446 protein-coding genes, 4 tRNA genes, 33 pseudogenes, 2 CRISPR repeat arrays and 1 riboswitch (1 of these 486 only partly in view) are annotated in these 450383 nt (G+C 73.2%); of the genes and pseudogenes, 277 read left to right on the top strand and 206 right to left on the bottom strand.

Annotated features, from left to right (window positions below; genetic code table 11):
* Positions 1-282 precede the first annotated feature (282 nt).
* From QMQ26_RS31500 to QMQ26_RS31555, 12 genes and pseudogenes are all read right to left on the bottom strand, one after another.
* The gene (locus QMQ26_RS31500) at positions 283-657 is read right to left on the bottom strand and encodes a hypothetical protein (protein ID WP_100839278.1); all 375 of its coding nucleotides are present in this window, start codon (positions 655-657) and stop codon (positions 283-285) included.
* A 92-nt stretch (positions 658-749) separates the two neighbouring features.
* Positions 750-1139, bottom strand: a complete 390-nt coding sequence (locus QMQ26_RS31505; protein WP_100839277.1) for a roadblock/LC7 domain-containing protein — start codon at positions 1137-1139, stop codon at positions 750-752.
* A 79-nt stretch (positions 1140-1218) separates the two neighbouring features.
* Positions 1219-1842, bottom strand: a complete 624-nt coding sequence (locus QMQ26_RS31510) for a transcriptional regulator (protein WP_282203599.1) — start codon at positions 1840-1842, stop codon at positions 1219-1221.
* The gene (locus QMQ26_RS31515; RefSeq protein ID WP_282203600.1) at positions 1779-2375 is read right to left on the bottom strand and encodes a hypothetical protein; all 597 of its coding nucleotides are present in this window, start codon (positions 2373-2375) and stop codon (positions 1779-1781) included. Before QMQ26_RS31515 ends, QMQ26_RS31510 begins: the two co-directional genes overlap by 64 nt.
* Positions 2375-2725, bottom strand: coding sequence for a hypothetical protein (locus tag QMQ26_RS31520; RefSeq protein ID WP_404814000.1), 351 nt, complete (start codon positions 2723-2725; stop codon positions 2375-2377). Before QMQ26_RS31520 ends, QMQ26_RS31515 begins: the two co-directional genes overlap by 1 nt.
* 399 nt (positions 2726-3124) lie before the next feature.
* Complete coding sequence (locus QMQ26_RS31525; RefSeq protein ID WP_282203601.1) at positions 3125-4447, bottom strand: MFS transporter; 1323 nt, start codon at positions 4445-4447, stop codon at positions 3125-3127.
* Complete coding sequence (locus tag QMQ26_RS31530; protein WP_282203602.1) at positions 4444-5049, bottom strand: winged helix-turn-helix domain-containing protein; 606 nt, start codon at positions 5047-5049, stop codon at positions 4444-4446. The genes QMQ26_RS31525 and QMQ26_RS31530 overlap by 4 nt, the downstream gene beginning before the upstream one ends.
* Before the next feature lie 86 nt (positions 5050-5135).
* The gene (locus tag QMQ26_RS31535; RefSeq protein WP_282203603.1) at positions 5136-7490 is read right to left on the bottom strand and encodes an immune inhibitor A domain-containing protein; all 2355 of its coding nucleotides are present in this window, start codon (positions 7488-7490) and stop codon (positions 5136-5138) included.
* 154 nt (positions 7491-7644) lie between these two features.
* A pseudogene (locus QMQ26_RS37615) lies at positions 7645-8679 on the bottom strand (alpha/beta hydrolase family protein); the annotation flags it as partial.
* 143 nt (positions 8680-8822) lie between these two features.
* Positions 8823-9572, bottom strand: a complete 750-nt coding sequence (locus tag QMQ26_RS31545) for a DUF6159 family protein (protein WP_282203604.1) — start codon at positions 9570-9572, stop codon at positions 8823-8825.
* A gap of 203 nt (positions 9573-9775) precedes the next feature.
* A complete protein-coding gene (locus QMQ26_RS31550) occupies positions 9776-12271 on the bottom strand; it encodes an RICIN domain-containing protein (protein WP_282203605.1) in 2496 nt (831 codons plus the stop codon).
* A 548-nt stretch (positions 12272-12819) separates the two neighbouring features.
* Positions 12820-14118, bottom strand: a complete 1299-nt coding sequence (locus tag QMQ26_RS31555; protein ID WP_199847184.1) for an ROK family transcriptional regulator — start codon at positions 14116-14118, stop codon at positions 12820-12822.
* A gap of 367 nt (positions 14119-14485) precedes the next feature.
* Here QMQ26_RS31555 and QMQ26_RS31560 point away from each other — a divergent pair, with 367 nt between their 5' ends.
* From QMQ26_RS31560 to QMQ26_RS31585, 6 genes and pseudogenes are all read left to right on the top strand, one after another.
* Entirely contained in the window at positions 14486-15646 is a 1161-nt protein-coding gene (locus QMQ26_RS31560; RefSeq protein WP_282203606.1) for an ABC transporter substrate-binding protein, read from the top strand.
* Positions 15646-15783, top strand: a complete 138-nt coding sequence (locus tag QMQ26_RS31565) for a hypothetical protein (RefSeq protein ID WP_282203607.1) — start codon at positions 15646-15648, stop codon at positions 15781-15783. Before QMQ26_RS31560 ends, QMQ26_RS31565 begins: the two co-directional genes overlap by 1 nt.
* A 2-nt stretch (positions 15784-15785) precedes the next feature.
* Positions 15786-16754 carry a carbohydrate ABC transporter permease gene (locus QMQ26_RS31570; RefSeq protein WP_282203608.1) on the top strand — a complete coding sequence of 323 codons (969 nt, stop codon included), beginning with the start codon at positions 15786-15788 and terminating at the stop codon, positions 16752-16754.
* Entirely contained in the window at positions 16751-17617 is an 867-nt protein-coding gene (locus QMQ26_RS31575) for a carbohydrate ABC transporter permease (protein ID WP_282203609.1), read from the top strand. The genes QMQ26_RS31570 and QMQ26_RS31575 overlap by 4 nt, the downstream gene beginning before the upstream one ends.
* 224 nt (positions 17618-17841) lie before the next feature.
* Positions 17842-19725, top strand: a complete 1884-nt coding sequence (locus tag QMQ26_RS31580; RefSeq protein WP_282203610.1) for a DUF5107 domain-containing protein — start codon at positions 17842-17844, stop codon at positions 19723-19725.
* 258 nt (positions 19726-19983) lie between these two features.
* Positions 19984-21251: pseudogene (locus QMQ26_RS31585) on the top strand (ThuA domain-containing protein).
* A 75-nt stretch (positions 21252-21326) separates the two neighbouring features.
* Here the strand turns inward: QMQ26_RS31585 and QMQ26_RS31590 are convergent.
* From QMQ26_RS31590 to QMQ26_RS31600, 3 genes are all read right to left on the bottom strand, one after another.
* Entirely contained in the window at positions 21327-21656 is a 330-nt protein-coding gene (locus QMQ26_RS31590) for an ArsR/SmtB family transcription factor (RefSeq protein ID WP_100839265.1), read from the bottom strand.
* Positions 21657-21699: 43 nt separating this feature from the next.
* Positions 21700-22074, bottom strand: coding sequence for a hypothetical protein (locus QMQ26_RS31595; RefSeq protein ID WP_100839264.1), 375 nt, complete (start codon positions 22072-22074; stop codon positions 21700-21702).
* A gap of 617 nt (positions 22075-22691) precedes the next feature.
* Positions 22692-23423 (bottom strand): DUF7873 family protein, encoded by a 732-nt coding sequence (locus tag QMQ26_RS31600; protein WP_282203611.1) that lies wholly within the window; start codon positions 23421-23423, stop codon positions 22692-22694.
* A gap of 299 nt (positions 23424-23722) precedes the next feature.
* Here QMQ26_RS31600 and QMQ26_RS31605 point away from each other — a divergent pair, with 299 nt between their 5' ends.
* Complete coding sequence (locus QMQ26_RS31605) at positions 23723-26581, top strand: DEAD/DEAH box helicase (protein ID WP_282206655.1); 2859 nt, start codon at positions 23723-23725, stop codon at positions 26579-26581.
* A 65-nt stretch (positions 26582-26646) separates the two neighbouring features.
* Here the strand turns inward: QMQ26_RS31605 and QMQ26_RS31610 are convergent, their stop codons facing one another.
* From QMQ26_RS31610 to QMQ26_RS31625, 4 genes are all read right to left on the bottom strand, one after another.
* A complete protein-coding gene (locus tag QMQ26_RS31610) occupies positions 26647-27495 on the bottom strand; it encodes a hypothetical protein (protein WP_282203612.1) in 849 nt (282 codons plus the stop codon).
* On the bottom strand, positions 27492-28103 hold the full coding sequence (locus tag QMQ26_RS31615; protein ID WP_282203613.1) for an RNA polymerase sigma factor: 612 nt from the start codon (positions 28101-28103) through the stop codon (positions 27492-27494). The genes QMQ26_RS31610 and QMQ26_RS31615 overlap by 4 nt, the downstream gene beginning before the upstream one ends.
* Positions 28090-28314 (bottom strand): hypothetical protein, encoded by a 225-nt coding sequence (locus QMQ26_RS31620; RefSeq protein WP_282203614.1) that lies wholly within the window; start codon positions 28312-28314, stop codon positions 28090-28092. The genes QMQ26_RS31615 and QMQ26_RS31620 overlap by 14 nt, the downstream gene beginning before the upstream one ends.
* A gap of 113 nt (positions 28315-28427) precedes the next feature.
* Positions 28428-29477, bottom strand: coding sequence for a LacI family DNA-binding transcriptional regulator (locus QMQ26_RS31625; protein WP_282203615.1), 1050 nt, complete (start codon positions 29475-29477; stop codon positions 28428-28430).
* A gap of 161 nt (positions 29478-29638) precedes the next feature.
* On the opposite strand from QMQ26_RS31625, the gene QMQ26_RS31630 reads away from it, so the two are divergent.
* The 6 genes from QMQ26_RS31630 (at position 29639) to QMQ26_RS31655 (ending at position 38734) form a co-directional block, all read left to right on the top strand.
* Entirely contained in the window at positions 29639-31555 is a 1917-nt protein-coding gene (locus QMQ26_RS31630) for a discoidin domain-containing protein (RefSeq protein ID WP_282203616.1), read from the top strand.
* Between the two features lie 97 nt (positions 31556-31652).
* Entirely contained in the window at positions 31653-33551 is a 1899-nt protein-coding gene (locus QMQ26_RS31635) for an RICIN domain-containing protein (protein ID WP_282203617.1), read from the top strand.
* Positions 33552-33902: 351 nt separating this feature from the next.
* Positions 33903-35375, top strand: a complete 1473-nt coding sequence (locus QMQ26_RS31640; RefSeq protein WP_282203618.1) for a carbohydrate binding domain-containing protein — start codon at positions 33903-33905, stop codon at positions 35373-35375.
* A gap of 178 nt (positions 35376-35553) precedes the next feature.
* On the top strand, positions 35554-36918 hold the full coding sequence (locus tag QMQ26_RS31645) for a radical SAM protein (RefSeq protein WP_282203619.1): 1365 nt from the start codon (positions 35554-35556) through the stop codon (positions 36916-36918).
* Positions 36915-37973, top strand: a complete 1059-nt coding sequence (locus QMQ26_RS31650) for an aminotransferase class I/II-fold pyridoxal phosphate-dependent enzyme (RefSeq protein ID WP_100839256.1) — start codon at positions 36915-36917, stop codon at positions 37971-37973. The genes QMQ26_RS31645 and QMQ26_RS31650 overlap by 4 nt, the downstream gene beginning before the upstream one ends.
* Positions 37970-38734 carry a class I SAM-dependent methyltransferase gene (locus tag QMQ26_RS31655; RefSeq protein ID WP_100839255.1) on the top strand — a complete coding sequence of 255 codons (765 nt, stop codon included), beginning with the start codon at positions 37970-37972 and terminating at the stop codon, positions 38732-38734. Before QMQ26_RS31650 ends, QMQ26_RS31655 begins: the two co-directional genes overlap by 4 nt.
* A gap of 16 nt (positions 38735-38750) precedes the next feature.
* Here the strand turns inward: QMQ26_RS31655 and QMQ26_RS31660 are convergent.
* Positions 38751-39245, bottom strand: a pseudogene (locus QMQ26_RS31660) (5'-3' exonuclease); the annotation flags it as partial.
* Between the two features lie 58 nt (positions 39246-39303).
* Between QMQ26_RS31660 and QMQ26_RS31665 the strand changes: the two are divergent.
* A complete protein-coding gene (locus QMQ26_RS31665) occupies positions 39304-40902 on the top strand; it encodes a recombinase family protein (protein WP_282203620.1) in 1599 nt (532 codons plus the stop codon).
* A gap of 221 nt (positions 40903-41123) precedes the next feature.
* On the opposite strand, the gene QMQ26_RS31670 is transcribed toward QMQ26_RS31665, so the two are convergent.
* Positions 41124-41714: an ATP-binding protein gene (locus tag QMQ26_RS31670; RefSeq protein ID WP_282203621.1), complete on the bottom strand. Its 591-nt coding sequence runs from the start codon at positions 41712-41714 to the stop codon at positions 41124-41126.
* Between the two features lie 109 nt (positions 41715-41823).
* On the opposite strand from QMQ26_RS31670, the gene QMQ26_RS31675 reads away from it, so the two are divergent.
* The 6 genes from QMQ26_RS31675 (at position 41824) to QMQ26_RS31700 (ending at position 46366) form a co-directional block, all read left to right on the top strand.
* Positions 41824-42635 (top strand): IS5 family transposase gene (locus QMQ26_RS31675; RefSeq protein ID WP_282203622.1). Its coding sequence is split into 2 segments (ribosomal slippage): positions 41824-42166 and positions 42166-42635, totalling 813 coding nucleotides; the frame shifts between segments, so codons are not numbered across the junction.
* On the top strand, positions 42632-44425 hold the full coding sequence (locus QMQ26_RS31680) for an ATP-dependent DNA helicase (protein WP_282203623.1): 1794 nt from the start codon (positions 42632-42634) through the stop codon (positions 44423-44425). The genes QMQ26_RS31675 and QMQ26_RS31680 overlap by 4 nt, the downstream gene beginning before the upstream one ends.
* A gap of 384 nt (positions 44426-44809) precedes the next feature.
* Positions 44810-45085, top strand: coding sequence for a hypothetical protein (locus tag QMQ26_RS31685; protein WP_282203624.1), 276 nt, complete (start codon positions 44810-44812; stop codon positions 45083-45085).
* 258 nt (positions 45086-45343) lie between these two features.
* Positions 45344-45472 (top strand): hypothetical protein, encoded by a 129-nt coding sequence (locus QMQ26_RS31690; protein WP_282203625.1) that lies wholly within the window; start codon positions 45344-45346, stop codon positions 45470-45472.
* A 144-nt stretch (positions 45473-45616) separates the two neighbouring features.
* Positions 45617-45829 carry a hypothetical protein gene (locus QMQ26_RS31695; RefSeq protein ID WP_282203626.1) on the top strand — a complete coding sequence of 71 codons (213 nt, stop codon included), beginning with the start codon at positions 45617-45619 and terminating at the stop codon, positions 45827-45829.
* Between the two features lie 249 nt (positions 45830-46078).
* Positions 46079-46366 carry a hypothetical protein gene (locus tag QMQ26_RS31700; RefSeq protein ID WP_282203627.1) on the top strand — a complete coding sequence of 96 codons (288 nt, stop codon included), beginning with the start codon at positions 46079-46081 and terminating at the stop codon, positions 46364-46366.
* Positions 46367-46879: 513 nt separating this feature from the next.
* Here the strand turns inward: QMQ26_RS31700 and QMQ26_RS31705 are convergent.
* The 9 genes and pseudogenes from QMQ26_RS31705 to QMQ26_RS31745 all read right to left on the bottom strand — a co-directional run.
* Positions 46880-49006, bottom strand: a complete 2127-nt coding sequence (locus QMQ26_RS31705) for a DEAD/DEAH box helicase (RefSeq protein ID WP_282203628.1) — start codon at positions 49004-49006, stop codon at positions 46880-46882.
* 32 nt (positions 49007-49038) lie between these two features.
* Complete coding sequence (gene brxD, locus QMQ26_RS31710) at positions 49039-50373, bottom strand: BREX system ATP-binding protein BrxD (protein WP_282203629.1); 1335 nt, start codon at positions 50371-50373, stop codon at positions 49039-49041.
* A gap of 37 nt (positions 50374-50410) precedes the next feature.
* Positions 50411-53302, bottom strand: coding sequence for a BREX-2 system phosphatase PglZ (gene pglZ, locus QMQ26_RS31715; RefSeq protein WP_282203630.1), 2892 nt, complete (start codon positions 53300-53302; stop codon positions 50411-50413).
* Positions 53302-57342, bottom strand: a complete 4041-nt coding sequence (gene pglY / locus QMQ26_RS31720; protein WP_282203631.1) for a BREX-2 system ATPase PglY — start codon at positions 57340-57342, stop codon at positions 53302-53304. The genes pglZ and pglY overlap by 1 nt, the downstream gene beginning before the upstream one ends.
* A gap of 31 nt (positions 57343-57373) precedes the next feature.
* Positions 57374-61073: pseudogene (gene pglX, locus QMQ26_RS31725) on the bottom strand (BREX-2 system adenine-specific DNA-methyltransferase PglX).
* A 63-nt stretch (positions 61074-61136) separates the two neighbouring features.
* Positions 61137-64511 carry a BREX system serine/threonine kinase PglW gene (gene pglW, locus QMQ26_RS31730; protein WP_282203632.1) on the bottom strand — a complete coding sequence of 1125 codons (3375 nt, stop codon included), beginning with the start codon at positions 64509-64511 and terminating at the stop codon, positions 61137-61139.
* Between the two features lie 398 nt (positions 64512-64909).
* Positions 64910-65857 (bottom strand): annotated as a pseudogene (locus QMQ26_RS31735) (NERD domain-containing protein); the annotation flags it as partial.
* Positions 65854-66195, bottom strand: a complete 342-nt coding sequence (locus tag QMQ26_RS31740) for a hypothetical protein (RefSeq protein ID WP_282203633.1) — start codon at positions 66193-66195, stop codon at positions 65854-65856. The gene QMQ26_RS31740 and the pseudogene QMQ26_RS31735, both read right to left, overlap by 4 nt.
* Positions 66196-66759: 564 nt before the next feature.
* Positions 66760-67267 (bottom strand): annotated as a pseudogene (locus tag QMQ26_RS31745) (5'-3' exonuclease); the annotation flags it as partial.
* A gap of 1023 nt (positions 67268-68290) precedes the next feature.
* On the opposite strand from QMQ26_RS31745, the gene QMQ26_RS31750 reads away from it, so the two are divergent.
* Genes QMQ26_RS31750 through QMQ26_RS31760 form a run of 3 tightly spaced genes read left to right on the top strand, consistent with a single transcriptional unit; the run spans position 68291 to position 70679 of the window.
* Positions 68291-69196: a restriction endonuclease subunit S domain-containing protein gene (locus QMQ26_RS31750; RefSeq protein ID WP_282203634.1), complete on the top strand. Its 906-nt coding sequence runs from the start codon at positions 68291-68293 to the stop codon at positions 69194-69196.
* Positions 69197-69210: 14 nt separating this feature from the next.
* Complete coding sequence (locus QMQ26_RS31755) at positions 69211-70023, top strand: N-6 DNA methylase (RefSeq protein WP_282203635.1); 813 nt, start codon at positions 69211-69213, stop codon at positions 70021-70023.
* Positions 69930-70679: an HsdM family class I SAM-dependent methyltransferase gene (locus QMQ26_RS31760; RefSeq protein WP_282203636.1), complete on the top strand. Its 750-nt coding sequence runs from the start codon at positions 69930-69932 to the stop codon at positions 70677-70679. The genes QMQ26_RS31755 and QMQ26_RS31760 overlap by 94 nt, the downstream gene beginning before the upstream one ends.
* Before the next feature lie 347 nt (positions 70680-71026).
* On the opposite strand, the gene QMQ26_RS31765 is transcribed toward QMQ26_RS31760, so the two are convergent.
* The 3 genes and pseudogenes from QMQ26_RS31765 to QMQ26_RS31775 form a co-directional block, all read right to left on the bottom strand.
* Positions 71027-72958, bottom strand: a complete 1932-nt coding sequence (locus QMQ26_RS31765) for a DNA/RNA helicase domain-containing protein (RefSeq protein WP_282203637.1) — start codon at positions 72956-72958, stop codon at positions 71027-71029.
* 149 nt (positions 72959-73107) lie between these two features.
* Positions 73108-74060 (bottom strand): annotated as a pseudogene (locus tag QMQ26_RS31770) (5'-3' exonuclease).
* 92 nt (positions 74061-74152) lie between these two features.
* The gene (locus QMQ26_RS31775; RefSeq protein ID WP_282203638.1) at positions 74153-75205 is read right to left on the bottom strand and encodes a cation diffusion facilitator family transporter; all 1053 of its coding nucleotides are present in this window, start codon (positions 75203-75205) and stop codon (positions 74153-74155) included.
* Between the two features lie 194 nt (positions 75206-75399).
* Between QMQ26_RS31775 and QMQ26_RS31780 the strand changes: the two genes are divergently transcribed.
* A complete protein-coding gene (locus tag QMQ26_RS31780) occupies positions 75400-76707 on the top strand; it encodes a chromate transporter (RefSeq protein WP_282203639.1) in 1308 nt (435 codons plus the stop codon).
* Positions 76708-76741: 34 nt separating this feature from the next.
* Here QMQ26_RS31780 and QMQ26_RS31785 read toward each other — a convergent pair whose 3' ends face one another.
* A complete protein-coding gene (locus QMQ26_RS31785) occupies positions 76742-77548 on the bottom strand; it encodes a gamma-glutamyl-gamma-aminobutyrate hydrolase family protein (protein WP_282203640.1) in 807 nt (268 codons plus the stop codon).
* A gap of 251 nt (positions 77549-77799) precedes the next feature.
* Here QMQ26_RS31785 and QMQ26_RS31790 point away from each other — a divergent pair, with 251 nt between their 5' ends.
* On the top strand, positions 77800-78960 hold the full coding sequence (locus tag QMQ26_RS31790; protein WP_282203641.1) for a DUF2510 domain-containing protein: 1161 nt from the start codon (positions 77800-77802) through the stop codon (positions 78958-78960).
* Positions 78961-79063: 103 nt separating this feature from the next.
* On the opposite strand, the pseudogene QMQ26_RS31795 reads toward QMQ26_RS31790, so the two are convergent.
* The 4 genes and pseudogenes from QMQ26_RS31795 to QMQ26_RS31810 all read right to left on the bottom strand — a co-directional run bounded on the left by QMQ26_RS31795 (position 79064) and on the right by QMQ26_RS31810 (position 83037).
* Positions 79064-80214: pseudogene (locus tag QMQ26_RS31795) on the bottom strand (RNA polymerase sigma factor).
* Between the two features lie 65 nt (positions 80215-80279).
* On the bottom strand, positions 80280-80687 hold the full coding sequence (locus QMQ26_RS31800) for a YciI family protein (protein WP_100839250.1): 408 nt from the start codon (positions 80685-80687) through the stop codon (positions 80280-80282).
* A gap of 304 nt (positions 80688-80991) precedes the next feature.
* Positions 80992-82211 (bottom strand): annotated as a pseudogene (locus QMQ26_RS31805) (alanine racemase).
* A gap of 22 nt (positions 82212-82233) precedes the next feature.
* A complete protein-coding gene (locus QMQ26_RS31810) occupies positions 82234-83037 on the bottom strand; it encodes a serine hydrolase (RefSeq protein WP_282203642.1) in 804 nt (267 codons plus the stop codon).
* A gap of 116 nt (positions 83038-83153) precedes the next feature.
* Between QMQ26_RS31810 and QMQ26_RS31815 the strand changes: the two genes are divergently transcribed.
* On the top strand, positions 83154-83906 hold the full coding sequence (locus tag QMQ26_RS31815) for an SseB family protein (RefSeq protein WP_282203643.1): 753 nt from the start codon (positions 83154-83156) through the stop codon (positions 83904-83906).
* A 122-nt stretch (positions 83907-84028) separates the two neighbouring features.
* A complete protein-coding gene (locus QMQ26_RS31820) occupies positions 84029-84382 on the top strand; it encodes a beta/gamma crystallin domain-containing protein (RefSeq protein WP_111552088.1) in 354 nt (117 codons plus the stop codon).
* A gap of 70 nt (positions 84383-84452) precedes the next feature.
* Here the strand turns inward: QMQ26_RS31820 and QMQ26_RS31825 are convergent, their stop codons facing one another.
* Positions 84453-87587, bottom strand: a complete 3135-nt coding sequence (locus QMQ26_RS31825) for a phosphocholine-specific phospholipase C (protein WP_282203644.1) — start codon at positions 87585-87587, stop codon at positions 84453-84455.
* Between the two features lie 228 nt (positions 87588-87815).
* Here QMQ26_RS31825 and QMQ26_RS31830 point away from each other — a divergent pair, with 228 nt between their 5' ends.
* Positions 87816-88346, top strand: coding sequence for a GNAT family N-acetyltransferase (locus tag QMQ26_RS31830; protein WP_318552108.1), 531 nt, complete (start codon positions 87816-87818; stop codon positions 88344-88346).
* A 279-nt stretch (positions 88347-88625) separates the two neighbouring features.
* On the opposite strand, the gene QMQ26_RS31835 is transcribed toward QMQ26_RS31830, so the two are convergent.
* On the bottom strand, positions 88626-88817 hold the full coding sequence (locus tag QMQ26_RS31835) for a DUF5999 family protein (protein ID WP_100839244.1): 192 nt from the start codon (positions 88815-88817) through the stop codon (positions 88626-88628).
* 370 nt (positions 88818-89187) lie between these two features.
* On the bottom strand, positions 89188-89808 hold the full coding sequence (locus QMQ26_RS31840; RefSeq protein ID WP_282203645.1) for a hypothetical protein: 621 nt from the start codon (positions 89806-89808) through the stop codon (positions 89188-89190).
* 464 nt (positions 89809-90272) lie between these two features.
* Here QMQ26_RS31840 and QMQ26_RS31845 point away from each other — a divergent pair, with 464 nt between their 5' ends.
* The 3 genes from QMQ26_RS31845 (at position 90273) to QMQ26_RS31855 (ending at position 93137) form a co-directional block, all read left to right on the top strand.
* Complete coding sequence (locus QMQ26_RS31845; protein WP_100839243.1) at positions 90273-91772, top strand: glutamate--cysteine ligase; 1500 nt, start codon at positions 90273-90275, stop codon at positions 91770-91772.
* Positions 91773-91904: 132 nt separating this feature from the next.
* The gene (locus QMQ26_RS31850; protein ID WP_282203646.1) at positions 91905-92693 is read left to right on the top strand and encodes a CPBP family intramembrane glutamic endopeptidase; all 789 of its coding nucleotides are present in this window, start codon (positions 91905-91907) and stop codon (positions 92691-92693) included.
* 111 nt (positions 92694-92804) lie between these two features.
* The gene (locus QMQ26_RS31855; RefSeq protein ID WP_282203647.1) at positions 92805-93137 is read left to right on the top strand and encodes a hypothetical protein; all 333 of its coding nucleotides are present in this window, start codon (positions 92805-92807) and stop codon (positions 93135-93137) included.
* A 54-nt stretch (positions 93138-93191) separates the two neighbouring features.
* Here the strand turns inward: QMQ26_RS31855 and QMQ26_RS31860 are convergent, their stop codons facing one another.
* A complete protein-coding gene (locus QMQ26_RS31860) occupies positions 93192-93473 on the bottom strand; it encodes an HAD domain-containing protein (RefSeq protein ID WP_282203648.1) in 282 nt (93 codons plus the stop codon).
* 124 nt (positions 93474-93597) lie between these two features.
* On the opposite strand from QMQ26_RS31860, the gene QMQ26_RS31865 reads away from it, so the two are divergent.
* On the top strand, positions 93598-94515 hold the full coding sequence (locus QMQ26_RS31865; protein ID WP_282203649.1) for a recombinase family protein: 918 nt from the start codon (positions 93598-93600) through the stop codon (positions 94513-94515).
* Complete coding sequence (locus QMQ26_RS31870) at positions 94467-95198, top strand: hypothetical protein (RefSeq protein WP_282203650.1); 732 nt, start codon at positions 94467-94469, stop codon at positions 95196-95198. Before QMQ26_RS31865 ends, QMQ26_RS31870 begins: the two co-directional genes overlap by 49 nt.
* A gap of 61 nt (positions 95199-95259) precedes the next feature.
* Here QMQ26_RS31870 and QMQ26_RS31875 read toward each other — a convergent pair whose 3' ends face one another.
* From QMQ26_RS31875 to QMQ26_RS32095, 45 genes are all read right to left on the bottom strand, one after another.
* Positions 95260-95481: a hypothetical protein gene (locus QMQ26_RS31875; protein ID WP_282203651.1), complete on the bottom strand. Its 222-nt coding sequence runs from the start codon at positions 95479-95481 to the stop codon at positions 95260-95262.
* Between the two features lie 24 nt (positions 95482-95505).
* Positions 95506-95700, bottom strand: coding sequence for a hypothetical protein (locus tag QMQ26_RS31880; RefSeq protein ID WP_282203652.1), 195 nt, complete (start codon positions 95698-95700; stop codon positions 95506-95508).
* Entirely contained in the window at positions 95697-96308 is a 612-nt protein-coding gene (locus QMQ26_RS31885; protein WP_282203653.1) for a hypothetical protein, read from the bottom strand. The genes QMQ26_RS31880 and QMQ26_RS31885 overlap by 4 nt, the downstream gene beginning before the upstream one ends.
* A complete protein-coding gene (locus QMQ26_RS31890; RefSeq protein WP_282203654.1) occupies positions 96292-96462 on the bottom strand; it encodes a hypothetical protein in 171 nt (56 codons plus the stop codon). Before QMQ26_RS31890 ends, QMQ26_RS31885 begins: the two co-directional genes overlap by 17 nt.
* Positions 96459-96767 carry a hypothetical protein gene (locus tag QMQ26_RS31895; protein WP_282203655.1) on the bottom strand — a complete coding sequence of 103 codons (309 nt, stop codon included), beginning with the start codon at positions 96765-96767 and terminating at the stop codon, positions 96459-96461. Before QMQ26_RS31895 ends, QMQ26_RS31890 begins: the two co-directional genes overlap by 4 nt.
* A gap of 20 nt (positions 96768-96787) precedes the next feature.
* A complete protein-coding gene (locus QMQ26_RS31900) occupies positions 96788-96964 on the bottom strand; it encodes a hypothetical protein (protein WP_282203656.1) in 177 nt (58 codons plus the stop codon).
* Positions 96965-97022: 58 nt separating this feature from the next.
* Entirely contained in the window at positions 97023-97697 is a 675-nt protein-coding gene (locus QMQ26_RS31905) for an RNA polymerase sigma factor (protein ID WP_282203657.1), read from the bottom strand.
* Entirely contained in the window at positions 97640-98074 is a 435-nt protein-coding gene (locus QMQ26_RS31910) for a sigma-70 RNA polymerase sigma factor region 4 domain-containing protein (protein ID WP_282203658.1), read from the bottom strand. Before QMQ26_RS31910 ends, QMQ26_RS31905 begins: the two co-directional genes overlap by 58 nt.
* Before the next feature lie 214 nt (positions 98075-98288).
* A complete protein-coding gene (locus QMQ26_RS31915; RefSeq protein WP_282203659.1) occupies positions 98289-98573 on the bottom strand; it encodes a hypothetical protein in 285 nt (94 codons plus the stop codon).
* Positions 98574-98847: 274 nt separating this feature from the next.
* Positions 98848-99294: an endonuclease domain-containing protein gene (locus QMQ26_RS31920; RefSeq protein ID WP_282203660.1), complete on the bottom strand. Its 447-nt coding sequence runs from the start codon at positions 99292-99294 to the stop codon at positions 98848-98850.
* Positions 99284-101143 (bottom strand): DNA polymerase, encoded by a 1860-nt coding sequence (locus QMQ26_RS31925; RefSeq protein WP_282203661.1) that lies wholly within the window; start codon positions 101141-101143, stop codon positions 99284-99286. The genes QMQ26_RS31920 and QMQ26_RS31925 overlap by 11 nt, the downstream gene beginning before the upstream one ends.
* Before the next feature lie 11 nt (positions 101144-101154).
* A complete protein-coding gene (locus tag QMQ26_RS31930; RefSeq protein WP_282203662.1) occupies positions 101155-102708 on the bottom strand; it encodes a DNA primase family protein in 1554 nt (517 codons plus the stop codon).
* On the bottom strand, positions 102690-103595 hold the full coding sequence (locus tag QMQ26_RS31935) for a toprim domain-containing protein (RefSeq protein ID WP_282203663.1): 906 nt from the start codon (positions 103593-103595) through the stop codon (positions 102690-102692). The genes QMQ26_RS31930 and QMQ26_RS31935 overlap by 19 nt, the downstream gene beginning before the upstream one ends.
* A gap of 28 nt (positions 103596-103623) precedes the next feature.
* The gene (locus QMQ26_RS31940) at positions 103624-104028 is read right to left on the bottom strand and encodes a hypothetical protein (protein WP_282203664.1); all 405 of its coding nucleotides are present in this window, start codon (positions 104026-104028) and stop codon (positions 103624-103626) included.
* The gene (locus tag QMQ26_RS31945; protein ID WP_282203665.1) at positions 104028-104207 is read right to left on the bottom strand and encodes a hypothetical protein; all 180 of its coding nucleotides are present in this window, start codon (positions 104205-104207) and stop codon (positions 104028-104030) included. The genes QMQ26_RS31940 and QMQ26_RS31945 overlap by 1 nt, the downstream gene beginning before the upstream one ends.
* Positions 104204-104380: a hypothetical protein gene (locus QMQ26_RS31950; protein WP_282203666.1), complete on the bottom strand. Its 177-nt coding sequence runs from the start codon at positions 104378-104380 to the stop codon at positions 104204-104206. Before QMQ26_RS31950 ends, QMQ26_RS31945 begins: the two co-directional genes overlap by 4 nt.
* Before the next feature lie 3 nt (positions 104381-104383).
* Positions 104384-104680 carry a hypothetical protein gene (locus tag QMQ26_RS31955; protein WP_282203667.1) on the bottom strand — a complete coding sequence of 99 codons (297 nt, stop codon included), beginning with the start codon at positions 104678-104680 and terminating at the stop codon, positions 104384-104386.
* Positions 104681-104764: 84 nt separating this feature from the next.
* The gene (locus QMQ26_RS31960; protein WP_282203668.1) at positions 104765-105514 is read right to left on the bottom strand and encodes a recombination directionality factor; all 750 of its coding nucleotides are present in this window, start codon (positions 105512-105514) and stop codon (positions 104765-104767) included.
* A 79-nt stretch (positions 105515-105593) separates the two neighbouring features.
* Entirely contained in the window at positions 105594-106391 is a 798-nt protein-coding gene (locus QMQ26_RS31965; protein WP_282203669.1) for a hypothetical protein, read from the bottom strand.
* 75 nt (positions 106392-106466) lie between these two features.
* Positions 106467-106664: a hypothetical protein gene (locus tag QMQ26_RS31970; RefSeq protein ID WP_282203670.1), complete on the bottom strand. Its 198-nt coding sequence runs from the start codon at positions 106662-106664 to the stop codon at positions 106467-106469.
* Entirely contained in the window at positions 106661-107215 is a 555-nt protein-coding gene (locus QMQ26_RS31975; RefSeq protein WP_282203671.1) for a deoxynucleotide monophosphate kinase family protein, read from the bottom strand. Before QMQ26_RS31975 ends, QMQ26_RS31970 begins: the two co-directional genes overlap by 4 nt.
* 128 nt (positions 107216-107343) lie before the next feature.
* Positions 107344-108042: a hypothetical protein gene (locus QMQ26_RS31980; protein ID WP_282203672.1), complete on the bottom strand. Its 699-nt coding sequence runs from the start codon at positions 108040-108042 to the stop codon at positions 107344-107346.
* Positions 108043-108171: 129 nt separating this feature from the next.
* On the bottom strand, positions 108172-108483 hold the full coding sequence (locus tag QMQ26_RS31985) for a hypothetical protein (protein WP_282203673.1): 312 nt from the start codon (positions 108481-108483) through the stop codon (positions 108172-108174).
* 5 nt (positions 108484-108488) lie between these two features.
* The gene (locus tag QMQ26_RS31990) at positions 108489-108728 is read right to left on the bottom strand and encodes a hypothetical protein (protein ID WP_282203674.1); all 240 of its coding nucleotides are present in this window, start codon (positions 108726-108728) and stop codon (positions 108489-108491) included.
* The gene (locus QMQ26_RS31995) at positions 108728-110572 is read right to left on the bottom strand and encodes a LysM peptidoglycan-binding domain-containing protein (RefSeq protein ID WP_282203675.1); all 1845 of its coding nucleotides are present in this window, start codon (positions 110570-110572) and stop codon (positions 108728-108730) included. The genes QMQ26_RS31990 and QMQ26_RS31995 overlap by 1 nt, the downstream gene beginning before the upstream one ends.
* A gap of 87 nt (positions 110573-110659) precedes the next feature.
* Positions 110660-111181 carry a hypothetical protein gene (locus tag QMQ26_RS32000; protein ID WP_282203676.1) on the bottom strand — a complete coding sequence of 174 codons (522 nt, stop codon included), beginning with the start codon at positions 111179-111181 and terminating at the stop codon, positions 110660-110662.
* Positions 111178-112353 carry a hypothetical protein gene (locus tag QMQ26_RS32005; protein WP_282203677.1) on the bottom strand — a complete coding sequence of 392 codons (1176 nt, stop codon included), beginning with the start codon at positions 112351-112353 and terminating at the stop codon, positions 111178-111180. Before QMQ26_RS32005 ends, QMQ26_RS32000 begins: the two co-directional genes overlap by 4 nt.
* Positions 112353-113504, bottom strand: coding sequence for a hypothetical protein (locus QMQ26_RS32010; protein WP_282203678.1), 1152 nt, complete (start codon positions 113502-113504; stop codon positions 112353-112355). Before QMQ26_RS32010 ends, QMQ26_RS32005 begins: the two co-directional genes overlap by 1 nt.
* Before the next feature lie 14 nt (positions 113505-113518).
* Complete coding sequence (locus QMQ26_RS32015) at positions 113519-114724, bottom strand: phage distal tail protein (RefSeq protein ID WP_282203679.1); 1206 nt, start codon at positions 114722-114724, stop codon at positions 113519-113521.
* Between the two features lie 4 nt (positions 114725-114728).
* The gene (locus QMQ26_RS32020; RefSeq protein ID WP_282203680.1) at positions 114729-116939 is read right to left on the bottom strand and encodes a hypothetical protein; all 2211 of its coding nucleotides are present in this window, start codon (positions 116937-116939) and stop codon (positions 114729-114731) included.
* Positions 116940-116950: 11 nt separating this feature from the next.
* Positions 116951-117490 carry a hypothetical protein gene (locus QMQ26_RS32025; protein ID WP_282203681.1) on the bottom strand — a complete coding sequence of 180 codons (540 nt, stop codon included), beginning with the start codon at positions 117488-117490 and terminating at the stop codon, positions 116951-116953.
* Positions 117451-117693, bottom strand: a complete 243-nt coding sequence (locus QMQ26_RS32030) for a hypothetical protein (protein ID WP_282203682.1) — start codon at positions 117691-117693, stop codon at positions 117451-117453. Before QMQ26_RS32030 ends, QMQ26_RS32025 begins: the two co-directional genes overlap by 40 nt.
* A 135-nt stretch (positions 117694-117828) precedes the next feature.
* Positions 117829-118425, bottom strand: a complete 597-nt coding sequence (locus QMQ26_RS32035; protein WP_282203683.1) for a phage tail tube protein — start codon at positions 118423-118425, stop codon at positions 117829-117831.
* Between the two features lie 19 nt (positions 118426-118444).
* Entirely contained in the window at positions 118445-118873 is a 429-nt protein-coding gene (locus tag QMQ26_RS32040; protein ID WP_282203684.1) for a phage tail termination protein, read from the bottom strand.
* Positions 118870-119157, bottom strand: a complete 288-nt coding sequence (locus QMQ26_RS32045) for a DUF5403 family protein (RefSeq protein WP_282203685.1) — start codon at positions 119155-119157, stop codon at positions 118870-118872. The genes QMQ26_RS32040 and QMQ26_RS32045 overlap by 4 nt, the downstream gene beginning before the upstream one ends.
* The gene (locus QMQ26_RS32050) at positions 119138-119521 is read right to left on the bottom strand and encodes a hypothetical protein (RefSeq protein WP_282203686.1); all 384 of its coding nucleotides are present in this window, start codon (positions 119519-119521) and stop codon (positions 119138-119140) included. Before QMQ26_RS32050 ends, QMQ26_RS32045 begins: the two co-directional genes overlap by 20 nt.
* Entirely contained in the window at positions 119518-119955 is a 438-nt protein-coding gene (locus QMQ26_RS32055) for a hypothetical protein (protein ID WP_282203687.1), read from the bottom strand. The genes QMQ26_RS32050 and QMQ26_RS32055 overlap by 4 nt, the downstream gene beginning before the upstream one ends.
* Entirely contained in the window at positions 119952-120923 is a 972-nt protein-coding gene (locus QMQ26_RS32060) for a P22 phage major capsid protein family protein (protein WP_404814001.1), read from the bottom strand. The genes QMQ26_RS32055 and QMQ26_RS32060 overlap by 4 nt, the downstream gene beginning before the upstream one ends.
* Before the next feature lie 128 nt (positions 120924-121051).
* Positions 121052-121543 (bottom strand): hypothetical protein, encoded by a 492-nt coding sequence (locus tag QMQ26_RS32065; protein ID WP_282203688.1) that lies wholly within the window; start codon positions 121541-121543, stop codon positions 121052-121054.
* Positions 121544-121553: 10 nt separating this feature from the next.
* Positions 121554-122453, bottom strand: a complete 900-nt coding sequence (locus tag QMQ26_RS32070) for a VG15 protein (protein WP_282203689.1) — start codon at positions 122451-122453, stop codon at positions 121554-121556.
* Positions 122374-123837, bottom strand: coding sequence for a phage portal protein (locus QMQ26_RS32075; RefSeq protein WP_282203690.1), 1464 nt, complete (start codon positions 123835-123837; stop codon positions 122374-122376). The genes QMQ26_RS32070 and QMQ26_RS32075 overlap by 80 nt, the downstream gene beginning before the upstream one ends.
* Positions 123837-125216, bottom strand: coding sequence for a terminase (locus QMQ26_RS32080; RefSeq protein WP_282203691.1), 1380 nt, complete (start codon positions 125214-125216; stop codon positions 123837-123839). The genes QMQ26_RS32075 and QMQ26_RS32080 overlap by 1 nt, the downstream gene beginning before the upstream one ends.
* A gap of 23 nt (positions 125217-125239) precedes the next feature.
* The gene (locus QMQ26_RS32085; RefSeq protein ID WP_282203692.1) at positions 125240-125497 is read right to left on the bottom strand and encodes a hypothetical protein; all 258 of its coding nucleotides are present in this window, start codon (positions 125495-125497) and stop codon (positions 125240-125242) included.
* 3 nt (positions 125498-125500) lie between these two features.
* Positions 125501-125728, bottom strand: coding sequence for a hypothetical protein (locus tag QMQ26_RS32090; protein WP_282203693.1), 228 nt, complete (start codon positions 125726-125728; stop codon positions 125501-125503).
* A gap of 12 nt (positions 125729-125740) precedes the next feature.
* A complete protein-coding gene (locus QMQ26_RS32095) occupies positions 125741-126091 on the bottom strand; it encodes a hypothetical protein (RefSeq protein WP_282203694.1) in 351 nt (116 codons plus the stop codon).
* Positions 126092-126985: 894 nt separating this feature from the next.
* On the opposite strand from QMQ26_RS32095, the gene QMQ26_RS32100 reads away from it, so the two are divergent.
* From QMQ26_RS32100 to QMQ26_RS32180, 17 genes are all read left to right on the top strand, one after another.
* Complete coding sequence (locus QMQ26_RS32100) at positions 126986-127267, top strand: hypothetical protein (RefSeq protein WP_282203695.1); 282 nt, start codon at positions 126986-126988, stop codon at positions 127265-127267.
* Between the two features lie 32 nt (positions 127268-127299).
* Entirely contained in the window at positions 127300-127506 is a 207-nt protein-coding gene (locus QMQ26_RS32105; RefSeq protein WP_282203696.1) for a hypothetical protein, read from the top strand.
* 26 nt (positions 127507-127532) lie between these two features.
* The gene (locus QMQ26_RS32110) at positions 127533-128372 is read left to right on the top strand and encodes a hypothetical protein (RefSeq protein ID WP_282203697.1); all 840 of its coding nucleotides are present in this window, start codon (positions 127533-127535) and stop codon (positions 128370-128372) included.
* Between the two features lie 60 nt (positions 128373-128432).
* Positions 128433-128609 (top strand): hypothetical protein, encoded by a 177-nt coding sequence (locus tag QMQ26_RS32115; protein WP_282203698.1) that lies wholly within the window; start codon positions 128433-128435, stop codon positions 128607-128609.
* A gap of 43 nt (positions 128610-128652) precedes the next feature.
* A complete protein-coding gene (locus tag QMQ26_RS32120) occupies positions 128653-128961 on the top strand; it encodes an antirestriction protein ArdA (RefSeq protein WP_282203699.1) in 309 nt (102 codons plus the stop codon).
* Positions 128962-129071: 110 nt separating this feature from the next.
* Entirely contained in the window at positions 129072-129404 is a 333-nt protein-coding gene (locus tag QMQ26_RS32125) for a hypothetical protein (RefSeq protein WP_282203700.1), read from the top strand.
* Between the two features lie 88 nt (positions 129405-129492).
* The gene (locus QMQ26_RS32130; protein WP_282203701.1) at positions 129493-129747 is read left to right on the top strand and encodes a hypothetical protein; all 255 of its coding nucleotides are present in this window, start codon (positions 129493-129495) and stop codon (positions 129745-129747) included.
* 63 nt (positions 129748-129810) lie between these two features.
* On the top strand, positions 129811-130074 hold the full coding sequence (locus tag QMQ26_RS32135) for a hypothetical protein (RefSeq protein WP_282203702.1): 264 nt from the start codon (positions 129811-129813) through the stop codon (positions 130072-130074).
* A 210-nt stretch (positions 130075-130284) separates the two neighbouring features.
* Positions 130285-130440 carry a hypothetical protein gene (locus QMQ26_RS32140; RefSeq protein ID WP_282203703.1) on the top strand — a complete coding sequence of 52 codons (156 nt, stop codon included), beginning with the start codon at positions 130285-130287 and terminating at the stop codon, positions 130438-130440.
* 88 nt (positions 130441-130528) lie between these two features.
* Positions 130529-130723: a hypothetical protein gene (locus QMQ26_RS32145; protein WP_282203704.1), complete on the top strand. Its 195-nt coding sequence runs from the start codon at positions 130529-130531 to the stop codon at positions 130721-130723.
* 56 nt (positions 130724-130779) lie between these two features.
* Entirely contained in the window at positions 130780-131142 is a 363-nt protein-coding gene (locus QMQ26_RS32150; protein WP_282203705.1) for a hypothetical protein, read from the top strand.
* On the top strand, positions 131094-131468 hold the full coding sequence (locus QMQ26_RS32155) for a hypothetical protein (protein ID WP_282203706.1): 375 nt from the start codon (positions 131094-131096) through the stop codon (positions 131466-131468). The genes QMQ26_RS32150 and QMQ26_RS32155 overlap by 49 nt, the downstream gene beginning before the upstream one ends.
* A 67-nt stretch (positions 131469-131535) precedes the next feature.
* Positions 131536-132030 carry a hypothetical protein gene (locus QMQ26_RS32160; RefSeq protein ID WP_282203707.1) on the top strand — a complete coding sequence of 165 codons (495 nt, stop codon included), beginning with the start codon at positions 131536-131538 and terminating at the stop codon, positions 132028-132030.
* A 93-nt stretch (positions 132031-132123) separates the two neighbouring features.
* A complete protein-coding gene (locus tag QMQ26_RS32165; RefSeq protein WP_282203708.1) occupies positions 132124-132600 on the top strand; it encodes a hypothetical protein in 477 nt (158 codons plus the stop codon).
* 292 nt (positions 132601-132892) lie between these two features.
* Positions 132893-133252, top strand: a complete 360-nt coding sequence (locus tag QMQ26_RS32170) for a hypothetical protein (protein WP_282203709.1) — start codon at positions 132893-132895, stop codon at positions 133250-133252.
* A gap of 63 nt (positions 133253-133315) precedes the next feature.
* Positions 133316-133654 carry a hypothetical protein gene (locus tag QMQ26_RS32175; RefSeq protein ID WP_282203710.1) on the top strand — a complete coding sequence of 113 codons (339 nt, stop codon included), beginning with the start codon at positions 133316-133318 and terminating at the stop codon, positions 133652-133654.
* A 223-nt stretch (positions 133655-133877) separates the two neighbouring features.
* On the top strand, positions 133878-135365 hold the full coding sequence (locus tag QMQ26_RS32180) for a hypothetical protein (protein ID WP_282203711.1): 1488 nt from the start codon (positions 133878-133880) through the stop codon (positions 135363-135365).
* Here QMQ26_RS32180 and QMQ26_RS32185 read toward each other — a convergent pair.
* Positions 135349-136215, bottom strand: coding sequence for a helix-turn-helix domain-containing protein (locus QMQ26_RS32185; RefSeq protein WP_282203712.1), 867 nt, complete (start codon positions 136213-136215; stop codon positions 135349-135351). The two genes, QMQ26_RS32180 and QMQ26_RS32185, sit on opposite strands and share 17 nt — an antisense overlap.
* 293 nt (positions 136216-136508) lie before the next feature.
* Here QMQ26_RS32185 and QMQ26_RS32190 point away from each other — a divergent pair, with 293 nt between their 5' ends.
* The 6 genes from QMQ26_RS32190 to QMQ26_RS32215 all read left to right on the top strand — a co-directional run bounded on the left by QMQ26_RS32190 (position 136509) and on the right by QMQ26_RS32215 (position 140910).
* The gene (locus tag QMQ26_RS32190) at positions 136509-136997 is read left to right on the top strand and encodes an ATP-binding protein (RefSeq protein ID WP_282203713.1); all 489 of its coding nucleotides are present in this window, start codon (positions 136509-136511) and stop codon (positions 136995-136997) included.
* Complete coding sequence (locus tag QMQ26_RS32195; RefSeq protein WP_282203714.1) at positions 136975-137343, top strand: hypothetical protein; 369 nt, start codon at positions 136975-136977, stop codon at positions 137341-137343. Before QMQ26_RS32190 ends, QMQ26_RS32195 begins: the two co-directional genes overlap by 23 nt.
* A gap of 244 nt (positions 137344-137587) precedes the next feature.
* Complete coding sequence (locus tag QMQ26_RS32200) at positions 137588-137725, top strand: hypothetical protein (protein ID WP_282203715.1); 138 nt, start codon at positions 137588-137590, stop codon at positions 137723-137725.
* Positions 137726-137836: 111 nt separating this feature from the next.
* Complete coding sequence (locus QMQ26_RS32205) at positions 137837-139624, top strand: albusnodin/ikarugamycin family macrolactam cyclase (protein WP_404814229.1); 1788 nt, start codon at positions 137837-137839, stop codon at positions 139622-139624.
* Between the two features lie 67 nt (positions 139625-139691).
* Positions 139692-140351, top strand: coding sequence for a lasso peptide biosynthesis B2 protein (locus tag QMQ26_RS32210; protein WP_282203717.1), 660 nt, complete (start codon positions 139692-139694; stop codon positions 140349-140351).
* Positions 140341-140910, top strand: a complete 570-nt coding sequence (locus tag QMQ26_RS32215) for a GNAT family N-acetyltransferase (RefSeq protein ID WP_282203718.1) — start codon at positions 140341-140343, stop codon at positions 140908-140910. Before QMQ26_RS32210 ends, QMQ26_RS32215 begins: the two co-directional genes overlap by 11 nt.
* Here the strand turns inward: QMQ26_RS32215 and QMQ26_RS32220 are convergent.
* From QMQ26_RS32220 to QMQ26_RS32245, 6 genes are all read right to left on the bottom strand, one after another.
* A complete protein-coding gene (locus QMQ26_RS32220) occupies positions 140894-141301 on the bottom strand; it encodes an HAD domain-containing protein (RefSeq protein WP_282203719.1) in 408 nt (135 codons plus the stop codon). The genes QMQ26_RS32215 and QMQ26_RS32220 overlap by 17 nt on opposite strands.
* An 81-nt stretch (positions 141302-141382) precedes the next feature.
* Positions 141383-142648 (bottom strand): MFS transporter, encoded by a 1266-nt coding sequence (locus QMQ26_RS32225; protein ID WP_282203720.1) that lies wholly within the window; start codon positions 142646-142648, stop codon positions 141383-141385.
* Between the two features lie 324 nt (positions 142649-142972).
* Complete coding sequence (locus tag QMQ26_RS32230) at positions 142973-143662, bottom strand: dienelactone hydrolase family protein (protein ID WP_100839239.1); 690 nt, start codon at positions 143660-143662, stop codon at positions 142973-142975.
* Between the two features lie 142 nt (positions 143663-143804).
* Entirely contained in the window at positions 143805-145166 is a 1362-nt protein-coding gene (locus tag QMQ26_RS32235; RefSeq protein WP_282203721.1) for a sugar porter family MFS transporter, read from the bottom strand.
* Positions 145167-145319: 153 nt separating this feature from the next.
* The gene (locus QMQ26_RS32240) at positions 145320-145967 is read right to left on the bottom strand and encodes an FMN-binding negative transcriptional regulator (protein ID WP_282203722.1); all 648 of its coding nucleotides are present in this window, start codon (positions 145965-145967) and stop codon (positions 145320-145322) included.
* Complete coding sequence (locus tag QMQ26_RS32245; RefSeq protein ID WP_282203723.1) at positions 145961-146626, bottom strand: pyridoxamine 5'-phosphate oxidase family protein; 666 nt, start codon at positions 146624-146626, stop codon at positions 145961-145963. Before QMQ26_RS32245 ends, QMQ26_RS32240 begins: the two co-directional genes overlap by 7 nt.
* A gap of 34 nt (positions 146627-146660) precedes the next feature.
* Between QMQ26_RS32245 and QMQ26_RS32250 the strand changes: the two genes are divergently transcribed.
* Both QMQ26_RS32250 and ykgO read left to right on the top strand, forming a co-directional pair.
* Positions 146661-147977, top strand: a complete 1317-nt coding sequence (locus QMQ26_RS32250) for an aminotransferase class I/II-fold pyridoxal phosphate-dependent enzyme (protein ID WP_282203724.1) — start codon at positions 146661-146663, stop codon at positions 147975-147977.
* 95 nt (positions 147978-148072) lie between these two features.
* The gene (gene ykgO / locus QMQ26_RS32255) at positions 148073-148195 is read left to right on the top strand and encodes a type B 50S ribosomal protein L36 (protein ID WP_100839234.1); all 123 of its coding nucleotides are present in this window, start codon (positions 148073-148075) and stop codon (positions 148193-148195) included.
* 81 nt (positions 148196-148276) lie between these two features.
* On the opposite strand, the gene QMQ26_RS32260 is transcribed toward ykgO, so the two are convergent.
* Complete coding sequence (locus QMQ26_RS32260; RefSeq protein ID WP_282203725.1) at positions 148277-149635, bottom strand: NAD(P)/FAD-dependent oxidoreductase; 1359 nt, start codon at positions 149633-149635, stop codon at positions 148277-148279.
* 154 nt (positions 149636-149789) lie between these two features.
* On the opposite strand from QMQ26_RS32260, the gene QMQ26_RS32265 reads away from it, so the two are divergent.
* The 4 genes from QMQ26_RS32265 (at position 149790) to QMQ26_RS32280 (ending at position 152458) form a co-directional block, all read left to right on the top strand.
* A complete protein-coding gene (locus tag QMQ26_RS32265) occupies positions 149790-150548 on the top strand; it encodes a HipA family kinase (protein ID WP_282203726.1) in 759 nt (252 codons plus the stop codon).
* Positions 150545-150949, top strand: coding sequence for a DUF3037 domain-containing protein (locus QMQ26_RS32270; RefSeq protein ID WP_282203727.1), 405 nt, complete (start codon positions 150545-150547; stop codon positions 150947-150949). The genes QMQ26_RS32265 and QMQ26_RS32270 overlap by 4 nt, the downstream gene beginning before the upstream one ends.
* A gap of 106 nt (positions 150950-151055) precedes the next feature.
* Positions 151056-151517 carry a MarR family winged helix-turn-helix transcriptional regulator gene (locus QMQ26_RS32275; protein WP_100839231.1) on the top strand — a complete coding sequence of 154 codons (462 nt, stop codon included), beginning with the start codon at positions 151056-151058 and terminating at the stop codon, positions 151515-151517.
* Positions 151518-151546: 29 nt separating this feature from the next.
* Positions 151547-152458 carry a DUF2797 domain-containing protein gene (locus tag QMQ26_RS32280; RefSeq protein ID WP_282203728.1) on the top strand — a complete coding sequence of 304 codons (912 nt, stop codon included), beginning with the start codon at positions 151547-151549 and terminating at the stop codon, positions 152456-152458.
* Between the two features lie 16 nt (positions 152459-152474).
* Here QMQ26_RS32280 and QMQ26_RS32285 read toward each other — a convergent pair whose 3' ends face one another.
* Positions 152475-152831 carry a DUF6204 family protein gene (locus QMQ26_RS32285; protein ID WP_100839229.1) on the bottom strand — a complete coding sequence of 119 codons (357 nt, stop codon included), beginning with the start codon at positions 152829-152831 and terminating at the stop codon, positions 152475-152477.
* 93 nt (positions 152832-152924) lie between these two features.
* Here QMQ26_RS32285 and purB point away from each other — a divergent pair, with 93 nt between their 5' ends.
* Both purB and QMQ26_RS32295 read left to right on the top strand, forming a co-directional pair.
* On the top strand, positions 152925-154355 hold the full coding sequence (gene purB / locus QMQ26_RS32290) for an adenylosuccinate lyase (protein WP_404814002.1): 1431 nt from the start codon (positions 152925-152927) through the stop codon (positions 154353-154355).
* A 211-nt stretch (positions 154356-154566) separates the two neighbouring features.
* A complete protein-coding gene (locus tag QMQ26_RS32295; RefSeq protein WP_282203730.1) occupies positions 154567-154884 on the top strand; it encodes a hypothetical protein in 318 nt (105 codons plus the stop codon).
* Here QMQ26_RS32295 and QMQ26_RS32300 read toward each other — a convergent pair.
* Entirely contained in the window at positions 154881-156383 is a 1503-nt protein-coding gene (locus tag QMQ26_RS32300; protein WP_282203731.1) for an MFS transporter, read from the bottom strand. The genes QMQ26_RS32295 and QMQ26_RS32300 overlap by 4 nt on opposite strands.
* Before the next feature lie 81 nt (positions 156384-156464).
* Positions 156465-157391: an AurF N-oxygenase family protein gene (locus QMQ26_RS32305; RefSeq protein ID WP_282203732.1), complete on the bottom strand. Its 927-nt coding sequence runs from the start codon at positions 157389-157391 to the stop codon at positions 156465-156467.
* Between the two features lie 176 nt (positions 157392-157567).
* Here QMQ26_RS32305 and QMQ26_RS32310 point away from each other — a divergent pair, with 176 nt between their 5' ends.
* The 3 genes from QMQ26_RS32310 to QMQ26_RS32320 are packed head-to-tail and all read left to right on the top strand — an operon-like array spanning position 157568 to position 159485.
* Entirely contained in the window at positions 157568-158572 is a 1005-nt protein-coding gene (locus QMQ26_RS32310; protein ID WP_282203733.1) for a PHP domain-containing protein, read from the top strand.
* A gap of 41 nt (positions 158573-158613) precedes the next feature.
* Positions 158614-158778, top strand: a complete 165-nt coding sequence (locus QMQ26_RS32315) for a hypothetical protein (protein ID WP_282203734.1) — start codon at positions 158614-158616, stop codon at positions 158776-158778.
* Between the two features lie 32 nt (positions 158779-158810).
* Complete coding sequence (locus QMQ26_RS32320; protein WP_282203735.1) at positions 158811-159485, top strand: VOC family protein; 675 nt, start codon at positions 158811-158813, stop codon at positions 159483-159485.
* A 64-nt stretch (positions 159486-159549) separates the two neighbouring features.
* Here QMQ26_RS32320 and QMQ26_RS32325 read toward each other — a convergent pair whose 3' ends face one another.
* Positions 159550-160362 (bottom strand): tyrosine-protein phosphatase, encoded by an 813-nt coding sequence (locus tag QMQ26_RS32325; protein ID WP_100839222.1) that lies wholly within the window; start codon positions 160360-160362, stop codon positions 159550-159552.
* 253 nt (positions 160363-160615) lie between these two features.
* Between QMQ26_RS32325 and QMQ26_RS32330 the strand changes: the two genes are divergently transcribed.
* Both QMQ26_RS32330 and QMQ26_RS32335 read left to right on the top strand, forming a co-directional pair.
* Positions 160616-161182 carry a DJ-1/PfpI family protein gene (locus QMQ26_RS32330; protein ID WP_282203736.1) on the top strand — a complete coding sequence of 189 codons (567 nt, stop codon included), beginning with the start codon at positions 160616-160618 and terminating at the stop codon, positions 161180-161182.
* A gap of 58 nt (positions 161183-161240) precedes the next feature.
* Complete coding sequence (locus QMQ26_RS32335) at positions 161241-161843, top strand: TIGR03086 family metal-binding protein (RefSeq protein WP_282203737.1); 603 nt, start codon at positions 161241-161243, stop codon at positions 161841-161843.
* Between the two features lie 10 nt (positions 161844-161853).
* Here QMQ26_RS32335 and QMQ26_RS32340 read toward each other — a convergent pair whose 3' ends face one another.
* The gene (locus QMQ26_RS32340; RefSeq protein ID WP_282203738.1) at positions 161854-162432 is read right to left on the bottom strand and encodes a TetR/AcrR family transcriptional regulator; all 579 of its coding nucleotides are present in this window, start codon (positions 162430-162432) and stop codon (positions 161854-161856) included.
* A 412-nt stretch (positions 162433-162844) separates the two neighbouring features.
* On the opposite strand from QMQ26_RS32340, the gene QMQ26_RS32345 reads away from it, so the two are divergent.
* On the top strand, positions 162845-164368 hold the full coding sequence (locus QMQ26_RS32345; RefSeq protein ID WP_282203739.1) for an MFS transporter: 1524 nt from the start codon (positions 162845-162847) through the stop codon (positions 164366-164368).
* A 126-nt stretch (positions 164369-164494) separates the two neighbouring features.
* On the opposite strand, the gene QMQ26_RS32350 is transcribed toward QMQ26_RS32345, so the two are convergent.
* The gene (locus QMQ26_RS32350; protein ID WP_282203740.1) at positions 164495-164884 is read right to left on the bottom strand and encodes an SCO5389 family protein; all 390 of its coding nucleotides are present in this window, start codon (positions 164882-164884) and stop codon (positions 164495-164497) included.
* 183 nt (positions 164885-165067) lie between these two features.
* Here QMQ26_RS32350 and QMQ26_RS32355 point away from each other — a divergent pair, with 183 nt between their 5' ends.
* Positions 165068-165337, top strand: coding sequence for a DUF2630 family protein (locus QMQ26_RS32355; protein WP_100839218.1), 270 nt, complete (start codon positions 165068-165070; stop codon positions 165335-165337).
* A gap of 32 nt (positions 165338-165369) precedes the next feature.
* Here QMQ26_RS32355 and QMQ26_RS32360 read toward each other — a convergent pair whose 3' ends face one another.
* Entirely contained in the window at positions 165370-165849 is a 480-nt protein-coding gene (locus tag QMQ26_RS32360; protein WP_100839217.1) for a MarR family winged helix-turn-helix transcriptional regulator, read from the bottom strand.
* 151 nt (positions 165850-166000) lie between these two features.
* On the opposite strand from QMQ26_RS32360, the gene QMQ26_RS32365 reads away from it, so the two are divergent.
* Entirely contained in the window at positions 166001-166411 is a 411-nt protein-coding gene (locus tag QMQ26_RS32365; protein ID WP_100839216.1) for an organic hydroperoxide resistance protein, read from the top strand.
* 176 nt (positions 166412-166587) lie between these two features.
* Here the strand turns inward: QMQ26_RS32365 and QMQ26_RS32370 are convergent, their stop codons facing one another.
* Entirely contained in the window at positions 166588-167370 is a 783-nt protein-coding gene (locus tag QMQ26_RS32370; RefSeq protein ID WP_100839215.1) for an SGNH/GDSL hydrolase family protein, read from the bottom strand.
* 163 nt (positions 167371-167533) lie between these two features.
* Between QMQ26_RS32370 and QMQ26_RS32375 the strand changes: the two genes are divergently transcribed.
* Positions 167534-167686: a DUF6126 family protein gene (locus QMQ26_RS32375; RefSeq protein WP_282203741.1), complete on the top strand. Its 153-nt coding sequence runs from the start codon at positions 167534-167536 to the stop codon at positions 167684-167686.
* A gap of 36 nt (positions 167687-167722) precedes the next feature.
* Here the strand turns inward: QMQ26_RS32375 and QMQ26_RS32380 are convergent, their stop codons facing one another.
* Positions 167723-168109 (bottom strand): MazG-like family protein, encoded by a 387-nt coding sequence (locus QMQ26_RS32380; RefSeq protein ID WP_282203742.1) that lies wholly within the window; start codon positions 168107-168109, stop codon positions 167723-167725.
* Positions 168110-168213: 104 nt separating this feature from the next.
* Positions 168214-168576 carry a UBP-type zinc finger domain-containing protein gene (locus QMQ26_RS32385; protein WP_282203743.1) on the bottom strand — a complete coding sequence of 121 codons (363 nt, stop codon included), beginning with the start codon at positions 168574-168576 and terminating at the stop codon, positions 168214-168216.
* Positions 168577-168832: 256 nt separating this feature from the next.
* Between QMQ26_RS32385 and QMQ26_RS32390 the strand changes: the two genes are divergently transcribed.
* Positions 168833-169408 (top strand): TerD family protein, encoded by a 576-nt coding sequence (locus QMQ26_RS32390; protein ID WP_100839212.1) that lies wholly within the window; start codon positions 168833-168835, stop codon positions 169406-169408.
* Between the two features lie 142 nt (positions 169409-169550).
* Complete coding sequence (locus QMQ26_RS32395; RefSeq protein ID WP_282203744.1) at positions 169551-170546, top strand: aldo/keto reductase; 996 nt, start codon at positions 169551-169553, stop codon at positions 170544-170546.
* Between the two features lie 34 nt (positions 170547-170580).
* Here the strand turns inward: QMQ26_RS32395 and QMQ26_RS32400 are convergent, their stop codons facing one another.
* From QMQ26_RS32400 to QMQ26_RS32415, 4 genes and pseudogenes are all read right to left on the bottom strand, one after another.
* Complete coding sequence (locus tag QMQ26_RS32400) at positions 170581-170811, bottom strand: DUF6296 family protein (RefSeq protein WP_100839210.1); 231 nt, start codon at positions 170809-170811, stop codon at positions 170581-170583.
* A gap of 171 nt (positions 170812-170982) precedes the next feature.
* Positions 170983-171881 (bottom strand): annotated as a pseudogene (locus tag QMQ26_RS32405) (hypothetical protein).
* Positions 171878-172942 carry an SPFH domain-containing protein gene (locus QMQ26_RS32410; RefSeq protein ID WP_100839208.1) on the bottom strand — a complete coding sequence of 355 codons (1065 nt, stop codon included), beginning with the start codon at positions 172940-172942 and terminating at the stop codon, positions 171878-171880. The pseudogene QMQ26_RS32405 and the gene QMQ26_RS32410 overlap by 4 nt, the downstream one beginning before the upstream one ends.
* A 150-nt stretch (positions 172943-173092) precedes the next feature.
* A complete protein-coding gene (locus QMQ26_RS32415; RefSeq protein ID WP_404814004.1) occupies positions 173093-173920 on the bottom strand; it encodes an NAD(P)-dependent oxidoreductase in 828 nt (275 codons plus the stop codon).
* A gap of 253 nt (positions 173921-174173) precedes the next feature.
* Here QMQ26_RS32415 and QMQ26_RS32420 point away from each other — a divergent pair, with 253 nt between their 5' ends.
* Complete coding sequence (locus QMQ26_RS32420) at positions 174174-174722, top strand: GNAT family N-acetyltransferase (RefSeq protein WP_100839206.1); 549 nt, start codon at positions 174174-174176, stop codon at positions 174720-174722.
* A 126-nt stretch (positions 174723-174848) separates the two neighbouring features.
* Here the strand turns inward: QMQ26_RS32420 and QMQ26_RS32425 are convergent, their stop codons facing one another.
* From QMQ26_RS32425 to QMQ26_RS32450, 6 genes and pseudogenes are all read right to left on the bottom strand, one after another.
* Complete coding sequence (locus QMQ26_RS32425; protein ID WP_282203745.1) at positions 174849-176111, bottom strand: PALP domain-containing protein; 1263 nt, start codon at positions 176109-176111, stop codon at positions 174849-174851.
* Positions 176104-177645, bottom strand: a complete 1542-nt coding sequence (locus QMQ26_RS32430; protein ID WP_282203746.1) for an alkaline phosphatase D family protein — start codon at positions 177643-177645, stop codon at positions 176104-176106. The genes QMQ26_RS32425 and QMQ26_RS32430 overlap by 8 nt, the downstream gene beginning before the upstream one ends.
* Before the next feature lie 260 nt (positions 177646-177905).
* Complete coding sequence (locus tag QMQ26_RS32435; protein WP_282203747.1) at positions 177906-178718, bottom strand: SGNH/GDSL hydrolase family protein; 813 nt, start codon at positions 178716-178718, stop codon at positions 177906-177908.
* A gap of 71 nt (positions 178719-178789) precedes the next feature.
* On the bottom strand, positions 178790-179998 hold the full coding sequence (locus QMQ26_RS32440) for a glycosyltransferase (RefSeq protein ID WP_282203748.1): 1209 nt from the start codon (positions 179996-179998) through the stop codon (positions 178790-178792).
* Between the two features lie 212 nt (positions 179999-180210).
* Positions 180211-181356 (bottom strand): annotated as a pseudogene (locus QMQ26_RS32445) (glycosyltransferase family 4 protein); the annotation flags it as partial.
* 164 nt (positions 181357-181520) lie between these two features.
* Complete coding sequence (locus QMQ26_RS32450; RefSeq protein WP_282203749.1) at positions 181521-183866, bottom strand: glycoside hydrolase family 3 C-terminal domain-containing protein; 2346 nt, start codon at positions 183864-183866, stop codon at positions 181521-181523.
* A 173-nt stretch (positions 183867-184039) separates the two neighbouring features.
* Between QMQ26_RS32450 and QMQ26_RS32455 the strand changes: the two genes are divergently transcribed.
* Complete coding sequence (locus QMQ26_RS32455; RefSeq protein WP_282203750.1) at positions 184040-184723, top strand: TetR/AcrR family transcriptional regulator; 684 nt, start codon at positions 184040-184042, stop codon at positions 184721-184723.
* 14 nt (positions 184724-184737) lie between these two features.
* Here QMQ26_RS32455 and QMQ26_RS32460 read toward each other — a convergent pair whose 3' ends face one another.
* Positions 184738-186510, bottom strand: coding sequence for a SpoIIE family protein phosphatase (locus QMQ26_RS32460; RefSeq protein ID WP_282203751.1), 1773 nt, complete (start codon positions 186508-186510; stop codon positions 184738-184740).
* A 377-nt stretch (positions 186511-186887) separates the two neighbouring features.
* Here QMQ26_RS32460 and QMQ26_RS32465 point away from each other — a divergent pair, with 377 nt between their 5' ends.
* Both QMQ26_RS32465 and QMQ26_RS32470 read left to right on the top strand, forming a co-directional pair.
* Entirely contained in the window at positions 186888-187718 is an 831-nt protein-coding gene (locus tag QMQ26_RS32465; protein ID WP_199847181.1) for a pentapeptide repeat-containing protein, read from the top strand.
* 189 nt (positions 187719-187907) lie between these two features.
* Positions 187908-188150 (top strand): hypothetical protein, encoded by a 243-nt coding sequence (locus QMQ26_RS32470; RefSeq protein WP_282203752.1) that lies wholly within the window; start codon positions 187908-187910, stop codon positions 188148-188150.
* Between the two features lie 67 nt (positions 188151-188217).
* Here QMQ26_RS32470 and QMQ26_RS32475 read toward each other — a convergent pair whose 3' ends face one another.
* The 4 genes and pseudogenes from QMQ26_RS32475 to QMQ26_RS32490 all read right to left on the bottom strand — a co-directional run bounded on the left by QMQ26_RS32475 (position 188218) and on the right by QMQ26_RS32490 (position 190513).
* The gene (locus tag QMQ26_RS32475; protein ID WP_282203753.1) at positions 188218-188793 is read right to left on the bottom strand and encodes a rhodanese-like domain-containing protein; all 576 of its coding nucleotides are present in this window, start codon (positions 188791-188793) and stop codon (positions 188218-188220) included.
* Between the two features lie 137 nt (positions 188794-188930).
* Positions 188931-189368: pseudogene (locus QMQ26_RS32480) on the bottom strand (TSUP family transporter); the annotation flags it as partial.
* A 132-nt stretch (positions 189369-189500) separates the two neighbouring features.
* Positions 189501-190145, bottom strand: a pseudogene (locus tag QMQ26_RS32485) (sulfite exporter TauE/SafE family protein); the annotation flags it as partial.
* Positions 190121-190513, bottom strand: a complete 393-nt coding sequence (locus QMQ26_RS32490; protein ID WP_282203754.1) for a rhodanese-like domain-containing protein — start codon at positions 190511-190513, stop codon at positions 190121-190123. The gene QMQ26_RS32490 and the pseudogene QMQ26_RS32485, both read right to left, overlap by 25 nt.
* A 251-nt stretch (positions 190514-190764) precedes the next feature.
* Between QMQ26_RS32490 and QMQ26_RS32495 the strand changes: the two genes are divergently transcribed.
* Positions 190765-192147, top strand: a complete 1383-nt coding sequence (locus QMQ26_RS32495; RefSeq protein WP_282203755.1) for an MBL fold metallo-hydrolase — start codon at positions 190765-190767, stop codon at positions 192145-192147.
* Positions 192148-192362: 215 nt separating this feature from the next.
* The gene (locus QMQ26_RS32500; RefSeq protein ID WP_282203756.1) at positions 192363-192629 is read left to right on the top strand and encodes a metal-sensitive transcriptional regulator; all 267 of its coding nucleotides are present in this window, start codon (positions 192363-192365) and stop codon (positions 192627-192629) included.
* 177 nt (positions 192630-192806) lie between these two features.
* Here QMQ26_RS32500 and QMQ26_RS32505 read toward each other — a convergent pair whose 3' ends face one another.
* The 3 genes and pseudogenes from QMQ26_RS32505 to QMQ26_RS32515 form a co-directional block, all read right to left on the bottom strand.
* Positions 192807-193073, bottom strand: coding sequence for a metal-sensitive transcriptional regulator (locus QMQ26_RS32505; protein WP_100839192.1), 267 nt, complete (start codon positions 193071-193073; stop codon positions 192807-192809).
* Positions 193074-193196: 123 nt separating this feature from the next.
* Entirely contained in the window at positions 193197-194240 is a 1044-nt protein-coding gene (locus QMQ26_RS32510) for a lysophospholipid acyltransferase family protein (RefSeq protein WP_282203757.1), read from the bottom strand.
* A gap of 152 nt (positions 194241-194392) precedes the next feature.
* Positions 194393-195202 (bottom strand): annotated as a pseudogene (locus QMQ26_RS32515) (GNAT family N-acetyltransferase); the annotation flags it as partial.
* 333 nt (positions 195203-195535) lie between these two features.
* Here QMQ26_RS32515 and mptB point away from each other — a divergent pair.
* The 9 genes from mptB (at position 195536) to QMQ26_RS32560 (ending at position 205910) form a co-directional block, all read left to right on the top strand.
* Positions 195536-197005: a polyprenol phosphomannose-dependent alpha 1,6 mannosyltransferase MptB gene (mptB, locus tag QMQ26_RS32520; RefSeq protein WP_282203759.1), complete on the top strand. Its 1470-nt coding sequence runs from the start codon at positions 195536-195538 to the stop codon at positions 197003-197005.
* Positions 196999-198312 carry a glycosyltransferase 87 family protein gene (locus QMQ26_RS32525; protein ID WP_282203760.1) on the top strand — a complete coding sequence of 438 codons (1314 nt, stop codon included), beginning with the start codon at positions 196999-197001 and terminating at the stop codon, positions 198310-198312. The genes mptB and QMQ26_RS32525 overlap by 7 nt, the downstream gene beginning before the upstream one ends.
* Positions 198313-198352: 40 nt before the next feature.
* On the top strand, positions 198353-199498 hold the full coding sequence (locus QMQ26_RS32530; protein ID WP_282203761.1) for a DUF4037 domain-containing protein: 1146 nt from the start codon (positions 198353-198355) through the stop codon (positions 199496-199498).
* A 192-nt stretch (positions 199499-199690) separates the two neighbouring features.
* Complete coding sequence (locus QMQ26_RS32535; RefSeq protein WP_404814006.1) at positions 199691-200830, top strand: MFS transporter; 1140 nt, start codon at positions 199691-199693, stop codon at positions 200828-200830.
* On the top strand, positions 200827-203127 hold the full coding sequence (locus QMQ26_RS32540; protein ID WP_282203762.1) for a molybdopterin oxidoreductase family protein: 2301 nt from the start codon (positions 200827-200829) through the stop codon (positions 203125-203127). Before QMQ26_RS32535 ends, QMQ26_RS32540 begins: the two co-directional genes overlap by 4 nt.
* Positions 203128-203132: 5 nt before the next feature.
* A complete protein-coding gene (locus QMQ26_RS32545) occupies positions 203133-203750 on the top strand; it encodes a 4Fe-4S dicluster domain-containing protein (RefSeq protein ID WP_100839184.1) in 618 nt (205 codons plus the stop codon).
* Positions 203747-204412: a QcrA and Rieske domain-containing protein gene (locus QMQ26_RS32550; protein ID WP_100839183.1), complete on the top strand. Its 666-nt coding sequence runs from the start codon at positions 203747-203749 to the stop codon at positions 204410-204412. Before QMQ26_RS32545 ends, QMQ26_RS32550 begins: the two co-directional genes overlap by 4 nt.
* 52 nt (positions 204413-204464) lie before the next feature.
* Positions 204465-204833 (top strand): hypothetical protein, encoded by a 369-nt coding sequence (locus QMQ26_RS32555; protein WP_100839182.1) that lies wholly within the window; start codon positions 204465-204467, stop codon positions 204831-204833.
* Between the two features lie 189 nt (positions 204834-205022).
* Complete coding sequence (locus QMQ26_RS32560) at positions 205023-205910, top strand: hypothetical protein (protein ID WP_282203763.1); 888 nt, start codon at positions 205023-205025, stop codon at positions 205908-205910.
* 46 nt (positions 205911-205956) lie between these two features.
* On the opposite strand, the gene QMQ26_RS32565 is transcribed toward QMQ26_RS32560, so the two are convergent.
* Positions 205957-207222, bottom strand: coding sequence for a threonine/serine exporter family protein (locus QMQ26_RS32565; RefSeq protein ID WP_282203764.1), 1266 nt, complete (start codon positions 207220-207222; stop codon positions 205957-205959).
* A gap of 160 nt (positions 207223-207382) precedes the next feature.
* On the opposite strand from QMQ26_RS32565, the gene QMQ26_RS32570 reads away from it, so the two are divergent.
* The 4 genes and pseudogenes from QMQ26_RS32570 to QMQ26_RS32585 all read left to right on the top strand — a co-directional run bounded on the left by QMQ26_RS32570 (position 207383) and on the right by QMQ26_RS32585 (position 212518).
* The gene (locus tag QMQ26_RS32570; protein WP_100839180.1) at positions 207383-207787 is read left to right on the top strand and encodes an SHOCT domain-containing protein; all 405 of its coding nucleotides are present in this window, start codon (positions 207383-207385) and stop codon (positions 207785-207787) included.
* Between the two features lie 288 nt (positions 207788-208075).
* Positions 208076-209533, top strand: a pseudogene (locus tag QMQ26_RS32575) (SpoIIE family protein phosphatase); the annotation flags it as partial.
* 107 nt (positions 209534-209640) lie between these two features.
* Positions 209641-210069 (top strand): PP2C family protein-serine/threonine phosphatase, encoded by a 429-nt coding sequence (locus QMQ26_RS32580; protein WP_404814008.1) that lies wholly within the window; start codon positions 209641-209643, stop codon positions 210067-210069.
* A gap of 88 nt (positions 210070-210157) precedes the next feature.
* Positions 210158-212518, top strand: a complete 2361-nt coding sequence (locus QMQ26_RS32585) for an ATP-binding SpoIIE family protein phosphatase (RefSeq protein ID WP_282203766.1) — start codon at positions 210158-210160, stop codon at positions 212516-212518.
* 90 nt (positions 212519-212608) lie between these two features.
* Here QMQ26_RS32585 and QMQ26_RS32590 read toward each other — a convergent pair whose 3' ends face one another.
* Entirely contained in the window at positions 212609-213613 is a 1005-nt protein-coding gene (locus tag QMQ26_RS32590) for an aldo/keto reductase family protein (RefSeq protein WP_100839178.1), read from the bottom strand.
* A gap of 224 nt (positions 213614-213837) precedes the next feature.
* On the opposite strand from QMQ26_RS32590, the gene QMQ26_RS32595 reads away from it, so the two are divergent.
* The gene (locus QMQ26_RS32595) at positions 213838-214905 is read left to right on the top strand and encodes an Acg family FMN-binding oxidoreductase (protein ID WP_282203767.1); all 1068 of its coding nucleotides are present in this window, start codon (positions 213838-213840) and stop codon (positions 214903-214905) included.
* A 76-nt stretch (positions 214906-214981) separates the two neighbouring features.
* Positions 214982-215323 carry a DUF5713 family protein gene (locus QMQ26_RS32600; RefSeq protein ID WP_282203768.1) on the top strand — a complete coding sequence of 114 codons (342 nt, stop codon included), beginning with the start codon at positions 214982-214984 and terminating at the stop codon, positions 215321-215323.
* A gap of 19 nt (positions 215324-215342) precedes the next feature.
* On the opposite strand, the gene QMQ26_RS32605 is transcribed toward QMQ26_RS32600, so the two are convergent.
* The 5 genes from QMQ26_RS32605 to QMQ26_RS32625 all read right to left on the bottom strand — a co-directional run bounded on the left by QMQ26_RS32605 (position 215343) and on the right by QMQ26_RS32625 (position 220634).
* Complete coding sequence (locus tag QMQ26_RS32605; RefSeq protein WP_282203769.1) at positions 215343-216179, bottom strand: class I SAM-dependent methyltransferase; 837 nt, start codon at positions 216177-216179, stop codon at positions 215343-215345.
* Positions 216180-216322: 143 nt separating this feature from the next.
* Complete coding sequence (locus tag QMQ26_RS32610) at positions 216323-217279, bottom strand: electron transfer flavoprotein subunit alpha/FixB family protein (protein WP_282203770.1); 957 nt, start codon at positions 217277-217279, stop codon at positions 216323-216325.
* Positions 217280-217445: 166 nt separating this feature from the next.
* Positions 217446-218231, bottom strand: coding sequence for an electron transfer flavoprotein subunit beta/FixA family protein (locus tag QMQ26_RS32615; protein ID WP_404814009.1), 786 nt, complete (start codon positions 218229-218231; stop codon positions 217446-217448).
* 96 nt (positions 218232-218327) lie between these two features.
* Entirely contained in the window at positions 218328-218801 is a 474-nt protein-coding gene (locus QMQ26_RS32620) for a hypothetical protein (RefSeq protein ID WP_100839173.1), read from the bottom strand.
* A gap of 165 nt (positions 218802-218966) precedes the next feature.
* Positions 218967-220634: an FAD-dependent oxidoreductase gene (locus QMQ26_RS32625; protein WP_282203772.1), complete on the bottom strand. Its 1668-nt coding sequence runs from the start codon at positions 220632-220634 to the stop codon at positions 218967-218969.
* Positions 220635-220716: 82 nt separating this feature from the next.
* On the opposite strand from QMQ26_RS32625, the gene QMQ26_RS32630 reads away from it, so the two are divergent.
* Complete coding sequence (locus tag QMQ26_RS32630) at positions 220717-221328, top strand: helix-turn-helix domain-containing protein (RefSeq protein ID WP_282206659.1); 612 nt, start codon at positions 220717-220719, stop codon at positions 221326-221328.
* A 120-nt stretch (positions 221329-221448) separates the two neighbouring features.
* Here the strand turns inward: QMQ26_RS32630 and QMQ26_RS32635 are convergent, their stop codons facing one another.
* Together QMQ26_RS32635 and QMQ26_RS32640 are read right to left on the bottom strand one after the other, a co-directional pair.
* Positions 221449-222111 (bottom strand): Tat pathway signal sequence domain protein, encoded by a 663-nt coding sequence (locus QMQ26_RS32635; RefSeq protein ID WP_282203773.1) that lies wholly within the window; start codon positions 222109-222111, stop codon positions 221449-221451.
* A 163-nt stretch (positions 222112-222274) separates the two neighbouring features.
* The gene (locus tag QMQ26_RS32640) at positions 222275-223264 is read right to left on the bottom strand and encodes a hypothetical protein (protein ID WP_282203774.1); all 990 of its coding nucleotides are present in this window, start codon (positions 223262-223264) and stop codon (positions 222275-222277) included.
* Positions 223265-223909: 645 nt separating this feature from the next.
* Here QMQ26_RS32640 and QMQ26_RS32645 point away from each other — a divergent pair.
* From QMQ26_RS32645 to QMQ26_RS32660, 4 genes and pseudogenes are all read left to right on the top strand, one after another.
* Positions 223910-224538, top strand: a pseudogene (locus QMQ26_RS32645) (DUF6230 family protein).
* 141 nt (positions 224539-224679) lie between these two features.
* A complete protein-coding gene (locus QMQ26_RS32650; protein ID WP_282203775.1) occupies positions 224680-225084 on the top strand; it encodes a DUF6114 domain-containing protein in 405 nt (134 codons plus the stop codon).
* 262 nt (positions 225085-225346) lie between these two features.
* Positions 225347-226027 carry a 5-oxoprolinase subunit B family protein gene (locus QMQ26_RS32655; RefSeq protein WP_404814010.1) on the top strand — a complete coding sequence of 227 codons (681 nt, stop codon included), beginning with the start codon at positions 225347-225349 and terminating at the stop codon, positions 226025-226027.
* A 121-nt stretch (positions 226028-226148) separates the two neighbouring features.
* A pseudogene (locus QMQ26_RS32660) lies at positions 226149-226921 on the top strand (5-oxoprolinase subunit C family protein).
* 96 nt (positions 226922-227017) lie between these two features.
* Here the strand turns inward: QMQ26_RS32660 and QMQ26_RS32665 are convergent.
* The 3 genes from QMQ26_RS32665 to QMQ26_RS32675 form a co-directional block, all read right to left on the bottom strand.
* Entirely contained in the window at positions 227018-228328 is a 1311-nt protein-coding gene (locus QMQ26_RS32665) for a vWA domain-containing protein (RefSeq protein ID WP_282203776.1), read from the bottom strand.
* Between the two features lie 20 nt (positions 228329-228348).
* Positions 228349-229578 (bottom strand): AAA family ATPase, encoded by a 1230-nt coding sequence (locus QMQ26_RS32670; protein ID WP_282203777.1) that lies wholly within the window; start codon positions 229576-229578, stop codon positions 228349-228351.
* Positions 229579-229681: 103 nt separating this feature from the next.
* Positions 229682-231022, bottom strand: coding sequence for a hypothetical protein (locus tag QMQ26_RS32675; RefSeq protein ID WP_282203778.1), 1341 nt, complete (start codon positions 231020-231022; stop codon positions 229682-229684).
* Between the two features lie 245 nt (positions 231023-231267).
* On the opposite strand from QMQ26_RS32675, the gene QMQ26_RS32680 reads away from it, so the two are divergent.
* The 3 genes from QMQ26_RS32680 to QMQ26_RS32690 all read left to right on the top strand — a co-directional run bounded on the left by QMQ26_RS32680 (position 231268) and on the right by QMQ26_RS32690 (position 233366).
* Positions 231268-232221: an oxygenase MpaB family protein gene (locus QMQ26_RS32680; RefSeq protein ID WP_282203779.1), complete on the top strand. Its 954-nt coding sequence runs from the start codon at positions 231268-231270 to the stop codon at positions 232219-232221.
* Positions 232222-232668: 447 nt separating this feature from the next.
* Positions 232669-232860 carry a hypothetical protein gene (locus tag QMQ26_RS32685; protein WP_100839163.1) on the top strand — a complete coding sequence of 64 codons (192 nt, stop codon included), beginning with the start codon at positions 232669-232671 and terminating at the stop codon, positions 232858-232860.
* Positions 232861-233066: 206 nt separating this feature from the next.
* Positions 233067-233366, top strand: a complete 300-nt coding sequence (locus tag QMQ26_RS32690; RefSeq protein ID WP_100839162.1) for a WhiB family transcriptional regulator — start codon at positions 233067-233069, stop codon at positions 233364-233366.
* A 241-nt stretch (positions 233367-233607) separates the two neighbouring features.
* Here the strand turns inward: QMQ26_RS32690 and QMQ26_RS32695 are convergent, their stop codons facing one another.
* The 3 genes from QMQ26_RS32695 to QMQ26_RS32705 all read right to left on the bottom strand — a co-directional run bounded on the left by QMQ26_RS32695 (position 233608) and on the right by QMQ26_RS32705 (position 235540).
* Positions 233608-234075, bottom strand: a complete 468-nt coding sequence (locus QMQ26_RS32695; protein ID WP_282203780.1) for an ATP-binding protein — start codon at positions 234073-234075, stop codon at positions 233608-233610.
* Between the two features lie 136 nt (positions 234076-234211).
* Positions 234212-234580 carry an STAS domain-containing protein gene (locus QMQ26_RS32700; RefSeq protein WP_100839160.1) on the bottom strand — a complete coding sequence of 123 codons (369 nt, stop codon included), beginning with the start codon at positions 234578-234580 and terminating at the stop codon, positions 234212-234214.
* Between the two features lie 132 nt (positions 234581-234712).
* Entirely contained in the window at positions 234713-235540 is an 828-nt protein-coding gene (locus tag QMQ26_RS32705; protein WP_199527952.1) for an RNA polymerase sigma factor SigF, read from the bottom strand.
* A 352-nt stretch (positions 235541-235892) separates the two neighbouring features.
* Between QMQ26_RS32705 and QMQ26_RS32710 the strand changes: the two genes are divergently transcribed.
* The gene (locus QMQ26_RS32710; RefSeq protein WP_282203781.1) at positions 235893-236264 is read left to right on the top strand and encodes an SRPBCC family protein; all 372 of its coding nucleotides are present in this window, start codon (positions 235893-235895) and stop codon (positions 236262-236264) included.
* Positions 236265-236611: 347 nt separating this feature from the next.
* On the top strand, positions 236612-237007 hold the full coding sequence (locus tag QMQ26_RS32715) for an SsgA family sporulation/cell division regulator (RefSeq protein WP_159073251.1): 396 nt from the start codon (positions 236612-236614) through the stop codon (positions 237005-237007).
* A 63-nt stretch (positions 237008-237070) separates the two neighbouring features.
* On the opposite strand, the gene QMQ26_RS32720 is transcribed toward QMQ26_RS32715, so the two are convergent.
* Both QMQ26_RS32720 and QMQ26_RS32725 read right to left on the bottom strand, forming a co-directional pair.
* On the bottom strand, positions 237071-237427 hold the full coding sequence (locus QMQ26_RS32720) for a PRC-barrel domain-containing protein (protein ID WP_100839156.1): 357 nt from the start codon (positions 237425-237427) through the stop codon (positions 237071-237073).
* 96 nt (positions 237428-237523) lie between these two features.
* Complete coding sequence (locus tag QMQ26_RS32725; RefSeq protein WP_282203782.1) at positions 237524-238009, bottom strand: MarR family transcriptional regulator; 486 nt, start codon at positions 238007-238009, stop codon at positions 237524-237526.
* 162 nt (positions 238010-238171) lie between these two features.
* Here QMQ26_RS32725 and QMQ26_RS32730 point away from each other — a divergent pair.
* Together QMQ26_RS32730 and QMQ26_RS32735 are read left to right on the top strand one after the other, a co-directional pair.
* Positions 238172-238701 (top strand): annotated as a pseudogene (locus QMQ26_RS32730) (class I SAM-dependent methyltransferase); the annotation flags it as partial.
* A gap of 66 nt (positions 238702-238767) precedes the next feature.
* The gene (locus QMQ26_RS32735) at positions 238768-239025 is read left to right on the top strand and encodes a class I SAM-dependent methyltransferase (protein ID WP_282206714.1); all 258 of its coding nucleotides are present in this window, start codon (positions 238768-238770) and stop codon (positions 239023-239025) included.
* Positions 239026-239179: 154 nt separating this feature from the next.
* Here the strand turns inward: QMQ26_RS32735 and QMQ26_RS32740 are convergent, their stop codons facing one another.
* Complete coding sequence (locus tag QMQ26_RS32740; RefSeq protein ID WP_282203783.1) at positions 239180-241036, bottom strand: cellulase family glycosylhydrolase; 1857 nt, start codon at positions 241034-241036, stop codon at positions 239180-239182.
* A gap of 399 nt (positions 241037-241435) precedes the next feature.
* Here QMQ26_RS32740 and QMQ26_RS32745 point away from each other — a divergent pair, with 399 nt between their 5' ends.
* Positions 241436-242374 carry a carbohydrate kinase family protein gene (locus QMQ26_RS32745; protein WP_282203784.1) on the top strand — a complete coding sequence of 313 codons (939 nt, stop codon included), beginning with the start codon at positions 241436-241438 and terminating at the stop codon, positions 242372-242374.
* Positions 242375-242723: 349 nt separating this feature from the next.
* Here QMQ26_RS32745 and dmpI read toward each other — a convergent pair whose 3' ends face one another.
* Both dmpI and QMQ26_RS32755 read right to left on the bottom strand, forming a co-directional pair.
* A complete protein-coding gene (gene dmpI / locus QMQ26_RS32750) occupies positions 242724-242906 on the bottom strand; it encodes a 4-oxalocrotonate tautomerase DmpI (RefSeq protein WP_100839152.1) in 183 nt (60 codons plus the stop codon).
* A gap of 101 nt (positions 242907-243007) precedes the next feature.
* Entirely contained in the window at positions 243008-243940 is a 933-nt protein-coding gene (locus tag QMQ26_RS32755; RefSeq protein ID WP_282203785.1) for a LysR family transcriptional regulator, read from the bottom strand.
* Between the two features lie 239 nt (positions 243941-244179).
* Between QMQ26_RS32755 and QMQ26_RS32760 the strand changes: the two genes are divergently transcribed.
* The 3 genes from QMQ26_RS32760 to QMQ26_RS32770 all read left to right on the top strand — a co-directional run bounded on the left by QMQ26_RS32760 (position 244180) and on the right by QMQ26_RS32770 (position 246319).
* Positions 244180-245118 carry a TIGR01777 family oxidoreductase gene (locus tag QMQ26_RS32760; protein WP_282203786.1) on the top strand — a complete coding sequence of 313 codons (939 nt, stop codon included), beginning with the start codon at positions 244180-244182 and terminating at the stop codon, positions 245116-245118.
* Between the two features lie 67 nt (positions 245119-245185).
* On the top strand, positions 245186-245620 hold the full coding sequence (locus QMQ26_RS32765; protein ID WP_282203787.1) for a hypothetical protein: 435 nt from the start codon (positions 245186-245188) through the stop codon (positions 245618-245620).
* Positions 245621-245710: 90 nt separating this feature from the next.
* Positions 245711-246319, top strand: a complete 609-nt coding sequence (locus QMQ26_RS32770) for a hypothetical protein (protein WP_282203788.1) — start codon at positions 245711-245713, stop codon at positions 246317-246319.
* Positions 246320-246407: 88 nt separating this feature from the next.
* On the opposite strand, the gene QMQ26_RS32775 is transcribed toward QMQ26_RS32770, so the two are convergent.
* Positions 246408-247067, bottom strand: coding sequence for an NADPH-dependent F420 reductase (locus QMQ26_RS32775; protein ID WP_282203789.1), 660 nt, complete (start codon positions 247065-247067; stop codon positions 246408-246410).
* A 104-nt stretch (positions 247068-247171) separates the two neighbouring features.
* On the opposite strand from QMQ26_RS32775, the gene QMQ26_RS32780 reads away from it, so the two are divergent.
* The 4 genes from QMQ26_RS32780 to QMQ26_RS32795 all read left to right on the top strand — a co-directional run bounded on the left by QMQ26_RS32780 (position 247172) and on the right by QMQ26_RS32795 (position 250173).
* A complete protein-coding gene (locus QMQ26_RS32780) occupies positions 247172-247540 on the top strand; it encodes a winged helix-turn-helix transcriptional regulator (protein WP_282203790.1) in 369 nt (122 codons plus the stop codon).
* A 156-nt stretch (positions 247541-247696) separates the two neighbouring features.
* Complete coding sequence (locus QMQ26_RS32785; RefSeq protein ID WP_282203791.1) at positions 247697-247999, top strand: DUF2316 family protein; 303 nt, start codon at positions 247697-247699, stop codon at positions 247997-247999.
* 186 nt (positions 248000-248185) lie between these two features.
* On the top strand, positions 248186-249220 hold the full coding sequence (locus QMQ26_RS32790) for a hypothetical protein (protein ID WP_282203792.1): 1035 nt from the start codon (positions 248186-248188) through the stop codon (positions 249218-249220).
* The gene (locus QMQ26_RS32795; RefSeq protein WP_282203793.1) at positions 249217-250173 is read left to right on the top strand and encodes a hypothetical protein; all 957 of its coding nucleotides are present in this window, start codon (positions 249217-249219) and stop codon (positions 250171-250173) included. Before QMQ26_RS32790 ends, QMQ26_RS32795 begins: the two co-directional genes overlap by 4 nt.
* Positions 250174-250269: 96 nt before the next feature.
* Here QMQ26_RS32795 and QMQ26_RS32800 read toward each other — a convergent pair whose 3' ends face one another.
* The 4 genes from QMQ26_RS32800 to QMQ26_RS32815 are packed head-to-tail and all read right to left on the bottom strand — an operon-like array spanning position 250270 to position 253517.
* Entirely contained in the window at positions 250270-250803 is a 534-nt protein-coding gene (locus QMQ26_RS32800; protein ID WP_282203794.1) for a hypothetical protein, read from the bottom strand.
* Positions 250800-251168 carry a hypothetical protein gene (locus QMQ26_RS32805; RefSeq protein ID WP_282203795.1) on the bottom strand — a complete coding sequence of 123 codons (369 nt, stop codon included), beginning with the start codon at positions 251166-251168 and terminating at the stop codon, positions 250800-250802. Before QMQ26_RS32805 ends, QMQ26_RS32800 begins: the two co-directional genes overlap by 4 nt.
* Positions 251169-251218: 50 nt before the next feature.
* Positions 251219-252547 (bottom strand): hypothetical protein, encoded by a 1329-nt coding sequence (locus QMQ26_RS32810; RefSeq protein ID WP_282203796.1) that lies wholly within the window; start codon positions 252545-252547, stop codon positions 251219-251221.
* Between the two features lie 25 nt (positions 252548-252572).
* Positions 252573-253517, bottom strand: coding sequence for a hypothetical protein (locus QMQ26_RS32815; RefSeq protein ID WP_282203797.1), 945 nt, complete (start codon positions 253515-253517; stop codon positions 252573-252575).
* A gap of 314 nt (positions 253518-253831) precedes the next feature.
* Here QMQ26_RS32815 and QMQ26_RS32820 point away from each other — a divergent pair, with 314 nt between their 5' ends.
* The 4 genes and pseudogenes from QMQ26_RS32820 (at position 253832) to QMQ26_RS32840 (ending at position 256708) form a co-directional block, all read left to right on the top strand.
* Positions 253832-254074 (top strand): hypothetical protein, encoded by a 243-nt coding sequence (locus tag QMQ26_RS32820; protein ID WP_282203798.1) that lies wholly within the window; start codon positions 253832-253834, stop codon positions 254072-254074.
* A 58-nt stretch (positions 254075-254132) separates the two neighbouring features.
* Entirely contained in the window at positions 254133-255377 is a 1245-nt protein-coding gene (locus QMQ26_RS32825) for an RCC1 domain-containing protein (protein WP_282203799.1), read from the top strand.
* A 554-nt stretch (positions 255378-255931) separates the two neighbouring features.
* Positions 255932-256000, top strand: a pseudogene (locus tag QMQ26_RS32835) (hypothetical protein); the annotation flags it as partial.
* A 15-nt stretch (positions 256001-256015) separates the two neighbouring features.
* Positions 256016-256708, top strand: a complete 693-nt coding sequence (locus QMQ26_RS32840) for an RCC1 domain-containing protein (RefSeq protein WP_282206661.1) — start codon at positions 256016-256018, stop codon at positions 256706-256708.
* Positions 256709-256783: 75 nt separating this feature from the next.
* Here the strand turns inward: QMQ26_RS32840 and QMQ26_RS32845 are convergent.
* The 3 genes and pseudogenes from QMQ26_RS32845 to QMQ26_RS32855 form a co-directional block, all read right to left on the bottom strand.
* A pseudogene (locus tag QMQ26_RS32845) lies at positions 256784-259108 on the bottom strand (ATP-binding cassette domain-containing protein).
* Positions 259109-259284: 176 nt separating this feature from the next.
* The gene (locus QMQ26_RS32850; RefSeq protein WP_282203800.1) at positions 259285-260367 is read right to left on the bottom strand and encodes a response regulator; all 1083 of its coding nucleotides are present in this window, start codon (positions 260365-260367) and stop codon (positions 259285-259287) included.
* A gap of 442 nt (positions 260368-260809) precedes the next feature.
* A pseudogene (locus QMQ26_RS32855) lies at positions 260810-261411 on the bottom strand (histidine phosphatase family protein).
* 435 nt (positions 261412-261846) lie between these two features.
* On the opposite strand from QMQ26_RS32855, the gene QMQ26_RS32860 reads away from it, so the two are divergent.
* Together QMQ26_RS32860 and QMQ26_RS32865 are read left to right on the top strand one after the other, a co-directional pair.
* The gene (locus QMQ26_RS32860) at positions 261847-262059 is read left to right on the top strand and encodes a CbtB domain-containing protein (protein ID WP_111551785.1); all 213 of its coding nucleotides are present in this window, start codon (positions 261847-261849) and stop codon (positions 262057-262059) included.
* Between the two features lie 33 nt (positions 262060-262092).
* Positions 262093-262842, top strand: a pseudogene (locus tag QMQ26_RS32865) (CbtA family protein); the annotation flags it as partial.
* Between the two features lie 115 nt (positions 262843-262957).
* On the opposite strand, the gene metE reads toward QMQ26_RS32865, so the two are convergent.
* Positions 262958-265264 (bottom strand): 5-methyltetrahydropteroyltriglutamate--homocysteine S-methyltransferase, encoded by a 2307-nt coding sequence (gene metE / locus QMQ26_RS32870; RefSeq protein ID WP_282203801.1) that lies wholly within the window; start codon positions 265262-265264, stop codon positions 262958-262960.
* Between the two features lie 150 nt (positions 265265-265414).
* A riboswitch (cobalamin riboswitch) is annotated at positions 265415-265640 on the bottom strand.
* A gap of 165 nt (positions 265641-265805) precedes the next feature.
* On the bottom strand, positions 265806-266567 hold the full coding sequence (gene cobF, locus QMQ26_RS32875; RefSeq protein ID WP_111551782.1) for a precorrin-6A synthase (deacetylating): 762 nt from the start codon (positions 266565-266567) through the stop codon (positions 265806-265808).
* A 265-nt stretch (positions 266568-266832) separates the two neighbouring features.
* Between cobF and QMQ26_RS32880 the strand changes: the two genes are divergently transcribed.
* Together QMQ26_RS32880 and QMQ26_RS32885 are read left to right on the top strand one after the other, a co-directional pair.
* A complete protein-coding gene (locus tag QMQ26_RS32880; RefSeq protein ID WP_282203802.1) occupies positions 266833-267264 on the top strand; it encodes a hypothetical protein in 432 nt (143 codons plus the stop codon).
* The gene (locus tag QMQ26_RS32885) at positions 267258-268385 is read left to right on the top strand and encodes an FAD-binding oxidoreductase (protein ID WP_282206662.1); all 1128 of its coding nucleotides are present in this window, start codon (positions 267258-267260) and stop codon (positions 268383-268385) included. The genes QMQ26_RS32880 and QMQ26_RS32885 overlap by 7 nt, the downstream gene beginning before the upstream one ends.
* 191 nt (positions 268386-268576) lie before the next feature.
* On the opposite strand, the gene QMQ26_RS32890 is transcribed toward QMQ26_RS32885, so the two are convergent.
* The gene (locus tag QMQ26_RS32890) at positions 268577-269707 is read right to left on the bottom strand and encodes an MFS transporter (RefSeq protein ID WP_404814230.1); all 1131 of its coding nucleotides are present in this window, start codon (positions 269705-269707) and stop codon (positions 268577-268579) included.
* A 190-nt stretch (positions 269708-269897) separates the two neighbouring features.
* Here QMQ26_RS32890 and QMQ26_RS32895 point away from each other — a divergent pair, with 190 nt between their 5' ends.
* The gene (locus QMQ26_RS32895) at positions 269898-270152 is read left to right on the top strand and encodes a lipopolysaccharide assembly protein LapA domain-containing protein (RefSeq protein WP_100839139.1); all 255 of its coding nucleotides are present in this window, start codon (positions 269898-269900) and stop codon (positions 270150-270152) included.
* A 65-nt stretch (positions 270153-270217) separates the two neighbouring features.
* Here the strand turns inward: QMQ26_RS32895 and QMQ26_RS38475 are convergent, their stop codons facing one another.
* Positions 270218-270598 (bottom strand): response regulator transcription factor, encoded by a 381-nt coding sequence (locus tag QMQ26_RS38475; protein WP_404814231.1) that lies wholly within the window; start codon positions 270596-270598, stop codon positions 270218-270220.
* A gap of 1021 nt (positions 270599-271619) precedes the next feature.
* Here QMQ26_RS38475 and QMQ26_RS38480 point away from each other — a divergent pair.
* The gene (locus QMQ26_RS38480; protein ID WP_404814011.1) at positions 271620-271745 is read left to right on the top strand and encodes a hypothetical protein; all 126 of its coding nucleotides are present in this window, start codon (positions 271620-271622) and stop codon (positions 271743-271745) included.
* A gap of 1110 nt (positions 271746-272855) precedes the next feature.
* Here QMQ26_RS38480 and QMQ26_RS38485 read toward each other — a convergent pair.
* Positions 272856-273632 (bottom strand): annotated as a pseudogene (locus QMQ26_RS38485) (AAA family ATPase); the annotation flags it as partial.
* 298 nt (positions 273633-273930) lie between these two features.
* Here QMQ26_RS38485 and QMQ26_RS38490 point away from each other — a divergent pair.
* Positions 273931-274398 carry a DUF6426 family protein gene (locus QMQ26_RS38490; protein ID WP_404814012.1) on the top strand — a complete coding sequence of 156 codons (468 nt, stop codon included), beginning with the start codon at positions 273931-273933 and terminating at the stop codon, positions 274396-274398.
* Positions 274399-274471: 73 nt separating this feature from the next.
* Positions 274472-274855, top strand: a complete 384-nt coding sequence (locus QMQ26_RS32910) for a hypothetical protein (RefSeq protein WP_282203805.1) — start codon at positions 274472-274474, stop codon at positions 274853-274855.
* Between the two features lie 141 nt (positions 274856-274996).
* Here the strand turns inward: QMQ26_RS32910 and QMQ26_RS32915 are convergent, their stop codons facing one another.
* Positions 274997-275335: a hypothetical protein gene (locus tag QMQ26_RS32915; RefSeq protein WP_282203806.1), complete on the bottom strand. Its 339-nt coding sequence runs from the start codon at positions 275333-275335 to the stop codon at positions 274997-274999.
* A 1242-nt stretch (positions 275336-276577) separates the two neighbouring features.
* Between QMQ26_RS32915 and QMQ26_RS37620 the strand changes: the two are divergent.
* From QMQ26_RS37620 to cas2e, 11 genes and pseudogenes are all read left to right on the top strand, one after another.
* Positions 276578-276955 (top strand): annotated as a pseudogene (locus QMQ26_RS37620) (CRISPR-associated endonuclease Cas3''); the annotation flags it as partial.
* A 555-nt stretch (positions 276956-277510) separates the two neighbouring features.
* Positions 277511-277678 (top strand): hypothetical protein, encoded by a 168-nt coding sequence (locus QMQ26_RS37625; protein ID WP_318552296.1) that lies wholly within the window; start codon positions 277511-277513, stop codon positions 277676-277678.
* Positions 277679-277834: 156 nt separating this feature from the next.
* Positions 277835-278194 carry a hypothetical protein gene (locus QMQ26_RS37630; RefSeq protein ID WP_318552114.1) on the top strand — a complete coding sequence of 120 codons (360 nt, stop codon included), beginning with the start codon at positions 277835-277837 and terminating at the stop codon, positions 278192-278194.
* Positions 278122-279330 carry a CRISPR-associated helicase Cas3' gene (gene cas3, locus QMQ26_RS37635; protein ID WP_318552116.1) on the top strand — a complete coding sequence of 403 codons (1209 nt, stop codon included), beginning with the start codon at positions 278122-278124 and terminating at the stop codon, positions 279328-279330. Before QMQ26_RS37630 ends, cas3 begins: the two co-directional genes overlap by 73 nt.
* Before the next feature lie 225 nt (positions 279331-279555).
* Entirely contained in the window at positions 279556-281268 is a 1713-nt protein-coding gene (gene casA, locus QMQ26_RS32925; protein ID WP_282203807.1) for a type I-E CRISPR-associated protein Cse1/CasA, read from the top strand.
* The gene (gene casB, locus QMQ26_RS32930) at positions 281258-281860 is read left to right on the top strand and encodes a type I-E CRISPR-associated protein Cse2/CasB (protein WP_282203808.1); all 603 of its coding nucleotides are present in this window, start codon (positions 281258-281260) and stop codon (positions 281858-281860) included. The genes casA and casB overlap by 11 nt, the downstream gene beginning before the upstream one ends.
* 47 nt (positions 281861-281907) lie before the next feature.
* Positions 281908-283050: a type I-E CRISPR-associated protein Cas7/Cse4/CasC gene (cas7e, locus tag QMQ26_RS32935; protein WP_282203809.1), complete on the top strand. Its 1143-nt coding sequence runs from the start codon at positions 281908-281910 to the stop codon at positions 283048-283050.
* A complete protein-coding gene (gene cas5e / locus QMQ26_RS32940; protein WP_282203810.1) occupies positions 283050-283883 on the top strand; it encodes a type I-E CRISPR-associated protein Cas5/CasD in 834 nt (277 codons plus the stop codon). The genes cas7e and cas5e overlap by 1 nt, the downstream gene beginning before the upstream one ends.
* Before the next feature lie 8 nt (positions 283884-283891).
* A complete protein-coding gene (cas6e, locus tag QMQ26_RS32945) occupies positions 283892-284653 on the top strand; it encodes a type I-E CRISPR-associated protein Cas6/Cse3/CasE (RefSeq protein WP_282206664.1) in 762 nt (253 codons plus the stop codon).
* Between the two features lie 3 nt (positions 284654-284656).
* A complete protein-coding gene (gene cas1e / locus QMQ26_RS32950; protein WP_282203811.1) occupies positions 284657-285691 on the top strand; it encodes a type I-E CRISPR-associated endonuclease Cas1e in 1035 nt (344 codons plus the stop codon).
* Positions 285688-285966 (top strand): type I-E CRISPR-associated endoribonuclease Cas2e, encoded by a 279-nt coding sequence (gene cas2e, locus QMQ26_RS32955; RefSeq protein ID WP_282203812.1) that lies wholly within the window; start codon positions 285688-285690, stop codon positions 285964-285966. Before cas1e ends, cas2e begins: the two co-directional genes overlap by 4 nt.
* Positions 285967-285983: 17 nt before the next feature.
* Positions 285984-286624: a CRISPR direct-repeat array (repeat unit 29 nt; unit sequence CTCGGCCCCGCGCTCGCGGGGGTTGCTCC).
* Positions 286625-286715: 91 nt separating this feature from the next.
* Positions 286716-287232: direct repeats of the CRISPR family, unit length 29 nt; unit sequence CTCGGCCCCGCGCTCGCGGGGGTTGCTCC.
* A gap of 344 nt (positions 287233-287576) precedes the next feature.
* On the opposite strand, the gene QMQ26_RS32960 is transcribed toward cas2e, so the two are convergent.
* The 5 genes from QMQ26_RS32960 to QMQ26_RS32980 form a co-directional block, all read right to left on the bottom strand.
* A complete protein-coding gene (locus tag QMQ26_RS32960) occupies positions 287577-287843 on the bottom strand; it encodes a DUF4235 domain-containing protein (protein WP_100839135.1) in 267 nt (88 codons plus the stop codon).
* A complete protein-coding gene (locus QMQ26_RS32965; protein ID WP_100839134.1) occupies positions 287840-288301 on the bottom strand; it encodes a DUF3618 domain-containing protein in 462 nt (153 codons plus the stop codon). The genes QMQ26_RS32960 and QMQ26_RS32965 overlap by 4 nt, the downstream gene beginning before the upstream one ends.
* Complete coding sequence (locus tag QMQ26_RS32970; RefSeq protein ID WP_282203813.1) at positions 288298-288717, bottom strand: phage holin family protein; 420 nt, start codon at positions 288715-288717, stop codon at positions 288298-288300. Before QMQ26_RS32970 ends, QMQ26_RS32965 begins: the two co-directional genes overlap by 4 nt.
* A 155-nt stretch (positions 288718-288872) precedes the next feature.
* Positions 288873-289742, bottom strand: coding sequence for an Lrp/AsnC family transcriptional regulator (locus tag QMQ26_RS32975; RefSeq protein WP_282203814.1), 870 nt, complete (start codon positions 289740-289742; stop codon positions 288873-288875).
* A 23-nt stretch (positions 289743-289765) separates the two neighbouring features.
* Positions 289766-289915 (bottom strand): hypothetical protein, encoded by a 150-nt coding sequence (locus QMQ26_RS32980; protein ID WP_282203815.1) that lies wholly within the window; start codon positions 289913-289915, stop codon positions 289766-289768.
* 103 nt (positions 289916-290018) lie between these two features.
* Between QMQ26_RS32980 and QMQ26_RS32985 the strand changes: the two genes are divergently transcribed.
* The 3 genes from QMQ26_RS32985 (at position 290019) to QMQ26_RS32995 (ending at position 292368) form a co-directional block, all read left to right on the top strand.
* The gene (locus tag QMQ26_RS32985; protein WP_282203816.1) at positions 290019-290981 is read left to right on the top strand and encodes an alpha/beta hydrolase; all 963 of its coding nucleotides are present in this window, start codon (positions 290019-290021) and stop codon (positions 290979-290981) included.
* 77 nt (positions 290982-291058) lie between these two features.
* Positions 291059-291607 (top strand): hypothetical protein, encoded by a 549-nt coding sequence (locus QMQ26_RS32990; protein WP_282203817.1) that lies wholly within the window; start codon positions 291059-291061, stop codon positions 291605-291607.
* A gap of 104 nt (positions 291608-291711) precedes the next feature.
* Complete coding sequence (locus QMQ26_RS32995; protein WP_282203818.1) at positions 291712-292368, top strand: hypothetical protein; 657 nt, start codon at positions 291712-291714, stop codon at positions 292366-292368.
* A 206-nt stretch (positions 292369-292574) separates the two neighbouring features.
* Here QMQ26_RS32995 and QMQ26_RS33000 read toward each other — a convergent pair whose 3' ends face one another.
* Entirely contained in the window at positions 292575-294479 is a 1905-nt protein-coding gene (locus QMQ26_RS33000) for an alkyl/aryl-sulfatase (RefSeq protein ID WP_282203819.1), read from the bottom strand.
* A 243-nt stretch (positions 294480-294722) separates the two neighbouring features.
* Between QMQ26_RS33000 and QMQ26_RS33005 the strand changes: the two genes are divergently transcribed.
* The 7 genes from QMQ26_RS33005 (at position 294723) to QMQ26_RS33035 (ending at position 300677) form a co-directional block, all read left to right on the top strand.
* Complete coding sequence (locus QMQ26_RS33005; RefSeq protein ID WP_282203820.1) at positions 294723-295703, top strand: NADPH:quinone reductase; 981 nt, start codon at positions 294723-294725, stop codon at positions 295701-295703.
* Positions 295704-295982: 279 nt separating this feature from the next.
* Complete coding sequence (locus tag QMQ26_RS33010) at positions 295983-296753, top strand: polysaccharide deacetylase family protein (protein ID WP_282203821.1); 771 nt, start codon at positions 295983-295985, stop codon at positions 296751-296753.
* Positions 296754-296844: 91 nt separating this feature from the next.
* Positions 296845-297015, top strand: a complete 171-nt coding sequence (locus QMQ26_RS33015; RefSeq protein ID WP_100839128.1) for a hydrophobic protein — start codon at positions 296845-296847, stop codon at positions 297013-297015.
* A gap of 259 nt (positions 297016-297274) precedes the next feature.
* Complete coding sequence (locus QMQ26_RS33020) at positions 297275-297706, top strand: ATP-binding protein (RefSeq protein WP_282203822.1); 432 nt, start codon at positions 297275-297277, stop codon at positions 297704-297706.
* Positions 297707-298335: 629 nt separating this feature from the next.
* Complete coding sequence (locus QMQ26_RS33025; RefSeq protein WP_282206665.1) at positions 298336-298704, top strand: DUF4232 domain-containing protein; 369 nt, start codon at positions 298336-298338, stop codon at positions 298702-298704.
* 125 nt (positions 298705-298829) lie between these two features.
* A complete protein-coding gene (locus tag QMQ26_RS33030) occupies positions 298830-299555 on the top strand; it encodes an aspartate/glutamate racemase family protein (protein ID WP_282203823.1) in 726 nt (241 codons plus the stop codon).
* A gap of 150 nt (positions 299556-299705) precedes the next feature.
* Positions 299706-300677, top strand: a complete 972-nt coding sequence (locus tag QMQ26_RS33035) for a hypothetical protein (RefSeq protein ID WP_282203824.1) — start codon at positions 299706-299708, stop codon at positions 300675-300677.
* Positions 300678-300758: 81 nt separating this feature from the next.
* Here QMQ26_RS33035 and QMQ26_RS33040 read toward each other — a convergent pair whose 3' ends face one another.
* Positions 300759-301412, bottom strand: coding sequence for a lysophospholipid acyltransferase family protein (locus QMQ26_RS33040; protein ID WP_282203825.1), 654 nt, complete (start codon positions 301410-301412; stop codon positions 300759-300761).
* A 350-nt stretch (positions 301413-301762) separates the two neighbouring features.
* On the opposite strand from QMQ26_RS33040, the gene QMQ26_RS33045 reads away from it, so the two are divergent.
* Positions 301763-302110, top strand: a complete 348-nt coding sequence (locus QMQ26_RS33045) for a DUF1330 domain-containing protein (RefSeq protein WP_282203826.1) — start codon at positions 301763-301765, stop codon at positions 302108-302110.
* On the opposite strand, the gene QMQ26_RS33050 is transcribed toward QMQ26_RS33045, so the two are convergent.
* The 13 genes from QMQ26_RS33050 to QMQ26_RS33110 all read right to left on the bottom strand — a co-directional run bounded on the left by QMQ26_RS33050 (position 302059) and on the right by QMQ26_RS33110 (position 317579).
* A complete protein-coding gene (locus tag QMQ26_RS33050; RefSeq protein ID WP_282203827.1) occupies positions 302059-303375 on the bottom strand; it encodes an LLM class flavin-dependent oxidoreductase in 1317 nt (438 codons plus the stop codon). The two genes, QMQ26_RS33045 and QMQ26_RS33050, sit on opposite strands and share 52 nt — an antisense overlap.
* The gene (locus tag QMQ26_RS33055) at positions 303366-303836 is read right to left on the bottom strand and encodes a flavin reductase family protein (protein WP_318552290.1); all 471 of its coding nucleotides are present in this window, start codon (positions 303834-303836) and stop codon (positions 303366-303368) included. Before QMQ26_RS33055 ends, QMQ26_RS33050 begins: the two co-directional genes overlap by 10 nt.
* Positions 303791-304246 (bottom strand): alpha/beta fold hydrolase, encoded by a 456-nt coding sequence (locus tag QMQ26_RS33060; protein WP_282203829.1) that lies wholly within the window; start codon positions 304244-304246, stop codon positions 303791-303793. The genes QMQ26_RS33055 and QMQ26_RS33060 overlap by 46 nt, the downstream gene beginning before the upstream one ends.
* A 744-nt stretch (positions 304247-304990) precedes the next feature.
* On the bottom strand, positions 304991-306121 hold the full coding sequence (locus QMQ26_RS33065; protein ID WP_282203830.1) for an LLM class flavin-dependent oxidoreductase: 1131 nt from the start codon (positions 306119-306121) through the stop codon (positions 304991-304993).
* A 211-nt stretch (positions 306122-306332) separates the two neighbouring features.
* Positions 306333-307529, bottom strand: a complete 1197-nt coding sequence (locus QMQ26_RS33070; protein ID WP_282203831.1) for an acyl-CoA dehydrogenase family protein — start codon at positions 307527-307529, stop codon at positions 306333-306335.
* 31 nt (positions 307530-307560) lie between these two features.
* A complete protein-coding gene (locus QMQ26_RS33075; protein ID WP_282203832.1) occupies positions 307561-309882 on the bottom strand; it encodes a molybdopterin-dependent oxidoreductase in 2322 nt (773 codons plus the stop codon).
* A 49-nt stretch (positions 309883-309931) separates the two neighbouring features.
* Positions 309932-310888 carry an ABC transporter ATP-binding protein gene (locus QMQ26_RS33080; RefSeq protein ID WP_100839117.1) on the bottom strand — a complete coding sequence of 319 codons (957 nt, stop codon included), beginning with the start codon at positions 310886-310888 and terminating at the stop codon, positions 309932-309934.
* A 154-nt stretch (positions 310889-311042) separates the two neighbouring features.
* Entirely contained in the window at positions 311043-311990 is a 948-nt protein-coding gene (locus QMQ26_RS33085; RefSeq protein ID WP_282203833.1) for an ABC transporter ATP-binding protein, read from the bottom strand.
* 73 nt (positions 311991-312063) lie between these two features.
* A complete protein-coding gene (locus tag QMQ26_RS33090) occupies positions 312064-312960 on the bottom strand; it encodes an ABC transporter permease (RefSeq protein ID WP_282203834.1) in 897 nt (298 codons plus the stop codon).
* Positions 312957-313994, bottom strand: a complete 1038-nt coding sequence (locus QMQ26_RS33095) for an ABC transporter permease (protein WP_282203835.1) — start codon at positions 313992-313994, stop codon at positions 312957-312959. Before QMQ26_RS33095 ends, QMQ26_RS33090 begins: the two co-directional genes overlap by 4 nt.
* Complete coding sequence (locus tag QMQ26_RS33100) at positions 313991-315541, bottom strand: ABC transporter substrate-binding protein (protein WP_282203836.1); 1551 nt, start codon at positions 315539-315541, stop codon at positions 313991-313993. The genes QMQ26_RS33095 and QMQ26_RS33100 overlap by 4 nt, the downstream gene beginning before the upstream one ends.
* 611 nt (positions 315542-316152) lie before the next feature.
* The gene (locus QMQ26_RS33105) at positions 316153-317145 is read right to left on the bottom strand and encodes a thioredoxin domain-containing protein (RefSeq protein WP_282203837.1); all 993 of its coding nucleotides are present in this window, start codon (positions 317143-317145) and stop codon (positions 316153-316155) included.
* Entirely contained in the window at positions 317142-317579 is a 438-nt protein-coding gene (locus tag QMQ26_RS33110) for an RrF2 family transcriptional regulator (protein ID WP_100839113.1), read from the bottom strand. Before QMQ26_RS33110 ends, QMQ26_RS33105 begins: the two co-directional genes overlap by 4 nt.
* Positions 317580-317973: 394 nt before the next feature.
* Between QMQ26_RS33110 and QMQ26_RS33115 the strand changes: the two are divergent.
* Positions 317974-318443, top strand: a pseudogene (locus tag QMQ26_RS33115) (cupin domain-containing protein).
* A gap of 64 nt (positions 318444-318507) precedes the next feature.
* On the opposite strand, the gene QMQ26_RS33120 reads toward QMQ26_RS33115, so the two are convergent.
* A complete protein-coding gene (locus tag QMQ26_RS33120) occupies positions 318508-319593 on the bottom strand; it encodes a DUF5937 family protein (RefSeq protein WP_100839112.1) in 1086 nt (361 codons plus the stop codon).
* Positions 319594-319692: 99 nt separating this feature from the next.
* Between QMQ26_RS33120 and QMQ26_RS33125 the strand changes: the two genes are divergently transcribed.
* The 4 genes from QMQ26_RS33125 (at position 319693) to QMQ26_RS33140 (ending at position 324364) form a co-directional block, all read left to right on the top strand.
* A complete protein-coding gene (locus QMQ26_RS33125; protein WP_282203838.1) occupies positions 319693-320976 on the top strand; it encodes an MFS transporter in 1284 nt (427 codons plus the stop codon).
* Between the two features lie 333 nt (positions 320977-321309).
* On the top strand, positions 321310-323601 hold the full coding sequence (locus tag QMQ26_RS33130) for a hypothetical protein (RefSeq protein WP_282203839.1): 2292 nt from the start codon (positions 321310-321312) through the stop codon (positions 323599-323601).
* A complete protein-coding gene (locus QMQ26_RS33135; RefSeq protein ID WP_449768980.1) occupies positions 323535-323834 on the top strand; it encodes a DUF7617 domain-containing protein in 300 nt (99 codons plus the stop codon). Before QMQ26_RS33130 ends, QMQ26_RS33135 begins: the two co-directional genes overlap by 67 nt.
* A gap of 146 nt (positions 323835-323980) precedes the next feature.
* On the top strand, positions 323981-324364 hold the full coding sequence (locus QMQ26_RS33140) for a helix-turn-helix domain-containing protein (RefSeq protein ID WP_282203841.1): 384 nt from the start codon (positions 323981-323983) through the stop codon (positions 324362-324364).
* Between the two features lie 86 nt (positions 324365-324450).
* On the opposite strand, the gene QMQ26_RS33145 is transcribed toward QMQ26_RS33140, so the two are convergent.
* The 3 genes from QMQ26_RS33145 to QMQ26_RS33155 form a co-directional block, all read right to left on the bottom strand.
* The gene (locus tag QMQ26_RS33145) at positions 324451-325053 is read right to left on the bottom strand and encodes a ClpP family protease (protein WP_100839109.1); all 603 of its coding nucleotides are present in this window, start codon (positions 325051-325053) and stop codon (positions 324451-324453) included.
* Between the two features lies 1 nt (position 325054).
* A complete protein-coding gene (locus QMQ26_RS33150; RefSeq protein WP_100839108.1) occupies positions 325055-325693 on the bottom strand; it encodes a ClpP family protease in 639 nt (212 codons plus the stop codon).
* 220 nt (positions 325694-325913) lie between these two features.
* A complete protein-coding gene (locus tag QMQ26_RS33155) occupies positions 325914-327554 on the bottom strand; it encodes an FUSC family protein (RefSeq protein WP_282203842.1) in 1641 nt (546 codons plus the stop codon).
* 467 nt (positions 327555-328021) lie between these two features.
* Here QMQ26_RS33155 and QMQ26_RS33160 point away from each other — a divergent pair, with 467 nt between their 5' ends.
* Together QMQ26_RS33160 and QMQ26_RS33165 are read left to right on the top strand one after the other, a co-directional pair.
* Positions 328022-328699, top strand: a complete 678-nt coding sequence (locus tag QMQ26_RS33160; protein WP_282203843.1) for a hypothetical protein — start codon at positions 328022-328024, stop codon at positions 328697-328699.
* A 113-nt stretch (positions 328700-328812) separates the two neighbouring features.
* Positions 328813-329070: a hypothetical protein gene (locus QMQ26_RS33165; protein ID WP_282203844.1), complete on the top strand. Its 258-nt coding sequence runs from the start codon at positions 328813-328815 to the stop codon at positions 329068-329070.
* Between the two features lie 43 nt (positions 329071-329113).
* Here QMQ26_RS33165 and QMQ26_RS33170 read toward each other — a convergent pair whose 3' ends face one another.
* The gene (locus QMQ26_RS33170) at positions 329114-329446 is read right to left on the bottom strand and encodes an STAS domain-containing protein (RefSeq protein ID WP_282203845.1); all 333 of its coding nucleotides are present in this window, start codon (positions 329444-329446) and stop codon (positions 329114-329116) included.
* 423 nt (positions 329447-329869) lie between these two features.
* Here QMQ26_RS33170 and QMQ26_RS33175 point away from each other — a divergent pair, with 423 nt between their 5' ends.
* On the top strand, positions 329870-330061 hold the full coding sequence (locus QMQ26_RS33175; protein ID WP_282203846.1) for an SbtR family transcriptional regulator: 192 nt from the start codon (positions 329870-329872) through the stop codon (positions 330059-330061).
* Between the two features lie 30 nt (positions 330062-330091).
* Here the strand turns inward: QMQ26_RS33175 and QMQ26_RS33180 are convergent, their stop codons facing one another.
* Positions 330092-330988, bottom strand: a complete 897-nt coding sequence (locus QMQ26_RS33180) for an AfsR/SARP family transcriptional regulator (protein ID WP_282203847.1) — start codon at positions 330986-330988, stop codon at positions 330092-330094.
* Positions 330989-331361: 373 nt separating this feature from the next.
* Between QMQ26_RS33180 and QMQ26_RS38495 the strand changes: the two genes are divergently transcribed.
* On the top strand, positions 331362-331808 hold the full coding sequence (locus tag QMQ26_RS38495) for an RICIN domain-containing protein (protein WP_404814014.1): 447 nt from the start codon (positions 331362-331364) through the stop codon (positions 331806-331808).
* A 97-nt stretch (positions 331809-331905) separates the two neighbouring features.
* Here the strand turns inward: QMQ26_RS38495 and QMQ26_RS33190 are convergent, their stop codons facing one another.
* From QMQ26_RS33190 to QMQ26_RS38505, 4 genes and pseudogenes are all read right to left on the bottom strand, one after another.
* Entirely contained in the window at positions 331906-333348 is a 1443-nt protein-coding gene (locus tag QMQ26_RS33190) for a discoidin domain-containing protein (protein WP_282203849.1), read from the bottom strand.
* Positions 333270-334655, bottom strand: a complete 1386-nt coding sequence (locus QMQ26_RS33195) for a glycoside hydrolase family 31 protein (RefSeq protein WP_282203850.1) — start codon at positions 334653-334655, stop codon at positions 333270-333272. Before QMQ26_RS33195 ends, QMQ26_RS33190 begins: the two co-directional genes overlap by 79 nt.
* Positions 334656-335181: 526 nt before the next feature.
* Complete coding sequence (locus tag QMQ26_RS38500) at positions 335182-335949, bottom strand: polysaccharide lyase family 7 protein (RefSeq protein WP_404814232.1); 768 nt, start codon at positions 335947-335949, stop codon at positions 335182-335184.
* Positions 335950-335955: 6 nt separating this feature from the next.
* Positions 335956-336366 (bottom strand): annotated as a pseudogene (locus QMQ26_RS38505) (ricin-type beta-trefoil lectin domain protein); the annotation flags it as partial.
* Positions 336367-336679: 313 nt separating this feature from the next.
* Here QMQ26_RS38505 and QMQ26_RS33205 point away from each other — a divergent pair.
* The 6 genes and pseudogenes from QMQ26_RS33205 to QMQ26_RS38770 all read left to right on the top strand — a co-directional run bounded on the left by QMQ26_RS33205 (position 336680) and on the right by QMQ26_RS38770 (position 343914).
* Positions 336680-338560, top strand: coding sequence for a DUF6531 domain-containing protein (locus QMQ26_RS33205; protein WP_282203852.1), 1881 nt, complete (start codon positions 336680-336682; stop codon positions 338558-338560).
* A complete protein-coding gene (locus QMQ26_RS33210) occupies positions 338557-340038 on the top strand; it encodes an RHS repeat domain-containing protein (protein WP_282203853.1) in 1482 nt (493 codons plus the stop codon). Before QMQ26_RS33205 ends, QMQ26_RS33210 begins: the two co-directional genes overlap by 4 nt.
* Complete coding sequence (locus tag QMQ26_RS33215; RefSeq protein WP_282206666.1) at positions 339987-340559, top strand: RHS repeat-associated core domain-containing protein; 573 nt, start codon at positions 339987-339989, stop codon at positions 340557-340559. Before QMQ26_RS33210 ends, QMQ26_RS33215 begins: the two co-directional genes overlap by 52 nt.
* A 5-nt stretch (positions 340560-340564) precedes the next feature.
* Positions 340565-341062 carry a hypothetical protein gene (locus QMQ26_RS33220; protein ID WP_282203854.1) on the top strand — a complete coding sequence of 166 codons (498 nt, stop codon included), beginning with the start codon at positions 340565-340567 and terminating at the stop codon, positions 341060-341062.
* A 23-nt stretch (positions 341063-341085) separates the two neighbouring features.
* On the top strand, positions 341086-341466 hold the full coding sequence (locus QMQ26_RS33225) for a bleomycin resistance protein (RefSeq protein ID WP_100839096.1): 381 nt from the start codon (positions 341086-341088) through the stop codon (positions 341464-341466).
* A 328-nt stretch (positions 341467-341794) separates the two neighbouring features.
* Positions 341795-343914 (top strand): annotated as a pseudogene (locus tag QMQ26_RS38770) (coagulation factor 5/8 type domain-containing protein).
* Positions 343915-343992: 78 nt separating this feature from the next.
* On the opposite strand, the gene QMQ26_RS33235 reads toward QMQ26_RS38770, so the two are convergent.
* Both QMQ26_RS33235 and QMQ26_RS33240 read right to left on the bottom strand, forming a co-directional pair.
* Positions 343993-344517: a universal stress protein gene (locus tag QMQ26_RS33235; protein WP_282203855.1), complete on the bottom strand. Its 525-nt coding sequence runs from the start codon at positions 344515-344517 to the stop codon at positions 343993-343995.
* Positions 344518-344626: 109 nt separating this feature from the next.
* Complete coding sequence (locus QMQ26_RS33240) at positions 344627-345172, bottom strand: universal stress protein (RefSeq protein ID WP_282203856.1); 546 nt, start codon at positions 345170-345172, stop codon at positions 344627-344629.
* A 217-nt stretch (positions 345173-345389) separates the two neighbouring features.
* Here QMQ26_RS33240 and QMQ26_RS33245 point away from each other — a divergent pair, with 217 nt between their 5' ends.
* Together QMQ26_RS33245 and QMQ26_RS33250 are read left to right on the top strand one after the other, a co-directional pair.
* On the top strand, positions 345390-346547 hold the full coding sequence (locus QMQ26_RS33245; protein ID WP_282203857.1) for a C40 family peptidase: 1158 nt from the start codon (positions 345390-345392) through the stop codon (positions 346545-346547).
* Positions 346548-346676: 129 nt separating this feature from the next.
* Positions 346677-347612, top strand: coding sequence for a squalene/phytoene synthase family protein (locus tag QMQ26_RS33250; protein WP_100839092.1), 936 nt, complete (start codon positions 346677-346679; stop codon positions 347610-347612).
* Positions 347613-347616: 4 nt separating this feature from the next.
* Here the strand turns inward: QMQ26_RS33250 and QMQ26_RS33255 are convergent, their stop codons facing one another.
* A complete protein-coding gene (locus tag QMQ26_RS33255; protein ID WP_282203858.1) occupies positions 347617-348384 on the bottom strand; it encodes a TetR/AcrR family transcriptional regulator in 768 nt (255 codons plus the stop codon).
* A gap of 81 nt (positions 348385-348465) precedes the next feature.
* On the opposite strand from QMQ26_RS33255, the gene QMQ26_RS33260 reads away from it, so the two are divergent.
* From QMQ26_RS33260 to QMQ26_RS33280, 5 genes are all read left to right on the top strand, one after another.
* On the top strand, positions 348466-349659 hold the full coding sequence (locus QMQ26_RS33260; RefSeq protein ID WP_282203859.1) for an FAD-dependent oxidoreductase: 1194 nt from the start codon (positions 348466-348468) through the stop codon (positions 349657-349659).
* A 147-nt stretch (positions 349660-349806) separates the two neighbouring features.
* Positions 349807-351348 (top strand): UDP-N-acetylglucosamine 1-carboxyvinyltransferase, encoded by a 1542-nt coding sequence (locus QMQ26_RS33265; protein ID WP_282206667.1) that lies wholly within the window; start codon positions 349807-349809, stop codon positions 351346-351348.
* 184 nt (positions 351349-351532) lie between these two features.
* Positions 351533-352345: a helix-turn-helix domain-containing protein gene (locus tag QMQ26_RS33270; RefSeq protein WP_100839088.1), complete on the top strand. Its 813-nt coding sequence runs from the start codon at positions 351533-351535 to the stop codon at positions 352343-352345.
* A gap of 170 nt (positions 352346-352515) precedes the next feature.
* The gene (locus QMQ26_RS33275; RefSeq protein ID WP_282203860.1) at positions 352516-353988 is read left to right on the top strand and encodes an MFS transporter; all 1473 of its coding nucleotides are present in this window, start codon (positions 352516-352518) and stop codon (positions 353986-353988) included.
* Complete coding sequence (locus QMQ26_RS33280) at positions 353985-354380, top strand: nuclear transport factor 2-like protein (RefSeq protein ID WP_282203861.1); 396 nt, start codon at positions 353985-353987, stop codon at positions 354378-354380. Before QMQ26_RS33275 ends, QMQ26_RS33280 begins: the two co-directional genes overlap by 4 nt.
* Before the next feature lie 171 nt (positions 354381-354551).
* Here the strand turns inward: QMQ26_RS33280 and QMQ26_RS33285 are convergent, their stop codons facing one another.
* The 3 genes and pseudogenes from QMQ26_RS33285 to QMQ26_RS33295 form a co-directional block, all read right to left on the bottom strand.
* Entirely contained in the window at positions 354552-355403 is an 852-nt protein-coding gene (locus QMQ26_RS33285) for a DUF1684 domain-containing protein (protein WP_282203862.1), read from the bottom strand.
* Positions 355400-356788 carry an NtaA/DmoA family FMN-dependent monooxygenase gene (locus QMQ26_RS33290; RefSeq protein ID WP_100839084.1) on the bottom strand — a complete coding sequence of 463 codons (1389 nt, stop codon included), beginning with the start codon at positions 356786-356788 and terminating at the stop codon, positions 355400-355402. Before QMQ26_RS33290 ends, QMQ26_RS33285 begins: the two co-directional genes overlap by 4 nt.
* A 22-nt stretch (positions 356789-356810) precedes the next feature.
* Positions 356811-358168, bottom strand: a pseudogene (locus tag QMQ26_RS33295) (LLM class flavin-dependent oxidoreductase).
* Between the two features lie 707 nt (positions 358169-358875).
* Here QMQ26_RS33295 and QMQ26_RS33300 point away from each other — a divergent pair.
* From QMQ26_RS33300 to QMQ26_RS33335, 8 genes and pseudogenes are all read left to right on the top strand, one after another.
* Entirely contained in the window at positions 358876-359685 is an 810-nt protein-coding gene (locus tag QMQ26_RS33300) for a GNAT family N-acetyltransferase (protein ID WP_282203863.1), read from the top strand.
* A gap of 4 nt (positions 359686-359689) precedes the next feature.
* Entirely contained in the window at positions 359690-360784 is a 1095-nt protein-coding gene (locus tag QMQ26_RS33305; RefSeq protein ID WP_100839081.1) for an LLM class flavin-dependent oxidoreductase, read from the top strand.
* A 420-nt stretch (positions 360785-361204) separates the two neighbouring features.
* The gene (locus tag QMQ26_RS33310; RefSeq protein WP_282203864.1) at positions 361205-362251 is read left to right on the top strand and encodes a LacI family DNA-binding transcriptional regulator; all 1047 of its coding nucleotides are present in this window, start codon (positions 361205-361207) and stop codon (positions 362249-362251) included.
* A 172-nt stretch (positions 362252-362423) separates the two neighbouring features.
* Positions 362424-363788, top strand: coding sequence for an extracellular solute-binding protein (locus QMQ26_RS33315; RefSeq protein WP_282203865.1), 1365 nt, complete (start codon positions 362424-362426; stop codon positions 363786-363788).
* Between the two features lie 148 nt (positions 363789-363936).
* A complete protein-coding gene (locus QMQ26_RS33320) occupies positions 363937-364899 on the top strand; it encodes a carbohydrate ABC transporter permease (protein ID WP_282203866.1) in 963 nt (320 codons plus the stop codon).
* Between the two features lie 12 nt (positions 364900-364911).
* Positions 364912-365800 (top strand): annotated as a pseudogene (locus tag QMQ26_RS33325) (carbohydrate ABC transporter permease).
* Between the two features lie 242 nt (positions 365801-366042).
* Positions 366043-368664: a carbohydrate-binding protein gene (locus QMQ26_RS33330; protein ID WP_282203867.1), complete on the top strand. Its 2622-nt coding sequence runs from the start codon at positions 366043-366045 to the stop codon at positions 368662-368664.
* Between the two features lie 186 nt (positions 368665-368850).
* Positions 368851-370575 (top strand): glycoside hydrolase family 13 protein, encoded by a 1725-nt coding sequence (locus tag QMQ26_RS33335; RefSeq protein ID WP_282203868.1) that lies wholly within the window; start codon positions 368851-368853, stop codon positions 370573-370575.
* A gap of 40 nt (positions 370576-370615) precedes the next feature.
* On the opposite strand, the gene QMQ26_RS33340 is transcribed toward QMQ26_RS33335, so the two are convergent.
* Positions 370616-370909, bottom strand: coding sequence for a PASTA domain-containing protein (locus QMQ26_RS33340; protein ID WP_282203869.1), 294 nt, complete (start codon positions 370907-370909; stop codon positions 370616-370618).
* 380 nt (positions 370910-371289) lie between these two features.
* Here QMQ26_RS33340 and QMQ26_RS33345 point away from each other — a divergent pair, with 380 nt between their 5' ends.
* The 4 genes and pseudogenes from QMQ26_RS33345 (at position 371290) to QMQ26_RS33360 (ending at position 376584) form a co-directional block, all read left to right on the top strand.
* Positions 371290-373596 carry a glycoside hydrolase family 9 protein gene (locus tag QMQ26_RS33345; protein ID WP_282203870.1) on the top strand — a complete coding sequence of 769 codons (2307 nt, stop codon included), beginning with the start codon at positions 371290-371292 and terminating at the stop codon, positions 373594-373596.
* Positions 373557-373847 carry a cellulose binding domain-containing protein gene (locus QMQ26_RS33350; RefSeq protein ID WP_282203871.1) on the top strand — a complete coding sequence of 97 codons (291 nt, stop codon included), beginning with the start codon at positions 373557-373559 and terminating at the stop codon, positions 373845-373847. Before QMQ26_RS33345 ends, QMQ26_RS33350 begins: the two co-directional genes overlap by 40 nt.
* A gap of 494 nt (positions 373848-374341) precedes the next feature.
* Entirely contained in the window at positions 374342-375631 is a 1290-nt protein-coding gene (locus QMQ26_RS33355; protein WP_282203872.1) for a family 2 encapsulin nanocompartment cargo protein terpene cyclase, read from the top strand.
* Between the two features lie 27 nt (positions 375632-375658).
* Positions 375659-376584, top strand: a pseudogene (locus QMQ26_RS33360) (geranyl diphosphate 2-C-methyltransferase).
* An 88-nt stretch (positions 376585-376672) separates the two neighbouring features.
* On the opposite strand, the pseudogene QMQ26_RS33365 reads toward QMQ26_RS33360, so the two are convergent.
* Positions 376673-376816, bottom strand: a pseudogene (locus QMQ26_RS33365) (exodeoxyribonuclease III); the annotation flags it as partial.
* A 28-nt stretch (positions 376817-376844) separates the two neighbouring features.
* Here QMQ26_RS33365 and QMQ26_RS33370 point away from each other — a divergent pair.
* The 7 genes from QMQ26_RS33370 to QMQ26_RS33400 all read left to right on the top strand — a co-directional run bounded on the left by QMQ26_RS33370 (position 376845) and on the right by QMQ26_RS33400 (position 381068).
* Positions 376845-378428 (top strand): recombinase family protein, encoded by a 1584-nt coding sequence (locus QMQ26_RS33370; RefSeq protein WP_282203873.1) that lies wholly within the window; start codon positions 376845-376847, stop codon positions 378426-378428.
* Between the two features lie 625 nt (positions 378429-379053).
* A tRNA-Asp gene (locus QMQ26_RS33375) sits at positions 379054-379126 on the top strand.
* Positions 379127-379849: 723 nt separating this feature from the next.
* Entirely contained in the window at positions 379850-380296 is a 447-nt protein-coding gene (locus QMQ26_RS33380) for a hypothetical protein (RefSeq protein WP_282203874.1), read from the top strand.
* 146 nt (positions 380297-380442) lie between these two features.
* Positions 380443-380516: transfer RNA gene (locus QMQ26_RS33385), tRNA-Leu, on the top strand.
* A 2-nt stretch (positions 380517-380518) separates the two neighbouring features.
* Positions 380519-380623 (top strand) — tRNA-OTHER (locus QMQ26_RS33390).
* Between the two features lie 8 nt (positions 380624-380631).
* Positions 380632-380706 (top strand) — tRNA-Pro (locus QMQ26_RS33395).
* Positions 380707-380732: 26 nt separating this feature from the next.
* Positions 380733-381068: a hypothetical protein gene (locus tag QMQ26_RS33400; RefSeq protein ID WP_282203875.1), complete on the top strand. Its 336-nt coding sequence runs from the start codon at positions 380733-380735 to the stop codon at positions 381066-381068.
* Positions 381069-381135: 67 nt separating this feature from the next.
* Here QMQ26_RS33400 and QMQ26_RS33405 read toward each other — a convergent pair whose 3' ends face one another.
* Positions 381136-381363 carry a hypothetical protein gene (locus QMQ26_RS33405; RefSeq protein WP_282203876.1) on the bottom strand — a complete coding sequence of 76 codons (228 nt, stop codon included), beginning with the start codon at positions 381361-381363 and terminating at the stop codon, positions 381136-381138.
* Between the two features lie 41 nt (positions 381364-381404).
* Here QMQ26_RS33405 and QMQ26_RS33410 point away from each other — a divergent pair, with 41 nt between their 5' ends.
* From QMQ26_RS33410 to QMQ26_RS33800, 81 genes are all read left to right on the top strand, one after another.
* Positions 381405-381710, top strand: a complete 306-nt coding sequence (locus tag QMQ26_RS33410; protein ID WP_282203877.1) for an HNH endonuclease — start codon at positions 381405-381407, stop codon at positions 381708-381710.
* A gap of 23 nt (positions 381711-381733) precedes the next feature.
* Complete coding sequence (locus tag QMQ26_RS33415; protein WP_282203878.1) at positions 381734-381964, top strand: hypothetical protein; 231 nt, start codon at positions 381734-381736, stop codon at positions 381962-381964.
* 339 nt (positions 381965-382303) lie between these two features.
* Positions 382304-382912, top strand: coding sequence for a bifunctional DNA primase/polymerase (locus QMQ26_RS33420; RefSeq protein ID WP_282203879.1), 609 nt, complete (start codon positions 382304-382306; stop codon positions 382910-382912).
* A gap of 50 nt (positions 382913-382962) precedes the next feature.
* Entirely contained in the window at positions 382963-383271 is a 309-nt protein-coding gene (locus QMQ26_RS33425) for a hypothetical protein (RefSeq protein WP_282203880.1), read from the top strand.
* 65 nt (positions 383272-383336) lie between these two features.
* Positions 383337-383732 (top strand): phage terminase small subunit, encoded by a 396-nt coding sequence (locus QMQ26_RS33430; RefSeq protein ID WP_282203881.1) that lies wholly within the window; start codon positions 383337-383339, stop codon positions 383730-383732.
* Between the two features lie 79 nt (positions 383733-383811).
* Complete coding sequence (locus QMQ26_RS33435; protein ID WP_282203882.1) at positions 383812-385455, top strand: terminase; 1644 nt, start codon at positions 383812-383814, stop codon at positions 385453-385455.
* A gap of 13 nt (positions 385456-385468) precedes the next feature.
* Positions 385469-386956 carry a phage portal protein gene (locus tag QMQ26_RS33440; RefSeq protein ID WP_282203883.1) on the top strand — a complete coding sequence of 496 codons (1488 nt, stop codon included), beginning with the start codon at positions 385469-385471 and terminating at the stop codon, positions 386954-386956.
* Complete coding sequence (locus tag QMQ26_RS33445) at positions 386931-387755, top strand: hypothetical protein (protein WP_282203884.1); 825 nt, start codon at positions 386931-386933, stop codon at positions 387753-387755. Before QMQ26_RS33440 ends, QMQ26_RS33445 begins: the two co-directional genes overlap by 26 nt.
* Before the next feature lie 45 nt (positions 387756-387800).
* Positions 387801-388349 (top strand): hypothetical protein, encoded by a 549-nt coding sequence (locus tag QMQ26_RS33450; RefSeq protein ID WP_282203885.1) that lies wholly within the window; start codon positions 387801-387803, stop codon positions 388347-388349.
* Between the two features lie 22 nt (positions 388350-388371).
* Entirely contained in the window at positions 388372-388770 is a 399-nt protein-coding gene (locus QMQ26_RS33455) for a head decoration protein (RefSeq protein ID WP_282203886.1), read from the top strand.
* Between the two features lie 15 nt (positions 388771-388785).
* The gene (locus QMQ26_RS33460) at positions 388786-389820 is read left to right on the top strand and encodes a major capsid protein (protein WP_282203887.1); all 1035 of its coding nucleotides are present in this window, start codon (positions 388786-388788) and stop codon (positions 389818-389820) included.
* Positions 389821-389838: 18 nt separating this feature from the next.
* A complete protein-coding gene (locus tag QMQ26_RS33465; protein ID WP_282203888.1) occupies positions 389839-390225 on the top strand; it encodes a hypothetical protein in 387 nt (128 codons plus the stop codon).
* Positions 390213-390557, top strand: coding sequence for a phage head completion protein (locus QMQ26_RS33470; RefSeq protein ID WP_282203889.1), 345 nt, complete (start codon positions 390213-390215; stop codon positions 390555-390557). Before QMQ26_RS33465 ends, QMQ26_RS33470 begins: the two co-directional genes overlap by 13 nt.
* On the top strand, positions 390554-390907 hold the full coding sequence (locus QMQ26_RS33475; protein ID WP_282203890.1) for a hypothetical protein: 354 nt from the start codon (positions 390554-390556) through the stop codon (positions 390905-390907). Before QMQ26_RS33470 ends, QMQ26_RS33475 begins: the two co-directional genes overlap by 4 nt.
* A complete protein-coding gene (locus tag QMQ26_RS33480; protein ID WP_282203891.1) occupies positions 390897-391286 on the top strand; it encodes a hypothetical protein in 390 nt (129 codons plus the stop codon). The genes QMQ26_RS33475 and QMQ26_RS33480 overlap by 11 nt, the downstream gene beginning before the upstream one ends.
* Positions 391287-391339: 53 nt before the next feature.
* The gene (locus QMQ26_RS33485; RefSeq protein WP_282203892.1) at positions 391340-391921 is read left to right on the top strand and encodes a phage tail tube protein; all 582 of its coding nucleotides are present in this window, start codon (positions 391340-391342) and stop codon (positions 391919-391921) included.
* A 99-nt stretch (positions 391922-392020) separates the two neighbouring features.
* The gene (locus tag QMQ26_RS33490; protein ID WP_282203893.1) at positions 392021-392341 is read left to right on the top strand and encodes a hypothetical protein; all 321 of its coding nucleotides are present in this window, start codon (positions 392021-392023) and stop codon (positions 392339-392341) included.
* A gap of 397 nt (positions 392342-392738) precedes the next feature.
* The gene (locus tag QMQ26_RS33495; protein WP_282203894.1) at positions 392739-396863 is read left to right on the top strand and encodes a lytic transglycosylase domain-containing protein; all 4125 of its coding nucleotides are present in this window, start codon (positions 392739-392741) and stop codon (positions 396861-396863) included.
* A 151-nt stretch (positions 396864-397014) separates the two neighbouring features.
* Positions 397015-399237, top strand: coding sequence for a hypothetical protein (locus QMQ26_RS33500; RefSeq protein ID WP_282203895.1), 2223 nt, complete (start codon positions 397015-397017; stop codon positions 399235-399237).
* Positions 399237-400343, top strand: a complete 1107-nt coding sequence (locus QMQ26_RS33505; protein ID WP_282203896.1) for a DUF5047 domain-containing protein — start codon at positions 399237-399239, stop codon at positions 400341-400343. The genes QMQ26_RS33500 and QMQ26_RS33505 overlap by 1 nt, the downstream gene beginning before the upstream one ends.
* A complete protein-coding gene (locus tag QMQ26_RS33510; RefSeq protein ID WP_282203897.1) occupies positions 400343-400582 on the top strand; it encodes a hypothetical protein in 240 nt (79 codons plus the stop codon). The genes QMQ26_RS33505 and QMQ26_RS33510 overlap by 1 nt, the downstream gene beginning before the upstream one ends.
* Before the next feature lie 41 nt (positions 400583-400623).
* On the top strand, positions 400624-401292 hold the full coding sequence (locus QMQ26_RS33515; protein WP_282203898.1) for a hypothetical protein: 669 nt from the start codon (positions 400624-400626) through the stop codon (positions 401290-401292).
* A 69-nt stretch (positions 401293-401361) separates the two neighbouring features.
* Positions 401362-402360, top strand: a complete 999-nt coding sequence (locus QMQ26_RS33520) for a peptidoglycan-binding protein (protein WP_282203899.1) — start codon at positions 401362-401364, stop codon at positions 402358-402360.
* Complete coding sequence (locus tag QMQ26_RS33525) at positions 402357-402662, top strand: hypothetical protein (protein WP_100839046.1); 306 nt, start codon at positions 402357-402359, stop codon at positions 402660-402662. The genes QMQ26_RS33520 and QMQ26_RS33525 overlap by 4 nt, the downstream gene beginning before the upstream one ends.
* Positions 402663-402669: 7 nt before the next feature.
* Entirely contained in the window at positions 402670-404682 is a 2013-nt protein-coding gene (locus QMQ26_RS33530; RefSeq protein ID WP_282203900.1) for a polysaccharide deacetylase family protein, read from the top strand.
* Positions 404683-404745: 63 nt separating this feature from the next.
* Positions 404746-405345 carry a deoxynucleotide monophosphate kinase family protein gene (locus QMQ26_RS33535; RefSeq protein ID WP_282203901.1) on the top strand — a complete coding sequence of 200 codons (600 nt, stop codon included), beginning with the start codon at positions 404746-404748 and terminating at the stop codon, positions 405343-405345.
* Between the two features lie 10 nt (positions 405346-405355).
* Positions 405356-405637, top strand: a complete 282-nt coding sequence (locus QMQ26_RS33540; RefSeq protein WP_282203902.1) for a hypothetical protein — start codon at positions 405356-405358, stop codon at positions 405635-405637.
* A gap of 125 nt (positions 405638-405762) precedes the next feature.
* Complete coding sequence (locus tag QMQ26_RS33545; RefSeq protein WP_282203903.1) at positions 405763-406392, top strand: hypothetical protein; 630 nt, start codon at positions 405763-405765, stop codon at positions 406390-406392.
* Positions 406393-406509: 117 nt separating this feature from the next.
* Positions 406510-407166 (top strand): hypothetical protein, encoded by a 657-nt coding sequence (locus QMQ26_RS33550; RefSeq protein ID WP_282203904.1) that lies wholly within the window; start codon positions 406510-406512, stop codon positions 407164-407166.
* 230 nt (positions 407167-407396) lie between these two features.
* Positions 407397-408194, top strand: coding sequence for a hypothetical protein (locus tag QMQ26_RS33555; protein WP_282203905.1), 798 nt, complete (start codon positions 407397-407399; stop codon positions 408192-408194).
* Between the two features lie 38 nt (positions 408195-408232).
* The gene (locus QMQ26_RS33560) at positions 408233-408850 is read left to right on the top strand and encodes a hypothetical protein (RefSeq protein ID WP_282203906.1); all 618 of its coding nucleotides are present in this window, start codon (positions 408233-408235) and stop codon (positions 408848-408850) included.
* On the top strand, positions 408847-409443 hold the full coding sequence (locus tag QMQ26_RS33565; protein WP_282203907.1) for an RNA ligase family protein: 597 nt from the start codon (positions 408847-408849) through the stop codon (positions 409441-409443). The genes QMQ26_RS33560 and QMQ26_RS33565 overlap by 4 nt, the downstream gene beginning before the upstream one ends.
* The gene (locus QMQ26_RS33570) at positions 409440-409700 is read left to right on the top strand and encodes a hypothetical protein (RefSeq protein ID WP_282203908.1); all 261 of its coding nucleotides are present in this window, start codon (positions 409440-409442) and stop codon (positions 409698-409700) included. Before QMQ26_RS33565 ends, QMQ26_RS33570 begins: the two co-directional genes overlap by 4 nt.
* Positions 409700-409888: a hypothetical protein gene (locus QMQ26_RS33575; protein ID WP_282203909.1), complete on the top strand. Its 189-nt coding sequence runs from the start codon at positions 409700-409702 to the stop codon at positions 409886-409888. Before QMQ26_RS33570 ends, QMQ26_RS33575 begins: the two co-directional genes overlap by 1 nt.
* Before the next feature lie 75 nt (positions 409889-409963).
* A complete protein-coding gene (locus QMQ26_RS33580) occupies positions 409964-410182 on the top strand; it encodes a hypothetical protein (protein ID WP_282203910.1) in 219 nt (72 codons plus the stop codon).
* A complete protein-coding gene (locus QMQ26_RS33585; RefSeq protein WP_282203911.1) occupies positions 410176-410454 on the top strand; it encodes a hypothetical protein in 279 nt (92 codons plus the stop codon). The genes QMQ26_RS33580 and QMQ26_RS33585 overlap by 7 nt, the downstream gene beginning before the upstream one ends.
* Complete coding sequence (locus QMQ26_RS33590; protein ID WP_282203912.1) at positions 410454-411137, top strand: VWA domain-containing protein; 684 nt, start codon at positions 410454-410456, stop codon at positions 411135-411137. Before QMQ26_RS33585 ends, QMQ26_RS33590 begins: the two co-directional genes overlap by 1 nt.
* Positions 411134-411337, top strand: a complete 204-nt coding sequence (locus QMQ26_RS33595) for a hypothetical protein (RefSeq protein ID WP_282203913.1) — start codon at positions 411134-411136, stop codon at positions 411335-411337. Before QMQ26_RS33590 ends, QMQ26_RS33595 begins: the two co-directional genes overlap by 4 nt.
* Positions 411334-411516: a hypothetical protein gene (locus QMQ26_RS33600; RefSeq protein ID WP_282203914.1), complete on the top strand. Its 183-nt coding sequence runs from the start codon at positions 411334-411336 to the stop codon at positions 411514-411516. The genes QMQ26_RS33595 and QMQ26_RS33600 overlap by 4 nt, the downstream gene beginning before the upstream one ends.
* Positions 411513-411686 (top strand): hypothetical protein, encoded by a 174-nt coding sequence (locus QMQ26_RS33605; RefSeq protein ID WP_282203915.1) that lies wholly within the window; start codon positions 411513-411515, stop codon positions 411684-411686. The genes QMQ26_RS33600 and QMQ26_RS33605 overlap by 4 nt, the downstream gene beginning before the upstream one ends.
* Complete coding sequence (locus QMQ26_RS33610) at positions 411686-411841, top strand: hypothetical protein (RefSeq protein ID WP_282203916.1); 156 nt, start codon at positions 411686-411688, stop codon at positions 411839-411841. The genes QMQ26_RS33605 and QMQ26_RS33610 overlap by 1 nt, the downstream gene beginning before the upstream one ends.
* Positions 411842-411990: 149 nt before the next feature.
* Entirely contained in the window at positions 411991-412251 is a 261-nt protein-coding gene (locus QMQ26_RS33615) for a hypothetical protein (RefSeq protein ID WP_282203917.1), read from the top strand.
* Positions 412241-412669 (top strand): hypothetical protein, encoded by a 429-nt coding sequence (locus tag QMQ26_RS33620; protein WP_282203918.1) that lies wholly within the window; start codon positions 412241-412243, stop codon positions 412667-412669. The genes QMQ26_RS33615 and QMQ26_RS33620 overlap by 11 nt, the downstream gene beginning before the upstream one ends.
* A 123-nt stretch (positions 412670-412792) precedes the next feature.
* Positions 412793-413530 (top strand): recombination directionality factor, encoded by a 738-nt coding sequence (locus QMQ26_RS33625; protein WP_282203919.1) that lies wholly within the window; start codon positions 412793-412795, stop codon positions 413528-413530.
* An 88-nt stretch (positions 413531-413618) separates the two neighbouring features.
* Positions 413619-413900, top strand: a complete 282-nt coding sequence (locus tag QMQ26_RS33630; protein ID WP_282203920.1) for a hypothetical protein — start codon at positions 413619-413621, stop codon at positions 413898-413900.
* 67 nt (positions 413901-413967) lie between these two features.
* Positions 413968-414747, top strand: coding sequence for a phiSA1p31-related protein (locus tag QMQ26_RS33635; protein ID WP_282203921.1), 780 nt, complete (start codon positions 413968-413970; stop codon positions 414745-414747).
* Positions 414747-414938 carry a hypothetical protein gene (locus QMQ26_RS33640; RefSeq protein WP_282203922.1) on the top strand — a complete coding sequence of 64 codons (192 nt, stop codon included), beginning with the start codon at positions 414747-414749 and terminating at the stop codon, positions 414936-414938. The genes QMQ26_RS33635 and QMQ26_RS33640 overlap by 1 nt, the downstream gene beginning before the upstream one ends.
* On the top strand, positions 414935-415063 hold the full coding sequence (locus tag QMQ26_RS33645) for a hypothetical protein (protein ID WP_282203923.1): 129 nt from the start codon (positions 414935-414937) through the stop codon (positions 415061-415063). Before QMQ26_RS33640 ends, QMQ26_RS33645 begins: the two co-directional genes overlap by 4 nt.
* On the top strand, positions 415063-415425 hold the full coding sequence (locus QMQ26_RS33650; protein ID WP_282203924.1) for a hypothetical protein: 363 nt from the start codon (positions 415063-415065) through the stop codon (positions 415423-415425). Before QMQ26_RS33645 ends, QMQ26_RS33650 begins: the two co-directional genes overlap by 1 nt.
* Positions 415425-415727 carry a hypothetical protein gene (locus QMQ26_RS33655; protein ID WP_282203925.1) on the top strand — a complete coding sequence of 101 codons (303 nt, stop codon included), beginning with the start codon at positions 415425-415427 and terminating at the stop codon, positions 415725-415727. The genes QMQ26_RS33650 and QMQ26_RS33655 overlap by 1 nt, the downstream gene beginning before the upstream one ends.
* On the top strand, positions 415724-415957 hold the full coding sequence (locus QMQ26_RS33660; protein WP_282203926.1) for a hypothetical protein: 234 nt from the start codon (positions 415724-415726) through the stop codon (positions 415955-415957). Before QMQ26_RS33655 ends, QMQ26_RS33660 begins: the two co-directional genes overlap by 4 nt.
* Complete coding sequence (locus QMQ26_RS33665) at positions 415950-416168, top strand: hypothetical protein (protein WP_282203927.1); 219 nt, start codon at positions 415950-415952, stop codon at positions 416166-416168. The genes QMQ26_RS33660 and QMQ26_RS33665 overlap by 8 nt, the downstream gene beginning before the upstream one ends.
* 149 nt (positions 416169-416317) lie before the next feature.
* A complete protein-coding gene (locus QMQ26_RS33670) occupies positions 416318-416629 on the top strand; it encodes a hypothetical protein (RefSeq protein WP_282203928.1) in 312 nt (103 codons plus the stop codon).
* The gene (locus QMQ26_RS33675; RefSeq protein WP_282203929.1) at positions 416626-417000 is read left to right on the top strand and encodes a hypothetical protein; all 375 of its coding nucleotides are present in this window, start codon (positions 416626-416628) and stop codon (positions 416998-417000) included. Before QMQ26_RS33670 ends, QMQ26_RS33675 begins: the two co-directional genes overlap by 4 nt.
* On the top strand, positions 416993-417397 hold the full coding sequence (locus tag QMQ26_RS33680; RefSeq protein ID WP_282203930.1) for a hypothetical protein: 405 nt from the start codon (positions 416993-416995) through the stop codon (positions 417395-417397). The genes QMQ26_RS33675 and QMQ26_RS33680 overlap by 8 nt, the downstream gene beginning before the upstream one ends.
* Positions 417397-417564: a hypothetical protein gene (locus QMQ26_RS33685; RefSeq protein ID WP_282203931.1), complete on the top strand. Its 168-nt coding sequence runs from the start codon at positions 417397-417399 to the stop codon at positions 417562-417564. Before QMQ26_RS33680 ends, QMQ26_RS33685 begins: the two co-directional genes overlap by 1 nt.
* Before the next feature lie 83 nt (positions 417565-417647).
* The gene (locus QMQ26_RS33690) at positions 417648-420110 is read left to right on the top strand and encodes a phage/plasmid primase, P4 family (protein ID WP_282203932.1); all 2463 of its coding nucleotides are present in this window, start codon (positions 417648-417650) and stop codon (positions 420108-420110) included.
* Between the two features lie 65 nt (positions 420111-420175).
* On the top strand, positions 420176-422035 hold the full coding sequence (locus QMQ26_RS33695; RefSeq protein WP_282203933.1) for a DNA polymerase: 1860 nt from the start codon (positions 420176-420178) through the stop codon (positions 422033-422035).
* Positions 422036-422214: 179 nt separating this feature from the next.
* Complete coding sequence (locus tag QMQ26_RS38515; RefSeq protein WP_404814233.1) at positions 422215-422367, top strand: HNH endonuclease; 153 nt, start codon at positions 422215-422217, stop codon at positions 422365-422367.
* Positions 422368-422713: 346 nt separating this feature from the next.
* On the top strand, positions 422714-423058 hold the full coding sequence (locus QMQ26_RS38775) for a DUF7169 domain-containing protein (protein ID WP_449768981.1): 345 nt from the start codon (positions 422714-422716) through the stop codon (positions 423056-423058).
* The gene (locus tag QMQ26_RS33700; RefSeq protein WP_282203934.1) at positions 423036-423269 is read left to right on the top strand and encodes a hypothetical protein; all 234 of its coding nucleotides are present in this window, start codon (positions 423036-423038) and stop codon (positions 423267-423269) included. The genes QMQ26_RS38775 and QMQ26_RS33700 overlap by 23 nt, the downstream gene beginning before the upstream one ends.
* Positions 423270-423463: 194 nt before the next feature.
* Positions 423464-424267: a sigma-70 family RNA polymerase sigma factor gene (locus QMQ26_RS33705; RefSeq protein WP_282203935.1), complete on the top strand. Its 804-nt coding sequence runs from the start codon at positions 423464-423466 to the stop codon at positions 424265-424267.
* A 45-nt stretch (positions 424268-424312) separates the two neighbouring features.
* Positions 424313-424456 carry a hypothetical protein gene (locus QMQ26_RS33710; protein WP_282203936.1) on the top strand — a complete coding sequence of 48 codons (144 nt, stop codon included), beginning with the start codon at positions 424313-424315 and terminating at the stop codon, positions 424454-424456.
* A gap of 50 nt (positions 424457-424506) precedes the next feature.
* Entirely contained in the window at positions 424507-424644 is a 138-nt protein-coding gene (locus QMQ26_RS33715; protein WP_282203937.1) for a hypothetical protein, read from the top strand.
* Between the two features lie 76 nt (positions 424645-424720).
* Positions 424721-425074 (top strand): hypothetical protein, encoded by a 354-nt coding sequence (locus QMQ26_RS33720; RefSeq protein ID WP_282203938.1) that lies wholly within the window; start codon positions 424721-424723, stop codon positions 425072-425074.
* 68 nt (positions 425075-425142) lie between these two features.
* A complete protein-coding gene (locus tag QMQ26_RS33725; RefSeq protein WP_282203939.1) occupies positions 425143-425778 on the top strand; it encodes a hypothetical protein in 636 nt (211 codons plus the stop codon).
* 154 nt (positions 425779-425932) lie between these two features.
* Positions 425933-426127 carry a hypothetical protein gene (locus tag QMQ26_RS33730; RefSeq protein ID WP_282203940.1) on the top strand — a complete coding sequence of 65 codons (195 nt, stop codon included), beginning with the start codon at positions 425933-425935 and terminating at the stop codon, positions 426125-426127.
* Positions 426128-426150: 23 nt separating this feature from the next.
* Positions 426151-426417, top strand: a complete 267-nt coding sequence (locus QMQ26_RS33735) for a hypothetical protein (protein WP_282203941.1) — start codon at positions 426151-426153, stop codon at positions 426415-426417.
* Complete coding sequence (locus tag QMQ26_RS33740; protein WP_282203942.1) at positions 426417-426587, top strand: hypothetical protein; 171 nt, start codon at positions 426417-426419, stop codon at positions 426585-426587. The genes QMQ26_RS33735 and QMQ26_RS33740 overlap by 1 nt, the downstream gene beginning before the upstream one ends.
* The gene (locus QMQ26_RS33745) at positions 426584-426757 is read left to right on the top strand and encodes a hypothetical protein (RefSeq protein ID WP_282203943.1); all 174 of its coding nucleotides are present in this window, start codon (positions 426584-426586) and stop codon (positions 426755-426757) included. The genes QMQ26_RS33740 and QMQ26_RS33745 overlap by 4 nt, the downstream gene beginning before the upstream one ends.
* A complete protein-coding gene (locus QMQ26_RS33750; RefSeq protein WP_282203944.1) occupies positions 426754-427176 on the top strand; it encodes a hypothetical protein in 423 nt (140 codons plus the stop codon). Before QMQ26_RS33745 ends, QMQ26_RS33750 begins: the two co-directional genes overlap by 4 nt.
* Before the next feature lie 30 nt (positions 427177-427206).
* The gene (locus QMQ26_RS33755) at positions 427207-427527 is read left to right on the top strand and encodes a hypothetical protein (protein WP_282203945.1); all 321 of its coding nucleotides are present in this window, start codon (positions 427207-427209) and stop codon (positions 427525-427527) included.
* 37 nt (positions 427528-427564) lie between these two features.
* The gene (locus tag QMQ26_RS33760) at positions 427565-428089 is read left to right on the top strand and encodes a hypothetical protein (protein WP_282203946.1); all 525 of its coding nucleotides are present in this window, start codon (positions 427565-427567) and stop codon (positions 428087-428089) included.
* 1 nt (position 428090) lies between these two features.
* A complete protein-coding gene (locus QMQ26_RS33765) occupies positions 428091-428342 on the top strand; it encodes a hypothetical protein (RefSeq protein ID WP_282203947.1) in 252 nt (83 codons plus the stop codon).
* A 3-nt stretch (positions 428343-428345) separates the two neighbouring features.
* Positions 428346-428612, top strand: coding sequence for a hypothetical protein (locus QMQ26_RS33770; protein ID WP_282203948.1), 267 nt, complete (start codon positions 428346-428348; stop codon positions 428610-428612).
* A 193-nt stretch (positions 428613-428805) separates the two neighbouring features.
* A complete protein-coding gene (locus QMQ26_RS33775) occupies positions 428806-429570 on the top strand; it encodes a hypothetical protein (RefSeq protein ID WP_282203949.1) in 765 nt (254 codons plus the stop codon).
* Between the two features lie 147 nt (positions 429571-429717).
* Complete coding sequence (locus QMQ26_RS33780) at positions 429718-430065, top strand: hypothetical protein (RefSeq protein WP_282203950.1); 348 nt, start codon at positions 429718-429720, stop codon at positions 430063-430065.
* A 140-nt stretch (positions 430066-430205) separates the two neighbouring features.
* On the top strand, positions 430206-430877 hold the full coding sequence (locus QMQ26_RS33785; protein ID WP_282203951.1) for a hypothetical protein: 672 nt from the start codon (positions 430206-430208) through the stop codon (positions 430875-430877).
* A gap of 91 nt (positions 430878-430968) precedes the next feature.
* Positions 430969-431724, top strand: coding sequence for a helix-turn-helix domain-containing protein (locus QMQ26_RS33790; RefSeq protein ID WP_282203952.1), 756 nt, complete (start codon positions 430969-430971; stop codon positions 431722-431724).
* Positions 431725-431948: 224 nt separating this feature from the next.
* Positions 431949-433013, top strand: coding sequence for an HAD family hydrolase (locus QMQ26_RS33795; protein ID WP_282203953.1), 1065 nt, complete (start codon positions 431949-431951; stop codon positions 433011-433013).
* 32 nt (positions 433014-433045) lie between these two features.
* Positions 433046-434251 carry a helix-turn-helix domain-containing protein gene (locus QMQ26_RS33800; protein ID WP_282203954.1) on the top strand — a complete coding sequence of 402 codons (1206 nt, stop codon included), beginning with the start codon at positions 433046-433048 and terminating at the stop codon, positions 434249-434251.
* Positions 434252-434319: 68 nt separating this feature from the next.
* Here the strand turns inward: QMQ26_RS33800 and QMQ26_RS33805 are convergent, their stop codons facing one another.
* Positions 434320-434592 carry a GntR family transcriptional regulator gene (locus QMQ26_RS33805; protein ID WP_282203955.1) on the bottom strand — a complete coding sequence of 91 codons (273 nt, stop codon included), beginning with the start codon at positions 434590-434592 and terminating at the stop codon, positions 434320-434322.
* 365 nt (positions 434593-434957) lie between these two features.
* On the opposite strand from QMQ26_RS33805, the gene QMQ26_RS33810 reads away from it, so the two are divergent.
* The gene (locus QMQ26_RS33810; RefSeq protein ID WP_282203956.1) at positions 434958-435131 is read left to right on the top strand and encodes a hypothetical protein; all 174 of its coding nucleotides are present in this window, start codon (positions 434958-434960) and stop codon (positions 435129-435131) included.
* A 229-nt stretch (positions 435132-435360) separates the two neighbouring features.
* Here the strand turns inward: QMQ26_RS33810 and QMQ26_RS33815 are convergent, their stop codons facing one another.
* A complete protein-coding gene (locus tag QMQ26_RS33815) occupies positions 435361-436167 on the bottom strand; it encodes an exodeoxyribonuclease III (protein ID WP_282203957.1) in 807 nt (268 codons plus the stop codon).
* 241 nt (positions 436168-436408) lie between these two features.
* On the opposite strand from QMQ26_RS33815, the gene QMQ26_RS33820 reads away from it, so the two are divergent.
* A complete protein-coding gene (locus tag QMQ26_RS33820; protein WP_404814017.1) occupies positions 436409-437179 on the top strand; it encodes a GntR family transcriptional regulator in 771 nt (256 codons plus the stop codon).
* Between the two features lie 120 nt (positions 437180-437299).
* Positions 437300-437953 (top strand): hypothetical protein, encoded by a 654-nt coding sequence (locus QMQ26_RS33825; protein ID WP_282203958.1) that lies wholly within the window; start codon positions 437300-437302, stop codon positions 437951-437953.
* Positions 437954-437983: 30 nt separating this feature from the next.
* Here QMQ26_RS33825 and QMQ26_RS33830 read toward each other — a convergent pair.
* Positions 437984-439137: pseudogene (locus QMQ26_RS33830) on the bottom strand (ROK family protein).
* Between the two features lie 392 nt (positions 439138-439529).
* Here QMQ26_RS33830 and QMQ26_RS33835 point away from each other — a divergent pair.
* Together QMQ26_RS33835 and QMQ26_RS33840 are read left to right on the top strand one after the other, a co-directional pair.
* Positions 439530-440246 carry a class I SAM-dependent methyltransferase gene (locus tag QMQ26_RS33835; protein WP_282203959.1) on the top strand — a complete coding sequence of 239 codons (717 nt, stop codon included), beginning with the start codon at positions 439530-439532 and terminating at the stop codon, positions 440244-440246.
* Between the two features lie 78 nt (positions 440247-440324).
* On the top strand, positions 440325-440765 hold the full coding sequence (locus QMQ26_RS33840; RefSeq protein WP_100839002.1) for a GNAT family N-acetyltransferase: 441 nt from the start codon (positions 440325-440327) through the stop codon (positions 440763-440765).
* A gap of 79 nt (positions 440766-440844) precedes the next feature.
* On the opposite strand, the gene QMQ26_RS33845 is transcribed toward QMQ26_RS33840, so the two are convergent.
* The 7 genes and pseudogenes from QMQ26_RS33845 to QMQ26_RS33875 form a co-directional block, all read right to left on the bottom strand.
* Positions 440845-441441 (bottom strand): GNAT family N-acetyltransferase, encoded by a 597-nt coding sequence (locus QMQ26_RS33845; RefSeq protein ID WP_282203960.1) that lies wholly within the window; start codon positions 441439-441441, stop codon positions 440845-440847.
* Between the two features lie 191 nt (positions 441442-441632).
* A pseudogene (locus QMQ26_RS33850) lies at positions 441633-443995 on the bottom strand (arylsulfatase).
* Positions 443992-445629 carry an ABC transporter ATP-binding protein gene (locus QMQ26_RS33855; protein ID WP_282203961.1) on the bottom strand — a complete coding sequence of 546 codons (1638 nt, stop codon included), beginning with the start codon at positions 445627-445629 and terminating at the stop codon, positions 443992-443994. Before QMQ26_RS33855 ends, QMQ26_RS33850 begins: the two are co-directional and overlap by 4 nt.
* A gap of 35 nt (positions 445630-445664) precedes the next feature.
* Complete coding sequence (locus QMQ26_RS33860) at positions 445665-446510, bottom strand: ABC transporter permease (protein ID WP_100838999.1); 846 nt, start codon at positions 446508-446510, stop codon at positions 445665-445667.
* Positions 446511-446517: 7 nt separating this feature from the next.
* Complete coding sequence (locus QMQ26_RS33865) at positions 446518-447462, bottom strand: ABC transporter permease (protein WP_282203962.1); 945 nt, start codon at positions 447460-447462, stop codon at positions 446518-446520.
* Positions 447463-447465: 3 nt separating this feature from the next.
* Positions 447466-449079 carry an ABC transporter substrate-binding protein gene (locus tag QMQ26_RS33870; RefSeq protein ID WP_282203963.1) on the bottom strand — a complete coding sequence of 538 codons (1614 nt, stop codon included), beginning with the start codon at positions 449077-449079 and terminating at the stop codon, positions 447466-447468.
* Positions 449080-449206: 127 nt separating this feature from the next.
* Positions 449207-450383 carry the 3' portion of an ROK family protein gene (locus tag QMQ26_RS33875; protein ID WP_282203964.1) on the bottom strand. The gene runs 44 nt beyond the window's last position, so the window shows 1177 of its 1221 coding nt (coding positions 45-1221); the start codon falls outside the window, past its right edge; the stop codon is at positions 449207-449209.

Raw genomic sequence — 450383 nt, forward strand, 5'->3', positions numbered from 1 at the left:
CTCCTCCGAGGCGGTCCGGGCGGTCCGGGTGGTCCGGGTGTGCGGTGGCAACGGTCCGGCCGACTCACCGGACAGTGAAATTTCACATTGCCACGTTACCTGTCACACCTCACGGTGGGCCAGACCCCCGGGCAGCACGGATGTCCGCCGGACGGCAGGCTGCCCCTGCCCCCGCTGCCCCGCTGCCCCGCTACCTCGCTGCCCCCCGGGGCGCGGGCCCCGGTCGGCGGGACGGAGCCGTCCGTCCGCGTTCCCACCGGGGGCCTGCTCGCCCTGCGCGGGTCACACCTCCAGGTCGGCCTCGATCCGCTTCAACTGGTGCCGGGCCATCGCCAGGTTGGCCCGGTTGCGGTCCAGCGCCAGGTACAGGAACAGGCCCTTGCCGGTGCGCGAGGTCAGCGGCCGGATCAGGTGGTACTGGGTGGAGAGGCTGATCAGGATGTCCTCGATCGCCTCGTTCAGGTTGAGCAGCTCCATCGCGCGCAGCTTGGCCCGCACCACGTCGGTGTTGCCCGCGGCCGCGACGTTCAGGTCCAGCTCCGCGCTGCCGCCGATGGTGCCCAGCGCCATACCGCTGTTGTAGTCGACCAGGGCGACGCCGATGGTGCCCTCGATCGCGCTCATGATGTCCTTGAGGGCGGTTTCCACAGCAGCCATTTTTTCCAAGTACCTCTTCCGTGAAAGGAATTGACGACTCGTCAGCTCTTTGGAGCGACGGGTGTACCGCAGGGTGGGAGGGACGTCCGGGGTCAGAAGGTCGTCCGGTCGAGGTCGGTGTCGGCCAGGGCCGCTATCCGCGCCCCGGCCCGACGGGCCTCCAGGTGCAGCCGACCCACGTTGGCCTGCGAACCGGCCAGCAGGGTCAGCACCGTGTACGCCCCGGCCGCGTACGTCGCGGTGTAGCCGCGCTCGCCGCGGGTGATCAGCTCCCGGAAGGCGCCCTGCCCGGTCGCCTCGGTCAGCCGGGAGCCGACGCCCAGCGCCGCCGCGGTCAGCGCGGCCACGCCCTCCGGCTCCAGCGCGGGCGCGTCGTGCGCCACCACCAGGCCGTCGACGGTGGCCACCAACGACCCGGTCAGGTGCGGGATTCTCGCCCGCAGGCCCCGCAGTTCGGCCTGCACCTCGGCCTCCGGCAGCACGGGGGTCCTCCTCGCGGTCAGTTGTCGAAAGGTCCGCTTCATGACGGGGTCGGCGGGACGGGGCGGGCGGGCGGGGCGGTCACAGGGCCTCCAGAGCGGCGCGTAGTCGGAGCAGCAGGCCCACCTCCGGGTCCGAGGAGTCGGGGGAGCGCGGACCGGGCGGCAGCAGCACGTCCGGTGGCACGGCTTGCGGCACGGCGGCCGGGGGCGGGTCGGGGACGGCGGCCGGCCGCGGGGCCGCGAGCAGCCCCGCCGCGGCCAACTGCCGGACGTCCAGCAGCGTGCCGTAGGTGGAGCGCCCCAGCAGCCGGGCCAGCTCGGGCGCGGTGCGGGTGCCGTCGGCCGCGGCCAGCAGCGCCTGCCGGCGGCGACGCGGCACCGCGGTGCGGCGGGTCGGGGCGGCACCGGTGGCCCGCAGCGGCGCCCGGTCCAGCTCGGCGGACGGCCAGCAGCCGTCCAGCAGCGAGCGGCGGCGGCCGATCGCGCCGCGCAGCTCCAGCACCGAGAGCGGGCGGGCCAGCCGGAACGCCGGGCGGGCGGCCGGGTCGAAGCGCAGCTCGCCGTCGTGCTGGGCGAGCGCGTCCTGCGCGCCGTCCAAGGTGGCGGCCAGCCGGGCGAGTTCGAGTTCGCCCGGGCCGATCAGGCCGCTGCCCGCCAGGTACTCGGCGTGCCGTCCGGCCCCAGCAGCAGGCTGTCCTCCCACGCGCGCAGGGTGATCCGCCCGGCCCCGGTCAGCAGGTGGCCGACGGTCGCCGCGCCCGGCGCCTCGGCGTGCACCACCAGGCCGCCGGACAGGTGCACCGCGCCGTCCGGGCCGTGCAGGGCGCCGGTGGAGCCGTCGGCGGCGAGATCGGTCAGCGCGGCCTCGAAGGTGGTGGCGGGCGCGCAGCTGGAGCGCCGCCGGCGCGGCAGCGGCGCCGCGTGGGCCCGTGGCCGGACGGCCGGTGGTTCGGCGGCCGGCGGTTCGGCGCTTTGGGGGTCGGTGCCTTGCGGTTCGGTGCCTTGCGGCTCGGGGCTTTGCGGCTCGGCGGTCAGGTACGGGCCGGGGACCTCGGCGGCATGGCCGAACGGCCGGGCGGCGGGGGCGAGTCGGTGCACCGAGACCGGTGAGGCCACCAGCAGCGGCGGCACGGACGGCATCGGCGGGACGACCGGCAGGACCGGCACGACCGGGACGGACGGGAGCGAGGGCACGGGCGGTTGCGGTGCCGGGGTGAGGGTGTCGGTGGGCCACATCAAGAGAGCACCAGCCGGTCGGCGACGGCGGCCAGCCGCAGCCGGGCCATCGCCAGGTTGGCGTGTTCCCGGTCCAGCCGCAGGTAGAGGAAGACGTTGGCGTCGAAGGACGCGGGGACGAAGCGCAACAGGTGGTAGTGGGCCCCGGAGGTGACGATGACGTCCTCGGCGGGCGGCGCGCCGGTGTCCGGGTCGGCGAACGAGGGGGTCTGGGTGACCGCCCGGGCGAGTTCGGTGGCGTCGGCCGCACCGACCTCGTGGTCGCCGTCGGGGCCGAGACCGGCGGTTCCTATGGCCAGGCCGTTGGTCCAGTCGACCAGGCTGACCCCCAGGGCGCCGGTGATCCCCATGGCTTCCGCAAGGCACTCCTCGATCCCGGACACGAACCGCGTTCCCTCCCCACCGTGCGGGCACGGTGCGTCGCCGTCACCGCCTTCACCTGCGGTAGTCTGACCAGGACGCAACGCTACCGGCGTCGCCACGGGAGAGCGAGACTTTCGGTCATATCCCTCGGGCATATGCGCGAATGCGCTAGGGTGCGCCGCCGGTTGAGCCGCCGCCGCCGGGGCCGACCGACCGGCCGAGTGGTGCGAACGGCGACGCGAACGGCGACGTGAACGGTGCCGCGGACGGCGATGCGGGCAGCGACACGGACGGCGGCGGAGAAGGCGACACGGACGGCGGCGCGAACGCCAACGGCCGTACACCGCGGCGGGGTTGCCGGGGCACGGCCGTCGGGGGAGCGGCGGTCAGCGCGTGGCGGTCGGCTCCTGGACCGTCGCCCGGGACGCGTCCTCGGCGGGCTCCGGCTGGACGGGCAGTTCGCGCATCCGCGGGATGGGGGAGGCCAGCACCCACAGGGCGGAGCAGACCGCGCCGACGGCGGCGATCCACAGCGCGGGGCGCAGGCCCAGGGTGCTGCCGAGGAGGCCGCCGAGCAGCGAGCCGAGCGGGCGCACGCCGTAGTTGACGGCCTGGTAGGCGCCGAAGACGCGGGAGCGCAGGGCGTCGGGGATGCAGGCGGCGAAGATGGTGCCGGCCGAGATGTCGAGGATCATCACGCCGACGCCGGAGAGGAACTCGGCGCCGAACAGCAGGGCCGCGGCGGCGGCGACCGAGCCGCTCGCGAGCGGGATCAGCAGCAGCGGGGCGGGGAAGAGCACCAGCCCGAGCAGGAAGGCGGGGCCGATGCCGATCCGGGCGGCGAGCCGTCCGGTGAGGGCCGCGCCGAGCAGGGTGCCGACCGCGGCGGCGGCCATCACCGCGCCCAGCAGGCCGGCGCTGAAACGCAGTTCGCGGGTGGCGTAGAGGACGAACAGGGCGCCGATGACGAAGGTGAACAGGTTGACGGTGGCGGTGCCGAGCAGCGAGGCCCGGATCACCGGGTCGCGCCGAATCCAGCGCAGGCCCTCCGCGGCGCCGCTGTGCTCCTTCTCGGCGGGCGGCGGTTCGACCGGATCGATCTTCCGCAGGAACAGCGCGGAGACCAGGAAGGAGGCCGCGTCCACCACCAGCGCCAGCGGCGCGGCCAGGAGTTGGACCAGCAGGCCGCCGAGGCCGGGGCCGGCCACGTAGGTGGCGGCCCGGCTGCCGTTGATCAGCGCGTTGCCGCTGAGGTAGCGCTCGGCGGGCACCAGGGCGACGAACAGCGGCGGGTTGCAGACGTGGAAGAACACCGACAGCACGCCGACGGCGAGCACCACCGCGTACAGCTGGGCCAGGGTCAGCACCCCGGCCGCGTGGGCGATCGGGACGGTCAGCAGGGCGGCGGCCCGGCCCAGGTCGGTGGCGATCATCATCCGGCGGCGGCGCCCGTAGCGGTCGGCCCAGCCGCCCGCGTGCAGCGAGAACAGCAGGTAGGGCAGGTAGCCGGCGGCGCTCAGGTAGCCCATCTGGGCGGCGTCGGCGTGCAGGGTGGCGACCGCGATCAGCGGGATCACCAGCAGGGTGATCTGGTCGCCGAGCGAGGAGACGGTCTGGCCGGTCCAGTAGCGGCGGAAGGCCGGTTCGTGCAGCAGCTCGGGTATCCGGCGGCGGACGGCGGCGGCCGGGCGGGTGGCGAGGAGGGTCACGGTGCTTCCCCCTCCGGGGTGGGGTCGGTGGGGTCGGTGGGGACGGCGAGCCGGATCAGCTGGACGGCCCGGGCGCCCGCGGGGGGCGGGTCGGGGCGGCCCAGCCGCTCCGCGTAGGGGCGGATCAACTCCTCGACGCGGGCTTCGAGTTCGGTGAGTTCCGCGGCGGTGACCAGGACGGCGCTGTCGCCGAACGAGGCGGCCTCGCGCCACTCGGGGCTGCTCTCGCCGCGGTGCAGCAGCCAGCTGGTGGCGCGGGCGAAGTAGCCGTCCAGCACGGCCCGTTGCAGCGCCTCGGTGGCGGCGGCCCGCTCCGGGTCGGCGGGGGCGGCGTCCCAGCTGGTGAAGGCGGCGGTCGCGCGCCAGGGCTTCTCCCGGCCGCGCCCGCCGCCCGCCTCCTCCACCAGGCCGTACTTGGCGAGCTGGCGCAGGTGGAAGGAGCAGCTCGCCACCGACTCGGTGCCGAGCAGCTCCGCGGCCCGGGTCGCGGTCAGCGGCCCGTGCAGGCGGAGCAGGCCCACCAGTGCCATCCGGGTGGGATGGGCGTAGGCGCGCAGGGCGCGCGGGTCGGTGAGCCGGATGGCCGGCGGCGGTTCGCTCATATTCTAAAGCTATCTTTGGAAAGAGTTCTTTACAAGCCGCCGACCACCGGGTTCAGTGGGTCCGGGTTCAGTAGACCACGGCCCGCTCAGGCCGCCGGACCCACCCTGACTGTGGTGAGCCGGCCGCCCTCGGCCTCCCGGACCACCTCGATCCGGGTGCCGGTGTCCGGCACCTGCACCCCGAGCTGCGGGATCGCCGGGTCGGTGTACACCCCGGCGCGGTCGTCGAACACCGGCACCGCCGGCTCGGCCGGGACCCTGGTGGCCGCGCCCGCCCGGTGCAGCGTGAACGCGTCGGTCCGCCGCAGCGAGAAGGTCGCGTCGTAGGGCTGCGCGCGCCCGTTGGCGACCGTGCCGTCCTCGAACCGCAGCGCCTTCGGGTGCGCGTCCACCGGCAGGATCAGGCCGCCGCCCGGGTGGTCGGCCGTGTTGTTGTCGCCGTGGGCGGTGTCCCAGAGCCAGACCAGCACGCCTTCCTGGTACGGGTAGGTGTCGATCACGTCGCCCTTCCCGGCGACGCCGGTGTACCCGAAGTTGTACGGGCCGGTCCTCAGGAAGGCGCCGTAGCCGGCGTAGCGGCGGTTCTCCACCAGGTACGCCCGCGGGTGCTGCCGGACGGCCTCCGCGCCCTGGAGGACCGAGAAGCCGACCTGCGTCCAGGCGGCCCCGCCGTCCTCCGCGCTGTCGTCCACCAGCACCGCGCCGCCGGCGGTCAGCCGCACCGCGTCGACCAGCACGCCCCGGCCGTGGGTGTTGGAGTCGGAGGTGGCGTGGAAGCGCACCCGCAGGCTCCGGCCCAGGTAGGCGTCGAGCGGGACGCGCAGTTGCCGCCAGCCGTTCGAGGCGCCGCTCAGGCCGGGGGTCAGTGCGGGGGTGTCGCCGATCGGCTGCCCGTCGACGGTGCCGTGCAGCGGCGCCCAGGTCCGGCCGTCGTCGGCCGAGCCCTCCACCGTGAGGAAGTCGTAGTCCGGCTCGGTGTCGTACCAGGTCGCGGCGGTCAGTTCGGCCGGGCCGGTGGCACCGGTCAGGTCGACGGTGCGCGAGAGCACGGCGTCCAGGTTGTCGCCGGTGTCGCTCCACCACTGTCGGCCGCCCTGGTACGGGGCGGCCAGCGCGGTGGTGGTGCTGCTCGGCGGCAGGTGCACCAGGACGGCCTGCGCCTGGTCGGTCCGATAACCGCTGACGCCGAGGGTGTGGCTGGAGCGGGTCGCGGCCCGGGCCTCGTCGTAGTCGAGCCAGCCCAGTTGGAGCTTGCTCCAGGCGTCCAGGTCGCCGGGGTACTCGCCGGTGCTGTTCCGGCCCTTGCCCAGGTAGGAGCCGGAGGACATCAGCGACCAGAAGCCGACCGCGTTGTCGCCGCTGCTGGTCGGGTACAGGTCGGGCAGGCCGAGGTTGTGGCCGAACTCGTGCGAGAACAGGCCCACGCCGCTGTTCTCGCCCGCCTGCACGTAGTCGTAGACGTACAGGCCGCTGTCGCCGACCGGTGCGCCGCCGATCCGGTTGCCCGCCGGGCCGGTCCGGCCGGTCGGGTCGGGGAAGGTCCAGCTGCGGTGCGCCCACAGGGCGTCCGCGCCCTGGGCGCCGCCGCCCCAGGTCTCGTCGACGCCGGCGTGCACCACGATCACGTTGTCGAGGTAGCCGTCCGGCTCGTCGAAGTCGCCGTCCCCGTCATGGTCGTAGCGGTCCTCGGTGTCGTACTGGGCGAGTTCCGCCCGCACGGCGGCCAGGGTGCGGCCCTTGGCGATCTCGCCGTCGTACCAGGCCCGGGTGGCGTCCCGGACGAACTCCTGGGCCTGGGGCCACGCGCCGCCGCCCTGCGGGCCCCGGTTGGAGCCGTAGCGGGCCTCGTTCCACGGCACGGTCACCCAGTCCGAGACGGTGCCCCGGAGGTCGTACCGGCCCGAGGACTGGGTGCGGTAGAAGTTGCGCACGGAGTTCGCGCCGGGCGTGTCGTCGAAGAACATCTTCTGGTAGTAGGCGCGGCTGAAGTCGCGCTCCCAGTAGGTGTGGGTGTCGTTCCCGCCCGGCCGCGGGATCGCGTTGTGCCGCGGGCCGGGGGTGCCGCCGTAGCGGACCTGGCCGTCGTACCGGGTGGTGGTGTCGACCTGGTCGCCGAACTGGGCCAGGATCACGAACACCTTGTCGGTGCGCTGCCTGGCCAGTTGGACGTAGTCGTCGCCGATCTTCACCTTGGCCGGCGCGGACCTGCCGTTCCTGGCGACCCCGCCCTGGTTGACCTGCTCCAGGGCCCGGGTCCTGAGGGACTGCCGGGCCTGCTCCTGCGGCGGCAGCGGGGAGGGCGGCGCCTCCCGGCCATCCGCTCCCTGGTCCGAGGTCAACTCGACGGCTGACTTGGCGGGTTGGGCGAACGTAGGAGTGGCGGTCAGTGCTATCGCGCCGGTGGTCAGCGCGGCCATGAGGGCCGCGCGAAGTCTGCGCACGTGACCCGCTCCTCTCGGGGGTGGGCAACTGGATGGCCGGTAATATTTCACATGTCACCCATTGCGTGGAAGGGGCTGCCCCCGACTCCCCGCGCAGGAAGTCCAGTTCCACCGCGGCGACCCGCTCCAGCGCCCCGTCCGGCAGCAGGTGGCTCACCCCCGGCAGCGGCAGCACGCGGTGCGACCGGCCCGCCCGGGTCGGCACCTCGGACAGTCGCAGGGTGTGCGAGGGGTGCACGTTGTGGTCCGCCAGGCCGTGGATCGGCAGCAGCGGGCGGCACAGCCCCGGCGCGTCGCCGAGCAGGCAGTCCGCCGCGTATCCCGCCGGGTTGTCCTCCGGCAGGCCCAGGTAGCGCTCGGTGTACGCGGTGTCGTACGGCCGGAAATCGGTCGGCGGAGCGCCCGCGCCGGCCGCGTGGAACACGTCCGGGCGGCGCAGCACCGCCAGCGCCGCGAAGTACCCGCCGTACGACCAGCCGCGCACGCCGACCCGCCCCAGGTCCAGGTCCGGATGGGCGGCGCCGAGCGCCCGCAGCGCGGCCACCTGGTCGTCCAGCGCGACCTGCGAGAAGCGGCGGAAGACCGCCCGGGTGAAGTCCGGCGAGACGAACGGGGTGCCCCGGTTGTCCACTGTGACCACGGCGAAGCCCTGGTCGGCCCACCACTGCTTCAGCTGCCGGCGGCGCGGCTCGTTGGCGACCGCCTGGAAGCCCGGGCCGCCGTACACGTCCAGTAGCACCGGCAGCCGGTGGCCCGCCGCGTGCCCGCGCGGGTACAGCACCGCGCCGGGCAGGCCGAGTTCGGTCACCCGGGCCAGCAACGGGCGCGGGCGGTAGGGGAGTTCGGCCGACCGGTCAGGAAAGCCCCGGCTGCCCGGTGGAGTTCGCAGCTCCCGGCGGACGCCGTCCAGCGAGGCCGAGATGAGCAGCAGCGCGTCCTCGGCGTGGGCGGCCACCGCGTGCACGCCCGCGCTCGCGGTGAGCCGCTCCAGCGCCCCGGTGTCCGGGTCGAGCAGGAACACGTGCTGGTCGGCCGGGTCGCCGTCGCCCGCCTCGATCAGCAGCCGGCCGTCCCGCCGGGGGCCGCCCACCCGGCGGACCTGGAGCCGCTCGTCGGTGAGGACCTTGCCGTTGGTTGCCGCGCCGCGCCGCGCCGGGTTCGGCTGGAAGCATGAAGTGTGAAATGCCACGCGTCATACGGAGGGTCGGCGCCGCCGAATCCGGGGAACCGGCGCACGACAGCGGCGCGCCCGGCCGTGAGCGGGGCGGGCGGGGCGAGGTAGGCCGGGGGCGGGGTGACCGGCCGCGGGTGGGGCTGACCGGCTCCGGGTCGTCAGGCCACGGCGGAGGCGTCCCGGTAGAGCACGGTGCGGAAGATCCCGGAGACCGTGGCCCCCACCAGCAGCGTGCAGACCAGGAGCAGGGCGGCGAGCACCCCGCCCGCGGCGGCGAGGCCCGCGCTGTTCGACTCCGCCCCGAGCATGAACGCCACGAACCCGACGACCACCGAGAGGACCAGGGGCACTGCGATCCACACCGAGCCGTACACCTGCCGGGAGAAGGTCTCGCGCAGCATCCGGGCCGACCGGCGGGTGCCCTCCGCGATTCCGAGGCCGTCGATCATCATGGCCGGCAGTGCCAGGTAGGTGGCGACGGCCCATCCGGTACTGAACAGCTCGTCCATGAACCAGCCGATGACCGGAACCCGCTCCAGCTGCCGGACGAGCACCAGGACAGTCGTATTGAGCAGGCTCCACGCCAGCAGCCGCCGCCAGTGCCGCAGGGCCCGCCGGCAGTTCACGCCGACCCGGACGGGCTCCCCCCGCAGCACGTCATCGACCGCGCAGACCATCGCGGCACCGCAGAGGGTGAACACGAACCCCGCCAGGAGGTAGCCGACGGCCACGGCGGCCACGGCGGAGGCGGACGGCGACGGCTCGGCCCAGCCCCGGAGCAGTGCCGGCACCGCCAGGACACCGGCCACCAGCGCCGCCGCGGCACCGCCGAGCAGTGGGAACACCAGCAGACGGCGGTTGTTCCGCAGCACCCGGAAGGACGCGCGAACGGGCTGAACGGTACTCACGGAAGGGCCCCCACGGACGGTCGTGCCTCGTTGACGCGCCACAGGCTATGACAGCCCGCGGACCGTCCGGCACGGAGGTGCCACCGCCCCGGGCCGGGGCCGTTCGGGGCCCGTCCGTTCGCCCGTTCGCCCGTCCGCCCGGACGCCGGCCCGCCCGCCCGGGCAGACGGACGGGCGGACGGGCGGACGGGCAGACGGGAGGGTCAGCCGATGGTCCAGCGTTGGAGGGCGGAGCCGGTGTCGGTCTGCTGGGTGACGACCGCGCCGTTGGCGGTGGAGGCGGTGGTCAGGGACAGGCCGCTGCTCCGGGAGGTGATCCGGTAGCCGCCGGTGGTGGGGGTGACCACCCAGCGCTGGTTGGCGCCGCCGGTGCAGGCCCACTGGATGATCTGCGCGCCGGCCGCGCCGGAGCCGCCGCTGACGTCCACGCACAGGTGGGAGAGGACGTTGGTGATCTGGTAGCTGCCGTCCGACTGCCGGGTGAAGGTCCAGCTCTGGTTGCTGCCGCCGTTGGTGCCCCAGGTGATGAGCTGGGTGCCCTGGTCGAGGGAGTGGTCGGGGTCGTCCAGGGCCTTGCCGCCGGTGACCAGGGTGTGGGCGCCGCTGAGGACCGGGGCGACGGCCCAGCCGAAGGACACCGTGCCGGTGGCGGTGCCGGAGGAGGCGGTGACGGTGACGGTGGAGGCCCCGGCGGCCGTCGGGGTGCCGGAGACCAGGCCGGCGGGGCTGATGGTCAGCCCGGCGGGCAGGCCGGTGGCGGTGAAGGTGAGCGGCTTGCCGGCGCTGTCGTGGGCGGTGAGCTGGAGCGAGACGGCCGTGCCGAGGCTGCCGGACTGGTCGCCGGGGGAGGAGACCGAGACGCTCTCGGGCGCCGAGCCGGTCCGGGTGAGGGTGAGGGTCTGCTCGCCCGCGGTGCGGGTGCCGCCGACGGAGTTGCCGGTGGTGTTGGTCCAGCTGCGGGCGGGGGTGGTCTCGGCGGGGCGGCCGGCGTCCGCGGAGAGGCCGATCACCAGGCCGCTGTAGCGGTTGACCAGGCGGACGGTGCCGGTGGGGGTGTTGTCGGCGGCGGTGCCGGGGACGACCCACCACTGCTGTCCGACGGCGGGTCCGCCGGAGCCGGCGGCGGTGACGGTGGGCCGGGCGCCCCAGGCGCGGCCCGCGGTGGTGGTGGAGTCCACCCCGAGCAGCCCGCCGGTGGCGGCGTTGGCGATCCGGTAGGAGCCGTCGCCGTTGCCGGTGAAGGTCCAGGACTCCAGGGCGGAGCCGGTGGCGGTGCCCACGGAGGTGGTGGCGGAGCCGCCGGAGACCTGGGCGAGCACCCGTCCGGCCCCGCCGGCGATCCGGTACGACCCGGTCTCGTCGACCGGCCCGGGGGTGGTGGCGGAGGCGTCCAGGGTGATGTCGACGTACTCGCCGCCGGAGGTGCCGCCGCCGGGCTGCGGCGAGCAGCTGATCGAGCAGTAGGAGCGGAAGCTCCGGCCGACGATCGAGGTGCCCGTCCGGCTCGCGCCGTCGAGGAACCAGCGGTACCAGGAGGAGGTGCGGTAGCTGCCGGTGTCGCCGAGCGGGAACCACTTCTGGGTGGAGAGGTCGGCGGTGGCGTAGAGCGGCTGGGGCACCGATCCGCCCTGGGAGTCGGGCTCGGGCTCGCCGACGTACAGCTTCAGGTGGGCGTCGTAGGTGATGTTCATGACGAACAGCGGCGAGGTCGGGGGCATCGTGCCGGCCGCGATCTGCTGGGCCGCGGTGCCGGTGTTCGCCGGGTCGTACTCGCCGGAGGCGGGGGTGTACCCGGTGGTGCTGCCGGGGCCGACCGGGACGATGTTGCTCTCCTGGCCGCCCGTGCCGGGCTGGGTCCAGGCGCCGTCGTACCACTTGCGCCAGGAGCCGGGCGCCATCTTGGCGGAGATCGGGGCGCGGGCCACGTGCTCGTAGAACGCCTTCCAGCCGCCGTTCTTGTCGACGATCCGCGAGCCGTAGAAGACGTAGAAGTACCCGGAGGCGGTGTCGACGTACAGCCGCTGGTCGCCGTCGCCGTAGGAGTACGTCTGGTTCGGGAACGCGGTGGTGTCGCCCCGGGAGGTGCTGTAGGGGGAGGTGATCGCGTGGTCCGCGATGGTCCAGGTCCGGCCCTGGTTCTTGGAGACGGCGTAGTCGATCGCGTCGAAGTGCAGCCCGTCGCCGAAGGGTTGGGGCGTGAACTCGTTGTGCACCAGCCCGTACCAGTCGCCGGTGTCCGGGTCGACCCAGACCCCCGAGAGGTCGCAGTAGTTCTTCTGCGCGTAGCCGGAGCCGCTCGGCGCGGCGGTGGCCGTGCGGCCGGTGGGGCTGTTGTTGCAGCGCCAGGTGGTGTCGTTGTTCCGGTCGCTGCTGTTGGCCGGGTTGACGGCGTCGCTGATCGCGCCGGAGCGGGTCGCGGTGTCGAAGTCGGGGCCGGTGAAGAAGTCCCAGTACCTGGGGTCGTTCGCGCCGTAGAGGGCGGCGGACTGCTGGAAGTAGAAGGTGCCGTCCTTGTCGAGGTACGGGCTCGCCGGGGTGTCGGTCGGGTGCGCGTACGGCACGGGCGATCCGACGCCGACGGTGTACGTGGCGGCGGGCGGGGCCGGGGCCGCCGAGGCCGGGGCCGTGGCGACCCCGGCGGACAGCGGCAGGACGGCGGCGGCGAACACGGCCGCGAGGGCTCTGCGGGGGGATGGCACGGATGCTCCTTCGGTGACGAGGTGCTTCGCGATGGGGGGCACCGGTCCCCGACCGGTGGGCGCGCGGCGCCCGCCGTCCGGGACCGCAGGGGGGACGGCGGTGCGGGCGCGCGGATGTGCGGCGTGCCGGTGCGGGGGTGGGCCGGTACGGGAGGGTGGGCCGGTACGGAGTGGGCCGGGACGTGCCGGAGCGGTCGGTGTGAGCGCCCGCGGGCCGCCGCGGGGCTCCAGGGGGCCGCCCCGCGGACGGCCGGGGGGACGCGCTGTTCGAAGTTGCGTTTTCCTGAGGGTCTTTGAGCAACTTCACGCACACCGTGGCAGTGCCCGGGAGTGAAGTCAAGAGCTGCCGTCGTTCGGGCCGCCGCCCGGGCCGCCGTCGGGGCGGTCGCCCGGGTCGCCGTCGGAGCGCCGCTCGGGCCGCCGTTCAAGTCGCGGCGCGAGGTGCGGCGTTGGCCGCTCCCGGCCCGGTCCGGCCCGACCCGGCTGGGTCCGACCCGGCTGGGTCCGACCCGGCTGGGTCCGACCCGGCTGGGTCCGGCCCGGCCCGGCTAGGCGGTGCGGACCCCGTCCTCCACCGGCTCCGGCCGGACCGGGACGTCGGAGGGGTCCTGGAAGATCCCCTCCAGCGCCAGGTGCGCGCCGCCGCGGGCCGCGTTGGAGAGGCCGAGCGCGGAGGCGGAGACGACGACCTGCTGGGAGCCGGGCGAGATCCGCCGGCGGTCCAGGAACTCCTGGGCCGGGCCGACCAGGTACCGGTCGAAGACCGCGAAGTAGCCGCCCAGGACGATCCGGGGCGGGTTCAGCACGTCCACCAGGACGCTGAGCCCGAGGGCCAGGTCCTCGGCGACGGTGGCCAGCGCGGCGAGGGTGCGCGGGTCCCCGGCGTCGGCCCGGTCGAGCAGCACGCCGAGCCGTTCGGCCAGGTCGACCGAGCGGTCGTGGACCGGGTCGTCCGGGTCGGCGGCGGCGTCCAGCAGGGCCTGGAGTCCGACGGCGACCTCCCAGCAGCCGGTGCGCCCGCAGCCGCAGGGCCGGTCGAGCCGGTCGAGCTTCATGTGGCCGATCTCGGAGCCGCGCAGCAGTCGGCCGCCGGAGATGCCGGCCCCGCCGGCGCCGATCCCGCCGGTGACGTAGACGAGTTCGCGGGTGTCGGGGCCGGGGGCGGCGAGGTACTCGGCGAGCGCGCCGGACTCGGCGTCGTTCTCCAGCAGGACGGGCGGCGCGTGCCGGCCCAGCCGGGCGCGCAGCTCGTGGACGGCCCGGACGTCGCGCCAGCCGAAGTTGGTGGCCACGGTGACCGTCCCGGTGGCGCTGTCGATCGAGCCCTGGGTGATCAGGGTGATCCCGATGGTGTGCATGCCGCGCTCGGCCACCGCGCTGAGGCAGTCCGCGACCAGGTCGGCGACCTCGCGCAGGGCGGCCTGCGGGGTGAGGGCGGGGACGTCGAGGGCGCGGCGGTCCTGGTGGACCACGGTGCCGCGCAGGTCGAGGGCGAGGACGGTGATGTGGTCGGGCCCGACCTCGGCGCCGACGCCGCAGATCCAGCGGCCGTCGAGCTCGACCATCCGGTGCGGGCGGCCGACCGCGCCGGCCCGGTCGAGTTCGCCCTCGCGGACCAGGCCGCGCTGGATCAGCTCGGCGACCAGGACGGAGACGGTGGCCTTGGGCAGGCCGCTCGCGGTGGCCAGGTGGGTGCGCGACTGGGCGCCGTTCTCCCGCAGTTGGCGCAGCATCACGCCCAGGTTGGTGCGGCGCAGTGAGGCCTTGTCGGCGACCTCGGGGTGGCCCGCCAGGACGGCGCTCGCGAGGCCGCCCGTGCCGGTGGTGCCGCGCTGCGTCTGTCGCACGTGCTCTCCTCGTTCCGGGACCTGGGGGCAGGCCGGTGTCGACCTGCCCATATTAGTTGATGCACCACATGAAATAACCGCGGCCGCCGTCCGCCGCCGGGTGCCGGTCCGGTCGCGATCCCGCCTCCACGGCGCCTGCGGCATGCGGTGGGGCGGGTCAACTCCCCCCGCCGTCAGGCATTTTGCCCGACCGGTTCGGCGGGGGCGGCCGTTCGTCGCGTTTGTGCAACGGCCCACCGCACCCCTTGACAGCCCCGAGCCTTAATTAACACACTAGCCGAATTAACGGCCCGGGGTGTTCAGCGGGCCCCCACCGCCGCGCCGGGGCCGAGTCCGCTCGCGGCAGGCAGCAGAACAGGACCTCCTCATGAAGAACCGCGCGCTCAGAACGCTCACCCTCGCCGTGGCGCTCGCCTCCCTGGCCGGCACGGCCGCCTGCGGGTCGGACGGATCGGCGGGCCACTCCGCCGGGCCGGTCACCATCGAGTTCTGGGGCTGGGCCCCCGGCTACGAGAAGTCCGTCGAGCTCTTCAACTCCACCCACCCGGACGTCAAGGTCGTCTACAGCAAGATCTCGCCCGGCTCCAAGGGCGGCTACACCAAGCTGCTCAGCGCCGTGAAGGCCGGCAACGCCCCCTGCGTGGCCATGGTCGGCTTCGAGACGCTGCCCACCTTCGCCGCCGCCGGCGCCCTCCAGGACGTCACCCCCGCCGCCGCGCCGTACGCGAAGGAGTACGCGTCCTGGGCGTTCGCGCAGTCCGGGGTGGCCGGACACACCTACGGCCTGCCGGTGGACACCGCCCCGATGGCGTTCATCTACCGCAAGGACCTGTTCGCCAAGTACGGCATCCAGCAGGCCCCGAAGACCTGGGACGAGTACGCCGCCGACGCCGCGGCCATCCACGCCGCCGACCCGAACGCCTACATCGGCTACTTCGGCAACGACGCCTACAACTTCGCCGGCCTCGCCTGGCAGGCCGGCGCCAAGTGGTTCGGCACCAGCGGCGACAAGTGGACCGTGAACCTGGACGACCCGGCGACGAAGAAGGTCGCCGCGTTCTGGCAGGACCTGATCGACCGGAAGCTGGTCAAGGTCGTGCCGAGCTTCGACACCGCCCTCTACCAGGGCATGGGCGAGGGCAGCATCCTCTCCGACGTCAACGCGGTCTGGGACACCCCGATCCTGGCCGACAGCGTCAAGCAGACCGCCGGCAACTGGGCCGTCGCCCCGATGCCGGTCTGGGACGCGGCCACCCCCGCCGCGGGCAACGCCGGCGGCACCCCCAACGCCGTCCTGAAGGGCTGCAAGAACCCCGCCCAGGCCGTCGAGTTCGCCCACTGGTTCGGCACCGACCCGGCCGGCGTCGGCAACCTGATCAAGGAGACCGGCATCTACCCCGCCGCCCTCTCCGGCCTGGACAACCCGGCCCTGGCCGAGCCCGACCCGTTCTACGGCGGCCAGCGGGTCTTCGACGTCTTCAAGGACGCCGCCGCCCACGTCGACCCGGCTTCCAGTGGGGCCCGGTGATGACCAAGACCTCCGGCGCGCTCGGCGACGGCCTCGGCAAGGCGGGCACCGGCACCACCACCCTGGACGCCGCGCTGGCCGACACCCAGGCCCAGACCCTGGCCGAGATGAAGACCCAGGGCATGGAAGTCGGCTGACCATGCACCCGTCCCCCACCGCCCCGGCCCCGGCGCCCCCGCGCGAGCGCCCCGGGCCCACCCCGCCGGACGCCCCGCGGCCCCGCGCCGTCGACTGGCGCCGCTGGACGCCGCTGGGCTTCCTGCTCCCGTTCGGCACCCTGTTCGTCCTCACCTTCATCGCGCCGATCTGCTACGCCGTCCACCAGAGCCTGTTCAAGCTGCACCGCTCCGGCCTCGGGCTCACGCCCCCGACCACCGCCTTCGCCGGCCTGGCCAACTACACCGAGGCGCTGGCGGACCGCGCGTTCACCTCCTCCGTCCTCCGGGTGCTGCTGATCGGCCTCGTCCAGGTGCCGCTGATGCTGGGCCTGGCGCTGCTGCTGGCCCTGCTGCTCGACGCCCGCCGCACCCCCGGCAAGCGCTTCTTCCGGCTCGCCCTCTTCCTGCCGTACGCGATCCCCGGCGTGATCGGCGGCCTGATGTGGTCCTTCCTCTACCAGCCGGACGTCAGCCCGGTCACCCGGGCGCTCTCCGACCTCGGCCTGCACGTCGACTTCACCTCCGCGGGCATGCTGCCCTGGTCGGTGGGCAACATGCTGACCTGGGGCTGGACCGGCTACAACACGATCGTCATCCACTCCGCGCTCAAGGCGCTCCCCGGCGAGTACGCCGAGGCCGCCGAACTCGACGGCTGCACCGGCTGGCGGCTCGCCTGGCACATCAAGATCCCGATGGTGCGGCCCGCCCTGGTGATGACCACGGTGTTCTCGATCATCGGCACCGCACAGCTCTACAACGAGCCGGTCATCATGCGGGCCGTCGCCCCCGCGCTGTCCGGCGACTGGACCCCGATCATGGCCGCGCAGAACGAGGTCGCGGCCAACAACTACCAGGCCGCCGCCGCCCGTTCGGTGCTCCTCGCGCTGGTGATCTTCGTCCTCTCGTTCGGGTTCATGCGGTTCGTCAACAAGCGCGGAGCGGCCCTGTGAAGGACACGTCGAGGGGCCCGGCCCGGGCCGCCCACCCCGCCGGGCGCTTCGGGACGCTCGCCGTCCTGGTGCTCGCGGCGCTCTACTCCCTGCTACCCGTGTGGTGGCTGGTGGTCTCCGCCACCAAGGGCAGCGGCGACCTCTTCTCCAGCAACGGCTTCTGGTTCGCCGGGCGGATCGAACTGGTGCGCAACGTCTCCGAGCTGCTGGGCGTCCAGCACGGCATCTACGGCCGCTGGCTGCTCAACAGCCTGCTCTACGCCGTCGGCGGCGCGGCCGTCGCCACCCTGCTGTCCGCGATGGCGGGCTACGTGCTGGCGAAGTACGCCTTCCGCGGCCGGGAGGCTGTCTTCAACACCGTCCTGGGCGCCGTCCTGCTGCCCGCCCCGCTGTTCGCCCTGCCGCTGTACCTGATGTTCTCCGCGACCCACCTGGTGAACACCTTCTGGGCGGTGTTCATCCCCAGCGTGGTCAGCCCGTTCGGGGTGTACCTGTCCCGGATCTACGCCGCCGCCGCGGTGCCCGACGAACTGCTGGAGGCCGGCCGGATCGACGGCGCGGGCGAGTTCAGGATCTTCCGGTCCATCGCCCTGAAGGTCCTGCGGCCCTCGCTGGTCACCGTCGGCCTGTTCCAGTTCGTGACGATCTGGACGAACTACCTGCTGCCCTCGCTGATGCTCGCCGACGACCGCCTCCAGCCGGTCACCGTCGGCCTGGTCGCGTGGAAGGAGCAGCGCGGCCAGACCGTCCCCTACAACCTGATCATCACCGGCGCGCTGCTCTCGGTCGTCCCGATCGTGGTGATGTTCCTGTTGCTCCAGCGGCACTGGAAGGCCGGACTCACCTCCGGCAGCGTCAAGTAGCCAGCCAGCGAGCCCGCTTCGGCCGCCGGCCCCCTCACCGGGGCCGGCCGGCGGCCCGGCCCCCGACTCCGCAGGCCCAGAAGACTCCGCAGGCCCAGAAGACCCCGCAGACTCCGCAGACTCCGAAGAGGCAGACCCGCAGATGAGTGAGCTCCGGCTTGCCACCCTGACGCTGCCGACCGCGCCGGTCGGCCCCGTCAACCCCTCCCCCGCTGTTCACCGGCGTGGACGCGCACCAGGTCGAGGACGCCGACGAGGCCGACGAGGAGATGCGCCGCAACATCGGCTACGGCCGGGTGCCCTCCGTCCTGCCCTACCTGGTGCAGGACGGCTACACCCGGGAGCGGGCGCCCGCCGACCACCCCGTGGCGGTGCTGGAGAACGACACCCTGCGCGCGGTCTTCCTGCTCGCCGCGGGCGGCCGGCTCCAGTCCCTGGTCCACAAGCCGACCGGCCGCGAACTGCTGTTCCGCAACCCGGTGTTCCAGCCCGCCAACCTCGCCCTGCGCGGCGCCTGGCCGGCCGGCGGCGTCGAGTGGAACATCGGCACCATCGGCCACACCCCGACCACCTGCGAGCCGCTGCACGCCGCCCGCCTCACCCGCCCGGACGGCACCCCGGTGCTGCGGATGTGGGAGTACGAGCGCATCCGCGGCGTGGTCTTCCAGATCGACGCCTGCCTCCCGGACGACTCCCCGGTGCTGCTGGTGCACGTCCGGATCACCAACCCGCGCGAGCACACCGTCCCGATGTACTGGTGGTCCAACATCGCCGTCCCCGAGGCCCCCGACGTCCGGGTGCTGGCCCCGGCCGACGCCGCCTGGCAGTTCTCCTACGACCGCCGGGTCCGCCGGGTCGCCCTCCCGGCCCCCGACGGCACCGACCTCAGCCGTACCACCCTCGCCCGGGACGCCGCCGACTACTTCTTCGACCTCCCGGCCGGCCGGCGGCGCTGGATCACCGCCCTGGACGGCAGCGGCCGGGGCCTGGTCCAGGCCTCCACCGAACGGCTCCGCGGCCGCAAGCTCTTCCTCTGGGGCCAGGGCGAGGGCGGCCGGCACTGGCAGGAGTGGCTCGCCGAACCGGGCCTGGCCTACCTGGAGATCCAGGCCGGCCTCGCCCGCACCCAGCTCGAACACCTCCCGATGCCGGCCGGCGCCCGCTGGGCCTGGACCGAGGCCTACGGACTGCTGGAGGCCGACCCCGCCGCCGTCCACGGCGAGGACTGGACGGCGGCCCACGACGCGGCCGAGCACGCCCTGGACGCCCTCCTCCCGCAGCACCTCCTGGACGCCGAACTCGAAGCCGCCGCCGACTGGGTCGACCGCGCACCCGAGGAGGTTCTGCAGAGCGGCTCCGGCTGGGGCGCGCTGGAGCAGCACCGCCGCGCCCGGGCCGGCCAGGGCCCGCTGCCCACCCCCGGCACTCCCTTCCCCGACCGCACCCTCGGCCCCGAGCAGCAGCCCTGGCTCGAACTCCTCACCCACGGCACGCTCACCCCCGGCGACCCGGACCGCCCGCCGGTCTCCTACCAGATCGACCCGGCCTGGACGCCGCTGCTGGCCGCCGCCGACAACTGGCTCGCCCACCTCCACCTCGGCACCCTGCACGCCCGCGCCGGCGACCACGCCGCCGCCCGCGCGGCCTGGCGGCGCTCGCTCGAACACCGCCCCACCGCCTGGGCCTGGCGCAGCCTCGCCGCCCTCGCCGCGCACACCGACCGGCTCGACGACGCCGTCCACGCCTACCGCCGGGCGCTCGACCTCGCCCCCGCCCTGCTGCCGCTCGTCCTGGAGAGCGCCGCCGTCCTGCTCCGCGCCGGACACCCCGGAGAGGTGCTGGACCGCCTGGACGCGCTGGCCCCGGCCGACCGCGCCGCCGGCCGGGTCCGCTGGACGGAGGCCCGGGCCGCGCTGGACAGCGGCGCCCCGGAGCGCTGCGGACGGCTGCTGCGCGAGGGCATCGAACTCGCCGACCTTCGCGAGGGTGAGGGCTCCCTGCACGAGCTCTGGTTCGCCCACCGGCGCGCCACCGCCCCGGCCGTCGGCGGTGCGGAGCTTCCGCGGGCCTACGACTTCCGGATGCTGACCGCGGAGGGCGCCGGCTGACGCGACCGGCTGATGCGGTCGGCCGACGCGATCGGCTGATTCAACCGGCAGGTGCTCCCGGCGTCAAGACTTCACGCCAGAACTGACACAACCTCACAATCCGGGCCCGGAATCGGCGTTGTGCGTTCAAGAGGCGAAGGCGAGAACCCTTGACGTGTCTGGTTCAGACCTTTAGGTTCCCGGCTCAGAGAAGCGGGGCGCGGCGCGCCCCTCGGCGCTCCCACCGCCGGGCCCCGCCCCCCACGCCGAGGAGCACCCGTGTTCGTTCGCGAACCGTCCTTGAAACGACTCGTACCCGCCGTCCTCGCCCTGCTCGCCCTGCTGTTCGGCCTGGCCGCCCCGGGCACCCGCGCCGCCGCGGCCGTCCCCGACTTCAAGGTGATCGCCTTCTACAGCGGCACCTGGGACGCGGCCCACATCGACTTCGACAAGGAAGCCAACGACTGGTTCCCGAAGACGGCCGCGGCCAACAACTTCAGCTACACCGCCACCACCGACTGGAACCTGCTCGCCAACGGCGGCGTCGACGCCTACGACGTGGTCCTGTTCCTCGACGACGCCCCGCAGAGCGCCGCCCAGCGGGCCGGGTTCGAGCGCTACATGCGGGGCGGCGGCGCCTGGCTGGGCTTCCACGTCTCCGCGTTCACCACCGACGCCGCGAGCTGGAACTGGTACTACAACCAGTTCCTCGGCAGCGGCAACTTCCGCTCCAACACCTGGGGCCCCACCACCGCCGTGCTGCGCACCGAGAACGGCACCCACCCCGCCGCGGCCTCGCTCCCGGCGACCTGGACCTCCTCGGTCAGCGAGTGGTACAGCTGGTCGAACAACCTGCGGGCCAACCCCGCGATCAAGGTGCTCGCCTCGGTGGACCCGTCGAGCTTCCCGCTCGGCACCGACCCCAACCAGTCCTGGTACAGCGGTGACTACCCCGTGCTGTGGACCAACACCCAGTACCGGATGCTCTACGCCAACTTCGGCCACAACGCGATGAACTACAGCACCAACACCCGGACGTCCTCGACCTTCGCCTCCGCCACCCAGAACCGGATGCTGGTCGACGCCCTCAAGTGGCTGGGCGGGGCGCCCGCCCCACCGACCCCTGGTACACCCTGACCTCCCAGGCCAACGGCCGGTGCGCGGACGCCCGCGCCGCCGCGACCGCCAACGGCACCGCCGTCCAGCAGTACGCCTGCAACGGCACCACCGCCCAGCAGTTCCGGCTCACCCCCACCGACGGCGGCTACGTCCGCCTCGCCGCCCGCAACAACCCCGACCAGGTCGTCGACGTCACCGACCGGTCGACCGCCGACGGTGCCCCGCTCCAGCTCTGGGCCTACGCCGGCGGCACCAACCAGCAGTGGCGCGCCGTCGCCGAACCCGCCGGCACCCAGCACTTCGTGGCCCGCCACAGCGGCAAGTGCCTCGCGGTCGCCACCACCGCGGCGACCGACTCCGTCCAACTCGTCCAGCGCACCTGCGACAACGGCGCCGCCCAGAGCTTCCGCCTCACCGCGCAGCCCTAGCCGCCCCGGCCGCCCCGGAGGCCCGCCGTACCGGGGCGCTGCCCGTGCGGCGGGCCGCTCCCGGCCGGACAGGGCCTAGCGCGCGGCGCGCAGTTCCTCCAGCAGCATGCCCTGGTCGGCGAGCAGTTCGGTCAGGATGCGCCGGGCCGTCCGGAGCAGCTCGGCGACGTCCGCGCCGGCCAGGGCGTAGACCACCGTCGAGCCCTCGCGGGTCGCGGTGACCAGGCCGGAGCGGCGCAGGATGGCGAGCTGTTGGGAGAGGCTGGACGGTTCTATGTCCAGCTCGGGCAGCAGGTCGCGCACCGGCGTCGGGCCGGCCTGGAGCAGTTCGAGGACCCGGATTCGCACCGGGTGGCCGAGCATCCGGAAGAACTCGGCCTTGGCCTGGTACAGCGGTACGGGCATGCTTCCTCCCCTCTCCGACGGCACGCAGGCCGCCGTCCCGCGCTCAGACCTCCAGCGTCGACTCGATCCGCTTCAACTGGTGCCGGGCCATGGCGAGGTTGGACCGGCTGCGGTTCAGCGCGAGGTACAGGAACAGGCCGCGTCCGCTGGACGTGGTGAGCGGCCGGATCAGGTGGTACTGGTTGGTCAGGGTGACCAGGATGTCCTCGATGCCGTCGTCGTGGAGGTTGAGCATTTCCATCGCCCGCATCTTGGCACGGACGAGGTCCGTATTGGCGGCCGCGGCGACGTTCAGGTCGATGTCCCCGCCGTCCCCCAGGGTGCCGAGCGCCATGCCGCTGCCGTAGTCCACCAGGGCCACCCCGATGGCACCTTCAATGGTCATGGCTTCCTTGAGCGAGGTTTCGAGATTCGCCATCGCCTGTCCTCCTGTCGTGGCCGGGTCGGTCGGCACGACTGTAGGAACGGGATCGCACCGCGGCCGACTGTTGACCGGAATCTTTCGTTTCTGGCCCAGCCGTGATCGATGAGCGTCGATTCACTGACCACATGAAGACATTTGCAACTCCGGATGTGAGCAGTTCACGTGTACGTGATTCCGGCACCCCTCCCCGGGGAACCGGCGCGACGCGGTGCGACCGGCCCGGAACGTGACGGGGCCCGGGAGCGGTATCCGGCTCCCGGGCCCCTGTGTGCCACCCAATTGTTGCGCACCGGCACGTTTAAGGACGGTGATCATGCTCAAAGCGTTTGCTTTACCGTTGAAGCTACCGCGCCATGGAGAGGCGCAGGAGGGAGTCGAACCCCCATCCGACGCTATTGGCCCCGTCCGGTCGATCCGGCGCTCGGCGGCGAATGCTGAGACTTGAGCGAGAGTCTGAGTTTCAAGGGGTGCCTCTACCATTTGGGCCACCCCGGCACGTGGTGCCGGGGGAGGGACTCGAACCCCCACCGTTCCCCGGATTCAGCTTCAACCTCAGTGTCAGCTTGCGCTCTTCGCGCCACCCCCGGTCTCACCCGGGGGCGATCATGGGGCTACCCGAACAGGTAGCCGAAGACGGCGTCGCCGACCCGCCGGTCGGTGACCTCCGCCCCGTTCGCCTCCTCGCGGGCGAACTGCACCGCCTGCTGGAGCTTCTCCACCCGCTCCAGCAGCTCGTTCACCCGCCGGGCCGGCAGCGCGCCGGAGAACTTCACCGTCGTCCAGTACCCGACCGGCACGTCCTCGTAGTAGACCTCGACCTGCGCCGGGTGCTTCTCCGTCGCCTCCGCCTTCACGTGGTTGCGCGGCACCTTCCTGGTGCGGATCGTCCGCACCGCCTCGGTCTTCCACGCGTCCGTCGAGGGGGCGAGCGACCACGCCTCCGCGGCGTCCAGCACCGGGAGCTTGCGGACGAACGTCCGCAGGTCGGTGAGCTGCTTCTCCAGGAAGAGCAGGTACGTCACGGGCGCGCCCGCCACCAGCGTCCGCCCGTCCACCACCACGTCGGCCCGGGCCTCGGTGTTCGCCCAGTCCTTGGTGGCCGTCACGTCGAACAGCCGGGTCAGCGTCGCCGCCGTCGCCCGCAGCACGTCCTCCGCCTTCACCTGCACCCGGGTCGACTCGGGGGGCAGCTGCTCGCCCTCCTCGTCCTTGGGCTGGTACGTCCGGGAGAGGCCGGCCAGCAGCGCGGGCTTCTGCAAGTCCTGGTGGGACTGCGTCAGCTCCTGGAACGACTTCGACTTGACGCCTTTTTCCACGGCGATGATCTGGTTCAACTTGGCCACACGAGGACGGTAGCGGCACACCCGTTCGACAGTCACCCGGTTTTCCGCGCCCCGCCCGACCGGCGGCGACAGCTGCCCTGACATGGGCACGCAGCCGGAGAAGTGCCGGAAAAGTCTGATGTTGATGTCACTCCGGACGGGTAATCTCAGGCTGAGATGCTCGATCACCACACCCCAAGCACCCGCTGCGCCCCGTCGCCCGCCCGGGCCACGGCCCCGCAGCCGCAGGCGTCGCCGTCTGCGTTCTCGTCCAGCCACACCCACGGGAAGAAAAGGTGACGCCAGTGCCCGGCAGCCCCATGCCCGAAGAGCGGCTCGACCCCGCGGCCGAGGAGCGGCTCAGCCCCGCCGAGCGGTACGCCGCCTCCCGCGAGCGCGCCAAGGAGCAGGCCACCGCCCTCCACGGCTTCCAGCAGCTGTACGACTTCCCGCTCGACGACTTCCAGCTCCGCGCCTGCCGGACGCTGGAGGGCGGCCAGGGCGTCCTGGTCGCCGCGCCGACCGGTTCCGGCAAGACCATCGTCGGCGAGTTCGCCGTCCACCTGGCGCTGGCCGGCGGCCGCAAGTGCTTCTACACCACGCCGATCAAGGCGCTGTCCAACCAGAAGTACGGAGACCTGGTCAAGCGCTACGGCCAGGCCAAGGTCGGCCTGCTCACCGGCGACAACTCCGTCAACGGGGACGCGCCGGTCGTCGTGATGACCACCGAGGTCCTGCGGAACATGCTGTACGCGGGCTCCAGCGCCCTCGACGGCCTCGGCTACGTGGTGATGGACGAGGTGCACTACCTCGCCGACCGGTTCCGCGGCGCGGTCTGGGAGGAGGTCATCATCCACCTCCCCGAGTCGGTGACCCTGGTGTCGCTCTCCGCGACCGTCTCCAACGCCGAGGAGTTCGGCGACTGGCTGGACACCGTGCGCGGCGGCACCGAGGTGATCGTCTCCGAGCACCGCCCCGTCCCGCTCTGGCAGCACGTGATGGCCGGCAACCGGATGTACGACCTGTTCGCCAGCCCCGACCGGGACGGCCGCCCCAAGGGCAGCCTGAAGAACCCCGCCAAGGCGGTCAACCCCGAGCTGGTGCGGCTGGCCCGCTCCGAGGCCGACCGCGGCCGGGACAGGTTCGCCCGCGGCCGCGGCCGCTCGATGCCCGCCGGCCGCCCCGGCCGGGTCTGGACGCCGAGCCGGGTCGACGTGATCGACCGGCTGGACGCCGAGGGCCTGCTGCCCGCGATCACCTTCATCTTCAGCCGGGCCGGCTGCGAGGCCGCCGTCCAGCAGTGCCTCAACTCCGGGCTGCGCCTGAACCGGGACGCCGACCGCGCCAAGGTCCGCCAGTTCGTCCAGGAGCGCTGCCGCGACATCCCCGACGAGGACCTGCACGTCCTCGGCTACTACGAGTGGCTGGACGGCCTGGAGCGCGGCATCGCCGCCCACCACGCCGGCATGCTGCCCCGGTTCAAGGAGGTCGTCGAGGAGCTGTTCGTCCAGGGCCTGGTCAAGGCGGTCTTCGCCACCGAGACGCTCGCCCTCGGTATCAACATGCCCGCCCGCTCGGTGGTCATGGAGAAGCTGGTCAAGTGGAACGGCGAGACCCACGCCGACATCACCCCCGGCGAGTACACCCAGCTCACCGGCCGGGCCGGCCGCCGCGGCATCGACATCGAGGGCCACGCCGTCGTGCTGTGGCAGCGCGGCCTCGACCCGGAGGCGCTGGCCGGCCTGGCCGGCACCCGCACCTACCCGCTCAAGTCCTCCTTCCGCCCCTCGTACAACATGGCCGTCAACCTGGTCGGCCAGTTCGGGCGGCACCGCTCCCGGGAACTGCTGGAGACCTCCTTCGCCCAGTTCCAGGCCGACCGCTCGGTGGTCGGCATCGCCCGGCAGGTGCAGCGCAACGAGGAGGGGCTGGACGGCTACCGCGAGTCGATGACCTGCCACCTCGGCGACTTCGACGAGTACATGCGGCTGCGCCGCGAACTCAAGGACCGCGAGAACGAACTCGCCCGCGAGGGCTCCTCGCAGCGCCGGGCCGCCGCCGTCGAGGCCGTCGAGCAGCTCAAGCCCGGCGACATCATCCACGTCCCGACCGGCAAGTTCGCCGGCCTCGCCCTCGTCCTCGACCCCGGCCTGCCCCCGGTCAGCCGCAACGGGCACGGCCGCGGCGGCCCCCGCCACCCCGACTTCCAGGACGGGCCGCGCCCGGTCGTGCTCACCGCCGAGCGCCAGGTCAAGCGCCTCGCGATGATCGACTTCCCGCACCCCGTCGCCGCGATGGACCGGATGCGCATCCCCAAGTCCTTCAACCCGCGCAGCCCGCAGTCCCGCCGCGACCTCGCCTCCGCCCTGCGCACCAAGGCCGGCCACCTCGAACCCGAGCGCTTCCGCAAGGGCCGCGCCGCCGCCGCCGACGACCCCGAGATCAGCCGGCTCCGCGCCGCCCTGCGCCAGCACCCCTGCCACGGCTGCGACGAACGCGAGGACCACGCCCGCTGGGCCGAGCGCTACCACCGCCTGCACCGCGACACCGAACTCCTCGAACGCCGGATGCGCTCGCGCACCCACACCATCGCCCGCACCTTCGACCGGGTCTGCGGCCTGCTCACCGACCTCGGCTACCTCCGCAGCGACACCGTCACCGACGACGGCAAGCGCCTGGCCCGGCTCTACGGCGAACTCGACCTGCTCGCCGCCGAGTGCATCCGCGAGGGCGTCTGGGACGGCCTGGCCGCCGCCGAACTCGCCGCCTGCGCCTCCGCCCTGGTCTACGAGGCCCGCCAGTCCGACGACGCGGTCGCCCCCCGCGTCCCCGAGGGCGGCGCCAAGGAGGCCCTCGGCCGGATGGTCCGCATCTGGGGCCGGCTCGACGCCCTGGAGGAACAGCACAAGATCTCCACCGCCGAAGGCGTCGGCCAGCGCGAACCCGACGTCGGCTTCGCCTGGACCGCCTACCGCTGGGCCCTCGGCCACGACCTCGACGCCGTCCTGCGCGACGCCGACATGCCCGCCGGCGACTTCGTCCGCTGGACCAAGCAACTCATCGACGTCCTCGGCCAGATCCAGGACGCGGCGGGCGAGAACGCGGACCTCCGCAAGACCGCCCGCAAGGCGGTCGACGGCATGCGGCGCGGCATCATCGCGTACTCCTCGGTCGGCTGACCGGCCCCCGGCGAGAGGCCCGACCGCTTCGCACTCGTGGAGCGACCGGGCCTCTGCGTTGCCCGTCACCGCCCCAGGCCGACATCCTCCCGCGCGGTACCGCCCCCCACCAGGTAGACACCGGGCCGCAGTTCTTCCGAGCAGGCCCGGACGTGTTCCTCAAGCCTGGACGGCCAGCGGGTCGCGTCGGACCAGAGCACGTTGGCCAGCACATTCAGTACCCGAACGTCCAGGTGCGTCAGGTCGGCACCGGAGGCGTCCACCTGCCGGCTCGCCAGGCGGCACAGGCCGGCCCAGGTCCACGCCGGATGGGAGTCGACGACGCTGATCGCCTCTGCGATGCCGGGGTGCTCGTCGAGGGCACGCCACAGTTGCCGAAACAGCGGTGCGTCGGACACCTGGGGCTCGACGAACACGAGCCGTTCGGCGAGGTCGGCCGATCGGACCTTGACCTCCTCGACGAGACGGCGCTCCCAGCGGTGCGCCTCGCCGTGGTCCGTGCGGTCCGGGAAAGGAAGTCCACCGTCATCGTGGGACCTCCGGACCTCGAACCTTTCGGTGTATTCCAGAGCCGGCCGCCCGGAAACCCTGATGATGGCTTCCATGAGTCCGCGTGCGGTCCGGGCGGCACCGCGGAGGTGGGGGTCGTGACTGTAGGAGCCGACTTCGGCGAGTTCTTCGGCAAGATCGTGGATGAGGCCGAGGTTCCGGGCCACGGCCCGGACTGTGATCAAGGCTGAACCCTCGGGTGCGAGCGGTAGGGCGGGGCCGCTGCTGCTCTGCTCGGCAGCCATCAGAGCATCCAGCATCGGGCCGGTGCCGGTGGTCGCCGTCACGTGCTGGAACAGGTCGGCGGCGACGGAGCGCAGCAGCGCGTCGAGCCGGTCGTCGGGGAGACCCTCGTGGGGGTTCATCGCGCATCCTCCTTCGCCGAGCCGGGGTGGGGGATCAGGTGGCGCAGACCGGTCCGGCCCTGTTTACGCAGGTCGCGAACCTTCTGCGTGGTGGTGTCGAGCAGGTCGGCGATCTCCGAGTCGGTGGCGCCGTCGAGTGTGAGGGCCATGACGGCTCGGGGAAGGACGGGGAGGGCTGACAGGGCAGCCAGCACGGTGACGATCTGGTCGGTGAGTTCGGCGTGCCCCGGTCCGGCGGCGGGAGTCTCGGGTAGTTCGACGCCGAGCGCAATCAGCGGTTGGACTCGCTTCCGGTCGGGCGGCCGCAGGTGGACGCTCCAAGTGACCCGGCGCAGCCAGGCAAGCGGGCTGACGATCGACTCCCATCGCCCGGCGAGCACCTCGCGCCAAGCCTGCAGGACCGCCTCTTGCGCGGCGTCCTCGGCATCCTGTCGGCCGACTCCGTGCAGCATCAGCAGCCGGATCATGCGTGGATGGGCGTGGTCGATGAAGTCCAGGAATTCGCCGCGCAGTCGGGCTGCCCTGGCAGCCTCGGCCGCCACGGGGCGGCCGTTCCCGAAGACCGAGCCGCCGTCCGTGCGCCGTGAGCCGGTGTCATCGGTGTCCATGCGCGGAGCCCTTCCGCTCGCCGACCTCGATCAGCATGCCGCGCTCGCCGAGGTCGACGATCCGGCTGCCCGCCGGAAGCGCTCGCAGGTGCTGACGGCGCGACAACTCCCTTTCGCGCCGCACCTGCACGCGTGCCTTGAACCAGGCCGCCGTGACGCTGATCACCAGCGTGCCCGCCGTGGTCGCCAGCAACGTGATGCCGGGGTCCATGGCTCCTCCTGACAGTCCGTCGGGCCGGCTCGCTGCCCGCCCTACCCCTCTGTGGCCGCCCAGGACCATGATCGGGAACCCGGGGGCGGGATTTCTCCGCCCGCGGGGCTTTCTCAGTTGTCCGGGACCGGGCCGGTGGAGTCGCGGATGATGAGTTCGGTGGCGAGTTCGACGTGCAGGGCCTCCAGGGCGGTGCCTTCGATGAGGCGGAGGAGGAGGCTGACGGCGAGGCCGCCGAGTTCTTCGAGGGGTTGGCGGACGGTGGTGAGGGTGGGGATGGAGGTGCGGCTGAGGTAGTCGTCGTCGAAGCCGGCGATGGAGAGGTCGTCGGGGATGCGCAGGCCGCGTTCGTGGGCGGCGCGGAGGGCGCCGATGGCGGCCTTGTCGTTGAAGGCGACCAGGGCGGTGGGGGGCCGGGGGAGGTCGAGGAGGCGGGCGGCGGCGGTGTGGCCCCAGTCGCTGGTGGGTTCGATGCTGGTGACGAGTTCCGGGGGGATCAGGACGCCGGCCTCGGCGAGGGCGGCGGTGTGGCCGGCGAAGCGGGAGGTGGAGGCGAGCCAGTCGACGGGGCCGTTGATGAAGCCAATCCGCCGGTGGCCGAGCGCGACCAGGTGGGCGGTGAGGTTGCGGGCGCCGGTGAAGTGGGACGCGGAGACGGCGGCGATGTCCCGGGGGACGGGCGTGCGCGGGTCGATGACCACGAACGGGACGTCCTGGCGGCGCAGTCGCTCCAGTTCGGCGCTCTCCTCGACCGGGAGGATCAGCAGCGCCCCGGCGAGGTCGCGGCGGCGCGGCAGCCCGGCGAGCGCCCCGTTGCGCTGGGCGGAGCCGCCCGCGCTGAGGATCAGTTCCCGCCCGTGCCGGTCGAGCGCCTCGGCGACGGCGGTGACGATGGTGCCGAAGTAGTCGGTGAGCAGGTACGGGCAGCGGACGAAGACCGCGCCCGGCGGGGTGGCGGCCCGTCGGGCGGCGGCTGCCGCGCTCGCGGTCGCACTCGCGGACTCGGGCGTGCCGAGCTGGTGCATCGCGTCCCGGACGGCGGCCCTGGTGGGCTCGGAGACGGCGGCCTGACCGGTGAGGACGCGGGAGACCGTCGCGGGGGAGACCCCGGCGGCGGCCGCGATGTCCCGCACCGTGACCCGGGTGGATTTCGGTCTACCCATGTGTTTCATCGTTTCGTTTCATGGAAGCGATCTTACATCTCCCAACTCTCAAGGTGTGCAGGAATCTTGACACGCGGAAACCCGGTGCCGTTTCCTGAACGCACCACCCGGATTGCAGAAATGTTTCATTTCGTTTCATGAAGGAAGCGGAAGGACCACCGATGTACCGACGCGTGCTCGGCACTGCCACGGCCGCCGCCCTGGCGCTCGGCCTGCTGGGGGCCGCCCCCGCGCCCTCGCACCGGCCCGGCGGGGTCGAGGTCTGGGTCACCACCCCGGACGGCGCCGAACTGCTGCACCAGCGGCCGTCGGTGGCGTTCCACCCGGGCGCCTCCACCCGCACCACCATCACCGTCGACCCCGGGCGGACCTTCCAGCGGATGGACGGCTTCGGCGCCTCGATCACCGACTCCTCCGCCGCCGTCCTGAGCTCCCTGCCCCCGGCCGACCGGGACGCCGCACTGCGTCAACTCTTCGACCCCGCGCGGGGGATCGGCATCAGCATGGTCCGCCAGCCGATCGGCTCCTCCGACTTCACGGCCGCCGCCGCGCACTACACCTACGACGACGTCCCGGCCGGGCAGAGCGACTTCGCGCTGAGCCGCTTCTCGATCGCCCACGACGAGCAGCGGATTCTCCCGCTGCTGCGCCAGGCCCGGCGGCTCAACCCGGAGTTGAAGGTGGTCGCCACGCCGTGGAGCCCGCCCGCCTGGATGAAGACCGGCGATTCGCTGGTCGGGGGCCGGCTCAAGGACGACCCGGCGGTCTACGACGCGTACGCCCGCTACCTGGTGAAGTTCGTCCAGGCGTACGCCGCGGCCGGCGTCCCGGTGGACTACCTGACGGTGCAGAACGAGCCGCAGAACCGCAAGCCCCGCGCCTACCCGGGCACCGACCTGACCGCCGAGCAGGAGGAGAAGGTGATCGAGGCGCTCGGCCCGCTGCTGAAGCGGGCCAGCCCGCGCACCGAGATCCTCGGCTACGACCACAACTGGACCACCCACCCGGACGACGTCGCCAGCACCCCGCCCGGCGAGGACCCGGAGACCGACTACCCGTACCGGCTGCTGGACAGCGACGCCGCCAGGTGGCTGGCCGGGACGGCCTACCACTGCTACGCGGGCGACCCGTCCGCGCAGAGCGCGCTGCACGACGCGCACCCCGACAAGGGCATCTGGTTCACCGAGTGCTCCGGCTCGCACGGCCCGGACGACACCGCCGCCCAGACCTTCCGGTCCACCCTCACCTGGCACGCCCGCAACCTGACCATCGGCGCGACCCGCAACTGGGCCCGCTCCGTGCTCAATTGGAACATCGCGCTGGACGAGCACGACGGCCCGCACAACGGCGGCTGCGCCACCTGCACCGCCCTGCTGACCGTGCACGACGACCGCACCGTCAGCACCGGCGCCGAGTACTACACCGTCGGCCACCTGTCGAAGTTCGTCCGCCCCGGCGCCGTCCGGATCGCCAGCACCAGCTTCGGCACCCCGGGTTGGAACGGCCAGCTGGCCGACGTCGCGTTCACCGACCCGGACGGGTCGACCGTGCTGGTGGTGCACAACGAGAACGACGCGCCGCGCGACTTCGCCGTCGCGGTCGGCGGCCGGAGCTTCGCGTACACGCTGCCCGGCGGTGCGCTCGCCACCTTCCGCTGGCCCGGGTCCGGTGCGCCGCAGCCCGACCGGCGCGAAGTCCCGCTCACCGGGGCCACCGCCACCGCCCGGCCTGCCGACGCCGACGCGCACCTGGCGATCGACGCCGACGCCGCCACCCGGTGGTCCAGCGGCGCGGCCCAGACCCCCGGCCAGTACCTGCGGATCGACCTCGGACGGCGCACCGCCTTCGACCGGATCGCCCTCGACAGCGGCGACAACCTCGGCGACTACGCCCGCAGTTGGCGGATCGAGGCGAGTGACGACGGCGCCCGCTGGCACCCCCTCGCCACCGGCGCCGGCACCGGCCAGCTGACCACCGTCGACCTGCCGCCCGGCACCCGCGCCCGCTACCTGCGGATCACCAACACCGGTACCGCGCCCGCCTGGTGGAGCCTCGCGGACGTCCGCCTCTACCGCTGAACCGCCCCGCCCCCCGCACCTGCGCGCCCGTACCGCACCGCCGCACCACTCCGCCACCCCGCACCCGCAACTCCCCACCCCCACAAGGAGCCGCCCCATGCACGGACCGCACCGCTCCGTCCGCACCGCCGTGGCCCTCGCCCTGGCCGCCGCCGGCCTGGTCACCGTCGGCGGGACGTCCGCCCAGGCCACCGACACCACCGCCCAGGTCTGGATCACCACCGCCGACGGCGGCAGCCGCCTGGCCCAGGCCGCCTCCGTCGCGTTCTCCGCCACCAGCCCGCAGGCGCAGGACATCGCGGTCAACGCGGCCGACGTGCAGCAGCCGCTGGTCGGCTTCGGCGCCGCGTTCACCGAGTCCTCCGCCCACCTGGTGGCCGGGCTGTCCGCCACCACCCGGGCCGCCCTGATGAACGACCTGTTCTCCACCGCGGGCGGCGGCATCGGCCTCACCTACCTGCGCCAGCCGCTCGGCGCCTCCGACTTCGTCTCGCACCTGCCGTTCTACTCGTACGAGGACACCAGGGGCTCGTTCTCCATCGCCCGCGACCAGCAGGAGATCCTGCCCGCGATCAACCAGGCCCGCGCGGTCAACCCGAACATCCGGATCATGGGCACCCCGTGGTCGCCGCCCGCCTGGATGAAGACCTCGAACTCCCTCAACGGCGGCAGCCTGAAGCCGGAGAACTACGGCGACTTCGCCGACTACCTGGTCAAGGCGGTCCAGGCGTACGGCGCGGCCGGCGCCCCGATCAGCGACCTGACCGTCGCCAACGAGCCGAAGTTCCAGACCACGTACCCCTCCACCGGGATGACGGCCGCCCAACAGGCGGACTTCATCAAGGTGTTGGACACCAAGCTGACCGCCGCCGGGCTGTCCACCGAGCTCTACGCCTACGACCACAACTGGGACGACACCTCCTTCCCGCTGAGCGTGCTCTCCCAGGACGCCTCGGTGGCCCGGCTCAAGGGCGCGGCGTTCCACTGCTACGGCGGCCAGCCCGAGGCCGAGCAGCAGGTGGCGAACACCGGGAAGGCGGTGTTCTTCACCGAGTGCACCGGCACCGACTCCGCCACCCCCGCGCAGACCTTCAGCAGCACCCTGAAGTGGCAGACCGAGAACCTGATCATCCGCAACCTGCGCAGCGGCGGCCGCACCGCCGTGCTGTGGAACGTCGCCCTGGACGCCAACGGCGGCCCGCAGTACGGCAACTGCTCCACCACCTGCAACGGCGTGCTGGAGGTCTCGGGCGGCGGCTACAGCAAGAACGCCGAGTACTACGTGCTCGGCCACGTCTCCAAGTTCGTCAAGCCGGGCGCCCGCCGGATCGGTTCCACCAGCCAGGGCAGCGGCGGCCTCCAGGACGTCGCCTTCCTGAACCCGGACGGCTCGCGCGGCGCGGTGGTGCTCAACGCCACCGGCGGCTCGCAGCACTTCTCGATCAGCGACAGCGGGCGCTCCCTGGTCTACGACCTCCCGGCCGGCGCGGTCGCCACCTTCACCTGGCCCGGCGCCCCCACCGGCGGTGGCACCACCCCGCCGAGCGGGCCGGTCAACACCGCGGCCTGGTACACCCTGACCAACGCCAACTCCGGCAAGTGCGTGGACGCCACCGGCTGGGGCACCGCCAACGGCACCGCCGTCCAGCAGTGGGCCTGCGGCGCCGGGGCCAACCAGCAGTGGCAGTTCACCCCCACCGACGGCGGCTACTACCGCGTCACCAACCGCAACGCCGCGGCCGGCGCCCAGGTCCTGGACGTCACCGGGGCCGCCACCGCCGACGGGGCCAAGATCCAGACCTGGCAGTGGTCCTCCGGCGCGAACCAGCAGTTCAAGCCGGTCCAGCAGTCCGACGGCAGTTGGACGCTGGTCAACCGCAACAGCGGCAAGTGCCTGGACGTCACCGACGTCTCCACCGCCGACGGCGCCCGCCTCCAGCAGTGGGCCTGCACCGGCGGCTCCGCCCAGTCCTTCCGCCTCACCGCGGTCGGCTGACCCCGGGCCCGCGTCCGGGCCGATGTCCGGCCCGATGTCCGGGCCGACGCCCGGCCCGACGCCCGGCTCGACGCCCGGGCCGTCGCCCGGGCCGTCGCCCCCCTGAGCCGGGGTGGCCGGTTGGTGGACCGGCCGCCCCAGGAGTGCCCGTCGCGCGCGTGCCTGAGCGCCCGCGGCGGGCACTCCGTCTCCGTTCCCCCGCAGGTGTGCTGATCCGGTGTCAGGGCGCGCCGCGCCGACTCGACGTGTTCCGTTCAAGCCCCGATTACCTCACCATGGGACCGTTCCGGTGCGCCTACGCGCGTAGCGCGCACCGGTGACGCCCCCACTCACGGCAGAGGAGATCAACAGATGATCAGGGCTTCCAAGGCCGTCCGCCCGACCGCCCTCGCCGCGACCGGCCTGCTGCTCGCCGTCGCCGCCGCGACCGTCCAGCCGCACCCCGCCGCGGCAGCCGCCACCCTCCAGTCCCAGACCGCCGCCGCGCCCGCCGCCGCCACCCCCAAGCGGGTGCTGTTCGACAACACCAAGGGCGAGACCGCGGGCAACGCCGACTGGATCATCTCCACCAGCCAGCCCGACCCGCTCGCCCAGAACGCCAACCCCGCCACCGAGACCTCCTGGACCGGCGCCCTCTCCGCCTGGGGCGTCGCCCTGCAGAAGGCCGGCGGCTACAGCCTGAAGACCCTCCCGGCGGGCAACACCATCAGCTACGGCACCGGCGGCGCGCTCGACCTCGCCAACTTCGACGCGTTCGTGCTGCCCGAGCCCAACGTCCGGCTCGGCGACGCCGAGAAGACCGCGGTGATGAAGTTCGTGCAGAACGGCGGCGGCCTGTTCCTGATCTCCGACCACACCCAGAGCGACCGCAACAACGACGGCTGGGACTCCCCGAAGATCATCAACGACCTGCTGACCACCAACAGCGTCGACAGCACCGACCCGTTCGGCTTCTCCGTCGACCTGCTCAACCTCACCACCGACAACCCGCGCGCGATCACCGACACCACCGACCCGGTGCTGAACGGCCCGTTCGGCAAGGTCACCGGCTCGATCATCCGCAACGGCACCACCTTCACCCTCAAGCCCGCCGACAACCCGAACGTCAAGGGCCTGCTCTACCGCACCGGCTACAGCGGCAGCACCGGCGCCGCCTTCGCCACCTCCACCTTCGGCAGCGGCCGGGTCGCCATCTGGGGCGACTCCTCCCCGATCGACGACGGCACCGGCCAGTCCGGCAACACCCTCTACGACGGCTGGAACGACCCGGCCGGCACCGACGCCGCCCTCGCCCTGAACACCACCGCCTGGCTCGCCAAGAGCACCGGCACCGGCACCGGTGGTGGCGGCACCGGCTGCCCCGCCGCCCAACTGATCACCAACCCCGGCTTCGAGACCGGCTCCACCGCCGGCTGGACCGAGACCAACAGCGACGGCACCAGCACCGTCAACTCCGGCAACGGCGAGCCCGCCCGCACCGGCGGCTACGACGCCTGGCTCGACGGCAACGGAGCCACCACCACCGACACGCTGTCCCAGACCGTCACCCTGCCGACCGGATGCGCCGGCTACCGGCTGAGCTTCTGGTTGCACATCGACAGCGCCGCCTCCACCACCACCGCCTTCGACACCCTCACCGTCACCGCCAACGGCACCACCCTGGCCGGCTACGACAACACCAAGGCCGCCGCCGGCTACCAGCAGCGCACCTTCGACCTCGCCGCCTACGCGGGCCGGAGCGTGACGCTGAAGTTCACCGGCGCCGAGGACTACACCAAGCAGACCTCGTTCGTCCTCGACGACATCACCGTCGACGTCTCCTGACCCCCGACCGCCGTCGCGGGCACTGCCGTACGGTGCCCGCGACGGCGGTGACGGCTGTGACAGTCGGGGCGTCCGGGGCGTCCGGGGCGTCCGGGGCGACCAGAGCGACCGTGACGGTTGTGGCGGTTGTGGCGGAAATCCCGTTCCCGGGAGCCGCGATCGGATGCATGATGACCGGATGAACGGCACCGACCAGCGCTTCCACGTCATCGTGCTGTCGAACTTCGCCCGGGGCTTCGACAAGTACGCGCTCGCCTACGGCAAGGCGGGAATCCCGGAGAGCACCTACCCGGACCGGTTCCACCTGCTGACCCGCGCGGAGCTGGGCATCGGCACCGCCAAGGCGGGCCGCCTGCTGGCGCGGCTGGCCGTCCCCGGCGACCGGCTGCTGGTGCTGGAGACCGCGGTCGACCCCGACGAACTGCGCCCCAACCAGGTCACCGGCCTCGGCGCGGAGCTGCACCGGGACCGCATCCGGCTGTCGGCCGTCCACGAACTCGACCCGGCCCCGGGCGGGAACCCGCCGTCCGGCGAGCCGTTCGTCCTGCGCCCGACCACCGTCGAGGACGCGATGGCCGCCTCGCTGCGCCTCAACCCGGACCTGGCCGACTACGCCGACCTGCGGCCGCGCTCGGTCTCGGTCCTGCCGGTCGCCGCCGCCTGCCAGGCCAAGTGCGCGTTCTGCTTCTCCGCCGCCTCGATCTCCAGCGACCAGCCACCGGCCCGCGTCCCGTGGGACACGGTCGCCTCCTGGCTGGCGCGCGGCCGCGCGGCGGGCGCCGAACGGGCGGTGATCACCGGCGGCGGGGAGCCCACGCTGCTGCCGTTCGACCAGCAGCTGCGGCTGGTGTCCGCCTGCGCCGCCGCCTTCCCCAAGACCGTCCTGATCACCAACGCGCACACCCTGGCCGGGCTCGACCCCGCCACCCGGGCCGACCGGCTGGCCGCCCTGGCCGCCGCGGGCCTGAGCGTGCTGGCCGTCTCCCGGCACCACCAGGACGACGCCACCAGCGAACGCCTGATGGCGCTGCGCACGCCGGTGGGCGAGGTGGCCGACACCTGGCGCGCCGGACGGGACCGCTGGCCCGGGCTGCGGATGCGGCTGATCTGCGTGCTCCAGCACGGCGGTGTCGCCGACCCGGCGGGCGTCGCCGCCTACCTCTCCTGGGCCGCCGCCCACGGCGTAGAGGAGGTCTGCTTCAAGGAGCTCTACGTCTCCACCAGCACCGAGTCGCTCTACCACGACCACGCCGCCAACCGCTGGAGCCGCGACCACCAGGTGTCGCTGTCCGTCGTCACCCGGTTCGCCGAGCAGCACGGCTTCACCGAGACCGGCCGACTGCCCTGGGGCGCGCCGGTCCTCGACGGCCGCTGGGACGGCCGCCCGATGCGGATCGCCGCCTACACCGAGCCCAGCCTGCTCTGGGAACGCACCCACGCCACCGTCCGCAGCTGGAACGTCCTGGCCGACGGGCGCTGCTACGCCTCCCTGGAGGACCGGGCCAGCGAGATCCACCCGGCACCCGAGGGGGCGGCGGCATGAGGTCCGACGGCACGAGGTCCGACGCCTTCCAGGGGTTCCAGGAGTTCCAGCAGTTCCGGCAGGAGCGGCTCGCCGCCGACCCGTCCCTGCTGGACGCCGCCGAGACCAACGTCTACCGGGCGCTCGCCCCGCTGCGCCCCGCGCCGCCCGAGGACGCCGACACCCGGACGGTGTACCGCTGCGACCTCGCCCGCACCTGGCTGCGCCGGTACGACCTGCCGCAGGAGTGGTCCCGCCGCGCCATGGTCGGCCGCGGCGTCCGGCACGGGCTCGACCTGCTCTTCCCCCGGCTGCGCGCCCGGCGGGCCCGGCTCTGGCTGCCCGCCGACGTCTACCCGGTCTACTTCGACCTGGCCCGCGCCGCCGGCCTCGCCCCCGACCCCTACCCGACCCTGCCCGCCCCCGTCCTGCCGCGGTCCGCACCGGAGGGCGACCGCCCCGAGTACCTGCTGCTCGCCAACCCCAGCAAGCCGCTCGGCCGCCACCTCACCGACCCCGAGTGCGCCGAACTGACCGCCTGGCTGGAGCGGTCGCCGCACCGCCGCCTGCTGATCGACGCCGTCTACGACCTGGGCACCCCGTTCGCCCCCGGCACCCGGCGCCTGCTGGAGACCGGCCGGGCGATCCTGCTGCACTCCGTCACCAAGGGCTGGCTCCGGCCCCGCACCTTCGGCATCGTCCTGCTCGGCCCCGACGAGCCCGAACTCGCCGACGCCTTCCGGGCCGACCCGCCCAGCCCCGCCCAACTGGCGCTCGCCGAAAGCCTGTTGACCGACCACGCCGACACCCCCCGGCAGGTCGCCGCCGCCCTGGACGCCCGCGCCGAACGGCTCTTCGCCCGGCTCCCGGACGCGGTCCGCGCCGCGGTCCCCACCGCCAGCCGCACCAGCCCGGGCAACTACTTCTTCCCCGTCGACACCCCGGCCGAGACCCTCCGCCGCGACCACGGCCTGCTCGCCCTCCCGGCCACCGCCTTCGGCGAGACCCGCTGGCCCGGCTCCGTCCTGACCAGCCTGGCCGACGCGTTCGGCCCCACCCCGGAGGCCACCCGATGAAACCGCTGCAGGACCTGGCCGTCTACGACGACGCCGACTTCTACGACCGGGAGTTCGCCACCCGCACCCACGACGTCCCGTTCTTCCTCGACCGGGCCGTCCGGGCCGGCGGCCCGGTCCTCGAAGTGGCCTGCGGCACCGGCCGCCTCACCCTCCCGATCGCCCGCGCGGGCGTCGACATCACCGGCCTCGACGTCATGCCCTCGATGCTCGCCCGGGCCCGCCGCCGCTCCGCCGCCGAGCACCTGCCCGTCACCTGGCTCGAACAGGACTGCCGCGACATCCGCACCGACCGCCGCTTCGCCCTGGTCTTCTCGGCCACCAACGCGATGCAGCACCTGCACGACCTGGACTCCGTCCTCGCCTTCCTCACCTCGGCCCGCGACGTCCTGCGCCCGGACGGCACCCTGCTCCTGGACGTCTTCAACCCGGCCCCAGCCAAGCTCTCCCGGCTCCCCGACGCCCCCTACCACCACAAGTCCGTCACGGACCTGGACGGCACCGCACTCGACGTCCGCGCCGCCACCGGCTACGACGCCGCCACCCAGGTCCTGCACTTCACCCTCGACTACCTGCGCGAGGGCGAGCGCGTCCGCACCAAGAAGGTCAGCATGCGCTGCTTCTTCCCCGAGGAACTGCTCGCCCTCTGCCGCCTGGCCGGCCTCGACGTCACCGACCGCCACGGCGACTACGACGCGTCCCCGTTCACCAGCACCTCGCCCAAGCAGATCCTGCTCTGCCGCCCGGCCCCCCGCCGCTGAACCGCAGCCCGGCACCTCACCGCCCGGCCAGCACCTCCAGCAGCCTGGTCAACGACGTCCCCAACCCCCAGCGCCCGGCCAGCCACTCCAACGCCTCCGGATCGCGCGGCACCCGCGGCAACTCCGGCTCGAACGCGGGCAGCGGCACGTCCCTGGCCACCCGCACCACCGTCGGCGCCACGTCCAGGTACGGGGCCGCTTCGAGGATGTTCCGGCGGCGGGCCGGGGTGAGCCCGGAGGTCGGGTCGGCGGCGGCCGCGCGGACGCCCGCCAGGTCGCCGTACTCCTGGACCAGCTGCGTCGCGGTCTTCTCGCCGATGCCCTTCACGCCCGGCAGCCCGTCGCTGGCGTCGCCGCGCAGGGCGGCGAGATCGGCGTACGAGGAGCCCGGGACGCCGTACTTCTCGCGCAGCGCCGCGTCGTCCATCGTCAGCGCCGAGCCGATGCCCTTCGCCGGGTAGAGCACCGTCACCGCGCGGGCGTCGTCGACCAGTTGGAACAGGTCCCGGTCGCGGGAGGCAGAAGTTTCCCAACACGCGAAACCGGGTCTGACCTGCGAGGATTCGGACATGCTCAGAGCCGTTGTCGGTGTACGCGTCAGCGTGGTCAAGGGGGCCGAGAAGGTCTCGCACCTGGTGCAGAAGGAGGCTGGCCAACGCTACGCCGACCGGTCGGGCTGGGAGGTCGTCGGCTACTTCCAGGACCTGGACGTATCGGCCGAGGTCCGGCCTTTCGACCGTCCCGACCTCGGTCCATGGCTGGGGGAGAAGGCAGGCCTGTGGGACGCGATGATCTTCTCGAAGGTGGACCGCGTCTTCCGGTCGGCGAAGGACTGCGCGGACGTGGCGCACTGGGCGGAGGCCAACCGCAAGATCCTCGTCTTCTCGGACGACGGCATCGTCCTGAACTTCCGGGACGAGGGCAAGGACTCGATGTCAGCGATGATGAGCAAAGTCTTCCTGATGCTCGCCTCGCTCTTCGCGGAGATGGAGCTCAAGCGGACGAGGGACCGGGTCCTCGGCGCCCACCGGTTCCTGCGGAAGACGGTGCGCTGGCCGGGCGGATATGCGCCCTACGGGTACGAGGTGGTGGATCACCCGGAAGGCGGAAAGACCCTGAGTCTGGAGCCGCACACGGCCGGGGTGGCGCGCGAGATGGCCGAGTGGTACATCGCCGGCTGGTCGTTCCGCGAAATCGCGGGGGAGCTGAATCGCCGCAACGAGCCGACCAACCTGGTCCGCCATCTGAGGGCACAGGGAAAGACCGAGACCTCGAAGGGGAAGAGCGTCGACGGGATCGAGTGGGCAACCAGCGTCGTCGCCGACCTGCTCAGGACTCCGTCGCTGCGTGGGTACAAACTCCACCGTGGCAAGGAGACCCGCGGTGCCGACGGGCTGCCGATCAGGATCGCCGACCCGGTCTTCGACCGAGAGCTGTGGGCCAGGCTGGAGCCCGCGCTCGCGGCCAGATCCACGAAGAAGACTCGGACCTTTTCCACGTCAGCGCTGCTCGGCGTCGCCTTCTGCGACGCGTGCAACGGGCCGCTCTACCAGAAGAACGCTCCGAAGAAGTCGAGCGGCAAGGTCTACAGCTACTACCACTGCCCGAGCGGGAGCGCGAAGGGGAGGGCGAACTGCGGAACGTCGCAGCCCTCCCAGCAACTGGAGGACCTGATTGAGGAGACCTTCATTGCGAAGGCCGGTGACAAGCACGTTCCAGTGCGCCGGTACATCCCGGGGGAGGACCACTCGGAGGATCTGGCCGTGGTCAAGCGGGCGATCAAGGGCCTGCGGGAGGAGAAGGACGAAGGCCTGATCGTCGGTCGCGAGGACGAGGACGAGTGGAAGGAACGCATGCGGGCGCTGCTCCACCGGCGAGAGGAGCTCGAAGCTCTGCCGCAGCGGCCGGCGCAGTGGATTCTGGAGGACTCCGACGAAACGTACGCGACGGCTTGGCAAGGCCGGGACACCGCCGGGCGTCGGCAGCTTCTCCTGGACAGCGGGATCAGGCTGATAGTCAAGCCCGGACCTGCTCTCCAAGCCCGGGTCGAGGTGCCGGAGGATCTGGCAGCACGCCTCAGGGATGCGGTCACTCGGAGTGGATTGATTCCGTATGAGGACGGCGGACTGCCTTCCTCCCGAGCTGAGAGGGCCGACACGTCCGGCTGAGAGCGCTGAGCTCGTGCCTCTGCGCTCTTGCCGTTGGAGGGACCGGAGCGGTTCCGGTCCCTCCAGGACCGCGGAGCGCAGAGTTTCGGGTAGTCCTCATCAGGGTCGGGCGGGCGAATGGGCGGATCATGGCAGTGAGCCGGGGTGAGTCGAGTGAAGGTTGCTGACTGTGGATGGCTTCGTAGACCCAGGAATCGAACAGGGCCGACGCCGACTGCCCATCAGATCCTGCGGAGCCCCACCAACACTCGACCCATCAAGTTCGGGTCGCCAACGGGGAGTTGTTCGTTGGCCATGGGCTTGAACGGCCGGGAACGGGCTGCGCGGTTGGATGGCGGAGGCTCTGCGGTCGCCGGCTGCGGCTTCGGCGGGCTGCTCGGGCGCACTTCAGCCCAGACGATCTTGCTACCGGTCGACGGGTGGTAGTAGCCCCACTGGCTGCTCATGTGCTCGACCAGGAACAGGCCGCGTCCGCCCTCGGCGTCGGTGTCGACGTTCTGCGGCACGGGCGGTCGCTTGTCGTGGTCGGCGACCTGCACCAGCACGGCCTGGCCGCGCAGCTGGAGGTCGAGGCCGATCAGCTGCACCTTGGCCAGCTCGGCGGAGGTCAGCCGTTCGGGCTGCTTGGTGTCGCCCGGGTGCTGGACCGCGTTGCCGACCAGCTCCGAGACGATCAGCAGCGCGGTGTCGATCAGGTCGGGAGGCGCCTGCCAGCGGCCCAGCACGTCACGGGTGTGACGCCTTGCCCAGCCGGCCGCATTGGGAGTGTCGGCCAGCAGCAGGTGGTTGTGCGAGGTGGGGACTTGCGACATTGCGGACGCCTCCCGGCGAGGCGGTGACCCGGTTGGAGCTGGGTCACCGCTCTGGTTGGGCCGAACTCCTACTTGGAAGACATCTCATTTGGGCTTGTAGGCTGTTCACATGACGATCGTGGAGCGCCTGGTGCCGGATGAGTTGTGGGAGTTGTTCCAGCGGGTGGTGCCGCCGGCGCCGACGCGCCCGCAGGGCGGTGGCCGACGTCGCCACGGGGACCGGGAGGTGCTGGCCGCGATCGTGTTCGTGGCGTCCTCGGGCTGCACGTGGGCCCAGCTTCCGCCTTGTTTCGGGCCGTCCGGGCCGACCGCGCACCGCCGGTTCACGGAGTGGACCGCGGCCCGGGTGTGGGCCAAGCTCTACCGCCTGGTCCTGGACGAACTCGGCGCCCGCGGCGAGCTGGACTGGTCGCGGTGCGCGGTGGACTCGGTGAACATGCGGGCCCTGAAAAAGGGGATCTGATGGGTCCGAATCCTGTCGATCGGGGCAAGTTCGGGTCGAAGATCCACCTGCTCACCGAACGCACCGGCCTGCCCCTCTCGCTCGCGATCTCCGGCGCCAACCTGCACGACAGCCAGGCACTGATCCCGCTCGTCGAGGCGATCCCGCCGATCCGCTCACGCCGCGGACCGCGTCGCCGCCGACCCGGCAAGCTCCACGGCGACAAAGCCTACGACCACCGCTTCATCCGCTCCTACCTGCGACGACGGCAGATCACCCACCGCATCGCCCGCCGCGGCATCGAATCCTCGACCCGTCTCGGCCGACACCGCTGGGTGATCGAGCGCACCGTCGCCCGGCTCGGCGGATATCGACGACTCCACCGCCGCTACGAACGCAAGAGCACCCACTTCGCCGCCTTCGCCACCATCGCCGCCACCCTCATCTGCCACCGCAGGCTTCTCACCCAAATGAGATGACTTCTAAGCCGGTCGAGATCCCTACCCTGGCCGCCGCCGTGATCACCGCCGTCGGCGAGGAGCGCGCGGTGTGGACGGTGTGGAACCTGCGCGCCCACGCCGAGCGCCTGGCCCGCGCCGAGCACCCCACCACCGACGCCGCCGAGCACCAACAGCTGGTCGAAGCGATCGTCACCGAGGCCGTCTCCCCGGCCCACAGCATCCGCGTCGACGCCCCCGCGCTGCTGGACGAGCTCGAGGAACTGCGCCGCGCCAACGGCGACTCCGTGTTCGTCCGGCACGCCTCCACCCGCTACACCAGCACCACCGTCCTGGACGCCGAGCGCCGCCTGGTCGACGCCGCCCTCACCCCCGTCGACGAGGGCCTGAACCCGGCCTTCGTCGGCGCCGCGATCGACGGCTTCGAGGCCCGAAACCGCGCCCTGGACGAGGGCCAGCGCGCCCTCGTCACCGCGTTCGCCACCGACACCCGGCTGGTCTCCCTCGGCCTCGGCCCGGCCGGCTCCGGCAAGACCACCGCGATGCAGGCGTACGTCCACGTCGCCAACCAGGCCGGTCAACGCGTCGTCCCGCTCGCCACCTCCGCCGCGGCCGCCGCCGTCCTCGCCCGCGACCTGGGCCAGCCCGCCGAGAACCTGCACAAGTTCCTCTGGGAGTACACCGGCGGCGTCTACGCCGGGCGCCTCCAGACCGGCCAGCAGGTGCCCGAGAGCCGGGCCGGCTTCGTGCTGAACCCGGGTGACGTCGTCTTGGTGGACGAGGCCGGAATGGCGGGCACCCTCAACCTCCACAACCTCGTCCGCATCGCCGCCGATCGCGGCGCGAGCGTGCGCCTGCTCGGCGACTACCGCCAGCTCGGCAGCGTCGAAGCGGGCGGCGCGCTGCGGCTGATCGCCGCCGAAGCCGGCGCTGTCGAACTCACCACCCTCCACCGCTTCAGCAACAAGGCCGAGGCCGCCGCCACCCTCAAGATCCGCGTCGGCGACAGCACCGGGCTGGACTTCTACCTCGCCCACCAGCGGGTGGTCAGCGGCTCGCGCACCGCCATGGTCGAAGCCGCCTACGAGGGCTGGAAGACCGACATGCTCGACGGCCGCACCACCCTGATCAGCGCCCGCACCGGCACCGACGTCACCGCGCTGTCCGCCCGCGCACGCGAGGACCGCGTGGCCGCGGGCCAGGTGGAGACCGACGGCGTCCTGCTGCGCGACGGTAACCGCGCGGGCCGCGGCGACTGGATCGTCACCCGCGAGAACAACCGCAAGATCACCACCAACCGGGGCGCGGACTTCGTCAAGAACGGCGACGCCTGGCAGGTCCTCAAGCGCTATGAGGACGGCTCGCTCAAGGTCTGCCACCTGGAGCACCGCGGACGCCTCACCCTGCCCGCCGAGTACGTCGCCGCCGACGTCCAGCTGCTCTACGCCTCCACCATCACCCGCTCCCAGGGCGGCACCGTCGACACCGCCCACCCCCTGGTCACCGACGACACAACCCGCGAGGAGCTGTACGTCCAGCTCAGCCGCGCCCGCCACACCACCACCCTCTACACCGCCACCCACGAGCTGCTGCCGTTCGACACCGACGAGCAGCTCGACAAGCCCAAGAACGACCCCGACTCCTTCGCCGCCCGCGAGGTGCTGGAGCGCGTCCTGGGCCGCGAAGGCGCACAGCTCTCCGCCACCGAGACCATCCGCAGTGCCCAGGAGGACGCCGTCTCCCTGGCCACCTTGGTACCCCGGCACCAGCACGCCGTCGAGACGCTTACTGCCCCTACTACCACCAGCTGATCCACCGCTTGTTCGGCCCCGCCCTCGCCAAGCAGATCACGACCGACGACGCGATGACCGCCGTCACCCGCGCGCTCCGCAACGCCGAAACGGCCGGCTGGCAGCCCGAGCGCCTGCTCGCCGCCGCCACCTGGCGCGGCGACCTCAACACCGCGGACTCCCCGGCCCAGGCCCTCGCCTGGCGCCTGAACACCATCACCGACGACCGCCCCGCACCCGCCCACCTCAACACCCCCACCACCGCCGACACCACCCGCTATGCCGCGCTCATCGCGGCGCGCACCGGCCTGCCCGCCCACCGCTTCGACCCAGAGACCGCGACCGCCGAACCGGCCGCCCTGCGCATCGCGCCCGCCGCCGCTCAGCCGGCCGACGCGCACCCGCATGTCTCCGCCGACACCCTCAACCGCTACGCCACCGACGCTGCCCGCGCGCTCAGCACCACCACCGACCGCGTCACCGCCCACCCGCAGTGGGCCCCACCTCGCCGGTGCCCTGGCCGCCGCCGAGCGCACCGGCCGGGACACCACCACCCTGCTCACCACCGCCGCCACCCGGACCATCGGCGCCAGCGACCCGGTCACTGCCCTGACCCGCGCCGCCCTGGCCGCCGACGGCATCCCCAAACACCACCAGCAGGCCCCCGAAGCCCTCCGCTAGCAGACCCTCACCGCCGACGTCCTCGGTGCCCAGCAGGCCACCTGCGCACACAACGAGAGCACCTGGCCCGCTCTCACCGCCGCCCTGCGCCGCGCCGAGACCGCCGGCCACGAATCCGCCCCGCTGCTGCGCCGGGTCGCCGAACAGCGCTCGCTCACGGGCGCCGACAGCCTCAGCCAGGTCCTGGCTTGGCGCGTCGGCCGCCAGCTCGCCGCCGACGCCCCGGCCACCGCCGCCCAGCAGGACGACCGCGCCGAAGTGGAGCTGTGGCGCACCCTCGCCTGGACCCTCAAGACCATCGAGAACACCGGCACCACCGCGGAGACCATCCTCTCCGAGGCGACCGGCCGCACCGCCCTGCCCGAACTCCTCCAGCACGCCCAGTAGCAGGCCCTCGCCCGCACCCGCGCCGCCTCCGGCCGCGCCGACCTCCCGGCCTGGATCAGCCCCGTCCCTGCCTCCGCTGCGGCCAACGAGCGCCACCACGACTACCTGACCGAGAGCACCGCGCTGATCGCCAGCCGCCTCTCGGTGCTCGGCGACCGCACCGTGGAGAACCGGCCGGAGTGGAGCCGCACCCTCGGCGAAGCCCCGACCGAACCCGCCCTGCGCACCCAGTGGCAGCAGCAGCTCGCCGTCGTCGCCGCCTACCGCGACCAGTACCGGGTCACCGACGACAACGCCGCCCAGCCCGCTGGCCCCTACATCGAGGAAGGTCGAACCGGCCACCACGCCTACTGGTAGGCATCCGAAGCCGCGATCGCCGCCCGCCGCATCGCCACCTCGAACGCCCCGGCGGCGGCCCCCGCGGGCAGCGACCAGCAGGCACTGCGCCGACTCGCCGCCGACGTCTACCGCACCCTGCCCGACGCCGACCAGACCGAGATCCTGCGCACCGTCGCGGCTCGGACCGGCGCCACCTGGCTCGCCAGCCGGCCGCGCCTGGACGACGTCGCACTGGCCCAGCAGCACATCGCCGAACACGTCAGCACCGTGCTTGCCGAACGCCGCCAGCTCACCACCGAGGCCACCCAGACCGAGCGGCCGCAGGCGGAGGAGCGCCGCCAGCCGACCCTCGCCGAACGCCGCCAAGCCCACCGCGACCAACTCCAGCAGCGCGGCGGACAGCCCGTCCGCGCCACCCGGCCCAGGCCGAACCACCGAGTCGAGCCCGCCGATCAGCGCCAGGCCCCGGCCCAGCGCCGGGCTGGTCAGTCACAGCCAGTCCAGCCGCGCCCGCAGCAGGCCCGGCAGGAACAGCAGGGCCCACGCCTGCGTTGAACGGCAGCCGCCGTTCCCGGATGTCGGTGGCCGGAGCAGGTGGGCGCACGCTGAGATCCGCCAAGGCGCCCGCCCCGGAGAAACCGTCGACTACCGGCTGCCGACCTTGGGCCGCAGGGTGCCCCGGCACCGTACGGGCCCGGTCTGCTGACTCCAGACGTGTTCTCCAGACCTGAGGAGAGTCCAGCCCTTCGTGCGGTGCGGCATTAGCTCGCCGACTCCGAGCTGTCCGAGCAGGTGGGCCGCGAACCTGGCCTTCTCAAGAGCATGCTGCCTGTCACGGTCGGCCGCGCTCTGGGCGTTGATCGAGCCGATGACCACGGCCTGGAAGTGGGACTACGGCGCAGGTTGAACGCGATCGCCCACAGGGTCAGCCAGGCGTTGTTGGCCTGGAAGTGAGGCCACAGATGGGACTTGCCCTGCAGGGCAACGGCCTGCCCGGTTTGGCGTAGGCCGTGGACTTCGTGCTCCCCTCGGGAACCGGGTGCGGCGCAGCACGAACGCTGGCGGCTTTCAGCCACCCCACTCGATGCGCACCGGTTCCCGGGCTGCGGCCAGGGCGCCATCAAGGTCGGCCAGGCGCTCCGCGAGCGTCGCTGTGGCAAGGCGTTCGGGGAGCGCGGTGGAGAACTTCAGGCCGCGGACCGCGCGCGGGTCGACCGAGGGCAGGGTGAGGGAGTCGGGCAGTTCCGCGCGGGCCGCCTTCCAGTCGCTGGGCGAGAGGTCCTGGCGGAGACGTACGTGGGTGTCGGTGGGGCGTTGGACGGGGTCGGCCAGGTTGCCGAGGGAAGCGGTGAGGGTCGCGTTGGCCCGGTAGCCGGCCCAGGTCCACCAGCGGGCCGCGTCGGCGTCGCGCGCCAGGAGAGTTCCGGCAGGATGGACTTCGCGCGGCGCACGATCGGTACGCAGCACCGCGAGGGCGGTCTCCGCACGACGTGTGAGGCGGACGCCGGGGTCTTCGCCGAGGAGCACGTTGCGCATCGCACGCGTGAGGGCGAAGGACAGGCCGCGGAACTCGCTGCCCTGCCACTTGGCCACGCCGCCGTCCTGGACCGGTTCGACGAAAACTCGCCGCCGCGCCCAGTCGGTGAAGGTGACTTGCCAGCTGCGTCCGGCGAGCAACAGGCGCCGTGGCCCTGGCCGTTCCTCGGTGAGTACGGCGGGGTCGGTGGTGCCGATCTCCGCGCGTCCGGCGAGCACGGTGAACTCGGGAGGGGCCGTGAAGGAAGCGGTGAGCTCCATGAAGTGCCGTCGCCCGAAGGCCTTCTCGGCCTCGGGCCCGATGAACAGCATCCCGCCGTCCCGGTCCAGGAAGCCCTGTGCGGCGAGATGGTCGACGAGGGGTTGTGCGGAGGCGTCGAATGGTGCGAGGCCGTTCCACTGCTCGGCCCACACCTGGTCGCCGAGCTGATGCTGCTGCAGGATCACCGCGAGGAGCTGCTGGGCGACCAGGTGGCGGGGCGAGGGCGGCGGGGTGATGGGCTCGACCCAGCCGCGCGACCACAGCGTGAGTAGGCCGGCGGCCTGGAGCAGGGTGTCCTCGCGGGTCGCCAGGAACAGGCAGTTGCGCGACGAGCCGGCCCGCCGCCCGGTACGGCCGATGCGCTGGAGGAACGAGGCGACGGTGGACGGTGAGTCGATCTGGATGACGCGGTCCAGGTCGCCGACGTCGATGCCGAGTTCCAGCGTGGACGTGGATACGATCACGCAGTCGCGGGCCTCGGCGAAGGCAGCCTCGGACCGGGCACGCTCCTGGACCGACAAGGACGCGTGCGAGAGGAAGACCGTGACCTCGCGCTCCCGCAGCGCGGCACCCAACTCCTCGACCTGCTTGCGCGAGTCGCAGAACACGAGCCGTTTCTCACCCCGGTGCAGCGCCTCGATCACCTTGGCGGCATTGGCGAGCGAGCCGACGTAGTCCAGTTCCACGTCTCCTGACGGGCGCGCAACTGCCTTGTCGGGCACGTCGGATACGTCGGATGCGGGGGGTAGGTCCGGTGCGACGACCCGCCCCGCCCGCTCCTTCGGCCGGGCCCCCTGCAGCCAGGTGAGCAGTGTGTCGGGGTTGCCGACCGTCGCGGACAGGCCGATCCGCTGGATCGGCCTGCCGGTCAGGCGCTCCAGGCGTTCCAGTACGGCGAGCAGATGCCAGCCTCGGTCGTCGGCGGCAAAGGCGTGCACCTCGTCGATGACGACGGCCCGCACCTGACCGAGCATCAGCGCATGGTCCGTCTTGACGCTGATCAGCATGGCCTCGAGCGACTCGGGCGTGGTCAGCAGCACGTCAGGGGCATCGACCCGGATCCGGCGCCGCACGGCCTCCGAGGTGTCGCCGTGCCAGAGCGCGGCGCGCCGCCCGAGCCACTGCGCGTAGCCGTCGACGCGGTGGACGAGGTTGTTCAACAGGGCCTTCAGCGGGGCCAGATACAGCACTGACGTTCCCGTCCAGCCGTGCTGGGCCATGGCCGAGAGCATGGGGAAGACGGCCGCTTCCGTCTTGCCGCCCGCCGTCGGGGCGAGCAGCACCGCATCCTCGCCGTCGAGAAGCGGCCCGACGGCCGCCTTCTGAAGCGGGCGCAGGTCGGGCCAGCCCAAGGTGTTGACGATGTGGTGCACGATCACCGGATCGAGCCGCTCCACCGGGGCCGGACCCACCACTCCCGAGCCCACGGCTACAGCTCCAGTTCGATCTCGTCCGCCGACCCGGTGAGGGCAGCCGCGTTGCGCTCCACGTCGGTCAGGTCACCACCGCGCAGGGTGAGGCGGTAGTGGACGCGTGGATCGAAGTCGGGGAACTGGTCGATACGGTCCAGGACATCGCCCACGAGCTTCTTGAGGAACACCCGCGGCGCCACCCCCACCTTCCCGCCCAGCGCCCCGCCGACCGCGCCCGCCAAGTCGGCGACGTACGTGTCGTCGGCGAGTTTGCCGATCCGCTCCGGGGAGTCGGCTCCTTGCCCGTACAGGTCGCGGATGGTGGCTCCGAGGCTGGTGAGCGAGTCGGCCGTGAAGCCGGGGAGCCGCACCTGCACGGCACGCGGGTTGTCGAAGCGCGGGTCGGTGGTGAAATCGGTGGCCAGGCGCTGCGCGAGCGGTGCGAGGCGCTGCACGCCCTGCTGGCCGTCGTAGAACGCCGGGGTGCCTGTGATGATGAGGTACAGGCCGGGGAAGCGGCCGGAGTGCACCTCGTCGATCAACTGCCGCAACGCGTTGAGGGCCTTGTCACGGGCGTCGGACCGTACCCGCTGCAGTGTCTCGACCTCGTCGAGGACCAGGACCAGGCCCGCGTGCCCGCTGTCGCGCAGCACGGTGAGCAGCCCCTGCAGGAAACCGAACGCGCCGAAGTGGTCCAGGTCGCCGCGCACCCCTGCGGCGCGCCGAGCGGAGGCGGCGACGTGAGGCTGTCCGCCGAGCCAGGACAGGACTGCTGAGGCCGTCGCCTCGTCACCGGCCTGGAGCACCTGCCGGTACCCGCGCAGCGCGGTCGCGAAGGCGGGTGCGTGCCGGGACACCTCGGCGAGCCGCGCGGTGAGCAACCGCTCAACAGTGGCGGGCAGTTCGTCCTCACCCATCCCGTCGTCCAGCGCGTCTTCCTCCAGCGCGTAGAACCACGCGTCGATGACCGGCCGCAGCGCACTAGGCGGGAAACTCGCCGTGGTCAGCCGCTCGGTGAGCCGCCGGTACACCGTCTCCAACTTGTGCAGCGGCGTCTCCGTCTCGGAGATCTGCACTTCGGCGACGGCGAACGTGCGGCGCTTGGCGCGTTCGGCGAGCCACCGGGTGAAGAACGTCTTGCCGGAGCCGTACTCACCGCGTACCGCTTTGAACACCGATCCGCCGGACGCGGCCGTCTGTAGCTCCTCGTCCACGGCCTGCTCGAACCGGCCCAGACCGGTGGCCAGGAGGTCCAGGCCGCTGTCAGGGACGGCGCCGCGGCGCAGCGCGTCGAGGACGGCCCGCCGCCGTACCGCGCCGACAGCGCCGCTTGCCGCTTCAGGATTGTTCACGTGCTTACGTTGCCTTTTCAGTCAGGATGTATGGGGCTTACAGCTCGAACTGGGTACGCAGGAGCGCCCGGTTGAGCCGCAGCGTGCGGTTGTCGGGGAGGATCTCCAGGATCGGTGCGCCGTCGTGGTTGAGGAGCTGCGCGAGGGTCGCCGCGAAGCCTGCCGCACGCGTGGCGGGCTGCCCGGCGCGCTCGGCGAGCGCGGTCATCGACAGCGTGCCCGCTTCGACCAGCGCGGTCAGTGCGCGCGGTACGGCGTCACCGCGTGGCTTGCGGGCGAGCAGATCGAGCTGCGCCTGGTAGAGCTCGCTCGCGGTCAGCCGTCGTACGAGGTCGGCAGCAGGTCCTGCGGACGGTGCGGGCTGCTCCGGCTGCGGTGCGGTCTGAGGTTCTGGCTGCGACTCGGGGATGGCGACCTCGTCGATGTCGAACAGACCGAGGGTCACTTCCGCCGGCTGCTGCGTACGTCGGCGACTCGGCTTCTTCGCGCTGTTCGCAGAAACGGACGGGGCCGCTGGTGCAGCGGGTTCGCGGATCTCGGCCTCGGCGTCGAGGAACCACCATGCCGGTGTCGGATCGCTCACCTCCCGCCACCCCTTGGGCGGCTCGGCACCGAACGGCAGCAGCGCGAGGACCGGGATGGCGACCTCGGCAAGGGTGGCGCCGCCGTGGTAGCCGGCCTTGCGGGCGGTGTAGCGGCTGTCATGGTCGCGAAGGGCGACGATCGCCCCGTCGGGCTCGGGCCACACCACCCGCGGCCCGGACAGCTCGACTTCGCACTCGGCCACCGGACCGCCCGGCGTACGGTGCCGCGCGGAGCCGATGACCCCGCTGCCGGCTTCCACCCGCTCGCCGTGTCGGTCGACGATGTGCCCGTGGTCGGAGGTGATCAGTACGGTCATACCGGACGCACGCGCGGCGCGGAGCAGCGGGGCGAGCCCGCCGACCTCGCTGACCGTCCAGGCGCCGTTGCCGAGTTTCTGTTCCTTGGCGAGCCGGTCGTCAACGGTGTTGAGGACGACCGCGACATGCCCGCGCTCGGCTGCGAGGGCCGTGCTCAGGGCGTCCGAGAACGGCGATCCGGTCTCCTCGGACCGCAGGTCGTCCTTGTGGAACACGGCGGCGGGTGCGTTCTTCCAGAAGCGGTGCTGGGGGAAGAGCCGCTTCTCGTCGCCCTGGTCGCCCTTCATCAGCGCGCCCGCGAACAGGCTGGTGCGGCTGACGGCAGTCAGCGTTGGCAGCGCCGCCGCCATCGCCCGTCGTACCGGCCCGGACTCGCGCGAGGTCCCTGCCAGGGGATCGAACTCGGCCCAGCCGCGCCGCAGTTCCTCGCCGAGTTCGGCGGCGATCGCCGCGCTCATGCCGTCGATGACGAGCAGCAGGATGCGCCGCCCGACGGAGGTCGACGTGATCGGCGCGACGACCCGCTCAAGGAACGTCTCCACCGTCAACAGCGACTTCGGCGGTGTTCCCCCTGCGGTCCACACGGCGAGCCGTTCGGAGAACTCGCGGTCCAGGTGTCGGCGTCGGGTACGCACCTCGCGGGCGACGGTGTCGTACGCGGCCGCGAGGACGGCGTCCTCGTCGCCGCCGGCCTCCAGGTGCTCCAGCGCCCGGTCGGCCCAGCCGAACTCGGCCAGCTGCCGCTCTATGCCCGCCGCCACGGTGGGGATCTCCGCGGAGGGCTCGGAGTCGAGCCACCGCCGCAGCCGCGCGGCCATCCGCACCCGCTCGACACGGGCCAGAGTCTGTGTCTCCCCGGCGAGCGCATGCTCGGACAACTCGCCCAGGAACTGCATGAGTTGTGCGCGATCCTGCGCGGCCAGGGCGTGGCCGGCCGCCGTGAACCGGGCATCGAGCCCGCTCTGAAGCACCAGGCTCGCCCCGGCCACTGACTCGGCGCCGAACTGCGCGGTGAGCTGCGCCGCCCGCGCGAGCACCGGGTCGGCGAGCCGACGCTCACCGCGCTCGAGCAGGGAGCGCACATACCCCTCGCCGGTCCGGCCGAACACGGCGAAGAGATCGTCCAGTTCCTCGCCCTTGCCGGGCAGCCGCTCGCCGAAGAACCGCTCGGCGCGCCCACGCGCCCGGAACACCGCCTCGCCACCGCTCCCGCGCGCCCACAGCGCGGCGCACACCACGGCGAAGGCGAGTGCGTCCGAGCCGTTGCCCGCCTCGCACAGCGCGACGACGCAACGCCCCGTCGAACCCGCCTGGTCGGGCTCGCCGAGAAAGCGTCCGATGCCTCGCCGCTCGGCGGCCCGCGCCCCGGCGAGGCGCTGCGGACCGCCGGGCAGCAGCGTCCAGCGCAGCAGCTGTACCGCGTCGATCCGCTCCCCGGCCGCGGACGGCTCCACCAGGCCCGCCTCGGCTGCCTCGTCGAGGCCGAGGACGCGCCGGGCGAGCAGCCCGAGCGCCTCATCGCGAGAGAGAACCCGCCGGCCCAACCCAGCTCGGTCGAGCCGCCCGGCCGAGCCGAGCAGGGCCTCGGCCGCCCACTTCTCGGCGCGCAGCCGCACGTCGATGTCCTGAGCGCCGAACGCGGCCTGGACGACCTCCCAGTTGTCGACCTCGCGGATCCGCCGCCCGTACGTACGGGCCAAGAGCGCGGGGTCGAGCTCGGTGTCCTCACGGTCCGTCAGGACAACGAGGACAAGAGGACCGGCAGTGCCTGGTCCGTCGTTGCCGCTCAGGTGGCGCAGGATCTGCTCGTGCACGCCGAGCACCGAAGGCACGGCCGTCACCCGGGCCCGCACCCCGTTCGGGGCGCGCAACACCGCAGGCCCGTCCCACACCGGGGCGGCCCGCAGCAGCAGGACGTGGCGCCCCCCGTCGTTCAGGGCGCTGCGGGAGGCGACGTACTGGGCGACGGTGGCCGCCGGAAGCCGCGGTGGTCCTGCGGCGGCGACAGTCGTGGCGGTCTCGGGCATCAGTCGACGACCTTCCAACTGATCTCGACGGTGGCGTCCGGATTCAGCTCGGCCAGCTCGGCGATCTCCGCCCGCAGCGAGGCGACGGCCCGCGCGGCGGTGGTACGGCCGCCGCCGGAGTGGCGCGCGCCGGGCGTGCGCCGGCTGCCCACTGCCTCTCCGCCTACCGCTTCCCCAGCCGTCGCTTCTCCGGTGCTGATCGGCGGATGTGCGGAACCGCCGTTGAGGTCGATGTCGTCCGGCTTCGCGAAGACCACCGGCTCCGGCCGCTCAGCCTGCTGCTCGGCCCGCTGCCTGGCCGCGCGCTCGCGCTGCACCAGAGCGATGACCTTGCCCCCCACCGTGCTCAACAGCGCGGGAAAGTCCGGGAATTCAACGGGATCGCCCGAAGCGGCTTCCTGCAGGCGGGTGACGATCGTCAGGCCCTCGACGCCGTAGCCGTCCGCCAGCTTCAGTTCCTCCCAGCCCGCCCGGTGTAGCGCGTCCGTCACCTTCCCGGCCGTCTTCAGCGACGTACCGAACCGCTGCGCCGTGAACCCGCCGAGGTCGAACCGCGCGAGTGTCTCCACGACACCCTTCGCCCCGCCCGAAGCGGCAGCGGTCCCCGCCACCGTGGGGTCCCCGGCCAAGGTCCGCACCAGGGCGGTGGCCCGCCGGGCGAGATCCAGGCGCGGTGAGGCGTCGTCCAGCCCGAGCTGTGACCGGTTCCGCTCGAGGGCGGCCACCAGCCGGTCCGCGTCGTCGACGAAGCCGCGTGCCTGCTGCCGGATCTGCCCGGCGAACTGGTTGACGATCCGCCCGCGCCGCAACTGCGGCGGCTTCGCGCCGAACACTGCCTGGAAGCGGGCCTGCGCCTCCACCCAGTCCGCCTCGTCGGGCAGCGGCTGCTCGCGCAGCCCGTAGGTGAGCCTGAGATCGGCGGGGGTGGCTGGGGCGGGGTCGATCAGTGATCCGCCGAGTACCCACACCCGGTCGGTCATCTCCGCGTACGCCGAGGCCACCAGCTTCTGCATTGCTTCGGGCAGGCCGCGCGGTGCGGGCTCGTTCATCCAGTCGCCGAGCCGGACGAGGGTCGGCTCGGCGACGCCGTCCTGTCGGGCGAGCCGCTGGAAGTGGTCGGGCCAGTACGAGGACTGCTTGTAGTACGCCTCCTGCTGGGTGCCCAGCTGCAGGCCGCCCGCGATCCGCGCCATCACCTGGCGGTCCTTGGCCGCGACCTCGGCCCGTCCGTCCGGGCTCTCCGCCGCCTGACGCACGTACCCGAAGACCGTACGCAGCTCGGTCGGGGTCACCGCGTGTCCGCGGTTGTCCGGGTCGAGGTCGGGGTGGGCCGGGAACTGTACGGCGAGGAGCTTGCTGGCGAGTTCGCGGGCGGCGCCGTGCAGGGTGGCGCCGATCGGCAGTTTCAGCCTGTCCTCGGGCAGGTCGCTGCGGAGCGGGACGAGGTGCTGGTCGAAGTCGAGGGCGACCTTGCCCTCCTTCTTCTGCTCCAGCCCGTACGCCTGCCTCAGCGCCTTGCCGAGTTCCTCGGTGAGGCGCTCGCGCTGCGAGGCGAACATGCCCTTGGCGCTGATCTTGTCGTCGGGCTTGAGGCGGCGCGCGTACTCGTTGTCGAAGCGGTCGTCGTCGGCGAGGAGCTTGTCGATGACGACCAGCAGCTCGAAGTCGTCGCGCGCGGCGCGGGTGAGGTGGCTGGGCAGCCACGCCAGGGTGCGCACCGTGCCGCCGGTCTTCTCGCGGATCTTGCGCAGGCGCTGCACGTCGTCGACCGGCGTGAACTCGCCTTCGTCGTACGGCAGGTCGACGACGAGGCGCCAGACGTCGTCGCCGGCAGGGGCGAGGTCCAGCTCGTTGAGCGAGTCGACGTCCGCGACGTTGCCGAACACCACCTCTACGTGCCGCTGGGTGCCCTTCCACACCAGGTTGAGCAGGTCGTACCCGCCCAGTCCGTCCGGGCCCCGAGTGATGGCCAGGGCTTCCTTCAGCAGGGCCTGCATCCTGGCCTTGCGGGCGCCCTGGTTGTTGTGGACCCGGGCGTTGGCGAGAACCGCCTCCAGGTCGATGCCGGTGAGTTCGAGCCGTACGGCGGGACTGGCGTCCGTGCCGGTCCGCTTGATCTCCGGAATGGCGGCTGCCCACTCGTTGACCTTCGTGAACAGCCGCGACACCTCGGTGCCCGGGATCATCGTGATGATCGAGCCGTAGTTGAGCGCGTGGAGCCGCTTCAGCGTCAGATCGGCGAGCGCCGGTACGGTCGGCGCGAGCGCGGACAGCAGCAGGGTGTGCATCAGGCGCGCGTCGCCGGTGAAGTCCCGGCATCGGGACGCCAGTTGTGGGTCGGTGAGGGACTTCGGGTCGCGTCGGTAGGTGGCGACGGTGTCCTCGTCGAGGTTGTGCGCGCGCAGCAGGAACGGTCGGAGCTTCTCCTGGTACAGCTTGTCGGCCGCCTTGAAGTGCACCTCCTCCTCACCTGTGAACGCCTGGTCGCCGCCGCCGACGAGCGCCGGGTACAGGTCGCCGAGCGGGACGAGCTGCCCGAGCCGCCAGTCGTCGCGGTGGTCGGAGAGCAGCTGCCCCATCAGCTTCAGGCCGGTACGGGAGCGTTGCAGCGCACCCGAGATGTGGACGAGGGTGTCCATGAAGGCAGGGGAGAAGGGATACGTCCGCCGGAACGACTCCTCGTCGGCGCCGGTCGTGGACTTGTCGTCCCCGAGCAGCGTCTGCCACACGTCCGGGCTGAGCCGCTTCGCCTCGTCGAAGGCGGTGTCGATCTGCGCCTCGGCCTGGGGAGTGAGGGGCTTGAGGAGCCGGGCCTGGGCGATCTGGGGGAGGTTGCGGTCCTCCAGCGTGATCTTGTCGAAGCGGCCGATGCTCAGCTTCAAACCCTCCTGTACGGCCACCTCGGCCGCGCCCGAGAGCTCCTCGCCCACGAGTTCCCGCAGGTCGCGCTGGCGCGCGATGAACGACACGATCGGGATCGCGCGCCGCTCGTCGGCGCCTTCCACCAGGTTGGTGATCTTGTCGGCTTCGCGGGACATCGCCTTCTGATCGGAGATCAGACCGGCCAGCCACAGGATCAGCTCGTCCATGAAGAGGATCAGGCCGTCGTACCCGAGCGACTTGGCGTGCTCGGCGATGATCCCGAGCCCTCGGTCGAGAGAGACGAACGCTTCCGCGTCCTCGGAGGAGTTGCGGGCGAAAGCCGGGAAGAGCGTCTGCGAGAGGTCCTGCACCAGTCGGGCGCGCAGCTCCTGCGGGGTGGTGGGGGTCTTGAGGTCGAGCTGCTTGGTGTTCTCGTGCTCCTCGGGCGCGGACACTGCGGTGTCGAGCAACTCGGACGTCCACCGGAACGAGGAGTCCCCGGCCGGGACGAGGTCGCCCCAGCCGTCGTTGTCGGCGGCGCCAGCGCCGCCGGAGGGCGTGGCGGCGGGTGAGGAGTCGGGCGCGGCGGCCTGGGACAGCTGCTCGATGACCTTCGCGTCGCCATTGAACCGGCGCTGCTGGGCGAAGTCCTCGAAGAGACCGTCGGTGCGGTAGACCTGCGGCAGCGGAGCGGCGGGGTGCAGTTTGTGGACGTGGTCGACGTAGCGGCCGAGCACGCGCTGTTCGAGGGACTTCGCCGACAGCATGTGGTACGGCACCAGCAGGAACTTGCGTCCGTCCTCGTCCAGCCACGCGTGCTTGGCGCGGACGGCGTCGAACTCCTCGCGGGAGCGGACCGCCTGATGCCCGGACAGCAGCGCGTACAACACCGCCATGAAGTGCGACTTACCGGAACCGAACGAACCGTGCAGATAGACGGCCTTGGACGAGTGGCCGTCCAACGCAGCCTTGATGTAGCCCAGTGCGTCGTCGAAGTTCTTCTTCAGCCGGTCCGTGACGACGTAGTCGCGCAGCGCCGCCACCGCGCCCTCGGGGGTGACGGCCTCGCTCAGCCGCAGCACGTAGTCGGACGTCGACACCGTCGTCTTGATGTCGATCAACTCGCGCAGCAGCGGCCGGTCCTCGGCGTGGGGCTTGCCCTTTTTCATGAACGCCATGGTGTGACTCTCTTGCCTCTCCGGTCCCGGCTCAGCTGTCCGACTTCGGGGTCTTTACGGTCTTCGGGGACTTCGCGGTCGCCGTGCGCCCGCCGCGGGTGGCGGCGGCAGGCTTCCAGCCCTTCAAGTCCGCGTCCGTGAGCCCGAGTTCACCCTGCTTGAGATGCCGGAACCCGAGGATCTCGGCGGCGGGAGCGGCCCCGTAGTCCGGGTCGTACTCGCCGAACCACTGGTCGAGCCACGGCTGCAGTTCGAGCAGCCCCGCCAGGTACGGGACGAGGTCCGCGCCCTCGATCCCAGTACCGGCGTCCTGGAGGTACGAGGCGAGCGCGAGCGCCTGCTCAAGCTGGTTCCAGCCCGCCCAGCCGTAGAGCGCGGGCTGCTGGACATTCGCCGACCCGTACGAGACGAACCGCTCCTTGGGTACGTCGAGCTTGCCGCGGGCCCGCCAGTAGGAGGGCTTGAGGAAGTCGGCGGAGGTGTACTTCGGCGGCACGGGTGTGCGCTCGCGGACCTTGCGCTTGGCGGGTTCGTCCTCGGCCGCGTCCTCCTGGCGCTGGAGATCCCAGACGTGCTCCCAGTCGGCGCGCTTCTTCAGCCCGGACGGCTTGTAGCGCAGGGCCGAGACGAACGGCACGTGCTCCTCGCTGAGCAGCTCGCGCACCGTCTTCGCGAAGTCCTGGCGCGGCGCGTAGATTTCGGCGACGGACACGAACTCGGCGTCTGTGCTGAGGTCTTCGGTGAGACGTGCGAGGGAGACCAGGGCCGGGTTCCCCTCCTGGTCGAACCAGTGCCGCCGATCCTCGACCCGGTCGAGTAGCCACGCCTTGAGCGCCTTGTCCTGCATGGCGTCCCACCCGTCGGTGGCCCAGCGGCGCTTGTACTCGGGCCGCTCGATCATGTTCAGGGCGCGGTTCGCCTCGATGGCGTCGATGCGCTTCTGGACGAGGGTACGGTAGGGGCGGGCCAGTGCTCGGGGATGGCGGTGATGGGCGTCGACCCGTGCCGCTTGAACCACTCGTCGCTGGCTTCGCCGGCCGCAATGCGGCGGGCGAGCACGATCTCGAACGCGCGCTCACCGAGAGCGAGGGGCGGGACGGAGGTGCTCTCGGGGTCGGTGTCGGCCTCGGGGATGCGCAGCTCGTCGGCATGCAGCTGGTAGAGCCCGTACACCTGCCAGTCCAACTCCTCCTGGAGTGTGATCATGCGGGCACGGATCGCGTCGTAGCGGGCACGGGCCTCGCGCAGGGCGGCGGAGGTCGGCGTCTCGCGGGCGGCGAGGGCAGAGGGGGAGGCGGCGGACAGCTCCTGGGCGAGGGCGTCGAGGGCGGTGGCGATGGGGGTGGGGAAGGCTGTGGGAAGGGGGAACTCTTGGAGCTTCGTGCCAGTGAATTCGTAGAAGTCCTCGAAGGGGATTGTGGACTGGCGTGCTCCTTGCGTGTCCACGGTGTAACCCTTATTGTGGCTTACCATCTTGAGCCAGAACCCGGCAGTGGAACTGTTTAGCACCCCAAGCAGCGCTAGATGCTCCTCCTCCGTCGCCCCCTCCCGCAGCTTGATTACAGGGGCAGACCTGTTGAACACCTTTCCATCTCGATCCAGCACGAAGTGATTGTGTGTGGCGACGAATGCGAAAACGATCGCCCAGCCATGGGCGTCGCTATCCCGGGGGATCTGGTGCCACTCCCACCACGGACGATCTTCGGCGAAGTAAGTTTTGCCGGAAAAAGTTGCGCGATTCCCCAGCTCGGTGCGATATGGCCAAATCCAACGGGAGATATGGGGAATATCCTGGAGCTGGATCAGCTTTTTGTTCTTTCCGTAGGGATGGAACGCATCGTCCCCATTTCTGAAGGAGAAATCGCGGATCTCGTCGCCGATTGAGAGTGGGCGGATGCTGCTGGTCTCTGCTTGGTGGCGAGTGAAGACATCGCGGGGCGCGGTCATGGCGTCGTCGGACCCCATAACGCCGTAGAAGCCAATCCGAAGGGTTTGATTGGCTACTGTGCCCTGTGCTCGGTTTCCAACCTGATCCAGGATCTCGCGTCCACCGTCCGCCAGCACCCACGGCTGCTTGCCGAAGTAACGGCCGCGCTCCAAATCGCCGACTGAGATCCACTGTCCCGTACTTCCCGGACGGTCAATCTGGCCGGTGATCGCGCGCCAGACGAGCCCTTCGTTAGCATTCTCCGGCGCTGAAGGATCGCCCTGAATGCTCCGTACCGTGCGGATCGTCACCTGGCGGTTGGCGCCTTCCCGGGGCGGCCGATGAGGATGACCGTGGGAGTGCCATGGCCGGGAATATAGGCCCCCGACGTGTCAATAACCTCCGTGAGTTCGATCTTGTCCCGGAAGAAGCCCTCGATCAGCTTCGTGCCGAACTCCCGCTTCATGAAGGAGTTCGCCGTAATCTGGCCGACCATGCCATACCCGCGCCCGCTCCTCGGGTCGTCGCCCCGTACTGCGAGCTCGAAGAACCGCTTCGCAAAGGGCACCGACAGTGCGTACTTGCCGGAACAGACGTCTTTGTATAGCTCCCGGTACACCTTGTTGAGTGTCTTGTCCTTGACCGTAATGTACGGCGGGTTCCCCACCACCACGTGGTAGCGGCCCTTCCGCAGAATCTCTGGGTACTCGAAGACGTCCTCCGTGCTCAGCGCGAAGTACGGGTCCTCAGCCCTTTCCACCGCCGCCCCCGCAACCTCGAAGAGCCCCTCCTGCCGGAACTCCGTCGGCAGCAGCGAGTCGCCCACCGCGAGCCCCATCGGCCACTCGTATGCCGATGCCTCCGCGAAGGTCCGCATCTCGCCCGCCGCCATCGCCGCGAGCAGCAGTCGGAACCGGGCGATGGCGATCGCGAACGGGTTGAGGTCCACGCCGTGTACGGACTCCAGCGCCGCCCGCACCCGCTCATACGAGCCCACGGCCGGCCGCTCGTCCGCCCACAGCCGCACCAGCCGCCGGAACGCGCCGAGCACGAAGTGGCCTGACCCGCACGTCGGGTCGATCATCTTCAGGCCCTCGAACCCGAACTCCCGCACCGCCGGCTTCATCGTCCGGTCGAGGATGAACTCCTCGACGAACTCCGGGGTCTGCAGCAGCGCGTACGTCTTCCGAGCCGCCTCGCTCAGGTCCTGATACAGGTCGCCCAGGAACCGGGTGTCCCAGCCCTTCGTGCCGTCGCCGCCCTCCTCCAGCGGGTCGGTGAAGTCGTGGACCAGCGTTCCGTTCTCGCCGTTCTCGCGCCGCCAGAACTCCAGCAGCGCGCCCGCGCCTTCGTGCGAGAGCGGGATCTGGAACAGCGGGTTGTGGCGCCGGTCGAACAGCAGCCGCCCGGCCGGGCCCGCGCCCAGTTCGGCGAAAGCGGTCTCCAGCCAGCCGCGGTAGGTCGGGTCGGCGTCCTGGTCGACGTACTCCTCGTACCGCGCCTGCGCGACGTCGCGTCCGGCCACCGTCGGTGCGGTGATATACGGCTCGGCGATCAGGCCGTTGTCCTCGCTGAAGCGGACGAAGACCGTGCCGAGTACCCACGCGACGGCGACCTGCGTGACCCGCTCGCCGAGCCACGCGTTCCACGTGGCGGCCGTCCGGTCCGCCTTGCGCGCCTGCTCGTACTCCCCGCGTAGCCGTGCGCCCACCTCGGGTACGGCCTTGACCTGGGAGTCCAGGTCGGTTTCGGCCGCCTTGACCTGCTGCTGCAGGTCGGCGAGGAGGGGCTTGCGCTCGATCACGGATGGGCTCCCGTTCGGATGATGCGTGAGGTGGGCGGTATGGGGGGCGTCTGTGGTCAATTGTCAGGCATCGGAACGCGCCGTCACCCACGCCTCCGGCACGTGGATCCACTCGCCGAGCGCCGCCTGGTACGGAACGGCCTTCCCTGCGAGGCGTGGCGTGTCCGACGGGTCGGACTGGGCGACGAGCAGCCACAGCGGACGCCGCCCCTCCCGTGCCAGCTCGGCGAGCCGGTCCAGGACGTCCAGCGCGTCGTAACGGGCCAGCACTGCGGCCTCGGTGAGCAACAGCGGCCCCCCGCCAGCCCCCGGGACCCGCTCGAGTCGGGCCGCGAGCTTCGGCTCCAACTGGTGCCACGCCCGCCTGGCGACCACGCCGAGGTTCTGCCGGCCCCGCGAACCGGGCGCGGCAGCGTCCGCCTCGAGGACCGTCTGCCAGGTCGGCTGGGGCCGCCCGTCGACCATCGCGTGCAGCTCGTCGAGGAACAGCCCGGTCAGCGACACCGCCTCTGCCCCGTACGGCTCCTGCGTCAGGAGCCGTGCTGCCGTGTGCGCACCGCGCGACGGCACGGTGAGCACACGCAGACCGTCCTTGCCCGCATCATGCGTCAGCCGTTGCTCGGCGGTGGCCGCGGCCCGTACAGCCTGGTCGGCGTCGTACCGGGCAGCGCCTTGCCGGCTCGCGGACGACGTAGCCCCGGATCGGATGGTCCCCGTCCGCGAACTCCCGTACGTCGTCACCTGGCTGCCGCTGGCCCCGGCGCCCGCAGGGCGGTTGGGCAGCAGCCGCAGCACACGGTCGTAGCGGGTCTCCAGCTTCAGGTCGAAACCGGCCTTGCGCAGTGCCGTCACCAACTCTGCCCCGGTGGGGAGTTCGGCCGTGACGAGGGGGTCGGCGCCGAGACCGGGGAAGCGGGTGTGGACCAGCTTGTGCACGTCCTCCACGCGCAGGCCCGGCTGGCGCACTTCCTCCAGCTCCGGCTGGACGGCGACCATGCCGGCCTGGGTGATGCGCAGGGCGCGTACCAGATCCAGATCCCGCGGATAGATCTCCAGACGCGGTGTGAGCGCGGCCCGCGTGGACGCGGCGACGGCGATCTCGGCGATCCGTTGTTCGTTCCAGCCGAGCACACCCGGCGGCGGTGCGACGGAGCCCAGCTCGGTCAGCACGGTCGCGGCGGTCGGCAATGTCTCCAGGCCGGCGAGCCGGTCCGCCTTCGCGCCGAGCTTCACCGCGTACTCCTGCAGTGCGGGCTTGGTCGGTGTGTCCGGGCTGTCCGTGCCCTCCCGCACGTCGATGACAAGCAGGCCGAGCACGGGCTCCGTGCCGCGTGGCGCCGGTGCGTGGAAGTAGTGCAGCAGCGGCGGCTGCTGGTGCTTCTCGGCGTCGTAGAACTGCTCCCGCTCCACCAGCGCCCGCAGCAGCGCCAGCGCGAGCGCCCGACGGCCGCGCCGGTCGGCGACTTCGGTGCCGCGCCGGGCGATGAGCGCGTCGGCGATCTCGACGACGGACGCCATCCGGCCGCGCTCGGAGAGGATCTCGACCACCTGCTCGCGCAGGACCCCCAGGGCCGCGTCCTCGTGCCAGCGTTCCCGGGCCTTCTTCACGATCTGCGGGATTCGGCCCGCGGTGACCTTAAGGGCCTTCGCCACGTCCGCCTGCCGCGCCCACACCGGACCCGAGGGGTACCGGCCTTGCTCGTCAGGCATGCCGAGCAGCAGTCGGATGCCCTCGCGGGTCGTCTCGTTGGAACCCCCGCGCCCCGTCGCGGGCTTGGGCACCAACCGGGCCGCGAGCGCGTCCAGGCTCAGCCGCGCGTACACCTCTGCGGCCGTCTCGCCTCCGGCCGCCTGCGCGAGAGACTCCTCGAGGTCGGTGAGCTCCCGCTCCGCCTCCCTGCGCGCCTCGGTGCTGGTCGGCGCGACCGACTGCCGCAGCCGCGAGTTCCACTCTTTCTGACGGCCCTGGATCTCCTCACGCGTACGCGAACCCATGCCGGGTGCGGTGAGGAACTTGCGTGCCTTGTAGGTGACGACATCGCCGACCGTGCTCAGGCCCATCGCATACAACTGGGAGAGCGCGGCCGGGCTCAGGCCCGCCACCGACAGATGCGTGCTCAGCGTCGCCCGCGCGGCCTGCTCCTCACGGATCTGGAGCGCGGCCTCGCTCTCATCACCTGGCCGAGTCTCATCCCCGGCGCTGGCCCCTGCATCCCGCTCCGCACCGGAACCGTGCCCCGTGGACGGCGCCGTCGCCTTCTGCGCCTCGATGAAGATCTGCTTCCAGGCCCGCTCCATCGGGACCAGATCCGGGAAACGGTCCTTGACGTCCCGCGCGAGCGCCTTACGGAAGAACGCCACCAGGCCGTCGTGCACCGGCGTCTCGAACGCATCCGCCGCGATCTTCGGGTACGGCCACTCCTCCGCGACCGTCTGCCGCGCGGTGACCGAGCCGTCGCCCCACTGCGGCAGTTCGCGCGAGGCCATCTCGTGCAGGGTCACGGCGAGCGCGTACCGCTCGGCGTGCGCGTCGTACGCGCCGCGCTGGAACGTGCCGAGAAACGGGTCGAGGTAGCCCTCCGTTCCTGCCTCGATCTCCTTCGCCGGATAGCCGGCCAGGGAGAAGTCGATCAGGACGAGCTGGCGGGTGCCGTTCGGCCGGATGCGGATCGCGATGTTGTCCGGCTTCAGGTCACGGTGCCAGATCCCCTCGGCCTCCAAGTGCTCGACAGCACCGAAGAGGTACTGCCCGTACGCCTCCAGTTGGTCCATGCCGAGGCGGCCGACCTCCCGCAGCTGTCGTGCGACGGTGTCCTCACGGCGCTGCGGCCGCTCAGAGCGCCCTGGCTCCTCACCGCGCTGCTCGCGTGCGTCACCCACGTACTCAAGGGCGAGGACCCGGCGGCCGCCGATCGTCAGTGGCTCGGGGATGGCGAGCCCGATGATCCGCGAGTCCTGGTGGATCCGGCCGAGAACCTCCGCCTCCCGCTCCAGGACCGGATGCTTGGCCTCGCTCAGCGCCACCTTCAGCACGACCGGTGGCCGCGAGCCGTTACGGCGCGGCTCGGCGGCCAGGTCACGTACGAGGAAGGCCCGCGCGGTCGATCCGGTGCCGAGCCGCCGCTCGACCTCCCAGCGCCCCGCGAGCACATCACCCGCGACACACTCCAGGGGATCGCTCTCCGGCTCGGGCTCTGGAGCAGGGCCGGGCTCGTCACCGTCACCCCCACCGCCATCCGCATTCGTCCCAGTGGACGCCACGGCCGCGAACGACGACTCGACGAACTCCAGCATCTCCATGAAGTCGTCGAGCGCGGCAAGCCGACGGACCGGATCGAATGCTGTCGCCGCCTCCACCAGGTCGTCAATGTCCGGGTCCAGGCCGTCGACCAGCGCACTGGGCCGCAGCGTCTCCCCGCTTTCCAGCCGGCGCAGCACCTCTGCCTGGCTCGCCCCCGGGGCCTTCCCGTGACCAGTAGATAGGTGAGTACACCCAGGCCATAAACGTCCAGGCGCACTGGATCAGCCTTCGCTGCCGTCAGCTCCGGCGCGAGGTAGGGGTCCGCCTGGTCGGCGATGTGCAGCGCGGACAGCGAGGTCGGCGACATCATCTGCGACAGACGACGCCCGCCACCCGAAGCACTGCCACGGGAAGCACCGGCCCCGGGCCCGCCGGCCGCGATCTGCCAGTCCGCAATCTCCAGGCGGGGCCTGGCCCACTGCTCGGCCTCGGTGAGCTCATGCCCGCGCGCCCCACGGTTGCGCGGAATGACGTGCACGCAGTGGGCGGACAGGGCACGGTGGTAGATACGGCGCGAATGCGCGGAGCGGATCGTCTCCGCGAGCTGCCGAACCAGGGCCAGACGGGCCTGGAGATCGAGCTCCTGGCCGTGGCTGACGAGATAGTCGTCCAGGCGCATCGTGTGCGGGTGGTAGTCGAAGAGGATCGCTGGGCCCGCCGGGTGCCCGGACGGCAGGTAGTTCTTCACCGACACCGCGCCGGGGTGCCGGAACCGGTTCAGCACCGCAGCTTCACGCGCGGCGGCCTTCTCCACCGAGGCACGCTCGGCGTTCGAGGCGCCGCGCTCGCTGAGGAACACCCTCACCCGGGCGATGTCGTGGAGCTGGGTGTGCTCACCCCTGTAGTCGGCCCAGGTCCGGCCGGAGTCGAAGGAGGTGGAGTCGAGCAGGTACCCCCCGACCTCCTCCTGCCGCCGGATCGGCGCGATCCCCAGGCTCTGCAGTCCTTGCGCGACCTTCCGGGAAATCTCGGCGGTGACCGCGTAACGGGCGTCACCGGGCGGCGTGGCCAGCATCTCGGCCAACTGCCTGACCGTGAACACGCCGTTCAGGTCTGCGGCGGGCAGGTTCAGACGGAGCCTGTCGTCGGTGAAGCAGACCGCTTCACCGACCCAGATGCGCGGGCGCGCACCGACGGTCGACTGGACGAGACCGGCCAGCTCCTTGGCCTTCTGGTTGGACAGGTGCAGCGGATTGGAGTGACGTCGGTTCGTACCGCCCGGGGTGGTCTGGATCCAGTCGCGACCACCGCCCGCGACCGAGCCGTGCCAGTCCTTCAACTCGATCAGGAAGACGCCGGCAGGGGCGACCATGAAGAGGTCCACCTCGCGGACATGGCCGCTGTTCGCGGTGAAGGTGAAGTTCGACCAGGCACGCCAGGGCTCCCCGTCCTGATCCCGGAGGGCCCGCCGGATCGCCTCCAGGCCGCGCCGCTCATGCTCGAACTGCGACTCGGTGACGGTTGTCCACCGCTCGTCTTTCACACCACTCCCCGTCCTGCCCCCTGCGTCCCCGCGATTCTAGGCCGCATCACAGACGAACAGCGTTCACGTTGGAACTTGGGTGGACGGTTGGCGGACTGTTCCGCGTCGCCGAACACGTCCGCCCGGTGCTCGCGGAACGTCGCCGGCTCACGGCCGAGGTCACCCGGCCCGAGCAGCAGGCAGAGGAACGCCGCCGGCCGACGCTCGCCCGAGCTGGCCGCCAAGCCGAGCGCCAGGCCCACCGCGAACAGCTCCAGCAACACGGCGGACAGCCCACCCGCACCGCCAGGCCCGTGCCAAACCGACGCATCGAGCCCGTCGATCAGCGCAATGTCCAAACCCGGTCCAGCGCCCGGTCGAGCAGCGGCAGCCGCTCCAACCGCGCCCGCAGCAAGTCCAGCAGGACCAGCAGGGACCGCGCCTCCGCTAAGCCGGAGCGTCCCGACCGTTCAGAGGGACTTCCTCCCCAAGGAGCCGTGCCCACTGCTTCGAGCAGGCCGGTAGTGCTGCCGCTTGCTCGCACAGAGCGCGGAGCGCGGCGTTGCTGCGGACCTGACCGAGAGGGCTCAGATCGTGTGCGAGACCGCGCGCCGCGTTGATCTGGTGGGTCAGGACGCCAGCTTGTCGCTGGAGAGCCGAGGCATCGAACTTCTCCTCTGCGTACGCCGGCTCCCGGTGCACAACGGGTGCACATGAGGACGAGGACGGACGAGAATCGCCTAAAGCCCTTGAGAGACGGTTTCGTAGTTCAGGGGCTTTGCAGTGCTAGTTTTCCGCGGGGGGTCAACAACCCCGATTTAGAGATCGTAGTACAGCTCGAACCCGTTGTGCCCAATTGCTTCAGTCGTCTGTGGAAGGGGTGGGCGCCCTCAGCTCGCAAAGGGCGCTGTCGGGCTTCGTCGTCAGCGGGTGGCCGTGAGGGTGTCGAGGAGGCGGGTGAGAGAGGTGCCGAGGCCCCAGCGGGCGGAGAGCTCTTCCAGCGCCATGGGGTCGAGGGGTTCGCAGGGAATGACGGGGTCGAACTCCGAGAGGGGGGCGTCGGTGGCGACGCGGACGATGGTGGGGGCGACGTCGAGGTAGGCGGCGCCTTCGAGGATGTTCTTGCGGCGGGCCGGGGTGAGCTTGGAGAAGGGGGTCGGCGGCGGCGCGGATGCCGGCCAGGTCGCCGTACTCGCGGATGAGTTGGGTGGCGGTCTTCTCGCCGATCCCCTTGACACCGGGGAGGCCGTCGCTCGGGTCGCCGCGCAGGGCGGCCATGTCGGCGTACTCGGCGCCGGTGACGCCGTACTTCTCGCGCAGGAAGGCCTCGTTGATGACCTCGGCGTTGCCGACGCCCTTGATCGGGTAGATGACCTGGATGCCGCGGGCGTCGTCCACCAGCTGGAAGAGGTCTCTGTCACCTGTCACGATCAGGACCCGCGGGGGTTGGTAATCTGCAGTCTCCCGGTCGCCGGTTATAGACCTACTGCCGACTCTTCCAGGCAGGCGACTCGCCTTGCCCGCGAGGAAGCCGGCGGTGCAGAACGGAAGCGACGTGACCTAGGGGCTGCCATGGCTGTGGTTCCTGCTCGTCAGCCTGCTGCAGGCCGACAGCCCCGTCGCCGCCAGCGCTGGCGGGACAGTTCACATCCTTCCGGGGCCGGAGCCCCTGATCAAGGGTGCCCGTCAGATCGAATCGAGCTCTTACCACCCCTGAAACCTCATCTCGCCTTTTCTGCCAGTCTCCTGACGTCCCGCCAGGCTTCGGAAAGGTGCCGACACAGGTGGCGAGGCCGGTTGCTGCTCGGTGCTGTGGGGCAAGGGGTGGCTTGTCGGTCCGGTGCCTCATAATGGTCGGTTGGGCACGCAATCGCCCGTGTCCCCCGTGGCCGTGCCACAGGTGTCCCACGATCCTGCCCGCCTGGGGTGGACGGCGAAGCGACTACCGGAAACGAGGTCGGGCATGCCCGCTCCCCTGGACCTCCCACCGGGTTGGTCCCACCTGCGGATCGGCCAAATCGCCCAGGTGCAGGCCGGCAGTGGCACTGTCCGTTCCCCCGGTCCCGGCATCGCACTCCATGCCCAGCTGACGTCGGCGAATGTCAGCTGGGCTGGTTTGGATCTGCGGATGCTCGCGGAGACGGGGTTGACGCGTCATCAGGCGACCCGGCACCGGTTGGCGCCAGGTGACATCGTGGTGACCGGGAAGTCGGGGAGTCCCATCTGGTGGGGCGTCCCGCGTTGTGGAGCGGCGAGGTGGAGGACTGCTGCCTGAGCGGCAGTCTCATCCGCGTGCGTCCAGGCCGGGGTGTGCATCCCGGTTACCTTCACCGAGTCCTGTACTACGACGCGCTCCGCGGTGCGTTCGCGGGGCGGTTGAAGGGGACCACGAGCCTCAAGCATCTCGACACTGGAACAGTGCGAGCGTGGAGCGTGCCCGTTCCGCCGCTGCCGGTGCAGCAGCGCACCAGCGCCGTCGTTGAAGGCATGCTGGCGGACATCAACGCAGGTGAGGCGGCACAAGCAGCCGCCCGGAGCGACCTGCGCGTGTTGTGGGACAGCGTCCTTGACGCCGTGGCTGACGGGACTCTCGACAACCGGCCACCGGAAAGGGCTTCGCACTACCGCATCCACGAGGTCGCCTCCGTCATCGGCGGAGTCCAGGCGCCCCGAACAGCAGAGGATGGTGTCCGCCACACCTACCTGCGTGTCGCCAACATCGCGCCCGAAACCATCGACCTCGACAAGGTCAAGCACCTCACCATCCCCAAGGAAAGAGTGTCCTTCCTCCAGCACCACCTTCTGCAGAAGGACGACCTCCTGATCGTACGCCAGAACGGCAGCCCGGACCGTCTGGGCCAGGCCGCCCTCTGGCACGGACAGCTGCCCGACATCCTCATCCAGAACCACCTGGCCCGCATCAGGCCCCACGGCATCGACCCGAGATACCTCGAGCTGGTCTGGAACGCCCCCAGCACCTTGCGTCCGCTCCGTCCGCTTGCTACGTCGACCACGGGTAGCCGGACACTGAGGTTGGACGACATCCGGGCCGTGCGTGTGCGCGTCCCAGGTGCTGCTGCCCAGGCGGAACTGGTTCTGGCTGCCGACCGCTGGAAGGACCATGTGGATGCGGTCGGTGCGCTGCTCGATGACGCGAGCCGGGCAGCTGCCGCGCTTCGTCTGTCCGTTCTCGCCCGGGCGTTCTCGGGTCGCCTCGCCCCGGGCGGGACGGCAGCAGACGGCGACGGGCAGCTCTGCACCATGAGCACGCCGGGTGTTCCCCAGCTCAGGCCAGTGGTCGGCCACGCGCTCGGCGTGTCAGTCGATGCCGGATACGAGCAGCAGGAGTTCGACTTCTGATGGGAGACCGTCCTGTGCCCGAGAACCTGCCCCTGGATGCGGTGGACGCGGCGCCCTCGCTGGCGGACCGCTTGTGGGGTCGCTGGCAGCAGGTCAACGATGGGGACTTCCGTCTCGACAGTGCCCACCTGCAGACCGTGGCGCACCTGTTGTTGTTCCGGCAGGCCCACCGCCGACTCACCAGGAGAGCGGCAGAGGCGACTGCTGCGGGTCCGATCGCGTTGGCTGCGCTAGCTGGGGCATGGACTGATCTCACTACCAGCGCCGACGCCTACGGCACCTATCGGCAGTTGCTGCACGATCTGGGCGCAGCCCCTGAGACGGCGCTGGGTGCCGTGTTCGTCGATGCACACCAGAGTATCGACGACCCGGTCGTGCTGCGGGAGCTCATCGCTGTCCTGGACGAGGGCCTCGCCCAGGACGTTGGCAGCGTGTCAGCCGACGACGAGGGCGAAGTCCTGTCCGACCTCCTGGAACGCGCCCTTCAGCACCTGCGAGGCAGCAACCCCGACTACTACACGCCGCGTGCCCTCGTCGACCTCGTGGTCGCCACGGTGCGACCGGGCCCGGACGACATCATCACCGACCCGGCGTGCAAGGCTGGCAGCTTCCTCACTGCGGCATACCGGTACATCCTTGAGCACAATCCCGGCACCGAACCCCGTCCGCAGGCGGGCGCATCAGCATCAGAGGGAACGAGTCCGCCCTCACCAACCTTGCCGGCGCCAACCTGTTGCTGCACGGCATCACCAAGCATGCCGACTGCCCGGGCGTCACGAATGAGAGCCCCTTCGGCCTCCCAGCGATGCCACGGGCGACGGTCGTGATCGCCAACCCGCCCTTCGGCACGATGAAGGGTGAGGAGAAGTCCGCGGTCGAGTCGCGCGTCGACCTTCCGGTCCGGACGAGCAGCAAAGCACTCAACTACCTCCAGCACATCATGTCGATCCTCGTGCCAGGAGGGCGGGCAGGAGTGATCGTGCCGGACGGCGTGCTGTTCGCTACGGGAGCCGCACGGGACGTACGACGCCTGCTCCTGCAGACCTTTGACGTCCACACCCTGATCCGGCTCCCTGCCGGTGTCTTCCCCACCGCCCGCGGCGTCCGCACCAGCATCCTCTTCTTCGACAGGCATCCCACCGGGCGTAGGGGACCGGGAGGCACGCTGTGGGTCTACGACCTGCGCACGGGGTCCTCACCGACTGGTGGTGAGAGCCACCTGGACGCTGAAGGCTCTGCCGAGATCGTTCGGGCACTTTGCACGGGCGACCGCAGCTCGCGGCAGGAAAGTGCCGACCACCGGTTCAGGCCGTTCACCTACGACGAACTCATGAAGCGTGAGGACACCAACCTCGACCTCGTGTGCCCGCCGTTGGAACCGCCCGTCCCGGACAACCGGTCACCAGGAGTCATTGCTGCCGAGATCACGGAGAAGCTGAAGACTGCTCTGAGTCACTTCGAAGCTGTCACCGAGGCGCTGTGAAACCGGCCGGCCCTGGCACCACCGCCAGGGCCGTGTGACATCCATTCGAGCAAGGGGCGGCTGATCCCTCTGCCATCGATATGCGGTAGCCCTGGGAAGCCTGGGAGCTGAGTCTCAAGTCAAGTGGCGGGATGCGGACCGGGCCATGGTCACGCCGAACCCTTCGGACTGCCGCGCTCCGTAGCGCGCGGCAGTCCTGATGGTGCGCGATGGTAGGGCGATCCATGGGGCGGGGCCGGAATGCCCCAGATGCAAGAGCGGAGTGTCCTTCGTGCAAGAGGGAGATGGCCTTGCGGCGAACTCGTCGGAAGGTTTTCCGCTTCTATGCTTCACGGAACACCTTCGGGTCATATCTTAGGCACGCCGAGATCCGCTAGGAGTTTCCTGGTGGATGGATCGACGGAGTAGATCACGGTGCCGCGTATGGAGCGCGACAGTAGCACTCCATAAGCATTGCGGACCGAGCGCAGAAGATCGGCGTCCTGCTTGATCTGCCGAGCCTTGCTGCGTACGTGCGCGCGGTGGACTTCCCACTTTCCGTTGTCCCAGGAAAGGTCTGGGCCAATGATGACGCCACCCCACTCGTACTCCAGGCCTTGGGCTGTGTGTATGCAGCCAACCTGATTGAAGCCGCCTTCGCCGGTAGCCCAGAACTTTCGCTTCGGCACGCCTGGCGGAACGCGGCCATCCCCAGCGTTCCAAGGGCGGGCCCAGGTCTCGTCTGGCGCCACCTCTGGCACGGTTCCGGATCGGTCGTCCCACTTCCAGCACATTCCGGCGCTGATGCGGGCGCTTGCTCCGGACGCATTCTTCTCCTTGAGGAAGTCCTCCATGGCGGTCGCATTCTCGGCGTAGGAGAGCTTGAACGGCTCTGGGTCGTGGTCGTCTCCAGCATCCCAAGGGATTGGTGCGCCCGCGAGGAACTGTTGGATCCACCTGTCGTAGGTGGCACTGCCAACTGCGCGCAAGACCCGGTCTAGAGTGATGGGGACGACTTCGGCGCCCAGCGACTGGATCTCGGTCCGGAGAACGTCAGGTGACCACACCTCCTTCGGGAAAATCCGTTGATCCCCGTCGATGAAGAAGACGGGCACCTTGGCGCGGTTGACGATTGCCGCCACGGTGGTCTCTCCGGGCCGTTCCTTGCGCGAGCCTTGCATGGGGCGATGGGTGAGTCGATGCGCTTCGTCGCAGACGATGAGATCGAGTTCGTCTGCCGTGACGGAGTCTGCGATCTGGTTGATCGTCGGGAACATGCGACCGTGCCCTCTGGTTGCCCGCTTGAAATTGTCGCGCGATGCGATTCCTCCAGACACAAATCGCGCTTGGTGGCCACCCCGTAGTGCGCGGCCGAGTACATCGAGGGCCACCAGAGATTTCCCGGTTCCAGCGCGGCCGCTGATGACGAAGACGCGTTTCGCACCAGCCGAGGGGCCGCCCCGCACGGCGCCCATGATGTCATTGACAGCGCGCAACTGGTTCTCCAACAGACTGAACTGCGAGTAGCCGTTGATGATGGAGCCCGCATCATCGGTCAGTAGCGCCGTCGAGCGACGTCCCTTGAGGAGAGCCTGGGCGGCCTCGGTGCCGAGACCCGGTGCGAAATTGGCGGCCAGGAACTTTTGGAGATCATCGGGCTGCCGGGCGGTGAAGGTAGGGATCTCCGGATGCGGAGCCACCTGGCTAATCCACTGGGAATCCTCATCCTTGAGGTTGTGGAGGTATGATGCACCGACGATGTTTATATACCGATTGTCGAACATGCTGTGATGCCTCCGCAGCGCGATCAGGTTGTCGTGGACCTGCACTGCAGGATGCTTTTTGTGCTTTCCATAGAACGGTGCGAACACCATTCCCGTAGCGCAGTCCCCGCAGAGGCGATTGGCCTCCGGGTCCTGGCAGGCGCCGCAGAGACCTTTGGGGGTCGCCAGGTTCGGCCGATGGATCGAGCCCCACTGCTTCAGCTCAATGGCTGCGAAGCTGAGGTTTCCGCTGGGATGCCGTCCTGCGATAACGACATCGATCGGATTCATTCCGGGGTCCACGCGGTACTCGACGAAGAGTGACGTCTGTCCGAGTCCGGCGTCGACCAGAAACGTCGCCAACTCGAAGAGGCTCTCCTGCCATGATTCGAGGTCCGAACTCGAGGGTGCTGCCCCTTGGGGGTGGGCACTCCGGTAACTCTCAGTTATCTTCTTGACCGACCGCTCGATGTTTCGCACCAGGGCGTTGGCGGAGCTGTACTCCTCCAGTGCCCCCCAGGGCTTCTTCGTGGTCATCCTTGCTGCGCTCCCGCCTTGCCACAGTCTCGACTTCCCGGTCGCCGGCGAATCTTGGCGACGACCGGCTTCCGAATTATCACTGCGTGGTCGAGGGGCGTCAGACAGCGGCCGGTCTCACCTCCTGGGAAGGCCGGTCGCGCACAGCCTCAGTGAGTGGCCAGGACCTCCAACAGTCTGGTGAGGGAGGTGCCGAGGTTCCAGCGGGTGGCGAGGTGCTCGAGGGCCATGGGGTCGAGGGGTTCGCGGGGGAGGGTGGGGTCGAAGGCGGGGAGGGGGATGTCGGTGGCGACGCGGACGACGGTGGGGGCGACGTCGAGGTAGGGGGCGGCTTCCAGGATGTTCTTGCGGCGGGCTGGGGTGAGCTTGGAGAGGGGGTCGGCGGCGGCGGCGCGGATGCCGGCGAGGTCGCCGTACTCGCGGATGAGTTGGGTGGCGGTCTTCTCGCCGATGCCCTTGACGCCGGGGAGGCCGTCGCTGGGGTCGCCGCGCAGGGCGGCCATGTCGGCGTACTCGGGGCCGGTGACGCCGTACTTGTCGAGGAGGGCGGCCTCGGTGATGACCTCGGCGTTGCCGACGCCCTTGACCGGGTAGATGACCTGGACACCGCGCGCGTCGTCGACGAGCTGGAAGAGGTCTCTGTCGCCTGTGACGATCAGGACGCGCGCGGGTTGGTAATCTGCAGTCTCCCGGTCGCCGGTGACGATCTGCACCGGGCCGGTGGCGCGGGTCGCCAGGGTGCCGATCACGTCGTCGGCCTCGTAGTCGGGCGCGCCCACGCGGGCGATGCCGAGTGCGTCCAGCACCTGTTCGATCACCGGGACCTGGGGGCCAGCGTGTCCGGGACCTCCTCCGCGCCGTCCTGGGCGGCCTCGGCGACCCGGTGGGTCTTGTAGGTCGGGATCAGGTCGACCCGCCACTGCGGGCGCCAGTCGGCGTCCATGCAGGCGACCAGCTGGTCCGGGCCGTGGTCGTGGACCAGGCGGGAGATGAAGTCGAGCAGGCCGCGCACCGCGTTCACCGGCTCGCCCTGCGGGGAGCGGAGCGAATCCGGGACGCCGAAGTAGGCGCGGAAGTAGAGGCTCGCGGTGTCCAGCAGCATCAGCCGGGGCGCGGTCGGGACACTCGGTGCGGTCGGTGCGGTCACCCCCCGATCATGCCGCATCCCCCCGACAGCCCGGGGCTGATCCGCCGTCAGTGCGGGTGCGGGCCCGCCCGGTGCACCGGGCCGTGCGCGTCCGCGCAGTGCTCGCGGGCCTCCTCCTCGGCGGCCGCGGCCGCGCTGTTCGGGGCGATCTGGAGCAGCCCGTCCCGGTCGTCCTCGCCGAGGTGGTCGACCTGGAGGGTGGCGTGGGTGATCCGGTACTCCTCGCGCAGCCGGCGCTGGAGTCCGCGCCGCACCGCGTGGCAGTCGCCGCCCGGGGCGACCAGGATGTGCGCCGACAGCGCGGGCTGGTTGGAGGTGATCTCCCAGATGTGCAGGTCGTGGACCTCCTCCACCTGCGGCGCGGCCACCAGCCGGTCCGCCACCTCGTCCGGGTCGATCCCGGCCGGCGCGGCCTCCAGGAAGATCCGCGCCGAGTCCCGCACCAGCCCGGTCCCGGCCCGCAGCATCAGCGCCACCACCACCAGCGAGGCGATCGCGTCCGCCCGGACGAACCTGGTGAACAGCACCACCGCGCCCGCCACCGCCGTCGCGACGAACGCGTACAGGTCGGTCAGCACGTGCTGGAAGGCGCCCTCCACGTTCAGCGAGGACCGGTTCGCCTTCGACAGGCACCAGGTCGCCGCGACGTTCACCACCACGCCCACCAGCGCCGTCACCAGCACCAGCGACCCCTGCACCTCCGGCGGCGAGACCAGCCGGGTCACCGCCTCGTAGCCCAGCCAGGCCGACAGCACCAGCAGCGTCACCCCGTTCGCCTGCGCGGAGAGGATCTCGGCCCGCTTCAACCCGTACGTGTAACCGCCGCGCGCCGGACGCGCCGCCAGCCGCATCGCCACCAGGGCCAGCCCGATCGAGGCGGCGTCGGTCAGCATGTGCGCCGCGTCCGAGATCAGCGCCAGCGAACGGGCGGCGAAGCCCACCACCACCTCGCCCGCCATGAACGCCACCAGCAGGACCAGCGCGCTCCACAGCCACCTGCGGTCCGCGTCCGCCGCCACGGCGTGGCCGTGCCCGGCGTGCGATCCGTGCCCGTGGTCGTGCTGGTGGTCACTGCCGTGGTCGTGCTCGTGCTCGGCCATCGGGGTCCCTCCGCTCTGGTGTCCGCACCGGAAGTGAACCCCAGATCGGAGGAAGATCCAAAGGCTGCACTGGTGACCGTTGTCGTTCTCCGGTACGCCACCCGGGCCGGGTAAGGTGCGCGGCGCATCCGCGCAGCTCGCGCGGTGGTCGGACGCTCGGACGCTCGGACGGCCGGGCAGGCGGGGGAGTGGACGTGGTGGCGGGGGACGCGGTGGAACGGGTGCCGCTCACGGTGATCGCCCGCGAGTGGGGCCGGATCGGTGTCCTGGGCTTCGGCGGCCCGCCCGCGCACATCCTGCTGCTGCGCCGGCTCTGCGTGGAGCGGCGCGGCTGGATCGCCGCGAGCGAGTTCGAGGACGGCATCGCCGCCACCAACCTGCTGCCCGGCCCAGCCTCCACCCAGCTGGCGATCCTCACGGCCTGGCGGCTGCGCGGCACCGCCGGGGCGCTGGTCGGCGGCGCGGCGTTCATCCTGCCCGGGCTGGCGCTGATCCTGCTGCTGTCCGGGCTGTTCCTGGCGGGCGACCCGCCGCGCTGGGTGCTCGGCGCTGCCGCGGGCGCGGGCGGGGCGGTCGCCGCCGTCGCCGTGCAGGCCGCCACCACCCTCGTCCCGGCCAGCCTGGCGCGCTCCGGCCCCGGCCCGGCCCGGGTCCGCTGGACCGTCTACCTGCTGCTCGGCACCGCCGCCGCGATCCTCACCGGGCCGTGGCTGGTGCTGGTCCTGCTGGCCACCGGCGCCGCCGAGATCGCCTTCCGTCGACGCGAGCACCGGCGCGAGCGCGGGCGCGAGCGCGGGCGCGAGTGCGGACGCGGGTGCGGACGCGGGTGCACAGGTGCGGAGGGAACCAGCCCAACGGGGGACGCCGCACTGGGCCGACCGGACGCGGACCCGCCGCGCGCGCCCGGGAGCCCGCAGCGGTCCCCGCGCGCCGCGCTGCCGCTGCTGGTGCCCGGCCTCGCCGCGACCGGCGGCCCGGGCGCGCTGGCCTGGGTCGCGCTCAAGGTCGGGGCGCTGTCCTACGGCGGCGGCTTCGTGATCATCCCGCTGATGCAGCAGGACGCCGTCGAGCGCTACCACTGGATGACCGACGGCCAGTTCCTGAACGCCGTCGCGCTCGGCCAGCTCACCCCCGGCCCGGTGGTGCAGACCGTCTCGGTGGTCGGCTATGCCGCCGCGGGCGTCCCGGGCGGGCTGCTCGCCGCGGCGGTGGCCTTCGCGCCGTCCTTCCTGTTCGTGCTGTTCGGTGCGGCGCACTTCGACCGGCTGCGCGCCGACACCGCCGTCCAGGACTTCCTCACCGGCGCCGGCCCCGCCGTCATCGGCGCGATCGCCGGCTCCGCCCTCCCGCTCGCCCTGGCCCTCGGCCGCCCCTGGCAGTACGCGGTGCTGGTCCTCGCCGCGCTCTGGCTGCTGGTGCTGCGCCGGGGCGTGGTGCCCTGCCTGCTCGGCGCGGCCGGCCTCGGCGTGCTCGCCGCCGTGACCGGGGCCGCGCTGCCCTGAGCTCGGGCGGGCCCCCGGACCCGGGGCGGGCGTCTCAGCGGCTGGGGGAGGCAGCGGTCCCCGGGACGACCGGTCCGACCGGGACGACGACCGGCACGGCCGGGACGACGACCGGTTCGGCCGGGGCGGTGAACGGGGCCAGCCGGGTCGCGTGCACCAGGGCGCGGGCCACCCGCAGGTCCTCGCCCTGTTCGGGGTGCCACTGGACGCCGACCGTGAAGCCCGCGCCCTCGACCGCCTCGACGGTGCCGTCCTCGGCGTACGCGCTGACGGTCAGGCCCTCGCCGAGCCGGGCCACCGCCTGGTGGTGGAAGGTCGGGACGGAGAGCGACTCCTCCGGCAGCAGGTCCGCGAGCAGCGTGCCGGGGACCGGCCGGACCGGGTGCCGCCCGTACTCGCCGGGCGCGCCGACGTGACTCAGCTCCTCGCCGACCACGTCCGGCAGGTGCTGGATCAGCGAGCCGCCGCACACCACGTTCAGCAGCTGCATGCCCCGGCAGATGCCCAGTAGCGGGGTGCCGGCGGCGAGCGCAGCGCGGATCAGCGCGGCCTCCCACAGGTCGCGCTCGGGGGCGCAGGCCACCGTCATCGGGTGGGGGCGTTCGCCGTACAGGGCCGGGTCGACGTCCTCGCCGCCCGCGATCACCAGGCCGTCCAGCCGGGAGACCACGGCCGCGGCGTGCTCCGGGGCGTCCGGCGGCAGCATCAGGGCGATCCCGCCGGCCTCGCGCACCAGCTCGGGGTAGCGCGCGGGGAGCAGCGCGGAGCGGATGGTCTCCCACCGCCCCCAGGCGGCGTCGGTGAGGAAGGTGCTGATGCCGATCACGGGGCGAGAAGTCATGGCGCGCATTCTGCCGCCCGTGCGCGCCCCCCGCCGGGCGACCCACCACCCGCACGCGCCCCTTCAGGCGCGTGGAGCACAGCTCACGCCCCCGGCGGCCGCCCCGGCCCTCCGCCGCCGCGGCCGGAACCACTCCGGGGAGCCCCAAAGAGGCGCGAGCGGACGATTCTCACCGGAATCTCATCGCCGGACACCCGTTTGCGGCCCCGCGCTGATTTCCCGCTTATCCGCAGCCGCCTAGGGTCTCTACCGTGAGCGAGCAGCAGATTCCGGCCGGGTGGTACCCGGACCCCGTCGACACCGACAGCGACCCCCGCCCCCAGCGCTGGTGGGACGGCAAGGGTTGGACCGCCGAGACCCGCCCGGCCCCCGCCGACACCGCGCCCGCCCCGGGCCCGGACGCCGGCACCGGCGCGGTCGGCCCCGAGGACACCGCCGTCCTGGAGGGCACCGTGCTGGACGCCTCCGGGCAGGCCGTGCACTACCCCCCGCTGCCCCCGTACGCCGGGCAGTTCGCGGCGGCCGCCCCGCCGCCCCGCCGCAAGCCGTCCAAGCCGGTCCTGGTGGCCGCCTCGGTCGCCGCCGTGCTCGGCCTCGCGATCGGCTCCGGCGTCACCTACCTGGCGATGGACGGCCACCGGGACGGCACCAAGTCCACGGCCGCCTCCAGCTCGGACGGGCACCGCTACGGCGGGAACGGCGGCAACGGTGGCACCGGCGGGAACAGCAACGGGAACGGCAACGGGAAGGCCAACCCCAGCGACCCGTTCGGTTTCGGCTTCGGCGGCGGCAACGGCCAGGGCGGCAACGGGAACGGCGGCACCGGCGGCACCGGTGGAAACGGCCAGGGCAATGGTCAGGGCAACGGCCAGGGCAATGGCAACGGGAGCGGGGCGAACGCCAAGGCCGCCATCGACATGGTCAACGGGATCTCGCTGCCCATCCCGAGCGGCTGGACCGGCGGCACCAGCACGGAGGGCTACGCCGGCATCTCCACCGGCAGCTACACCTGCGTCGACGGCTCGGACAACTGCTCGCTGGGCGGGGTGTCCACCGGCAAGATCAGCGGCACCGACGCCAAGCAGGCCGCGCAGCAGGACATCGCCGCCGCCGCGAAGGAGGCCTACGGCGACCTGAACGGCCACAAGGAGCTGAAGAACGAGGCGGTCACGGTGGCCGGCCGCTCCGGCTACCTGGTGCGCTGGCAGGTCGACGCGGCGAAGGGCAACCCGGGCTACGTGGAGACGGTGGTCTTCCCGACCGCCGACGGCAAGGCGCTGACCGCCGTCCACTTCGGCTTCGACATCGCCGACAAGGCGCCCGGCCTGGACCAGATGGACAGCATCCTGCAGGGCATCACCAAGGTCGACCCCGGCTCCCTCCAGGGCGGCGGTGGCGGCACCACCACCTGACCGCCGCACCCTCCGCCGGCCGCGGCCCGGCGTGCCGCTCCCTCCCGTCCGGGGGAACGGCGCGCCGGGCCGCGGCCGTACCGCTGCCGCACCGTGGGGCGGATCAAATCCCTTCGTGCAGCAGGGTGTTGAGCCGGGCGGCCTGCCGTATCAGGTGGTCCCGCTCGGCCTGCGTGCCGGCCGCGCGGGCGGCCCGGGCGTACAGCTCGGCGGCGGTCGGCAGGTCGCCGGCCCGTTCGTGCAGGTACGCGCGGGCGGCGGTGTGCCGGGGCAGCGCGTCGTCCAGCGCGGCGAGCGCGGCCAGGCCCGCGCGGGGGCCGTCCGCCTCGCCGACCGCGACGGCCCGGTTCAGCCGCACCACGGGGCTGTCCGTCAGCGCGGCCAGCTCGTCGTACCACTCGACGATCTGCACCCAGTCCGTCTCGGCGGCGGTCGGCGCGTCCGCGTGCAGGGCGGCGATCGCCGCCTGAGCCTGGAACTCGCCGAGCCGGTCGCGGGCTAGCGCCGCCTGGAGGACCGCGACGCCCTCGGCGATCGCGGCGGTGTCCCAGCGGGTGCGGTCCTGCTCGGCCAGCGGCACCAGGCTGCCGTCCGGCGCGGTCCGCCCGGCCCGGCGGGCGTGGTGCAGCAGCATCAGCGCCAGCAGGCCGGACACCTCCGGGTGGTCGATCCGGGCCGCCAGCTGCCTGGTCAGCCGGATCGCCTCCGCGGCGAGGTCGACGTCCCCCGAGTAGCCCTCGTTGAAGACCAGGTAGAGCACCCGCAGCACCGTCGCCACGTCCCCCGGCCGGTCCAGCCGCACGCCCGAGACGGTGCGCTTGGCCCGGGAGATCCGCTGCGCCATGGTGGCCTCCGGCACCAGGTACGCCGCGGCGATCTGCCGGGTGGTGAGCCCGCCGACCGCGCGCAGCGTCAGCGCCACCGCCGAGGACGCGCTCAGCGACGGGTGCGCGCACAGGAAGTACAGCCGCAGCGAGTCGTCGGTGTCCGGCACCGGGCCGGGCCCGGGCTGCTCGTCCACCAGGTCCTCGCGGCGGCGGCGCGCGGTGTCGGCCCGGGCCGCGTCCAGGAAGCGCCGCCACGCGACGGTGACCAGCCAGCCCTTCGGGTCCCGCGGGGGCTCGTCCGGCCAGCGCCGGACGGCCTCCACCAGGGACTCCTGGACGGCGTCCTCGGCCGCCGCGAAGTCCGCCCCGCGACGGACCAGCACGGCCAGCACCTCGGGGTGAGGACGCGCAGCAGCGCCTCGTCCATCGGCGGGGCCGGCCGGTCCCACTGGTTCGGCCGGTCCGGCCGGTTCGGCGGCCAGGACACCGGGGTCACTCCGTGACGGTCGGCGGCTCGGACATGAACGGGCGCAGCTCCAGCCACTCGTGGATGGGCTCGCCGCCCGCGCCCGGCGCCGCCGACAGCTCCGCGGCCAGCTCCAGCGCCCGCTCGTAGCTGTCCACGTCGATCACCATCCACCCGGCGATCAGGTCCTTGGTCTCGGCGAACGGCCCGTCGGTGACCGGCGGCCGGCCCTCGCCGCCGTACTGCACCCACGTCCCCTCGGGCGCGAGCGCCTGGGCGTCCACGAACTCGCCGCTCTGCTCCAGCTTCGCCGCGAAGTCGCGCATGTACTGGATGTGGGCGGTGACCTCCTCGGGCGTCCACCGGTCCATCGGGACGAAGCCCTCGGGGGCCGGCGCGCCGCGGTAGTGCTTCAGCATCAGGTACTTGGCCATCGGTCTCACTCCTAGGTACTGGTGCGGCCCATTGTGGCCGCCTTCACCCCTGGGACGGAGCCGCCGACGGGTTCTCGACACGACCGGCGGAAAAACCTCCGGAAGTTTCTCCGGACGGTCCTCGGGGCGGTCCCCGTCGGCCCGGAGCAGCGGGAACGGGTGTTTGACCTCGACCGCGCTTGAAGTCCCACCGCCTCCGTGCGACCCGTACGACCCGTGCGGAGCGCCGGCTGCGCACCCGGACCCGGAAGGGAGCGTCCGTGACGACCCGCCGGAGCTCCGAGGCCAAACTCGCCGCCGGAGGTCAGAGGAAGGTGTGGCCCTCGCCCCGGTAGGTCGGCACGGTGTCGGTGATCGTGTCGCCCTCGATCAGGTGCAACTGCGGGAAGCGCTCGCACAGTTCGCCCGCCTTCGCGTGCCGGAACCAGACCCGGTCGCCGATCAGCAGGTCGTCCGCGGCCGAGCCCAGCAGCGGTGTCTGCACCTCGCCCGCGCCCTCCTGCGGGTCGTAGCGCAGACCGGCCGGCAGGTACGGGACGGGGGAGCGGTCCGCGCCCGCCGGGCCGGACGCCGGATAGCCGCCGCCCAGCACCGTCACCACGCCCACCCCGGGGCGCCGCACCACCGGCTGCGCGAACAGCGCCGCCGGGCGCCCGTGGAAGGCGCGGTAGTTGTCGAACAGCCGGGGCACGAACAGGCCCGAACCGGCCGCCACCTCGGTCACCGCGCGCTCCGCGACCGTCGACTCCACGCTGCCCGTGCCGCCGCCGTTCACGAACTCCAACTCGGCGACCTCGCGCACCCGTCGGACCACCTCGGCGCGCCGCACCGCCAGTTCCGACCGGGCCTTCGCCTGCATCAGCCGCACCGCCGCCGACCGCAGCGGACGCCCCGGCACCGCGTCCCCGACGCCCGCCACGTGGCCCTCGTACGCCATCAGCCCGACCACCTCGAACCCCGGCGGCGGCCCACCAGTTCGGCGAACCGGCCGAGCTGCTCGGGCGTCCGCAGCGGCGAGCGCCGCGCGCCCACCCGGAGCCGGCCGCCCAGCAGTTGCAGCGAGGTGTCCAGCTCCAGGCAGACCCGCACCGTCGCCGAGCCCTCCCGGGCCGCGTCGATCAGGTCCAACTGCGCCTCGTCGTCCACCACCACGCTGACCTGCCGCGCCAGCTCCGGGTCCGCGGTCAGCCGTCCGAACCCGGCCCGGTCCGCCGACGGGTACGCCAGCAGCACGTCGGTGAACCCGGACTCCACCAGCCACAGCGTCTCCGCCAGGGTGAAGCTCATCACCCCCGCGAAGCCGTCCGTCCCGAGCACCCGCTCCAGCAGCGCCCGGCACCGCACCGACTTCGACGCCACCCGGATCGGCTTCCCGCCCGCCCGCCGCACCAGGTCCGCGGCGTTCGCGTCGAACGCCGCCAGGTCGACGATGGCCAGCGGCGCGTCCAGGTGCGCCGTCGCCCGGTCGTAGCGGGCCCGGTCGGAGACGGTGCCGCTGGTCGCGGCGGTTTCAACGAGTGCCATGGGCGCAGACTGCCACATCCCCCTACTGGGCGGTAGATCCACCGGGCCCCCAATCCCCGGTGTCGCGTCCGCCCGGCCCCCGCCCGGCCGTTGCCGTCAGCGCCGTTGCCGTTGCCGCCACCGCCACCGCCGGAGCCGCCGCAGTCACCGAGGTCACCGCCCAGCGCGCCGCCGCCTCCACCGCCGCCACGCCCTCCGCCTTCTCCCGCCAGCCGTCGGAGAGCACCGCCACCAGCGTCCCGGCCCCCACCGCGCCGGTGCTGTTGACCACCCACCGCCCGGTGGCGCTGCGCGGCAGCCAACCGTTCTTCAACCGGACTCCGCCCCCGCCCCCGTCCCCGACCGTCGCCGAGACGCCCCACGCCTGCTCGGCCACCACCCGCCCCATCAGCGCGGCCAGCCACTCCCGCCCGGGCAGCGCCCCCGCCGCCGCCCCCGGACCCGCCGCCACCGGCGCTCCGAAGACCTGCCGCAGCAGCCGCACCCGGTCACCGGCGCTCGTCCGGGTCAGCCCCCAGTACCCGTCCCGCCCGGCGACAGTCTCCACCAGGCCGAGCGCCCGGTACGCCGCGTCCAGCCCGTCGGCCCCGCCCACCAGCAGGTACAGCTCGCTCGCCGCCGCGTTGTCGCTGCGGACGATCGACAGCTCTGCCAATTCCCGCTGTCCGTCGGTCAGTCGGCCCTCCCCGCCGTGCCGCAGCAGCAGCGCGGCGACCAGGTCGACCTTCACCGTGCTCGCCGTCACGAACAGCCCGCCGCCGCGCACCGCCGCCGCGCCCGTCCCGGGCACCACGGCCGCCACCGCCAACCGCCCACGCCGCTCCACCGGCCACCTCCTCCGCCCGCACCGCCTGCACCAGCCAGGACTGCCCGTCCGTCCGCACCGCCGTCGGACCCGTCTCCGCGATCCGCCCCGAGGTAAACGTGGCATACCCTCACGGGGTGGAGCGCAAGAACATCCCCAACCCCGGGTTCGCCGAGGACGACGGCACCGCCGATCCCGCCCTCGCCGCGGCCCTCGCCGCCTGGCAGCAGGACCCGGCCACCGAGCCCGACCTGCTCGCCGCCCTCACACCGAGCCGGTTGATGGTGCCCATCGTGGCACTGCTCGGCGAGGTCGAGGTGGGTGCTGACGGACACCGGCACGAGAAGACCAGCGACATGGCCGTCCCCGTCGTGGAGGCCCCCGACGGCCGCCGCGCCCTGCCCGCCTTCACCTCGCTGGCCACCATGGCCGCCTGGCGCCCGGACGCCCGCCCGGCCCCGACGGTCGCCCCGCAGGCCGCGATGGTGGCCTTCGCCGAGCGCGCCGACACCCTGCTGATCGACCCGGCCGGCCCGGTCGCCTACCAGCTGTCCGGTGCCCGCCTGCGCGCCGTCGCGGAGAACCGCCGCTACCTCCCGCCGCACCGCGACCCCGAGGTGCAGCAGGCCCTGCGCACCCTGCTCGCGGCCGAACCCGCCGTCACCGCCGCCCACCTCGCCTCGGCCGCCGACGCCGACGCGACCCTGGCCCTGGTCCTGGCCGACCCGGCCGCCGACCCCGCCGCCGTCCAGGCCCTCGCCGCCCGCCTCGGCCCGGCGCTGGCCGCCGACCCGGCCCTCCGCCTCCGCCTCGACCGGGGCCTCCAACTCGCCTTCCTGGCCCGCAGTCCCGACCGGTCGCCGTTCTACGTTGCGAACACGAACGAGTGAAGTCGCACAACCTTGGTTCGTGTTCGGAGTGGTGCGTTCGGGGGCATGTCGCCCCTCGGTACGTTGAGGTCTCCCGGTCCCGCTGACGCCTCGTCAGCGGGCCCCGCACCGAAGGAGACCCCGTGTTCTCTAGGACCAAGCGGACCGCCTTCTCGGCGGCCCTCGCGTTCGCCGCAGCCACCGCCCTCACCGTCGTCGTACCGAGCGGCGAGGCATACGCCATCAACCACATCGAGTGCAAGGGCGGCGAGAACTACCTCAAGATCTGGTCCCACCTCGACGGCAAGCAGAGCGTCGACTGCTACGCCAACGCCGGCCGCACGGACTTCGGCAACTGGTGGGTCGACCGGATCTCCACGGGCAACAACGACCTCATCTACTACGACGCCAACGGCGACTCGGTGAAGATCACGCGCTGGCACGACATCACCTTCCCCAACCACCCGCCCCGGGTGAAGTCCATCCAGATCCTCTGACCCCGCCCCTCCTGTCCTGCCCCGCCCCGCCGCCGATCGTGGCGGCGGGGCGGGACGGCGTCCGGGGGCGTCAGCCGGTGATCGGGCGGACGTCCAGGCGGACGTGGTCGACCGCCCAGTACCAGTTGTTGCCCGCGTCGTACATCCGGAACTTCAGGGTGACCGTCCGGGCCCCGGCGGGGACGGCGAACCGGCGGGTGACGAAGGCGTTCTCGGCGTCCTGGCCGGCGTTGTCGTTGCCGGTGGCGTCGCTGCTGTAGAAGAGCAGCCGGGCCTCCTCGCCGGTGTCGAACACCGCCGTCACGGACGCCTTCTGCGGGGCCTCCTGGCGGTAGTGCGAGTCGAAGGCGAGGTACAGCGAGTCGGTGCCGGGCGGGACGGGGACGGCGGGGGAGACCAGGGTGGAGTCGAACCTGCCCTTGGCCGAGGGGGAGCCGGTGTCGTCCCAGTCGTCGGGGTCGGCGACGGCGAGGACGCCCAGGCCGCGGGTGAAGTTGCCGCGGTCCTGCCCGGCGGGGGTGGACCAAGCGCGCTTGGTGTGGAAGGTCCAGCCCTGGAGGCGGGCGGTGCCCTGCGGCATGCCGGGCGCGTTGACCACCGACCAGCCGGCGGGGGCCTGGGCCGTCCAGCCGAGCACGCCGGAGACCGGGACGAGGGCGGGGGCCAGCGACTCGAAGTCCTCGCCGAGCAGGTACCCGGCCATCGACGGGGCGGTGCGCGCCGCCACCTCGCCGTCGGCGACGGCGTACCGGTCGGCGGCCGTGCCGCGCGCGGTGACCAGCAGCCGGGAGGTGGCGGCGGGCGCCGCGGGCACCCGGACCTCCCACTCCGCGTCGGCGCTCGCGCCCGCGGCCAGCGCGGCGGGCGGCGCGGTGACCACGGTCGGGGCCGGCCACCCGGCGGGCAGCAGCGGGGCGAGCTCCAGAGCGGTCAGGTCGGCGGTCGCGGTGAGCCGGGCCTTCAACCGGGCGGGTCGGCCCGGCAGCAGGACCGCCTCGTCGACGGTCGCGGACGCGGAGCCCAGCGCGACGTCGAGCAGCAGCGGGTCGGCCAGGCCCATCGCCGGGTCGGTGGACCCGACGGCCTGGTGCGGCAGCCGTCCGGCGCGCCGGAACCGGTAGCGGGCGTCGTCCCGGGCGGTGACCACGACGTCGTACCAACCCTCCTTGCCCACCGGCAGGTTGACCACCGCGGACTCGCCCGAGCCGAGCCGCACCTCGCGCTGCCCGCCGCCGTACGCCAGGTCGCCGATGGTCATCACCCGGCTCACCGGCGTCCGGTTGGCGACTTCCACGGCCAGCTGCCACCCGCCGCCGCCGTCCTCGGAGACCGAGGTCTCGTACGAGCCCGTCACGTCGCCGCGCAGGTGCCACAGCGCGCCGTTCGGGCCGTGCAGGCGCAGGTCGTAGCCGTCGGGGCCGAGCTGCCAGGTGTCGGAGAGCTTGCCCTTGACGCCCACCGTGTAGTGCCGCGGCGCGCTGCCGGGCTCGGGGTAGGCGGCGATCACGGCGCCCTGCCGGCCGGGGTTGGCCAGGTCGAGGGTGAGCACGCCCTTGCGGACCCGGGCCTTGACCTGGAGGTGGTACGGGACGGGCCGGGCGGTGCGGGTGCCGCGCTGCTGCTGCGGGGCCGCCTGCGGCTTCGGGACGGTCGGGGCGGGCAGCTTGCCGGTGTCGGTGACCTTCTGCCGGTTGCCGGAGGTGTCGGGCAGCTCGGGCCAGGCCGGGTCCTGCCCGGAGAAGTCGAAGACGTCGGTGAGGTCGCCGGTGACGGCCCGCCGCCAGGGCGAGATGTTCGGCTCGGCGACGCCGAAGCGCCGCTCCAGCAGCCGGATCACCGAGGTGTGGTCGTACACCGTGGAGTCGACCACGCCGCCGCGGGTCCACGGCGAGACCACCACCATCGGCACCCGCACGCCCAGGCCCATCGGGTACGGCCCGGACACCAGGGTCTCCCCGGCGGGCAGCGTCGCCGACCAGCCCAGCGAGCCGTCCGCGTTCCGCACCCGGTAGCGGCCGTCCTGCCCGACCACCCGGTGGTACGTCGAGCCGCCCTTGCCGACCCGCACCACCACCTCGCCGTCCACCGGGACGGTCGACGCGCCGCGCCCGGCGGCCAGCGGCGGGACGGGCGGCAGCTGGTGGTCGAAGAAACCGCCGTGCTCGTCGTAGTTGAGGATGAACACGGTCTTCGCCCACACCTCCGGGTTGGCGGCCAGCGCCGCCAGCAGCCGGGCGGTGAGGTGCTCGCCGTTCGGCGGCGCGTAGTTGGCGTGCTCGGACAGCGCGGCGGGCGCGACCAGCCAGGAGACCTGCGGCAGCCGGTCGTCGCGCACGTCGTTCGCGAACGCCTCGACCAGCGCGTCGCCCATCGCGAACGGGTCGCCCTTCTTCGCCGGGTCGCCGACCGCCCGCAGCCCGCGCTCGTACAGCGCCGAGCCCGGCTTCGCCTGGATGAAGCTGGTGAACCAGGCGAGCGCGTTGTCGTCGAAGTTGTCCAGCGCCTGGTAGGTGCGCCAGCTGACCCCGGCCCGCTCCAGCCGCTCCGCGTAGGTGGTCCACTCGAAGCCCGCGGCGGGCTCGGAGTTGTCGGTCACCGGCGTGTCGCGGACGGTGCCGCCGCTGGTGCCGGTCATCAGGTGCTCGCGGTTGGTGTTGGTGTTGCACTGCACCGAGGCGTAGTACGCGTCGCAGGTGGTGAACACCGAGGCCAGCGCGTGGTAGAAGGGCATGTCGGCCGACTCGTAGTAGCCCTGGCCGAGCCAGCCCGAGGAGCGCCGGGTGACCGAGCCGTCGGCCAGGCCGTCGTTCCAGGCGTTCATCGAGTCGACGTAGCCGAAGGCCGGCGCGCCCTGCTGGTAGGCGCTGGTGTGGGCGGCGTTCATCGGGTACGGCAGCAGGTAGCCCTCGGGCCGGGACGGGTCGGGCTGGTGGAACACCGAGCGGCCGTTGACGCCGCGCACCGCGGCGCGGTCCCCGAAGCCGCGCACGCCGGGCAGGGTGCCGAAGTAGTGGTCGAACGCCCGGTTCTCCTGCATCAGGACGACCACGTGCTGGATGTCCTCCAGCCTGCCGGGTCGGGCGGGGGCGGCCAGCGCCTGACGGACGCTCAGCGGCAGCGCGGACAGCACGGCCGCGGCGGCGGCGCCGCCCAGCAGGGTGCGGCGCGACAGCGCGGTGCTCGGGCGCGACAGTTCGGGACTCATCGGGGCTCCTCGTACACGGTGCCGGGCTCCGTTGCTCCCGGCCGTGACCATTGGTAGGCGGCACAGGTGGACTGGACCGGTGCGGCGGGTGACGCGCGGATGACGCCCGAGGCACAACCTGTACAGACATCTTGGCGGCGCTGTCGCGGATAACCGGATGACCGGCCCGCCCTGCCCGATGTAAGCTTCGCTAGCCGATATCAACCCTTACCAAATCTGGAGTGCAGCATGTCCGAGGACGCCACCCTCCCCGAACTCGTCCGGGCCTGGGTCAGCGGCTGGACGGTCTCCCGCGGCGCCGCCGACCCCGCCCCCGAGCCCTGGGGCTGGAGCATCGACGTCGGCCAGGCCCGCCACGTGCGGCGCCACGTGCTGCCCGCCCCCGCCGAGGCGGACGTCCGCAAGCTCGGCGAGGCCGCCGCCCCCTGGACGTGGCTCAAGCTGTTCGCCGAGGAGGAGCGGGTCCTGCCCTGGATCGGCCCCGGCTGGCACCAGGACGCCCCCGGCCACCTGATGACCGTTCACCTGCGCCCCGAGCGGCCCGCCGTCCCGGCCGGCTACCGGATCACCACCTGGAGCCGCGGCGGCACCGTCCGCGCCCTGATCCGCACCGCCGACGGCGCCTTCGCCGCCCGCGGCCAGGTCGGCCTGGCCCCCGCCACCCCGCTCGGCGGCCGGGTCGACGCCCCGCTGCTCGCCGTCGCCGACCAGATCGAGACCGCCCCGAGCACCGCCGCCGCGGCCTCGGCTCGCTCCTGATGCGCACCCTGCAGAACGAGGCGCACGCGGCCGGCGCGCGCACCGCCGTGCTGGTCGGCACCACCGAGGCCGCGCCCTCTACACCAGCCTCGGCTGGACGCCGCGCTCCCCGATGGCCGGCTTCTGGTACGACCCCGCGACGCCCACCGACCGCCCGCACGGCGGCTCCTGACGCAGCGGTGCCCGTCCGGAGGGGTGCGGACTCCGGACGGGCACCGGGCGGGATTCGAGCGAGAGGGAGAGCGCGGGGAGGGGCAAGGGCAGGGAGAACGCGGAGGTTCAGGCGGCGATCAGCAGGCTCCGGCGCGGGGCGATCACCCGGCCGTCCGGCAGCAGCTCGCCGGTGTCGTCGAACAGCAGCACCCCGTTGCAGAGCAGGCTCCAGCCCTGCTCGGGGTGGCGGGCGACCGGAACGGCCGCCTCCCGGTCCGCCGAATCGGCGGGCGGACACTCGGTTCGGTGCTGGCACATCCTTGTACCTCGCTTCGCTGAAAATCTGGGCCGGTTCAGGTGTGAAACGGCGTCAGCCGGGTAGGACGACTGGTCCGCGACCCGACCGACACCAGTGTCCGGCTCCGCGGGCGCTCGCGCAGCCATTTGGTGACATGCGCCACAGAAGAACCCGCGAGATCACCCGAGCGGGTGGGTGACGACCCGATCCATGCACGAACGGGCCATGCCGGACCGATCCGATCGGATCAGTGCGGCATGGCCCGTCCGGGTGGTGCGGGTCCGCTTCCGGGGAGTTGTCAACCGGCCGCCGGGCCCACCGACTCCGGCGGCGCGGTCAACCCGATCGACGCGATCAACGCGATCAACGCAGTCGATGTGACCGGTGCGATCAACCGATCAGTGCGGCCGGCCGGGCCGCGGGCGAGCGCTCCAGCCGGGCCAGCAACTCGGCGGCGGGCAGCGCCTGGTGCGCGGCCACCCCGAGCGGGGCCGGGGCCAGCGGGATCAGCAGGTCCTCCCCGGGCTGGCCGCCGTGCAGCCACAGCGCCGAGGCGTAGTGCTCGGGCAGCGGCAGCAACCGGGGCTCGTACCGCACGGGCGTGCCGTGGGTGAGCTGCCAGGCCTGGCTCAGCGCCCGCACGGTGGAGTCGAGGAACGGGCCGGCGCTCAGGTGGGAGAAGACCGGGCCGTCCGCGCCGTCGACCACCTCGGCGGCGGCCACCACCTCCTCCAGCCCGTCCTCGGTGAACTCCCCGACGGCCAGCGTCCCGCGCTCCGTCCCGCGCTCCGTCCCGCGCTCCGTCCCGCGCTCCGTCCCGCGGTCGGCACCGCCGGCCGTGCAGCCGCCGTGCCCGCACGGCGCGGATGCCGCGTCGTCGGCGGTGCTCGCGCTGAGCAGGAAGCGCCAGCCCGTGCGGTCGGCCCCGGCCAGCCGGGGCGCGGGCCCGTGCAGGGTGTGGACGGGCAGGGCGAGCAGCGGGCGGAGGCGGCCGGAGCCGCGCGGTGCCACGGCGGCGAGGGTGGCGCCGCCGCTTCCGCGGGGGCGAGGGCGGAGAGCGCGGCGCGCAGTGCGCCGGCCGGGGGCTGGGGCAGGTGCAGGGTCATGGCTGAGTCGCCTCTCCGTGCGAGATCGGCGTGCCGTTGCGGCATACCGGCACGGCACCGACATGAGGGAGGTCTGGCCGTGTCCGGTTGTGCGTGGGGCGCCGAGTGGGTGGGCGGGTCGTCGACGAGATCCCTCGACATCGGGGGCGACTCGGACGGCCTGGACCGGGCCTGAGCGGCGTGCGAATTCCATTCGAACAGGTGCGCAGGGTGACCTTCATATCACGTTCAGTTGCCCGGTTCAAGTCGGGGAATCGCTGACGGAACGTCAGGATCACTGTCTCGCGCGGGTGTTCGCATCGTGGGCTATCGATCTTCGACCTGGGCATGATGCTCAGGCACTGTCGACCGAGGGGAGAGAAGGCACCCGTGGGCGAGAAGGTCGTGGCGACCCGGGCGGAGCTGGCCGACCGGCAGCTGTACCGCCGCAAGCTCCAGTCCTGCCTGGACGTGCTGGGGCGGATGCTCAGGGAGGAGCGGTTCGACCGGCCGAAGGCGATGATGGGCCTGGAGATCGAGCTGAACCTGGCCGACGAACGGGGGCTCCCGGTGCTCGGCAACGAGCGGGTGCTGGAGGCGATCTCCTCCGACGACTTCCAGACCGAGCTGGGCCGGTTCAACATCGAGGTCAACGTCGCCCCGCGCCGCCTGGGCGGCCACGTGTTCGAGGACCTGCGCGAGGAGCTCGACACCGGCCTGCGCTACGCCGACCGCCGGGCCGCCGACGCGGGCGCCCGGATCGTGATGGTCGGCATCCTGCCGACCCTCGGCCTCGAACACGCCGGGCTGGACGCGATGAGCCGCAACAACCGCTACAGCCTGCTCAGCGACCAGATCATGGCCGCCCGCGGCGAGGACATCGCGCTCGACATCGACGGGGTGGAGCGCCTGGCCGTCGACTCGGTGTCGATGGTCGCCGAGGCCGCCGCCACCTCGCTACAGCTCCACCTCCAGGTCACCCCCGCCCGGTTCGCCTCGGTGTGGAACGCGGCCCAGGCGATCTGCGGCGCGCAGCTCGCGCTCGGCGCCAACTCCCCGTTCCTGTTCGGCCGCGAGCTGTGGCGCGAGACCCGACCGGTGCTGTTCCAGCAGGCGTGCGACACCCGTTCGGCCGAGCTCAAGGCGCAGGGCGTGCGCCCCATCACCTGGTTCGGGGAGCGCTGGGTCGACTCCGCGCTCGACCTGTTCGCCGAGAACCTGCGGTACTTCCCGGCCCTGCTGCCGATCTGCGACGACGAGGACCCGGTCAAGGTGCTGGCCTCCGGCGGCGTGCCCCGGCTCGGCGAGATGCGGCTGCACAACGGCACCGTCTACCGCTGGAACCGTCCCGTGTACGACGTCTCCGACGGCGTCGCCCACCTGCGGGTGGAGAACCGCTGCCTCCCCGCCGGCCCGACCGTCGTCGACACCCTGGCCAACGCCGCCTTCTACTACGGCCTGGTCCGGGCGCTGGCCGAACAGCCCCGCCCGATCTGGACCAGGCTCCCCTTCGAACGGGCCGACCAGAACTTCCAGAACGGCGCCCGGCACGGCATCGACGCCGTCCAGTGGTGGCCCCGCAGCGGCCGCGGCGCCCGCGGCGGGGTCGAACTCCCGGCCACCGACCTGGTGCTGAACGAACTGCTGCCGCTCGCCCACCAGGGCCTGGACGAGTGGGGCATCGAGCCCCGCGACCGGGACCGCTACCTCGGCATCATCGAGCAGCGCTGCCTGCGCCGCACCAACGGCGCCGCCTGGCAGGCCGCCACCGTCCACCGGCTTCGCGAGCACCACGGCCTCGGCCCGAACGAGGCGATCGCCGCGATGACCCGCCGCTACATCGAGTGCATGCGCACCGGCGAACCGGTGCACACCTGGCCGGTCGCCTGACCCCGGCCGGAGCTCCCGCGGCCGCCCCGGCCCTCGCGGCGATGTTTCACGGGAGCCTCATCTTCCTGTGAAAGGATGATCTGCCCGGGGCGGCAGCACGCCCCGGGCCGATCGTCCGCCCCCGGGAGAACCGTGACCACCGCCTCGGCCGAGCCCGCCACCACGCCCCAGACCCCCTCGCGCCGGCTGCTCGCCGCCGAACTGCTGATCGTCCTCGGCCTCTCCCTCGGCGCCAGCGGCATCAGCTCGCTGATCAGCTTCGTCGGCTCGCTCACCGAACCCGCCGCGCTCGGCAGCCAGGTCGCCACCCTCAACGCCTCCCGCGCCCCCGGCCGCCCCTGGCTCGACCTGGCCTGGCAGCTCTACTACGTCGCCCGCGGCCTGATGCCCGTCGTCCTGGTCGGCTACCTGCTGGTCCGCGAGGGCGCCGCGCTGCGCGTCCTCGGCTTCGACCTGACCCGCAAGCTCTCCGACCTCGGCCGCGGCGCGGTGGTCGCGGCCTGCATCGGCGGTTCCGGCCTGGCCCTCTACCTCGGCGCCCAGGCCGCCGGGTTCAACCTCACCGTCGCCCCCTCCGGCCTGCCCGACGTCTGGTGGCGAATCCCGGTCCTGGTCGCCTCCGCCTGGCAGAACGCCATCCTGGAGGAGGTCGTGGTGGTCGGCTACCTGCTGCGCCGACTGCACCAACTCGGCTGGGGCTGGCCCGCGGCGATCGCCGCCAGCTCGGTGCTGCGCGGTTCCTACCACCTCTACCAGGGCGTCGGCGGCCTGGTCGGCAACATGGTGATGGGCGTGGTCTTCTGCCTGCTCTACCGCCGCTGGCAGCGGGTCGGCCCGCTGGTCGCCGCGCACGCCCTGATCGACACCACCGCCTTCGTCGGCTACGCCCTGCTGGCCGGCCACGTCAGCTGGCTGCCCTGACCGGTCCGTCCCCCGCCGCTACGCTCCATGACCCGATACCTGACGCACCGTCACCGCGCGGCGGTAGGGTGGTTCCGACGAGCACGGCTACGCGGAACGGGGGAGCGGCAGATGGACGGACAATCGAGCCGGCACGGCGATCGGGTGAGCCGGGTGGCGGACGCCCTGCACAAGCTCACCGGCCGCCCGCCGGTGGTCGACCGCACCCGCACCGGCGCCACCCGGCTCTCCGTCGGGGTCGGCGAGCACCCCGACCGCACCCAGACCCTGGCCGTGCTGCGCGTCCTCAGCCTCGGCGACCGCTTCGGCCACAGCGACAACGCCCGCTGGGAGCGGGTCTGGGTCGAGATCGCCGATGACACCCCGGCCACCGACACCCCGGCCGCCGACGCCAAGGCCGCCGACACCCCGGCCGCCGACCGTCCGGAACCGCCCCGGGGCTGAACCGCGCCGACGTTTTCCGGTGCTCCGGCGTCCGGGTGTTCCGGCGTCCGGGCCTCAGCAGGCCCACGGGTTCGGCCAGGCCCGCGAGGGCGGGCGCCGCAGCAGCCGCTCCACGTGCTCGCGCTGCAAGCCCTGCGCCGGGTCGACCGGCAGCAGCAGCCGGTCCGCCCGCAGCACGCTGCGCCGCACCAGCCGAGGCGGGATGCAGTCGTCCACCCAGGCGAACGGGCGGCCCTGCGCGTGCCGCAGGATCGGCGCCCACTTGGCGGCCGAGAACAGCTCCATCAGCGGCACCCGGGGGTCGCCGGGCTGCGGCACGTACCCGCTGAACACCACCACCGGCAGCTCGGGCAGCCCGAGCAGCGGGGCGATGTGCTCGTTGGCCCGCTCCTCCCAGGAGGACGGGTCGCCCTTGCACCTTCAGGATGCAGGCCCGTGCCGCTGACTGGAGAGTGGACCCATGGCTCGCAAGCCCGCCGGACCGGTGCGATACGTCGACCTGCTTCTTAGGAAGTCGCAGGTCGTGAGGGGTACGGCTGTCCAGGAGATCCTGTCGCTGAAGGCCCAGGAGGTACGGGGCCGGGCGTGGGCGAAGCGGAACGGGTATGTGATTCGGCGGATCTTCCGCGAGAACCTTTCGGCCTACAAGAAGGGCGTGAAGCGGCCTGAGTTCGAAGCGGCGGTTCACGCGCTGCTCGAAGGTGACTCGGACTGCCTGTGGGTGTACGACTCCTCGCGGTACTCCCGTCAGGGTGCGGGCGACGTGCTGAAGATCCTGGACGTCCCGGGCAAGCGGCTCGTGTTCGACCTGGACCGGCTGGACACCGACATTCCCGAGGACCGCTCGCGCATCGTCGGCAAGGCGGAGGATGCCCGCGAGTACAGCCGGGTCCTGTCGGAGAAGGTCAGGGGCACGAAGGCCACGCAGCGCGAAGAGGGCAAGTGGCTGACGATGCCCCCGCTCGGGCTAAAGGTCACGAAGAAGCGCAAGCTCAAGCACAGCAAGATGTGGCCGGTAATCGAGCGGATTCACCGGGAGGCCGCGGAGGGCAAGTCGAACAGGAGGATCGCGCTGGGCCTGACCGCCGACGGCTTCCGGGCGACGCGCGGGGGCCCGTTCCGGGCGAACACGGTGGGGAAGATCCTGCGGAACCCGGTCTACCTGGGGTGGCAGGTGACGGTGACCAACGGGCACCACCAGCTCTACCTGAATGCGCGGGGCAAGCCGGTGCGGGTGTTCGCCAAGGGGTGGCGACCATCCCGCAGGAGGTATGGGACAAGCACCGCAAGATCGCGGCGAAGATCGACCGGCGCAAGAACCTGCCGACGGTGGAGGAACAGTCGAAGCCGATCGAACGCTCGCCGGCCTCCGGGCTGATGTATTGCGACGGCGGGGGCCGCGACCCGAAGACGCACCACAACACGACGATCCACGGGGCCTCGTTCCGCTGCGGCCCGCTCAACCTCGGCTTGACGACCTGTCCCGACCCGGTGAGCGGGATGCGGGCCTCGGTGGAACGCGTCCTCGGGGAGGAGTGGCGCAAGAAGGTGACCACCGCCAGCCCGCTGGACCCGGTGATGCTGGCCGTCGCGGAGGGCTGGGTGGCGCTGGCGAACCCGGAGGAGAGCCAGAAGGAGAGCGAGGCGCGGGGCCAGATCAAGTTGGCGGAGGAAGCCGTGTCCAGGCTGGACCGGCTCAACGCGGGCGGCGCGTACTCCGGCCGCGACGGCGAGGAGACGTTCATCAAGCTGCGCCGGGCTGCGACGGAGGACGTGGAGAGTGCGCGGGAGGCGTGGGAGGCGGTGGCCAAGCCGATGGCGGACATCGCGGTCCTGCGCGACCCCGCGCGCTGTCTGGAGCTGTGGGAGTCCGGGGACTCGCACTACCAGGGTCAGCTGCTCCGGCTGGCGATCGACCGGGTGTATTTGAAGAAGGCCCCTTACCTGGGGGCTCGGCTGAAGGCGGACCGGCTGCACATCGTGTGGAAGAAGCCGCGGGGGTGGAAGCCGCCGAAGAAGAAGGAGACGACGGGCGAGGAGGGCGGGACGGCGGAGTCCTGAAACGCAAAACGGGCCCCCGGTCAGCACTGTGCGAGCAGTGCCGGCCGGGGGCCTTGGTGTGTCAGGGGACGAGGGTCTGAAGGATGGCCAGCGCCAGCCTGCGGGTGCGGCCGATGTCGGCCAGGAGGGGTACCGCCTCGGCGGGGACGCGCGGGGCGTTCAGCAGGGCTCGGGCTTCGGCGGTGCTGACGTACTGGGTCAGCAGATACTCGCCGTTTCGCCGGTCGGCTTGGAGCACACTGAGAACCACCTCGGCGATCACCCAGCATTCGGGCTCGCGCATTGTCCTATCAAACCATCCGGAGGCTCACCATCCGGTGCTTTCGATGGCACTGGAGAGGTCCAGCGCCACGTGCTCCGGGAGGGGGACGACCGAGCGGGTGATCTGGCCGGGCGCGCGGTGCTCGGTCTCGATCACGATCACGCGCTCGCCCGCCGGGGTCCGGGCCTCGTAGGCGCGGGCGGCCTGGTGGACGACGGCGTGGACCACGGGCAGGGTCACGCCGCCCCCTTCAGGAGGTAGTTCGCCATGGCGATCCGGGAGGCGACGCCGGAGTCCGGGCCGAGCAGTTCGGAGGCGCGCAGGAACGCGCGCTCGCGCTCGGCGGTGCCGGGCTGCGGCAGCATCACGTCGGCGAACGTCGGCGGCTGCGGGGCGGGGTAGGCCGGCGGGGCGGGCGGGTAGTCGGTGACGATCGGCTGCGGGGCGGTGAGCTGGTCGGCCAGGACCGGCTGCGGGAGGGCGGAGGGCGAGGTGGAGCCTCCGGCCGTGAGGTAGGGCTGTCCGGCCTGGCGCGCTTCCTCGGCCTGGCGGGCGGCCTCCAGTTCACCGAGGCGTCGGGCGGCCTCGGCCTCCTCCTGGCGCACGCGCTCGATCTCCAGCGCGGTGGCGCGGGACTGGGCGGCGGCCTGGACGAGGGTGTTGCCCAGGGATTCGGCGACCTCGGGGTTCAGGTAGATGGAGGCGGCGGTCTGACCACAGTGCACCAGGAGGCCGATGTCGCCCTCGCCGTCCACGTGGGTGCGGGCGTAGTCGCGGGGGCCGTCGTACTTGCAGGGGAAACGGTGCTCGTCCAGGTGGACGGTGTGCTGCTCAGGTGCGGTCGTCATCGGTGCTCTCTCCGGTGGCCGGGGTCAGGTAGTTGGCGATGCGCAGGACGGCGCTGACGCGGGCTTCGAGCGGCTGGTCCTGGTAGCCGCGCTGGTTGGTGGCCATCTGGGTGACGGTCTGCTGGGCGAGGGCCAGCGCCTCGGTGCGGGTCACCGCTTCTCCCAGTGCGAGTCGATGCCGAACAGGGGCGGCGCGGGCTGCCGGTCGTACAGGCCGCCGGCCGCCGTCGGCTTGGGGGCGGAGACGCGTTCGGCCTTGGCCTCGCGCTCCAGGACGCTGGCCTGGCGGGCGAGGTAGGCGGACAGCTCGCGGCACTGGTCGGCGTCGAGCCTGGCGGGGCGGCCGGTCTCGGCCCCGACGGACAGGGCGAGGACGCCGTGCATCCGTTCGTTGCGCACGCCGACGACGGAGCCGTGGCGGACGGTCAGGGTGGCCCTGTGCTCGGTGGTCTCGATCATGGGGTTCTCTCTCTCGGGGCTCAGGTGAACAGGCCCAGGAAGGCCCTGACTTCGCGGGCGGAGTGCCCGGCGTCGTAGCGGACGGTGCCGCCGTCGCTGGTGATCTCCAGGCCGTAGGCGTCGCTGTCGCCGGGGTGGGCGAGGACGCGCAGGCGTGCGCCGTCAGGCAGGTCGTAGGTTCCGACCAGGGTCTTCATCGCGCGTTCCTTCCGTGGGTGTTCGGAGGGATTGGGCCGGGGCGGTTAACAGCCCGGCTCACGCGGCGGCCCGCAGCTTCTTCAGGGCCCTGGACCACGTGGCCTTCACGGTGCCCGGCGTCTTGCCCAGGGCCTCGGCTATGCCGGTCGCGTCGAGCTTCCCGGCGTCGGTGAGCATCGGGGGCTCGCCGTCGAACCCGAAGGCGAGCCGCGCGATGGCGGCCTCCGTCGGGGACATGGCGGCCAGCAGCTCCGCGGCCTTCACCTCGGCGGCGGCGGCGAACCGGGCGGAGGACTCGGCCTCGGCGTCGCGGTCGATGATCGCGCCGCTGGCGTGCTTGCCGCGCTTGGCCCCGGTGACCTTCACGCCCTTGCAGCGCACGGCGTCGCGGGAGATCTCGACGGGGTTGTGTGCCAGGGAGGGCTGGAGGGTGGTGCACCAGCCCTCGGTGGTGGCCGCGCCGACGACCGGCCGGCCGCCCGTGACCTTCAGGTGCAGGCGGGCGGCGCGCGGGGTGGAGCCGAGGGTGGTGTTCTCCACCAGGTGGTCCGGGTTCTGGGAGGGGAGGGCTTCGAGTGCGATCTCGGCGGCGGAGATCGGCAGGGGGCGTACGAACGCGGCGGCCACCAGGTCGGCCCGCTCGGGGGTGAAGCGGCGGCCGGCGTCCGGGTGGTTCACCAGCTCGTCCTTGGCGGCTTCCACGTCGCCGTTGGAGCGTTTGAGGGCGCCCATGAACGCGCCTGCGGCGTCGCGGGGTGCGGCGGGGCGATCTCGCGGGTGGCCGCCGCGCGGCCGTCCATCTTGGCGCGCTGGAACGCGTAGGTGGTGAACTGCGCGGTGTTGGGGGCGGCGATGTCCCAGGAGTGGATCGCGCGCCAGAAGGACAGCCGCATCTCCTGGGCGATGTCCTGGGCGGCCTGGTTGCTGTCGCCCTCCATCTGCTGGGCGCGCTTGCGGGAGACGGACCGGGCGATGCCCTCCAGCTCGCTCAGGATCTCCTCGGTGGCGACGCGGCCCCGGTCGAGCTTGCCCATGCCGGTCAGGGCGGTCAGGGGCTTGGGGGTCTGGGCGAGGGAGATCAGGGCGGGCGTGATGCAGGACGAAGGCATGGTGGTTCCTTGGCATGTACAGAACAGAGAGATGGGCGTGCGGTATCAGCGCGCGGCGGACCGCAGGAGGGCATGGCGAAGCCACCGGCCGGCACTCGGGCCGCGTCAGGGCATGAAGAAGCCCCGGCGGGCGCACGGCCGCGTCGGGGCATGAAAGAGCCCCTGCCGGTTCGGGTCAGCCGAAGGCAGGGGCGGGCGGCGGCCTGGTGTCAGGTCAGGCCGCGGTGACTCCCGGACCGCTTCGGCGGGATGCCGACGGGTCGGAGAGGGTCAGGCAGCGGGAGAACAGAGCCATGCAGCGGGCCAGGCGCATGTGCAGGGCCCGCAGAGCGCGGGCCCGGCTGGACGGTGGCCGCCGGGTCTGACCGGCGTGCAGAAGGGCTAAAGCCCGTAGCGTCTGCCGCGCCTGGTCGCGCCCGACCGCCTCCTCGGCCAGTTCCTTGAGGCTCAGGCCGCTCCCGTCGGTGACGCCCATGGCGCAGCGAACGGCCTCGGCCACGCGGGGGCTGATGGTCCGCGCGACCTCCCGGCGGGCGCGGGCGATACGGCGCAGGTGACGGCGCGCACCGCCGGTGAGGGCCCATCCACCCCGCTGCATTGTTACTCCCAGTTATGGGCCGCGCATCCTCCGGCACGGCGTTGGCGGCTCGGAGCATAGGCAGGTGCCCGATGTGTGCTCAAATTGTGGAGATGTGATGAATAGGGCCTTTCGACCCGAATGTAGCTGTCACCTGGGCATTCATTGGCAAAGAGCAGGTAATGTGATGTATGTCTCACTTGCCATGTTCGCGTAGATATGCTGCTCCGGCGTCGAGTCGAGCGGAGGAGTCCCCGAAGTGCCCCAGGGCGCTGTTCTCCCCCCGGCACAGCAGCCTTCTGACGGCCTGTCCGTGGGGTTTGTCGTGGTCGTGGTCGACCACCAGGCGGTCACCGACCAGGGCCTTCCGGCCGCAGATCGCGCACCGCCACCGCTGACTGCGACCCATTCGTTCGTAGTCGCTCAGTGTGATCCCGTACACCCGGCGCAGTCGGGCGTCGCGCCGCTTGCGGATGACCGCAGGGTCGCGGTTGGCCTTGTTGTTCGCGGCCTTCACGCAGGCCCGGCAGACGTTGGCCCGCCCGCTGGGGGCGCGCTTGCGCTTCCCGAACTGCGCGAGGGGCTTCTCGTCGTCGCACACCTCGCAGAACTGCGTGAACTCGCTCTCCGGGTCACGCCGCATAGGCCCACTCCTCCGGCAGGCCGTAGCCGTCGGCCCAGCTCGGGCCGTAGACCTCCGGGTCGGTGTCCAGCGGGACGCCCAGCAGCGTCATCTTCATGGCCTCGGCGCAGGCGCGGGCGACGTCCGCGGCCTCCTTCTTCGGGGCGGTGCCCACCACCTCGTCGTGCACCCACATGGTGAGGTAGGGCACCAAGCCCTGATCGTCCATCTTGATCAACGCCTGCCCCATGGTGTCGCGGGCGGTGGACTGGCAGGCGTAGGCGACGGACTTGTACAGCTTGTCCCGGTCCAGGTGGAGCCGCCGGCCGGTGACCGTGGTCATCGTGCAGCGCTCCGCCAGGGCGATCCGCTGCATTTTCCGCGCCCACCGCTTGATCCCGGGGAACGCCCGGCCGTACCGCTGGAGGGTGTCCCGCATGACCGCGACCTCCTGACCGGTCTGCTTGGCCAGCGTCGCGGCACCGCCCTGGTAGGCGGTCCCGAGCCCGGCAATCTTGGCCAGGGTGCGCTGGGCCTTCGTGTAGTCCGCGCCGAACATCAGGGTCGCGGCGTACCCGTGGAGGTCGTGGCCTTCGGCGATGGCCCGGGTCATCCTGGACTCGCCCGAGAGGGCGGCCAGCACCCGAAGCTCGACGGCCTGCTGGTCGACGCTGAAGTACGCGTGCCCCGGCTCGGCAACCACGCAGCGGCGCACCTCCCACCCGTGTGAGGGGAGCTGGGCCATCGCGGGGTCGGAGTGCGAGGCTCGGCCGGTCTGCGCCCCCAATGGATTGATCTTGGGGTGGATGCGGTCGAAGTGGTCGCGGTTGTTCAGCATCGCCTCGGCGTAGCTGGTCGACCACTTCCCCGCGCGCTTCGCCCGCAGCACGGCGTCCGCCAGCACGTTGGGCTCGCGCATGCCGAGCCGCTGCCAGTCCTGGTCAAGGTCGGCCATCGGCAGCAGCACGGATTTGGCGACCGACAGCGCGCCGCTGTCGGTCTTCTCCGTGAGGCGTTCGCCCATCCCCGCCAGCGCGCCGGCCACCTGGTCGGGGCTGTTCACCGAGGAGACCCCGAAGCGCTCGGCCACGGCGGAGAACCGTTCCTTCTCCCGGTCGAGCCGTCCGATCAGTCCCTCGGTGTACTCGGGGTCGATCAGCATGCCCTTGCGCTGGAGCTTCGCGCAGACCAGCGCGAGGCGGTGTTCGTACGGCAGCAGCGCCGAGCGCAGGCCCTCGGCCTTGAACCGGTCCAGCAACTTGGGCAGCAGCCGGGCGACGAGCAGGGCGTCGAGACCGGCGTACAGCTCGTAGACGTCGTGCGAGAGGCTGATCCGTGCCCAGCCGTTGTCCTTGGTGAGCCCGAGCCCGTTGAACACCTTCGTCAGGTCGCCCTGCGTGTCGGGCGCGGCCGGGTCGATGTACCACGCGGACAGCGGTTTGAGCGACAGGCCGACGCCGCCCTCGTAGTCGTGGCGGCTGTCGAGCAGGTGGGCGGCCACCCGGGAGTCCTGCGCCCGGGGGTAGAGGTCTTCGAGCGGGATGCCCAGCTCGTTGTCGACCTTCAGCGCGTCGAAGGCGAGGTTGTGAGCCACCATGTTCGGCAGCGTGGCCAGGGCCTCGATCGCAGCCGCCCGGAAGGGACCGCCGAGTTCGACGGGGATGACGTACGCGGTGCGGGTGTCGGCGAACTGCGCCAGGCGTATTCGGTCCGTCCACGCCAGGCCGGTGGTCTCGGTGTCGAAGCCCAGCAGAGTGCCCGCGTTCGCGTGGGCGGTCCACCAGGTGCGGAACTCCCGCAGGTCGTCACCGTTCACGGCGACCTTGATCTCGACTGGCTCTCCGGCCAGCCGGTACGGGTGTACCCGCATGTGCTCTCTTCCTAGTCGTTGCTCATGTCGAAGACTCCCGGCCCGGCGGGCACCAGCTCGGCCGCGAAGCGCACACCGAGTAGCACCCGGCCCCGGGTCATGCGGTGCTGGCGGATGCCGCGCTCGTCCAGCGCGCTGATGAAGCCCCTGCGGGTCCACGCCTTCTCGCCCTGGGCCTCGCACCAGTCGCGGTACGCGGTGTACGCCTCCTGCGAGGGGACGTGGCTCTTGTCGCTGTCGACCTTCATCAGGACGTCCGTCAGGAACTCCGCCAAGGCATCACTGTTCTCCTTGAAGGCGGTGGTCGCGGTCTTGATGCAGTCCGGCTCCTGGAGGCCGCCCGCGTACCACTCGACCGCGCCGGCCACCGCCCAGGCGGCTATGCCCTCGGCCTCCTTGCGCAGCTCGGCGAAAATGCCGTGGTCCCGCTCCTCGGGCTTGAAGTACCGGTCGAACTTGATCAGCTTGACCCGCCTCCACAGGCCCTCGTCCTGGCTGCGGAAGCTGGGCGTGTGGTTGGAGGCCAGCCAGAGCAGGAAAGTGGGCTGGTAGGTGAAGAAGTTCTCTCGCATGAACCGCGCGGTCAGCCGGTCCGAACCGGTGGCGCGCTTCAGCACGGACTCGCTCATCGGCTTCCCGGCCTCGCCCTCGCTGGCCATCACCATCCGGGCCCCGCGCAGCGCGGCCAGGTCGGCGGGGATCGAGCTGCCCCGGTCTTCGAACGTCTCGAAGCGGGTGGTCTCGGACAGCGCGTCGAAGACGTACGACAGGGTGTCCAGGAACACCGACTTGCCGTTCGCGCCGACACCGACCAGCACGGCGAACGCCTGCTCCGCGGTCGACCCGGTGATGCCGTACCCGCACAGGCGGTGGATGTAGGCGGGCATCGTGGGCTCGGTGGGGAACACCTCGTCCAGGAAGCGCAGCCAACGAGGTGCCTTCGCCTCGGGCTTGTAGGTCCACGGCAGCGACTTGGTCAGCATGTCGGAGGGGTCGTGCGGGCGGAGGACGCCGGTCTTCAGGTCCACCGTGCCGTTGGCGAAGCTGAGCAGGTGAGGCTGGTGGTCGAAGTCGTCCACCGAGCAGTTCACCCCGCGCACCGAGGCCAGCTCGCGGATCAGGTCGTCAATGCGCCGGGCCATCGTGAACCCCTTCGACGCCTTGGCCAGGGGCAGGGCCGCGACCTGCTTCTCGTACTCCGCCTCCAGCGCGTCCCCGGCCAGCTTCAGCGCCAGGGCTTCGCGGATGATCGCCTTCTCCCGCGCCAGCGTCTCGACCATCGCCGCCCCGAGGTCGTGGGCGGCCTGGCGCACCAGCACCTCGTCACGAACCCAGTGCGTCCCGCTCCAGACGTGGAAACCCACACCATCGGCGTACTTGATGCCGCCCTTCATGAACTGCACCAGCGCGTGAGCGTTGACGATGTCGCTCGCCCCGTACCGGGACGCCGCCTCGCGGTAGGCGGCCACCGCCTCGGCCGGCGGCAGCGTCAGCGACGGCCGGTCCGGCTGGTAGGGGGTGGTCAGGCTGTCGATGGCGTACGCCGTCATCGGGTCTCTCTCCATACTGCGTAGTCCTTGAAGCCCGCAGGAAGCGTCAACTGGCGGGCGGGCACCTCCCGTTGGTGGAGGGCGGTGAGGATGGTGCGGGCGAAGGCGTGCCCGGCGCGGTCGGAATCGCCGCAGACCCGGACGTCCTTGCCCTCCAGCCCGGCGGCCAGGGCGTCCAGGGTGGCCGCGTCCTTGTTGAGCAGCGCGGCCCCGCGCACGCCCACGGCGTTGTAGCCGTCGGCGACGATCGCCAGCGGGTCCGACAGCCCCTCGGCGACGATCCACGGCGCATCCGGGTCCGGGCCGGGGAACACCCCGTACCGCTGCCACTCGAAGCCGGTCGGGTTGGCGAGCGAGATCCACCGCACCGGGCAGCGCCCCGAGAGGTCCCGGCCCTGGGCGCCCCTGGCCACTCCCGCGAAGTCGGCCATCGGCACGACGAGGCGGGGATACCGGACGAAGGGGCCGGGCACCCACTCGGGGCACGGCTGCGGGCCGGGCCACCAGCGCAGGCCCAGCCGGTCCTGCTCGGCGACCGGCAAGCCGAAACGTTTCTGCACGTAGCTGACAGCCGGGCCCGCGTCGGTCTCACCGGTCGGCAGGGAGTCCAGCCACACCCGCAGCGCCGCCGTCAGGAACGGCGAAACGGGCTCCGGCCGGGCCTCGGCGACGGCGGCCAGGCCCTCGGCGTCCACGTTGAACAGGTGCCGGGGCGTCAGGTCCATCCCGGCGACGATGTCCTCGAAGGCGCACCCGGCGCGGCAGGCCAGGCCCACCATGCCGGACGTCTTCAGGTTCAGCCACAGCGACGGCTTGCCGTCGTCGTGGGCCGGGCAGCGGGCGACCCATTCGCCGGGCTGGTAGTCCCGCCACTCCTCCAGGCGGTCCAGGATCGCCGACATGCGCACGGCCCTCACCTCTCCTCTTTTGTTAGTAACCGGCCTCCCGCAGAGCGCGGACGATCGCGGCGTGCGTGCGGATGGAGGTCACGGCGTAGCCGTCCTCGGTCTTCGCCCGGGGCCGCTTCACGTACGCGACCCCGAAGGGCTGGCCGGCGTTCTTCGCCTCGGCCTCGGCCTGGCGCACGTAGGCGGCCAGGTCGAACTGCTTCTCGGCCTTGCACTCCCCGGCGAACGGGCGGACCCCGAGGTCGCCGATGTCGGCCACGCCCTCCTGGACCTGGCGGCGGACGTTGTCCGGGTCGGTGGGGTCCTTCCAGCGCACCGAGCGGTCGCCGTCCTTCCAGAACTCCCGGTAGAGGCCGAGCTGTTCGTTCAGGTAGTCGGCCACCGCGGACTCCCACGCCGTCCCCTTGGCCTTCGCGCGGTTGGCCACTAGGCCATCACCACCGTCAGCGCCGCGCCCCGGAACACCGCGACGCCCGCGGCCTCCCAGCAGCGGGCGAAGTCCGGGCGCTGGCGGGCGTCGTGGAGGAAGAGGACCAGGTCCCCGGGCCCGGCGGCCCGAAGGTCGCCGAGCGGCGGGGCGGTCCCCGCCCCCACCAGGTAGGTCACGTCTCCTCCGGGGGCCGGGCCTCGCGGAAGTCCGCGACGTGGGCGGCGTCCGAGGCCCGCAGCAGGCGGCGCGGGGATACGCCGTCGGCGGCGAGGGCACGTGCTCGGGCGTGCAGGAAGGCTCGCCGCTGCTCGGGAGGGACGAGCCACAGCGGGGTGGAGTAGTCGGCCACCGCTCAGCCCCTCTCCGGCAGGTGGGCCCAGGAGGTCCGGCGGGCGATGTGGCGGCAGGCCCGCTCCGAGATGTTGAAGGCACCCGCGAGCGCGGACAGGCTGGCGCCCAGGTCGGCAGCGCGGCGGATGGCGTAGACCTTGCGTTCGGTCAATTTGGCCTGGCTGTTGCGGGTGCCGGCCGACGGCGGCCGGGGCGGCTCGCGGAACGCCGAGCGCATGATCTCCTGCGCGCGGTCGGTGGCGGCCAGCGGGTTGACGAGGCGGGCCGGGATCGGCTCGGCGGTGGTCGGGGTGTGCACGGGGTTCTCTCTCCAGGGAAACGGGAGCGGGACCGGCCTCCGAAGAAGCCGGTCCCGCTGGTGGTGCTGGGGGTGGAGCGCCGGTTAGAACGGCGGCTCCTCCTCGACGGCCGAAGCCGGGGTGTCGGTGATCGCAGCCTCGTAGGACTTGAGCACCTTCGCGGTGAGCTTCTGGTAGTCCACCTCGCGGCCCTTGCTCTCGTACTGCACCCGCTCGTTGATCAGGTTGACCAGGGCCGGGCCGCCGACCTTGGCCAGCGAGTTCTTCAGCGCGGGCAGCTCGCTGATCAGCGTCCAGCCCGACGTCTTGTAGCGGAAGACGCCCAGGCTCGGGTCGTGGGCGAGCCGGAAATTGATGCGGATGTCCGGCTTCGGCCCCCGCTCGTCCTTCGCCCGTGCCCGCAGCTCGGCGATGGTGCGCGGGCAGCGGCACGGCACGCCCACGTCCTCCGGCGGGGACAGGAAGGCCCGGGTGTCGCAGTGGTGGGCGAGCTTGCCGTTGACCCAGTGCTTCATGTCGAACTGGATCGCCTCGGGGCCGTCGATGACGACCTCGACGCGGTCGGTGTCGGTGTCCACCGCGATGGCGTCCTCGGCCTCGGTGTCCAGCTCGTGAGGCGTGCCGCCCAGCAGCTCCGCCACCGCGTCCGCGGTGGCCGGCACCGCGCTGGTGACCCGCCACTTGTGCAGGGCCCGGGGGAAGCCACCGGCCGGGTCGGGCTCGTAGGCCCGGAAGGTCCCGGCGACGTCCGGACGGGCGTTGGCTTCGGCGCGCTCCGCGCGCTCGGCCAGCTCCGGGTCGGAGTTGAAGATGTTGTCGAGAGCGTCGCTCAAGTTGATCCGTTCTGTAGAGGGGCGGGCCACCGGTAGGGCGGCCCGAGGTGTTTAGGCCGGGGTGGTTAACAAGCCCAGGTCAGGCGGCGCGGCGGGCGGTGCCGGTCTGGCGGCCGGTCTCGTTGGACCAGGCGACGCGGCCGATGATCCCGGCGTCCGAGGCCCGGTCGTCGGTGAAGCGGCGGCGCAGGGTCAGGAAGCGCTCGAACACCTCGCGGTCGATCTTCACCGGGCGGAACTCCGCCTTGTGCGGGGTGATGTGCAGTACCGCCCCGGCGTCCACCGTCGGGAACGGCTGGATCTTGCGGTCCACGGTGATCAGGTCGTCCGCGTGGGAGTAGGCCGCGAGCTGCGCGGCGACCGAGGTGTACACGCTCTTGCTGGTCTTGAGGTCGCCCAGGATGGTCTTGCCGTTGATGCGGACGAGGAAGTCGAACGACCCCGCGTACTCGTGCTCCCGCGACCACGCGACGTCTTCCGCGTGCAGCAGCTCGGGCTGGTAGCGGTCGAGCCATGCCTCGATGTGCGGCACGTACGGCTCGACGTCGTGGTGCGGGTACGGCACCTCCTCACCGCGCAGCCGCAGCTCGAAGAAGTCGTGGACCAAGCTGCCGACGTCGGCGCGGACCTTGGTGTACCTCTTCGCCGCGTACTTCAGGAAGTCCACGGCGGCCTGGCGGTCGCGGGCGGCGATGCGCTGGACGACCTCCAGGTCGGTGACGGCGGCCTCGGCCGCCATGCCGGCCGACCAGTCCTGAAGGAAGGGCTTGGCCTCCATCGACAAAATGCTGGTCACCGACGGGGCGAGGTCGCCGCTGACGGGGTGGACGTAGTAGCGGGAACCCTTCTGGTGGATCGTGCGGACGCCTTCGGACATGGGCTCTCTTCTCTGTTTCAGGGCATGGAAAAGGCCCGTCCCCGGGGTCGGGACGGGCCACCGCGGAGTGCGGGGTCAGGCAGCGGCGAGCAGCGAGGGCAGGGTGTCCGAGTAGCCGGGCACCTCCGCCTCGACGCGGGCGTTCGCGGCCTGCTCGTCGGCCTCCCGCTCGTCCTCGGCCAGCGGGTCCGGGACGGGCGTGTAGATGAACAGCACGTTCTCGATCGCGGCGGCGGTGCGGTCGATCGCGTCGAAGCGGTCGCGCAGGGTCATGCGGGGGCCTCCAGGGCTTCGCGGATTCGGGCGTGGAAGTCGGAGAGCGAGCCGGTGTTCGGGACCACGTGGTCGGCGTGCTCGGGGCCGAGCTGTTCGCTCGGGTGGTCGCCGTCCGGGGCTCCCCGGTCGATGAACCACACCTCGAACCCGGCCGCGCGTAGGGCCTGCACCTCGTTGTCGAAGCGCACGTCCGTCACCACGACCGGCCGGCCGATCGCGGCGGCGGCGAGCAGACAGCGGGTGATCCAGAAGTCCGGGTCGACGTGGCGGCGGACGCCCTCGGTGCCGAGCCGCTGAAGGAACCGGCGCGCGGCAGGGAACCTGTCCTTGACCTCCTCCCAGCCGTAGCGGTCCACCGCCTCGGCCAGGTGCACCGGGGCCGGGGCGTTCACGCCCAGCAGCTCGGTGCCCACCACCGGGTCGACGTCGTACGCCATCGCCTTCAGCGGGTCGGCCAGGGCGAGCCGGGCGAACCCGTACTCCCGCAGCAGGTCGGCCGCCGTGTCCTTGCCGGATCTGGCCCTGCCGATCAGTGCGATGTTCTTCATCCCGGTTCGCTCCTTCGTACCCGGTGGTCTTCTCCGTCTCCGTTGAGCCAGCCCGGTTAACACCCGACCGGAAACGCGAAAAGGCCCCGCCCTCCCCGGGGTGGGGAAGGCGGGGCCTGGGGAACGGGTCAGCTCAGGGACTCCTCCAACGCGAGCAGCGCGGCCCGGGTCTCGGCGAGTTCCCGGCGGAGCTGGTCCTTCTCCTTCGCGTCCACGCCGTCCAGCAGGGCGGGCGCCAGCGCGGTGGCAAGCCGGTGGAGCGCGTGGACCACGTCCGGAGCGTCGGCCGGCGCGATGGTCGGCGCGTCGTCGGCCAGGAGTGCGCCGAGCCGCTGGAGGGACGTGCGGCGGTGGTAGTCCTCAAGCCGCAGCTCGCTCTGAGCCTTCGGAATGATCTTGTAGTACGCGAAGATGGCGTCGGAGTCCGGCAGCCCTGGGAAGCGGTGGTTCCGCTCGGCAGAGTCGGTGTCCATGCTCCGGATGTAGTCGACGCGGATCTTGGACATAGCTGTCCGGACGCCCTGCAAGACGGCCTGCCGGTCCGCTGCCAGCTTCTCCCGCCGCTCCTTGGAGTCCCCGGGGACGGGCTTGAATCCTCCGGCGTCGAGAAGGTCTGACATCCACCGCTTTGCGTTGTGGCTGCTGCGGCTGAGGTCCGGCCGCCCCTCGCTGTTGGTGAACAGCAGGGCGGTCTCGAACACGACGGCCGCAAGAGCCTCGTACTCCCGTGCTCGCGCAGCACCCAGCAGCGGCAGCGCTCGGTCCATGATCTCCTGCGCGCCGGGAACCTCCTGCCAGGCGGGCGCGGCGGACTTCTTCGGGGGCATGGGTTCCTCTCGACTCGGACGGGACGACCGTTGTGCAACCAACGATGCCCGGCGTCCATTCCACCACGCCCGTCCCGGGAACGAGGAAAGGGCCCCGACCCGTCCGAGGACGAGCCGGGGCCCGGGGGGTCACCGCTTGATCTTCATGCCGTCCTCGCCGACTTCGACGGGGGCCTGGTGCGGGCACGCGCAGCACTCGGCGAGCGCTTCGGCGCGGGCGGCCTCGGTGCGGGCCTCGTCGGTCGCGTGGGTGACGACGCGCTTACCCGCGGAGTGGCCGGCGGCCATCGTGGCGGCGGTCAGCAGCAGGCCGATGACGGCCTCGTTGGTCTCGATCCCGGCGAGCTTCGGCACGACGGTCCCGAGCACGGTCAGCAGCGCGACGACGGCCGCGCGGGTCTTCACCGGGTTGTCGGTGAGCCAGGTCTTCAGGTCTTCCATGGTGCTCAGCCCTTCAGGCGTATGACGAGGTCGGCCAGGGCGGTGCCGCCCGCGAGGCCGGAGGCCACGACGCCGTAGCGCCAGACCTCCAGTTGGCGGACACGGTCTTCGTGGTCCTTCAGCGTCTGGTCCACCGCGTCGCTGCTCTGGGCAAGTGAGCGGACGTCCTCCCGCACGCCCACCAGTTGGTCATAGATCTCCCTCGGGCCGATCACGACGCCCAGGGGCTCGTTCGTGTCGGGCATCAGTAGCCTCCTTCGTTCCAGGCGATCGACTCGAAACTTCCGTAGACCGCGTTCGCGTAGCGGACCCCGGCGATGATCGAGTCAACGGGGGCGAGGATGTTGCGGTGGCCGGGCAGCGAGTAGGCGTCGAACGTCGGCCGGATGGTCTGGAGCAGGCCGTAAGTCCCGCCGTACAACGCCTCGTTGCTGTCCCAGTGGTTCTCGGCGAGGGGGTTGCCGCTGGACTCGACCATCGCCCGGTGCTCGATCGCGGCAGCGGACGGGACGAGGTCGCCGTTCGCCCGCAGGATGTCCCGAGCCTCCTCGATCCACCCGGGCAGGTCGTTCGAGTAGCTGGTGCTCGGTGCAGGCGTCGGCTCCTCGACCGGCGGTGCCGGGACGGGCTCGGCCGGGGCCTGCGCGGGTGCGGCGGGCTCCGGGGCCGCAGCGGGTTCCGGAGCCTTCGGGGTCGCCGGGCGCGGGGCCGGGGCGGAACCGTCGGGGACGACGATGGACTGGCCGGGGAAGATCAGGTCCGGGTTCGCCACGGTGGCGGAGTTGGCGGAGACCAGGGCCTCCAGGGTGACGCGGCGGCTGGCGGCGATGTCCCACAGGGTGTCGCCGGGCACGACGGTGTGGACCGGCGGCGCGGCGGCTCCGGCCGGGGCGGTCGGCAGGCTGACGACCTGCCCGACCTCGATGCGGTCCGGGTCGCTGATCTGCGGGTTCGCGTTGACCACCGCGTCCAGGCCGACGCCGAAGCGGGCGGCGATGGCGGACAGGGTGTCGCCCGCAGCGACCGTGTGGGTGGCCGCGCCCGGGGCCGGGGCGGGCAGCGGGTCCGGGCTCGGGACCGGCTGCGGGGTCTCGGCCGGAGCGGGCTCGACGGGGGCCGGGCTCGCGCTCGGCTCCGGTGCGGCGGTTGCCGGTGCGGCCGTCGGCGACGCGGCGGGGACGGTGATCTGCTGGCCCTCGGTGATCCGGTCCGGGTTGTCGATCTGAGGGTTCAGGGAGAGCAGCCCGGCAACCGAGGTGCCCAGCGCCACGGCGATGCCGCCCAGGGTCATGCCCCGGCGCACGGTGAACGTCCGGGTGGCCGGCGGCCGGGGCGCGGGGGCCTCGCCGAACTGGCTGAGCAGACGGGCGAGCTGCTTCGGGCCGGGGATGCCGTCGGCGTCCGCGCCCGAGTCGCCGAGCTTGAGCTGCCAGGCGCGGAACGACTCGGTGTCCGCGCTGCCCCACACCGGGCCGGGGCCCTCGGTGTAACGGGAGCAGCCCGCCCGGACGAGGGCGCGGCCCATCACGGTGATGTGCTCGCCCCGGGCACCGGGGCCGTACGCCTTGCCGTCGATGGTGACGGCCTGGCCGGTCGGGGTGCTGGTGCCGCCGCTGGTGGAGTAGGCGGGGCGGCCGACGCCGAGCACGACGGAGCGCGGGCGGACCTTGCGGGCGACGTAGCCGCCGGAGCCCTGGCCCGCGCCGTCGCCCTTCGCGGTGTTGCCCTCGACGGTCTTCACGCTCTGGCCGGGGGCGGAGTCCTCCAGGACGATGCCGACGTGGTCGGCGGTGGGGCCGCCGTCCCAGGTGAAGAAGATGATGTCGCCGCGCTTGAAGGCGGCGTCGCGGCCGAACCACTGGCCCCGGTTCCGGAACGCCTGGACGTGGCTGGGGCAGTAGGCGAAGCGGCCGACGGCCGCGGCCTCCCCACCCTTGTCGGCGCACCAGCTAACGAACATGTCGCAGAAGGGTTCGTGGTTGAAGCCCGGGGCGTACCACTTCCCGAACACGGTGTCGTAGTACTTGCCGCTCGGGCTCCGGCCGCCCCGGTAGTTCTGGTCGGCCCACGTCAGGGCCTCGGTGATCACTGCTTCGCGGGAGATGGGCGGTCCTTTCAACGAGGAAGCCCCGCACCGGAGTTCGGGCGGGGCCGCTGCGCGGGTTGCAGCTGTGGGTCAGGCGTAGCCGGGCGGGATCGGCACGGGGGTCCAGGTGCCGGCCTCGGTCGCGCCGGGGGCTTGGTTGAACGGGAGGGCGAGGGCCACGCCGGGGTCGACGGTGCCCCCGCCCTCGACGTCGGTCTTGGTCTGGAGCAGGAGGCGCTGCCACTCGCCGGGCTGGCCTCCGCCTCGGGGCAAAACCCAGTCCAGGCGGACCCAGCCGTTGTTGAGTGCGCCCCCGGTGTACTTCCACTCCGCGGTGACCGCACGGGCCTTGTCCACGTCGAACAGGCGCAGCCAGACGTTCGCGCCCTGCTTGGAGGAGACGCGGCAGTCCAGGCGGACGACGGGATGGGCTATGCCGGCCGTCGGGATGGTGGCGGCGGCCCGCCACGTGGTGGCGACGTCCAGGCCCTGGCGGTAAGGGGTCATCGGCAGCACCGCGCCCAGGGCGGACGCGGTGCGTTCCATCGCGGACAGCCGGGTGCCGATGGTCTGGAACTCGTCGGCGAGGGTGGGGCGCCCGTAGACGGTCACGCGGCCATCACCAGCTCTCCCTTCACCCAGTCGTCCACGCGCTCGAAGATCGAGATGGGCACCAGGGAGAGGGTGGTCTCCTCGCCGCTGCTGGTGACCTTGGTGGCGATCTCCTGGATGACGTACTGGGCGTCGATGCCGGGCCAGTTCGCGGTGCGGGCGCGGACGCGGACCTTGTGGCCGACGCGCAGCTCGGCGGCGGAGTACTCGCCGCCCGGGTGCAGGGTGACCTCGGGGACGACGATCGGGAACGCGCCGACGGCGGTCATGCGCTCGGCCTGGGCGGTCAGGGTCTCGACGCGCACCACGGAGTTGTTGGTCTCGACGGCGGCCAGGCGCGGGATGCGGCGGCCGTCCTCGGTCTCCAACTGGCCGTTGTACCACCAGCTCTTGAGCTGGCTCCAGCCTTCGCCCGCGCCGTTGACGCCGGTCTCGGTGCACATCCGGTCGCCGTCGCTGGTGACGGAGGTGACGGTGCAGTTCGTCCCGTGCTCCAGCACGATCCCGGTGTCCTGGCCTCCGGCCGGGTACAGGAAGCGCATCCTGTTGCGGATCACGCGGGCGTCCACGTCCCAGTCGTGGTCAATGCGGAAGTCGAAGCCCTTGATCACCCCGGCCAGTTGCTCGACGGCCTCACCGACGGACTTCCACTCGAACCACGGGTACGTGCGCTCACGCTTGACCGTGTCCAGGTCCGGGTCGAAGACCAGCGCGCCGGGCCCGTTGCTGCCCCAGTAGCCGGGCTGGCCGGGGGCGACCGGGGACGGGTTGTCGGCGAAGGTCTGGATCAGCTCGCGGGCGATGGTGGTCTGCTCGCGCGGGGTCGTTCCGGTGCTGTATCCGAGATTGATGATGTTGCGGCGGTAGTACTCCCACAGGCCCGTGCAGTCGAGCGTCATCTCCTCGGCGGCCAGGTCCACCGACCAGGTCAGCAGGGGGCCGCCCCACAGGACGCGGCTGCCGCGCTGGACGTGGGCGATGATCCGCCACGGGGAGATCAGCGACCAGTCCAGGCCCGCCAGCGGTTCGGCGGCCAGCGGCACGGTGAAGCTCGCGGAGCCGGGGGCGTTGAGGATCGAGCGGTAGGACAGGCCGGAGACGGGCAGCTCGGCCAGCAGCCTGCCGCCCTTGAACTCCGAGAGGATCACGCGGTAGCCGTTGTCCTCGCTCATCAGGCCGCCACGGTGGTGACGGCCTCGGCGTAGGAGGTCCACGCGGCGACGAAGCGGATGTTGTTGCTCTGGGTGTTGTCCGGGGAGACGCAGGTGGACACGCTCAGCGGGGTGCCGGCCGGGACCTTGATGGTGCCGTGGCCGCGCACGTCGCGGGAGTCCCCGGCGCGGATGTACTGCGGGCGTCCGGCCCGGCGGCGCTCCCCGTGGCCGGTGACGAGCGGGGTGATCCAGCCCTCGCCGAACTCGCCCTTGTAGGACGCTTCGAAGCTGACCGTCACCAGGCGCGGGTACGCGGCGGCGGGGGCGGTGAACTGGTGCCAGCCCTCGTTGCCCCACGCGCCGTCGCCTGCCTGGTAGGAGGCGTCCAGGCGCACCGCGCCCGGCAGGACCGGGGCGGTGGTGTTCGGTCCGGTGACCTTGTGCAGCGCGGTGGTGACCGAGTCGTAGACCAGACTGCCGGCCGGAGCCCCGGCGGCGGCCGTGGCAACACCCTGGGCCCCGGCGGTGCGCAGGTGGCGCAGCGGGGTGGTGTCGAGCTGCCCGGCGACGACGAACCGCTGGTCCTCAATGCCGGTGATGCCGGTCTGAGCGATGGAGACGACGGCCAGGCGCACGCAGTTGGACGGCACCGGCCAGTCCTTCGCGCCCGGGGTCGACTCCGCCAGCACGGCGATCGACCAGCCCTTCGCGCCCTCCCGGGTGACCTGCGTGCCGGTGGCCGCCGCAGCGGCGTACGGGGTGCCGTCGGTGGCGTAGGTGACCGGCTGCATGTACTGGTCCGCGGTGGTGCGGATGTCCATCAGCAGGGGTCCGGCCGGGGCGGTGTCGGGGTCGGCGAAGGCCACGACGAGGTCCTGGCGCGCGGCCTCGCCCGCCTTCGGGGTGGAGCACTGGAGCTGAATGGAGGCGTCCAGGTTGGCGAAGTGCACGGCCCCCTTGTGGGACACGGCCACGTCGTCCGGCAGCCACACCGACCCGGCCGCCACGCTCACGCGCGGGGTGGGGTTGTCGACCTTCTCGACCAGGAGGGCCGTGGGCCCGGCGACACCCACGTGGGCACCCCGGGTTCCGCCGATCATCGTGCGCAGATCCAGCGCGTCGTAACGGCCCTGCTGGACGAACAGCGGGGCGCGGAGTTCAACTGCCAAAGCTAGTGGGGTCCTTACATCCAGGCGGAGCGCCAAGAGACGTCCGCCGTGACCCCGTCGGGGCCTTCCAATACGTCGAGTTGCACGGTGCTGCCGCCCGGCGGCAGCGCGAACCAGGTGGAGCCCGGATCGACCTGCCCGAAGCGGCTCGCGCCGTTGAGGGTGATCCGGCGGCGGCCCATGTCGATCACCAGGGCGTCACCCCGGCCGACCCGCAGGCCGCGGGTGCTGAAGCGCTTGCGGTCGCCGCCGTGGACGAGGGTCAGCGACGGGTCGCGGATCTCGCCGGTGGCCGGAGTGATCCGGATCGTCGGCCAGGTGTCCACCGAGCCGGTGTTCGTGATGTCCGGGGTCGCGCGGCTGGCGGGCCCGTCGCCCATGTCGAAGGGGAAGACGAGCGGGAAGATCGGCCGCCCGCCCCGGGGCACGGCCACCGCGACCTTCGCCCGCGCCTCGTCGGCGCTGTACAGGCGGGGGTCGGTGGCCAGCAGCTCGACCGTCACACGACGGCGGCCCGCGTGGAAGTCGCGGTCGATGGTCACGGCGCGCTTGCGGACCCGGGCCATGATCCGGGACCGGCCGCCGGCCACCCCGGGGAACGCGAACGCGAACTCCCGCTCGGGACCGCCGGAGGCGAACGCGGCCAGCAGGTCCGGGAGTTCGTGGTCGTCCAGGGCGAGCATCGTCAGGGTGACGGTGCGGGCGCCCATGTAGTCGGTGCCCGGGGTGAGGCCGTCGCGCTGAAGCAGCTCGGCGTCCGAGCTGCGGACGTCCGGCCCGTCGAGCAGGCCGGCCACCTCCTCCAGGACGACGGAGGAGTCCTCACCCAGCAGCAGCCCGCCCCACCGCGCCGTCCAGGGCTGGCCGGTGTAGGGGTTGCGGGCGCTGGGCTGGGGGCCGATGTCCGGCACGGCCGGGGGCGGGAGGTCGGGCAGGGTTCGGAAGGTGACCGGCTCCGACCAGAGGTCCAGGCCCGGCCCGGTGGAGTGGTAGCGGACCCGGTACTCGGTGTCCGGCTCCAGCGGCGGGTCGTCCGCCAGCGGTCCCCGGTCGCCGACCAGGGCGGTGCCCGGCCAGTCGGGATCTTCGCCGTCGTAGTGGGCTTTGCCCGTCTTGATGTTGGTGGTCTCGATGTCCGTCCACGCGCCCGCCGTCTTCGTGAAGAAGACGCGGGCGGTGTGGGCGGTGACATCCGAGACGAAGGGTGGGGAGAGCCCCACGCAGTTACCTCCCGGAGGTCTTCAGCTCCCACGCGATGGCCTTGCCGATCTCGTGGGGGTCCGCGTTGGTGCGGGCGTTGACGGTGATGGCCGTGCCGTAGCGCTCCCGGCCGGCACCCTTGGATGCGGCGTCGGGCTGGCGCAGAGCGGCGGCGGCGCGCTGGCCGTAGCCGTAGCTGTCCAGCGAGCGCAGCCCGGAGGCGACCGGGCGAAGGGCCTGCTCCAGCGGGCTCGCGTACGCGGCGGCCGGCACTGCGGCCAGCGCCATCGGCGCGGCCATCAGCGAGCGCGGCGCGGCGGCCTGCGAGGCGGGAGCGGACGCCTTGAACGGGTTGAGCGAGCCGACGATGCCGGAGACGACGTTGCCGACGCTGATCGACTTCATGCCGTTGACCAGGCCCTGGATCGCGCTCTTGCCCTTGTCGTAGAGCAGCGAGCCCAGGTCGCCGATCGCGCTCAAGATCTTCCCGGGCAGCGAGGCGACGTACGAGACGACGTTGCCGACGCCATTCGAGACGGCCCCGGTCATGTCCGACCAGGCCGAACTGACCGCGCTGGTACAGGAGTTCCACGCCGACGAGGTCCAGGACTGGACGTTCCGCCAGCCTGCGGCCACGGCCGAGCCGGTGGACGAGACCGCCGACGACACGCTGGAGCTGACGGACCGCCAGGAAGACGCCGTCCAGGACGAGACATCGGCCCACGTTGAGGACGTCCAAGAGGAAACGTTTCGCCAGGCGGACGAAGCGGTGGAAGCCGCCGAGCTGGCCGAGTCGGAGACCCGGGACTTCACGGACGACCAGGTGGAGGACGTCCAGGAGGACACCGACCCCCAGGCGGACGCCGTGGCCGACGTCAGTCCGTCCCAGGCAGCCTGGACGGCGTGCCAGGCTGCGACGGCTCCGGAGGCCAGCATGTCCCAACTGGCCATCGTGACACCGAACATGAGCACCAGGGCGCGCAGCCCGAGGTCGACGGTACGCATCAGCATCGCCGTGGCCTGCGCGTTGTCCTTGAAGACTCCGAAGAACTGGCGCAGGGTGTCCGCGAACCAGCTGATGCTGGCGGCGATCTCGGGCGAGAACTGGACCGCCAAGTCGGCCATCCCCTGGAGGACGGCGTCCAGGACGCCGACCAGCGGGAGCAAGATCAGCTTGAGCCGGTCGCCCCCGTTGGACAGGGTGATGAAGAAGTCGCCGAAGGCGGCTCCGATGGCGACGAGCGCCACCGGCAGTTGCTCGGTGAACGCCTTCATCCCCGGCGAGGTCATCGCCGCCGTGAGCTTCGGGAACAGGACGTCCGTGAAGTCGGTGATCGACTTCACCATGGGGCGTACGAACTGTGCCCCGGCGTCGAAGAAGCCCTTGATCACGGGCTCGGCCTGCTTGAACCAGGCCGTGACGTCCTTGACCGCGCCGCCAAACTCGTTGCGGATGGCGGCAGTTGCAGGCTTCAGCGCCTCGCTGGCGGCCTGCATCGCCTCCTCGGCCTTCTTGCCGAGGGCCTTCATGTCGCCCGCCGCAGCGATGGCCGCGAGGCCGATCGGCAGGACCGGCAGCGCCGCCAGGGCGATGACGGCGACCAGCCCGGAGGCGACGACCGTCACCCACGAGGCGATGGCGGTGACCGCGACCAGCAGCGGCAGCGCTGCGGCACCGGCCTGGGCGAAGCCGCCCGCCATGCCCAGCGCCCCCTGGGCGGCCGAGCTGATGCCCGAGCCGATGCCCTGGAGAGCGGAGGCCGTCTGCTCGATCGAGAGCGTGAACAGCCGGCCGAAGTTGCGGGCGACGTCCGCGGCCCCCGAGCCGATCGACCGAAGGCCAGCCTTGACCCGGTCGAAGCCGCCCCTGGCCAGGTGGACATTGATGCCCAGCCGCCAGCGGCGGCCGGTGAACGCCCGGACCCGGGCCTCGGCCGAGCCGGTGTCGGCGTCGACGTCGGCCCGGATGCGGACCGTTCGCTCGCGGGTGAGCGCGGCGATCCGGGCAGCGGCCTCGCCTGTGTCGGCGACGACGTTGACCCGGGTGGTGCGGTCCTGGGTCAGCTCCCGCAGCCGGGCGGAGACCCCGGTGGTGTCAAGGTCGAGCTTGACGGAGAGCTTGGTGTACTTCTCCAGCATCTCCAGGTACGCCTTCAGGCGCTGGCGGAAGTCGCTGGTGTCGGGCAGGACGCGTACGTGGACGCGCCCGGCTTCTTTGCCGCCGGGACCGGCCATCGGCTCACCTCCTACGTGAGTCGGACCGGCGCGGGCCGCTCAGGCGCGGCGGAGCGCGCGAGCACGGCCGCCGGAAGGCGGAACGTTTCTGCAAGGGGGGCTGACGTCTCGGCGACGGCCGGGCCCCCACCCTCCCCGACCTCGCGCTGGAGCGCGGCGGCGAAGGGGTTGGTGCCGGTCGGCCGGCCGGTGCGCTTGGCGTACGGACGCGGGTACGGCTTCGGCGCGGCGACGGAGCGGGGGTTCTTCGACGCCTTGGCGACCTGGACGTGGGTGAGCGCCTGGACGGCGTCCACCAGGTCCGCCAGGACGTACGTCCCGGCCGACCAGCCCAGCGCCTCACGGCCACCACGCAGGGCGGCCACTGTGGCGGAGTCGTCGGGGAGCGTCCCGATCAGGGCGAGGACGTAGCGGGCGGAGTGGCGGCCCCGGACCCAGTCCAGGACGTCCACCCCGCAGTAGCGGCGCAGGTCGGCGGTGATCTGCGCGCCGTGCTCGTCCAGCAGCCTGATCAGGCTGCGGCTTCCCCCGGCGCGGCCTGCTCCATCCACCGCTCGACCACGGTCATGGTCTGCTCCAGCGGCAGGGCGTCCACGGACTCGCGCATCGCCTTCTTGTCGGAGGCGACCGCGACCAGCAGCGCGGACATGGAGGCGATCCGGTTCTCGTTGGACACCTTCTTCGACTGCACCAGGTCCAGCAGGGACAGCGCGGTCTTCAGGTCACCGCCGGGAAGGGCCTCGATCCGGCGCAACCTGACCTTCTTGCCGTTCTTGGCGATGAAGGGCAGGCCCTTGCCGGTGTGCTTGCGGTCGGCCTCGGCGGCGAGGTCGGCGAACGCCAGGGTGGTGCTCAGGGTGGATCTCTCCTAGCTGGGGGTGGGGGTGGATCAGGTTCCGGCGGGCAGGCCGGCGTCCAGGTCGAACACGGGGGTGACGGAGCCGAGCGGCGTGCTCTGGTTGAGGGCCACGACGGTGGCCTTCACCGGCATCTCGCCGAGCGCGGCCGGGTCCATGGTCACCGAGTCCGCGCCGATGATGCTGGTCTTCGGGTAGTGCCAGGCGACGCACTTCGTGCCGTCCACCGCCGCGATCATCAGCGCGCGGTTCTGCGCGGTCGGGCTGGTCGGGATCGAGAACAGCCCCTTGCTGTCCAGGCCCTTGTCGGTGCCGTAGTACAGCTTGTAGGACTCCGCGGTGAAGTCGCTGAGGTTGATCGTCACGGCGTACGTCTTGCTCGGGTCGGTGGTGCGCAGGCTCTTGTTCTGCCAGCTCCCCAGCACCTCGGGCTCGTCGCCGTCGACACTCATCTCGATCCCGTTGTCCAGGCTCGTGTTCCCGATGGACTTCCAAGTCAGGCCCTGGGGGCCCCACTTGGTCGAGTCCTTCGGGTCGAACCCGGCCTTCAGGTCCGGCAGCGCGGTGCCGGGCGGGGCGACGTAGATGTATCCGGTGCCCGGTACCAGGACCGAGGGGTCGTCAGCCAAGCTGCTTCCGTTCCGGCCCTCAGCGGGGCCTCGTAGTGATCATGTAGTTGCCCGAGAACCGGTAGAACTCGGTCTGGGCCTCGGTCATCGGGTCGGTGGTGGCGAACGGGCCCGTGGCCTCGCGGAACCGGCTGAGATAGCCCTCGGCGTTGCCGAACTGCTCGAAGGTCAGGCGGACCAGGCCGGCGCGGGCGCGGCGGGCGAGCAGGGAGGCGTCGGCGCGGCTGGTGGCGTAGGTCTGGACGACGAACATGCCCTCGTCCACGTAGCGCTTGTCCTTCATCACGCCGCCGACCCGGCGTGTGATGACCAGGCCGCCGCTCTTGCGCAGCGCTAGCTGCCAGTCGGTGGGCAGGTAGACCGCGCAGCGGTGCTCCGGCAGGACGGTGCGCAGGGCGTCCAGGACGAGGCGTTCGGAGTCGGGCATCAGGTAGGGCTCGCGGGTCACCACAGGGCGGCCTCCATCGCGTGGATGCCGTCCACTGGGCGTCCGGCCCGCTCGTTCCAGCCGCCCCAGTTCTTGTGGGCGGCCAGCGGGTCCAAGTTGACGATCGCGTACCCCTTGGCGTGGCGGCGCACCTTGATACCGGCGATGAACTCGCCCGTGTCGACGTGCAGGCTGGCCTTGGCCACGACGCGCGCGGCGCGTTCCTCGGCCTCCAGCTTGAGGGCGCCCATCACGCCGGGCAGCGCGGCCACGACGGCGTCCAGGTCAGGACGGAGTTCCGCCACTCTGGCCACCCCCTTCCACGATCACGGTGACGAAGCGCATCCGGTCGGAAGCGCCGTGGTGGGAGCGGGGGGCATCGACCACGGCCCAGTGCGTGCCGGGGTCGCCGTCGTCCTCGAAGGCGAGGCTGGACCACTTGTCGATCACGACGTCCGGCGGGAAGACGACCTTGCGGCGCACGGGCGGCGACCAGCCGACCTGAGCGCCGACCGGGGCCCGCCAGCCTGCGGCGTCGCCGACGGGGGCGACCCACGCGGAGTAGGTGGTGCTCGGCCCGGGTGCCGGCCGACGGTCGCCGTAGCCGTCATCGACGTACCGGACGGTGTGGACGGTCACCCGGGTCCGGCCGCGATCCAGCAGGCTCACACCGGCCCCCAGGAGTCCACCGGATCGGGGAACGGGTAGCCGGTGCGCAGGCCGCGCGAGGCGACCTCGCGGCGGGCCTGCACCGAGCGCAGACCGGAGCGGCCGGCCACCCGCTCGATCAGGGCGACCTCGCCCCGGGTGAGGGCCAGGCCGACCGGGGAGCCGTCCGCCATGCGGTAGGACACCTCTCCGGCCTGCTCCTGGACGTAGGACTCCGGATTGCGGAAGCGCCGGTCCGCGACGGCCAGGGCCAGGGTGCGGATCACCGGGGGGTGCCGCTCGGGCGACCAGGCCCGGTGACCCTGGGCGGCGATCACCCAGAACGCGTCTTCGATCGCGGCGGAGGCCCGCGCCCAGTCCGGCGTACCGGGCTCGGGAGCGGGCCTGCCGAGCCGGGCGAACAGCGCGTCGACCGTCAGCCCGGCGGTGCTCACGCGGCGGCGGGCTTCGGCTCGCCGGTGAAGGTGACCTTCACGCCTCGCACCTTGACGATGTTGGCGGGCTTCGACCAGTCGGTCTCGCCCTTCTTCAGGTCGGTGACCAGGCTGGCGCCCCAGTACGAGGAGAGGAACGAACGCTCCATCGCCGCACCGGAGTTGTAGTCCTTGATCCAGCGCAGGGAGAAGCCGTCGGCGGACTGCCGGCCGCCCTTCGCGGACTCCGGGACGGACGGTGCGCCGGAGACGAGCTGGATCGCGGAGCGGTGGAAGGCGTAGACGGCCAGCGGGTTGAGGACGCCGTTGGTGGTCTCCACGACCTTGAAGCCGTGGATGCGCCCGAGGGTGCTCTCCTTCAGGGCCGCGCCGCCGTCGGCGTGCTCGGACGCGGACAGGACGTTCGGGGAGTTCAGCAGGTAGAACGCGGCCTCGGAGCCGAGCACGACGGTGCGGCCCTCGGACGGCACGTTCTCCTTGTTGAGCTGGACGCGCAGGCGGGCCAGGGCCTTGCGGATCATCTGGCCGGCCGCCTCGTCGCTGGTGACCTTGCTGAGGTCGACCGGGATCTTCGCGGTGGTGGCGACCTCGGGGAACTCGGTCATCGCGGACGCGACCTTGTTCTCCAGGCGCTCGGTGATCGAGTCGACCTGCGGCACCATGACCTGCTCACCGAAGGAGAGGAGGTCGAGCGACAGCTCGGCGTCGCTCAGGTCCACCGCGGAGTAGGCGTGGGTGTCCAGCTTGACGGTCAGCAGGCCCTCGTTCAGGTTCTCCGACTGAATCCAGGTCGCGGTGTCGTTGAACTTGCGCTTGGCGTCGATGGCCTCCTCCGCGCCCTTCAGGCGGGCGGGGCGGCGGATGTTGATGACCTGGCCGGTGGCGTTGACGAACTCGGACGCGGCGCGGCGGTCGAACATACCCGCCAGGACCACGGAGTCCTTCAGGTTGGCGACCGCCTGGGCCACCAGCTTGTCCGGGTTCTGGAAGGCGTTGGCACGTGCGGGGTTTACAGAGATGGCGCTGTTCCTCGGGGTGACGGAAGGCCGCCCCGGGGCGGGACGGCCTCATGCGGTGCGGGCGGGGAAGGGGCGGGTCAGATGCCGTAGCGGCGCTGGCGCAGCTTCTCGGCCAGGCCCTTGTACGGGTCGGGCTCGGCGTGCGGGGTCAGACCGCCCGCGCCCAGCAAGGGCTTCGGTGCGGCGACGGCGGCCAGGGCCTCGGCGTGCTTGCGCACTGCGGCCTCGTCGCCGCCCTGGACCAGGGCGGCGAGGACCGGCGGCAGGGCGTACTCGGCGGCGATCCGGTCCCGAAGCCCCTGCTCCTGGAGCTGGGCCACCTGGGCGCGCAGCTCGTCCGCCTCGACACCGGCCTCGGTGGAGCGCTCGCGGGTGGCGTCCAGGTCGGCCTGCATCTTCTCGTACAGGGCCTTGTAGTCCGGCTCGGCCGGCACCGGGGCGGCCGGGCTCTGCTCGCTGCTCTCTGCGGCGGGGGCCTCGGGCTGCTCAGGCTCGGGCGCGGGCGGGGTGGCCGGGTTCACCACGCCGCCGGGGATCGCCTCGGCCGGGGTCGGGGTCTGCTCGGTCAAGCTCTCTCTCCTAGGTCTTCGTGGTCGTGCTGTAGTAGGTGCGCCAGTCGGCCAGCGACCCGCCCCCGAAGGTGCGCCACATCCGGGCGAACCGGTCGTTGGCGGTGGGGAGTTGGTAGCGACGGGAGAAGATCGGGACGGCCTGGCAGTGGCAGTGCGGGTGAGCGCCGAACGCCGCCGTCGACCGGGACTTGTAGACCGCGCCCCGGGAGGCCATCAGCGCGCAGAAGTAGCAGGGCGAGCTGTCGGTGGCGCGGTAGTAGCCGATCGCCCCCGGGTCGTCCTGAAGGGCGGTGTGGATCGCGTCCCGGCCGCCGTCCTGGACGAGCATCCCGCCCGCCCCGGAGCCGCCGGTCCTCAGCGACTCCAGGAACTCGCGCTCCCAGGCCAGCAGCTCCGGGTCGTCCAGCGCGGCCGAGCCCTCCCGGGCCGGGCGCTCGCGCTCATGGCGTTCCGCCCGGTCGGCGACCTGGTGGCGGAACGTTTCCTCAGCCCTGCGGGCCTGGCGCGCGAGGTCTTCGGCGGGGAAGGGGTTGCGGGTGTCCACGGGCAGAGGCGTTGACGGTCCGGAGCCGGTCCGCTTGCCCGTGGCACGGTTGAAGTCGGCCCACAGGGAGCCGAGCGAGGAGTTCGGCCGGTAGCCGGGGCCGCCGATCACGCGGCCGGTCTCCAGCGCGCGCACCAGCCGGTAGAAGGCGACCGAGAGCGCGTAGGAGGCCGCCGCGGATTCGCGGATCGCCGCGACGTAGGCGGCCTCCAGCTCGGTCAGCGAAGCGGCGACTTCTCGGGCCTCGACGGCGGCCAGGGCCTCGGCCCAGCGGGCGGAGAACTCAGCGGCCAGCGCTTCCTGCGCGAGCTGGTACGCGGCCACCGCCCGCAGGATCTCGGCGGTTCTCGGAGTCCACGCCACGGTTCGCCGCCTCCTTCTGCTGCTTCAGGGCCTCGGCTTCGGCAGCCTCGGCCTTGCGGGCGGCTTCCTCGGCGGCCTTCACTGCCTCGTCTATGTCGGCCTGCGAGAAGCCGGGGATCTTGCGGAGAGCGACGCTGAGCGGCACTCCGGCCTGCATCAGCTTCACCATCGCGTCGGCGGCCTGGGCCAGGCTGCGGGTTGCCTTCTCGGCCCACTCGACCTGACTCTCGTCCTGCTCGATCTCGCCCCGGCCGGCCGCGACGGCGCACAGCCGGAACACGCTCTCCCACGACTCGCCCAGCGAGTCCTGGAGGGTGGACAGGAACCGCTTGAACGAGGTCTCGGCGGCGGCCAGGGCGTCCGCCGAGAGGTTCACCAGGTTCGACCCGGCGAGGTAGTGCGGAGGCACGTCCGACAGGCCCATGATCTCTTCGATGCTCTGGCGGCGGGAGGCCAGCAGATCGCCGGTCGGCATCGCGGGGAGCTGTCCGAAGCGGGCGTCGCTGTTGGGCGCCATCAGCAGGGTGGACGGGTCCAGCGAGGGGACGTCGTACACCGGCTCGCCCGTCTCCGGGTCGCGGATCGGGTCGCCGGTCTCGGGGTCCAGGCGCTCGGCCGGCGCGAGGCCGGTGGCGAAGCGGATCGCGTGCGCGCCCCAGTGCTCGTTGAGCAGCAGGCTCAAGGTCTGCTGGTTGAGGCGGTCCTGCGAGGTGATCAGCGGCTCGACCAGGCCCCGGGTGCGGCCCCGGAGGTCTACCGACGGCGAGAACCGGACGACGGGGCAGACGTTCATGCCGTGCGGCTCGGAGGTGAGCACCGCGGAGTCCGGTTCGGCGTCCAGGTCGACGGTGTGGCGGGCCACGTCGTCCCACAGGTAGGCGAGCGTGCGGTCCTCGTCGGGCTGCTGCTCGGGCACGTGCAGCGCGTACACGGGGAACTCGTCCCACGCCGGGTCGGCGTAGACGGCCACCGTGCTGATCGCGTCGTAGGCCCGGATCGCGGGCTCCTTGCGGCCCTTGCGCGGGTCCGGGGTGACGACGGCGTACGCGGCCCCGGAGGTCAGCGCAGCACGGTGGATCGCGTTCTGCCGCTCGTCCAACCTGTTCTTCTGCCAGAACGCCCACTCGTAGGCGTTCTCGCCCGATCCCGGCTTGCGGAAGCCCTGCACGCGCAGGGCGTTCAGCGGGGCCTCCACCGCGAGGACGGAGACGTTGACGATGCTCCTCTTGACCAAGTCCTTGAACTCGCTGTTGGCCTTGGCAGGCATCCATGGCGCACGGTGCAGGCCGCGGGCGTAGCGGTCGACCAGGTTGAGCCGGTCGAAGTCGCGGTCGATCAGGTCCTTCGCGTGCCGGGCGCGCTTGACGACGACGGGGAGGGACATCAGAACCCTCCTCGGGTCTGTAGCTGGCCGGGGGCCTTCTGGGGCTTGAGCTTGCCGCTCTCGGTGAGGCGGCGGTGGGCGATCCAGGCGAGGACCATGCACGCGTAGAGGTCGATCTTCAGCTTCGACTCGCGGCTCTCCTTGCCGAACGAAATGCCGTACTGGTTGGGCCTCTTGCGTGCGTTGAGGGCGTGGCGGGTCAGCGAGTAGTCGCGCACGTGCGGCAGGGCCACCGTCTCGATCGCCCCGACCATCGCCATGTGCTCGGTGGTGATCTCGCGTTGGTTGGCGCGCATGTCGAACCCGACCGACGACTTCCCACTGGCCTTGATCAGCAGGTGCTTGCCGTACTTCTCCGACCAGTCGGCGACGTACGACTCCCACCCGGCGACGTCGGCGAAGAAGCCGACGACGGTGTACCGCTTGAAGACGTGGGCCACCATGTCGTTGACCTCGGTGCCGTCGACCTCCCAGCCCTTGCCGGCCGGGCCGTCGGGCTTCTCCCACAGCGCGAGCTTCTGGACCATCTTGTCCCGAACTCGCATGGCGAGAAGGCCGGTTGAGTCGTCGGTCTTGCCGCCGTCGAAGGCGAGCACGATGCGCTCGCCGGGGCGGATGCCGTCCGCGGCCTCGACCCTGGCCAGGTCCCAGGTGTCGCGGTCGACCAGGGCGTCATCGTGGCTGGAGAGCTGGTTGAGGTACTTCCGGCGGCTCTCGTCCTCGGTGGTGCTGGCAGACCAGATGTCTTTCATCACCCGGCCGGGGTTGATCCACACCGAGTCGCCCCGGGCGCACAGGATCGCGGCGCGCAGCTGGTCCTCGTCGGCTAGGTCGACCCCGGGAGGGGACTCCACGCTGTCGTAGTAGATACCGGCGTCGCGGTTGATCCCGTCGCGCTGCTTCTGGAAGGCGTACCACGTCGACTCGGCGACGCTTTCCTCCCCGATGACCGGGGCATTGGTGATCTCCATCGTCCGCCCGCCGACCTTGGTCGCGTTGGGTCGGATGGTGGCTGCCAGGCGGGGGCCTCCCGTGGCGGCCACCCAGTGCCACGTCTCGTTGAGCAGTGAAAACGATGGGCGCCCGCCCTCCGCAGCGCGGAAGGAACTGGCCTTCGCCTCCAGTCGGCACTGGCGGCCGTCGGTGTCGGCCTGGATCGCGTAGCAGACCTCCTGGCCGAGCTTGATCGCGTACCGGTCGATGGCGGCCTGGCTGAAGATCGTGGAGAACGCCGACATGGTGTTGACGTTCTGGCCGGCCGCCGTGGCGAAGATCTGCACCCACGCCTCCTGGGGCGGCCCGCCGATCGGCGACCCGTCGGCGCGGAAGCCGACCAGGCGGCACGGGCCGACGAACTCCAGCGCGCAGACCGAGGCCATGGCGGGGTCCTTGCCCCACCCCTTCAGGCGGCGCAGGGTGCCGGACTCCCAGCGGAAGGCCCTGCCCCAGGTCTCGGGGTCGTTCGGGTCCTCCGGTACGGCGTCGTCGCGCAGCTCGTACCAGCGGGCCAGGATGCGGCACTGCTCGGGGTGTACTTCCAGTCAGGCCGGAAGGCGTGCGCCGACCAGCGCAGCAGCTCGCCCGCGAGGGTGCGGTGCGGGTGCGGGACGGTGTCCGGGATCGTGCGCACCGGCTCGTAGGTGATGGTCAGGACGGCCACCTCCTACGGCTGGGCTGCCTCCTGGCGGGCGCGCAGCTCCAGGGCGCGGGCCATCGCGGCGGAGACGTGCACACCGGCCTCGAAGGGTGTGGTCATGTCGTGGGCCCACAGCTCCCGGGCCGTTTCGTGCGGCACGGCGGCGTCCAGGCACGTCTGGTAGTAGGTGATCGTCCGGGCGATGCGCAGGGACTCGTCCGAGGGGCCAGCGGCCCGGGTCTTGCGGCGTGCCACGGCGGGCTCCTCTCAGACTCGGTTTCCCCAGCGGGCGCCCACGGCGTCGCGGGCGTTGTGGCCCCGCTTCGGGCCGTCGCCCTCACCGCGGATCTTGGCGAGGTGGCCGGCGGCCTGCGTGCGGTTGAGCTGGGCCTGCGCGATGCCGGGATGGAGAACCATCATGTCCTTCCGGTTCCCGCCCTCGATCATCTGGCCCTCGCGCTTCACCACGGCGTCGAGCTGGGCCGCGCGGGCAAGCATCGGCGCGGCGACGTCGATCAGCGCGAGGTCGGTCGGCTCAAGGTCGAGTTCCGTCTCGTACAGCTCGACCAGCGCGGCGCGGATCACCGCCGGGTTCTTCTCGGTCGGGTCGATGTTCAACGGACCTCCCCGGGGTGGCGTCGGCGGTTTCGGGCGGGCTGCCAGCGGTCCGCGGCGGCCCGGCGGCGGGCTCGGCCGGCGTCGGCCGCGTCCTTGCGCAGGACGTGCCAGTCGCACAGCGCGCGCAAGTTGGCGGGGTCGTCGGGGCCGCCCTCGGAGGCGGGACGATGTGGTCGCAGTGGCGCGCGGGCTCGCCGCACAGCTCGCCCGTGTCGTACCGGACGTGCTGGCAGCGCCACGAGTCGCGGGCCATCACCGCGCGGCGAAGGCGGGCCCAGTGCGGGGGGAGCGGGGTCGTCCGGCGCGAACTCGCGGGCACGGCAACCTCCTTGAGCGCAGGGCCCCGCCAGGTGCTCGACCTCGACCGGGGAGAGAGGGCCGGTCGGGGAGCGTTGCCCTGGCGGGGCTACGAGAGGAGGCAGGCCGGCGTGCCGCAGCATCGGGAGCGCGCACGCGCGCGGTAGCTGCCTCCACCTGTATTAAGGCCGCCCGGTTAACACGGCCGACGCCCGCGGCCTCACTCTCCGCAATCAGTGCGTGGCACTGAGTTCATCACTGCTGGTCACACTGCGTTAATGATCCGGAAGAAGGGATCGGCCGGCGTTCGTATCGGATCTCGGCTGCTATGACGCTCCGGGCAGTAAAGGAACGCGCGCGGGAGGCACCCCCCGGGGTGCCCCGTCACGACCGCCGAACCACCGCCAAGACCACGCCAAATCCCTTGTCCCGCAACGGAATTGGCGTCGCTTCGCGTGCGCGCACGTCTTCCACCTTGGCGAGAACGAGCGTGTCTCATCTATGTGATGCAGGTCACGCATTCTCCGTTCGACTTTCGCTGGTGGTGTGGTGCAGTGTTGGTCCTGCAAGCGACGGACCGACCGAAACGAGATCACGATGCGTAACCACCGAATCCCCGCCGCCCTGGGGCTGGCCATGCTGCTGGCCGGGTCGCCGTGGCAGACGCACAACTGGGGTGGCGGGGTCGCGGCGGGCATCCTGACGGCCCTTCTCGCCCACGGGGTCCGGCAGGTGCCCGGACTGGTCAAGCGGGCCGTACAGGGCCCGTCCGAGCCCCCTGCGGCCCCTGTCGCCCCCGCCCCGGTCAACGCCTACGACCGCGACCGCGCCGAGATCACCGGCCGCCGCCGCAACCGCCGCAACCGCGCCGGTCGTTGACCCGCCCGACTCACCCCCGGAGAACCCCCGCGATGAACCGCCGCCGCATCCTCGCCGTGCTCGTCCTGACCGCCGCCGCGCTGGGCGGGTGGGTCACCGGCCACACCTTCAACGAACCGCCCGCGCCCGACACCGCCGCGCAGGTGACCGCCTTCAACGACGGGTGGTCCGACGCCATGCGCGACGCCTGCGACCAGGGCAGCGCGTACGCCTGCGACTGGCTCTCCACCACCCGCTGACCACCCGCACCACGCAAGGAACGATCATGAGCGCGACCCTGACTGACGAACTCCTCACCGCCACCGGCCAGCACGTCCACCGGTACGACTTCGTGACCCGCATGGAGTCCGAAGCGGACGCCCACGGATGGGCCCGGGTGGGCGTGGTCATGGACGGCACGGGAGCCCTGTTGGAGGACGGGGAGGGGTGGCACCAGCACGAATCGGAAGCGCTCCGCGCACAGTCCAACTGGCAGGCCGCGTGCCGGATCATGGCGGACGCCGCCGGGGAGTGCGGGACGCTGTGGGACACCCTGGGCGAGGGGATCGCCTACGACGCCGATTCGTTCCTGGCCAGCGACGCCGCCCGCCGGATCGCGGACAGCCTGGCCGGATACCCCCTGTTGGACGAGGACGACCACGGCACGCGGGAGCACGCCGCGATGCTCGCCGAGATCGAAGGATCGCCCGTCACCCTGCCGGACGACGTCGGCGCGGATGACGTGCTCGGGGAACTCGACTGCCCGACACCCGGTGACATCACCATGGCCATGATCGAAGACGCCTTGGAAACCCTCGGGTACGTCGCGTGCTCCGACTGTGACAAGTGGCTCACCCCCATGACCACCCGGTGCGGTGAACTCCTCTGCCGTGACTGTGCGTTGGAGGAGTCGCGCCCGGCCACGGTAACCACCGTGCCGATCCCCGGGGCCGAACCGTGGCGGGCGTACACCGTGTACGGCCACGGCGAGCCGCTGACGGCCGTTCTCCAGCCCTACCTGGACGGCTACGCCACCCAGCAGGGGGCCGCGTACCGAGAGGACGTCCGCGCCATCGTGCGGGGCTCCCGCGCCGGGTACCGCGCCGTGTACGGCCGGGCCGCGTAGGCACCAGGCCCCACCCCCTCCACCTTCTCAACTCCCGCACCACAGAACGGAAGCACCGCCATGACCCGCACCGACATGATCCGCCTGTCCGGCTACTGGCCCAACCTGGCCAAGCTCGGCATGGACCACCCGGACGACGTGCACGCGATGTTCGACGCGTTCCACGACATGCGCGAGCAGGGCGAGCCGCTGGACCTCCTGATCAGCGAACTGTTCGACGCCCCCGACAGCGTCTGACCGCCCCCGCCCCGCACCCGCACCGACCCGAGAGAGACCCACCGTGAGCCGCACCGCCGAGTACCTGACCGAGCTTGCCGAGGACGCCGGACTGTTCGCCGAGCTGGAAGCCCTGACCGCCTACGCCGCCCACGTCGGCAATGCCGAGTACGCCGTCGACACCTTCGAAGACGCGTACTGCGGCGAGTGGGACGACCTGGAGGACTTCGCCCATGACCAGCTCATGGAGACGGACGCCGAGTACCGCGCCGCGATGGAGAGTTGCCGGGGATGGCGGCCCGTGCTGGACATGATCGCGTGGGAGTGCGACTACACCCACACAGCGGGCAACTACGTCTTCCGGTCGCTCTGAGCTGTGCGCCCCTGGTGGCGGCCCGGCCCGCCCGTCGGGCCCCCGCCAAGGGTGCACAGACACCAGGCCCCACCCCCTCACCCCCCCAACCGCCAGCCGGAGGCACAGCCATGCCCGAGAACACCCCGAACCCTACCCCCGCCGAGACCGCCGAGCAGTTCGCCGCGATCGTCGCCGACCTGCCCGACCACGACGTGACCGCCAGCACCGACGAGTACGGCTGTGAGGACTGCGGCGGGGTGCTGGAGTCCGCAGCCCCCTTGTGGTTCGAGATCTACCGCCGCCCCGACGGCACCCCCGGGGTCTACGTCTACGGGGTCGGCATCGAGTCAGCCACCGTCAGTTGCAAGGAGTGCGGCCGGGATGCCGGGGACCACGTGGCCCGGATGGTGACCGACGCCATGGAGCCGTGGGACGCCGCCCTCAAGGGCCTGGAGGTCTGAGCCGCTTCGGTGGCGGCCGGACGTTCTCCGGCCCCCGCCGTGGCCGCTCTGGCAACAGGCCCCACCCCCCTCCCGAAGGAACAGCGCCATGACCACCCCGACCCCCGCCCCGCTCCTGCACTGCCCGTGCGGCGGAACCCTCGTGATCACCGCCCCCGTGTTCCTGCGGGTCGTCCACCCGCACGGCACCTTGCCCCCGGCCCTCTCGGTCCTCGGCCTGGATATCGAGTACGCCGAGACCGCGTGCAGCACCTGTGAGGCCCCCGCCCCCGACCAGTTCGGCCAGCAGCTCGGCGAACTGATCTGCGCGGCGGACAACACGCTCACCGCCCACGCCTGCTGACGCCAGCCCCCGCCCTGGGCACAGGCCCCACCCCCTCCCGACTCCCGAAGGAACAGCGCCACCGTGAACGCCACCGTCGCCCGTCTCGAAGCCCTCGCCGCCCGCGTCTACCGCCACGAACAGAACTGGGAGGACGCGTTCGCCGAGATCCCGACGTACGACAACCGCGACTTCCCCGACCAGCCCGCCCACGACAAGTACATGGGCGACGTGGACGAGATGGACAACGAGCGGGCCCACGCCAGCCGGGCACTGCTGCTCACCCTGACCGCTGAGCTGGAAGCGTTCGTCGCCGAGCTGGAGTACACCCCGGGGACCGCCCGCTGATCAGCGCCGAGGACTTCGCGCTCCTGTCCCGCTGGCTCGACGGTGACCGGATCATGGCCGACATCGCCGACCCGGACGGCACCGCCAGCGCCCGACTCGCCGAAGCCGGGTACCTCACCCCCGGCACCATCCCGGGCGCGTGGCGGCTCAGCAAGGCCGGACACACCGCCCGCGCCGAGTACACCAGGCCCACCCCGTCGGCGTCACGGCGTGAGCGACCCGGACGCCTTCGACCTGGACCCCGCCGAGCTGGACGAGCTGCGCGCCAGCGTCGCGGCCGTCACCGCCGCGAACACCGCACTGCGCGAAGAACTCGCGGGCCTCCGGGCCGACCTGGTCCGCCTGCTCGGCCGCCTGAGCCGCTGACACCAGGCCCCGCCCCCGGGCGCCCGCCGGGACGCCGACCGGCCGACACCCGGCCCCACCCCCAGACCACCCGCAGGAGAACCACCCCATGCCCCGCTTCGCCGTGCACATTGACGAGACCGTGTCGTACCGCTTCGTGGTGGAGGCCGACGACTACGAGGCCGCCGAGGCCGCCGCCGTCGACCTCTTCGAGAGCGACGCCCGCGAGGACGGCTACAGCCACTCCAACGAGATGCAGGTCTACGACCCCGAGCCGCTGGACGCGCTCCCGGCCGCCGCGTGACCGCGCGCCGCTGACACCAGGCCCCACCCCCTCCACCCCGAAGGAACAGCGCCACCGTGACCGCCCTCCGTGACAACCTCGCCCCCCTGCGCGCCGAGCTGCTGGCGCTCGCCGAAGGAACCGTCCAGGCCCTCGGGCCCGACGAGTGGACCGTCGACCCCCGCCGGATACCCGACTGGCACCCCTGCGCCGAACTCGTCCGCGCCGAGGACGGGGCCCGCATCCTGATCCAGCAGGAACGGCTGCGCTCCGGCCGGTGGAACCTGCACGGCGTCCTGCCCGACAGCACCACCTACTACTACCGGCACGACATCGAGACCGGGACATCACCGTCACCCGCGCCAAGACCGGGGCCCAGGTCGCCCGCGACGTGCAGCGGCGGCTGCTGCCCGTCCTGGACGCGGCGGTCGCGGAGATGAGCGCCCGCCAGCACCGGCACCTGACCGGCGTGCACGAGGTCGACACCATCGCCCGGCGGTTGAAGCGCGTGCCCCTGACCACCGGCCGGCCGCCGGGGGAGGCGACCCGACGCAACGGGCAGGACAACGTCCGCACCCTGCGGTGGAACCAGGGCCCCGGGACGTCCTTCCGGTCGCCACACGCCGAGGTCAAGGTCAGCCGGGCCGAATTCAGCGGGATCGAGATCACGTGCTCGCACCTCACCGCCGACATGGCAGAGGCCGTGCTGCGCGCCCTCACCGCCTCACTGCCCGCCGCCGCGCCCGCCGCCGAGCTGGCCGCGTAGGCACCAGGCCCCGCCCCCGGCTGGCACCAGGCCCCACCCCCTCCCGCACCACCGAAGGAACAGCGCCGTGAACAGCACCACCCTGACGACCACGCTCCGCCTGCCCCGCGAGGACGGCCCCGCCGAGACCGTCACCGTCACCACCCCGGCCGGACGCGGCGCACAGAACAAGCACACCAAGGCCGTGCAGCTCGCCCTGGACCTGCCCACCGCCAGCGGCCCCGGCCGGGCCGTGAGGATCGGGGCCGACCCCCGGCGCGTCCCGCAGCCCAGCAAGGTCCGCAGCAAGGGCCGGGGCTGGCAGCGCTGGACCGAGGCCGATGGCCGTGTGAGGTACGGCGTCGCCAGCGAGGTGAACCCGCAGCAGGCCGGACTCGGCTGGGCCGGGCTCACCGCCCGCACGGTCGTCCCGGCCGACGGCGGCGAGGCGTTCGCCATCTACCGCACCGGCTCGGCCGGCTCGGACTGGGCCCGTGAAGGCGACCACATCCGGATGGTTCCCGCGCTGCTCCAGGACTGCCTGCCCGGCCTGCTCGTCAACAGCACCGAACTGGCGGCCTGACCCGCCCCGGTGCGGCCCGGACCACCGTCCGGACCGTGCCGAGGCCCGGCCAGACCCCAGGCCCCACCCCGAGCAGTCCAGGAGAGCAGCAGCATGCCGGAGTACATCGTTCCCGTCGACCTGATCACCGTGCACGTCGTCCCCGTGCTCGCCGCCACCCCCGAGGACGCCCAGCGCGAGGCCGAGCGCATCGTCACCGCCGACTGGGAGACCTGGTACGCCCACGCCGAGCCCGTGGTCGTCGGCGACGCCCTCACCCCCGCGCAGTGGGACGCCGAGCAGAAGGAGGCACCCCGACTCGGTCTCGTCCCGATGGGAACCCCCGGCCGCCGGCCGAAGAACGCCACCCCCGCGGCCAAGCCCCGGGCACCCCGCACCGACCACCACGCCGACGGCTCGAAGTGCCCGCCGAGCCACAAGCACACCAGCAGCGGCAAGCCGCTCACCGACGGGTGCACCGGTCGGACCTACTCCACCGCGAAGTGCACGTGCGGGTGGACCACCCGCAGCACCGTGAAGACCTACGTGGACGAGACCCGTCGGCGGCACCTCGCCACCGAGCACGGCTGACCGGCCGCTGGCACCAGGCCCCACCCCCTCCACGTCGAAGGAACACCCCGTGCACGTCATCCCCGAGCCGCTGCGGGTCATGGACCTGCCCCGCTCGCACACCTTCGGCTACGCCGCGCCCGGCACCGCCCCACGTCGCCCTGGTGGACGACGCCGAGCGCCGGGCGCTGTGCGCCCCGGACACCCCGCTCACCTCGGACTGGGCGCTCAACGGTGACCCGCTCTGCCCGGCCTGCGCGCCGCTCGTCCAGCTGTGACCCCAGACCCCGCCCCCGCCACCGAGGAGACCCCCGTGCCCACCGCCACCGCCACCCGCTACACCCTCACCTACCCGAAGACCAACGACCGGCCCCCGATGCGCGTGCGGTTCACCGCCGCCCCCGACGCGAAGGGCACGTGGACCGTCGAGCGCCAGCCCCTCGGTGCGGCCGGCCGAATGCTCACCGGAGACCGCCCCCGCCAGTACTTCGGGGCCGAGGCCCAGGCCCGAGCGGAGGCCGCCTACCGGGGTCTCGTCGTCCGGGAAGTCCTCCACGTCGGGCAGATGCTCGACCTGGCGCTGGAGCCCGGGGACGTCCGCTTCCAGGACGGCTGGCCGACCCTGGACGGCATGGACGCCGGGGAGTGGCTGGACTCGATGGGCACCGACTGACCGCCCGCCGGAACCAGGCCCCACCCCCTCCCCGCCCACCCGCACCACCCCCGAGGAACCCCGATGCCCAGCACCACCACCGTCCGCCTGCCCGCCGCCCTCGTCGCCGCCCTGTCCGACCGGGACGCCTTCCAGAGCAAGGGTGAAGAGGCCGTGGCCGCCGCCCTCTTCGAGACCGCCACCTACGTCAAGCGCGGGAAGGGCCGCACCGCCCACGCCACCATGACCGCCGAGCAGATCGGGGTCCTCGCGGACTACCTGCACAGCCTGCTCGGCCTGGTGGACTCCGGGATCGCCCCCGCCTCCGAGTTCGGTGTCAGCCGCTCCCGGCTCGACGCCATCGTGCGCGACCTCGGGCAGGCCCAGGACGCCACCGAGGCCCAGGACGCGCGTCGGCCGTGACCGCCCTGGGCACAGGCCCCACCCCCTCCCCGGGGTGGGGCCTGTGTCGCAATGCCGGGTGTCGGACCCCGATTTGGTTCGAGCCCACCCTTAGAGGCTATGTCTATGTTCTTTTTAGAATGTCAATAAAAAAAGACATAATGACATAGACCCCTACGCTGTGTACCCCACCCATCGCCCAGAGTGACCACCCGGGCGACCCCGCACAACGCAGGAGACACCAGTGACCACCCCCGCCCGCGCCCCCTGGATACCCGGCGGCGGAACCGCCCTGGACTGGGGCCTGCGCGACGCCTGCCCCGTCGGCGTCGGCCCCGGCGGCTACCGGGGCGAAGGCGGGAAGGTGTGGTGTCTGTCCTGCGGTGACCGCTACGCCGGGCGCCCGGCCCAGGTCGGCGACGAGCACAGCCACCGCGACGACGCGCAGTTCGCGGCCCGGCTGCACGCCGATGAGCACGAAGCCGAGATCCGCCGGTACGTCACCGCCGAGCGCAACCGCGAGGTCCGGGAGAAGTGCGGGTGGACGACGCGGGTGTACGCCCTCGTCTCGGCGGCGACCCGGGAGGACCCCGACGGTGGGGTGTGGTGGGACGGCACCGGCTACCGCCTGGTGCCGGCCGGGGCCCGGCTCGACGCGAAGGGCCGCCGGGTTCGCCGCCGCGTGGTCGAGCTGGTGCTCGCCGCCGGGTTCCTCCGACAGGACGAGCGCGGCGAAGTGTGGGCCACCGCCGACGGCCGCGCCATGCTCGCGGCCTGGCAGCACCACCGCGCGGACCTCGCCGAACCGTGGCCCGCCCGCCACGAACCCCAGGCCCTCCCCCCGCTCCCCGGCGGCCAGGAGGACCGGCGACGCCAGGAGGCCGCCCGCCAGCTCTGGGCCCAGCTCCAGCGCGAGCACGCCGAGACCCGCGCCGAACTCGTCCGGCTCCGCGAGCAGGCCGAGCAGCGGTACCAGGACGAGCTGGCCGCCGAGCGCCAGCGCCGCGCCGACGCGTGGGCCGAGCGCGAGCGCGCCGAGCGGGCCCGCACCGGAGCGGACATCGACCTGACGTGGTCCGCGGAGGGTGCCGGCCGCTGGACCGTCACCGGCTCGGGCCACGACCGCCGCCTCGTCGTCACCCTCAACACCACCGACTTCGCCCACGACTCGTACGAGATCCGGGAGAACGGCCACCACGTCTCCCGCCACCGCTACCGCCACCAGGTCGACGCCGCCGTGCGGCAGCTCCTCGCCGACGGCGTCGAGATCGGCGAGCGGACGCCAGGCCCCACCCCCGCGGCCTCCACCGAACCGGACTCCACCGTGCCCGCCGGTCCGCGCCCCACCGTGGTTGCCGGCCGCTGGCACCAGGCCCCACCCCGGGCCGCCGTGGGCAACCGACCACGGCGGCCCGCAAGGCAAAGCACCCCCGCCTCCGAGAGAAGGCGAGGGTGCTCGGGGCGGCCGGGGGCTGCTACAGCCCCAGGGCCTTTCGGATCGCGTCGATACCGTCAGCCATGGCGTGGAACTCGGGAGGGTGTACCGCACCCGAGGAGGTCAGGGTTCTGGCTGTCCCCCTGGTACACGCCGATCACGTCGCCATCGCTGTTCCGGATGGGTGCAAAGGTGGCGCATGCGCCGTTGCCCTCGCTCAGGGGGGACTTAATCCGCTCCTCCACCGGGGGCGTGACGTCGTACAGCTCTTGCTTCTCCATCACAGATCCTTGCTAAGCGTCTTGATCAGTTCGACCGAATCATGCGGAGTCAACGCCCTCCCAGCTAGGTAGTCAAACCTTCGCCGACGGGCCCGAACCTCCTTCGGGTCCTCCAGGATCGCCACGCCGGTTCCGGTGTCCATGGTGGCCACACCCGGGTCGCCCGGGGTCGGGTAGTCGATGACGTTCAGGTTGAGCTGGGTAGCCGCCGCAGCGCCAGCCGAGAACGGAATGATCCGCAACGTGATGTTCGGCCGCTGCATAGCTTCGGCGATGTGGTCAAGTTGCGACCTCATGACCGCCGGGCCGCCGACCTGCGCCCGGATTGCAGCCTCCGAGCAGAGGGCATCCAGAACGGCCGGCCGACCGGGCCTGAAGAAGATGTCCTGACGACGACGGCGGACCGTGTGCTGGACGGCAGTCTTCTCGACGCCGTTCTCGCGCTCGTGGAACTCGTCTACAGCCTGCATGTACTGGTGGATCTGGAACGGCCAAGGGATCAGTGCGCCGGTGGCAATGCTGACCTTGCTCGCCGGGTCCTCAAGCTCGATCAGTCGAACGAGGCTGCGCGGCAGGTCGGCCAGATACTCGTCCCACCAGGCCGCTTGAGAGGCCCTGGCTTCCCTGATCTCGGCCAGCAGGTCGAGCCGGATGGACTCATCTACGCCGTACAGGTCCAACATCGTCATCAGTTGCTGATCGGTGGGGAGCTGGCCACCCTTCTCCATCAGCGAGACGAGGTCCTGTGACTTGCCGAGAGCTGCGCCCACTGCGGCCTGCGTGGGGCGCGGACGCACGTCCATACGAAGGGTCCGCAGCCGCCGTCCCACGCTCGCCATGGCGCGGGACGCTTGCGCCTTCGTCACGCTCCGTTCCTCCCTGTCCAAGTCCAGCAGCAATTGTTCTGGACTGAGAGTAGCGCGCGGGCCAGCCGACTACGCCTCGTACGGGTGAAGTTTGACGGACCCTCACAAGGGGCTTGCGTACGAGCCGCTCGTACGAGGAGACTCAGTTCTGCACCAACCGCTACGAGCCATCTGCGGAGTGTAGTGCGTCCGCGTTGGCGCACGGCTCCCTCCGGCCCATCTGTGGAGGAGCTGTGCAAGGACTGACTGCTCACGTTCATGTGAGTCCGCACGTCGTCTTGATTCGATCGGAAGTGTTCGAACCGGTCCCCACCGTGGTTCGGGCGGTCCGCAGGCTCATCGGGAAGTGCTGTGTCGAGATCGGTATCGACCCGGACATTCCGGTGGTCCTCGCCAGCGAGCTGGCCACGAACGTGGTCCGCCACGTCGGGACGCCGTTCAGGGTCACGTTCGTGGCCCTGGAAGGCCGGCCGGTGTGGATCGAGGTACAGGACGGTTCCCTGGAGCTGCCCCGGCCCCGCGCCGCTGGCCCGGACGACCTCGGAGGCCGGGGCTTCGAGCTGATCGAGGCCCTGGCGGCGAAGTGGCACACCGATCGGGACATCGGCCAGGGCACCAAGATCGTCTGCGTCACACTCAAGGGGGAAGAGGAAGATGGGTCCGGCGACGGGAATCACGTCGATACAGCCTGTGCCGAAGGACAGCACGGACCTCCGGCAGGGCAGTCGGATCTACGTCGAGGCTTTGTCCCCCGAGCAGTTGCAGCAGCTCGGCCGGCCTGAGCTTCCCATCCGGCTGACGATCAGCGGCATCATTCCGGACCCCACTGGGGGGCGTCCTCCGCCGGTCCTGGAGCTGCGGTTCGACGCGGCGATGTTGGCGGACATCGAGCGGCAGATTCGGGAGCTTCAACCGCTGGCCGAACCGGGGCCGGCCGAGCCCAGCCCGGCCGACGCTGAGTCTCCGTTGGCGCCCCTCGCCCGTAGGAGCCCCGGCGAGTGGCTTCACCGGAAGTTGAAGCCCGAAGAGATCGAGGAGCGGCAAGGGACCTGGGCCGACCTCGGAGCCTCGGCCGAGAAGATGCGGGCCTTTCGGGATGCCTTGCAGCGAGCAGATGCCCTGACATGACCACCTCGGCCGAGCGGCTGGACCAGTCCGGTCCGGTGAGCGCGGACCGGCTGTGCAAGCGCTGGGGGCTCGGTCTCCACCCCCGGGGCGAATGTCTGTGCACGGAGACCCATGGTCAGCACCGCCTCCGGCGTTGACTCCACAGCTCCCAGCCTGGTTCGGACGGACACGTCCACCAGGCCGGGCCCCACCGGGAATCCCCTCGGATGGGTCATTGCACCACCCAGCAGGAAGGAACCGAGAAATGAACCCGAACGAGTCCATCATCGCGGCCGACGAGGACGACGACGTGACCGTGATCGGCGACGCGGCGGCCCTCACCATGGGCGGCCAGGCCGACGGCGGCGAGGGCAAGCGGCACGTGTACTCGTACACCGGCTGATCCTCTCGCTGTAACTGCGGTGCGGCCCTTCGGGGCCGCACCGCTCCGCGTTCTGCCAATGATCCCGGAGGGGAGACCAACATGGGCTTCGGGGGCTTCGCCAGCTCCGCGATGGGCACACCGCTCCCGTTGGGGGCGACACGGCTGCATCCGCAGTCGACCGTGTGGAGGGACGGTATGTCTGTCACCCAGCTCCACGTGGCGGAGGGTGGTCCGCCCCGCCGACTATTCGTCCTGGGGCTGAGTGGTGCGCGGCCCGCGGAGTTGAAGGCGTTGGTCGCAGGACCGCTGCCGGCCGATCTGGCTTGGCGGTGGCCGGGAGCCTACGCGGTGGTGACCGAAACCGAGCAGGAGACCTTGATCTTCACCGACCCTGCCGCAGCGCAGCCGGTCTACCTCACCCGGTTCGGCTCGGGGTGGGCTTGGTCGTCGTCGGCGCGGCTCCTCGCCGGACTCACGCGAGCCCCGGTCGATGCACGAAGGCTCGTGACTGCGGTGTTCACGCCGATGGTCCCCGCTCTCGTTGCGGGTCGGTCGTACTTCTCGGAGGTTGAGCAACTGCCCCCGGGCGCTCGCATCCGCCTTGCTCCGGGTGCCGCACCCCAGATCACGAACCTCTGGCTTCCGCAGCCGTCCCCCGACCGCGACCTGGCCGGGCGCCTTCGGTCCGAGCTGGAGAAGGCCGTGGGCCTGGGCCTGGGCGACGCTCCGTTCAGCACCGACCTGTCGGGCGGGCTGGACTCCTCGTCCGTCACGCTCCTCGCTGCCCGCCAGGCACCCGACGACGTGTGCGTGCACGCCGTGACGGTTCACCCCGAAGGGGACGAGTCGGGGGCCGACCTCCGGTTCGCCCGTCTCGTGGCGGACTCGATGCCGGGCAGGATCGAGCACCACCTTCTAACTGCGCAACGTGAACACCTGCCCTACACCGGGATCACCCAGGTGCCGGCCGCTGATGAGCCTGCACCGTCCACCATGGCCTGGGCCGGGCTGCTCCGGCAGTTGGAATGGATGGCCGAGCGGTTCGACACCCGGCTTCACCTGACTGGCGACGGCGGAGATAGCGTCTGCGCACAGCCGCCGGTCCACATCGCGGATCTGGCCCGACACCGGCAGATCCGGGCCGCTCTCGACCAGGCCGCGGGCTGGGCCCGCCTCCGGCATCTGCCACTCCTGGACATCCTCCGGCAGGCGGTCATCTCGGCCCGGATCTCCCGAGCCGACGCACTGTCCGCACTCGCCGAGCAGATCGGCCAGGACCCGTCTCCGGCGGCCGGCACTATCCGCTGGTTCCCGGCCGTACAGCTCCCGGCGTGGGCCGGTGTTGAGGCCCTTCCACTCGTACGGGGTGAGATTGAGCGGGTGGCCGCCGCTCCAGACCCTCTCATCGGGCTCGACGCCGGGCCGCGCGCTGTCATAGACGAAGTGCGCGAGGTGGCCCGGACGGCGCAGGCGGATGCCGCGCTGGCCGAAGACATCGGTATCCAGCTTCGGAACCCGTTCCTGGACGCCAGCGTGGTCAACAGCGTGGTGCGCGCCCCCATCGAAGCCCGGCCGCCCGTGTACGCCTACAAGCCGCGACTGGTGCGGGCGATGGGTGACCTGCTGCCGTCCGCGCTGGCAGCGAGGAACACGAAGGGCTCGTTCAACGCGGACTTCTACACCGGTCGGCGGGAGAACCTGGATGATCTGCTCGGACTGGCGGACGGGTTCCTCGCCGCGCTCGGCCTGGTCGAGCCCCAGGCCCTTCGCCGCGTGCTGAAGCAGGCCGCCATGGGTATGCCCGTGCCGATGGGGATTCTGGATCGCATGCTCGCCGTCGAAGCTTGGCTTCTGTCCCTGGACCGCGAGCCGGACCCGCAGTGGGTTGCGGTGCAAGAGGGGGTGGACCGTGGCTAACTCGGTCCGGTTCGTGACCATGCCGGGGCACGTTCGCGCTGTCGACTTCGGGCACGCTGTCGTCCTGGTGAACTACCGCAACGGCCAGGTGAGTACGCTCCCCGCCTCGGCCGGCGCGGCTCTCCGCCAGGCAGCGAGGTTCGGCAGCGGCCAGCATCTTCCGGAGAGGCTGCTGACCTCGCTCTTGGACGGTGGGTTGCTGGTGGAGTCCGACCGGCCTCGTCCCTGGCGGGCTGCCCGTGAGGCAAGGGCCCCGAAGTCGAGTTGGGGCGGCGATGAGTTCCGGGCCGGTCTGAGTCCGCTGCCGCCGGTTCCGCGTACTCGGTTGCTGGCGGCTGCCGCTGCCCTCGCGGCGGTCCACGCCGTGAAGGCCGCAGGGCCTAAGCAGGAGGCGATGGGGCGCGTCCTGAAGCTGGTGCACTCCGCCAGCACGACGGGGCGGAGAAGGCCGGCAACCGCCAGCGAAGCCGAGCAGGCCGTTCACGCCTCGCGTAGCGCGGGCTGGTACTCGCCGGGCCGGACCAACTGCCTTGAGGAGTCGGCCGCCGCGATGCTGCTGCTTCACCTCACGGGCAAGGCCGCGGTTTGGCGTCACGGCGTCGCGCCCGACCCGATACGGTTGCACGCCTGGATCGAGACCCTTGACGGGACACCCGTCGCCGAACCTGCGTCAGTTGGCTTGTACACAGCGATTCTTAGCATCCCCGGAGCGTTCCATGTCACCTGAAAGCTTGATCTGGCTGTCCGACGGCACCTGCGGACTCGGCCCCCTCCGGTCCGACTTGGCTGAGGAGTACTGGCGCTGGGAGGAAGACCCGTCCTCGCTGATCGGCTTCGGCCGTCCGGTCCCCGAATCACTGCCGAGTCGCGCCCAGGGCCTTCAGCAGCAGCTCGCCGGCCGGAACATCAGGTTCACGGTCTACGACCTCACCGACCCCGAGAACCCCGTGCCCGCCGGCATGACCACCCTCCAGCCCGACACCTACACCCGCGCCGCTGAGTACATCCTCGTCATCGCGCCCGACGCGCGGGGCAAGGGCCTCGCCACCTCGGCGACCCGCCTGACGCTGGACTTCGGGTTCCACGTCTCCAACCTGCGGTCCGTCTGGCTCAAGGTACTGGCCCCCAACAAGGCGGCCGTCCGCGTCTACGAGACGGCGGGCTTTCAGCACGTCGGTGCTATGCGCCAGGCCGGGTACTGGCACGGCGCGGTCTGCGACGAGCTGATCATGGACGCCTTGGCAGCGGACTTCTCGGGCCCGAGCGTCTTCAGCTCGGCGAGCTGACCGCCGCGTCCGCGACCGCACCGCACCCTCGCCGCTCACCCCCTTGCGGCGGGCTGGCCCCCGTCCTGTGTCTGCCCCCGCAGCCATAGGGCGGGGGCCCTTCCCGTAGCGCTTTGGCGGGGGCAGTAAGCGGCCACGAATAGGTCGTGGCCCCTTGCACCTCAGCCTGTTTCCGCAGGTCGGGAACAAGGTGCAAGGTCGGTGCGTTCTCCCAGGTGGTGGCCCAGACGAGCTCGTAGCGGTCGGCCAGTTCGCGCAGCCAGTCGCCGTGGCGAGGTGACAGCAGGACGGAGTAGCCCAGCAGGGTGTGGGCGTCGAAGTCGTCGTCGGGGGACGGGAACACCGGGTTCAGCACCCCGTCGACGTCCAGGTACAACAGTGGCTTGCCCATGCGGCGGTCTCCCCGGGGTCGCGGCCAGTTACCTGGTCGGACGAAGCGCGACCCCGGGAGGTTGCAAGCTGTCAGCGGCTGTCACCCGGAAGTGACGGGTTCCGGTTCCGGCGCGCGGGACGCCGGCCCGGCGACCGCCCGCTCCAACCGCCGCACCTCCGGCACCAGCAGCACCAGCCCGGCCAGCGTCGCGCAGACCAGCGCGCACCCCCACAGCGCCCCGGACAGGCCGAACGCCGCCGCGGCCGGACCGGCCAGCGCGCTGCCCAGCGGCAGCAGCGCGAACGAGCCGAACGCGTCGTACGCCGACATCCGGGACAGCAGCTCCTCCGGCACCTCCTGCTGCAACGTCACCATCCAGCCCACGATGAACACCGTGGTGCCCGCCCCCGCCAGGAACATCGCCGCCGCCACCGGCACCAGCGGCCACCCCAGCGCCAGCGCCAGCGGCGGCAGCCCGAACAGGAACACCCCGCCGTTGCCCACCAGCAGCAGCCGGCGCGGCTGCCACCGCGTCATCAGCGGACCCGCCGCCAGCATGCCGACGCTCAGCGCCGCCATCGCCGCCCCCCACGCCCCGGCGCCGCCCATCCGGTCCTCGGCCACCACCGGCCCGTACACCGCCTCCACCGCGAGCACGCAGGCGTTCGTCACCCCGAACTGCACCACGACCGCCCACAGCCACCGCCGGGCGCGGAACTCCCGCCAGCCGACCCGAAGTTCGTGCACCAGCCCGGGCCCGCCCGGCCCCCGGTCGGCGGCCACCTGCTCCAGGCCGGCCCGCAGCGCCGCCGCGACGGCGAAGCACGCCGCGTCGCCCGCCAGCACCCAGCCGGGGCCGACCGCCGCGACCAGCACGCCGCCGAGCGCCGCACCGGCGATCGACGCGCCGTTCACCGCCATCTTGAACACCGAGAACGCCTTCGCGGCGTGCTCCGCCGGCACCGCCCGCAGGATCACGCCCTCCGCGGCCGGCGCGTAGAACGCCTGCCCGGCCCCGCCCGCCGCCGAGAGCACCATCAGTGCCCACAGACCCGGCTGCCCGAGCAGCACCAGCGCCGCCAGCACCGCCTGCGAACCGGCGTTGAACACGTTCGCCCCGACCATCACCAGATGCCGCGGCAACCGGTCCGCGACCGCCCCGCCCACCAGCAGCAGCACCACCAACGGCACCGTCCGGGCCGCCGTCACGTACCCCACCTCGGCACTGCCCCATCCGGCCCCGGAGTGCAGCACGGCGAACGCGGTGGCGATCGGCGCCGCGGCGTTGCCGAGCCCGCTCACCACCGCCGCAGCGCTCTGAACGCGGTAATTGCGGCCCGCCCAGGCCGGATCGAGGAAACCCACCGCCCGACGATGACCCCGCCGCACCCCCGCTGTCCAGCGCTTTTCCCACCGGCGAAACCCACCCGCCCAACCGGCCGCCCAACCGCCCGCCCAACCGGAGCCGCACGCGGCGGCCCCGGGCGGCCTCGGCCCGGCTGTCTCCGGAGGAGGTTAATCGGTGCGGTGCCGGGCGGTCTGGGGCTGTTGTCCCTTCCCTCCCGCCCGGGCCCCCCGCCGGAGGCGGCCTCGGCCCGGCTGTCTCCGGAGGAGGTTGATCGGTGCGGTGCCGGGCGATCTCGGGCCGTTTCTCTCCCCTCCCAACCGGCCCCCCCGCCGGAGGCGGTGTCAGCCCAGGTGGCCCCAGAGGAAGCTGACGGTGCGGCGCCAGGCGATCTCGGCCTGGAGCGGGTCGTACGTGCTGGGGGTCTTCTCGTCGTTGAGGAAGGCGTGGCCGGCCGGGTAGAAGTGGATCTCGGGGCGGCGTCCGGTCGCCTCGCCGATGCGGATCGCGGCCTCGTCGACGGTCTCGGTGGGCAGCGAGGCGTCCCGTTCGCCGTAGTGGCCGAGGACGTGCGCGGTGAGGCCGGTGTAGGGGTGGTCCTCGTCCGGGAGGCCGTAGAAGGGGACGACCGCGGCGATCCGGTCGCCCTCCCGGGTGGCGAGGTGCAGGGCCAGGGCGCCGCCCATGCAGAGGCCGACGACGCCGATCGCGTCGCCGACCGTCGCCGGGTGGTCGAGCAGGTGGTCGACCGCGGCGGAGAGTTCTTCGGCGGCCCGTTCCACCGGGAGTTCGCGTCTCATCCTCGCGGCCTCGGCCCGGTCGTGGGTGACGGTGCCGCCGTACAGGTCGGGGGCGAGGGCGACGAAGCCGGCCGCGGCGAGGCGGTCGGTGAGTTCGGCGATGTGCCGGGTGAGGCCCCACCACTCCTGGACGACCAGGACGCCGGGGCCGGTGCCGGCGGGCGGTGGGGCGAGGTAGCCGTGCAGGGTGCTTCCGGGGCCGGGGAAGCTGGTGTTCTGGCGGGCGGCGCCCATGGCCTCTCCGTCGGGACGGCCGCGGGCGGCAGCTCGCGGCGGGCAGCGGGGGGTGCGACCGGCACTCTAAGCCCGGCGGGTGGCGGCGGCCGTCTCCGCCACCCGCCGTCGGTCGTCCTGCCGGCAGGTCGACCGGTTCCGTTCAGCCCATCTCCTCCAGTGCTTTGCCCTTGGTCTCCTTGATGAAGAAGGCCACGAACGGGATGGAGAGCAGCGCGAAGCAGGCGTAGATGACGTACGTCGCCGACAGGTTCCAGTCGGAGAGGTTGGGGAAGCTGACGGTGATCGCCCAGTTGGCGATCCACTGCGCGGAGGCGGCCACCGACAGGGCGAGCGCCCTGATCCGGTTGGGGAACATCTCGCCGAGCAGTACCCAGACCACCACGCCCCAGGAGAAGGCGAAGCAGAACACGAAGACGTGCGCGGCGACCAGCGCGGTGGTGGCGTACGCGTCGTCCAGGGTCGCGCTGTCGCCGGTGCCGTGCCGGAAGGAGAACGCCCAGGCGGCGACCGCGAGGGCGACGGCCATGCCCGCGGAGCCGGCCAGCGCCAGCGGCTTGCGGCCGATCCGGTCGACCAGCAGCATCGCGACCACGGTGCCGACCACGTTGACGATCGAGGTGGAGAGCGAGATCAGCAGCGAGTTGGACTCGTCGATGCCGACCGACTGCCACAGGAACGACGAGTAGTAGAAGATCACGTTGATGCCGACGAACTGCTGGAACACCGAGGCGCCGATGCCGATCCAGACGATCGGCAGCAGTCCGAACCGCCCGCCCAGCAGGTCCTTCAGGCGCGGCTTGTTCTCGGTGTCGAGCACCTGGCGGATCTCCGCCATCCGGGCGTCCAGGTCGACGCCGGAGCCCTCGACCTCGGCCAGCACCTTGCGGGCCTGCGCCTCCCGGTTGTTGGCGATCAGGTAGCGCGGCGACTCGGGGATGGACAGCGCCATCAGCCCGTAGACGATCGCGGGCACGGCCTCGACGCCGAGCATCCACTGCCACGCCTGGATGCCCGCCAGGTGGTTGGTGGACTCGCCGTCGGCGGCCTGGTTGAGCCCCCAGTTGGCGAGCTGCGAGACGGTGATGCCGAGCACGATGGCCATCTGCTGGAAGGAGGCCAGCCGGCCCCGGTAGGCGGTCGGCGCGACCTCGGCGATGTAGGTGGGGGCGATCACCGAGGCGATGCCGATGGCGATGCCGCCGAGCACGCGCCACACGCCGAGCACCTCGATGCTGGGCGGGAACATCGAGCCGACGCCGCTGATCGCGAACAGGACGGCGGCCAGCAGCATGGTGCGCACCCGGCCGTAGTGGTCGGCCAGCCAGCCGGCGACCACCGCGCCGGCCGCCGAGCCGAGCAGGGCGATGGCGACCACGAACGCGGTCTCGCCGTTGCCGACGCCGAAGTGCTTCTGGATGCCGGTGACCGCACCGTTGATCACCGCGCTGTCGTAGCCGAACAGGAACCCGCCCATCGCGGCGGCTGCGGAGATGAACACCACATGGCCGAGGTGTTCGTCCCTGGCGGCGGAGTGGGTAGCCAGTGTTCTCTCCCTACATCCCGTTCCGCCCGTTTCGGGCGGAAATATCCGGAGGTAATTCGATCAGCGGCTACCCCGCGGTACGCGTTCGACACGCCCGGAACGGACGATCCGTCAGTCCGGCGAACGGTCGGGACCGGCCGTCCGTACCGCCATCCGCCGCAGCAGCTGCGTCCGCGCCCCGGCGTCCTGCGGGTTCCCGGTGGCCGCGTGGCGCTCGGCCAGCCGCTCGGCGACCTCGGCCTGGAGCTCGACCGGCTTCTTGTCGTCGTACTTGAACTTCGCCCGCACCCGGCGCACCGTCAGCCGCAGCCCCCGCACGCCGGTCAGCAGCGCCCACTGCGCGCCGCCGGGCCCGACCCGGTCGCCGGGCCGCTCGGGCTGGAAGTGCGCCAGCTGCCGGTTGAGGATCGCGGCCTTGCCGGCGACGTCCTCCACCAGCTCGGCGGTGCAGGAGAACTGGACGGACGCGTAGTAGCTGGTCGGCGTGTACGGCTCGCCGCGCCAGCGGCCGGGGGCGAAGGCGTAGTCGTCGGTGACGGCCAGCGTGACGCGCGGGTCGGCGCGCACCGCGGCGAGCAGCGGGTTGGCGGCGGCCAGGTGCAGCAGCACCTCGCCCGCGTCCGCGTCCAGCAGGAAGTGCGTGGGGACGAGGACCGGGCCGTCGGGGCCGTTGGCCGCCAGGGTGCCGAAGTCCCGCCCGGCGGCCAGCCACTGGCGCCACTCCTGCTCCGAGCCCCGGTCCCAGCCCCGGATCAGCACGCCGACTCCCGCAGGTACGGCGGGAGTTCGACCTCCGTGTGCGGGGCGGGCAGCGGCGCGCCGTGGGCGGGGGTGACCGGCACCACGCCCGCCCAGTACGGCAGGGCGAGGTCCTCGGGTTCGTCGTTGACGCCGCCGGTGCGGGTCTTGGCCGAGACCCGGTCCAGCTCCAGCCGGATCACCGCGGTGGCGGCCAGCTCCTTGGCGTTGGCCGGCCGGCAGTCGGCCGCGCGGCCCGCCACCACCTGCTCGACGATCGCGTCCAGCGCCAGCCGCAGCTCGGCGGGGTCGGTGACCTGGTGGGCGGTGCCGTGCGCGACCACCGAGCGGTAGTTGACGGAGTGGTGGAAGGCCGACTTGGCCAGCACCAGCCCGTCCAGGTGCGTCACCGTCACGCACACCGGCAGGCCCTCCTCGCCCTTGGCCCCGCGCAGCGGGCGGCTGCCGGTCGAGCCGTGCACGTACAGCCGGCGGCCGACCCGGGCGTACAGCGTGGGCAGCACGACCGGCGCGCCGTCCCGGACGAAGCCGAGGTGGCACAGGTACCCGGCGTCCAGGATCGCGTGCACCGCCTGCTCGTCCCAGGCGGCGCGCTCCTTGGAGCGGGTCGGGGTGGTGAGGCCGTCGCGGGTGTACGACCCGCCGGGGCTGTCCGACATGACAACTCCTCTGCACTAGTGCATAATCTACTTTGTGCTAGGAGAGTATCGGATCACCGGTCGGCGAGCCAGCGAGATTGCCGCCGACGTCGAACGCGCGGTCGCGGCGGGGGAGTTGGCCCCGGGTGCCGCCCTGCCCCCGCTGCGCGACCTGGCCGTCGAGCTCGGCGTGAACCCCAACACGGTGGCCGCCGCCTACCGCCTGCTGCGCGAACGCGGCGTCATCGAGACCGCCGGGCGGCGCGGCAGCCGGGTCCGCCCCCGCCCGGTCACCGCCCCCCGGGACCAGGCCCGGCTGCCCGTCCCGCCCGGTGCCCGCGACCTGTCGGCCGGCAACCCCGACCCGGCCCTGCTGCCCCCGCTCGGCCCCGCGCTGGCCGCCGCGGCCGCCGGGCCCGCCGTCCTGTACGGGCAGCCGGTCGCCGAGCCCGGGCTGCTCGCCGGGTTCCGCGCCGAGTTCCGCGCCGACGGCGTCCCCGACGGCGAACTCGCGGTCTGCTCCGGCGCGTTGGACACCATCTCGCGGGTCCTCGCCGCCCACCTGCGCCCCGGCGACACCGTCGCCGTCGAGGACCCGGGCTGGGGCAGCCTGCTCGACCTGCTGCCCGCGCTCGGCCTGCGCCCCGTCCCCGTCCCGGTCGACGACGAGGGCCCGCTGCCCGGCCCCGCCGCCGCCGCGCTCGACCACGGCGCCCGCGCCCTGATCGTCACCAGCCGGGCCCAGAACCCCACCGGCGCCGCCCTCACCCCGGCCCGCGCCGCCGCGCTGCGCGCCGTCCTGGCCGCCCGCCCCGCCACCGTCCTGATCGAGGACGACCACGGTCACGGCATGGTCGACCAGCCCTTCCAGTCACTGGCCGCCGGCACCGTCGCGCACTGGACGCTGGTGCGCTCCGCCGCCAAGGCGCTCGCCCCCGACCTGCGGGTCGCGGTCTGCACCGGCGACGCCGACACCATCGCCCGGGTCCTGGGCCGCCAGCGCCTGGACGCGGGCTGGGTCAGCCACCTGCTCCAGCGCGCCGTCCTCGCACTGCGCCGCGACCCGCCCGCCCCCGCCCCGGTCTACCGCGCCCGCCGCGACGCCCTGCTCGCCGCCCTCGCCGCCCACGGCATCCGCGCCCACGGCGCCAGCGGCCTCAACGTCTGGGTCCCCGTCCCCGACGAGACCGCCGCCACCGCCGCCCTGCTCCACCGCGGCTGGGTCACCGCCCCCGGCTCCCGCTTCCGCCTCGCCTCCCCGCCCGGCCTCCGGATCACCGTCTCCACCCTCACCCCCGCCGAATCCACCACCCTCGCCGCCGACCTCGCCACCACCCTGTCCGCCCCGGCGGCCGGCTCCCGGCTCACCTGAGCACCGCCGCCCCGGCTGTCATGGACGCGAGGAATAGCGGGCGGCCCGGCCCGGTTGCAGGGCGCGGGGGGAACGACCAGCAGGAAGGACCGGCCATGCGCATCCGAAACTCGCTCCGCTCCCTGAAGGCCAAGCCCGGCGCCCAGGTGGTCCGCCGGCGCGGGCGCACCTTCGTGATCAACCGGAGGGACCCGCGCTTCAAGGCCCGCCAGGGCTGAGCAGCGCGAAGGCCCCGCCCCGGAGGAACCGGGCGGGGCCTTCCGCCGTGCGGCGGGCGCTCAACGCTCAGCGCCCAGGGCTCAGCCCTTGGCCAGCAGCGACTGCGCGTGCTCGCGGACCTCGTCGCGGGACAGGTACGCGTCGGTGTACTCGAAGTCGCGCAGTCGGGCGGGCTGGCGGGCCAGGAAGCCGGTCCGGACGAAGTCGTCGCCCGCGGTGGCGTTCAGCAGCCAGTTGGCCGCCGTGCGGTACTTCGCCGCGTTGGTGCGCATCGCCATCACGTGGTAGCCGCGGGCCACCGCCTGCGCGGGCGCGCCGTGCAGCTCGATCCCCAGCGGCTTGGACACCGCGTCCTTGCCGCCCAGGTCGACCACCAGGCCCAGGTCCTTGTGGAAATACGGCTGCAGCGGCTGGTTGCGCAACGCCGCCACCAGGTTGTCGGCGACCTTCTTGCCCTGCCGGGCCGAGTGCTGCGCGGTCGGCGGGCACACCGCCCCGTCGCCCTTGGCCAGGTCCGGCACCGCCGCCGCGTCGCCGAGCGCGAAGACGCCCTCGAACTGCGGCACCCGCATCTCCGCCGTCACCGCCAGCCGCCCGCGCACCGTCTCCGCGTCCAGCGTGCCCACCAGCGGGGAGGCGGCCACGCCGGCCGTCCAGATCAGGGTCCGGCACGGCAGGGTCCGCCCGTCGGTGAACTTCACCGTCTCCGGGCCGACCTCGGCGATCGACACGCCCAGCGACACGTCCACGCCGCGCGCGCGCAGGATCTCCATCGCGGTGACGCCCAGCTTGTCGCCCAGCTCGGGCATCAGCCGCGGCGCGATGTCGATCAGGTGCCACTTGATCAGCTGCGGGTCCAGCCGCGGGTAGCGCTTGGCCGCCGCGGTGGTCAGCCGCTGCAGGCAGGCCGCCGTCTCGGTGCCCGCGTACCCGCCGCCGACCACCACGAACTGGAGCCGGGAGGCCCGCTCGTTCTCGTCCATCGACGCGGACGCCAGGTCGAGCTGGGCGATCACGTGGTCGCGGATGTAGGTGGCCTCGGCGAGCGTCTTCATGCCGCGCGCGTAGTCCGGCAGGCCGGGGATGTCGAAGGTCCGGGTGACGCTGCCCGGCGCGAGCACCAGGTAGTCGTACTTCTCCGCGACCACCTCGTCGGTGATCTTGCGGACCACGGCGACCTTCGAGCGCGGATCGATGCCGATCGCCCCGCCCGGCACGATGTGGGTGCGCCGCAGCGAGCGCCGCAGCGAGATCGCCACCGACTGCGGGGTCAGCACCCCGGCCGCGACGTGCGGCAGCAGCGGCAGGTACAGCTGGTACGAGAACGGCGTGACCAGGGAGATCTCCGCCTCGGAGGGGGCGAGCTTGCGCTCCAGGCGGCGCGCGCACTCGAGTCCGGCGAAGCCGCCGCCGACGATCAGGATCCGAGGTCGTTCCATCTTCATCCCCTACTGTGTGCAGGTCCGTGAGTGGCAAGGACGACTGTTGGCCACACTCGCACGGGGTAACGGCGGGTGCATCTCCAACGCCCGCCCGACGCCTGCCCGGCCGCCGCCGAGCCATGCCACCGCCCCGGGCCGCTAGGCTGTCCGGATGCTCTCCGAGGTGACGGCCGTCCGCTACGCGACGCCGCTGCGCGAAGGCGGTTCGATGCCCGGCCTGATCGAGGCCGACGACCGCCGCCTGTACGTCCTGAAGTGGGTCGGCGCGGCCCAGGGCCGCAAGGCGCTGGTGGCCGAGGTGCTGGCCGGCGAGCTGGGCCGCCGGCTCGGCCTGCCGGTGCCCGAACTGGCCCTGGTGGACCTGGACCCGGTGCTGGCCCGCAGCGAGCCCGAGGTGCAGATCCAGGACCAGATGCGGGCCAGCGGCGGCACCAACCTCGGCATGGCGTACGTCCCGGGGGCGCTGAACTTCGACCCGCTCTGCTTCGAGGTGGACGAGGACACCGCCGCCCGGGTGCTCTGGTTCGACGCCCTGATCGGCAACGTCGACCGCTCCTGGCGCAACCCCAACCTGCTGGTCGCGGCCGGCGGGCTGCGGCTGATCGACCACGGCGCCAGCCTGGTCTTCCACCACAGCTGGCCGGGCGCCGAGAAGTGGCGCCGCAAGCCCTACGACGCCTCCGACCACGCGCTGCGGCACGCCGCCGGCCGCCTGCCGCGGGTCGACGCCGACCTCGCCGCCCTCGCCGCCGGGGCGCTGCCCGCGGCGGTCGCCGCCGTCCCGGACGTCTGGCTGGCCGACGAGCCCGGCTTCACCGGCCCCGCGGACGTCCGCGCCGCGTACACCGCCCAGCTCACCGCCCGCCTGGCCGGGCCCCGCGACTGGCTCCCGGAGGTGGCGGCCCGATGACCGACCTGCCCGTGCCCGGCCACCCCGTCCACGACTACGAGTACGCCCTGATCCGGGCCGTCCCCCGGGTCGAGCGCGGCGAGTGCGTCAACATCGGCGTGCTGCTGTACTGCCGCCACGCCGAGTACCTGGGCGCCCGCACCCACCTCGACCAGGGCCGGCTGCTCGCCCTGGACGCGCTGGCCGACGCGGCCGGCGTGCGGCGCGCGCTGCGCGGCATCGAGGCGGTCTGCGCGGGCGGCGAGGCGGCCGGCCCGGCCGCCCGGGACAGCGCCGGGCAGCGCTTCCGCTGGCTGACCGCCCCGCGCAGCGCCGTGGTCCAGCCCGGCCCGGTGCACACCGGGCTGACCGCCGACCCGGACGCGGAACTGCACCACCTGTTCGACCGTCTGGTGCTCTGAGCGGACCCGTCGCGACGGACGCGCACACACCGTCCGTCGAATCCGCAAACCACTTGCCAGACTCAATACTGGAGTCACTGAAACGAATGGGCGTACCCTGACCGCCATGGGCAGCACCACAGGCACCGGCACCGCACCCTCCACCACCGAGCTGATGGAACAGATCGCGGCCGTCGGCACCGCCTACTTCCAGGACTACGCCGCCGCCGCGGCCCGCCACGGCCTCAACTCCTCCCAGGCCAAGGCGCTCAAGGCGGTCCTCGAACCCGTCCCGATGCGCGCCCTGGCCGGCCGCCTCGGCTGCGACGCCTCCAACGTCACCGGCATCGTCGACCGCCTCGAAACGCTCGGCTACGCCCGCCGCGAGGCCGCCGCCGCCGACCGCCGGGTCAAGATCGTCACCATCACCGACCAGGGCCGCGAGGTCCTCGACCGGATCCGCGACGACATGACCCGCGCCCGCGCCGCCTTCGACAGCCTCGACCCCGACCAGCGCACCGCCCTCTCCGGGCTCTGCGACCAGGTCCTGCCGCTGCTGCTGCGCCCCTGCACCCCGCCGCCGCAGTGACCGTCGGTGGCGTGCCGTACGCTCACCGCATGCACCAGGCGAACGGATGGACCGCCACCGGGCTGCGCTGGCAGGACGGCGCGCCCCTCCTCACCGCCAGCGACGGCCGGCAGCGCCACGACCGCCCGCTCACCGACGGCCTGGCCGTCGCCTGGCGGATCTCCGGCCCCCGCCGCTGCACCGGCGCGCACACCGAGCGCGGCCACCGCCCCTGCCCGCACCGCGCCACCGTCCAGCCCGAGGGCACCACCAGCCAGTGCCCGAGCTGCCAGAACGCCGACCGCGGCCTCCAGCTCGCCCGGGACCGCATCCTCGACGACGGCCGCGACTACCGCCTCTACCTCGCCTGGTTCGCCCCCGGCCTGCTCAAGGTCGGCCTCACCGCCGAGGAGCGCGGCACCGTCCGCCTGCTCGAACAGGCCGCCCTCACCTGGACGTTCATCGCCCGCGGCCCGCTGCCCGCCGTCCGCCGGGCCGAACTCGCCCTCGCCCACGCCCGGTTGGCCCGCGAGCGGGTCCCCGCCGCCGCCAAGTACCCGGCCTGGTGGCAGCTGCCCGCCCCCGCCGAGCGGCGGGCCGCGCTCACCGCCGCCCGCACCCGCGCCCACCGGCTGCTGGCCGAGCAGGGGCACGAACAGCTGGAACCGCTGCCCGACCACCCCGTCACCGACCAGGTCGAGCTCTTCGGCCTCACCGACGGCGCCCCCGACCGCTACCAGCAGGTCACCTCGCTCGCCGACGGCGCCCGGCTGGCCGGCCGGCTGCGCCGCCCGATCGGCGGCCACCTCTTCCTCGACCGCCCCGACGGCCTCCCGCTGCTGCTCGACACCCGCCTGCTCACCGGCTGGACGCTGCACGCCGAACCCGACGGCCCCGGCTGCGCGGGGCTGACCCTGCTCACCAGGGCCCGCCCCGCCGCCGAACAGGACGCCCTGTTCTGAGTCCAGGGCGCCCGGGTCAGCCCTTCTTCCGGGCCTCCTGCTTCTGCCGCGCGCCCAGCGTCGCCAGCGCCATGTCCTGCGCCTGCGACTTCAGGTTCTTGTAGCCGTACCCGCGGTCGGTCAGCCACAGCTCCGCCGCCGTCTCGGCCCGCACCGACGCCGCCACCACGTCCTCCTCCGCCTCCCCGTACTCCAGGAACCGGAAGGTGAAGAACGGCCGCGCCGACAGGTCGTACGTCAGGTGCCCCTCCTCGGTGAACTCCGCGCGGAGCACGTCGTGTTCCGCCGCCCGGGCCTGCAACCCGGCCCGCTGCTCGTCGGTCAGGGCGTCGAAGGAGCCGCGGACCGTGATCCGAAAGGTGCGCTTGGTCATGCCCGGACCCTAACCCGCCGACCCCGCCGCGCTCATCCCGGTTTCCGGACGCGCTGCGTGCTCGCCTGACCTCGACTGTTAGGCTTGCGAAACGTGAGCGCGAAGCCCAAGATCCCCAATGTCCTGGCCTCCCGGTACGCCTCGGCGACCCTGGCCCAGCTGTGGTCCCCCGAGCACAAGGTGGTCCTGGAGCGCCACCTGTGGCTGGCCGTCCTCAAGGCGCAGCAGGACCTCGGCATCGAGGTGCCGGCCACCGCGATCGCCGACTACGAGCGGGTGGTTGACCAGGTCGACCTGGCGTCCATCGCCGCCCGCGAGAAGGTCACCCGGCACGACGTGAAGGCCCGGATCGAGGAGTTCTCCGAACTCGCCGGGCACGAGCAGATCCACAAGGGCATGACCTCGCGCGACCTCACCGAGAACGTCGAGCAGCTCCAGATCCGCCAGTCGCTGGAGCACGTCCGCGACCGCACGGTCGCCGTGCTGGTCCGCCTGGGCCGCCTCGCCGCCCAGTACGGCGAACTGGTCATGGCCGGCCGCTCGCACAACGTCGCCGCCCAGGCCACCACCCTCGGCAAGCGCTTCGCGACCGCCGCCGACGAGGTCCTGGTCGCCTTCGTCCGCCTCGAGGAACTGATCGCCCGCTACCCGCTGCGCGGCATCAAGGGCCCGGTCGGCACCGCGCAGGACATGCTCGACCTGCTCGGCGGCGACGCCCACAAGCTCGCCGAGCTGGAGCGCCGGGTCGCCGGGCACCTCGGCTTCGAGAACGTGCTCACCTCGGTCGGCCAGGTCTACCCGCGCTCGCTCGACTACGACGTGGTCTCCGCGCTCGTCCAGCTCGCCGCCGGCCCCTCCAGCCTGGCCAAGACCATCCGCCTGATGGCCGGCCACGAGCTGGTCACCGAGGGCTTCAAGGCCGGCCAGGTCGGCTCCTCGGCGATGCCGCACAAGATGAACACCCGCTCCTGCGAGCGCGTCAACGGCCTGGCCGTCATCCTGCGCGGCTACGCCTCGATGACCGCCGAGCTCGGCGGCGACCAGTGGAACGAGGGCGACGTCTCCTGCTCCGTGGTGCGCCGGGTCGCGCTGCCGGACGCGTTCTTCGCCTTCGACGGCCTGCTGGAGACCTTCCTGACCGTCCTCGACGAGTTCGGCGCCTTCCCCGCCGTGATCGAGGCCGAGCTGGACCGCTACCTGCCGTTCCTGGCCACCACCAAGGTCCTGATGGGCGCGGTGCGGGCCGGCGTCGGCCGGGAGACCGCGCACGAGGTCATCAAGGAGCACGCGGTGGCCGCCGCGCTCGCCATGCGCGAGGGCGCCCGCGAGAACACCCTGGTGCCCGCCCTGGCCGCCGACGAGCGCATCCCGCTGGACCACGCCGCGCTGGAGGCCCTGCTGGCCGACCGGCTCTCCTTCACCGGCGCCGCCGCCGCCCAGGTCGGCGAGCTGGTCCGGCGCGTCGAGGAGGTGGCCGCCGCCCACCCGGAGGCCGCCAAGTACGCTCCCGGCGACATCCTCTGACGTACCGTCAGCCACCACGCGGCCCGTCCCGGAACAGCTCCGGGGCGGGCCGCGCCCGGTTCCCGGGGGCCGCCGCGCCGCCCGGGGGAGGGAATCGGAGCGAAGTCGGGGTCGGACGGCGGCCGGGCGGGGTACACCGGAGGTGTCCGTCACTGCGGGGACGGTGAGGACGCCGACGGCGGCGGTGCCCAGCACACCCGGAGAGCCAGCCATGCGAGCCACCAAACGGTCGGCCGGCGCCCCCACCGGCGGCGCCGCCCCCAGGGCCGGGATCAGCGTCGCCTACGTCGGCCTGTGCGGCGCGGCCGACCTGCTGCTCTCCGGCGCCCTGGCCCGGCTGCTGGCCGGCACCGCCACCGGGGTCCTCCCGCTGCTGCTCTTCCTGGCCTTCTTCCTCCCGCTCGGCGCCCTCGCCCTGCTGGGCACCGAACCGGCCGACCGCGCCGTCACCCGCCTGCTCACCCGCCCCGCCCGCCCCGCCCCGGACCGGCCGCCGACCGGGCAGCCCGCCGGGCAGCCCGGCGACTAGACCGCCCGCCGTCCCTCGCCGTCCGGGTGGATCGGGGGCGTGGTCGGGGCGCAGTACCAGTCGCAGTCGGGCTCGGCGACCGGGTGCGGCGGGGCCAGCGCGTCGGAGCGGACGGTGGCGAAGGCCAGCACGGCGCCGGCGGTCAGCAGGCCGGCGCAGATCAGCATGGCGGTGCGGAAGGCGTCGTCCACCTCGGCCGGGACGCGATAGGCGTCGCCGCTCAGGCCCGCCAGCGGGGGGATCGCGGCGACCGCGAACAGGCCCGCCGCGCGGGCGGCGGCGTTGTTGACGCCGGAGGCGATGCCGGCCCGGCGCACGTCCACGGCCGCCAGGACGGTCGCGGTCAGCGGCGCGACCAGCAGCGTCATCCCGGCGCCCTGCACGGTGACCGCGGGCAGCACGTCCAGCCAGTAGCTCGCGCCGGGCCCGATCCGCAGCATCAGCAGCACCCCCGCGGCCACCACCAGCGGCCCCACCGTCAGCGGCAGCCGCGGCCCCACCGCCCGGCCCAGCCGTCCCGCCCGGCCGGAGAACAGCAGCATCAGTACGGTGATCGGCACCAGCGCCACCCCCGACAGCAGCGGCGTGAACCCGGCGACGATCTGCAACTGCACCGTCAGCAGCAGGAACACCCCGCTGAACGCCCCGTACACGCACAGGGTGACCAGGTTGACCGAGGTGAACAGCCGCGAGCGGAACAGCGACAGCGGCAGCATCGGGTTCGGCGAGCGGTGCTCGACCAGCACGAACGCCGCCGCCAGCGCCAGCCCCGCCAGCCCCGAGGCCAGCGCGGCCGGGGTCGGCCCCGCGCCGGCCTCGGTCAGCGCGTACGTGATCCCGGCCAGCGCGAGCGCCGCGAGCAGCGCGCCCGGCACGTCGAAGCGCCCGCTCGCGTCCGGGTCCCGGCTCTCCGGGACGTGCCGGGCCGTCACCGCGACCACCACCGCCGCCAGCGGCAGGTTCAGCAGGAAGATCCACCGCCAGCCCGGGCCGTCCACCAGCCAGCCGCCCAGGAACGGCCCGACCGCCGCCGCGACCCCGCCCAGGCCGGACCAGGCCCCCACCGCGCCCGCCCGGTCCTCCTCGGCGAACACCGCCTGCAGCATCGCCAGCGAACCGGGCGTCAGCAGCGCCCCGCCCACACCCTGCAACGCCCGTGCCAGCACCAGCAGTTCGACGTTCGGCGCGGCCGCGCACCCGGCCGAGGCGAGCGCGAACCAGCACACCCCCAGCAGGAACACCCGCCGCCGCCCGTACCGGTCGCCCAGCGAGCCGCCGAGCAGGATCAGCGCCGCCAGCGTCAGCATGTACGCGTTGACCGTCCACTGGAGCGCGGACAGGCCCGCCCCCAGCTCCTCGCCGATCCGCGGCAGCGCGACGTTCACCACCGTGCCGTCCAGCATCGCCATGCCGGAGCCCAGCGCCGTCGCCGCCACCACCCACCGGCCGCGGCCCGTGCCGAGGCGGATTCCGTTGTCGCTCAGGGTGTCGTCGCTCACGGTCCGAGTCTCCGGCAGGAGGGGCGGCGGCCGGGGGAGCGGCGCGCAGGCGGTCGGGGACGGCGGGGCGCGGAGAGGGGATCAGGGCAGCAGTGCGCCGCGCTGCCAGGGACGGGCGGTGGCCGGGGTGACGATGCCCAGGTCGGTGAAGAACTCCATCGCCTTGCGCGCCCAGTCGATCCGGGCCTGCCGCCAGTGTGGGTTGGCCGCGGCGGCCCGGCGGGCTTCGACCGGGTCGAGCCCGGCCAGCGCGTACACCCGAGGGTGGACCAGCTCGGCCACCGCCTGCCGGGCCAGCAGCGCCAGCGCCCGCCGGAACACCGCCCGCCGGGCCGGGGTCATCGCCGCCCAGCGGCGCTCCAGCTCCGGCTTGGCGTAGCCGATGTGCCGGGCCTCCTCCACCACGTGGATTCGGGCCACCGACCGGGCCAGCGGCTGCAGCGACTCGTCGCGGATCATCTCGCGCTGCATCGCGTCCGTGAACTCCTCGACGAAGATCGCCCCGGCGAAGGTCATGGTGGTGTCGTTGAGCAGGAAGTGCAGCTTCCCCAGCCGGTCCGCGCGCCGGGTCGGCCGGGCCGACGGGTAGCCGGTCGCGGTGATGTAGCGGGCGAACATGGTCGAGTGCCGGCACTCGTCGGCGACCTCGGTCAGCGCGTACTGGGCGTGCCGGGTGGTCAGGTCGCCCGCGTAGACGTGCCGGATCAGGCCCTCCATCAGCACCAGTTCGAACCAGATCCCGGCGGCCGTGGTGGACGCGAACTGGTGCACGCTCAGCTGCGCCCGCCGCCGCTCGTCCAGCCGTTCCCACAGCGGGGTGCCGTGGAGCGCGACGCGGTGCGCGGGCAGGGCGTAGTGGTCCGGGTCGACGGGGGCGCTCCAGTCGATCTCGGTGAGCGGGTCGTAGGAGTGCTTGGCGGAGGCGCGCAGCAGGCGGGCGGCGTTGAGTTCGCGGTCGGCGTTGCGCTGCCGGGCGGGGGTCTGGGGCGGGGCGGTGGTCTCGGACACGGGCGGGCTCCGGAGGGTCGGGGCGGTGGGGGCTCCAGGAGGAGTAAACCAATGAGACAGACTGTCAACAAGGGGTCGGGGCAGATCAGCGACGGCCCGCCCGCCCGTCTCCGGCCCGTCTCCCGCCCGTCTTCCGCCCGGGTGCGGCCCCGCCCGGCCCCGCGCAGACTGGCCGCATGGACCCGGTCACCGCCCTGGAACGCATCGCCTTCCTGCTGGAGCGCGAACTCCCCTCCCCGCACCGGGCCGCGGCGTTCCGCTCCGCCGTCGGGGCCGCCGCCGCGCTGCCCCCCGAACCGATCTCCGCCGCCGACGCCGAACGCCTCCCGGGCGTCGACCCCGTCGCCGCCCGGGTGATCGCCGACGCCACGGCCGGCCGCACCCCCCGGTACCTGCTGGAGACCGAGGCCCGCGCCGCCGCCGGACCCGCCCCGTCGCCCGCCGCGCTCCGGCTGCGCGAGAAGCTCCAGGGCGACTGCCACCTGCACTCCGACTGGTCCGACGGCACCGTCCCGATCGACCTGATGGCCCGCACCGCCCGCGCCCTCGGCCACCACTGGGCCGTCCTCACCGACCACTCGCCCCACCTGACCGTCGCCCACGGCCTCAGCGCGGAGCGCCTGCGCGAACAGCTCGACCTAATCGAGGACCTCAACGGCCGGCTCGCCCCGTTCCGGCTGCTCACCGGCATCGAGTGCGACATCCTCGCCGACGGCTCGCTCGACCAGGACGAGGAACTGCTCGGCCGGCTCGACGTGGTGGTCGCCTCCGTCCACTCCGAACCGCGGATGGAACGCGACGCGATGACGCACCGGATGCTCGCCGCCGTCCGCAACCCGCTGGTCGACGTCCTGGGCCACTGCACCGGGCGGCGGCTCGGCGAACAGCCCCGCCCGCCGTCCGAGTTCGACGCCGAGGCCGTCTTCACCGCCTGCCGCGAACACGACACCGCCGTCGAGATCAACTGCCGCCCCGACCGCCAGGACCCGCCCGACGACCTGCTCACCCTGGCCGCCGACCTCGGCTGCCTGTTCGCCATCGACACCGACGCCCACGCGCCCGGCCAGCTCGACCACCAGATCGACGGCTGCGAGCGGGCGGTGGCGATGGGGTTGGACGCGGAGCGGGTGATCACGGCTTGGTCGGTGGATCACTTGCTGGCGTGGGCGGGGGCGCGGTAGGGAGGCACGTCTGCGGCGGGCTGGGGGTGGGGGAGGAGGGGGTGAGCCAGCTCGACCACCAGATCGTCGGTTGCGAGCGGGCGGTGGTGTTGGGGTTGGATGCGGAGCGGGTGATCACGGCCTGGTCGGTGGATCACCTGCTGGCGTGGGCGTGGGCGTGGGCGTGGGGGCCTGCGGCGGGGTGGCTCCGGGGCTGGGGGTGCTGAGGGGTGTCAGTGCGGGTCGGTACGCTGCGCGGATGACTGACGTGCACGAAGTGGTGAGGATCAGGCCGTCGGCGTTCCACGCGGCGGGTGGGACCGAGGACTGGCGGGTGCTGGGGGAGGGGGCGTGCGCGTTCTTCCGGACGGGGTCGTTCGGGGCGGGGGCGCGGCTGGTCGGGGCGATCGGGGAGGCGCTGGCGGGGGTCGGCGAGGCGGACGTGGACCTGCGGCCGGAGGGCGTGACGGCCCGGCTGATCGAGGCGGGCGCGGAGTACTACGGCCTGACCGAGCGGCACGTCGAGCTGGCCCGGCTGGTGTCCGGGGTCGCGCGGGAGCTTGGCGCGGTCGCCGAACCGGACGGGGTGCAGACCGTGCAGGTCACGGTCGACGCGCTGGACGTGCCCGCCGTGGTCGCGTTCTGGCGGGCGCTGCTCGGCTATCGGGACCGCTCCGGCAGCCCGGAGGACCTGCTCGACCCGGCCCGTCGCGGTGCGCCGTTCTACTTCCAGCAGATGGACGGGCCCCGCCCGCAGCGCAACCGGGTGCACGTGGACGTCTGGGTGCCGCACGACCGCGCCGAGGAGCGGATCGCCGCGGCGATCGCGGCCGGCGGCCGGCTGGTGACCGACGAGCACGCGCCCGGCCACTGGGTGCTGGCCGACCCGGAGGGCAACGAGGCGTGCGTCGGCGCGGCCGGAGCCGCGGGCTGACCCGAGCCGACCCGGACCCGAGCGGACCGAGCGGACCGGTCGGGCCGGACAAGCCGGACGGGGCTCAGGCGGTCTCGATCAGCCGTTCGCGCAGGCCGTCCAGGGTGTCGTCCTTGAGCCCGAGCCCGGCCCGGGCGTAGCTCTCGGCGTCGCCCCAGTGCTCGGTGAGGGTGTCGAGCGCGGCGGCCAGGTATTCGGCGCGGACGGAGAACACCGCGTCCGCGACCTCCGGGTCGCCGCCCGCCGCGAGGAAGCGCTCCACCAGCGGGGCGTAGTGCGCGCGCACCGCCGGGTCGACGGACAGGTACTCGGTGCGGACGGTCTGCTCGTCCGCGCCGAGCAGCAGCAGGACGAGGGTGGCGCCCCAGCCGGTGCGGTCCTTGCCCGCGGTGCAGTGGAAGAGCACCGGGCCGCCGCCCCGGTGGGCGAGCGCGGTGATCAGCTGCTTGTACGCCTGCCGGGCGGAGGCCGAGGTGACGAACGCCCGGTAGTCCGCGCGCAGCGCGCTCGCGGCCCGGCCGCCGCCGAGCGCCCGGTTCGCACCGGCCGGATCGACGAGCGCCGCCGCGAGCGTGGCCGCGAGCGCCGACACCGCGCCGCCGCCCGCCTGGTCGGCGAGCACGTCCGCGACCAGCAGGTGCGCCCCGCCGGGCACCCGGTCGGGGAAGGCGGCGCGTTCGGCGGCGGTGCGCAGGTCGATGACGGTGCGCACGCCCAGCGCGTCGACCATCGGGTCGCCCGCCGGATCGAGCCGGTCCAACTGGCCGGAGCGCAGCGCCAGCCCGGGGCGGACCCGGGCGCCGCCGGGCAGGGTGATGCCGCCGAGGTCGCGCAGGTTGGCGACGGTGGCGGAGTCCACGAGGTGCGAGTGCTGCATGACGGCCTCCCTGTCGACGGATCCCGGGAAACGGGCGGACCTTGCCAGCACGCTAGGCGCCCCCCGGGCGGGTCGCCCCCGGAGTACCCCCGGCCGGGCGGCCCACTGCGGCGCCCGGGGGAGCGCACGCCCGGGCGCCGCGCCGCGTCGCGCGCGCCCCTTGATTGACGTCGCGTCAGCGGGCAGGGTGGGCAGCGCCCGGTCCCGTCGGGGCGGGGCGGTGCCAGGTGCGAAGAAGGGACGGAATCCCCGGATGGCAGCGAAGATCCTGATCATCACCGGTGACGCGGCGGAGTCGCTGGAGGTGTTCTACCCGTACCAGCGGCTGCTGGAGGAGGGCTACCAGGTCGACATCGCCGCGCCGACCAAGAAGACCCTGCAGTTCGTGGTGCACGACTTCGTGCCGGGCTACGACACGTACACCGAGAAGGCCGGCTACACCTGGCCCGCCGACCTGGCCTTCGCGGACGTCGACCCCGCGCAGTACGTGGCGCTGGTGCTGCCCGGCGGCCGGGCGCCCGAGTACCTGCGCAACGACCCGGAGGTGCAGCGGATCGTCGCCGCGTTCTTCGAGGAGGACAAGCCGCTGGCGCAGGTCTGCCACGGCCCGCTGATCCCGCTGCGGACCGGCGCGCTGGCCGGGCGCCGCACCGCCGCGTACCCGGCGCTGGAGCCGGACGTGGCCGCGGGCGGCGCGGACTTCGTGGACGGCGACGCGGTGGTGGACGGCAACGTGGTCTCCGCCCGGGCCTGGCCGGACCACCCGACCTGGATGCGGGCGTTCGTCAAGCTGCTGCGCGAGAAGGCCCCGGTCGAGTAACCGGCCGCCCGGGGTGTCGGCTTGCCCGCCCGGGGCCGGGCGGGCGAGCGTGTACCCCATGGCAGCCCACCTCGAAGGACCGGACCTGCTCGCGCTGCACGCCCGAGCGCTGGAGCACTTCGGCGCCCTGGTCCGCGCCGTCCCCGCCGACGGCTGGCGGGCGCCCACCCCGTGCACCGACTGGACGGTGCGGCAGTTGGTGAACCACCTGGCCTCCGAGCAGCTCTGGGCGCCCGAGCTGCTGGCGGGGGCCACCGTCGCCGAGGTCGGCGACCGCTTCGACGGCGACGTGCTCGGCGACGACCCGGTCGCCGCCTGGGCGGCCGCCGCCGACGCGGCCCGGGCCGCGTTCGCCGCGCCGGGCGCGCTGGAGCGCACCGTGCACCTCTCGTACGGCGAGCGGCGGGCCGCCGGGTACGCCCGGGAGATGACGGTGGACGCGATCGTGCACGCCTGGGACCTCGCCCAGGGCATCGGGGCCGACGCCACCGTCGACCCGGCCGCCGCCGAGTTCGCGCTCGCCGAACTCGCCCGGCAGGCCGACTCGTTGACCGCCTCCGGGCTGTTCGCCGACCCGGTGCCCGTGCCGCCGGACGCGGACGCCGCGACCCGCCTGCTGGGCCTGGTCGGCCGCGACCCGGCACACCCGCTGGGCCGCTGAGCCGGGGGCGTCAGCGGCGGGCGCGCACCCCGTCCAGCGCGATGGCGAGGACGTGGTCGCGCCGGCCCTCCTCCGGGAACGCCACCGAGGTGATGCCGGAGACCATCCGCAGCAGGTCCTCGATGCCAAGGTCGGTGCGGGCCTCGCCGGCCCGCTGGGCGCGCTCCAGCAGCGGGGTGCCCCCGGCGTACATGGACTGCAGGCAGGCCTGGAAGATGTCCGACTCCTCGCCCGCCAGCGCCTCGCGGATCGCCCGCTTGGTGGTCGCGTAGTCGACGAACCGGCGCAGCCAGGCGTTCAGCGCCTCCCACGGCGGCAGATCGGCGACCTGGCCGGCGACCCGGCCGAGGTCGTCGACCTCGGCGGCGTACACCGCCTCGAACAGGTGCCGGCGGGTGGGGAAGTTGCGGTAGAGGGTGCCGATGCCGACGCCGGCCCGCCGGGCGATGTCCTCCAGCGAGGCTTCGGCGCCGTGCTCGGCGAAGGCTTCGCGGGCGGCGACCAGGAGGGCGTCGAAGTTGCGGGCGGCGTCCGCGCGGCGCGGGCGCTGGGCGGCGAGGAACTCGCTCACCACGATCTGATCCGGCACGGGGACCTCGTTCTCGACACATCCGGACGGGCGGGGGACGGGGGTGCGGGCGGCCGGATGACCGGGGGCTGTTCGGGAGTCGTTCGGGGGCGTTCGGGGAAATCGCGGAACCGGATTGAACCGGAGGCGCGCCTCCGCTAATCTGGAGGCATGCCTCGACTTTAGCACCGGGGCCCGAACTTCGGCCCGCCGCGCACCGGCGGACCGGCCCTTTCGCCGTATCCGCCACCCGCCCGACGACGCGGGGTGCGCGGACGGCCACCGTCCGTACCGCCCGGTCCGATCCACGCCCGGCCGCCACGGTCCGACGGCGCCCGCGCGCCGTTCGAACCGCGTCCGCCCGGCGCCCGCTGCCCCGCCGTGGCGCGCACCCCGCTTCCCGCGCGCCCGCCCCGAGTCCCGAGAGGGTTCGATGAACCGCCACTCCCCCCGCCTGACCTTCGGCGTGCTCGCCGTCGGCGCCGGCGTGTACGCGCTGCTCCAGTCGCTGATCACGCCCGCCCTCCCGATCGTCCAGGAGGAGATGCACACCACGCAGTCCACCGTCACCTGGATCATGACGGCCTACCTGCTCTCCGCCTCCGTCTTCACCCCGATCCTCGGCCGGGTCGGCGACCTGGTCGGCAAGAAGCGCACCCTGGTCGCCGCGCTGGTCGCGCTGCTGCTCGGCTGCCTGGTCGCCGCCCTCGCGCCCAACATCACCGTGCTGATCGTCGCCCGGGTGATCCAGGGCATCGCCGGCGCGCTGTTCCCGCTCTCCTTCGGCATCATCCGCGACGAGTTCCCGCCCGGCCGGGTCTCCGGCGGCATCAGCAACATGTCCGCGGTGATCGCCGTCGGCAGCGGCCTGGGCATGGTCCTGGCCGGGCCGATCGTCGGCGCCCTCGACTACCGCTGGCTGTTCTGGCTGCCCGTCATCGTGGTGGCCGGCACCATCGTGCTCGCGCACCGCTACGTCCCCGAGTCGCCGCACCGCAGCGAGGGCAGCGTCGACTGGTTCTCCTCGGTGCTGCTCTCCGGCTGGCTGGTCGCCCTGCTGCTGCCGGTCAGCCAGGCCTCCCAGTGGGGCTGGGGATCGGCCAAGGTGCTCGGCCTGCTCGCCGTCGCCGTCGTGCTGTTCGCGGCCTGGGCGTTCAACGAGTCCCGCTCCCGCAACCCGCTGATCGACCTGCGGGTGATGCGGCTGCCCGCCGTGTGGACCACCAACACCGCGGCCCTGCTGTTCGGCGGCGGCATGTACGCGGTCTGGGCCTTCCTGCCCGGCTTCGTCCAGATGCCCACCAGCGCGGGCTACGGCTTCGGCTCCAGCGTCACCGGCGCCGGACTGCTCATGCTGCCGATGGTCGCCGCCATGTTCGTGGCCGGCGTGCTCGGCGGACGGCTGGCCGGACGCTTCCCGGCCAAGGCCCAGCTGGTCACCGGCGCCGTGCTCGGCGCGGTCGCCTGCGCGCTGCTCGCCGCCCGGCACGGCAGCCCCGCCGACGTCGCGATCGCCGCGGGCGTCTTCGGCCTCGGCATCGGACTCGCCTTCGCCTCGATGAGCAACCTCATCGTGCAGGCCGTCCCCGCCGCCCAGACCGGCGCCGCCACCGGCATGAACGCCAACATCCGCACCATCGGCGGCTCGATGGGCGCCGCCCTGATGACCGGCCTGGTCACCGGCCACCTCCAGGCCGACGGCCGCCCCGCCGAGAGCGGCTACACCCACGGCTTCGCGCTGCTCGCGGCGTTCTGCCTGGCCGCCGCCCTGGCCGCGCTGCTCGTCCCGGCCCGCCGGGCCGCCGCCGCGAACGCGCCGGCGCCGGTGGAGGCCGCGGCGGCGCAGCGCCTGGAGCCGGAACTCGCGGGCGCGCAGCTCGCGGGCGCGGAACTCGCCGACGCGGAACTCGCGGACGCGCAGCTCTCCGTGGTGAAGCGGGAGGCGGTCGGCGGGTGAGCGCCGGCGGGTAGGGGCAGGGGATTCGATCCGCGGGCCGGGTCGGGCGGGTGCGACACCACGTCGCGCCCGGCCGGCCCGGCCGCCCGCCGTTCCGCCGCCCGCCGGTGGCTGACGGGTGCGGGCTCAGCAGTCGCGCAGCTCCGGCGACTGGTTCAGCAGCTGGGCCCGGGGCGAGGTGAACTCCCGGTAGGCGTCGGTGTGTTCGGCGTGCGGGTGGAAGGCCGCCAGGCGGTGGCAGTTCTGGAAGGCCAGCTTCACCGCGAAGTGCCGCTCCAGCGCGCCGCGGATCGAGTCGCTGGCCAGCGCGCGCAGCAGCTGGGCCCGCTCGGCCTCGCTCGGGGCCACCGTGTTGTCGGCGAACTCGGCCCCGCCGGTGGCGAGTTCGGCCGTCAGGTCGTTGACCAGGCGGTAGGCGTAGGGCAGCGAGGTGCGGACGGTGGCGAGGAAGTCGGCGTCGGCGACCTCGTCGCGCTCGGCCAGGGCGAGGAGGGAGGGGGAGACGTCCAGCGACATGGCGGATCGGACCTTCCGGTCTGGTGGTAGTGGAAGTCGTTTTCAACAAGTGATCCTGTCGCCCGCCTGACGCCCTGTCAATTGCGCTCCCTCGATCGGGGCAACACGCCCGCGCCGCCCGGCTCGCGGCAGCCCCCACCCCTTCCTAGAGTGGGTGGCAGACGACCGCGAGGAGGCCCACCGATGGACCAGCAGCGCACCGAAGGCGGCACCGACCGCCGCATCCTGGAGCGGATCAGCGAGATGGTCGAGGCCGAGCGTGGCCTGCGCGCGGCCCTCGCCGCGGGCCGGATCGACCAGTCCACCGAGCACCGCGAGCTCAAGGACATCGAGGAGCAGCTCGACCAGTGCTGGGACCTGCTCCGCCAGCGCCGCGCCCGGGTCCGCGCGGGCGAGGACCCCGACGGGGCGAGCGTGCGCAGCGCCGACGAGGTCGAGCGCTACGAGTCGTAGCGGCGCGCGGGCCCCGGGGGGCTCGGGCGGCGTCAGTCCTGGGCGGCGTCCAGGTTGGCGGTGACGCGGGTGAGCAGTTCGCGCAGGCTGCGCAGCTCGTCCAGGGGGAGGCCGGCGGCGGCCAGGATGCGGCGCGGGACGGCCCGCGCGCCCTCGCGCAGGGCGAGCCCGGCCGGGGTGGGGGTGACGATCACCGAGCGCTCGTCCTCGGGGCTGCGCTCGCGGGCCACCAGGCCGGCCGCCTCCAGACGCTTGAGCAGCGGGGAGAGGGTGCCGGAGTCCAGGCGCAGGCGCTCGCCGAGCTGCTTGACCGGCAGCGACCCGTGCTCCCAGAGCACCAGCATCACCAGGTACTGCGGGTAGGTGAGCCCGAGGTCCTTGAGCGCGGTGCGGTAGACGCCGCCGAACGCGCGGGAGGCGGCGTTCAGCGAGAAGCAGATCTGCTGGTCGAGCAGGAGCAGGTCCGTCTCCTCGCCGCGGGGGAGGGGGGAGGTCTCACCGTGCCGGGTCATGGCTCCAGGGTAGCAAGCGGCCGATTCAGTTGTGCGCAATTGAATTGTGTGCTGTAGTTGTGGGCAGCAGGACGGGCCGGAAGACGAAACGGCAGCACGAAGCAGCAGGACGAAGACGAAGCAGACGAAGAAGACGAAGGAGACAGTCGCCATGAACGCGCTCTACACCGCAGCCGCCACCGCGAACGGCCGTGAGGGCCGCGCCGTCAGCTCGGACGGCCGGCTCGACCTCAAGCTCTCCCCGCCGCCCGCGCTCGGCGGTGACGGCGAGGGCACCAACCCCGAGCAGCTGTTCGCCGCGGGCTACGCGGCCTGCTTCGCCAGCGCGCTCGGCGTGGTCTCGCGGCAGCAGAAGGTGGACGTCTCGGACGTGTCGGTGACCGCCGAGGTCACCATCGGCAAGGACGACAGCGGCTTCGGCCTCTCCGTCGTCCTGCGGGTCGAGCTGCCGGAGTCGCTGGCCGGCGAGACCGGTGAGCTGCTGGTCAAGCAGGCCCACCAGGTCTGCCCGTACTCCAGGGCCACCGCGGGGAACATTCCGGTGGAGCTGGTCGTCGAATAAGGCGAGGCAGGGGTCTCACCTGGGGTCTGCGGGCCGCGTCCACATGGGGGTGGAGGCGGCCCGCAGTGCTGTCCCGGCCAGGGGCTCCGCAGTGCGACTGGGCTCCGCAGTGCGACCCGGCGCGGGCCGGTGCGGCCACGGCCGGGCGGCCCGGGTCGACAGGGCCGCGGGCGGGCTCAGAGCGGGAGCAGCTCCGGGCGCTTGGCCTCCACGTGGTCGCCGGAGGACTCGCCGCGCAGGCGGCGGCCCACCCACGGCAACAGGAAGGTGCGGGCCCACTGCAGGTTCTCCCGGCGCTGGTCGGCGGCCGTGAGGGCGGGCGCGGGCGGCCAGGCGGCCTCCGGGTCCGCGTCCACCGGCAGGCCGAGCGCGCGCGCCGCCAGCAGCGCCACCCGCTGGTGGCCCTCCGGCGAGAGGTGCAGCCGGTCCTCGGACCAGGCCCGCCGGTCGTGCACGGCCCGCAGCGACCACAGGTCGGCGACCGCGAGGCCGTTGCGGTCGGCGATCGCCCGCAGGTGCGCGTTGTAGGTGGCGATCTTGCCGCGCAGGTGGCGCAGCACCGGGACGTTGCGGGTGTCGAAGCCGGTGCAGATCAGGACGGTTCCGGCGTTCTCGCGCAGCTCCAGGACGGCCGCCTCGAAGTGCTCGGCGATCAGGTCCGGGTCGCTGCCCGGGCGCAGGATGTCGTTGCCGCCCGCGCACAGCGTCACCAGGTCGGGCCGGAGCAGGCGGACCTTCGGGACCTGTTCGGCGACGATCTGGTCCAGCAGCCGGCCGCGGACGGCCAGGTTGGCGTACCGGAAGCCGGGCTCGGTCCGGCGGGCGGCCAGCATCCCGGCCAGGCGGTCGGCCCAGCCGGCGAACTGGCCGTCGGGGCCGGGATCGTTGAGGCCCTCGGTGAAACTGTCACCGAGGGCCGCGTAGGAACTGAGGTCAAGGATCTCCTGGTAGTCGGCCATGCAGGAGATGGTTCACCTTGTGAAGTGACCTACGCCACCGTAGGTGACCCGTGGCGGAGCGTGATCTCCGCCACGGGACCCCGGCCGGTACCCTGCAAGGGGTCCGGGCGGTCGAAGCCGGGCCGGACGGCGCGGACAGGAGGACGGTCGTGGGCGGCGACCCGTGGGCGGGAAGGCGGCGGCGGGCGGTGCCGCGGTGCGCGAGGAGACCTCGCGCCGCAGGCAGATGCTGATCCGGGCGCTGATCTACATCGCCGGCACCCACCTGTTCGCCGGGTTCGTGATCCTGCTGTTCGCGGTCGGCGGCCGGCACTGAACCCGGGGCCCGCTCGCTACGGGGCCGGCCGCGGGGTCACCGGCCGGGCGGCTCCGGGAGCTGCGGCAGGACCCGGCGGGCGACCTTGGCGAGGTGCGCCTCGAACGCGGCGGGCGGGTCCGGGTGGACCCGGACCAGGGCGACCATGGCGGTGATCATCACGTCGCACAGCTCGTCCGCGACGTCGTCCCAGGTGTGCGAGAAGCCCTTGCGCGGGTTCTGGCCGAGGGCGCCGATCACCGCCTCGGCCACCTCACCGGCCTCCTCACTGAGCTTGAGGCACTGCAACACCCGCTGCATCTCCGGGGGTTGGGTGCTGCCCTCGGCCAGCCAGTCGGCCAGCCGCCGCACCGTCTCCCACTGAGCCCCCGGCTCTCCCGGGGCCGCCGTCCCCCGCCGCGTCCCCTGCTGCCGCTCGTCCACGCCCCACCGCCGATCGCTCCGCTGCCGACCGCGCGGCCGGCCGGGGCCGTCCGCGCGCCGTTCGGCAACGACCGTACCGGGTGGGGCGGCCGGGCGGCGGGGGGTCAGCGCAGGCGCTGCTGCCAGTCGATCGGGACGTGGCCGGCCGGGCCCGGGGCGGGCTGGGTGACCGGGTGGGCGGAGGGGCCGGCCAGGGGCGGGCCCTCGTAGAACTGCTCGGTCTCGGTGTTCCAGAACCAGTCCTCGCCGGGCTCGAAACTGGTGAGGAACGGGTGGCCGGCCGACCTGGCGTGCGTGCTGGCGTGCTGGGACGGGGAGGAGTCGCAGCACCCGATGTGCCCGCAGGCGGCGCACCTGCGCAGGTGGAACCACCAGCCCTGGCCGTCGCCGGCCAGGCACTCCGCGCAGCCGTCGCCGCTCGGCGGGACGCTGGGGTCGATGCCGGGGATCGTCGTGTCGTCGCTCATCGTGGAACCTCCTCGGCCAGGGTATGCCCGGTGCGCCGGACGCGCGGCGGAAGCGGGCCCGGCGCGGCGGGGTGAAGCGGCCTCCCCGGGGGAAGGGGAACGGACGGGGGCGTCGGGCGGAGGCGGATTCCGTACCGATCTACAGTGCTGTAGATTCAACTCGGGCCCGGGCCCGATCGAGGGGCCCGGCGACGGCCGCCGCGCCGAACCGGCCGAACTGCCGGGCCCGGTACGGGGAAACCACAGGAGGGCACACATGGGAGTCTCGCTCGCCAAGGGCGGAAACGTCTCGCTGACGAAGGAGGCCCCGGGGCTCACCAACGTCATCGTCGGCCTGGGCTGGGACGTCCGGGCCACCACGGGCGCCGACTTCGACCTGGACGCCAGCGCGCTGCTGTGCAACGAGGCCGGCCGGGTGCTCAGCGACCAGCACTTCGTCTTCTACAACAACCTGCGCAGCCCCGAGGGCTCGGTCGAGCACAGCGGCGACAACCTGACCGGTGGCGGCGACGGCGACGACGAGCAGGTCAAGGTCGACCTGGCGGCTGTCCCGCCGCAGGTCGCCAAGGTGGTCTTCCCGGTGTCGATCTACGACGCGGAGAACCGGCACCAGAGCTTCGGCCAGGTCCGCAACGCGTTCATCCGGATCGTCAACGAGGCCGACGGCAGCGAGGTCGCCCGCTACGACCTGTCCGAGGACGCGTCCACCGAGACCGCGATGGTCTTCGGCGAGCTCTACCGCTACGGCAGCGAGTGGAAGTTCCGCGCGATCGGCCAGGGTTACGCCTCCGGCCTGCGCGGCATCGCGCTCGACTACGGGGTCAACGTCTGACGTCCCCCTCGCCGCGGGCGGGCCGCTCCGACGCCTCCGGGCAGCGGGGCGGCCCGCGCCGTCCGGGCCGGTCCCGACGCTGACGCCGTCGCGGGGAGTGTCGGCGTTCCGGCGGTGCGCGGGGTTGTGGCAGGCTCGGCCCATGGAACAGCGTGTACTTGGCAGGACCGGCCGTCCGGTCTCGGTGATCGGTCTCGGAACGTGGCAGCTCGGCGCGGACTGGGGCGTGGTGCTGGAGGACGACGCGCTCGCGGTGCTGAACGCCGCGGCGGACGCCGGGGTGACGTTCTTCGACACCGCGGACGTCTACGGCGACGGCCGCAGCGAGCAGTTGATCGGCCGTTTCCTGAAGAGCCGCCGGAGCGGGGACGGTGGTGACGGCCTGACCGTCGCCACCAAGCTCGGCCGTCGGCTGCCGCAGCTCCCGGAGAACTACAACCTCGCCAACTTCCGCGAATGGACCGACCGTTCGCGCCGCAACCTGGGCGTCGAGCGGCTCGATCTGGTGCAGCTGCACTGCCCGCCCAGCGCCGTCTACTCCAGCGACGAGGTGTTCGACGCGCTCGACACCCTGGTCGAGGAGGGCCGCACCGCCGCGTACGGCGTCAGCGTGGAGACCTGCCGGGAGGCGCTGACCGCGATCGCCCGGCCCGGCGTCGCCAGCGTGCAGATCATCCTCAACCCGTTCCGGCTCAAGCCGCTGGACGAGGTGCTGCCCGCCGCCGGGAAGGCGGGCGTCGGCATCATCGCCCGGGTGCCGCTGGCCTCCGGCCTGCTGTCCGGCAAGTACACCAAGGACATCCTGTTCGGCGCGGACGACCACCGCACCTACAACCGGGACGGCTCGGCGTTCGACCAGGGCGAGACCTTCTCCGGCATCGACTTCGAGACCGGGGTGGAGGCCGCCGACGAGTTCGCCCGGCTCGCCCCGCCCGGCGCCAGCTCCGCGCAGACCGCGCTGCGCTGGATCGTCCAGCAGCCCGGCGTCACCACCGTCATCCCCGGCGCCCGCAACCCCGAGCAGGCCCGGGGCAACGCGGAGGCGATGGCGCTGCCGCCGCTGCCGCCGCGGACCCTGGAGGCCGTCCGCGACCTGTACGACCGGCGGCTGCGGGCCCAGGTGCACCCGCGCTGGTAGTCGGACCCGGGCGGGGCCGGGGGCGGGTCGGGGCTCAGGGCAGGGGTTCGGCGTGGAGGGGGGTGCGCGGGTCCTGGTGGCCGCCGGTGGCCAGCATGCGGACCTCGCCCTGGTCGCTGATCTCGGCCTGCACGATGCCGGAGGGGTCCGCGTACACCGGGTGGCCGCCCGGGCCGCGGCCGCCCGTCGCCTCGACCACCACCACGTCCTGTTCGGCGTGGCCGCCGGTCTCCCCGGGGAACGTGAGTGCGAATCGCTGGGTCATGGCCTGGCCTTCTTCCGTCGGCATCGTTCCATCCTAGGCGGGTCCCGGGCGGACGGTCGCGAGCTGGTGGGTGCGGGCTCGGCGGGTGCGGGCGGACGGTAGCGGGGCGGTCGCGCGGCGGTACGGTGGCGCGGGTGGCGGGGGCGGTGGCGCGGGCGGCGGCGGGGGCGGTCAGACGAGCAGGTGGAGGCGTTGCGCGGCCGGGCCGACCTGGACGGTCTGGCCCCAGGTGAGGTGCAGGGCGTCCGACTCGATGCCGTCGCCGAACGCGACCAGGAGTTCCGACTCGACGGTCAGGGTGAGCTGCTGGTCGGCGTCCAGCAGCCCCTCGACGCGGGAGGTGCCGGTCACCGGAGACGGCCACGCCTCGCGGACGAACCAGGACAGCCGGGGCGCGGTCGGCCCGGGCAGGTCCAGGCGGCTGGAGCGCTCCAGCCAGGCCGAGCGGCACCAGCCGGTGGCGCCGGTGCCGGTGCCGACCAGCACCCCGAGGACGCCTGCGACTCGGCTTCGCCGCCCGGCGCCGCCAGCCGGTAGCGGGCGGTCTGGTGGCCCGGCTGGCCGAGGTAGACCTCGTTCAGCGCGAGCAGCCGCTGGGTGTCGTCCGCGACCGCCTGCACCATCGTGCGCAGCTCCAGCCGCCGCTCCGCGCCCGGCAGGACGGCCGCCCGCAGCAGGGCGCCGGCCCGGTCGGCGCGGTGCCGGACCAGGACGCCCGGGTTGCGGCCCGGCTCGGCGTCGATGCCGATCACCGGCTGGCCGGCCAGGTACTTGGCGGTGTTCGCCACCAGCCCGTCCTGGCCGACCACCACGACCACGTCCTCCGGGCCGAACAGGAAGCGGTCCAGGTCGGCGCGCTCCACCCGGGCCTGCCGCCAGTCCAGCGGCACCGCCGCCGACACCTCGGCGAGCGCGCCGCGGGAGCGGTGGTGCCGCTGCTCGGCCTCGGCCAGCGAGCGGCCGCGCCGGGCGAGGAAGAACTCGGCCTGGCCGCGGGTGCCGTGCCGGGCGATCAGTTCCTCGTACTCGGTGCGCCGGTGGACCAGCACCACGCGCGGGGAGAGGCTCACCGCTCCGTTCCCTCCGGGGCGGCGGCGCTGCCGCCCGGCACCGACAGGCGGCTGAGCAGGCCGGTCAGGAGGTCCGGGGTGAGGGTGATGCTGTCGATCCGCGGCAGGTGCTCGGCCAGCCGGAACAGCGCGAGCGCCTGGAGGACCTCGGGGCCGGCCTGCTGGTGCGCGGCCAGCCAGGCGGCCTCCGCGGCGGCCTTCGCCTCGCCCAACGTCCGTGCCGCCTCGGCCTGTTGCGCGGCCAGGGTGCCGGCCGCCTCGGCCTCCGCGACCGCCATCCTGGTCCGGCGGGCCGCGTCCGCGCTCGTCCGGACCGCGTCCGCGGCGGCCTTCTGCTCCGCCTCGCGCCGCGCGTTGGCGCCCTGCTGCTCGACCAACTCCTCCTCGCGGCGGGCCAGTTCGATCCGGCTGGCGAGTTCGTTCTCGGCGATGGTGCGCTCCCGCTCGACCGCGACGGCGCGCCGCTCGTACGTCGCCCGGTCGGCCTCCTGCTGGACCTGCTCGCGGGCCGGGGTGCGCAGCGCCCGCTCCATCTCGGCCTCCGGCCGGACGGCGGTGACGCGCACCGCGAGCACCGTCACCCCGATCTCGGCCAGCCGGGGTTCGGCGGCCAGGCCGGCGGAGATCCGCTCGCGGACGGCCGTCACGCCGTCGACCAGGGTGTCGGCGAGCGGGGTCCGGGCGATCAGCTGGAGCGCGTGCTGCTGGGCGGTCTCGGTCAGCAGGGCGCCGAGCTGGGCGAGCGGTTCGGCCCGCCAGCTGCCGGTGTCCGGGTCGATGCCGAAGTCGAGGCGGGTGGCGGCGGTGGTCGGGTCGCTGATCCGGTAGGTGACGGTGGCCTGCACCGCGAGGTCCTGGAAGTCCGAGGTGCGGGCGTGGAACATCATCGCCAACTCGCGGTCATCGGCCGGAACTTCGGATATCGCGGCGGTCAGCGGCCGGAACCAGAAGGCCAGCCCGGTGCCCTCGTGGGCGAGCTGGCCGCCGCGCAGGTGGCGGATGTGGCTGGTGGGGGTGGAGCGCAGGTGGCGGAAGCCGAAGCGGCGCGTGATGTCGGCCATGGGAGTCGCGGTCCTTTCTTCTCGTCCAGATGACGATAACCGGGACCGCCGCTTGTCGTCAATACGACGAAAAGTGGGTGGTGGGGTGGGTTCGACCGCCCCGCGGTGGAGGGAGCGGGCGGCCGGGGGGTCTTCCCGGCCGCCGGGCGGTCAGATTCCGGCGCGGGTGCGGGAGGTGGTGGAGACCGCGGCGAGGTCCTGTTCGCCGTGGCCGTGGGCGACCGCCTGGAGCAGTGAGTCGCGCAGCAGCGAGGCCAGCGGGAGCGGGACTCCGGAGGCGGCTCCGGCGTCCAGGGCGAGGTTCACGTCCTTGAGGCCGAGGGCGAGGCGGAACCCGGCAGGCTCGAAGGTCTGCCGGGTGATCATCGACCCGTAGCCGGCGTACACCGGGCCGGGGAAGAGGGAGTTGGTGAGCACGTCGAGCAGCGCCGCCGGGTCGAGCCCGTTGGCCTCGGCGAGTGCGGCGGCCTCCGAGAACGCCTCGATCGCCGACACCAGCAGGAAGTTGGCGCCGACCTTCGCGACGTTGGCCGCCGCCGGGTCCTCCCCGAGCGGCCAGGTGCGGCGTCCCATCGCCTCGAACAGCGGTGCCAGCCGGTCGAGTTCGGCGGACGGGCCGGCCGCGAGGATGTTCAGGTTCCCGGCCGCCGCGACGTCCGTCCGCCCCAGCACCGGCGCCGCGACGTACCCGAGGCCGTGCCGGGCGTGCAGTTCGGCGGCCCGGCGGGCCAGCGCGGGCGAGACGGTGGCCATGTTGGCGTGCGTGACGGCCCGGGCGCCGGACAGCAACTCCTCGTCCAGCAACAGGCTTTCGACCACCCGGTCGTCCGCGAGCATGGACACCACCACCTGCGCCTCGAACGCCTCGGCGAGCGAACCGGCGGCCGAGGCCCCGTCCGCGACCAGCTCGGCCACCGGCTCCGGCGAGCGGTTCCACACCCGCACCGCGTGCCCGGCCGCCAGCAGCCGACGGGCCATCGCCCGCCCCATTCCCCCCAGACCGACGAAACCGACGTCCATGCGCACTGCCTCCCAGTTCTCGGCGGACCCCCGGCGGGCCCCTCCGGTGGACCCCGCCCGGTCGATCCCGGCCGGTGGCTCCCGGCCGGTGGATCTTGGCGGATGTTCCGAGGCGATGCTACGGCGCGGACGGGTGAACGGCCCGGACGGGCGGGGCCGGGGCGCGGGTGGTGTCGCCCTCCGGCCGCGCCCGGTCTGCCAGGATGCTCCCATGGTGGCGGACACGGTGACGGTGCGGACGGTGCACACGGCGGACCTCGACCCGGAGACCCGGCGGGCGGCCCGGGCCCTGCTGTTCGAGGTCTTCGGCGCGGACGACATGACCGAGGAGGACTGGACGCACTGCCTCGGCGGCCTGCACGTACTCGCCTGGGAGGACGGCGAGTTGATCGGACACGCGGCCGTGGTGCAGCGCCGCCTGATGAACGGTGACCGCATCCTGCGGACCGGCTACCTGGAAGGCGTGGCCGTTCGCCGGGACCGCCAACGTCGCGGCATCGGCGGGAAGTTGATGGACGAGGCGGAACGCGTCGTCCGGGCCGCCCACGAGATCGGCGCCCTCGGCGCCAGCGAGGAGGGCGTCCCGTTCTACCTCGCCCGCGGCTGGCGCCCCTGGCCCGGTCCCACCTGGGCCCTCGGCCCGCACGGGCGGCAGCGCACCGCCGAGGAGGACGGCGGGATCTACCTCCTGGGCGGCGAGGGGGAGTTGGACCTCGACGCCGACCTGGTCTGCGACTGGCGCGAGGGCGAGCTGTGGTGACCCGCGGCGGCCGGTGACGCCCCGCGTCGGCGCGCGAGGAGCCGGGGTGAGAGGTGCCGAGGCGGTAGGGTCCGGGCCGCCCCGGCGGAGGTGGTCCGTCCGGGGCGGCCCGTGTTCGGCCGGGCGTCACCAGTCGGCGTTGGTCGCTCCCAGGCTCAGCAGGACCTGGTCGAAGTCGTTGCCGTCGTTGTCGTCGGTGTACGACACTGCGAGCGCGCCGAACGGGGAGGAGGCCACCGCGGCCTGCTCCTGCCGGCCGGTCGTGACCTTGCTGACGGACTGGGAGGGCAGCCGGCCGGTGAAGGTGCCGTCGGGGTTGAGGCCCCGGGCCCGGACCGCCGGGTCGGTGCCGGCGACGCTCCAGCCGACCACGGCGTGACGCTGGTCGTCGATGCCGACGCTGGGGTTGCCGGCCCCGGTGCCGCTGGAAATCTCGACCTCGGCCGGGCCGGCGGTGCCGGTCGCGGTGAACGACCGGGCCCAGACGCCGCGGGTGCCGGTGTGGTCGGACTCCCAGGCCACGACGAAGTCGCCGTTGAAGTCGGCGGCCACGGCCGGGCGTTGCTGCTGCCCGTCGGCGACGCTGTTGGCGCTGCGGCGGCTGAGCGTGACGGCCCCGTTGGCCTTGGCCAGCTTCACCAGGCCGATCTGGTAGTAGCCGTTGCCGTCGGTGTCCTCGTCCCAGACGACGACGGCGTCGCCCGAGGCGGAGGTCGCCACGTCGGGGTTGTGGTGCGCGCCGCCGGTGGCGTTGACCGTCACCTCGTACGCCTTGGTGGTGGTCCCGGTGAACCCGGCCGCCTTCACGGTCGCCGCCGCGCTGCCCTGGACGTCCTCCCAGACCACCGAGAACGCGACCGCGGTGGTGCTGCCCGGCGCGCCGTCCGGGTCGACCGCGACGCGCGGGTGGAGCTGCTGGCCGTCGGCGTTCGCGTTGACCCGGCCGGAGCCGAGGACCGCGCCGGTCGGGGAGAGCACCCGGTAGACGATGTTGTAGAGCCCGTTACCGTCCGGGTCCTCCGCCCACACGACGACGGCGTCGCCCCGGTCGTCGAGTCCCACGTCGGGCTGGAGGTGCCGCCAGGCGGTGCCCGCCGTGCCGCCGGCCGAGAGCTTCGTCTCGTAGGCGGAGGCGCCGTCGCGGTACATCCGCACCCATACGTCGCTGTGCGCGTCGTCGCCCGGGTCGGTCGTGTCGCGGTCGTCCTCCCAGACCACCGCGACGTCGCCGAGGCGGTCGGCCGCGATCGAGGAGGAGTCCTGGTCGCCGGTGGCGTCGCTGTTCACGGTCACCCAGGACGAGGGCCCCGCCGCCGAGGCGGGGGCGACCAGGGCGAGGACCGCGGCGAGACCGGCGGCGGCCGTGCCGAGTACGGAGAGCTTACGCATCGGCCAACCCCGGCTGTCCGTCGTGGATGATGAAGGTCTTGGCGGTGGTCGCCGCCGCGCCGTGCTCGGTCACCGCCGCCACCGACCGGAAGTCGGCGGTGATCTGCTGGGGCTCGATGCGGGTGCGGACGTAGCCGCGCCGGTTGGAGTAGAAGCGCAGGTGCGGGTTGAGCGACCCGTTGGGGACCGCCGTGGTGGCGCTGCCGTCGCCGCCGCTGGTGATGGAGGTGCAGACCAGCTCGGAGCCGATCGTCGCCGACGACGGGTTCGCGTAGTCGGCCTTGAGGTCGTTGCCCCAGGACGCGTGCACGTCGCCGGTGAGGACGACCGGGTTGCGCACGGCCCGGTCGACGATGCCCTGCTGGATGCGGGCCCGGCTGGCCCGGTACCCGTCCCAGGCGTCCATGTTCATCGCGCCGGACGCGTTCACGTTCCGGGCGAAGAAGACCTGCTGGCCGATCAGGTCCCAGGTGCCCAGGCGCTGGCCGAGTCCGTCGAGCAGCCACGCCTCCTGGGCCGAGCCGGTGATCGAACGGCCGGCCAGGTCGGCGTCGGCGCAGACCTTCGTCCCGTCGCCGCAGGCCTGGTCGTCGCGGAACTGGCGGGTGTCGAGCATGTGGAACGTGGCGAGGGTGCCCCAGCGGACCCGGCGGTAGAGCTGGATGCTGTTGCCGGAGGGCGTCGCGGCGGCCCGCAGCGGCATGTTCTCGAAGTACGCCTGGTACGCGGCGGTGCGCCGCGCGGTCCACTGGGCGGCCGTCAGCACGGGGCTGCTGTCGGCGCGGACCATGTTGGCGTAGTTGTTCTCCACCTCGTGGTCGTCCGGGACCACCAGCCACGGCGCGATCGCGTGCGCGGCCTGGAGGTCCGGGTCGGTGCGGTAGAGCGCGTAGCGGCGGCGGTAGTCGGCCAGCGAGACGATTTCGCTGCCGAGGTGCCGGCGCACGCCGGTGGTGGTGGCGCCGCCCTCGTAGATGTAGTCGCCCAGGTGCAGGATCAGGTCGGGGCGGTCGTCGGCCATCCGGCGGTAGGCCGTGTAGTAGCCCTGCTCGTAGTGGGAGCACGAGGCGAAGGCCATCGTGAAGGCCCGCCCGAGCGTGCCCGGTGCCGGCGCGGTGCGGGTCCGGCCCACCGGGGAGATGAACCCCTGGGCCCGGAACCGGTAGTAGTACTCCGAGTCCGGGGCGAGCCCGCCGGCCAGCACGTGCACCGCATGGGCCTGGGCGTAGCGGGCGGTGACCGTCCCGGAGCCGATCAGGCTGGTGAAGTTCTGATCGGCCGACACCTGCCAGTCGACGGCGACGTCGGCGTCGGGCATGCCGCCCTGGCCGTCCGCGTTGGTCGGCGCGGGGGCCAGCCGGGTCCAGAGCACCACGCTGCTGTCGTCCGGTTCTCCGGAGGCGACGCCGAGCGTGAAGGGGAAGGGGGTGGAGGCGGCGGCCGACGACTGGGCCGTCGCGCCGAGTTGGAGCGCGGCGGCACCCGCGGTGGTGAGCCCGCCTAGCAGGAAGATGCGGCGACTGAGGTTGCTCATGACAAGCCATGTTCGCGGGACCAGATGAACTCCCGACCTTACCGGAAGGGCCGTCAAGTGACGGGGTGAAGACGCGCGTTGGCGGAACACCGGGGCGCGAGCCGACGGGGCGTCGGGGGCGTATGACCCCCTTCGGACGGCTGGTGCGAGGGGATGGTGAGCGGCCTAGCCGCTGGCGGGGGTGCCTGTCGGCGTGCGGGAGCGGGAGCGGGAGCGGGAGGGGGAGGGGGAGGGCGCGGGTGCGGGTGCCGGGGAGGTGGTCAGGCGGGCGATGATCGCGGTGGTGGTGCGGGCCGCGGTGTGGTCGAGGTGGCGGGCGGAGCCCCGTAGGAGGTGGCGGGTCTCCGTGGCGGCCAGGGTGAGCAGGCCGGGGAGGAGGTCGGTCGAGCGGGCCGCCACCCAGCGGGTGCCCCGGGTGGCCATCCACCACAGGTCGGCCCGGGACCGGGGGCCGTCACCGGCAGGTGGGCGGGCGCCGTGCCGACCGGGTGGCCGGCGGCGGCCAGCAGGGCGTGGAACTCCCGGGCGATCAGCTGGTGCCCGGCGGCGCTCGGGTGCAGCCGGTCCACGCTCAGCAGCTCCCGCTGCCGCGTCCAGGGCAGGTCCGCGAGGTGCAGGTGCGCGGCCCCGTAGTGCGCGGACAGCGCGTGCACCACCGCGTTGACGCCCCGCATCCGCCGGGCCAGCGGCCGGGCCAGCGGTGCGGGCAGTCCCAGCAGCCGCCCCGGGTCGGGCAGGCAGGCGGTCAGCGGGAGCGTCCCGATCGCGGTCAGCGAGGAGAGGGCGGAGGCGAACCGGCGGGCCGTCGACTCCAGGTCGAAGGAGGACCGCAGGGTGTCGTTGCCGCCGATCAGCACCGCCGCGTACCGGGGGCGCAGGGCGAGCGCCGTGGGCAGCTGGGAGACCAGCAGGTCGCGGCTGAGCGCGCCGCTGTTGGCCAGGTTGCGGAACTCGACGGGGTCCGGCGACAGGGCGGGCGCGAGCAGGGCCGCCCAGCCCCGCCACCCGCCCGGTACCGGATCGCCGACCCCCTCGGTCAGGGAGTCGCCGAGCGCAGCGAATCGAACCGTCATCACGTCCCTCCGTGGGGCTGGGAAGGTGGCTGAACCCTGGTGCGGGTGAAGGTGGTTGGGGGCGGGCTGCATCACCCGGCCGTGCTGGCGGCGGGGGACGGAGCCGGTGGCGGGTCGGGGCACCGGGCGGTGGCGGATGCCCGGTGGGCCGCGAGGAAGGCGGCGGTGGCGGCCTCCCAGCTGAACTCCTCCGCCCGGGCGCGGGCGGCGGCCCGCCGTTCCGCCTCCGGACGGTCCAGCAACTCCCGTAGCGCGAGGGCGAATCCGGCTCCCGTGTCGGCCGCCGCGAGCCCGGCCCGGCCGACCACCTGGGGCAGGGCGGAGGAGCGGCTGACTGCGACGGGGGTGCCGCAGGCCAGTGTCTCCAGGGCGGCCAGGCCGAAGGTCTCCACCGGGCCGGGCGCGATCACCGCGTCCGCCGTGGCCAGCAGGGACGCCACCTCGGAGCGGGCCGCTAGGTGGCCCAGGAACCTGACCGGCAGCCGCAGTTCGGCCGCCCGGCGTTCCAACCGGCCGCGCAGCGGGCCCGTCCCCGCGACCGCGAGCACGGCCGGGACGCGGTGCCGGCGGCGCAACTCGGCCAGCGCCTCCAGCGCCCGCTCGGGCCGCTTCTCGCCCGACAGCCGCGAGCACATCACCAGCAGCACCTGCCGCGGATCGGCCAACTCCGCCCGCAGCGAAGGGTCGTGGCACTCGGGCCGCATCACCTCCAGGTCCACCCCCAGCGGTGCCCGCTCGACGTTCCCGGCGCCGATCCGCTCGAACTCCTCGGCCGCCCACGCCGTGGTGCACAGCACCGTGTCATAGCCCTGTGCGGTACGGGAGTTGAGTCGATCCGCGAGCCGTCGCGCGGTGCCGGGCGGCGCCCCCCACGCGCCGAGCACCCCGGTGGCGCTCTCGTGCGAGACCATCATCGAGCGCACCCCGTGCGCCCGCGCCCACCCGCCCGTCCAGCGCAGCGTGGTGCGGTCCGAGACCTCCAGCCGGTCCGGCGCCAACTCCTCCAGCAGCGAGGACAGTTGCTTCCTGCCACGGAGCACCCGGTAGCCGCCGGTGCCCGGGACGCGCGGACCGGGCAGGGTGATCACCCGCCCCTGCTCGGTCCACTCGTCGGTGCGGACCGGCCCCGGCACCACCAGCACGGGCCGGTGGCCCGCGGCCAGGTACCCGGCCCCGAGGTGACGCAGCGCGGTCCGCAGCCCGCCCGAGACCAGGGTGACGAAGTTCGCCACCCGGACGATGCACAACCCGCCGTCCGGACGGGCCGGTTCACGGTTCACGCGGGCTGCTCCTCGACCGAGAGCGGAGCGGGGGAGGCGGGGGCGGAGGTGGGGGTTGCAGGGGCGCCGTCGGGGCGGCGGGGTGCCGGGACGGCGCCCGGGAGCGGCTGCGCGGCCGGCTCGGCCACGGGAACAGCGGCCACCGGAGCGGGAGCGGGGGCGAGGGCGGCGGCGGGTACGGCGTTCCGGTCGCGGTCGCGGTCGAGGCCCCGGACGCGGTCGCGGTGCGCGGCGAGCACCTCCTCGTAGTGCCGGATCAGCTGGTCGCCGACCGCCTCCCAGGTCCGGTCGGTGACCTCGGCCCGGCCCGCCGCGCCGTACCGGGCGCGCAGTTCGGCCGAGCCGGCGAGGTCGGCGACGGCGCGGGCGACGGCACCCGCGTCGCGCGGGGCGACCAGCAGCCCGGTGCGCCGGTGGCCGACCAGGTCGAGCGGGCCGCCGACCGCCGGGGCGACCACCGGTACGCCGCTGGCCATCGCCTCCTGGATGGTCTGGCAGAAGGTCTCCAGCGGGCCGGTGTGCACGAACAGGTCCAACGAGGCGAAGCAGCGGGCGAGTTCGGCTCCCGTGCGGCGTCCCAGGAACACCGCGCCGGGCATCGCGGCCCGCAACGCCGGCGCGCTCGGGCCGTCCCCGATCACCACCACCCGCACGCCGGGCAGCCGGGCCGCCTCCGCCAGCAGGTCGACCCGCTTCTCCGGGGCGAGCCGCCCGACGTACCCCACCAGCACCTCGCCGCCGGGGGCCAGCGCACGGTGCAGCGCCTCGTCGCGGTGCTCCGGGTGGAAGCGCGCCGAGTCCACGCCGCGCGCCCAGATCCGGACCTGGCGCACCCCGTGCGCCGTCAGGTCCTGCGCGGCCGGGGTCGACGGCGCCAGGGTGCGGGCGGCGGCCCGGTGCACGGAGCGGATTCGCGCCCAGGCGATCGCCGAGCCGACACCCCGGCCCATCCGGTACGCCTGCGCGTACCCCGCCAGGTCGGTCTGGTACACCGCCACGGTCGGCAGGTCCAGCCGCTCGGTGAGCCGGGCGGCCCGGGCACCCAGGATGAACGGGCTGGCCAGGTGCACCACGTCCGGCTGGTGGGCGGTCAGCGCGGCGGCCAGCCTGCGGCTGGGCAGGGCGATGCGCACCTGCGGGTAGCGGGGCAGCGGCACGGACGGGACGCGCACCACCGGCAGCGGCTCCCGGTCCGGGCCGAAGGACTGCGGCGGGCAGTGCGCACCCCGGGCCGGGGCGGGGGTGATCACCAGGGGCTGGTGGCCCCGCCGGACGAGGTGCTCGGCAGCCCTCAGCACGCTGTGGGCCACGCCGTTGACCTCGGGCGGGAAGGACTCGGTGACGATGGCGACTCGCATGCCAACGTTGTTGCCAACCCGGACGTGCGGGCAGCCAAAGGGATCTTTCGCGCAGACGAACGTCTGCCGCCATTTCCGCACAGGTGTGTGAATGCGGCGGCCGGGCGGCCCCCGGCCCCGGCCCGCGCGGCCGATGGGACGGGGGGCGGGGGGCGGACCCGAGGTCAGGACTGGAGGTGGGCCAGCAGGCGTTCCAGGTCGGCCGTGGTGACCGCGCCGCCGGCGAAGCTGACCAGGCGGCGGACGGGAACGGAGGCCATCATCCGGGCCAGGTCGACGCCCAGGCCATCGCCGCCGGCCCCGCCATCGGCCCCGCTGTCGCCGGTGCCCTGGGGGAGGGGCAGCAGGGCGCCGAGCGTCTCGGCCGCGCCGGGCCGGGCCATCACCTCGCCGAGCGTGGAGTCCAGTGTCAGCGGCAACTCCAGTTCGTCCCCGGCCAGTTCGACGCCGGCGGTGGCCCGCGGGTCGCGGCTGGACGCGGCGGCCAGCACCTCGTACCCGCCGCCCTCGACGATCCAGCGTCCGGCCCGGGTGTCCCAGTACGCCAGGTCGGCGCGCGGCAGCAGGACCTCGACGCGCCCGCTCGCGCCGGGCTCCAGGGTGATGGTGGCGTGGCCCTTGAGCTCCCGCGGCGGGCGGACCAGGGCCGAGCCGGGCTTGGCGACGTAGAACTGGACGACCTCACGCCCGGCCCGCCCGCCGGTGTTGGTGACCGTGACGGACGCCCGGATGCCCTCCGCGTCGGCGGCCAACTCCAGCCCGTGGTAGCGGAATTCGGTGTAGGACAGGCCGTGCCCGAACGGGAAGGTGACCGCGATGTCCCGGGCGTCGTACCAGCGGTAGCCGACGAACAGGCCCTCGCCGTACGCGACGTGGCCGTGCTCGCCGGGGAAGTCCAGGTAGGCGGGGGTGTCCTGGAGCCGGACGGGGACGGTCTCGGTGAGCCGGCCGGACGGGTTGACCCGGCCGAACAGCACGTCGGCGAGGGCGCCGCCGGCCGCCTGGCCGAGCAGCGCGCCGTCCAGCAGGGCGGGGGCGGCGGTGACGGGGGCCAGTCGCAGCACGCCGCCGTGGCTGAGGACCACCGCCGTGCGCGGCTGGACGCGGACCACCTCGGCCAGCAACTCCAGCTGCTCGGCCGGAAGTTCGATGTGCTCGCGGTCGAAGCCCTCGGACTCCTGGTGGGCGGCCAGCCCGAGGAAGAGCACCGCGGTGTCGGCGGCGGCGGCCACCGCGACCGCCTCGGCCCGCAGCGCGGCGGCGTCGCCGGTGCCGTCGGTGGTGAAGCCCGGTGCGTGGACCACCTCGGCCGCCCCGGCCAGGGCGCGGATCTCCGCCAGCGGGACGTCGAGCCGGGTCGGGTTCACGTGCGAGCTGCCGCCGCCCTGGTAGCGCGGCTCGGTGGCGAACGCGCCGAGCACGGCGAGCGGACGCCCGGCGGTGAGCGGCAGCACGGGCGTACCGTCGACGGGGTCGTTCTTGAGCAGCACGACGCAGTGCGCGGCGACCCGGCGGGCCAGCGCGTGGTGCGCGTCCGGGTCGAACGGGCCGACCGGCAGGGCGCGTCCGGCCCGGGCCCGGGCGGCCAGCGCGACCGTCCGGGCGGCGGCCGCGGCGACCGCGTCGGCGTCCAGTGCGCCGGCCTCGACGGCCGCGACCACCTGCGCGTCAGTGGTGCCGCCGGTGCCGGGCATCTCTAGGTCGAGCCCGGCGGCCACCGAGGCGACCCGGTCCTGGACGGCGCCCCAGTCGCTGACCACCGCCCCGTCGAAGCCCCACTCGCCGCGCAGCACCTCGGTGAGCAGCCAGCGGTTCTCGGCCGCGTAGGTGCCGTTGATCCGGTTGTACGCGCACATCACCGTCCACGGCTGCGCCTGCTGGACGACCTGCTGGAACGCCCGCAGGTAGACCTCGCGCAGCGGGCGGGCGGCGACGTCCGAGCTGGAGCGCATCCGGTCGTGCTCGGTGTTGTTGGCGGCGAAGTGCTTGAGCGAGGCGCCGACGCCGGTGCTCTGGAGGCCGCGCACCCAGGCGGTGGCGAGGGTGCCGGTGAGTCGGGGGTCCTCCGAGTAGTACTCGAAGTTGCGGCCGCAGCGCGGGTCCCGCTTGATGTTCACACCCGGGCCCAGCAGCACGTCCACGCCCAGCGCCCGGCCCTCCGTGCCCAGCGCCCGGCCGACCTCGGCGACCAGTTCGGCGTCCCAGCTCTGGCCGAGGCCGACGGCGGGCGGGAAGCAGGTCGCCGGGCGGCTGGCCGCGAGGCCCAGGTGGTCGCTCTCCCCGGCCCGGTCGTCCTGGAGCCGCACGCCGTGCGGGCCGTCGGTCAGCGTGAGGGCCGGGACGGGGCCGACGGCCTTGGTGGTCCAGAAGCCCGCCCCGCTGCCGAGCGCGGCGCGCTCCGCGAGCGAGAGGCCCGCCGACGCGGCGGCGAGGTCGGCGGGGTCGGTCGAGTCGGTGGAGTCGGTGGGGTCGCTGGGGCTGGTGGAGTCGGCGGGGCCGAGAGCGGTCACGGGGGTCTCCTCGGGGAGTGCGGGGCGCGCCGGTGCGGGGCGGCGGCCCGGGCGCTGCCGGGGACGGTCGGCCACCCTGCCGAACACAAAAACAGTACGACATTCGGTTTTCGTGTCACAAGCACCGCGACCAGGTCACTTCCCGTGGCGGACGGTGGCGTAGAGTCGTCCGCATGGCTCGACCACGTGGCTCCTACGCGAAGGGCATCGCCAAGCGCGAGGAGATCCTCGACACCGCGCTGGAGATCGTCGCCCGGGTCGGCTACAGCCGCGCCACCGTGCGCGAACTGGCCCAGGCCGTCGGCCTCAGCCAGACCGGTCTGCTGCACTACTTCGGCAGCAAGGAACAGCTCTTCGTCGAGATCCTGCGCCGCCGCGACCTGGTCGACCTGCGGGCGGCCACCGGGGCGGCCACCGGGGCGAGCGGCAGGGCCGACGGGAGCGGCGCGGGTGGTGGAAGAGGCGAGGACGGCGCAAGCGGCGAGGACGGCGGAAGCGGCCGGGAGGACGCCGGGTTCCCGCCCGACCTGGTAGGTGCGCTCGCCGCGCTCCAGCGGCACAACGCCGAAGTCCCGGGCCTGGTCCAGCTGTTCTCGCGGCTCTCCGCCGAGGCCGTCGAACCCGACCACCCCGCCCACGCCTACTTCCGCGACCGCTACCGGGACGTCCGGGCGGGCGGCGCCGAAGCGGTCCGGGCGAGCCAGGCCGCCGGGGAACTGCCCGCGGGCATCGACGCGGACCGCCTCGCGGTGCTGGTCTTCGCGCTCGTCGACGGGTTGCAGATGCAGTGGCAGTACGATCCCGAGATCGACATGGCCGAGCAACTCTCGTACTTCTGGCGCCTGTTGGGGCGGTGACACTCGACCGCCGGTCAGGACGGCCGGTGGCGGACCCGGGCCGCCAGCAGGGCGATGTCGTCCTCGGCGTCGTCCGGGGCCAGGGCGGCGAGGGTGCCGTCGAGCAGGGAGTCGAGGGGGCCGTCGGCGGGGAGGCGGAGCGCGGAGAGGCGGGCGAGCGAGACGTCGATGTCCTCGCCGCGCCGTTCGACCAGACCGTCGGTGTACAGCAGCAGGGCGTGGTCGGCGCGCAGCTCGACGACGGTCTGCTCGTAGCCGCCGACGCCGGTGCCCAGCGGCGGGCCGGTCGGCACCTCGATCAGCTCGGTGGCGTGCGGGGTGAGCAGGGCGGGCGGCAGGTGCCCGGCGCTGGCGAGGGTCCAGCGGGCGCGGGCCGGGTCGGCGAGGGCCAGCACGCAGGTCGCGGGCCGGGCGTTCTCCTGCTCGGCGATCAGCGCGTCGAGCTGGCGCAGGATGCGGTGCGGCGGCAGGTCCATCGCGGCGACGTAGCGCAGCGTGGAACGGTAGTTGCTCATGTCGACGGCGGCCTCCACGCCGTGCCCCATCACGTCGCCCATGGCCAGCAGCGTCCGCCCGAACGGCAGCCGCACCGTCTCGTACCAGTCGCCGCCGACCACCGAGGCGATCCCGGACGGCAGGTAGCGGGAGGCGAGTTCGAGGTTGGGGTGCGGGCTGCCGGGCTCGGCGAGCAGCGCCCGCTGGAGTTCCAGGGCGGTGTCCTGCGAGCGGGCGTAGCGCCGGGCGTGGTCGAGGGTGAGCGCGGCGCGCCCGGCGATCGCGGCGAGCAGCTCGGTGTCCTCGTCGGTGAACCCGAGCGAACTGCCGTGCGCCCGCGCCAGGGTGAGCACGCCGATCGGACGGCCGCGGGCGGTCAGCGGGACGGCGAGCAGGCAGTCCACCCCGGCACTCCGGCAGGCGGACAGGGCGGCCTCGTCCGGGACCAGCGCCGCCAGCTCCTCGGCGGACAGCAGGTTGGCCGCCACCGGACGGCCCTCGGCGAGCGCCCGGGCGGCCACCGAGCCGGGCCGGTGCCGCACCGCCTCACCGACCGGGGCGGACGCCGGCGCGCCGTCCTGGTCCGGCCCGCCGGCGGTGGCGGCCCGCCGCAACCGCAGCCGCGACCGGTCCCGCTCCCGTTCTCGCTCCTGGTCCCGCCCCCGCCCCCGCTCCGGGTCGGCGTCCGGGCGTGGCGCGACGGTGCCAGGGCCGACGGTGCCGGGTGCGGTGGTGCCGGGTGCGGTGCTGTCGGGCGTGTCGAGCGGCAGGACGTCGACCAGGGCGAGGGCGGCGAAGCCGGGGACGGCGAACGCGGCGAGTTCCGCGCAGGTGGTGTCCGGGTCCAGGGTGGTGCCGATCCGTTCCGAACCGGCCTCCAGCAGGGCGAACCGGGCCCGGACGCGTTCGAGCTCGGCCCGGTGGGCGTCGGCGCCGCCCGGCAGGACGACCAGCACTCCGGTCGGCGCGCCGCCGACCTCCAGCCGGCGGAAGTCGGCGGGCCGCCCGGCGAAGGTGCCCGAACGCGGTCGCCCGTCGGCCAGGACGCGCGGGACGGCAGGGTCCGGCCGGTCGGCGGCCCGCCCCAGGACGGCCGTCGGCGACACGCCGGTGACCTGCTGGAACGACGTGTTCAGGTAGCGCCAGCGCAGCTCCGCGTCGAGCACCGCCACCGCCACGGGCAGCTGCCCGAGCAGGGCGCCGGTCAGCGCGTCGCGATCCACCCGCAGGGCCGCGGAGGCGGTCGTGAGCAGCGAATCCGTCGAGCTGTCGCCCGCCGACTCGGGCCGCACCCGTGATCCCTCCCTCACCACGTCCCCGTGGAGCCGTCGGCGGGCCCGGCGCGCCTTCGTCCCGCGCAGCCCGGTGTCCCGCCTCCCGGGTGATCCGCACCCGGGGACCGCACCCTACTCGGCGAACCCGCCCCGATCCGAACCCGACACGGTGCGGGCGTCCGTCGGGGCGGGGTTTTCGCCGGGCTCGACCGTTCTCCTGGCCGTCCCGCCGGCGGATTCGGACCGCCCGGGGGCGCTCGGCGGCGTCCGGGCCCGCGGCGTGTCCCGGTGGCTGCGGTGCCCGTCGCGGTCGGCCGCGGTGCCCGTGGCGGTGGACGGTCGGCCGGGCAGGGAGAATGGACCGTTCGATCCCCTGCCGCAGGAGAACCCGTACCGTGACCGACCAGCAGCACCCCGCCCCGACCGGCCGTCGACTCGACCTGCTCGCCGACTGCTCCGCCTGCTTCGGCCTGTGCTGCGTCGCCCTGCCCTTCGCCAAGTCCGCGGACTTCGCGGCGAACAAGAACGCGGGCACGCCCTGCCGCAACCTCCAGGCCGACAACCGCTGCGGCATCCACACCGAGCTGCGCGGGCGCGGCTACCAGGGCTGCACGGTGTTCGACTGCTTCGGCGCCGGACAGAAGCTCTCCCGGCACACCTTCGGCGGACGCAGCTGGCGCGAGGACCCGGACACCGCCCGGCAGGTGTTCGAAACCTTCCCGGTGATGCGCCAACTCCACGAACTGCTCTGGTACTTGACCGAGGCGCTGGAGCTGCCGAAAGCCCGGCCGGTGCACCCCGAACTGCGTCGGGCGCTCGACGGGATCGAGCAGCTGACCGGGCGGGACGCCGCCGCACTGCTCGCCGCCGACGTCCCCGCGATCCGGGCCGAGACCAGCGAACTCCTGCTCAAGGCCAGTGAGTTGACCCGGAACGCGCTGCCCGGCAAGAAGCGCAACCACCGTGGCGCCGACCTGATCGGGGCCCGCCTGCGCGGCGCGGACCTGCGCGGGGCCAACCTGCGCGGCGCCTACCTGATCGCGGCCGACCTGTCCGGTGCGGACCTGCGTGACGCCGACCTGATCGGCGCGGACCTGCGCGACGCCGACCTGCGGGGTGCCGACCTGACCGGGGCGCTGTTCCTCACCCAGTCCCAACTCAACGCCGCCAAGGGCGACTCCACCACCCGCGTCGGCGCCGCGCTGGCCCGCCCCGCGCACTGGTGAGACCCGCCGGGAGGACGGGAGGGGACGGGAGGGGAGGACGGGGAGAGCGCGGGAGGGGGAGCGGGAGGGCCTGGAAGGGGGGCGTGCGGGGCGCGCGTGGGCCCCTGAATCGGGATTAATTGCCTGCGGTCCGGGCGGAACCGGGCGTATGGTCATGAACTCCCCGACGCGAGAGGAGGATCATCCGCGATGGGAATGTTCAAGGACGCACCACCCAGCGCACATCCGGACTTCACCCACCTGCGGTTCATGGCCGCCGGCACGCCCTCGTGGTGGAAGCGCAACCGCCACAAGACGCTCGGCGTGGCGGGCCTGCTGGCCGGCTTCTGGCTGGCCAGCCACTACAACACCGCAGCCCCCGCCGCTTCCTGCACCCCGACCGCCACCACCGCCACGTCCAGCCCCCAGGGCGCGGCCGTCGCCGAACGCTGAACGGCCGTTCGACGGCGGCCGCGCCGACAGGTGGGGCGGGGCCCGGCGGACCGTCGGTCCGGACGCGTCACCTGCCGCCGTCGCGCAGCGCGGTGAGCGTCGCGTCCAGCTCGGCACCGGAGTCGCGCGGGCGGTTGTAGGGGAGCCTGCCCAGCAGCGAGCCCATCGCGCAGGTGTTGCTGACGGCCGAGAACAGCAGGCCGCCGCCGACCGCGGCCGACACCCAGCGCACCCCCGGGGCGGCGACGTCGACGACGAGGCCCGCCAGCACCAGCGAACCGGCCACCAGCCGGACCTGCCGGTCCATCGCCCAGCGGCCCGGCCGGCCCGGCACCCGGTCCAGCGCCCCGCCGTTGGCCGCCCAGGCGGCCGTGCCGCCGCCGACGAGCAGTGCCGGCACGCCGGCCGCCGCCAACTGCTCACAGGCGTGCAGCGCGCGGGCGCCGGACGCACAGGTGACGGCCAGCTCACCGCGTCCGGCGGCGGCCCGCAGCGCGGGCACGGCCTCCGCCAGCCGGTCGAGCGGCACGTTGTGGGCACCGGGGATGTGGCCGCCGGCGAACTCGCCGGGCGAACGGACGTCGATCACGGTCAACCGGTGCAGGCGGGGCTGGAGCTGGTCGACGGTCAGGGGCGTGGTCATCGGAACGGGTGAACCCTTCGGGAGGAGACGGCCCGGCGCGTACGGACGGCCGGGAGACAAGGGGGAGGGGGAGGCGGGCGGGGCGGGAGACGCGTGGCCGTACGGGGACGGCGGGCGCGGGGTGCCGGAACGCGGCGTCAGAGCACGGCGTCCACCAGCATCAGGGCGGCGACGGCGAGCAGCGCACCGGCGAACAGCCGTTGCAGCGTGCGGCCGGACAGTTTCGCGGCGAGCCGCTTGCCGTCCCAGGCGCCGAGGACCGCCGCGGCGGCGAACGGCCCGACCGTCGACCACGGCACCTCGGCGGCCCCGCCGATCCGGGGCAGCAGCGCGGCCAGCGAGTTGAGGGTGATCACCAGCAGGCTGGTGCCGACCGCCTCGGCCATCGGGAAGCCCAGGAAGGACACCAGCGCGGGCACCGCCAGGAACCCGCCCCCGACCCCCAACAGTCCGGTCGTCGCCCCCAACCCGGCCCCCGCGCACGCGGCCCGCCGCGCCGGGCCCGCGACCCGCGCCGCCGGCCCGGAGCCCGCGACCCGCGCCGCCGGCCCGGAGCCCGCCGGACGCGGACACCGCGCGGGGCTGGTCCCGGTGGGGGCTGCCGCTGTTGTGGTGACGGTCCCTGCTCCGGCGCTGCCGGGCGCGCTCGTGGTGCCCGGGGTCCGAGCTGCCGGTTCGGAGACCAGCGGGAGCGGGAAGGGCCAGAGGTGCACTCCCGTGGGGGCTGCGGCCGTTGCGGTGGCAGTCCCTGCTCCCGTGCCGTCGGGTGCCTGAGTGGTGCCCGGGGCCCGGGCGGTCGGTTCGGAGAGCGTCGAGGACGGGAAGGGCTCGGGGCGCACTCCCGTGGGGGCTGCCGCCACTGCGGTGGCCGGCACGAGCTCCGCGACCGCCGCCGATCGGCGGGCTGTGGGCAGCGCCCGTGCAGGCTCCGGGAGGGTACCGTCGTCGGGGCTGTCGTCGTCGGATGCCCGTCGTCCGCCCGCCAGCATCCGCCAGGCGGCCAGGCCGGCCAGCAGGGCGAACGCGGTGGTCAGGGCCGGGGCGGGCAGGTGGCGGGAGAGTGCGCCGCCGAGGGTGGCGAGCGGGAGGCCGGCCGCGCCGAACAGCAGCCCCTCGCGCCAGCGGACGCGTCCGGCCCGGGCGTGGGCGACCAGGGCGGTGAGCGAGGTCGTGGCGACGATCAGCAGGCTGGCGGTGGTCGCGGTGCCGGGGGTCAGCCCGATCAGGTAGATCAGCGCGGGGACGGCCAGCATGCTGCCGCCGCCGCCGAGGCCGCCGAGCGCCAGGCCGACCACCGCTCCGGCGGCCAGCGCCAGCAGGACGGTGCTCATGCCACGCCGTCGCAGCGACATCCGTCCTGGTGCGTGGGCAGTCCGGCCTCCCACCAGGCGCGCATCCCGCCGACCACGTTCACCGTCGGCACCCCGCACGCGTTCAGCAGTTCGGCGGCCCGCTGCGAACGGTTGCCGGACCGACACACCGCCAGCACCAGCCGCCCACCACCCGCGGCCCGGACCGCCTCGACGCCACTGTCATCGCCATCGCCGAAATCGCCGCCAAAGTCGCCGAGCGGGACGAGGAGCGCGCCGGGCGCGTGCACCTCGGCGTGCTCCACGGGCTCGCGGACGTCGAGCAGCAGCGCCTCGCCCGCGGCGACCAGGCGGTGCGCCTCGGCGGGGTCGATCTGCTCGGGCGCGGGCGGCTGGGGGGACCGGGCCACGTTGTCCTCCTGGGGTGGCGAGGCGGTGCGCGAGGGTGTTCCGACGGGTTCCCGGACGGCGGGCCATCCTCGGGAAGATACCGGCGGGGTATACCGTTGGACCCGAGCATATACCCCCGCCCGTATCAACCGGTCAGGCCATCGGCGGGAAACCGCCTGCAAGGATACCCCCATGGGTATCTAAACCCGTAGACCCGGACGCGGTATCCGCCCGGCGCAGGAGACCCACCCCACGCAGAGAAGAGGACTCCGTGTTCTTCGCCCAGTACTACCTCGACTGCCTCTCCCAGGCTTCCTACCTGATCGCGGACGAGACCACCGGCCGCGCCGTGGTGGTCGACCCGCGCCGGGACGTGGACGAGTACCTCGCGGAGGCCGAGGCCCGCGGCTTCACCGTCGAGGGCGTCATCAACACCCACTTCCACGCCGACTTCCTCTCCGGCCACCTCGAACTCGCCCACCGCACCGGCGCCTGGATCGGCTACGGGCGGCGCGCCGAGACCGAGTACCCGATCCGCGGGCTCGCCGACGGCGAACGGATCGGCCTCGGCGAGGTCGTCCTGGAGATCCTCGAAACGCCAGGCCACACCCCCGAGTCGATCAGCGTCCTGGTCCGCGAGCGCGCCGCCGACGCCGTCCCGTACGGGGTGCTCACCGGCGACGCGCTGTTCGTCGGCGACGTCGGCCGCCCCGACCTGTTGGCCTCCGCCGGTGTCACCGCCGACCGGCTCGGCCGGATGCTGTACGACAGCGTCCAGCGCAAGCTGATGTCCCTGCCGGACGAGGTCCGGGTCTTCCCCGCGCACGGCGCGGGTTCGGCCTGCGGCAAGAACCTGTCCACCGAGCGGCAGTCCACCATCGGGCAGCAGCGCGCCACCAACTACGCCTGCGCGCCGATGACCGAGGACGCGTTCGTGGCCATCGTCACCGCCGGACAGCCCACCGCCCCCGGCTACTTCGGCTACGACGCCGACCTCAACCGCCGCGACCGCGAGCTGTTCGACGCCGCCGCGCTCGCCGGCCCGCTGGACGCCGGGGAGTTCCTCGGCCGCCGGGCCGACGGCGCCGTCGTGGTCGACGCCCGCGACCCGCAGGCGTTCGCCGCCGGACACCTCGCCGGGGCCGTCAACGTCCCCGCCGCCGGGCGCTTCGCCGAGCAGTCCGGCACCGTCCTCGACCCGGCCTGGCCGCTGCTGGTGATCGCCCCCGAGGGCCGCGAGCGGGAGACCGTCACTCGGCTCGCCCGGATCGGCTTCGACCGGGTCGCCGGCTACCTCGCCGACCCCGAACGGGCCTTCCGCGCCGCGCCCGACCTGACCCGCCGGGCCCCGCGCCGCACCGTCGCCGACTTGCGCGCCGAACTCGCCGGTGCCGAAACGCCGTTGGTCGTCGACGTCCGCGACGAGGGCGAGCGCGCGCAGGGGCACGTCCCCGGCTCCGTCCACCTCCCGCTCGCCGAACTCCCGCACCGCCTGGCCGAGATACCGCAGGACCGCGCCGTCGTCGTGCACTGCGCCGGCGGCCACCGCTCCTCGATCGCGGCCAGCCTGCTGCGCCACCACGGCCACCCGCGGACCTCCGACCTGCTCGGCGGCTACGCGGCCTGGGCCGCCGCCCGGCACGACGCGGGCTGACGTTCCCCGGGCGCGGCCGGGCGGGGTCCGTTCACCGGCGGGCCGGAGGAGGAACCGGAAGAGGAATGCGCCGTCCACCGGTGAGGTTGATACGGGCGGGGGTATGAGCAGGGCGTCACGGCGCGGGTCACGGTGCACCGGCACCGCCCGATCCGCGCCACGGAACCCGGGGTGGGCGGCGGACGGCCGCCCGCCGAGGACGAGGAGGAGTCCCGATGCAGGTGGACGACGAGGCCGTCGGCGCGGTGCTGAACCGGCTGCGCCGGGCCCAGGGTCAACTGGCAGGCGTGATCGCGATGATCGAGGCCGGACGCGACTGCAAGGACGTCGTGACCCAACTCGCCGCCGTGTCCAGGGCCCTGGACCGCGCCGGGTTCAAGATCGTGGCCAGCGGCATGCGCCAGTGCCTGGCCGAGGCAGAGGAGGGCACCGCCCCGATGACCGAGGCCGAGTTGGAGAAGCTCTTCCTGGCCCTCGCCTGAGCCCGGGCGGTCGAACGGACCGGCGGACGGGCGGGGTGCGGGGTGCCGGGTGCGGTGCGGGGTGCCGGGTGCGGTGCGGGTACGGAGGCCGGCCGACGGGTGTACGACAGGCGTACGACGACGCACCGCGCTCCGGCGCGGTGCGTGGCGGTCGGTGCCCGGCCGGTCAGGCCGGGGTCAGGCCAACGTCAGGAACATCTTCTCGAGTTCCGCCTCGCTCATCGGCGCGGCGCCCTCCTCGGCCTCGGCCAGGCACTGCCGCATGCCGCTGGCCAGGATCTTGAACCCGGCCCGGTCCAATGCGCGCGAGACGGCGGCGAGTTGAGTGACCACGTCCTTGCAGTCGCGTCCGGCCTCGATCATCGCGATCACACCGGTCAACTGGCCCTGGGCCCGGCGCAGCCGGTTCAGCACCGCGCCGACGGCCTCGTCGTCCACCTGCATCGAGCACCTCCTCGCCTTCTCTGAACTCGCCCGATCATACGGGAGACACCCCGCCGCCCCGTCCCGGCCGCCGCCCGGGCGCCGCGGGTGCACGAACCGCCGGACCGGCCCCGACCTGCCCGGTTACCGCCCGGCCGCCACCGCGACCCCCGCCTCCGCCTCGACGGCGACCGCCCCCGCCTCGACGGCGACCGCCCCCGCCTCGACGGCGACCGCCCCCGCCTCGACGGCGACCGCCCCCGCAGCCCCCGCCCCGGTGGTGCCCGGAACGCCGGTCGGCCGCTCGACGGAGAGGGAGACGGCGGCGGAGACGGAGACGGAGCGAACGCAGGCCGCGCAGCCGGTGGCGTCGGCCGGTGCCCCGTCCGGGTGGCGGCGCCGGTCGACCACCCGCTGGGCCGCCGCCGCGAGCTGCCGACGGCCCGGGAACAGCGCGGGTGGCAGCAGCGGCAGGAACTCGACCTCCGCAGTCAGGCCCCGCACCGACACCACCCGCCACAGCGAGGCCAGCAGCCCGTCCTCGCCGACGAACGCCGGCACGGTGCTCGGCCGCCCGTCCGCGCCCCGGTAGCGCAGCGTCAGCGGCTGCACCGGCACGTCCGCCCGCACCGCCGCCTCGAACAGCGCCGGGCGGAACCGTCCGCCGCCGCGCCCGCACCAGGTGCTGCCCTCCGGGAAGACCACCACGCGCTCGCCGCGGCGCAGCGCCGCGGCGATCTCCTCGACGGTGCCGGGCAGGGCCCGCAGCCGGTCCCGGTCGATGAAGATGGTGCCGCCCCAGGAGGCCAGCGGGCCGAGCACCGGCCAGCGGCCGACCTCGGTCTTGGCCAGCATCCGGCCCGGCCGGACGGCCGCCACCAGTAGGACGTCCAGCCACGAGACGTGGTTGGAGACCAGCAACGAACCGCCGGCCGGCCGCCCCGGCGCGGCGATCGTCCGTACCCGCACGCCCAGCGCGGCCAGCAGCAGCCGCGACCACCAGCGCACCAGCCGTTCCGCCGGCAGCCAGGCCAGCGCGCGCACCGGCGCGGCCGCCAGTACCCCCGGGACCAGCACCGCCAGGCACCCGGCCAGCCGCAGCACCCGGCGCACCACCCCCGCCCGGGGCCCGGCGACCGTCACGCAGTCGCCGGGCGTGCACGGCGCGGTCGGCAGCCAGGCGCTCACGCCGCCGTCGCCGTTCCGCGCGCGACGCCGTTCCCCGTCTCCTTCCCCGCCCCGCGCCCGGTTCCATCGTCGACAGGGGAGTCGGCGGCGGGGGCGTCGGAGGCGACGGCCCCCGCCGGGCCGCCGGTGATCGCGGACAGCGGCAGGTCCGCCGCCGCGGCCAGGAAGTGCCGCAGGTAGCGCGGGTCGGTGCGCTCCAGCGACAGCAGCACGTACAGGTCCGCCACGTCGAAGTCCGGGTCGTACGCGGGCTCGCCGCACACCCAGGCCCCCAGCCGCAGGTAGCCGCGCAGCAGCGCCGGGACCGGGGTGCGGTCGGCCCGGGCCACGCCCTGCGCCGACCACGGGCGCAGCGGGGTGACCCGGTACTGCTGCGGGGCCAGGTACTTGGCCGAGACGGTGTCCCACACCGCGGCGGCGGTCGCGCCCCCGTCGGCCAGCGGGATCGAGCAGCAGCCGGCCAGCCAGGCGTTGCCGGTGGCGGTCATGTAGCGGGCGATGCCGCCCCACATCAGGTTGATCACCGCGCCGTTGCCGCGGTGCGCCGCGGCGATGCAGGACCGCCCGACCTCGACCATGCCCTCGCGCAGCCCGCCGAGCCGGGCCAGGTCGAACTCGGTGTCGGAGTACAACCGGCCCGCCCGGCGGGCCTGTTCGGGCCGCAGCAGCCGGTACGTGCCGACCACCTCGCCGGTGGGCTGCTCGCGCACCAGCAGGTGGTCGCAGAACTCGTCGAACGGGTCGACGTCCAGGCCGGGCAGCGACGAGTCGAGCACCGCGCCCAGCTCGTCCGCGAACACCCGGTGGCGCAGCCGCTGCGCGGCCGCCACGTCCTCCGCGGTCCGGGCGAACACCAGCTGGTACGAAGGCGGTTGGGGCTCCGACGGACGGCCGGACGACAGCCGGGCGGAGGACTGGACGGGGACGTGGACCTGTCCGGTGCGGGCGGGGGCGGTGGTCATGGCGGGACTCTCCGGGATCTCGGGGCGCGATAGGGTGGCGACGGACGGCACGGGACGACACGCAACGACACGAGCGCTCGCACCCGGACCGCCGGTCGGGCGGTACCGGCCGCGGGCGGCTTCCGTATGTCTCCCCGACCCGCCCGGCACTGAGGTGGCCATCCGAGGGAGGCCAGATGTGCACCTGCTGAATGGCAGGTTCGACCCCTCCGGCACCACCGCGCCCCCGCACCCGCCCCGGCCTGCGGACGGCATCGGCCGGACGCCCTCCGGCCACCCGGCGGACGCCGACTCTTCCCGCCGGGGCCACGCCGCTCTGCCAGCGTTCCCGGCATGCCGAACACGGGCGCGAACGCCTACCCGAGCCGGTACCGGTGGCTCGGCCTCCTGGGCTCGCTCGTCCTCGCCGCCGGCGCACTCACCTCCGGCGCCCTACCCGCCGCCACCACCGGCCCGACCCTGCGGGCCTCCGGCGGCGCCGGCACCACCCTGGTCTTCGCGGGCCTGGCCGTCCTCACCGCCGCCTGGCTCCTGCTCAGCCGCGCCGCCGACCTCCCTTCCGCCGCCGACGTCCCTCCCGCCGGCACCCGTGCCGCTGCCGCCCGCCGCGCCGCCCGCCCGTCCGGGACCCGCTGGCTGACGGTCACCCTGGGCTGGTGGGCCGCCCCGCTGCTGCTCCTGCCGCCGTTGTTCAGCCGGGACGTCTACAGCTACCTCGCCCAGGGCGCCATGCTGGCGGGCGGGTTCGACGTCTACGCGGACGGGCCCGCCGTGCTCGGCGGCTCCGTCGCCCAGCAGGTGCCCCAGGTCTGGCAGCACACCCCCGCGCCGTACGGCCCCGGCTTCCTGCTGCTGGCGCGGGTCGCCGCCCCGCTCGCCGACCACCCGTACGCCGGGACCCTGCTGCTGCGGCTGTCCGCCGTCCTGGCCGTCGTCGCGCTGACCGCCCTGCTGCCGGCCCTGGCCCGGGCCCTCGGGACCGACCCGGCGGGCGCGCTGCGGCTGGGGGCGCTCAACCCGCTGGTCCTGCTGCACCTGGTCGCCGGGGCGCACAACGACGCCGTCCCGCTCGCCCTGATGCTCGCCGGACTGCTCGCCGCCGCCCGCCGCCGCCCGCTCCTCGCCGCCGTCCTGATCACCCTCGCGGCCCTGGTCAAGGCCCCCGCCGCGCTGGCCCTCCCGGCCGCCTGGTGGATCGCCGGCCGCCCGGACGGTACCCCCGGGCGGGGGCGCCGACCGCGCTGCGCCGTGACGGTCCTGGTGGCCGCCGCCGCGACCACGGCCGCCGTCACCGCCGCGGCCGGCACCGGCTACGGCTGGGTCGGCGCCCTCACCACCCCGGCCACCGCGAGCAGTTGGTCGCCGAGCACCGCGCTGGGCCGGCTGGCCGCCGACCTGCTGCGAGTCGCGCCGGAGGGGCCGGTCGGGGTGGCCCGGCTGCTCGGGGCGGCCGGGGCGGCGGTGGCGCTGGGCCTGCTGGCGGCCCGGGTCGTGCGGCGGGGGAGCGAACCGGCGGCGGCCCTGGCGCTCGCGTTCGGGGCCCTGGTCGCGCTCGGACCGGCCTTCCGACCCTGGTACGCCCTGTGGTGCATCGTCCCGGCCGCGTTCGCCGTGCGCACCGCCGGGGCCCGTCGGGCGGCCGAACTCACCTGCGCGGCACTGGCGTTCGCCGTCATGCCGGACGGCTTCGGGCCGGACCCGGCCGAGTTGGTGCCGGCCGCCGGAGGGCTGGGCGTCGGGGCGGTCGCCGTCCTGCTGACGGAGCGTCAGATCACCTTCCAGGAAAGGCAGCCGGCGTGCTGACCCGCGGCACCACCACCGCCAGGATCGCGGTCCTCGCCGTCGCGGTCCTGGCCACCGGCCTGGTCCTGGCGGTCATCCCGGGCCACCGCGGCTGGTTCGACGTCGGCGTGTACTACGGCGCGGTGCGCCACTGGGCCGCCACCGGGCAGCTCTACGACTACGTCCGGCCCGGCACCCCCTACGGCTTCACCTACCCGCCGTTCGCCGCCGTCTGCATGCTGCCGATGCGCCTGCTCGGCTGGCACCCGGCGATCGCCGTCGGTGTCGCGCTGTCCGCCGCCGCCACCGCCCTGCTGCTGTACTGGCTGGTCGACCCGGTCGCCCGCCGCCGGGGCTGGTGCCGCTGGTACGCGTTCGGCCTCGCGGCCTGCCTGTGCGCGCTCACCAACCCCGTCCGCGACACCTTCAGCTTCGGCCAGGTCAACCTGCTGCTGGTCGCCCTGGTCTTCGCCGACCGCCAATTGACGAGCCGTCAATTCTCGCGCAGCCGTTTGAGGTTGCTCGCCGGGGTCGGCACCGGACTGGCCGCCGCGATCAAACTGACCCCGGCGCTGTTCATCGTCCACCTGCTGCTCACCCGGCAGTGGCGGGCCGCCGCGACCGCCACCGCCACCGCGCTCGGCGCCACCGGCGCGGGCTTCCTGGTCGCCCCGGAGGTCTCCCGCCGGTTCTGGACCGCCACGCTCTGGGACACCGACCGGGTCGGCGGCTTCGCCACCATGTCCAACCAGTCCCTGCAGGGGCTGATCGCCCGTCTCGGCCCCCACCTGCCCGGCCGCGCCCTGTGGGCGGCCGCCGCGCTGGCCGTCCTCGCGCTCTGGGCCCACCGCCTGCACCGCGCCGCCGCGGCCCGCGACACCCTCGCCGCGTACAGCCTCACCGGCCTCGCCTGCTGCCTGGTCAGCCCGATCACCTGGGTGCACCACCTGGTCTGGATGCTGCCCGCCTTGGTCGTCCTCGCCGACCCCGCCCCCGACCCTGCCCCTGCCCCTGCCCCCGCCCCCGACGCCGGTACGGGTGCCGCCCCGCGCCGGCCGGGCCGCCGGCGGGCCCGGCTCGCCCTCTGCTGGCTGGTCCACCTCGTGCTCTCCAGCGGCATGGTCTGGCTCTGGCACCCCGACGGCCGTGACCTCGGCACCCTCCTCGGCGGCAGCGCGTACGCCCTGACCACCCTCGGCCTGCTGCTCGCCCTGCCGATCCGCCGCCATCCCGAGCAGCCGGACGGCCCCGCCGCCCCGGAGCCACCGGAGCGGACCGCCGCGCCCGCCCCCGCTCCCCGCGCGCGCCCGGCCCCCGTCGGGCGATAAGCGCTGGACCCGCCCGTCCCCCGTCGCCACAGTGGGCCGCATGACCGCACCCACCCCACCGGACCCGCCCTTCGTCCCCGGCCTCGACCTCGCCCGGGCCCTGTACGAGGAGGCGGTCCGCCCGATCCTGGCGCAGACCCGACCGGGCCTGTGCCACGCGGCGGCCCTGATCGGCGCCGGCTCCGAGGTGCTCGGCCTCGACACCGCCCGCTCCGCCGATCACGACTGGGGCCCGCGCCTGCAACTCTTCCTCGCCCCGGACGACGCCCGCCGCCACGGCCCCGACCTGCACCGGCTGTTCGCCGAGCGCCTCCCCGCGCAGGTCCGCGGCTGGTCCACCCACTACCGACGCACCGGCGACCCGCACGACCCGGTCAGCCACCTGGCACCCGCGGACGGGCCGGTCGACCACCGCGTCACCGTCCACGACCTGCCCGGCTGGCTCGCCGACCGCCTCGGCCCGCCCGCCGCGGCCTGGGCCGGCGCCGCGCCGTCCGCCGCCGGACCGTCCGCCACCGACTGGCTGGCCCTCCCGCAGCAGCGGCTCGCCGAGGTCACCGGCGGAGCCGTCCTGCACGACGGCCCCGGCACCCTGACCGCCGCCCGCGCGCGCCTGCGCTGGTACCCCGACCAGGTGTGGCGGCACCTGCTGGCCTGCCAGTGGCAGCGCCTCGCCCAGGAGGAGGCGTTCGTCGGCCGCTGCGCCGAGACCGGCGACGAGCTCGGCGCGGCCGTGACCACCGCCCGCCTGGTCCGCGACCTGATGCGGCTCACCTTCCTCATGAGCCGCCGCTACGCCCCGTACGGCAAGTGGCTCGGCAGCGCCTTCGCCCGCCTCGACGCCGCCCCCGCCCTCGCACCCGCCCTGCGGGCCGCCCTCGCCGCCCCCGACCCGGCCGCCCGCGAACACCACCTGTGCGACGCGTACGAGGCCGCGGCCCGTCTGCACAACGCGCTCGCCCTGACCGAGCCGCTCGACCCGTCCCGCCGCCGCTACCACGGCCGCCCCTACCTGGTCCTGCACGCCGACCGCTTCGCCCGGGCCCTCCAGCGGACCGTCACCGAACCGGAGTTGCGCCACCGCCCGCTCACCGGCTCGGTGGACCAGTGGGCCGACAGCACCGACCTGCTCGCCCACCCGGACGCCGTCCGCGCCACCGTCACCGCCCTCGGCCCGAGCGACTGACGCCCCGACCCCTCACGGTCCGCCCCCCCCCGCAGCTCGCCCCACCCGTCGCCCGCCCACCCCGCTCACCCGTCCGGCGCAGCGACGCGCCGTTGGCGGTGCGGTCGACGGGCCCCGGGCGGGGCTGATCGCTAGCGTCCGGCGGAGAGCAGGCCAGACCGAGTGGGCCGTCGAACGCTGAGGAGAGTGCGCGTGGCCGGAACAGCGCCGCCCGCGGAGGGCAGACCGACCGGTGGCGGTCCGGGCGGGGGCGATCTCGGGCCGGGCGGCGTCGCGCCGGTCGCGCCGTCGCCCGGCTCGGCGACGGTGGTGCGCGCCTCGGTGGTCGCCGCCGCGGCCGGTGTGGTGCTGGTGGTGGCGATCGTGCTGGGCAGCCGGGGCCTGCGGGACTTCGACTCGGCGCTGGTGCCGTACGCGGTGGCGTCGGTGTTCCTGACCTTCGGCGTCGTGTACCGCTACGTGGTGTGGGTGTCCGCGCCGGCCGCCCGCCGGCTGTTCGTGCAGGGCTGGAAGGCCGCGCTGTCCTGGGAGAACCTCAAGCGCTCGCCCGCCGCGCTGCCGCGGATGATCGCCACCTACCTGGGCTTCCAGAAGTTCCTCGGCGCCCGCTCGCACGCCCGCTGGGCCGCGCACCAACTGATCTTCTGGGGCTGCCTGCTGGCCGCGGCGATCACCTTCCCGCTGACCTGGGGCTGGTTCACCTTCACCTCCGCCAGCGCGGCCGGCCCGGGCTACGAGATGCGGCTGTGGGGCGTGAAGCTGTTCGGCTTCGACTCCGGCAGCTTCCTCGGCTGGGCGCTCTACCACGGCCTGGACCTGGCCGCCGTGATGGTGATCGGCGGCGCCGGCTACTTCCTGTGGCGGCGGATGCGCGACCGGGCCGCGACCACCGGCCAGCGCTTCGGCTACGACTTCCTACCGCTGCTCGCGCTGATCACCATCTCGGTCACCGGCCTGCTGCTGACCTTCTCGGAGATGTTCCTGCACGGCGGCGGCTACGAGTTCCTGGCGATCCTGCACATGGCCTCGGTCGTGCTGACCCTGGTCTACCTGCCGTTCGGCAAGTTCTTCCACATCGTGCAGCGCCCGGCCGCGGTCGGCATGCAGCTGTTCAAGTACACGGCGCGGCGCAGGGGTTCGGACGCCCAGGAGCTGCGGGCGTGCCGGCGCTGCGGGCAGCCGATCGACACCGTCGCGGCGGTGGACAACCTGCGCGCCACGATGCGCGACCTGCGCCTGGGCTTCGACGAGTGGGCCGAGTACTGCCCCCGTTGCAAGCGGGTGCTGCGCGGCAACGCCTACCTGTCGAACGTCAAGCGGGGGTTCAAGTGAGCACCGAGCACGTCCCGTTGGACCCGAGCGTCGCCCCGCTGGGGACGCGCGCCTTCCGCGACGCGGGCGGCCTGCCCGCCGCCGCCTGGCGGGCCGACCAGACCGAGCAGACCCTCGTCCCCACGCACTGCTGCTTCTGCGGCATCCAGTGCGGCATGTACCTGCGGGTGGACGGGCGCGGCAAGGTGTTCGGGGTGGAGCCGCGCAACCACGACATCAACCGGATGCGCCTGTGCCCCAAGGGGATCAACGCCTACCAGCAGGTCAACCACCCGGACCGGCTGACCGCGCCGCTGGTGCGCCGCAGCCGCGACGAGGAGTTCCGGGAGGCGAGCTGGGAGGAGGCGCTGGACTTCACCGTCGCCGAGATCCGCCGGATTCAGGCCGCGCACGGCCGGGACGCGTTCGGGATGCTCGGCGGGGCCAGCCTGTTCTCCGAGAAGACCTACCTGGTGGGCAAGTTCGCCCGGGTCGCGCTGAAGACCCGGCACGTGGACTACAACGGCCGGCTGTGCATGGTGAGCGCGGCGGGCGCCAACAAGCTGGCCTTCGGCATCGACCGGGCGGGCAACCCGTTCTCCGACATGCTGCAGACCGACTGCCTGCTGATCGCCGGGGCGAACGTCGGCGAGTGCTTCCCGGTGCTGACCCAGTACGTGTGGGGGGCCCGCGACCGGGGCGCCACCCTGATCGTGGTCGACCCCCGGGAGACCGCCGTCGCCCGCACCGCGGACGTCCACGTCGCGCTCAAGTCCGGTACGGACGCGGCGTTCTTCAACGCCGTGCTGCACGTGATCGTCGCGGAGGGCCTGACCGACGAGGCGTTCCTGGCCGAGCACGCCACCGGCTGGGAGGAGGTCAGGGCCACCGTCGCGGCGTACCCGCCCGACCGGGCGGCCGAGATCTGCGGCGTTCCCGCGGAACAGATCGTCCAGGTGGCGCGGATGTTCGGGCGGGCGGAGCGGGCGATGGCCTGCCACGCGCGCGGCATCGAGCACCACACCCAGGGCGTGGAGAACTGCCTGACCGTCATCAACCTGTGCACCGCCACCGGCAACCTGGGCCGCCCGGGCGCCGGTTACGGCACCCTCACCGGCCAGGGCAACGGCCAGGGCGGCCGCGAGCACGGCCAGAAGTCCGACCTGCTGCCCGGCGGCCGCTCCATCAACGACCCGGTGCACCGCCGGCAGATCGCCGCGATCTGGGGCATCGAGGAGTCCGAACTCCCGCAGGCCGGCACCTCGATGATGGAGATGGTCTGGCAGATGCAGCGCGGCGAGATCCGCGGCCTGATCGGCGTCTGCAACAACCCCTTCGTCTCGCTGCCCAACTACGCGGTGGTGAAGGACGGTTTCGACCAGCTGGAGTTCCACGCCCAGTTCGACTTCTTCCTCTCCGAGACCGCCGCCAACGCGCACGTGGTCTTCCCGGTCACCACCTGGGCCGAGGACGAGGGCGTGATGGCCAACGCCGAGGCCCGGGTGGTCAAGCACAACAAGGCCCAGGAGCCGCCCGCGGGCGTGCGCACCGACACCTGGGTGCTGTGCGAGATCGCCCGCCGGCTCGGCGAGGGAAGCAAGTTCGCCTTCGAGGGCTCCCGGGACGTCTTCGACGAACTGCGCCGCGCCTCGGCCGGCACGGTGATCGACTACTACGGCATCACGTACGAGCGCCTGGAGGCCACCGGCGGCCTCGCCTGGCCCTGCCCGAGCCTCGAACACCCGGGCACGCCACGGCTGTTCGAGGACGGCCGGACCTACCACCCGGACGGCAAGGTGCACCTCCAGGCGGTGGAGTGGCACCCGCCGGCCGACCCGTTCAGCGACGAGTTCCCGATGCGGCTGACCACCGGGCGCACCGTGGCGCACTTCCTGTCCGGCAACCAGACCCGGCGCCTGGGCGGCCTGGTCGAGCAGACGCCCCGGCCGTGGGTGGAGATCCACCCCTCGCACGGGTTCCGCAACGGGGAGCCGGTGCGGGTGGTGACCCGGCGCGGCAGCGAGGTGCTGCCCGCGCTAGTGACCGAGGCGATCCGCCCCGACCACGTCTTCGTGCCCTACCACTGGCCCTACCCGACGGCGGCGAACGTGCTGACCGTCGACGCGCTGGACCCGCGCTCGAAGATCCCCGAGTACAAGGTGTGCGCGGTGCGGATCGAGCGGGCCGAGCGGATCGACCCGGTGCCCGCGCCGCCGGTGCCGCCGGGCCGCGAACCGTACCCCGAGACCCAGGTCTCCCGCACCGACCCGCTGCCGCCGACCGCGCCGCAGGGCCGCGGCACCGCCGAGAGGGGCTGACCGAGATGCTCGGACGCACCATCTTCATCGACCCGGGCCGCTGCATCGGCTGCCAGGCGTGCGTGTCGGCCTGCCGCGAGTGCGACTCGCACCGCGGCAAGTCGATGATCCACCTGGACTACCCGGACGAGGGCCGCACCGTCGCCGCGCTGCCGACGGTGTGCATGCACTGCGAGGACCCGGTCGCGCCGTGCGCCGAGGTCTGCCCGGCCGAGGCGATCCTGATCACCGCCGACGGCGTGGTGCAGGAGGCCGACCCGACCCGCTGCATCGGCTGCGCGAACTGCGTCAACGCCTGCCCGTTCGGCGTGCCCAAGATCGACCTGGAGGCGAAGCTCCAGATGAAGTGCAACCTCTGCTACGACCGCACCTCCTACGGCCTGGCGCCGATGTGCGCCACGGTCTGCCCCACCGGCGCCCTGTTCTACGGCACCGTCGAGGAGTTGCAGGCCGAGCGGCCCGGTGTGGACGTCTCCACGATGTTCGCGTTCGGCGACACCGTGGTCTCCACCGGCGTGGCCATGGTGGTGCCGGGGGAGCGGCGGGCCCCCGTCCCCGGCGGCATGCTCAACCTGATCGAGGTCAACGGGCGCCCCGCGCCCGGGAACGGAGCGAGGGCGTGACCGGCCCCGGCGACTCCCCCGAGCCGTACGGCTCCGGCGGCTCCACGGACCCCTACGGCGCCGGGGACCCCGACGGCCTCCGGGCCGAACGGGCCGCGCTCAAGGACCGGATCAGCGCCGACTCGCTGACCACCCGGCGCGACTACCTGCGGATCGTCACCACAGTCTCCGGCGGCCTGGTGGTCGGCTCCGCCGTCGTCTCGGCCGGCGTGCTGCACCGCCACGGGGACGGCACCGCCGCCCCGTTGAAGGTCGCCGACCGGCTGGAGCGCGGCGAGGCGGTGAGCTTCGACTACCCCGGCGAGGACGACCGGGCGATGGCGATCCGGCTGCCCGACGGCACCCTGGTCGGCTACTCCACGGTCTGCACCCACCTGGCCTGCGGCGTGCTCTGGCGGCGCGACCACGGCAGTGACGGCGACCTCTACTGCCCGTGCCACGAAGGGCAGTTCGACTCCCGCACCGGCGAGGTCACCGGCGGCCCGCCGCCCCGCCCGCTGCCCAAGGTGGTGGTGGTCGAGGACGCCCAGGGCGCGGTGTGGGCGATCGGCACCGCCCGCTCCGGCGAGGACGAGGAGGCCGGCCTGTGCCGCGGCCTGACCGAGCGCAACCCGGCCCTCGCCGAGGCGGCCGGCTGCGCGAACCGCAAGAGCGGCCGATGACCGGCGCCCGGAGCGACCTGACGGAGCGTCAACCAACGTGTGGAGGTGCGGGATGAGCGTCCCCGAAGGCCACTACCCGGAGGGCTACCACCCCGGCAGCGACGAGCCGCGGCTCAACCGGCCCGTCCGCGAACGGTACCCGCAGATCCGGTCCACCTCCGGCTACGCCGACCCCCGGGTCTCCGCGACCGGCCCCGGCCCCGGCGCGGGCACCGACCAGCAGCCCGAGCGCTCGGCGATCCTGTCCGCCCGGATGGCGCTGGCCGTCACCATCGTGGTCGGCCAGCTGTGGGCGCTGAGCACCGCCACCAACGCCTGGATGCGCGGCGAGACGGCCACCGCCTGGTGGTGCACCGGGTTCAGCGCCGCGTCCTTCCTGGTCGTCCTGCTCGCCTGGCGGATCGCGCCCAACGACCGCTGACCGCAACGGCGTTGCGGACGGTCACGATTCACCACCGCCCGCGCCGCCCGCGTTCCCGAACCGCCCGCCGCCCCGTACGCTGTCCCCCTGGCCGCGCGGGCGGCCGACGGGACACACCGCGGGGTGGCCGGCCGACGAGCCGGTACCCGCCGGGTCGCGCGCCGTGCGGGCGCGGGAAGGGCACAGCGCATGACGGAGCACCCCACCACCGAAACGGTCCAGCCCAGGCCGTTCCCCGACCGGCAGGCCGTGCTCCGCGCGGCCGTCCTGGTCCCCGTCACGGTCTCCCACATGCACGAGGCCCACCCGCACGGCCCGCTCACCCTCGCCGCCACCACGCCCGTCGGCGCGCACACCGGCGGCCTGGACTGGGACGGGCGGCGGCTGGTCCACCGCCCCGAACCCGCCCGGGTGGTCGGCGCCCGGACCGAGGTCCTCACCGTCGGCGACCACCACCTCGGGCACGCCACCGTGGGCCCCGGCGGCGAGCTGCACTGGCCGCAGTGGGCCCGCCTCGGCGACACCCCCGTCCACTGGCACGGACGGCCCGACCTGCTCGCCGAGGGCGGCGCCCACCCCTGCCGGCTCCACCTCACCGGCGAACAGCGCGCCCTGCTCGTCCAGGCCGAGGGCGAGCACGGCCTCGACTTCAACGAGGCACTGCTGCGCGTCACCCGCCCGCTCGCCGAAGCACTCGACCTGCTCCCGCCCGACCTGCGCCGCACCGAGGCGGTCGACCGCCTGGTCGCCCTGCTGGCCGACCGCGGCGCCCGCTACCTCGTCCCCGCCGACCCGTACCACCTGCCCGGCTGGGAGGCGCACCTCCACCACGCCTACCTGGCCCTCGACGCGCAGGCCCGTGCCCACCGCGACGAACGGCCCACGCCCGCCACCGCCGCCCACCGCCCGGTCCGCTACGACGCCCTGGTGCGGCCCGGCGAGGACGGCCGGCCGGAGATCGTGCTGACGCCCGTGCTGCGCAAGAGCGGCCAGTGGCTGCCCGCGATGGACCCGGCCGCGCTCGACCTGCCCCACCACGGCAGCGGGACGGACCGCGGGCTCGCGGCGGCCGGGTAGCCGGACGGGACCGACCGGCAAGGGGCCGGGGAACGGGCCGGGCGGCTCAGGGCAGCGGCTGCGGGCGCTGGGCGAGCACCGAACCGACCAGCAGGCCGACGGCGATCGCCACCACCGTGGTGACCATCGACAGCAGGTCGTGGAAGCCCCGCACGGGATGGCCGCCGGCCAGGCTGGTCAGGCCGCGCATGCCCAGCGAGCCGACCGTCAGGGTGAAGAACCCGGGCAGCGCCAGCAGCAGCCGCGGCGGCCGGTCCGGCCGGTGCGCCACCGCCGTGGCCAGCGCCCCCAGCGCCACGGCGGCCACGAACGTCCCGCCGACCTCGCCGACCAGCTTCGTCGCCCCCGACTGCACCGCCACCGTCAGGTACACCGTGCCCAGCAGGACCGGCAGCAGCCGCCACGGCGCCGCGAACGCCAGCACCGTGCCGACGGTGAACACCACCCAGGACAGGAACACCGCCCAGCGCGGCAGGTCGGCGCGCGCCGCCAGGTCGAACAGCGCCGAGGTGTCCCCGCCGGTCGCGTACACGCCGAGCATCACGCCCAGGTACAGCTGCAGCAGCAGGAACACCGCGTACACCAGGCGCACCGCGCCCGTGGTGAGGAACCCGGCGGCCAGCTCGGCGGCGGCGGCCGACAGCAGGTCGCCGGGGACGAAGTAGAACAGCGCCGGGAGCATCAGCAGCACCGCCCCGCCGTGCGCCGGGGTGCGGGCGAACACCTCCAGCACCAGCACCGACACGACCGCCGCCGCGACCAGCGGCAGCACCCGCGACAGCCGCGGCCACCGCCCCGCCGCCACCGCCAGCACCGCCGTGACCAGACCCAGCAGCGCACTGCTGCCGATCTCGTACCAGGTCGGCTGCATCAGCGGCGCGAAACCCACCGTGAACAGCACGATCCCCAGGCCCTTGAGCCACCACGGGTACGGGGCGGGCGCGCCGTCGATCGCCGCCAGCCCCCGCTCGGCCTCCGCGAGGGGGATGCGGCCCAGGGCGGCCCGGTGCGCCCACGGCTTGAGCGCGGCGACCCGGTCGAGCCGGGCGACGTCCGGGAAGGCCCGCACCGCGACCGTCGAACTGCGGCCGTCCAGCGACACGGTCAGCGTCGCGCCGTCCGGCACCAGCACCATCGCGCTCCGGGCGCCGAAACCCGCCGCGACCCGCGCCACCGTCCGCTCGACCTCCGAGGCGCCCTCGCCGCTCGCCGCCAGCAGCATCCGGGTCAGCCGCTCCAGCAGCGCCGTCAAGCGCTCCAGCGCCGCCCCGCCGCCGTCCGGCTCCGTGCGCACCGCCTGCCCGCCGTCCATCCGCGCCTCCCGCGCCTCCCGCGCCTCCCGCGGCGCCGGACCCGGCACCCGCTCACATCCTCGCCCGGTCCGCGACGGGCTGCGCGGCGGTCGGCCGCCGACGTGCGGTGCCCGAAATGTGGTGATACCACTCGTAGGACCTGTGGAAGGGAGCCAGTCGATGGACGACTACCCGGCGCTCAACCTGTTCTGGACCATGCTGTGGCTGTTCCTGTGGATTCTGTGGTTCTTCCTGATGTTCAAGGTGCTGACCGACATCTTCCGCAGCCACGACATGGGCGGCTGGGCCAAGGCCGCCTGGACGATCTTCGTGATCGTGCTGCCCTACCTCGGCGTCCTGGTCTACCTGATCGTCCGCGGCCAGGGGATGGGCCACCGCGACCGGGCGGTCGCCGCGCAGGCCGAGGGGCAGTTCCAGGACTACATCAGGAAGGCCGCCGGGACGGAAGGCCAGGACACCGGACCGCGGCACGTCGACGAACTCGCCCGGCTCGCCGACCTGAAGGACAGCGGCGCCATCTCCGAGGAGGAGTTCCGGGCCGCGAAGCAGAAACTGCTCGCCTGAACACCGATGGCCGACGGGACCGGACCCGGTGGCCGACGGGGCCGGGTGGGGCTCCCGCCCGCCGCCCCGCCGGCCGGGGCCGCCGGGCCGAGGACGCCCGACCGGCCCGGAGAACGGCCCGGAGAACGGCCCGGAGAACGGCCCGGAGAACGGCCCGGAGCGGGCCGGACGAACCCGCCGAGCGGCGGACGGGAGGAGGACCACGGCGTGCCGGAACCGCAGCTGACGCCCGAGGTGTTCGACCGCGCCGTCGTCGCGATCGCCCTGACCGCCGGCCCCGAGCACCGGATGGTCTACTACAACGACGCCTTCCGCGAGCTGTTCGGCGACCGCCCGCTCGGCGCGCCCGCCCGCGAAGCCTTCACCGAACCCGGCAGCGAGCGCTTCCTCGCCACCCTGGACGCCGTCCTCGCCGACGGCACCGCCCGGCAGGTCACCGCCCACCGCACCCTCGGCTGCCCCGGCGCCGGACCCGCCCACCGCCACTTCGTCTACTCCTGCTCGCCCGCCGCCACCCGCTACGGCCCCGGCATCCTCGCCGCCGCCATCGACACCACCGCCGAACTGCACTCCGCCCTCGAGGCCGAACGCCAGTCCACCGAACGCCTGGAAGCCCTGCGGCGCTACGAGGCGCTGATGGCCGCCGCCGCCCAGATGGTCTGGGTCGCCCGCGCCGACGGCACCGCCAGCGAACTCATGCCCGGCTGGGAGGAGATCACCGGCCAGCCCTTCCCGGAAGCCGCCGCCGACGACGGCTGGCTCGACGTCGTCCACCCCCAGGACCGCGCCGACACCGCCGCCCGCTGGGCCGCCGCCGCCCGCGACCTGCCCCACGTCTTCGACCACACCTTCCGGGTCCGCAGCGCCGCCGGCGGCTACCGGCACGTCCGCTCCCGCGCCGTCCCCGTCCCGCACGAGAACAGCGGCACCGAATGGATCGGCACCACCCGCGACATCGAGGACCACTGGCGCGGACGCCTGCGCGAACGGCTGCTCGCCCGGGCCGGCGCCGTCACCGAGGCCGAACGCGCCGAGGACGCCTTCGCCGCCCTCGCCGCCACCCTCGTCCCCGACCTCACCGACGTGTGCGCCGTCTACCTGCTGCCCGCACCCGACGCCGCCGGCGAGGAGATCGTCGCCACCCGGATCGCCTCCGTCGCCCGCCCCGGACTGCCCCCGCTGCCCCCGCTCAACCAGCAGACCTTCACCCTCGGCGCCCGGGCCCGCCAAGCCGTCACCGACCGCACCCCCGCCCTGCTCGACCTCACCGACGGCGCGGTCCCCGGCGGAGCCGTCCCCGAGATATCGGCCCGCTGGCTGTCCGCCGCCCGCGCCACCAGCCTCACCCTGCTGCCCATCGTCGTCGACGGCGCCGTCGTCGCCCTCGCCGCCACCGCCGGCTGCGAGGGCGCGCCCCCGCCCGGACCCGCCGACATCGACCTCCAGCACGAAGTCCTGCAACGCGCCCAGGCCCCGCTGCGCCAGGCCCTCGCCCTGCAACGCGCCCGGCACGCCGCCGTCGTCCTGCAACGCGCCCTGCTCACCACCCTGCCCCGGCTCGGCGGCGCCGCCGTCGCCGCCCGCTACCAGCCCGGCAGCCGCAACGCCGAGGTCGGCGGCGACTGGTACGACGCCTTCGCGCTGCCCGACGGCTCGCTCGCCGTCACCATCGGCGACGTGGCCGGCCACGACCTCGCCGCCGCCACCACCATGGGCCAGTTGCGCGCCATGCTGCGCTCCATCGCCTACACCCGCGGCCACGCCCACACCCCCGCCGACACCCTGCGCGAACTCGACACCGCCGCCGAGGGTTGGGCGTCGGCAGCTTCGCCACCGCGGTGCACGCCCGGCTGGTGCGGCACGGCGCCGACGGCGGCTGGGAGATGGAGTGGGCCAACGCCGGACACCCGCCGCCCGTCCTCGTCCCGGTCGACGGACCGCCCCGGCTGCTGGCCGCCGAGGACGCCGACGTCCCGCTGTGCGTGGACCCGCGCCGGCCCCGGGTCACCCACCGGCACCCCGTCGGGCCCGGCGAGACACTGCTCCTCTACACCGACGGCCTGGTCGAAGTCCCCGGCGAGCACCTGAACGACGGCCTCGCCCGGCTCTGCCGCACCGCCGCCGCGGCCCGCCACCGCCCGCTGGCCGACTTCTGCGACCACCTGGTCGCCCAGGTCGCCGACGTCCGCGACGACATCGCCGTGATCGCCTTCCGGCCCGACCCGCAGGGGCGCGCGGTGGACGGCGCGAGCAGAGGCCCGGGCCGGGAGGGCGGCCGGTGAGCGACGGCGAGCAGGAGGAGCCGCGGGGAACGGCGAGCGGGAGGAGCCGCCGGGGAACGGCGAGCGGGACGGGATGCGGAGGAACGGCGTGGACGGCCACCGGGACGACCGGCACAGCGACGGAGAGGGCGGCGACGTGAGCGGACCGGCGGACGGCGCGGACGGCGCGAGCGGGGGCGCGGTGCCCCGGCCGGCGGGCAGCGGCCAGGGCGACCACGTCGACGCGGCCCTGCTCGACGCGCTGTTCGCGCAGGCCCCGATCGGCCTCTACCTGCTCGACGACGACCTGCGGGTGATCCGCTACAACAGCGCCGCCCGCGGCGTGCGCGACATGGCGAGCACCGACATCGTCGGACACCGCCCCGCCGAGTTCGCCCCCGGCTTCGACCGCGTCGAACTGGAGGTGCTCGCCCGGCAGGCCCTCCAGGACGGCGGCTACGTCCGCGAACACCTGGTGCGCGGCCGGATGCCCGCCGACCCCGGACACGAGATGGTCGGCGCCGTCTCCCTGTTCCGGGTCGTCTCCGACACCGGCCGCCGCTACCTGGTCGCCGCCGTCGAGGACGTCACCGAACGGCAGTGCGCCCTCGACCGGCTCGACATCCTGCACAGCGCGCACCGCCGCCTCGGCGTCTCCCTCGACGCCATCGGCTCCGCCCAGGAACTCGCCGAGGTCGCCGTCCCCCGCTTCGCCGACTCCGCCACCGTCGACCTGCTCGACGAACCACTGCGCGGACTGCCGCTGCGCCCCGGCCCGATCGACCCCGGCGCGCCCCTGCGCCGGGCCGCCTACCGCTCGGTGCGCGGCACCGGTCCCGCCGGACCCTCCGCGGGCCCCGTCCCGCACGGCGCGCTGTCCACGTACGGGGCGCCGACCCCGTACAGCCGGACCCTGGAGGACGGGCGGGCCCGGCTGATCCGCGGGTTGGGCGGGGAGGAGGAGTGGCTGGCCGCCGACCCCGAGCGGGGGCGGCGGCTGACCGGGCTCGGCGTGCACTCGATGATCGTCGCGCCGCTGGTGGTGCACGACGCCGTCCTGGGCGTGCTGGCGCTGTACCGGCACCGGCGGCCCGAACCCTTCGACCAGGACGACCTGGAACTGGCCGTCGAACTGGCCTCGCGCGGCGCGGTCGCCATCGACAAGGCCCGCAGCTACGCCCGGGAACGGTCGATCGCCACCACGCTGCAGCGCCAACTGCTGCCCCGGGAACCGGTGGAGCTCAGCGCCGTGCGCAGCGCCCACGTCTACCTGCCGGGCGTGGTCGGCCCGGGCGGGGACTGGTACGACGTGGTGCCGCTGTCCGCCGCCCGGGTCGGCCTGGCGATCGGCTCGGTCACCGGCACCGGCATCGAGGCCGCCGCCCTGATGGGCCAGGTCCGCACCGCGCTGCGCACGCTGGCCGTCCAGGACCTGCCGCCCGACGAACTGCTGGTGCGGCTGGACGACGCGGCCCGGGTGCTGACCGACGAGCAGCGCGGCAGCCTGCCGGCCGGCGCGAGCACCCTGCCGGACGGCCTGGCCTCCTGCCTGTACCTGGTCTACGACCCGATCGCCCGGACCTGCACGGCCGCCTCCGCCGGGCACCCCGGGCCGGTGGTGGTCGGCCCCGACGGCGTGCCGGTGCCGTTCCCGGTCGAACCCGGGCTGCCGCTGGGCTGCGGCGACGGCTGCTACGAGATGCGCGCCGCGGAACTGCCGGTCGGCAGCGTCCTGGCGCTGTACACCAACGGGCTGATGTCCGGCCCGCCGCGGCGCACGCCGCCCCGGGCGGACGGCGCCGCGGAGCGCGGGCCGGGGCGGAGCGCCGAGCGCGGCGGCCTGGACGAGACGCTGCCGGTCGGGCCGGGGGAGGGCCGGCGGGCGGTGCTGCAACGGGTGCTGGCCCGGGCCGGGGAGGAGGAACTGACGCAGCTGTGCGACCAGGCGGTGTACGCGCTGCTGCCCGAGCGCCAGCGCGAGGACGCCGTGCTACTGCTGGTGCGCACCCTGGAGCTGCCCGAGGACAAGGTCGCGGTGTGGACCCTGCCGGAGGACCCGGCGGTGGTGCGCACCGCCCGGCGGCTGGCCGAACACCAGCTCGCCGCCTGGGGGTTGGAGGAGCTGGAGTTCGCCACCGGCCTGATCGTCAGCGAACTGGTGACCAACGCGATCCGGTACGGGAAGTCGCCGATCCGGCTGCGGCTGATCAACGACCGGGGCCTGATCTGCGAGGTGTCGGACAGCTCGGACAGCACCCCGCACCTGCGGCGCGCCAAGTCCACCGACGAGGGCGGCCGGGGGCTGTTCATCATCGGGCAGTTGGCGCAGCGCTGGGGGACCAGGTTCGCCCGGCACGGCAAGACCATCTGGGCGCAGCAGGAGGTGCCCGAGATGCCGGAGGTGCCGGGGGCGCCCGCGGCCGCGGCGGCACCGGCGGTTCCGGGGCCGGCGGAGGGCGGCGGGGAGTAGCGGGCTGCGGGCGGCCACCGGGGTGTCGCGGTGGCCGCCCGCGGGCGTGGTGCGCCGGCCGGGTTCAGGCGCCCGGCGCGCCGGTGGGGCTCAGGGGCGGGTCTTGGGGGCGTTCTCCGCGGTCCGGGCCGGGTCGAACTCGGCGACCGGGGCCAGGATCTCGTCCATCCGGGCGAGCAGCGCGGGCTCCAGCTTCACACCGGCGGCCTTGACGTTCTCGGTGACCTGCTCGGGGCGGGAGGCGCCGATGATCGCGGCCGAGACGTTCGGGTTCTGCAGCACCCAGGCGACGGCGAGCTGGGCGAGCGACAGCCCGGCCTCCGCGGCGAGCGGGTGCAGCAGCTGGACGCGCTCCAGGACCTCGGGCCGCAGCCAGCGGGAGACGAAGTTCGCGCCGCCCTTCTCGTCGGTGGCCCGGGAGCCCGCCGGCGGCTCCGCCCCGGGCTGGTACTTGCCGGTCAGCACGCCCTGCGCGATCGGCGACCAGACCACCTGGCCGATGCCCAACTCCTCGCAGGTGGGCACCACTTCACCCTCGATGACGCGCCACAGCGCGCTGTACTGCGGCTGGCTGGAGACCAGCGGGACGCGCAGCTCGCGGGCCAGCGCGTGACCGGCCCGGATCTGCTCGGCCGTCCACTCGGAGACGCCGATGTACAGCGCCTTGCCGGAGCGGACCACGTCGGCGAACGCCTCCATGGTCTCCTCCAGCGGGGTGGAGGGGTCGTAGCGGTGGGCCTGGTAGACGTCCACGTAGTCGGTCTGCAGGCGGCGCAGCGAGCCGTCGATCGACTCCAGGACGTGCTTGCGGCCCAGCCCCCGGTCGTTGCGGCCGGGGCCGGTCGGCCAGAACACCTTGGTGAGCACCTCCAGCCCCTCGCGGCGCTCGCCCTTGAGGGCCCGTCCGAGGACCGACTCGGCGCGGGTCTCGGCGTAGACGTCGGCGGTGTCGAAGGTGGTGATGCCCGCGTCGAGGGCGGCCCGGATGCAGGCGGCCGCGGTGTCCTCCTCGACCTGCGAACCGTGGGTGAGCCAGTTCCCGTACGCGATCTCGCTGATGATCAGGCCGCTGCGGCCCAGGTGACGGAATTCCATGATCTGTACCGTACGTCAGCGGCGGCGGCGTCGGCACCACCCCGGCCGGGGCGGCGGGGCCGGTGCGAGGGGGCGGCGGACGGGGGCGCCGGACAGGGGCGGCCACCAGGGGCGGAGGTCGCCGGGCCCGGGCCTTTGGGCCCTACCGGGCCGGGCGGGGCGGGCGCAGGCTCAAGACACGGAAGCGTGCGACCCGACGAGGATGCGGCGAGGAGTGATCCGCGATGACCGAGCCGATGGCGGGAACGGTGGACGGGGTGCCGGGCGGGCCGAGCCCGGCCGAACTGCGGGAACTGGTCGCCGCGGCCGGGGCCGCGCCGTCGCTGCACAACACGCAGCCGTGGCGGTTCCGGCCGACCGCGGACGGCCCCGGGGTGCTGGTGTTCGCCGACCCCGCGCGGGCGGTGCCGCTGGCCGACCCGGACGGGCGGGCGATGCTGCTGTCGGTCGGGGCGGCGCTGTTCAACCTGCGGGTGGCGGCCGCCCGACTCGGGCTGCCGGTCGAGGAGTTGGACCTGGTGCCGGGACCGGACGGGCCGGACGAGCCGGTGGCGGTGGTGCGCTTCGGCCCGCGCGGTGCGCCCCACGAGCCGGGCGAGTTGGCCGAGTTGGCCGGGGCGATCGGCCAACGGCACTCCAGCCGCGAGCCGTTCGGGAACCGGGACGTGCCCGAGGCGGTGATCGGCGAGCTGATCGAGGCCGCCGCCGACGAGGACGCCGTGCTGGACGTGCTGGAGGAGTCCGGCGCGCGCCGGGTGCTGGCGCTGACCGCGGAGGCCGAGGCCCGGATCGCCGCGGACGCCGCCCGCCGGGCGGAGACGGGTGGCTGGCTGCGCGCGGAGCCCGCGGGTCGTGCTCCCGCGAGCGGTGCCGCCGCCGGTCCCGCTGCCGGTCCCGCGGACGGCATCCCGGAGTGGGCGCTCGGGCCGCAGGACCACGAAGCCCGGGTCCCCGTACGGGACTTCGCCGGGCGCGGACCCGTGCACACGCGGCGCTTCGAGGCGCTGCCGCAGGTGGCGACCCTCGCCACCCGGGGCGACACGGCGGCGGACTGGCTGCGGGCCGGGCAGGCGCTGGAGCGGGTGTGGCTGGTGGCGACCACCCGGGGGCTGCGGGTCTCGGTGCTCCATCAGGCCGTCGAACTCCCGGACACCCGCTGGCGGTTGCGCGACCCGGACAGCGGCGTCGGCACCGTCCAGGTGGTGCTGCGGGTCGGCTACGGCCCGCCCGGTGCGGCCACCCCGCGCCGGAGCGTCGACGACCTGCTGCGCGACCCGGCCCGGGGTCGCTGACCGCCGACCGCCGGGGACTGTCAGTGGCCGGGGGCATCATCGGCCGGGAGGATTCCCCAGCGGACGGAGCGGCGGCATGGCGATCACCAACGAGCGGATGGCGGGGTACGAGTTCCTGGGCCCGATGCGCGGGGACGGGTACTACCCGGCGCACCTGGTGGCCAAGGGCGGCGACATCCTGCACGCGCTGTGCGAGCGGATCGAGGGCCGACCGCCGCGCGGGCTCGACGAGTTGTACGAGCTGACGCACGCCGCGACCGAGCAGTTCAACCTGCTGGCGGAGGAATTCCACGAGGTCGGCAGCGAGATCGAGACGGTCGCGCGCGAGGCGATCGCCGCGGACTTCGACCACCTCGCCCAGGCGTACGGCTTCCCGGAGGCCGACCTGGAGGAGCTGGTCGACCCCCGCGAGTGGTGAGGCGGCGGGCGGGCGCGGTTCAGCGGACGGCGGAGGCCAGCAGGGCGCGGTGCGGGAGCAGCAGGGCGTCCGGGGCCGCCGGGTCGGTCCGGTACTCCTCGGCGAGCCGCTCGTAGTGGCGGCGGGCCGCCTCCCGGACGGCGGGCGGCTGGGCGAGCAGGGTCAGCCCGATGGTGGCGACACCGGCCGCCGGGCCGCTCCACCACTCGTCCAGGGTGGTGGCGTGATCGAAGTCGACGGTGCTGCCGTGGGCCTCGCGCAGTCCGGCGCTGGTGAGCAGCCCGGCCAGGCCGTCCGGGGTGCGGTCGAAGTCGTCGGCCGGGTCGAGCGGCCCGAGGTGCGCCGGGCGGGCCGCGCCGGCCGCCTGCAGGGCGCGCGGGATCAGCGTCTGGCCCGGGGCGGGGCTGCCCGACCAGATGGTCAGGGCGAGCCGCCCGCCCGGGCGCAGCACCCGCCGCAGTTCGGCGAGCGCGAGCAGCGGCCGACCGACGTGGTTGAGCACGAAGTTGGCCACCACCGCGTGGAACTCGCCTTCCGGGAAGGGGAGTTCGGGGAGGGTGGCGAGTTCGCTCCGGGCCTGCGGGACGTCGCGGCGGACGAGTGCGAGCATGCTCGGTTCGGCGTCGACGGCGGTGACCAGGGCGCCACGGGCCACCGCCGCCGCGGCGACGGTGCCCGGCCCCGTTCCGACGTCCAGCACCCGGTCCCGGGCGGACACGCCCGCCGCGTCGAGGAGCCGTTCCACGGGGCGGGCGCAGAGCCGGCCGAACGAGGCGGCGTAGACGGCGCCGTGCCCGGCCCAGGCGGTGCGCTCGTTGGCGTCGAAAGCGGTGGTCGGCGGTGCGGTCCGCGGCATGGGTCCCCCTCGTTCCGGTGGTGGGCGGACGATCATAGTCGGACGGGTCCGGAGCCCGGCCCGCCGCGGGCGGCGGGGGAACGCCGAAGGGCGCGACCGGAGCGGTCGCGCCCTTCGGGCCGGGCGGGGCGGTCGACGGGGCGTCAGCCCGTCTTGACCTGGTCGGTGAGCTGGGGGAGGACGGTGAAGAGGTCTCCGATGACGCCGTAGTCGACGAGTTCGAAGATGGGGGCTTCGGGGTCCTTGTTGACGGCGACGATGGTCTTGCTGGTCTGCATGCCGGCGCGGTGCTGGATGGCGCCGGAGATGCCGGCGGCGACGTAGAGCTGGGGGGAGACCTGCTTGCCGGTCTGGCCGACCTGGCTGCTGTGGGGGTACCAGCCGGCGTCGACGGCGGCGCGGGAGGCGCCGACGGCGGCGCCGAGGGCGTCGGCGAGGTCCTCGACGACGGAGAAGCCGTCGGCGGCGCCGACGCCGCGGCCGCCGGAGACGACGATGGCGGCCTCGGTGAGTTCGGGGCGGCCGGTGGAGACGCGGGGGGTGCGGGAGGTGACGGTGGCGGCGTTGCCGCTCAGGGCGACGGTGACGTCCTGGACGGTGCCGGCGGCGGGGGCGGGTTCGGGGGCGGCGCTGTTGGGCTTGACGGTGATGACGGGGGCGCCGGTGGTGACGGTGGACTTGACCTGGAAGGAGGCGGCGAACACCGACTGGGTGGCGACGGGGCCGCTCTGGCCCTGCTCGATGTCGACGGCGTCGGTGATCAGGCCCGACCCGAGGCGCAGGGCGGTGCGGGCGGCGATCTCCTTGTTCTCGCCGGAGGAGGTGAGCAGGACGGCGGTGGCGCCGGTGTCCTTGGCGATCTGGGTCAGCGCGTCGACCTTGGGGACCACCAGCTGGGAGGTGAACTCCTCGGCGTCGGCGGTGTAGACGGTGGCGGCGCCGTACTCGGCGGCCTTGGCGGCGATGCCGGCCGCGGCGGGCCCGGCGCCCAGGACGACGGCGGCGGGGGTGCCCAGGCGGCGGGCGAGGGTCAGCAGTTCGAGGGCGGGCTTGCGCACGGCGCCGTCGACGTGGTCGACGAGGACCAGGATCTCGGTCATGGTCGGTTGCTCCTGGGGATGCGTGGAAGAACGGGTGTGACGGGCCGCCGGGTGCAGGTGTGCACGGCGGCGCTGTTCATCGGCGCGGGGGTGCGGCCGGGGCGGTCGCCGGGCGAGCGGCGCGGGCTCGGGGCGACCGCCGGGCGGGGCGCGGTGGCGCGGCCGGTCAGATGAACTTCTGCTCGGCGAGGTAGGCGGCGAGCTGCTTGCCGCCCTGGCCCTCGTCGGTCACGATGACGCCCTTGGTGCGGGCGGGGCGGGCGGTGACGTCCTCGACCCGGCTCCAGGCGCCGGCCAGGCCGACGGTGTCGGCGTCGATGCCCAGGTCGTCCAGGTCCAGCGACTGCACCGGCTTCTTCTTCGCGGCCATGATGCCCTTGAAGGAGGGGTAGCGGGCCTCGCCGGACTGGTCGGTGACCGAGACCACCGCGGGCAGCGCCGCCTCGACCTGCTCGGTGGCGCTGTCGCCGTCCCGGCGCCCGGTCACCCTGCCGCCGGCCACCGCGACCTCGGACAGCAGCGTGGCCTGCGGCACGCCCAGGCGCTCGGCCAGCAGCGCGGGCAGCACGCCCATCGTGCCGTCGGTGGAGGCCATGCCGCACACCACCAGGTCGTAGCCGGTCTTCTCCAGCGCCGCCGCCAAGATCGCCGAGGTGCCGAGCGCGTCCGTGCCGTGGATGTCGTCGTCGTTGACGTGCACGGCCTTGTCCGCGCCCATCGACAGCGCCTTGCGCAGCGCGTCCTTCGCGTCGTCCGGGCCCACCGTCAGCACCGTCACCTCGGCGCCCTCGTTGGCCGCCGCGATCCGCAGCGCCTGCTCGACGCCATACTCGTCCAGCTCCGACAGGAGGCCGTCCACGCCCTCCCGGTCGGTGGTGGCATCGTCCGCGAAGCGACGGTCACCGGTCGCGTCGGGCACGTACTTCACACAGACAACGATCCTCAAGCTCACGGCCACCTTGTCCTTTCACGCGGGAGGGAACTGAGTACCCCCACTAGACCACACTCCGTGCCATGTATCCACTCCCGTGGGGGTGTGAGGGGGGACTCAGTTCCCAGCGGGCGGCACCGGGCGACGGGCGGCGGCGGGAACGGGCGCGGGGCGGAGGTCGGCGGCCCAGCGCAGGGAGTACCAGGAGAGCGCGGCGAGCAGGGCGGCGCTGGGGAGTTCGGCGGCGTAGGCGAGGACCTCGGCGGTGCGGAACGCCTCGCCGCGGTGGGCGGACCAGAGGTCGAAGAAGGCGTCCGTGCCGAGCAGGACGGCGGTCGCGGAGGCGATCGGGCTGGTGGCGCGGTGGCGGCGGCGGACCAGGGCGGCGAGCAGCAGCAGGGCGGCGGCCTCCAGCAGGTCGAACCAGACCCAGGCGTTGGAGAGGTTGCGGGCCCCGAACCGGCCCCGGACGGTCAGGGCGAGTTCGACGATCCAGGGCAGCAGCAGGACGGCGGCGACCCGGAAGGCGGTCGACAGCAGGCGCAGCAGCGCGTCCTCGTGGTCGGCCAGGGCCTTGCGGAGAGCGGGCACGCCGCGATCATAGGTCTGGCGGTGCGTCAGGTTCGTCAGGCGGCCGGGCCAACCCGCCGGGCGGGTCCGCGGCGCGGGTGCCCCGGGCGCTCAGGGCATGTGCGGCGGGGCCGCCGGGTGCGGTCGGGCACGGCGGCGGCCCCGGGGCGGGGACGGGCGAGGGGCTCAGCCCTTGCGGCGCAGGCGGAGGGTGGAATCGCGGTGCGGGCGGGCGTCCGGGTCGGTGACGGGGTGCCCGGGGTGGTCGTGCCGGGCGTGCTCCTCGGCGAGCTCGACGGTCCACTCGCCGGGGGCCGGCTGGAGCGCGGCGAGCATCTCCTCGGGGGTCGGCAGGTGCAGGTCGGGGTGCGGGTTGTCGTGCCGGACGGGCGGTGCGGCGTGGCTGGTGATCAGCAGGGTGCCGCCGGGGGCGACGGCCGCGGCGGCCCGGCGCAGCACCCGGTCGCGCGGGAACTCGGCGGGGGAGTGCAGGAACTGCGCGGAGACCAGGTCGTACGCGCCGGACGGGAAGGCGTGCGCCAGGTCGACGCGCTGCCAGTCGATCCGGTCGGCGACGCCCGCGACGGCGGCCCGGGCGGCGGCCCGCTCCAGCGCGACCCGCGAGATGTCGACGGCGGTGACCCGCCAGCCCCGCTCGGCCAGCCAGATCGCGTCCCCGCCCTCGCCGCAGCCCAGGTCCAGCGCCCGACCGGGCTCCAGGCCGGTGGCCTGCACGGTCAGCGAGGCGTTCGGGCGCCCGCTCCAGACCTGCTCGCTCTCGCCGTACCGCTTCTCCCAGAACTCGACCGCGTCGACGGCGAGGCGGGTCTCCTCGGCGACCAGGTCGGCGTTGATCGCCGCGCCCGCCCGCAGCCCGTCCGCGGCGGCGATCGCGACCTGGGCGGCCGGGTCGGTCAGGTTGCCCGCCGCCCAGACGCCGGGGACGCCGGTGGCGCCCGTCGGGTCGGTGGTGGCCAGCCGGGTGGCGAACCGGACGCCCCCGAAGTCCAGGTCGGTGACCGCCAGACCCAGCTCGGCCAGGAACGGCGCGGTCACGGTCATCTCGGTGCCGACGGCCAGCGCCGCGCAGTCGATCACGGTGCCGTCGGCCAGCCGGACCCCGGTCAGCTCGGCGGAGCCGTCCTCGGGCAGCAGCGCGACGACCTCGCCGGGCACCACGCGCACCCCGCGGGCGGCCAGCTCGCGCCGCTGCCGCTCGTCGAACGGCTGCCCGTCGGAGGCTCGCTCGCCGGACGGCCGCTCCTCGGACGGCTGCTCGCCGGACGGCGCGGCGGTGTGCGCGAGCAGGGTGACGTCGCCGCTCCACTGCCGCCACAGCAGCGCCTGGTGGACGGCCACCGCCGGGTTGGTCGCCAGCACGGCGATCTTCCGGTCGCGGACCTCCCAGCCGTGGCAGTACGGGCAGTGCACCACCTGGCGCCCCCAGCGCTCGGCCAGGCCGGGCAGCTCGGGCAGCAGGTCGGTGGTGCCGGTGGTCAGCAGCAGGCGGCGGGCGTGCACGGCGGTGCCGTCCGACAGCTCGGCGCGGAAGCTGCCGTCCTCCTCGCGGGCCACGGAGAGCACCTCGGCGTCGTGGAACTCGCCTCCGTACGAGGCGACTTCGGCCCGGCCAAGGGCGGTCAGCTCGGCCGGCGGCAGGCCCTCGCGGCCGAGCAGGCCGTGGATGCCCTCGGCCGGGGCGTTGCGCGGACGCCCCGCGTCGACGACCAGGACGGAGCGGCGGGCCCGGGCCAGGGTGAGGGCGCCGCTGAGTCCGGCGGCGCCGCCTCCGACGATCAGCACGTCGTGGTGGCGGGCGGGGCGGGGGTGCGGGTGCGGGTGCGTCGTGGTCATGGCTCGATGGTGCGCCGCGTTCGCCGGATTGACAAACAATGTTGCTGAGGTGGCAAATGGAGGGGTGGAGAGGAGCACGGTGATGGGCGAGGACTTCGAGGCGGTGCTGACCGGCGTCGGCCCCCGGCTGCGGGTGATCCGGCAGCAGCACGGCACCACCCTGGCGCAACTGAGCGAGCAGACCGGCATCTCGGTCAGCACGCTGTCCCGGCTGGAGTCCGGCGGGCGGCGCCCGACCCTGGAACTGCTGCTGCCGCTGGCCCGCGCGCACGGCGTGGCCCTGGACGAACTGGTCGACGCGCCGCCCACCGGCGACCCCCGGGTGCGGCTGCGCCCGTTCGTCCGGCACGGCTGGACGTACCTGCCGCTGGCCCGCAGCCTCGGCGGCATGCAGGCGTACAAGATCGTCGTCCCGGTCGGCGACAGCCGGGAGAACTGCGAGCAGCGCACCCACGAGGGCCACGAGTGGCTGTACGTGCTCTCCGGGGAACTGCTGCTGAAACTGGGCGAGTACGAGGCGGTGCTGAAGGCGGGCGAGGCCGCGGAGTTCGACACCCGGACGCCGCACCTGTTCACCAACGCGGGGCGGGTGCCGGTGGAGTTCCTGAGCCTGTTCGGCCCGCAGGGGGAGCGGGTGCACGTGCGGGCCAGGACCGCCGAGCGGGCCGAGCGGGCCGGACGGGCGGCGGGCTGACGGCGCGGCGCGGCCCGGCCCGGTGCGACAGGACGGGACGACGTGCGGGGGGACGCCGCGCCCGAGGGGGTGGGCGCGGCGTCCGGACCTGCGGTGAGGCGGTGGTGCGGTGCGGCGGGGTCAGTTGACGAAGACCGTGCCGCCCAGGGTGGTGTCGGTGACCGGGCCGTAGGCGGCCGAGAAGTTGATGCTGGCGAAGCAGATGCTCGGGCCGGACAGCTTGGTGAACGGCTGGTTGGTCATGGTGATCTTCGGCGGGGTGTTGGTGGCGTTGCCGTTGAGCGCGCCGCCGGTCGAGGAGTAGGTGCACAGGGCGTTGCCGGCCAGGGTCTTGAGGTTGACGGCGGCCTGGATCGTCCCGGTCAGGCTGACCGGGAACCCGGCCGAGTCGGAGATGCTCAGGGTGTAGGGCAGGTTGCTCATGGTCAGGCTGTTCACGCCGGTGACGCCGGTGACGTTGGAGGTGCAGCCGGCGAAGGTCAGGGTGCCGACCGGGCCGGAGGCGGTGGCGGAGCCGGTGGCGAGCGGGTTGACGGCCACGCTGCCGCCGATGGTGGAGGTGGAGCACTTGACGCCGGTGGTGGTGCCCGGGTTGTACATGGTGGCGAAGGTGCCGCTGACCAGGTTCGCGGCCAGGGTGTCGCCGACCCCGACGGCCGTGCTGGTACCGGCGATGGTCAGCACCGGGGTGCTGCCCGCCGCGCCGGCCGGGACGGCGGGGAGGACGAGCAGGGCGCCGGCGGCGGTGAGGGCGGCGATGCCGGCGGAGAGGCGGTTGCGCATGAGGGTTCCTTCCGGTGGGTGGGGCGGAGCGGACGGAGCTGCCCCGGCGCGGTCGCCGGAGCGCGTGCGGGCCCCGCGCTGGGGACGGGACGGGCACGGGTTCGTGGGGGACGGGTGACGGAACCGTTCAACTCCGTTGGGGGCGGAGCAGGATGACGGACAGTCAGTGCATGGCACTGCCGCTCAGCGCGGCGGTGAGGTCGGCGATGTCGGTGTCCAGGACGAAGGACGCGTTGGTCTGCTGGAAGCTCACCGCGTCCTTGCCGGGTGCGGCGGGCAGGCCCATCGTCCAGTTGATGATCTGGTTCAGCGAGCCGAGCAGGCCGCAGCCGTTGGCGCCGGGCACCGCGAAGGTGTTGTCGACCAGCGAGGCGTTGTTCTCCGAAATGACCAGCGCGTTGTGCCCGTTGGGGTCCGGGGTGTAGTCGAGGGTGCCCGGGTCGCCGGTCATCGGCGGGGTGGAGGCGGTCGCGCCGGTGGTGGGCTTGAGCAGCATCGGTGCGGAGTCCGAGCCGATGTAGCAGTGCGCGCCGAACAGCGCGTTGTACAGGTGCAGTTTGATCGGCAGCTGGAACACCGGGTACGGCTCGCCGGTCGCCAGCGGCGTGAACTTGGTGACGGGGCCAGCGAGTTCCACCTGGGCGAAGACGCTGGTGATGCCCGGGAGGAAGTTCTGGATGCCCGGGATGTTGATCTGCACCATGGGCGCGCTGAGCAGCGGCGCGCCGGTGGGCGGCACCACGGTGTACTGGTTGGCGCTGCTGCCGTCCGGGAACGACACCTCCGGCGCGGACTTGTCCCAGTAGAAGCCGAACTGCAGCGTGATCGGCGAGTTGAACGGCACCACGGTGCTGCCGAGGGTGAATTTCCCGGCGTTGGTCACCGACACCAGGCAGCCGACCTGGAGGTTCTCCGGGTTGTGCATGGCGGGCGCGGAGAGCGGACAGTTGCCCATGCCGGTGTACGGCGCGCCGGGCGCGGCCGCGGTGGCGGCGGAGGCCGGGGTGACACCGGCCAGCAGCGCGGCACCGGCCAGGGCGGCGGCGGACGGCAGTAGGCGGCGGCGCCGGCGGCGGGACGCGCCGGGGGCGGCTGTTGCCGTGGCGGTGGCTGTGGGGGCGGAGGCGGCGGGGGTGGGCGAGCTGGCGCGCATGGCGGGGACTCCTGACGGCAGGGGGCAGGGCGTGGCGAGGCAAGGCGTGCCGGGGTGGGGCGTGCCGGGGTGAGGGGTGCCGGGTGGGGCGTGGCGGGGTGTGCCGGGCGTGCCGGAGCGTGACGGGGCGGGGACGGGCTGGGCTGGGGATCACAGGGCGCTCGACGCCACGAGCGACCGGGCCGAGGGCGCACGACTGCCACCGTTGCGCCGGAGCGGTCCGCCGTACCGGGAGCGCGGCGCCTCCGTACGGGGAGTGCGCCGGGACCGGAGCGAGAACGACCCGGTGGGCACGGCTGTTACGCCGGGGTTACCGCCGGGTACCCGCCAAGTTCTAGGCGTCCTGCCGGGTCAACGTCAAGCAGAAGGGCGGAAGTTGGAAGGAAGGTGAGCGGAGTTCGCTTGTCACTGGTCTCCAACTGCCCCACCAATAACATGAGTTGACTGTAGTTCGGGAAATCCCGGACGGTGCGCGAAGTATTGACCCGCCATGTACCCCGGGGTAACTTCCAGTCAGCCCGCCGGTTATGAGAAAGATCGTCAACTTCACTGCCACGCACCACAGTTGGCGCATCGCACCCACCCACGCCAGGCCCTCACCGCCGCCGGGCTGCGCATCCCCCACCCGACCCTCAGGAGCCCTCCATGGCACCCTCCGCAGAACAATCCGCCGCCACCTCGACCGGGCGCGGCCGGGTCCGACTGCGCCGCGCCGCACTGATGGCGGTACCGGCCTGCGTCACCGCCGGCCTCCTGGTGACCCTGACCGCGCAGAACGTCCTGGCCACCCAGTTCGCCATCTCCGGCATGGCTTTCGAGGTCACCGCCGACAAGCTGGACGGCACCGGGTTCGAGCAGTTCGGCACCCTCGACAACATGATCGAGAACAGCCCCAACGCCGGCGACACCGGCGGCCAGCTGTTCCTGATCCAGACCGTGGTGAAGCAGGCGTCCCTGACCAAGCTCTGCCAGAGCGTCAACCTGGGCGGCATCAACCTGCTGATCACGGCCGGCGACAAGGGCACCCCGTCACCGCCGAGAACCTCACCACCGACTCCGACCTGATGAGCGGTGACGCCGAGTTCAAGAACCTCGAAGTCGGCCGTGACGCCAGCACCTTCGACAAGGGCGGCGTGGCCGGTCCGCCCGGAATGTTCGGCCAGCAGGGCGACACCGTGGCCGTCGACCACTTCCGGCAGCAGAACTACGCCACCACCGCCGGCACCTTCCGTCTGCCCAACATGCACCTCAGCTTCAGCGGCGATGGCTGCTGAGCCCGGACCGGCACCGGACCGGGCGACCGACACCACGGCCGCCCGGCCCGCCGACACCGCCCCCGCCCCTGTTCCGGCCCCGGCCCATGCTTCCGCCGAAGCGGCCGCCACCCACGGCACGCCCCCACCGAGGCCGCCGCGGTGCCACCCGCCCCGCGCGGCTTCGCGGGCTGGCGCGGACGCCGCCCGTTCTGGGGCGGCCTGCTGATCGTGCTCGCCGGTGCCGAGATCCTGTTCACCGAGAAGGCCCCGATGCGCATGGTCATCCGCATCGGCATGCTCGGTCTGGCCGGTTACGTCATCCCCACCCTCATGGTGCTCTGCGGACTGCTCCTCATCTTCCACCCCGTCCAACGGGTCTTCTACTCCGTGCTTGCCGTCCTCGCCACCCTCGGCAGTTGGATCACCTCCAACCTCGGCGGCTTCTTCATCGGCCTGCTGCTCGGCCTGATCGGCAGCAGCCTCGCCTTCGGTTGGCTCCCCGACCAGCCCCGGCGCCGCCGGGCGCTGCGCCGGGAAGCGAAACGCGAAGCCACCCCGGCCTGACCGGGGAGGCGCCCGGCGGAGGAGCGTGGCCACCGTCGGGCGCCCCGGCCGCGGCCCCCGCACACCGAGCGGGCGGGGGCCGCGGCCGGGCCTTTCCCGCGCACCGCCCGTGCCGGGCGCGCCGGGCGCGCCGGGCGCGCCGGGTGTCCGGGACGAGTGCCGGGCGTCCGGGACGCGCGTCGGGCGTCAGGGGGGCGTGCCGGGTGTCCGGGTACGTGCCGACGACAGCCCGCGGCTTGGTACCTTGGGCGACTGACGGCCGGTGAACAGGCGGAACAACGCGGCGGACGGGACGGGTGCGGTGCGGGTACTGCGGTGCGGCAGCGACGCCGTCCTGGTCGAGGCCGAGGACGCCGAACAGGTCCAGCGGCTGCACGCCGCCCTGCGCGACGCCCCGCCCACCGGCGTCGGCGAACTCGTCCCCGCCGCTCGCACCGTCCTGGTCCGCTACGACCCGGCCGCGACCGACTGGCAGCGCCTGCGCGCCGCCGTCACCGCGCTGCCGCTGCGCGACGCGCCACCGGCCGGGGCCGCCGGGGCCGTGCTGATCCCCGTCCGCTACGACGGCCCCGACCTGGCCGAAGTCGCCCGGCTGGCCGGCCTGACGGAGGAGCAGGTCGTCGAGCGCCACACCGCCGGGCAGTACCGCGTCGCGTTCTGCGGCTTCGCCCCCGGCTTCGCGTACCTCACCGGCCTCGACCCGCGGCTGCGGGTGCCCCGTCGCGCCGAGCCCCGCACCCGCGTCCCCACCGGCGCGGTCGCCGTCGCCGACGAGTACACCGGCGTCTACCCCCGCACCTCGCCCGGCGGTTGGCAACTGCTCGGCACCACCGACCTCCCGCTCTGGGACACCGCCGCCGACCCGCCCACCCGGCTGCTCCCCGGCACCTCCGTGCGCTTCGTCGCGGTCGAGGGGACCGGGAACGAAGGGAACCGCCCGTGAACGGGGACGCCGGATCGGCGCAGGACGCCGACGGCGGCCGGGCCGGGCTGCTGCTGGTGGTGCGGGCCGGGTACGGGGCGACCGTGCAGGACCTGGGACGCCCCGGGCTGGCAGCGCTCGGGTGGGGCGGTCCGGAGCCGCCGACCGGGGCGCGCTGCGGCTCGCCAACCGGCTGGTCGGCAACCCCGAGGACGCGGCCGGGCTCGAAATGCCGCTGGGCGGCGTCGAGTTGGAGTTCGGCCGGACCGCCACCTGCGCCCTCGCCGGGGCCGACTGCCCGGCCTGGGCGGCCGACCGGCCGGTCGCCGGGAACACCCCGTTCACGGTGCCCGCCGGAGCCCGGCTGCGGCTAGGTACGCCCGGGCGCGGCCTGCGCGTCTACCTCGCCGTCCGCGGCGGGCTGGACGTCCCCGCCGTCCTCGGCTCCCGCTCCACCGACACCCTCGCGGGCCTCGGCCCCGCCCGCCTGACGGCCGGCCGGCTGCTGCCCGTCGGCACCGCCGCCACCGGCTGGCCCGCCGCCGAGCACGCCCCGCGCCGCGAACCGTCCGACCCCGTCCTGCTGCACGTGATCCCCGGGCCGCGCGACGACTGGTTCACCGCCGCCGCGCTGCGCACCCTGTACGGCGAGCCGTACACCGTGACCGGCGACAGCGACCGGGTCGGCATGCGCCTGGACGGCCCGCGCTGGAACGGGCCCGGGGCGGTGAACTGCCCTCCGAGGGCATGGTGGCCGGCGCGCTGCAGGTGCCGCCGTCCGGGCGGCCCATCCTGTTCCTCGCCGACCACCCCGTCACCGGCGGGTACCCGGTCATCGCGGTGGTCCGCCGCGCCGACCTCGACGCGGCCGGGCAGGCCCGCCCCGGCGACACGCTGCGCTTCCGCCCGGCCTGAGCCCTCGGGCCCCGAGGCCGAGCTCCGGGTTCTGCGCCTTGTGCTCTGCGCCCTGGGCCCTATGCCCTGGGCTTCGCGGGGAGTGGGCCGGGCGGGTCAGCCGAGGGTGACCACCTTCGCCCAGTGCGGCGGGGCGTCCGGGGTGTAGTCGGGGTCGTCCTCGTCGTCGGTGGTGCGGCGGGGGCGGGCGCGGGGGAACAGGCCGACGACGGTGCGGCAGGGCGGCGGGGTGCTGGGCCAGGGGGTCTGGCCGTCGGTCAGGGCGACCACGACGTCGGGGGCGGGGCGCCGGCCCAGCGCGGTGGTGAACCCGCTGCGCAGGTCGGTGCCGCCGCCGCCGATCAGGGTCCAGCCGCTGTCGGCGGCGGCCTGCCGGGCGACCCGGGCGGCGGCGTCGCAGGAGATCACCGAGACCAGGTCGCGCCGTCCGCCCAGCGCCCGCAGGATCGCCGCGGTCTCCAGCAGCGCGGAGCCCAACTCGCTGTCGCTGACCGAGCCGGAGGTGTCGACGACCACCGCGACCCGGGGCGGGCGGCGGCGCAGCGAGGGCAGCACCACCTTGGGCAGGCCGGTCGAACGGCGGGCCGGGCGGCCGTAGCTGTAGTCCTCGCCGGCGCCCGCCGAAGCCATCGTGGAGCGGATCGCCGCGCCGAGCAACTGCCGCCACGGCTGCGGCGGGTGGAACACCTCCTCGGCCCAGCGCCGCCAGCCCGCCGGGGCCTCGCCGGGGTGGGCCGTGATGCCCTGGGCGACCCGGAAGCGGACCAGGTCGCGCTCCTGCTCGCTCAGGCCGTGCGCGCCGTCCGGGCCGAGATCCCACTCCCGTTCCCGCCCGTCCGCGCCGCTGCCGCACTCCAGCCACACCAGGTGCTGGTACTGGGTGCTGACGGAGAACTGCCGCGCGTAGTCCTCCATCAGCCGGCCCTCGGGCAGGCGGAGGTCGTCCGGGTAGACCGCGCCGGGAATCCGGACCAGGCCGTCGCCGAACGCGTCGTCGTTGATCTCGCAGTCCGCGGCCAGGTTGACCTGCAACCGGGCGGCGGGCCCCTCGCGGTCGATCGCGCGCAGCAGCCGGTCGCCGCGCCGGGCGTGGTCGCGCAGCAGGTGCGAGACCTCGTGCACCCAGACCGAGGCCAGTTCCTCCTCCGGGGTGCGCTCGACGAAGCGCGGCGAGACGTAGCACCGCCAGTGCCGGTCCACCGCCATGGTCGGCACCCGGGTCGACTCCACCACGTGCAGGGCGAACAGCGCCGTCGCCAGGTACGGGCGGGCCCGGACGGCGTGCAGCCGGGCCGCGAACAGCTTCTCGGTGTCCAGCCGCAGGGGCGCGCTCCCCGGTGCGCTCCGCGACGTGTTTCGCGACGTGTTTCGCGGCGTGCTCCGTGGCGTGTTCCGCGCTGTGCCCATCGGCGTGTCCTTCGGCGCGCTCATCGGCGGCCCGTGCCGGCGGAGGCCCGGGCGACCGAGCGGTCGGCCCGGCGGGAGACCTGGAGCGCGCCCGCGAAGCGGTCGATCAACTCCGGTACCTCCCAGGCGTCCTGGCGCAGCGCGGCGAGCGTGGTCACCGGCACCACCAGCACGTCCGGCGGGCTGCTCTCCAACGCCCGGGCCATCAACACCCAGGCGGCGTCCCAGCGTTCACGGGTCGGTCGGGAGCGGACGGCGGCCACCACGCCGTCCAGGGCGGCCTGCCGCAGGTCGCCGCGCCGGGGCAGCACGGCGGAGTCCGGGTCGGCGAGCAGGTCCTCGGGCGCGGGCAGGTCCATCCGGTCGACGCCGGCCAGGAGTTCGAGTCCGGGCCCGTCGCCGACGGTGCCGCGCACCAGCAGTGACAGCACCTCGCGGGAGGAACCGGCCGCCGAGCCGAACGCCAGCAGCCGCATGGTCATCTCCCAGCTGCGAGGCGACGGCCAGGCCCGGCCGCGCCTGGTCTCGGCGCTGGGCAGCCGGTGGGTCAGCTCGGGCCGGACGGTGAGCAGCCCGCACACCGCGCGCCGGGCGAACTCGACGGCGGCGGACAGCCGTTCGGGATCGAGCCGGGGCAGCTCGGCGCGCGGCCACACGCCGCCGAGGCCGCGCACCACCACCTCGGCGTCGTGCACCCAGTCCAGGTGGACGAAGCGGTTGGCCAGCGGGGCGCTCAGCTCCCAGCCGTCGGCGGCCGAGGCGCGCGGGTTGGCCGCCGCCACGATCCGCACCCCCGGCGGGAGTTGCAGCGCGCCGATGCGGCGCTCCAGGACCAGGCGCAGCAGCGCGGCCTGCACGGCCGGCGGGGCGGTCGACAACTCGTCGAGGAACAGCAGTCCGCGGCCCTGCCGGACCAGCCGCACCGCCCAGTCCGGCGGCGCCAGCGGCACGCCCTGCGCGGCGGGGTCGTCGCCGATCACCGGCAGCCCGGAGAAGTCGGACGGCTCGTGGACGCTGGCGATCACCGTGGTGAGCGGCAGGTCGAGTTCGGTGGCGAGTTGGGTCAGCGCGGCGGTCTTGCCGATGCCCGGCTCCCCCCACAGCAGCACTGGCAGGTCGGCGGCGACGGCGAGGGTCAGCGCCTCGACCTGGAGGTTCTGGCGGGGCTCGGTGACGGACTCCTTCAGGAGGCCCAGCAGCCGGTCGGCGAGGGCGAGTTGGGGCGAAGTGGCAGCAGTGGAAGAAGGCATGGGTGATTCACCTGGGGGTCGAGGGACGGGAGAAGGGGAGCCCGGGGCGCGGAGCGGTGGCCGCGGCGTGCCCGCCGGGCGTGCAGTGCCGGAGCGGACGGTCCTACCAGGGCCGCAGCGGCGGCTTCGGCGGGACGCGGGGATGCCGCCGGTGCGGGCGGCCGTGCGGGCGCGGGGCGACGGGTACGGGGACGGGGACGGCCCCGAAGCGGCCGTGCCCGCGTTCGAACCCGGCCGCGTACAGGCTGCCCGCCAGCCGCCGGTGGACGTCGCCGTCCAGCGTCTCGGCGAGCGGGCCCTCGCGCAGGACGGCCTCCGCGCCCAGCAGTCGGCGCACGGCGGTGAGTGCCCCGGCGCGGTCGCCGTGCAGCAGCCGCTGCCGGATGCCGTCCAGGTCCTCCGGCTGCCGGTGCGCGCGGTCGATCGCCCGCAGGCAGGGCAGCGGCGGCCCGCCGAACGCCACCAGTGCCTCTTCGCGCCGCAGTTGCTCCGGGGCGTGGTCGAGCGGTACGAGCACCCCGTCGACCACCGCGATCCGGTGCGGCACGCCCCGGCACTCCACCGTCAACGTCCCGCCCTCGCCCACCGGTTCGGGCCGGTCGGGCCGGCGGCCGGGGGCGAGCGCGGCGGCCACCAGCGGGTGCAGCGCGTCCGGCCCGATCAGCCCCGCGCGGAGCAGCAGCAGGTCGGGCGGCGTCCAGGTGGCGGCGTCCGGCAGCACGGGGTGGCCGCGCGGGACGCGGAGCACCTCCGCGGGCGCGTCCGGTGGCGTGGGTGCGCCGAGCAGCAGGTGCCGCCGGTGGCCGAGCCGTACCGCCACGGGTGCGCCGTCGGGCAGTCCGTCCGCCGCGCGCACCAGTCTGGCCTCGAACTCCCAGGCCGGGTAGGCGAACTGGTGTTCCGTCAGCGCTGCGGTGCGAGCGGCGAGTTCGGGGGCGCGGTGGGCGTCCCAGAGGTGCCGGTGCAGGTCGAGGCGGAAGCGCGGGTCGGGGCGCGGTCGGGCCCGTGCGGCCGGGCGGGCGTCGGCGTCCCACAGCGCCAGGGTGACGCGTTGGGCCGCCGCCGCGTGGCCGGGTGCCGTCCGGGCCACCAGGTGCAGCGGCGCCGCGTCCCCGTCGCGCGGATAGCGGGCCAGGGTCAGCGTCAGCCCGGGCCGCAGCAGCCCGTCCGGGGCGACCCGCGGCAGGTGCCAGCGCAGCAGGTCGGGGGCCAGGTGCCGCAGATCGGCCCGGAGCCGTCCGGCCAGCTCGGACCCGTACGCCCGGGAGACGGCGCGCAGCTCGAAGCCCGGATCGCATCCGGCCGCCGCGCAGGCTCCGCCCCAATCGCCCAGCGCACGGCGGGCGGTGGCGGTCTCGATCATGGCCGGGGGAACGGCGAAACGCCGGACGCGCGACCAGAAGCTGTGGCGAGTGTCCTCGTCCAGGAGGGAAGTGTCGTGCATCAGCACTCACTTCGGAAGGACGGGACCTCCAATCCATGAGTAGTCATCGCCGCCGATGGTAGCCGCGATCCGGCGGTCTGTCAGCCCCGTTCTCCGCCCGTCCCACTCGCCGCACCCGCTTCCTCCCCGACCGTCCCGCCCGCGCACCACCCCGACGTAGGGTGGCGGCGAGGGGCCGGAGAGCGGCCCGGGCGGACCGGGAACGGCGGTGCGGGATGACGGACGGGCGGGTCGCGGACGGACGGGTGACAGCCGGGCGGATCGCCCCGGGCGGCGGATGGCGACGGCCGGTGGAGGCGCTGCGGCACAGGCTGCTGCGCGAGATCAACTCCACGGTGCACGGCGCCGACCTGCACCTGGAGCGCTACGACCGGCCGCCCGGCGACCCCGGGCTGTTCGGGCCCGACAGCGTGGTGTGGCGGGTGCACGGGCACCCGGCCGGGATGCTGGTCGGCGGGTTCGCCGCCCTGATGCTCCAGTCGCTGCACCCCGTGGCGATGCGCGCCGTCGCCGAACACTCCGACTACCGCACCGATCCGGTCGGACGGCTGAACCGCACCGCCCGCTTCGTCTCCACCACCACGCTCGGCTCCTCCGCCGCCGCCGAAGCCGCGATCGCGGCCGTCCGCCGCGTCCACGGCTACGTCCGCGGCCGCGACGCCGAGGGCCGCCCGTACCGGGCCGACGACCCCGACCTGCTGTGCTGGGTGCACACCGCCGAGACCTCCTGCTTCCTGGCCGGGTACCAGGTCTTCGCCGGGGGAGCGAAGTTGAGCGGGCCGGAGTGCGACGACTACCTCGCCGAGGTCGCGCAGATCGGCCAACTCCTGGGCGCGGACGGCGTACCCGTCTCACGCGCCGGACTCGCCCGCTACCTGGCCGAGGTGCGCGGCGCGCTGCGGGCCACCCCGGAGGCGCTGGAGGCCGTCGCCCTGCTGCGCGCCTTCGGCCGGACCCGGCGCGAACGCCTGGCCGTCCGGGTCCTCACCAACGCGGCCGTCGGCCTGCTGCCCGCCCGGGCCCGCCGCGCGCTCGGCATCCACCGCCCCTGGGCCGTGCGCCGGCTCTGGGACCGCCCGTCGGCCCGACTGCTCGGCGCGGTCATGGTCTGGGCCTGCGGGCTGTCCCCGATCCGCGCCGCCGCCACGGCCCGGGCCACCGGGACCCCCGTCGTCCGGACGGACGCGGCCCGCGGCTGACGGCGGTTGCCGGGGCACACGGAAGACGCGGGGAGGACGGAAGAACGCGGGGGAGGACGGAAGAACGCGGAGAAGCGGCCGCCGCACCGGGGCTGGGGTTCCGGTGCGGCGGCCGCTTCGGCGTCGTCAGTGGTCGGCGGCGACGGTCGGTGCGGGGCGTGAGGCGGTCAGCACTGGGGCCGACGGCCGTGGTTCGCTCCGCGCCTCGCGCGGGCCTTCTTCTTGCGGCGGCGCTTCGACGACATGGCCTCTCCTCTCACGACGGTGCACGACGTCTCCCATCCACCGTGCCCCGTCCCCGCCGAACCCGCCAGCCGACACCGGCCCGGCCCGGTCCCGCACCCCGTGGCGCGCCCGACACACCGGTGCCCGCCGGGCCGGGCATCGGCGCGCCCCGAGGGCCAGGATGGAGGAACGGGGGGCCGAGACGAACCCGCGGGAGAGAGCATGACGCAGCAGCACACCCACCACGGGAGCCACGAGGGCGCGCCGGCCGACGAGTGGCCGCCCACCGAGACTCCGGAGGCCCGGATGACCGCCGAGGGCGCGCCGCCGCCGGACGAGGCCGAGAAGACTCCCGAGGACGGTCCCGAGTTCGCCGTCCCGGTCTCCACGCCGCCCGAGCCCGAAGAGGGCTGACCCCGGCCCGGCCAGGGGCGAGCCGGGGGCGGAGCCGCACGGCCGGGCGGGGCGGCGGTCGGGGAGCGGTGGTCCGGGTGCTTCCGGTCCGGGTGCTTCCGGCCCGGGGGCTTCGGTCGGCGGATCGCGGTTAGACGGACAGGACATCCGTTCATCCGTCCATCTGTCCAACCGTTGATCCGACCGTCCGACGGAAGGAGCATCCGATGACCGTGATCTCGCGCCTGCCCGGTGCCCTCGAGGAGGAGTGGGACTGGCAGTTCGCCGGGGCCTGCCGCGGCGCCGACTCCCAGCTGTTCTTCCACCCCGCCGGGGAACGCGGCCAGGCCCACGACGACCGCGACCGCGCGGCCAAGGCCGTCTGCGCCCGCTGCCCCGTCCGCGAACGCTGCCTGCTGCACGCGCTGGCCGCCCGCGAACGCTACGGCGTGTGGGGCGGCTGCACCGAGGAGGAACGGCGCGGCATGCTGCGCCGCAGGCGGCGCAACCGCGCCTACGCCGGCTGAGCGCCCGAACGTCGGAGCGCCCGCCCCCCGAGAATGTCCCGGGGTGCGGGCGCTCCGACGTCCGGGCGCTCGGACACAGCGACCACAGAGACGCACAGGCGCGGAGACACACAGACGCGGAACGGAGGCGGTCCCCGGAACGAACGGGGACCGCCTCCGTTCCGCGCGGCGTCACGACTGGACGCGTGCGCTGCACGAGGTGCGGGTGGTGCGGACCCGGGCGGGTGGGCCCGGGGTGGGGCTACGCGAGCAGCCGGGTGGCGTCGATCTCCGCCCAGATGGACTTGCCCTGGGAGTGCCGGTCCGCGCCCCAGCGGTCGGCGGTGCGCTCCACGATGTACAGCCCGTGTCCGCCGGGCAGACCGGGACGGTGCGGGGTGCGCAGCTCGGGTAGGACCTCGGACGCGTCGCTGACCTCGATCCGCAGCCGGTCGGGCGTCGCGTGGAGGACCAGCTCCAGCGGGCCGCCGGCATGCAGCATCGCGTTGCCGACCAGTTCGGCGACCAGCAGGACGACGTCCTCGGCGAGGTCCGGGTCGGGCGGCGTGGACCACGACCAGTCGCCCAGTGCCTCGGCAGTGAACCCCCGGGCCCGGGCCACCGGGCGCGGAACGCCCGCCAGTCGCAGGCGTCGGCGCTGCCCGCCGGGGGGCAGCGCCGCCCCCGCGTCCGGACGGTCGCCGTCCAGGGTGCCCCGGCTCGGTGTCACGTGCGGGTTCCCTTCGTTCTCGACGGCGCTCTCACAGCTTGCTCTCACGGGTCGGTTTCCCGGCCGCGTCCGGATTATGCCCGGTGCGGCCGACGGTACGGATACAGCAGGTGGCCGGCGGCCCGGGAGGGGCCGGTCAGCTGTCTGCCGCGAGGGCGGCGTCCACGCTTTCATGGATAGTGAACACCGCCTTCGCGCCGGTTAGTTCGAGCAGGTGTCGGACCGATCCGGAGAGTGCCGCCAGGTGGAAGGACAGCCCCCTGTCGGCGGCCGCCATCCGGGTCTGGAGCAGCAGGTTCAATCCGGACGAGTCACAGAAATCGACCCGCCCCAGGTCGACGACCAGCGCCGGGGGGCGCTCGGCGACCAATAGGTCGAGCGCCTCCCGAGCGGGGGTCAGGGTTTCGATGTCCAGGTCGCCGGAGAGCACGCACACGGCTGCTCTGGAGGGCGTACGCCACACATCGACCGCCAGGGGGGCCACGGGCATGTTCTCGGCTGGCATCCTCGTCCTGTTCCCTCTCGACCGATCTGCCTCGACCTTACGCACTGTCGGGCGTGTCGGTCGAGACGGGGTGCCCGGTGTGGTCGGTGCGGACGGCGGGGGCCGCCGCAACAACGAGAGTTGACGTGCCTGTCAGTTGGTCGCGTCGAGGCCGGTGCGGAGCCGGGCCAGGGTGCGGGACAGCAGGCGGGACACGTGCATCTGGGACAGCCCGAGGCGGGCGCCGATCTGCGACTGGGTGAGGTCCTCGCTGAACCGCATGGCCAGGATCTGCCGGTCCCGCTCGGGGAGCTGGGCGATCAGCGGCTTCAGCGCGACGAGGTTCTCCACCAGCGCGAACCGGCCGTCCACCTGGCCGAGGCGCTCGGCGGGCTGCTGCCCGTCGCCCTCGCCCGGGGAGGTCAGGTCGAGCGATCCGGCGGTGTGCGCGTTCGCGGCGGCCAGACCCTCGATCACGTCTTCCTCGGAGATCGAGAGGTACTCGGCGAGGTCGGCGACGGTCGGCTCCCGGTCCAGGGTCTGGGCCAGCGCGTCCTGCGCCTTCGCCAGGTCCAGGCGCAGCTCCTGGAGGCGGCGCGGCACGTGCACGGACCAGGTGGTGTCCCGGAAGTGGCGGCGTATCTCACCGACGATGGTGGGGACCGCGTACGTGGTGAACTCGACGCCCAGCTCGGGGTCGAACCGGTCGATCGCCTTGATCAGGCCGACCGAGCCGACCTGCATCAGGTCGTCGTAGGGCTCCTTGCTGTGGCCGAAACGCCGGATCGCGAACCGGACCAGGGTCAGGTTCAATTCGATCAGGGTGTTCCGGACGTAGCTGAACTCCCGGGTGCCCTCCTCCAGGCGGGCCAGCCGGCGCAGCAGCACCCTGGTCAGCTCGCGGGCGTCGGCCGGGGTGGTGTTCGCCGGGTCGGCGAGCAGCGCCGGGTCGAGCCCGGGGAGGCGAACGGGAGTGGGCATCGAGGCCGGGGCGAACGATCCGGTGGGATCGTCCGACCTGGCGTGGTCGGAGGGGGCCTCTACAGGGGCAGTCAGGAGAAGCTCATCAGTGGGCACGGGGATGCCAGTCCTTTCCTCGTCTCCGGCCGGTCCGTCCCCGGGTACCCGGCCGATCGCCGACCATGCCTACCGCATGTGTGAAGGTTCGGTGAAGGATACGCCGGGTGGTGCCGGGGGGTGATTCCGGGGTGGCTTCAGAGCATTGCACACCGAAATGGCTACTGAACGCGCATAGGTGGCGACGGGTGGGGCAAGCGGCCCTCGGACGCGGACCGCACCCGGCGGCCGCACCCCGGCGGAGGAGGGAACATCCATGGGCCGGATCGAGGAATCCATCGAGATCGACGCGCCGATCGGCGACGTCTACCGCGAGTGGACCGACTACTCGCCGCTGCCGGAGTGCATGCGCGGCGGGGCCGGGCGCGGTGCCACCGCGACCGAGGTGCTGCCGCCCGACCGGATCGCCTGGAGCGGCGGCCCCGACCTGCCCGGACACTCCGGCGTGGTCACCTTCCACCGCGCCACCGACCAGGCCACCCGGCTGATGCTCCAGCTCGACACCGAGCCCCACGGGCTGTGGGACCACCTGGTCGAGGGCCTCGGCTTCACCGACCGCCGGGTCATAGACGAACTCGCCGCCTTCAAGGCGCACGTCGAAGGCCACCGGCAGCACATGGCGGCCTGAGCGCCCGGTGTCTGCCGGGCTGCCGGGCGCCTGCCGGGTGCCTGGCCGGCGCGTGCTGCCCTGCTGAGGGCGGGGTTCGCGCCGCAATGGGTAGTCGTGATCGCGATGGGCGCTCACGACTGTTAGAGCCTCTTACTGTTGGAACCTCTTGATGCCGTATTCGAACGTCGGCACTGCGAGAGGCCATTGTGCTTACAACAAGCACTAACGATTGTGACGGGCTGGTGTGTGTGCGATAGGCCCTCACGCCCGTGATGCCCACTTACGACTGTGAGAGGTATCGCACTCGTTCGCCCGTCCCCGCTCGACTGTCCGCCCGTCTGCGAGAAACGGAAGGGAGCACCGCCATGGGTCCTGTGACCGAGCAGATCACCCTGCACCTGCTCATCCCCGACGGCTCCACCGTCGCCCTCGACACCGACTGGCGCTACCGGCCCGACGACCCGTACGCGGTGCGTCTCGACTTCGGGGAGCGGGCCGCCGGGGCCAGCTGGGTGCTGTCCCGGGAGATGCTGCTGGCCTCGCTGTGCGGGCCGGTCGGGGAGGGCGACATCCGCTTCACGCCGATCGACGGCGGGCTGCTGCGCCTGGTGCTCGGTCGTGCGGGCGACTCGGTGGTGCTCACCGTCGACCGTGCCGAGCTGGCCGCGTTCCTCACCGCCACCACCGAGTCGGTGCCGCTGGGCAAGGAGTCCGAGCGGATCGACTGGGACGGCGGGCTGGCCGGGCTGCTGTCGGCCTGACGTGTCGGCCTGACGCCGAACCTGTCGTCGTGCTGTCGCCCGCCGGGGTCCGCGGTTCGCGGTTCAGCGGCGGGCGAGGCGTCGTTCGCCGCCCGCGCCGGTGACGTAGTCGAGGTGGTAGTGCGCGAAGACCTCGGGCTCCTGTTCGGCGGTGAGCACGTCGTCGGTGCCGATGGACGGCGCGTTCTTCACGTCGCCGCGGCCGAACGGCACCCGCAGGTAGTCGGGGCCGGCCACCGCGTCCGTGATCGGGACGAACACCAGCCGGTGCCGGCCCGGGAGGCCGACCGTCACGGTGGCGAAGGAGGGTGCGTCGGTGGCGGTGTCGACGTAGACGTTCTCCAGGCTGCCGATCTTCTTGCCGTCCTGGTCGACCACGTCGTGGTTGCGCCACTCCCGGATGTCGGCGATCTGGATCATTCACGGCCTCCGTGGGCTGGGCTCGGACCCCGATGGGCATCGGTCCGTTCCATGCTCGCCGACTGGGGCGGGCGCCGCCCGCCCGGACGCCTGCCGTTAGCCCTGATCGGCGGGCGGCGGCACTGGCGCGTCGGGCGAAGCGGGTGCGGGCGAAGCGGGTGCGGGCGGACCGGGGAGCAGCAGGGCGGCGAGTTCGTCGAGCAGTTCGGCGGCCCGCCGGGCCCGGGCGGGGTCGGCGAGTGCTTCGGCGAGGAGCGGTTCGGCGGGGCGGGTGGCCCGGGCGCGGACGTAGCCACGGGCGAGGGTGGAGACGGACAGCAGGGTGCGGCGTCCGTCGGCGGGGTCGGGGGCGGCGTCCAGCAGGCCGCGTTCGCGCAGGCGGGCGACGGAGGTGGAGACGTGGCTCTGGGCGAAGCCGGTGCGGACCCGGATGTCCTGCACCGAGCTGCCGGGGTGCTGATACACGTCGGAGATCACCGCGATCTCGCCCGGGGTGAGCGTTGCCGAGGCGTGGTCGGTGACCATCGCCCGGCCCAGTTCGGTGAGCCGTTTGCCCAGTCGCAGGAGCCGTACGCCGTCCATGGCGGACAGGCTACCGCGCCACTGCATCCCCGCCGATGCATCTGCCCGGATGTATCGGCAGCGATGCAGTGGCGGGGATGCAGCCGTGAAGATGCATCTGTGCGGGCGCGTCTCGGAAGATCCATCTTCACAGATGCATCTGTGGCGATGTAGTTTGCGGGCATGACGACGAACGAGCCCGCGGGCTCCGACCCCGGCACGCCCCGCGCCGCCCAGTTGAGCCCCGTCTCGCGCACCGCGCTCGCGGTGGCCCGGGTCCGCGCCTACGAGAGCAGCCGACCGGAGCCGCTGTTCACCGACCCGTACGCGCTGGCGTTCATCGCGGCCTCCGGGACCCCGATGCCCACCGCCGCACCGGCCGGGCCGCTCGCCCAGTGGCTGGTGGCCCGGGGGATCATGCGCACCCGCTTCTACGACGACCGGCTGCTCGCCGCCGCCGCCGACGGCGGCCAGGTGGTGGTGCTGGCGGCCGGGCTCGACACCCGGGCCTACCGGCTGGCCTGGCCGCCCGGCACCCGGCTGTTCGAGATCGACCTGCCGGCCGTCCTCGACTTCAAGCAGGAGGTCCTCGACGAGCAGGGGCCGCGGCGAGCTGCGCCCGCACCGCGCTGCCCGCCGACCTGGCCGATCCCGCCTGGGCGGACCGGCTGCTGGCCGCCGGGTTCGACCCCGGGCGGCCCACCAGCTGGCTGGCCGAGGGGCTGCTGGTCTACCTGGAGGCCGACCAGGCCGCCCGACTCCTCACCACCGTGGGCGAGTTGTCGGCCCCCGGCAGCCGGCTGCTGACCGAGCAGGGCCGCGACGTCTCCCGGGTCACCGCCGAGGGCGCCCTCGGCGAGATGACCGCCCTGTGGCGCGGCGGCCTCGGAGCCGGTACCGCCGACTGGCTGGACGCGCACGGCTGGCGGACCGACTACACCGCGATCGCCGATCTCGCCGCCGCGCTCGGACGCCGACTCCCGTCCACCGGCAGTTTCGACGGCTCCGGGTTCCTGGAGGCCCGTCGCGAGGGCTGAACCACCCTGCTGGGTAGGCCCGTTCGGCAGATGCCCCGACCCCGACCCTGACCCGGACCCCGACCCGGGTGCACACCAGCGGGTTCACCGCCGACCGGACGAACCGGCCGACGGTGAACGCGTGTTGAGCGGAGCGGGCAAGCAAGTCGGCGGGTCAGGAGGTGGCGGTGCACACCGCCGTCGCGGTCGCCGCGGCCGACGCGTCGGTCCGGGTCGCCTGGACGCCGAAGGAGGTGGAGGCCGCCGACGCCAGCGCCCCGTTGTAGGACAGGTTCGTCGCGGTGACGGTCTGCCCGCTGCGGGTCACGTTCGCGCTCCAACTGCTGCTGATCTGGAGGCTGGTGGGCCACGCCCAGGAGACCTTCCAGCCCGTGACGGGCGCGCTGCCGGTGTTGGTGACGGTGACCGTCGCGGTCAGGCCGCTGCCCCAGTCGTTCAGGCTGATCGCCGCCGCGCACCCGGCGTTCGTCCCGCCGCCGCCGGTCGCGGTGGTCGCCGTCACCGCGGCCGAGGCCGCCGAGACGTTGCCCGCCGCGTCCTTCGCCCGGACGGTGTAGCCGTACGCCGTCGCCGCGCTCAACCCACTGTCCGTGTAGGAGGTCGAGGCCGTCGAGGCGACCTTCGCGCCGTTGCGGTACACGTCGTAGCCGGTGACCGCGGTGTTGTCGGTGGACGCCGTCCAGGACAGCGACACGCTGCTCGCGGTGGTGCCGGTGACCGTCAACCCGCCCGGGACGGACGGGGCCTGGACGTCGCCGCCCGGGTTGCCGCCGGTGGAGGAGCCGAAGCCCGGGGCCTTGACCGAGGCCAGGTAGCCGTCCTTGACCGTGTTGACCGTCGTCCAGTCGTCGTTCAGGATGCCGCCGGTGTCACCGGAGTTGGGGTTCCACGACCAGAACGTCCACTGGAAGGAGTCCGCGCCGGACGTCGCGGTCGGACGCAGGTACTGCACCAGCGCCTTCAACCACGCCTGGTCGACGGTGGACTGGAGCGTGGTGCCGAACTCGCCGACCCACACCGGGGCGATGTTCTGGTTGAACAGGTAGCCCCAGTTCTTGTCCCAGACGCCCGGCATGTTCGACGGGAAGCTCGGGTCGGAGAACCAGGTCTGCTGCGCCACGCTGGTCGCGTAGTCGTGCGCCGAGTACACCACCCGGTTGGGGACGCTCAGTTGGACCGGGTACTGCCCCGCGCCCTGGAGGTTGCCGCCCCACCAGTACGAGCTGCCGTTGAAGGTCTGCACACCCTCGACGAAGACCAGCAGCTTCGGGTTGGCCGAGAGCACGGCCTCGCCGCCGCGCTGGGCGGCTAGCCGCCAGTCGGTGGCGAGGTCGCCGCAGCCCCAACAGGCCGGGTCGTGCGGCTCGTTGTGCAGGTCGATGCCGATCACGGCGGAGTTGTTCGCGTACCGGGCGGCGATCGACTTGAGGTTCGCCAGCCAGGTCGACTCCGGCACCGCGGAGGTGTACCAGAGCGCCGACTGCCCGCCGGAGTCCGGGCGGTGGCGGTCCAGGATGACCTTCATGCCGACGTTGCCCGCGTAGGCGACCAGCTTGTCCATCACGCCGAGCGAGTTGAGGCCGACCAGGTCGGCGTTCATCCCGCTCGCGGTGTTGATGCTGGCCGGGGTGGTGCCCTTGAAGATGTCGTCGCTGTACGGCAGCCGGATGGTGTTGTAGCCGAGCGACTTCATCTGGTCGATCATCGACTTGTAGTCGCGGCTCCACAGGCCGTGGACCACGTAGTTGCCGGTTTCGAAGCCGAACCAGTTGATGCCCGCGATCCGCACCGGGTTCCCGGCCTCGTCCAGGATCTGCCGGCCGCTGGTGTGCCAGTAGCCGGCCCCGGCGGCGGCCGCGGCGGTGGTCGTGATGGTGGTCGTCGGGTCGGGCGTGGCGGCGTGGGCGGTGGGGGCCGCCGGGGCGGAGAGCGTGGCGACGAGCGCGGCGGCCAGGGCCGCGGCGCAGCCCGCCAGGCGGCGCGACAGGCGCCGGTGCAGCTGGAGGCGCATGGGTCTCGTTCCTCTCTGGACGCGGGTGGGGACGTCCGGTGGGGGTGGGGTGGTCCGAGACGTTCGTGGTGGGGGAAGATCGGGAGCGCTCCCACCTATCGCCCTCGCGGGCTTGCCATATGAAGCCAGACCGGACAGGGCATCGTCAAGAGTCTTGGGAGCGCTCCCACTTGAGGGTGGCGGTCCGCCCCGGTGCGATGAAACGTACATCGCGGCGGGAGGCCGGGGAGGACGGGAGGCCGGGGTGGACGGGAGGCCGGGGTGGACGGGAGGGAGCGCGGGGCCGACGCGGGCCGGCGGGGTGACCGGGAGGCGGTCCGCGCGTTGACTACCGGTGGGCCGCGGTGATGGAGTCCGGACCGCCGGATGTGCGTCCACCCTGCGAGGAGACTGGTTTCGATGGCGGATCGGCAGATCACCGTGGTCGGGGAGTGCGTCGCCGACGCCTTCGTCGAACGCGAGGGGGCCCGGCCGGGCGAACTCGCGCTGCGGGTGCTGCCCGGCGGCGGCCCGGCGAACACCGCCGTCGCCCTGGCCCGGCTCGGCACGCCGACCCGGTTCGTCGGCCGGATCTCCGCCGACCCGTTCGGCACCCTCTTCCGCACCCACCTGACCGGCTCCGGCGTCGACCTGGCCGACACCGTCGCCGCCGCCGAAGCCAGCACCCTGGCCGTGGCCGCGCTCGACGGCGACGGCCGCGCCGAGTACTCCTTCCACGCCGAGGGCACCGCCGACTGGCAGTGGACCGACGAGGAACTCGCCCCCGCCCGCCAGGACGGCTCGGTGTGCCTGCACACCGGCTCGCTCGCCCTGGTCCGCGACCCCGGCGGCCGACGGATCGAGGACCTGCTCGCCGCCGCCCGCCCGCACACCACCGTCTCCGTCGACCCCAACGTCCGCCCGCTGCTGGTCGCCCCCGACACCTACCGGCGGCGGCTCGACCGCTGGTGCGAACTGGCCGACCTGCTGCGCCTCAGCGAGGACGACCTGCACGTCCTGCTGCCCGGCACCGCCCCCGAGGACGCCTGCGACCGCTGGCACGCGGCGGGCGCCCGCCTGGTCGTGGTGACGCTCGCCGAACGTGGCGCACTCGCCTCGCTGGACGGCGAGCGGGTCCGGGTCCCGGCGCCCGCGACGCAGGTGGTCGACACCGTCGGCGCGGGCGATGCCTTCACCGCCGGCCTGCTGCACTCCCTCGCCGCCCAGGGCCACCTCGGCGGCCGGCTCGACTCCCTCACCTCCGCCGACCTGGAACGCGCCTGCGCCTTCGCCGCCCGCGTCGCCGCCCGGACGGTCGCCGTTCCGGGCGCCAACCCGCCGTGGGCGGGCGATCTCTGACGAGAGGCCGGGGAATCCCCTCGGGAAGGGGGTTCGCGGGGCGGCACCCGGCTGGTGCGGGCCACTGTGGAAGGCGGTGGCGCGGGAGGGGAGGGGAGGGGAGCGGTGCCGGTGGTGCCGGAGCGGGTGGCCTGGGCGGTCGGCGGGTGGCCGGAGGTGCTGGTCGGCGCCCGGCGGCGGGAGGTCGTCGCCGGGGTGGTCTTCCGGTACTGGCCGCGAACACCCGGAGCCGGGCCTGCGGCGGGCGCCCTGGGTGCGGTCGCCGGGGGAGTGAGGTGGCGGGCGCCAACCGCCTCGGGCGTCCCGGGCGGGCGCGGGTGGTGGGTCCGGCGCCCGCCTGGGACGGGGGCTACTGGTCGGCGGTGAGCTTGCCGGCCTTGCCCCAGTTCTCGGCCGGGTACTCCTGAATCCACACCAGCACGCTCTCGGCCGGGCACTCCAGGGTCTCCACGAAGGCGGCGGTGATCCGCTCGACCAGTTCGCGCTTCTGCTCGACCTGGCGCGGGCCCTGCTGAATGGTGACGATCGGCATCTTCGGCTCCTGTGGTCCGTCCTGCGGGCCGGTCCTTCCGGCCGACACCAGTCCACCGGATCGGCCCGCCCGCACCCAGACCCGGTTCGCTCTCGCAGCGATCACGCATCCTGATCGTCACTGGTGGGAGCGGGAACGGGAACGGGAGCGGACGGGGCAGGTGCGGACGGTCGGCGGCAGGCGGTCAGGAGCAGCCGGGGCGGCGGGGTGGAGCGCCGGACGGCGAGGGACACCGGCAGGGCCAGCGGGGTGCGGCAGGGGCGGAAGGCGATCCGACGGGTGTTGGTCATCAGGGCGTTGGCGGCGTACACCACCGTCCACAGCGGGGCACCGGTGCCGATCGCGGCCAGGGTGTTCTGCAGGGTGCTGTGCGCTGGGCCGAGCAGCGGCCGGAACCCGGCCCGGGCGCAGGCGTCCGTCACCAGGTCGACCAGGGTGGGGTGGTTGCGGCGCTCGGTCAGCAGCAGGGGCAGGTCGGCGAGGTCGGCGAGGTCGATCTCGGGCCGGTCGGCGAGGGGGTGCCCGGCGGGCAGGGCGATCACCAACTCGTCCTGCCAGAGCGGGAGGTAGCGCAGGTCCGGGTCCGGCTCCGGGACGGCGCCGCGGACGAAGGCGGCGTCCAGCCGGCCGTCCGCGAGGCGGGCCAGCCGTTCCCTGACGGGGGCGGAGTGCAGTTCGACGTGCACGGCCGGGGCCTGGCGGCGGTAGGCGTCCAGGATGTCGTCGAGCCGCTCCCCGAGCCCGGTGACGGTGCCGAGCCGGAGCACGGTGGGTGCGGCCAGGTCGGCGGCGAGGGCCCGGGCCGCGTCCTCGGCCGCCAGCACGTTCCGGGCCGCGGGCAGGAAGCGCTCGCCCGCCGGGGTCAGGCGCACGTGGCGCGGCGAGCGGTCGAACAGCTCGACCTTCAACTCCCGCTCTAGCCTCCGCACCTGCTGGCTCACGGCGGGCTGGCCGAGCAGCAGCCGCTCGGCGGCCCGCCCGAAGTGCAACTCCTCCGCGACGGCGACGAAGCAGCGCAACTGTCGTGGCTCCACGCGGTCCCCCTGGTTCACGGCTCGACAACTCGGTATCTCGCTATCTCGACATCTCGGTATTCCGGCATCCGGCCTCGTGGGTCGACGGGGACCATGCTCGCAGCAGGGCGGGAGGGCACGTGACGGGCGGGGGTGTCGGGCGGCCGGGCGGGCGGCGGGTGAGGGCTGGGGGTGAGGGCTGAGGTGAGAGCCGAGAGAGGGAATTGAACGCGTTCAAGAATCGGGGTACGTTCTTCTCCGTGAAGTACGTGATACCCGGCGGGACCGGGCAGGTCGGCACACTGCTGGAACGCGCCCTGCGCGCCGACGGCCACCAGGTGGTGCTCCTCACCCGGACGCCCACCGCCCCGCACCACGCGGCCTGGGACGGCCGGACCCTCGGCCCCTGGGCCGAGCAGCTGGACGGTGCCGACGTCGTGGTCAACCTGGCCGGGCGGACGGTCAGTTGCCGCTACACGCCGGAGAACCTCCGGCAGATGATGGACTCCCGGGTCGACTCGACGCGGGTGGTCGGCGAGGCGATCGCCGCCGCGGCCCGCCCGCCCCGGGTCTGGCTCCAGATGAGCACGGCGACGGTGTACGCGCACCGCTTCGACGCCCCGAACGACGAGGCGACCGGCATCATCGGCGGCGCCGAGCCGGACGTCCCGGACTACTGGGAGTACAGCGTCCGGATCGCCCGGAACTGGGAGGCCGCGCAGGACGCCGCCGCAACGCCCGCCACCCGGAAGGTCGCGCTGCGCAGCGCCATGGTCTTCAGCCCGGACCGGGGCGGTGTCTTCGACGTGCTGTCCTGGCTGGCCCGGCTCGGCCTGGGCGGACCGGTCGCGGGCGGGCGGCAGTACGTCTCCTGGATTCACGAGCGCGACTTCGTCCGGGCCGTGCGGTTCCTGGTCGAGCACGGGGAACTGACCGGCCCGGTCAACCTGGCCGCCCCGAACCCGCTCCCGCAACGGGAGTTGATGCGGGAGCTGCGGCGTGCGAACGGCATGCCGGTGGGCCTGCCGGCCACCCGCCGGATGGCCGAGCTCGGCGCGTTCGCCCTCCGGACCGACACCGAACTGCTCCTGAAGAGCCGCCGGGTGGTGCCGGGACGGCTGCTGGAGGCGGGCTTCGCCTTCGACTTCCCGCACTGCGCCGACGCCGCCCGCGAGTTGGTGGCCCGCCGCAGGTCGTAGCGTCGGGGGGCGGCTGTGCCGCGGTCTCCGTGGTGTCGGAGGGCCCTGCCAGGATGAGGCCGTGGTCATGGATGCGCAGCAACAGCAGCGGGCGGGTGACGGCGGGGGCGTCTCCGAGGAGCTGAGGACGTTCCTGGGGGGAGCCGTCGAGGACGGCCCGACGGTGCTGCTCGGATGCGCCTGCGAGGACTGCGGCGGGCGGGTGTTCACCGTCCGGGTGGACGACGTCGAGGGCTGCGCCGGGCGCGCGTGCGTGCGCTGCAAGGGGCAGGTCTTCCTCGCGGACAGCGCGGAGGTGTGGCAGGAGGCCGATCCGGCGGTGGCCGAATGCCCGTGCGGGGGAGACGAGTTCGAGGCGGCGGTGGCGTTCTCGCTGACGGCCGACGGCGCGGTCCGCTGGGTGACGGTGGGGCTGCGCTGCCAACGGGACGGTACGGCCGGGGTCTACGTCGACTGGAAGATCGACTACGCCCCGGCGGACCACCTGCTGCGCGCCGTGTGAGAGTGCCGGGGGCGGGAGGCGGGCCGGAGCTCCGAAGAGTGCCCTGGTAGATTGCGGCACCCTGCCGGCGGGGTGGGAGAGGAGCGACAGATGACCGGAGTGTCCGAATTCGAGTCCGAGTCCGGGTCCGGGTCCGGGGTCGGACCCGGTGCCAAGGGCGGCGGGGACCGGGACCGGGAGTTGGACGGCCTCTACGAGGCGTTCGCGGCCCGCACCCGGGGCACTCCCTACACCGTGACCCGCGGCGAGGACGGGCTGCTGCTCCAACTCGACCTCGCGGACCGGCACTGGCGCGGCTTCCTGTACGAGCACCGGATCTCCACCGACTACCGGATCGCCCTGCGCTTCGACCCGGCGGCCCGCACCTACACCCGCGAGCAGCAGCTCACCGAGCTGAGCTGGCGGGCGAGCCTCGGCCCCGGCGGGCCGGAGGTGTCGGCGTCGCGCAGCAGCGTGCGGGGCACCGTGATCCACAAGGAGGTCCGGCGGTTCCGCACGGTCGGCCCGGACGGGGTCACCGCCGCCGAATACCGCTTCGACTCCGGCGAGTTGACCGACCTGGTCGCCGAAGTGATGGACGGCACCGGCTGGACCCGCCGGATGGACCGCTCCACCCGGATCGGCCTGACCGTGGCCGGATCGGTGCTCGGCGCGATCGTGCTGGCCGGGCTGGTCGTGGCGGCCGTCCTGCTGCTCTGACCGCGACCGAGGCGGCGGCCGGTACGGGTGGCGGGGGGACGGGCGCCGGGTGCCGGGTGTCCGGCACCGGGCGCCGGGTGTCGACCGGTCAGTCGGACTCGCGCGCGGGCCCGGAGGCGTAGGCGAGCGGGGGCGCGATCGCCTGGACGTCCGCGCCCGTGCCGACCCACAGGCCGATGAAGAGGGCGGCGGTGGCCTCCAGCAGCCCGGCCCGGTCGAGGCCGCCGGCGAGGGCCGGGGTGCAGCCCAGGTCCGCGATCAGGGTGGAGACCCGGGCCAGGGACTCGGGGTCGTCGCCGCACAGCGGGACGGTGAGCGGGCGGCCGTCGAAGACCGGCGGACGCATCCGCCAGACGTCCTCGTGGCACAGGTTGAACGCCTTCACCACCTGTGCGCGGGGCGCGGCGGACGCCAACTGCTCGGCGGCGGAAGGGCCGTGGCCGGTCAGCAGGCGGAAGCCGGGGCCGACCGGGTTGGTGCAGTCGACCAGCGTCCGCCCCGCGAGCGGCTCGGCCAGCTCCCGGACGACCTCCGTACCCGCGCCGAACGGCAGCGCGACCAGCACGACTTCGGCGTCCGCCACCGCCGTGCGCAGGTCGCCGGAGCGGGCCCCCGCCCCGATCCGGTCGGCGGCGCGCCGGGCCCTGGCCAGGTCGCGCCCGCCGACGGTGAGCCGGTGCCCGGCCCGTGCCCAGGGGGTGCCCAGTGCGTCCGCCATGTTGCCCGTGCCCAGAATGCCGATCCGCATCGACTGACTCCGTCCGTTCCGTTCGATCCCGTGGGTGTGACGGCCGCGTGAAGGTGACGGCCTCGGATGCGAGCCTAGGGAGGCGGTCGGGCACCATTCGGTACGTGACCGCCGATCCGATGCTCGCCGACTGCCGGGCCCGCCTCGCCTTCGACCTGCTCTCCCACACCTGGAACGCCGTCCTGCTCTGGGCGCTGCGCGAGGGCCCGTACCGGCCCGTCGAGCTGCGCGAACGGATCGGCGGGATCAGTTCCAAGGTGCTCACCGAGACACTGCGCCGCCTCCAGTACAACGGTCTGGTCGCCCGCCACCCGCCGCGCCCCGACCGTCCCGGCGTGGCCTACGAACTCACCGCGCTGGGACGCACCCTGCTGCCCGCCATCGACGCCTTCGGCGCGTGGGCCTTCGAGCACGGCGACGAGGTGATGGCCGCGCAGGAGGCCGCCGAGCGGGCGGGCGGCCCGGGGGTGTGACGCGGTGGTGCGGGGCGCGGGCGTGACGGCGGGCCGAGCGGCGGGGTACGCCGTAGCATGCGGAGGGCGGGGTCGAACGGCGGTTCGCCGCCGTCCGTCCACCGTCTGCCGTCCGTCCGGCAGACCACCGTCCGTTTACCCTTCGGAGAGTCCGCGATGTCGTTGAACGACGAGGAACGTGTCCGTACCGCCGCCGAGTTGCGGGCCAACCTGGAGCTGACCGGCGTCCCGACGGACGCGATCCGGGCGGAACTCGGTTACGGGGAGCGGGAGTTCGAGAAGATCATGGAGGTGACCGGGGCCGATCCGGCGAGCGTGTGGCGGGTGCGCGACCACCTGGAGGAGCTGGTGGTGGCGGCGGGCCGCGAGCCGGTGCCCTACAGCGTGCTCACCGAGCAGGCCCGGGCGGCGGCCGAGCGCTGGTTCCCGCCGGTGAGGCGGGCCCCGCGGCGGGGCTGAACCGGCGGCGCCGGACGGGCGCCGACGTCCCACCGGGTGACGGCCCATCGAATGGCGCACCCGCGGCGACGACCGTTCGCCCGCGATCCGAAGCTCGCGGAGGATGGGCCGAGGGGGCGTCCACGGGCCCGGGGTCCGCTCGGACGGCTCGGTACGGGGGGTCGTCGACGAGTGAGGAGCGCATCCGTGGTTGGTTCCGCATGCCCGCGACCGGACCGCAGGACGGGTCGGCACGCCGCCCTGGTGCCCGGGGCCGTACTGGCCGGGCTGGCCACCGGGTTGGCCGGGCCGCTCGCCCTGGCGCCGTTCGCGATACCGGCCGCCGCCGTCACCGCCACCGCCGCCGAGGCCGACGCCCCCGGGGCGGCCGCACCGACGCTGCTGCCGCCGATGCCGGAGCCCGAGGCGTACGACGGCGAGACCCGGTTGGCCTCGCCGGCCGAGGTCGCCGCACAGTGCGACCGGCCCGGCAGTTGCACGTTCCGGGTGACGGACCGGATCGTCGGGCTGTTCGGCAGCGCGGTCGCCTCGGTCGGCAACGCGGCGATCAACTGCACCGGCGACGACATGGAGATCGACCGCAGCCTGACGGTGGCCAGCAGCAGCACCGACAACATCAGCGGTTCGATCTCGGGCAAGGCCACGGTCACCGGCAGCATCGACACCACGGTGACCGCCTCCGCACAGGGCAGCCTGGCGGCGGAGCCGGCCAACGGCACCGTCCAGTACGGGCCGAACAAGGACAAGGGCCCCACCACCCAGGACAAGTTCCAGGACACCACGAACGTCACCGGCACCGTTCAGGGCTCCAACGCCCTCCACCTGGGCGCCAAGGCAAGCTTCGAACTCGCCTTCCAGGCCTCCTACGCCAGACAGTGGCAGGCCACCGTCCAGGAGACCACCCGGGTGGTGTTCACCATCTCGCCCAACGACGAGATCCAGTTCGGCGCGATCAACTCCGTCACCCGGGTGGTCGGCGTCCTGTCGGTCGACCACACCGGGCGGTTCATCAAGAACGTGGTGGTGGACAGCCCGTCCATCGCCACCAGCAGCTCCCTCGTCGCGCAGACCTTCTCGCGCCCGGACGTCTGCCTGTCGCTGCGCCCGCCGGGCCGGGCAGCGGCGAAACCGGGCCCGGCGGAGGTGGCCCCGGAACCGCCGGGGCGGGTGCCGGACGCGGTGTACACCCGTACCGCCGAGGGCACCTGGAGCCGGCGGTGAGGCGGGGCGCGGCGCTGGCCGCCGCGTTGCTGGCGCTCAGCGGACCGACGGCCGGGGCGGCCGCCGCGGCGGACGCCGCACCGCAGCAGTCCCGGCGACTCGACCAGACCGCCGAGGAACCGGTCGCGCGTGCCTTCGACGGCGACACCCCGCTGCCGGACGCCGCCGCCGTCGCGCGCGGCTGCGGGCACGACCACGGCTGCAGCTTCCGGTTCATCCCCGGGCTGACCGCCGAGCGGACCGCCGCCGTGGTCTCGGTCGGCAACACCGTCATCAACTGCACCAACAAGAAGATCAACGTCTACCGCACGGTGGTGCTGGAGTCGAGCGCCACCGACAACCTGGAGGGCGAGATCTCCGGCTCGGCGACCGTCGAGGGCACGGTCGACAACACCACCGACGTGTCCGGGACGGTGGCGGGCTCCGACAAGACCGAGAACGCGCACACCGACACCACCGCGCCCACGGACAAGGGCCCCAACACCGACGTCACCAACGGCACCACCACCACCGTCAGCGGCAGCGCCACCGGCTCCGGCCAGCTCAAGCTGACCGCCACCGCGGCCTTCCAACTCGCCTTCAAGGCCGCCTACTCGCACGAGTGGAAGCGCACCAACACCGAGAGCACCCAGGTCATGTTCACCGTCGGCATCGGCGACGAGCTGCAGTTCGGCATGCTCAGCGCGATGACCCGGACGGTCGGCGTGCTGTCGGTGGACGGCACCGGTACGACGGTCAAGAACATCCTGGTGACCAGTCCGTCCAGCACCAACATCAGCACCGTGGTCGCCCAGACCTTCAACGCCAAGGACTACTGCCTGACCCTGCGCCCGCAGCGGGCCCTGCCCGGCGCCGAGCCGGGGGTGTACGAGGGCGCCCCGCACCCGGCCGGTGAGCGCCCGCAGGCGCGGTACCGGCTGACGGCCGACCGGGAGTGGGCCCGGACCGACTGACCGGCCGCGCGACAGTGGCGGGCCCGGTGGACCGCACGGGAACCACCCGTGCGGCCCACCGGGCCCGGCGCCGTTGCGCGGGAGGGCGGGGGACGTTCAGCAGTACCACCAGGTGCCGGGGGCCAGGACGGTGTCGCCCGGTTCGAGGGTGCCGGTGTGCAGGCCGGCGACCTGGCAGAGCGGGCCGAGGGCCGCGTTCGGGTCCTGGTCGCGCGGGGTGCCGGTGAAGTCGTCCAGGACCTGGGTCTGCTGGTCGATCCCGGCGTGCTCCCGCTCGCCCTTGCCCGCGACGCCCTCCAGGCACTGGCGGCTGGTGGCCGGGCAGTCCTCGATCTTCTCCTTGTTGGCCGCGTCGGTGGTGCAGGCCGGGGTGCTCGCGCCGTCGCCCGCGCACGGATCGGAGGTCGCGGGGGTGGGGGCGGCGGCGGGCGGCGGGGTCTGGGCGGCCCGGACGTTGGTGATCAGCTCGCCGCAACCGGGGCTGGTGGCGGCGGTGTTGGTGAAGGTGATCCGCGGGGAGTCCTCGGCGGCGGTGAAGGTGTACGTGCGGCCGGTGTACCAGTCGGCCTTCCCGGTAGGGGACTTGGTGGCGAAGTCGCCGGGGGCGTCGGCCGCGCCCGCGGCGGTCACCGTGTAGGAGCGCGGGCCGGAGCCGGAGGCGGCGCAGGCGTCGGGTTGTCGTCCCAGCTGAGCGTGACGCGCGCGCCGGCCCGGACGCCGCGCAGCCGGGTGCTGAGCGAGACCGCTTTGCCGCTCCAGCCCAGGGTGGCGGCCTGGAGCCCCTGCGGGTGGGCGGCCCGGGCTACGGAGGCGACACCGGTGGGGCCGCTCCAGCCGTCGACACCGGTGGCCCAGTCGCCGGACTGCACGGTGGGGGAGGAGAACGTCGCGTTCTCCACCGCCACCGGGTCGGTGTCCACCGCACCGGCCGGCCACGGGGCGGTGAGGACGAGGGCGGCGCCGAGCGGGAGGGCCAACAGGCGGGTGGGCGGCACGGGTTGCTCCTGGGGTCGGTGAACGGGGTGGCGGCTCGGGGACGGAGCGCTCAGGGGCGGAGCGGGACGGTGCGGGTGGCCCGGCCGGCCGGCGAGGCGTCCGGCGGGGTCAGGCGCCGGTCCGGGCCGGCCGTGTTGTCGGGGGTGTCGGCGGTGGGCCGGTTGGCGCCGCAGCGCTGGAGTTCGGTCTCGGTGAGCGGGCCGGTGCGCTGGTAGTAGCGGTCCGGCAGCGCGGTCGCCGGGACGTCGAAGGCGGCGTCCAGCCGGTAGCCGTTGCGGGAGTCGGTGAACGAGCCGACCACCCGTTCGCGGGCCGGCTGCACCTCGATCCAGCTCACCTCACCGGGCTGGATCACCGGGTCCAGCGGCTTGCTGGTGGTCCGCGACCAGGTCAGCGGGTTGCTGGTGGACACCGCCGCGGTGTTCCCGCCCGCCACGCCGAAGCCCGCCGCGACCTGGGCCGCCACGTTCGGCCGGCTCTGCGACAGGTCGGAGCGGCTGGGCAGCAGCGGCGCGCCCTTCAGCGCGTAGTACTGGGTGAGGCTGTCGTACGGCGGCTCGGTGACCTCCAGCTTCCGGTCGTCGGTGACCGCGTTGCGGGTGCAGTTCAGGTACACCTCGCCGACGATCCGGGTCTGCCCGTAGTACTGGTACGAGTACCGCCGGTCGACCGTGAAGGTGCAGGCGGTCGGCGAGCCCTCGCAGTCGTCCACCGCCACGCCCGGTTCCAGCGGGTCGTTGCCGCGGTACGCCTTCGGGGGCGGCAACTGCTCCTTGCGGACCTTCCGGTCGACGGGCGCGGGCGTCTGCTTGGCGGCCACGTTGGTGATCAGCGGGCCGCAGGACATCACCCCGGCGGGCTCCGCCGAGTCGAAGGACACCATCGGGTTGTCCTCGGTCGCGGTGAAGGAGAAGGCGCGCCCCGTCGTCCAGCGGGCGGTGCCGACGCTGTCGCTGCCCGCGGTGGTGACCTGCGGGTCGGGCGCCGGACCGTCGACGATCAGCGAGACGTTGTACGTCTGGCCGTCCTTGACCTGCTCCGGCGTGCAACTCCGGTACGTGCTCGGGCTGTCGTCCCAGGTGAGTGTGACGGTGGAGCCCTTCCTGACGCCCCACAGCCGGGTGCGCAGGGACAGCGGCGCGCCGTTCCAGTTCAGCGAGGCCGCCTGGTAGCCCTGCGGGTGCTGGGCCAGCCCCTTGCCGAACACCACGCCGGTGCGGTCGGGCGACCAGCCGGTGTGCCCGGCCTGGGTGCCGTTGTCGGGCGCGACGGGGTCGGCGAAGGTGCCGTTCGGACGGTGGCGTCGACCGTGTCGGCGGCGTGCGCGACGGGTGCCGGTGCGGTCAGCGCGAGGGCGGCGGCGAGCAGAACCGAGCAAGTGGCGTAAGGGAATTGACGGAGCATCAGCACTGACCCCATTGGCTCGGCGGGACGACCACGGACGAGGGCGGGAGGCCGTCGGTGAGGGCGTTGGACAGCGGGCAGAGGCCCTGGGCGGCGGCGTCCGGGCTCTCCTCGCGCGGGATGTCGCCGAAGTCCTTGACGGCGGTGGTCTGCTGGTCGATGCCGTCCTCGGTCTGCTGTCCGTCCCCCGTCACCGAGGCCAGGCAGGTGCGGTCGGTGGCCGGGCACTTGGCGATCTCCTCCTCGGCACCGCCGACGTCCGCGCACTGCGAGCCGCCCGCGGTGCCGCCCGTCCCGCCACCCGTCCCGCCGCCTGTCGTGCCGTCCGAGCACGGGTCGGTGGCGCCCTTCGGCGGGGCCGTCGATGCGGTCTGCCGGGCGGCCACGTCGGTGATCGACGGCTGGCAGCTCGGGGTGGGGTTGGAGGCGTCGAAGGAGAAGGTGACCCGGGGCGAGTCCTCGGCCGCGGTGAAGGAGTAGGACCGGCCGATGAACCAGTTCGCCCTTCCCGTGGGCTCGTTGGTGGCGAACGCGCCCGGTCGGTTGGCGTCGCCCGCCACCGAGACCGTGTAGCTGCGCCGGGCGACGCCCTTGCCCACGCAGGTGTCGGGGTTGTCGTCCCAGGTGAGGGTGACCGTGGCGCCCGCGCGGACGGCGCGCAGCCGAGTGCTGAGCGGGGCGGCCGAGTCGGGGGAGGCCAGGAAGGCGGCCTGATAGCCCCGCGGGTGGTCGGCGCGGCCGACCGAGAGCAGGCCCGGGCCGTCCCAGCCGTCGATGGCGAGGTACGCCCAGGTCTGTCCGGACGGTACCTGCGGGGAGACGAAGCTGCCGTTGACCACGACGGCCGGCTCGGCGTCCTCCGCGCCCGCCGGGGCCGGTGCGGCCAGGGCGGATGCGCTACTGAGGGTGATGGCCAGGAGTCTGGCCGATGAAGTCCGGAGCAACGGGTTCCTCCCTGAACTCTGCTACAGAGCAAATTGGTTGACACCAGGTCAAGGCGGCTGACGATCAAGATCCCTGGTCATGCTGGGCGGCTCGACTACGCACCGCAACCGAGGGCGGACCGAACGGGGGGCGGTCGGAGGAGCGGATGGGCCGTTGGCATGGAAAGCGGTCCGTGTTCGCACCAACCCGGTGGTGCCGGGTTAGGTATCCCGGCGATCCGATCATCATTTCGACTTCGACCGGAGTCGGGTTGCCGCCGCACGCCCCACCGGGCCGCGCCGCGCCACGCCCCGACCGTGACCACGAGGCCCCGATGACACCCCAGACCCGCACCGCCGCCCTGCTCGCGGCCACCGCCCCCTGCCTGCTCGCCGCCCTGCTCGCCGCCCCCCCGGCCGCCGCGTCGGAGACCGCGCCGGACGCCCGCCCCGCGACGCACGCCGCGCACCGGCCGATCGACCAGACCCACCCCGTCCAGCCCCCGCCCGGACGCTTCGCCCAGGGCGGGCCCGTCCGGCGCGCCGCCCCCGACACGTCCGTCCGGCCCGGTCCCTGACACCGCCGGACCACGTCCCGCACGTCCCGCAGATCCCATGTCCACGGAGGAACCACCGATGCACCGCAAGCTGCGCCAGCTGCCCGCCGCTACCCTGCCCGCGCTGCTGGCGGGCCTGACCCTGGTGTGTGCCACCGCACTGCCGGCCGGCACCGCGTCCGCCTACGACCTGCGGCTGCGCGCCTGGGGCAACAACGCCAACGGGCAGCTCGGCGACGGCACCGCCAAGACCCAGCGGCTCACCCCCGCCTCGGTGGTCGGCATGGCCGGGGCCGAACTCAACGGGATCGCCGCCGGCGGCACCACCAGCGGCACCACCGTCACCGGGTTCGCGCTCGCGCTGCTCGGCAACGGGACCGTCGAAGCCTGGGGCCGCAACGACAAGGGCCAGCTCGGCAACGGCACCACCAGCGCCACCGAGGACGCGGCGGTGCCCGGACTGGTCGCCGGACTGACCGGCGTCGAGGCCGTCGCGGCCGGCGGCTCGCACGCCCTCGCCCTGCTCAAGGACGGCACCGTCAAGGCGTGGGGTGCCAACGACAAGGGCCAGCTCGGCGACGGCACCGTCGTCACCACCAACCTGCCCGTCACCGTCGCCGGACTCTCCGACGTCAAGGCGATCGTCGCCGGGGACACCTTCAGCATGGCGCTGCTCAAGGACGGCACCGTCAAGACCTGGGGCAACAACGACAAGGGCCAGCTCGGCGTCACCCCGGTGCCGGTCAGTTCCACCGCGCCCGTCCCCGCGCCCACCCCCGCCACCCGCACCACCGCGATGACCGTCCCCGGCCTGACCACGGTCAAGGGCATCACCGCGGGCGCCGGCCACGCCCTCGCGCTGCTCGCCGACGGCCACGTGTACGCCTGGGGTGCCGACGACAAGGGCCAGCTCGGCGACGACACCGTCGTCAACAAGCCCTACCCCGTGCCCGTGCAGGAGCTGACCGACGTCACCGAGCTGTCCGCCGGGGCCGCCCACACCCTGGCCCTGCTCCAGGACCACACGCTGCGCGCCTGGGGTGCCAACGACAAGGGGCAGATCGGCGACGGCACCACCACCCAGCGCAACACCAGCGTGCCCGTCCCCGGAGTCTCCGGCGTCGAGGCGATCGCCTCCGGCTCCGCGCACAACCTGGCCGTGCTCGCCGACGGCACCGTGCAGGCCTGGGGCGCCAACGACAAGGGCCAGCTCGGCGACGGCACCACCACCCAGCGCAACACCCCCGTCCAGGTGCTCGCCAAGTCCGGCAGCGTCTCCCTGGTCTCCGCGCCGAGCAACGGCAACTTCAGCCTCGCGCGCTGACCGCACCCCATCGAGGACCCGAGGAAGGCACCCCATGACGTCCACTCAGTCCGCCGCTGCCGCTGCCGCTGCCGCTGCCGCCGCTGCCGTCGCCGCCCGCCGCGCCCGGCCGCGCCCCGCCCTGCGTCCTGCCCTCGCCGCGGGGGTGGCCGCGCTCACCGCGCTCACCGCTCTCAGCCTGACCGCCGTGCCCGCCGGCACCGCGCACGCGCAGGAGAAACGGCTCAAAGCCTGGGGCAACAACCGGTCCGGGCAGCTCGGCGACGGCACCTGGACCGACTTCCGCACCACCGCCACCACCGTGCTCGGCCTGACCAGCGCGGAGGTCGTCAAGATCGCCGCCGGTGGGGCGGCTCCGCCACCGGGCACGGGCTGGCGCTGCTCACCGACCGCACCGTGCAGTCCTGGGGCGCCAACGGCTCCGGGCAGCTCGGCGACGGCAGCGTGTTCAGCCACAACGCGCCCGGACAGGTCGTCAACCTCTCCAGCGCCCGCGACGTCGCGGCCGGCGGCTGGCACAGCCTCGCCCTGCTCGACGACCAGACCGTGGTCGCCTGGGCCGCAACAACTACGGGCAGCTCGGCAACGGCACCAACACGGACAGCAGCGTCCCGGTCCCGGTCGAGGGACTCAACAAGGTGGTGGCGATCGCCGCCGGACTCCACCACAGCCTCGCGCTGCGCGAGGACGGCACCGTCTGGGCCTGGGGCTACAACATCAACGGGCAGCTCGGCGACGGCACTTCGGCCAGCCGCAACGTACCCGCCCCGGTCGGCGGACTCACCGGCGTCACCAAGATCGCGGCCGGTTGCAACCACAACCTGGCCCTGGTCGGCCCGCCCAGCGGCGGCACCAAGCCCACCAGCGGCAACGCCGTCAGGGCCTGGGGCTACAACGCGACCGGGCAGCTCGGCGACAACAGCACCATCAACCGCTACACGCCCGTCGACACCCAGGGCATCTGGCTCGGCGGCGTCTCGCAGATCGCCGCGGGCTGCAACCACAGCCTGGCCGTCACCGACAGCGACAACAGGCTCAAGACCTGGGGCCAGAACACCTCCGGCCAGCTCGGCGACGGCACCACCGACTACCGCATCACCCCCGTCCCGGTGCCCGGCATCAAGGGCGTCCAACTGGTCGCGGGCGGCCGCGAGCACACCCTCGTGCTGCTCGGCGACAACACCGTCCGCTCCTGGGGCGCCAACGGCTCCGGCCAGCTCGGCAACGGCACCACCGCCGAGAGCAGTACCCCCGTCACCGCACTGACCGCCCTGACCGGCGTCGACAAGATCGCCGCCCCGGTGGGCGGAGACTTCAGCCTCGCCAACTGAGCCGGCCGGGAGGGGAGTCGAAGGGCCCGCGCGACGACCGCGCGGGCCCCTGCCGTCGGCCGTCGAAGCGGCGGGTCAGTGCAGGCCGAGGCGGGCCGCGAGGTACGGGGCGGTGCGGCTGTCGGGGGAGGTGGCGAGGGTGGTGGGGGTGCCGGTGGCGAGGACGCGGCCGCCGGTGTCGCCGCCGCCGGGGCCGAGGTCGATGACGTGGTCGGCGCCGGCGATCAGGTCGAGGTCGTGTTCGGCGACCAGGACGGTGGCGCCCGCGTCGACCAGGTGGTGGAGCTGGGCGGTGAGCCGCTCGCTGTCGGCGGGGTGCAGGCCGGTGGTGGGTTCGTCCAGCAGGTAGAGGGTGCGGGTGCGCCGGGCGTGCTGGAGTTCGGCGGCGAGCTTCACGCGTTGGGCCTCGCCGCCGGAGAGTTCGGGGGCGGGCTGGCCGAGCCGCAGGTAGCCGAGGCCGACCTGCTGGAGGGTGGTCAGGACGCGGTGGGCGGGCGGGACGTCGGCGAGGAAGGCGGCGGCCTCGTCGACGGTGCGGGCCAGGACGTCGGCGATGGTGGCGCCGCGGTAGCCGATCTCCAGGGTCCGCGGGTTGTAGCGGCTGCCGTGGCAGTCCGGGCAGGGGCTCCACGCGGTGGGCAGGAACAGCAGCTCGACCTCGATCGCGCCCGCGCCCTCGCAGGTCGGGCAGCGTCCGGCGGCCACGTTGAAGGAGAACCGGCCCGCGCCGTAGCCGCGCGCCCTCGCCTCCTCGGTGGCGGCGAACAGCTTGCGGACGGTGTCCAGCAGGCCGGTGTACGTGGCCAGGTTGGAGCGCGGGGTGCGGCCCAGCGGGGTCTGGTCGAAGGTCACCACGCGGTGGGTGCCGGCGGCTTCGGCCGCCGCCGCGGCGAGCAGCGTCGACTTGCCCGCGCCCGAGACACCGGTGACGGCGGTCAGCACGCCCAGCGGGACGTCCACGTCGACGCCGCGCAGGTTGTGCCGGGTGACGCCGCGCAGGCGCAGCACGCCGGAGGGGGCGCGGTCGCGGGAGGGCGGCGGGGGCGGCGGGTCGAACAGGAAGCGACGGGTGGCGGAGTCGGCCACCGCGCGCAGACCGTCCACCGGGCCGCTGTACAGGACGCGTCCGCCGCCGGAGCCCGCGGCCGGGCCGACGTCCACCAGCCAGTCCGCGCCGCGCACCACCGCCATGTCGTGCTCGACCACGAACACCGAGTTGCCCGCGGCCCGCAGCTCGGCCAGGACGCGCCGCAGCGCCTCGGTGTCGGCCGGGTGCAGGCCCGCCGAGGGCTCGTCCAGGACGTACACCACGCCGAACAGGCCGGAGCGCAACTGGGTGGCCAGGCGCAGGCGTTGGAGCTCGCCGGTGGACAGGGTGGGGGCGGCGCGGTCGAGCGAGAGGTAGCCGAGGCCGAGCCGGGACAGGGCGGTGAGGCGGTCGGTGAGGTCGGCGGTGATCAGCCCGGCGGGGCCGTCCCCGGCGGCGTACGGGCGCAGCAGGTCGGCGAGGCGGGCGGCCGGGAGGGCGGCCAGGCCGGTGATCGGCAGGCCCGCGAAGGTGACGGCCAGCGCCTCGGGGCGCAGCCGGTGGCCGTGGCAGTTCGGGCAGGTGGACTGCTCCAGGAAGGCGGCGGCCCTGGTGCGGGCGGCCTCGCTGCGGGACTCGGCGAAGGACTTCAGGACCAGGCGGCGGGCGCTGCTGTACTTGCCCCGGTAGGGGCGCTGGACGCGGCCGGGCTCGCGCTCGGGGTGGACGGTGACCACCGGCTGCTCGTCGGTGAACAGGATCCACTCCCGGTCGGCGGCCGGCAGTTCGCGCCAGGGCCGGTCCAGGTCGTGGCCGAGCGCGCCCAGGATGTCGCGCAGGTTCTTGCCCTGCCAGGCGCCGGGCCAGGACGCGACGGCGCCCTGCCGGATCGACAGCGAGTCGTCGGGCACCAGCGAACGCGCCGTCACCCGGTGCAGCACGCCCTGCCCGTGGCACTCCGGGCAGGCGCCCGCCGGGGTGTTCGCCGAGAACGCGTCGGAGTCCAGCCGGGGCGCGCCCGGCGGGTAGTCGCCGCAGCGGGAGAGCAGCATCCGCAGCAGGTTGGACATGGTGCTGATGGTGCCGACCGAGGACCGGGAGGACGGCACGGAGCGGCGCTGCTCCAGGGCGACGGCCGGGGGCATGCCCGTCACCGCGTCCACCTGCGGGGCCTCGACCTGGCGCAGCAGGCGGCGGGCGTAGGGCTAGACGGACTCCAGGTAGCGGTGCTGGGCCTGGGCGAACAGCGTGCCGAAGGCCAGCGAGGACTTGCCCGAACCGGACACGCCGGTGAACGCGACCACCGCGCCGCGCGGGACGGCCACCGACACGTCCCGCAGGTTGTGCACCCGGGCGCCGCGCACCCGCACCATGCCGTCGTCGTCGTAGTGGCCGTCGCCTTCGTACGGGCCGTCGCCGTCGCCGTCGGGCCGGGCGCCGCCGCGGTCGGTCTGGGTGTCGTTCACCGCGCCACGCTAACCCGGGGCGGGGCGCGGGGCGGGGAACGGCACCGGGTGAAACCTTCCGGAGGGGGCCGGTGGCGGCGGGGTCAGCCGGTGGTGCGGCGGGCGCGGTGCAGTTCGACGAAGGAGGCGACCTTCGCCCGTACCGCCCAGGGGTCGACCGGCTTGGGGATGAAGTCGGCGCCGCCCGCGGCGTAGGCGCGCATCGCGTGGTCGGGGCCGCTGCCGATGGCGGTGACGAAGACGATCGGGATGTCGCGGGTGCGGGCCCGGCTCCGGATGTGCGCGGCGGTCTCGTAGCCGTCCATGCCGGGCATCTGCACGTCCAGCAGGATCGCGGCGTAGCCGTCCGGCTCCATCAGCGCGCGCAGCGCGTCGGGGCCGGAGGTCGCGGAGACCAACTGGTGGCCGTGCGGGCCGAGCAGGGCCTCCAGGACGACCAGGTTCTCGCGGCGGTCGTCCACCAGCAGGATCTTCGGCGGCGGTCCGTCCCCGTCGCTGCGGCTGTGGCTGCCGCCGTCCGTCGGGGAGCCGCCGGCGGGTCCGGGCGGGGCGGCCGTGGTGCCCTGCTGGCGTTCCACCAGGGCGAGTTGGCGGCGCAGCAGGGCGTGGCGGGCCGCGGCCCGGGCGGACTGTTCGCGGGCCCGCTCGGCCCGCTCGGCGAGCAGCGCGACGCGTTCGCCGAGGGCGGCGCGTCCGGGGTCGTCGGAGTGTCCGGGGTGCGCGGGCGGTGTCCCGAGGAGGGCCCGGCGGTCGCGGGACAGCGCGCGTTCGGCCTGCTCGGCCTCCTCGTCCGCCTCCTGCATCTCCCGTTCGGCGGCGTGCAGTTGACCTTCGAGCTGGCAGACGGCCCGGCCGATCGGCCGGGCGACCCGCAGCGCGGCCATCCGCGACCGGCGCAGCCGCTCCCGGGCGCACTCCGGCGCGGGGACGTCGGCGCGGGCGGCGACCCGGGTGTCGAGCAGCGCCTCGACGAACTCCCACGGCGGAATCCGCACGGCCGCGAGGAAATCGGCGAGCGCGTCCGGACCCAGTCCGCAGCGGGCGGCCACACCGTCCACCGCCGGGGCGTCCAGGCCGCGGCAGAGCGCCCGCAGCTCCTCGGCGAACTCCCGCTGCTCCGAACCCGGTTCGGCACCCGTCGGCGGGAGGCCGTCCACGGCCGTCACCAGCCGCACCCCGTCGGAAGCACCGCCGTCGACCTCGTCCGTGTCCGCACCCGTGTCCCTCCCGTCGTTCCCGCCGACCCGTACGGCCGGACGTCCCCCCGCCCGGACGTCCCCCCGCCCGGAACGGCGGGTACGGCCGCGTCCGGCTGAGGACGGCTGAGGACGGCGACAATACGGCACCGAAGCGGGAATTGACGCGCGGTCAGGTCACGGTTCGGGGGCGGTCGGAGGCGCACCGGCCCGATCCGGCCGATCCGGTGCGATCGCGGGGTCGATCACCGGGCGCACCGCCTGACCTGCCGCGCCGGGTGGCGCGGGGGTGGCGGCGCGCCAGGCGGGCGGTCGGGCCGTGCGGGCCGGCGGGAAAGGGTGTGCGGCCGAATGCCCGGTACGGTGACCGAGGGCCGTCACCGCTTCTGTGAGCAAGGGAGTTGACGGTCAGTCAGGTATCTGCGGCCAGGGCCGTGCCGCAGCGCAGGTTCCAGCGGGCGGCGCGTCCGCTGAGGTGGGTGGCGGTGAGGGGGGCGACGTCCAGGCGCCAGAACGCGGCGGGCGGCAGGGCCAGGGCGTGCACCACGGCGGCCCGGACGACGGCCGGTTCGGCGACGGCCAGCAGGTGGCCGGTGTCGGCGGGCAGGGCGTCCAGCCAGCGGCCGACCCGGGCCAGCAGGGCGGTGACGGACTCGCCGCCGGGCGGGGCGAAGTCCGGGTCGGACAGCCAGGCGGCGAGCGGCCGCGGTTCGGCGGCGGCGAGTTCGGCGAGCGGACGGCCGCGCCAGGCGCCCGCGTCCAGGTCCGCCAGCGCGGGCTCGACGGCGTCCGGAACCAGGCCCAGCGCCCGGCGGTCTGCCGGCAGCGCGGGGAGGGCGCGGACAGCACGCGGTCGGCCCGGGGCGCGGCGAGGGCGCGGGCCGGGGCCAGTTCGGCCTCCGTCAGCGGGCGGTCGTCCCCGAACCGCGCCTCGCGCAGCTCCGCGCCGAGCGCCGGGGCGATCAGCGCGACCCGGACCGTCCGGCCGCCCGCCGCCGCGCCGCCCGCCGTCATGCCGCCCGCCGTCATGCCGCCCGCCGTCATGCCGACCACCGGCCGGACACCCACCGGCCGTACGCGCGCCACTCGACGTGCGCCGACCGTGCGCACACCGCCCGGGCGTCGGGGGCGGCCCGCCGTCGACCCGGCGGGTGCCGGTGCGACCAACATCACCCGGAGCTCCACAGCGCCTCCCTCCCGGGGACCATTCGTGCACGCATTGGTAGCATGGCGTGCCGCGCCCCTGGTGGGGCCCGCCCGGGAACGGTACCTTCTCGGCGAACAAGTCCACATCAACGACGGTGCGTGGAAGTCCGGTGAGAGCCCGGCACGGTCGCGCCACTGTGAACCCGGAGCCGCCCAGTCGGCCGACGGGAAGTCAGACCCGCCTCCGTCGACCCTGCTCCACACGACACGGGACGCGAGTTCCCGCAAGGAGGTCACACCGCCATGGCTCACCCCATAGCGCCCGCCGCCACGCCGGCCATCACCCCCCTCTCCGTCAAGGCGATCGCGCCCTGGGCGGTCTTCTTCGGCATCCTGCTGCTCACCCTGCTCTACTTCGTCGGCGCCGAGCAGGGCGCCACCTCGCTCGTCTCCGGCGAGAGCGTGCACGAGTGGGTGCACGACGGCCGGCACCTGCTCGGCTTCCCCTGCCACTGACCCGCCCGGCAGAAGAAACGAGCACCTGCGCACATGAACTCCCACATCGTCAGAAACCTGCTGGTCCGCGGCATGCTCGCCGGGCTCGGCGCGGGCGTCCTCGCCCTGATCGTGGCCTACCTGCTCGGCGAACCCCGGGTGGACGCCGCGATCGCCTTCGAGGACTCCCACAGCCACGAGCACGGCGAGGAACTGGTCAGCCGGACCCTCCAGTCCACCGCGGGCCTGGCCACCGGCATCCTGGTCTACGGCATCGCGCTCGGCGGCATCGCCGCCCTCGCGTACTGCTTCGCCCTCGGCCGCACCGGCCGCTTCGGCCCCCGGGCCACCGCCCTGCTGCTCTCCGGCGCGGCGCTGGCCTCCGTCTACCTCGTCCCGTTCCTCAAGTACCCGGCCAACCCGCCGTCGGTGGGCGACCCGGACACCATCGGCAAGCGCACCACCCTGTACTTCCTGATGATGCTGCTGAGCGTGCTGCTCGCCGTCGCCGCCGTGGTGGCCGGCAAGCAGCTCGCCCCGCGGCTGGGCAACTGGAACGCCACGGTCGTGGCCGGGCTCGGCTACGCCGTGCTGATCGGTCTCGGGTACGTCCTGCTGCCCGCGATCAACGAAGTCCCCGAGGACTTCTCCGCCACCCTGCTCTGGCAGTTCCGGGTCGCGGCCCTGGCCATCCAGCTCACCCTCTGGCTGTCCTTCGGCCTGCTCTTCGGCCACCTCGCCGAGCGGCTCCTGCTGCCCAAGCCGGCCCGCACCGCCGAGCCGGCCGCCACGGCGGCCCCCGCCGCCCCTAGCGGCGTGCCCGACGGGCCGGAACGCACCACGTCAGGTGCGTTCCGGCCCGTCGGCGTTCCGGCCCGTCGGCGCGGCCGTTCCGGCCCCGTCCGTCGCGGGCGGGACGTCAGTCGGCCAGTTCTGCCCGCAGGGTGCGGGCGGCGGTGACCAGGCTGTCGATCGAGGCCCGGGTCTCGGTCCAGCCGCGGGTCTTCAGGCCGCAGTCCGGGTTGACCCAGAGGCGTTCGGCGGGGATCGCGGCCAGCCCGGCCCGCAGCAGTGCCAGCGCCTCCTCGGAGGAGGGGACGCGCGGGGAGTGGATGTCCCACACGCCCGGGCCGACCTCGGCGAGGTAGCCCGCCTCGGCGAGCTCGTGCGCCACCTGCATGTGCGAGCGGGCGGCCTCCAGCGAGATCACGTCCGCGTCCAACTCCTCGATGGCGCGCAGGATGTCACCGAACTCGGCGTAGCACATGTGGGTGTGGACCTGGGTGTCGGCGCGGACCCCGGAGGTGGTGAGCCGGAACGCGTCGGTGGCCCAGTCCAGGTACGCGGGCCAGCCGGCGCGCCGCAGCGGGAGCGTCTCGCGCAGCGCGGGTTCGTCGACCTGGATCACGGCGGCGCCCGCCGCCTCCAGGTCCGCCACCTCGTCGCGCAGGGCGAGGGCGACCTGCCGGGCGGTGTCGGCCAGCGGCTGGTCGTCGCGGACGAACGACCAGGCCAGCATGGTGACCGGGCCGGTCAGCATGCCCTTGACCGGGCGGTCGGTGAGGTCCTGCGCGAAGCGGTACCAGTCGACCGTCATCGGGTGCGGACGGGAGATGTCGCCCGCCAGCACCGGCGGACGCACGTACCGGGTGCCGTAGGACTGCACCCAGCCGTGCCGGGTGGCCAGGTAGCCGGTGAGCTGCTCGGCGAAGTACTGCACCATGTCGTTGCGCTCGGGCTCGCCGTGCACCAGCACGTCCAGGCCCGCCCGCTCCTGGTAGCCGACCACCTCGCGGACCTCGGCCTCCATCCGCTTGCGGTAGTCCGCCGCGTCGATCCGTCCGGCGTTCAACTCGGCTCGGGCGGAGCGCAGTTCGGCGGTCTGCGGGAAGGAGCCGATGGTGGTGGTGGGCAGCAGCGGCAGTCCGAGCCGGGCCTTCTGCGCCGCGGCGCGGACGGCGTACGGGGCGTCGCGGCGGGTGTCGGCCTCGGTGACGGCGGCGGCCCGGGCCCGGACCGCCGGGTCGCGGGTGATCGGGGAGGCCGCGCGGGAGGCCAGGTCGGCCCGGTTGGCGGCCAGTTGGGCGGTGACGGCGGCGGTGCCCTCGCGCAGGGCGCGGGCCAGCAGGGCGGTCTCGGCGGCCTTCTGCCGGGCGAAGGCCAGCCAGCGGCCGATCTGCGGGTCGAGGTCGCGTTCGGCGGCGGTGTCCAGCGGGACGTGCAGCAGCGAGCAGGAGGGGGCGACGTCCACCGTGTCGGCCAGGCCGAGCAGGGTCGCCAGGGTGGCGAGGGACGTCTCCAGGTCGTTGATCCACACGTTGCGGCCGTCGACCACGCCCGCGACCAGCCGCTTGCCGGGCAGGCCGCCGACGGCCGCCAGGTCGCTCAGGTTGCCCGCCGCCGGGCCGGTGAAGTCCAGCGCCAGGCCGTCGACGGGGGCCTTGGCCAGGGTGATCAGCGCCTCGCCGAGCCGGTCGAAGTAGGAGGCGACCAGCAGCCTGGGGCGGTCGGTGAGCGCGCCCAGCTCACGGTAGGCGCGGGCGGCGGCGTTCAGCTCGGCCGGGGTGCGGTCCTGCACCAGCGCGGGCTCGTCGAGCTGCACCCACCCGGCGCCGGCCGCCCGCAGGTCGGCCAGCAGCTCCGCGTACACCGGCAGCAGCCGGTCCAGCAGGGTGAGCGGTTCGAAGTCGGCGGCCACGCCGGGCGCGGGCTTGGCGAGCAGCAGGTAGGTGACCGGGCCGAGCAGTACCGGGCGGGCCCGGTAGCCCTGGCCGAGTGCCTCGCGCAGTTCGCCGACCTGCTTGGCGGAGTGCGCGGCGAACGCGGTGTCCGGGCCCAACTCCGGCACCAGGTAGTGGTAGTTGGTGTCGAACCACTTGGTCATCTCCAGCGGCGCCACCTGCTGGGTGCCGCGCGCCATCGCGAAGTAGCCGTCCAGCGGGTCGGCCTCGTACGCGGCCCGGTGCCGGGGCGGGACCGCGCCGACGGCGACCGTGGTGTCCAGCACGTGGTCGTACAACGAGAAGTCCCCGGTGGGGACTTCGGTGATGCCGGCGCCGGCCAGCTGCCGCCAGTTGGCGCAGCGCAGTTCGGCGGCGGTGGAGTGCAGCGCGTCGGCGGTGACGGTGCCCCGCCAGTAGCCCTCGATCGCCTTCTTCAGTTCCCGGTTCCCGCCCTGGCGGGGGTATCCGTGAACGGTTGCCGCGGCTACGGACTTCGCAGTCAAGGGGACTCTCCTCGCGAGCCTTGATCCTGGGTCCGGTGCGCAGGAGGCGCGGAGGGTGCCGAGACCGGGCGGTGCCGCGCTCGACCGCGCCTGCCCGCCTGGTGTCCGTACCGACCCGCCCTCGAGGTCACCGGTCACCGGGCGCGAACGGTCGCACCCGGGCAACGGGCAGGTCTTCGGACTCGCGGGCCCGCCCGGGGAGGCTCGACGCTCCCGGGCACCTACTGGCCGTCGCTTCCCAGGTCCGTCCGGACCCAGTGCGTATGACGGCGGTCGTTCCCACTCACCGCTGCGGGGCAGTCCCGGATTCCCACCGGGTTCCCTCTTGCGACGCCCTGCCTGGCGGACAGGGCGAACCAGTTGCGCGGCCAGTGTAGAACGGACCGGGCGTTCTCCGGTGCGAAGTCCGGCAGCTGTCCGGTCCGTGGGACGCGCGGACGGACGGACGGACGGCGGCGGACGGCGGCGGGCGCGGGCAGACGGACGGCGGCGGGCGGGCTGCTGGCAGGGCGCGGGCAGACGGGCGGCGGCCGGACGGCGTTCAGCCGTCGGTACGGCGCAGCAGGTAGCTGTCCATGATCCAGCCCTTGCGGGCCCGGGCCTCGGCCCGCAACCCGGCGATCCGGTCGGCCTGTTCGGCCAGCGGGCCGGAGACCAGGATCTCGTCCTCGGTGCCCAGGTACGCCCCGTAGTGGATGTGCACGCCCGCCGGGTCGATGGCGGTGAACGCGGCCTGCCCGTCCAGCATCACCACCGCGTCCTCGGCGCCCGGCCCGAAGCCCTCGGCGGCCAGCCGCCGCCCGGTGGTGATCCGCACCGGCCGCGCGGTGCGGGTCAGCGTGGTGCGGTGGCGGGCCGCCAGCACCGAGACGCTGCTGACGCCGGGCACCACCGTGTACCCGAACCCGGTCCGCCCGCGCGCCAGGACCCGGTCCAGCACGGCGGTCACGCTGTCGTACAGCGACGGGTCGCCCCACACCAGCAGCGCGCCCGTCCCGCCGTCCGGGAGCTCCTCGGCCACGGCCCGCTCCACCAGGTCGGCCCGCCGCTCCCGCCACTCCTCGACCGCCTCCGCGTACCCGGCCGCCGACCGGTCCCGCGCCGGGTCCACCAGCTCGACCACCCGGTGCCCGGCCCGGCCGTGCTCGGCGATCATGTCCCGCCGCAGCCGCATCAGGTCCTGCCGCTCCTCCGGCTTGTCGAGCAGCAGGAACACGTCGGTGCGGCCGATCGCCTTGACCGCCTCCAGGGTGAGGTGGTCGGGGTCGCCCGCGCCGATGCCGATGACGAGAAGAGTACGCATACCGGCGATTGTGCCTGCTGCCCGGCGCGTTCACCGGCCCGGGTCGGCGGGCGCCCCGGCGGGCGCTCCGACCGGCAGCCCCGGCGCGCGGACCCCGGCGGGGCGTCGTGCGCGCACGGACGCGCGCTGGGCCATCGGACGCACTCCGGCGGGCCGCGGCCGGGCGGCGGCGGGGCGGGGCGTGACGATCGGCGCAGAGCCTCCGTGCGCCCGGCGCGGGGGAGGAAGGTGCGTCGTGACAATGGACCGTCGTCGTTTTCTGACCGTGGGCGGAGCACTGGGGGTGGGGCTCGCGGCGGGCGCGTCCCCGGCCCGCGCGCAGGACCGGGGTGCGGGTGCGCGCCCGGGGTCGGGTCCGGCCGCCGGTGCCGACGCGGGCCCGGGCTCGGGCTCGGGCTCGGTACGGGCGTTCCCGCCCCGCCAGCGCGGGTGGCGGGCCGCGCCGCCGGACTGGCAGGCGCTGCGGCAGCGGCTCGGCGACCGGCTGGTGCTGCCCGCCGACCCCGGCTACGGGACGGCGCGGCTCGGCTTCAACGAGCTGAACGACGGCCAACTCCCCGGCGCGGTCGCCAAGTGCGCCTCCGCCGACGACGTCCGGGCCTGCCTGGACGTGGCGCGCGGCCACGGCCTCCGATCGCCGCCCGCAGCGGCGGCCACGGCTACCTCGGCTACAGCATCCCCGACCGGGGCCTGGTGATCGACCTGCGCGCGCTGAACACCGTCCGGGTCGACCCCGACGGCAGCGCCGAGGTCGGCGCGGGCGCCCGGCTGATCGAGGTCTACGCGGGCCTGGCCGCCGCCGGCCGACTGCTGCCCGGCGGGTCCTGCCCCACCGTGGGCATCGGCGGCCTCACCCTGGGCGGCGGCATCGGCGTGCTGGCCCGCAGGTACGGCCTGACCTGCGACCGGCTCACCGCCGCCGAGGTCGTCACCGCCGACTCCTGCGTGCTGACCGCCGACGCCGAGCACGAACCCGACCTGCACTGGGGGCTGCGCGGCGGCGGGGGCGGGAACTTCGGCGTGGTCACCCGGTTCACCTTCGACACCCCGCCCGCGCCCGGCCTGACCGTCTTCGTCCTGCCCTTCCCGGCCGGCTCCGTCCCGCAGGTGCTCGGCGCCTGGCAGCAGTGGGTCGCCGACGCGCCGCCCGAACTCTGGGCCAGCTGCCAGATCTCCGGCGGCAACCCGCCCACCTGCAAGGTCGTCGGCTGCTGGGTCGGCGAACCGGACGGCGCGAACCGGCAGATCGACCGGCTGGTGCGCGCGGCGGGCACCCGGCCGACCGGCCGGACCGTCGCCGCCAAGGACTACCTGGGCGCGATGAAGTTCATGGCGGGCTGCGCCAACGACACCGTCGCCCAGTGCCACCCCACCTGGGAAGGCGGGCGGTTGACCCGCACCGGCTTCGTCGCGACCTCCCGGATGCTCGGCCCCGGCCCGGTGGACCCGGCCCGGCTCACCGAGCTGATGACCGGCCGCACCGGCGTCGACCTGCTGCTCGACTCGCTCGGCGGCGCGGTCGCCGAACCCGCCCCCGACGCGACGGCCTTCCCGCACCGCGACTCGCTCGCCAGCGCCCAGGTCTACGCGGGCGCCACCCCCGCCACCGAGGACCGGGTCCGCGCCACCGTCGACGAGATCCGCGACGGCCTCGCCCGGCTCGGCGCCCCCGGCGCGTACGTCAACTACATCGACGCCACCCTGCCCGACTGGGGCCGCGCCTACTACGGTGCCAACCTGCCGCGGCTCCAGCGGACCGCCCGCCGCTACGACCCCGACGGGGTCTTCGCCTTCCCGCAGTCGGTCACGGCGGCCTGACGGGCGGCGCGCCCGCCGGTGCCGTGCCCGGTGCGCCCGCCCGTGCCGGCGCCGCCGCCGCGAGCAGCGCCGCCGCCCCGATCCGTCCGGGCCGGTCCGTTCCGGCCGGGGCCACCGTACGGGCGCGGACGGGCCGGATGCGTCGTACCCGGGAGCCAACTGGCGTGCTGCTGACCAGGTATGACGTCCGGTCAGGTAGCGGGGGAGGAGCGGGCGCGGCGCAGCAGGAAGGTGCCGGAGGCGGCGGCGAGGGCGGCCATGCAGGCGGTGAAGACCAGCCCGGCGTCGGCGAGGCCGAGCGGGCCGGACAGCAGGCCGACGCCGATCACCGGGATGGAGATGCCCAGGTAGGCGACCACGAACAGGGCCGAGAGCACGCCGCCCCGGTGCCGGGCGGGGGCGGCGTCCGCGACCTCGCCGACCGCGCCGCGCAGCGCCATGCCCTGCCCGGCGCCGCCGACCAGGGCGGCCAGCACCAGCGGGGCGAGGGTGGCGGTGGCGAGCGAGAGGGCGAGCAGGCCGAGGCCGCCGATCAGCACCAGGCAGCCCAGCGGGATCGCCCGCCGGGCACCGAGCCGGGGCACCAGCAACTGGCCGACGGTGGAGGCGAAGAACGCGGCGGCGACGATCAGGCCGACCGCGGCGTGGTTGCGCACCCCCAGGTCCTCGGCGAGGAAGGCCGGGCTGACCGAGGTGAACACGCCCAGCAGCGAGAACCCGGCGAACGCGGCGATCGCGGCGGGCACGAACACCCCGCGCACCTCGGCCGGCAGCGCGGGCCGCCGGGGCCGAGCGGTGCGCAGCGGGCGGGCCCCGTCGACGGTCTCCGGCAGCGCCCAGGTGACCGCGCAGGAGAGCGCCAGCAGGGCCAGGTGGACGGCGAACGGCAGGACCAGCGGCCCCGGCGCGTACTGGGAGAGCAGCCCGGCCAGCAGCGGCCCGCAGCCCAGGCCGCCCATGTTGGCGGCGGTCGCCACGAAACCGGCCCGGGCCCGGTGTTCGGGCGGGGCCAGCTCCAGGACGTACGCGGTGGCGGTGCCGGTGAACAGGCCCGCCGCGAAGCCCGACAGCAGGCGGCCCGCGAACAGCCAGGCCAGTCCCTGCTCGGCCAGGAAGGCCACCGCGCTGGCACCCGCGCAGGCCAGCCCGCACAGCAGCACCGGGCGGCGGCCCACCGCGTCCGAGACGTTCCCGAACAGCAGCAGCACGCCGATCACCCCGAGCGCGTAGACGGCGAACACCACCGTCACCATCAGCTCGGAGAACCCGATCCGCTCCTGGTACAGCCCGTACAGCGGGGTGGGCAGCGTGGTGCCGGCCATGCAGACGGCGAACGCGCCCGCCGCCCCCAGGTACCCGCTGCGTCGACGATCTGTCACCACCCCACCGTAGGCAGCGCGCCGGACCGGCCGGAACCGGCACGCCGGGGGCGGACGGGGGCGGGTGGGCGCCGAAGCCTCGGGGCCCGCCGCCGACGGGCCGAATCGCGACATCGCTCACATAATGGGCCATATGGCTGACAACAGGAACAGTGCGGACCGGCCGACCTCGATGACGGTCGGCGGCCGCGACGTGCGCATCAGGACGATCGCCTTCCTGGTGCTCGGCGTACTGGCGATCTGGTTCATCGCGGTGAACACCGCCTCGGTGCGCATCCGGCTGTGGATTCCCACCGTCACCCTCCCGCTGTGGCTGGTCCTCCTGGTCACCCTGCTGGTCGGTGCCGCCCTCGGCGAACTGCTGGCTCGCCGCCGCACGAGGCGCTAGCCGACCGGACGACCGCCGGACGGCCGCCGGACGGCCGCCGGACGACCGGTCACCCGGTCACCCGGTCACCCGGTCCGGCGCAGGAGGTCGGACAGGGCGAGCCGGGACGGGACGTCGAGTTTGCGGTAGACGCGGGACAGGTGGGTCTCCACCGTGCGGGGGCTGAGGAAGAGCCGCTCGGCGATCTCGCGGGTACGCAGCCCCGTCGCGGCCAGCTCGGCGATCTCCAGTTCGCGGTCGCTGAGCAGGCCGCGCGGGTGCGCGGTGCGGCAGTCCGTCGACAGTTCGGCGCGGGCGCGGGTCACCTGCTCCGTCACGAGCAGTGCCGGGTGCGTCCGGGCGACCGCCTCGGCCGCGCCCAGGCGGTCGAGGGCCGCGGCCGGGCCGTGCGCCTCGTGAAAGGCGCGGGCGCCGGTCGCCAGCGTCCAGGCGTACTGCACCGGCATCCCGGCGGACCGGAACGCCTCCGCGGCCCGGGCGAAGTGCCCGGCCGCCGCGTCGTGGTCGCCGTCGGCCAGCTGGAGCCGGGCCCGGGCGCACCGCGCGTGGGCCTCCTGGACGGGCAGCCCGAGCCGCCGGGCCTCCGCCTCGGCGGTCCGGACCAGCCGCTCCGCCTCCGCCCGGTCCCCGCACTCCAGGGTGGCGGTCGCCAGCACGGCCAGCAGGAACGGCCGGGAGAAGGGCCGGACCAGGGGCAGCCGCTCGTCGGCCCGCCGTCCAGCAGGGTCCGCCGGCACCCGGCCGGGTCACCGCCGAGCAGCCGGGCCTGGGCGAGCAGGCCGGTCGCCGAGGCCGCCCACCAGCTGTGGCCGGACGGGGCCGCCTCCGTCGCCTCCTCGACCAGCGCCACGGCGTCGGCGGCGCCCTCCCGGCCACGGGCCCAGACGAGCGCCGTCGCGCGGATCGCCCGCGCCAGGGCCAGCGCGGGCCGCACCCCCAGGCAGCGGGCGAGGTCCTCGCCTCCATGGCGTGCTGCCGGGAGGACTCCAGACGGCCGGTCCACTGCTCGGCCACCGCGAGCCCGAGCAGGCGGTGGAGCAGGACGGGCCGCTGGGGCCTCCGGCGGTCGGCCGTCGGTCCGCAGTGGTCGGTGGCCGGTCTGCGGTGGTCGGCCGTCGGTCCGCGGTGGTCGGCGGTCAGCTCCTGGCGGTCGGCCGTCAGCCCGCGGCTCAGGTGGCGGGCCGCGTCGGCGAACCGCTCCAGGTAGAGCTCGGCGCTGCCGAGCAGGGCCAGGGTCTCCGGGGTGCGGCCGGCCATCGGGTCCGGCAGGGCGTCGACCAGCCGGGCGCAGTGGGTGACCTCGTCCAGGGCCTCGGCCAGGTCGCCCGCGTGGGTGACGCAGAGCGCGTCGAGCACCCGTAACACGGTGCGGTCCGGCTCGGTGGCGCCGTCCGCGTCTCCGTCTCCGTATCTGTCTCCGTTTCCGTTGCCGTTTTCGTGGCTGGAGGCGGGGCCGGGGTCGCAGCCGTGCCCGTCGGCCGCGGTCGGCACCCGGACGGCTTCCCGGAGCAGGGCCCGGGCCTGGTCGTGGGTGCCGCGCAGGACGTGGACCAGCCCGTGCTCGATGACCAGTTCGGCGGCCTCGGCCGGTAGCGGCGACGGCAGCGGCCGGGGCAGCAGGCGGAGGGCCGCGTCGGCCAGGGCCGCCGCCTCCGCGTAGCGGCCGAGCTGCCGCTCGGCGCCGACGCAGACCGCGTACGCCTGGCACAGCTGCCGCTCGTCGAGCGTCGCCGCCCGGCGCCCCAGCAGTTCGTGCGCCCGGGTGCGGGCCTCGCCCGGGTGGCCCGAGGCGATCAGGGCGCGGCAGCGGGCGAGTTCCATCGCGTTCCGGGCGGCGGCGTCGGCTGCTCCGTCCCCTCCGTCGGGCAGGGCCTCCAGGGCCAGGCCGAGCCAGCGGGCGGCGGTGGCCGGTTCCAGCGCCGCGATCTCCGCGGCCCCGTCCGCCAGGGTGCGCGCGGCGAGTGCCGCGTCGCTGCCCAGCAGGTGCTCGGCGTGCCGGGCCCGGTCGCGGGCCCGCCCGTCCCGGCCGGTGATGAGTTCCAGGGCGTGGCGGTGGGCGCGCAGCCGGAAGGACAGCCCGGCCCGCTCGTGCGCGACGTGACCGACCACCGGGTGGCGGAAGGCGAGCCGGCCCTGCCAGTCGGCCTGCCGCACCAGACCGGCCTCCTCCAGTTCGGCGAGCGCGTCGAGGGTGCGGTCCGCCCCCAGGCCGGAGAGCCGGGCGACGTCCTCCGGCCGGAACGGGCTGCCGGCCACGGCCGCCGCGGACGCGGTGAGCGCTGCGGGCGGCGTCAGCGCGTCGAGTTCGGCGACCAGCGGCTTCGCCGCGCGCAGCAGCCCGGCCGGGTCGGTGCCCGCCCGCTCGGGCCAGTGCTCGGGCTGCCAGCGCGCCGCGACGAGCAGGCGCAGGTAGCGCGGATTGCCCTCGGCCGCGGTGCACAACCGGGCGGCGAACGCGCGGAGTTCGGCCGGGGTGCGGGCTCCGGGCTCCCCGTCGGCGGGCCGGTCGGCCAGCAGGACGGCCACCTCCTCGGCGGTGAGGGCGCGGGGCTCGACCCGGGTCACCGTCCCCGCCCGCACCCCGTCCTGCAGCGCGGCCCGGAGGGCGGGCGCGGTCTGCCCGGGCCGGTGGGCGACCGCGAGCAGGAACGGGGCGGGCGTCACCGACCGCACCAGCCGGACCAGCAGCGCCGTCGACGCCGGATCGCACAGGTGGACGTCGTCCAGCACCACGAGGTGCCCCGCCGCCCAGGCGAGCGGCCGGTCGCCCGGCCCGTCGAGCCGTTGCTCCGGCGCGTCCAACCGCTGCTCCGGCCTGTCGAGCCGTTGCTCCGGCCCGTCCAACCTCTGCTCCGGCCCGTCGAGCCGCTGCTCCGCCTCGCCGGCGCCGCCCGCCGACTCCCGGGCGTCGCGGAAGACCTGCCACGGGCCGGTGCCGTCGTGCCGGGCGTGGGCCCGGGCCACCGGGACCCCGCGCCGCGCGGCCAGCTCCAGGAGCGCCCCGGCCAGGCGGGTCTTCCCGATCCCCGGCTCCCCGGGCAGCTCGACGACCGAGCCCCGGCCGCGTTCCAGCGCGAGCACGGCCCGGGTGAGCACGGAGAGTTCGGCCTCCCGCCCCACGAGCCGCCCCCCGGCGGGCCGTTGCTCTCCGACGAGCTGCTCCGCGGCGAGGTGCCCGGCCGGAGGACTGTTGTGCTGCAAGGCGCTTGCCCACTTCCGTTGTCGACGCGAGGTGCCCCACCCGGCCCCACCCGGCCCGCCCCGGACGCCCCGGCGCCGCCGCACCCCTCGGCGGACCTCCCCGGCGGGGCCGGGCGGTCCTGACGACTCGGCGGCGTCGACCGGGTGTGCCCTGATACGGGCCCCCGGGAGATACGTACGGAGATTACGTGCTCCCCCTGACGCTTCCGCGGGCGTGCTCGATGAAGCTGGCCTCTCCCGACCTTCCGATCCGGAGGACAACGTGAAACTCAGGAGCATGGCGGTGGCCGCCGCACTCGGCGCCACGTCCTCACCACGGTGCCGGTGGTCACCGCCCCGTTCACCGCCTACGCGTCCTGCGTGGACGACCACTCCACCTGCGGCAACGAGGACCCGCCGCCGCCGGACGACCCGGACGACCAGGACCCGCCGATCATCGACCTCCCCGACCCCGGCTACCCCGACTACCGGGCGACGACCCGGGGCCGGCGACGGGCAGTCTGCCGACCGTCATCACCAACGGGTCCAACGTCAGCGAGGCGCCCGTGCCCGTGGCGGACGCCACCTGCCCACCGTCGTGGTCACCGGCACCGCCACGCCCGCCCCCGCACCGGCCGACCCGGCCATCCCCGGCAACACCGGAGCCGTCGGCGGGGGCGGCGAGGACAGCACCCCGGGCGCGGTGCTGTACCGGCTCGGGAAGCTCTGGGAGAAGCACGAGAACTGCTACCGCAACGGCAACTCCATGCCGTACAAGGTGTCGGAGACCGTCAAGTACGACGTCACCTACCAGGTCAGCACCAACATCTCGGCGAAGGCGGTCGACGTGCTCACCGCCACGATCGGCACCCAGCTCAACACCACGATCAGCCGCAGCCAGACCGTCGACTTCACCCTCAACCCGGGCGAGAGCTGGTCGCTGTTCGTCGAGTACGCAGACCAACGTCTACCGGATCACGACCTTCGACTACTGGAGCCTCTCGTACAAGATCGAGTTCGTGAACGTCACGGCCCGACCGGCGTCGTGACCCCGCGCCCCTGCTGAGGCCGGTCCCGTCCTGATGCCCCGCCACCCCTCCGAACCGGCGGCACGACCGGTCACGCCCGTCGTGCCGGTCGTGCCGCCGCTCGACGCGGAGGTGATCCCCGAACCGGCCCGGGCCGCGGCGCTGGCCGCCCTCGCCGCGCTCACCGCGGCCGTCCGGCGCCACCTCGGCGACCCCGACCTGTTCCACCGCCCCCGCTACCGGATGAAGGCGCACCACCGCCACCTCGCCGGGCTGACGGGCGAACAGGCGACCGCCCGGATCGCCGCGGCCGCCGAGGCCCGGGCCGCGGCCGGCCTGCTGGCCGTGCACTCGGTCCGCGCCGAACGCGCCGAACGGCCCGACACCGCCCCTGCTTCACCCCGGACGCCCTCGCCGAACTGCACGGGCTGCTCGTCGCCGCCGACCCCAACATCCCCGGCACCGGCGGCTTCCGGAACGCCACCGCCAGGGTGAACTGGCCCGACGGGCGGCGCTTCGTGATGACCGTCCGCCCCGGCCGGGACCTGCGTGACCACGTCCGGCGCTGGTACGAGTGGGGCACCCGGACCACCTCGCCGCCACTGGACGCCGCGGCGCTCGGCATGGTGCGGCTGCTCACCGTCCACCCTTCCCGACGCCAACGGCCGCACCGCCCGGCTGCTCGCGGAGTGCGACCTGGTGGCCGCCGGCCTCCTGCCCGGACTCCTGCTCGACCTCGAAGGCTGGACCGAACGCCACCGGGCCGAGCACGACCGGGCGGTGGTCGCCGCCGCACAAGGCCGACTCGCCCCCTGGGGTGAGCTGTTCGCCCGCACCGTCACCGACACCGCCCGCCACCGGACCACGACCGTCGAGACCTACGGTGCCCTGATCGACGCCGCGATCGCCCGCACCGACGGCGACGCCGCCGAGACGGCCGTCCTCACCTGCCTCCGCACCGCCCGGCCTCTCCACGACCTGGCTCCACGACCGCATCCCGCACGACCCGGCCCCACCCCTCGACCGCCTCGCACCGCCGGAATCCTCACCCCCCACCCCCGCCTCCCGGGCGCCCTGATCCACCCTCAGTCCTGGCCGTCCTGGACACCCCGTACGAAGACCCGCCGCCCTGAGGCCACAGTGAGGCCGCCCCAACCCCACCCGCCCCAACGGAGGCTTGGGCAAACGGCGGCGGCGATGGCTTCGCCTCGATCGATGGCAGCTTTGGCACGGACGGCACCGGCACGGTCGCTGGCCCGTTCCTGGAGCAACCCCCGCGAGCGCGGGGCCGAGGACCGCCGCGTCCCGGGCGGCTTGCTGGAGCGCGAGCAACCCCCGCGAGCGCGGGGCCGAGATCGCCTCACCAACGCCACCAGGCCGGTGCTGGAGCAACCCCGCGAGCGCGGGGCGAGGGCGGGATCGCCTGCAAGTGGTGCGGATCGGAGGAGCAACCCCGCGAGCGCGGGGCCGAGTTGAGCAGGCCCCACTGGTCGCGGGCGTAGCGGGAGCAACCCCCGCGAGCGCGGGGCCGAAGGCACGTACGCCGACGTGCGGCCCGGCACCCGAGAGCAACCCCCGCGAGCGCGGGGCCGAGCACGGGTCGGATCGAGCTCCGGGGCAGCGTGCGGAGCAACCCCGCGCGGGCGGGGCCGAGCACTCGTGCACGCGTAACTGCCGGAACGTCAGGGAGCAACCCCGCGAGCGCGGGGCCGAGGCCCTAACGGCGGGACGCGCAAGGGGACTTGAAGAGCAACCCCCGCGAGCGCGGGGCCGAGACAATGCGACGCGCACGGAAAGATACCCGTGAAGAGCAACCCCGCGAGCGCGGGGCCGAGGTCCAGGATGCTCTCCTGGCCGGGATCTCCTGGAGCAACCCCCGCGAGCGCGGGGCCGAGCCGCGGAGGCGGCTGGCTCCCGTCAACGAGCCGGAGCAACCCCCGCGAGCGCGGGGCCGAGGCTTGGTGACCTGGGGTGTTGCGGGTCAAGTGGTGGTGATTTTGTCAGGTGGATTTGCTGGGGGAGCTTGCATCGTCTGGTTGCTGTCCGGGATTGTCGGTGGGGTCCTCTACGCTGCGGAGCGTAGTGGATCGGAGGCATGGGGTGGGCGGATTTGTGCAGGGGAGAGGGCTTTCAAGGGAAGCGGCGGGGTGGTTGGGGGCGTTGTGGGGGAAATCGGCGGGGAGGGGCGGGGGAACGGCGAACCTGTTGATTTCGCACATGTTGGACACTGCGGCGGTGGCTGAGGTGATGTGGGACGACTACCTTCCGCCGGTCACGCGTCGACGGTTGGACGTGGTGGCGGGTGGGCGGGGCCGAGGGCGGTTGTTGTTCGTGTGGCTGTGCGGTGTGCACGACGTGGGGAAGGCGACTCCGGCCTTTCAGTTCATGGACGTGACAGGAGCCGCTGCGGTGCGGGCGGCGGGGCTGGGGTGGAATGAGTACGCCGTCGCGGGTGGGAAGAGGTGGCGGCACGACCGGGCGGGTGGCCGGGTAGTGCGGGGACTGCTTGCCGAGGCCGGGTGGGCGGAGGAGCAGCGGGCTTGGGTGTGGCCGTTGGTGGCGGGGCATCACGGCACGTTCCCGACGGCGGGGGATCTGGTCCCGCCGAAGAAGAACGAGGAGTTCCAGGGGCGGGGGGCCGCCTGGCGCGGTGCCGGACCGCGTTGGTCGAGGTCTTCAGCCGGGAGGTCGGCTTCGGCGGGGAGTGTCCGTTGGGCGAGGCCCAGCCGTGCGAGGTGCCGACGCGCGCGGTGCAGCTCCAGCTGTCGGGCTGATCGTGATGGCGGACTGGATCGCCAGCAACGAGCGGTACTTCCCCGGTGTCGCCGATCTAGGGCGCGTCTCATGGGAGGGCGCGCGCAAGCGGGCCGGTGCGGCGTGGTCCGCGCTGGGGCTGCGCGGTGGGTGGGGACAACTCGCTCTGCCCGGGGTCGAGTTGTTCCAGGACAGGTTCGGCGAGGGGCCCCGGTCGTCGCAGCGGATGGTGCTGGAGGTGGTTCGCCGGATGGGGAACCCGGGGCTGGTGGTCATCGAGGCGCCGATGGGGGAGGGGAAGACGAAGGCGGCGCTCGCGGCGGCCGAGGTGCTGGCGGCCCGGAGCGGCGCGGACGGAGTGTTCCTGGGCATGCCGACCAGGCGACGGCCGACCCGATGTTCACTCAAGTCCGTTCTTGGCTGGGCGAGATCGACAGTCCGCTTGCTGACCAGGTGGCGTTGCTGCACGGCAAGCGGATCTTCAACAAGGAGTGGCGCGCGCTCCTCGATGGCGATGGCGCCGACACCTTCGAGGCGGACGACTGCTACGGCTCGGGGTGGTGAGGACGAGTACGGGATGGCCTGGTCCTTCGGGGCGGAGGAGCCGCAGCGCGGGGTCCCTCCGAGTGGTTCCTCGGACGGCGACGCGGTCTGCTCAGCCCGTTCGCGGTCGGTACCGTCGACCAACTCCTCCAGGCCGCGACCCGGACCAAGCACGTGATGCTGCGGATGGCCGGCCTGGTCGGCAAAGTGGTGATCCTGGACGAGGTGCACGCCGCGGACGTCTACATGTCCCAGTTCCTGCTGGAGGGCCTGCGCTGGCTCGGGCAGGCGGGCGTCCCCGTCCTCCTCCTGTCGGCGACGCTCCCACCCGAGCAGCGTCATGACCTGGTGGCGGCGTACCTGGCCGGAGCGCGGTCCGTCGAGACCGCGCCGGAGGTCGAACTCCCGCAGCCGGACGGCTACCCGAACGTGACGGCGCATGGATGGGGGAGGACGGTCCGCAGGTGCTGGTGGAGAGCGCGGAGACCTGGCGGCCCGACCTGGAGGTCGAGGTGCGCGTCCTCGACGAACCGGTGACCGATCCGGGGGGCCAGGACCCGTCAGGTCCGACCGCCGAGGCCGTTGCGGAGTACCTGGGGGATCAACTCGCCGACGGTGGCTGCGCATTGGTCATCCGCAACACCGTCGACCGGGCCCAGCACACCTTCGAGGCGCTACGTGCGAAGTTCGCCGACCAAGAGGTGCACCTGCTGCACGGCCGGCTCCACGTCGGGCACCGTGCCGACCGCACCGCGGCGGTGCTGGGGGCGCTCGGTCGGCGTGACGACGGCCGGCCGCGTCCCCGGCGGATGGTGGTCGTCGCCACGCAGCTCGCCGAGCAGTCCTTCGACGTCGACGCGGACCTGCTGGTCACGGACCTCGCGCCGATCGACCTGCTGTTGCAGCGCATCGGCCGTCTCCACCGCCACGACGGCAACCCGCGCCCGCCCCGACTCGCGCGTCCGACGGTCGTCGTGACGGGGCTGCGCCGGGCAGGCGGCGGAGTCCCGTGGCTGCTCCCGGCCGCGGAGCGGATCTACGGGCGCTGCCCGCTGCTCCGCACGGCGGCCGAGGTGATCACGGCCGACGGCGGCGGGTGGAGCATCCCGGGCCGGGTCCCGGAGTTGGTCGCCCGGGTCTACGGCACCGATCGGATGGTCCCGCAGGAGTGGGCCGACGAGGAGTCGGCGGCGCGGAAGACCTGGATCGAGGACCGGCGCGGGCGCCGGGAGGCAGCCGCGCCGTTCCTGCTCACCCGGGCGGGTGAACACGGTCAGCCGACCTTGGAAGGGCTCCACTACGCGGGCCGGGGCACACTGCGTGACGGGCAGTTGGAAGCCCTGGTCAGGGACGGCGATCCGAGCACGGAAGTGCTCCTGGTCCGCCGGGTCGGTGGTGGCTATCGCACCATGACCGGCCGGGCGCTGGGCCCGAACGGCGAGACCGCGGCCGACCTGCTGGACGACGTACTCATCGGCACCGTCCGGCTCCCGGCCAAGCTCACCGAGGCGGTGAAGCGGCACGGCCTCGGTCCGTTGCCGGGTTGGCGTGACCATCCCTGGCTGCGCTACGGCAGGGCGCTGGAGCTGGACGAACGGGACGAGGCGCAGCTCGACGGCTGTCGGATTCGGTACGACAGCCGGCTCGGCCTGGTCGTGACCGGCCGCCCATAGCGCCTGGTAGGGGGTGGGCAAGAGAAGTCTTGGCCACCCCCAACCCCGCGAGCGCGGGGCCCACTTGGTGCCGACCCGGCCGCGGAAAAACGGCTAAGGGCCATCCCCTTCGAGCGAAGCCCGGGGGCAGGTGGCAATTCAAGCATTCGCCCTTCACCGATCGGTGGCTGGTGCCACTATGAAGGACAAGCCACTTCCAAAAAAGGCTAGTTGAGGGATACGACTGTGCCCGTGTACAACCTGGCGGACGAACCGTGGCTGGCCCCGCGCCTGCTCGACGGAGGCCCGCCCGTCCACCTGGGAATCGCCGAAACGCTGACGCGGGCGGACGAGTTCGACGGACTGTCCGTCGACTTCGCCACGCAACTCCCCGCCGTGCTGCGGCAAGTGCTCCTGCCGGTGGTCGTAGCCGCGCTGGGGGCGCCCGAAACGGCGGCGGCCCAAGGCGAGCGGCTGGCCAGGGGTGGGTTCACCGTGCGGGAGAAGGAGCGTCTGCTCGCCTACCTGGCCGAGCACCGGGCGCGCTTCGACCTGTTCGACGAGGCCGTGCCCTTCGCCCAGGTGGCCGGGCTGCGGACGGCGAAGGGCGAGACGAAGGGTGCCGCCGTGCTGGTGGCCACCGCGGCGAGCGGCAACAACGTGCCGTTGTTCGCCAGCCGTTCGGACGCGGACCGGCTCGACCTGACGCCCGCCCAGGCCGTCCACTGGCTCCTGCACACCCACTGCTGGGACACCGCTGCGATCAAGACCGGCGTCGTCGGGGACGACAGGGCGAAGGCCGGCAAGACCACGGGCAACCCGACCGGACCCCTCGGCCAGCTCGGTGTGATCGTCCCGATGGGGCGCACCCTGTACGAGACGCTGCAACTGAACATCCCGGTCACCGCGGGCGCGAACCTGGGCAAGCCTCAGTGGGAGCGCCCTCCCGGCACGCCCGCCTGGGAACAGCGGTCGGCCACCGGCCTGCTCGACCTGTGGACGTGGCAGGCGCGGCGCGTCCGCCTGATCCCGCACCAGGACGACGGGGGAGCGCTGAAGGTGGCCCGCGTCGTGATCAGTGCCGGCGACCGCCTCTCCACAACGCCGGAGTGGGAGCCGCACACCGCCTGGACGTTCACCGCACCGGCCAAGAAGACACCGAACCACGCCCCCGAGCGTCGGCCGCGCCGCCACCCGCAGGGCAAGGCCGTCTGGCGCGGGCTGGACGCACTGCTCGCCCCCGTCCGGCAGAACGACGAGGGTGTCTTCGAGACCAGCGTGCTGCTCGACCGGATCGGCGCCCTCCAGGAGGATGCGCAGCTGCCGGCCGACTACCCGCTCCGGGTCGAGACCTTCGGCATGGTGTACGGCACGCAGTCCTCGGTGGTCGAGGACGTCGTCCACGACACCATCCCCCTGCCGGTGCTCGCCCTCCACCAGGACTCCGGGACGCGGCTGTTCCTGCTGGACGTCGCCGAGCAGGCCGAGCGGCTCGCCCGGGCCCTCAACGACCTCTCCGCGGACCTGCGCCGCGCGATCGGGGCCGATCCGATCCCCTGGGACAAGGGCCAGCGGCCCGGTGAACCACTGCTGCACGTCCTTGACCGCCTGGTCCGCCGGATGCTGGCCGGAGCCCGGGCGGCCGGTGGCGACGAAGAGCTGCTGGAGCGCGGCCGGTTCGCCTGGGAGGAGGCGGCGGCCCGGCGTACCTGGGAACAGGCGGACGCCCTGCTGGCGGCGGCCCCCGCCGGCGCGTTCACCGGACGGGCCGTCAGCCAGACGGGAAAGCAGGGCAAGACCCACACCTTCTCCCTCGGCAGGGCGGCCGACAAATTCCGCCGCGAGGTCCACGACATCCTTCCGCGCCACGCGCACACCGCTCGTGCCACCGCGCGGGACCGGTTCGGCGTGCTCGACGACGCCGAGAACCCCTCCTCCGGAGACCACGTTGACGACTGATCAGCCCGCCGCTCGACGGCGCTACTGGCACGAGTACACCGCTCCCCACCACGGCTGGCGCACCGACCCCCGTACGGGGCAGCCGGGTCGGCCGCCCGGCGAGGAGCTGGCCGCCCTGCGCTCCGGGCTCGGGCGACCGGTGATGGACAGCTCGAAGATGTGGCCGTACTACAGCACCGAGGTCGACGACGTACTGGCCCTCCAGGACCGGGTCTCCGACGAGCAACAGGCCGAACACGCCGCGCTCGCCCTCTACGGCCTGCACCAGCAGGGCCAGAGCAGGCCGATGCACCGCTCCGGCGTCAAACTCGGCCGGGCCCTGCGCGAACTGCGCCGCCACGGCAAGTACAGCGAGAACGCGCTGGACGCCAGGGTCGGCCAACTGGCCGCCGCGACCAGCGTCCCGGCCCTCCTGGTCCACCTACGGGGCCTGGTCACCCAGCTGCGGACGGTCGGCCAACCCCTCGACTACGACCACCTGATGGCCGACATCCGTGCCTGGCACCAGCCCGAGCGCCGACCCCAGGTCCGGCTCAAGTGGGCCCTGGGCTACCAGGCGTGGCAGGACAAGACCTCCGTCGGCGACGAGTGACCACCGCCCACAACCGAACCCCGCCCCCGCCTCGTCAGGAGAAGCGCGTGCCTTCCCGTTCCCGGCTCTACGTCGACGTCCACATCCTGCAGACCGTCCCGCCGGCCAACCTCAACCGCGACGACAACGGCAGCCCCAAGGAGGCGTACTTCGGCGGCAAGCGCCGCTCCCGCGTCTCCTCCCAGGCATGGAAGCGTGCCACCCGCGTGCACTTCGCGGAGCGCTACGAGCCGCAGGACCTCGGCACCCGGACCAAGCGCATCGCCGGCAAGCTCGCCGAGCGCCTCGCCGCCCGTGCCGACCTGCGCGCCGAGGACGCGCAGCGCATCGCAGGGGCGCTGCTGAAGCCGATGGGCATAGCCGCGGGCAAGAAGGCGGGCGACACCGCGTACCTGCTGTTCTACGGCCGCCGACAGCTGGAGGGCATCGTCGACCTGGTCGCCGCCGACGCGGCGGAGTTGGCGGCACTGGACGACCAGCAGTTGGAGGAGCGGGCGAAGAACCTGCCGGTCCGCGAGCAGCTCCAGCAGGGCCACCCCGTCGACGTCGCGCTGTTCGGCCGGATGGTCGCCGACATCCCCGGCCTCAACGTCGACGCCGCCACCCAGGTCGCGCACGCCCTCTCCACCCACGCCACCGAGCTCGAGTTCGACTACTACACGGCCGTGGACGACGAGACCGGCGACGAGGAGACCGGCGCCGGAATGATCGGCACCATCGGCTTCAACTCGGCGACCCTGTACCGCTACGCCACCGTCGGCCTGCACCAGCTGACCGACAACCTCGGCGAGGAGAAGACCGCCGTCGAGGCCGTCGACCTGTTCGTCGACTCCTTCGCCCGCTCCATGCCCACCGGCTACGGCAACTCCTTCGCCCACCGCACCCGGCCCAGCCTGGTCGCCGTCGTGGTCCGCACCGACCAGCCCGTCAACCTGGTCTCCGCGTACGAGAACGCCGTCCCGGCCGGCGACGGCATCCTCACCGAATCGGCCCGCCGCCTCGCCGCCGAGTACCGCACCGCCACTTCCCAGTGGGGCGACGAACCGCTCCACACCGCCATCTGCCACACCCTGGACGCCGCGAGCCCCGAAGCGGCCGCGCTCGCCGAGGCGTTCGGCGCCAACCGGACCTTCGCCGAACTCCGCGAGGGCCTGCGCACCGCCCTCACCGAGCGGACGGCGGAACGCTGATGCCCGCCGACACCACCCCGCCGGACGACCGGGCGGTCCTCCTGCTGCGACTCGCCGGACCGCTCCAATCCTGGGGCGACCGCAGCGCCTTCAACCGCCGCGACACCACCCCGCAGCCCACCAAGTCCGGCGTCGTCGGGCTGCTCGCCGCAGCCGCCGGCCGCCCCCGCGGAGCGGACCTCACCGACCTGGTCGGTCTGCGGCTCGGCGTCCGGGTGGACCAGCCCGGCACGCTCCTGCGCGACTACCACACCGTCAGCGACTACCGCGGCCTGCCGCTGCCCCAGGCCGGGGTCAACGCGAAGGGCGTCCAGAAGCCCACGTCGCCGAGCAAGCACACCCACGTGACGCACCGCTACTACCTCCAGGACGCGGTGTTCCTCGTCGCCGTCGAAGGACCCGCCGAACTGGTCGCCATGCTCGGCGAAGCCGTCACCCGCCCGGCCTTCCCACTCGCCCTCGGCCGCCGCTCCTGCACGCCCACCCAGCCGCTGAGCCTGGGCGTCCGCCGTGGTACACCGCTGGAGACCGCCCTCGCGGAAGAACCCTGGCAGGCCAACGAACAGACCAGGAAGGCGTACGAGCGGCAGGCGAAACGCGGCCAGGCCCCGCGCCGGACCGACCGCGTCGACCTGGAGGCCAGCTTCGACGACCCGCACGGGGACGATACCTACCAGGACGTCCCGCTGAGCTTCGACCCGCGCCGCCGCGGCTTCAGCAGCCGCAAGGTCCGGCACGAGTGGCTCAGCGTTCCCACCGGCCTCCGGGCCGTCGTTCCCACCGAGCCGCCCGCCGACGGCGGCCACGACCCCTTCGCCCTGCTGGGCTGGTGACCCGACCCATGACCTACCTCTCCCGCGTCCGCATCAACCCCCTGCGCGCGGCCAGCCGCACCCTGCTCGCCAACCCGCGCGCCCTGCACGGCGCCGTCCAGGCCGGAGTCCCCGACCAGGCACCCGGCGACCGCGTCCTCTGGCGCCTCGACACCGACCACCCGCGACGGCCTCACCTCCTGGTCCTCACCCCCGGCAAACCCGACTGGACGCACCTCGTCGAACAGGCCGGATGGCCCGACGCAGACGGCGAGCACTACGCGGTCCGCGACTACAGCCCCCTGCTCGCCCAACTCGCCCTCGGCCGCGAGTACGCCTTCCGGCTCACCGCCAGCCCCGTGCAGAACACCTCCAACCCGACTGGCAGTAGCACCCACCGCACCAAGACCGCCGACGAACTCCGCCACCGCTCCTACCGCGTCCCCCACCGCACCGCCGGACACCAGCTCGCCTGGTTCCTCGACCGCACCACCCGCTGGGGCTTCACCGTCCCCGAAGCCCGCACCGACACCCCCGCCCCCGGGCTGGACGCCCCGGACGGCGACGGGCCGTCGGCCCGCGAGGTCCGGATCACCGACCGCGACCGGCGCACCTTCGCCAAACCCGGCACCCGCACCCCCGTCACCCTCACCACCGCCACCTTCGAAGGACACCTGCGGATCAGCGACCCCGCCCTCTTGCGGACCGCCCTCCTCGAGGGCATCGGCCCCTCCAAGGCGTACGGCTGCGGGCTGCTCACCCTCGCCCCGCTCCCCGGCGGAGCCCGCTGACCGATGGCCGACATCTGGTGGAAAGCCCATCCCCACGACCTGCACCGCCTCTCCGACCGCATCTCCAGCGTCTACGTCGAGCGCAGCCACATCGACCGCGACGAGAACGCCGTCGTGGTCATCAACAAGCGCGAGACAGTCCGCGTCCCCGCTGCCATGGTCGCCGTCATGCTCCTCGGCCCCGGCACCCGGATCACCCACGGCGCGGTCAACCTCCTCGCCGACTCCGGAACCACCGTGTGCTGGGTCGGCGAGCAAGGTGTCCGCATGTACGCGGCCGGACTCGGGCCGAGCCGCGGCGCCGGGCTCTTGAACCGGCAGGCGTGGCTGGTCAGCCGGACCAAGGAACGGCTCGCCGTCGCCCGCGCGATGTACCGCATGCGCTTCCCCGGCGAAGACGTGGACGCCGCGACGATGCAGCAACTGCGCGGCCGCGAAGGCGCCCGGATCCGCAAGCTCTACCAGGCGCACTCGCGCCGCACCGGTGTCCCCTGGAACGGACGCGTCTACCAGCCAGGAGACGCACACGCCGCCGGCGACGACCTCAACCGCCTCCTCTCCGCCGCCAACGCCGCGCTCTACGGCATCTGCCACGCCGTCATCACCGGCCTCGGCGCCAGCCCCGGCCTCGGCTTCGTCCACACCGGCCTGGCCACGTCCTTCGTCCTCGACATCGCCGACCTCTACAAAGCCGAATACACCATCCCCCTCGCCTTCGACCTCACCGCCCGCGGCCACACCGAAGAACGCGACGCCCGCCTCGGCCTGCGCGACCGCATCGCGGAGGACCGCCTCCTCGGCCGGATCGTCCGCGACGTCAAAGCCCTCCTCACCCCGGACGGCCTCGACCTGGAGGACCAGGACGTCAACCAGTTGTGGGACGAGAAGGTCGGCGCGGTCCAAGGCGGCGTCAACTGGTCCTCGGCTGAAGGCGGTTCCGCTCTCCATGCCATCGATCCGGGCCTGGGCGACGAGGACGAACACCTGGCGATCGTCGGCCCCGAGTTCGACAACGAGCCGAAGCAGGACCCCCGATGACCGTCATCGTCCTGATCGCCGCCCCCGAGGGCCTACGCGGCCACCTCACCCGCTGGATGGTCGAAGTCCACGCGGGCGTCTTCGTCGGCAACCCCAGCCGACGCATCCGCGACCGCCTCTGGGAACTCCTCGCCACCCGCATCGGCACCGGCCAAGCCATCCTCGTCGAACCCGCCTCCAACGAACAAGGCTGGACCATCCGTACTGCCGGCACAGACCGCTGGAAGCCCGTCGACTTCGACGGACTGATTCTCTCCGCCCGCCGGACCCGATAACATCGCAGGTCACGAAGCTCGGCCCCGCGCTCGCGGGGGTTGCTCCCACCACACCGGCGGGTTCACCCACCGCTCCATCTCGGCCCCGCGCTCGCGGGGGTTGCTCCACCGGGCTGTAGAACCAGGCGCGGACCGCCGCCTCGGCCCCGCGCTCGCGGGGGTTGCTCCTGGCGGCTGACGCCCGCCGCCGGTGCCACGGTGCTCGGCCCCGCGCTCGCGGGGGTTGCTCCGGGGCCGGAGGCGAGATCCTCGGCCACCGCGACTCGGCCCCGCGCTCGCGGGGGTTGCTCCCGGGACCCCCGCGGCCGCTACGTCAGCGTCGCCTCGGCCCCGCGCTCGCGGGGGTTGCTCCTCGGGCTTCGAGCCGGACGCCTCGTCTACGCGCTCGGCCCCGCGCTCGCGGGGGTTGCTCCGACCCTTTGGTCGGACACCATCAAGCCCAAGCCTCGGCCCCGCGCTCGCGGGGGTTGCTCCTGCCGGGTCTCGCGCCCCAGGACGTTGTTGTCCTCGGCCCCGCGCTCGCGGGGGTTGCTCCCCCCGCGAGAAGGCATATGCCATCAAGCGGTGCTCGGCCCCGCGCTCGCGGGGGTTGCTCCCAGACGGCGGAGAAACTGCACGACGAGAACCCCTCGGCCCCGCGCTCGCGGGGGTTGCTCCGGCGCCGCAGACCCGGCGAGCGGGTCAGCTCGCTCGGCCCCGCGCTCGCGGGGTTGCTCGCTTGACAAGGACAACACCGAAGCTCCCGAGCCCTCGGCCCCGCGCTCGCGGGGGTTGCTCGCTTGACAAGGACAACACCGAAGCTCCCGAGCCCTCGGCCCCGCGCTCGCGGGGGTTGCTCCTGCGGCTGCCTGCACACGACCGAGGGCCCGACCTCGGCCCCGCGCTCGCGGGGGTTGCTCCCGGTCGCCGGCCTTCCCCGCCTCATTGGAGATCTCGGCCCCGCGCTCGCGGGGGTTGCCCCATCGTCGACCTGAAGTCCGACCGCGGCGCCCACTCGGCCCCGCGCTCGCGGGGGTTGCTCCGAGGTGCTGAAGTACACCGTGCCGATCATGGTCTCGGCCCCGCGCTCGCGGGGGTTGCTCCTGAGCCAGTGCACGGTCTCGGCCGGGCCCGTCCTCGGCCCCGCGCTCGCAGGGATTGCTCGGCGGCGGCGGCCTGGTCGAAGCCGGGGTGGCCCTCGGCCCCGCGCTCGCGGGGGTTGCTCCTTCATCCTCACCGACGACCGCAGCACCGCACTCTCGGCCCCGCGCTCGCGGGGATTGTTCCTCCTCAGCCCCGTGCCTGCGCGAACGCCATGGTGACGCTGGTCGTACCGGGCACTTGTAGCTGGGGCGGTCCTGTGGCGCGTGCTGGCCCGCTTCCTGGGCGCGGTGTGAGTGTCGCTGCGGTTGCCTGAGCGGTTGGGCGGGCTCCGGTAGAGGTTGGTCGGGGTTGTGTCGGAGCGGTGGCCACGCCGGGCTGGCGTGGAGCTGGCCGTGAGTCGATCGTTTGCGAGTGCGCTCCGACATTGGCGCGTTGACCGGTCGTGGGCGGCAACAGTATGGAGGTGCGGCCGGACGTGCCGAGGCGCCGGCCCTCCCTGGGGTGGGGGGCCGGCGCCTGGGGGTGGGTCAGCCGGGCCAGGTGCCGGTGAGGCGGCGGGTGGCGGTGGCTCCGCTGCGGTCGATGGCGGCTTTGACGAGGGCGAAGATCGCGCCCTGGAGGGTGGCGGCGAGCAGGACCTCGCGCCAGGTGCGGTCCTCGTCGGTGGCGTCCGGGGTGTCGTCGTCGTGGCCGATCAGCTTCCAGGTCTGCTTGAAGGCGACGCCCGCGAGCAGGCCGCCGACCACGCCGAGCGTCAGCCCGACCGGCTTGTACAGGATCTTGACCGCGTTCACTTCTGCTTCCGGCCGCGCAGCAGGAGCAGGGTGACCACCAGGACCGCGCCGCCGACCAGCAGCGGGGTGCGGTTGGCCCGGGCCGCAGCGACGGCGGACGCGGCCTTCTGCCGCAGTTGCTCCGGGGTCTTCTCGGCGGCCAGGTGACCGGCGTGGACCGCGGTGTCGCGGATCTGGGTGGCGGCCTGGTCCGCCTTCTCGAGCACCTGGTCCGGGGTCTTCTCCTTGACCAGGTCGGCGGCCTGCCCCGCCTTCTCCCGGAGCTTGCCGGTCAGTTGCGCGGCCTTCTCGGCGGCCTGCTCCTTGAGTTCGGCGGTCTTCTCCACGACCTGCTCCTTGACGTCCGCCTTGGCCGCCAACGCCTCGACCGTGCGGCCGAGGTCCTCGCGGGTGTGCTCGACCTGCTCGCGGAGCCGGTCGGTCTCCGCCGATCCGTCGCCCTGGGGCTGCTCGTTCATCGGTGTGCCCTCTCCTTGATCTCGGCCACGTCGGCCTTCACGCTGTCGATGGTCTGCTCGGGCGCGGGAGCGCCGGCCCTGGCCACCTGCTTGCGGCCGGCCTGGACCAGGACCGCGGCGACCAGTGCGAGCAGGGCCGCGACGACCAGCGCCGACGCCCACACCGGCAGGGCCAGTGCGAGGGCGGCGATCGCCGCGGCGACCACGGCCTGGGCCGCCAGGACGCCGACCAGTCCGGCCCCGCCGACCAGGCCGCCGCCCAGGCCGTAGCGCTTGCCCTTCTCGGTCAGCTCCGCCCGGGCCAACCGCATCTCCTCCCGGACCAGTTCCGAGAGTTGCTGCGACGCCCGCGTGACGAGGGCGCCCACCGGCTCCTCGCCGCCGTACCGGGTGCCGTCCCCGATGCCGCTGCTCATGGCCTTGCTCCTTCCTGCTGCCGTCCTGCTCCCGTGCGCCCCGGGCCGGGATTCCTCCCGGCCCGCACCCGCCTACCCCTGAACTCGCGGGTCATCCACCGGAGGTGCCGACGTGGTCGGCGGGGTGCGCCCCGGACCGGGGGAGGGGGCGGGGTTCAGCGGCCGGTGGCGGGGGTGACGACGGCTGTTTCGACGTGGGTGATGCCCAGGCCGGTCAGGTCCCGGGAGAGGAAGCCGTAGAGGGACTCCAGGTCGGGGAAGTAGCCGGCCGCGTGCAGGTTGGAGGGGCCGGAGGTGGCGAACGCGCCGTGGACGGCCGGGTGGGCGGCCAGGGCGCGGCCGGTGGCGGCCAGGTGGTCCGGGGCCACCCGGAGGAGGAACTTCGCCTCGATGGGCAGCCCGAGCCGGCGGGGGTCGACCAGCACCTGGGTGACCAGCCGGCCCTCCGCGGCCATCCGGGCCAACCGGCGGCGGACCGTGCTCTCCGGGTGGCCGGTCCGGGCCGCCAGGGCCGTCGCGCTCAGCCGGGCGTCCGGGGCGAGGGCGTCCAGCAGGGCCTGTTCCAGCGGGTCGGCCTCCACACCGTACGGGCCGGGGACGGGCGGTGCCGGGACGGGCGGTGTCGGTGCGGTCGGGGCCGGTGCGGTCGGGGCCGGAGCAGGCGGGATCGGGGCGGCCGGGGCAGATGCGGCCGGGGCCAGGGCCGTGCGTTCGGCCGCCGTCAGCACCTGGTGGCGCCACTCGGAGGTGAGCCGGAAGACGTGCAGGATGGTGGCGCTCTCCACGGACGTCACCGCCTGGGTGGACGGCAGTCGACGGAACACCAGCCGGTCGCGCGAACCGGGTTCGGTCCGGGCGACCGCGAAGATCTCGTCCCCGGCCGTGGTGACGTCGACGAACGGGACGTCCTCGCGCGCCGCCAGCGCGGCCACGATGGCGTCGAGCTTGCCGCGCAGCACCCTGATCCGCAGGAACAGCGCCCCGGCCGAGCCCCCGTGGCGCGGCCGGGCCACCGGGGAGACCACCACCCGCACCGTGCCGTCCGCGGTCAGCGCCCGCAGCCGGCGGCGGACGGTCGCCGCCCCACCCCCAGCACCTCGGCCGCCCGTTCGGCGCCGAGCCGACCGTCCCACTGCAGGGCGGCGACCAGCCGCTGGTCCAGGGGACCCAGAACGGAATGCGCCGATTCACGGACCATGACAGTCAGTTTCGCTCATCGCACCGCCCTGCGGCGACCGTTCCGGCAGCTCCGGGCCGAGGATGGGAAGCACCCCGACCGATCCCCACCGAGGAGGCTTCCCGTGCCCGAGATCCGGCAACGCACCGAAGTACGCTTCGCCAGCGGCACCACCACGTGCGCCGCCTGGCACTACCCGGGGTCCAACGGCGGCTGCGTGGTCATGGCCGGCGGGACCTCGGTGACCAGGGGACCGGCCACCGACCGGTTCGCCGCCCGCTTCCACCGGGCCGGGTTCAGCGTCCTCGCCCTCGACTTCCGGCACTTCGGCGGCAGCGGAGGCACCCCGCGCCAGGTCGTCCGCTTCGACGAGCAGATCGCCGACTACCGCGTCGCCGTCGACTTCGCGGCCGGCCTGCCCGAGGTCGACCCCGACCGGATCGCCGTCTGGGGCTTCTCGCTCGCCGGCGGCCACGTCCTGCGGGTCGCCGCCGACCACCCGCGGCTGGCCGCCGCCATCGCCCAGACCCCGCTCGCCGACGCCCCCGCCATCACCCCGCACGCGCTGCGCTCGATGACCCCCCGTGCGGCGCTGCGCCTGTTCGGCCGGGCCGCCGCCGACCTGCTCGGCGGCCTCGCCGGCCGCCCGCCGCTGCTGGTCCCGACCGCCGGACCGCGCGGCACCGTCGCCTCGCTCACCACCGCCGACGCGACGGACGGCGACCGCGCCCTCGACCCCGACCACCGCCACCCCGACTGGGACCGGACCGTCGCGGCCCGGATCGCCCTCCAGTTCGGCACCTACCGGCCCGGACGCCACGCCGCCCGCATCCGCTGCCCCCTCCTGGTGGTCGTCTGCGACGACGACCGCAGCGCCCTGCCCGGCCCCGCCCTGCGCGCCGCCGCGGCCGCTCCGCACGCCGAGACACTCCGCCTGCCCGGCCGCCACTACGCCCCGTTCCTGGAAGCCCACGAACCGGCCGTCACCGCCCAACTCGCCTTCCTGCGCACGCACTTGCTCGCCGACCGCCCGGACGGAGCCGGGGGCCCGGGTCGGCGCGAACGTGCGCAGCGGGCCGCCGGGTGAGCGGTGCCCGGCCGGTCCTCCCGGGCCTCGGGGCGGCAGCGGATCGGTAGGATCGGGGCCGGGACGAGGGGGCCGAGGTGGGACGGGGCGAGGCGGCGGCCGGGCTGTTCGGGTCGCGGGCCGGATTCGGGTTGGAGTTCCACCTCGGACAGGACTCGGCGCTGCTGTGCGTCGACGTCTTCGTCGGCGGGCTCCGGGTGAACGCGTGGGACAACGCGTTCTACCCGCCGCTGCTGGTCAAGAAGCTCGGGGCGGAACTCGGCCGCTTCCGCACCCCGGCCGCGCCCCCGCCGGGGTTCACCTCGCCGGCCGAGTCCTTCCGCCGGGCCGAGCGGTGCAGGTACGGCGAGGACGCCGGCACCGGGGCCGACGCGGCACTCGCGCGGTGCGCGTTCCTGGAGTGGGGGGAGTGCACCGACGACGTGACGGCCTTCGCCTTCCCCGACGGGGAACGGGTGCACCTCGCCTGCCGGGTGCGGGCGGACGGCGGCGCGGCCTGGGGCACCGGGGCCCGGCGCGGGCCGACGGTGGCGTCGGTGCGCCGCACGGCGCTCGTCGGGACGCTGGAGCGCGCCCTCGCCGTCGCCGAACGGGAGTGGTCCGTCCGCCTCGCTGCCGGCCGGTAGCCCGGGGGGCCGCTCGGCGGGGACGGGCGGCGGGGACGGGCGGTGGGACGGGCGGTGGGGAATCGGTTGGCCGTCGCGCCGGAGCGCGGCCTAGCCTCGTGGTCGTGGGCACCGACGTGTACGGCTGCATCGAGATCCGGGATCCGAACGCCGACGAGGACTGGTTCGAGTGGGAACCGTGGCAGCGCTGCACGGACCTGTGCCCGCTGTACGGGGAGTCCGGCGACTACCCGGCGTTCGCCCTGCTGTTCGGGGTGCGCAACGACCTGGGGTGGGAGCCGCTCGCCGCTCGTCGCGGACTGCCGGAGGACGTCTCGGCGGCGATGCGGGCGGAGTTCGAGGAGGCGCGGCGCCTGGACGCGGCGGTGCACAGCCCGACGTGGGTGAGCTGGGCGGAGCTGGCGCGGGCCGACCTGGCGGCGTCGCCCGCGGGCCTGCGCGGCGTGGTCCTGCTGCGGGAGCCGGCCGGTGAGGGCGGATACGTGCGGGGCGGGTACGTGCAGCGGCGGTACTGGGTCGGTGAGCGGTGGGGCTCGGCGGAGCTGGTGCGGCGGATGGGCCCCGGGGTCGGCGGCCGGAGCCCCGCCGAACTGCCGTTCGGTGAATGGTCGGTGGGCGCCACCCGGGTCGCGTACCGTCCGTTCACCCTCGGGGACGCCGTCGGGCCGGGCACCGGCTGGGAGCACGTGTTCGCCGTCATGGCGGCACTGGCCGGCCGCTTCGGCGACGACGGCGTCCGGCTCGTCGTGTACTTCGACTGACGGTCGAGGGTCGACGGTCGAGGGCCGAGGGTCGAGGTGTGACTGAGCGTTTTAGTTGGCGGGTGAGCCTTGTACCTGGCGGGTTGAGCACCGGCGGTCGAGTTCGGCCTCCAGGTGTCGGGCTGTGACGCAGCGCGCGTCGGGAAAGCTCGTCGTCACCACCTGACCTGCCCTGCCGTGCACGGCCGTGCTGCCGGCGGGGGCGGTCAGGGTGTGACGATGGGGAAGTCGGGGTCGAAGTCGTCCAGGAGTCCGGCGAGGGTGTGCAGGGCGGTGGGGTCACCGTCGAGGGTGATCGCGCCGCTGCGGGCGAGCTGGGGTGCGGTGGCGGGTTGGAGCAGGGCGCCGACCAGGGCAGCCTTGGGGCCGGTGACGGTGAGCTGGGTGCGCTCGGATGCTCCGCGGCGGGCGTTCAGGACGCCGTTGGCGATCCACATCGTCCACGTCTGGTCTGTGTCGGTGAAGTGGAAGTCGATGCGCAGGTCCGCGGTCGCGGCCTGGTCGCCGATCAGGTGGACGGCGGCGTAGTCGAAGAGGATGTCGACGGGCATGGCCAGGATGGTGTCGGGGCTGGCGGTGGCGAAGGTGGCGGCCTGGACGCCCTCGCGCAGTTCCTTGGCGGCGGTCAGGTAGATACCGCGCCACTGCGGTCCTTCGGCCTGGTAGCCCAGTTGCTCGTAGGCGTCTGCCTGCAGCTCGCGGGCGTCCTGGTGGTCGGGCTGGGCGAAGACCAGGGTGTGCAGGATCTGCGCGGCCCAGCGGTAGTCGCCGGCCGCAATCGCCCGCTTGCCCTCGGCCAACACCTGGTCGGCTCCGATGAGGTCCACGAAGCGGCGCGCGGTCTCCACCGGCGGGTGGGGGTGCAGGGAGACGGGGTCGCCGTCCCACATGCCCAGCTCCTTGGTGAACACCGCGCGCACGTCGTGGTGCAGGGTTCCGTGGTAGCCGCGGTTGAACCACTTGCGGCCCAGCGCCTGGGGCAGCTCGATCTCCTCGGCCGCCTCCAGCGGGGTGTAGCCCTTGTTCGCCAGACGCAGGGCCTGGTCGTGGATGTACTTGTAGGTGTCGCGCTGGGACTCCAGGAAGCCGGTGACCTCCTGGTTGCCCCACACGGGCCAGGTGTGCGGGCCGTAGTGGACCTGCGCCTGGTCGCCCCAGCGCTCCAGGGTCTCGTCGAGGTAGCGGGCGAAGTTGCGGGCGTCGCGGGTGCGGGCCCCGCGCAGGGTCTGGATGTTGTGCAGCGAGTGGTTGGCGTTCTCCGCGCAGGTCAGCGCCGCCAGCTGCGGAATCCAGATGTGCATCTCCTCGGGGGCCTCGGTGTCCGGGGCGTAGAGGAACTCGAACTCCAGGCCGCCCAGGTCCCGCTTCGTCCCGGTCTCGGTGATCGGGTCGGTCGGGGAGAGGTAGGAGATGGTGACCCCCGGCAGCGAGGCGATGCCGATGCCGCAGGTCACGCACCCGCCCGGGCCCTGGTCAAGCAGGCTGTTGAAGGCGTAGGAGGCACGGCGGCTCATCGCGTTGCCCGCGATGACGTTCTCGCCGATCGCATGCTTGTCGAAGGACGCGATCGTGCCCGGCGCGATGATCGGGACCTTCCCGGAGGCGACGTCCTCGGCGCTCACCACGCCCTTGACGCCGCCGTAGTGGTCGATGTGGGTGTGGGTGTAGATCACGGCGGCCACCGGCTTGTCGCTGACGTGCTCGCGGATCATGGCCATGGCCTGGGAGGCGGCCTCCACGTTGGCCATGCAGTCCACCACCACCAGGCCGCTCTCGCCCTCGACGACGGTGAGGTTGGCGATGTCGTTGTTGCGCACCTGGTAGAGGCCGTCCACGACCTTGTACAGGCCGCCGCGCCGGATCAGCTGGGACTGGCGCCACAGGCTCGGATGGACGGTGTCGGGTGCCTCGGTGTCGTCGGCGATGTAGTCGAAGCGGGAGGCGTCGAAGATGACCCGCCCGTCGTCGGCGCGCAGCGGGCCCGGCAGCGGTGCGATCAGGCCGCGGTCGGCGTCGGCGAAGTCCTGCCGGTCCTGCATGTCGTAGCCGGCCACCGCCTGCCGGTTCGCGGCGGCGGTGGCGGCGGTGGCGTCCTTCGGGGTGTACGGCACGGCAGGCGGCCTCTCTGTCGCGGGCGTCGCGGCCGTGCGCGCCAAGGCGCCTGCGGCTGCGACCCCCCTCCTCGTCGCTGCCCATACGCTGACCCGCCCGTCGCCGTTCGGCAGCGCGGCGCAGCCGAACGGGTGACCGCGCCCGCCCGCGCCGCGGGGCCGCGACCGGCACCGTGCGCGGCTGCGGGGGCCGCCCTAGGCTCGGAGACGTTGGCGAACCAATATGCACGACGGAGGTCTACGGTGCTCGCTGCCTGGTACGACGAACAAGGTCCCGCCGTCCAGGTGCTGCGCGTGGGCGAGCTGTCCGACCCCCTCCCTGGGCCCGGTGAGGTCCGAGTCAAGATCACCGTATCCGGGGTCAACCCCGGGGACACCAAGAAGCGGCGCGGTTGGCTCGACTCCTCGATGCCCTACCCCCGGGTGATCCCGCACAGCGACGGCGCGGGCGTCGTCGACCAGGTCGGAGACGGCGTCGACAAAGGCAGGCTCGGGCAGCGGGTCTGGGTATTCGGCGCCCAGTCCTACCGGGCCTTCGGCACCGCCGCACAGTTCACCGTTCTCCCCGAGCACCTCGCCGTGCCCCTGCCGGACACGGTGAGCGAGGAACTCGGCGCGAGCATCGGCATCCCCGGGATCACCGCCCACCGGGCCGTGTTCGCCGACGGCCCCGTCACCGACCGCACCGTGCTGGTGCACGGCGGGCTGGGCGGAGTCGGCTCCCTGGCCGCGCAACTCGCCCACTGGGGCGGAGCCACCGTCCTGGGCACCGTCCGCCGCAGCGCGGAACTCGACCAAGTCGACCCTGCCGTGGTCGCCCACGCCGTGGCCCTTGACGAGTACGACCCCGCGGCAGCCATCCGCGCCCACACGCCCCAGGGCGTGGACCGCATCATCGAGGTGTCCCTGTCCGACAACGCCGACCTGGACACCGCCGTCGCCGCCCCCAATGCGGTCATCGCCGCCTACGCCACCCGTGCCGACCGCACCGAGATCCCTTTCTGGCCCCTGCTGTTCAACAACACCACCCTGCGCCTGCTCGGCAGCGACGACTTCCCCGCCGCAGCCAAGCAGCAGGCCGCACGCGACCTGACCACCGCAGCCGCCGACGGAGCCCTCACTTCCGCCGTCGCCGAGCAATTCCCTCTGGCGGACATCGCCAAGGCCCACGACTCGGTCGATGCCGGCAGCCGAGGCCGAATCCTGGTAACCCTCCCGCACTGACCACCCCTGCAGGCTCCCACCGCCGGCACCTGCGTACGCATCGTCGCTACGGCCTTCGTTCGCCAACAACGGTGCTGCTTTGCCAACCAGGCCCGAAGTGCAGGAATCGCCAGAAATCCGTTGGCCAGCGCCGCCAAGCACTACCCTGCGCTCGCCCGCTCAGCTCGCCAACCAAAACACTCAGTCACACGAGGGCCGACGGTCCGGTGCCGGTCCGGTGCCCCGGTTGCGGTGAGCGGCCGTTCAATCGGACGAAGGGACAAATGTAGGGTTTGCGGCATGAAACTGGTCAAGAGGCGGCCCCGGTTCTACGTGCTGCTGGGCGTGGCGGTGCTGGTGGTCGCGGCCCTGGTCACGGTGGCGGTCATCCGCAGCTTCGCCATGGTCACGGTCAGCCCCGGGCAGGCGCGGAAGCAGGCGAAGGGCGCGCCGGTCGCGGGGCAGGTGGACTGCTCGCGGGAGAAGTGCATCGCGCTGACCTTCGACGGCAGCCCCGGGGAGCCCACCGGGAAGGTCATGGACCTGCTGGCGGAGTACCGCGCCCCGGCGACGTTCTTCCTGGAGGGGCGGGACCTGCACAGCCACCCCGACGTGGTGCGGCGCATCGCGGCGGAGGGGCACGCGATCGGCGACCACACCTGGACGCACCCCCGGTTGACCGAGGTCCCCGACGCGCAGGTCCGGGACGAACTCGGCCGCACCGCGGACGCCATCGAGGAACTCACCGGCCGGCGGCCCACCCTGATGCGCCCGCCGGAGGGCCGCACCGACGACCGGGTCTCGGCGATCTCGCGGGAACTCGGCATGGCCCAGGTGCTCTGGACGGTGACCGCGCAGGACTACGCGACCGACGACACCGCGCTGATCACCCGGCGGGTCCTGGACGGCGCCGCCCGCGACGGGATCGTCCTGCTGCACCCGCTGCACGAGGGCACCGTCCCCGCCCTGCCCGCGGTGCTCAAGGCGCTCAGCGACCAGGGCTACACCTTCGTCACCGTCGACCAGTTGCTCGCTCCCGGCACGGCGCAGCCCGGCACCATCTACCGCTGACGGACCGTCGGCCCCGACCCCGTTTTTTCGGATGCATGTTCGCCCCGGCCATGGGCAGACGGCGGTTCGACACCGACTACGGAGGTTGCACGTGGTTCCCCTTCTTCTCGTCCTGCTGCTGGCCCTGATCCTGTTCGGTGCCGGATTCGCACTCAAGGCACTCTGGTGGGTGGCCATCGTCGTCCTGGTGGTCTGGCTGGTCGGCTTCGTCGCCCGCGGCGCCCACCCCTCCGGTGGCCGTCGCCGCTGGTACCGCTGGTAGGCGCTCCGGTCCGGGCACGCCCGGGAACCGACATCGAGCGGGGTCCGCGCGCAGGCGCGGGCCCCGCTCGTCCGTGTCCACCACCCGTTTCGGAGCGACGGGGTGTGCGCCACCGCTCACGGGGCAGACCTCCAGCAGCCGTCGGACGGGCCGGCGCGGAGAACGGCACGGAAACGGCCCGGCCCGGTGCGAAACCGCCCTCCTCGTACCGCGTCCGAGCCGTGCCCGGAACGAGCCCGTCGACGAAGGGATGGAGACCATGGAAGGACACGACCCCGCACTGCGGGCCGTGGGTTGGGCGCGGACACTGCCCGTGTCCAGCGGCGTACGAGCCGGGCGCTCCTGGGCCCGCCGACACCTCGACGAACTCGGCTGGACGGCCCACGCATCCGAGACCGCCGACGCGGTCATCCTCACCATCTCCGAACTCATCACCAACGCCCACCTGCACGCCCGCAGCGACGCCAACCTCGTCCTCACCTGGGACGGCTCCTGCCTGTACGTCAGCGTGCACGACGACTCCCCGCGGATGCCGCGCCCGCGCGAGGCCGGGGCCGACGCCACCTCCGGCCGGGGGATGGCGCTGGTGGACAGCCTCGCCGACGACTGGCAGGCCCGGCCCGACGGGCGGGGGAAGACCGTCATCGCCTCCTTCCACCCGACCAACTGCGCCGAACACCAAGGCGATTGATCCGATGATCCGACGCCGGTCGGCGGGAGGGCAGGGGCGCGGGGAAGGACCGCGGCCGTGGTCAAGGCCGTTCGGGTCACGGGTGTGTCCCGGCGGGCGGCCACGGCGGCGGTGCTGCCCCGGGGCCGGGTGAGACGGCGTCAGGGCTGGTCGGGGGCGGCGGCCGGTGCGCCGGAGCGGGCCCTTCCCGGCCGTACTGTCACAGCACTGTCCTGGGGGCGGACCGGACGCAACGGTTCGGCCGGGCGGGCAGTCCTGCTCTTCGGAAACCCGCTCGCACCGAACGGTCGGCACCGCCGTCCCGTCCTCGAGGAGAACACCATGCGCGCCCGCACGTCCGTCTTCGCCGCCCTGGCCGTCGCCGCCGCCCTCTCGCTCACCGCCTGCCAGGACGACGACGGGACGGACACCGCGCAGGGCGCCCCGACCGGGCCGCGACGCAGACCGCGTCCACCGGGTCCACCGGGTCCGCCGCGTCTCCCGCGGCCTCCACCGGCGGCGGCCAGGCTTCGGGCGGCGCGGGGAAGAGCGGCGCGCCGACCAGCGCCGCACCGGCCGGCTCCGACGCGGCCGGGAAGACGGCCAAGTGCCGGACGGCGGACCTGGCCGTCACCGCCGCCGACCGCACCATCACCGGCGACGCCACCCGCACCGTCGTGGTCGAGCTGAAGAACCGCAGCGGCAAGGACTGCGCGATCTCCGGGTACGCGGGCGTCGACCTCCAGACCTCGGCGGGCCCGCTGTCCGCCGAGCGCTCCGGCGAGCCGGTCGTCGCGGGCGTCCTGAAGAGCGGCAAGTCGACCTACTTCGGCATCGGTTACCCGGCCAACACCTCGGGCGGCTCCGGCATCCGGATCACCGGCCTGGTGGTGACCCCGCCGGACGAGACCCAGTCGGTCACCCTGCCCTGGCCGGGCGCCGCCTCGCTGCCCGTCACGGACGGCAGCGGGACCCCGGTGCAGGTCGGCCCGGTGGGAAGCGCCGGCCAGGGCGAGTGACCCCGGGGGCGGCCCCGAGCGTCAGTCGGACTTGGGATCGGGCCGACGGGACGGGGTGGGGCCGTCGGGCTGTCGGGCTGTCGGGCCCGGGTGGGGCCGCCGGGACGGGATGGCAGACTGGCGCGATGAAGACCATCGGCCTGATCGGCGGCATGAGCTGGGAGTCCACCGCCCAGTACTACCGGCTGCTCAACGAGTTGACGCGCGAGCGGCTCGGCGGGCTGCACTCGGCGAAGTGCGTGCTGTACTCGGTGGACTTCGCCGAGATCGAGGAGCTGCAGACGGCGGGCCGCTGGACCGAGGCCGGGGAGGTGCTGGCCCGGGCGGCGGAGTCGCTGGCGGCGGCCGGGGCCGACCTGCTGCTGATCTGCACCAACACCATGCACAAGGTCGCCGATCAGGTGGCCGCCGCGGTCGACGTACCGCTGCTGCACCTCGCCGACACCACCGCCGGGGCGGTCCGGGCGGCCGGGCTGGACCGGGTCGGGCTGCTCGGCACCGCGTTCACCATGGAGCAGGACTTCTATCGCGGCCGGCTGGCCGGGCACGGACTCGAGGTGCTGGTCCCGGACGCGCCGGGCCGGGCCGTCGTGCACCGGGTGATCTACGAGGAGCTGTGCCTGGGCGTCGTCCGGGAGGAGTCCCGGGCCGCCTACCGGGAGGTGATCGCCGAGTTGGTCGCCCGGGGCGCGCAGGGCGTCGTCCTGGGCTGCACCGAGATCGAGCTGCTGGTCGGGGCGGCCGACAGCCCGGTGCCGCTCTTCCCGACCACCGCCCTGCACGCCCGGGCCGCGGTCGACGCCGCCCTCGGCCCGGACGCGCCGTCCGGGCCGCCGCCGCGCACCCCCTGACGGGGCCGCGCCCTCTTTTTCGTCCTTCCTGCCCGGTTCGGTTCTTGCGGACCGGCAGAACGGGTATCCGCCCTGCCGGGGCCGCCCGGCCCCAGTCCGCGCAGGACGCGCACCGGTCCGCCGACCGGGCGGTGGGAGGAGAGGGAACACATGGAACCCATCCGTGAGCCGAACCCGTCGGAGCACCCCGACGGCGAGGTGCGGCCGAACGACCCGACCACGGAGGACCCGACCGCGGAGGAGCTGGCCGCGGAGGAACTGGCCCGCATCGCCGCCGAGGCGGAGGTCTGGGAGGGGCCCGTCCGGGACGACCCCGTTCCCCCGGGCGAGCGGAAGCGCCGGATGTCCGCACTCGTGGCCCGACTGGGCGGCAACCGGCCGGACACTGACATCGCCCGGCCGGACAGCGCCCGACCGGGCGGCACCGGGCTGGCCACCCGGCTGGGCGGCGGCCTGCTGCGCGGCGGACGCCGCCTCGGCATGGGGGCCCGCAGCGGGGCCGGGGTCCTGGCGGACCGCCTGCTCGACGCGGCCCCGCGCATCCCGGTGCGCGACCTGGCCACGCTGCGCGCCCAGCACCCCGGCGCCCGGACCCCCGACGAACTGGCCGACCTGATCGTCTCCGGCGCGGTGAAGGCGTCGGCGGCGGTCGGCGCGAGCACCGGCGCGGTGGCGATGCTGCCGGTGCCGCCGGCCCTGGCGGTGGAGATGGGCGCCGAACTGCTCGCCATCGCCGCGATCGAACTCAAGCTGATCGCCGAGCTGTACACCATCTACGGCCAGGCCCCGACGGGCTCGGTCCGGCAGCGCTCCCAGTCCTACCTGGCCGCCTGGAGCGAGGGCCGGGGCCTCGACCTGACCCGTCCGGGCACGCTGGTGGTGCTGAGCAAGGGCGCGGGCCTGCGGCGGCAGGTCAGCAAGCGGCTGACCCGGGCGGGGCTGCGCAAGCTCCCGACGCTCACCCCGCTGCTGGTGGGAGCGGTGATCGGAGCCCGGATCAACCGCGCGGACACCTTCCGCCTGGCCCTCGCCGTCCGCCGGGACCTCCAGGAACGCCGACCGACCGACCCCGACTACTGGGACCGGTCCGGCGACCGGCCCAGCGACCGGCCCGGCGACTGAGCCGTCCGACCGCGTACCGGCCCGGATCGGCCCGGCTGTGGCGATGCCTACCGGGGCGGGGCCGGGTGGTGCGGGCTCCGGTCAGGCGCGGCGGGTGGCCAGGTGGGTGGCGGCGGTTCGCCAGGCGGCGGTCACGGCTGCGTGGGCCCGGGCGGTGGCGCTGTCCACGTCGGGGTCCAGGAGCAGGGGTGCCCCGAAGTGGACGTGCACGGCGGGGCGGCGCAGCGGGGCGGTGGCGAGGCCCGCGAGCTGTTTCGCCGTGGACCCGGAGCTGATCCGTCGGGCCCCCGCCTGCCCCAGCGGGACGACCGGGGCGCCGGTGGCGGCGGCGAGCCGGGCCAGTCCGGTGCGGAAGGGACCGGGCGCGCTGTCGGCCGCGTCCACCCGGCGCGGGAGGCGGCCCTCGGGGTAGAGGACGACGACCCGCCCGGCGGCCAGCGCGTCGGCCGCGGCCCCGAGCGCCTCGGCGGCCCGTTCGGTGCCGCGGTGGACGGGGATGTGGCCCTCGCGGACCAGCGCGCCGCCCAGCAGCGGGACGCGCCACAGCCCGGCGGTGGCGAGCACGACCGGTTCGACGCCCAGCCGGCGGACGGCGGCGAGCACCACGCCCGGGTCGACCAGCGAGGAGTGGTTGGCCGCGACGATGCTGCCGGGGGCCAGGACCGCCGCCTCGTCCGCGGTGACGGTGAGGCGTCCGAGAACCGGGACGACGGTGCGGGCGACGGCGCTCAGCATGGGGGACGGTCCTCGGATCGTGAGCGGGGGAGGCGGAATCGGCTCGGTGCTCGGGTGGCTCGCCCATTGTGGCGGCGGGCCGCCCCGCCGGGCCTGAGTCCGGGTACTCACCCCGCTACTCACCCGCGCTCCCGCGCCCCGGGGGCCCGGTCCCGGCCGGTGGGGGAGCGGTGGGGCGAAGTGGGGCGACCGCGCCGCCCGAATCCCGGTCCGGGAGACGTTCGAGAGACGTTCGAGAGACGGAGAGCGGGCGTCCTCGGCCCCACCTATGCGCGACTGATTCGCCCGGCCGCGCCGCTCCGTAGCGTTGGCCGCGTCAACCCCACCCCCGCACGACTCCGGGAGCAGCCATGACCGCCTACGCCCTGGCCCAGGTCCACGCCGTCGACTTCGGGCCCGACGTCGTCGCCTACCTGCGGCGCATCGACGCGACACTCGACGCCTTCGGCGGGCGGTTCCTCGTCCACGGCGGCGCGTTCGAGACGCTGGAGGGGAGGTGGGGGGAACTGGGCCTGATCCTGATCGAGTTCCCCGACTACGGGCGGGCCCGCGCCTGGCACGACTCGCCCGCCTACCAGGACATCGTGGAACTGCGGACCCGCCACATGACGGCCGACGTGATCCTCGCCGAGGGCGTGCCGCCCGGCTACCGGGCCGAGCAGAGCCTGGCGGAGACCGACCCGGACGCCGCCGGCTGAACCCGGGCCCCCCGAGCGGTACGGGAGCGGTGCCGGGGCCGACGCGAGGCCGGTACGGGAGCGGTGCGGGGTCTGACACGGGGCCGGTACGGGAGCGGTGCGGGGTCTGACACGGGGCCGGTACGGGAGCGGTGCGGGTCGGCACGGGCTGGGGCCGGAGGCCGCTCAGCGGGTGGGCCGGAGCAGGCCCCGGCGGTGAGCAGCGGGAGCAGGCCCTCGCCCACCCGGTACGCCTCCTCCAGGTGGGGCACCCCGGACAGGATGAACTCGTCCACGCCCAGCCGGTGGTACTCCTCGATCCGGTCGGCGACCTCGGCGTGACTGCCCACCAGCGCGGTGCCCGCGCCGCCGCGCACCAGGCCGAAACCGGCCCACAGGTTCGGGTACACCTCCAGCCGGTCGACCGCCCCGTCGTGCAGCTCCCGCATCCGCCGCTGCCCCTCCGACTCGCTGCGGGCCAGGGCGAGTTGGGTCTCGCGGATGCGGTCCGGGTCCATCCCGGCCAGCAGCCGGTCGGCCTCGGCCCAGGCTTCGGCGGAGGTGTCGCGGGTGATGGTGTGCAGCCGGACGCCGAACCGCGGGCGGCGCCCGTGCGCGGCGGCCAGCGCCCGAATCCGCTCGACCTTCGCCGCCACCAGCGGCGGTGGCTCCCCCCAGGTGAGGTACACGTCCGCGTGCCGGGCGGCGACCTGCTCCGCCGCCGCCGACGAACCGCCGAAGTACACCGGGGGCACCGGATCGGGCAGCCGGGTCAGCTCCGCGCCCGCCACCCGCAGGTGCGGGCCCTCGTGGTCGACCCGCTCGCCGCGCCACAGCCGCCCGGTCACCGACAGGAACTCCCCGGCCCGCGCGTACCGGCCGTCCTTGTCGAGGAAGTCCCCGTACGCCCGCTGCTCCCGGGACTCGCCGCCGGTCACCACGTTCAGCGCCAGCCGGCCGCCGGACAGGTTCTGGTAGGTCGTCGCCATCTGGGCCGCCAGGGTCGGCGAGACCAGGCCCGGCCGGAACGCCACCAGGAAGACCAGCCGCTCGGTCAGGCCGGACAGCATCGCCGTGGTCAGCCAGGCGTCCTCGCACCACGGGCCCGTCGGGGTCAACACCCCGGCGAAACCCAGCTGTTCGGCCGCCCGGGCGATCTGCCCCAGGTAGCCGAGGGTCGGCGGCCGGTCCGTGCCGGACGCCCCCGGGGTGGAGCCGTGGCCCCCGCCGACCACCTCGCGGCTGTCCCCGGTGGTCGGCAGGAACCAGTGCACGGTCAGCGCCACGGACCCTCCCCGGCGCCCGGCGCGAACCCGCCGAACCCGCCGTCGTGGTGCACCAGCGGCTCACCGCCCGGCACGTCCGCCGCGACCACCTCGCCCACCACCAGCAGGTGGTCGCCGACCGGGTGCAGCCCCACCCGACGGGCCGTCAGCCGGGCGGCGGCACCCTCCAGCAGCGGCGTGCCGTGCGGGCCCTCGTGCCACGGCACCCCGGCGAACCGGTCCGCGCCGCTGCGGGCGAACGCCCGGGCCAACTCCTCCTGCTCACGGCGCAGCACGTGCACGGTGAACGCCTCGGCCGCGCGCACCGCCGGGGCCGTGGACGCCCCCGAGGCGAGGTAGAAGGAGACCAACGCGGGCTCCAGGCTCACCGAGGTGAACGAGGTGGCGGTGAACCCGGCCGGTCCGGGCACGGTGATCACCACCACCCCGGACGCGTGCCGCCGCAGGGTGCTGCGCAGCAGCTCGGCGGGTGCCGCGGTGGAGGGCGTTCGTCGAGAGTGGTCATGGGGACGGTCCTTTCCTGGGAGGGGACGACGGCCGGGACGCCACCGGCCGTCGTCGGGGAGGGGAGGGGAGGTGAGGTGAGGGGGTGGTCAGCCGGTGGTGTCGGGACCGGGCGGACCGGGCGGACCGGGCGGGGCCAGCGGACGAGCAGCGGTGGCGGAGCGGACGGCAGCAGGTCGAGGCCGGCCCGCAGCTGCTCCAGCCACAGCACGGTGCGGGCCGCGACACTGCGGTGCGCCGCGTCGTTGAACACGTCGTGCCGCCCGTCGGCCACCGTGACCGCCTCGACCGAGGGCAGCCGCCCCGCCAGCTCCCGCAGCGCCCCGACCGGGGCGACCGGATCGGCCGAGCCGTGGAACGCCAGCACCGGCACCGCCGGGCGGGCCGCCGCCGCGGCACCGGCCAGGGCGGGGGCACCGGCTCGAACAGCGCACCGGGCCGGAACCCGGGATCACCGGCCAGCAGCCCGCGGTGGACCGGGCAGGCCGTCCGCGCGGACAGCTCGTCCTCCGCCCGGACGGGCCGCCCGCCCCCCGGCAACCCGGACAGCAGCAGCCCGTCCGGCCGCACCTCGGCGGCGAGGGCCAGCGCGAGCAGCGCCCCGAGATCGGAACCCGCCAGCACCACCGGCCCCCGGCCGGCTGCTCGGCCCGCGCCTGCGCGAACAGGACGGCCGGACGGCCGGAAGGGCCGGAGGAGTCGGCCGGGGCGAACGGATCGGACGGGCCGGACGGGGCGGAGGGGTCGGCCGGGTCGAGCAGGCCGGTCAGGTCGGTCAGGTCGAGCGCGTCGAGCGGGTCCGGTGCCGGGAGGGCGTCGGAACCGTGGCGGCGGCGGGGCGGGTCCGTGTCGGGGTGGCGGTCGGCCGCGGTGTTCGTGGCGGGGACGAGCAGGCGGTAGCCGTCGGAGGCCAGCCGCCGGCCGAACCGGGAGTACACGCCGGGGTGTTCGCCCCGACCGGGGAGCAGGACCACGGTGCCCCGGACGGCGGTGCCGGGGGCGGGCTCCCAGCGGCCGTCCGACCCTGCCGCCGGTTCCACCGCCGGTCCCGCTGCCGGTCCCACGGCCGGTCCCGCCGGGGCGGGGCCGGCGGCGGGGAGTGCGGGCGCGGTCACCGGGCGCCGGCGGTGGCCGGGGTGGTGGCGGCGGCGTCGCGGCGGGCGACCTCCTGGCGGACCAGCGGCAGCAGCTCGCGACCGTAGTCGAGGGCGTCGTCCAGCGGGTCGTAGCCGCGGATCAGCAGGGTGGTCGCGCCGATGTCCACGTAGTCCAGCAGGGCCTGGGCCACCGTCTCGGGGGAGCCGACCAGCGCGGTGGAGTTGCCCCCGGCGCCGGTGGCCTTCGCGGTGGCGGTCCACAGCGCCCGGTCGTGCAGGTCGCCCTTGGCGGCGGCGGCCAGCAGGCGCTGCGAGCCGACGTTCTGCGGCGTCGCGCCGGCACCGGCCAGCGCCGTCCCCCGGCGCCAGCCGAGGGTGCTGCCGCGCTGCTCGATGGTGCCCAGGATGGTCCGGGCCCGCTCCCACGCCTCCTCGTCGGTGCGGCCCAGGATCGGCCGGAAGGAGACGCTGATGCCCGGCACGTCGGTGCGTCCGGCGGCCTCGGCGGCGGCCCGGACCCGGGCGATCTGCTCGGCGGTCTCGGCCAGCGGCTCGCCCCACAGGGCGAAGGTGTCGGCGTGCTTGCCGCCGACCCGGTACGCCGCCTCGGAGGAGCCGCCGAAGTACAGCGGGATGCGCGGCTGCTGCACCGGCCGGACGTCGGAACGGAAGTCCGCCAGGCGGTAGTAGGGGCCCTCGTGGTCGAACGGGGCCTCCTCGGTCCACGCCTTCTTCACCACCGTCAGGTAGTCGTCGGTGCGGGCGTAGCGCTCGTCCTTGGACAGGTAGTCGCCGTCGCGGCGCTGCTCGGCGTCGTGGCCGCCGGTGATGATGTGCACCGCGACCCGGCCGCCGGAGAACTGGTCGAGGGTGGCGAAGGTGCGGGCCGCGACGGTCGGCGCGAGGAAGCCGGGGCGGTGCGCGACCAGCAGGCCCAGGCGCTCGGTGTGCGCGGCGGCGAAGGCCGCGACCTGGTTCGGGTCGGGGCTGCCCGAGGACTGGGCGATCAGGATGCGGTCGAAGCCGGCCTGCTCGTGGGCCTGGGCGAAGCGGCGGGTGTAGTCGACGTCCACCACCGGGCCGGTGGCCGGGCGGATCTCGGAGACGTCGTGGGTGGAGATCATGCCGACGAACTCGACAGGCATGGCTGGTCCTTTCGGTGAAGGGGTGTAACGGAAGTGACAAGGGGTTGGATCGGTGAAGGGGTGCAGGAGTGACAGCGAGTCAGTTTGGTGAATACCTGTAACAGGTGCGATGAGGCATCGCTTGAGTGATGGGCCGTAGCGAAGGTGAGGGGAAGTCGGAGGGGCGAGCGGCTGTAGGGGAGGGGAAGCGACAGGCGGTCAGAGCGGGCGGTCAGAGCGGGCGGACCCGCCCGAGGGCGGTACGCCCCGCGGCCAGCAGCACCGAGTCCTCCTGCGGGGTGTGGACCCGGGCGCACAGCACGTCGCGCAGGTGGCGCTCCAGCGGGTGGTGGCGGGTGAGGCCGTGGTTGCCGACCAGGGCCACCGCCTGCTGGACGGCGTCGATCGCGGCCCGGGTGGCGAGCACCTTCGCGCCGCCGGCCTGTTCGGCGGCGCCCGGTTCGCCCGCGTCGACGGCCGCGGCGAGGGCGGCGACCAGCCGGTCCGCGCCGTTCAGGGCGACCTCGATCTCGCCGACGGCGCTCTGGAAGCGGGGCAGCGAGGCCAGCGGCGCGCCGAGCGCGCTCGGGGTGCGCTCGTGCAGGAAGCCGAGCAGCCAGTCCCGGGCGCTGCCCGCGACGCCCAGGTAGAGAGCGGCCAGGCCGAGGCTGTTCCAGGCGCCGCCGACCGGGTCGCGTCCGCCGTCCGCGCCGGGCAGCGCCAGTCCGGCGACCCGGTCGCCGGGCACCGGGACGGCGGCCAGGTGGACGTCGTCGCTGCGCGAGGCGCGCAGGCCCAGGTGGTCCCAGACCGGTTCGACGGTGACGCCCGGGCTGCCGGCCCGGACCAGGAACGAGCCGACCCGGGGCTGCTCCTCGTCGGTGGCGGCCCAGACCAGCAGCCAGTCCAGCAGGTACGCGCCGGTCGAGTAGATCTTGTGGCCGGTCAGCTCCCAGCCGTCGCCGCGGCGGCGGGCGGTGGTCGCGGGCAGGCCGCCGCGCACCGGGCTGCCGAGTTCGGGCTCCACCCGCAGCGAGTTCACCAGGACGGGGCGGCGGGCGGACTCGGCGAGCAGCTCGGCCAGCGGTCCGGCCGGCCAGCGCGGGGTGCGGGCCTCCAGGGCGTGGGTGAACAGCGTCATCGCGGTGATCAGCGCCACCGCCGGGTCGCCCGCGCCGAGGGCCCGCAGGATGCGTACGGTGTCCGCGAGCCCGGCCCCGGGGCCGCCGTGCCGGGTGGCCACCGTTGCGGTCAACAGGCCCGCCGCGTGCAGGAGTTCGAAGTCGACGAGGGGGAGTTCGGCGTCCCGGTCGTGTGCGGCGGCGCAGGCGGCCAGGGCGGCGGTCACCTCGGGCAGGCCGTCCAGCGCCGGGGTCGGGAAGGGGGACGGTGCCGGGGCCGGGGAGGCGGTCGGGGCGGCGGTGGTCATCGGGGGGCCTCCGGGGTCGGGGCGGCGGTGGTCATCGGTGGTCTTCGGGTTCGGCGCGCAGGGCGGGCGGGTGGCGGACGGTCACCGGCGGCGGGTCGCCGCCCGTCCAGCGTTCGAGCTGGACCAGGGCGTGCTGGCCGGTGCAGCCCTGGGAGAGCCGGGAGCTGGGCTGGTCGGCGGTCAGCACGTTGGGGTTGCCGTGCGCGCACAGCGGGGGCTCGGTGCCGGGGACGGGGTCGAACCAGGCGCCGGTGGGCAGCCGGAGCACGCCGGGCCGCAGCCGGTCGCTGAGCCGGGCCCCGGCCAGGCAGGCGCCGCGGTCGTTGAAGATCCGCACCAGGTCGCCGTCGGCGATCGAGCGCTCCGCCGCGTCCGCGGGGTGGAGTTCGACGGCCTCCCGGCCGGCGACCTTGTCGGCCAGGCTGGCCGCCCCGACGTCGAGTTGGCTGTGCAGCCGGGTGGCGGGCTGGTTGGCGATCAGCAGCAGCGGGTGGCGCCGGGCGGCCGGGGTGCCGAGCCGTTCGGGCGGGTCCAGCCAGGCGGGGTGGCCGGGGCAGTCGGGCAGGCCGAGCGCGGCGATCGCGGGGGAGTGCAGTTCGATCCGGCCGCTCGGGGTGGCCAGCGGGTGCCGCGCGGGATCGGCCCGGAACTCGGCGAACAGGGTGCGCTCGGCGTCCTGTTCGGGCAGCCGCCACTCGCCGTCGGCCCAGAACCGGTCGAACGGCGGCGGGTCGCCCGCGCCGTCCGCGCGCAGCCGCTCGGCCCACTGCCCGTACAGGTGCTCCAGCCACTGGCGCGGGCTCCGGCCCTCGGTGAACTCCGCTGCGAAGCCCAGGCGTTCGGCGAGCGTGGTGAGGATCGCGTAGTCGTCGCGGGCCTCGCCGACCGGGTCGACGGCGCGATGCATGGCGATCAGGTGGGTGTCGCGCCGGCCGCCGCCGAGGTCCTCGCGCTCCAGCGGGGTGGTGGCGGGCAGCACGATGTCGGCGTGCCGGGCGGTGGCCGTCCAGTGCGGCTCGTGGACGACCACGGTCTCCGGGCGGGCGAAGGCGCGGCGCAACCGCCCCAGGTCCTGGTGGTGGTGGAACGGGTTGCCGCCCGCCCAGTGCACCAGCCGGATGTCCGGGTAGCGGCGGGTCGTCCCGTCGTACGCGTACTCCTCGCCGGGGTGCAGCAGCAGGTCGGAGATCCGTGCGCAGGGGATGAACTCGCCGGTGGGGTTGGCCGGTTGGGGCAGGAACGGCAGGCGCAGCGCCGGGCCGGTGTCGCCGACGTCGCCCATCGAGCCGTAGCCGTGGCCGAACCCGCCGCCAGGCAGGCCGAGTTGGCCCAGCGCGCAGGCCAGCGCGAGCGCCGCCCAGACCGGCTGCTCGCCGTACCGGGCGCGCTGTAGCGACCAGGTGACGGTGACCAGGGTGCGGGTGGCGGCCATCTTGCGGGCCAGCGCCCGGATTCGCTCGGCGTCCAGGCCGCAGATCGGCGCGGCCCAGTCGGCGTCCTTGGGCGTGCCGTCGGCCCGGCCGTCCAGGTAGCGCTCCAGCACCGGCCAGCCGCTGGTGCAGCGCTCCAGGAAGGCCCGGTCGTGCAGCCCCTCGGCCACCAGGGTGTGGGTCAGGGCCAGCAGCAGCGCGGTGTCGGTGCCCGGGACGATCGGCAGCCAGTCAGTGGCCGGCCCGTCCGGCAGGTCGTCGCGCAGCGGCGAGACCAGCGCCACCTCCGTTCCGGCGGCGGCCAGTTGGGCCAGGAACCCGGGCGTGGAGTGTCGGGTCACCCCGCCGGGCGTGACGTACACGTTCTTCGCCGGGACGCCGCCGAACGCGACGATCAGCCGGGTGTGCCGGACGATCGTCGGCCACGAGGACGCGGTCCGCAGCACCGCCTCCGCGTCCCCCACCACCCGGGGCAGCAGCACCAGCGAGGTGCCCAGGCTGTACGAGTTCCGGGACGCCGTGTAGCCGCCGAACAGGGCCAGGAACCGGTGCAGTTGGCTCTGCGCGTGGTGGAACCGGCCCGCCGACGCCCAGCCGTACGAGCCGCCGAACACCGCCTGCGGCCCGAACTCCCGCCGGACCCGGGCGAGTTCCCCCGCGACCAGGTCGAGCGCCCGCTCCCAGGACACCTCCACGAACGGCTCCCGCCCGCGCCCCTCGCCCGACCCCGGCCCGCCCCGCAGCCAGCCCTCCCGGACGGCCGGCCGGCGCACCCGGGTGCGGTGGCGCAGCGACCCGGCGACGCCCGCCAGCAGCGGCGAGGGCGCCGGATCGTCCGGGTGCGGCTCGACCAGGACCCCGCCGGCGGGGCGCGGACGGACCCGGAAGGCACCCCAGTGCGAGGTGGTGGGACGGCTGGACATGGCGGATTTCTCCAGGAGTCGACGGAACGTCAGCGGACGTCAGCGGACGTCAGCGGGACGTGCGGGTGCGCCAGTCGTCGGCGTGGTGGCAGGCCACCGTCCGGCCCGGCAGCGGCGCGGTCTCGGCCGGGCGCGGCGCGCAGGCGGCGTCGGCGAACGGGCAGCGGTGGGCGAACGCGCAGCCGGAGGCGTCCGGCCGGTCGGGCGCCGGGGCGCGCAGCACGGCCAGTTCGGCCCGCCGGGCCGCCCCGCCGCCCGGCGCGGACGCCGCGAGCAGGGCCGTGTACGGGTGCAGCGGGCGGCCCAGGACGTCCGCGGCCGGGCCGCTCTCCACGATCCGGCCCCGGTACAGCACGGCCAGCCGGTCGGCGACCCCCGCCAGCGACTCCAGGTCGTGCGAGATCAGCACCACGGCGAGGTCCAGTTCGCGGCGCAACTCGTCCAGCAGCCGCAGCACGTGGTTGCGGTTCGAGGCGTCCAGCGCGGACACCGGCTCGTCGGCGAGCAGCAGGCGCGGGCGGGTGACGATCGCCCGGGCCAGCGCGACGCGCTGGCGCTGGCCGCCGGAGAGCAGGGCCGGGCGCCGCTGGGCCAGCGCGTGGTCCAGGCCGACCAGGTCCAGCGCCTCCAGCACCCGCCGCCGGCGTTCGGCGGCCGGGACGCCGGCCACCGCGAGCGGCTGGCCCACCAGCCGCAGCACCGTCAGGTCCGGGTCCAGCGAACGCAGCGGGTCCTGGAACATGTACTGCACCGTCCCGGCCCGCCGCACCTCCCGCAGCGCCCGCCCGCGCAGCCCGGCCCGATCCCGCCCGTCCAGCGAGATCCGCCCGGCGGTGACCGGCGCCAGCCCCACCACGGCCCGCGCCAGCGTGGTCTTCCCGGAACCGGTCTCCCCGATCACCCCGAGGATCTCCCCGGCCCGCACCTCCACGTCGACCCCGTCCAGCACGGGCGCGCCGCGGTCGAACTCCACTTCCAGCGCACGCACTTCGAGCAGAGCGGTCATGACTGGGCACCTCCGGAAACTCGTGGGCGGAACGGAACGGAACAGAACGGGTCGGGACAAGTCAGGACAAGTAAGGACAGGTCGGGACAGGTCGGGAAGCGGCGGCCCGGGCGGACGCGCGTCCAGGCACGCCGGCCGGCGGGCCGTGAGGCGGCTAGCGGGCCTTGAGGCAGCGCACCCGGCGGCCGTCCGGCCCCGCCGTCAGCGGGACCGGGGCGAGGGAGCACTCCGGGGCCGCGTACGCGCAGCGCGGGGCGAAGCGGCAGCCGGGGCCGGTGGTGCCGGGGGCGGGCGGGCGGCCGGGGATGACCGGGAAGCGGGTGCGCTCGCCGGCGCCGAGACCGGCCACGGTGAGCAGCGCCTCGGTGTACGGGTGGGCGGGGGCGGCCACCACGCTCGCGGTCGGGCCGTCCTCGACGACCTCGCCCGCGTACAGGACCAGCAGCCGGTCGGTGGCGTCGGCGACCACCGCCAGGTCGTGGCTGACCAGCAGCAGGCCGAGGCCGCGCTCCTCCCGCAGCCGGGCCAGCAGGTCGAGCACCTCGGCCTGGACCACGGTGTCCAGCGCGGTGGTGGCCTCGTCGGCGACCAGCAGGTCCGGGTCGCCGCTGACCGCGATCGCGATCAGCACCCGTTGCAGCATGCCGCCGGACAGCTCGTGCGGGTGGCGGTCGTACACCGCGTCCGGGTCGCGCAGCCCCACCGAGTCGAAGAGCTCGACCGCGCGGCGGCGGGCGTCCGCCCGGGACAGGCCGCCGTGCACCCGCAGCGGTTCGGCGAGCTGCCGGCCCACGGTGAGCGACGGGTTGAGGAAGGAGCCCGGGTCCTGGAAGACCGCGCCGAGCCGGGTGCCGCGCAGCCGCTGCCAGCCGCGCCCGTCCAGGCCGAGCAGGTCGGTGCCGCCCAGGGCGAGGGTGCGGGCGTCGGCCTCGACGCCCGGGGCGGACAGGCCGAGCACGGCCCGGCAGGTCAGCGTCTTGCCGCTGCCGGACTCGCCGACCAGCCCGACCGACTGCCCGGCGAGGACGGTGAAGGACACCTCCCGCACCGCCTCGGCGGCGCCGTGGCCGACGGCCACCCGCAGCTCCTCGACCTCCAGCACCGGGCTCCCCGGCGCCGGGCGGTCGGACCCGGAACGGTCGGACCCGAGCCGGTCGCGGTCGGACACAGGACGTTCAGACACGGACGCGGTGCTCATCGCGGGCCTCCTCCGGCGCTCGCAGCGGGGTCGGGACGGGCTGCTCCGCCGGCGCCGCGGGCGCGGGCGCGGACGGCTCGGCGTCCCGCAGCGCGTCGGCCAGCAGGTTCAGCGCCCCGACGGTCAGCATGATCAGTGCGGTGGGCACGGCCGGGGCCCACGGCTGCTGGGCCAGGAAGCCCAGGTCGCTGGCGAGCATCCCGCCCCAGGTCGGCGCGGGCGGCTGGACGCCGATGCCGAGGAAGGTCAGCGAGGCGACCGTCAGCAGCGCGGTGGCCAGCGCGTGCGCCGTGGTCACCGCGACCGTCGGCAGCACCTTGCGCCACACGTGGGTGCGCAGCACGGTCAGCCGCCCGGCGCCCATCAGCTCGGCGGCCTCCACGTACTGGGCCCGGTCCAGGCCGAGCGCCGCCGCCCGGGTGACCCGGAAGAACAGCGGGGCCAGCAGCACGCCCAGGGCCAGCATCGCCTGGTGCAGCCCGTTGCCCAGGACGCCGACCGCGGCGATCGCGAACAGCGTGAACGGCAGCGTCATCAGGGCGTCCACGGCGCGCAGCGAGACCCAGGCCAGCGGGGCGGAGAACCGCACCGAGGCCAGTCCCGGCAGCACGCCCAGCAGCAGGGCCGTGCCGACCGCCTCGGCCGCCGCGGCCACCGACAGCCCGGTGCCGGAGAGCAGCCGGCTGAGCACGTCCCGGCCCAGGTAGTCGGTGCCCAGCAGGTGGCCGGCGCCCGGCCCCCGCAGCAGGTGCGCGGTGTCCTGGGCGAGCGGGTCGAGCGGGGCCAGCCGGCCGCCGAACACGGCCAGCAGCGCGACCGCGGCCAGCACCGCCAGCGAGGCCCGCACCACCGGGCGGCGCAGCGCCGCGCTCACCGCGCACCCGCCCCGGCCGGGCGCCGGCGGGCGGCGGGGTTGAGCGCCAGCAGCCCGGCGTCCACCGCCAGGTTGGCGACCAGCACCACGGCGACGGTCACCAGCAGGGTGCCCTGGATCACCGGGACGTCGTGCTGCTCGGCGGCCCGGAGCGAGAGCTGGGCGATGCCCGGCAGGTTGAAGATCCGCTCGGTGACCACCGCGCCGCCGATCAGCATCGGCACGCTCATCCCGAGCACCGTCACCGCGGGCCCGGCGGCGTTGCGCAGCACGTGCCCGAACAGCACCCGGCGGCCGGACAGCCCGCGCATCGTCGCGCCGGTCGCCCAGTTCTCCCGCAGCGCGCCGACCAGCGAGGTGCGCAGCTGCCGGGCGATGCCCGCCGCCGCGTCCAGGCTCAGCGCCAGGGCCGGCAGCAGCGCGAACCGCAGCCACTGGCCCGGGTCCTGGCCCAGCGGCACGTAGCCGCCCGAGGGCAGCAGCCGCAGCTGCACCGACACCAGGGTGATCAGGCCGATCGCGACCACGAACGCGGGCAGCGTGCCCAGCAGGGTGCACAGCGCGGTCACCGACCGGTCCAGCCGGGTGCCCGGGCGCAGTGCCGCCGCGATGCCCGCGGCGGCGCCCAGCAGGACGGCGAACAGCAGGGCCAGCCCGGCGATCGACAGGTCCACCGGCAGGGCGGCCGAGATCGAGTCCGCCACCGGCAGGGTGGTGAACCAGGACCGGCCCAGGTCGCCGCGCACGGCGTGCCCCAGCCAGCTGCCGAACTGCGCCCACAGCGGCCGGTCCAGGCCGAACTCGTGGTCCATCCGGGCGATGTCGGCGGGCGTCGCGGTCTCGCCGAGCACCGCCGCCGCCGGGTTGGCGTCGGAGACCGCGCCGAGCGCGAAGGTGAGCAGCGAGGAGAGCAGGAACACCGTGACGGCGGAGGCCAGCACCCGCCCCAGCGACCGGGGCGCCCGGGCCGTCCGGCGCACCACCCACCCGGCGGCCCGCGACCGCGGGCCCGCCGCCGGGAGCACCGCGCTCACGCGACGCTCACCCCCTCGAAGCGCTGCACCACGGTGAACGCCGGGATCGGCGACACCGCCTTCCGCCGGGCCAGCAGCCGCGGCACGCTGTACAGGAACACGTTCGGCATCGTCCGCACCGCCAGCGCGGTCGCCGCCTGGAGCGCCTTCGGGTAGTCCGGCGAGTCCAGCGGCGTGCGCGACACCTGCTGCACGGCGGCCAGCAGCTCGGGCGGCGTGCTGCGGCCCGGGTTCATCAGCCCCTGCTCGCCGAACAGCACCTGGAACGCCTGGGCGGCCGAGTCGCGGCCCGCGAACTGGTCGGTGAACAGCGCCCTGGAGTGCTGCACGTAGACGATCTGGGTGGCCTGCGCCGCCGGGATCACCTCGATCTGCGCCCGGATGCCGACCTCCTTCAGCTGCGCCTGCAACTGCTCCGGCAGGCCCTGCGCGGCGGTGGTGGTCAGCGTCAGGTCCACGCCGTCCGGGTGCCCGGCCTTCGCCAGCAGCGTCCGCGCCTTGTCCGGGTCGTAGCGGAACAGGTCGGCCGAGCCGGCGTCGTAGCCGACGTAACCCTTCGGGAACGGCTGGTAGTTGACCTCGCCGTGCCCGAACAGCTGGGTCTTCACCAGCGCCTCGCGGTCGATCGCGTACTTCAGCGCCTCCACCACGTCCGGGTTGTCGAACGGCGCCTTGGTGGTGTTGAGGTCCAGCACCGCGACCACCAGCGACGGGATCTCCTGCACCTCCAGCCCGGCCGCCTTGGCCGCCTCGACCTGGCTGCCGGGGATCTGCGCGACGTCGAACTGCCCGGACTGCAGGCCGCTGACCACGGTGGCGGCGTCCGGCAGCGGGTAGACCTCGAAGTTCTCCAGCCCGATCGACCCGGCGTCCCAGTAGTGCGGGTTGCGCCGCAGCACGGCCTTGCTGTTCTGGACGTAGGAGACCAGGCTGAACGGGCCCGCGCCGGTCGGCTTGGAGGCCAGCGCCGCGGGGTCCGACTCGAACGACTTCGGGTTCACCACCAGGCCGGTCTTGCCGGCCAGCAGGTTGGGCAACTGGTAGTCGGGCGAGGCGAGTTCGATCACCACGGTGGTGGCGTCCGGGGCCAGCACCTGCTTGACCTGGGTCAGCTGCGGGGCGACCAGCGACTTGGGATCGGTGCGGCCGCGGTCCAGGCTCTTCTTCACCGCGGTGGCGTCCAGCGGCGTGCCGTCCTCGAAGACCAGCCCGGGGCGCAGGGTGAAGGTCAGCTTGGTGCCGTCGGCGTCGTACTTCCAGTCGGTGGCCAGCGCGGGAACGGCCTTCCCGCTCTGGTCGAGCTTGGTCAGACCGGCGTACACCAGGGAGAGCACGTGCACGTCCCAGCCCGCGGAGGAGAACACCGGGTCCCACGAAGTGGGCAGCGCCCAGCCCCACTTGAGGGTGCCGGAGCTGCCGGACGCGCCGGTCTGCGCGACCGTGGCGCCGCCGCACGCGGCCAGGGCGAGGGCGGCTCCCGCGCCCAGGCCGAGGCCGAGGAAGGAACGTCTGGCGAGGGGGGAGGAGGGCAGGGCGGAGCTGGTCATGGGCGTGCGTCACCTTTCACGGCGCGGCGGGTGCCCGGACGCAGGCGTCGACGCGGGGGGACCGCGGACGGCGGGGAACGGGCACGACGGCGCGACAGGGCACCGGCAGGGGGAGGGGGCGGCGGCCGCCGCCGCCCGGTCACGGGCGGGACGGAGCCTGGCAGGAGGAGGAGGCCGGGAACGGCGGTCGGGGCCTGCCGCACGGCACGGGACGGCCGTGTTCCGGGAGCGCGGGCGGACGGTGCCACCGGCGCGGAGGGGGCACTCAGAGACAGAGATCGCTGCTGGTGCGCCGGAAGTCCACGTAGCGGCACACCACGTTGGGGTGCGTCGAAAGCATGCCGCCATCCTGTCGGGCGGGCAGGCCCGGTGTCAATGGACACCAAAAGGTGTCCCATTGGGTGGCGGGCCGTCAGGGTGGCTGCGGGTTGCGGCGTGAGCCGGCAATCGCACAGCACCGGAAGGAAACTGACGGACCGTCGGGCCGCGGGGGGTGAGCTGCGGGCCGATCGGCGGTCGCGCCGGGCGTCTCGTGATCCGGGAAGAGATGTCTCACTTGGTGGGAAACGGTGATGCGGGGGCCGGGTGGCGGAGGGCTCCGGGGCCGGGGTTCAGGGCGCGGGGAGGAGCGGGGAGACGGCGGCCTCCTCCGGCGACAGGTACAGCGGGCCGCCCGCGGTGGCGACCGTCACCGCGCCGTCCGGCGGGCCGTCCGGCGACTCCGGCGCGGTCAGGCTCCGGTAGCGGCGCAGCAGCCCGGCCGGATCGGGCCGGTCCTCCGGCCTCCCCGCGGGCAGGCCCGGGCACACCGCCCGGGCCGCCGCCAGGTACTCCGCCGACGGACGCCAGCCCGGGACCACCCGGCACCCCGCCGGGCCGCGGAACAGCAGCGTGGGCAGGGCGTAGCGGCGGCCGTCCGCGATCTCCTTCGCCCCGCCCGGGTGCGGACCCGACCCGCGCAGCCCCACCACCTCCGGGCGCGGCGCCCGGGTCTCGGCCCGGTCCCGCGCCACCCGCTCCCGTACCGGCGCCGAGGACGCGGCGGACGCCAGCGCCACCGCGTCCAGGCCGGGCACCCCGCGCAGCGCCCCGGCGATCCGCTCCGGGGTGTCGGCCGGCTCGCCCCGGACGAACGCCGACTCGCGCAGCCGCCGCAGCACCCGCTCGGCCACCTGCGGCCCCTGCTGCTCCGCCGCGGCGGCGGCCAGCGAGGCGGGCCAACTGCTCGCCGCGACCCAGCGCAGCCGGGCCGGTCGCGGCGCACCCGTGTGCGCCGACACCCGGGCCACGAACTCCCCGTACCAGGCGGCCTCCGCGGCCGGGTCCGGCGCCGGTTCCTCGTCGTCGTCGAACAGGATGCCGAACACCCGCCGGTGCGCGGCGGCCCCGGCCAGCACCCGGCGCAGCGCCCGCAGCACGGGCTCCGACCCCCAGGCCCACGGACAGAACGGGTCGGTGAACTCGACGACTTCGAGGACGGGTTCGAGGACGGGTCCGAGCGCCGGTCTGCGTACGGGTGCGAGCGCGGTCTCGCCTGCGGGCCCGTCCCCGGACCGGGCGGTCTCCGGCCGGGCGGCCTCCGGCCCGGTGTCCCGGCCGGTCACACCGCCTCCGCGACCGGCCGGGGCAGCGGGCGCCCGGAGCGGCGGACCAGCGCGGCCACGGTGGTGCCCGCCAGCACCTCCCCGGTGCGCTCCTCGACCTCGCGCCAGATCCCCGGCAGCGCGTCCGCCGGGCCCGGGTAGGCGAGCCCCGCCAGCGGTTCGCCGCGGAGCGTGATCAGTTCGCCGTCCACGGCGCGCACCACGTCGAGCAGCGTGATGTCCGAGGCCGGGCGGCCCAGCCAGTAGCCGCCCTCGCAGCCGCGCTGGCTGCGGACCAGGCCGGCCCGGCGCAGGTCGCCGACGACGGACTTCAGGAACCGGAACGGGATCTCCTGGGACGAGGCGATCGCCTCGCAGGTGAGCGGACGCCCCGTGTCGCAAGCCAGCTCGACCAGTGCGCGGGCGGCGTAGTCCGCCTTGGCGGAAATATGCATACCCCGAAGTATCCACCGGGCCGGGCGATCATCAAGTCCCGTCCGGGGCCGCCGGTCCGGCGCCCGGCCGAAAGGACACCTCTTGACATCCTTTTCGGGCCGCGCCTAGCGTTCCCCTCGTCCCGCGCACCCCGCCGAGCGTCTCCGCGGCCGCGACCGCGTTCCGCCGTCGCACCCGCCGTCGCCGTGCCCGTCGCCGTGCCCACCGCCGTCCGCCGGTGCTCCGTGCGCACCACCGCCGTCCACCTCCGGAGAGCCCGTGTCCGCCGAACCGCACCGTCCCGCTCCGGCGCCCGCCGCGCCCGCCGCGCCCGCCGCGACCGACGCGCCCGCCGCGACCGCCGCGACCGACGGGGGTGGGCGGACCTGTGCCGGCGAGGGCTTCCACCCGCACCTGCCCGCGCCGGACGCCGCCGGCCCGGACGCCGCCGTCCCGCTCCGCGCCCGCCTGCACCACATCCGGGCCGACGCGCTCGACGGCGACACCGCGCAGACCGGGGGATGCGGCGGTTCGCGGCGATCAGCGGCGGCACCGTCGGCTCGGAGAAGCTCTGGATGGGCCAGACCCACGTCGCCCCCGCCACCGCCTCCTCCGACCACCACCACGGCGAGTCGGAGACCGCGATCCACGTGGTCAGCGGCCACCCCGAGTTCGTCTTCCTGGACCACTCCTCCGGCGAGCCGGTCGAGGTCAGGCTGCGCACCGGGCCGGGCGACTACATCTTCGTGCCGCCGTACGTCCCGCACCGCGAGGAGAACCCCGACCCCGCGCACGAGGCCGTGGTGGTGATCGCCCGCAGCACCCAGGAGGCGATCGTGGTCAACCTGCCGAGCCTGCACGCCGAACCGCCGACCGCGCCCTGACGACCGGTCGGCACTCCGCGCCGGGAGGCACCCCGCACCGGACGGCGCGGGACGGCGCCGGTGCTCAGCGCAGGACGGCGGAGAGCAGGTCGGCGCCGAGCACGGCGGTGGCGCCGAGGTCGAGCGCGTGATGGACGTGGCGGCCGCGGCGGCGGGCGGTGAGCAGGCCCGCCCGGCGCAGCACGGCGAGGTGCCGGGAGACCTCGGGCGGGGTGAGCTCCCAGGCGCGGGCGAGTTCGCCGGTGGTGTGCGGGCCGCGGGCCAGGGTGCGGACCAGCCGCAGCCGGACGGGGTGGGCCAGCGCCTCCAGGCGGAGGGCGACGGTCTCCAGCGGGACGGCCGCGGGGCGGTCGCCGTCCGCGGCCGGGTACTGGACGACGGGTTGCCAGCCCGGGGCGTACACGGCGACCAGGTGCGGATGCCCGAAGACGCTGGGCAGGAAGGTGACGCCGGCCGGGCCGGCCTGCGCGGCGGAGTCCTGGAGCTTGTCGAGGACCAGCGAGCCGCCGTCGGGCGTGAGCGCGATCGCCGTCGACACCTCGGCGAGCGCGGCGGGCAGGCCCTGACGGCGGCTCAGCTCGGTCTTGTCCCGGACGTCCCGGCCCAGGCGGGCGGCCAGCGCGGGCCACTCGGTGTCGAAGAACGCCTCCGCGCACTGCTCCAGGGTCTCCCGCAGCCGGGCCCGGACGGCCGGCGGATCGGCCAGCAGGCGCTCCGCGAACGCCTCCTGGACGGGGCCGCGGGCCTGCGCCCGGTCCAGCGCGTCGGCGCGGGCGGCCGGGTCGTGCAGCGGGGAGCGGCCGGCGAAGGTGCGCCGGTTCGAGCCGCAGGTGGTGACCAGCGCGGCGTGCGCGTACCGCTCGTCCCCGATCAGGTCGACCTGGTCCAGCTCCGCGGCCAGGGTGGCCCGCGGCCGGGCCGGCACCAGGAAGTCGGCCCGCGAGGACCGCCACAGGAACTCGGCCTCCCGCAGCCGCTCGGCCAGCTCGGGGCGCAGGCCCGCCCACACCCCGGCCGCCCACCCGGCCAGGTGCGGGTGGTGCTCCGGCGAGGCCAGCACGTGCAGCATCGCGGTCAGTTCGGCGAGCGGCGAGACGCCGAACCGGATGCGCTCCGGCGGCGTCCCGGCCAGGTCGATGCGCAGGGTCACCCCCGCATTCTCGCTGTCCACGGCCGCGCGACCGGCACCGGTTGACGGAAAGCGTCAATCGACGTGACCGCGCCGCGCCCCCGCCCGCACCTTGGCGCCATGACCACCAGCCCCCCTGCCGCCCGCACCACCACGCCCCGGCCGCCGACCCAGCCACCGCCGACCCAGCCACCGCCGACCCGGCCACCGGCCCGCCCCTCGCCCCCGCCGTCGACCCGTCCGACGGTCCGGCAGCTCGTCCGGGCCGGCGGCGGGCCGCGCTACGCCGCCGCGCTGCTCGTCGACGCCCTCGGCACCGGCCTGCTGCGGCCGTTCCTGCTGCTGTACGGGATCACCGTGCTCGACCTCGGCACGGCCGCCACCGGCCTGGCGATGACCGGCGGCATCGTCGCCGGGCTGGCCTGCATGCCGGCGCTCGGGCGCTGGCTCGACCGGGGCGCGCGCAGCACGGCGGTGGCCGCGTCGATGCTGGTGCGGGTGCTGGGCGTGGCCGCGCTACTGGCGGCGCCCACCGGCGGCGTCGCGCTGTTCACCGTCGCCGCGCTGTTCCTCGGCATCGGCAACCAGTCCTGGCCCGCCGCGCACGCCGCACTGGTCGCCTCGGTCGCCGAGGAACACCTGCGGGACACCGTCCTGGCGGCCGCCCGGGCCGCCCGCAACGCCGGACTCGGCGCCGGCGCGCTGCTCGCCACCGCCTGCCTGGCCGGCGGTCCCACCGCCCTGCGGGCGCTGGCCCTGGCCTCCGGGCTCGGCTTCCTCACGGCGGCGGCGCTGGCCCGCTCGGTCCGGGTCCGCGACGGGGCGGCGCGGCGGACCGCCCCCGTGGTGGACGGGGCGGCACCGCGGCTCGGGGCGCTCCTGCTGGCCAACGTGGTGTACGTGTTCTGCCTGAACGTGCCCGAAGTGGCGCTGCCGCTGGTGCTCGTGACCGTCCTGCACGCCTCGCCGGCCTGGCCGGCCGCGGTGTTCGTCGCCAACACCGTGCTGGTGGTGACCCTCCAGGTGCCCGTCACCGCGTGGGCGGGCGCCCGCTGGTCGCGGGCCCGGGTCCTGGTCCTGGCCGGGGTGGTGCTCGCCGCGAGCTACCTGGCGTTCCTGCTCGCCACCCCGTTCGGGCCGCTCGCCGTCGCCCTGGTCGCGGTGCCCTGCACCCTGGGCGAGATCCTCTACGCGGGCAGCGCCACCGCCCTGGTGACCGCCCGCACCCCGGCCCCCCGCCGCGGCCGCGCCCTGGCCCGCCTCCAACTCTCCACCGGCCTCGGCCTCGCCGTCTCCCCCGCCGTGCTCACCGCCCTCACCCCCGTCGTCCTCTGGCCCGTCCTCGCCACCACCACCCTCGCCGCCGCCGCCCTGGTCCACCGCACCACCCCCGAAACCCCCTGACCCCCGCCGCCCCTCACCGGGCGGGGCGAGTCGGGGCAGGGGCAGGGTCGGGGCGGGGGCGGGAGCGAACCCGGGCGCGACCGGCGTCCGGGTGTTCGTTTTTCGGGGCGGTCGCGGCGGGGACGGGCGGTGCCGCGCAGTCATATCCGGTCATGATGCGATCAATGGGAGAAGTCGGTCCGGGTCGAACTGTTCGCCGTCCTACCTTGGTCGGCGGCACGAGCTGACGCGCCGTCGGTTCGGCTGCCGATCCGAGGTGGAGAAACAGTGCTGAGAAGCCCGCGTCCGCCCCTTCCGATCCGTCGAGCCCGTCGAGTCCGCCCGTCGCGCGCCGTGCTGGCCGCGGCGCTCACCACCGCCCTGCTGCTGCTCGGACCGGGCGGCACCGCCCCCGCGAGCGGCCGGACCGCCGACACCGCCGCCGACACCGCCACCGCCGACACCGCCGACACCGCCACCGCCGCCGCCGCGGGGTCGACGCTGGTGAAGAGCGTGCGGAACGCCACCCACCCCGGCGCCGCCACCGCCGAGCACGGGGACACCCTCGACTGGACCGTCCAGTACGAGAACCGGACCCCCGGGGACGCCGCCGCCCCCGCCACGGTGACCGACCCGATCGCCGGGGCCGGGGCGGGCCAGAGCTACGTCCCCGGCTCGCTGCGGGTGCCGCCCGGGTGGACGCCGTCCTGGTCCACCGACGGCACCGCCTTCGGGCCGACCGACACCGGCGCGGCCACCGTCGCCGTCCGGGCCGGGAACCCGGTCGCCCGGGCCGGCGGCACCGAGCTCTCACCGCTGCTGCTCGCCCCCGTCCAGCCCACCGCGCAGGCCACCGGCGGCGACGGCTACACCCCCGTGCTGTACCGGACCCCCACCGGGGAGGTGCAGGCCTGGAACATCTACCACCACGCTGCCCCGGCCGCGCCGAAGGTGGTGTGCAGCAGCCTGACCACCGGCCAGCCCTGTACCGGCGGCCCCTGGCCGCGCCCGCTGAACACCGCGACCGGCCCGCTCGGCAGCGGCGCCACCGGCGACCTCGGCAGCCCGCTCACCTCCACGTACGTCCTCGACCCGCAGCAGCCCAACCTGCTGTACTACCCGGCCACCACCGCGACCGGCGTCGGCATCGGCTGCCTCGACCTGGCCGCGCACGCCAACTGCGGCTACACCGCCCTGGCGGCCAACGGCACCGCGCCCAGCAGCGCCAACAACCTCGCCGGACTGGCCCAGGTCGGCGACGCGCTGTACGCGGTCGCCAGCACCGGCCAGGTGCTCTGCCTCTCCCTGCCCGCCCGCACCCCCTGCCCCGGCCAGCCGTACGCCCCGATCGTCGCCCCCAACCACGACCTGCCGAACACGCCCGCCGCGCTCTACCAGGGCGGCCTGACCGCCGTCGGCGACAAGGTGTTCGCCTCCTCCGCGCCGCAGGCCGGCGGCTCCAGCGCGGCCGGCCCGCCCGCCCTCGGCTGCTTCGACACCACCACCCGCGCGGTCTGCGCCGGCTGGAGCACCCCGCACCCCGCCGGACCGACCTCCGGCTACTACACCTACGACGCCTTCACCGCGTACGACACCGCCGGACACCCCGACGGCGTCTGCACCAGCACCGTCGGCGGCGCCAACGTGCTGACCACCTGCTACGCCGTCGACGGCTCGCCGCTGCCCGCGCCCGGCATCCTGTCGACGTTCAGCGGCGGCACGCTGACCTTCGACCCCGAGACCGTCACCACCGACAGCGGGACGCGCAGCTACTTCCCGGCCTGGAACGGCACCGGTGGCAACGGCAGCACGCTCTGCTACGACTGGACGGCCGCCGCGCCCTGCGCCGGCTTCCCGCTGCCCGCCACCCACCCCGGCGCCAACGGCGGCGTCACCCGCGACTACGGCTACGCCTACGACAGCACCACCCGCTGCCTGATCGGACTCGGCGACGCCGGCGTGCTGTTCTCGATGGACCCGGCCACCGCCGCCAGCCCCTGCCTGCACAGCGGCGCCACCGTCACGCTCAGGCCCGCCGACTTCTACTGCGACGGCGGCAGCGGCCACGTCCGGTCCTACACCCGGGCCCGGCTCACCGACCTCGACCTCACCCACGTCGACCCGACCGCCTCCCGGGTCCTGGTCACCGACCCCGACGGCACGCCCGTCACCACCCCCGGCCTCGCCCCCGACGGCACCGTCGACCTCTCCGGCGTCGACCCCGCCGCGCACCCCGCGCTCACCGTCACCGCGCAACTCGTGCTCACCACCACCGGGGACTTCACCGCGGACAACCACCCCATGCTGGTCGTCGAGTACCGCGGCGACGCGCCGCAGGTCTGCTTCCGCACCACGGTCGCCGCCGACTGCGCCACCACCTCCGTCGGCAACACCGCCACCGGCACCGACGCGACCGGCGCGCTCACCTCCAACACCGTCACCGTCCCCGTCGCGCCCGGCAAGGACTGCCAACCCCGGGTCAGCGTCCAGAAGGAGATCTGCGGCTCCGCGAACTCCCGCGACTGCGCCCCCGGCGGACCCGGCCCTGGGCCAAGACCAGCCCGGTCGGACTGCTGGGCCTGCTCGGCACCGCGCACTGGCGGATCACCGTCACCAACGCGGGCCCGGTCGACGCCGCCGCCGTGACCGTCAACGACCCCACCACGCCCGCCTGTCGGAGCGCCGCCGGCACGTTCGCGCTGCCGGCCGGGAGCAGCCGCCAGATCCACTGCGACTCGCTGCTGCTGGCGCTGCCGGTGAAGAACACCGCGTCCGCCAGCTTCGTCGCCGCGAACGCGCCCGCCGGGACCGTCCCGACCACCACCGCGCCGTCCGCGGCGGTGGCCTGCTCGCTGCTGTGCATCCTGGCGGTGCCCTGACCGGGGGCGAATCCCGCCACGGTCGGCCGACCGCCGGGCACCCTGCCCGGTGGCCGGCCGACCGACCGGCTGTGGCGCTGGGGTGTTCTGCTGAGGGCAGAGCGGTACGGCCCGTCCGGCGGGCGTGCGGTGCCTAGGCTTGGGGGATGAGAACTCATGCGTCGGACACCCAGGCCCGCGTCGTCCCGCTGCGCCCGCCGCAGGCGCCGGAGCGCAGGGAACCGCTGCTGCGGGACGTGGTGGGCGGCGTGCTGCGACGCGAACGGCTCACCCAGGGGCGGACGTTGAAGGACGTCGCGGAGGCGGCCCGGATCTCGGTGCCGTACCTGTCGGAGCTGGAACGCGGCCGCAAGGAAGCCTCCTCCGAGGTGCTCGCCGCCGCCGCCCGGGCGCTCGGCCTGGGTCTCGGGGACGTCCTCTCGCTGGTCCAGCGGGACCTGGTCGCGCTGCACGGCACCGCCGCCCGGAGCCGGACCGCCACCGCCACCGCGACCGCGGGCCGCTACGGCGGGCTCTGCCTGGCGGCCTGAGCGGCCGCAGGGTCGTGCGCCGTGCGCCCGGGCCCGGAAGCGGTGGGGAACCGCTTCCGGGCCCGGGCGTACGGGCGCGTACCGCCTCAGGAGGCGGGGACGCGGCTGCTCAGCACCCGGTCGGCCAGGCCGTACGCGACGGCCTCCTGCGCGCTGAACACCTTGTCGCGGTCCATGTCGGCGCGCAGCGTGGCCACCGGGTGGCGGGTGTGCCGGGAGAGCACCTCCTCGACCTGGGTGCGAATCCGCAGCACCTCCTTGGCGGCCAGGCTCAGGTCGGAGACGGTGCCGCGCTGTCCGCCGCTGGCGGGCTGGCCGAGCAGCACCCGGGCGTGCTGGAGGACGAAGCGCCGTCCCGGGTCGCCGCCGGCCAGCAGCACGGCCGCGGTGGAGGCGGCCTGGCCGACGCAGTAGGTGGCGATCGGGCACTGCACGAACGTCATCGCGTCGTAGATCGCCATCAGTGAAGTGAACGACCCGCCGGGCGAGTTGAGATAGAGGGCGATCTCCTGCTCGGGGCTCGCGGCCTCCAGGTGCAGCAGCTGGGCGATCACCACGTTGGCCACGCCGTCGTCGATCTCGGTGCCGAGGAAGACGATCCGCTCGCTGAGCAGCCGGCTGAACACGTCGTAGGAGCGCTCGCCCTGGGCGGTCCGCTCGATCACGTAGGGAATCGGGTAGGAGGCCATGTCACAGCCCCGCCCGTCGACGGGACGCGGCCGTGCCGATGTCGGCGAGCGACTCCAGCACCTGGTCCACCATCCCGTACTCGCGGGCCTGTTCGGCCGTGAACCAGCGGTCCCGGTCGCCGTCCCGGGCGATGGTCTCCGGGCTCTGCCCGGTGTGCTCGGCGGTGATCCGTTCGATGGCCTGCTTGGTGTACTCCAGGTTCTCCGCCTGGATCGCGATGTCGGACGCGGTGCCGCCGATGCCCGCCGAGGGCTGGTGCATCATGATCCGCGCGTTGGGCAGCGCGAACCGCTTGCCGGCCGCGCCCACCGTCAGCAGGAACTGCCCCATGCTGGCGGCGAACCCCATCGCCAGGGTGGAGACGTCGTTCGGGATCAGCCGCATGGTGTCGTAGATCGCCAGCCCCGCCGTGACCGAGCCGCCCGGGCTGTTGATGTACAGGCTGATGTCGGCGCGCGGGTCCTCGGCCGAGAGCAGCAGCAGCTGCGCGCAGACCCGGTTCGCCGACACGTCGTCGACCTGGGTGCCGAGCAGGACGATCCGGCGGGCCAGCAGCAGCGCCGCCAGGTGGTCGTCGAACGGGTTGGGCGGGGTGTCGCCGTCCTCCGCCCGGGGGCGGAGGGCACGGAGTGGAGTCATCGGGTCTCCCGGTGGTGACGGAGGGTCGGTGACTCCACTGTTGCCCGCCGCGGGCCCCCGGCGGACGCCGCTCTGCCCGCCGCAGATTCGCTGCGGGCAGAGGAGGCGGGGAGCGGCGCCCCGGTCGGGCGGTCAGGAGCGGTCAGGGGCGGTCGGTGTCGGCCGGTGCCGGTCGGCGATGCTCGGCCGGCGGTGCTCGGCCGCCGGCGCTCGGCCGTGCTCAGGGGCGGGCCGCGAGGCGGTGCAGGTCGGCGGCGAGGCGGTGCAGGTGGTGGCGGGTGGCGTCGAAGTGGTGGTGGTCGGCGGGGACGGCGGGGGCCAGCGCGGTGTCCACCGTCCGCTCCACCTCGTCGATCAGCGCGGCCCAGCGGGCGGTCGCCCCCTGCCGCCACGGCGGCTCGCGCCGGGCCCGCTCGAACTCGGCCCGGGCCGAAGCGAGTTGCAGATGCGGGGCGGCACCGTCGCGGGGGTGGGGCGGGGCCAGCGCGAGGGCGGTCTGCTCGACGGCGTCGGCCAGCCGGCGGGCCACCGCGAGTTGCCGGTGGCGGTGCGGGCCGAGCAGCTCGCAGGCGAGCACCGCGGCCAGGCAGCCGATCGCGCAGCACGCCAGGTTGGGCAGCAGCAGCGGCAGGCCCGGGTCGCCCGCGAGCTGGGTGACCATCAGCACCACCGTGGCCAGCGCCGCCGCCTGGTACAGGTAGCCGGTGCCGGACAGCGCCGGGACCAGGCCCGCCGCCAGCGCCAGCACCGCCAGCAGCGCCCCGTCCGGCCCGGCGCAGGCCAGCACCAGCCCGCTGCACAGCAGGCCCAGCGCGGTACCGCAGAACCGTTCCAGCGCACGCCCGGTGACCGGGCCGACGTCCGGACGGCAGACGAAGACCACGTTCAGCACCGCCCAGTACGGGTGCGGCAGTTCCCAGTACGCCGCCGCCGCGCCCGCCAGCAGCAGCGCCAGGCCCACCCGCAGGCCGCACAGCCAGGACTGCGGGTCCGCCAGCACCGCCCGGGCCGCCGCCCGCCGACGGCCCGGGCGGTGCTGGCCCGCCCACCCACCGGCGGACCCGACCGGCCCCGGCCCCGGCGTCACCGCGGACCGGGCCGCCCGCAGCAGCCGCGCCTCCAGCGGGCCGCAGGCCGGCGGCCACGCCCCGTCCGACGCCGGGCGGCCCGCCGCGACCCGCTCGGCCTCGGCGCGCAGCCGCCCGCGCAGCGCCGGACCGGCGGCCAGCCCCCGGGCCCCGGCCGAGGAGGCCGTCTCGGCGAGGGCCAGCAGACCCGGCAGGTGCCGGGCCAGCAGCGCGCTGCCGCCGACCGCGCCGGTGTGCCGGGCCTGCTCCAGCGCGTCGTGCAGCGCGCGCCGCCGCGCCGTCCCGGCCGGGCCCGCCGCGTCCGGCTCCAGCACCGCCGCGCAGCCCGCCAGGCACCGGGCCAGCAGCGCCCGTTCGGCCCGGCCGCGGAAGAACGGGCGTCCGGCCAGCGCCAGCACGACCACCGACAGGCCGCCCAGCAGCATCAGCGCGGGCGGCAGCCAGAGCGGCCCCGGCAGCGGCAGGTCCCGGGCCACCGCGGCGTCCATCAGCAGGACCATCGCGCCGAGCGAACCCTCCGGCCCCAGCCGGGCGAGCACCCCCGCCGCCACCCCCAGCGCGGGCAGCAGGTACGGCTCGCCCGCCCGCCCCGCGGCCGTCAGCGCGGCGAACGCCCCGACCACGCCGAGCAGTTGGGGCAGCAGCATGGTGATCGCCCGGTGCCGGTAGGCGGCGGCCACATCGGTCAGCACCGCCGAGAGCGCGCCCATGGCCACCATCACCCCCTCGGCGGGCCGCCCGGCCCACAGGCCCAGCCCGGCCGGGGCGGTCACCGCCGACAGCGCGCGCCAGGCCGCCGGCGAGACGGCGGGCCGCCGCCCGGGGCACAGGTCTGCCGCACCCAGGGCAGCAGCCGTCCCGCCCCCGGCGCCCGGGACGGAGCCCGCTCCGGGCGGGGCCGGGCCTGTCGCACCCGGGGCAGCGGAAAGTCGGACCGGAGCGTGCGGTGACGCCCGTGTCGAAGTGTTGACATGCGGCACATGCAAGGCGACGCCCCACCGCCGCCGACCCGCCGCCACCGCCGTGCTGCGCCGCCTGGAGGCGGGATTTCGCTTGGCCGGGGGAGCACCCGTGACCTCCCGGTGTCGCCCGGATGGAGCGCGTGACCTCCGCCGCGCCGCCACCCGCCCGGTCGCGGGAGGGACCGTTCCGGCGGGACGTTTCTGCCCGCGCCCGGGGGACCGGAGGCGTTCTCGAGGATCTTCCCGTCGCCGTCGGTGACCGCCGTTACGCTGACGCCATGACGAAGCGTCACCTCGGCACGGCGACAGCGGCCCTGCTCCTCGCGGGCACCGCCGTCGCGTGCGGCAGCAGCACGGAACACCCCGGGTCGGCCGACATCGCCGACTCCGCCGGGCCCGGCGCGTTCGCCGTTCCCGCGGGGCTCACCGCCACCTGCGGACTCCTCGGCTACGGCTCCTTCTCCGACACCCTGGGGACGCCGACCGGCACGGACACCCTCGGCGACACGGTCTCCGGCACGGACCGGGAGAAGACGGTCGACTGCCGGAAGGACGTCGCCCACCAGGCGAACGGCACGGCCGACCTCTCGAAGCCCCAGGGCACGGTCGAGACCCAGTTGGCGTTCTGGCGCGACGTCGACACCGCGAAGTCCCAGTTCCCGGCCGAGCGGACCGTGGCCCGCGACCAGCTCGCGAAGGACGCGGCCACCACCCCCGTGCCGGGCGTGGGGACCGAGGCGTTCCGCTACCTCAACAAGGAGTCCACCGGGACGGCCGGCACCCTCGTGCTGGTGGTGCGGCAGAGCAACCTGATCCTCACCGTGCAGGTGACCGCCCTCAGCGCCACCCCGTTCACCGACCAGCAGCGCACGGCGATCTTCGACCGGATGGCCGACCACGCGAAGGCGGCCCTCCCGGTGGTCCGGCGCGCCGCCACCGCACCGGCCGGTTCCTGAGGGCCCGTCCGGCGGCCCCGGGCGGATTGCGCGCGGACCGGCCGGGTAGCCGCGAGGGCGAAGCACCCGACCCGCAGCACCCGACCGGAAGCACCCGACCCGGGGAGACGCCGATGACCGCACACCGCGAACCCGCACCGGACGGGCGGGGCCGCCCGGACGCCGAGGGCGACCGCCGCTACGGCGACCGGGCCGCCGACGTCCGGCCCGCCCGGGAGCACGACCCGGACGTCCACGGCCCGCAGGAGGGCTACGACGCGACCGCCGACGCCGCCGAGCGCACCGGCACCGACGCTCCTGATGCCGATGCCGATGCCGATGCCGATGCCGATGCCGACACCGACGAGCGCACCGACGCCGACGGACGCTGACGTTGACGCCCCGCGCGGCCCGGGACGGGCTCGGCCGGGCCGCTCAGGCGGGGGCGGGCGGCTCCTGCGGCTGGAGGTCGAAGACCCGGTCGGCGCCGACCACCTCCAGCAGCCGCATCACGTTGGCCGAGGGGCGGGCCAGTTGCAGGACGGCGCCGGTGTGCCGGGCGGTCCGGCGGGCGTCGAAGAGCAGGTTCAGGCCGGCCGAGTCCATGAAGGTGACCTCGGCGAGGTCGACGGTGACCAGGGCGGGCGCGTCGAACTGGGCGGAGGCGAGGGCGGCCCGCAGCCGGGGCACGGTGTGCAGGTCGAGTTCGCCGTAGCAGGTCAGCTGGGGGCCCAGCGGACTGTTCTGCCGGGTGACGGTGAACGACACGGGGTTTTCCTCTCGGCCGGGGCGCGGACGCGGCAGCGAGCGTACCGGTCGCACGAGGCCCCGGGCAGGGCGCAGGCCGCACTACCCCGCGCCGCGCGCACGCCCCGCCGCCCGTACGGGTGGCCGGCCGCGCGTCCGCTGCCGGGGGCGGGGACGTGTCGTACCGCCGTTCGGTCGACGGGACGGTACGGCTGGGCCGTCGCCCGAACGGCGGTAGGACGAGGGCCCGCACCCGGCGGCCGGGCCTCCTCGCGCTGCTGCGCGCCGCCCGGGTGGTCGACGCTCCGGACGACGGCCGCCGCGACCGTCCCCAGCGCCCGGCCCCCCGACCCCCGGCGCGGCCTCGCCGAACGCCGCCGGGAACCGTCCCCGGCCTGCTGGCCGCTGCTCCCGGCCGGTGCCATCGCGCGCCGGGGCGGCCCGGTGGCCCGCCGTCCTCCCACCGACGCGGGCCGCGCGGCGGGCGACCTGCGCTCCGACGTCGCGGCCGAGGACATCGCCGCCGCCCTCATCGGCATCTTCACCGTCGCCCCCCGGCCCGAGCGGGAAGACCTGGCCGCCCGCCTGCTGGACCTGCTGATGGACGGCCTGCGGCCCGCCGCCCGGACGCCCTGAGGCCGGTTCCGCTCCGCTCCCGCGCAGCGGCTACGGGACGAGCCTCGGACGGGCCCCGCCGTCCGCCCGGTCCGCGGCGGGCCGCTCCGGGCCGCTCCGGCGGGCGGGGGAGCCCCGGCCGGGGTCGTCCGGGCGAGGTGGCCGGGCCGTCGGCGGGGGGCGGTTCCCGGTCAGGACGGCGCGGTAGAGCGACTGGAGTTCCGTGCCGGGGGCGGCGCCCAACTCCTCGGCCAGGCGGCGCCGGACGGTGCCGTAGCGGTCCAGCGCCTCCGCGCTGCGTCCGGCCGCGTGCAGGGCCTGGATCAGCACGTGTTCCAGCGGTTCGGCCAGCGGGTACTCGGCGGTGAGGTCGGGGACCGCGGAGATCACCGCGCCGGGGCGGCCGAGCCGGAACTCCGCCCGCGCCCAGCGCACCGCCGCGTCCAGCCGCCGCCGGTGCCAGCTCGCCCGGACCTGCGCGGCCCACTCGCCCGCGAGACCGGCCAGCGGCTCCCCCCGCCACAGGCCCAGGGCCTCGGCGAGCTCCGCGGCCCCGGCCTCGTCGTCGCGCTGCCGGTCGGCGCCCTGCTCGACCAGCCGGCGGAACCGGTGCAGGTCCACCAGTTCGGGGTCGACGTCCAGCACGTAGCCGGCGTGCCGGCGCTCCAGCCGGGCCGCCGTCCCGCCGCCCGGGACGGCGGTCTGCCGCAGCAGCCCCCGGATTCGGCTCAGGTGCGCGTACAGCACCGGCCGGGGGTGGGCGGGCAGACGGTGGCCCCAGACCCGGTCGACGAGCGTCTCGATCGCGATCGGCCGCCGGGCGTCGACCAGCAGCGCCGCCAGGACCACCTGCTGCCGCGGGGTCCCCACGTCGAGCGGCCCGCCCGCCGACCGCACCTCGATCTCGCCCAGCAGCCGGAAGTCCACATGTACCCCCCATGTGATCAACGCGTGATCGACGGCGCGCGAAGCGCCCGGCTGCCCATGCTGGCTGCCCCGCAAGGCGGCCGCAAGGTCGGTGCACAGGCCACCGCGCCAGGGTGGGGCACCCCGGCCGCCGACCACCCGGAACCCGCGGTCGCACCCCGCGGCCGCCCCTCACGGAGGAGACCACCATGCGGACACCCCATCCCCGACGGCCCGACCGCCCGGGCCGCTCAAGCGGCCGGACCGGGCGCGGACGTTCCCGGTTCACCCCCGCCGCGCTGGCGGCGGCCCTCGCCTGGGTGCTCTTCGCGGCGCTCGCCCCCACCCCGCCCAGGCGGACGAACCCACCCGCTACGAGCTGGTCAACGCCCGGACCGGGCTGCGGGCCGACGTCATGTGGGCCTCGGCCGCCCCGTACACCGGCGTCTTCCTGTGGCCGAACAACACCAGCGCCTCCCAGGAGTACGAGCTGCTCGACAGCGGGAACGGCTACTTCCGGATCAAGGCCCGGCACTCCGGCCAGTGCCTCATGCTCGACTGGCGCTCGGGGACCTACGCGAACGGCACCCCCGTCCTCCAGTACCCGTACTGCGACGCGGGCTACGCCCCGGCCGAGTGGACCACCGTCTGGGTCGGGCACACCTGTACCTGCTTCCCCACCACCATGCTCCTGAAGAACCGGGCCACCGGCCGGTGCCTGGACGCCGCCGCGCCGTCCGGCACGCCCGTCCAGCAGGCCGTCCTCCAGCAGTGGGACTGCATCACCGCCGACGACGTGTGGAACACCGGCAACCAGAGCTGGAACCTCCTCCAGCTCAACAACCTCCCCGTCGTCAACTGACCCGACGGCGAAGCCGGTTGCGCGCCCGCCGCACGCGCCTGCGCCCGCCGGAGGACCGGCGGGCGCAGGCGCGTGCGGGGTGGCGTGGGCCCGGGCCCTACGGGGCCGGGCTGCCGGTGGCGGTGATCTCCGCGGCGCTGGTCCACGGCCCGCGGTTGCCGGCCTCGGTCAGGGCGCGCAGCCGCAGGTAGCGGCCGCTCTTCGCGGTGAACTTCACCGACTTGAGGGCGGCGGTGTCGGCGAAGCTCCCGGTGGCGACGGGTGTGCCCCAGGAGGTGGTGCTGTCGGAGACGTAGACCTCGTAGGAGCCGATCCGGCCGTTGACGCCGCCGTCCTGCCGGGGCAGGTAGCCGAGGCCGTCGACGGAGTAGCGGGTGCCGAGGTCGATCCGGATCTCGTGCGGGAGCGGGGCGGGGGTGCCGGACCACTGGGTGTGCCAGAGGGTGGCGGAGCTGCCGTCGATCGCGTTGGCGGCGGCGCCGTTCTCGTTGGCGGTCTCCTGGCTGTCGGCCGAGACCACCTTCCAACCGGCCTGCGGGATCGGGCCGCTGCCGCTGACCGGGGTGCCGGCGGGCAGGGTCAGGCCCTTGGCGGTGACGGTGAACGCGCCGGTGACGGCGTGGTCGCCGGCCTTGATCCACAGGGTGCCGGAGCGGTCGGCCGGGTCGAAGTACCAGCCGGTGGAGGCGGACTGGTAGGCGGCCTTGCCGCTCAGCTTCGGCAGCGCCGTCCCGCCGACCGTCACGCCGCTCGGCGCGGCGGCCGCGTGCACGGTGAACTCGTACGCGCGGCTGGCGAGTTGCCCGGTGTAGCTGCCGTTCGCCGCGCCGACCGCGAGGGTGACGTCGCCGGTGCCGGAGCTCGGCGCGGTGACGTCGACCCGCTGGCGGGAGGAGGCGCCGTTCTGGTAGGCGCGGGTGGTGCCGTCGTCCTCGTACAGGGTGAAGGAGGAGGTGCCGCGCGGGTAGACGTCGTAGGTGAGGGTGGAGACGGGCTTCTCGCCGGTGTAGTTCATCTGCGGCCACATCGGCACCGCCGCACCGGACTTGACGAACAGCGGCAGGGTGTCGAGCGGGGCGCTGTAGCCGTTCAGCCAGCCGGGACCGGTGTAGACCTTGCCGGTCCAGTAGTCGGTCCAGCTGCCGGCCGGCAGGTAGATGCCGTCGCGGACGCTGGTGTCGCTGACCACGGGCGCGACCAGGAAGGAGTCGCCGGCCATGAACTGGCCGCTGGTCTGGTTGCCGCGCGCCACCGGGTCGTCGGGGTACTCCAGCACCATGGCGCGGGTGGAGGGCACGCCGGTGTCGGTGGCCGCCCGGCTCATGGTGTACAGGTACGGCATCAGCCGCATCTTGAGCTGCAGGTACCTGCGGTTGATCGACAGGTACGGGTCGGCGTACCGCCAGGGCTGCTTGTCGTTGTAGCCGGCCGACGGGTTGGTCGCGCCCCAGCCGGACATCGTCATGAACGCCGGGGTGAACGCCTTCCACTGGAGGTCGCGGACGTACGTCTCGGGGCTGCCGGCGAAGATGCCGTCCACGTCCCGGAGGCGTAGTTGAGGCCGGACAGGCCCGCGCCCGCGATGGACGGGACGTGCCAGCGCATGGCGTCCCAGGTGCCGGAGGTGTCGCCGGTCCAGACCACGGCGTTGCGCTGGGTGCCGGCCCAGCCGTCGACGGTCCAGACGAAGCGGCGGGCGTCGGAGTTGTTCTCGATGCCCGCGACGGCCTGGTTGACGCCGGTGAAGGCGGTCTTGTAGCCGCCGCCGATCCAGGCCACGTCGGTCTTGACGGCGCGTGAACCGGCCGTCCCCACCTCCCAGTTGATGTTGTTCAGGCCGGTGGAGGTCCACAGGCCGGTGTGGACGCCCTGGGCGGCCAGGCCGGAGACGGTGCCGGGCAGGTCGGTGTAGCCGCAGCCGTAGCCGTCGTTGGGCAGGAACCAGCCGGAGGGCATGTCGGCGGCGCGGGCGTCGGTGGCGTAGCCGACCGCGTCGGGGGTGGTCTGGTGGCGCAGCCGGTCGTGGTCGCCGCTGTAGGCGGGGTTGGAGGCGTTGAAGCAGTCGGCGTTGCCGAGTTCGAGGCCCCAGATCGGGGCGAGGAAGGGCTTGCCGGTGACGTCGGTGTAGGCGTTCAGAACGTCCTTGAGCGAGTTCCCGGCGAAGTACCAGGCGTCGAAGCGCTGTTCGTTGTGGGTGAGCCGGGTCGGCGCGCCGAAGTCGTAGCTGCCCGGGGCCCAGGTGTTGCGCATCACCCCGTAGCCGTTGGTGGACATGTAGAACGGGGCCGGGCTGGCGTTGCTGTTCTCGGTCCAGGAGTTGGTCACGGCGACCGGGACGGTCTTGTCGCGCAGCGCCCAGTCGCCCAGGTGCAGGCCGGTGCCGTAGAACTGCTCGTCGGCGCCGCGGCCCAGGTACTGGGTGGTCTGGCCGCTGGTCCAACTGGTCGGCTGGGACTCGGCCCAGAGCAGGGTGGTGTTGTCGGCGCGGTAGAGCGCGAAGGTGAGCGGCGCCTTGTTGATCCGCAGCGAGATCGCCGAGGTGCCGATCCGCCAGTAGCTCCCGGCGTCGGTGAGGGTGGCGGTGACGGCGCCGAAGGCGGTGGTGGTGGCCAGGTCGGTGCCGGCCGGGTCGTCGGTGAACGCGCCGTTCGGGCTGAGCCAGATCCGGAAGATGTCGGTGCGGGCGAGCTGGACCCGGGCGACCGCGCTGCCGGAGGTGGTGACGGTGAAGGTGGTGCCCGAGCGGGTGACCGCGGTGGCGTTCCCGGCGGTGGCGGCGTGGGCGGCCGGGGCGGGGCCGAGGGCCGCGAACAGGGCCGCGACGGTCAGCAGGACGACGGAGAGCACGAGGGAACGGCGCCCTCCGCTGCCGGGCCTGGGCAGCGGGGGGCGCGGGACGGAACGCATCGGTGGATGCCTCCTCGGTGGTGATCGGGGGCGGTGGAGGGTGACCGCGGGGCCCGGGACCCGGCGCGAGGCTGCCGGGCGGACCTGCGGGACGCTGCGCTGTGCTGTCGACCGGACGGGGCGTCAGGCCCCGCCCAGCGGAGCGGGATCGGGGGCTCCGCCGGTTCGCCGGTGGGCCGGGTTTGACCGGTGTACATCGCAGCAGCAGGCCGACGTGACGTCAAGTGCTCGATCGGGCGCAGTTTCGAACATCTTCGCGCAGAACGCGCAGCGGGGATGCGCGGAACGGCGGCGGGAGGGGGCGGGGGAACGGCTGCGGGAGGGGGCGGGGGAGCGGCCGCGGGAGGGCGCCGGGAACGCCGAGAACACCGGGAACGCCGGGAACGCCGGGAACATCGGGAACGCCGTCGCCCCGCCGGGTGGGCGGGGCGACGGCGGTGCGGGGGAGCGGCGGTGCGGGGGCGGGTCAGCCGTGGTTGACCGTGAGGGCGTAGAAGGCGACCCGGGCGCCCTTGGTGGTGCTGTCCGAGGAGGACTGGTTGTAGGAGCCGGCCTTGAAGTACTGGTGGTAGGCGTTGAAGGAGGACGGGATCGGGTAGTGGGTGGTGCTGCCGTTGACCGTCAGGTCGATGGTGTTGCCGCCGGAGACGGCGATGGTGTAGCTCCACTTGGCGCCCACCGCGACGTGGCCCACGGTGTGGGTGGTCTGCCCGCCGTCGGGGGAGTTCTCCACGCCCGCCACGATGTCGCCGCTCGCCCGGTAGTAGAGCTCGATCAGCGGCTTGGTGGAGGAGCCGCCGGAGCCGAGGTGGATCTGGCCGACGCAGACGTTGGAGGTCACCGAGACCACCCGCAGGGTCGCGGCCAGCCGGTGGCTACCGGCCAGCGCCCAGTCGGCCGCGCCGCCGTTCGGGTTCATCTCGCGCAGCTCGGAGCGGGCGTAGTGGGAGTTGGGCGTGGTGACGCCCTTCTCCGGGGCCCAGAAGGTCATCGCGCCGTCGCCGCCGTCGGTGTAGAAGTACGCGTCGTGGAAGCCGTTCGGGCCCTGGAGCGCGGCGGAGGAGACAGTGGTGGGCGAGCCGGGGGAGCCGACCGGTTCCTGGAGCTGCCAGCGCGAGAGGTCGAAGTTGCCGCCGGGGGAGACCGCGGGGTTCAGGCCGCCGGCGGGCGGGGTGGAGCCGGTGGGCGGGTTCCACTGCTGGTTCGTCCCGCCGGTGCAGGTCCACAGTTGCAGCGGGGTGCCGTTGGCGGTGGACCGGTCGGTGACGTCCAGGCACTTGCCCGCGCCGGTGTTGACCAGCCCGCCGTCGGCGGTCCACTGCTGGGCGGCGGTGCCGTTGCAGTCGTACAGCTGCACCCTGGTGCCGTTGGCGGTGCCGGCCGCCGCGGCGTCCAGGCACTTGCCGAGCGCGCGGACGGTGTGGTCGGAGGTGTCCACCGTCCAGCTCTGCGCGGCGGTGCCGTTGCAGTCGTAGAGCTGGACGGCGGTGCCGTTGGCGGTGGCGGCTGCGGCGACGTCGACGCACTTGCCGCCGAGGCCGGTGATCGGGCCGGTGGTGGTCGCGGCGGAGGCGGCGGGGCCGAACAGGCCCAGGGTGCCGACGACACCGGCGGCGGTGGCCGCCGCGAGGAGGGGGGAACGGCGCTTCATGGGAGTCCTTGGTCGCTCGTGGTGGGGGCCCGGATCGCGAGCGCGGATGCGGGGACACGGGGGCGCGGGGCGCTGTCCGACGGGGCGGTCCGGTGGGGGTCGCGCACCCGGGGGAGCCGATGGACAGCAAACCTTACTGACGATCCGCCGGAATCCTGCTGGCTTGCCAAGACCCTGTCAAGATGCGGCGGGTGCGCCGGGCGGCGCTGCCCGGCCGGGTCACGGTTGCCCCAAGCCCCCTCCCGGGCGCGGGAGTTCCGCGTTAGATTGCCGCGGTACGGGCACCGTACGGGGAGGCCGGGGTGAGGTTCGGATGAGCAACCAGATCGTCAAGGCCCTGGAGCACGGCGCGCAGAAACTCGGCCGGACGCTCGCCGAGGACGCCGGCAAGGCGCTGAAGGACTTCTACCGCAAGGCCGGCGACAACCTCAGGACCGTCGCGAGGAACACCCGCGAGATCGAGGCCAAGCACGTCAAGGACCTCGAGAGGATCATGCGCGGCGAGGGGCGGGACGGCGTCCCGCACCCGCGCCCGGGCGGCGGACGCGGCCGGGGGAGCGGGCCGCTGGGCCGGCGCGGGCGGCGCGGGCAGTCCGTGGACGGGAACTCCGGCTGCCACACCGCCGGCGACCCGGTGGACGTGGTCTCGGGCCAGGTCGTCACCGCCGAACGGGACCTGGTGCTGGCCGGGCTGCTGCCGGTGGTGCTGCGCCGCTCGTACGCGTCGGGGTACGTCGGGGGCCGGCTGTTCGGGCAGGGCTGGTCGTCCACGCTGGACCAGCGGGTGGAGGTCGACGCCACCGGGGTGCACTACGCGGGCGACGACGCGCAGATCCTGCACTACCCGCTGCCGCCGCGCCCCGGGGCCCGGGTGCTGCCGGACGGCGGGGCGCGCTGGCCGCTGACCTGGGACGCCGACGGGGGCTTCCGGATCGAGGACCCGGGCACCGGCCTGGTGCGGCACTTCGCCGACCCCGGCCCCGGCGGGGCGTACCGGATCGGCGAGGTCCGCCCGATCTCGGCGATCAGCGACCGCAACGGGCACCGGATCGCGTTCCGGCCCGACCCGGACGGCGTGCCCCGCGAGGTCGTCCACAGCTGCGGCTACCGGGTCGCCGTCGACCGCACGGTCACCCCCGGGGGCGTCCGGATCGAGGGCCTGCGGCTGCTCGACGGCACCGACGGCGGGCGCGGCACCGCCGTGGTCGGCTTCCAGTACTACCCGGACGGCAACCTCGCCGGGGTGGTCGACTCCTCCGGCCTGCCCCACGTCCACGAGTACGACGAGGCCGGGCGGATGACCGCCTGGATCGACCGCAACGGCCACTCCTACGCGTACACCTACGACGAGGAGGGCCGGGCCGTCTCCGGGACCGGCGAGGAGGGCGTCCTCGCCGCGGCGTTCCACCACGACCCGCGGGCCCGGGTCACCGTCGCCACCGACAGCCTCGGCCACGCCACCGCCTACCACTACGACGAGCAGCACCGGGTGGTGCGGGTCGTCGACCCGCTCGGCCACGCCACCGGCACCGAGTACGACGAGCACGGCCGGGTGGTGGCCCGCACCGACGAACTCGGCCGCACCGTCCGCCTCCGGCTGGACGAACACGGCGACCCGGTCCGGGTCACCGCCCCCGACGGCAGCGAACTCACCATCCGCTACACGGAGTTGCGCCAGATCGCCGCCCTGGAAGAGAACGGCCGTATCGGCGCCGCCTTCGACTACGACGCCGCCGGGAACCTGCTCGGCCGCACCGACGCCGCCGGCGCCGTCACCCGCTACGCCTACGACGGCCAGGGGCGGATGACCGCGCTGACCGACCCGCTCGGCCGCACCCACCGGATCGCCACCGACCCCGCCGGGCTGATCACCGCCGTCACCGACCCGCTCGGCCGGACCGCGACCGTCGAGTACGACGCGTTCGGCCGGGTCGCCGCCGTCACCGACCCGCTCGGCGCCACCACCCGGCTCACCCGCCGGGTCGAGGGCCAGGTCACCGAGCGCCGCCACCCGGACGGCACCGCCGAAACCTGGAGCCACGACCCGAGGGCAACACGGTCGAGCAGCGCGACGCCGCAGGAGCCGTCGTCCGCTTCGAGACCGGCCCGTTCGGACGCCTGCGGCGGCAGGTCCGCGCCGACGGCGAGGTCCAGACCTTCCGCTACGACACCGAGCTGCGGCTCACCGCCGTGACCACCGGCGAGGCGGTCTGGGAGTACCACTACGACCCGGCCGGACACCTGGTGGCCGAACGCGACCTCAACGGCCGCACCCTGCGCCACACCAAGGACGCCGCCGACCAACTCCTCGCCACCACCGACCAGGACGGCCGCACCACCACCTTCGCGTACGACCCGCTCGGCCGGCTCGTCGAGCGCCGCGACCACGACGGCGCCACCACCACCCTCGGCTACGACGAGCACGGCCACCTCGCCGTCCTGACCGACGGCCGCTCCACCGTGACCTTCACCCACGACCCGGCCGGCCGGGTGCTGACCGAGGACGTCGACGGCCGCACCACCCGCTACCGCTACGACCCGCTCGGCCGCCGCACCGGCCGCACCACCCCCACCGGCCTCACCTCCACCTGGAGCTGGGACGAGGCCGACCGCCCCGCCGCGCTCACCACCCTGCTCGAGGAACTCACCTTCACCCGCGACGCGGCGGGCCGCGTCACCACCAGCCGCCTCGGCTCCGGCGCCGCCCTCACTCAGAGCTGGGACCCGTCCGGCCGACTGACCGGCCAGGCCCTCTGGGCCCGCACCGACGGCGCCCCCGCCCCGCTGCACCGGCGCGGCTACCGCTACCGCGCCGACGGCCTCCCCGAAGCCGTCACCGACACCCTCCGCGGCACCCGCACCTACGCCCTCACACCCGCCGGACGGATCACCCGCGTCACCGCCGACGACGCCGACGACGCCGGCGAGAGCTACGAGAGCTACGCCTACGACGCCCTCGGCGCCGTCACCCGCGCCCACGACACCCGCCGCCCGCAGGACGGCTGCGCCGGCGAACGCGCCTACACCGGCTCCCTGCTGCGCACCGCGGGCCGCACCGCCTTCGACCACGACGAGCGCGGCCGACTGGTCCGGCGCACCGTGCGCACCCTCTCCGGCGGGCGCCGCGAGTGGCACTACCACTGGGACGACCGGAACCGGCTGACCGGCCTCGACGCCCCCGACGGCACCCGCTGGGCCTACGGCTACGACGTCCTGGGCCGGCGCACCTCCAAGCACCTGCTGGACGCCGAGGGCCGGGTCCGCACCGACGCCGAACGGACCTGGTTCAGCTGGGACGACAACCAGCTCGCCGAGCAGCGCACCGTCCTGCCCAACGGCGCCGCCCGCACCGTCAGCTGGGACTGGGAGCCCGGCACCTGGCGGGCCGTCGCCCAGCGCGAACGGATCACCGGCCCCGACGGCGACCCGGTCGACGAGCGGTTCTACGCGATCGTCGCCGACCTGGTCGACGCGCCGAGCGAACTCGTCCACCCCGACGGCCGGATCGTCTGGCACGCGGACACCAACGTGTGGGGGCGCCGCTTCCGGCGACCCGCCGCCGACGGCGCCCCGACTGCCCGCTCGGGCGGCCCGGCCAGTACCACGACGCCGAATCCGGCCTGGAGTACAACTACTTCCGCTACTACGACCCGGCCACCGGCCGCTACCTGAGCACCGACCCGCTCGGCCAGGAGGCCGGACCCGACCCGCACGGCTACGTCCCCAACCCGCTGTACTGGACCGACCCGCTCGGCCTGGCCCCCAAGCAGCCCTCCGGCTGGGGCGGCTGGTACGGCAAGCTGACGCCCGCGAACTGGACCGACGGCAGCGACACCACCCGCTACGAGGTCAACCACATCCCGGCCAAGGCCACCTACCTGGGCCTGGGCACCCCCGACCTCAAGGAGAGCACCGGCCCGGCGATCCGGATGGAGTACGACGACCACCGCGACTTCATCAGCACCGGCTCCTCCGCCGCCAGCGAGCAGTGGCGCGCCACCCAGAAGAGCCTGATCCAGCAGGGCAAGTTCGACGAGGCGATGAAGATGGACATCGACGAGATCCGCCGCGTCCACGGCACCAAGTACGACGCCGCGATCAAGGACATGGTCGACTCGCTGCCCGGCAACCGGAAGTTCCAGAAGTACCTGGCGGGGAACGGCTGGAAGATCCGCACCTGCCTCCTACAATGACCGGCATGGACATCGACCTCGAACCGGCCCGGGGCATCACCGGCTTCCCGCTCGGGATGGCCGCCGAGGACCTCAAGACCGCCGCCGCCGCGCTCGGCCGGGTCAAGGTCAAGGACGAGGGCCTCGCCGGGCGGTTCGCCTACATGAAGGTCACCGCCCTGCACGAGCAGTTCGAGATCGTCTTCCACCTGGAGGACGGCCGCACCCTCACCGCCGCCGAGGTCTGGGCCCCGCGCCCCGGCCCGGAGCGGATCACCGTCCGGCTCGGCGGCACCGACGTCTTCGCCGTCCCCGCCCGGCAGTTGCTCGACGAGCTGCGCGCCGCCGGGCACACCGTCGTCGACAGGACCCAGCACGCCTACGTGACCGACCTGCCGCTCGGCCTCACCCGCACCGCCGGACACGACGTCCCGCTGGACACCGACGGGCAACCGCTCCACTTCCAGGCCGCCCTGGTCGCCAGCCCCGGCTACTACGACTTCCTGCTGCCCGCGGCCGAGTAGCCCGCCCCCTCCCGGAGGAACCCGTGTCCGCACCGCCCGGCCCCGTCGCGTTCGAACGGGTCGCCCCGGTGGTCCCGGTCCGCGACCTGGCCGCCGCCCTGGAGCGCTACGGCCGCCTCGGGTTCACCACCGAGCCGTACCAGGACGGTTCCGGGTACGGCTTCGTCTCGCGCGGCGCGGTGGAGCTCCACCTGACCGAGTGGCCGGAGCACGACCCGCTGCGCACCGGCGCGGTGCTCTACCTGTACGTGTCGGACGCGGACGCGCTGCACGCCGAGTGGGCGGCGGCGGCACCGCCGGGACGGCTGACCGAGCCGGCCGACACCCCGTACGGGCTGCGCGAGTTCGGCTACGTCGACCCGGAGGGCACGCTGCACCGGGTCGGCTCCCCGCTCGCCCGCTGAGCGGCCCGGGCCGGTGCGGGCCGGGCCGGGCTGGTGCGTGCCGGTCCGTGCCGGTGCGGGCCGGGTCGTCCGTCGGTGCTCCGGGGAGCCGTCCCCGTCCGTTCAAGAGGTGAATGCTGCACGCCACTTGACGGTGAGTCGTCACCCCCTCAACACTTCCGTACGAACCCAGAGAGCGCTCTCAACCAGTCGGGTTCAGCAGAAAGGCGAAACCATCCCTTCTCCCACTTCGGCCCGGCGTTCACTTCACGAAGCCGGACGAGAGGACCCCCATGCGAAGGACGACCGCCCTCTCCCACCCCACCCCCGGCAGGCCGCCCACCCCCGGGTGCTCGCGCTGCTCGCCGCGGTGGCGCTCACCCTCGCGGCCCTGTTCGGCCTGGCCGCCACCGCCGGCCCCGCCTCCGCCGCGGGCGACTACACCCAGAGCGCCACCCAGCTGAACGCCTCGCAGGTCAAGATCGTCTTCACCCCGACCACGCCCGCGCTCTACGTGGACGTCCACTACCTGGTCAACGGCGCCAACCAGCAGAACGTCCGGATGGCCAACAGCGCGGGCACCTGGAGCTGGACCGTCGGCTCGCTCACCACGGGCAACGCCCTGGAGTACTGGTTCACCTACGAGAAGAGCGGCCCGCAGTACGACAGCCCGCACTTCACCTTCACCGTGGGCGGCGGCGCGAGCAGCCCCAGCCCCAGCCCCAGTCCCAGCCCCACCGCCAGCGCCAGTCCCAGCAGCAGCCCCACCGGCGGCACCGGCGGGACCTGCCCGGCCCAGTCCGACACCCCGAACTTCGGGCCCAACGTGCACGTCTACGACCCGAGCATGTCCAGCGCCACCATCCAGGCCCAACTGGACGCCCACTTCAACCAGATGAAGGACACCCAGAGCGCCCAGTTCTCCGAGAACCGGGTCGCCGACCTGTTCAAGCCAGGCACCTACAACGTCAACGACAACGTCGGCTTCTACACCTCGGTCGCGGGCCTGGGCCAGAACCCCGGCGACGTCACCATCAACGGCAACATCACGGTGGACGCCTTCAACGCCTCGGACGCGGGCAACGCCACCCAGAACTTCTGGCGCTCCGCCGAGAACCTGGCCATCAACCCCGGCGGCGGCACCGACCGCTGGGCGGTCGCCCAGGCCGCCCGTTCCGGCGGATCGACGTGCGCGGCAACCTGGCGCTGTACCCGGCCAGTTACGGCTGGGCGAGCGGCGGCTACGTCGCCGACACCAAGGTCAGCGGGCAGGCCGCCTCGATCTCGCAGCAGCAGTGGTACACCCGTGACAGCAGCCTCGGCAGCTGGGACGGCGGCGTGTGGAACATGGTCTTCTCCGGCGTCCAGGGCGCCCCGGCCAACACCTTCCCCAACCCGCCCGAGACCACCCTCGCCACCACCCCGGTCTCCCGTGACGTGCCCTACCTGTACGTCGACGGCTCCGGCAAGTACCGGGTGTTCCTGCCCAGCCTGCGCACCAACGCCACCGGCCCGAGCTGGGCGTCCGGCAGCACCCCGGGCAGCTCGCTGCCGATGAGCCGGTTCTACGTGGTCAAGGCCGGCGACACCGCCGCGACCATCAACAACGCGCTCTCCCAGGGCTGCAACCTGTTCGTCACCCCCGGGGTCTACCACCTCAACCAGACCCTGAACGTGACCAGGGCCGACACCGTGGTCCTCGGCATCGGCTACCCGACCTTCGTCCCCGACAACGGCGTCAACGCGATGCAGGTCGCCGACGTCGACGGCGTCCGGCTCAAGGGCCTGCTCTTCGACGCCGGTACCACCAACTCGGCCGCCCTGCTGACCGTCGGCCCGAGCGGCTCCTCGGCCAACCACGCCGCCGACCCGACCACCATCCAGGACGTCTTCTTCCGGATCGGCGGCGAGTTCGCCGGCAAGGCCACCACCAGCCTGGTCGTCAACAGCAACAACACGATCATCGACCACATCTGGGCCTGGCGCGCCGACCACGGCAATGCGGGCACCGTCGGCTGGACGGTCAACACCGCCGACAACGGCGTGGTCGTCAACGGCAACAACGTGCTGGCCACCGGCCTGTTCGTCGAGCACTACCAGAAGTACGAGGTCACCTGGAACGGCCAGAACGGCAGGACGATCTTCTTCCAGAACGAGATGCCGTACGACGTGCCCAACCAGGCGGCCTGGAAGTCGCCGTCCGGCCTGAACGGCTACGCGGCCTACAAGGTCGGCAGCAACGTCACCAGCCACGAGGCGTGGGGGCTGGGCAGCTACTGCTACTTCAACGTCAACCCGGCGGTGAACGCCTACCACGCGTTCGAGGTGCCGAACACGGCGGGCGTCAAGTTCCACGACGCGCTGACGGTCTCCCTCGGGTACCAGGGCACGATCTCCCACGTCATCAACGACACCGGAGGCGTCACCCCGGACGGGACCGTCCCGGTCAACGTGGTCGCCTACCCGTGATGACCATGTGCTGAACGAAGGGCGGGCGGCGGGCCGAAGGGCCCGCCGCCCGCCCCTGCCATACGGACGCGGGACCGGTCAGGGGTGCGGGACGAGGGCCACCGGGGCGGTGCTGTGCTGGACGGCGGCGTGGGCCACCGCGCCCAGGTCGCTGCCGAGCAGGTGCGGGCGGCGGCCGACCACCACCAGGTCGGCGTGCTCGGCGGCGGCGACCACCGCGCCGACGGCGCCCCCGAGGCGGGCCTCGACGCGCAGTTCGACCTCCGGGTGGGCGGCGGCGGCACCGGCCAGTGCCCGGGTCAGATCGGCTTCGATCTGCGCGCTCCGGTGGTCCGGGTCCGGGTCCGGCGGCAGCCAGCCGGGCGCCCCCGCCCAGAGCGGGACCATCTCCCAGCCGTGCACCGCCCGCACCACGGCGCCCGAGCGGGCCGCCTCGGCGAGCGCGAACTCCACGGCGGGCAGCGAGGAATCGCCCGCCAGGGCCACCACGATCTCCGGCCGGGCCGTGGCCCCGCCCAGCCTGGTGGGAGTGCCCACCGCCGCACCCGAGCCCGGCATCGCGGGCGCCTCCACCGCCGTGAGGGTGTCCGTGTCCGTGTCCATCGCGGTGTCCGTCGCCGCCGGCAGTGTGGCGGTGGCCGCCCCGCGGGCACGGGCACGGGCACGGGTGCAGGCACGGGTGCGGTCGTGGGCACGGGTGCGGTCGCGGCCGTCAGCGTCTCGGCCTCCGCCACCACCTCGGCCTCCATCCGGGCGTCCGGCTCGACCGGTACGTCCACGTCCGTGCGCGCCGCCACCCCGCGTGCGGGTCCCCGAGCGGCTGCGCGGCGTTCTCCTCGGCGGGGTGCTCCCGGACCAGGACCACCGGGCAGGCGGCCCGGGCGGCGACCGAGAGGGCCACCGAGGTGCCCAGCATGTCGGCCAGGGCGCCCGGGCCGTGCGAGCCGAGCACCACCAGGTCGTAGCCGGCGGCCAGTTCGAGCAGGGCGTCGGTGGGGTCGCCGGCGGCGGCCTGGGTGCACACCGACAGCTCCGGGTGGGCGGCCAGCAGGTCCGCCGCCAGGGTCTCCAGGTCGTCGTGCTCGGCCTGCTGGAGCGGGGCGGCGTCCGGGCCCTCCGGCCCGGCGGTGCCGAGCCAGTGCCAGACCCGGAGCAGAGTCAGTTCCGCCTCGCGCCGCACGGCCTCCGCCGCCGCCCACTCCACCGCGGCCCGGGACTGCGGGGAGCCGTCGTAGCCGCTCAGGATCTTCTGCGTCATGGTCCACGTCCCCTCTCGCGCCGGACGGCCGACCGCCGTCCATGGCGGTCGTCGGCTACCCCGCTGAGCGGCGGACATGCGGGGACGGGTGGTGCGGGTGGGGCTGGGCCGCGCGGGTGAGCGTGCCCGGCCCCGGGTGCGAGATCCCCGGGGCCGGCCGGAGCGGGTGCCAGAGTGGCCGTGGTTCCGATCATCAGACCGAGGACGGTGGACACCGGTGTCCCGTGCCACACCCCGATCCTGGCGGGCCGCGGCCCTGCTGCTGGCAGCGCTCCTGTTCGTTCCGGCGGTCCCGGCCGCCGCCGACCCCGCGCCCCCACCGGCCGGCGCCGACCCGGCCGGCGCCGACCGGGCCGGAGCGGCCACCGGGGCGGACCGGCCGCTCGACCGGCTGGCCGCGGACGTCGCCGAGGCCCGGCACGCCGCCGAGACCGCCGAACAGCAGTACACCGCCGCCGCCGGGGAGTTGGCGCAGCGCCGGAAGGACTCGGCGGACGCCGCCCGGCAGGCCGACCGGCAGCGCGCACGGCTCACCGAGGCCGAGACGGAGGCCGCCCGGCTGGTCGCCGAGCAGTACCGCAGCGGCGGACTCGGCTCGCTGGCCCGGCTGTTCCTCGCCGACCGGCCCGAGGACTTCCTCGACCGGCAGCAGCGCGCCGCGTCCGACACCCGCAGCGCCGCGGCCGTGCTGCGCGACCTGCGCGAGGCCCGCAACCGGATGGTGCTGCTCTCCGAACAGGCCGCGCAGGCCGAGCAGTCGGCGTCCGCCGCCGCCGACCGGGCCCGACGGGCCCTGGACCAGGCCCGGCAGGGCGCCGCCCGCACCGAACAGCTGCTGGCCGCCGCCACCGCCGAGCAACTCGGCCTGCTGGAACAGCGCGAGAACGCCCTCGCCGCCGACGCGGACCGCCAACTCCTCACCGCGAGCCCCGGCGGCGGGGCGTCCGCGGCCGGACGCCGGGCCGTCGAGTTCGCCCTCGCCCAGCGCGGCAAGCCCTACCTGTGGGGCGGCGCGGGCCCCGACGCGTTCGACTGCTCCGGCCTCACCTCGCAGGCCTGGCAGGCCGCCGGCGTCCCGATCCCGCGCACCAGCCAGCAGCAGTGGGCCGCCCTGCGCCACATCGCCCTGCGCGACCTGCGCCCCGGCGACCTGGTCATCTACCACGGCGACGCCGGCCACGTCGCGCTCTACCTGGGCGCCGGCGCCGTCGTCCACGCCCCGCACACCGGCACCGTGGTCAAACTCGCCCCCGTCACCATGCTCCCCATCCTGGGCGCCGTCCGCCCCGACCCGGACACCCCGGCCGAACCCGCACCCCCGGCCCCGCCCGCGCCTGCCGCGCCCGCGCCCACCGAAGCCGTGCCGCACCCCTGACGGCAGATCGACGAGGCCCCCCGAGGTGCCCGGCCCCGGCGGCCGAGGGCGCCCCACCGTCCGGTGGGACGGCCGGGGTTGGCAGGATGGCCGGTCAGGGGCGGGCCGTGCGAGTGGAGGGTGGGACGGGTGGGCGGTTGGGAGCGGGCACTGGACGCGGCGGGGGTGCGGGAGCCCGCGCTGCGGGCGGCGTACGGGCGGGAGCGCGAGCAGGTGGTGGCGTACAAGCGGGAGGTGGCGCTGGCCGCCGGGCTGCTGCTGCCGCCCGGGACACTGCCGCACGTGATCGTCGCGACCGCGTTCATGCACCGCACCGACGACCTGCTGGACAGCGGGCCGCCCGCCACCCGCCGGGCCGCGTCCACCCGCTGGCGCGAGGAGGTGACCGCGGCGCTCGACACCGGCCGCACCGACCGGCCGGAGCTGCGGCCGCTGCTCGACAGCGCCGAGGCCCGGCCCGTGCTGCGCGCCCGGGTGCGGGACTTCCTCGCGGCCGCGGACGCCGACCTCGACTTCGCGGGCTTCGCCACCGAGGCCGACTACCAGGCCTACCTGGACGGTTACTCGCTGCCCGGCTTCATGGTCGTCGCCGCGCTGCTCGGCCCGGACGGCGACCAGACCGCCTACCGCGCCGCCTGCCGGACGTTCATCGACTCCAGCCAGCGGCTCGACTTCGTCAACGACCTGGCCGAGGACCTCGCCGACGGCCGCCTCACCCTCCCGCGGCAGACCCTGGCCGAGTACGGCGTCACCCGCGCCGACCTGACGGGCGGGGCGGCGACCGGGCCGGTCCGGGCCCTGCTCGGCGCGCTGCTGGACCGGGCCGACCGCGACCGCGCCGCGAGCGGCGCGCTCGTCGACCTGGTGCCGCCCGCCCACCGGCCGATGGTCCGCTGCCTCGTCGGCGTCGAGCAGCTCACCGCCACCGCGGCCCGGGCCGACCTCGACGCCCTGCTGCGCCGCTCCGCGAGCCCCGCCAAGCCCGCCCTGCTGCGGCTGCTGGCCCGCGAGTACCTGCGGGCCCGCCGGGTGCGCCGGGTGCGCGCAGGGCGTCGAGGGCGTTGAGGGGTCAGGCGGTGGCCGTCGGCGGGTGGGCGGCGGCGATGCCGGCCAGGACCAGGTCGAGGCCGGAGCGGAACTGCTCGCGGTCGTCGTGCTCGCGCAGCTGGTCGGCGACGGTGCGGGTGAAGGAGTAGGCGGCGGGGTCGAGGCCCTGCCAGGCGTTGGCGGCGTCGGCGAGCACCCGGGGGCGGTCGACGCCGGGGTCGAGGGCGTGGGCGGCGGCGGTGTTGGCGGCGTTCAGCGCGGTGGCGCCGAGGATGTAGTGCATCAGTGCCGAGGCGGCGGTGAACCAGCCCTCGACGGGCACGCCCATCGCCCGGACGTGGCGGCCCAGCGCCTCGAAGATCCGCGGGCCGACGGTGCCGCCGGGCCGCCCGGCCAGCTGGGCGGCGATCTGGGCGGAGAGCCAGGGGTGCGCCTCGGCGGCCTCGAACAGGCGCAGCGCGACGGCGTGGACGCCCTCCCAAGGCCGGTCCGCGTCCGGGCCGTCGGGGGTTGCCGGGCTGTCCGTGGCAGCCGGGTCGTCCGGGGCGAGCGGGAGGGCGCGGGCCACCACCGCCTCCGTCGCGGCGGCCAGCAGTTCGTCCTTGTTGGCGACGTGCCAGTAGATCGCGCCCGCGCCGGTGGCCAGCCGCTCGGTGAGCACGCGGAAGGTCAGCCCGCCCTCGCCCGCCGCGTCCAGCACCTCGACGGCGGTCTCCACGATGCGCTCGCGGGAGAGCGCGTCGCTGCGGCGGGCGGTACGGCGGGGGGAGCGCGGGGTCGGGCTGGTCATGGGTCGAGTTTGACATATCTGGAACGACGTTCCAACAATGGAATGGCGTTCCAGTCCATTCGACCCCGCCGGGAGGCAGCCGTGAACACCCCCGCCCACACCCCCGCCCACACCCCCGCCCACACCCCCGTCACCATCGTCGGAGCCGGCCTCGGCGGCCTGCTGCTGGCCCGCGTCCTGCACGTCCACGGCATTCCCGCCGAGGTGTACGAGGCCGAGACCTCGCCCACCGCCCGGGCCCAGGGCGGCATGCTCGACATCCACCCCGACAACGGCCAACCCGCCCTCGCCGCAGCCGGGTTGACCGAGCAGTTCCGCGCCCTCGTGCTGCCCGGACGGGAGGCCGCCCGGGCCCTGACCCCCGACGGCGGCGTGCTGCTCGACCAGCCCGACGACGGCACCGGCCGGCGCCCCGAGGTCCAGCGCGGCGACCTGCGCGACCTGCTGCTCTCCGCGCTGCCCGCCGGCACCGTGCACTGGGGCCGCAAGGCGGTGGACGTCCGGGCGCTCGGCGACGGCCGCCACCGGGTCGAGTTCGCCGACGGCAGCGCGATCACCACCGACCTGCTGGTCGGCGCGGACGGCGCCTGGTCCAAGGTCCGTCCGCTGCTCTCCGACGCCCGGCCCGCCTACACCGGCACGTCCTTCGTCGAGACCTACCTGCACGACGCCGACACCGCCCACCCCGCCACCGCCCGGGCCGTCGGCGGCGGCGCGATGTTCGCGCTCGTCCCCGGCCAGGGCATCCAGGCCCACCGCGAGACCGGCGGCGTCCTGCACACCTACGTGGCGCTGCGCCGTCCGCTGGAGTGGTTCGCCGCCGTCGACTTCACCGACCCGGCCGCCGCCGGGGCCCGGATCGCCGCCGAGTTCCCCGGCTGGGCGCCCGAACTCACCGCCCTGATCACCGAGGGCGCCACCCCGCCCGTGCTGCGCCCGCTGCACACCCTGCCCGCCGACCACCGCTGGGAGCGCGTCCCCGGCGTCACCCTGATCGGCGACGCCGCACACCTGATGATCCCGTCCGGCGAGGGCGCCAACCTCGCCATGTACGACGCCGCCCGGCTGGGGCAACTGCTCGCCGCGCACCCCGGCGACCCCGAGACGGCGCTCGCCGTGCACGAGGCGGAGATGTTCGCGCGCAGCGCCGCCGAGGCCGCCGACGCCGCCGTCCTGCACGAGCTGATGCTCGGTCCGACCTCCCCGCACGGCCTGATCGCCATGTTCACGGGCGCGGGCGCGGACGCGGACGCGGGGGAGTCGGCGGGGGTCTGAGAGTCGGGCGTCCGGCTCGGGCATGGCCGGCCGGGAAACGGGCAGGCGGTGGGCGGCGGTTGGGACGGCCTGCCGGGCGGTTCGGCGGGTGGTTCGGCAGCTGACCCGGGGTCAGGCGGGCGAGATGCGAAATATCGCACAGGTGCGATATGTTCGCACAGTGACGAAGACTACCTCTCCCGCATCGGCAAGCTCGTCCGCGCCGCCCGCACCCACAAGGGCTGGACGCAGACCCAACTGGCCGCGGCCCTCGGCACCACCCAGAGCGCGGTGGCCCGGATCGAATCGGGCGGCCAGAACATCGGGCTGGACCTGGTCGCCCGGATCGGCGAGGCGCTCGACAGCGAGATCGTCTCGCTCGGCGTGGCCGGCCCGATGAACCTCCGGGTGGTCGGCGGACGCCGCCTCTCCGGCAGCATCGAGGTCCGAACCAGCAAGAACGCCTGCGTCGCCCTGCTCGCCGGCTCCCTGCTGACCACCGGCCGCACCACCCTGCGCCGCGCCGCCCGGATCGAGGAGGTCTACCGCCTGCTGGAGGTCCTCGCCAGCATCGGTGTCCGCCACCGCTGGATCAACGACGGCCTCGACCTGGAGATCACCCCGCCCGCCGAACTCGACCTCTCCGGCATCGACGAGGAGGCCGCCCGGCGCACCCGCAGCATCCTGATGTTCCTCGGCCCGCTGCTGCACCGTGCCGACCGCTTCGAGATCCCCTACGCGGGCGGCTGCGACCTCGGCACCCGCACCGTCCAGCCGCACCTGTCGGCGCTGCGCCAGTTCGGACTGCACGTCAACGCCACCACCGGCAGCTACCGGGCCAGCGTCGACCGCGGCGTCTCCCCGCAGCGCCCCATCGTGCTCACCGAACGCGGCGACACCGTCACCGAGAACGTGCTGCTGGCCGCCGCCCGCCACCCCGGCACCACCGTCATCCGCAACGCCAGCGCCAACTACATGGTCCAGGACCTGTGCTTCTTCCTGGAACTGCTCGGCGTACGGGTCGAGGGCATCGGCACCACCACGCTCACCGTGCACGGCAAGGCCGTCATCGACGCCGACGTCGACTACGCCCCCTCCGAGGACCCGGTGGAGGCGATGAGCCTGCTCACCGCCGCCGTCGTCACCGACTCCGAACTGACCATCCGCCGGGTGCCGATCGAGTTCATCGAGATCGAGCTCGCCGTCCTCGACGAGATGGGCCTGGAGTGCGAGCGCGGCCCCGAGTACCCGGCCGCCAACGGCCGCACCCGGCTCACCGACCTGACCGTGCGCCCCTCCAAGCTGGTCGCGCCGATCGACAAGATCCACCCGATGCCGTTCCCCGGCATCAACATCGACAACCTGCCGTTCTTCGCCGCGATCGCCGCCTGCGCGCACGGCTCCACCCTGGTCCACGACTGGGTGTACGAGAACCGCTCGGTCTACCTCACCGAACTCGGCCGGGTCGGCGCCAGCGTCCAACTCATGGACCCGCACCGGGTCCTGGTCGAGGGCCCCACCCGCTGGCGCGCCGCCGAGATGATGTGCCCGCCCGCGCTGCGCCCCGCGATGGTCCTGCTGCTCGCCATGCTGGCCGCCGAGGGCACGTCCATCCTGCGCAACGTCTACGTGATCAACCGCGGCTACGAGGACCTGGCCGCCCGCCTCAACTCGGTCGGCGCGCAGATCGAGGTCTTCCGCGACATCTGACGCCGCGGTCGGCCCCGCGTCCGGCCCCGCGTCCGGCCGCACGTCCGGCCGCACGTCCGACGCCGCGCCCGGGGACGCCCCGGGCGCCGCGTCCGGCGGGACATCGCACCGGTGCTGTAGCGGCTTCCCCGCGGCGGAGCCGGTGCCGTGCCGTAGATTGGGGGCGGACGAAGGGGGAGCTCCGATGGCGGTGCGCACGGAGGAACCGGCCCGGGTGGGGCCGCTGTTGGCGCAGTGGCGGCGGCGCAGGCGGGTCAGCCAGTTGGAGCTGGCCAACCTGGCGGGCGTCTCGGCGCGGCACGTCGGCTTCGTGGAGACCGGGCGCGCGCAGCCCAGCCGCGAGATGGTGCTGCGGCTGGCCGAGCACCTGGAGGTGCCGCTGCGGGAGCGCAACGCGCTGCTGATGGCGGCCGGGTACGCGCCCGTGTTCCGGGAGAAGCCGCTCGACGACCCGGCGATGCGGCCGGTCCTGGAGGCGGTGCGGCGGGTGCTGCGCGGTCACCACCCCTACCCGGCCCTGGCGGTGGACGGCCGGTGGGACATCGTCGCCGCCAACGCCGCGTTCGACCTGTTCACCGAGGGCGTCGCCGCCCACCTGCTGGAACCGCCGGTGAACGCCCTGCGGCTGGTCCTGCACCCCGACGGGATGGCCCCCCGGATGGTCAACCTCGGCCAGTGGCGGGGCAAACTGCTCACCCGGCTCGCCCGCTGCGCGGCGCTCGACGAACGGCTCCGCCCGCTCTACGAGGAACTCCAGGGCTACCCGTGCGACCAGCCGGTGCCCGAGGTCGACGTCCCCGGCCCGGACGACATCATGGTCCCGCTCGAACTGCGCTGCGGCGACCAGGTGTTGACCTTCATCGCCACCCTCGCCACCTTCGGCACCGCCCGGGACGTGACCATCTCCGAACTGCTCATCGAGAGCTTCTTCCCGGCCGACGACCGCACCGCCGCCCACCTGAACGCCCTCACCGGCCCGCCCCCCTCCTCCTCCTGAACTCCCGTCCGGGGCGCACCTACCTGGGGGCACCTACCTGGCGGGTAGTTGAGGCACCCGGCGGCCCCGGGGAGAGTGGACCGCGCACCGCGCCCCGCACCCGCCGCCCCGGCGGGGCGGAGCGGCGCGGGCCTCCCACTTCCCCGCAAGCCGCAGGAGCCTGCCCTCCCATGACCGACAGCACCACCGTGCCCGCCGCCTCTGCCGCCGCTCCCGCCCCCGTCCCCGCCCAGGCCGCCGCGCCACCGGGCGCGCCGCACCCCGCCACCCTGCCGATCGTCCTGGTCGGCGTGTTCCTCTCCGGACTCGACTTCTTCATCGTCAACGTCGCCGTCCCCGCCATCCGGCTCGACCTGCACGCCACCGACGCCCAGATCCAACTCGTCGTCGCCGCCTACGCGCTGGCCTACGGCGTCGGCCTGATCACCGGCGGCCGGCTGGGCGACCTGTACGGGCGCCGCCGCGTCCTCGCGCTGGGCATGACCCTGTTCACCGCCGCCTCCGCCGCCGCCGGCGCCGCCCCCACCGCCGAACTGCTGATCGCCGGACGGGTGCTCCAGGGCGCCGCCGCCGCCCTGATGGCCCCCCAGGTGATCGGCATCATCACCACCTCCTACCAGGGCCAGGCCCGCACCAGGGCGCTGAGCTGGTACGCCGCCGCGGCCGGGATCGCCGCCGTGTTCGGCCAGCTGATCGGCGGCGTGCTGATCCGCACCGACGTGCTGGGCCTGGGCTGGCGGGCCTGCTTCCTGGTCAACCTGCCGATCGGCCTGGCCGCCGCCGTCGCCGCGGCCCGGCTGCTCCCGGAGTCCAAGGCCCCCGGCCGGTCGCGCCCCGACCTGCTCGGGCTGCTGCTGGCGACCGCCGCGCTGACCGCCGTCTGCCTGCCGCTGATCGAGGGCCGGGAACGCGGCTGGCCGCTGTGGACCTGGCTGCTGCTGGCCGCCGGACCGCCGCTGCTCGCCGCGTTCGCCGTCCAGCAGCGCCGCCTGGCCCGGACCGGCGGCTCGCCCTCGCTCGACCTCTCCCTGTTCCGGGAGCGCGCCTTCACGGCCGGCCTGGCCGCCCAGCTGATCTTCTGGGCGTCGATGGCCTCGTACTTCCTGGTGTTCGCGCTCTACCTCCAGCAGGGCCGCCACCTGGCGCCGATCTCCTCCGGCCTGGTGTTCAGCGTGCTCGGCGTCGGCTACGTGGCCGCCTCCGCCACCGCCCGGCACCTGGCCGCCCGGATCGGCCGGCACGCCATCACGGCGGGCTGCGCGCTGCGCGCCGCCGGGCTGCTGCTGGAGCTGTGGGCCGTCGCCGACACCGCGACCAGCCTCTGGTGGCTGGTGCCCGGCCTGCTGCTGGACGGCTGCGGCATGGGCCTGTCCTTCGCCCCGCTGACCGCCACCGTGCTGGCCCGCGTCCCGGCCGCGAGCGCGGGCTCGGCCGGCGGCGTGCTGACCACCGGCCTCCAGGTCGGCAACGCCCTCGGCGTCGCCCTGATCGGCCTGGTCTTCTACCGCGTCCTCGCCGACACCCCCGGCCCCGACGCCGTCCCCGCCGCGTTCCGGGCCTGCCTGCTGTACGTGCTGGCCGCCACCGCGCTGCTCGCCCTGGTGGTCCAGGCGCTGCCCGGCCGGAAGGCGGCCGGACGGTGACCGCCCCGGCGCAGGGGGCGGCGGCCGGGCCCGACCCCGAGGAACTGGCCCGCCGCTACGTGCGGCTGTGGAACGAGCCCGACCCGGACCGGCGCCGCGCCGCCGTGGCGGAGCTGTTCGCGCCCGCGGTCGCGCACCGCACCCCGACGACGGCGGTGGACGGCCGGGCGGCGCTCACCGAGCGGATCGCCCTGGCCCACGCGGCGTGGGTGCGCGACACCGGGCACGCGTTCCGCCTGGTGCCCGGCACGGACGGGCACCACGGGGTGGTCCGGCTCCGCTGGGAGATGGTGCGGGCGGCGAGCGGCGCGTGCGTCTCGGCGGGCACCGACCTGCTCGGGCTCGACCCGGCCGGGCTGGTCCTGACCGACCACCAGTTCATCGACCGCTGAGCCCGGCCCGACCGCCGGGCCCGGACCGACCCTGACGGCCCGGGCCCGGCGGCGGCCCGGGCCCGGACGGACCGCAGGCCCCGAAGGGAATCCCTTCGGGGCCTGCGGTCCGCCGCAGCCGGACGCTTCCGCTACGCCCGGCCGCGGTGCGTCACCCTCGCCGGTGGCGCGTCACGGCTGCCCGCCGCGCTCCAGCGGGATGCGCTCGCCGGCCTCGACCGCCGCCGGGAGGCGGTTCTCGGCGGGCGGCAGCGGGCAGGTGGCCAGGTCGGTGTAGGCGCACGGCAGGTTGGTGGCCCGGTTGAAGTCGACCGTGACCCGGCCCTGCGCGTCCGGCTCGTCGATGCTCAGCGAGCGGTTGGCGGCGTACGTGGTGACGCCCGAGGTGGCGTCGGTGAACAGCACGTGGAAGCTGCCCGGCCGGAAGCCGTTGAACGCGGTCAGCCGGTGCGTGCCGCCGCCGTCGGGCAGCGTGAACTCGATCTCGCCCGGCGCGTCGTACACGTGCTGCAGGCCCTCCACGGCCGCGCCCACCGTCACCGGGCGCGGCTCCTCGAACGGCAGGTAGCGGCCGGTCAGCGCCCAGCGCGGGTCCGGCGCGTAGGTCGGGGTGCGGGTGAAGGCGCGCAGCAGCGGGTTGTCGGGGTGCCGGGGCCGGACGATGTCGTGGCCGCCGCGCTTGGCGACCTCGATCACCGCCTCGCCCGCCGTCGCGTACCGGCTGGCCCGCTCCGGCAGGACGCCGAAGTCGTACCGGCCGCGCACCGGCTCCCCGTCGAGGAGCAGCTCCTCGCCCTCGTCCAGCTCGACCCGCACCCCGTCCGGGCCGGTCGACCAGGCGCCCGGGGCGTCCGGGAAGCGGGTCGGCTCGGCGTCCAGCCAGTGCAGGCTGGTGACGGCGAGGAAGCCGTGCGGGTCGGCGAGGGCGCGCTGGCTGGCGGCGTGCCACTCCTCCCACTCGCGGGTGAACTCCTCGGCTCCGGCGGGGCCCTGGGCGGTGGTCGGTTCCTGAGTGGTCGTCATATCGCTTCCTCGGCAGTGCGGACGGGGACGGGCGGAAGGTCGAGGTGCTCGCGCAGGGTGCTGCCCTCGTACTCGGTGCGGAAGACGCCGCGCTCCTGGAGCAGCGGCACCACGGTGTCGGCGAACTCGTCCAGGCCGCCGGGCGTCAGGTGCGGGGCCAGGATGAAGCCGTCGCTGGCGTCGGACTGGACGAAGCGGTTCATCTCCTCGGCGATCCGGGCCGGGGTGCCGACGAAGGACTGGCGGGCGGACACCTCGATCACCAGGTCCCGGATGGACAGCTTCTTCGCCGCGGCCAGCTCCCGCCACTCGCGGGCCACCGCCAGCGGGTCCCGGCCGGTCCGGACCGAGGCCCGGCCCCGGGACACCGTGTGCTCGCCGACCAGCGGATCGACCTCCGGCAGCGGACCCTCCGGGTCGTGGTCCGACAGGTCCCGGTTCCACACCTGCTCCAGCAGCCGGATCGCGGTCTGCCCGCTGACCTGCTGGCGGCGCACCAGCGCGGCCTTCTCGCGGGCCTCCGCGTCGGTGGCGCCCAGCACGAAGGTCACCGCGGGCAGGATCTTCAGCGCGTCCGCCGACCGTCCGTGCCGGGCCAGCCGGCCCTTCACGTCCGCGTAGAACGCCTGCCCGGCCTCCAGGGTGCCGTGCCGGGAGAAGATCGCGTCCGCCGAGGCGGCGGCGAACTCGCGGCCCTGCTCGGAGTCGCCGGCCTGGAAGATCACCGGGCGGCCCTGCGGCGCGCGCGGCACGTCGAACCGGCCCGCGATGTCGAACTCGCTGCTGCGGTAGGCGAACCGGCCCGCCTCCGGATCGCCCAGGAACACCCCGGACGCCGGATCGGCCACCACCTCGTCCCCGCGCCAGGAGTCGAACAGCCGCCAGGACGCCTCCAGGAACTGCCGGGCCCGGGCGTACCGGTCCTCCTCGCGCAGGAAGCCGCCGCGCCGGAAGTTCTCGCCGGTGAACGCGTCCCAGGAGGTCACCACGTTCCACGCCGAGCGGCCCGCCGAGAGGTGGTCCAGGGTGGCGAACTGCCGGGCCACCTCGTACGGTTCGTTGAACGTCGAGTTGATCGTCCCGGCCAGGCCGAGCCGGTCGGTGACCGCGGCCAGCGCCGCCAGCACGGTGAAGGTGTCCGGCCGGCCCACCACGTCCAGGTCGTAGATCAGCCCGTTCTGCTCGCGCAGCCGCAGGCCCTCGGCCAGGAACAGGAAGTCGAACTTGGCCCGCTCGGCGGTCCGCGCCAGGTGCGCGAAGGAGCTGAACGCGATCTGGCTGCCCGCCGCCGGGTCGCTCCATACCGTGGTGTTGTTCACGCCCGGGAAGTGCGCCGCCAGGTGAATCCGCTTGAGCGGCTTGCCGCTGCTGCTCTGGTTGCTCATGTCTGCTGCGTTCCTTCGGAGTTCAGGCGCTGACGGCGGTGGCGTCGGCCGTGGCGGCGGCCGTGGGACCGGTCTCGGCGGACCCGGCGGGCGCGGGGTCGGCACCGGCGGTCTCGGCGGGTGCGGCGGCGTAGCGGTTGGCGGGGCGCGGCAGGCCCAGCAGCCCGCGCAGGGTGGACGCCTCGTAGGCGGTGCGGAACAGCCCGCGGCGCTGGAGCTCCGGCACCAGGCCGCGGGTGATCCGCTCCAGGTCGTACGGCAGCGCGCCCGGCCGCAGCCGGAAGCCCGTCAGCCCGGCCGTCGCCAACTCCGCGAGCAGATCGGCCAGTTCGGCGGGCGTCCCGGCGAAGACCCGGGCGTCGCTGGTGTACTCGGCGCCCGCCGCCGCGTCCAGCCGGGCCAGCCGCTCGGCCGCCGCGCCCGGCTCGTCGTCCAGGAACACCACCAGGTCCGCGAAGACGTGCACGGTCTGCGCCGCCCGCCCGGCCTCCCGCTGGGCGGCCCGCACCTCGGCCACGATCGCCCGGGCCTGCTCCGCGTCGTGCGGCGTCACGAACGCCAGGTCGGTGGAGCGGCCCGCCAGCCGGAACGGCTCGCCGCGGTGGGCCAGGGCCGCCACCGGCGGCTGGCCCTGCGGCGGGCGGGGCGTGATGGACGGGCCGCGCACCGAGAACCGGGGCCCCTCGAAGTCGATGTAGTGCAGCTTCTCCCGGTCGATGAACCGGCCGGTCGCCGCGTCCCGGATCTCCGCGTCGTCCTCCCAGCTGTCCCACAGCCGGCGCAGCACCTCCACGTAGTCCTCGGCCTCGCCGAAGGACTCCGCCAGCGCCGCCAGCGCGGCGGGCGAGTCCAGGTCGTCCAGCCGCAGCTCGCGCGGCTCGCGGCGGCCGAAGTGCCCGACCTCGTCGACCCGCCCCGAGACCTTCACCCGCAGCCCGGCCCGGCCCTCGCTCACGAAGTCCAGGCTGGCCACCGCCTTGGAGAGGTGGAACGGCTCGGTGTGCGTCACGATCGCGGTCGGCACCAGCCCGATGTGCCGGGTCAGCGGCGCGATCCGGGCCGCCACCAGCACCGCGTCCAGCCGGCCCGGACCCGGTCGGTGCGGGCGTCCGGCTCGAACGGGTGCTCCGACTGCAGGCTCAGCCCGTCCTCGATGGTCAGCAGGTCGAGCAGGCCGTGCTCCGCCTCCGCCGCCAGGTCCGCCCAGTACCGGGCGGTGAACAGCTCCTTCGGCCGGGCGCCCGGCTCCCGCCACGCGGCCGGGTGCCAGCCGGCGCCGTCCAGCGCGACGGCCAGGTGCAGCGGGGCGGGCGCGGCGGGAACGGCGGGAACGGCGGAGGACGCCTCGGGGGAGGGGGATGCTGCTGGCGATGCGGGCATGGCGGGACCGGTTCCTGTTCACGGGAGGGGCTGGCGAACGCGTCGGGGCGGACACCGAAGGCGCGGCCGGGGCGCGGTGCGGCGCGGCGGTGGAGCGAAGGGGGCGGAGGGCGCGGGGCGGTGCGGGCTCAGCCGACCGGGCCGGCCGGACAGAGCGCGGTGCTCACCCGCAGCAGGTCGACCGGCCGGTCGAGGTACACCTCGCGCTCCAGTGCCCGCACCGCCGTCACCTCCCCGTCCGCGTCTCGCGGCACCGCCCGGGTGCCGCCGTCCTCGCACCGTAACCCCGCACCGGGGCCCGGCACAACGCTGTTCATACAGCGGTAACGAACCGCCGACTCCGGCCGCCGGGCGGCCGTTGACATCCCGTCCGGGCCCGGCCTAGCTTGACCAGGACGAGGGACGACGGAGCGGCGCGGCCGTGACGCGGTGCCGCCGCGACCGTGACCGTGACCGTGACGGCCGGCGCAGCGGGCGACGAGCGACGAGCGACGAGCGACGACTGCGGCAACCGAGACAACCGACCAGCGACCAGCGACGAGTGACGGCCGAGCGACGAGGCGACCGGGGGGTGCGGGGTGGTGCGGCCAGCGGAGCGCGCGGTGTACCTCGACCGGCCGGTCGACCTGCTGCGCGTCAGCAGCGCGCTCTGTCCGGCCGGCTGAAACCGCGCCGCCCGCCCACCCGTACCAGGAGCCCGCCCCGCCATGAGCCCGCGCACCGCCCTGCCCGTGCCCACCGCCAGTACCGCCGCCGACACTGCCGACACCGCCGCCGCCGACACCGGCGCAGCCGCCCACGTCCTCGACAACCCCGCCTGGGCCGCCCTCGCCGGGCCGCACGCCCACCTCGCCGAACGCCGCGGCCGGGCCGCCCGCTACCCCGCGGACGTCTCCCCGTTCACCGCGCTCGCCGACCCGGCCGACCCGCTGGCCTGGCAGGACCTCGCCGCGCTGGCCGGACCGCCCGGCAGCACCACCCCCGTCACCGGCGCCGCCGCCGCGCCCGCGGGCTGGGAGGTGCTGGAGTCCGGCCACGGCGTCCAGCTGGTCGCCACCGCGCTGCGCACCGAACCAGCCCCGGAGGCGGTCGAGTTGGGCCCCGCCGACGTCCCCGAGATGCTCGACCTGATCGCCCGCACCCGCCCCGGCCCGTTCCTGCCCCGCACCATCGCCCTCGGCCGCTACCTCGGCCTGCGCCGGGACGGCCGCCTGATCGCGATGGCCGGCGAACGCCTGCACCCGCCCGGCTGGACCGAGATCAGCGCCGTCTGCACCGACCCCGACCACCGCGGCCGGGGCCACGCCACCCGCCTGGTGCGGGCCGTCGCGCACGGCATCGAGCAGCGCGGCGACACCCCGTTCCTGCACGCCGCCGCCGACAACACCCGGGCGATCGCCCTGTACGAGTCGCTGGGCTTCACGCTGCGCCGCCACACCGCGTTCCTGCGGGTCCGCACCCCCCTGGAGGCCGGCCCGGCCGTCCCCGCGGGCACCACCTCGAACCGGGAGAACTGACGCCATGGCCGACCGCCCCACCACCGCCTTCCACTGGTTCCTGCCGACCGGCGGCGACGCCCGCGACCTGGGCGGCGCGGCCCACGGCACCGGCATCGGCGGCGCGTCCGCCGGCGCCCCGGCCGGCCGCCCCGCCACCCTCGGCTACCTCACCCAACTCGCGCAGGCCGTCGACCAGTTGGGCTACGACGCGGTACTGACCCCGACCGGTGCGCACTGCGAGGACGCCTGGATCACCACCGCCGCGCTGATCGCCGCCACCCGCCGGCTCAAGTTCCTGGTCGCCTTCCGCCCCGGCCTGATCGAACCCGCGCTCGCCGCGCAGACCGCCGCCACCTTCCAGCGCCTCTCCGGCGGCCGGCTGCTGCTCAACGTGGTGGCCGGCGGCAGCGACGCCGAGCAGCGCGGCTACGGCGACCGGCTCGACCACGACGAACGGTACGCCCGGGCCGGCGAGTTCCTCGACGTGGTCCGGGCCGCCTGGCGCGGCACCCCGTACGACCACGCGGGCCCGCACTACCGGATCGAGGGCGGGCACCTGCGCCAGCCCCCCGAGCCGGTGCCCGAGGTCTACTTCGGCGGCTCCTCCGACCCCGCGCTCGACGTCGCCGCCCGGCACGCCGACACCTACCTGACCTGGGGCGAACCCGTCGAGCAGGTCGCCGAGAAGATCGCCCGGGTCCGCGAGCTGGCCGCCGCGCAGGGCCGCTCCCCGCGCTTCGGCCTGCGGGTGCACGTGCTGAGCCGGGCCACCGCCGCCCGCGCCCGGCAGGACGCCGACGACCTGATCGCCGGGCTCGACGACAGCGCGATCGCCGCCGGACAGCAGCGGCTGCGCGCCCTGGAGTCGGTCGGCCAGCGCCGGATGCTCGACCTGCACGGCGGCAGCCGCGACCGGCTCTGGATCGCCCCCAACCTCTGGGCCGGCATCGGCCTGGTCCGCGGCGGCGCGGGCACCGCCCTGGTCGGCAGCCACCGCGAGGTCGCCGACCGCCTCGCCGAGTACCGCGACGCGGGCGTCGACGAGTTCGTCCTCTCCGGCTACCCGCACCTGGAGGAGTCCTACACCTTCGCCGAGCACGTCCGCCCGCTGCTCTGACGGCCCGCCCGCCGGGACACGGGGCCCGACGGACCGCCGCCCGCCCCCAGGGGCCGAACCTCCCGCCACCCGGGACGTTCGGCCCCTGCCCCTTTCCCGCCCCCGCCCCTACCGTGGAACCTCACCCGTTGGCCGGGCCGGCGGGGCCGTGACACCCCGCCGGCCCCGGGCGGACCGCAGCGCGGGCACCCCCCGGCCTCCGCCCCCCGGCCTCCGCTGGTCCCGGCCCCTCACCCCCGGCTCCTCACCCCCGGCCTCTCGCCCCCGGCCGCTGTCCGGGCCTCCTTTCCTGGCCTCCGCCCCGCCCTCTGCTGCCGGGCCGCCACCGTCCGACGCGCGCACTCAAGTGGTAGCGCACCCGCTTTCGTCCATTTTCATAGATCGGTCGTTTTTTTGCGTGAAGCTCGATACGCTTCGGCCATGACGAAGAAGCTGGACGAGGTGGCCCGGTTCGCCGGTGTGAGCGCGGTGACGGTGAGCCGGGTGCTGCGCAACCGGCCGGGGGTGGCGCGGGAGACCAGGGAGGCGGTGCTGACGGCGCTGGACGTGATGGGGGTCGAGCGGCCCTCGGCGTTCCGCTCGGACCGGGCGCCGCTGGTCGGACTGGTGGTGCCCGACCTGCAGAACCCGGTGTTCCCCGGGTTCTGCGAGGTGCTGGCAGGGGCGTTGAGCAAGCAGGGGCTGATGCCGGTGCTGTGCACCCGGACGGCCGACGGTGTCTCGGAGGCCAACTACATCGAGATGCTGCTGCGGCAGAACGTGGCGGGCATCGTCTTCGTGGGGGCCAGCTACGCGGACGCCGGGCCCGAGCAGGGGCGGGCGCTGCGCGAGCGCGAGGTGCCGGTGGTGCTGATCAACGCGGCGGACGGACACCGCGGTTCGGCGCTGATCTCGGTGGACGACGAGGCGGCCGTCGAGCAGGCCGTGGCGCACCTGGAGGCGCTCGGGCACGAGCGGATCGGACTGCTGCTCGGCCCGGCCGGACACGTGCCGTCCGTGCACAAACTGGACGCGTTCGCCCGGCACCTGCGCCGCCGCGGGCGGGAGGGGGAACTGAGCCGGCTGGTGGCCCACGCGATGTTCTCGATGGACGGCGGGGCCGCCGCCGCGCCCCGGCTGGTGGAGGCCGGGGCGAGCGCGGTGGTGTGCGCGAGCGACGCGCTGGCGCTGGGGGCGATCCGGCGGCTGCGGCGGGAGGGGCTGGTCGTGCCGCGGGACGTCTCGGTGGTCGGCTTCGACGACTCCCCGTACATGATCGCCACCGATCCGCCGCTCACCACGGTGCGCCAGCCCGTCGCCGCGATGGCCGCCGCGGCGGCGAAGGCGCTGGTGGAGCAGATCGAGGGCCGTCGGCTGCCCGTCGAGGAGGTGCTGTTCGAGCCCGAGCTGATCGTGCGCGGGTCGACCTGCACGGCACCCGCCACCGTGGCCGCCCGAGGCGGCGGGGGCCACGAAACCGGTTCGTAACGCAAGCATGTTGCGTCATCCCGTTGACTTCTTGCGTTCACAATGTCAGTGTTCGGGTCACCGACGAGCGCCCGGTGCCACCGATCCGGGCCTCTTCCTCCCTCATACCGTTTGCGCTGCGAGCCGGGCTCGGCGCAAGCGGTTGCAGGATCCACGGAAGGTCCGAATCAGCATGGGCAGCAACAGAATCCGCCGGGTCTCCGCCGTGGCACTGGCCGCGGCCACCGCCTTCGCCGCCACCGCGTGCGGCAGCGGCGGCAGCGGCAGTGGCAGCGGCGACGCCGGGGGAGTGGTCACCATCTCCGTCAACGGGCTCCCCCCGGCCACCCAGACCGTGGACCGCAAGAACTTCGAGGACGACGTCAAGGCGTTCGAGGCCGGCCACCCGAACATCAGGATCGACGCCCACGAGGGCATGATGGACCCGAAGACCTTCGCCGCGAAGCTCGCCGGCGGTCAGCTGGAGGACGTCTACTACGTCTACTTCACCGACCCGGCTGGCCTGATCCAGCGCCACCAGGCCGCGGACATCACCCCCTACCTGAAGGACGTCCCCGCCCTCGCCGACGTCAAGCCCGCGTTGCAGGACGTCTTCAAGGGCCGGGACGGCAAGGTCTACGGCCTGCCCACCGGCAACTACTCGATGGGCCTGGTCTACAACCGCGAGCTGTTCACCAAGGCCGGGCTCGACCCGGACAAGCCGCCGACCAGCTGGGACGAGGTCCGCACCGCCGCGCAGAAGATCACCGCGCTCGGCGACGGCGTCACCGGCTACGCCGACTTCTCCAAGAACAACCAGGGCGGCTGGCACCTGACCTCGTGGATCTACTCGCTGGGCGGCGACGTCGCCACCCAGGACGACGCGGGCAAGTGGAAGGCCGCGGTCGACTCCGACGCGTCCCGCAAGGCCCTCCAGTACCTGCACGACATGCGGTGGACCGACGACACCATGGGCAGCCGCCAGCTGCTGGAGATCCCCGACGTCCAGAAGATGATGGGCGCGGGCAAGCTCGGCATGTACCTCGCCGGCCCCGACAACATCCCCACCATCGTCAAGCAGTTCGAGCGCAAGTACGACGAGTACGGCCTGGCCGCGATGCCCGGCACCGCGACGCTCGGCGGCGGCGACGGCTTCATGTTCAACCCCAAGGACAGCCCGGCCAAGATCAAGGCCGGCCTCGCCTGGGTCCAGTGGAAGTACCTGAACCCGGACCGCGAGGAGGAGACCACCAAGAAGTCGGCCGGCTCCGACATCCCGATCGGCCTGCCCCAGCCCGACCTGTTCGACGGCAAGAGCGGCGAGACCACCAGGGCGGTGCACGCTAAGTACGCCAACGTCCCGCAGCGCAACTACCAGCCGTTCACCGACCGCGCCGCCGAGGTGAAGGTCAAGGTCGAGCCGCCGAACGCGCAGCAGATCTACACCGTGCTGGACGGCGTGATGCAGGCCGTGCTGACCAAGCAGGACGCCGACCTCGACGGCCTGCTGAAGGACGCGCAGAAGAAGGTCGACACCATCCTCGCCACCGCGCAGTGAGCCCGGGGCGCGGCCGGCCGACCACCTCCCGCCGCCGCCGGCCGCGCCCTGTCCGACCGCCCGCCCCCGCCGGTCCCCCCGCCCCCGCCCGGGCCGCAAGCCCACGGCCCGTCCTCCCGCTCCCGTCCGAGCCGAAAGCCACCCGCCCATGAAGGTCGACACCGTCGGCGCGCCGCGCCCCACCGAGCAGCGGCCCGCCACCGACCCCGCACCGCCCCCGTCCTCCTCCCCGCGCCGGGCGGGACTGCGGCGCCGCCTCGCCGACAACCTCGTCGGGTACCTGTTCCTCGCCGCCGGCATCCTCGCCTTCGCGCTGTTCTCCTGGTACCCGATCGTCCGCGGCTTCCTGCTGAGCTTCCAGCAGGTCAACTTCACCGAACCCGCCCGCTGGGTCGGCCTGGACAACTTCCAGCGCCTGTTCGACGACCCGCTGTTCCTCACCGCCTGGCGCAACACCCTCTGGTTCACCGCGCTGGCCCTGGTGTTCGGCTTCGCCGCCCCGTTCGTCACCGCCGTCGTCCTCAACGAGCTGCGCCACGGCCGCGCCTACCTGCGGATGACCGTCTACCTGCCGGTGATGCTCCCGCCGATCGTCACCGTGCTGCTGTGGCGCTGGTTCTACGACCCGGGCCCGGGCCTGTTCAACCACGCGCTGGCGGTCCTGCACCTGCCCCCGCAGCAGTGGCTGGAGTCGGAGAACCTGTCGATGCTCTCGCTGGTCCTGGTCTCCACCTGGGCCAACATGGGCACCACCACGCTGATCTACCTCGCCGCCCTCCAGGGCGTGCCCGGCGAACTGTACGAGGCCGCCCAGCTCGACGGTGCCTCGATCCGGCAGCGGCTGTGGCACGTGACGATCCCGCAGATGCGCTTCATCCTGCTGATCACCCTGCTGCTCCAGGTCATCGGCACCATGCAGGTGTTCATCGAACCCTTCGTGCTGACCGGCGGCGGACCGAACGACGCCACCGTCACCGTCCTGCTGCTGCTGTACCGCTACGCCTTCGTCTACAACGACTTCGGCCTGGCCAGCGCGATGAGCACGGTCCTGTTCGTCGTCCTCGGCGCCTTCGCCGGGCTCTACCTGCGCCTGACCCGCTCCAAGGGCTGAGAGGAACCCGCCATGGCCACCGCCGAATCCGCCGCCCGCACCCTGGTCGCCCCCGCCGAGCTCGACCGGCCGCTCGGCCGGCTGCTCTACCGCGCCGTGCTGGGCACCGTCCTGGTCACCTTCACCGCGGCGTTCGTCTTCCCGCTGTACTGGATGGTCTCCGGCGCGCTGAAGTCCTCCGCCGAACTCGCCGACCCCAGCCCGACCCTGGTCCCGCACAGCTTCCACCCGAGAGCTACGCCCAGGCGTGGAGCAGCACCGGACTGGGCCGCTACTTCCTCAACACCCTGCTGCTGGCCGCCGGGCGCTGCTGTGCCAGCTGCTGGTGGACGTCTGCGCGGCGTACGCGCTGTCCAAGCTGCGGCCGGTGCTGGGCAACGTCGTCCTCGCGATGATGCTGGCCACCCTGATGCTGCCGGTGTCCGCGCTGCTGGTGCCCACCTACCTGACGGTGGTGGACATCCCGCTGATCCACGTCAACCTGATCAACACGCCGTTCGCGATCTGGCTGCCCGCCTGCGCCAACGCCTTCAACATCTTCGTGCTGAAGCGGTTCTTCGACCAGATCCCCGAGGAGCTGATCGACGCCGCCCGGATCGACGGCGCGGGGCCGGTCCGCATCCTGCTGCACGTCGTGCTGCCGCTGGCCCGGCCGGTGCTCGCCGTGGTGTCCATCTTCGCGGTGGTCGGGGTGTGGAAGGACTTCCTGTGGCCGATGCTGACGCTGCCCGACCCCAAGGGCCAGCCGATCACCGTCGCCCTCAACACGCTCGCCAACGACATGCCCGCCAACCAGCTGCTGGCCGGCATGGCGATGGCCGCCGTCCCGCTGCTGGTGATCTTCCTGCTGTTCCAGCGCCACATCATGGCGGGCCTGACCGCCGGCAGCCTCAAGGGCTGAGAACCGACCTCCAGCAAGAGGGCCGACGCTCCGTCGGCCATCCCTCCCGCTCCGCGCGGGCCGTCGTCCCCGGTGCCGACCTCCCGGGGACGACGGCCGCCCCACCGACCCGGCACCGGCCGCGGCGGTCGTCCGACCCGCCCGGTGCCGCCGCACCGCCGCACCACCGCACCACCGCAACGCCCCCACCCCACCCCCACCCACCGGGAGCCGCCGTGCCCCGGTCAGCTTCGGGAGCCCACGTGTACCCTGCACCCGGCACGTCCCGCGCCACCGCGACCGTCCGCCCCACCGCGACCGTCCGCAGCCGCACCACCCATGGCCGCACCACCCGCGGCACCGCCCTCGCCGCGGCCGCCACGCTGGTCGTCGGCCTCGCCCTGTGGACCACGTTCACCACCGGCGCCCGGGCCGCCTCCGTCGTCCTGGAGGCCGAGTCCGCCGCGCTCTCCGGCGGCGCGGTGGTCGCCGCCGACCACTCCGGCTACACCGGCGGCGGCTTCGTCGGCGGCTTCACCGACGGCAACAAGGGCGCGGCGAAGACCTCCTTCACCGTGCAGGCCCCGAGCGCGGGCGCCGCCACCGTCACCCTCCGCTACGCCAACGGCACCGGCTCCGCGCAGACCCTGAGCCTGCTGGTCAACGGCACCAGGGTCCGGCAGGTCACGCTGCCCGCCACCGCGAACTGGGACACCTGGGCGGGCAGCGAGCAGACCGTCACCCTGAACGCCGGCGCGAACACCGTCGCCCTCGCCTTCACCACCGCCGACAGCGGCAACGTCAACCTCGACAACCTGACCGCCACCACCGGCACCGCCCCCCAGGGCGGCACCCTGGAGGCCGAGTCCGCCGCGCTCTCCGGCGGCGCGGTGGTCGCCGCCGACCACTCCGGCTACACCGGCAGCGGCTTCGTCGGCGGCTTCACCGACGGCAACAAGGGCAACGCCACCGCCGCCTTCACCGTCCCCTCCGGCCAGGCCGGCACCGGCAGCGTCACCCTCCGGTACGCCAACGGCACCGGCTCCGCCAAGACGCTCACCCTGCTGGTCAACGGCGCCTCCGCCGGGCAGGTCACGCTGCCCGCCACCGCGAACTGGGACAGCTGGGCCACCGTCCAGCAGGCCGTCACGCTCGCCGCCGGGACCAACACCGTCGCGCTGAAGTTCACCACCGCCGACAGCGGCAACGTCAACCTCGACAGCCTGACCCCCACCACCCCCACCGGTACCGGCAGCCCCAGCCCCTCACCGTCCGACCCGGGCACCCCGGCCCCCACCGGCGCGGGCGCCACCCTCCCCTTCACCAGCTACGAGGCCGAGGCCGGCACCACCAACGGCACCGTCCTCACCCCCGACCGCACCTACCTCAGCACCGCCGCCGAAGCCTCCGGCCGCAGCGCCGTCAAGCTCACCCAGACCGGCCAGTACGTCGAGATCAAGCTCACCGCCCCCGCCAACGCCGTCAACCTGCGCTACTCCCTCCCCGACAGCGCCGACGGCAAGGGCCTCGACGCCACCCTCAGCGTCTACGCGGACGGCCAGGCCCTGCCCGACCTGTCGCTCACCTCCCGCTACGCCTGGGTCTACGGCGCCTACCCCTACACCAACAACCCCGGCGAGGGGCAGGCCCACCGCTTCTTCGACGAGACCCGCGCCACCCTCGGCCGCACCCTGCCGACCGGCACCGTGCTGCGCTTCCAGAAGGACGCCGGGGACACCGCCGCCTCCTACACCCTCGACCTGGTCGAGGCCGAACAGACCGGTACCGCCGAGACCCTGCCCAGCGGCTACCTGTCGGCCGCGAGCCTCGGCGTCACCCCGGGCGGCCCGGACGTCACCGCCGCCCTCAACACCGCCCTGAACACGGCCAAGAGCCAGGGCAAGGGCCTGTTCCTCCCGGCCGGCACCTACACCGTCTCCGACCACGTCAACCTCTCCGGCGTCAAACTGCGCGGCGCCGGCGTCTGGTACACCGTGCTGCGCGGCACCGGCCTCAAGGGCGGCCTGTACGGGCAGGGCGGCACCAGCACCGTCGAGAACCTGACCGTCGACGGCCAGAACACCGTCCGCGACGACGCCAACGGACAGGCCGGCATCGAGGGCGACTTCGGCACCGGCTCCGTCATCCGGAACGTCTGGGTCCGGCACACCAAGGTCGGCCTCTGGATCAACGCGCCCACCAAGGGCCTCCAGGCCAGCGACCTGCGGATACGCGACACCTACGCCGACGGCGTCAACCTGCACGGCGCGGTGAACGGCACCGTCGTCTCCAACAGCAGCATCCGCGGCACCGGCGACGACGCGCTGGCCATGTGGTCCGACGGCGCGGCCGTCACCGACAGCGCCTTCCGGCACAACACCGTGCAGCTGCCCGCCCTCGCCAACGGCGCCGCCGTCTACGGCGGCAGCGGCAACAGCGTCCAGGACAACCTGATCTCCGACACCGTCACCGCCGGCGCCGGCATCACCGTCTCCACCCGCTTCGGCCAGCCCTTCACCGGCACCACCACCGTCTCCGGCAACGTGCTGCGCCGCACCGGCAGCATGGAGGTCAACTGGAACTCCAAGCTCGGCGCGGTCTGGATCTACGCCGACCAGAGCGACCTCACCCAGCCCGTCGTGCTGAACGGCAACACCGTCGAGGACTCCACCTACAGCGGCCTCCTGCTCTCCTGGCAGAAGCAGATCGCCGACCTGCGCGTCGACGGACTGACCATCACCAGGACCGGCGCCAACGGCATCGAGGGCAACGCCACCGGCCGGGGCACCTTCGCCAACACCAAGGTCTCCCAGACCGCCGAGGCCCCGCTCAACGTGACCGGCGGCTTCACCATCCAGCGCGGTACCGGCAACAGCGGCTGGTAGCCCCGCCCGCACCAGCGGCCGGCGGCCCCGCCCGCCCGTCCGCCCGTCCGCCCCACGGTCCCCCGGCGGACCGCCCGCCCGGGCCCGCCCGCACCACGGCCCCCGGCGACCACCCGTCCAGGCCCGCCCGCACCCGCGGGCGGGCCCCGGGCCCCGGGCCCGTCCACGAACAAGGAGAAGAACCCCGTGAGCAAGTCCACCGAACGCCACACCCGGCCCTGGTGGCGCACCGCCGCCATCTACCAGGTCTACGTGCGCAGCTTCGCCGACGGCAACGGCGACGGCGTCGGCGACCTCGCGGGCGTGCGCAGCCGCCTGCCGTACCTGCGCGACCTCGGCGTGGACGCCCTCTGGTTCAACCCCTGGTACCGCTCCCCGATGGCCGACGGCGGCTACGACGTCGCCGACTACCGCGACATCGACCCGCTGTTCGGCACCCTCGCCGAGGCCCGGGAACTGATCGCCGAAGCCCACGGCCACGGCCTGCGGGTCATCGTCGACCTGGTGCCCAACCACTGCTCCGACCAGCACCCCTGGTTCCGGGAGGCGCTCGCCGCCGACCCCGGCTCCGCCGCCCGGGAACGCTTCTGGTTCACCCCCGGCCGCGGCGCCGACGGCGAACTCCCGCCCAACGACTGGCAGTCGTACTTCGGCGGCCCCGCCTGGACCCGCACCACCGGCCCCGACGGCGCCCCCGGCGACTGGTACCTGCACCTGTTCGCCCCCGAGCAGCCCGACCTCAACTGGGAACACCCCGAGGTCCGCGCCGAGTTCGAGTCCGTCCTGCGGTTCTGGCTGGACCACGGCGTGGACGGCTTCCGCATCGACGTCGCCCACGGCCTGGCCAAGAAGCCCGGCCTGCCCGACGTCGGCCCGCACCCCGACGTCACCGACCTGCCCTACCAGGACGTCGACGCCGTCCACGAGGTCTACCGCTCCTGGCGCAAGATCACCGACAGCTACCCCGACGACCGGGTCTTCGTGGGCGAGGTCTGGCTCCCCACCCCCGAGCAGTTCGCCCGCTACCTGCGCCCGGACGAGCTGCACTCCGCCTTCAACTTCGAGTTCCTGTGCTGCGCCTGGGAGCACGACGCCGTCCGGGACGTCGTCGACGGCACCCTGGCCGCGCACGCCCGGGTCGGCGCCCCGCCCACCTGGGTGCTCTCCAACCACGACACCATCCGGCACGCCACCCGCTACGGCCGCGAGGACACCTCCTTCGACATGGGGAACAAGCGGCTCGGCGCCCCCACCGACCGCGCCCTCGGCCTGCGCCGGGCCCGCGCCGCCGCCCTGCTCACCATGGCGCTGCCCGGCGGCGTCTACGTCTACCAGGGCGACGAACTCGCGCTCGCCGAGGTCGAGGACATCCCCGACACGCTGCTCCAGGACCCCACCTTCGTCCGCTCCGGCGGCACCGACCGGGGCCGCGACGGCTGCCGCGTCCCGCTGCCCTGGTCCGGCACCCGGGCCCCGTTCGGCTTCTCCCCGGACGGCGCCGCCGAACCCTGGCTCCCGCAGCCCGCCGCCTGGGCCGAGCAGAGCGTCGCCGCCCAGCAGGCCGACCCGCACTCGGTGCTCGCCCTCTACCGCGACGCCCTGCGGCTGCGCCGCGACCGCCTCGCCGCACTGCCCGAGACCCTCGACTGGCTGCCCGCCGACCCCGGCGTGCTGGCCTTCACCCGCGACGGCTCGTTCGTCTGCCTGGTCAACTTCACCGACCGCCCGCTGCCCCTCCCGCCCGGCAGCACCCCCCTGCTGACCAGCGCCCCGCTGGACGCCGGCCGACTGCCCGCCGACGCCTGCGCCTGGCTGGACCTGCCGGCGGCGGACCGGCGGGAGGCGGCGGACCTGCGGGAGACGGTGGACCGGCGGGAGGCGGTGGACCCGAGGGAGTCCGCGGGGCACTGACGGACGACGGGGCCGGGCGTCCGGTGCGTCCGGGCCCGTCTCAGGGCGACGGGGGCCCCGGTTCCCGGCCCGCCGCCGCCCCGCCGTCCGGGACGGGCTCGAACTCGATCACCAGGGAGCCCCGGCGGCGCATCCGGGAGCCGGGGGCGGGGTCCTGGGCGGTGACCACCCAGACCCCGGGCCAGGTCAGGGCCCGGACCGGCGGTCCGTCCGGATCGGCGGCGGCGATGACCACCCCCGCCGCCCACGCGGTCTTCCGCGCCTCGGTCACGATCATCCCGACCACGTCGGGAACGATCACCTCGTCGGCGGTGCTCGGTCCCATCCAGCTCATGGCGTCCTCCTCCCGGACAGCATCTCCCGGACCCTCGCCGGGGAAAGACCGCGGCCCGCTCCGGCGGACGCATCCGGCCACCGCGTCAGCGGGGCGGATCGGCGGGCCGGGGGCCGGGGCGGTGCGGGGGGCCGGCGGGCCGGGGCGGTGCGGGGGTTCCCGCCGGCTCCGGCTGTGGCGTCAACCCCCTTCTGTAACTTACGAGTTGTTCATTGACACCGGTGCGGCGGCGTGGCCACCATGGACGCCGCCCACCGCCTGTCGACACCGTCCCGAGCCGCTCGGGGTGTGGGAGCGCTCCCATTGTGTTCGGGCAGGTCACGGGCCATCCGATCGGCTACCCCCACGCCCCCACCCCGCAGCCGCCCCGGAAGGACACCATGCCGCACCCCGCCGCACCCCCACCCGGCCCGCCCGGCGCACCCGCGCCCGTCCGCCGCACGGCCGTTCCCCGGCCTCCCGGCTCCGCCCGGCGCGCCCTCTGCGGACTGCTCGCGGCCGGGGCCCTGGCCGCCGGCGCGCTGCTGCCGCTGCACACCGCGCCCGCCGCCGCTGCCGACACCGCCGCTGCCGACACCGCCGCTGCCGACACCGCCGCTGCCGACGGCGCCGCCGCCGCGTCCGCGTCCGCGTTCAACTACGGCGAGGCGCTACAGAAGTCGCTGCTCTTCTACGAGGCCCAGCAGTCGGGCAAGTTGCCCGCCACCAACCGGGTCGGCTGGCGCGGCGACTCCGCGCTCGACGACGGCAAGGACGTCGGGCTCGACCTCACCGGCGGCTGGTACGACGCGGGCGACCACGTCAAGTTCGGCCTGCCGATGGCCGCGTCGACCACCATGCTGGCCTGGGGCGGCATCGCCGAGAAACAGGGCTACACCGCCTCCGGGCAACTGCCGTACCTCAAGAACAACCTGCGCTTCGTCGACGACTACCTGCTCAAGGCGCACCCCGCCCCGAACGTGCTCTACGGCCAGGTCGGCAACGGCTCGGCCGACCACGCCTGGTGGGGCCCGGCCGAGGTGCTGCCGATGGCCCGGCCCGCGTACAGGATCGACGCCTCCTGCCCCGGCTCGGACCTGGCGGGCGAGACGGCCGCCGCGCTCGCCTCCTCGTCCCTCGTCTTCGCCGACAGCGATCCGGCGTACGCGGCGACCCTGCTCACCCACGCCAAGCAGCTGTACACCTTCGCCGACACCTACCGCGGCAAGTACAGCGACTGCATCAAGGACGCCCAGGGCTACTACAACTCCTGGAGCGGCTACAACGACGAACTGGTCTGGGGCGCGATCTGGCTCTACAAGGCCACCGGCGACAGCAGCTACCTGGCCAAGGCCGAGAGCTACTACGCCAATCTCTCCACCGAGCCGCAGACCACGACCAAGTCCTACAAGTGGACGATCGCCTGGGACGACAAGTCCTACGGCGCCTACGTGCTGCTGGCCCAACTCACCGGCAAACAGCAGTACGTCGACGACGCCAACCGCTGGCTGGACTGGTGGACCGTCGGCGTCAACGGCAGCCAGGTCAAGTACTCGCCGGGCGGCGAGGCCGTGCTCGACTCCTGGGGCTCGCTGCGCTACGCCGCCAACACCTCCTTCGTGGCGCTGGTCTACTCCGACACGCTCACCGGCGACCCCACCCGCAAGGCCCGCTACCACGACTTCGCGCTCCGCCAGATCGACTACGCGCTCGGCGACAACCCCCGCAAGTCCAGCTACCTGATCGGCTACGGCGCCAACCCCCCGAAGAACCCGCACCACCGCACCGCCCACGGCTCCTGGACCGACCAGCTCACCAACCCCGTCAACAGCCGTCACACCCTGATCGGCGCCCTGGTCGGCGGCCCGAGCTCGGCCGACGACTCCTACACCGACGACCGCTCCAACTACGTCAACAACGAGGTCGCCACCGACTACAACGCCGCCTTCACCGGCGCACTGGCCCGGCTCTACGGCGAGTACGGCGGCGCCCCGCTCGCGAACTTCCCGCCGAAGGAGACCCCGGACGGCCCGGAGATGTCCGTCCAGGCCGCGGTGAACGCCGCCGGCCCTCACTTCACCGAGATCAAGGCGTACCTGATCAACAAGTCGGCCTGGCCGGCCCGCCCGCTCAAGAACGCCGCGCTCCGCTACTACTTCACCCTGGAACCGGGCGTGAGCCCGAGCCAGATCACCCTGACCACCAACTACAACCAGTGCGGCGCGGTCAGCGGCCCGACGCTCTACGCGGGCTCCACCTACTACGTCACGGTCGACTGCTCCACCACCGTGATCGCCCCGGCCGGGCAGTCCGCCTACCGCAAGGAGGTGCAGTTCCGGATCGCCTCCTCGGGCGCCTGGGACCCCACCAACGACTGGTCGTACCAGGGTATTTCGCTGGTCCCCGGCTCGACGCCGGTGGACGCGGCCAACATCCGGCTGCTGGACGGGGGAGTACCGCAGTGGGGCGCCGAACCGGGCGGCGGCACCGGCCCGTCCTCGTCCCCCTCCCCTTCGCCCTCTCCCTCGCCGTCCTCCTCGGCCTCCCCGTCCCCGTCCCCTTCTCCGTCGGCATCTCCCTCCCCTCCCTCTCCCCCTCTCCCTCCTCCTCGCCGAGCGCGAGCGGTGGTCCGACCCGGCCGGTCACGGGGTGCGCGGTCAGCTACACCGTGGGCAGCAGCTGGGGCAGCGGGTTCACCGCCGACGTGACGGTGCGCAACACCGGCAGCGGCACCGTCTCCGGCTGGAAGCTGGCCTGGACGTACCGGGGCAACGAGGCAGTCAGCAACGCCTGGAACGCCCAGGTGGTCCAGAGCGGCGCGGCCGTCACCGCCACCGACGCGGGCTGGAACGGCACGCTCGCCCCCGGCGGCACCGCGTCCTTCGGCTTCCAGGCCACCGGCACCCCCGCCGCGCTGCCCGCCTTCACCCTCAACGGCACCGCCTGCACCACCGCCTGACCCGCCTGACCCGTCCGACCCGTCCAGCCCGCCGGACGTCGAACGCCCCCGTCCCGCCGCCGCGCGGGGGCGGGGCGTTCGCGCGCGACCGGGGCGGGCCGGGTAAACCTCGGGATTCGCAAGATCACCGCATCGAGGTAAATACCCCCGGCCTCGCGGGCGGAGCGCGCCTACGGAGCGTTAGCGTTCCTCAAGATCCGACCGAGCCGGTCGCAACTGCTGACCGTTCGTCAATTCTGCATTCTCCAAGGAGTGTTGGACCCATGACCGTTGAGGCCGGCTCGGTCGTGGAACCGGCGCCGCTGCCGACGCGGACGCGTACACGGACGCGGGTGGACCCGCCGAACGCGGCCGCGGACGCTCCCGGCGCAGGCTGACCGCGAGATCCCCGCTCGTGGCGGACGGTCGCACGCCGCCCGCCCCCGTCCGCACGCCCGGACGCACCTCCGCCGGCCGTCCCGACCAGACCGCCCCCTCCCAGTAAGGAGTCCAGGATGCCCGAGCCAGGGCCTTCCTCTCCGCCCCCGGCCCCCGCCACCCCGGCCGCCTTCCCCGCGCTGCCCGGCCTGCCCGCCACCATCGCCACCGCACCCGCACCCGCACCCGCACCCGACGCATCCACCGCCTCCGCCGCTGCCCCCGCCGTACCCGCCGTACCCGCCGCGCCCGGCGGCGGGCTGGAGCGAATCCTGCGCGGCCCCAGCGGACTCGGGACGGGCGGTCTGCTGCTGCCCCGCCTCCCGGCACCGGCCGCGCCGCCGCAGCCCGCCCCCGTCCCGGAGCCGCCCGCCGTCACCCCGGCGGAGGGCACCCCGGTGCCCGGCCTCTACCACCACCCGGTGCCGGAGCCCGACCCCGTCCGGGTGGCCGAGGTCAGCCGCCGGATCAAGGACTGGGCGGTGGACGAGGTGGACCTGTTCCCCGACGAGTGGGAGGGCGAGTTCGACGGCTTCTCGGTCGGGCGCTACATGGTGGCCTGCCACCCGGACGCCCCCACCGTCGACCACCTGATGCTGGCCACCCGCCTGATGGTCGCCGAGAACGCGGTCGACGACTGCTACTGCGAGGACCACGGCGGCTCCCCGGTCGGCCTCGGCAGCCGGTTGCTGCTCGCGCACACCGCCATCGACCCGCTGCACACCACCGCGGAGTACGCGCCGGGCTGGGCCGAGTCGCTCGGCTCGGACGCCCCGCGCCGCGCCTACCGCTCCGCCATGGCGTACTTCACCGGCGCCGCGACCCCCGCGCAGGCCGACCGCTACCGGCACGACATGGCGCGCCTGCACCTGGGCTACCTGGCCGAGGCCGCCTGGGCCGAGACCGACCACGTGCCCGAGGTGTGGGAGTACCTGGCGATGCGCCAGTTCAACAACTTCCGCCCCTGCCCGACCATCACCGACACCGTCGGCGGCTACGAACTGCCGGCTGACCTGCACGCGAGGCCCGGGACCCAGCGGGTCATCGCGCTCGCCGGGAACGCGACCACCCTGGTCAACGACCTCTACTCGTACACCAAGGAGCTGGCCGGCCCCGGCCGCCACCTCAACCTGCCCGTGGTGATCGCCGAACGCGAGGGGCTCTCCGACCGGGACGGCTACCTGAAGGCCGTCGAGGTCCACAACGAGCTGATGCACGCCTTCGAGGCCGAGTCCGCCGCCCTCGCCGCCGCCTGTCCGGCCCCGCCGCTGCTGCGCTTCCTGCGCGGGGTGGCCGCCTGGGTGGACGGCAACCACTACTGGCACCGGACCAACACCTACCGCTACAGCCTGCCCAACTTCTGGTAAGAACCGGCAAGAAACGGACACGTGGACATGACCAGCACCGAATTCGGCACCCCCGCCGCCACCGACGCCGCCACCGGCACCACCGGCACCGGTACCGACGCCGCCACCCCCTTCGTCCCGGCTCCGGCGACCGCCTACCAGGGCGACATCGCCCGCTACTGGAACAACGAGGCCCGGCCGGTCAACCTGCGCCTCGGCGACGTCGACGGCCTCTACCACCACCACTACGGCATCGGCGAGGTCGACCACGCCGCCCTCGGCACCCCGAGGACAGCGCGTACGAGAAGAAGCTGATCGCCGAACTGCACCGGCTGGAGTCCGCCCAGGCCGAGCTCCTGCTCGACCACCTCGGCCCGATCGCGCCGGGCGACACCCTGATGGACGCCGGCTGCGGTCGCGGTGGCTCCATGGTCATGGCCCACCAGCGCTTCGGCTGCAAGGTCGAGGGCGTCACCCTCTCCACCACCCAGGCCGAGTTCGGCAACCGCCGCGCCCGGGAGCTCGGCATCGCCGACCACGTCCGCTCCCGGGTCTGCAACATGCTCGACACCCCGTTCGCCGGCGGCCTGATGTCCGGCTCCTGGAACAACGAGTCCAGCATGTACGTCGACCTGCACGACCTGTTCGCCGAGCACGCCCGGGTGCTCAAGGTCGGCGGCCGCTACGTCACCGTCACCGGCTGCTGGAACCCGCGCTACGGCCAGCCCTCCAAGTGGGTCTCCCAGATCAACGCCCACTTCGAGTGCAACATCCACTCCCGCCGCGAGTACCTCCGCGCGATGGCCGACAACCGCCTCGTCCCGCAGGCCGTCATCGACCTGACCCCCGACACCCTCCCCTACTGGGAACTGCGCGCCACCTCCTCGCTGGTCACCGGCATCGAGGAGGCGTTCATCGAGTCCTACAAGGACGGCTCCTTCCAGTACGTCCTGATCGCAGCCGACCGCGTCTGACCCCTCTACCCCTCTACTCCCTCTTCCCTTCCTCCGCCCCACCGGTCCCCGGCGCCACCCCGGCGCCGGGGACCGGCCGGCAGTGGGATCAGGCGCTGTGGCCGTAGACCGCCGTGACCGGGGCGTGGTCGGACCAGCGTTCGGCGTGGGTGGCGGCGCGTTCGACGTGGGCGCGGGTGCAGCGGGCGGCCAGGCCCGGGGTGGCCAGCTGGTAGTCGATGCGCCAGCCGGTCGGCTTAGATTCCAGTAGGCTGCACCGCATGACTGGACACCAACTTCGTATCCTGGGCGCTATCAGGCTGTCCGTCCTTACCGACGAAACGACGTCTCCAGGTCGTCAACGCCGGTCTATCGAGGCTGGCGCCGAGCGACGCGGTGGACAGGTTCTCCACTGGGCGGAGGACCTTGACGTCAGCGCGTCCAAGACGAGCCCGTTCGAGCGCCCCGAGCTAGGGGAGTGGCTGCGGCGGCCGGACGAGTACGACGCCATCAGTTGGTGGCGCTTCGACCGGGCGATTCGCAGCATGGCAGACATGAACGAGCTGGGTAAGTGGGCTCGGGAACACGGGAAGTTGCTGATCTTCGAAGAGGGGCCCGGAGGAGCGCCGCTGGAGCTGGACATGCGCACCATCACTCCGATCAGCGAACTGATCCTGGTCATGCTCGCCTTCGCGGCGCAGATGGAGTCCCTGGCAATCCAGGAACGCGTCAAGGGCGCGCAGGCTGCGCTGCGATCTCAGGGGCGGTACGCCGGCGGACTCCCGCCGTACGGTTACCGAAAGGTCAAGAACGCCGATGGCCCAGGGTGGAAGCTTGAGCAGGACCCTACCTCCGTCAAGGTGCTTGCAGAGATCATCCGCGACGTGCTGAGCGGCAAATCGCTGACGGACGTGGCCATGCGGCTCAACGATGCAAACATTCCCGTGCCGCGGGACCATGCCGCACTCCAGGCAGGCAGAAAAACCGGCGGTGTGCGGCGCGGGACTCGTCACGCGCGATTCCGCTGGACTGCGGGCACGATGTCTAAAGTTCTGCGCTCCCGGGCGCTGCTCGGGTACAAGACGCATCACGGCGCGCCCGTGCGTGACGGAGACGGCGCCCCGGTGCTAATCACGGATGCGCCCATCCTGGAGCGCGAACAGTTCGACGCCCTTCAGGACTACCTAGCCACACTCACCCCTCAGAAAGGCCGCACCCGCCGGGACACCAAAGCGCTCTTGCTGGGTGTCGCTACATGCGCTGGCTGCGGAGGGAACATGTACCTCTCCCAACGGGCCGGGGGTGCCGACTACAACTGCCGCGCCACAGCGCGGGGTGAGCGCTGCCAAGCTCCTGCCGGCATCCGCGCGGACTGGCTGGAGGCGTTCGCAGTAGCCGAGTTCATGAAGGTGCTCGGTGAACGTCAGGTGACCCGCGTCGTTACGCACAGGGGTTACGACCCGACACCGGAACTGCGCGAGGTGGAAGCCGAGTTGCGGGCCCTGTACGCCGACAAGGACACCCGGAAGTCCCGCACCGGCCGGATGATCTGGCAGGAGGAGGTCGACGCCCTAGAGCGGCGGGCGGAAGCGCTGGAGAGCACTCCGCGCACCGAAGCGCGGACAGAGATCATCCCGACCGGAGAGACCTACGCTGCCTTCTGGGCCCGTCACGACACTACCGGGCGGCGACGGCTGCTGGTGGACGCCGGCGTGCGTATCACGGTCGCCAAGGGGCGCACCGGGGGCGACTCGTCACGCCTGGAAGGGCCGGACGTCAGCCGGCTGGCGTTCGCGGTCGGCGAGCACAACGACCCCGCGGCGGAGGCGCTGGACGCCATCCTTCGCGAGGAAACGGAAGACTGACGTCCGATTCCTCGTCAGGCCGCCTCTTCCACGGCCAAACTGACACTGCGCCTGACCTGTGGTGATGCCAGAATGGCTAAACTAACCCCTATTTTCTAGTTACCCTAATACGCGTTAGAGAGAAACTGAAAAGAGGGGTTAGTTTGGCTCTTTTGGCCAGACTGGCCGTCGGGGGAGGGGCGGCGCTGGTGACGGAGCGGCCGAGAGACCTAGGGATAACGAGTATGTAACGGTGTTGGTGCCTGTAAACCGTCGCCTATCGAAAAACCGCAGGTGGCAGCCTTGCAGGCGCGCGCAGGCACTCGTACACCCGGGCGCGGGCCTAATTACTACAGTAGGGAGGCAGACGGATCGCGACGCCGGCGAGTGGCGCGGCGCCCACGTCTCCTCCCCCTGACGGTCGGCAGCGCTCCCTGTGCTCCCCGCACTCTCCTCCGGGTTGAGCCCGGTCGAGCGCGCCGACTGTCTTTGCTGTGAGTCCTGGGAGACGAGGGGGCCTGTAAAGCCCTCGGTGCGGAGCGCCTGGCGTGGTTCGATTCCACGGCACAGCACGAGCCGGAGCGCGCACGGAGACGTAGGCGGACCCCATGGGGTTGCGCACGGGGACGGAGGCGGACCGGCGACTGCTTCCGTAGCTCAGTGGTCAGAGCGTCCGCCTGTCGAGCGGAGGGCCGCCGGTTCGAGTCCGGTCGGGGGCGCGCGGAGGACGTAGGCCATGGAGAGCCGGCCCCTTATCGGGCGAGCGGTGGACCCCCCTGCGACGGTTGGCGGTGTCGAGAACCGCCCGTCCTCTAGCTTGACGAGCCGGAGCGATCCGGACGCTTGCGCGGAAACGCTGTGTGGGTCAGCTCCTGCCCCTGCTTCGACAGGACTGCAGGGTTCACGGGTTCGAATCCCGTTCGCGACGGCTCGTCGTGCAGGGGCCTGGACGCTGTGCCGATAAGGCGCGCGTGCCCGGGCGCTTGCTGTCGGGCGTCCGTGGGAGGACGCTCCCGCTGTCACCCCGGCGTGCTTCCGTTCCGGTTGCGGTGAGCAGGTTACGCGGGTGTGTGAGCCCAGCGCTAGTTTCCCCACCGGTGTGCGCCCCAGGTGCGCGCAAGCTCTAGACGGTGAGCAAGTTCGACATCTGCTCACCGCATCGGGACATTGTGCCCTAGACTGTGTTCATGGAACACACTACCGATAGCTGTGCCACACTGACGTCTCTCGGACAGCGTGGCCGCCTCATGGTCCCCGCGGCGGTACAGCGCGCCGCAGAGATGGAGGAGGGCACCGCTGTTGTCGTTCGTGCGGCTGGTACAGGACTGGTCACGGTGGAGGCTGTGAGTGCGCTGGTGCTGCGCCTCCGCTCATCGGTCGGCGCCTACCTTCCCCGCCCTCAGCAGGTAGCTGTGCGGTGGGGCGGTCGACCCGGGAGCCCGGTGGACACCCACCCGGCGCTCACCATTCCTGCGCGCTGGCGCCCTCGGGATTGGGCCCGGTCAGCCGGCGTCGCCGACACCGCGCCGAACGTAGGCGCGTTGGCCGTGGTGACACCCGCAGCAGTGGCCGCATGGCTGGTGGAGCCGCACCCAGTACTTGACGCTGTGTTTCGGCACGTGCTGCTGCCCGACTACGAACTGCCGCGGCTGATGCGGTACCTCGTGGAGGCCCACCCGACACTTGGGCACGACGTGGACGAAGTGGTAAGCGATTTGAGGTTGTTGGGTTTGACGGTGGAAACCACCAGCACCACTGATCTGGCATCAGACACCGCGACGGCGCGCGACCTGATGAGTGCGATAGCTGCTGATGTCAAGTTCGATGGCGCGGACGCCGCGTGCTTGGCTGCGGCGGTTCGATTGGGGAAGATGTTGATTTCTGCGTGAGCGGAGCTTCCCCGGCACCCGGATCTCTCGGTTCGGACGGCCCGCCGGGGGCAGAAACGCGCCGCTAGGGTCCACTGCACTGCTACTGTGCTGTGCGCTGGGCCGTGGTGGGCGCCCGCCTCCGCTGCAACGGAGGCGGGCATTTTGCCGCAGTAGCCCAACTGGCAGAGGCGCCCGGCTCAGACCCGGGAGGTTGGGGGTTCGAATCCCTCGTGCGGCACTGGACGGTTGCCCGAGCTTGGCCTAAGGGTGACGTGCCTAGACGGAACGCGTGCCGGCACACAGGCGATACGCGGCCCGCCGCGGGTTCGAATCCCGCACCGTCCACAGAGCTGCTGGTCGTGGCTCAGCTTGGCCAGAGCGCCCGCTTTGGGAGCGGGAGGACGCAGGTTCGAATCCTGCCGACCAGACCTACCACGACGCCCCTGGAGGCACCATGGCACGCGGCACCATCGCCGTCAGCACTGCGGATCGGGCCGGCACTGTGCTACCCGCTGCGACGGACGGAGACGCTACCAACGGCCACGCGGTTGTGAACGACGGCCGTACTGCGCTGCTCGTGAAGAACGGCGGTTCGACGGTCAGTCGCACTGTGACGATCCGGCTCTCAGGCACCCTGGACGGCCTGGCCGTCACGGCCACCCGGACGAAGTCGGTGGCAGTCGGTGCGGAGGTACTGCTCGGCCCCTTCCCGCGCGACGTCTACGGCTCGTCGCTTCTGGTCGACGTCGACAACGCCGAGCTGAAGATTCGCGCAATCAAGCTGCCCTGACAGATCAACTGGCAAGCCCCGTACCGGGATTCGGTGCGGGGCTGCTTGCGTTGTAGAGCTGACGAGATCAGCTCTCAGCGCGGCGGCACGTGATGGTCCAGGCCCGTTCGCGGCCGGTCCCCTCCGCGTGCTGCTGATCGACGCGCCACCCGAGCGCTTCCACCTCTGCGAGCAGCTCGGCGAGCCGCTGAGGCGTGGCGAAGAAGCGGTGGACGAAAACCGCGTCACCGCGCTTGTACGCCTCCGCGGCGGCCATCTGGACGGGCTTGCGGGCCAACCGGCTCAGTATCCCCATACGCCCGATCGTAGCCCACGAGAGGGGCGCTGAGAGCTCTTATGGCGTGGTCAACGAGCAACCGCCGCAGCGAACTTCCCCGTGACTGGGCACGCATTCGGAGGCGGATACTGAGGCGCGACAGAGGCGCCTGCACGAACACCTTTTCCGACGGTCGGCAGTGCGAGCAGCCCGCCACCGACGTGGACCACATCGTCCCGGGCAACGACCACAGCGACACCAATCTCCGCTCCCTGTGCGGCTGGTGCCACCGGCACAAGAGCAGCAGCGAAGGGGGCACGGCAGCCGGCCAGCGGGTCGTGTCCAGCGCCCGCCCGCCTACCACACACCCCGCCCTGGAGGGCTGATGGCTGAGCCGACAGGTGCACACGTGGAGCTGGTGGACGAGGAGGACGGGGACGGCCTGGCACCCAGCGTGGTGCGGGTTAACGGCACGGACGTCGGAGCGCTGGCTCGGGCGCCGAAGGTGACTGTGGCCGGCAACGGGGCGACGACCGTGACGCTCGTGCTCATGCCACGGCGGGTGGACATCAGGCACAAGATCGTTCCAACGGTCGGGCCGCGGAGGCAGCCCTTCGGGTTCAGGGCAGGCAACCCTTAGTTGACAGGCTGTCGTCCATTGCGCGCCAGCAACCTACCTGCCGGTAGTTAACGGCTGAGTAGCTTACCGACCAGTAACTTACCAGGGGGTAACCCCCTCGGGCCCGCCCTGCGCATCGTTAAGGTGCTGGGCGCCGCTGTCTGTACGGGTCTGGGGAGTTGGCGCGAGGCCGCCGGAGGCTGCCCGCTGCGGGCCGAACTCGACCCTGCGGAGGTGGTGGAGACCCCCGACCGGCAGGCGCCCGCACAGCGCTTCGCCCGTCACGCTTGACGGGATGTTAGCTACAAATATGCAGGTGGGAGGCTTGAAAGTGTGACCGCCGCCCCGTACGATAGAGGCATGACCCGGACCTGTGAGCACTGTCGCGAGCCCCTCGCCATCATGGCGCGGAGCCACGCGCGGACCTGCTCCCCGCGCTGCCGGAAGGCGCTGAGCCGGGCAACGAAGCGTGCCGCGGGCACCGCCCCTGAACTTCCCGCCGAGCTGACGACCACCGCTCGCTGGATCCGCTACGACTCCACGAAACGTCCGCTGACGACCGCCGGCATGGCGGCGTCCAGCACCGACGCTTCGACGTGGAGCACCTACGCCGACGCCGTGAACTCTCCGGCCGGCGTGGGAGTCGGCTTCGTGCTGAGCGAGGCTGACGACGTGGTCTGCATCGATCTGGACCACTGCATCCGCCCTGACGGCTCCCTGGAGTCGTGGGCGGCGCCCATCGTTCGGGCCGCGGACACCACCTACGTAGAGGTGTCCCCGTCCGGCGACGGGCTCCACATCTGGGGCCGCGCTGACGTCCGACAGGGACGACGCATTCGGCGCCAGGACGGCACGGCCGTGGAGGTCTACGGCACCGGCCGGTACATCACCGTGACGGGCCGCCGACATGGCTCCTGCCCGTCCACTCTCGCGGACCTCTCCGCACTGATTTCCAAGCTGACGGCGTAGCTCTCCCGGCAGGGGACGGCTGATGCTGTCCCGACCCGGGAGGTTCCCGCATGCGCCCCACCGTCGGCCGTGTCGTGCATTATCACTCGCACGGCAGCCCCGTGCTGGAGGACGGCTCTCAGCGCTACGAATCCCGCCCCCGGGCTGCGATCGTCACTGATGTGCCCAGGTACCTGACGGCTGAGCCGTACGACGGCTGCCCGAACGGCAAGCTCGACCACGAGGACCGGCCCATGTGGATCGCGAGCCTCGCCGTACTAAACCCGACCGGCGTGCACTTCGATCTGAACGTGCCGTACTCCGAGACGCCGGAACCTGGCTGTTGGTCGTGGCCACCCCGAGACGCGGAGGCGTCCTGATGGCCGGCCGCGGACCCGCCCCGAAGGACCCTGCGAAGCGCCGCCGCCGCAACGACACGGCTCCGTTGCTCAAGTTGGAATCGGACGACGAACTCCGCGGCCCCGAACTGCCGGAGGGCGTGCTCGGCCTGGACGAGGACTCGGGTCTGACGGTCGACTGGCACCCCATGACGAAGCTGTGGTGGGAGTCCTGGCGGACGTCGGCGCAGGCGCAGACCTTCACCGCTACGGACTGGCTCTTCCTAATCGACACCGCGCTGATGCACCACACGATGTGGGCGCGGGGCCGGTGGGAGTTCGCCAGCGAGGTTCGCCTTCGCGCAGCCAAGTTCGGCGCCACCCCCGAGGACCGGATGAGGCTCAAGCTGCAGGTCGACGGGCCGAACTCGAAGCCCGCGCCCCCGATTCAGCCGGCCGGCGTCACGGATATCTCGTCCCGCCGCGCCCGCCTGACGAGCTAGGGGGACCATGCCACGCGCCCTGGTGCGCGCCCCCGGTCACGATCGCAGCCGCTCTCTCGGATGGCTTGCGCTCGCATGGATGGAGTTTTTCGTAGTCCACGGCCCTGGCGACGTCCAGGGTGAGCCCGTCCGCCACGGCGACGAGTACAGCGGCTTCGTGGCTGACTGTTACGCCGTGGACGAGGACGAAGGCCGTCTTCTCTACGACTCGGCGTTTTTCTCTCGCCCGAAAGGCTGCGACAAATCCGGCCTCGGTGCCCGTATTGGCCTCTTCGAGGCTTTCGGCCCGGCCCGTTTCGACGGCTGGGCAGAGGGCGGAGAGGTATACACGGACCCGTGGGGTCTGGGCTTTCAGTACGTCTATGAGCCTGGCGAGCCGATGGGCCGGCCGGTCAAGGTGCCGTACCTCCGCATCATGGCGACTGAGGAAGGCCAGACCGGCAACGTCTTCGACACGATCTACTTCAATCTGACCGACGAGGCGTCACTCCTCTCGCAGATTCCCGGCGTTGACGTCGGGATCACACGAATCAATCTCCCTGACGGCGGAGAGATCATGCCGTCCACCGCCTCTTCGTCTTCGAAGGATGGCGGTAAAGAGACATGGGTTTGCTTTGACGAGACCCACCTCTACAACACGCCCGAGTTGCGGCGGATGTACGCGACCGTTACGCGTAATCTCCGCAAGCGGAAGAAAAACGCACAGACGTGGTATCTCGAAACCACGACGATGTTCGCGCCCGGCCAAGACTCTATTGCGGAGAAAACGTACGAGGAAGCGGAAGCAATCCGCGAAGGCCGTAAGAAGCGAGGCCGTTCGCGCCTCATGTACGACCACCGTTACGGCGAATGCAAGAACCTCAAGAACGAGCAGGAACTCCGCGCTGCCCTGGTCGACGCCTACGGGGACGCCATGGAATGGATCGATCTTGACGCGCTGGTCGATGATTTCTACGACACGCGTAACGACAGTGCTGACGGGCGCCGGTACTTCCTCAACTCCCGTACCGTCGCCTCCGATGCGTGGGTGGATCCGGACGCGTGGGCGCTCTGCCGGAAACCCGAGCTGCTCGCCGCCGGCGACCTAGTCACGCTCGGCTTCGATGGCTCGATCCGCGACGACGCTACGGCCCTTGTGGCCTGTCGGGTCTGGGACGGGCACCTCCAGACGCTTGGCGTATGGGAGAAGCCTGAAGGCCCCGAGGGTGAAGGCTGGCAGGTCCCGCGCGAAGAAGTGGACGCCGCAGTCGCCAGCGCCTTTGAGCGGTACGAGGTCTGCGGCTTCTACTGCGATCCGCCACACTGGCAGGACTACGTCGACCGCTGGACGGCCGACTTCGGCACCGACCTGAGGGTCCGCGCCGTGCAAGCCAGGCCGCTGGAGTGGTGGACGAATCGCCCGACGGCGATGGAGGCGGCCCTCCAGCGCTTCCACGAGGCCGTGGACGACAAGGGTCTTTCGTACGCTGCCGCGCTGAACACTGACGACACCGAGAGCACCGACGGTTTCCGCCTCGGAGCCACGCTCACGCGGCATGTCCTCAACGCGCGTCGCCGGCCGATGGGCCGAAACCACCTGGGTATTGGTAAGGAACACGCCAAGAGCCCGAAGAAAATTGATGCGGCAATGTCTGCCGTCCTCGCCTACGAATGCCGCGCTGACGCTGTCGCGCTTGGCGTGACGAAGCGGAAGAAGAAGTCCGGCCGGCTGGTTGCATTCTGAGAGAGGGGGCCGGATGGCCATCGACGCTAGTAAGCCCCAGTCCCCGGGGTGGTGGCTGGCTCGACTCGGGTACGCGATCCTGAACGAGCGGGCTGACGAAGTCCGCACGGACTGGCGTGGCCATCCGGAAGTGGTTCCCGGCCTGGACCGTCTGAAGGCGTATGCCGAAGGCCGTGCGCCACTGCCGCAGGTGCCCGGCGTTGATCCGTCGGAAGCCATGGATTGGATGAATGACGCGCGCACCAACTGGTGCAGCCTCGTCATTGATTCCCCGGTAGAGCGGCTGGGGGTTGACGGCTTTCGCTTCGGGGAAACGTCCGACGCTGACGACGAGGCCAACCGGATCTGGCAGGAAAACGGGATGGACGCCGAGAGCGAGATCGTGCACTACGGTGCGCTCTCGCAGCGCCGACATTTCGTGTTGGTGGAGAAGGATACATCGGGTAGGCCGCGGATACTCCAGAAGAGTACCCGGCAGGTCGCCGTAGCGCGTGACCCGCACGACCACCGGAAACTAGCCGCCGGCCTGTACATCTTCGTTGATGAATGGACGGGCGAGTCACGGGCTAAGCTCTGGACTCCCGGCGAGGTGCACGAATTCGTCTCTCCTGTATCCGAGCTGGCGTTCCCGCTCCGGGCTGCCAGGCTGGATTCCTGGGATCTGTGGACGCTCCCATCCGGGCGCGCGATCGACAGTAAGAACGAACTCGGCGCGGTCCCACTGATTCCGTTCGTCAACCGCCGCAACCGTCGGGCCGGGGGGTTCGCGGAGCACGAGGATTCGCTCAGCATTCAGAACCGCATCAATTCCGGCCTCATCCAATTGATGGCTGCCGGTAGGTACGGGGCGTTCCGTCAACGTTTTGCGGCAGGTCTGGAGGTTGACGAGGACCCGGTGACCGGCGAGCGGATCGCGCCGTTCAAGCTGGACATCAAGACGCTATGGACGACAGATAACCCGGAAGTGAATTTCGGGGAGTTCGCCGCGACCGACTTGCGCCCGTACGTCGCCGCTATCGGCTCGGCCGTGCAGGATCTCGCAGCCATCAGTAAGACCCCGCCGCACTACCTGCTGGGTCAGGTCGTCAACGTGAGCGGCGACGCGCTGAAGGCGGCGGAAACTGGTCTGGCCTCCAAGGTGAAGTCGAAGAAGCGCGAGTTCGGCGAGTCCTGGGAACAGGTTATGCGCCTGGCCTTCCAGGTCCTCAACGACCCGCGGGCGGACGTCGTCAACGCTGAGACGATCTGGGCCGACTCCGAGTCGCGCACCGTCAGCGAACTCGCCGACGCAGCCGTGAAGAAGAAGGCCGCCGGCGTCCCGTGGCGGCAACGCATGGAGGACATGGGCTACACACCGACGCAGATCGACCGCATGGAGGTCGACCGCGCGCAGGACTCGATGATGGAGAGCCCAGACCCGACACAGCCTCCCGCGGCTCTGCAGCCCCCGCCTGATCCGCGGGCGGTGATCGGGCGTGCCGACGTCACGCAGGCAGCCTGACCCCGGCCCGGCCTACGACGCAGCAGTCCGACGCACCTTCGCCGATGTCGTCAACCGCCTTACGCGCGAGTGGAGTTCGCTCGGCTCGTGGCGTCAGGGCGACGTCAAGGGCTTCCAGCGGCGCGTACTTCCCGCCTTGCTCGCGGGTGAGCGCCGGATCGCGGCCCTGACGACCACGTACCTGGAGGCGGAGTACCGCCGGCTCTTCAACGAGCCGTCTCGGGTCGCGCTCGACCTGGAGGCCGTGACCGGATCTGCGGTGCGCAACGGCGTCGACCCGGCCGATGTCTATGAGCGCCCGTTCAAAGAGGTGTGGACGGCGCTCAGCAACGGGGAGCCGCTGGACGTCGCCACGGAGCGTGGCGCTAACCGGCTGGAAACGCTGGCGAAGACCGACCTACAGCGGGCCCGCACCCTGACGTCTCAAGCCGTGATGGAACGTCAGCCGCGGGTCACGTACTACATGCGTGAGCTGCAGGGCGAGTACGACTGTGCGCTGTGTCTCGTTGCCTCAACTCAGCGGTACCGCAAGGCAGATCTACTGCCGATCCATCCCGGCTGCGACTGCCGGCCGACACCGGTCAGGGCGGACTTCGACCCTGGCCAGGTGCTGGACGAGGCACGGCTCGAAGCGATTCACAAGGCGGTGGAGGAGGCGCTCGGCGTGTCCGCCCGGGACGCCCGCAGCGTCGACTACTCCAAGATCATCGTTCAGAACGTGCACGGAGAGATCGGCCCCGTGTTGGGCTTCAAGGGGCAGCGGTTCACCGGCCCCGAGGATCTCCGCATCCCGAAGTAAGCGCCCGCCAGGGGCACCACCCATCCCGACAGGGGAGTTAAACGCATGTCCGAGCCCGTCATCCCGCCCGCCGTCAACGAACACGGTTTCCCCGACGCGACCCCCGTCGCGGAGATGGAGCCGGCTCATCAGGTGGCGTACTGGAAGCACCACGCCCGGCGCCACGAGCAGCGAGCGAACGCGGCTCCGACTGCCGAAGAGCTGGAGAAGCTCCGGGCCGACGCCGCCGAGCTGGCCACTCGCAAGGCTGGCGAGCTGTCTGAGACGCAGCGGCTCCAGGCAGAAAAGGATGCGGCCGAGCAGCGCGCCGCACAGGCTCAGGCTGACGCTGCTGCCGCCACCCGCCGCGCCCTGGTGCTGGAGGTGGCTGGCATGAAGGGGCTCACCCCCGCGCAGGCGGAGCGGCTCCGTGGGGCGACCCGCGAAGAGCTGGACGCGGACGCGGACGCACTGAAGTCGCTCTTCGCCGGCGCGACTTCGGGCAACGCCGGCGGCGCTGGAGTCCGCACCACTCCGGACGGCCGCGAGCCAGGCGCAGCGAAGACCGTCGCCGCGGGTGCCTCTCGCTACAAGTCCCCGTACGGGGCCAACTGACCTACTCCCTGGAGGGAATCACATGGATCTGTCTCTTCGGACCGTCTCGTTCGCGCAGGACCGGAAGGACTGGCTCGGGTCGCAGCACGGCACTGACGTGCTCCGGTCCATCACCCTGGACGTGAGCACCTTCGTCAAGGCGACCCACTACCCCGACGGCTTCCTGAAGTCGGGCATCCCGCTCGGCAAGATCACCGCCAGCGGCAAGTACGGCCTGTACGACGATTCCAAGACCGACGGCCGGCAGACCTGCGTCGGCATCCTTTGGTCGGGCGTGGAGGTCATCGATCGCCGGGGCAACGCCTCCACCAGCGTGGGCGGCTCGATGCTCATTCACGGCGTCATCAAGCTCTCGGCCCTCCCTGTCGCCCTGGACGCCAACGGTCAGACCGACGTCGCGTCCCGTATCTACACCGTCTGAGAGGACGACTAGCTGATGCAGCTCAACGACGAGTACGCCACCCCGGCGGAACTGACCGGTTACGCGCGAGAGGCACTGCGTGACTACCAGGTCAACATGTTCTCGCTTCACACCTACCTGCCTGACAACCACGTGAACGACCTGAGCTACAAGTTCACGAAGGGTGGCGGCAACCTGGTCGACGCGGCCGTGTACCGCAACTACGACTCCGAGTCGGACATCGGTCGCCGCGAGGGCGGCGCTTCGGTCTGGGGCGAGCTGCCCCCGATCAGCCGCAAGATGCCGCTGGGTGAGTACGAGCGACTGACCCGCCGGAACCTGGACACCCGCGCGGAGGAGCTGCGGGCGGCGCTGGAGACCGACGCCACGCGGCTCGTCCAGGGCATCGCGGCCCGTGTCGAGATGGCGCGCGGCGAAGCGCTGTTCAACGCCTCCATCTCCCTAAACGAGAACGGCGTGATCGGCGGCGTCGACTTCGGCCGCTCCGCCGGCAACACCGTCGCCGCGGGGACCATGTGGGACGACGTCACTGCCCCGGTGTCCGACGACATCGAGACCTGGATGGAGTACTACCTCGCGCTCAACGGTTTCGTGCCGGACCGCATGGTGATGCCGCGCAGGGTCTTCAACTTCCTGCGGCGCAACAACCAGATGAAGAACATCATCTTCCCGAACTCCGGCAAGACCATCGCGTCGATCCCGACCCTGACCCCAGGGCAGCTCAATGACGCGCTCTCGGCTGCCGGCCTGCCGGCCGCGGAGGTGTACGACGCTCAGGTGACCGTGTCCGGCGTTTCGACTCGGGTCACCCCGCCGAACAAGGTCGCGCTGCTCCCCCCGCCGAACATCAAGATCGGCGAGACCCTGTGGGGCAGCCCGATCGAGTCGCAGGACCCGCGGTACGGCCTGGCCGGCGCGGAGGCGGGCGTGGCGGTCGGTGCCTACTACACCGAGGACCCGCAGACCCTCTGGACCCGCGCGACCGCGATCGTCCTGCCGATCATCGGCAACCCCGACGTCACCATGACGGCGACCGTCCTGGCGTCCTGAGCTGCGTAGGAGGTGGCAATGACAACGTTGTTCACTCAGGCTGAGCTAGTCACCTACCTCCAGCAGCCCGTCAGCACCGACGCCTACGACCTGGCGCACGAGCTGACGGAGGACGCGATCATGGGTGAGGCTGCTGGGCGGCTCGCGGACCCGCCTCAGCACGGAGTCAAGGCCGTCGCCATCGCGGTGGCTGCGAGGTCACTGACGAACCCGGCCGGCGTCCGATCCGAATCGGCCGGCTCCGTCGCGGTCACCTACCGGGACATGCAGGCGGGCGGCGTGGAACTGACGGCTGACGAGCGTCGTCGGCTCCGCCGCGCGGTTGGGCTGATAAGCGGAGCGGGGTCGATCAACATCGCCCCCGACGAGCGAGAACCGCGAGACGCCTTTCGGTGCTCGACATGAGCCTGTCCACGGTAACGATCACCGTTCTACGTGACGGCACTCCGACGCAGGACCGGTACGGCAACGACGTTCCGGGCCCCGCTACGGAGACCGACGTCGCCGGTTGCATGGTGCTCCCGCCCGGGGGCCAGATGGCGACGAGCACAGAGGACACCAACGGCCGGGATCTGGTGGTCATTGTCCGTACGCTCTTCGCGCCGCCGACGGCGGACATTCGGGCGACAGACCGGGTCCGCCACGACGGCGTGACCTACCAGGTGGTCGGTGACCCCGCCCGGTACCCGGGCCGGCTGGCGCACCTAGAGGTGCAGCTCAAACGATGGGAGGGGTGATGGGCAGCACGTATCGAGGGTCGTACGTCGGGATACGCAAAATTCTGACGATGCCGAGCGTGGCCGTGGCTGTTGAAGTCGCGGCGGCCACCATGCTGCCTATCGCAGAGGCACTATCGCCGGAAGGCGACCCGTCGACGGACCGGCACGCGGGGCTGTACCGCGGGAGTTGGGTCGTTGTGCGCGGCACAAAGAGCGTCCGCTACCGGGGGCGTCCAACGAAGCGCCCGTATGGCCGGCTGCTGAATACTACCGCCTACGCCCGCCAGGTGGAGTACGGCACCGGCCGAGTCCCGCGCTACGCGGTGGCCCGCCGCACGATGGACGCGGCGGTGAGCCGTGGCGGGTGACCCGGTCGACGCGGAGGCGGTGCTCGCCCAGTGGGCGCGCGCTGTACTAGACGTGCGCCCCTGCACCGACCTGCCGGCGGCGCTGACGGATTCGCTACCGCTCCTGCAAATTGTCGCCATTGGCGGCCCCGCCGAGCGGTTCCGGCGCCGCCCGCGCATCGATCTGGACTGCTACGCAGGCACCTACGCGGACGCACGGGACCTGGCGCTCCGGGTGGAGGACGAGGTCCAGCGCCTGCGCGGCAGGGCAGACCCCGGCGCCGTAGTGCAGATGGTCCGTGTCGACTCCGGGCCTGCCCGCCGCCCGTACGAAAACCCCGGTGTGCACCGGGTGGGGCTGACGATCAGCCTCCGCCTGCACCGCGCGTCATTCGCGTGACCCACATTCTTCGGCCCTGGACTCCAGGGCCTTTCTGATGTCCTGGAGGGCCCGTGGCCGACACTCGCAATGCCGATCTGACGTACGCCGCAGACGATTACCTGGTGTACGTCGCGCCGGCGAACACCGCCCCACCCACCGACATGGCCGACCCTGGTGCAAGCTGGACCTGCCTGGGCTGGGTGACCACCGACGGTGGTGCTTTCAAGATGGAAGAGGAGAAGAAGGACCTGAAGGCGGCCGGCTCGCTGGAGCCGATCCGCACTCTCCGCACCGGCTCTACGAAGACGATCGATGTCACCTTCGAAGAGGCGCTGAACCCGTACGTGCGGGCGCTGTACGACAATGTCCCGCTGTCTGACCTGGAGCCGACGGCTGGCATCGCGGCGTACGACTTCCCGGACCGCCCGAACGACCTGAAGTACGCATTCGTGTTTGACAGCGCTGACGGCGACAAGCGCATGCGCTTCTACGCCCCGAACGGCGCTGTTGACTCCCGGGGCGACGAAAAGGCGGGCACCGAGGATGCGGCGCAGGTCCAGATGACTATGAAGTTCTACCGGGGCGCGACTGCTCCGGCGCTTCGTCGTGTCATCGACTACGGCGACGTCGACGTCTCCGCTTTCTTCGCCTGATGACCAGCGGGGCCCGTATCTGCGCGGGTCCGGGCCCCGCTTCAGCTCCACACCGACCCGCGCAGAACTACACCTTGTAGATGAAGGAGACCCGCGCGCATGACCACCACCCCCGCTCAGGCCCAGGAGATCGAGGCCACCGCCAGCGAGTACACCGCCGCGATGCTGGACGGTCAGGAGCTGCGCGTCCTCGCGCCCGGCAAGTGGCGGCCCAGCTTCCTCCGTGCCCTTCGCAGCGGCGATTTCGACACCTGGGCGGAGCTGGCTCTCCACCCGGACGACGTGGCGACGTTCATCGAGGTGGACGCCACCTTTGACGCTCTCTCGACCTTCACCGCGGACGCCATGACGGGCGCCGGTGAGGCCCCGGGAAACTCGCGTGGACGCTCGGCGTCCTCGAAGCGCACCCGGAAGAGCTAGAGGCGGATCTCGCTTGGCGGGGTGTCGACCTGCTTGACGTCTACCGGGGTCGGCTGTCCATGCGCCGACTGCGGGTACTGATCCAGAGCCTCCCGACCGAGTCCGCCACAAAAACGGCGCTGCGCAACGCGATGACGCCGGAGCAACTCCGACAGGCGGCTGACGGAGCGCGGCCGGACCTGGCGCCCTGGACAGGGACGGAGATGCTCCTCGCCTCGATTCTGGACGCTGTCAGGAATCTGACAGCCGTCTCGCTGGCGGCAGCCGGCGGTAAACCGACGCCCCCCGACCCAACTCCGCGTCCTGGCATCCCCCCGAAGAGCACCACCCGGAAGCGCCTCACCGCCGAGCAGCGGGCGGCACTCGACCCCCGCATGCGAGTCGCCCAGGAGGCGTAATGGCAACCGATATCGTCGGGACTGTCGGTGTCGACGTCATCCCGGTACTGGCCAACTTCCACGAGCGGCTGAAGGCCGCCGTCATCCCCGCGGCCGATCGGGTGGGAGCTGAGGCCGGCCGGGGTATGGGCGACCGGTTCTCCGAGGCTCTCCGGGCGCGGGTAGCTGGCGCATTTTCCGAAGCGATCAACGCAGCCGGTCAAAAGGCGAAGGGTACTGCCACCCGTCAGGGCGACGAGACGGCCGGCGCGTTCGCGCGCAGTCTGAAGGCGAAGCTCGAAGTTGCCTTCCGTTCGATGCCGAAGCTGGACGTGGCGATCGGCTCGGCCGGTGCTGACACCGAACTTGCCCGCCTCCGCGCGAAGATCGAGCAGCTCTCCGGTAAGCGAGTCGGCATCGACATCAGCGCTGCGGATGCGGACGCGAAGGTTGCCGACCTTGACGCGCGACTTCGCCGACTAGGCGAATCACACCCGAACCCGACGGTCCGGGTCGACGTTGCGACGGCGCGCGCAGCTCTCGCGGAAGTGCGCGCCGAGATTGCGGCGATCGACGGTAAGACTGCGCGTGCGACCGTCCGCGTCGACACCGGGCCCGCGACGGGGTCGATCCTCGCGCTCGGCCTGCAGATCGCTGCGCTCGCGGCAATCCCTGCAATCCCCGTCCTTGCGGCGGGGGTTGGCGGGGTTGCGTCCGCCTTCGTGGCGGGTGGCGCTGCCGCTGGAGCTTTCGGCCTGGCTGCCATCCCCGCGGTGCGAGGAGTCGCTGCCGCCATGCAGGCGCAGACGGCCGCGCAGAACGAGTCGACGTCCGCCACGAACGCGGGCGCGAACGCAGCCGTCACCGCAAAGCAGCGAGCGCTCACGCTGGCCGGCGCGCAACAGACGCTCGCGGCTGCGCAGCGGAACGCCGCCCAGTCCGTCGCCAGCGCGCAACAGCAGGCAGCTCGGCAGGTGGAGACCGCGTCTCGGTCCCTCGCCGACGCACAACGCGCCGAAACGCAGGCGCAGGACGACCTGACGGCCGCCCGCCGTACCGCAGAGCAGCAGCTCGCTTCCTACGAAGACAAACTGCGCGACGGCGCCCTCAGCGAGCGGGACGCACAGCTCCGGGTGCTGGAGACGCAGCAGGCTCTTCAGGCTGCGACTGCGGACGGCTCCACCGCCACCCAGCTCGACCGGCAGCGCGCACAACTCGACTACGACCGGGCGCAGCAGGGCGCAAAGGAAGCCGCGCAGGCCCAGCGTGATCTGACTGCGGAGGCGCAGGCCGCACAGGCGGCCGGCGTGGAGGGTTCCGACGCCGTCCGCCAGGCGCAAGACAAGTTGACGCAGGCGCAGCAGCGCGCAGTGGACGCCGCGAAGGCCGTTGCGGACGCGCAGAAGGCTGGTGCGGAGGCAGTTGCGTCGGCGCAGCGGTCCGCCGCGGAGTCAGTGGCGTCCGCACAGCGCGGCGTGCAGCAGGCGATGCTGTCGACGGAGAAGAGCACTGCGAGCGCCACCTCCGCGCAGGACAAGTACCGCGAGGCGCTTGCGAAGCTCAGCCCGCCAGCCCGCGCGCTGTACGACGCGATTGCGGGGCCGCGAGGTCTGAAGGGCGCGTTCAGCGACTGGTCTGTGTCCATGCAGCCGCGGGTGCTGCCACTCTTCGTCCGCGGAGTGGACGCCGCGAAGGCTTCGCTCCCGGGCCTCACCCCACTAGTCATTGGCGCGTCGGACGCAGTGGGGACGCTCTTCGATAAAGCCAGCGCCGAGCTGAAGTCGCCATTCTGGAAGCGGTTCAAGGCGGATATCGACGCATCGGCCGGGCCGGCACTGCTCGGACTCGGTACCACATTCGGAAATGTCCTGAAGGGCATGTCCGGGATTGTCGACGCCTTTCTACCGCACATGGCCGGCATCGATGCCACCATGGAGCGGATCACGGGCCGCTTCGCGAAGTGGGGCAGCGGACTCCGCGGCTCTCCAGAATTCGAGAGATTCCTCGACTACGCCGAGCGCAGCGGGCCGCAGCTCGCATCGACCTTCGGGAAGATCGCGAGCGCGGTGCTGTCCGTCGGGCAGGCGCTTGCTCCGCTCTCGGGGCCCGTGCTCCAGGCCGTCGGGTGGGTGGCTGACGGAATCGGATGGGTAGCCGACCACGCGCCTGAGGCCGTAGCTGGGATTTACGCACTGGTGTTCGCCATGAACGCGGCTCGCCTGGCGTTGATCGCGTACAACGTGGTCATTGCAGTCTACGAAGGCGCCGTCCTGTTGGCAACGCTTGCCCAATACGGCTGGGATGCTGCGATTGATGCGTCCGGTGTCGTCCCCCTCATTGAGGCGATCGTTGTAGCGTTGGTAGCACTGGTCGTAGGAGTTGTATACGCCTACGACCACTGGAATTGGTTCCACGTCGCAGTGGTGGCCGCCTGGAATGGAATCAAGGTCGCCGCTCTGTTTGCCTGGGACTACGTCCTCAAGCCGACGTTCGCGGCGATCTGGACTGCGATGCAATTTGTCGGGTCCGTCGCGATGTGGCTCTGGCAAAACGCGATTGGCCCGGCGTTCGAAGCGATATGGACGGCCGCGCGAGTGCTTTTCGCGGTACTCGTCGTTGCTGTATTCGCGCCGATCTGGATCGGAATCCAGGCCGTCGGAGCTATCGCGGTGTGGCTGTGGAGTAACGCAATCGGCCCGGTGTTCGGGTGGATTGGTGACAAAGCAGTCTGGCTCTGGGATAAGATCCTGCGACCGTTTTTCGGCGGCTGTGTCGACGCGTTCAAGGGCCTGATGGTGGTGGCTGTTCTCCTCTGGGAGGGCGCGATCAAGCCGGTTTTCGGGTGGATTGGCGATAAGGCATCGTGGCTGTGGAGTAACGCGCTTCGGCCGGCCTTCGAGAAGATCAAGGAAGCCCTACAGCCCTTCTCTGGCGCCTTCACGGCAGCGAAGGACCTGATCGGGAAAGCCTGGGACGAACTCTACGATATCACGAAGAAGCCTATTAATTTCGTGATTGAATGGGTTTACACAAAGGGCATCAAAGCCGTCTGGGATAAGGTCGCCGATTTCGTAGACCTCCCACATATGCCTGACGCGCCTAAACTGCTCGCCGCCGGCGGTACCGTCGGAAACGGATGGGGCCCGGCGGTGCCGATGGTCACCAACCGGCCGACGGCGATCGTGGGGGAGGGAAATCCGGCGTACCCCGAGTACGTCATCCCCACGGACCCGAAATACCGGTCCCGTGCTATCGCACTGCACGCTGCCGCAGGATCACAGCTCCTGGCGTCTGGCGGAATCCTGGGCGACGCGTGGTCCGGTATCACGTCGCTCGCAACGTCAGCGTGGAGCGCGGCGCAAGACGGTTTCGACCTCATTCGCCACCCGAGCGAGGCATGGGAGAAGCTCACTCAGCCGGTACGGGATCTGATCGCCAAGATCGGCAAATCCCAGATGGCAAAAACCGTTGCCGGGATTCCGATCAAGGCAGTCAGCGGACTGAAGGATATGCTCCTGGAGACCATCGGACTGGGTGGCGCGAAGGCGCCTAAGGGTGGTGGCGGAGTCCAGCAGTGGACGAGCGTCGTCCATCAGGCGCTCTCCCTGATCGGTCAGCCGGAGTCCTGGACAGATACCGTCCTCCGACGGATGAACCAGGAATCGGGTGGCGACCCGAACATCGTCAACCGCTGGGATTCCAACTGGAAAGCGGGAACGCCGAGCGTGGGTCTGATGCAGGTCATCGGCCCGACTTTTCGGGCGTACGCCGACCAGTTCCGGGACAAGGGCCCATTCCTGTACGGAACGTCAGTCGACCCGCTGGCAAACACTTTCGCCGGCCTGAACTACGCCGTGCACCAGTACGGCTCCCTGAGCGCCTTGAACCGCCCAGGCGGGTACGACTCCGGCGGCTATCTGCCGACGGGGACGAGCCTCGTGTACAACCACACGGGCCGCCCCGAACCGGTGTTCACCTCCGGCCAGTGGGACGCTATCCAGCGTCTCGGGTCGGGCGGCGGAACTGCACCGGCAATCGAAGCGCACGTCTACGTGGGCGATCGCGAGATCACCGACATTGTGCGCGTGGAAGTGCGGTCTGCACATGACGCGGTCGCACGCGACCTGATTTCGGGAGTGAAGTAATGGCCGACGAGCCGACTATGCCGGACCCAACTCCGGACCCGGCGCCCGAACCTCCGCCGGAGCCCCCGGTCTACGTCAGTACTCCGGCGGAGGTGGTGGACGATCCGCTCAACCACCAGCAGGACCCGGGCCGCGGAGGTGGTGACGGCGGGTGAGTGTCAGCAGCAACCTGCTGAGCGCCAACACGTCGGAGATTGAGACCGACACGAGCGGGTGGACTGCGGGGGCGAACACCACGCTCGCACAGTCTACCCGCTTTTTCACGGGCTCGAAGTCGCTGCTGCTGACGCGCACCACATCTGCTGGCGCCGCATCCGCGACGACCGCAACTCGTGTGGCGGTGACGGCCGGTACGGTGTACACCGCGTACGCCTACGCCGCTCTGATCGTCGCAGCCGCGGGCCGGACGCTCACGGTCCAGGTGGACTGGTGGGCTGCTTCGACGGGTGGAACGGCGATCTCCCCGTCGGCCACAGCGATGGCCACCCTGGCGAACTCCACAGCGTGGAACACCCCACCGCCGATCCTGATCGCCACGGCACCCGCGGGAGCGGCTTACGCGAGCGTGACGGTCACGGTGGCCGGAATGTCGACGTCGGAGGCCGTGGCAGTCGACTCGATCGCGCTCGGCCCGGCGAACCGAATCCCGGGCAACCTGCTCGACTACAACACTCAGGGCTGCGAAGTCAGCGGCGCTGGGTGGGCTGTGGCGGGCAACTGCTCGCAAAGTAGGGCGAGTTCAACATCTTTCGAGGGCTGGTACTCGCTTTCTACGACGTCCATCGCTGCCGGCGACATGATCAACCGCGTCGCCACGTTCTACCCGGCGACAGCCGGCACCGAGTATCTCGGCTACCTCTGGGTGAACGCGCCGGTGACTGGCTCGGTGCTGCTGGAGCTGCGCTGGTACGACTCCGGCGGCGGCTTCGTGTCCGTCAGTCAGGCGACGTGGACGGTAACCGCGTCCACCTGGACGCGCGTATCCGTGATCGGGTCGACGCCGGCCGGGGCGAGTCAGGTTCGGCTCAGCTTCCAGCCGGCCGCCACGGCAGCCGCACAGACCTGGCTGACGGACCAGGCAGCGCTGATGGTGGCGCCCAACGAGGCCGGCAACGCGCTCGGCTACGGGCCGTACGGCACGGAGGTCGGCACGTCGGCCTGGTCCGTCACGGGCGGAGCCCTGGCGCGGTCAACCACTGCAGCACTGGAGGGGGTCGCCTCCCTTGCGCTGACCTGTACGGGCGGGGTGGACGCGGTGCTCACGCCCGCGGCTGCGATCCCGGTGACGGCCGGGACGGCGTACGTCTACCGCCCGGCGGTTCGGCCGCCGACGGACTCCGCTAGCTACACCGTCCGCCTCGACTGGCTGGACGGGGCCGGGTCGGTGATCCGGCAGACGACGGCCGCATGGTCGTTCGGCACCGGCGCATCGTCTTCGTGGAGCTACTCCTACACCGCGGACGTCGCACCGACCGGAGCGGTAGCCGTTCGCCCGTACCTGACCCGGTCCTCCCCGTCCGCGGGCGAGGTCTGGCTGGTCGACCGGCAGTTCATAGGAGCAGGTGGTCTGACGGCGCAGGTCACCTCACTCGGTACGCAGTATGGTGCGCGCATCACCGTCACCGGCCTGACGACGGGCGCGCGGACCACGTGGGGGCTGTGGCGGACATCGCCCGACGGCACGCAGACTCCGGTACGCGGCTACGGAGGCGACCTGACGGGGACCACGATCACGGGTGACATCGCGGTCGCGGACGATTTCGAATCGCCGCTCGGCACCCCGGTGACCTACTACCTCAAGACGTGGACGGCCGGCACCGACTGGATCTCGTACTCCACGGACAGCGTGACCCTCCCGTACCCGGACGAGCTGCGAGTCGTCATCAAGGACCCGTCACTGCCGGCCGGGACGCGGCTCTTCACGGTGACTACGTCGCCAAGCTGGACGCGGGCCGCCCGTCAGGGTGAGTACACCGTCCGACGTCGTGCCCGCCCGGTCATCCTGACTGACGTCCGCGCGTCCCGGAAGGGGTCGCTCACGCTCACCACGGAGACGCTAGAGGAGCGGGACGCGCTCTGGTGGCTGCTGGACTCAGGGCACACCCTGATGCTGCAGTGGCCAGCCGGCTGGGGCGAGGACGACGTCTACGTTCAGGTCGGTGACGTCGAAGAGGGGCGTCCTAGTTCCTACGCGGGCCAGGCGGATCGGGAATGGACTCTCGCGCTCACCGAGGTTGATCGCCCGGTCGGCGCCCTGATCGGGTCTGCGTCGCGGACCTGGCAGACGATCCTGTCTGGCTACGCGACCTGGGCCGACGTCCTCGCGCACTACACGAGCTGGTTCGGCGTGCTGACCGGAGTGGAGGGGACCTGATGTACGCAGTGAGCGCACGTTTTCTCGCCGCACTCTCCACCTCGCATCAGATCAAGGTGCAGGTCGACGCCTACTACAACGGCGCCCTCACCGTGGCGGATCTCCCGATCTCAGGGGGGTCTGTCACGGTCGATCGGGGTAGTAAGGTTCAGCGAAAGCTGAGCCTGACGATCCCGGACCCCGCCTATCTGCCGTGGAGCGCGACCGACACGCTGGGACCGTACGGGCAGACGCTCGTCGTCAGCCGCGGAGTCGTTTTCCCCGACGGCTCCACTGAGATGTGCCCGCTCGGGATTTTCCGGGTGGATGAGCCGTCAGGCGACGTCGACATAGGCCCGGTGACGGTAACAGGGCAGTCGGGCGAGGTCTACATCCAGGACGACCGATTCACAGCGCCGACCTCAACGTCCGGCTATGGAACGTGCGTTGCTGCGATCACCGGCCTGATTCAGGCGTCGGTGCCGGCTGCCACGGTCGTCAATCTCACGGCCGGCGCCCGCAATCCAGCGTGCCCCACGGCGGTGTGGGACGCGGGGTCGGACCGGTGGGACGCGGTGCTCCAGATCGGCACTGCGATGCAGGCTGAGGTGTACGTGGATGTGCTCGGCCGGTACGTCATCACCGACGTCCCGGATATCTCAACTGCCTTGCCAGTGTGGGACGTTGCGGCCGGCGCGACAGGCAACCTCGTCGCCGCAAGCCGCAAGGTCGCGCGCGCGGGCGTCTACAACGCGGTGCAGGTGACCAGCGAGAACAGTTCCGCGGGCACCTTCTTCACCGCCACGGCGACCGACACGAGCCCGACGAGTCCGACCCGCTGGGGCGGTCCGTTCGGGAAGATCACGAAGCGCTACAGCTCCGGCCTGCTGACGTCGACTGCCGCATGTCTGGCCACTGCACAGACGATGCTCCGTGACGCCACGGCGCCCAACGTGGAGACGTCACTGTCGACGCTGCCGAACCCGGCCTTGGCGGCCGGCGACTGCATCCGAGCGACATACGCCGGGCGGAAAGACCTCTTCCTGGTGCAGGCGTTCAGCGTGCCCCTCGACGTGGGCGGCGATTTTCCGTTGTCCCTTCGCGGCTCGAAGGAGGACACGAGCTGATGCCGTCCTCGCTTGCGGAGGCCATCTCCACCGTCGTCAAGTCCGGTTCTACGGGGTCTAGTTGGCAGCTCGCCACGGTATCCGCCGTAGGCACCGGCACCGTGGACCTGACGGCCTCGACCGGGCCGGTATCCGCTGTCCGCCGGCTCAAGGGCTACAGCTCGCCGGCGGTGGGAGAGACGGTCCTGGTGCTGACCAGCGCTGCTGGTAACTGGATTGTCGTCGGCGCGCTCGCCTGACCCCATTTCTACGACTGCCCTGAATTCGGGGTGGAGGACGCATGCCCGGAACCGACCAGTACCAGCAGAGCATTCCATACCGAAAGCTATCCGATGCGCCGAACATCGAGACGGAAGCGTCGATGGTAAACGGGTTGGTGGCGAAGTCGAACATGATTTTCGCCAACGCTACATCTCGAAACGCCGCGCTCCCTTCCCCGGTGGCCGGTATGGAGTGCTGGCTCACCGCGGAGGGCCGCAAGGAAGTTTACGATGGGTCCACGTGGCGCCCGTACGCCCCGGCACCCGGGCTGTGGACACCATTCGTGCCAGTCTGGACCGCTACAGTCGCGAGCCCAGTTCTCGGCGACAACGGCGTCCTGACCAGCCGGTGGACGAAGATCGGACGGCTCGTCATCTGGAATGGCCAGCTCACGCTAGGCAGCCTGTCCAACGGCGGTACAGGATTGTGGCACTTGACGGTCCCGGTAGCGCCGGCGTCCGCCGCGCCCGGGTTCACTCAATGGCGCGGCGAATGCTCGTATTTCAAGCCGGGAGACAACGACTACCTAGGTCACGTCATCATCACTCCGGGGTCGACCATCGCGGATTTTGTGGTCAAGACCGGCTCGAACGCACAGAGCACCAGCAATGTCAGCAACACCGTGCCTGTGGCGGCTGCCTCGGGGAACGTTCTGACGTGGGAGATTCAGTACGAATCCTCTTCGTGACCCGGTGAAACTCGACACCGCCCCGGCCGACCGGCACGGGGCTTTTCTATTCCCTGGGGAGGGGTACGCATGGCATCCACTGCAGCAGCCATAATCGCCGTCGCGGACGCGGAGGTCGGCTACCACGAGGGCCGCAGCGCCGACGGCTCGTGGAACAACCATCAGAAGTACAGTCCGGCCGTCCCGGGCCTGGAGTGGTCGGACTGGCAGGCATGGTGTGCAACCTTCGTGTCCTGGTGCGCAATGCAGTCCGGCAACGCGGACATCTACCCGCGAACTGCCTCCTGCGCCACGGGAGTTGCCTGGTTCAAGCAGCGCGGCCAGTGGCGCACGACCCCGTCCGTCGGCGCACAGGTGTTCTACGGGAGTGGCGGCGGCTCGCACACCGGCATCGTCGCCGGCTACGACGACACCTACATCCACACGATCGAGGGCAACACCAACGATAACGGCAGCGCCAACGGCGACGGCGTCTACCGCCGCACCCGGCGCCGGGACGACAGCTACATCTACGGGTACGGCGCGCCGGCGTTCTCGGCTGCCCCGTCGACCGGCGGGACGAAGACCGTGACCGTCAAGGCCGGCCAGACCCTCAGTGGCATTGCCGTCGCGGCTGGCGTCGCCCTGGCAGTGATCCTCGGGCTGAACCCGTCCGTGGCTCAGCACCCGGACACCATCCACCCGGGTGACGTCATCACCGTACCGGCCGTCCCGGGGACGACTCCGCCTCAGGTGCCCGTTCCAGCCCCTGCGCCGGCCCCGCAGCCGTCCGCTCCGTCGACGGGTGGAAGCGGCAACTCTGCTGCCTCCGGCGGCACTTCGGCCCCGGCTTGGCCCGGCTACACCTTCCGTGCCAGTACCGCTCCGCCGTACGACGCGGCCGTCGCCCGCTGGCAGCAGCGGATGAAGGACCGCGGGTGGAGCATCGCCGTGGACGGCAAGTACGGCCCTGCCTCCGCGGCCGTCGCCCGCGCCTTCCAGGGGCAGAAGGGCCTGGCGGCGGTCGACGGCCTGGTCGGGCCCGTCACCTGGCGCGCGGCCTGGACTGCGAAGGTGACCAGCCCGTGAGCCCTGAGACCGTGACTGCCGTCGTCGGTGCCGTCGGTGTCGTCGGCGGTGCGGTCGTCTCTGCCATCCCCGCGGCGCTCGGCCTGCGCCGGGCCCGCGGGGCCGCGCAGGAGGAGGGGGCCGCGACCCGGGACACCGTGGAAACGCTCGGCGCCCGGCTGGAGGCCAAGGTCGGTGCCGTGAGAGATGAACTCCGCTCCGACGTGGCGGAGCTGCGCGAAGACGTGATGGACGTCCGCGCCTGGCAGGCCGGGCACGATGCCGAGCACATGCTCATGGCGCGGCGTCGGCCGGAGCAGTGAGGTACACATGACGATCCCTGCGGGAGTACAGACCGCAACCGTCACCGGACGGTATCTGCGCCCCGACGGCTCCCCGCAGACGGGAGCCGTCGTTTTCATCGCCCCGCGGGCCGTAGCGATAGCTGGCACGGCCGTCACCGTGGGAAAGGCGGTATTCCCGCTCGATCACGACGGCCGTTTCAGCGGCGTTCTCGTAGCCACCGACGCGGCGGGCATGTCGCCGACGGGGTGGGTCTACACCGTACGCGAGCGACTGGCGGACGGAGGCGGGCGCACCATGCGAATGGCGCTGCCCGCGGGGACAACCGTGGACGTCACGGTCGACGCTCCGACATCGCCGCACGAGATGGACTTCGTGCCGGTGATGGGGCCGCCAGGTCCGCCGGGGGCCACCGGACCGGCCGGGCCCGCTGGAGCTACCGGCGCCACCGGAGCGCAGGGGCCGATCGGCGCGGCTGGTGCCACTGGAGCAACTGGAGCGACCGGCCCTGCGGGCCCTCAGCCACCGCTCGGAGCCGCCGGAACAGGGCCTGCCACCGCGCTCAAGTCCGACGACCCGTCGACCATCAACTCCCGCACACCCACTGCCCATGCCTCGACTCATGCCAGCGGAGGTAGCGACCCGGTCACCCCATCCGCGATCGGCGCCGCGACCGGTGCTGACGTCAGTGCGGCCATCAGCACGCACGCTGGAGCCGTGGACCCGCACGGCGATCGCGCGTGGGCGAATGCCCGGTTCGTCACGCTGACGGCGAATCCGCCTGCCTCCACGCTGGGCACCCCACGCCGTCTCCCCCAGTGGAGGCAGGCAGTCCCGTTGACGATTTTCGCGTCGGGGCACGGGTATTCCAACAACGCAGGGTCGACGCTCAACAACGGCGACACATCGGACTTTGTTGTCGGCTCCCAATCTGTGAAAATCACCACGGGCGGAACCGGTGCAGCAGCGAATATCTCTAAGCTGGGTGGCGCGAGTTTCGACGCCACTTCAAAGGCAATTCGCCTGCGGCTGAAGCTGGACGACATCACGCACGTAGCCGGCCTGAATTTCTACCTTGGATCGTCGTCCCTGGCGTCTTACTACAAGTGGATCATTCAAGGCGGTGCCGTCGGCAGCAACCTCCTGACCTCCGGAGACTGGGTTGTTGTCACGCTCAACTGGGCGGACGCGACCACGACGGGGACGCCTTCGCGCAGCGCGCTGACGGACATCCGTATCCAGGTGACGGACGATGCGGCGGCACCAGTAACCCTGCACGCGAATTCCGTGGAGCTGATTCCGGACGGCAGCGCCACCTTCCCCAGCGGTGTCGTCAGTTTCTGCTTTGACGACAACAGGGCGAGCGTGTGGAGTCTAGCCAAGCCGGTGATGGACGCCTACGGGTACCCGGGCAGCGCGTACATCATCGCTGATCTTGTCGGCGCAAACGGGCGGCTGACGCTGCCTCAACTGAGGCTGATGCAGGACGCAGCCGGCTGGGAGGTTGCCGGGCACGCGTACCTGGACGCGGACCACGCGCTAACCGACACCGGGATGACACGGGCGGCGCTGGACGATGACTCGAACCGGATGAAGCAGTGGCTGAGCAGCAACGGCTTCCGGACATCGTCGGATGGCTTCGCCTACCCGCTCGGGCAGTACGGGCTGACGAGCGACGCCGCTAGCACCACGGACGTGATCCGTCAGTACTTCGGCTACGCACGCACGACGCACAGCAAGACGCGCGAGACTTTCCCGCCCGGCGACCCGTACCGGCTGCGCTCGATCTCCTCGATCTCGTCCTACTCGGGCGGCTACTCGCCGACTGCGCTGACGACAGCAACGACGGGAGACATCGCGCGGGCAGCGGCGAATCGGCAGTGGTTGCTCCTGACGTTCCACGACATCGTGTCGGACGCGACGACTCTGACGAACACCGGTCAGTGCAAGCTCAGCGATTTCACGGCAATCGTGCAGGCCGTCAGCGCGGCCGGTATGGCGGTCATCCCTGTCGGCGACGTCCTGCGGTTCTACAGCTAGTGCACGGGCGCTCTGGCTCTGGGGCCTAACTACTCCTCCAGGACTCACGTCAGGAGGAGCACGGTGCACATCGGGATCATTGGCCGGGCGCGCGTCGGCAAGGACACGGCCGGCGCGTGGCTCGTGGAGAACCGCGGGTACGCGCGGGTGGCGTTCGCGGACGTGCTGAAGGAAGCGGCGCTGAAGATCGATCCGCAGATCATCCCCGACCCGTGGCCTCTGCACCCGGGACCTGTTCGGCTGAGGCAGATCGTGGACGGGATGGGGTGGGAGCGGGCCAAGGGGTACCCCGAAGCCCGCCGCTTCCTCCAGGAACTCGGCGCTTCCATCCGCGCCGTCGACCCCGAGTTCTGGATTCGCGCCGCGCTTCAGCGCGTGGACGAGATCGGCGAGCGCACCGGCTGCCCCACCGTCATCACCGACGTGCGCTACCCCAACGAAGTGGCGGCCCTGCGTGATCGGGGCTTCCACCTCCTCTACATCGACCGGCCCGGGATACCGCACCTGACGCACGAGTCGGAGGGCGCTCTCGGGCCGGAGGACGCGGACTACACGGTCATGAACGTCGGGTCCGTGACCGACCTGGAGTCCGCGGTCCAGCTCTTCCACAGGCACGTCTACGACGCCGAATCCGCCCGCCAGTACGGGCGCTCCCACGAGTAAGGATGATCGCTTGAAGAACCTCCTGAAGCGACTGCGTGAGGCAGTCACCGCCGGCGCCACCTACGCCGTCGCCTACGTCCGCGTGCTCCTGGCCACCGAGCCAGTGCGCGTCCGGGCCTGGCTGATGTCCGCCATCGGCGCCGGCAGCGTCCTGATACCAGCACTGAGCAACGCCAGCACCGTCGGCCAGGTCGTCGGCGTGCTGATGGTGCTGCTGCCGGTGCTGCTGGGTGAAACCGCTCGGGCGAAGGTCAGCCCGACTGCCACTGCTGACGAGCCTGTCAGCGAATAGAAACTTGAAGCCCCCGTTCTCCCTTGTGGAGGGCGGGGGCTTTTTGCGTTCCATTAACGCAATTTTAGGACAGGCGGGCCGGGCGTAGTTGTTCCGCGCGCCACAATGGCGATACCGTCCGGTGTATGACACCGCCACCCCCTGCCCCTACTACCGTCCTCGCGGCGCTGCTGACGCGGCGCTGGGACGAGCTACGGGCACAGCATCCGTCGCTGCCGCGCGCCGACATCACCGTCAGCAGCCGCAGACAGGCCGGCTCTGACCATTCGCACACTCAGTGGCACGGGCAGGATCTCTTCCCTGTCACGATCTACCGCAGCATGCTGGAGACGGGCGCAGAGGAGGTCCTGACAGCCCTGACCCACACTGCCGCACATGCCCTGGCTGCTGCCGACGGGGTGTCCGACACCTCCAGCCGCGGGAGCTACCACAACCGTGCGTTTGTCGCGTACGCCGAGAAGGTCGGTATGGAGTGGCCGGCAGAGGCGGCGCCTGTCCCGAACTACGGATTCCGCGGCATGCGCATTCCGACGGCGCAACTGACCCAGGACTCAGCACTGCTGGCAGAGCTAGGCCGCGCCATTGAGGCAGTGCTCGACGTCCTCGGTCCCGCGTCTGCCCCGTCCCGGCGCGCAGAGACCCGGGTACGGGCCATGTGTGGGTGCGGACGCATGATGACCATGTGGGAGGCGGTTTTCGCGCAGGGCGACGTGCTCTGCGGACGCTGCGGCACCCCGTTCACGAGACAGAGCTAGCAGCCCCCACCCGCGCTCATGGTGGCTGCGGGTGTCTGTGACGACTGGAGAGCGCACGTGGCTAAGAATCTACCTGCGGTACCCGACGGCCGTCCGCCGTCTACCCGACGGGTGCCTGTGCCTGAGCCGCTGGAGCTACAGCGGGTACAGGATTGGTCGGCTGATGAACTCGTGGATTTCGGATCGAAATTGGTGCGAGCTTACGCCGACACCGAGAAGGTCAGCACGAATATCCTCAAATCCTTGGCAGTTGTACTGGTGGCACTTCGCCAGCAGATGGGCGACCCATCCGGGTTGTCGCACGCGTACAAGCTGCGCGCGGCAGAGATGTACCGTAACGCGGGCATCGGGCCGACCAATACGAGTAACGTGTCGGCCAACGTCCGATATCACATCAATAACCTGTTGCGCGTCGTGTACACGGCAGCAGAGCTGGAGGACGCCAACCTGAAGACGGCCAGTGCCGTGGAGCGGTCGGCTGAGCGACGTCAGCTGACTCGGGCCGTCGTCCAGGCCGCCACCGCGTCCACTCGCGCTGAGGCACTCCCCGCGGGCGACGACGCTGCCTCCACCGTGCGGGCTGTCTCCGACCATCTCCGCATCGCGGAGATGCTGCAGTCCTCCGTCGGCCGGATGCAGCCTGACACCATCAGACGCGAGATGACTCCGGCTCAGCGCGGCGTGCTGTACCAGCGGCTGCAGGCTGTGAAGCAGGAGATCACCGCACTGTCGGGGATTCTGCGGGACGCGGGCATGGAGCGTCCTCCCGCGTGACCCATCAGTTTGGCCCTCCTCTGACCTGCGGTGATGCCAGAATGGCCAAACTAACCCCTATTTTCTAGTTACCCTAATACGCGTTAGAGAGAAACTGAAAAGAGGGGTTAGTTTGGCTCTTTTGGCCAGACTGGCCCCGCACAGCCTGGGGACGAAACTTCTTCGACGTCTGCCCGGGCGCTTCGGCCGTGGGGCCTAACTACTCCTGTACCCGATGAGGAGGGCACAGGATGGCAGTACAGACGATCAAGCGCGGCGGCAGCCGTTTCTACGTGGACCCGGCGGACGGGGAGATCAAGGTCCCCGGGGTGACGAGCGTCCTCGGGATGCTCCCGAAGGGTTTCCTGACGTACTGGGCGGCGAAGCTGGTCGCCGAGACAGCCGTGAATGATCTGCCGGCGGTGCTCGGCATCGCCATGCGGGACCAGGACGCGGCGATCGACTACCTGAAGCGGGCGCCGAGCCGCTTCACCGCGAGGGCCGCGGACACCGGCTCCGACGCCCACGACCTCTTCGAGCGGCTCGCCCGCGGGGAACGGGTCGGACGCGTGCACCCGGACATGCAGCAGTACGCGCGGCACTTCGACGCCTTCCTTCAGGCGCAGCAGCCGGAGTTCCTCCACCTGGAGGAGACGGTCTGGAGCGATGTCCACAGCTACGCCGGCTCGTTCGACGCGATCGCGAAGATCGACGGCGAGACGGTGATCCTGGACTGGAAGACCACCAGGAGCGGCGTGCACGAGGACGTGGCGCTGCAGCTCAAGGCGTACGCCAAGGCAGACCGCATCATCCTCGCGGCGACGGGGGAGTCCATCCCGGTGCCGACGCTGGACGCTGCGGCAGTGCTTCACGTGCGACCGGAGGGTGCCAAGCTTGTCCCGGTCGATTGCAGCGACGATCTCTTCCGTTTCTTCACCGCGCTGCTCGATGTCTTCCAGTGGGACAGCACCCGGAAGAAGTCCGTCATCGGCCGACCCGTGTGGTCGACCGGCGTGGAGGAGACCGGTACGGAGAGGCGGGCGGCGTGAGCCTGCGGCGTGGGCTACCTGATGGACCGGCATGGACGGTGGACGCGTACGCGTTGACGCACGAGAGTCGTGTCCAGCGTCTTGTCGGCGAGAACGCACGGCTGTGCAGGGAACTGGAGCGCGCCGAGCGAGCTGCTGAGGCATGCAGGCAGGAAGCGCGGCGCCAGGCCACCCGGGCCGACGACCTGAACGCCGAACTGAAGCGCCTGACATCGTTCCGCAGTCAGCGCGTCCGTTGGTCCGACAGCCCGGTATCGCCCGCAGAGTTCCGGGACGCCCTCTACGCCGAGAACGACCGTGGAGGGCAGGCCCGCGGCGTGGTGGCTGACGTCGCCGTGGTGCTTGGCGTCGACCTCGACGCCGGCCCTGGCCACCGCTGGGACGAGGACCACATGCGACGTGTGATCCCGGCAGCGGGGGAGCTGAAGGAGCGGGCCCGAGAGGCGCGCGAGATCATCGCCAAGATGGCCCGGCTGCTGGGCGTAGAGGTCAGCCCGGGCCTGGACTCGCAGTACGACGACGCGCTCCTGCGAGGCGTTCCCGATGCCCTGGAGAAGGCGCTCAGCGACTACACCGCGGACGACTACCCGCTCCGGGAGACCGTCGTCCGCCAGGCCCTGAGGATCACTGAGCTGGAGAAGGAGAGCGGCAAGTGACCGACTTCGCACCCGAGTTCACCGCCTGGCCGAAGACGGCCCGGCTGTTCCGTGACGTCACGATCACGGAGAAGCTAGACGGCACCAACGCGGGCATCCACATCAGCGAGGATGGGCAGGTCGTTGCTCAGTCGCGCAAGCGTCTGCTGACGCCGGAGGCGGATAACTACGGTTTCGCCCGCTGGGTCGCCGACAACGCGGCGGAGTTGACCTACATCCTCGGGCCCGGCCTGCACTTCGGTGAGTGGTGGGGTGCGGGTATCCAGCGTCGGTACGGGCTGACAGAACGGCGGTTCTCGCTGTTCAACGTCGACCGGTGGTTCAAGGCTGACCCGGGGGGCACGTCGATGTGCGCCCGCGCGGAGCAGTCGTCGCTGGACGATGTGGTGGACGCCGTCCCCGTGATGTATCGGGGTCCGTTCAGTGAGTCCGTCATCGTGCGCGCGATGACCAATCTACGCGAGGAGGGTTCCTTCGCCGTCTCCGGCTTCATGAACCCCGAAGGTATCTGCGTCTATCACTCGCAGAGCCGTGACGTCTACAAGGTCACCCTCGACAACAACGACCGTGGGAAGTGGGAGGCAGCAGCGTGAACGTCGACTTCGACAGGCTGAAGGCGGAGATGGAAGCGGACAAGGCGCGGACCGCGCAGTCGGAGGCATTCGGTCGGGGTTGCAGCATGGCCGTCGCCCACGCGGCAGTCCTCCCGGTCCGTGCCTGGCTGTTCATGCTCGGCGTCGGTGCCGCGCACGGAGCTGCGCCGGCCGTGCCTACGGTCGGTTTCGGCACCGCGCTGCTCGTGATGCTCGGTGTCGGTGCTCTGGTGCCACCCCGCGTGAAGACTTCCTAGTGGCCCGGGCGATCGAGGAGCACGCGAAGGCGATCCAGGACGCGATCAACGCGGCTGCCGCTGACGGGTTCGAGCTGGACAACGGGAGCGGGTTCCCGCTGTGCACGGTGGAGCTGAACCGTGTGGAAGGCGGCGACTTCATCGGCAGCCCGGTCGAGATCACCGCCCCGCACACCTACGACTGGTAACCCGCACCGCCTCTTGAGCCCCCGGACGCTTCGGCGCCGGGGGCTTTCGGCGTAGGAGGAGAGAGGGAGACGTAGATGAAGACTCGAATCATTCGTCCCGGCCGCCGGAGCGGCTGCGGGACCGCCGACTTCCTCGCCTGGCTGTGCGGCACAACCCGGGACGAGGTCGACGCGTACGCCGAGATCGGCGACTGGCCGTCGCACTGGGTGCCGCGGGCGCAGGCGACGCTCCGCCGGCTGGGCGTGAGCTGCCAGGTGGAGGCCCGAGCGGTGTGGGAGAGGGGTGTGTGGTGACTAGCTCGTTTCTTCCGGATCGATGGCCGACCGAGCTGGAGCAGGCTCAGGGCTGGCTCGCCTGCGCGGTCGCGTACGGCGGGCACCTGGAGCACGAGGAGCAGGACGAGCTGATCGAGAACTTCCGCCGTGAAGTGCTGCGCGATGCTGCGAAGCGAGTTCGTACGACGGAAGCCAAGCGATTCCCGGGCCCGATCCTCGGAGCGATTCGGCGGATGCGCGCCAACTACTACGCCAAGATCATCGACCCCAACACCCCTGAGGAGAGCTGATGTCCCTGTTTACCCGTCCCGCCCCGGCGCCGGCCATCGTCAGCCTGATCAAGGCTGCCGGCGTGAGCCTGGAGAAGCATGGCCTGACGGGCCAGAAGGCGGCCGTCTATCTCGTTCTGGACCACTCCGGCAGCATGTCCCCGTACTACGCCTCCGGCGACGTCCAAAGGCTCGCGGAGCAGGCTCTCGGACTGTCCGCGAACCTGGACGACGACGGCACCGTGCCCATGGTCATGTTCGGCTCGTCGGCGGGGCCCGTGGTCGACCTCGACCTGACGGACTACGCCGGCGTGGTGGAGCGACAGCACCAGCGGACGCCGTGGGGGAGCACCAACTACGCGAGCGCGATGCGCGCTGTCGTCGCGCACTACCAGCAGTCTGGCGCGACCACGCCCGCGCTCGCGATCTTCCAGACCGACGGCGAGCCTGACTCCCGTGCGGCAGCGGAGGCCGTGCTCCGGGAAGCCAGCGCGCTCCCGATCTTCTGGGCCTTCGTCGGCTTCGGCGGACGCGTGTCCTTCCTGGAGCAGCTCGACACCCTGAGCGGCCGTGTGGTCGACAACGCCAGCTTCTTCCACGCCCCCAACCCGCGGACCGTCAGCGACGCGGCCCTGTACGACGGCATCACCGCGGAGTACGCGCAGTGGCTGCCGGCTGCGCGACGGGCGGGGGTGATCCGGTGACCCGCTCTGCAGACGACATCGGCCCTGACACGGGCCTGGAGAAGACGGACGCTGCTTTCGTGGCGGACCGCGTAGACATCTTCCGCACGGCGCTCAGGGAGACCCGCGACATGGAGTGGGCCAACGGCCTGGACGTCGTGGACGTAATCCGTGTCGCTGAGTTCCTGGCCGGCGGCGCCATTCGAAGGGAGGCGCAGTGATCAAGTCTGCTGGCGGGAAGTCGATTCGCGTCTACGTCCACGGGGAGGACGTCGCGCGCGACTGGACCGACCCCTACGGTGCCGACGGGGACGCGCTGCTGACGCCAGCCGATGCCCGCGGGCTGGCACAGTGGCTGAACGCCGCTGCCGACCTGGCGGACCTGGAGGGTGAGCAGTGATCACTTCCGTTGAGGAAGCTCTGCTGCAGGCCCGGGAGAACATGACGCCGTTCTTCGACGCCGCCGACGGGATGCGTCGGGACCTCGAAGCCCGCGGTTGGTCGCCGGCCATGGCGGAGCAGGTGGCAGCAAAGTTCCTGATCCTGATCATGACTGGGGGTAGAAGCTGATGGCCAAGCTCACCCCGCCCACCACGGTCACGGTGGAGATGACCACCGCCGAACTCGCCCTGGTGCAGCGCGCGCTGAAGCTCGTGCGTGACTACGGCGCCATGTCCGACTGGGACGCATCGACGGAGCTGCTGGCGGACCTGGAGGGCGAGTGACGGCCCTGAACATCTTCACCCGCGGCCCCCGCGACCGGACCGCCCTCTACTGCGTTGGTTGCTACCGCCGGCGTCCTCGCGGCGAATTCCGCGAGACGCCGACGCACGGTCGGGCAGCGCGGTGCCTGAGGTGCGAGGGGTGGACGGGTGTGTACACCCACATGGAGCGCCAGTCATGGCTCATCGACCAGCAGCGGGAGAAGCTGTGGATGCTGCACCGCCACCTCGCCCGGCTGCGTAAGCAGCGCGGCGGCATGGCGCGGGTCATGTCCCTCGGTGAGCTGGTGCGGTATCGGCAGCAGCCGTTCGAGGATGCGTTGCGGCTGCGGGAGGAGCGGTGGGCAAGGGCCATGGCAGAACTGGCGGCGTACGTTCCGGGTGTGGTCGAGGGCGTGCCCGATGGACGCTGAGGAGCTGCACGAGGCGACCCGTCAGGCGTATGCGGCCGCGCGGGCTGAGAAGTACGCCGCGTGGCGTGAGGAGGCCGTTCAGCGCCGTCGGGCGGAGACGGCAGAGGCGTGCCTCAGTGCGGTCCGCGAGGCCGCTCACGTGGCCGACGAGCACGATGTCACCGACTGGCAGCGCGGCTACCGGGCCTGTGCGGAGCGTGTCTTGGCGGTGCTGAGCCGCGATCCGGACAAGCCTGGCCGGGATCGTGCTCGAGGCTTCGCCGACGACGTTCAGCAGCTCTACGGCTGGGCGTTCGCCGGCGAGGAGCACCAGCACCGCGATCGCCTCCACCTCGTCTACGGCTGCATGCACGAGTGGCTGGCGGCGGAGCGTGAGGGGCGTGCGTACGTGCCGCTCAGCAACCGGGACGGCCGCTGAGAACCGAAAACCGGCTTTCGGTTCTGCCCGGGCGCTGCGGCTCTGGGGCCTAACTACTACAGTGCACGCCGCTTCGAGCGGCGCAGCGCACTGGACGATGCAGCCGACGAGAGGCACAGACACATGGCAGGACTGCGAATCTTCGACACTGACCCGGACGCCAAGCCGCGACCGCGCACCAGCTTCGCGGACGAGGTGGTCGGCCGCTTCCGCTCCGGCCGCATGACCGGTACCGGGCGCAGCGCCCGGCCGGAGTCCCTCAATGAGTGGCGGGTGACGACCGGGGACCCGGCCGTTGCCGCTCGCGTCGCCGAGATCCTGGGCGGCGAGGTGGCGAACTGGGACACCGAGAGTGAAGACAACCTGGAGATCCTGACGACATCCCCGTCCGTCGAGGTCGTCATCGACGGCTCGGCCGCGATCCAGTCCGACATGCGCCTGTACGGCTCGGTCGGTGGTGAGCCGATCCACTGGTGCGATGGTGTCGAGTTCCTGGGCCCGGACGAGGACAGGGGCAAGCCGTGCGGCTGCCCGGAGCTGCTCGCGGACCGTAAGGCGCTCGCGAAGACCGGTCGCGGGCCGAAGCCGGACATTCGCGTCCGCTTCAAGCTGGTCGATGCCCCCGAGCTGGGCCTTTTCCGCGCGCGGTTCGGCGCGTGGGACCTGGCGAAGGTGCTGCACGAGGTGCTGGAGGCGCTGGACGAGGTCGGTGGTCCAGCGCGGTGCCGGCTGTCGATTGAACTGGTGGAGTTCGTCGCCAAGAGCGGCCCAATGAAGGGCAAGACCGTCAGCTACAACAAGCCGGTCATCAAGGTGCTGGGCGCGTATTCCGCCCCCGCGGTGCTCGACAAGGCCGCCTGACGGTCACCACGAGCGCGCCCGGTCCCCGGCGAGTAGAGGCCGCCAGGGGCCGGGCGCCCCAACTGTAGCGAAGAAGCAGAGGAGAGACATGTCCCGCAAGCTCACCGACTTCACCGGTCAGCCGATCACCGAGGGCAGCGTCGGCGTCTACCCGTCGCGCCAGGGCAACACGGTGCGCAACTCGGAGGGTGTCGTTCGGACAATCCGGACGATCCGCGACGCCCGTGGACGCTCGCACCCGGAGCTGCTCGTCCAGCCCACCGGCCGCGACTCCGGCCACATTCAGCGCAAGACGCGGAAGACCGTCGCTGTCGCGGCCGAGCACTTCGCGGTGACTGGCTACGCCGACCCGGAATCCAACGTCGCCTGACGTCCGTACCACCCGGCCCCCGCGCACCGACGACGCGGGGGCTTCTTCGTGCAGTGAAAGAGGAGAGATGACGGAGCAGACGTTCAAGGCCGGCGACAAGGTGACGCACGCGGTGTTCGGCGACGGCGAGGTGAAGTTCGGACCGTTCCGCGGCATGTTCAGTGCCGACGACGGCACCGGCGACCACTACACCGTGGCGTTCACGGCTGGGTCGATGGCTCGGCGAGCCGGGAGCGTGCGTGGAGGCAGCCTGACCCTCCGCCCCGAGTTCGAGATCGGCGCGTGCGTCCTCTTCAACGAGGAGCGCAGCAAGGTCGTTGCCGGCCCGTTCACCGACAAGTACGCGCCGTCCCACCCGTGGTACGTCCTGGAGGATGAGGACGGTAACCACGAGACGTCCGCGGCGCGGTTCCTGACACTCGCCCCGGCCGATGAGCCCACTGAGCTGAAGATCGGCGGGCGCGCCCGGGTGCTGGTCGATGGCCCACACCTTGCTGGCCTGCACGTGGGGGACGTGGTGGAGGTGACCGGCGTCGAGGCCGGTTCCGACAACGAGCCCGACTCGGTCGACGTCTACCACAACGGCACCACGTGGTACGTAGACGCGAGTCAGTTGGAGGCGCTTCCCGACGAGCCGTCCGGCTACTGCGTTATCAGCGGCGTCCGTTACGACCTGTCCGCCGAGTACCGGGACAAGGACGACGACATGTGGCAGTTCAGCCCCGAGCAGCAGGCCGACGACGGTACTCCGGCTGGCAAGATGCGCGGCTGGTCGACCTTCGACTCTGGCTGCTCGCTGCGCTACGTGCTCGACACCTACGGCCCCCTGACGAGGGTCACCACCTGATGGCAACCCTGATCATCCGCCCGGACGGCGCCCCCGCGCTGGGTACCGTCCGGGCCCTGGGCCGTAACGACATGATCGTCGTCGCCCCCGGTGCGCCCGAACGTGCCGACTGGGGACGGTTCCTGGAAGCCATCGGGGTGGCCATCACCCGCGGCGCGAGCGTCGTGCACCAGCGGGAGGCGCGGCCGTGAACCAGTGGCTGATCTACATCGTCGGCGGCGGGTGGGCACTCGGCTGCGTAGGGCTCGCCGTGCTGGCCGCGTACTGGCTGGTGCGGTTGCTGGGGTGGGCCGTGGAGAAGTGGGAGGAGAACTGATGGCAACGAATGTCTTGCTCGACACCCCGGAAGTTTGGCGTTCCGTCGTCAGGTACCGGCATCGGAAGCGGAACCCGGAGACGGTCGGTACGTACTTCCTGGACGCCGTACGCTCCAGTTATCTGGAGGCGTGGGAGGACGCCGTCCATGCCGACGTTCGCGGACCCTACAACGATCCCGGCACCGCTCGCCGCATGGCCGGGCGCGTGGCGCGGGCCCTGGAGGCGGAGACGGCGCGTCAGACGACCCGTCCGGGAGACACGATTCTGACGCGCCAGGTCGTCTCCGTGACGGTCGAACGGGCCACACTCACGTGGGAAGCCTTCGACGTCCGCAACCCGGAGACAGGATGGGCTAGCTGATGGCACGCACCATGCCCGCGAAGAGCGGCGACGTCTTCCGGGCGAAGATCGTCCGCCGAGTCCGCGAGGGCAGGAACCCGGAGTACCGGTGGGACGCCGGCCCGGACGTCCCGGAGTGGCTTTACACCGGCGAGACCCACACTGAGTACCTGGGACCCTACAAGACGCGCGCGGCAGCACAGGGTCAACTGACGTCGCTCACGCACCACTACCGTCACCACGCTCAGGGGCACGTCCTGCGCGAAGACGTCGTCTTGGCCATCATCGAGCGCGCGCAGACGGTCTGGGAGGAAGTCGAGTGACTCGCATCCGACCTGACGCAGAGCGGCTGTACCGCACGGTGGTTGACGACGCGTGCACCCGCCCGGCGCGGCCCTTCATGGACACGCCGTACCCGGCCGGCCACATCTTCGGCCCCTACGACAACGTAGCGCAAGCGCTCGCACAGAAGACCGTCGTGGAGAACGCCGGCGGCACCGCACACGTCAACGAAACCGAGTTGCTGGAGTGGGGAGAGTGGTTCCGTGACTGAGTACCGCGTAGTCCAGACCGTCGAAGCTTTCCGCTACCCGGTCGGCAAGGTTTGGGGCCCGTACCTCGAAGAGGTCGACGCACAGCAGCGTCTGGCCACGCTGAAGAATTTCGGCGGGGACGGCGTGATCGAGAGCGGAGAGTTCGGCACCGGCGTTGCGCTGGAGCTGGTTGGAGCTGGCGGTCCGGGAGGGGTGATGGCGAGTGTCTGAGTACGTCAAAGATAGTGACGGGGATGTGTGGCGGTGGGACGCTACCGTGCTGCGGTTGGTCCGTCACCGCGACGAAGACGGCTACCCCGTGTACACGCGGCTCGGCAACGACGCGGCTGCCATCGCGAAGAAGCTGAGGGCGGTGCCCGATGCGCCTCACTGACTGGCGAGGAGCCGAATACGGCGTCGGTGACATCGTCCTTTACCCGCGGATGTCCGGGCGCTCGTGCGAGATGCAGGAAGGCACGGTGACGGACATCTACGTCGCTGTGCGGGACCCGGAAACCTACGGGTGGAAGCGGCTCGCTGAGGGGGCGACGCCCGACGGGCAGCCCACGGAGATGCGAGTCCAGATTCTTCCGACGCGCTCCAGCCGCGAGTTCTTCCGCTGGGGTGTGCCGAAGCCGGTCACGCTGACCATCGTCAAGAACGTCACTGCGCTGCCGAAGGAGGCACCGTGAAGGACTCATTCGGCGTCGACATCGAGCCCGGCGACTACATCCTTTCCGCTTCCACCACCCACGGCCGCGTGAAGGTCGGGCGGGCGCGGGCCGGACAGTACGGCCGGCTGTCGATGGAGATCGGCGTCAGTGCTCAGCACGGCCGGCAGGAGGAGAAGCACCCGAAGGCCGGGCAACTCGGGCACAACGTGGTCGTCCTTCGGAAGGCGGACGGGACCGTGCCGGTGCACGTAGCCGGTCCGGGTAACTGGCTGACGGTTGACGGTGAGTTGCTCGGTGCCGTTGTGGAGGTCGAAGCTGTAACGGACACGGAGACCTACTGGGAGTACCGCGTTCGCACGGCCCGAGAGCCAGGGGACGCCGGTGAGTGACGCCAAGGACCGGGGCACTCGGTGGGAGTCCGCTGTTCGCGGCTACCTCCAGGAGGCCGGCCAACCCGATGTCCGCCGCAACGTCCAGATGGGTCGGCGCGACATCGGTGACCTGGACGGCTACTACCTCCACGCCGTGGAGTGCAAGGACGAGCAGAAGATCACGCTCTCGGCCTACGTCGCCCAGGCCAACCGCGAGGCGATCAACGCCATGCAGCCGTACGGCTGCGCGATCGTCAAGCGGCGCCGGGCGAACGTCTCGGCCGGCTACGTCGTCCGCGACCTGGAGACGGACGCCAAGCTGATCAACCGGCTGCGGGACGCGGAGGAGACGCTGCTCGCCATCGCGCCGACGGTTCACGCCGACCACGTACAGCGACACGGGAAGGGGCACTGATGGCGACACGGATTCGGTTCACTGGCTGGCTGACGTACTCCGGAGAGACCGGCCTCAGCCCGGATTCCGCCGTTGAGACCGCGCTCGATCGGGGCGACAGGCACTCCGCGTACTCGCTGAGCCTGGACGAGGTGCTCACCGTGGACGAGGTTCCCGACGAGGAATGACTTTCAGCTAGCCACACCAACGTTTCACGGGGCGCTCTCTTCGGAGGGCGCCCCCTTTCGTCATGCCCGAGGAGAGGAGAGCTGTGCAACTGTCGGATCTGCTGGACCGGCTGACCGGCGTGACGGAGGACCATGACGGTTACCTAGCCTTGTGCCCTGCCCATGCGGACCGTCGGACGCCGTCGCTGAAGTTGACGTTGAAGGAGGACGGCCGGCTCCTGATCGTCTGCCGCGCAGGCTGCGAGAAGGACCGCGTCCTCCGCAAGCTCCACCTGTCGCCGTCGGATCTCTTCGACGTCACCCCCGGCACCGCAACCCGCACCGTCTCCGCCGCTCCGCCCGAGTCGATTGGACCGGGCGAGATTGCCGGACTCCGGCTATTCGTGGAGGAGACGGCAGGGGCGCTGAAGTCCTCGCCGGAGGCACTGGAGTACCTCGCCCGCCGTTTCGGCGTCGGACCGGACCTGGCGGAGGATCTCGAACTCGGCTTCTGCACGCCGGGGGATCGGCCGCAGAAGTGGCTGTCCCGGGGCTTCACTCGCCATCCGCGGGTCACTGTGCCACTGGCGGGAGTTGACGGCGTCGTGCGTGGGCTGCAAGGGCGGGACATCGGCGGCGCGTGCCCGGCGCGGTGGGTGTCGCTGGCGAACGTCGACGGGCGCACCTGGGCGAAGTACGGCCTGCTGTCCGCCGGCGCCGGCTACGACACGGTGCTGATCACGGAGGGTCCCGGGGACGGGCTGACGGCTGTGGCCGTCGGCTACGACGCGGTGGTCGTCCGCGGTGCCGGCCTCGCCCGGAACACCTCGCTCGTCGCCGAGCTGGCGGCCGGCCTCCGCGACCGTGACGTCGTGATCGCCGGTGACCGGGACCGAGCGGGCGCCGGCTTCACCGACTCACTGGCGGAAGCGCTCGTCCGGGCCGGTGTCATGGTGCGGCGCCTGGCCATTCCGCAGGACGGATGGGACTTGACCGACTGGCGCGAGGACGACCCGACCGCCTTCCCCGCTGCTCTACATCGTGCCGTTCGTGCCGCTGAACCCGTCGACCTGACGGAACCGGAGCCGCCGACACCCGCGGCGCCCGCCGTGACGGAAGACTCCGACGACCTTCCAATGCTCCGCGGCAGCGCTCGCGAAGCTTTCGACGCCACTGACGTCGGGCTCGCCGTCCGTCTCCGCGACTGGATTCGCGCACAGGGCGGGGGAGTGCGCTACGCGAGCGGGCTGGGGTTTCTGACGTGGGACGGAACGATGTGGGTGCCGGGGCAGGATCAGGTGCGCCGCGCGCTACACCGGATGGGCGCTGAGATGATTGCGGAGGGCGGTGACGCTGAGCGCAGGCTTGCGCTGAAGGCGCTGACGAACCGGCACATCACGGGGATTCTGGCCGAGCTGCCGAGCGTACCCGGGGTGCCGCTCAGCGCTGACGAGCTGGACGCAGATCCCGAGTTGCTGTCCGTCGCCAACGGAACGGTGAACCTCCGAACCGGAGCTCTGCAGCCGCATGATCCGGCCGACTTGATCACGAAGCGGCTTGCGGTGGCGTACCGGCCGGAGGCTGAGTGCCATCGGTGGGAGCAATTCCTCACGGAGGTGTTCCCCCACCACCCGGAGCTACCGGCGTACGTGCAGCGGCTGATCGGCTACGGCATCACGGGCTTGACCAGCGAACAGGTGTTCGTCATCCACCACGGTGGAGGGAAGAACGGGAAGACCGTCTACACGTCGACCCTGAACTACGTCTTCCGCGGCATCACCGAGTCCGCTGAGTTCGCCACCTTCGAGAAGAAACCGGAGGCCGGTCAGGCGTCGCCCGAGCTGGCCCGACTGCGCGGGTACCGGCTCGTCCTGGCGTCCGAGTCGGAGAAGTACGCGCGCCTGGTCGAGCCGCTGATCAAGCAGCTTACGGGCGACGGCAACAAGGTCACCGTCCGGTTCCTGCACCAGAACTCGTTCACCTACGCCCCTCAGTACCTGCTGCAGGTGGAGACCAACTACAAGCCGGCGATCCTGAGTCAGGACTACGGCATCTGGCGACGAGTGAAGCTCATCCCCTGGGAAGCTGTGTTCGACGGCGCTGCCCAGGATCGGGGTCTGCAAGGGAGGCTCCGCGCGGAGGCGGAGGGCATCCTCGCATGGGCCGTCCGCGGTGCCGTCGCATGGTTCACGGACGGGTTGACGGAGCCGGCGTCGATCGCCACGTCCACCCAGGACTACCGCGAGAGCGAGGACAGGCTGGCCGAGTTCATTGCGGCCTGCCTGACCACGGAAGACGGTGCGCGTATCGCGCCGATGCAGCTCCGTCGGGCCTACGGGGACTGGGCCGAGGACGCGCGCTTGAGCCGGAAGGAGACGCTGTCCGGCTGGGCCCTCGGAGTCGAGATGGAGTCGCGCGGCTTCAGGAAGCGCCGAGTTGGCGGCAAGTGGGGCTTTGACGGCATCCGGGAGAAGACCGACGCAGAGCGCCGCGCAGCAGAGCAGCAGCCCGTCGCGCCGTCCGGCGCCGCGGACATCTTCGGGCAGGGACGGGCGGAGGCAGCGTGAGGACGTTTTCGCACACCGTGGCGGGGGAGCGGGTGGAGGTCCACGTCCCGGAGGACTCGCGTGACTTGGACCTCTTCCGCTCCTGGGTGCAGCGCCAGGTATCCGCTGGCCGCCGCGTTGCGGTCGATACGGAGACTACGGGCCTGGACACTTACCGCCCGGGCTACCGCCTCCGTACCGTCCAGCTCGGCGACGCGCTGACGGCATGGGTACTGCGCGTGGAGGTGTCCGCGGACCTGCTGGCGGCAGCACGGTGGGCGCTGCAGGCGCTGCCGTCGATCGAGATTCACAACGCCCCCTTTGACCTTCTGGTTCTGGACAAGCATGCTGCGCTCCCGCTGGAGCAGCTAGGGCCGAAGGTCCTCGACACGCGCATCCTGGCCCACCTCTACGACCCGCGGCAGCCGCAGGAAGGCGGGGCCGGGTTGGGCCTCAAGCCGCTCTCTGCGCAGCTTGTGGACCCCAGCGCGCCGGACACACAGGAGGACCTGACGGCGATTTTCCGCAGCCTCGGGCTGACGAAGGCGGCCGGGTGGGCCGGGATTCCGACCGACCACCCGACGTACCTCCTGTACGCCGGCCTGGACGTGATCCTCCTGTCCCGCCTCCGGCCCCGGCTGGAGCAGCGACTCGCGGATGCCGGAGTGCGTCAGGGGCTCGTCGCCTTCGAGCACCGCGTGATGCTGATCGTGGCGCGGATGGAGCGCAAGGGGATGCGTGTCGACCAGGACTACGTGCGGCACCTTGTCAACCGGCTGGAGGAGGAGGCTGCGCACCACGCCGCCCGGGCCGCGAAGTACGGCGTTACGTCGGTCAACGCGACGGCTCAGGTGTCGGCGGCCTTGGTCGGCATGGGCGAGACGTTGACGGAGCGCACTGCCGGCGGCGCGTACAAGGTCGACAAGGCGATCTTGCTCGACCTGGCCGACCTCGACACACAGTGGAAGCCCCGCGGGACACGGACGCCGAATCCGCTCGCGGACGCGGTGCTGCGCTCGAAGAGGGCCGGCAAGTGGAGGACGTCGTACGCGCTGCAGCTCCGTGACGGGCTGGACGCCGAAGGTCGCGCACACTGCAAGATCAACAGCCTCCAGGCGCGCACGGCCCGCATGTCCATCTCGAACCCGCCCCTTCAGCAACTCCCGTCCGGTGACTGGACGATTCGCCGTGCACTGATGGCGGACCCCGGGCACCGCATCATCAGCGTGGACTACTCCGCGGTGGAGATGCGCGTCTTGGCCGCCCTGGCGGACGAGACGACGATGAAGCGCGCGATCCACGAAGGCCGGGACCTCCACGACTTCACTGCGGAGCTGATCTGGGGACCGAACTTCACCAAGAATCACCGCAAAATGGGCAAAGGGGTCGGCTTCGGCAAGGTCTATGGAGGTGGCGCGCAGACACTCTCGCGCCAAACTGGCGCTCCTCTGGCGGAAGTTCAAGCCGCCATTGCCGCCTACGACCGGGTCTATCCGGGGATCAAACGCTACTCGCGGCAGGTCCAGCGCGACGCTCGGGCGCACGGCCACGTGGTCTGGACGCCGTCCGGCCGACGGCTTCCGCTGGACCGTGACAGGGTCTACGCCGCAACGAACTACGCCGTGCAGAGCACCGCCCGCGACGTCCTCTGTCAGGCCCTGCTCGACCTGGACGACGCCGGCCTGACGGACTACCTCCTCCTGCCGGTGCACGACGAGCTGGTCGCCCAGGCGCCGGAGGACATCGCGGAGGAGGTGGCGCGCACCATCGGCCAGCACATGGCGATGGACTTCTTCGGCGTCGCGCTGGACACCGACCCTGAGGTCGGCGGTCGTAGCTGGGGAGGGTTGTACATGAAGGATGCCAACACGATGACCAGGGAGGACGAGTGGTACGCGGCGCACCCCGACGTGGCGCAGCGGCGCGCTCTCTCCTTGGCGGCGTGACAGTGTTCGACCCATCCATTGACGGTACCGGCGCCCGCCGACAGAGACGGGTATGGATTGTGCCCGTGATCAAGTCCACGGCGCCGGCCGGTAGCACCAACTCCCGCCGGCTGCATAGCCTCTGGGAGGAGCTGGGGTGGTACGGGTGCTTCTACTGTGACGTCGGGCTGACCGACGGCATGGAGGTCGATCACGTCGTGCCTGTGTGCCGCGGGGGTGCAGATCGATGGCCGAACCTAGTGCCGGCGTGCCCGGGCTGTAACGGATCGAAGTCATCGCACTCAGTGAGCACCTTCACAAGTGGAGCGCTCCCACAGCGACAGGGGGCGTGAATCCGGAGTGTCACACTCCAATTACTTTTTGGCTGTGACCTGCGGTAACGCAGCCCGGCGCGCCGGATAACGACTAATCACATAACGGTTTTGTCACGGTCGCGCGTGTAGATGTCCGGCCAAATGTGCTGGTCATGTGCCGCGCGCCACAAGTCTGCGCCTACGTCCGACACCATAACGGCATCTTAAAACGGGCATTTGCCACATACCTACAGTTCAAATCTGGACGAGATCCGTTGTCCGAGAGGTGACCATGACCTACAGTCATCCGCACGTCACACCGATCACCTGTGTGGACGCGCTTTCAGCGGTGCTGCTGGCAGACCTGGCTGAGGTGCGCCTCCTGATGGATCAGGCGGACGCAATCGCTGACGTCCGCTCTGTGCGCCCGCCGGCAGACCCCGACAACACTGGCCGGCGCGCGTCGACCGGCCCCGGACGACCCACCGAAGACACAGCCCTGGACGAGGGGCGGCTCGCCGTCGCCACCGAGATCCGAACGGCCGTGCAGTACATGCGAGTTGCCGCCGCGCACATCCGCGGATGTCGGGCAGCACTCGATCGAGCCCTCTCCGCATGGGAGGGAGAGCCCTGGACGAGGGAGCAGGATGCAGCAGCGGAGGACGAGGGAGCTGGCTGCTACGGGGCGGGTAGTCCTGACGGGGCCGATGGAGACCCTGCAGCAGCGTAGATACCTGGAGTGGGCGGCGAGGGAGCTGGGCGTCCCGGTGGCGGACCGGGACACGGCGTGGCTCTGGGACGCCGAGGGGGTGATCGTCGTCGCCGGCTGGGAGGAGTCGACGGACGCCCGGTGCGACGTAGCGTGCGCGGGTGACGCCCACTTGACGGTGCATCACCTGCTGGACCACCGGGTCCCCAGAGACGTGCCGCGGAGCGCGTAGCGCGCAGGCCCCTGCCCTGACGGGTGGGGGCCTGTTGCATTTTCAGCGCCTATGGCGCGCGTCACGATCCCGCGCGCAAGTCCCCGGCACCCCCATGCCCGAATTCATATGTGACGCAGGTCACATTTAAGAGCCCGGGCGCTTCGGCCGTGGGGCCTAACTACCTAGGAAACAGCGCGAATACGGAGGCAGCCATGCAGCAGACGGAGATCACGGACGACATGATCCAGACCGCGCAGGCTGGCGATTCGGGTGCCATGTGGCTGATCATCGACGCCCACGACTCGCTGCTGCGCGGCATCGTGAACACCGTCGTGGGCACGGCGCGGAACGTTGAAGAGCGCGAAGACCTCATGCAGGAAGCCCGGTGTGCGCTGATCTCGGCCGTGCTGGCCTACGACACCGCCAGCGCCGCGAAGCTCGCATCCTGGGCGTATCGTCTGGTGCACCGGAGCGTGCTGGTCGCGTGGCTCGGGATGACCACGACCGTCACGGTCGAGCCCGACCTCCTCATCACGGCGCGGCGCGCGATCACCCGGGCAGGCGGCGACATGGAGCGCGCGTACGCCTCCATCAACGCGCAGCGGGCCGGCGACGGTACGCGGCGAATCGGCGGCACCGTGAGCCGTCAGCGCTGGGACGCGGTGGTTGCGGAGCTGACGACCCCGGTCGTGCAGTGGGACGCCCCGGCAGGCGGCTCGGGCACGTCCGACGGCACCGCGCTCACGCTCGCGGACACCGTCCCCGACACGTCCGCGGACCGCTCTGCCGAGCGTGCGGAGGCTCGCGCGCTCGCCGAGCAGGCGCTCGGCAGCATCCTGCCGCGACGTGCGCTGGTGCTGCGCGCGACGTACGGGATCGGCATGCCGGAGATGACGTCGTCCGAGATCGCCGGTCACCTGGGCCACGTGACCGTGAACCGCGTGCGCACCATCCGCGCGGAGGGGCTGGCGCAGGCGCGTACGGCCCTAGGCCTCGACTTGGCCGAAGCTGCGTAAGCCATTCACGCAAACATCAACGACCCGCACGACGAAAGGACACTCATGAACCTCCCGTCCCTCGACGCCTACGACATGGCCGGCGCCTCCGCCGGCGACATGGCCGCCTACTCCGACGACGAGCGCGACGCGTGGGAGGCGTGGCAGGACGCCGACGACTACGGCCACGCCACCGCGCTGACCCACTGAGAACCGAAAGCCGGTTTTCGGTACTCGACCACGAAGCTTGAGGAGAGAGCATGGCCGACATCATCGTCAGTGACGCGGACGGGTTCCGCGGCATGGTGCTGCGCGTGGAGAAGTCCATAACCACCGACGCCGGTTACATCGCACTGCACCCCGACGGGCGGCGGTGGGGGCGACTGGGATGCACCTGAGCGCCGTCTGCGCGACGAACTGACCGCCATTCTGGGCGAGGACACGCGGCAGCCGCAGGCCGGTGACCGGGTTGTGGTGGTCAAGGAGTACCGCGACCGCACCGAGTCCGGAATCGACGGCATGGCGGGGCTGCTGGTGGAGGTGGATACCGAAGACACGATGTGCCCGTACCTTGTGCAGCCCGACGGATGTGGCACCGTCTGGGTCCACTCGATCCGCCCGGAGCCGACCGCCTCCGATCCCGAACTCGCTGGCCACCCCCGCACTTCCGCCGCGCAGGATGCCGCAGATTTCGCCCGCCGTTCGGCTGCCGCGGAGAAGGCGCGTGAACTGCTCCGTGGCAGTTCCGGCGACCCGTTCGTAGCGGGCGCGCCGAGCGAGGAGCACATCATCCGCCTGGCCGTCTGGCTGCTGGGCGAGAACGACTGACACCCAACCGCTGGGCCCCTGACGAGTAGAGGACGTCAGGGGCCTTTGGTGTTTCTGGAGGAGAGAACATGCCCGACCTGGGTCCGATCCCGTACACCTTCGCCCGGAACGTCGACTACCTGAGCGCAGACGGCGAGACGCTGCACTCGACCCGGCTCACGGAGCCGCGGGAGCGCGCAATCCGTTGGAGCGGAGGACACCAGCCGCTCCCCGAGCTCTGGTCCGGAGTGGGAAGGAAGGTGACCTTCAACGGCACGCCGGCCGTCAAGCTGGAGACCACCGGCGGCGACTCGGAGCGCGTTGACGCGGAGCACGCCGAGCTGCTCGCAGTGCTTCGCCGGACGGTAGGCGCCGGTCTTGTGCAGCCGGAACTCTTCGACGTCTCGAAGATCAAGGGTGGCCCCAGGGGCCGGCCCGTCGACCTCCGCCCGGAACCACGCCGCATTCCGCGCCCGTCGAAGACGGCGTTCGCCGGATGGGTGGCGTGGGTCAGCCCGGCGACGGGGGAAGAGCGGCGCGGGATCGTCAGCGGGGGCGGCCGGGAGCGGACCGTGATTCCCGCGGACGGCGGGGAGATGCTGCCCATGCGCACTCGGTCCTTCAAGGACGGCGTGTGGCAAGTGAAGGACGGCAACGCGAGCGTCCCATTGCGCGCGGTTCCCGGGCCGGCAGGGGAGCAGGACGAGCTTCCCGGAGTGAACTAGGCACATGACTTGTGGCGCGCGTCATAAGTGTGCTGTACTGAATTATCGTCAAGAACTCACGGAGCGACGCCACGTCGCCGTAACTCGGTAGCGTTCACTATGACCCGCCGGGGCGTCCGCCGCCTCAGGCCACCAACCACCCGAGGAGCCCGTGTTGACCACCGACCCCGACGGCATCGAGCCCGGCCAGACCTGGACCGCCCGCTACCACAGCGGCAACACCGTCACCGTGACCACCGTCACCGCCAGGCGCATCGGCATGACCCACCCGTACACGTCCACCCCGAACGCGACCAGCTACCTGGCCCGTCGCAAGTTCCTCGCCGCCTACCACCGTCCCGCCGCCTGACCGCCCACCACCCGGAGACCGACATGCCGAAGAGCCCGCTCGACATCCCGATCCGCGACCGCATCGGTCTCCTCATCCGCGACCTCCCGGGTACCGACCGGCAGAGCGTCATCTCAGAGGACGACGCCGCCCACGTCATCGCCCACTACTGGCCCGAGATCGAGCGGCACATCCGCGAGCAGGTCGCCCGGGACCTCCTCGCCGTTGACCCCGCCGACTGGGCGCTCGCCGGGCAGCACGCCGGACAGCACGCCGCCCGCATCGCCCGCAACGGCCCGAAGGAGTCCTGATGCCCGCCACCGGCACCTGCCCCACCTGCGGACGCGAGGGCCTGCGCCTCACCCGGGCCGGCCGCGTCTGGACCCACAGCCACCCGACCCGCGACACCATCAGCGGCTCCTACGGCCTCAACTGCCACGGCGGCAAGCCCACCGCCACGACCACCGAGGACGCCCGATGAGCGACACCCAGCTTACCGCCGACGAACTGGACGAGCGCGAACGCCGCCTCCGTGCCGACTTCGAGGACGCCAAGGCCGCCTACCAGCGCGCCGGGGCCAACTTCGACCGGATCGCCGACGAACTCCGTGACATCCGGCTCCTGCGCCGCGAGATGGAGAGCAACCAGTGACCGCCCAGCCCGAGCGCCCCGACCTCGACACCATCCAGGCCCGTACCGACGCCGCCACCGACGGGCCGTGGTACGCCGACCACGTCAACGACGTGGTCTACGACTTCGACGGCCGCTTCGTCGCCCAGACCGTCCTGATGAACGGACCGAACCCGGACGCGATCTTCACCGCGCACGCCCGCACCGACGTGCCCGAGCTGATCGCCTACGCCCGGCACCTGGAGACCCGCGTCGCCGAGCTGGAGCAGGACCTCGCCGGCGAGCAGGCCCGCCTGGCTGACCGCGCCCTGGAGGCCCGCGAGCTGCGCGCCGAGTGCAGCCGGGCCGCCACCCTCCTCAGCCGCGACCCCGACGGCGCTCGCGTCCTCCTCGACCGGCTCGCCACAGGAGCCCCCGTCCCGGCCCGTGACGGCCGCTGACACCCCGCCACCCGCCCACCAGGAGCCCCAGTGCACCGCCGACTATCCGAGGACGCGCACCTCAGCTACGTCCGCCACACCGGCACCGGCACCGTGCACCTCGTAGCCGACCAGCCCGACAGCGACGACGACGGCCCGGCCATGTCCATCGCGGCCGGCCTCGCCGCCTGGGCCGCCGGTGCCCGACCGGTCATCGTCCGTTGCGGCCGGCCCACCTACCCCGTCATCACCCTGCGGTGGGAGCCCGTCGGCGAGTTCGCCGACGACGACCTCTGCCGGGCCTGCTACCGCACCCTCCACCCCGACGACCAGCACCGAGCTTTCGACCACCCCCAGCCCACCGCCGCCTGACCGCCGCCCGCCCACACCAGACCCGGAGAACACCACCATGACCGACCCGCTCACCGGCCGCACGCCACGCGAGGAGCTGTACCGCGCCGTCGCCACTGGCGGCACCCTCATCCGGCAGCCCGGCCAGGACCATGGCCAAGCCGCGAACGCCCTGCTCGACGCCTACCGCGACCAGGTGCTCGCCGAGGCCGCCGAGATGCTGCGCTCCCGGCACGACGAGTTCTACGACGCTGCCGGTGGTGGCGTCGCGGCCGGGATCACCATCGCCGCGGACCTGCTGGACGCCGCCCGCACCAGCCAGGGGGGCCCCGCCCCGGACGCGCCCGGCTACGTGTGCGACGTCTGCGAGGACGAGATGTGCGGACACTGCTCCGGGTGCGACTGCCCGGCGTGCACCGAGGTTCGCCAGATCTCGGCGGCGACGGTCTCCGCCGAGCAGCAGGTGCTGGCCGCCGCCCGGGCCCGGGTCGAGCAGCTACCGACCGCGAACGACGGCCAGCTGATCTGCGCGACCCGCGAGCAGATCCTCGACGCCATCACCCGCACCGGCCAGGAGAGCTGACATGACGACCAGCCCGCGGCCCTCCGCCCGCCAGCACCTCGCCTCGCTCCTGGACGACGTCGGCGTCGATCACGCCGTCGCGGACGCCGCGATCACCGCCGTGCTCGCCGAGATGATCAGCCTGTCCGCGCACACCCTCGAACTCGCCAACCCGGACCGCTCCCCGGAATTCAGCGACGGCGTCGACTGGGCCATCGACACCCTGCGCTCCGCCGCCGCCAAGCTCGCCGTCCGCACCGGCCAGGAGGACTGAGCGATGGGATACGCCCACTACGAAATCAGCCGCAACGGCCAGATCATCGAGGCCGGATACGCAGTCGAAGCCGAGTGCGAGACGGACTCCTGCGTCGCCCGGATCGATCGAGGGCTCGGCCACCTCTGCGGCGAGACGCCGGGCGGGACCGAGCACGGATGCGGCGGCTACTTCTGCGGCGAGCACCTGTACTCCGCGCTGCCCGGGCAGATCGGCTACCTGTGCGGCCCGTGCTGGGACGCCGTCGCCGAGCTGGCGGCCGCCCGGTGAGCGCGCCCGGGCAGCAGGCCGCCTGGCCCCCGCCCGTCGGCACCCGGGTTTCCGTCGAGGTCGCCTGCTGTGGCAGGACCACTGAGGTCCGCGTCACCTGGACTGGCGAGGAGCAGCCCGTCACCGTTCCCGGATGCCCAAACAGCACCCGGCTCCCGCACGAGCCGCGCATCACCTTCACCTGGAGCAAGTCGTGACCGAACAGCCCGCCGCGCCCGTGCAGCCCCCGGCCGACCTCCGCCAACCCATCGAGGCCGCCCTCCGCACCACCCCCATGCCCTGGCGCGGCGCGAGGCCGAGCCGACACGGCGGCCCGAACGGCCACCGGTACGACTCGGACTGCGCGCTCTGCCAGGCCGACGCCCCGGCCCTCGCCGACGCCGTGCTGGACGGGGTGGTGGAGCCCGAGCTGGCCGCCCTCCGCCGGCAACTCGCCGACCGCGACGCCGAGAACGCGCAACTCCGCGCCGAGTTGGGTGGAGCGCGGGCCACGATCGACCACATGTCCATCGCCATGAGCTGGATTTCCGGCCATGACCGCCAGGGCTTGGACCACCTGACAACCCGCCACCAAGGAGCCACCGTGTCCTACCCCGCCCTGTTCACCACCCCCGGCGTCCGCAAGTTCGCCGAAGAGATCGACGCCGAACGCTCCCGCCAGTACGCCAAGTTCGGCGACCAGCGGCACCCCGACCTCGCCGGTGACGCAACCGTCCAGCGCGAGGCCCGCGAGATGTTCACGGAGTTCGCCGACAAATACCGCGACATCAACAACGGCCACCTCGACGCGCGCGACCCGGACCGGCGCCTCGACTGGACCGGGATCCTCCTGGAGGAGGTCTACGAGGCCCTCGCCGAAGCCGACCCGGCCCGCCTGCGCGCCGAGCTGCTGCAGGTCGCCGCCGTGTGCCAGGCGTGGGTGTACGACCTCGACCGCCGCCCGGCCACCACCATCTGACCCCACCCGCCCGGCCGCCGAGATCCGCGCTGCCCTCGATGGCGTCCTCGCCCTGCCCGAGTACTGGGCCCGGCAGCGTGTCGCCGCCCACTGGAACGGTGCCCGCGCACGTCGCTGAACCACTCTAACCGCCAGAGGGAGTAGGAAGTGTCCGACCACTGCACTGCCACCTTTACCCCGCCCTCGTTGTACTCCGTCGACCCGCTGCCCTGTGTGCTGGCCGAACATCCCTCCACCCCGTTCCACGAATCCGCTCCCGTCGGCCACCCCGAACGCCCGTGGGCCTGGCGTGACGGGGCCCCGGGCTCCACTCTGCCGGCCATCCGTGAGACGGAGGCACGGGCGCTGGAGGAGGGGGACACGATCGAGTACCGCGGAGTCCGCCTCGTCGTCGGCGAGGTGCTGCCAGCGGGATGCGGCACGGAGATCCGCACGGTCGACGGTCCGCGGATCGTCGTGGACGGGTTCCGCAAGTTCCTCGCGCAGCGTGAGTAGCCAACAGATCGTCAACTGGCCTGGTTTTGCTGGAAGTAGAGGGTTCAGCGGTGCCCGGCTTTGGCGCGCCCGAGACTTGTGGCGCGCGCCATAAGTGTGCCATCATGGAGCCACGCAAGGAACTCACGAAGGAGGAGAGAATGGCCGCCCCCGCGCCTGCCAACCGCCCGTCTGTCGCCATCGCCCGCGTCCTGCGCGGCCTCGGCCTGCACCAGGGCGTTGGTGACTTCCGTGTGGCCGGCATCTACCGGCGCGGTGAGCGCATCGGAACCCAGGTCGTGCTTCGCTCCCGGCACGCGAACGAGATCGTGGCCAATAACGCCGACCTGATCGAAGAACTCGCCCTGGCGCAGGGATTCACCTTCCGCGTGGACGTCTTCCACGTCACGGCAGGCGGGCACCCGCTGCGCACCGTCGACAATGAGATTGGGCAGCAGCGACGCTTGCCCGTCCCGGCTACCACCGCCGAGTTCCCGGCCACTCCCAACGAGGAGCAGACTGCGACCGAGGCACCCGCTGTCGGCCCGCGCCCGACCTACGGCACCGTGCGTCGCTACCTGGGGCGCCGCTTCCACGTCAGCAAGTCGTCCCCCAACGGGCGACGGTGGTCGGAAGGCGTCCAGGTGCGGACGTTGCCCGGTGGGGCCGTGCGGGTGTCCTACACCGCGGGTCACACCGCTTTCTACCCGGACGGCTCGCACTGGATGGCCAAGTTGACGGAGGTTCGCGAGTACCTGAGCGACCGGTACGACGTCGCCGACTGCGGCACCACCGACGGCAGCCGGTTGCTCGTCACGCAGAAGACCGCCTAGTTCCCACCCCTAGTCATAGTCCGGCCGGCCCTGCGAGTAGAGGACGCGGGGCCGACCACCTGCCGAACTGTTCGACCCTGGATGAGGAGTCATGCCCCGCACCCCCTGGCACATCCGCACCGCCCGCAGGCTCGGTCAGCCCGCCGTCCTGTACGCCGCCCTGGCGCTCTCCGCCCCCGGCGAGTTCTCGCTCGGCGTGATGGCCGGCTGGGACTGGCGCGTCGCCTGGCTGATGCCGGCCGTCCTCTCCCTGTACGCCGCATGGTCCGCGCGCAACGCCCGCGACTGGGCGGAGCTGGTGCGCGAATACCGCAGACGCGGAGACGAGGACGCCGCACAGAGCGCAAAGCGTCAACGCGGCAGCGCAGTGCGCGGCGCATTCGTCGCACTGATCGTCGCAACGGCGGCGCAAATCACGGAACACGTACTGACGACCGGCGCAACTGGCCCGCGAGCGTGGGTGGTCATCATCGTTTCGGCCGTCCCGCCACTCGTCGCGGCGCACGTGCTGCACCTGGACGCGCCCGACGACGGGGGAGAGGTGCCCGCCGTGCCTGCGCCGACTTCGAACCTTCGCCCTGCCGACGAGCCGCCGGTGGATCGATGGAAGACCGAGATCAACAAGCCGCTCCCAGGGATTACCACGCGCGCACTGACGAAGCAGCCGACGCCGAAGCCGCTGCTTACCAGCCTGGTGACCGTGGCGGAGGCCGCCCAGCGGCTCGGCGTCCACCCGAGCACCCTCTACCGGCGCCGCGATGACGGCCGACTGAGGATGCGCTCCGGCCCGCGAGGCCAGCAGATGGTGCTGTGGGCCGATGTTCAGCCGGTGAACGCGACGCCGTGATCCACCATGAAGGCCCCGTCTCCTCCGTGGAGGCGGGGCCTTTGCGTTTTATGCTTGTGGCGCGCGCCATAAGTGTGGAAGGCTGGACCCGTCGGCGCTGGACAGCGTCTACAGAACCGAACACGCAAATGCCCCGGCGGTGCGCTAACACCCCGGGGCACGGCACTAGGAGTTCGAGGCTCCCGATGCGTATCCATCGTAGCGCACACAAGGCGCGTTTCACGGTGCTCGGCAACGATTTGCTGCGAGCACATCACCTCTCTTTCTGCGCCCGCGGACTGCTGGCGTATCTGCTCTCCCTCCCGGATGCCTCCAGGGAGGACGTGCGGACCCTCGCGGCGAAGTCCGTCGAAGGACGCACGCGCATCGCTGCCGCACTCCGCGAGCTGGAGGCCGCCGGCCACTACGTCCGCCGCACCGCCCGGGACCCGATCACGGGCCAGGTTGGAACACGCGTCGATGTGTACGAGCTGCCGACCGTGGGCAAGCTGCAGCACTCGGCACCGCCGCTTCCCGCAAACCCGGCCGCCGGTGGCCGTGGACCCGGCAAGACGGCCGTCGGGAAGGCGGGAAGCCCGTCCTTGACGGTAAGGACACCGCTGAAGGACGTTGAAAACCGTCCCTCCGCCCCTCTGACCGCAACAGAAGCCGACGAGGACTGGGAGGTGTCCGAAGAACCCGATCCGACCGAACTCGCGGAGGCGCAGGAAGCGCTCTACGCCCTTCTCGGAGGGGCGGGCGAGGAAACGTCCGCGCTCACCCCTGAAAGCCCCGCAGAACCCGCCCAGAGCCCGCCTGCGGCGGCTCCGGAGCGCTCCGCGGTCCCGCGCCCCACGCGTACGAGCGAGGGCATCGCCCTGCTCCTGGAGATCGGGCAGTTGCACCCGCAACTGGCGCTCTCCGGACGGCCCTTGACGGATCAGGGCGCCATGGTGGAGGGGTTGCTTGCCGCCGGCTGGCCGCGGGCGGTGCTGCGCGCTGCCATCTCCGCCCCGCTGCCGGCGACGGTCTACAAGAGCGTCGGCGCGATCATCGCCGCCCGAATCGCGGCGTTCCCCGTCAACCCGCCCGCGGAGATGGTCCGCGCGACGGCCCCGGAGCCCCACACGTCGACCCGTCGACCGCCCGGCGCACCCCCGCGCCTCGAGTGCGACGGCTGCCGCGCTCCCGGACTGCCGCGCCCCGGACTGTGCCCGGCGTGCCGCGGGGAAGCGCGCCGGCCCGCACCCATGATCGCCCGCGCTGAACTCCCCGCCGGAGGCTGGCGGGAGAGGGTGGCAGCGCGATGACCCGGCTCTACTCTGGAGGAATGGTGACGTCCATGGACCCCGCGCTGCCCGTCGGCGAGCGCATCAAGATGTGCCGAGAGCGCGCGGGCAAGTCCCGCGCCGTGGTGGCTGGGCTGGTCGGTCGGTCGACCGAGTGGCTGAAGGCAGCGGAGAACGGGCGCCTACTCCCTCCGCGGCTGCCCATGCTGACGAAGCTGGCGGAGGCGATCGGCGTCGGACTCCAGGAGCTGACAGGCGACCTGGCGATGCCCGCCGCGCTGCTGTCCGGCCCCGAGCACCCGGCACTCCGGGCGGTCCGCAGGGCGATCGACTCAGCACCGCTGGGGCTGTCGGTAGGACCGGTGCCGGACCTGCGTGCCGTGGAGGCCCAGGTGTCGGCGGCATGGGCACTGAGGGACGCTTCCGGCGCCCACCGCACCGCGCTGGGGGACGTACTCCCGAGCTTGATCACGGTGACGTCGGCTGCCGCCTCCCACCCGCAGGTGAGTGACCGGCGCCAGGCCGCGATCCTGTACGCGAGTGCGCTCAACCTCGCGCAGATGTTCGTTTCGTACCAGGGGGACGGCAATTTGGTCTGGCGTGTCTCGGAGCGCGCGCTCGCAACAGCGCGTGCGGCCGACTCGCCGACCGCCATCGCGCAGGCCGTCTGGTTTCTCCTGGAGGCGTTCAGGACGTCCGGCCAGTGGGACAGCGCGCACACGCTCGGGGAAGAGGCGCTGAGGCTGCTGGACCCCGTCCGCGGCGACTCGCCCGAGCTGGCCGGCGCGTGGGCGAGCCTGGCGTTCCAGGAAGCATGCACCTACGCCGTGGAGGGCGTGGGCGGGCTGGCCTGGCACTGGTTCGACCGGGCCGCTGAGGTCGCGTCCGTCCTGCCTGCCGCCTCTTGGCACTCGCCGACGTCCGTCTCTGGCCGGATCGTGCCCGTCCACGCGGTGACCGTCGCGGTGGAGCTGCGGCAGGTGGGCACCGCTCTCCGCTGGGCGGGGCGAGTCAGCCCGGACGAGCTGCCGGCCCGTCCGCGACGGAGCCGACACATGATCGAAACTGCTCGCGCGCACGCGCTCCGTGGCGATCATCGACAGGTCGTTGAGATGTTGACGGACGCCGTCGCCGCTGCGCCGGACAGCGTGCGGTGGAACGCATATGCACGGGGCATGGCCCGTGACCTGCTGTCCGGTCCGCAGTCGATCCGAGCGGACGCGCGGGACCTGGCACTGACGATCGGCGTCGCGGCGTAGGCGGGGCACGAGTAGGGGGTACGGACTGTACCCCCTCACTTCTCAGCCACCGTCTACCGTCGTAGACGTCAGGGTGTAGGACGCTCGGGAGGCTGGGATGTCACGTAGGTGCCCTTGGCGGGGAGCGTGGTCACGAGCCCGCGCTCGCGCAGCTCCCGGATCGCTCGACGGATCGTGAGGTAGGCGACGCCGTAGAGGGCAGCCAAGTCCCTCTCGCTGGGCAGCATCGAGCCCGCAGCCAGGCGGCCTGCCGCTATCTGCGCGGCCAGATCGTCGGCTACCTGCACGTACACATAGACAGGGCGGTCGGGGTCGACGGTGCCGGGCGATGGTTCGTCCACCTCTCCAGCCTCCCGCGTCGCACGGCTGTGCGGTGCGACGGGTAGCTCTACATAGCTGCGTATAGCAGTGCATAGCAGTACCCTGGACAGCGGAAACCCCCGCGACCGTGGCGACGGCCCGGGGGCATGGCCGACTACGAAGAGGAGTCGACGTGCAACAGCCTACTCATCCCGCACCCGCCGTGGTGCTCACCGCCAAAGCCGCGGAAGAGCTGACCCCTGCGCAGCTCCGAGGGGAGAGGTGCTGGCAAGGACCCGGCTGCGCCGGCCCCTACCTGCCCGCCGGACACGCCTACACCCCCTCCAGCGAGCCTGGAGCGCCGCTGGGGTGGCCCATCGTCGCGTGCCCGGACCACGGAGGCGACATGGAGCGCTTCCATGTCCAGCTCATGGGCAATGACGACCCGCGCCCGGGTATGTGGGGTGTGCGGGACCGCGACCGCTGGGCGGAGGCGGGAGGCGAACCCGACTACTACCCGGACCGGTACGGGGCAGAGCAGGCCCGGCACCGGCTGCGGGCGATGCACCGCGTCGCCTGACGAAGAGCTGCCGCGCGCACCACGGAAAGGGTCGCGCGGCACCCGCAGCGGACTACTTGACGGACTCTTGGCCGAGCCGTCAGGGGCGGACCCGCTGCGGACATGGCCGGCGGGTTTGCCGACTGCCGGCCGTCAGCGTCCCGCCTCAGTGTCGATGTCCTGAGGCGGGACCCGCAGGGCCCCGGAGCGCTTGGCGGTGTCTCCCGGGGCCCTGTGCCGTGTGCGGGGCTTAGGCGTTGGCCTCGAACACCGCCGTGACCGGGGCGTGGTCGGACCAGCGCGCAGCCGCGCTGACCGGCCGCTCTACATAGGCGTTCACGCAGCGGGTAGCGATACCAGGCGATGTGCAGATTGCGTCGATGCGCCAGCCGGCGTCGTTGTCGAAGGCGCGGCCGCGGTAGGACCACCAGGAGTAGGGGCCGTCCTGGTCGGGGTGGTGGTGGCGCAGGACGTCCACGTAGCCGTGGTCGTCGAGGACGCGGGAGAACCAGGCGCGCTCCTCGGGGAGGAAGCCGGCCTTCTTCCGGTTGGCCTTCCAGTTGCGCAGGTCGGCCTCGCGGTGGGCGATGTTCCAGTCGCCGCAGACCACCACCTCGCGGCCCTCCGCCGCCGCGCGGGCCCGCAGCTCGCCGAGGTGGAGCAGGAACTCGGCCATGAAGCGCTCCTTCTCGTCCTGCCGCGCGGTGCCCACCTCGCCGGAGGGGAGGTACAGCGAGGCGACCGTCAGACCGGGCAGGTCGAGCTCGGCGTAGCGGCCGGAGGAGTCGAACTCGGCGGACCCGAAGCCGATCCGGGTGGCCTCGGGCGCACGGCGGGAGAGCACCGCCACCCCGGCCCGCCCCTTGGCCGCGGCGGGGGCCCAGACGCCGTGCCACCCGTCGAGCCGAGCCAGCACGTCGTCGAACTGCCCGGCCTCGGCGCGCACCTCCTGGAGGCAGACCACCTCGGACTCGGTGCCGTCGATCCACTCCAGGAAGCCCTTCTTGGCGGCCGCCCGGATTCCGTTGACGTTGACTGTCGTGATGATGCTGTGCACGGAGCGAGGGTACCGGTCGGCTCCGACAGCCCGGCATTCCGGGCGAACCGGTGGGCCATACCGGGTCGGCGGGCGATCCGCAAGGAAGACCTCCCATTGGTCTTGACCATCTCCCGGGGCACCCCCTACTGTCACTTACTGCAAAGACCTTTAATAAAGAAGGACGGATAAAGCCCGCCTCCCCCACCTGCCGAAACGGGGAGCCGCGGTGGGCCTGTCGTCCCTCAGGGTGGAGGACACGGTGGGGCAAGGAACGCTCGCGGCGGTGGCGGAGCCGAAGTACTGGCACCTGCGCACGGTGCTGCTGCGCACCATGGACACCGAGTTCTCCACCGGCCAGGTGCTGCCCAACGAGCGGGAGCTCTCGGCGCGCTTCGGCGTGGCCCGGGCCACCCTCCGGCAGGCCCTGGACCAGCTGGAGCTGGAGGGCCGTCTGGTCCGCCGCCGCGGCATCGGCACGCTGATCGCCGCCCCGCGGGTGGGCATCCCGGTCGGCGGGCGCGAGTCCGGCCGCCCCGGCGCCGCCCGCGACGGGCAGGAGTGGACGGTGGTGGACTGCACCACCGGCCCCGCCACCGCCGCGCTGGCCCGCACCCTGGGCCTGGCCGAGGGCGACCAGGTGCACACCGTGCGCCGCCTGCGGACCGTCCAGGGCGTGACGGTCGCCGCCGAGTCGCTGCACGTGCCCTCCGCCGCGCTGCCGCACCTGGCCGTGGTGGTGAAGGGCGGCGACCGGGCCCGCGGCGTGCTGCGCCAGCTGGAGCGGATCGGCGTCGACGGCGAGTCCCGCTCGGTGGAACTGGGCGTCGCGGAGGCCGCCGAGGCCGCGCTGCTGGAGCGCCCCCCGGGCACTCCGGTACTGGTGGTCACCACGCAGTACGTGACGGCCGGCCGGCTGGTCGCGGTCGGGATCTCCACCTACCGGGCCGACACCTGCAAGCTGACCTTCGGCGAGTCCGGCGCGGCCGTCCAGGTCACCTCCGCCGTCCCGGTCGCCGCCGCCGTCTCCTGAGGCCGGGCCCGGTACCCGCCGCCCGCCACCGTCCCTGACGGACCGTCAGGTCGCCTTGTCGGTGGCCGCCGTTACGCTCCTGCTCACTGACGACCGGTGAAACAGGGGAGCGGCGCCACGATGGATCAGACGGACGAGGCGGACCAGGCAAGCCACGGCAGGGCGCTCACCGAGCGGGCGGTCGCCGCCGTGCGGGAGGACCCGGGCCGTCAGGTGCTCGACTACCACCGGTTCGCCGGCCCGTGGGTCGAGGGCGCCCTCCGGCCGCGCCCCGAGCTGACGGCCTTCCCCAGCGGCCACCCGCTGCCGCCCAGTCTGCGCACCTGGCTGGCGTACGACAGCGGCATGCTGGCGCGCCACGACTGGTTCGACGAGGACGGCGCCCTCGCGCCGCGCACCCTGGGCGAGATCGCCGTCGAGGAGTACGGCGAGCCGTGGGGCTCCTGCTTCGAGCCGTTCTCGGAGCGGTTCGGCGAGTGCTTCCTGCTGCCCGGCGGCTCCGACTCCCGCCGGGTGCTGTCCGTCGGCCCGCAGGGCGAGCGCGACGGGATCGGCGAGTACCCGGTGTTCGCGCTGGACGTCGACGACCTGCCGTACGCGGTGCTGATGTACCCGGGTTTCGACGTCTACCTCGCCGAGACCGCGGGCGTGCTGCCGCCCGACGACCGCCCCGGCTACGACTCGCTCAAGCACGACCCCCGGTACGCGCGGCGGATGCGGGCGCACGCCCGGGCGCGGCTCGGCGGTGCGTACGACCTGCTCTGCCTGCCGTAGCGGGCGCCCCGCGGGCGCCGAGGGCGGCGGCTACCGCGCGGTGGGCGGGTCGACGGCGAACAGCTGCTCCTCGACGTGGTCGAGGGCGACCCGCAGCGCGCCCATCGCGACCACCTCGGAGCCGAGCGCGGCGAGCGCCACCTCGGGGGAGCGCAGCGTGTAGCGGGCGAGCTGTTCGCGCAGCGGCTCCAGGACGCCGTCCAGCCCGGCCGCCCAGCCGCCGACCACGACGAGTTCGGGGTCGAGGGCGAGGACCAGCGCGGTGACGTCGTGCACCAGGCGGCTCAGGAAGCGGTCCATGGCGATCTGCGAGACCTGGTCGCCCTCCCGGGCCAGTCGCAGCACCCGGGCCACGGCGGCCTCGTCCAGCGGGTCGAGCGGCTTGCCGGTGGTGGACAACAGCCGTTCGGGGGTGGCCTGTTGGCCGAGCAGGTGGAGCGCGCCGATCTCGCCGGCCGCGCCGCCGTGGCCGCGGTGCAGCCGCCCGCCGATCAGCGAGCCGGCGCCGGGGCTGAGCCCGGCCATCACGAACACCACGTCGCCCTTGCCGACCGCCGCGCCCTTCCAGTGCTCGGCGATGGCGGCCAGGTTGGCGTCGTTCTCGATCACCACGGGGCAGCGGAAGGAGCGGCGCAGCCGGGCCCCGAGGTCGAGACCGGTCCAGCCGGGCATCGCGGTGCCGAGCCGGATGGTGCCGTCCCGGTCGACGATGCCGGGGGTGCCGACGGCGACCTCCCACAGGCTGTCGCGGGAGACCCCGGCCTTGCGCAGCACCTCGCCGACGGTGGTGCGGACCAGGGCGAGCCGCTCCTCGGCCTCCACCGACTCGTCCACCGTCCGGGAGTGGCTGGTCAGCACCTCGCCGGCCAGGTCGGCGAGGACGACCCGCAGGTCGTGGACGCCGATCTCGATGCCGAGCACGTGCCCGGCCTCGGCGCGGAACCGGAACCAGCGGGCCGGGCGGCCGCGCTGACGGCCCGACTCCTGGACGTGCTCGACCTCGGCGACCAGCCCGGACTCCAGCAGCCCTCGATCACGCCCTCGACGGTGGGCCTGGACAGGCCGGTGTCGCCGACGAGCTGGGTCAGCGTGACGGCCTGTCCGTCGCGCAACGACCGCAGGGTGACCGCCGCGTTGATGCGCCGCAGCAGTGAGGAGTCCCCTCCGGTGAGCCGGTCCGTCAAATCGCTGCCCTTCCGCTTCGCGCGACTGCCCTGGCGCGCGGTGACGTGGAGCGCGGCATCGCCCGTCCGACCGTGGTGAGGCCGTCGCGGGCCCGCGCGGAGCCGCCGCCCGCGGCCTGGCACTTGTGGGGTGCACCGGACGGGGCGTCTGCCCGGATCGTACTCGGGCGGCCCCGCGCGGGGCGAGCGTTTCCGCAGCTCATAACGGCTTCGGTATCGAAACGGTACGTCGTCCGTGATCACGGGGTGACCCGCCGTCGGCGCGGCGGAAGACCGGTGGGAGACGGGAGGCGGACGGGAGGGGCAGGGAGAGACGGGGGAGGAGAGGGGGAGTGGGCGGGGCGGATGCCGGGCGGGCGGCGGGGTGCCGCGGACGCCCTAAGCTTCCGCCCATGGGGAACGACACTGCCGCAGCGCACCCGCCCGTGCACCCGACCGTGCACCCGCCCGTGCGCCCGGTCGCCGGGGAAGACGCCGAGTTCGTCCGCGCCCACACCAGTCCCGGGCCGGTGCCGTTCGTGCCCGAGGTGCGGCTGCGGATGGCGGGGGACGCCATCGAGCTGTGGGAGACCACCGAGCGGGCGCGCGGACGGGAGGGGCTGCCGCCGCCGTTCTGGGCGTTCCCCTGGGCGGGCGGGGTGGCGGTGGCCCGGTACGTCCTGGACCATCCCGAACTGGTGCGCGGACGCCGGGTGTTGGACCTGGCGGCGGGCTCCGGCCTGGTCGGCGTCGCGGCGGCGCTGAGCGGCGCGGCCGGGGTGCGGGCGGCGGAGATCGACGCCTACGCGGTGGCCTCGATCGAGGTGAACGCGCAGCTCAACGACGTCGCGGTGACGGCCGAACTGGCCGACGTGCTGGACGGTGACGGCGCGCCGGACGAGGTGGTGCTGGCGGGCGACGTGTTCTACGAGCGGACGATGGCGGCCCGCTTCCTGCCGTTCCTGGAACGGGCCGCCGCCCGGGGCGCGACCGTGGTGGTCGGCGACCCGGGGCGGGCCTACCTGCCGCGCGGGCGCTTCAGCGCGCTCGCCGAGTACACCGTCCCGGTCGCCGCCGACCTGGAGGACGCGGCCGAGAAGTCCACCACGGTGTGGGCGCTGCGCGGCTGACCCGGCGCCAGGCCCCAGCGGGGCGGGGAGGGCGAACCCGTTGGCGGGCGGCCGGGCGGGGCTGGTAGGAACGGGGGCATGAGCGAGTACGAACTGCGGGCCGCCCGCCCCGAGGACATCGACGCGGTGCTGGCGTTCTGGGCCGAGTCCGCCGAGGGCACCAGCATCAGCGACGACCGGGCGGGCGTCGCCCGGCTGCTGGAACGCGACCCGCAGGCCCTGCTCCTGGCCGAGCACGAGGGCGCGATCCTCGGCACGGTGATCGCCGGGTGGGACGGCTGGCGCTGCCACCTCTATCGGCTGGCCGTCCACCCCGCCGCCCGCCGCCGGGGCATCGGCACCGCCCTGCTCGACGCCGCGCACGCCCGCTTCGCGCAGGCCGGCGGCCGCCGGGCCGACGCGATGGTGCTGGAGCACAACGCGCTCGGCCGAGCCGCCTGGGAGGCCGCCGGCTACGGGCGCGAGGACCAGTGGCGCCGCTGGACCAGGCCGCTGGACGGCGACCCCGCCGCGTCCTGACTCCTGACGCGCCGCCGGAGCGGGCGCGCCGGGGAGTGCCGGGGGGTGTCGGGGGAGTGCCGAGAGGGTCGCCGGGGCCTCAGGGGAGGATCGGGCGGATCGGGAGGATCGGGCGGATCGGGAGGATCGGGCGGATCATCGCCGTCAGCTCCGGGGAGAGCGGCGTCGAGCGCTGGGAGTTGAACCTGCGGTAGCCCCAGCTCTCGTACCGCCGGAGCACCTTGCCCTCGCCCGCCAGCGGGTTGACCATCAGGGCGGCGCGCTGCTCCGGGCGGTCGGCGAGCAGGGCGTCGTGGATCAGGCGGGCCGTTCCGGTGCCCCGCCAGGGGGCCCGGACGCCGATCTCCCGGAGGGCCAGCACCGGGGTCGCGGTGAAGTCCGCGGGCAGCGGCTCGGCCAGGCGCTGCCAGTAGCCGTCCGAGGGTCCGACGGTGGTGCCGTAGGCGTAGCCGATCGCGCCGCCCCCGTTCCCGCCCCCGCCCTCGCCGGGGGCGGCCACGGCCAGGACGAGGGTGAAGCCCGGGGTGGTGGCGTGCTGGTCGAGGCGGTCGGCGAAGGCCCGGACCCGGTAGTTCGGGTGGTCCAGCAGCGGTGCCCGGACGTCCGCGTACACGTCCAGCAGCGTCCGCCGGACGTTCGGCGCGAGGGCGGTGAATCGGTGCAGGTCGACGGCCACGCGGGCTCCTCCGGACGTCGGGGGCGTACCGGGCCCGGGGTCGGTGCGGGCCCTGCCGGGAGTCTTCCGCACCGAACGGCGGCGGCGGACCCCGGGCACCCCGCCCCGGCCCGCCGCCCGCCCGTCGGCCGGGTACCCCGCCATGGCCCGCCGCCCGCCCGTCGGCCGGGCCCGGCCCGAGCGCCGCTGCGTCACTCGAAGGCCGCCGCCGCCTCCCGCAGGGCCCGGACCATCGTCTCCGGGGCGTACGGCGCGGCCGGGCCCGGCAGGTAGGTCACCGAGCGCAGCGCGCCGGTGTAGCGGAAGGAACGGTGGCGCTCCCAGAGCGGCCAGGACACCGGGGACTTGCGGTCGACGCCGACGCTGATGCCCTGGAACGGGCCATCCCGATCAGCTGGTGCACCGGGCCGAGCGTGCCCGTCACCGCGCCGTCCACCCGCACCTCGAAGTGCCACTTCAGCTCGGCCACCGCCGTCGCCTCCAGCGCCACCAGGTGTGCCCCGGGCGGGAGTTCGCCCGCGTCGGCCTCGAACAGCTCGCCGTACTGGTTGTACGCCAGGCGCAGCCGCCCGTCCTCCACGTACAGGCTGTAGCCGCCGCCCTGGTCGCCGTGCGAGACCAGCACGCCCTGGTCGTCCGCGCCGTGCCGGTCGAGCGCCACCTCGGCGGTGAAGGAGCGGAACGCCACCAGCCGGGAGGAGCGGTAGCGCTCCAGCTCCGGGGTGCCGGCCAGCAGCGTCACCGGGCGGCGCAGCGCCTCGTCCTCCGGGTGGCGCAGGGCGAACGCGCCGGAGGCGTCGGCCAGCGGGAAGACCCCGTTGCGCCAGGCCGCGTCCTCCCACGCTTGCGCCAACTCCTTGACCAGCTCCGGGCGTTCGGCCGACAGGTCGTGGATCTCGGTCGGGTCGGTGCGCAGGTCGTACAGCGCCCACTCGCCGTCGTCGTAGGGCGCGCCCGGCCGGTGCAGGGTCACCAGCTTCCAGCCGTCGCGGTAGTACGAGCGGTTGCCGGTCATCTCGCAGTACTGCTCGTGGTGGGTGGACGGCGCGTCGGCGGTCCGCAGCACGGAGGCGAACGACACCCCGTCCAGCTCCTGCACCGGCACCCCGCCGCGCTCCACCGGCCGCTCCACGCCCGCGAGTTCGAGCAGCGTGGGCAGCAGGTCGGTGACGTACTGGTACTGGCCGCGCACCCCGTCGTCGCCCGCCGCGCGCGGCAGCCCGGCCGGCCAGGACAGCACGAACGGGACGCGCACGCCGCCCGCGTGGGTCTGGCCCTTGTACAGCCGGAACGGCGTGTTGGAGACCATGCCCCAGCCGCGCGGGTAGTGCACCAGCGACTGCGGGCCGCCGATCAGGTCGATCTCCCGCTGCACGTCCGGGTTCCAGTCGGCGGGCAGGTTCGGGTGGTAGACGAAGCGGCTGAAGTAGCTGCGGGTGCCCTCCGCGCCGCCCTCGCCGGTGCCGCCGTTGTCGGAGGTGAACACCACGATGGTGTTGTCGAGTTCGCCGAGCTGCGCCAGCACGTCGGTCAGCCGGCCCAGGTTCTGGTCGACGTTGTCGACCATCGCGGCGTAGACCTCCATGTAGCGGGCGTACAATTTCCGCTGCACCTCGTCGAGTTCGTCCCACGCCCCGACTTCGTACCCGGCCTCGCCGTTGCGCTGCGGCAGCTCGGTGCCGGGCGGGAAGTGCCCGGCCGCCAGCTGGCGGGCGAAGCGCCGCTGCCGCAGCTCGTCCCAGCCGTCGTCGTAGCGGCCCCGGTGCCGGGCCAGGTCCTCCGGCTTGGCCTGGAGCGGGCCGTGCACCGCGTTGTGCGCCAGGTAGAGGAGGAACGGCTTGTCGGGGTCGTGCGCGCGCAGCGACTTGACCATGCCGATCGCCCGGTCGGTGATGTCGTCGGTGTAGTAGTAGCCGTCCGGGAACTCGTCGATGTCCAGCGGCGAGTTGTCGCACACCAGCTGGTGCGGGTGGAACAGGCTGGTCAGGCCCTCCAGCACCCCGTAGTACTGGTCGAAGCCCTTCTGGAGCGGCCAGTTGGCGCGGTCGTCGGCCGCCGAGGAGGCGGAGTCCCGGGTCAGGTGCCACTTGCCGACCGCGTACGTCGCGTACCCGGCGTCGTGCAGGGTCTGCGCCAGGGTCGGGATGTCGCCCGCGATCTCCATCCCGTACCCGGGGAAGCCCGGGTCGGCGTTGGCCACGAACGAGTACCCCACCCGGTGTGGGTTCAGGCCGGTCAGCAGGGCCGCCCGGGCGGGCGAGCACAGCGGCATGGTGTGGTAGTTGGCGAGCTTGACGCCGCGCGCGGCCAGGCCGTCCAGGGTCGGCGTCGGCACCTCCGAGCCGAACGGCCCGATGTCGCTGTAGCCCAGGTCGTCGACCAGCACCACCACCACGTTCGGCGCGCCCTCGCGCGGGCGCACCCGGCGCGGCCAGGACGGCACCGACGCGCCGAACGTCCGCCCGACCCGGCCGGGGAAGCCCGCGTAGGGGTCGCGGCGGTGTCCGGTGCCGGGGCTCGCGTCCTCGGTCGCGTTCCGGTTCGTGTCGCTCACAGCAGGCTCCCGGAGGTAGGGGTGGGCAGGGCCGGGACGGCCGCCAACAGTTCGGCGGTGTAAGGGTGTTCGGGCGCGGTGACGACCCGGTCGGCCGGGCCGCTCTCCACGATCCGGCCGCGGTGCAGCACCGCGATCCGGTGGCTGACCTGCCGCACCACCGCCAGGTCGTGCGCGATGAACAGCACCGCCAGCCCCAACTCCCGTTGCAGGCGCGCCAGCAGCTTGATCACCTGGGCCTGGATCGACACGTCCAGCGCGGAGACCGGCTCGTCGCACACCAGGACGCTCGGCTCCGGGGCCAGCGCCCGCGCGATGCCGATCCGCTGCCGCTGCCCGCCGGAGAACTCGCGCGGCGACCGGGCCGCCGCCGACGCCTCCAGGCCCACCTGCTCCAGCAGTTCGGCCACCCTGGCCTGCCGCTGCGCCCGGTCGCCGATCCGGTGCGCGATCAGCGGCTCGGCGATGATCCGGCCCACCGTCAGCCGCGGGTTCAGCGAGGCGTACGGGTCCTGGAAGACCATCTGGATCTCCCGGCGGGCCCGCCGGCCGTCCAGCGGCTGCCCGGCGAAGCTGATGCCGCCCGCGTCGGGCGCGTGCGCGCCCACCAGGGCCCGGGCCAGCGTGGACTTCCCCGACCCGGACTCGCCGACCAGGCCCAGCGTCTCGCCGGGGTGCAGCTCCAGGTCGACGGACTCCAGCGCCGCCGTCCGCCGCCGCCGCGGACCGTACCCCTTCGCCAACCCGTGCACCACCAGCAGCGGTTCGGCGCCGGGCGTGCTGTTCGCGGCGGCCCGGGACGGTGCGTCCAGCCGTGGCACCGCCGCCAACAGGGTCTTGGTGTAGGGGTGCTGAGGTGCCGTCAGAAGCCGTTCGACGGTGCCCTGTTCGACCACCTCGCCGTCGCGCATCACCAGCAGCCGGGAGCAGGTCTCGGCGATCACGCCCAGGTCGTGGCTGATCACCACCAGTGCGGTGCCGCGCTCCCGGTTGATCCGGGCCAGCAGGCGCAGGATCTGCCGCTGCACGGTCGGGTCCAGCGCGGTGGTCGGCTCGTCCGCGACCAGCACCTGGGCGTCGTGCGCCAGCGCCAGGGCGATCATGATGCGCTGGCGCTGGCCGCCGGAGAACCGGTGCGGGAAGTCGCCCAGCCGGGACGCCGCCTTCGGCACCCCCACCAGCTCCAGCAACTCCACCGCCCGCGCGGCCCGTTCGGCCTTCGACCGGCGCCCGCCGTGCGCCCGCAGCGCCTCGTCCAGCTGGCGGCCCACCGAGAGCACCGGGTTCAGCGAGGACATCGGGTCCTGGAAGATCATCGCGATCCGCCGGCCGCGCACCGCCCGCAGCGCCTCCTCCGGCAGCCCGGCCAGGTCCTGCCCGTCCAGCTCCACCGCCCCGCCGGTGATCAGGCCCCCGGCGGGCAGCATCCGCAGCAGCGCCAGCGCGGTCGTCGACTTGCCCGACCCGGACTCGCCGACGATCCCCAGGCTCTCCCCGGCCCCCAGGGCGAAGTCCACCCCGCGCACCGCCGGCCGCCCCCCGAACGCCACGTGCAGTCCGCGCACCCGCAGCAACGCGCCGGTGGGGGAGAGGGGTCGGTCCGCCAGCGGCGGGCGGTCGATCAATTCGGTCATCGTACGGCCCTCCGGGTCGGGTCGGCTTCCCGTGCTCATGTGCGCGCCCCCCGGTTCAGGGCCTCGGCCAGCAGGGTGAAGCCGAGGACGAGGGCGGTGGTGACGGCCAGCGGGGCGGCGGCCAGCAGCGGGTTCGTGTCCAGGTAGGCGACCGAGCCGCTGATCAGGCTGCCCAGGGTGGGCTCCGGCGGGCGGACGCCCAGGCCGAGGAAGCTGAGCGCGCCCTCGATGAAGACGCCCACCGACAGGGCGACCGCGCCCTGCACGATCAGCGGATCGACCGCGTTCGGCAGCACGTGCCGCAGCAGCACCCGGGCCCGGCCCGCGCCGCCGACCCGGGCGGCCAGCGCGTACTCGCGCTCCCGCTGCACCAGTACGCCCGCCCGCAACTGCCGTCCGAAGTACGGCACTTCGGCCAGCGCGATGATGATCACCACCGGCCAGCGGCCCGGCCCGAGGATCGCCGTCACCGCCAGGCCGAGGATCAGCCCGGGAAAGGACAGCACCAGGTCGAACAGCCGCTGCACCACCAGGTCGGCGGTCCGCGAGGTGGCCGCCAGCAGGGCCAGCCCCGCACCGGTCAGCGCGCCCGCCGGAACGGCCGTCAGGATGATCGACAGGTCGGTCAGGATGCCGTGCAGGAGCCGGCTGAGCAGGTCCCGCCCGATGTCGTCGGTGCCCAGCGGGTGCGCGCCGCTCGGGCCGGCCAGCGCCTGCGGGCCCTGCGCGTCCGGGTCGGCGCCGGCCAGCAGCGGCGCCAGCAGCCCGGCCAGCGCCACCGTCCCGACCAGCACCAGCCCGCTGACGCCCCGCCAGGTCAGCAGCCCGGCGACGTAGCGGTTGCGCGAACGGGCAACCAGGGGAAAGGAGATCGTGGTCATCGTGTCGTCACTCCCACCGCACGCGCGGGTCGAGCCAGGAGTACAGCAGGTCGGTGAGCAGTTGCACGGCCACGTACCCGGCGACCACCAGCAGCAGCAGGTCCTGCACCACCGGGTAGTCACGGCGCTGCACGCCCTGCTCGATCAGCTGGCCGAGGCCCGGCCAGGCGAAGATCCGCTCCACCACCACCGCGCCCGCGACCAGCTGGCCGATCTGTAGGCCCAGCACGGTGACCGCGGCGGGCAGCGCGTTCGGCAGCGCGTGCCGCCACAGGACGCGGCGGCGCGGCACCCCCAGCGCCGTCGCGGTGCGCACGTAGTCCTCGCCGAGCGCCCGCTCCAGCCCGTCCTGCAGGTACCGGGCCAGGATCGCCGCGCTCGGCAGCGCCAGGCACAGCGCGGGCAGCGCCAGGTACTGCACCGCCAGGTCCGGCGCGTCGAACAGCGAGGCGTACCCGCCGGCCGGCAGCAGGCCAAGGCCCACCGCGAACACCAACACCAGCACCACGCCGGTGACGAACGGCGGCACCGCCAGCGCCCCCGTGGTCAGCGCCCGCAGCGCCCCCGCCGGCGCCCGCCGCCGCGCCGACACCGCGTACAGCGCCGTCGGTACGGCCAGCACCACCACCAGCAGCAGCGCCGCCAGGGTGAGCTGGACGGTCGAGGCCAGGCCGTCCCCGATCAGCTCGGAGACCTGCCCGCCGATCGCGTAGCTCGGCCCCAGGTCGCCGGTCAGCACCTGCCCCAGCCAGTGCAGGTACTGCGAGAGCAGCGGCGCGTCCAGCCCCAGCCGCTCCCGGATCGCCGCGATCACGGCCGGCGAGGCGTCCGGCCCCGCCAGCGTGGTCGCCGGGTCGCCCGGGATCAGCCGCAGCATCAGGAAGACCGTGAACGAGGCGGCCACCAGCACCGCCACCCCGCTCGGCAGCCGTTTGAACAGGAAGGTCCGCACCGCTCAGCCCGCCAGGTACGCGTCGTCGAGGTTCAGGTACGAGTACTTGTTCAGCGTCACCCCGCGCACCTGCGCGGCCGCGACCTCCACCAGCCCGGCGATCGCCAGGTCGATGATGAACTGCTCCTCCAGCAGGATGTCCGTCACCTGCTGGTAGAGCGCCTTCGCCTCCGGGCTGTCCGCGTCCGAGCGGTTCCACGCCTTCTGCACCGCCTCGGTGTACGCCGGGGAGGAGAACTTCGAGGTGTTCTTCGCCTCGTTGAACGGGTACGCGCTGACCGCCAGCGTCGCCGGGTGCGCCTGCGAGAAGCTGTGGCTGAGCGTCCACAGCGCCGGCATCGACTGCGAGATCAGCTGCTTCTGCATGGTCGGCGAGTCCACCGGCTGCAACTGCACGTCGATGCCGACCTGCTTGAGGTCGTACTGCAGGATCTGCGCCACCGCCGTCGACCCGGCGTCCGACTGGTGCGCCAGCGGCAGCGACAGCGAGGTCACCCCGGCCTCGGCCAGCAGCGCCTTCGCCTTCTCCGGGTCGTGGTGGTACCGGTTCGCGTCCTGCTCCCGGTAGGCCGGCGAGGACTTCGGCCACGGCACCGAGGAGACCGTCGCGTACCCGCCCAGCGCCTGCTGCACCAGCCGGTCCCGGTCGATCGCCCAGGCGATGGCCTGCCGCACCCGCCTGTCCTGCACCTCCGGGAAGGACAGGTTCGCGCCGATGTAGAACGCGCCCGCCCCGGTGTCGTACTGGGTGATCCGGAAGCGCTTGTCGTCCTTCAGCGTCGCCACGTCCTTGCCGCGGACCGCGTACGACAGGTGGGTCTGGCCGGTCTTCACCGAGGACAGCAGCGTCTCCGCCTGCGGGATCACCTTGATCTCCACCCCGTCCAGGTACGGCCGGCCCGGGTTCCAGTACTTCTCGTTGCGGGCGAAGCTCAGCGAGGACCCCGGCTTGCGGTCGGTGAAGGTGAACGGGCCGGTGCCGATCAGCCTGGTGCCCGCGACGGCGTCCTCGACGGACTCCGAATCCGGGATGATCATGAACTCGAAGAGGTCGAACAGGTTGGACACCTGGTGCGCCAGCACCAGCGTCAGCTCGAAGTCCCCGTTCTTCCGGAAGTCCGCCACGGTCAGCGCCGTCGAACGCAACTGCGCCGAACGCACCGGGTTCTGCAGGTTCTTGATCGCGAACACCACGTCGTCCGCGGTGAACCGGCGCCCGCTGTGGAACGCCACGTCCTCGCGCAGCTTCAGCGTCACGCTCAGACCGTCCGCCGCCACCTCCCAGCTCTTCGCCAACTCCGGCTGCGGGCGCAGCTGTTCGTCGTAACGGGTGAGCGTGTTGAACACCAGCCGCTGCAACAGCGAGTTGGCGCTCTGCGCGAACAGCAGCGCCGGCGTGAAGTCGACCCCGACACCCACCGTCAGCACCCCGCCCCGGCGCGGCGAGGCCGCGTCCGACGCCGCCGCCGCGTCCGTCCCGGACGAGGCGTCCGCCGCCGAGCGGCACGCCGACAGCGCCAGCAGACCGGTGCCCGCCAGGGCGCTGCGCAGCAGCGCCCGGCGCGAGATCGCGGAGAGGGGGAGCGGGCCACCGGAGCCGGCGGAGAACACGGTCATGGTCAACAGTCCTTCGGGAGAAGCGGGTTCGGGATGGGACGAGGTGGAGCAGGGAGCAGGGAGCAGGGAGCAGGGGGTGCGGGGGAAAGGGGGGTGTCGGGTGGGCGGGTCCGGCGGGTCCGGCGGCTCAGAGGCCCGGCAGCGGACGGGCGTACAGCTCGCCCAGCACCGGCGCGCAGGCCGCCACCGCCAGCGCGTCCGCACCGAAGCGCTGCGCGACCAGGAGGTCGGCGTCCCGGTGCAGGTGCGAGCGGAGCGCGAACTCCGCGCGCACCTCGTCCAGGTAGACCGGGTCGGCCAGCGCGAAGGTCTCGGTCAGCACCAGCAGGTCCGGGTTGACCACGTCGGCCAGCAGGGCCAGCGCCCCGCCCACCACCCTGGCCCGCTCCCGCACCAGCGCGTCGGCCCGCCCGTCACCGGCCCGGACCGCCGCCAGCAGCAGCCCCCGGTCCGGCCGGGCGATCACGCCCTGCGCGACCGCCGCCTCGAACAGCGTGTCGTCCGAGGCGGCCACCGACAGGCAGCCGCGGCGACCGCAGTGACATCGCGCCGTGCTGCCCGGCACCGGCAGGTGCCCGCCGTCACCGGTCACCGACGGCGGACCCTGGTGCACCGTCCCGGCCACCGAGATGGACGCGTCCACCACGTGGCCCACGAACAGCTGCACCATCGAGCGCCGGGCCGCCGGATCGCCGAACAGCACCTCCGCCGCCGCCAGTGCCCGGGCGTGGTTGTCCACCCGCACCGGCAGCCCGGTGGCCCGCTCCAGCAGCGCCCGCAACGGCACGTCCCGCCAGCCCAGGGGCTCGTGCCGGACCGTCACCCCGCGCTCGCTGTCCACCGCCCCGCCGGTCACCGCGCCCAGCCCCAGCACCCGGCGGCCGGACTCCACCGGCGCGGCCGCCGCCAGCAGCCGCGGCAGCCGGGCCAGCAGCGCCTTCAGCACCGCCGGTCCGCGCCGCCCGCCGTTCGGCAGCTCCTGCCGGAACAGCACCCGGCCGCGCAGGTCCAGCAGCGCGAACGTGCTGTACGGCAGGCCGATGTGCAGCCCGGCCACCGCCAGCCGCTCCCCGTCCACCTCCAGCGGCAGCTGCGGACGCCCCCGCGAACCCGGTGCCGTGACCGCCAACTCCGGTCGCTCCGCCAGCAGTTCCAGCCGCAGCAGATCCACCACCTGACGTGACACCGCCGCCGGGCTCAGCCCCGTCAACCGGGCCACCCCGCTGCGCGCCACCGGCCCGTGGTCCAGCACCGCCCGCAGCACGGTGGCGGCGTTCGCCTCCCGCCGGTCGTCCCCGGGCCGG

It is taken from the genome of Kitasatospora fiedleri (assembly GCF_948472415.1).
GTDB classification, from domain to species: Bacteria; Actinomycetota; Actinomycetes; order Streptomycetales; family Streptomycetaceae; genus Kitasatospora; species Kitasatospora fiedleri.

Bases quoted from the DNA above. Each gene is read 5' to 3' on its own strand.
- QMQ26_RS33685 (WP_282203931.1), top strand. From the start codon at position 417,397: ATGGCGACACGGATTCGGTTCACTGGCTGGCTGACGTACTCCGGAGAG.
- QMQ26_RS32215 (WP_282203718.1), top strand. From the start codon at position 140,341: ATGTCACCTGAAAGCTTGATCTGGCTGTCCGACGGCACCTGCGGACTC.
- QMQ26_RS33650 (WP_282203924.1), top strand. From the start codon at position 415,063: ATGGCAACGAATGTCTTGCTCGACACCCCGGAAGTTTGGCGTTCCGTC.
- QMQ26_RS32360 (WP_100839217.1), bottom strand. From the start codon at position 165,849: ATGACCCGGCACGGTGAGACCTCCCCCCTCCCCCGCGGCGAGGAGACG.
- QMQ26_RS33145 (WP_100839109.1), bottom strand. From the start codon at position 325,053: ATGGCCTCCTACCCGATTCCCTACGTGATCGAGCGGACCGCCCAGGGC.
- QMQ26_RS32555 (WP_100839182.1), top strand. From the start codon at position 204,465: ATGAGCGTCCCCGAAGGCCACTACCCGGAGGGCTACCACCCCGGCAGC.
- QMQ26_RS31520 (WP_404814000.1), bottom strand. From the start codon at position 2,725: ATGGGGATCACCGGCGCCCTGGGGGTCAGCCTGGTCGACTGGACCAAC.
- QMQ26_RS32700 (WP_100839160.1), bottom strand. From the start codon at position 234,580: ATGCCAGCCGAGAACATGCCCGTGGCCCCCCTGGCGGTCGATGTGTGG.
- ykgO (WP_100839234.1), top strand. From the start codon at position 148,073: ATGCGCATCCGAAACTCGCTCCGCTCCCTGAAGGCCAAGCCCGGCGCC.
- QMQ26_RS33425 (WP_282203880.1), top strand. From the start codon at position 382,963: ATGCGCCCCACCGTCGGCCGTGTCGTGCATTATCACTCGCACGGCAGC.
- QMQ26_RS31930 (WP_282203662.1), bottom strand. From the start codon at position 102,708: ATGGAGAGAGACCCGATGACGGCGTACGCCATCGACAGCCTGACCACC.
- QMQ26_RS33765 (WP_282203947.1), top strand. From the start codon at position 428,091: ATGACGACCAGCCCGCGGCCCTCCGCCCGCCAGCACCTCGCCTCGCTC.
- QMQ26_RS33620 (WP_282203918.1), top strand. From the start codon at position 412,241: ATGGACGCTGAGGAGCTGCACGAGGCGACCCGTCAGGCGTATGCGGCC.
- QMQ26_RS33705 (WP_282203935.1), top strand. From the start codon at position 423,464: ATGCAGCAGACGGAGATCACGGACGACATGATCCAGACCGCGCAGGCT.
- QMQ26_RS33670 (WP_282203928.1), top strand. From the start codon at position 416,318: ATGCGCCTCACTGACTGGCGAGGAGCCGAATACGGCGTCGGTGACATC.
- QMQ26_RS32825 (WP_282203799.1), top strand. From the start codon at position 254,133: ATGCACCGCAAGCTGCGCCAGCTGCCCGCCGCTACCCTGCCCGCGCTG.
- QMQ26_RS31910 (WP_282203658.1), bottom strand. From the start codon at position 98,074: ATGCCTTCGTCCTGCATCACGCCCGCCCTGATCTCCCTCGCCCAGACC.
- QMQ26_RS33610 (WP_282203916.1), top strand. From the start codon at position 411,686: ATGGCCAAGCTCACCCCGCCCACCACGGTCACGGTGGAGATGACCACC.
- QMQ26_RS33310 (WP_282203864.1), top strand. From the start codon at position 361,205: ATGACGAAGAAGCTGGACGAGGTGGCCCGGTTCGCCGGTGTGAGCGCG.
- QMQ26_RS32115 (WP_282203698.1), top strand. From the start codon at position 128,433: ATGACCCGCACCGACATGATCCGCCTGTCCGGCTACTGGCCCAACCTG.
- QMQ26_RS31905 (WP_282203657.1), bottom strand. From the start codon at position 97,697: ATGGGCGCCCTCAAACGCTCCAACGGCGACGTGGAAGCCGCCAAGGAC.
- QMQ26_RS32785 (WP_282203791.1), top strand. From the start codon at position 247,697: ATGTCGTTGAACGACGAGGAACGTGTCCGTACCGCCGCCGAGTTGCGG.
- QMQ26_RS33800 (WP_282203954.1), top strand. From the start codon at position 433,046: ATGGACCCCGCGCTGCCCGTCGGCGAGCGCATCAAGATGTGCCGAGAG.
- QMQ26_RS32595 (WP_282203767.1), top strand. From the start codon at position 213,838: ATGACCGAGCCGATGGCGGGAACGGTGGACGGGGTGCCGGGCGGGCCG.
- QMQ26_RS31885 (WP_282203653.1), bottom strand. From the start codon at position 96,308: ATGACGACCGCACCTGAGCAGCACACCGTCCACCTGGACGAGCACCGT.
- QMQ26_RS32980 (WP_282203815.1), bottom strand. From the start codon at position 289,915: ATGGTCCGTGAATCGGCGCATTCCGTTCTGGGTCCCCTGGACCAGCGG.
- QMQ26_RS38515 (WP_404814233.1), top strand. From the start codon at position 422,215: ATGGAGGTCGATCACGTCGTGCCTGTGTGCCGCGGGGGTGCAGATCGA.
- QMQ26_RS31875 (WP_282203651.1), bottom strand. From the start codon at position 95,481: ATGCGCGAGCCCGAATGCTGGGTGATCGCCGAGGTGGTTCTCAGTGTG.
- QMQ26_RS33770 (WP_282203948.1), top strand. From the start codon at position 428,346: ATGGGATACGCCCACTACGAAATCAGCCGCAACGGCCAGATCATCGAG.
- QMQ26_RS32005 (WP_282203677.1), bottom strand. From the start codon at position 112,353: ATGAGCGAGGACAACGGCTACCGCGTGATCCTCTCGGAGTTCAAGGGC.
- QMQ26_RS31925 (WP_282203661.1), bottom strand. From the start codon at position 101,143: ATGCGGGTACACCCGTACCGGCTGGCCGGAGAGCCAGTCGAGATCAAG.
- QMQ26_RS32430 (WP_282203746.1), bottom strand. From the start codon at position 177,645: ATGAGCAACCTCAGTCGCCGCATCTTCCTGCTAGGCGGGCTCACCACC.
- QMQ26_RS32630 (WP_282206659.1), top strand. From the start codon at position 220,717: ATGGGCGAGGACTTCGAGGCGGTGCTGACCGGCGTCGGCCCCCGGCTG.
- QMQ26_RS32165 (WP_282203708.1), top strand. From the start codon at position 132,124: ATGCCGGAGTACATCGTTCCCGTCGACCTGATCACCGTGCACGTCGTC.
- QMQ26_RS31570 (WP_282203608.1), top strand. From the start codon at position 15,786: ATGCACCCGTCCCCCACCGCCCCGGCCCCGGCGCCCCCGCGCGAGCGC.
- QMQ26_RS32345 (WP_282203739.1), top strand. From the start codon at position 162,845: ATGAACCGCCACTCCCCCCGCCTGACCTTCGGCGTGCTCGCCGTCGGC.
- QMQ26_RS31665 (WP_282203620.1), top strand. From the start codon at position 39,304: ATGCTCAGAGCCGTTGTCGGTGTACGCGTCAGCGTGGTCAAGGGGGCC.
- QMQ26_RS33590 (WP_282203912.1), top strand. From the start codon at position 410,454: ATGTCCCTGTTTACCCGTCCCGCCCCGGCGCCGGCCATCGTCAGCCTG.
- QMQ26_RS33140 (WP_282203841.1), top strand. From the start codon at position 323,981: ATGAGAACTCATGCGTCGGACACCCAGGCCCGCGTCGTCCCGCTGCGC.
- QMQ26_RS33460 (WP_282203887.1), top strand. From the start codon at position 388,786: ATGCAGCTCAACGACGAGTACGCCACCCCGGCGGAACTGACCGGTTAC.
- QMQ26_RS33020 (WP_282203822.1), top strand. From the start codon at position 297,275: ATGGAAGGACACGACCCCGCACTGCGGGCCGTGGGTTGGGCGCGGACA.
- QMQ26_RS32435 (WP_282203747.1), bottom strand. From the start codon at position 178,718: ATGACGGTTCGATTCGCTGCGCTCGGCGACTCCCTGACCGAGGGGGTC.
- QMQ26_RS33810 (WP_282203956.1), top strand. From the start codon at position 434,958: ATGGAGCGCTTCCATGTCCAGCTCATGGGCAATGACGACCCGCGCCCG.
- QMQ26_RS33150 (WP_100839108.1), bottom strand. From the start codon at position 325,693: ATGACTCCACTCCGTGCCCTCCGCCCCCGGGCGGAGGACGGCGACACC.
- QMQ26_RS32625 (WP_282203772.1), bottom strand. From the start codon at position 220,634: ATGACCACGACGCACCCGCACCCGCACCCCCGCCCCGCCCGCCACCAC.
- QMQ26_RS31630 (WP_282203616.1), top strand. From the start codon at position 29,639: ATGTACCGACGCGTGCTCGGCACTGCCACGGCCGCCGCCCTGGCGCTC.
- QMQ26_RS32635 (WP_282203773.1), bottom strand. From the start codon at position 222,111: ATGCGCAACCGCCTCTCCGCCGGCATCGCCGCCCTCACCGCCGCCGGC.
- QMQ26_RS32350 (WP_282203740.1), bottom strand. From the start codon at position 164,884: ATGTCGCTGGACGTCTCCCCCTCCCTCCTCGCCCTGGCCGAGCGCGAC.
- QMQ26_RS32355 (WP_100839218.1), top strand. From the start codon at position 165,068: ATGGACCAGCAGCGCACCGAAGGCGGCACCGACCGCCGCATCCTGGAG.
- QMQ26_RS33410 (WP_282203877.1), top strand. From the start codon at position 381,405: ATGGCGTGGTCAACGAGCAACCGCCGCAGCGAACTTCCCCGTGACTGG.
- QMQ26_RS33080 (WP_100839117.1), bottom strand. From the start codon at position 310,888: ATGACCGCTCTGCTCGAAGTGCGTGCGCTGGAAGTGGAGTTCGACCGC.
- QMQ26_RS32245 (WP_282203723.1), bottom strand. From the start codon at position 146,626: ATGTCGGACAGCCCCGGCGGGTCGTACACCCGCGACGGCCTCACCACC.
- QMQ26_RS33075 (WP_282203832.1), bottom strand. From the start codon at position 309,882: ATGTCCAGCCGTCCCACCACCTCGCACTGGGGTGCCTTCCGGGTCCGT.
- cas6e (WP_282206664.1), top strand. From the start codon at position 283,892: ATGACCTACCTCTCCCGCGTCCGCATCAACCCCCTGCGCGCGGCCAGC.
- QMQ26_RS33305 (WP_100839081.1), top strand. From the start codon at position 359,690: ATGGCCGACCGCCCCACCACCGCCTTCCACTGGTTCCTGCCGACCGGC.
- QMQ26_RS33835 (WP_282203959.1), top strand. From the start codon at position 439,530: ATGGGGAACGACACTGCCGCAGCGCACCCGCCCGTGCACCCGACCGTG.
- QMQ26_RS31800 (WP_100839250.1), bottom strand. From the start codon at position 80,687: ATGGCCAAGTACCTGATGCTGAAGCACTACCGCGGCGCGCCGGCCCCC.
- QMQ26_RS32860 (WP_111551785.1), top strand. From the start codon at position 261,847: ATGGCTCACCCCATAGCGCCCGCCGCCACGCCGGCCATCACCCCCCTC.
- QMQ26_RS32145 (WP_282203704.1), top strand. From the start codon at position 130,529: ATGCCCCGCTTCGCCGTGCACATTGACGAGACCGTGTCGTACCGCTTC.
- cobF (WP_111551782.1), bottom strand. From the start codon at position 266,567: ATGCGTACTCTTCTCGTCATCGGCATCGGCGCGGGCGACCCCGACCAC.
- QMQ26_RS33455 (WP_282203886.1), top strand. From the start codon at position 388,372: ATGGATCTGTCTCTTCGGACCGTCTCGTTCGCGCAGGACCGGAAGGAC.
- QMQ26_RS37630 (WP_318552114.1), top strand. From the start codon at position 277,835: ATGCTGCGGATGGCCGGCCTGGTCGGCAAAGTGGTGATCCTGGACGAG.
- QMQ26_RS32530 (WP_282203761.1), top strand. From the start codon at position 198,353: ATGACCGCACCCACCCCACCGGACCCGCCCTTCGTCCCCGGCCTCGAC.
- QMQ26_RS33420 (WP_282203879.1), top strand. From the start codon at position 382,304: ATGACCCGGACCTGTGAGCACTGTCGCGAGCCCCTCGCCATCATGGCG.
- QMQ26_RS33580 (WP_282203910.1), top strand. From the start codon at position 409,964: ATGAAGACTCGAATCATTCGTCCCGGCCGCCGGAGCGGCTGCGGGACC.
- QMQ26_RS33700 (WP_282203934.1), top strand. From the start codon at position 423,036: ATGGAGACCCTGCAGCAGCGTAGATACCTGGAGTGGGCGGCGAGGGAG.
- QMQ26_RS33035 (WP_282203824.1), top strand. From the start codon at position 299,706: ATGGAACCCATCCGTGAGCCGAACCCGTCGGAGCACCCCGACGGCGAG.
- QMQ26_RS32075 (WP_282203690.1), bottom strand. From the start codon at position 123,837: ATGTCCCTCCCCGTCGTCGTCAAGCGCGCCCGGCACGCGAAGGACCTG.
- QMQ26_RS32740 (WP_282203783.1), bottom strand. From the start codon at position 241,036: ATGCGCCTCCAGCTGCACCGGCGCCTGTCGCGCCGCCTGGCGGGCTGC.
- QMQ26_RS31785 (WP_282203640.1), bottom strand. From the start codon at position 77,548: ATGACTTCTCGCCCCGTGATCGGCATCAGCACCTTCCTCACCGACGCC.
- QMQ26_RS32330 (WP_282203736.1), top strand. From the start codon at position 160,616: ATGGCAGCGAAGATCCTGATCATCACCGGTGACGCGGCGGAGTCGCTG.
- QMQ26_RS32895 (WP_100839139.1), top strand. From the start codon at position 269,898: ATGGCTGACAACAGGAACAGTGCGGACCGGCCGACCTCGATGACGGTC.
- QMQ26_RS33655 (WP_282203925.1), top strand. From the start codon at position 415,425: ATGGCACGCACCATGCCCGCGAAGAGCGGCGACGTCTTCCGGGCGAAG.
- QMQ26_RS33825 (WP_282203958.1), top strand. From the start codon at position 437,300: ATGGATCAGACGGACGAGGCGGACCAGGCAAGCCACGGCAGGGCGCTC.
- QMQ26_RS33545 (WP_282203903.1), top strand. From the start codon at position 405,763: ATGACACCGCCACCCCCTGCCCCTACTACCGTCCTCGCGGCGCTGCTG.
- QMQ26_RS32505 (WP_100839192.1), bottom strand. From the start codon at position 193,073: ATGCAGGTGGACGACGAGGCCGTCGGCGCGGTGCTGAACCGGCTGCGC.
- QMQ26_RS32820 (WP_282203798.1), top strand. From the start codon at position 253,832: ATGACACCCCAGACCCGCACCGCCGCCCTGCTCGCGGCCACCGCCCCC.
- QMQ26_RS33270 (WP_100839088.1), top strand. From the start codon at position 351,533: ATGGCGGTGCGCACGGAGGAACCGGCCCGGGTGGGGCCGCTGTTGGCG.
- QMQ26_RS31640 (WP_282203618.1), top strand. From the start codon at position 33,903: ATGATCAGGGCTTCCAAGGCCGTCCGCCCGACCGCCCTCGCCGCGACC.
- QMQ26_RS31935 (WP_282203663.1), bottom strand. From the start codon at position 103,595: ATGTCGGCGATCCTGGACCGCCTGGAGGAGTGGCGGGACTACCAGCCC.
- QMQ26_RS32970 (WP_282203813.1), bottom strand. From the start codon at position 288,717: ATGAGCAGCGGCATCGGGGACGGCACCCGGTACGGCGGCGAGGAGCCG.
- QMQ26_RS31865 (WP_282203649.1), top strand. From the start codon at position 93,598: ATGGCTCGCAAGCCCGCCGGACCGGTGCGATACGTCGACCTGCTTCTT.
- QMQ26_RS33840 (WP_100839002.1), top strand. From the start codon at position 440,325: ATGAGCGAGTACGAACTGCGGGCCGCCCGCCCCGAGGACATCGACGCG.
- QMQ26_RS32335 (WP_282203737.1), top strand. From the start codon at position 161,241: ATGGCAGCCCACCTCGAAGGACCGGACCTGCTCGCGCTGCACGCCCGA.
- QMQ26_RS31975 (WP_282203671.1), bottom strand. From the start codon at position 107,215: ATGAAGAACATCGCACTGATCGGCAGGGCCAGATCCGGCAAGGACACG.
- QMQ26_RS32325 (WP_100839222.1), bottom strand. From the start codon at position 160,362: ATGCAGCACTCGCACCTCGTGGACTCCGCCACCGTCGCCAACCTGCGC.
- QMQ26_RS33290 (WP_100839084.1), bottom strand. From the start codon at position 356,788: ATGAGCAACCAGAGCAGCAGCGGCAAGCCGCTCAAGCGGATTCACCTG.
- QMQ26_RS31560 (WP_282203606.1), top strand. From the start codon at position 14,486: ATGAAGAACCGCGCGCTCAGAACGCTCACCCTCGCCGTGGCGCTCGCC.
- QMQ26_RS32320 (WP_282203735.1), top strand. From the start codon at position 158,811: ATGACTGACGTGCACGAAGTGGTGAGGATCAGGCCGTCGGCGTTCCAC.
- QMQ26_RS32775 (WP_282203789.1), bottom strand. From the start codon at position 247,067: ATGCGGATCGGCATTCTGGGCACGGGCAACATGGCGGACGCACTGGGC.
- QMQ26_RS31515 (WP_282203600.1), bottom strand. From the start codon at position 2,375: ATGTGGCCCACCGACACCCTCACCCCGGCACCGCAACCGCCCGTGCCC.
- QMQ26_RS33100 (WP_282203836.1), bottom strand. From the start codon at position 315,541: ATGACCAGCTCCGCCCTGCCCTCCTCCCCCCTCGCCAGACGTTCCTTC.
- QMQ26_RS32310 (WP_282203733.1), top strand. From the start codon at position 157,568: ATGGACCCGGTCACCGCCCTGGAACGCATCGCCTTCCTGCTGGAGCGC.
- QMQ26_RS31655 (WP_100839255.1), top strand. From the start codon at position 37,970: ATGAAACCGCTGCAGGACCTGGCCGTCTACGACGACGCCGACTTCTAC.
- QMQ26_RS32745 (WP_282203784.1), top strand. From the start codon at position 241,436: ATGGCGGATCGGCAGATCACCGTGGTCGGGGAGTGCGTCGCCGACGCC.
- QMQ26_RS32685 (WP_100839163.1), top strand. From the start codon at position 232,669: ATGACGCAGCAGCACACCCACCACGGGAGCCACGAGGGCGCGCCGGCC.
- QMQ26_RS32425 (WP_282203745.1), bottom strand. From the start codon at position 176,111: ATGCGTAAGCTCTCCGTACTCGGCACGGCCGCCGCCGGTCTCGCCGCG.
- QMQ26_RS33440 (WP_282203883.1), top strand. From the start codon at position 385,469: ATGGCCATCGACGCTAGTAAGCCCCAGTCCCCGGGGTGGTGGCTGGCT.
- QMQ26_RS33370 (WP_282203873.1), top strand. From the start codon at position 376,845: ATGACTGGACACCAACTTCGTATCCTGGGCGCTATCAGGCTGTCCGTC.
- QMQ26_RS38775 (WP_449768981.1), top strand. From the start codon at position 422,714: ATGGATCAGGCGGACGCAATCGCTGACGTCCGCTCTGTGCGCCCGCCG.
- QMQ26_RS32365 (WP_100839216.1), top strand. From the start codon at position 166,001: ATGAACGCGCTCTACACCGCAGCCGCCACCGCGAACGGCCGTGAGGGC.
- QMQ26_RS32100 (WP_282203695.1), top strand. From the start codon at position 126,986: ATGCGTAACCACCGAATCCCCGCCGCCCTGGGGCTGGCCATGCTGCTG.
- QMQ26_RS31965 (WP_282203669.1), bottom strand. From the start codon at position 106,391: ATGTCCGAAGGCGTCCGCACGATCCACCAGAAGGGTTCCCGCTACTAC.
- QMQ26_RS31500 (WP_100839278.1), bottom strand. From the start codon at position 657: ATGGCTGCTGTGGAAACCGCCCTCAAGGACATCATGAGCGCGATCGAG.
- QMQ26_RS33285 (WP_282203862.1), bottom strand. From the start codon at position 355,403: ATGACGACCACTCAGGAACCGACCACCGCCCAGGGCCCCGCCGGAGCC.
- QMQ26_RS33070 (WP_282203831.1), bottom strand. From the start codon at position 307,529: ATGACCACCGCCGCCCCGACCGCCTCCCCGGCCCCGGCACCGTCCCCC.
- pglY (WP_282203631.1), bottom strand. From the start codon at position 57,342: ATGGCGTTCATGAAAAAGGGCAAGCCCCACGCCGAGGACCGGCCGCTG.
- QMQ26_RS32270 (WP_282203727.1), top strand. From the start codon at position 150,545: ATGACCGACCTGCCCGTGCCCGGCCACCCCGTCCACGACTACGAGTAC.
- QMQ26_RS32605 (WP_282203769.1), bottom strand. From the start codon at position 216,179: ATGCCGCGGACCGCACCGCCGACCACCGCTTTCGACGCCAACGAGCGC.
- QMQ26_RS31590 (WP_100839265.1), bottom strand. From the start codon at position 21,656: ATGCCCGTACCGCTGTACCAGGCCAAGGCCGAGTTCTTCCGGATGCTC.
- QMQ26_RS33510 (WP_282203897.1), top strand. From the start codon at position 400,343: ATGCCGTCCTCGCTTGCGGAGGCCATCTCCACCGTCGTCAAGTCCGGT.
- QMQ26_RS33710 (WP_282203936.1), top strand. From the start codon at position 424,313: ATGAACCTCCCGTCCCTCGACGCCTACGACATGGCCGGCGCCTCCGCC.
- QMQ26_RS32675 (WP_282203778.1), bottom strand. From the start codon at position 231,022: ATGCACGACACTTCCCTCCTGGACGAGGACACTCGCCACAGCTTCTGG.
- QMQ26_RS32080 (WP_282203691.1), bottom strand. From the start codon at position 125,216: ATGGCCTCGGTCTGCGCGCTGGAGTTCGTCGGCCCGTGCCGCCTGGTC.
- QMQ26_RS33855 (WP_282203961.1), bottom strand. From the start codon at position 445,629: ATGACCGAATTGATCGACCGCCCGCCGCTGGCGGACCGACCCCTCTCC.
- QMQ26_RS32965 (WP_100839134.1), bottom strand. From the start codon at position 288,301: ATGAACGAGCAGCCCCAGGGCGACGGATCGGCGGAGACCGACCGGCTC.
- QMQ26_RS32260 (WP_282203725.1), bottom strand. From the start codon at position 149,635: ATGGAACGACCTCGGATCCTGATCGTCGGCGGCGGCTTCGCCGGACTC.
- QMQ26_RS31775 (WP_282203638.1), bottom strand. From the start codon at position 75,205: ATGGCCGAGCACGAGCACGACCACGGCAGTGACCACCAGCACGACCAC.
- QMQ26_RS33345 (WP_282203870.1), top strand. From the start codon at position 371,290: ATGCCGCACCCCGCCGCACCCCCACCCGGCCCGCCCGGCGCACCCGCG.
- cas1e (WP_282203811.1), top strand. From the start codon at position 284,657: ATGGCCGACATCTGGTGGAAAGCCCATCCCCACGACCTGCACCGCCTC.
- QMQ26_RS32500 (WP_282203756.1), top strand. From the start codon at position 192,363: ATGCAGGTGGACGACGAGGCCGTCGGCGCGGTGCTGAACCGGCTGCGC.
- QMQ26_RS33630 (WP_282203920.1), top strand. From the start codon at position 413,619: ATGTCCCGCAAGCTCACCGACTTCACCGGTCAGCCGATCACCGAGGGC.
- QMQ26_RS33785 (WP_282203951.1), top strand. From the start codon at position 430,206: ATGGCCGCCCCCGCGCCTGCCAACCGCCCGTCTGTCGCCATCGCCCGC.
- QMQ26_RS32705 (WP_199527952.1), bottom strand. From the start codon at position 235,540: ATGCCCACTCCCGTTCGCCTCCCCGGGCTCGACCCGGCGCTGCTCGCC.
- QMQ26_RS31625 (WP_282203615.1), bottom strand. From the start codon at position 29,477: ATGGGTAGACCGAAATCCACCCGGGTCACGGTGCGGGACATCGCGGCC.
- QMQ26_RS33465 (WP_282203888.1), top strand. From the start codon at position 389,839: ATGACAACGTTGTTCACTCAGGCTGAGCTAGTCACCTACCTCCAGCAG.
- QMQ26_RS33240 (WP_282203856.1), bottom strand. From the start codon at position 345,172: ATGACGCAGAAGATCCTGAGCGGCTACGACGGCTCCCCGCAGTCCCGG.
- QMQ26_RS33520 (WP_282203899.1), top strand. From the start codon at position 401,362: ATGGCATCCACTGCAGCAGCCATAATCGCCGTCGCGGACGCGGAGGTC.
- cas5e (WP_282203810.1), top strand. From the start codon at position 283,050: ATGCCCGCCGACACCACCCCGCCGGACGACCGGGCGGTCCTCCTGCTG.
- QMQ26_RS33160 (WP_282203843.1), top strand. From the start codon at position 328,022: ATGACGAAGCGTCACCTCGGCACGGCGACAGCGGCCCTGCTCCTCGCG.
- QMQ26_RS32410 (WP_100839208.1), bottom strand. From the start codon at position 172,942: ATGGCCGACATCACGCGCCGCTTCGGCTTCCGCCACCTGCGCTCCACC.
- QMQ26_RS31635 (WP_282203617.1), top strand. From the start codon at position 31,653: ATGCACGGACCGCACCGCTCCGTCCGCACCGCCGTGGCCCTCGCCCTG.
- QMQ26_RS32285 (WP_100839229.1), bottom strand. From the start codon at position 152,831: ATGACCAAGCGCACCTTTCGGATCACGGTCCGCGGCTCCTTCGACGCC.
- QMQ26_RS33530 (WP_282203900.1), top strand. From the start codon at position 402,670: ATGACGATCCCTGCGGGAGTACAGACCGCAACCGTCACCGGACGGTAT.
- QMQ26_RS31830 (WP_318552108.1), top strand. From the start codon at position 87,816: ATGTCCGAGGACGCCACCCTCCCCGAACTCGTCCGGGCCTGGGTCAGC.
- QMQ26_RS32200 (WP_282203715.1), top strand. From the start codon at position 137,588: ATGAACCCGAACGAGTCCATCATCGCGGCCGACGAGGACGACGACGTG.
- pglZ (WP_282203630.1), bottom strand. From the start codon at position 53,302: ATGCCCGAGACCGCCACGACTGTCGCCGCCGCAGGACCACCGCGGCTT.
- QMQ26_RS33030 (WP_282203823.1), top strand. From the start codon at position 298,830: ATGAAGACCATCGGCCTGATCGGCGGCATGAGCTGGGAGTCCACCGCC.
- QMQ26_RS33300 (WP_282203863.1), top strand. From the start codon at position 358,876: ATGAGCCCGCGCACCGCCCTGCCCGTGCCCACCGCCAGTACCGCCGCC.
- QMQ26_RS33725 (WP_282203939.1), top strand. From the start codon at position 425,143: ATGCCCGACCTGGGTCCGATCCCGTACACCTTCGCCCGGAACGTCGAC.
- QMQ26_RS33125 (WP_282203838.1), top strand. From the start codon at position 319,693: ATGACCACCAGCCCCCCTGCCGCCCGCACCACCACGCCCCGGCCGCCG.
- QMQ26_RS33635 (WP_282203921.1), top strand. From the start codon at position 413,968: ATGACGGAGCAGACGTTCAAGGCCGGCGACAAGGTGACGCACGCGGTG.
- QMQ26_RS33205 (WP_282203852.1), top strand. From the start codon at position 336,680: ATGAGCAACCAGATCGTCAAGGCCCTGGAGCACGGCGCGCAGAAACTC.
- QMQ26_RS33745 (WP_282203943.1), top strand. From the start codon at position 426,584: ATGAGCGACACCCAGCTTACCGCCGACGAACTGGACGAGCGCGAACGC.
- QMQ26_RS33760 (WP_282203946.1), top strand. From the start codon at position 427,565: ATGACCGACCCGCTCACCGGCCGCACGCCACGCGAGGAGCTGTACCGC.
- QMQ26_RS32765 (WP_282203787.1), top strand. From the start codon at position 245,186: ATGGATGCGCAGCAACAGCAGCGGGCGGGTGACGGCGGGGGCGTCTCC.
- QMQ26_RS31895 (WP_282203655.1), bottom strand. From the start codon at position 96,767: ATGATCGAGACCACCGAGCACAGGGCCACCCTGACCGTCCGCCACGGC.
- QMQ26_RS32455 (WP_282203750.1), top strand. From the start codon at position 184,040: ATGGCTCGACCACGTGGCTCCTACGCGAAGGGCATCGCCAAGCGCGAG.
- QMQ26_RS32385 (WP_282203743.1), bottom strand. From the start codon at position 168,576: ATGAGCGACGACACGACGATCCCCGGCATCGACCCCAGCGTCCCGCCG.
- QMQ26_RS33740 (WP_282203942.1), top strand. From the start codon at position 426,417: ATGCCCGCCACCGGCACCTGCCCCACCTGCGGACGCGAGGGCCTGCGC.
- QMQ26_RS31985 (WP_282203673.1), bottom strand. From the start codon at position 108,483: ATGGAAGACCTGAAGACCTGGCTCACCGACAACCCGGTGAAGACCCGC.
- QMQ26_RS33165 (WP_282203844.1), top strand. From the start codon at position 328,813: ATGACCGCACACCGCGAACCCGCACCGGACGGGCGGGGCCGCCCGGAC.
- QMQ26_RS33870 (WP_282203963.1), bottom strand. From the start codon at position 449,079: ATGACCGTGTTCTCCGCCGGCTCCGGTGGCCCGCTCCCCCTCTCCGCG.
- QMQ26_RS33045 (WP_282203826.1), top strand. From the start codon at position 301,763: ATGACCGCCTACGCCCTGGCCCAGGTCCACGCCGTCGACTTCGGGCCC.
- QMQ26_RS33490 (WP_282203893.1), top strand. From the start codon at position 392,021: ATGACCACCACCCCCGCTCAGGCCCAGGAGATCGAGGCCACCGCCAGC.
- QMQ26_RS32265 (WP_282203726.1), top strand. From the start codon at position 149,790: ATGCTCTCCGAGGTGACGGCCGTCCGCTACGCGACGCCGCTGCGCGAA.
- QMQ26_RS32770 (WP_282203788.1), top strand. From the start codon at position 245,711: ATGACCGGAGTGTCCGAATTCGAGTCCGAGTCCGGGTCCGGGTCCGGG.
- QMQ26_RS33355 (WP_282203872.1), top strand. From the start codon at position 374,342: ATGCCCGAGCCAGGGCCTTCCTCTCCGCCCCCGGCCCCCGCCACCCCG.
- QMQ26_RS31605 (WP_282206655.1), top strand. From the start codon at position 23,723: ATGCCCGAAGAGCGGCTCGACCCCGCGGCCGAGGAGCGGCTCAGCCCC.
- QMQ26_RS33790 (WP_282203952.1), top strand. From the start codon at position 430,969: ATGCCCCGCACCCCCTGGCACATCCGCACCGCCCGCAGGCTCGGTCAG.
- QMQ26_RS32415 (WP_404814004.1), bottom strand. From the start codon at position 173,920: ATGGCCCGTCGGCTGCTGGCGGCCGGGCACGCGGTGCGGGTGTGGAAC.
- QMQ26_RS33110 (WP_100839113.1), bottom strand. From the start codon at position 317,579: ATGCATATTTCCGCCAAGGCGGACTACGCCGCCCGCGCACTGGTCGAG.
- QMQ26_RS31670 (WP_282203621.1), bottom strand. From the start codon at position 41,714: ATGTCGCAAGTCCCCACCTCGCACAACCACCTGCTGCTGGCCGACACT.
- QMQ26_RS33555 (WP_282203905.1), top strand. From the start codon at position 407,397: ATGGCAGTACAGACGATCAAGCGCGGCGGCAGCCGTTTCTACGTGGAC.
- QMQ26_RS33275 (WP_282203860.1), top strand. From the start codon at position 352,516: ATGACCGACAGCACCACCGTGCCCGCCGCCTCTGCCGCCGCTCCCGCC.
- QMQ26_RS32640 (WP_282203774.1), bottom strand. From the start codon at position 223,264: ATGCGCGCCAGCTCGCCCACCCCCGCCGCCTCCGCCCCCACAGCCACC.
- QMQ26_RS33010 (WP_282203821.1), top strand. From the start codon at position 295,983: ATGAAACTGGTCAAGAGGCGGCCCCGGTTCTACGTGCTGCTGGGCGTG.
- cas2e (WP_282203812.1), top strand. From the start codon at position 285,688: ATGACCGTCATCGTCCTGATCGCCGCCCCCGAGGGCCTACGCGGCCAC.
- QMQ26_RS33400 (WP_282203875.1), top strand. From the start codon at position 380,733: ATGGCACGCGGCACCATCGCCGTCAGCACTGCGGATCGGGCCGGCACT.
- QMQ26_RS33735 (WP_282203941.1), top strand. From the start codon at position 426,151: ATGCCGAAGAGCCCGCTCGACATCCCGATCCGCGACCGCATCGGTCTC.
- QMQ26_RS32565 (WP_282203764.1), bottom strand. From the start codon at position 207,222: ATGGACGGCGGGCAGGCGGTGCGCACGGAGCCGGACGGCGGCGGGGCG.
- QMQ26_RS32230 (WP_100839239.1), bottom strand. From the start codon at position 143,662: ATGGGCGCCGCCCGCCAGAACACCAGCTTCCCCGGCCCCGGAAGCACC.
- QMQ26_RS32590 (WP_100839178.1), bottom strand. From the start codon at position 213,613: ATGGAATTCCGTCACCTGGGCCGCAGCGGCCTGATCATCAGCGAGATC.
- QMQ26_RS33715 (WP_282203937.1), top strand. From the start codon at position 424,507: ATGGCCGACATCATCGTCAGTGACGCGGACGGGTTCCGCGGCATGGTG.
- QMQ26_RS37625 (WP_318552296.1), top strand. From the start codon at position 277,511: ATGTTCACTCAAGTCCGTTCTTGGCTGGGCGAGATCGACAGTCCGCTT.
- QMQ26_RS31595 (WP_100839264.1), bottom strand. From the start codon at position 22,074: ATGGCGAATCTCGAAACCTCGCTCAAGGAAGCCATGACCATTGAAGGT.
- QMQ26_RS33860 (WP_100838999.1), bottom strand. From the start codon at position 446,510: ATGACCACGATCTCCTTTCCCCTGGTTGCCCGTTCGCGCAACCGCTAC.
- QMQ26_RS32690 (WP_100839162.1), top strand. From the start codon at position 233,067: ATGACCGTGATCTCGCGCCTGCCCGGTGCCCTCGAGGAGGAGTGGGAC.
- QMQ26_RS32420 (WP_100839206.1), top strand. From the start codon at position 174,174: ATGGTGGCGGACACGGTGACGGTGCGGACGGTGCACACGGCGGACCTC.
- QMQ26_RS38475 (WP_404814231.1), bottom strand. From the start codon at position 270,598: ATGCCGGTGCAGTACGCCTGGACGCTGGCGACCGGCGCCCGCGCCTTT.
- QMQ26_RS31825 (WP_282203644.1), bottom strand. From the start codon at position 87,587: ATGAGTCCCGAACTGTCGCGCCCGAGCACCGCGCTGTCGCGCCGCACC.
- QMQ26_RS31900 (WP_282203656.1), bottom strand. From the start codon at position 96,964: ATGAAGACCCTGGTCGGAACCTACGACCTGCCTGACGGCGCACGCCTG.
- QMQ26_RS32370 (WP_100839215.1), bottom strand. From the start codon at position 167,370: ATGGCCGACTACCAGGAGATCCTTGACCTCAGTTCCTACGCGGCCCTC.
- QMQ26_RS33495 (WP_282203894.1), top strand. From the start codon at position 392,739: ATGGCAACCGATATCGTCGGGACTGTCGGTGTCGACGTCATCCCGGTA.
- QMQ26_RS32125 (WP_282203700.1), top strand. From the start codon at position 129,072: ATGCCCGAGAACACCCCGAACCCTACCCCCGCCGAGACCGCCGAGCAG.
- QMQ26_RS32220 (WP_282203719.1), bottom strand. From the start codon at position 141,301: ATGGGCAAGCCACTGTTGTACCTGGACGTCGACGGGGTGCTGAACCCG.
- QMQ26_RS31970 (WP_282203670.1), bottom strand. From the start codon at position 106,664: ATGACCCTGCGCGACCGCTTCGACGCGATCGACCGCACCGCCGCCGCG.
- QMQ26_RS32110 (WP_282203697.1), top strand. From the start codon at position 127,533: ATGAGCGCGACCCTGACTGACGAACTCCTCACCGCCACCGGCCAGCAC.
- QMQ26_RS32890 (WP_404814230.1), bottom strand. From the start codon at position 269,707: ATGGCCGGCACCACGCTGCCCACCCCGCTGTACGGGCTGTACCAGGAG.
- QMQ26_RS32545 (WP_100839184.1), top strand. From the start codon at position 203,133: ATGCTCGGACGCACCATCTTCATCGACCCGGGCCGCTGCATCGGCTGC.
- QMQ26_RS32130 (WP_282203701.1), top strand. From the start codon at position 129,493: ATGACCACCCCGACCCCCGCCCCGCTCCTGCACTGCCCGTGCGGCGGA.
- QMQ26_RS31645 (WP_282203619.1), top strand. From the start codon at position 35,554: ATGAACGGCACCGACCAGCGCTTCCACGTCATCGTGCTGTCGAACTTC.
- QMQ26_RS31650 (WP_100839256.1), top strand. From the start codon at position 36,915: ATGAGGTCCGACGGCACGAGGTCCGACGCCTTCCAGGGGTTCCAGGAG.
- QMQ26_RS32105 (WP_282203696.1), top strand. From the start codon at position 127,300: ATGAACCGCCGCCGCATCCTCGCCGTGCTCGTCCTGACCGCCGCCGCG.
- QMQ26_RS32710 (WP_282203781.1), top strand. From the start codon at position 235,893: ATGGGCCGGATCGAGGAATCCATCGAGATCGACGCGCCGATCGGCGAC.
- QMQ26_RS32560 (WP_282203763.1), top strand. From the start codon at position 205,023: ATGACGGAGCACCCCACCACCGAAACGGTCCAGCCCAGGCCGTTCCCC.
- QMQ26_RS32175 (WP_282203710.1), top strand. From the start codon at position 133,316: ATGCCCAGCACCACCACCGTCCGCCTGCCCGCCGCCCTCGTCGCCGCC.
- QMQ26_RS31835 (WP_100839244.1), bottom strand. From the start codon at position 88,817: ATGTGCCAGCACCGAACCGAGTGTCCGCCCGCCGATTCGGCGGACCGG.
- QMQ26_RS33450 (WP_282203885.1), top strand. From the start codon at position 387,801: ATGTCCGAGCCCGTCATCCCGCCCGCCGTCAACGAACACGGTTTCCCC.
- QMQ26_RS31610 (WP_282203612.1), bottom strand. From the start codon at position 27,495: ATGAACCCCCACGAGGGTCTCCCCGACGACCGGCTCGACGCGCTGCTG.
- QMQ26_RS31620 (WP_282203614.1), bottom strand. From the start codon at position 28,314: ATGGACCCCGGCATCACGTTGCTGGCGACCACGGCGGGCACGCTGGTG.
- QMQ26_RS33315 (WP_282203865.1), top strand. From the start codon at position 362,424: ATGGGCAGCAACAGAATCCGCCGGGTCTCCGCCGTGGCACTGGCCGCG.
- QMQ26_RS33255 (WP_282203858.1), bottom strand. From the start codon at position 348,384: ATGACCAGCCCGACCCCGCGCTCCCCCCGCCGTACCGCCCGCCGCAGC.
- QMQ26_RS31680 (WP_282203623.1), top strand. From the start codon at position 42,632: ATGACTTCTAAGCCGGTCGAGATCCCTACCCTGGCCGCCGCCGTGATC.
- QMQ26_RS32475 (WP_282203753.1), bottom strand. From the start codon at position 188,793: ATGACCACGCCCCTGACCGTCGACCAGCTCCAGCCCCGCCTGCACCGG.
- QMQ26_RS31855 (WP_282203647.1), top strand. From the start codon at position 92,805: ATGGACGGACAATCGAGCCGGCACGGCGATCGGGTGAGCCGGGTGGCG.
- QMQ26_RS31615 (WP_282203613.1), bottom strand. From the start codon at position 28,103: ATGGACACCGATGACACCGGCTCACGGCGCACGGACGGCGGCTCGGTC.
- QMQ26_RS33405 (WP_282203876.1), bottom strand. From the start codon at position 381,363: ATGGGGATACTGAGCCGGTTGGCCCGCAAGCCCGTCCAGATGGCCGCC.
- QMQ26_RS33320 (WP_282203866.1), top strand. From the start codon at position 363,937: ATGAAGGTCGACACCGTCGGCGCGCCGCGCCCCACCGAGCAGCGGCCC.
- QMQ26_RS32395 (WP_282203744.1), top strand. From the start codon at position 169,551: ATGGAACAGCGTGTACTTGGCAGGACCGGCCGTCCGGTCTCGGTGATC.
- QMQ26_RS32280 (WP_282203728.1), top strand. From the start codon at position 151,547: ATGCACCAGGCGAACGGATGGACCGCCACCGGGCTGCGCTGGCAGGAC.
- QMQ26_RS33065 (WP_282203830.1), bottom strand. From the start codon at position 306,121: ATGCCTGTCGAGTTCGTCGGCATGATCTCCACCCACGACGTCTCCGAG.
- QMQ26_RS33340 (WP_282203869.1), bottom strand. From the start codon at position 370,909: ATGAGCTGGATGGGACCGAGCACCGCCGACGAGGTGATCGTTCCCGAC.
- QMQ26_RS33515 (WP_282203898.1), top strand. From the start codon at position 400,624: ATGCCCGGAACCGACCAGTACCAGCAGAGCATTCCATACCGAAAGCTA.
- dmpI (WP_100839152.1), bottom strand. From the start codon at position 242,906: ATGCCGATCGTCACCATTCAGCAGGGCCCGCGCCAGGTCGAGCAGAAG.
- QMQ26_RS38495 (WP_404814014.1), top strand. From the start codon at position 331,362: ATGTGGGCCTCGGCCGCCCCGTACACCGGCGTCTTCCTGTGGCCGAAC.
- QMQ26_RS31990 (WP_282203674.1), bottom strand. From the start codon at position 108,728: ATGCCCGACACGAACGAGCCCCTGGGCGTCGTGATCGGCCCGAGGGAG.
- QMQ26_RS33505 (WP_282203896.1), top strand. From the start codon at position 399,237: ATGTACGCAGTGAGCGCACGTTTTCTCGCCGCACTCTCCACCTCGCAT.
- QMQ26_RS32610 (WP_282203770.1), bottom strand. From the start codon at position 217,279: ATGACCGAGATCCTGGTCCTCGTCGACCACGTCGACGGCGCCGTGCGC.
- QMQ26_RS32570 (WP_100839180.1), top strand. From the start codon at position 207,383: ATGGACGACTACCCGGCGCTCAACCTGTTCTGGACCATGCTGTGGCTG.
- QMQ26_RS32715 (WP_159073251.1), top strand. From the start codon at position 236,612: ATGGGTCCTGTGACCGAGCAGATCACCCTGCACCTGCTCATCCCCGAC.
- QMQ26_RS31920 (WP_282203660.1), bottom strand. From the start codon at position 99,294: ATGCGGCGTGACCCGGAGAGCGAGTTCACGCAGTTCTGCGAGGTGTGC.
- QMQ26_RS32600 (WP_282203768.1), top strand. From the start codon at position 214,982: ATGGCGATCACCAACGAGCGGATGGCGGGGTACGAGTTCCTGGGCCCG.
- QMQ26_RS33640 (WP_282203922.1), top strand. From the start codon at position 414,747: ATGGCAACCCTGATCATCCGCCCGGACGGCGCCCCCGCGCTGGGTACC.
- QMQ26_RS32470 (WP_282203752.1), top strand. From the start codon at position 187,908: ATGGGAATGTTCAAGGACGCACCACCCAGCGCACATCCGGACTTCACC.
- QMQ26_RS32670 (WP_282203777.1), bottom strand. From the start codon at position 229,578: ATGCCTTCTTCCACTGCTGCCACTTCGCCCCAACTCGCCCTCGCCGAC.
- QMQ26_RS33040 (WP_282203825.1), bottom strand. From the start codon at position 301,412: ATGCTGAGCGCCGTCGCCCGCACCGTCGTCCCGGTTCTCGGACGCCTC.
- QMQ26_RS31980 (WP_282203672.1), bottom strand. From the start codon at position 108,042: ATGCCCCCGAAGAAGTCCGCCGCGCCCGCCTGGCAGGAGGTTCCCGGC.
- QMQ26_RS32020 (WP_282203680.1), bottom strand. From the start codon at position 116,939: ATGGCCGGTCCCGGCGGCAAAGAAGCCGGGCGCGTCCACGTACGCGTC.
- QMQ26_RS33435 (WP_282203882.1), top strand. From the start codon at position 383,812: ATGGAGTTTTTCGTAGTCCACGGCCCTGGCGACGTCCAGGGTGAGCCC.
- QMQ26_RS33220 (WP_282203854.1), top strand. From the start codon at position 340,565: ATGGACATCGACCTCGAACCGGCCCGGGGCATCACCGGCTTCCCGCTC.
- QMQ26_RS31685 (WP_282203624.1), top strand. From the start codon at position 44,810: ATGTCTCCGCCGACACCCTCAACCGCTACGCCACCGACGCTGCCCGCG.
- QMQ26_RS32720 (WP_100839156.1), bottom strand. From the start codon at position 237,427: ATGATCCAGATCGCCGACATCCGGGAGTGGCGCAACCACGACGTGGTC.
- QMQ26_RS31765 (WP_282203637.1), bottom strand. From the start codon at position 72,958: ATGACCACGAAGAAGCCCTGGGGGGCACTGGAGGAGTACAGCTCCGCC.
- mptB (WP_282203759.1), top strand. From the start codon at position 195,536: ATGCCGAACACGGGCGCGAACGCCTACCCGAGCCGGTACCGGTGGCTC.
- QMQ26_RS33625 (WP_282203919.1), top strand. From the start codon at position 412,793: ATGGCAGGACTGCGAATCTTCGACACTGACCCGGACGCCAAGCCGCGA.
- QMQ26_RS32295 (WP_282203730.1), top strand. From the start codon at position 154,567: ATGCGAGCCACCAAACGGTCGGCCGGCGCCCCCACCGGCGGCGCCGCC.
- QMQ26_RS32725 (WP_282203782.1), bottom strand. From the start codon at position 238,009: ATGGACGGCGTACGGCTCCTGCGACTGGGCAAACGGCTCACCGAACTG.
- QMQ26_RS32205 (WP_404814229.1), top strand. From the start codon at position 137,837: ATGGGCACACCGCTCCCGTTGGGGGCGACACGGCTGCATCCGCAGTCG.
- QMQ26_RS33235 (WP_282203855.1), bottom strand. From the start codon at position 344,517: ATGGACACGGACACGGACACCCTCACGGCGGTGGAGGCGCCCGCGATG.
- QMQ26_RS32390 (WP_100839212.1), top strand. From the start codon at position 168,833: ATGGGAGTCTCGCTCGCCAAGGGCGGAAACGTCTCGCTGACGAAGGAG.
- QMQ26_RS31565 (WP_282203607.1), top strand. From the start codon at position 15,646: ATGACCAAGACCTCCGGCGCGCTCGGCGACGGCCTCGGCAAGGCGGGC.
- QMQ26_RS32665 (WP_282203776.1), bottom strand. From the start codon at position 228,328: ATGGGCACAGCGCGGAACACGCCACGGAGCACGCCGCGAAACACGTCG.
- QMQ26_RS32400 (WP_100839210.1), bottom strand. From the start codon at position 170,811: ATGACCCAGCGATTCGCACTCACGTTCCCCGGGGAGACCGGCGGCCAC.
- QMQ26_RS32275 (WP_100839231.1), top strand. From the start codon at position 151,056: ATGGGCAGCACCACAGGCACCGGCACCGCACCCTCCACCACCGAGCTG.
- QMQ26_RS31530 (WP_282203602.1), bottom strand. From the start codon at position 5,049: ATGAGCGAACCGCCGCCGGCCATCCGGCTCACCGACCCGCGCGCCCTG.